Raw genomic sequence first — 455,819 nt, forward strand, 5'->3', positions numbered from 1 at the left:
GTAGGTGCTGCCGAAGTCGTAGCGCATGGTCACGACGTCGAAGTCGTACTTGTAGTCAGCCTTGAAGTCCAGACCGCTGGTCTTGAGCTGGCCCAGGTTGACCATGCCGGCGTAAACCTGTTCCACATCGCCGTTGGCATCGCGGATGACGTTCGGGTTGCTGCCGGTGTTCAGCTCCTGATAGAACTGGGTCTGGGTGGTGGCCAGCTGGATCACGTCATCAATCTTGATGTAGTAGTAGTCCAGCGAGAGGTTGAGATCGTCGATCGGGCTGTAGGCCGCGCCGATGCCGAAGGTGTCAGCCGTCTCTTCCTTCAGGTTCTTGTTGGATTGACGCACCGTGGAGTACTGCTCTTCCGGGCAGTTGGCGACACCGTTGGCCTGGCAGGAGACATAGTCCTTGGCGAAGTCGGCGGAGTCGGCATCGGCTGCATACAGATCTTCCAGGCCCGGGGCGCGGAAGGACTGTGACCAGGATGTGCGCAGCAACAGGTTGTCCAGCGGCTGGTAACGCAGGCTCGCCTTGGGCGAGAAGGCGCTGCCAAAGTCGCTGTACTTGTCGAAACGACCGGCCAGGTTCAGCTCGATCTGCTCGGTGATGGGGATCAGGCTCTCGATGTAGGCGGCGAAGACGTCACGCACGCCACCGCCCGAGTTGCCGGAAGAACCGATGACGTTGCCGGCCGCAGACTGGCTGTCATAGGTGTCGGAGTAGACCCAGTCGTTGTACTCGGCCCCCAGGTACCAGCCGATGGGGCCGGCCGGCAGTTCACCCATGTTCCAGCCCAGACCGCCGTACCACTGGAAGAAGTCCATCTTGGAGGTGCGGCTGGTGTCGTAGGAGAGGCTGTTGGTGGCGGCGCTGGAGAACTCGCCGTTCTTGAAGTTGCCGCTATCGACCTCCTGCTGGACCGCCGGGTTCAGCACATAGCCAGTGCCGCGGCTCTTGTTGTCGGTCTTGGAATACATGTAACCCGCATTCCACTCCACATCGCCCACCGCTTCGGTCGGCAGCGTGCCTTCGAAGCCCAGGTTCATGCTGCCGGTCAGGTCGGTGACGTCGTTGTCACGGGGCCCGACGTTGCTGAAGCGGTAGTAGACGGTGGCCTTCTCGCCGATGAAGCCGTTGTCGGCCAGCAGCTGGGCGCCGCCCGGAGTAGTGCCGTCGATGGAGAAGGGGCCGGCGGCCGGAGCGAAGCGGCCAAAGCTGGTGACCCGCGAGCCGATCAGCTGGGGAACGAAGTCGACGCTGTCATTGATGTGATAGCGGCCGTTGACGTAGACGGTGTCCCGGGTGCGGGAAGCGGTCTTGGCGGCGACCTGGGCAAAGTCGAAGCGACAGGCGCTACCGACCGGTACGAAGCCGGGGCCGGTATTGGCACAGTCGATGCCTTCCAGGGTACGGGTAACTGTCTTGCCGGTGGCGGCATCGATACCCTTGATGTTGCGGCCATACAGGCTGGGGGCAGAGGCTCCTTCACGAGCCATGTAGTCGCGATCCTTGTAGTAGATCTCGTCCTTGACGTCGTGCTCGTAGACCATCATCAGGGCGCCCTTCTCCCCGGTGATACCGCTGACGATGGAGCCGCTCTTCTCGTCGCCACCCTCTTCGGTGGGAGAGCCGATACGGCCCTGGAATTCCAGCCCTTCATAGTCCTGTTTCAGGATGACGTTGATGACGCCGCCGATGGCATCGGAACCATACAGGGCAGAGCCGCCGTCCAGGTTCACTTCCACCCGCTCCACCGCCGCCATGGGGATGGAGTTGAGGTTGATGGAGCTACCCCCCATGGAGGGAGAACCGGCGACCCGCTTGCCGTTGAGCAGCACCAGGGTGCGCTCGGAGCCAAGGCCACGCAGGCTGACGGTGGCCTGGGATTGGGCTGAGCTGCCGGAAGAGGGGGAGATACTGCCGAAGGAGTTGTAGGAGGCCTGCTTCAGGTAGTCGGCCACGGTCTGCTGACCGGATTGCTCGATCTTGGCCTTGCTGATGGCAACGACCGGGGTGGCGCCCTCCACGTCGACGCGCGAGATACGGGAGCCGGTAACCTTGATCTTCTGGAGTTTTTCGACGTTTTGGCCCTCTTCGGCCAAGACAGGGGTGGCCACTACTGCCGCGCTCGCCAAGGCAAACGCTACGGCAGCAGAGAGTCTGCTTTTCCTAAGCATCGCTTATATCCTTCCTGGTTGTTTTTTTGTTTGCTTCCATACCGCCCTCGTTGGAGCGATGCGTAAGGCTTATCAAGCTTTGACGGTTGACGTCAATTGAGGCGGTGTGGATGGGGAAGGGGGGCGCAATAAGCTGACTATGTTTTAATACTTCCGGTTTCGCAGCGGTTTATTCTGACTTGATGATATTTTACGATGTGAAATCGATGTTAAAATGAGTGGTTTCCATTTTATTGATTAATTTTGAACTTATCGATAAGGGGGATGTCTCGCTAGTTTTTATATTGTTAATCAAGGCTTTTTTAGCATTATTTTCTGTTTTGGTAGTGTGTTCGGCTGAGGTTCAGATTGCATTGTCGAGCCGGATTTCAGCTTGCCCATATAGAGAAGGGTGATTTAATTATGATTTATCATATCTTGTTGTTTTATATGTAAAAGATGTTTTCGTGATGCTGTTTTTGTAGGTTTGATTGAAAATTTAAACGTTATTTAAATTGTTCATGTCGCAGTTTTTTATCTTGAAGTTGGCTTTTTCATAAAAAACTCACAGTAAATTCCACGGTTTGCCAAAGGGGCATGTCATGCCCTTCGTTCTACTTGATTTTTGTTGCAGAGCTTTTACAGTGACCGAGCGGATAGTCTGTCAATAACCGGCTATCCAGTGAGTAATGCCAGGAAGGACAGGCCCGTCACCGGATGTGACTGGCCATAAAAGAACAACAAGGACGAGGTTCCACCATGCTGTCGTATTTCTTACGTCGGATGCTTTTGATCATCCCGACGTTTCTCGGTATCACCCTGCTCGTCTTCACCATCACCCGTTTCGTGCCGGGCGGCCCGGTCGAACGCATGCTGCTGCAAGCCCAGGTTTCTCAGAACGAATCGGGCCGCTCCAGCGGCAGCAAGGGGGCGCAGGCGCTCTCCGACGAGCAGATCGAGGAGCTCAAGGCCTTTTACGGGCTCGACAAGCCCATGCTGGTCGCCTATTGGGAGTGGCTGCAGAAGCTGGCGGTGCTGGATCTTGGCGAATCGACCCGCTATTACGAGCCGGTGTGGGGCCTCATCAAGGACAGGTTGCCGGTGACCGCCTTCTTCGGGCTGGCGACCTTTCTGCTCAGTTATGCCGTTTCCATCCCGCTCGGGGTGGCCAAGGCGCTCAGGCACAACAGCCGCTTCGATTCGCTCAGCTCCATGCTCATCTACATGGCCTATGCGCTGCCCGCCTACGTGGTGGGCATCTTCCTCATCACAGTGTTCGCGTTTCATCTGGAGTGGCTGCCGATGGGGGGCTTCCCGGGGGACGAGTTCGACGGCATGGAGAGCAGCTGGGATCAGATCCGCACCGTCTTCGCCCATGCTCTGCTGCCGCTTATCGCCTACGCCATCGGTGATTTCGCCATCCTCACCATGACCATGAAGAACAGCCTGATGGAGAACCTGTCGGCGGATTACGTGCGCACCGCCGTGGCCAAGGGGCTGCCGTTTCGCAAGGCGGTGACCGATCATGCCATGCGCAACAGCCTGATCCCCATCGCTAGTCACCTGGGGTCGGTGCTCACCGTCTTCTTCGGCGGCTCCTTTCTCATCGAGACCATCTTCAACATCGACGGCATCGGTCTGCTCGGCTACGAGGCCATCGTCGAGCGGGATTACCCCACCGTGATGGGCATTCTGGCCATCACCTCCATGCTGATGCTGGTGGGCAATATCGTCTCCGACATCTGCGTTGCCCTGGTCGATCCCCGCGTGCGGTTCGGAGAGTGAACATGAACCCTGTCACCTTAAAAAAACTCAAGCGTTTCAAATCGATCAAGCGCGGTTACTACTCCTTCATCATCTTCACCACCCTGGTGCTGCTCTCCCTGTTGGCGGAGCTCTTGGTCAACAGCCGGGCACTGATGGTGAGCTATCAGGGGGAGCTCTATTTTCCCACCTATGGCGACGTGATCCCGGGTCAGCAGTTCGGGCTCGATTACGAGTACGAGACCAACTATCGCCAGCTCAAAGACAAATTCGCCGCCGATGGCAAGGGGGATTGGGTGGTGTTGCCGCCGGTACCCTGGAACCCCTATGAGCAGGATTTCAAGCAGGACGCCTACCCACCCTATGCGCCCAGCCTGGCCGAGCACCACCTGCTTGGCACCGACACCAGCGGCCGCGACGTGCTGGCACGGCTGGTCTACGGCTTTCGCATCGCCATCGGCTTTGCCTTCATCGCGCTGGTGGCCAGCTATGTCATCGGGGTCACCATCGGCTGCATGATGGGCTTCCTCGGCGGGCGGTTTGACCTGGTGCTGCAGCGCTTTATCGAGATCTGGTCCCAGGTGCCGTTTCTCTACGTCATCATGATCCTGGTGTCGCTGGCCAAGCCCAACTTCGGCCTGTTCGTGGCCATCAACGTGCTGTTCGGCTGGATGGGCATCACCTGGTACATGCGCACCCTCACCTACAAGGAGCGGGCGCGGGATTACGTGATGGCGGCGCGGGCCCAGGGGGCCGGCACCGGGCGGATCATCTTCCACCACATTCTGCCCAACACCCTGATGATGATCGTCACCCTGGCGCCGTTCGCCGTGGTGGGCAACATCTCCACCCTGACGGCGCTGGACTACCTGGGCTTCGGCCTGGCTCCGCCCACCCCGAGCTGGGGGGAACTGCTCTCCCAGGGCATCAACAACCTGGATGCCATCTGGATCGTGAGCTCTGTGGTGGCGGCGGTGAGCCTGGTGCTGATCATGGTCTCCTTCATCGGCGAGGCGATCCGCGAGGCGTTCGATCCGCGCAAATTTACCCGTTATCAGTGACCTGGGGCGGGCTTATGGCCCCGGTTGCTCACCCTTGAATCGACAAGCCCCCAGTGCAGGGGTATGACCTGGAAGTCAAACATGAAAAATAAAATCAAATGGATAGGTGCTCTCTTTGTGCTGGTGAACGGATCCTGGGTGTGGGCGGCCAGCCTGCCTGCGGATCTCAAGTGGGAGACCAACGACACCGACCCCGTGTTCGCCTCGCCCAAGGCGCTGCCCGGTGGCAGCATCACCATGTTCGTGGACAGTTTTCCACTGACGTTTCGCACCGTGGGGCCCGATTCCAACGGTGCGTTCCGCTCCTTCATCATGGACAACCAGCTGAGACTCATCAGCTTTCACCCCAATACCGGCAACCCCATTCCGTCGCTCGCGACCCACTGGGCCATCGCGCCGGACAACCAGACCGTCTACTTCAAGCTGGATCCGCGCGCCAAGTGGTCGGACGGCAAGCCGGTGGTTGCCGATGACTACACCTTCGGCTACGAGATGATGCGCTCCAAGGACATCAAGGGGCCCTGGTTCAACAACTACTACACCACCGAAGTGGTGGCGGTGGAGAAGGTTGACGACCACACCATTCTGGTCAAGGCGGGTACCCGCAAGGCCAAGCTGGACCTGCTCAACACCACCGAGTTGTGGCCCCAGCCCAAGCACTACTACAAGCTCACCCCCAACTGGGTGAAGCAGTACAACTGGGCCGTGGTGCCCAACACCGGCCCCTACGTGATGAGCGACGTGAAGAAGGGCAAGTCCATCACCTTCAGCAAGCAGAAGGAGTGGTGGGCAAAGGACGATCGCTACAACCAGCACAGGTTCAACCTCGACACCATCAAGGTGCAGGTGATCCGCGATCACAACATCGCCTTTCGTCACTTCCTGAAAGGAGAGCTCGATACCTTCGAGATGATCCTGCCCAACTGGTGGCATGAAAAAGCAGTCACTCCCGAATACAAGCAGGGATACGTGCAGAAGGTGATGGCCATGACCGACACCAAGCAGGGCGGGCAGGGGGTTCACCTCAATGTCGCCAATCCCAAGCTGGCTGACCTCAACGTGCGGCTCGGCATCCAGCACGCCCTCAACATCGACAAGATGATTAAAACCGTGCTGCGCGGCGACTACGACAGAGCCACTACTTTCGGCTCGGGTTTTGGCGAGTTCACCGACATGCAACTGCCGGAGCGGGCCTATGACATCGCCAAGGCGCGCGACTACTTTGCCAAGGGCGGTTACGCCAAGCCGGGGCCGGACGGCATCCTGCAAAACGACAAGGGGGAGCGGCTGACCCTGGCGCTCACCTACACCAGTCAGGAGCACTCCAAGCGTTTGACCGTGCTCAAAGAAGAGGCCAAAAAGGCGGGGCTGGATCTGGAGCTCAACCTGGTGGACGGCGCCACCGGCTTCAAGGCGATGCTGGAGAAAAAACACGAGGCGGCCTGGCTCGGCTGGGGTGGCGGTGGTCTCTATCCGCAGTATTGGGAGTCGTTCCACTCGGCCAACGCCAACAAGCCGCAGACCAACAATTTGTTCAACGTGGCTGACAAAGAGCTCGATGGGCTGATCGACGCCTACAACGTCGAGTTCGACATGGCCAAGCGGGCAGAGATCTCCCGCCAGATCCAGCAGCGCATCTATGATCTCGCCATCTTCGTGCCCGGGGTGCAGCTCAACTACGTGCGGGCCAGCAGCTGGCGCTACGTGATGCTGCCCGAGGTGCCCGCCACCAAGAACACGCCGGATCTGCTCTACTGGCCCATGGATGGCTACCCTCACAGCAGCGGCGGCCTGCTCTGGCTCGATCCCAAGGTGAAGGAAGAGACCCTGAAGGCCAAGGAGGCAGGGGAGGCGCTGACGCCCATCAACCTGCTCGACAAGACCTATGCACGTCATTGATATGGCGCAGAAGGGAGCAGCAGTCATGTCCAACACACAGGCTCCCCACCCGGGCGCCCAAGAGCATGGGGGGCAGCTCGGCGTTGATGATGGCCAGAGCAAGGCCCCCATTCTGGAGGTGCGCGATCTGGCGGTGGAGTTTGCCGTCGATGACGGCAAGATCAAGGTGCTCGATGGGGTCAGCTTCAAGGTGGCCCCCGGCCAGACGCTGGGGGTGGTCGGTGAGTCCGGCTGCGGCAAGAGCGTCACCTCGCTCGCCATCATGGGGCTGTTGCCCAAACCCCATGGTCAGGTGGTGGCGGGCTCCATCCGCTTTCAGGGGGAGGAGCTGCTGTCGCTTGCGCCGGATCAGATGTACAAGGTGCGTGGCAACCGCATCTCGATGATCTTTCAGGAGCCGATGACGGCGCTCAACCCGGTGCAGACGGTCGGTGATCAGCTGATGGAGGTGTTTCGCCTCCACCGTCCCGACTACAGCAAGGCCCAGCGCAGGGAGGCAGCCATCGCCATGTTGCAGAAGGTGGGGATCCCCGAACCCGCCCAGCGCTTTGCCGTCTATCCCCACAACCTCTCCGGCGGCATGCGCCAGCGGGTGATGATCGCCATGGCGCTCGCCTGCGAGCCTGCGTTGCTCATCTGCGACGAGCCGACCACGGCGCTCGATGTGACCATTCAGGCCCAGATCCTGGAGTTGATGAAGGAGCTGCAGGCCCAGACCGGCATGGCCATCATCTTCATCACCCATGATCTCGGGGTGGTGGCGGAGCTGTGCGACGAGGTGGTGGTGATGTATGCCGGCCGGGCGGTGGAGCAGGCTGACGTGTTCGAGCTGTTTGACCATCCGCGCCATCCCTATACTCATGGTCTGATGAGCTCGATCCCGCGGCTCGAAGATGAGCCCAAGAGCCTGCTCAAGACCATCAAGGGGCAGGTGCCCGCCCTGCACGAGATGCCGGCCGGATGCCGTTTCTCCAACCGTTGTCCCCATGCCACCGAGATCTGCGTGAGCGCCATTCCGGCCACCGAGCAGCTCGCCGAGCGGCATGGGGTGGCCTGCCACCACTGGAGGGAGCTAGCCGTATGAAGACGCTTTTATCGGTGCGCGACGTGAAGCAGCACTTCCAGCTGGGCGGCGGCTTGTTGCGCAAGAAGTATCACGTCTACGCGGTGGACGGCATCAGCTTTGACCTCAAGCAGGGGGAGACGCTGGGGCTGGTGGGCGAGTCCGGCTGCGGCAAGTCGACCCTGGGGCGCACCCTGCTCAAGCTGTTCGAGCCGACCGCCGGCACCATCACCTTCGAGGGGCGCGACATCACCCACCTCCCGCCCAAAGAGATGCGATCTTTGCGCCAGGAGATGCAGATCGTGTTTCAGGATCCTGCGGAATCCCTCAACAGCCGCCACACGGTGGGGCAGATCCTGGAGGAGCCCTTCGTCATCCACGGCAAGGGCAACGCCGAACAGCGGCGGGTCTGGGTACAGGAGCTGCTGGAGAAGGTGGGGCTGCCCGGCAGCGCGGTGGATCGCTATCCCCATGAGTTTTCGGGCGGCCAGCGCCAGCGCATCGGCATCGCCCGGGCCATCGCCCTCAAGCCCAAGCTGCTGGTCTGTGACGAGGCGGTGTCGGCGCTGGATGTGTCGGTACAGTCCCAAATAGTCAACCTGCTGCTCACCCTGCAGCGGGAGATGAACCTCGCCATCATCTTCATCGCCCACGACCTGTCGGTGGTCAAGCACATCTCGGATCGGATTGCGGTGATGTATCTGGGCCGGATCGTCGAGCTGGCCGAGGCCCAGTCGCTCTATCTGGCCCCCCGCCACCCCTATACCCAGGCGCTCATTTCGGCCATTCCGGTGCCGGACCCGCGTCGGCGCAGCCAGCGCATCCTGCTGACGGGAGATGTGCCATCTCCCATCTCGCCGCCGAGCGGCTGCCACTTTCATCAACGCTGCCCTTATGCCGGCGAGCTGTGCCGCACCAAGTCGCCGAGCCTGCAGCCGTGCGACGGGGCCGATCATCAGGTGGCCTGCCACACGCCGTTGCCGCTGGCCGAGGCGATCCCCCTGGGAAAGGCGGTATGATGCCGGTGCCCGCATCGCAGCAAGATGGCACGGGAAACAGCGAATAAAAAATGGGGCCTGCGGGCCCCATCTTCATGGTTGGAGTTCAGGTTTGGCCGTGGAACATCTGGCCAGGGCAGGACAGCTCCCCCGCAAGGGGATGGCTGCTGTGTGGATTGCTGTTTTTGTAATTTTACTACTTAAATGTTCGATCACGCTTTCACGAAATTGCCCGCTGGCGGCATCAGGCGCCATAGCGGAAGTAGTAGTTGCGGGTTGCCGGCGCATAGGTATCTTTCTCTACGACGCCTTTCTTGCTGGTTAAACCCTTCAGGTGGAACAGGACTGCCAGATTCTCAAACATATATTCACCTCATCGCTCTGTCGTTGATTTGTTATCTGTGACCTGGGTCACGCTTTGATCCTATGGCCTTCTGTGAGCTGGATCAACTTTTTGTGTTGTAAATTTACATAAATCATAGAAAGGGTTTTCAAATCCAAGGTTGCTTATGGAGACGGTTTCAGCAGGCTCTTAGATTAATCCCCGTGATCTGGCTGACGGGTCTGGATGAGCCACGGATGGGGGCGGCAGAGCAGTCCGGCGGTTTCGAGGGGAAACATGCCAAGGGTGGGAGCAGGCAAAAAAATACCCCGCACCTGGCGGGGTATATGGTGTGGCCGATCGGCTCTAGCCTGCGGGCTTATTTGGCCGGGATCTGTTCCAGCACGTGAACCAGCAACTGCCAGAACCGCTCGACTGCCGGGATGTGTACCTTCTCACCCGGGGCGTGGGCGCCGCGGATGGTCGGGCCGAAGGAGACCATGTCCCACTCCGGGTAGGCGCTCTTGAACAGACCGCACTCGAGGCCGGCGTGGATCACCATGACGTTCGGCATCTCGCCGAACAGGGTCTGGTAGCTGCTCCGTACCAGCGCCATCACCGGGGAGTCCACGTTCGGTGCCCAGCCCGGGTAGGCACCGGTAAACTCGCAGCTGGCGCCAGCCAGATTGAACAGGGAGCGGGTCATCTGTTCGACGCTCTCGCGACCCGAGTCGATGAGAGAGCGGATCAGGCACTGTACGTACACTTCGCCATCCTGGGTCTTGATGACCCCCAGGTTGGTGGAGGTTTCGGTCACGCCCGGGATGGCATCGCTCATGCGGATCACCCCGTTCGGGCAGGCCATCAGGGAGTCCAGCAGGCGAGCCTGCAGGGACTCGCTCATCAGCTGGGCCGGTTTTTCTTGGGATGTGAGCAGCACGGTCAGGTTGGCTTCGGTGGCGGCGAGCTCGCTCTGGTAGATGCCGGTATAACGGTCAACCAGGGCCTTGAATTCGTTGACGCTGGCGGCGGGCACCAGCAGCTTGGCACGGGCCTCGCGCGGGATGGCGTTGCGCAGGGTGCCGCCATGGATCTCGGCCAGACGCACGCCCAGCGGCTCGGCGGCCTTGAGCAGACGCACCAGCAGCTTGTTGGCGTTGCCGCGGCCGCGATGGATGTCGACCCCGGAGTGACCGCCGCGCAGGCCCTTGACCTGCAGCTCGAAACCTTCGCCCTCGGTGGCGGCAACCAGCTCCAGCGGGAAGCGGATATTGGCATCCACCCCGCCGGCGCAGCCCATGTAGACCTCGCCATCCTCTTCGGAGTCGGTGTTGAGCAGGATCTCGCCCTCCAGCCAGCCCGCTTCCAGGCCGAAGGCGCCGGTCATGCCGGTCTCTTCGTCGGTGGTCAGCAGCACTTCCAGCGGACCGTGCTTGATGGTCTTGTCGGCCAGCACGGCCAGGCAGCCGGCCATGCCCATGCCGTTGTCGGCGCCCAGGGTGGTGCCGCGGGCGGTGACCCATTCACCGTCGATGTAGGCATCGATGGGATCCTTGGTGAAATCGTGCTGGGTGTCGGCGTTGGCTTGCGGCACCATGTCGATGTGCGCCTGCAGCACCACGGCCTTGCGGTTTTCCATCCCCGGCGTGGCCGGTTTCTTGATGATGATGTTGCCGACGGCATCTTGCTTGACCGCCAGACCTTCCCCTTGTGCCCATTGGACGATCCAGGCGCTCAGCTGGGCTTCGTGCTTGGAAGGGTGGGGGATGGAGCAGATCTGTTCGAAGAAATGCCAAATCAGTTTGGGAGAGAGAGAACTAAGCTGTGCCACGTCGGGACTCCTTACCAGCACGGAAGATGACAGGGCCCCGGTAGCGGGGCGAGCAAGAGGATAACGATAATACAGTCAATCACACAAAAATGTGAGCGATCAGCGCAAATTGCGGGCGGCTTGTGCTGGCAAGCGGGGGAATGGCAGCGTACAGCTCCGGTATGGACGAAACGAACCAGCACAAAAGAAAATTTGTGACTAGCATCACAAAAATATTGAGTTTATGGCGCCGGCTGGTAAATTAACGACCGTGGTTCGCCACCCGTCAGGATGACGATGAATGCCTCCAGGGAACCGAAGCAAAGCAAGTGCGCCTCCATGGAACCGAGTGTCCGTTCAAGGATCTGAACCCGCATTAAGGTACGTAACTTGTTAAGCAATCAGGAGTTTATGATGTCAGGCAGCAATTCAACCTATTGGTTCGCCCAGTCTCTTTATACCCAGGGTTTCAACTATCCGAACCCCTACGCCAGCCGCCGTTAAGGCAGGTTGCCGGCCAGGCTGACAGGCAGATCGAAAACAGCAGGCGAGTGAGGAATCCATCCTCCCCCTGCTATTTTTTTATCTGCTGCTCGGCGAACTCAGCCTGGGAGAGGGAAAAGAGGGAGTCAGCCGGACTTGCTTCGATTTTTTTCCTGCATTTCGCATACGTTTGCCAGTCAATTTATCCGCAAACGATGGTATCATGCCCGCCCAACAGCCTGTCTGCGGTCCTGCCCCTTCTGTGACATGACCGCCAGCTCTGCCCATCCTGCTTCCATTGCATCTGTTTTCGCTGCCGAGGGTCTTCTCCCGAGGCGGTCGTGGTGCAAGCCGAATTTGGGAAAAAGGGCCGTCAGCATTAACGAAATCACGTGCGTCAGCACGGGTTTTTAAGTCGTAAGTGATTGTTTTTATTACTCGTTGAGATCGATAGCATGCCAAAAAAATTCTACGTATCGTGGGACAACCTGCAACGTGAAGCGCGCCGTCTGGCCCGCCGTCAACTGCCCGTCAGCCAGTGGAAAGGGATCATCGCGGTCAGCCGCGGCGGCCTGGTACCGGCTGCGCTGATGGCGCGTGAACTTGGCATCCGCAACGTCGAAACCCTCTGCATCTCCAGCTATGACCACAACAACCAGCGTGATCTGGTGGTGGTGAAGGCCGCCACCACCGCAGGTGACGGCGAAGGCTGGCTGGTGGTGGAAGACCTGGTGGACACAGGCACCACCGCCAAGGCGATCCGCGAGCTCTACCCCAAGGCCAAGTTCATCGCGATCTTCGCCAAGCCGATGGGTGAGCAACTGCTGGATGACTTCGAAGTCGCCATCCCGCAGGACACCTGGATCGAACAGCCGTGGGATATGGCGCTGGAGTTTGCCACACCGATCTGCGACGAAGAGTAAGCAGCGAATCAGCTTCACAGGGCTCCTATATGGAGCCCTGTTTTTTTGTGGTGCAACTGGCTGCCGGGCGGGAAAAGTGGTTAAGATGGAGCCATTGCATGACAGTATGAGTAATAGCCTTGGACTTGAACGACGACCTTAACCTGACCGAGAAGCTCTTTACCCGGGTGAAAAAGGTGCTGGAGACCTCGGAAGTCTCCAATTCCAGCCCGGTCGCGGAGCAGGATGACAATGTCGATGAAACTTTCATCGACGGTTCCATGTCATCGCGCTGGTATCGTCTGCTGCGCCGGCCTACCTGGGCCTGGCAGGGGGCGGACCCGGTCGAGGTGGAGCAGACCCTGGCCTGCATCGCCATGGGAGAGGGCGAGCGTACCCACGAGCGCTTCCTGGATACCATCAAGGGTTATGTGCCCGGCAACTGGGTCTATGAGTGGAGCCAGCTGGCTGGCCGCTACTTCAACCGGGGTCGCGAGCTGGTGGCACAGGGCGAGCGGGCCGCCGCTCTGAAAAGCCTGCTCAAGGCGGTGCGCTACTACTCCATCGCCAGCTATCCCCATCTGAAGAATGACGAGCTGGCGGATCAGGCCCAGCTGCTCGGCAACATGGCTTACCGCGAGGCGGGACGCCTGTTCAAGGTGCCGCTCAAGGAGCTGCAGGTGCCGTTTCGCGGCAAGCACATTCAGGGCTACCTGCATCTGCCGACCACCGACAAGCCGGTGCCCCTGGTCATCGTCAGCGGTGGCATCGATTCGCTGCAGGTCGATTTCCTCAATTTCTATCTCAAATGCCTGGAGCCCAACGGCATCGGCATGTTGTCGCTCGATATGCCGGGCATCGGCTATGCCGAGCACTGGCCGCTGGTGCAGGACACCAGCCGGCTGCACCAGGCGGTATTGAATCATCTGTCCGAAGTGGCCTGGGTCGATCACCAGCGCATCGCCATGGTGGGTTTTCGCCTGGCGGGCAATGTGGCGGCACGGCTCGCCTTCATCGAGCCGTTCAAGCTCAGGACCGTGGTCTGCATCGGCGCCGGCGTCAATCAGGTGTTTACCAATCAGGAGATGTTTGCCCGCTGTCCGCGCATGATGCGGGACGGGCTGGCCAACCGGCTGGGGGCCGATGCGGCCCAGTGGGAGTCGCTGCGTACCAAGTGCCAGGTATTTTCACTCAAGACGCAAGGATTGCTGGGGACTCGCACTTCCGTGCCGATATTGAGTATTGGACACAAGAAAGATTTTATTTGTCCCGAGCAGGATGTCCGGGCATTGGCGTCCGCCAGCCGTAACGGCAAGGCGGTGGTGTTCGACAAGCAACCCTTGCTGGAGGTATACGACGAGGCGTTGAAAGAAATGGTCGACTGGCTCAAGAAGCACCTATGTACATGATATAGCGCTAAAATATAACGTCATCCCAGGGTGATGTGGCTTGTTCAACAGGGAGGTTAACATGTCAGAAAGAGTGACCTACAAGCGACTGCTGAGGCAGTTTGCCGCGATTGGCCCCTATTTACGTGAGGACCTGTGTGAAGAGGGGCGTTACCGTTTCGACTGCCTTTCCGTCTGTGTCAGCGCCAAGCCGGCGCCGGACAAACGGGAATTCTGGGGCTGGTGGCTGGTGCTGGAGCAGCAGGATCACAGCTTCAGCTATCACTATCAGGTCGGCTTCTACAACGCCGAAGGGGAGTGGCTCAACAAGCCGCTGCCCAAGAAGCATCAGGCTGAAGTCGAACGTACCCTCAACCACTTCTACAAGCTCATCAGCGACAAGCTGCACCAGCTTGGTTGCCAGCTCGCTCCCGCCGAGCAGGTCACCAACGAGCTGACCGTCACCGCCGCCTGATGACCCGCCGCCCCGCCAGCCACCCATCGGCTGGCGGGGCGTTTCTTTGCTGCTTGCTCCGCTTTGCCTGCCCCCGCCGCCGCCCTGGTGTTAATTGCCTTGCAGGGCAACAGGGCCGTGGGTATAAAGGGATTCCTTATATTTCAGCCTTTTTGCTCCCATGGAAAACAGAACCATAGTCGTCAAACTGGGCACCAGCGTGCTCACCGGGGGATCTTCCCAGCTCAATCGTGCCCACATGGTCGAGCTGGTCAGACAGTGTGCAGCCTTGCACCGTCACGGCCACAGGGTCGTGGTGGTCACCTCGGGGGCCATTGCGGCCGGCCGTGAGCATCTGGGCCACCCTCCATTGGCGCCAACCCTGCCCAACAAGCAGATGCTGGCGGCCGTCGGCCAGACCCAGCTGATCCGGGTATGGCAGGATCTGTTCAACCTCTATGGGCTGCACATCGGTCAAATGTTGCTGACCCGCGCCGATCTTGAAGATCGCGAGCGTTACCTCAATGCCCGCGACACCCTGCGTACCCTGCTCGATCACCGCATCATCCCGGTCATCAACGAGAACGACGCGGTGGCGACAGCCGAAATCAAGGTAGGCGACAACGACAACCTCTCCGCTCGCGCCGCCATCCTGGCCGATGCGGATCTGCTGATCCTGCTCACCGACCAGAAGGGGCTGTTTACCGCCGATCCCCGTACCAACCCGGATGCCCAGCTCATCGAAGAGGTGCAGACCATCGACGACACCCTGCGCAAGCTGGCGGGTGACAGCGTCAGCGGGCTTGGTACCGGCGGCATGGCCACCAAGCTGCAGGCCGCCGACGTGGCGCGCCGCGCCGGCGTCAACGTGGTGATCGCCACCGGCCAGATGCCGGAAGTGGTCGGCCGTCTCGCCAAGGGCGAGCGCATCGGCACCCTGTTCCCGGCGCTGGCGTCGCCGCTGGAAGGGCGCAAGAGCTGGATCCTGGCAGGGCCTCCTCCCCACGGCGAAGTGCAGGTGGATCAGGGCGCCGTGGCCGCCATGCAGGAGAAGGGTTCCAGCCTGCTGCCCAAGGGCATAGTGGCGGTGAAGGGTGATTTCGTGCGTGGCGACGTGGTGCGCATTCTCGATCCCAAGGGGGCCGAGCTGGCGCGCGGCATCTGCCGTTACAATCATCTGGAGCTGGACAAGCTGCGTGGCGTCCATTCGGACAACATCGAACAGGTGCTGGGTTACGGCTATGGCGCCGTGGCCATCCACCGCGACGACATGGTGCTGCTGTGAGCCGCCAGCCGCTGCCACGCAAAGGCAGCGGCACATCAAGATAAAGGGGGACGCCGCCATCGGGCGGCCCCGCAAGAACCAAAGGGAAGAGAGATGAGTCTGGAGAAAATGGGGCAGGCGGCCCGTGAAGCCGCCTATCAGCTGGCCACCGTCAGCACGGCGCAGAAGAACCGGGCGCTGGCCGCCATCGCCGACGAGCTGGAGGCACGCAGCCACCAGATCCTGGCCGCCAACGAGAAAGACATCGCCGCCGGCCGTGCGGCGGGCTTGTCAGAAGCCATGCTGGATCGGCTGCTGCTCAACCCGGCCCGGCTGGCCGGTATCGTGGCGGACGTGCGCAAGGTGATCTCTCTGGACGATCCGGTCGGGGCCGAAATCGACAGCCGGGTGTTGGAGAACGGCCTGCGCCTCTCCCGCCGCCGGGTGCCCATCGGGGTCATCGGCGTCATCTACGAGGCGCGTCCCAACGTCACCATCGACATCGCCAGCCTCTGCCTCAAGACCGGCAACGCCAGCATACTGCGTGGCGGGCGCGAAACCTTCCACTCCAACTTGGAGCTGGTGCGGGTGATCCAGAGTGCGCTGGCGGCCTCCGGCCTGCCGCGCGATGCGGTGCAATACATCGACAACCCGGATCGGGCGCTGGTGGGCGAGCTGCTGCGCCTCGACCGCTACGTGGACATGATTATCCCCCGCGGCGGCGCCGGGCTGCACAAGATGTGCAAGGAGAACAGCTCCATTCCGGTGATCATCGGTGGTTTCGGCATCAGCCACATCTTCGTGGACGAGAGCGCCGATCTGGCGCGCTCCCTGGCGGTCATCGACAACGCCAAGGTGCAGCGCCCCTCCGCCTGCAATGCCCTCGACAGCCTGCTGGTGCATGAGAAGGTGGCCGCGACCCTGTTGCCGCAGCTGGTGGACTTAATGAACGAGCGCAAGGTGGCCCTGGTCGCTACCCCCGAGGCCATGCCGCTGCTGGCGGGCGCCGACAGCCTGCGTGCCGCCGGCCCGGAAGACTTCGATACCGAGTGGCTCTCGCTGACCCTGGGGGTCAAGCTGGTGGCGGATGTGAACGAGGCACTGGCCCATATGCGCGAGCACAACGCCGGTCACTCCGATGCCATCCTCACCAACGATCTGGCCAACGCCGAGCGTTTCGTCAACGGGGCCGGTTCGGCGGCGGTCTACGTCAACGCCTCCACCCGCTTCACCGACGGCGGCCAGTTCGGGCTGGGCGCCGAGGTGGCGGTCTCGACCCAGATGCTGCACGCCCGCGGCCCCATGGGGCTGACCGAACTCACCAGCTACAAGTGGGTGGGATTGGCGGACTATCTGAGTCGCGCCTGACGCCTTTGTGGTCCTGTGTGAAGATGCCGACTCAGGTCGGCATTTTTTTGCTTTTTTCTTGCCTGCTATCAGGGGCTTGCATATAACTATCCAGCGAGGTGTGGCGATATTTTGAGCGCTGCGCTAGCCACAAAAACGGGAGCAGATTCAAGGATGAAGCAAACAGATTGGATGAAGCGCTGGGGCGCGCTCTGGCTGGGGTTGCCGCTGCTGCTGGGGGCGATTTGCTTCAGCAGCAGCAGCCACGCCAGCTGGGATCAGGATCTCTACCGCCAGTTGGGGCTGGCCGGCAAGCTCGACAAACAGGTATTTCGCAAGGCCATCAACAGTTACCAGAGCGTGCGCCACAAGCGCAAACCCATTCTCACCATCATCGACTACAGCAAACCCTCGACCATGCGCCGGCTGTTCGTCATCGACGTGAAACGCCACAAGCTGCTCTACCACACCTGGGTCAGCCATGGCCGCAACTCGGGCGAGCTGGCCGCCAACCAGTTTTCCAACCAGTTCAACTCCATGAAGAGCTCGCTCGGGGTCTATCGCACCGCCGAGACCTATCAGGGCAAGCACGGCTATTCGCTGCGCCTCGATGGCCTGAGCCCAGGCCAGAACAGCAATGCCCGCAAGCGGGCCATCGTGGTGCACGGCGCCGACTATGCCAGCCCGCGCCATCTGCGCAAATATGACAAGCTGGGCCGCAGCTGGGGCTGCCCCGCACTGCCCAAGGAGCAGTCCAGGGCCATCATCGACATCATCAAGGGGGGCAGCGTCATCTACGCCCACGGCTGAGGCCTGTCCGCGAGCCCAAATAGAAAAGGCCAGCGAATGCTGGCCTTTTGCAGTGAGTCTGGGGTTGCGGCTACTTGCGCACCACCAGCACGGGGCAGGGGGCATGGCGCACCACGGACTCGGCCACGCTGCCTACCAGCAGATGGCTGATGCCCGAGCGGCCGTGGCTGCCCATCACCACCAGGTCGGCTTTCTCTTCCTTGGCCTGCACGACGATCTCGTCGGCGGCGCGACCGAAGCGCACCTCGAAGGTGGCCGGAATCGGCAGGCTGGCGATCAGCTCCTTCATCTGGCTCTTGGCCTGACGCTCCATCTCGTGGGTGATCTCGATGGCGGTCATGTGCAGGATCTTGTAGCTGTCGAAGCCGTGCAGTTGATCCACCACATGAACCAGTTTGAGTTCGGCCTTGTGGCTCTGGGCCATGAAGACGGCATAGTCGAGCACGGCCTGTGACATCTGGGAAAAATCGACCGGACAGAGCAGGGTTTTAATGGATGGCATATGAAGGCTCCCCTATGTTGGGTTACTAATGAATCTTATTGTCAATAATACCGATTCAGCGGGCAATAACCCTCGACTCGCTCGCAAAACCGGGAAAAAGAGGTGCGTTGCCGGCAGATCTTCATATCATGGGGAATGGCTTGGGCGCGGCTGCAAATGGCATCGCCTGCGGAGAAACGGTAAGACATGATTCGTTTGTTGCTTTCATTGACGTTGCTGATTTGCTGGCCGGGTCGGGCCGATCCCCTCTATGTCTATTGCGATGACTGGCCGGGCTTCTGCCAGCCGGATGGCAGGGGCGTCTATCTGGACATAGTGCGGGCCATCTATCAGCCCAACGGCTACCAGGTCATGCCGCGCATCGTGCCCTACAAGAGGGCCCTGGCGGTGATCGCCCAGAAAGGGGGCGACATGGCGATGGGGGTCTATCGGGATGAGGTGAGCGGCGTGCTGCAACCCCGCCATCCCGCCTCGGCCGACGATCTGACGGTGCTGATGCTCAAGAAGTGGCGGCCCCAGTGGCAAGGGGAACACAGTCTGAGCGGGCAGGGGGTGGTGTGGCTGCGGGGCTGGGCCTTTGACAAGTACATACCGGTCTCCATGCGCTGGCACGAGATCGACAGCCACGACATGGCGCTGCAGCTGCTGGCCAAGGAGCGCTATCGCTACTACCTGACCGCCGGGGTGCTCTACTCGGCGGATTCCATTCCCGCCAACATGCAGCGCATCTTCCTGCGCTGGGTCCCGACCTATCCCATCTTTGCCGATACCGAGAAGGGGCGCAGCCTGCAACAGCTCTGGGATCAAGGCATGGTCAATCTGGTGCGACATGGCACCCTGGCCGAGATCTACCGGCGCTACCGGCTCTACGACTACTACCGCGATTTCATCAAGCAGCAGGAGCAGAGGCTAGCCCCTGGCAACTAAAGCGCCCTGCGCCGGGGGCTGGTTACTTGTGCAGGCTCTCTTCGATCAGCTTGCCGAGTTGCCGCGCAACTGCTTGGCCAGCCGGTCATAGAGGATCACATTGACCGAGGCCGCCAGATTCATGCAGCCCTTGGCTGTGGTTACGTAGAGCACCTGCTGCTTACTTGGCACGCAGTTGCTTGGCCAGTCGGTCGTAGAGGATCACATTGACCGAGGCTGCCAGATTCATGCAACCGTGCGTCGGGACGTAGATCACCTCCTGCACCGCCTTGAAGCGGGCGGGATCCAGGGTGCCGTCCTCCGGGCCGAAGATGTAGAAGGCGCGCGCCGGGTGCACATACTCGGGCAGCGAGGTGGCCCCCTCGATCAGATCCACCAGCACCGGCGTGCAGCCGGCCGGCACCATCTCCATCAGATCGTCGACCCCGAGCAGGGGGATCTTCTCCACCATCTGCTTGGTATCGGTGGCGAAGCGGCGTGCCAGTTCGAAGCGGTTGCCCGTGTAGTAGACCTCGTCCGCCCCGTAGCAGCCGGCGGCTCGCATCACGGCCCCCACGTTCTCCGGTGACTTGGGGTTGACCAGCCCGATGCAGCAATAGCCTGCGTCGCCGTGCGCTTCCGGCTCGCCCCTCTGTGGCGGCAGGCATTCGTGGTCTGACTCTCTCATCTCGCTCTCCTCTGTGGCGGCCGCATTATACCCCCGCGCCGTCCCTTGCCCAGCGTGCGGAGTCCACTCCCGCCTGACGGGCCCAACAAGGGGGCGCTTGCACCGTCCCGGCGCAACCGCTCGCTGCCGAATGCCGTCCAGGCGCATTTTGCATCCTGGCGCGAGGTTTGCAGTCATCCCAGGAGAGAGTAAATGCGGCTTATCCGGACAAAGGCGTCCGTCCCCAGCGGGGGCGGGCGCTTTTTTTATGGGCCATGGCAGCGGCGACCCAGGGATGGGGAGTCGGACGACGAGGAGCAAGGGAATGAACACCACCTGTGCCTATTGTGGAGTGGGCTGCGGCATCCGGCTGAGCCGGGAGGGGGATGACTGGCAGTTGCAGGGGGATGAGGAGCATCCGGCCAACGCGGGGGCTCTGTGCGTCAAGGGGGCCAGTCTGCTGGAGAGCCTGGATTTTCCCGATCGCCTGCTCTATCCGCGCTGGCTGGGGGAGCGCATCGGCTGGGAGCAGGCCCTGGATACCCTGGCGGAGCGTTTCGCCGCCATTCTGGCCGAATCCGGGCCACAGGCCATCGGCATCTACCTGTCGGGCCAGCTCACCACCGAGGATTACTACGTCGCCAACAAGCTGATGAAGGGCTATCTCGGCAGTGCCAACGTGGACACCAACTCCCGGCTCTGCATGTCGTCGGCGGTGGCGGCCCATCAGCGTGCCTTCGGCGAGGATCTGGTGCCCGCCTGCTACGAGGATCTGGAGCTGGCGGATCTGGTGGTGATCACGGGTGCCAACACCGCCTGGACTCACCCCGTGCTGTTTCGTCGCCTGCAGCAGGCGCGGGCACGGCGCCCCGAGCTCAGGCTGGTGGTGCTGGACCCGCGCCGCACCATGACGGCGGAGCAGGGGGACCTGCACCTGGCCCTCAGGCCCGGCAGCGACGTGGCGCTGTGGAACGGTCTGTGCCGTTATCTGCTCGATAACGACGGTTGGGACAAGGATTACGTGGCGCGCCATGTGAGCGGCTTCGAGGCGCTCGCGGCGGCGCTGGACGATCCGGCCTGGCAGCTGGAGGCGGTGGCCCAGAGCTGCGACCTGGCGCCAGGGGATCTGCTCGGCTTCTATCGGCTGTTTGCCCGCACCCCCAAAACCGTCACCCTGTTCTGCCAGGGGATCAACCAGTCCAATCAGGGGGTGGACAAGGCCAACGCCATCATCAACGCCCACCTGCTGTGCGGGCGCATCGGCAAGCCGGGTGCGGCCCCCTTCTCCATGACCGGGCAGCCGAATGCCATGGGCGGGCGCGAGGTGGGCGGGCTGGCGACCCAGCTGGCGGCTCACATGGGCTTTGGCGAGGTCGAGTGCGACCGGGTGCAGCGCTTCTGGCAGAGCCCGACCATGGTGCGCGGGCCGGGCCACAAGGCGGTGGCGCTGTTCGAGGCGGTGCACCGGGGGGAGATCCGCGCGCTCTGGGTGCTCGGCACCAACCCGGCGGTCTCCCTGCCCGACGGCAACCGGGTGCGCGAGGCGCTGGCTCGCTGCGAGCTGCTGGTGGTCTCCGAGGTGACGGCCAACACCGACACGGCGCGCCTCGCCCACCTGCTGCTGCCCGCCGCCGCCTGGGGCGAGAAGAGCGGCACCGTCACCAACTCGGAGCGCACCATCAGCCGCCAGCGCGCCTTCCTGCCCCTGCCGGGGGAAGCCAGGCCCGACTGGTGGGCGCTGACCCGGCTGGCCCGCCGGCTCGGCTTCGGCGAAGGGTTTGCCTATGAGCACGAGCACGAGATCTTCTGCGAGCACGCCGCCCTGTCGGGCTTTGAGAACGAGGGGCAACGCCAGTTCGACATCTCCGGGCTGGCGCATCTCAGCCGCGCCGAGTTCGAGGCGCTGGCACCCCTGCGCTGGCCCGTCAATGCCCGCTGGCCCGTCAATGCCCGCTGGCCCCAGGGCCGGGCCCGGCTGTTCGAGGACGGGCGCTTCGCCACCCCGGATGGTCGCGCCCGTCTGCTACCCCTGACCCAGCTCTTTCCCCCCGAGCCTGTCGCCGCGCCAGAAGCGGTGCGGCCGCCGGCGGGTCTCTCCTTGTTGCTTAACAGTGGTCGGCTGCGGGATCAGTGGCACACCATGACTCGCACCGGCCACGTACCGCGCCTGCAGGAGGCCGAGCCCTGGCCCAGGGTGCGGCTCGGCGCCGCCAGCCTGCTGGCGCTGGGGCTCAAGGAGGGGGATCTGGTGCGCCTTCACAACGGGCTGGGGGACGCGCGGCTGCTGGTGGGGCTGGACGAGGGGCTCAGGGAGGGGGAGGCCTTCCTGCCCATGCACTGGACCGACAGCCAGTGCAGTCTGGGGGCGGTCAATCGCCTCATTGCCGCCGTGGTGGATCCCCTTTCTGGCCAGCCCATGTTCAAGCAGGGGCAGGTGCGGGCCGAGCCGCAGCCGACTCTCTGGCAGGGGCTCTGGCTCGGTCGGCGAGACTGGGGCGAGCCGCTGGACTGGTGGGCCAGGCGCCCGTTGCCGGAGGGCAACTGCACCCTGCTGGCCTCCTGGTCAGAGACGCCCGAAGCCCTGTGGCAGCGGCTGGCAACCCAGGGGCGCTGGCTGCGACTGCCGCTGGCGTCGGGCTGGCTCGCCGTGGCGCTGGCCGGGGATCGCATCGACGGCCTGTTGTTGGTGGGGGAGCGACGCCCGGACATCAAGGTCGAGCTGCTGGCGAGTCTGCTCGGCACCCCGCTGCAGGCGGTAGCCCTGAGCCAGACCCTGAACGCGGCCCTGCTGGGAGAGAGCCGGCTGATCTGCTCTTGCCTGCGGGTGTCGGAGCAGCGCATCGTCGACGCCATCGTGCGACAGGGGGTGAGCGAGCTGGCGGGGCTGCAGGCTCTGCTCGGCTGCGGCAGCAACTGCGGCACCTGCTTGCCAGAGATCGACAAGCTGTTGATCAAGCATGTTTTTATCGCCACCGCTTAAGACGGGATACAAGGAGTCTGTGATGAGCCAAATCAGTCTGGTAGGGGCCGGTCCCGGCCCGCTCGAGTTGTTGACCCTGCGTGCGCTGCAGCGGATCGAGGCGGCGGAGGTGGTGGTCTATGACCGCCTGGTGGGGGAAGAGATCCTGGCCCGCATTCCCCAGGGGGCGGCCCGCTTCGACGTGGGCAAGCGCTGCGGCGAGCCGAGCCCGAGTCAGGCACAGATCAACGCCCTGTTGCTGGCGCTGGCTCGCACCGGCAAGCGGGTGGTGCGGCTCAAGGGGGGCGATCCCCTGGTGTTCGGCCGTGGTGGTGAGGAGGCGCTGCACCTGGCGCGCCACGGCATCGCCGCCGAGCTGGTGCCCGGCATCACGGCGGCGCTCGGCTGCGCCGCCAGCAGCCTGATCCCGCTGACCCACAGGGGGCTGGCCCGCTCCCTGACCCTGGTCACCGGCCACCTGATGGACGAGGGCGACTATCAGGGCTGGCAGGGGCTGACCCGGGCCGGCCACACTCTGGTGTTCTACATGGGGCTGGAGCGGGCGGCCGAGATCCGGCAGGGGTTGCTGGCGGCCGGTGCCTCACCGGATCTGCCGGTGGCGCTGGTGGTGGCCGGTTGCAGCGCCCGCCAGCAGGTCCATGAGACCCGGCTGGACGGGCTGGCGCAGGCCGCCTTGGCCCTGCTCGGCCAGAGCCCGGTGCTGATGATCATGGGGGAGGTGGTGCGCCTTCGCGCCGAGCTGCAGGGCCTGCTGGGACAGGCGCTGGATCGGGTGGCCTGAGCCGCCGCCCCCCTCTACCTCTACTACCTCCAGAGGAATAAAAAGGGGGTAGATTCAAACAGTTGGCGCTCATGTTGCCTCTGTGGTGACAGACCACAGTGGTGGCAGACCAATCGAATGCCGTTGGCAAGGAGCGCCATGACCATTCTCACTTCAGGGGGCCCCGCTGGCCCCGTTTCCCGCCTGCTGATCCACGCCGATGAGCCGGGTCAGGCCAACCGGCTGGCCCTCTTGGTCAGCCAGTATGGCCATCAGCCCAGGATCCTCGACACTCGCCAGCTGCTGAGCCCGGACGGGCAGGGAGATGCCCTGCTCGTCAGCAGTCGCCGTTTCGACGCCGAGACGCGGCTCGGTCTCTCCCTATGGCCCGACATGCCGCGCCTGCTGTTTTGCGAGCGGATCGGCACCGAGCCCCAGATAGCCCTGTTGCAGCAGGGGGTGCTGCTGGTGCCGCATCCGTGCGGCGAGCGGGAACCGGTGGAGCAGTGGCTGCGCCTCGCCCGCAGCCAGCTGGCCATGGTGCAGGCGCTGGCCCGAACCGAGAGCGAGCTGCGCCAGCAGCTGGTGGAGCGGAGGCTGATCGAGCAGGCCAAGGGGAGGCTGATGCGCCACCAGGGGCTGGACGAGGAGCAGGCCTACCGGCTGATGCGCAGCACCGCCATGAGCCGCCACCTGAGCCTGGGGGAGCTGGCACGGCAACTGCTGTTGGCACTGCCCGCCTGAGAACCGGGTCCACGCTCCTACTGCGAGGTCGTGATCAAGGCTCATGTGCTGCTCGGAATCCTCATTTATGTCTATAAACTCCGGTTCCTGCGCTGCTCTTTACCTTGCTGACGACCTCTCATGACAGATCGCGAACCGGTTCTGAAGGGACTGACAAACCGTTTTGGTGCAACTGCGCCTCATTGAGGCGCATAAACGAGCGGGGGAGGCGCACCCGGGCCGCTCAGGGCCCGCCAGCGGCGGTTCGGCCAGATTGGCACGGAAAGTGAATTAACGAACAGACAGAACAAGACGCAGTGGTGAGGCCGCAAGGCTTCACCGGCAACAGGGCAAAGAAGCCTCACCGATCCCGGATCGGTGGGGCTTTTTTTTGGTCGTCATCCTGCAACGAGGCAGGCGGGCGGCAGCCCGGAACAGGGAACCGAGCGAGCGAGGGAATGGCATGAACAGACGACAAGGATGTGCGGGGATGCTGCTGGCGGTGCTGTCACTGCCGGCGCTGGCCGCGGTGGGGGCGCCCGAGCAGGAGGAGATCAAGCTCGGCTTCATCAAGCTGACCGACATGGCGCCGCTGGCGGTGGCCTATGAGCGCGGCTATTTCGAGGACGAGGGGCTCTACGTCACCCTGGAGGCCCAGGCGAACTGGAAGATCCTGCTGGATCGGGTGATCGATGGCGAGCTGGACGGCGCCCAGATGCTGGCAGGCCAGCCCCTGGCGGCTCACATCGGCATCGGTACCCAGGCCGAGCTGGTGACGGCGTTTGCCATGGATCTCAACGGCAACGCCATCACGGTGGCCAAGCCGGTGTGGGCCGCCATGGCGGCCCAACTGCCCAAGCCGGTGGCGGGCAAGGTACCGGCGCCGGTGAGCGCCGCCGCCCTCAAGCCGGTGGTGGAACAATACCGGCAGGCGGGCAAGCCGTTCAACATGGGGATGGTGTTCCCCGTCTCCCCCCACAACTACGAGCTCAGGTATTGGCTGGCGGCCGGCGGCCTGAATCCCGGTTTCTATGCACCCAAACTGGGGGACAACTCGGGCCAGCGCCAGGCAGACGTGCTGCTGTCGGTGACGCCGCCGCCGCAGATGCCCGCCACCCTGGAGGCGGGCACCATCGCCGGCTACAGCGTGGGGGAGCCCTGGAACCAGCAAGCGCTCGCCAAGGGGATCGGGGTGCCGGTCATCACCGATCAGGAGATCTGGCGCAACAACCCGGAGAAGGTGTTCGGCGTCACCCGGCAGTGGGCCGAGCGCCACCCCAACGCCCACATCCGGCTGGTGAAGGCGCTGCTGCGGGCGGCCTGGTGGCTGGATGCCGAGCAGAACGGCAACCGGCGCGAGGCGGCCAGACTCTTGGCAAAACCCGAGTACGTGGGGGCGGACGAGGCGGTGATCGCCAGCTCCATGACCGGCACCTTCGAGTACGCCAAGGGGGACGTGCGCCAGTTGCCGGACTTCAACGTCTTCTTTCGCCATCACGCTACCTACCCCTACTACTCGGACGCCATCTGGTATCTGACCCAGATGCGGCGCTGGGGCCAGATCCCCGAGGCCAAGCCGGATGCCTGGTTCGAGCAGGTAGCCAAGGCGGTGTATCAACCCGAGGTCTACCGCCAGGCCGCCGAGGCGCTGATCGCCGAGGGCAAGCTCAAGGCGCAGGACTTCCCCGACTTTGCCAGTGAGCAGGGCTATCGCGGCCCGCAGGATGGCTTCATCGACGGCCTCATCTACGACGGCCGCCACCCCAACGCCTATCTGCAGCAGTTCGCCATCGGCCTCAAGGGCGATGAGCGGGTGCAATGAGCGAGGAGCGCACAATGAAACGACATCAGTGGAAAATCATGGATTGGAAAACCCTGGTGCAGCCCCTGCTGGGCGTGCTGCTGTTCCTCGGCCTCTGGCAGTGGGGGGCGAGTCAGGTGCAGACCAGCCTGGGCACCTTGCCGGGGCCGCTCGCCACCGCCAGCCAGCTCTGGTCGCTGGGTCAGGATCACCTGGCCGAGCGGGAGAAGGCGAGCGCCTTCCTCGAGCGCCAGCGGGTGCGCAACGCCGAGCGGCTGGCCGCGGATCCGGCGGCCGAGGTGAAGCTGCGCCCTTATACAGGGCGCCCCACCTTCTTCGATCAGATAGGGACCAGCCTGCTCACCGTGCTGTGCGGCTTTGGCCTCGCGACCCTGATCGCCATCCCGTGCGGGGTACTGCTCGGCATGAATCAGGGACTCTATCGCGCCGCCAACCCTGTGATCCAGCTGCTCAAACCGGTGTCGCCGCTGGCCTGGCTGCCGCTCATCACCCTGGTGGTGAGCGCACTCTACGCCAACCCCACTCCCTGGCTTGCCAAGTCCTTCCTCACCTCGGCGCTGACGGTGACCCTCTGCTCCCTCTGGCCAACCCTGATCAACACCGCCGTTGGGGTGGCGGGGCTGGACCGGGATCTGCACAACGTCAGCCGGGTGCTGCGGCTCTCTTTCCTGACCCACGTGCGGCGCATCGTGCTGCCCGGCGCCCTGCCCATGATCTTTACCGGGCTGCGGCTCTCCCTGGGGGTGGCCTGGATGGTGCTGATCGCGGCGGAGATGCTGGCCCAGAACCCGGGGCTCGGCAAGTTCGTGTGGGACGAGTTCCAGAGCGGCGGCTCGACCTCGCTGGCCCGCATCATGGTGGCGGTGATCACCATTGGCCTCATCGGCTGCGCCCTGGACAGGGGCATGCTGGCTCTGCAGCAGTGGCTCTCTTGGGACAAACGCCAGGTATTGCGCTAGGGCCGCCGGCAGGCAACCAGGCCCTGCAGCAGTGGCTTTGCTTCAGGACAAGCGCCAGGTGCTGCGTTAACAACCAATTTCATATTCAGGCGGGAGAAGAGCCAATGAAGAGTTATCTGCAGTTAAGCGACGTCGGCATCTCGTTCGAGACGGAGCAGGGGCGCTTCGAGGCCCTCAGCCGGGTCAACCTGCGCATCGAGCGGGGGGAGTTCGTCTCCCTCATCGGTCACTCCGGCTGCGGCAAGAGTACCGTGCTCAATCTGGTGGCCGGGCTGCTGGAGCCCACCACGGGGGGCATCATCCTCGACGGGCGCGAGGTGGCGGGGCCGGGCCCGGAGCGGGCCATGGTGTTCCAGAACCACGCCCTGCTGCCCTGGCTCAGCGTCCAGCAGAACGTAGCGCTGGCAGTGGCCCAGGTGGAGCCGAACCGGCGGGCGGTGGCGGAGCGGGTGGACTACTACCTCTCCTTGGTGCAGATGGAGCACGCCAGCCAGAAGATGCCTCACGAGCTGTCGGGAGGGATGAAGCAGCGGGTCGGCATCGCCCGTGCCCTGTCGCTCTCCCCCAAGGTGCTGCTGATGGACGAGCCGTTCGGCGCCCTCGATGCCCTGACCCGGGCTCACCTGCAGGACGCGCTGATGGCGATCCAGGCGGAGCTTGGCAACACCGTCATCATGATCACCCACGACGTGGACGAGGCGGTGCTGCTCTCCGATCGCATCGTCATGATGACCAATGGCCCCAGTGCCACTGTCGGCGAGATCCTGACCGTGGACCTGCCGAGACCCAGGGACAGGGTGGCCCTGGCGGACGATGGTCACTATCACAGGCTGCGCCAGCAGGTGCTGCGCTTCCTCTACGAGAAGCAGCGCAAGGTGACCCCCCTCAAGGTGACCGAGCCAGTTCGTAGCCAGCGCCGGGCCTGAGCCCATCTATTCAAGGAAGAGAGATATGACTAACAAAGAGAAACTGCTGGTGGTGGGCAACGGCATGGTGGGTCACCATTTTGTCGAGCAACTGGTGGCGGCCGGCGGCCTCGAGCGCTTCGAGGTGACGGTATTCGGCGCCGAGCCGGACTCCGCCTACGACAGGGTGCATCTGTCCGAGGTATTCGGCGGCAAGGCGCCCGAGGCGCTGCGGATGGCGGATCCCGCCTGGTATGAGGTGCAGGGCATAGCGTTGCGGCTGGGGGCCGAGGTGGAGGTGCTCGACAGAGACACCCGCACCCTGACCCTGGCCTGTGGCGAGCAGTTCGGTTACGACCGACTGGTGCTGGCGACCGGCTCGGTCCCCTTCGTGCCCCCCATCCCGGGCCATCAGCGGGCCGGTTGCTTCGTCTATCGCACCCTGGCGGATCTCGCCGCCATCCGCGATGCCTGCGCCGGTGCGCGCAGCGGCGTGGTGATCGGCGGTGGCCTGCTCGGGCTGGAGGCGGCCAACGCGCTGCGGCTGCTCGGGCTCAGCACCCGGGTGGTGGAGTTCGCCCCCAGGCTGATGCCGGTGCAGCTCGACGAGAGCGGCGGCGCCGTGCTGCGGGACAAGATCCGGGCGCTCGGGGTCGAGGTGCTGGTGGAGAAGGCCACCGAGTGCATCGAGGATGGGGAGCAGGCCCGCCACCGGCTGCGCTTCAAGGATGGCTCTCATCTTGAGACCGACGTGCTGCTGTTCTCGGCCGGCATTCGACCCGCGGACGGTCTGGCCCGGCAGGCCGGGCTGAGCGTGGGTGAGCGCGGCGGCATCTGCATCGACGACGGCTGCCACAGCTCGGATCCCGCCATCCTCGCCATCGGCGAATGTGCGCTCTGGCAGGGCCGCATTTTCGGGCTGGTGGCCCCCGGCTACCAGATGGCCCGGGCCGCCGTGGCCAGCCTGTGCGGCGGCGAGAGCCGCTTCGCGGGGGCGGACATGTCCACCAAGCTCAAGTTGATGGGGGTGGATGTGGGTTCCATCGGCGACGCCCACGCCAGCACCGCCGGCGCCCAGGAGCTGCTGGTGCTGGACAGGGTCAACGGCATCTACAAGAAGCTGGTGACCGACGGCGAGGGGAGCCGGCTGCTCGGCGCCATCCTGGTGGGGGACGGCACCGATTATGAGCGGCTGCTGCAGTACTGCCAGAACGGGGTGGCACTGCCCCAGCCGCCGCTCTCCCTGCTGGTGGGGGAGGCGGGCGGCGCGGCGGCGCCTCTGGTGCTGCCGGACAGCGCCATCCTCTGCTCCTGCCACAACGTCAGCAAGGGGGCCGTGGTGGCCGCCGTCAAGGCGGGCAATCACGAGCTGGCGGCGGTGAAGAGCTGCACCAAGGCGGGCACCGGCTGCGGTGGCTGCGGCAACCTGCTCAAGCAGGTGGTGGAGCAGACCCTGGAGGATCTCGGGGTCGAGGCGGACAAGGGGCTGTGCGAGCACTTCGCCCATAGCCGCCAGGAGCTCTATCACCTGGCCAGGGTTGGCGAGCTGAAGAGCTTCGAGGCGCTGCGCGACAAGCACGGCAAGGGGCTGGGCTGCGACATCTGCCGGCCGACGGTCGCCTCCATCCTGGCGTCGCTCTGGAACGAGCACGTGCTTGAGCAGCCCCACCGCGCCCTGCAGGACACCAACGATGCCTTCCTGGCGAACCTGCAAAAGGATGGCACCTACTCGGTGGTGCCGCGCATCCCGGGCGGGGAGATCACCCCGGACGGCCTCATCACCATCGGCGAGGTGGCGCGCAAGTACGGCCTCTACACCAAGATCACCGGCGGCCAGCGCATCGACCTGTTCGGCGCCCGGGTCGATCAGCTGCCCGCCATCTGGGGCGAGCTGGTGGCTGCGGGGTTCGAGACCGGTCAGGCCTACGGCAAGTCGGTGCGCACCGTGAAATCCTGCGTGGGTTCGACCTGGTGCCGCTACGGGGTGCAGGACTCCATGACCCTGACCCAGACGCTGGAGCACCGCTACAAGGGGCTGCGGGCCCCTCACAAGCTGAAGTTTGCGGTCTCCGGCTGTACCCGGGAGTGCGCCGAGGCCCAGAGCAAGGACATCGGCGTCATCGCCACTGAGCGCGGCTGGAACCTCTATGTGTGCGGCAACGGCGGCATGCGGCCGCGCCACGCCGACCTGTTTGCCACCGATCTTGACGAGCAGACCCTGATCCGCTACATCGACCGGCTGCTGATGTTCTACGTGCGCACCGGCGATCGGCTGCAGCGCACCTCGGTCTGGATGGAGGGCATGGAGGGGGGGCTCGACTACCTCAAGTCGGTGATCATCGAGGACCGGCTCGGCATCGGCGCCGAGCTGGAGGCCATGATGGAGGGCATAGTCGGCAGCTGGCAGTGCGAGTGGAAGAGCACATTGGCGGATCCGGACAAGCTGAAGCTGTTCGAGGCCTTCGTCAACCGGCCCGAGGATCAGACGCCGCCACGGCGGGAGGAGCGGGGTCAGTGGGTGCCGGATATCGCAGTCAAGGCGGTGGTATGAACGGGGTCAGCGGGTTGCAAGCCAGTCATCACTATCAAGGAGAGGGTATGAACGGTAGCTGTGAGTTGGGCAGCAGCCATAAGGAACGGGAGGTTGAGATGAACAGACTCAACGACGATATGTTGCCATCGGAGCATGGCGAGTGGCTGCGGGCATGCGAGCTGGCCGCCCTGCCGGAGCAGGCGGGGCGCAGCGCCTGGCTGGGGGGCAGGGCGCTGGCGCTGTTCCGGCTTGGCGAGCGGGTCTATGCGCTGGACGCGGTGGATCCCCTGACCGGGGTGGCGGTGCTGGGCCGCGGCCTGGTGGGGGATTGCGATGGCGAGCCGGTAGTGGCCTCGCCGCTCTACAAGCAGCGTTACGCCCTGGCCGATGGCCGCTGTCTGGACGACCCTGCGCTGAAGGTGGCTTGCTGGCCCGTGATGCAGAGTGCCGGCGAGGTCTGGGTGTTGTTGGGCTGAGTGGAATCATCTGAAAACCGTTTTTTCATCGCCGGGCTTTGCCCGGTGATTTTTTGTGCGCAAGCCGACAATTTTTGCACGAGGCGATGGCGGGTAAACGTTTTTCGGAAATAATGGACAAACGTTTGTAACTGGATGTTTGTCTATGACGGAACGTGAGCAAGAGATCCTCGCCCTGCTGCGCCAGGACCCCATGATTGCCCAGCAGGAGCTGGCAGACAGGCTCGGCATCAGCCGCTCGGCGCTGGCGAGCCACATCTCCAGCCTGATGCGCCAGGGCTATGTGCAGGGGCGCGGTTATGTGCTGCGCGAAGGGCCCTACGCCGTGGTGATCGGCGGCGCCAACATGGATATCTGTGGCTGCAGCCACGACAACCTGCGCATCGGTGACTCCAACCCCGGCAAGGTACGTACCTCGGCCGGCGGGGTGGGGCGCAACATCGCCGAGAACCTGGCGCGCCTTGGCACCGACACCCGGCTGCTGAGCGCGGTGGGCAATGATCAATACGGCCATCACCTGCTGGACGTGACCCAGCGTGCCGGCGTCGACGTGCGCCAGGTGCTGATGCTGGATGGGCAGGCGACCTCCTGTTACCTCAGCCTGCACGATGGCAGCGGCGAGATGAGCTGCGCCGTCAACGACATGGCGATCATCGATCAGCTCACCCCGGCCCGGCTCACCCCCTTGAGCGGTTTTCTCGGCGCAGCCCGGCTCTGGGTGCTCGACACCAACCTCGCCACCCACACCCTCGACTGGCTGTTCGAGCGCCAGGGCGAGCACATCATCTTCGTCGACACCGTCTCGGTGGCCAAGGTGGAGAAGATCCGCCCCTGGCTGCACCGCATCCACACCCTCAAACCCAACCGCAGCGAGGCGGAGCAGCTGTGCGGCTTCACCATCGCCGGGCCCGACACCTGGCCCATGGCGGCGGCCTGGTTCCACCGCGCCGGGGTGCAGCGGCTGTTCCTGAGCCTCGGCGATCAGGGGATTTTCTATAGCGACGGGGAGTGCCAGGGCCATCTGCCCGTGCTCGGCAGCCCGGTCGTCAACGTGACCGGCGGCGGCGATGCCTTCATGGCAGGGCTGGCCCACGCCTGGTTGCAGGAGCAGGGCATCATGGAGACAACCCGGTTCGCCCTCGGTTGCGCCGCCCTCACCGTCAATTGTTCCGATACCGTCTTTTCCGGCCTATCCAAGGCCGCCGTTGAACGCATGCTGGAGGAGTACCCATGTTGAACGCTTACCTCGATATCCAACCGGTCGTCGCTGAAGCCCTTGCTGCCGGCAAGCCGGTGGTGGCCCTGGAGTCCACCATCATCTCCCACGGCATGCCCTATCCGCAGAACGTGGAGACGGCGCGCCAGGTCGAGCAGGTGGTGCGCGACAACGGCGCCGTGCCGGCCACCATCGCCATCATCGATGGCCGCCTCAAGGTGGGTCTGGATGAGGGGGCGCTGGAGGCGCTGGGCCGGGCCGGTCATGCTGCCACCAAGTGCAGCCGCCGCGACATTCCCTTCGTGCTGGCCAACAAGGGGCTGGGCGCGACCACGGTGGCCTCCACCATGATCATCGCCGCCATGGCCGGGATCCGGGTGTTCGCCACCGGCGGCATCGGCGGGGTGCACCGCGGTGCCCAGGAGACCTTCGACATCTCGGCCGATTTGCAGGAATTTGCCCAGACCCCGGTGGCCGTGGTCTGCGCCGGTGCCAAGTCGATCCTCGACATCGGTCTGACCCTGGAGTACCTGGAGACCCAGGGCGTGCCGGTGATCGGCTACCAGACCGAGGAGCTGCCCGCCTTCTACACCCGCGAGAGCGGCTTCAAGGTGGATTACCGCCTCGAGAGCCCGGCGGCGATCGCCGAGGCGCTGCGCCTCAAGTGGGAGCTGGGACTGGCCGGCGGTGCCGTGGTGGCCAACCCGATCCCGACCCAGTTTGCCATGCCCAAGGCCGACATCGACGCCGCCATTGCCCAGGCACTGCGAGAGGCGGACGAGCAGGGGGTGAAGGGCAAGGAGTCCACCCCCTTCCTGCTGGCCCGGGTGTGCGAACTGACCGGCGGCAACTCGCTGGCGGCCAACATCCAGCTGGTACTGAACAACGCCGCGCTGGGGGCGCGCATCGCCGCCAGCCTGTAACGGCTCGTGGTGAATGGAAAAGAGGGCCCGCGGGCCCTCTTTTTTTCATCTCGGCTCTGTGGGTTGCCGGGGGCGTCATTGCAGCACCAGTCGACCGTGCAGCGGCTGCACGGGGCGGTTGTTGGGGTGGTGTATCACCGCCTTGAAGGCATCGATCTGGGCCTGACTCACCTGCACCGGCTGCTTCATCACCAACCAGCGTACCCCTTCCGAGCAGGGCGGCGTGGTCAGCGAGCCGCTGAAGCGGTAGTAGTCGCGGTTGATGGGCAGCAGTTGTTTGGCCGAGATCGGCTCCTTGAGGGCGTGGCTCTCTCCCGCCTTGGCTGGCAGCACCTGCCAGGCCTGGCTCAGGGCTGCGTTGGCCTGGCCCGGCTCGAACATCACCGCCACCACCGCCAGCTCACCCTGGGCGTTGGCGTGCACCAGGTGCCCCTCCAGCGGATAGGAGTGGCCCTTGATGAGGTTTTCGCTGGGGGCGTGGAAGTGGAACTGCTTGAGCTCAAAATGCATGCCGTCGAGCTCAAGGCTGCTGCCCGGGGCATAGTCGACCTGCACCGTGTGGCCGTTGTTGGTGACGCTGCGGCCCCCCGCCAGGTAGTGAAACTGCAGCGGGGTCAGCTTGGCCTCGACCAGACCGTCGAGGTTGACCGGCGACTGGTTGCTGCCTGCACACTGGCCAAATTCCGGGGTCAGTCTGGCCCACTGTGCCGGGCCGGCCTCACCGCTGTATTCCCAATGGGGGGTGGCGGCGAAGGCGGCGGGGCAGAGCAACAGGGCGGCGGCCAACAGGGACTTTCTCATCATGCATCCTTATCTTGATTGAAAAGCACGGCGATCCGTTTCCTGCATTGACGAGGAAATAACGGAAGGCATCATCTGAATTGCGGGATACAGAAGGTCAGACGGTATTTTTATTATTGGTTGGGTGATCGCCGACGATATTTATGATGTATTCAAGATGAATCTAAATAATGGGCGGTCACGTCTGCATATTGAATAATCGCTTTATTCAATGACAGCAATCTAATTAATTGGCTGTTATCGCAGATGAATTTGCTCATAATTCATTCATCGGAAATCAGCTCTTTTTTGCCGCGAAAGTCCCCGCCATCAGTCCGTCTGCAATATATTAATTCATTGTTTTTAATGTGGTTTTTGTTGGTCTCATTTGATCTTGAACAAATAATGCACAGGCTTTCCCGGGCAGGCTGAGGCTGCTGTTATGCACAGCCACAAGGGAGAGAGAAAAAATGAATAAATATTGTCTGTTGCTGGCGCTGGGCCTGCCAGGGATGGGGTGGGCGAACGAGCCGATCCAGCCGGTGGAAGCGGCCAAGGTGAGCGCACCGGAAAAAGTCGAGCTGGGCAAGATGCTGTTCTTCGAGCCGCGGCTCTCGAAATCCAACGCCATCTCCTGCAACTCCTGCCACAACCTGGCGACCGGCGGGGTAGACAACCAGGTCAGTTCCCTCGGCCACAAGTGGAAGGAGGGGCCGATCAACTCGCCCACCGTGCTCAACTCCAGCCTCAACTTCGTGCAGTTCTGGGATGGGCGCGCCAAGGATCTGCAGGCGCAGGCGGCGGGCCCCATCGAGAATCCGCTGGAGATGGCCTTCACCCACAAGCTGGCGGTGGAGACCCTGCACACCCTGCCCGAGTACCGGGCCCGGTTCAGCGCCGTGTACGGCAAGGCGGACTTCGGCATCGACGAGGTGACCGATGCCATCGCCGCCTTCGAGGAGACTCTGGTCACCCCCAATGCGCCGTTCGATCGCTGGCTGAAGGGGGATGCCAAGGCGCTGACTGCGCAGCAGCTGAAGGGCTATCAGCTGTTCAAGGAGAAGGGCTGCACCGCCTGCCACAACGGGGTGGCCATCGGCGGCAACTCCTATCAGAAGATGGGGCTGGTCAAGCCGTTCAAGACCGACAACCCGGCCCAGGGACGCGGTGGGGTGACCGGCGAGAAGCAGTTCATCGGCTGGTTCAAGGTGCCGACCCTGCGCAACATCGAGCTGACCTACCCCTACTTCCACGACGGATCTGTGTGGGATCTGAAGGAGGCGGTGCAGATCATGGCGGACATCCAGCTCGGCCAGACCCTGAGCGAGCAGGAGGTGGACGACATGACCGCCTACCTCAAGAGCCTGACCGGCGAGCAGCCGCAGATAGTGTTGCCTATTCTGCCGCCCTCCCAACCCGATACCCCCAGGCCTCAGGTCAAGAGCTGAGCGGGGGTGATGATTGCAGCGGAGCCACCGGCTCCGCTTTTTTGTTCCTATCTATCTGATAAGTCTCTCGAAGTTACTGCACTACACAATGACAAAGGGATAACAATCCCCCAGCTGGCGACGGCGATTTTACCGATTTGCAGCCCTCTTCACATTTCCGGCACGCTCACAATTTGTTCGATTGCCTTACTCATCCGACCTGGTGTCAAATCACTCCGCCTAATACAAGGAGTGGCATAATAATGAATAATATCAATAAATTAGTTCTGGCTATCGGATTCACTCTCACCACCTTCCCGAGCCTGGCGGCGGGTTTCCAATGCAAGGATCACGTCAAGCTCGGGGTGCCCAGCCAATCCAGTCAACTGCTGTGCCGGGATGGCTATGCCGCCGGTTACAACTACGACACCAAGGTCTCTGACTGGGTCTCTTATCGAATGACGGCCGCCAGCGCCCAGGGCCAGGTGCCGCGCAAGGATGCCTTTGCCGAGGACAAGGAGGTGCCGGTGCAGTTCCGCGCCACCCTGGCCGACTACAAGGGCTCCGGTTATGACCGCGGCCATCAGGCGCCGGCGGCGGACATGCGCTCCACCGCCACCACCATGAAGCAAAGCTTCCTGCTGACCAACATGACCCCGCAGCTGCCGGCGCTCAACCAGGGGGCCTGGCGCATCCTGGAGGAGAAGACCCGGCAGTGGGCCATTGCCTATCAGGATGTCTATGTGATCACCGGCCCCATCTTCACCAACTCCGACGCCTCCATCGGCAACGGCGTGACCGTGCCCCACGCCTATTACCGGGTGGTGATGGATGTGGCCAACAAGGAGGCGATCGCCTTCATCCTGCCGCAGCAGAACGTGTCGGCCAGCAAGCTGGCAGACTACATAGTGACGGTGGATGCGGTGGAGGAGCAGACCGGACTGGACTTCTTCGCCGAGCTGCCGGATGAGCAGGAAGAGGCCATGGAGTCTCAGCTGATGGCCATGTGGGGCAACTGAGCCTGGTCATGAGCACCATGAAAACAGGGGCCGCGGCCCCTGTTTTCATTTGCTCAGTTCATCCCCGACCTTCTTGACGGTATCCCGGGTGCCGTGGCCGATCTCCCGGGTCACGTCGCGGGTGGTGTGGCCAATCTCGCGGGTCACGTTGCGGGTGGTGTGCCCCACGGTTCTGCCCGCCTCCTTGATGTCGGCGCAGCCGCCGAGCAGGCTGCCCAGAACCAGGCCGATCGCCATCAGGGTCATGCAGTCACGCCTCATGCCGTGCTCCTTCTCGTTTCATCATCATCTCCATGCCGATGGCGGCATTATGGCCTCGTGTGCAATGGGCGGGCAACCAGCAGGGTGTGGCCGGGCCCCGGGATCTCGTGCTCGGCCTCCACGTGAAAGTGGGCCTCGCGCAGGCACTGGTACAGCTGTTTGGAGTGGTAGAATCGGCTGTTGCCGTTGGCCAGACAGGTGAAGTAGAGGGAGGTGGCGTTGAGACTGAAACTGGCGGCTTCAAAGGATTGCCTGTCCCAGAACAGCTCCAGGATGCAGACCCGGGCGTCCGCTTTCATGGCCAGCCGGACCCGGTTCAGGATGGCGACGATCTGCGCGTGGCTGAAGCAGTCGAGAAACTGGCTCATCCACCAGATATCCGCCTCGCCGGGCAGGGGGCCCGCTTGCAGCAGATCCACCGGGTGGCCATGCACCCGCGCCGCCAGCCCCGCCTCCTCGATGTTGCAGCGGGCCAGCGCCAGCTGCTCGGGCAAGTCCAGGATGGTGACCTGCAGCGCCGGATCCCGCCTGGCGCAGGCGATGGCCCACTTGCCGGTGTTGCCGCCAAGATCATAGAGGTGGCGCGGCTCGTAGCCAAACACCTTGTCCTGGGCCTGCTGGAAGGCCCAGTCGGAGTAGAAGTGATCGAAGGCGAACCAGCTGCGGCGGGCCGGCTCGGGCAGCTCGCTCAGGTGCGGATAGAGGGTCTGCCAGGGGCCGAACTCTTGTAGACCGGCGGGGGTGCCGTCGCGGATGGCGTCGAGCAGGTGGGCGAGGGGCTGATAGCAGACGTGCTGGGTGAAGTCGAGATTGACCCGGCTCATGGCGTCGTGCAGCAGGTATTTGCCGACCCGGCCCAGCACATAGTGCTCCTCGCTCAGATAGCAGAGTCCGCCGCCGAGCCCCATGTCCAGCAGCACGCCGGCGCCGTATTCGCTGAGCTGACACGCCTGGGCGATGTCGGCCAGTGCGGCCCCCTGCGAGCCGCGGGTCTCGAGATAGGCCAGCACCCCGGTTTCACGCAGGCACCAGCTGGCCTGAAACAGCATGGGCCCGAAGGCGATTTTCTGGGCCTCGCTGATGGCTTCCAGCGCGTTGTAGGGATCCGCCTGATAGTGATTCACGGGGTGGCTCCTGCCGGATCAGCGGCTCTGGGTGCGGGCGAGTTCCGCCTGAATGGCCTGGTTCAGACCCAGTACCCAGCGGTTATAACTGCGGTGGATGCTGCCCTTGCCTTTGTCGTCCAGATTGACGCTGCTCACATAATTAATGGAATAATCGCGAGCGCTATAAGGAATATTTATCACCGCCTGATGCTGGCGCACATTGACCTGGCCTCGAATTAGTCCTGGCTGCTCCTGGCGCATTACCCAGTTCTTGCTGATGCCGGCCGTAATAATGGCATTGGCCACCTGTTCTTCGGTCAGATTGAAGGGCACCGGATTGGCTGCCATATTGCGAATTGGCTGGCTGGTGGAGCAGGCGGCAAGCAGGGCACAGGCCAGCAGCAGGGATATTTTATTAATGAGTTTCATAATATTTTCCTTGGGAAGGATATTCATCAATTTGGGCGTGGCAATGAGACAACACAAATAGTTTATTTTCAATCACCAAGGCGGTTGATAATCTGCGCTGGCTATTATTTTTGATGAATAATGGTATTATCCGCCGGTATTAAGCCGATGACGCCATTCAATGTCGTGGAGCAGGCACTGCCCACCGGGTGAGTGCCTTTTATCGTCTTCGCGTCCACCCATCGATGTAAGGACAGGTTGCCCGAAACATGCTCTCTTTCTCGCTGCTGGATAGTCAGGCCCTGTCACCCGGTCTGGCCGATGAGGCTGCCTGGCAGGCGTGGGCGCAGCAGGGCCGCTGGCCGGTCGACCCGCCGTTTCCCGCCACCCCCTTGCTGCCGATGATGATGGCGCGCCGCCTGAGTCAGGGCGCCCGGCTGGCGGTGCAGGTGGGGCTGAGCCTGCTGGCCCGCCACCAGATAGACAGTGCCGTCTTCGTCAGCCGCCACGGCGAGCTGGCCCGCTCCATGACCCTGCTGCAGGCGTTGGCGGACGGGCAGGCGTTGTCGCCCACCGATTTCTCCATGTCGGTGCACAACACCGCCGCCGGGCTCTGCTCCATTCAGGGCAAGGCCGCCATCCCCATGACCTCGCTGGCCGCGGGGGAGAACAGCCTGATGGCGGGCCTGACCGAAGCGGTCTGCGCCCTGCAGGCCGGTGCCCGTCGGGTGTTGCTGGTGGCCTTCGAGGGGCCGGTGCCCGCGTTTCACCGCCCCTGGCTGGCGCAAGAGGCGCCACCCCACGCGCTGGGGCTGGTGCTGACGGCGGGCGAAGAGTGGCGCTGCGCGGGGGCGCGTGGCATCGCCGCGTCGGCCGCCCGCCCGCTGCCCCAGAGTCTGGCCTGCTGGCGTGCTCTGCTGCGAGGCGAGCCGACCCTGATCCTCGCTGATGACCGTCAGGAGTGGAGATGGCAGCGTTGCTGAACCGGGGATGGCGGCTGATCGGCACGGCTCTGGGCTTCACCCTGTTCGGGGTGGGTGGCCTGCTGCTCTCCCTGTTCTGGTTTCCGCTGCTGGCGCTCTGTCTGCGCGGCGAGCGGCGCCGTACCCTGGCCCAGCTCACCATCCGCCACAGCTTTCGGCTGTTTCTCGGCGTGCTGCGCGGCTGGGGAGTGCTCGATTACCGCGTGAACGGCATGCCCGCCCACCTGCGCGGTGCCCTGGTGGTGGCCAATCACCCCAGCCTGCTCGATTACGTCATGCTGGCGGCCGAGATGCCGGTGTGCGACTGCATCGTCAAGCAGTCCCTCTGGCGCAACCCCTTCATCGGCGGCGTGGTACGGGCCGCCGACTACCTGCCCAACGTGGCAGGCGAGGATCTGCTGGCCCTGTGCCAGGGGCGGATCCGGGCCGGCGGCCTGCTGCTGGTGTTCCCGGAAGGAACCCGCACCACCCCGGGCGAACCCATCAAGCTGCAGCGCGGCGCGGCCCAGCTGGCGGTGCGCAGCCAGGTGCCGTTGCAACTGGTGCGGATCCACTGCAGCACCCGATTTCTCACCAAGCAGGACAAATGGTTCAAGATCCCGGAAAATAAGCCGATTTTCACCATAGAATTCCTGCAGCAAGTGGCGGCGGACGAGGTGGTCGCCACCGGCCAGAGCAGTGCGCTGGCCGCCCGCCAGTTGACCCGGTTTCTCACCCAGGCCCTGCAACCGGGGCCCCAATGACAGCATGTGGAACAGTTATGCAAGACCTGCATCTAGAGATAAAACAACTCATCATCGACAGCCTCAACCTCGAGGGACTCACCCCTGACGACATCGACAGTCAGGCGCCGCTGTTCGGTGACGGCCTGGGGCTGGACTCCATCGATGCGCTGGAGCTGGGCCTTGCCATCAAGGGCCGCTACGGCATCGTGCTCTCCGCCGAGGATGAAAACACCCGTCGTCATTTTGCCTCCGTCGCGGCGCTGGTCGCCCTGGTGCAGGCCCAGTCGAAAGGGGAGGCCTGAGCCATGACCCGTGACGACATCTTTGCCCAGATCAAGGCCGCCCTCGTCGAGCTGTTTGAGGTCGACGAAGAGGCCATCACCCCCGAGGCCCGTCTCTATCAGGATCTCGAGCTCGACAGCATCGACGCCATCGATCTGGTGGTGCACCTGCAGAAGCTGACCGGCAAGAAGATCAAGCCGGAAGAGTTCAAGTCGGTGCGCAGCGTCAACGACGTGGTGGATGCGGTCGAGCGTCTGCTGGCCGACGCCTGATGCCGGTGCACGCCCTGCCATGATGCGCTGGCTCTCCTGGCTGGCCGGTGGTGCCCTGCTGCTCTACCCGCTGGCGGTCTACTGGGGGCTGACCCACGCCGGTCAGACCCCGCTGCTGCTCGGTCTGCTGCTCATCTTCTCGCTGCGACTCTTGCCCGGCCTGCTCAAGGGGCGGGTCCGGCTCGGCCCCTTGCCGGAGTGGCTCTGGCTGGGCCGTCTGCTGGCTTGCATCGGCCTGGGGCTGACTCTGCTGTCGGCCCTGTTCAGCGCCCGGCACTGGCTGCTCTACTACCCGCTGGCGGTGAGCCTGGCGCTGCTGTGCCTGTTCGGCTGGAGCCTGACCCGACCCATGAGCCTGGTGGAGCGGCTGGCCCGCCTGCAGGATCCCGCTTTGCCACCGGCAGCCATCGGCTACACCCGGCGGGTGACCCAGGTCTGGTGCGGCTTCTTCGTTATCAACGGCGCGCTGGCGGCCTTCACCATCTGGCACGGGGATCTGGCGCTCTGGAGCCTCTACAACGGCCTCATCAGCTACGCCCTGATGGGCGGCCTGATGGGCGCTGAGTATCTGGTGCGCCGCCGCCTGCTCAAGAGGCTGGCCCCATGACCCTGCTGCAAACTATCTGGCAGCGGGACGGCGAGCGCGTGGTGGCGTTTGGCCCGGATGGCGAAGTGACCCTGGCCGAGCTGCGTCGCGGCAGTCTGCAGCTGGCGCGGGCCATGGCCCGTCTGGCCGGCCCCGAGCGGCCAAGCATGCGCTGGGCACTCTGTTTCGATGACAGCCTGCTGTTTGCCCAGGCGCTGCTTGCCTGCGCCCTCGGCGGGTACCGGGCCATCCTGCCGGGCCATCAGCGGCTGGCCGGTTTGCAGGCGCTGCAGAGCCAGTTCGACGGCCTGCTCACCGACGGCGAGCTGCCGGGTGCGGCGCTCACGGCGGCGCAGCTCAGGCTGCCACTGCTGGCGGCGGATGACGAGCAGGAGGCAGACGGCGCAACCCTGCCGCCCGAGCGCCTCGATCTCACCCTGTTCAGCTCCGGCTCCACCGGCGAGCCCAAGGCGATCCCCAAGGCCTGGCCCCAGCTGGAGGCGGAATTGCGGGTGCAGATGGCGCTGTGGGGCGAGCGGCTGGCGGGCACCTGGGTGCTGGCCAGCGTCAGTCACCAGCACATCTACGGCCTGCTGTTTCGCATTCTGTTGCCGCTTGGTCTCGGCCGCCCCTTTGATCGTCGCAGCATCGACTACCCGGAGCAGCTGGCGCTGCAAATGGCCCCCTGGTGCCTGATCGCCTCTCCTGCGTTTCTGAGCCGGCTCGACCCGGCCATTGCTGCCGCCGGCTGCCGGCTGATCGTCTCCTCCGGCGGCCCCCTGCAACCGGGCGATGCCCAGCAGGCCAAGCAGCTGTTCGGTCAGCTGCCGGTGGAGATCTTCGGCAGCAGCGAGACCGGCGGCATCGGCTGGCGCCAGCGCCACCAGGTACAGACCCCCTGGACGACGCTGCCCGGGGTCGAGGTGCGGGTCGGCCCGGAGCAGGGCCTGCTGCTGCGCTCCCCCTTCCTGCCGACGGCGGAGTGGCTGGCCTGCGCCGATCGCATCGCCTTGCACGAGGGCGGTTTCGAGCTGCTGGGCCGCCAGGATCGGGTGGTCAAGCTGGAGGAGAAGCGCATCTCCCTCGACGAGGTGGAGGCGCGCCTGCAGGGGCTGGCGGAGGTGGAGGCAGCCGCCGTGCTGCCGCTGCAACAAGGCCAGCGCCAGATCCTCGGCGCCGTACTGGTGCTGAGCGAATTGGGCGCCGCCCGCTGGGCCGAGCTCGGGCCCGGGCGTTTCCTGCTGACCCTGCGCCAGCAACTGAGACCCTGGCTCGAGCCGGTCGCCCTGCCGCGCAGCGTGCGCCGGGTCGAACAGATGCCCGTCAACGCCCAGGGCAAGCGCCCCTGGCCACAACTCAAGGAGCTGTTCGATGAGCCTCTCGGTTGACTCTCTGCCAGCGAACACCTTGCCCACCGTGCTGGCCTGCGAGACGCTGGCCGACGGGGTGCGCCTGCAACTGCGGCTCGATCCCGATTTGCCCTGGTTTACGGGCCATTTCCCCGGCGCCCCCCTGCTGCCCGGGGTGACCCAGATCCACTGGGTGATGCACTATGCTGCCAGCCTGCTCAAGCTGGATCAGCCGTTTCACGGGCTGGATCAGCTCAAGTTCCAGCGCCCCCTGCGCCCCGGGGCCGAGTGCAGCCTGCACCTGCAGTGGCAGGTAGACAAGGGCCAGCTCCTCTTTCAGTACCTGCTCGGCGATGAGCCGGCGAGCAGCGGACGGGTGCGGCTGATCCCATGACGCCCTGTATTCTGATTCCCTGTTACAACCACGCCGGCCCGCTGGCCGCCGTGCTGGCACGGCTGGCCGAATACGGGCTGCCCTGCCTGCTGATCGACGATGGCAGCGAGCCCGTCGCCGCCGCCGAGCTGGATGCGCTGGCTGCGCGTTACCCCTGGGTTACCCTGCTGCGCCACCCCCACAACCAGGGCAAGGGTGGCGCCGTGATGACGGGGCTGCGCCGCGCCCATGCACTCGGCTTCAGCCACGCCCTGCAGGTGGATGCCGACGGCCAGCACGATCTGGCGGACATTCCGGCCCTGCTGGCCGAGGCGGACAAGCACCCGGCGGCGCTTGTCTCCGGCCGCCCGCTATACGATGATTCCGTGCCCAAGGGGCGCCTCTACGGCCGCTACATCACCCATGTCTGGGTCTGGATCGAGACGCTGTCGTTTGCCATCAAGGACAGCATGTGCGGCTTTCGGGTCTATCCGCTGGCGGCCACTTGCGCACTGCTCGAACGGGTGGCGCTCGGCCGGCGGATGGATTTCGACACCGAGGTGATGGTGCGCCTCTACTGGGCCGGGGTGGCGGTGCGCTTCGTGCCGACCCGGGTCATCTATCCCGCCGATGGCAGCTCCCACTTCCAGCTCTGGCGCGACAACCGCGACATCTCCTGGATGCACACCCGGCTGGTGTGCCGCCTGCTGTGGGATCAGCTGCTGCGCCTCGGCCGCTGGCCCCGCCGCCTCGGCGCCCGGGCGGCGCAGTTGTGGCGCGAGCGGCGCACCCACTGGTCGCGCACCCCGGAGCGGGGATCCCTGCTCGGCATGCAGATTATGCTGACCAGCTACCGCCTGCTGGGGCGGCGCGGGTTTTCCTTGCTGCTCTATCCGGTCATCGGCTACTTCTGGCTGACCGGCCGGGCCCAGCGCCAGGCATCCCAAGCCTATCTGACCCGCCTCGAGCGCTTCGCCCGCACGCAAGGAGTGGCGCTGCCCCCTGAGCCGAGATCGAGCTTTCGCCACTTCCTGCGCTTTGGCGAGGCGGCGCTCGACAAGCTGGCGGGCTGGCGCGGCGACATCACCGAGCAAGAGGTGGAACTGGTGGGGGCGGAGCACTACCAGGCCGCCATCAACAGCGGTCAGGGCGTGCTACTGCTGGGCTCCCACCTCGGCGATCTCGAGCTGTGCCGCGCCCTGGGCAGTCGCAAGCAGGGGCTGCGCATCAATGCGCTGGTGTTTACCCGCCACGCGGCCCGCTTCAATGCCCTGCTCAAACAGATCAACCCGGATTCGCACCTCAATCTCATCCAGGTACAGGAGCTGGGGGCCGATACCGCCATCCTGCTCAAGGAGAAGTTGGAGCGGGGGGAGTGGGTGGTGATCGTCGGCGATCGCACCTCGGTGACCCGGGAGAAGCGGGTGATCTGGGCCGACTTTCTCGGCGCGCCGGCCCCCTTTCCGCTCGGCCCCTTCGTGCTCAGCAGCGTGCTGGGATGCCCGGTCTACCTGATGTTCGGCCTCAAGGAGCGGGGCCGCTTTCGGGTGCATTTCGAGCCCTTTGCCGATGGCCAGCCCCTGCCGCGGCAAGGGCGCCAACAGATTCTTGCGTCCCGGGTGCAGGCCTATGCCGATCGCCTGCAGCATCACTGCCTGCAGGCCCCGCTGGACTGGTTCAACTTTTTTGATTTCTGGCAGCTGACCGATGAACAAGAGTGAGATGAGACGGGTCACCTTCGGCGCCGAGCCGCTGACCATAGAGGACGTGGTGGCCCTGGCCGAAGGGCGCGCCACCCCCGCACTGAATCCGGATCCCGCCTTCATGGCCCGCATCCAGCGGGGCGCCGACTTTCTCGACCGGCTGCTGGCCGAAGAGGGGGTCATCTACGGGGTGACCACCGGCTACGGCGACTCGGTGACCCGGCCGGTGCCGACCGAGCTGGTGCCTGAGCTGCCGCTGCACCTGACCCGTTTTCACGGCTGCGGGCTGGGAGCGGATCTCGAACTGGATGCCGGTCGCGCCGTGCTGGCGACCCGGCTCTGCTCGCTGGCGCAGGGGGTCTCCGGGGTCAGCCCGGCCTTGCTCGAACGGCTCTGCTGGCTGCTGGAGCAGGATCTGGTGCCGCGCATTCCCGAAGAGGGGTCGGTGGGCGCCAGCGGCGATCTCACCCCGCTCTCCTACGTCGCCGCCGTGCTGGTGGGGGAGCGTGAGCTTCATCACGATGGTGTGCTGCGCCCCGCCGCCGAGGTCTATCGGGAGCTGGGGGTCACCCCCCTGACCCTGCGGCCGAAAGAGGGGCTGGCGCTGATGAACGGCACCTCGGTGATGACGGCGCTGGCCTGCCTTGCCTACGCCCGCACTGACTACCTGATGCGGCTGGCGACCCGGATCACCGCCCTGGTGAGCGTCGCCATGGGGGGCAACGCCTTCCACTTCGACGAGCGGCTGTTTGCCGCCAAGCCGCACCCCGGCATGCAGGGCATCGCGGCCTGGCTGAGGGAAGACCTGGTGGCCGGCGAGCTGCCGCGCCACAGCGACCGGCTGCAGGACAGATACTCGTTGCGCTGCGCCCCCCACGTCATCGGGGTGGTAGCCGACAGCCTGCCCTGGTGGCGTCAGCTCATCGAAAACGAGCTCAACAGCGCCAACGACAACCCGCTGATCGATGGGGAAGAGGAGCACGTGATGCACGGCGGCCACTTCTACGGCGGCCACATCGCCATGGCGATGGACAGCATGAAGGCGGCCGTCGCCAACCTGGCCGACCTGCTGGATCGCCAGCTGGCCCAGCTGGTGGACAGCAAGTTCAACGGTGGCCTGCCGAGCAACCTCTCCGGCGCGCCAGAGGAGCGGCAGATGATCAACCACGGCTTCAAGGCGGTGCAGATCGGTGTCTCGGCCTGGACCGCGGAGGCGCTCAAGCAAACCATGCCCGCCAGCGTCTTCTCCCGCTCCACCGAGTGCCACAACCAGGACAAGGTGAGCATGGGCACCATAGCGGCGCGCGATGCGCTGCGGGTGCTGACCCTGACCGAACAGGTGGCGGCCGCCTGCCTGCTGGCGGCGGTGCAGGGTGTGGAGCTGCGCCTGGCCCGGCCCACCCCCTTCACCCGCCCGCTTGGCACGGCGCTGGCCGCCATGGTCGCGCAGGTGCGGGCCGAGTTTGCCCCGCTGCTGGAAGATCGGGGGCTCGAGCCCGAGCTGAGGGCGCTGATCGCCCGCATTCGCCAGCGTCACTATCCCCTTTATGGGCCGAACCGGAACTGAGACAAGGTCACTATTGATGAGACAAGCCATGCAGAATGAACCCTGGCAGATCAGCGCCGAAGTCGAGGTGACCATCCCGTTCCACGACGTGGACATGATGGCGGTGGCCTGGCACGGCCACTACTTTCGCTACATCGAGCTGGCCCGCTGCGCCCTGCTCGACCTCATCGACTACAACTACCCGCAGATGGAGGCCTCCGGCTACCTCTGGCCCATCATCGATACCCGGATGAAGTACTTGGCACCGCTGCGCTTCGGCCAGCGGGTGCGGGTGCGCGCCACCCTGACCGAGTACCAGAACCGCCTGAAGATCGACTACCTGCTGAGCGACGCCGCGAGCGGCACCCGCACCAGCAAGGGTTACAGCATCCAGGTGGCGGTGAGCAAGGCGAGCGGCGAGATGTGCCTGGCCTCGCCCCAGGTGCTGCTGGACAAGCTGGGGGTGAGCCAATGAGCCGGCTGACAAGGCCGCTGTTGGCCGGTTTGCTCCTGTTGCTGACATGGCCGCTGCTGGCGGCGCCCCTGAGCCGGGCCGAGGTGCAGCAGTTGCTCGCCCTGAGCCAGGCCAAGCAGGCCAGCTTCGAGCAGGAGAAGCAGGTGGCGGGGCTGAGCCAGCCGCTCAAAGCCTCCGGCGAGCTGCTGCTGGTGCGCGATCAGGGGCTCTGGTGGCAGCAGCAGAAACCCTTCCCGCTGACCCTTGTCCTGACGCCGACGCGCATGGTGCAGCAGATGGCGGGCCAGCCCGCCACCGTCATCGACAACCCCCAGCTGCTGGAGTTCAGCCAGATGCTGCTGGCGCTGTTTGGCTCGGATGAGGCGACCCTGAGCCGCTACTTCAGCATCGATTTTCACAGCACGGAGGCGGGCTGGCAGCTGGTGCTGGTGCCGACCCTGGCACCGCTCGACAAGGTGTTTGCCAGCCTCACCCTGAGCGGACAGGGGCAGCTGGATCAGCTGCTCATCGCCGACAAGCAGGGTGACAGCACCCGCATCCGTTTCAGTGGCTGGCGGGATCGCGCCCTGCCGCTGACCCCTGAGGAGCAGGCCCGCTTTGCTGCCCACTAGCACGATGACGCGCCAGCGCGGCGCCCCCGCCGGGACGAGGAGAGCCCCTCTTGCTGCAAGCTGAAACCACCTGGCGCTGGCTCTCCTGGCTCTGGCTGCTGCTCAGCGCGCTGGCGCTGGCGCTGCTCGGCTGGCAGCTCTCCCACAGCCGCATCAACACCAGCCTGATGGACCTGCTGCCCCACGAGGAGCGCTCCGCGCTGGATCCCGCCCTGCGTGAGGGCTTGTTGCGCCAGGTCGACAGGCAGCTTGTCTGGATGCTGAGCCTGCCGGCGGGGCAGGATGGCCAGGCCGCGGCGCAGGCGTGGGCAAAAGACCTGCAGGCCCTGCCCGAGCTCAGCGCGGTGCGCGCCGCCCAGCCGGAGCTGGCCTCCGCCTGGCAAGGCTTCATCTATGACTATGGCTGGCAGCGCCTCGACGATGGCAGCCGGGCGCGCCTGGCCGCAGGGCCAGAGGTCTGGAGCCAGTGGGTGCTCGGCCAGATCTACAGCCCCTTTGGCGGCGTCTCCCGCACCGAGTGGCAGGCCGATCCCCTGCTGCTGACCCGGGCTGCGGTGCAGGGACAGATGGCCAGCCCCCTGCGCCTCGACCACGGCTGGCTGAGCAGCCGGGCCGAGGCCGGGCGGCAGTGGTACCTGCTGCGCGCCGAGCTGGACCTGTCGGCCTTCGACCTTGCCCGCAACAGCGAGCTGCTGGGCCGGCTCAACGAGGCGGAGCAACGCCTCAAGGCCGAGTTTCCGGGCGTGGAGCTGCTGCGCCGTGGCACCCTCTTCTACAGCCAGCATGCCAGCGAGCTGGCCCAGCAGGACATTTCCACCATAGGGCTCGGCTCCACGGTCGGGGTCTTGCTGCTGATGTGGCTGGCGTTTCGCTCGTTGCGGGCGCTCTGGATCTCCCTGCTGCCCATCGCCGTCGGCCTCGCCTGGGGGGTATTGGCGGTGCTGCTGTGGTTTGGCGAGGTGCACATGTTCACCCTGGTGATCAGCTCCAGCCTGGTCGGCATCATAGATTACGGGATCCACTTCCTGACCGAGCGGCGCCTGCATGGCCGGCAGGAGAGTCCGCACCAGACCCGTGCCCGCCTGCTGCCCAGCCTGTCGATGGCGCTGTTCGCCACCCTGGTCGGCTATGGCCTGCTCTGGCTTGCCCCCTTCCCCGGCCTGCAGCAGATGGCTCTGTGTGCCCTGGTGGGGCTGACGGCGTCGTTCATTACCGTGCTCTGCCTGTACCCGCTCTGGCTCGGGGAGTTGCCCCAGCGGGAGGCGCGTGTGCTGGTGCCGATGGCGCTCTGGCTCAAGTGGTGGCGCGAGTGGCGTCTCTTGCGCTGGGGCGTGCCCCTGCTCTGGCTGGCCCTGATCGGGGCGGGCTTGAGCCGGCTGGCCGTCGATGACGACATCGCCCGCCTGCAACCGCTGCCCGTCGAGCTGCAGGCCCAGGAGCGGCAGATCCAGCGCCTCACCGGCCAGCAGGGGGGCATGACCGGCTTCCTGGTGACGGCGGCCGATGGTGAAACGGCGCTGCAGCGGCTCGAGGCCATGAGCGGCAAACTGGCTGAGGCCAAGGCAGAGGGTCAGCTGACGGGCTTCGTGTCACTGGCCCAGTGGCTGCCCTCGCTGGCGCAGCAGCAGGCGGATCACGCCGCCCTCACGGGCCTGTTGCCGGAGGTGGTGACGCGACTCAACCTGGCCGGGGTGCCGGTCAAGGCCGAGCCTCGCCCCTGGCACCCTCTGACCCCGCAGCAGTGGCTGGCCAGCCCGGTCAGCGAGGGGAGCCGGCTGCTGTGGCATACCATGGCCGATGGCCGGGTGGCGCTCTGGCTGCCGGTCAACGGCGTGACGGATGCGGCCGCCGTGGCGGCCCTGGCCGAGGGGCAGGAGGGGGTGTTCTGGCAGGATCCGCGCAATCAGTGGAGCCAGCTGTTCGCCCACTACCGGGTCAAGCTGACCGAACTGCTGCTGGTGGCGATCGCCCTGGTGGGGGGACTGCTGTGGGCCCGCTTCGGCTGGCGCAAGGGGGGGCGGATCCTGCTGATCAGCGGGTTCTCGCTGGGGTTCGGGCTGGCCCTGCTGGCCGCCTGCGGCCAGCCGCTCACCCTGTTCGGGGTGCTGGCCATGAGCCTCATCTTCGGCATCGGCATCGACTACAGCCTCTTTTTTGCCTACAGCGGCGGGGATCCCCTGCGCCAGCGTTCGACCATGTTCGCCATTCTGCTGGCCAACCTGACCACCCAGCTTTCGTTCGGTTTGTTGGCGCTGAGCCACACCTCTGCCATCGCGGGCTTTGGTCTGGTGCTGAGCGGCGGTATCTTTACCGCCTTCCTGTTGTCGCCTCTGGTGCTGGATAAACAGGGATTGAACAAGCCGGCATGTACCCCGCCGGTGCAGGGCCACCGGGAGCAGGAGCAACCATGAGACCACTGTTCGCCTTTATCATTCTCTTGCTGGCTGGTTGCAGCAGTCAGCCGACCCCCACCGCCTATCTCGACAAGGGGACCGTCATGACGCTGCCGGCCCCCGTGCTGGCCGCCCCCTTCTATCGCCAGCAACTGCTGACCGCCAGCGTGGGGGAGAGCACTCACCAGCTGATGACGGTGCTGGAGGCCGACGGCCGCCAGCTGACCCTGGTGGGGCTGACCCCGAGCGGGGTGCGGCTGTTCCTGGTGCGCTATGACCAGCAGGGGATCTCCACCCGCCAGCTCAGCCCGCTGCTCACCACTGGCATGCCGCCGGTGAGCCAGGTGCTGGCGGACGTGATGCTCTGCTACTGGCCGCTCGCCAGCTGGCAGTCGCAGCTGCCACCGGGCTGGACGCTGCGCGACGAAGGGCCGCTGCGCCGGCTGCGCGCCCCCGACGGTGCCCTGGTCACCGAGATCCGCTACCGCGACGTCGACGGCGTGCGCGAGCCGGTCGGCCTGCAGCAGCACGTATTCCACTACCGCCTGCAACTGGAGACCCTGAGCCAATGAGCTGTTATATCGCCGCCTACGGCCTCGTCTCGGCATTGGGAATCGGGCGCGATGCCAGCGCCGAGGCGCTGCTGGCTTGGCAGCAGTCGGGCGTGAGCCCGCTGGATCGCCACCGGGCGCCGCTGCTGGATGGCCGCCAGACCCCGGTGGGACGGGTGGAGGGCGAGTTGCCGGCCATACCGGCGGCGCTGGCTCCTTATGCTTCGCGCAACAACCAGCTGTTGTTGGCGGCGTTGGCCCAGGTGCGGCCCGCTCTCGACGAGGCGCTGGCGACCCATGGCCCTGCGCGAGTGGGGCTGGTGCTTGGCACCAGCACCGCCGGGATCGGCGAGGCCGAGCTGGCGGTGGCGGCCGCCCGGCGCGGGGAGGCCGTGCCGCCTGCCTTTGACTATCGCCAGCAGGAGCTGGGTTCGCCGTCCGAATTTCTGGCTCGCCACCTCGGCCTGACCGGGCCGGCCTGGACTATCTCCACCGCCTGCTCCTCCAGCGCGCGCGCCTTCATCAGCGGCCAGCGGTTGCTGGCGGCCGGGCTGGTGGACGCCGTGCTGGTGGGCGGCGCCGACAGTTTGTGCGGACTCACTCTCAACGGCTTCGACAGCCTGGAGTCCCTCAGCTGTGCGCGCTGCCAGCCGTTTGATGAGGCGCGCCAGGGGATCAACATCGGCGAGGGGGCGGCGCTGTTTCTGCTGAGCCGCACGCCTGCGCCGCTGGCGCTGCTGGGGGCGGGGGAATCGTCCGATGCCTGGCATATCTCGGCGCCCCATCCAGACGGTATCGGCGCCGAGGCGGCGATGCAGATGGCGCTGGCCCAGGCGGGCCTGACACCGGCGCAGGTGGGCTACGTCAACCTGCACGGCACCGCCACCCGTCTCAACGACGCCATGGAGAGCCAGGCGGTGCATCGGCTGTTTGGTGCCGAGGTGCCCTGCAGCTCCACCAAGCCGCTCACCGGTCATGCCCTGGGGGCGGCGGGGGCCATCGAGGCGGCGCTCGCCTGCCTGCTGCTGGAGCGCGCCCTGCCGCTGCCACCCCAGCGGGTGACGACGGCGGATCCGGCGCTGGCGCCCATCCAGCTGGTGAGTGGCGAGGTGCCGCTCGCGGCGCCCCGGGTGCTCTCCAACTCCTTTGCCTTCGGTGGCAACAATGTCAGCCTGCTGCTTGGGAGCGTTCACCATGAATGAGCCAGGTTCACTGCCCGCCATCGAGACCCTGCTGCCCCACCAGGCCCCCATGCTGCTGCTGGACCGGCTCTGCGCGGCGGATGCCCAGCAGGCGCGCTGCGAGACCCGCATCGGTGCCCGCCATGCCCTGCTGCTGGATGGCGAGGGCAACCTGCCCGGCTGGGTCGGCATCGAGCTGATGGCGCAGACCATTGCCGCCTGGGCCGGCATGCAGGGGCGGCTGCGCGGCGAGCCGGTGCGCATCGGCATGCTGCTCGGCAGTCGCAAGTATCGCTGCCTGCGCCCCGCCTTTGCGGCCGGCAGCCTGCTCACCATCGAGGCTTGCTGCCTGTTGCAAGACGGCGGCATGGCCAGTTTTGATTGCCGGATCCTGCTGGCGGGGGAGGAGTGCGCCCAGGCGCGACTCTCCACCTACCAGCCGAGCCCCGGCGAATTGTCCGATTTGTTAGCCTGAGGAAGCTTCATGATCTCTAGCGTATTGGTCACGGGCGCCAGCAAGGGGATAGGCCGCGCCATCGCCCTCAAGCTGGCGGCCGACGGTTTTTCCATCGTGGTGCACTACCACAGCGATCGGGCCGGGGCCGAAGCCACTCTGGCCAGCCTGCAGGCGGCCGGTGGGCAGGGGCGCCTGCTTCAGTTCGACATCGCCGATCGGCAGGGCTGCCGCGCGCAGCTGGAGGCCGACATGGCCGAGCACGGCGCCTATTACGGCGTGGTCTGCAACGCCGGCATCATCCGTGACGGCGCCTTCCCCGCCCTCACCGAAGAGGAGTGGGACGGGGTGCTGCACACCAACCTGGACGGCTTCTACAACCTGCTCAAGCCCTGCATCATGCCGATGATTGGCCTGCGCCGGGGCGGCCGCATCGTGACCATCTCCTCGGTGTCCGGGCTGATGGGCAACCGGGGCCAGGTCAACTACAGCGCCGCCAAGGCGGGCATCATGGGCGCCACCAAGGCGCTGGCGCTGGAGCTTGCCAAGCGCAAGATCACGGTCAACTGCGTGGCCCCCGGCCTCATCGACACCGGCATGGTGGACGAAGAGGTGAAGGCGGAGGCGCTGAAACTGATCCCGCTCAAGCGGATGGGGCAGGCTGACGAGGTGGCCGGGCTGGTCTCCTACCTGATGTCAGACATCGCCGGCTATGTCACGCGCCAGGTCATCTCCATCAACGGAGGCATGGTATGAAGCGGGTCGTGGTGACCGGCATGGCCGGGGTGACCGCCTTCGGGCAGGATTGGCCGAGTGTGCGGGCCCGCCTGCAGGCGGGGCGCAACGCCGTGGTAAACATGCCGGAGTGGGCCATCTACGACGGCCTCAACACCCGGCTGGCGGCCCCCATTCCGGACTTCACGCTGCCGGCCCACTATCCGCGCAAGAAGACCCGCGCCATGGGGCGGGTCTCGGCGCTTGCAACCGTCGCCAGCGAGCTGGCGCTGGCGCAGGCGGGGCTGCTGGACAACCCGGCGCTCACCGACGGGCGCACCGGCATCGCCTACGGCTCCTCCACCGGCAGCACGGATCCCATCCGCGCCTTCGGGGTCATGCTCAACGACAAGAGCACCGCCAGCATCACGGCCACCACCTATGTGCAGATGATGCCGCACACGGCGGCGGTCAACACCGGGCTGTTCTTCGGCCTGCGCGGGCGGGTCATCCCCACCTCCAGCGCTTGCACCTCCGGCAGCCAGGGCATCGGCTACGCCTATGAGGCGATCAAGCACGGCTACCAGACCCTGATGGTGGCCGGCGGGGCGGAGGAGCTCTGCCCGTCGGAGGCCGTGGTGTTCGATACCCTGTTTGCCACCAGCCAGATGAACGACAACCCCGAACTGGCACCGCGTCCGTTTGACCGGCAGCGGGACGGGCTGGTGATAGGCGAGGGGGCCGGTACCCTGGTGCTGGAGGAGCTGGAGCATGCGCAGGCGCGCGGCGCCACCATCCTCGCCGAGCTGGTGGGCTTTGCCACCAACTGCGATGCCGCCCACGTGACCCAGCCCCAGCAGGAGACCATGCAGCTCTGCATGGAGATGGCGCTGGCCCAGGCCGGGCTCACGGCCGCCGACATCGGCTACATCAGTGCTCACGGCACCGCCACCGAGCGCGGTGACATCGCCGAGAGCCACGCCACCGCCGCCATCTTCGGCGACCGTACCCCCATCTCGTCGCTCAAGAGCTACTTTGGCCACACCCTGGGGGCCTGCGGCGCCATCGAGGCCTGGCTGGCGCTGGAGATGATGCAGGAGGGGTGGTTTGCCCCTACCATCAACCTGAGCGAACCGGACCCGGCCTGCGCCCCGCTCGATCACGTGGTGGGCAGCGGCCGCACGCTGGCGGTGGAGTACCTGATGTCCAACAACTTCGCCTTCGGCGGCATCAACACCTCCCTCATCTTCAAACGCTGGTCCTGAGTGTCGGTGCCCTGCCAGGCAGGGCGCCGGTACAGGCTGGGTTTAGCCTTGATGAATTAATATGCCCCCCGTTTTTTTCGGGAGGCATCATGTCTTTGTTATCTGGTTTTTCTTGTGCCGCCGCGCGGCTGCGTGTCCTGCAGGGCGTTCTGTTATCCAGCTTGTTGTGGGCGCTGGCCGCCTCCGCCATGGCCGATGATGAATTTCGGCTGGGCAAGACCATTCTGCTCGGGGTCGGCGATCATCCCGCCATCATTCCCATGCTCGCCTGCCGGCCGACCAAATCCATCATGGTCAAGGCAGGGCGGGAATTGACCCTGGAGCGGGTCAAGGTGTTTTATGGCAACGATCGCAGCAAGACCCTCTATTTCGACAAGGATCTGAAAGAGGATCAGGAGTCGGGGTGGAAATCCCTCGGCAGCCGGCTCTGCATCAAGCGGATCGAGGTGTACGGCAATTCGGAAGGGAGCAAGGCCGGGGTCAAGGTGTACGGCCGCAAATAAGCAAAGGGCGGGGCAAATCCCCGCCCAGCTTTTATTTCTTCGGACGGAACGGCTTGATGACGGTCTCGTCGCACTCGAGATAGGGGCCTTCCATCAGGTCGATGCAGTAGGGGATGGCGGGGAAGACTGCATCCAGGCACTCGCGGATCGACTTGGGTTTGCCCGGCAGGTTGACGATGAGCGAGCTGCCGCGCAAACCGGCGGTCTGGCGCGACAGGATGGCGGTCGGCACGAACTTGAGGGATTCGGCCCGCATCAGCTCGCCAAAGCCCGGCATCATGCGATCGCACACCGCCTCGGTGGCCTCCGGGGTGACGTCCCGCTTGGCCGGCCCGGTGCCGCCGGTGGTGACGATGAGGCTGCACTGCTCCTGGTCCGCCAGCCGGATCAGGGTCGCTTCGATCTGCTCCTGTTCATCGGGGATCACCTGATAGACGGGCTCCCACGCCGAGGTCAAATATGCGTTCAGCGTGTCGATGATGGCCTTGCCGGACAGGTCTTCATAGATGCCTGCACTGGCGCGATCGCTGACGGTGACGATACCGATTCTTGCCTTGCTCATGGTCTGCTCTTGGTTGCCGCTATAAGTGGCAAATAAAATAACATAATCAGCAAGATATGTTAAACCAGCCGGATGGCGGCGCGAAGGCGAGCGTCAAATGGCAAACCATATTGGCAGCCTCCTTTCAATAAGACATAACATCGGCATATTGCCGTGCCAAAAATGTATAAACGAACCCGCCATCGATATTCAGGAATAATCGGTTGATCCATAACGAATAACCCGTCTGGGTTCCCGCCTCGCCGTCATCTTTTGGCGCAAGAGGAGGGGAAAGCGGGCTGGGCAGATTGAACCGCGGCGGGGTTCGGCTTATATAACTCCATATGCGATTGGTGAAAATATGAACCGATTGTTGTTGTTTGAGTATCACCATGCAGCGGCTGGCCGCGGGAGGGCATATGGAGTTGCCTGATTTTGATACCTTGAAACGGTTGGCGGTGGCGGAGCCCGAGCGGCTCGACGAGTTGCTGCAGCAGCAGATTGAGGGGCTGATCGACCGGGTCAGCCCGCAGCAGCAAATGCGTCTGCGCGGCCTGCAATTTCGCATCGACTGTCAGCGTCAGCTGGCCAAAAACAACCTGGACAGCTGCATCCGGATTGCTGCCATGATGCACGACTCCTTTTATTCCATGCGCTGTGAAATGGTTCATCTCAATGATCCTGATTATGCTGAACCACTGCCGGAATATAAGGAGGACAATGTCCTCTATTTCAGCAATTATTACCGCAAGAAAAAATAATATTATTTCCGAGTAATTGTTGAAATATATTCCCGTTATTCTGCGCAGTTGCCGGGTGAGGCCGGCTGACGAACGTTGAACAGTTTGGCGTGATTTGTAATCCATTTGATGTATTTTTGTGTCGCCTTTTATTTTATTTGAGTTTGGTTATTGGCGTGATATGTGTAGATGTATGGCGCCGATTGTTAGGCTAATATGGCGAGACTTTTTTAATTTGCTACGACTCGAAGGGATTATGAGAAGTATCACACCAAGACGGGTGCTGTCGCGGGAGCAGCAGACGGAAATCACCCGCATTATCGTCAAGGTGGGCCAGATGCTGGCCCAGTTCGGCGCCGAGAGTCGCATCATCGAGCAGACCACGGTCCGGCTCGGCATGGCGCTCGGGCTGGAGAGCGTCGAGATGGCCATCTCCTCCAGCGCCATCGTGCTCACCAGCCTCTATCAGGGCAGCTGCGTCACCACCACCCGGCGGGTGCGCGAGCATGGCATCAACATGCAGGTGGTGTGCGAGATCCAGCGTATCTGCATCATGGCGGAGAAGGAGCTGATCGGCGCGCGGGAAGTGCGTCAACGGCTCGATGCCATAGTGCCGTTTCACTATCACCCCTGGCTGGTGGTGCCCATGGTGGGGCTCTCCTGCGGCGCCTTCAGCCTGCTGTTTGGCGGTGACTGGCCCATCTTCCTGGTGACCTGCTTCTCGGCCTCGGTCGCCATGCGGGTACGCCAGCTGATTGCCCGCCATCACCACAGCCCCCTCATCAACTTTGCCGCCACCGGTTTCATCGCCACCCTGCTCGCCTCCAGTGCCACCTTCTTCAACTGGGGGGCGCAGCCCTATCTCGCCATGGCGGCCAGCGTACTGCTGCTGGTGCCGGGCTTTCCGCTCATCAATGCGGTCTCCGACATGGTGAAGGGTTACTTCAACATGGGGCTGGCCCGCTGGGGCACGGCGACCCTGCTGACCATCAGCGCGGCGATAGGAATTATTCTCGCCATGTCGGTGACCGGTATCTGGGGGTGGAAGGTATGATGGAGTTCATCTGGCTGCTGGCCAAGGATGCCTTCTGGTCGGCCATTCCGGCGGTGGGGTTTGCCATGCTGTTCAACGTGCCGCCACGGATGTTGAAGTACTGCGCCATGGGCGGCGCGCTGGCTCACAGCCTGCGCACCCTGCTGATCCATCAGGGCATGCCCATCGAGTGGGCCACCCTGGCGGCGGCGACCACGGTCGGCTTTGTCTGTGTCTACTGGTCGCGCCGGCTGCTGGCGCCGCGCCCGGTGTTCAGCGTCGCCTCCATCATCCCCATGATCCCGGGTAGCTATGCGTTCAAGGCGATGATCGCGGTGGTGGAGCTCAATATCTCCGGAGTGACCATGGAGCTTATCCAGAGCGCGGTGGAAAACGGCCTCAAGGCGCTGTTTATCGTGGGGGCCCTGAGTTTCGGTTTGGCGATCCCCTCCCTGGTCGTGTACCGTAACCGCCCCATTATCTGACCGACGGTTCGAGAGGTTGACCCCATGATGATTTCCATGATTGCCGCCATGGCCCACGATCGGGTGATAGGGCTGGACAACCAGATGCCCTGGCACCTGCCGGCAGATCTGGCCCACTTCAAGCGGGTGACCCTGGGCAAGCCGGTGCTGATGGGGCGCAAGACCTTTGAATCCATCGGGCGGCCGCTGCCTGGCCGCCGCAATCTGGTGATCAGCCGCAACCCCGACTACCGGGCCGACGGCGTGGAGGTCATCGATTCGGTGGATGCGGCACTGGCGTTGCTGGCCGGCAGCGACGTGGCCGAGCTGATGGTGATCGGGGGCGGTCATCTCTACGGTCAGCTGTTGCCACGGGCCGACAGGCTCTATCTGACCCGTATCGATCTGGCGGTGGAGGGGGATACCCGCTTCCCGGCCTTCGACGAGGGCGACTGGTCCTGCATCGAGCGCGAGTCACATCAGCCTGACGAGAAGAATCCCCACTCCTACTGTTTCGAGACCTGGCAGCGGCGCTGACGGGCGACGTTAACTCGCTGGCAGATAAAAGGCCCCTTGTGCTGCACAAGGGGCCTTTTTGTTGCCCGTAGCTGCCGCGCGAGGGATGAATGGAGCCGTTGTTCAGGGTATCGATTGACCAGCGCCCTCTCTGCTTTTCTCCCTAAAGTGGATTTAAAAATCATTAGCTATCTAATCATTTTATTGCCCTTGGCAGATACGCGAGGTGCCTTCCTTGTCTGGCGCATTATCTTGACCTTTTCCCGGCTTTTTTTCTCAATCTAACAGGTATTTAGATTGAATTCATTTGCATTTCATGGCCTGATACAGGGTCTTGCACCATCTTTTGATGAATTTTTATGGTGCTAAATAATCCTTAAAAATCAATTGATTATGATTTTGCTTTTTTGTTTGGACTCTTTTGGTTCTTTTATTTTGGCTGGTAATTACTTAGTGTTAAAAGTAATTGGCTCACGTTCGACGGTTTGCCAGGCAAGTCGTCGGCCAAGAAAAAAGGACAATATGACAGTCAAACTCGAGGTTAAATCACTCTACAAAATCTTCGGCGATCAGCCGGAAAAAGCGTTCAAATTGCTGGCGAAAGGGCATGACCGCGCCAGCATCCTGCAAAAAACCGGGCAGACCCTGGGGGTCCAGGATGTCAATCTGGCCATCGACGAAGGGGAGATCTTCGTGGTGATGGGCCTCTCCGGCTCGGGCAAATCCACCCTGGTGCGTCTCTTCAACCGGCTGATCGAGCCGACCCGCGGCCAGGTGCTGATCGATGGCGAGGACATCGCCGCCATCTCCGACAGCGAGCTGCGTCAGGTGCGGCGCAAGAAGATCAGCATGGTATTCCAGTCCTTCGCCCTGATGCCGCACCTGAGCGTGCTGGAAAACACCGCCTTCGGGCTGGAGCTGGCCGGTGTGCCGCTGGCGGAGCGCCAGCAGAGCGCCCGTCAGGCGCTCCATCAGGTGGGCTTGGGTCAATGGATCGATGCCTTCCCCGATGCCCTCTCCGGCGGCATGAAGCAGCGGGTCGGCCTGGCCCGCGCACTCGCCAACGACCCCGACATCCTGCTGATGGACGAGGCTTTTTCCGCGCTGGATCCACTGATCCGCACCGAGATGCAGGATGAGCTGCTCAAGCTGCAGGCCAGCCAGCAGCGCACCATCGTCTTCATCTCTCACGATCTGGACGAGGCGATGCGCATCGGCGATCGCATCGCCATCATGCAGGACGGCCAGCTGGTGCAGGTCGGCACCCCGGACGAGATCCTCAACCAGCCCGCCAACGACTATGTGCGCGCCTTCTTTCGCGGGGTGGATCTCGCCAACGTGTTCAGCGCTCGCGATGTGGCCAGCCGCAAGCAGATGCCGCTCATCAAGAAGCACACCACCGACGGGCCCGGCAACGCCCTTCGCCAGCTCAAGGAGCAGGAGCGGGAGTTCGGTTACGTGGTGGATCGCCGGCGCCGCTTCATCGGGGTCGTCTCGGTGGAGTCGCTCGGTCAGGCGGTCAGGGCCAAAGGCAGCCTGGAGCAGGCGCTGCTGGCGGACATCCAGCCCATTCTGGCGGACACTGCCCTCAACGAACTGATCAGCCAGGTGGCGGCCGCCCCCTGTCAGGTGCCCGTGGTCGAGGAGGATGGCACTTACCTGGGCCTCATCTCCAAGGCCAACCTGCTGAACACCCTGGACAGGAGTACCCCGGCATGAAGCGGATGAATCCCCATTTTTTATTGAGCGGGCTGCTGGCCCTGGTGCTGCTGGCGAGCCCCTCCCTGCGTGCGGACGAGGCGGCAGTCGACCCCTGGGGGGCCAGTGCGGTTGCCACCGAGGTTGCCGATCCCTGGGGCAGTATCGACACTGAGGCGACCGACTGGCAGAACCAGATCGAGACGGTCGACACCGCTGCCGCCGTCGACTGGCTGGATCCCTTCCAGCAGGCGCTGGTGCCGCTGGATAGCTGGGTCGAGGGCGGCATCGGCTGGCTGGTGGACAATCTGCGTCCCGTGTTTCAGCTGATCCGCGCGCCGGTGGAGCTGGCGCTGGGCGGCATGACCCATCTGCTGCAGACGGTGCCCTCCACCCTGATGATCGGCCTGCTGACCCTGATCGCCTGGCAACTGGTGAACGGTCGCATGGCGCTGGGAACCCTGTTCTCGCTAGTGGTGGTGGGGCTGATCGGCGCCTGGTCCGATGCCATGGTGACCCTGTCGCTGGTGCTGACCTCGCTGTTCTTCTGCGTGTTGATCGGGCTGCCGGTCGGCATCCTGCTGGCGAGGAGCGAGCGACTTTCGCGCTGGACCCGGCCGCTGCTGGATGCGATGCAGACCACGCCGGCCTTCGTCTACCTCATCCCCATCGTCATGCTGTTCGGCATCGGCAACGTGCCCGGGGTGGTGGTGACCGTCATCTTCGCGCTGCCGCCGATGATCCGGCTGACCATGCTGGGCATTCGCCAGGTGCCTGCGGATCTGGTGGAAGCGGCCCACTCGTTCGGCGCCAGCCCCTCCCAGTTGCTGTTCAAGGTACAGCTGCCGCTCGCCATGCCCACCATCATGGCCGGGGTCAACCAGACCCTGATGCTGGCACTCTCCATGGTGGTGATCGCCTCCATGATCGCGGTGGGGGGGCTCGGCCAGATGGTGCTGCGCGGCATCGGCCGGCTCGACATGGGGCTCGCCTCCATCGGCGGCCTCGGCATCGTGCTGCTGGCCATCGTGCTCGACCGCCTGACCCAGGCGATGGGACAGCCGGATCGCAGCCGTACCGGCCGCTGGTATCAACGCGGCCCCGCCGCCCTGCTGCTGCGCCTGCTCGGCCGCGACAAGTCAATCGATTACAAAGGAGTAAATGCATGAGACTCATCACCAAGACGCTGACCCTGGGGTCCCTGCTGTTGAGCTCCCAACTGCTCGGCCCGCTCGCCATGGCCAGCACCGAGCTGCCGGGGGAGGGCGTGCGCGTCCAGCCCCTGCAGAGCTCATTGCCGGAGGAGAGCTTTCAGACCCTGCTGGTCAGCAAGCTGATGGCACGCCTCGGCTATGACGTCCAGCCGGCCCAGGAGGTGGATTACAACGTGGCCTACGCCTCGGTGGCGCAGGGGGATGGCACCTTCCTCGCCTTCAATTGGATACCGCTACAAAACAACAAGTATGAGCAGGCGGGGGGGGACAAGGTGTTCTTCCGTGAGGGCACCTATGTGGCCGGGGCCGCCCAGGGTTATCTCATCGACAGGAAGACCGCGATCCAGTACGGCATCACCAACCTGGGTCAGCTCAAGGATCCCAAACTGGCGGCGCTGTTTGACGGCGATGGCGACGGCAAGGCGGATCTGGTGGGCTGCAACCCGGGCTGGGGCTGCGAAGAGGCGATCAACCGTCATCTGGCCGGGTTTGGCCTGACCCCGACCGTCACCCACAAGCAGGGCAACTACGCGGCGCTGATCGCCGATACCCGTGCCCGTTACCAGGCCGGCAAGCCGGTGCTCTACTACACCTGGACCCCCTACTGGCTCAGCAGCGAGTTGGTGCCGGGCAAGGACGTGGTGTGGCTGGAGGTGCCCGCCGATGGCCCTGATGCGGCCAAGACCCGGCTGCCGAACGGCAAGAACTACGGCTTCCCGGTCAACACCATGCACATCGTGGCCAACAAGCAGTTCGCCGAGGCCAACCCGGCAGCCGCCAGGCTGTTCTCCATCGTCAAGCTGCCGCTCAATGACATCAACGTCCAGAACGGCCTGATGAACAAGGGGCAGAACAAGCCGGCGGACGTGGAGCGTCACGCCGACGCCTGGCTCAAGGGCCACGAGGCGCTGGTGAACGACTGGCTGACCCAGGCGCGCGCCGCCGCCAAGTAACGAGGGGCGGTAGCTCGCTCTTTGCGCAAAGAAAAACGCCCGGCAGTTGCCGGGCGTTTTTTATGGAAGCCGTGCGGGTGGACAGCCTGGCTCAGATGCCGGAGCCGTCGTTCTCGCCGTTCTCCTCGTGCAGGCCGCACTCGCGCTTGAGGCCGAAGAAGCGGGTCTGCTCCTCGCTCATGCCGGGCTCCCACTTGGTGGTGGTGTGCACGTCGCCCACCGACAGGTAGCCCTGCTCCCACAGCGGGTGGTAGGGGAGGTCGAACTCCTTGAAGTAGTAGAAGACGTCCTTGTTGCTCCAGTCGATCACCGGCAGGAACTTGAAGCGGCCGCGCTGGATGGCCAGCACCGGCAACTTGCCCCGGCTGCCGGACTGCTCCCGGCGCAGGCCCGAGAACCAGGTGCGGGCACCGAGCTCGTTCAGGGCGCGGTCCATCGGCTCCACCTTGTTGAGCTGGTTGTAGCGGGTGATCCCCTCTACTCCCTGCTCCCACAGGAGGCCGAAGCGGGCCTCCTGCCAGGCCGGAGTGAGCTCGGCCCGGTAGATTTTGAGGTTGAGCGCGAGCCGCTCGGTCAGCTCGTCGATGAAGCGGTAGGTTTCGGGGAACAGATAACCGGTATCGGTCAGCACTACCGGCACGTCGGCCCGCTCGCGGCTCACCAGGTGCAGCATCAGCGCCGCCTGGATGCCGAAGCTCGATGACAGCACGTGCTCTCCCGGCAGGTTGGCCAGCGCCCAGCGCACCCGTTCGGGGGCGCTGATGGCATCGAGAGCCCGATTGATAGGGGCCAGCGCCTCGACCTGCTCCTCACGACTCAAGGCCAGCAGGGCGTCGAGGTCGAGCCGGCCGTCGGCGGTGCGCGCCAGCCGGGCTGTATCGGTCTGATCAGGCTGCATAGAAGTCCCTCGCGGAGTCGATGACCGGGGCTATGATGCCGGCGCGGATGACGAAGTCGCCGAAGCACTCGCCCGCGTTGCGATCCTTGGCCCAGCGACCGATCAGGGCATCCAGCTCGGCCAGGATCTGCGGCTCGGTGATGTTCTCCAGGTGCAGGCGCGGGATGCGGGTTCCCTCTAGGTTGCCACCCAGATGCAGGTTGTAGCGCCCCGGCGCCTTGCCCACCAGACCCACCTCCGCCAGCATGGCGCGGCCGCAGCCGTTGGGGCAGCCGGTGACCCGGAAGATGATGGCGTCATCGGCCAGACCGTGCTTGGCCAGCAGCCCCTCGATGTCGGTGACGAAAGCGGGCAGCATGCGTTCGGCCTCGGCCATCGCCAGCGGGCAGGTGGGCAGGGCCACGCAGGCCATGGACTGCTTGCGCTGCTCGCTGACGCCGTCATCCAGCAGGCCGTACTGGCGTGCCAGTGCTTCGATGCGGGCCTTCTCGCTGGCAGGTACGCCTGCGATGATCAGGTTCTGGTTGGCGGTGAGGCGAAAATCCCCCTGATGCACCTTGGCGATCTCCAGCATGCCGGTCTTGAGGGGCTTGCCCGGGAAGTCCAGCAGGCGGCCGTTCTCGATAAACAGGGTCAGGTGGTGCTTGCCGTCGATCCCCTCTACCCAACCGAAGCGATCGCCACGGCTGGTGAACTCATAGGGGCGCACCGGCCCGAACTGGATGCCGGCGCGGCTCTCTACCTCGGCCTTGAAGGCCTCGACGCCGACGCGCTCGAGGGTGTACTTGGTCTTGGCGTTCTTGCGGTTGACCCGGTTGCCCCAGTCGCGCTGGGTGCTGACCACGGCGGCGGCCACTTCCAGCACGTGGGAGAGCGGCACGAAGCCGAAATCGCTCGCCTTGCGCGGGTAGGTGCTGGTGTCGCCGTGGGTCATGGCCAGCCCCCCGCCTACCAGCACGTTGAAGCCCACCAGCTTGCCGTGATCACTGATGGCCACGAAGTTGAGATCGTTGGCGTGGATGTCCACGTCGTTGTGGGGCGGGATCACCACAGTCGTCTTGAACTTGCGCGGCAGGTAGTTGGAACCCAGGATCGGCTCTTCGTCACCCCCCAGCTTCTCGCCGTCCAGCCAGATCTCCACGTAGGCGCGGGTCTTGGGCAGCAGGTGCTCGGAGATCTTCTTGGCCCACTCGTAGGCCTCCTGATGCAGCTCGGATTCCACCGGGTTGCTGGTGCAGAGCACGTTGCGGTTCACGTCGCCGGCGGTGGCTATGCTGTCGATGCCGGTGCTGTTGAGGGTCTGGTGCATCATCTTGATGTCGCGCTTGAGCACCCCGTGGAACTGGAAGGTCTGGCGGGTGGTCAGGCGGATGCTGCCGTACAGGCTGTGATCCTCGGCGAACTTGTCGATCACCTGCCACTGGGCCGGGCTGATGATGCCGCCGGGCAGGCGGGCGCGCAGCATGACGTTGTGCAGGGGCTCCAGCTTCTGGGCGGTGCGCTCCGGGCGGATGTCGCGGTCATCCTGCTGGTACATGCCGTGAAAGCGGATCAGCTGGAAGTTGTCGCCGTTGAAGCCACCGGTGAGCGGGTCTGTGAGATCCTGCGCTATGGTGCCGCGCAGGTGATCGCTCTCGCGTTTCAGACGTTCGTTGTCGGCCAGCGGTCCTTCCACCGGCCCTGGAATAAGTTGCTTGCTCATCAATAGACATCCCTTTGATAACGTTTGGCACGACGCAATTCGCTCAAATACTCTTCTGCTTCCTCACGGCTCTTGTGGCCATGTTCCGCAATCACATCCAGCAGGGCTTCCTGCACATCCTTCGCCATCTGGTTGGCATCGCCGCACACATAGAAGTGGGCGCCTGCTTCCAGCCACTGGTAGAGCTCCTGGCCCGCTTCCCGCAGGCGGTGCTGTACGTAGACTTTCTCGGCCTGATCCCGGCTGAAGGCCAGCGAGATCTTGCTGAGCAGCCCGCTCTTCACATAACGCTGCCACTCCACCTGATAGAGGAAATCCTGGGTGAAGTGCGGGTTGCCGAAGAACAGCCAGTTGTTGCCTTCGGCCCCCTGGGCCTCGCGCTCCTGCAGGAAGGCGCGAAACGGGGCAATGCCGGTACCCGGACCCACCATGATGACGGGGGTGTCGGGGTTTGGCGGCAGGCGGAAGTTGTCGTTGTGCTCGACGAATACCCGCACCTCGGCATCTTCAGCCAGCCGATCCGCCAGGTAGGAGGAGGCGGCGCCGCTGCGCACCGTGCCGTCTTCCTGCGGGTAGCGCACCACGCCGACGGTCAGGTGCACCTCCTCTTCCACCTCGCTCTGGCTGGAGGCGATGGAGTAGAGGCGCGGGGTGAGCGGGCGCAGCAGGCCCAGCAGCTGTTCGGCTGTGAGCGCGGTCGGGAAGCGTTTCAGTACATCCACCACCTGGGCAGAGGCCACCAGAGCATTGACCTGGGCCTTGTCGCCAGCCAGATCTTTGAGCGCCGCGTTGCCCGATATGTCAGCGAGTCCTGTGATGAAGCCGCCGTGCAAGCGGGTCAGCTCCAGCTCGCGGCTGAGCACTTCGCGCAGGCTGCCGCGGGCGGTGGCCTCGTCGCCGGAGAGACTGGCCAGCGTCAGCACCTCGTTCACCAGTGCGGGGTCGTTGTCAAACCAGATGCCGAGGGCATCGCCCGGCTGGTAGCGGATGCCGGATTCTTCAAGGCTGATCTCGATGTGGCGGATATCCTTGGTCGAGTCGCGACCGGTGATCTTCTGGTTGACCGAGAGCCTGGCCGGGAAGGGGTTCTCCTTGCTGTACTGGCTGTGGCCGACCGCCTGCTGTACCGCGCTGGCCACGTTGCTGTTGGCGGGACCGGCGGAGAGGGTGGCGGCGATGGCATTGAGCGCCTGTTCACCCCACGCCTTGGCGGCATCCTGATAATCCACGTCCAGGCTGGCGAGTTCATGCACCCGATCGGCGCCGGCCTTGGTCAGCAGGCTGTCAAAGTCCTTGCCGGTCTGGCAGAAGAATTCATAGGAGCTGTCACCCAGCCCCAGCACGGCGAACTTGAGCCCTTCCAGCTTGCCGACCTTGCCCTTCTTGAGCTGCTCGAACAGATCGACCGCACTCTCCGGCGGTTCACCCTCCCCGTAAGTGCTCACTACCACCAGCAGGTGGGTCTCTTTCTTGAGCTGCTTGGGTTTGTAGTCCGCCATGGAGGTGAGTGTCACCGGCAGGCCGCGCGCCTCGGCCTGCGCCTTGATGGCGCTGGCCACGCCCTTGGCGTTGCCGGTCTGGGAGCCGTAGAGAATGGTCAGATTGCCGCTGGGGGCAGTAGCGGCTGCGCCGGTCACGGCCGGCTGGCTGCCCGCCTGGGAGAGACCGTAGAGATAACCGCTGACCCAGGCCAGTTGCTGGGTGTTGAGGGTCGACAGCGCCTGGCTCAGCTGTCGCTGCTGCTCGTCGGAGAGGGGAGTCAGGTTGGTCAGGGAGTCCTTCAATTGCATCACACACGTCTTCCATGGTCTGATTTTTGGTCAGGTTAAGGGGTGTGATGGATAACAACAAAGAATAAAAATGTCTTTTTTATTCTATTACTGCATTAAAACAGTGATGGAGAGGGTCGCAAGGCGACTCAGGTCGACAGGGCTCTCATGGTATAAAGGGCGATGAATGAACCCGTATTACCCACACAGGAAGCGTGAATGTCGACCATCAGCTTGTTTCATGTCAATGCCTTCAGCCGGCAGCCCTTTGGCGGCAACCCGGCAGTGGTGGCGCTGGGGCCGAGTCAGCCGGATGCCACCCTGCTGGCCATGGCTGCCGAGTTCAACCTGTCGGAGACCGCCTTTCTGGTGCCTCTTGGCCATGCCCGCTATCAGCTGCGCTGGTTTACCCCCGAGCTGGAAGTGGATCTCTGCGGCCACGGCACCCTGGCGGCGGCCCACGTGCTGTGGCAGACGGGAGCGGTGGCAGGGGATGAGGTCATCCACTTCGAGACCCGCAGCGGCGAGCTGCTGGCCCGGCGCGAAGGGGCGTGGATCTGGCTCGATTTCCCGCGCATTGCCCAGGCGCCGCTCGTTCTGGATCCGGCCTATGCGGCTGCGGTCGGTTGCCAGCCGCTGCAAACCCTGGCGGCTGGCGCCAAGTTCTTGCTAGAGCTGGCCAGCGAGGAGGAGGTTCGTGCGCTTACCCCAGATTTTCACGCTCTGCGTGTGCTGCCCGGTCGCGGCCTGATGGTGACGGCGCCTTCGAGCGACCCTGACTATGACTTCGTCTCCCGCTACTTCGCCCCCTGGGTTGGGGTGGATGAAGATCCGGTGACCGGCTCCAACCACTGCGCCCTGGTGCCCTTCTGGGCCGAGCGGCTCGGCAAACGGCAGTTGCGGGCCCGCCAGATCTCGGCCCGGGGTGGTGAGCTGCGGCTAGCACTGCAGGATAATCGGGTGCTGATGGCTGGTCAGGCCGTCACCTTGTGGCAGGGGGAGTGGCTGCTGCCAGTGGCCTGATAAAACGGCAAGCTGGCGGCGTCTTGAAGGTTCGTCAGCGGTTTGTGCCTGCCATAAAAAAACGCCCCGCAGTTGCGGGGCGTTTTGATTGTCATGGACGGCAGCTGCGCTGCTGCGGCCCTGTTTCTTCGGCTCTTACTTTTGTGGACGCAGAGCCGGGAACAGGATGACGTCGCGGATGGTGTGGCTGTTGGTGAACAGCATCACCAGACGGTCGATACCGATACCCTGACCGGCAGTCGGCGGCAGACCGTGTTCCAGCGCGGTCACGAAGTCGGCGTCGTAGAACATGGCTTCGTCATCGCCTGCGGCTTTCTGGTCAACCTGAGCCTGGAAGCGCTCGGCCTGATCTTCCGCATCGTTCAGCTCGGAGAAGCCGTTTGCCAGCTCGCGGCCGCCGATGAAGAATTCGAAGCGGTCGGTGACGTCCGGGTTTTGGTCGTTGCGACGGGCCAGCGGAGAAACGGCGGCCGGGTACTCGGTGATGAAGGTCGGTTGCAGCAGCATGTGCTCCACGGTCTCTTCGAAGATCGCGGTGATCACGTGGCCCAGTTCCCAGCTCTTCATCAGCTCGATGTGCAGGCGCTTGGCGACGGCGGTGGCCTTCTCCAGGGTCGCCAGATCGTCACGGGTCACATCCGGGTTGTACTTCAGGATGGAGTCAACCATGGAGAGGCGCTGGAACGGCTGACCGAAATCGATGGTCAGGCCCTCTTCGCCCTCTTTGGCGTAACGGATCTTGGTGTCGCCCAGGATGTCCTGCGCCAGGGTGCGCAGCATCTCTTCGGTGAGATCCATCAGATCGATGTAGTCGGCGTAGGCCATATAGAACTCGAGCATGGTGAACTCGGGGTTATGGCGAACGGAGATACCTTCGTTACGGAAGTTGCGGTTGATCTCGTAGACACGCTCGAAACCACCAACCACCAGACGCTTCAGATAGAGTTCCGGAGCGATACGCAGGTACATGTCGATGTCCAGCGCATTGTGGTGGGTGATGAACGGACGAGCAGAGGCGCCACCCGGGATGACCTGCATCATGGGGGTTTCCACTTCCATGAAGCGCTTGTCGTTCAGGAACTTGCGGATACCGGCCACGACCTTGGTACGGGTCACGAAAGTCTTGCGGGACTCTTCGTTGGCGATCAGATCCAGGTAACGCTGACGGCAGCGGGCTTCCTGGTCGGTCAGACCTTTGTGCTTCTCGGGCAGCGGGCGCAGGGCCTTGGTCAGCAGGCGAATGTCGGAGACATGAACGGAGAGTTCGCCTGTGTTGGTGCGGAACAGGGTACCTTCGACACCCACGATGTCGCCCAGATCCCACTTCTTGAACTGCTCGTTGTAGAAGCCTTCCGGCAGGTCGTCACGGGTGACGTAGACCTGGATCTTGCCAGCCATGTCCTGCAGGGTGGCGAAAGATGCCTTGCCCATGATCCGGCGGGTCATGATGCGACCGGCAATCTTCACCCGTTTACCCAGTGCGGCCAGTTCGTCGGCGCTCTTGTCACCAAACTCGGCGTGCAGATCGCCGGAGAGGCTGTCACGACGGAAGTCGTTGGGGAAGGGGTTGCCCTGGGCGCGCAAGGCGGCCAGCTTGGAACGACGCTCCTGCATCTCGTTGTTCAGATCGAGAGTTTGGTCGACTTCCGGAGTAGTGGTTTGTTCAGACATGGTGATTCCTGCTGTTCTGTTTTTTTACAGGCCTGATTTCAGGCTAGCTTCGATAAACTTGTCCAAGTCGCCGTCGAGTACCGCCTGGGTGTTGCGGGTTTCGACGCCGGTACGTAGATCCTTGATGCGCGCATCATCCAGCACATAGGAACGGATCTGGCTGCCCCAGCCGATATCGGACTTGGTCTCTTCGAGGGCTTGCTTCTCGGCATTCTGCTTCTGAATTTCCAGCTCATAGAGCTTGGCCTTCAGCTGCTTCATACACTGATCTTTGTTTTTGTGCTGGGAACGATCGTTCTGGCACTGTACCACGACCCCAGTAGGAATGTGGGTAATACGTACCGCGGATTCGGTCCGGTTGACGTGCTGACCACCGGCGCCGGAGGCACGGTAGACGTCGATACGCAGGTCGGCCGGGTTGATCTCGATGTCGATGTCATCGTCGATCTCGGGGTAGACGAACACCGAGCAGAACGAGGTGTGGCGACGGCCACCGGAATCGAACGGGGATTTGCGCACCAGGCGGTGCACGCCGGTCTCGGTACGCAGCCAGCCGAAGGCATACTCACCGGTGAACTTGATGGTGGCGGACTTGATGCCGGCCACGTCGCCTTCGGAGCATTCGATGAGCTCGGGCTTGTAGCCGTGGGCATCGCCCCAGCGCAGGTACATGCGCAGGACCATGTTGGCCCAATCCTGCGCTTCGGTACCACCGGAGCCGGACTGGATGTCGATGTAGCAGTCGGAGGGATCGTGCTGACCGGAGAACATGCGGCGGAACTCGAGATCCACCAGCTTGGTTTCCAGCACGTCGGCTTCGGCCACGGCTTCGTTGAAGGTATCTTCGTCTTCACCTTCCACGGCCAGCTCGACCAGCATGGCCACGTCGTCGGCGCCCTGGGTCAGGGTGTCGATGGTGCCGACCACGTTTTCCAGCGCCACGCGCTCCTTGCCCAGCGCCTGTGCGCGCTCGGGTTCATTCCAGACGTCCGGCTGTTCCAGCTCGGCGTTGACCTCTTCTAGACGCTCTTTCTTGGCGTCATAGTCAAAGGTACCCCCTAAGCAGCTCGGTCCTCTCAGACAGCTCCTTAAGCTTGTTTAATACAGGATTGACTTCAAACATCGTGAAAACTCTCGGGGTCGATGTGATTTAAAAACGGGATATTCTAGCCAATTGTGGAAGGAATAAACAGGGTCGGCTGTCCTTGTGCGTGCCTCGTAGTCAATTTCTGGTGCAGTTTTCCCCAACTCGGTGGAAAATATCGCCCGCCGGCCCATTTTCCGGTTTAGTTTTGCGCCGACGGGTCGTTAATAACTACGCAGTGCTGTGCACTTTTTGGGAAATCCTGTTCCTGACCTCATAAGAAGAACGCATGATGAAAAACCTATCACTCAAGCAGAAGATACTGTTGTCGGTGGTGATCGCCCTGTCGCTGGTGATCCTGCTGCTCTCCTGGCAGAGCTATACCAGCCAGAAGTCCCTGTTGCTGCAAGGCAGTCAGGAACAGGTACAACGCCTCGGCAGCCAGCAGGCGGCCAGTGTCAGTGACTGGCTCGCGGCCCGTCGCGACGTCATTCAGGCGCTCGGCAACAAGGCCGGTGCCGAACCCCTCAACGCCCTGCAACAGGCGCAAGTCTCCGGTCGCTTCCAGCTCACCTATTTTGGCGAGAGCGGCGGCAAGATGAACGACTCCGACCCCTCCATCAACCGTGACGGTTACGATCCCCGCTCCCGCGGCTGGTATCAGGAAGCGATGAGCAAGGGCGGTCTGATCGTGACCAAACCCTATCTGGATGTGGCCTACAACATCATGGTAGTGACCCTGGCCCAGCCGGCTCAGGGCGGCGTGGTCGGCGGCGACCTCTCCATCGCCTCGCTGGTGGAGGACGTCACCAAGATGAAGCTGCCGGCCGACGGTTTCGCCATCATGATGCACAAGGATGGTACCGTCATCGCCTACAAGGACGCCGCCAAGGCGATGAAACCGGCCACCGAGATCGACAACGATCTGACCAATGCCCTGATCGAGCAGAGCAAGACCACCAACAGCCTGGTGCCGGCCTACTTCGACAACGAAGGGCGCGACAAGCTGCTGTGGGCGGTGGACATCCCCGATACCGACTGGGAGCTGGTACTGGTACTGGACAAGGAGACCCTGGAGGCGCCGCTCTCTTCCCTGCTGATGACCCAGCTCGGCCTGGCCCTGCTGGTGCTGGTGGGCAGCATCCTCGCCATCTCCTGGCTGGTCAGCATGCTGCTCGGCCCGCTCAGCAAGGTCTCCCAGGCCCTGGCGCGCATCGCCGACGGCAACGGCGATCTGACCCAGCGCATCAAGATCGACACCAACGACGAAGTGGGTCAGCTGGCCAACAGCTTCAACCGCTTCGTCGGCAGCCAGCACCAGCTGATCGGCAATATCCGCAAGCTGGCCAACGAGCTGAACGCCGATGCCGAGCGCAGTCTGGTAACCAACCAGGCCGCCGTGGACGAGCTGCAGCGCCAGCAGCAAGAGGTGACCATGGTCGCCACCGCCGTCACCGAGATGGCGAGCGCCACCATGGAGATCGCCGGCAACGCCGAGAACACCGCCGCCGCGGCCCAGCAATCCGCCCAGAGCAGTGAGCAGGGCAAGATGCTGGTGAACCAGACCCGTCAGTCCATCAACGGTCTGGCCGAGGAAGTGGGGCAGGCGACCGAGGTGATCGGCGAGCTGAGCCGCCACGCCCAGGCCATCTCCGGCATCCTCTCCACCATTCAGGGCATCGCCGAGCAGACCAACCTGCTGGCGCTGAACGCGGCCATCGAAGCGGCCCGCGCCGGTGAACAGGGTCGCGGTTTCGCAGTGGTGGCGGACGAGGTGCGGGTGCTGTCGCGCCGCACTCAAGACTCCACCCAGGAGATCCAGTCCACCATCGAGACCCTGCAGCAGACCACGGCCCGTGCGGTGAGCCTGATGCAGACCAGCCAGGGGCTGGCGGACAACAGCGTGAAAGACGCCGATGCCGCTGCCGCTGCGCTCGAAGAGATCACCCAGGCGGTGTCGCTCATCTCCGACATGGCGGGTCAGATCGCCACCGCCGCCGAGGAGCAGACCCAGGTGACCGGCGAGATCACCCAGAACACCACCGCCATCAAGGATGTGAGCGACGAGATCACCGCCGCCGCCATGCGTGATCTGGATCAGGCCGAGAGCCTCAAGGGCCGGGCCACCGACCTGAACCAGCAGGTCTCGACCTTTATCCTGTAAGTGTTTGAACGCGGCGAGCACGGCCGCAGTGACAAAGCCCCGCCCTCTGCCGAGTGCGGGGCTTTTTGTTTATGTAGCTCGCCGCGGGCAGTCATGAAGGGTGGGGGGCGCCGCTGGCGAGCAGAAAAGGCAGAGCCCACCAAGAGGTGGGCTCTGTTCATAGACGTCTGACGGAAAAGGAATTACAGGAAGGGCAGTGCCAGGAACAGCTTGATCACCATGGCGTTGATGATGTCGATGAAGAAGGCGCCCACCATGGGCACCACCAGAAACGCCAGGTGAGAGGGGCCGAAGCGCTGGGTGATGGCTTGCATGTTGGCAATGGCGGTGGGGGTGGCCCCGAGACCAAAACCACAATGGCCTGCCGCCAGCACGGCCGCATCGTAGTTGCTGCCCATTACCCGGAAGGTGACGAAGATGGCGTAGAGCGCCATGGCCACGGTCTGGGCCGCCAGCAGGACGAAGATGGGCAGCGCCAGGTTGGCCAGATCCCACAGTCGCAGGCTCATCAGCGCCATCGCCAGGAACAGCGAGAGGCTGACGTTGCCGAGCAGGGAGACTTCGCGGTCGCTCACCTCGTGCCAGTTCAGCAGGGTCAGCACGTTGCGCAGCAGCACGCCGACGAACAGCACGCAGACGAACACCGGCAGCTCGAAGGCGCCACCCTTGAGGTAGGCAGAGAGCATCTCGCCCCCCTTCAGGCTGATGGCGATCAGCGCCAGGGTCTCGATCAGGCTGAAGGTGGTGAGCGGGCGCTCCATGTCCGGCATCTCGAAGCCTTGCGGCGCGTCATCCCGGTTGTGCTCCTCGCCGGGTACCTTCACCTTCTTTACCAGATAGCGGGCGACCGGGCCGCCGATGAGGCCGCCCAGCACCAGGCCGAAGGTGGCACAGGCGATGGCCAGTTCGGCGGCGGATTGCACCCCGTACTTCTCGGTGAAGGTGGCGCCCCAGGCCGCCCCGGTGCCGTGGCCGCCGGAGAGGGTGATGGAGCCAGCCAGCAGCCCCATGTGGGGATCCAGACCGAGCAGGGTAGCCAGACCCACGCCCAGGCTGTTCTGCACCAGCAGCAGACCGGTGACCACCAGCAGGAAGGTGAGCACCGCCTTGCCGCCGCGCTTGAGGCTGGCGAGATCGGCGGAGAGACCGATGGAGGCGAAGAACGCCAGCATCAGCGGGGTTTGCAGGCTGGTATCGAACTGCAGCTCCATCTGCAGGGTGGAGCGCAGCAGCAGCAGCACCAGAGCGACCACCAGGCCGCCGGCAACCGGTTTGGGGATGTTGAAGGTTCGCAGCAGCCCGACTCGGGTCACCAGCAAACGACCGAGCAGCAACACCAGGGTGGCTGCGACCAGGGTGGCGTAGGAATCAAGTTGTAGCATTCAGTACTCCCATGTTGATTGGCTGTGTCTTTCGTTGATGCAGACTCACAGATTCAGCCGGGATAAAAACAGTGTGGCTCAGGTGCCAACAAAGAAGGGGCGACATGCCCCCGCCCCACGTAAAAATGGGACCAGTGCGGGCCTGAACAGATCAGGCTTCCAGATGAGATTTATGAAAAACCGAGCGGATAGTAGCAAAAAGCACCACTTATATCCACATTTGTCAGATAAATGGTCGCTCTTGATGTATCTTGTGACATTTAACACTATTGGGTTAGTCGCCGTTTAATACCGGCCGCAGGCCATTTCCCGGCTGCCATTTGGAGTGCCAGTCCCTATAATTCGGCGGTTTTTGGCCCGCCGGACGGCACTGGTGGGATGTGAGCCGGCGGCCCGGCGCGCTATCATGAGCGGGCTTTTGGCCCATGGCGAACGCGGCGGGCAGTCGATGCCGCCGTTTCGCCCCGGCTCAGCCACGATTCGCGGGTGTTGTGCCCATCAAAGAGGAGAGGGTGTGAAGAAGTCCATCTACATCGCCTATACAGGCGGCACCATAGGGATGCAGCGTTCCGACCACGGCTATGTGCCGATGGCGGGCTTCATGGAAGACTGTCTGGCGCGGATGCCCGAGTTCCATCGCCCCGAGATGCCGGATTACCATATTCACGAATATGCGCCCCTCATCGACTCTTCCGACATGACGCCGGCGGACTGGCAGCGCATCGCCGAGGATATTAAAGGCAACTACGACAAGTACGACGGTTTTGTCATTTTGCACGGCACCGACACCATGTCGTTCACCGCCTCGGCGCTCTCCTTCATGCTCGAAGATCTGCACAAGCCGGTCATCATCACCGGCTCCCAGATCCCGCTCGCCGAGCTGCGCTCCGACGGGCAGCAGAACCTGCTCAACGCCCTCTACATCGCGGCCAACTACCCGATCCACGAGGTGACGCTGTTTTTCAACAACCAGCTCTATCGCGGCAACCGCAGCAAGAAGGTGCACGCCGACGGCTTCCACGCCTTCGATTCGCCCAACTACCCGCCGCTGCTCAATGCCGGCATCGCCATCTCGCTCGAAGCGGGCGAGCTGGGGGTGCCGTCCGAGCGGCCGCTGGTGCTGCACGACATCACCCCCCAGCCCATCGGCGTGGTGACCCTCTACCCCGGTATCTCGGCCGAGGTGATCGCCAACATCCTGCAGCAGCCGGTGCGGGCGCTGATCCTGCTCTCGTTCGGGGTGGGCAATGCGCCGCAGAATCCGGCCATGCTGGCGCTGCTCTCCGAGGCCTCGGCCCGTGGCGTCATCATCGTCAACCTGAGCCAGTGCCTGCACGGCAAGGTCAACATGGGCGGCTATGCCACCGGCAACGCCCTGTCGCGGGCCGGGGTCATCTCAGGCTTCGACATGACCGCCGAGGCGGCGCTGACCAAGCTGCACTTCCTGCTGAGCCAGGATCTGCCGGCGCCGCGCATCCGCGAGCTGATGCAGCAATCCCTGCGTGGTGAGCTGACCCCCTGAGCGTTGCGGCCCTCACCCTAGCCCTCTCCCAGCGGGAGAGGGGATAGATCGAGGTGGCGAGGTTTGCCATGAAGATCGCCGGTAGGTGGCCCGCTTACTGTTCGCAGGTGTGAGCCTGCTCCCTTCTCCCCTGGCGGGAGAAGGGTCGGGGATGAGGGGGATGAGTCATCCTGCATAGATAGGAAAAAAGAGGGGAGCCATTATGGCTCCCCTCTCTGTTGTGGCCGCCGTGGCCGCCGTGGGCGGCCTGGCGGGTCAGCCTCAGTGGTTGAGGTCGACCCGCACTATCTCTTCCTCGTCGCGATATTGACGCTTGAGTTCGCTCTTGCTCTTCATCACGATCTCGCCGTCACGGCCGATGTTCATGTGCTCGGGGTTGTCGAGGTGCATCGCCTGCCAGGCCATCACGGCCTGCAGGGAAGTGGCCTTCTGCTCGTCGGTGAGCGGCTTGCCATCGGGCCACTTGCCGAGCTCGACCGCCGTCTTGAGGCGCTCGTACACCTCTTGTGGCATCTGCCTGATTGCTTGCAAAAACTCACCTTGTTGAAACGACATCCGGCCTTCTCCTTGCACATTGAGCCATGACGAATCGGGATCAGGCCGGCAGATCCTGGCGAACCGCGCCAGCCATCTGCTCCATCACCCGCACTACCTGACAACTGTACCCGAACTCGTTGTCATACCATACGTAGAGCACGCAGTGATCCCCTTCGGCGATGGTCGCCTGGGAGTCGACGATGCCCGCAAAACGGGAGCCCACCATGTCGGAGGAGACCAGCTCGGTGCTGGCGCTGAAGTCGATCTGGCGATGCAGGGCCGAGCTCAGCGCCATCTGCTGCAGATAGGCATTGAGGCTCTCCCGATCGGTGGTCTGTTCCAGCGACAGGTTGATGATGGCCAGCGATACGTTGGGGGTGGGCACCCGGATGGCGTTGCCGGTCAGCTTGCCCTTGAGCTCGGGCAGCGCCTTGGCCACCGCTTTGGCGGCGCCGGTGCTGGTCATCACCATGTTGAGGGCCGCGCTGCGGCCGCGGCGCTCGCCCTTGTGATAGTTGTCGATGAGGTTCTGGTCGTTGGTGTAGGAGTGCACCGTCTCCACGTGGCCGTGGCGGATGCCGTACTGGTCCTGCATCACCTTGAGCACCGGGGTGATGGCGTTGGTGGTGCAGGAGGCGGCGGAGATGATCTTGTCATCGGGCCCTATCACCTCGTGGTTGACCCCGAACACCACGTTCTTCATCTCCCCCTTGCCGGGAGCGGTCAGCAGCACCCGGGCGGCGCCGCGCGCCTTGAGGTGCTCAGACAGCCCCGCCTCATCGCGCCAGACCCCGGTGTTGTCGACGATCAGCGCATCGTGAATGCCGTAGGCGGTGTAGTCGATGTCGGCCGGGCTGTTTGCATAGATAACCTGGATGAAGGTGCCATTGGCGATGATGGCGCTGCGTTCCACATCCACCTCGATGGAGCCGTTGAAGGGGCCGTGCACCGAGTCGCGGCGCAGCAGGCTGGCGCGCTTCTCCAGATCTCCCTCGCGACCACCGCGCACCACGATGGCGCGCAGCCGCAGGGAGTTGGCGGCGCCGGTGCGCTCGATCAGCAGTCGGGCCAGCAGGCGACCGATGCGGCCAAAGCCGTACAACACCACGTCGGTGGGGGCCGGTACGCCGCGACCCAGGGCCGGTGCCAGCTTGGCACGCAGGTAGTCGTCGATGCCGGCTTCATCCTGGTGATCCTGCCAGTAACCCACGGCCAGCTTGCCCAGATCGATCTCGGCAGCGGTCGGGTTCAGGGCCAGGATGGCTTGCAGCAGGGGAAAGCTCTGTTGGATCGGGAGGGGGGCTCCCTGGTGGCGGCGAACGACCCGGTGGGCCTTGAGGATATCGATGGTGGAGGCGTTTTGCAGTGGGCGGCCGAAGATGGTGATCTCGATCCCCTGCTGGCGGTAGAGGCGACCGATCAAGGGTTGCATGGCTTCGGCGAGCTCCTGGCTCTCCTGCCACGCCTGCAGATAGTGCTCGTGGGTCATTAACCAGATCCTTTATTTCACGTTGTTGGGGCAAATAGAAATTCGTCGAATGCAGATCAGTGTAGGGGTGTATATTTCGTTATATTATTCTGCAGTCGCGGCCTTATACGGCGCGCGCATTGTAATGGATATGTAATCTGTTTGCTAGCCAAGGGTGGCCATGGCAGGCTGCAATTGTTACCAACAAGATATGAACCATGACCCCTTTTCCAGCTCGTTCCCTGTTGTTTGGCCTCTGTTGCGGTCTGCTGCTCACCGCCTGTGACGATGACAGGATCCACAACATCTGCGCCAATTACCCGGCCCTCTGTCAGGATCTGGTGGACGACGGCTGGTGTCGTTACGAACGCAGCGACATCATCCGGGCCCGCTACTACCTGCAGGCGGAGGGGACACAGCGGCGCCAGTACGAGTTGATGCGCAGCCTGGAGCGTTATCTCAAATGCGCCGAACGTTCCACCAACATCGAGTACAAGCGGGCCCGCGAGCAGAAGAGCTCGCGGGTGGAGGGGATGCTGGCGGCTGGCGAACAGCTGGCCCAGCTCGATGCCGCCACCCGCAACGCCACAGATCCCTACCTGCTGCTCTGGCACTGGACCAACAACACCAACGAGCTGGCTCGCCAGCAGTTTCTGGCGCTGGAGGGGCAACCCGTGCTGGAGGAGCCCGAGCTGCAACTGGCGCTCGGCGGCATCTATGCCAAGAGCGAGCCGCAAAAGGCCATCGCGCTGATGCAGCACGCCCTCTCCCTCTACCGGGAAGGGGAGCAGGTCAATGGCCGGATCCTCACCTCCCTCAGTACCCTCTACATGGGCCAGAAGCAGTACGGGCAGGCCTATCTGTGGGGCAAGGTGAGCGAGTCGTTCCAGAATGCCGCCGAGGTGTCGGCCACCCGTTTCAGCCTCTATCACTCCCTGAGCAAGCAAGAGCAGGAGAGCCTGGACAGCCAGGCCGCCACCCTGGTCGAACAACTGAAAAGCGGGACCTATCGTCCCTGAACCCTGATGAACCACATTGAATCTCTGGCCAGCGACTGGCCACACCCCTTCGACATCCGGCTCACCCACGGCCGGGTCAACACCGATGGCCGCCAGCTAGAGCGGGTCACCGTCAGGGCCGTCGTGCTGCGTGGCGACCAACTGCTGCTGGTGCACTCCCGGGTCAACGGCGATCTCATGTTTCCCGGTGGTGGCATCGAGCAAGGGGAGTGTCACCGCACGGCCCTCGCGCGCGAGCTGCGCGAAGAGTGCGGCGCCGAGCTGGTGGCGGTCGGTGCTCTGCTCGGCGAGACGCGGGAGTACCGGCCGGCCCGCGAGGCCGACTACGACGCCTACTGCATCCGCTCCTTCTACTACCTCTGTCAGGTGGGGGAGGCGTGGTGCGAACCCCAGCCCCAGCCCTACGAGATAAGGCTCGGTTTCACCCCCGGCTGGTTCGAGCTGGCCGAGGCGCTGCAGACCAACAAGACCCAGCTGGCGGGCCCTTGCCCCCAGTGGACGGTGCGGGAGACCAGGGTGCTGGCCGAACTGCACCACTGGCACGGCGCAGGCCTGCTGGGCTGAACGCCACCCGATTCCATAAAAAAAAACCGCCCCAAGGCGGTTTTTTTGCGTTTGCTGCCGATCAGGGCGTACAGACCGGGCAGAGGGCGTAAGTGCCCTGTGGATCGTTGAAGCGAGTCAGCGGGTCCAGGCTGCGGTTCACCTCCACCAGCGCCTTGCCAAGCCCGGCCGGCAACCAGCTCTGCAGGTGCGAAGCCAGCACTTGGGCGCTGCTGTCGAACAGCTGGCGCAGGAACTTGTCTTTGGCCGACTCTTCCTGCTCGATGGGGGTGACCTGCCACTCCTTGAGGTTGGCCAGCTCGGCCGCCGCCTTGATGGCCGCCTCCTGATCGCCAAACTCGTCCACCAGTCCCAGCGCCTTGGCATCCTGACCGGTCCAGACCCGGCCCTCGGCCGCTTTCTCGGTCTCTTCCGGACTCAGGCCACGGCCCTTGCTCACCAGACCGACGAAACGCTGGTAGGTGTCTTCCACGTTCAGCTGGATCGCCTGGCCGACGTGTTCCGGCAGGGCACGGGTCAGGCCGACGCCGACATAGTCGGTGGTGCCGACGCCGTCGGTGTGCACCCCGAACTGGGAGAGCGCCTTGTCGATGGTGGCGAACATGCCGAACACACCGATGGAGCCGGTGAGGGTGGTGGGGGAGGCGAAGATCTTGTCCGCATCGGCGGAGATCCAGTAACCGCCGGAGGCGGCGTAGCTGCCCATGGAGATCACCACCGGCTTGCCGGCCTGCTTGAGGGCCAGCAGCTCGGCGCGGATCTGCTCGGCGGCGAAGGCGCTGCCGCCCGGGCTGTCGACCCGGAGTACCAGGGCTTTCACCTTGTCGTCGCGGCGGGCATCGGCCAGCAGGTCGGCGAGGCTGTCGCCGCCGATGGTGCCGGCTGGCTGGACGCCATCCATGATGGCGCCGCTGGCGACGATGAGTCCCACCTCATCCTTGCCGCTCTGGGGATACTGGCTCGGAATGGCGGCCAGGTACTCCTTGAGGCCCACGCCCTTCCAGCCGTGGTCATCGCTCTCGCCCACTTCCTTGATCACCGCCTGGGTCATCTCGTCGCGGGTCGCCAGCTGGTCCACCAGACCGTTGTCAAGGGCGTAGTTGGCGGCGTTGCCGCCGGCCTTGCGCAGCAGCTCGAGGAAGCGATCCTTGCCCGGTGCCACGGCGTCCGGTTCGATTTCGCGCTGCTCGGCCACGTCGGCCACATAGGATTGCCACAGCTGATCCAGCCAGCGCTGGTTCGCCTCCTTGCTCTCGGGGGACATCTCGTCGCGGGTATAGGGTTCGACGAAGGATTTGTAGGTGCCGACCTTGAACACGTGCGGGGTGATGTTGAGCTTCTCCAGCGCCGACTTGTAGTAGGTCTGGTAGACGCCGAGCCCCTCGATCACCACGGCGCCGCTCTGGTTGAGCAGCACGTGATCGGCGTGGGCGGCCAGCAGATATTGGCCCTGGGTGTAGAAGTCGGCCATGGCGATGACCGGCTTGCCGCTCTCCTTGAAGGCATCGATGGCGCTCGCCACCTCCTGCAGTTTGGAGAAGCTGGTGCCCTGCAGCCCCTGGGGCTTGATCACCAGCGCCTTGATGCGATCGTCATCCTTGGCGCTTTTTATGGCCCACAGCAGATCGGAGAGGACGATCTCGCTGGGCAGCTCGTCGCTGTTGTCCACCTGGCGTAGCAGCTGTACGGTGGGATCGGTCTGCGAGCGCTGTTCCACCAGCACGCCGGAGAGATTGAGGGTGAGGGCCCCTTCGATGGGGGCGCTGGGCGCCTCTTTCTGGCTGACGCTGAAGACGATGATCAAGACCACGACGAGAAACAGCAGATTGACCAGCATCAGCCGGGTGAAATTGAGCAGGCGCCACAGGCTGCGAAACAGCCAACCCAGACCTTTGAAAATAGACATAGTCGCGTTATCGCCCTGTTAATGGGGAGGGAAGCGCCATTATTAACCAGTTGGCCGGTGAAATGCCATTTCCGCTTGGACAGGATCGGAGCCCGGTTGTTCGGAACACGTCTGTTCGCCGAAAAATTGTCCAAACATTTGTTTGAAAAAGCATTTTCGATTCTTTACTCTAGCCTCGGTTTGATAACAAAAAATTAACTGGAGGCCCTGTGAGCCGCCCACCCATCCTGCCGTCGTGTTCCGGGCTTGAGTCCGGACGGTGGAGAATGGGCGTGGTGCCATCCAGCCCGGCCCCGACAAGGAGTTCATGATGAGCCGTTACCCGACCCTGCTGACCCCCCTCGATCTCGGCTTTACCCAGCTGCGCAACCGCGTGTTGATGGGATCCATGCACACCGGCCTCGAAGAGGAGAAGGGAGGCTTTGACAAGCTGGCCGCCTTCTATGGCGAGCGTGCCCGGGGCGGGGTCGGCCTCATCGTGACCGGCGGCATCGCCCCCAATCTGCGCGGCCGGTTGGTGCCCCACGGATCCCAGCTGAGCTTTCCCTGGCAGGTGGCCAAGCACAAGAAGGTGACCAGTGCGGTGCATCAGGAGGGGGGCAAGATAGCGCTGCAGATCCTCCATGCCGGCCGCTACGCCTATCATCCGTTCAGCCTGGCGCCGAGTGCCCTCAAGGCCCCCATCTCTCCGTTCAAGCCGCGCGCCATGAGCGAGCGGCAGATCCGCGGTACCATCCGCGACTTCGCCGCCACCGCGCAACTGGCCAGAAGTGCGGGCTACGACGGGGTCGAGGTGATGGGGTCGGAAGGCTATCTTATCAACCAGTTCATCTGCGAGCGCACCAACAAGCGCACCGATGGCTGGGGCGGCAGCAGCGAAAAGCGCATGCGCTTCCCGGTGGAGATTGTCCGCGCCATCCGCGAGCGGGTCGGGCCGGATTTCATCATCATCTTCCGCCTCTCCATGCTGGATCTGGTGGAGCAGGGCTCCTCCCTTGAGGAAGTGATCGCCCTTGGCAAGGCGCTGGAACAGGTGGGGGTCACCCTCATCAATACCGGCATCGGCTGGCACGAGGCGCGCATTCCCACCATCGCCACCAGCGTGCCGCGCGGCGCCTTCAGCTGGGTGACGGCGGAGCTCAAGAAACATCTGAGTGTGCCGCTTATCACCACCAACCGCATCAACACCCCCGAGGTGGCCGAGCGCATTCTGGCGGGCGGCGAGGCGGATATGGTCTCCATGGCGCGCCCCTTCCTGGCCGACCCCGAATTTGTCATCAAGGCCGCCGAGAACCGGGCGGACGAGATCAACACCTGCATCGCCTGCAACCAGGCCTGCCTGGATCACGTGTTCAAACAGAAGCGGGCCTCCTGCCTGGTCAACCCGCGCGCCTGCTTCGAGACCGAGCTCATCTTCGGCCGGGTGCCCCAGCCCAAGAAGCTCGCGGTGGTGGGCGCAGGTCCCGCCGGGCTGGCGTTTGCCTGTTATGCTGCCGAGCGCGGCCATCAGGTGAGCCTGTTCGATCAGGCCAGCGAGATCGGCGGCCAGTTCAACTTCGCCAAGCAGATCCCGGGCAAGGAGGAGTTTCACGAAACCCTGCGCTACTTTGCCAAGCGGCTGGAGAAGTGCGGTGTCGAACTCTACCTGGGCCAGCGCCAGAGTGCCGAGAGTCTCTTGGGCGGCGGTTTTGACGAGGTGATCCTCGCCACCGGCATCCGCCCGCGCACCCCCAACATTCCGGGTATCGAGCATGCCAAGGTGATGAGCTATCTCGATGTCTTGCGGGATCACAAGCCGGTGGGCGAGAAGGTGGCGGTGATCGGTGCCGGCGGCATCGGTTTTGACGTGGCGGAATATCTGGTAGAGGGCAAGGGGGATCGCAGTCGCGATCACTGGCTCAAGGAGTGGGGCATCGACAAGCAGCTCGGCGAGCGCGGCGGCTTGATGGCCCCGGTGATCGACGCTCCCGAGCGCCAGGTCTGGCTGCTGCAGCGCAAGGAGAGCAAGGTGGGCGACGGCCTTGGCAAGACCACCGGCTGGATCCACCGCACCGTGCTCAAGAACCGCAAGGTGGAGATGCTCTCCGGCGTGCAGTACCTGCGCATCGACGACGAGGGGCTTCACATTCAGGTGGGCGAACAGCAGCAGTGCCTGCCGGTGGATCAGGTGATCATCTGCGCCGGCCAGGAGCCGCTCAAGGAGCTGCAGGCCGGTCTGCAGGCGGCGGGCAAGCCGGTACACATCATCGGCGGCGCCGACGTGGCCGCCGAGCTGGACGCCAAGCGCGCCATCCGCCAGGGGGCCGAACTGGCGGCGGTCATCTAGGCGACGGGCCGCCACGTATTGCGACAAACCCCTGATGCTCAGGGGTTTTCTTCATCCGGTGCTGTGCTAAGGTAGCGCCATCATAGCCCCTGACAAGGAACTGCCCATGGATGCCCTCCACCTGTTACTGAATCGTCACTCCTGTGGTCGTCTGGCCGAGCCCGCCCCGAGCGGCGAGGTACTCGACAATATCCTCAAGGCCGGGCTGCGGGCGCCGGATCACGGCACCTTGACCCCCTGGCAGTTCATCCTGTTCGAAGGGGAGGGGCGCGAACGGCTCGGTACCCTGCTGGCACAGGCCGCTCGCAGCCGCGGCGAGGATGAGGAGAGCATCAAGAAGTGTCAGGAGGCCCCGCTGCGCGCGCCGCTGCTGATCGCGGTGGCAACCCGCTATCAGGAGCACCCCAAGGTGCCGCGGCTGGAGCAGGAGCTCTCCGCCGGCTGCGCCCTGATGGCGATGCAGATGGCGGCCCAGGCCCAGGGCTTCAACGGCATCTGGCGCTCCGGCTGGTTCATTTTCGACGAGCAGATCAATGAAGGGTTGGGACTGGCACCGGAGGATCAGCTGGTGGGCTTCCTCTACCTTGGTACCCCCATGCTGGAGGCCCGCAAGCTGCGCGAGCTGCCGGTGAGCGAGTTCGTGCGCCGCTTCTAGTCTGCTTCATTACCGGCAAGGCCCTGACTCGTCAGGGCTTTTTTGTTTCTGGTGACAGGCTGTACTGATATTTGGAGGATTGCCAAGAGGGAGGCCGTGGCTGGCAGGGAATTTTTTAAATAGTGAGATGCCGTTCTCAATCCTGGTTTATTACGCTATGTAAAACGTTTGCGCCTCGTTAATATCCCTGTGCCAGTTTAGAAGGTGACCCCTTCTAATTTTCTGCGATGAGAGTCGCAATTCCGTAGCACCTTTTTACAGCCCAACGTCTTGATGACATTGGGCTTCATTTTTATGGGTGCTTTGCAGGTGTTGGCACTCTCAACCTCCTAGGACCGGAAAGGTCGCCTTTTTACAGGCCATCATGGTCTTGATGATATTGGGCTTCATTTTTATGGGCGCTTTTCAGGTGTCGGTACTCTCAACCTCCTAGGACCGGAAAGGTCACCTTTTTACAGGCCATCATGGTCTTGATGACATTGAGCTTCATTTTGATGGGCGCTTTGCAGGCGCTGGTTCCCTTAACTCCCTGATACCGGCAAACCCACCTTTTACGGGTGGTTTTCGGTACGTGTTGCTAGCTCACCGGCGTCTTGCCTTTGGCGGGCAGCACGCGGGCCGGGTTGCCCACCACCCGGGCGCCGGCCGGCACGTCTTTGGTGACCACGGCTCCGGCGCCCACGATGGCCTCCCGCCCTATGGTGACGCCGGGTAGCAGGATGGCGCCGCCGCCGATCCAGACCCTGTCCTCGATGGTGACCGGCAGCGCGGTTTCGACCCCCTGGATCCGTTCATCGGCGTCTAGCGCGTGGGCGGCGGTGTAGATCTGCACGTTCGGCCCGATCATTACCTCGGCGCCGATGCGAATGGGGGCGTTGTCCAGCAGGGTGGCCCCCATGTTGATGTAGCTGCGCTCGCCAAGGTGGATGTGGCGGCCATAGGTGCAGTAGAGGGGCGGGCAGATGAAGGCGCCCTGAGCCAGCTCGCCGACGATCTGCTGCAGCAGCACCAGCTGTTCATCCGCCTCGTCGCTGCGATTGAAGCGGCGGTACAGGCGTGCCGTCTCCCGGCGCAACAGATCCAGTTCCGGTGCCATGCAGTTGTAAGGCTGGCTGGCGATCATCTTGTCGTACTCGGTCATGGCGGCTCCTGTGGCTTGCCTTGGTGGCGCATGGGGTTCACATGTTAGCGGTCCGGCCGCCGGATAACCGTGATCAGCGGCCCGCTACGGGCAGCATCAGAGAGATGGCTGCTGCGGGCGGGTTGAAAACAGACGGGGCTCCCACGTGGGAGCCCCGTTGATAGTTTGGCAAGTGCCGCTTAGCCGAGTTTGCGGCCGGAGAGCCGGCACCACTCTTCCTTGACGGCGGTCGGGTCCATCTCGAACCACTGGCCGTAGATGGTCTCCAGCTCTGGCGCCTGGCTTTCCAGCACACCGGAGAGGGCCATCAGGCTGCCCGCTTTGCCGTGGCCGGCGATAAGCGGCGCCAGTTCGCGCAGCGGGCCGGCCAGGATGTTGGCGACCACTACGTCCGCTTCGACATCTTGCGGCTGATCCGCCGGCAGATAGAGCTCGATCTGATCGGCGACGCCATTGCGCATCGCGTTGTCACGGCTGGCCTGGATGGCCTGCGGATCGATGTCGATGCCGATGACTCTGGCGGCGCCCAGTTTCAGGGCGGCGATGCCGAGGATGCCGGAGCCGCAACCAAAGTCGACCACGGTTTTACCGGCCAGATCCAGCCCGTCCAGCCACTGCAGGCAGAGCGCCGTGGTGGGGTGGGTACCGGTACCGAAGGCCAGACCCGGATCCAGCATGACGTTGACCGCATCGGGGTTTGGCACGTCGCGCCAGCTCGGGCAGATCCACAGGCGCTCGCCGAACTGCATGGGATGGAAGTGATCCATCCACTCGCGCACCCAGTCCTTGTCTTCCAGCTGCTCCACCTTGTAGCCCACGTCTTCACCGAAGATCTGCTGGAAGAAGGCGATGGTGGGCGCCGGATCGGTTTCGGCGTCGAACAGCCCCATTACTTCGGTCTCGCCCCACAGCGGGGTTTCGCCCGGCATGGGTTCATAAACGGGCACATCCTTGGCATCCATAAAGGTCACCGCCTGGGCACCACGCCCCAGCAGCATGTTGCTCACCTTGTCTGCGGTCTTGGCAGTGGCGTTGATTCGAATTTGTATCCAGGGCATGGCGTCGACTCTTCATAAATGTGAAACCGCGGGATTCTATCATCATGGGCGTGTGCTGTCGTGGTTTGCCCATGCAGTGTGGTGGAGGATGGGGACTTTGCCGAGTTGGCACGGTTCGTGTATTCCTCATTGGGTGACGGGAAGCAACCTGTTCCCGCTGAATGCTTTGCTCTAGGAAAGTTCCGTCATCTTTTTCAGCCACCTTCGGGTGGCTTTTTTTTGTCTGCGGTGAGGCCGGGGGCTGTAGGCCCTATGGCAGGGTGCAATGTGGCAAGCAAGCGGGGAGGCGGGCGGGATTGGCACACTAGCTGCAAAGATACAGAGGTCCTGCATAAGGATATGTGTGTGATTGTTACCCCAACGTTCAGGTATTTAGGGCCATCCCGGCGGGATGGCCCCTTTTTTTGGCTCTTTTTATGGTGATGCTGCGTGGTGACTGTCTGTTGCCTGATGTGAGCTGTGCAGTGATGGGGCTTGTCACTGGTGAGTTCACCCCATGATGGTGCAGTTTTTACCCATAAGGGATTAGTTGCCGAACCGGCTCATGTCGATCACCAGCTTGCCCACCATGCGGCCGGCTTCCACCTCGGCATGGGCCTGAGCCAGGGTAGTCGGGGTCAGCTCGGCCACCACCTTGCTGAGGGTGGTCTTGACCACGCCCTGGTCCACCAGGGCGGCGACCAGCCCCAGGAGGTTGTGCTGCTCGATCATGTCCGGGGTCTGGAACAGGGAGCGGGTGAACATGAACTCCTGGCTGAAGGTGACGCTCTTGCTCTTGAGCAGGGAGAGGTCCCAGGGCACGCTCGATTCTGCGATGGTGCAGATATGGCCGAACGGGCTGATGAGGCTGGCCATGGCATCCCAGTGCTGCTCGGTGGCATTGGTGCAGAAGATGGCGTCCACCTGATTGATGCCGAGCGCGGTGATCTCCTCCTGCAACTGGTGATGGCTCACCACCTGGTGGGCCCCCATCTGCAGGCACCAGGCCCGGGTCTCGGGGCGGGAGGCGGTGGCGATCACCTCCATGCCGGTGAGCTGGCGGGCCAGCTGGATGGCGATGGAGCCGACCCCGCCGGCGCCGCCGATGATCAGCAGCTTGCCGCTGCTCTCGCGGGTGAGGCGCATGCGCTCGAACAGGGTCTCCCAGGCGGTGATGGCGGTGAGCGGCAGGGCGGCCGCTTCCAGGTCGCTCAGGCTGGTGGGGGCGAGGGCGGCGATGCGCTCATCCACCAGTTGGAGGGTGCTGTTGCTGCCGGGGCGGCTGATGTCGCCGGCATACCAGACCCGGTCGCCCGCCTTGAACAGGGTCACCTCGCGGCCGACGGCGATCACTTCGCCCACGGCGTCCCAGCCCAGCACTCGCGGGCTGCTCTCGACCTTGGCCTTGGGGGCGCGCACCTTGGTGTCGACCGGGTTGATGGAGGTGGCCTTGACCCTCACCAGCAGGTCGTGCGGGCCCGGTGTCGGGTCGGCCAGATTGGCTTCGATGAAGCAGTGGGGGTGATCGCTCGGCAGATAGTGGGTCAGGGCGATGGCTTTCATGGCAGTTCCTTTCAAATCGGTTGGATGGGGATTGCCAGCCATTCTAGTCTGGTTGATTATTCAGATTAAGATGGGTAATTGGTAAAGACTGTTTGAATATATGAACAATGTCGAACTGGAGCTGATGGGGCTGTTTGCCACCGTGGTGGAGCAGGGCAGTTTTACCGGCGCGGCCGAGCTGCTCGGCATGCCCAAATCCTCGGTCAGCCAGAAGATCTCGCGGCTCGAATCCCAGCTCGGGGTGCGCCTGTTGCAGCGCACTACCCGCCGGCTGAGCCTGACCCCACAGGGGGAGGTCTATGTGGAGCAGTGCCGGGCGCTGCTGGCGCTGGCCCGCAGCGCCAATCTGGCGATGGCGCGGCTGCGCGCGGCCCCGGCCGGGCGGGTGCGGATCACCGCGCCGGAGGCGACGGGTACACTGTTGCTTGGCCGGATCCTGGCCGAGTTTCGGGCCCTCTACCCCGAGGTGGTGCTGGAGCTGACCCTCTGCGATGAGCAGCTCGATCTGGTGGGGGAGGGTTACGATCTGGCGCTGCGGGCGGCGCCGCTGAAAGATTCCAGCCTGATCTGCCGGCGCATCGGTCAGGTGCCGCGCCATCTGGTGGCGGCGCCCGCCTATCTGGCGGCCCACGGCATGCCGCAACAGCTGAGCGAGCTGGGACGATACGCCTGCCTGGTGCACACGTCGCTGCCGGTGTGGCCGTTGCAGGAGGGAGGTTGGCGGCCGCAGGGGGCTTGTCTGAGCAACAGCCTGCTGGCGCTGCGGGAGCTGGCCATCAACGAGGGGGGAATTGCCCTGCTGCCCCATCACGTCTGCGAGGGGGATCTCGCGGCGGGACGCTTGCAGAAGGTGCTGCCGAGTCACCCCATTCCGGTCAACCCCTTCTACCTCATCTATCCGAGCCGGGAGCACCTGGCGCCCGCCCTGCGTAGCCTGATGGACTTTGTCGCCGAGCGGTTGCCGTTTGCCTGAGGCTACCAGCCGCTCTGGCCGGCGGACTCCTGATTGGGTTTGAGGCCGAGCGGTACCGACTGGCGCTCCGCCAGCATGCGGATCTGCCCCTCGATCAGGCTGGCGTTGGGGCCCAGCACCAGCACCAGCTGATGGTCGTTGAGCTGGATCCAGGAGAGGCAGCCCAGCCCCAGCAGGCGGGATTGATCCACCAGCGAGATGTCGCGCACCCGCAGGCTGAGGCGGGTGAGGCAGACGCTCATCGCCTGCAGGTTGTCCATGCCGCCCAGCACCTTGAGGTACTGGATCGCCAGCATCTGTGGATCGGAGGGAGCGACGCTGGCTAGGCGCGGATGCTCCGGCGCGATGGGCTTGCTCGGCAGGCTGAGGGGTGTGCGCTCCAGCAGCTGATAGAACAGCAAGGTGTAGGCGACGAAGAACAGGATGCCGACCGGAATGAGCCAGAAGCTGTGCTCGCCGGCGTGGTAGCTCAGCACCAGATCCAGCAGGCCGGCGGAGAAGTAGCTGCCCACCTTGATGCCGAGCGCGCTGCAGGTGGCGAGTGACAGGCCGGTCAGCAGGGCGTGGGCCAGAAACAGCCAGGGGGCGGTGAAGGCGAACAGGAACTCGATGGGTTCGGTGATGCCCACCAGCGCCGAGGTGAGCGCCAGGGTGAGCAGCAATCCCCCCTGCGGCAGTCGCTGCATGCGCTGGCGGTGCAGCCAGATGGCGAAGCAGGCGCCCGGCAGGCCAAACATGATGATGGGGTAGAGCCCGGCCACATAGCCTTCGTGCAGCGGCTGGGCGCTGGCCAGTGCCTGCAGGTTGCTCTCCCCCAGCCCGATGAGACTGCCCAGCACCTGATGCAGGCCGAGCGGGATCAGCAGCCGGTTCAACACGCCGTAGCAGAAGGCGCCAAACGGGGTAGTGAGCAGTTCGGAGGCGAGCAGGGTGATGCCCTGTTCCAGCAGCGGCCAGAGCAGCGCCAGGGGGAAGGCCAGCAACAGACTGGCGAGCGCCGAGGCGAGCAGGCTGGTGAAGTCACCGTTGACCAGCCGCAGCCAGTGGGGCATGGGGTGGCGCTTGAGCCAGGGGTAGACGATGGCGGTGGTCAATCCCGCCAGCAGGCCGCAGATCATGTCGCTGTGCAGGCCGGGAGCCAGGGTGCCGAGCGCCGAGCTCAGCAGCAGAAAGTTGACCGCGCCGGCCAGCGCCTGGGTACCTTCACCCTGGCGGCTCAGCCCGAAGGCGATGGCCACCGCATAGATGAGCGGCATCTGGCTGAACAGGGCGCGGCCGGTGAGGGAGAGCACCGCCAGATCCAGCACGTCCGGCTGGCCGAGCCGATAGAGCAGCGCGGCCAGCGGCAGGATGGAGACCGGCAGCAACAGGGCGTAACCGAGTCGCTGCAGGGCTTGGGTCAGGATCTGTCTGGCGTTCTGTACGGGCATAAGGGCGCAGTATTTTGTGACATGGCGCACAGTTTACCCGTAAAACACCCATTTTGGGATAGTTTCGGAACCCTTTATTAATCCATCGATGATTGCGGCTCAAACAAGCGCCGCACATGCTGGCTCGGGGCCGGGGTCAGCAGGCTGACCAGCACGAAGGCAATCAGCCCCAGCCCCAGGCTCGGCACGATGGCGTGCAGGCCGGCCGGCTTGATCTCCCACTGGCTCAGGATGGCGTAGCAGAGGATGCCGCACACCATGCTGGCCAGGGCCCCCGGGCCGTTGGCCCGCGACCAGTAGAGGCCAAGCACCAGTGGCCACAGGAACACCGCTTGCAGGCCGCCGAAGGCGAGCAGATTGAGCCAGATGATCATCTCGGGGGGCTGCAGCGCCGCCAGCAGTACCAGGGTGCCCAGGATCAGGGTGCAGAGCAGGGAGAGGCGCGGCACCCGCACCTCCAGCTTCTCCTGGCCGGCCTTCTCCGGGCTCAGGTAGTTGAGGTAGAGATCCTTCACCAGGGTGGCGGAGGCCTGGATCAGCTGGGAGTCGATGGTGGACATGATGGCCGCCATGGGCGCCGCCAGGAAGACCCCCGCCAGCCAGGGGGGCAGCACCTCCATCATCAGGGAGGGCATGATCTTGTCCGGGCTGTCCATGCCGGGCAGGATGGCGCGGCCCAGCGCGCCGGCCAGGTGCATGCCGAACATCAGCAAGGCGCTGACGATGGTACCGATGAGGATGCCGCGATGGAGCGCCTTGCTGTCGCGATAGCCGAAACAGCGCAGCGCCGAGTGGGGCAGCCCCACCACCCCGATGCAGACCAGCACCCAGAAGCTCAGCATGAAGGGCTGGGTCAGCAGGTCGCCGGCCCCCTGCGGGCTCACCAGCTTGGGATCGATCACCTTGAGCTGGTGGATGAGATTGGGCAGGCCGTCACCGGCCACCAGAATGCCCGCCAGCAGGGCGCCGGTGCCGATCAGCATGATGATCCCCTGCAGCGCATCGGTCATCACCACGGCGCGAAAGCCGCCGATCACCGTGTAGAGCAGCACGCAGCTGGCAAACAGCAGGAGCCCCTGCTGGTAGCTGAGGCCGGTGGCGGTCTCCAGCAGACGGGCGCCACCGATGAACTGCACCACCATGGTGGCGATGAAGGCGAGGATGATGGTGACCGAGCCCAGCACCACCACCGCCTTGCTCTGGTAGCGGGCCCACAGCATGTCGTTGATGGTCACCGCATTGACCCGGCGGGCGATGATGGCGAACTTCTTGCCAAGCACCCCCAGGGTGAGCCAGACGGTGGGCAGCTGGATCATCGCCAGCAGCACCCAGCCCAGCCCGATCTTGTAGGCCGCCCCCGGCCCGCCGATGAAGGAGGAGGCAGAGGTGTAGGTGGCCACCAGGGTCATGGCCAGCACCAGCCCGCCCATGCTGCGGTTGCCGATGAAGTACTCCTGCACGAAGTCGCCGCCCACCCGGTGGCGGCTGGCCCAGAAGCCGACTCCCAGCACCAGCACCAGATAGATGATGAGCGGCAGCATCAGCTCAAGATTCATGGGAAGGCTCCTTGGCATCGAGGGGAGGGGAGTCGAGGGGGATGTCCACGAACAGACGATCCACCATCAGGCCGCACAGCACGATGAACAGCAGCGGCATCAGGATGCAGCTGAGCAGGAACCAGAGCGGCATGTCCCAGCATTCGATCTCTGCGGGGATGAAATAGGCCGTGCCATACCAGGCAAGGAAGTAGAGCAGGGTCAGCAGCAGGCAGAGGGCTGCTTCCCGGCGAGCGAGCGCGAAACGATTCACCTTGGCCTCCGACAATTTTGAGGGGCGCAAGGATAACAAAAAAGGGCCATGTCGCCATGGCCCTTTTTCAACAGAGGCTCCTTGCGGAGCCGACGTTCACCGACATTGCGGTCTTCGTCAAGGATCCTTACAGACCGAGCTTCTTGTGCAGGTAGTGGATGTTGGTCCCACCGTGCTGGAAGTTTTCGTCCTTCATGATCTCTTTTTGCAGGGAGACGTTGGTCTTGATCCCTTCCACCACCAGCTCGTCCAGCGCCTGACGCATGCGGGCGATGGCGACGTCGCGGTTTTCACCGTAACAGATCAGCTTGCCGATCATGGAGTCGTAGTAGGGCGGTACCTTGTAGCCGGCGTAGATGTGGGAATCCCAACGGACGCCCAGACCGCCCGGCGCGTGGAAGCGCTGGATCAGGCCCGGAGACGGCATGAAGGTGGCCGGGTCTTCGGCGTTGATCCGGCATTCGATGGCATGGCCACGGATGCGGATGTCCTGCTGGGTGATCGACAGGGGCTGACCGGCGGCAATGCGCAGCTGCTCCTTGATCAGATCCACGCTGGTGACCAGCTCGGTGACCGGGTGCTCAACCTGGATACGGGTGTTCATCTCGATGAAATAGAACTCGCCGTTCTCGTACAGGAACTCGAAGGTGCCCGCACCGCGGTAGCCGATCTCGATACAGGCGCGCACGCAGCGCTCACCGATGAACTTGCGCATCTCTTCGGTGATGCCGGGTGCCGGCGCCTCTTCGACCACCTTCTGGTGACGACGCTGCATGGAGCAGTCGCGCTCGCCCAGGTAGAGAGCGTTGCCCTGGCCGTCTGCCAACACCTGAATCTCGATGTGGCGCGGGTTCTCCAGGTACTTCTCCATGTAGACCATGTCGTTCTTGAAGAACTGGCCTGCTTCGGATTTGGTCAGCGCGATGGCGGCAGACAGCTCGGCTTCACTGCGCACCACGCGCATGCCGCGACCACCACCGCCACCGGCGGCCTTGATGATCACCGGATAGCCAATGCGCTTGGCGATGGCGGCGTTGTGCTTGGCGTCGCTGTCGACCGGACCGTCGGAGCCCGGTACGCAGGGCACGCCCGCTTTCTTCATCGCCTCGATGGCGGAGACCTTGTCACCCATCAGGCGAATGGTCTCGGCGCGCGGGCCGATGAAGATGAAACCGGATTTCTCGACCACTTCGGCGAAGTCGGCGTTCTCGGAGAGGAAACCGTAACCCGGGTGGATGGCGACGGCACCGGTCACCTCGGCGGCGGCGATGATGGCCGGCACATTGAGGTAGGAGTCGGTACTGGCCGGCTTGCCGATACAGATGGTTTCGTCGGCCAGCAGCACATGCTTGAGCTCCCGGTCGGCGGTGGAGTGAACGGCCACTGTCTTGATCCCGAGCTCTTTGCAGGCGCGCAGGATCCGCAGGGCAATTTCACCGCGGTTGGCGATGACTACTTTGTCCAACATGGGTGGCGACTTCCCTTATTCGATGATGAACAGCGGCTCGTCGAATTCGACGGCCTGACCATTTTCAACCAGGATCGCTTTGATCACACCGGCCTTGTCAGACTCGATTTGGTTCATCATTTTCATGGCTTCGACGATGCACAGAGTATCGCCGACATTGACGTGCTGACCGACTTCCACGAACGGCTTGGCTTCCGGGCTGGAGGAGCGGTAGAAGGAGCCAACCATCGGGGAGCGCATCAGGTGACCGCTCGGGATGGCGTCGGCAGCCGGGGCAGCAGCAGCCGGTGCGGCGGCAGGAGCGGCAACCGGGGCGGCAGCTTGTTGCATGATCATCTGCGGAGCAGCGGTCACCTGACCGGAGAAGTTGCGGCTGATGCGAACGGACTCTTCACCTTCGGAGATCTCCAGTTCGGCGATGCCGGACTCTTCAACCAGTTCAATCAGCTTCTTGATTTTGCGGATATCCATTAGCATTCTCTTTCTTCTTTATCTGATCAGTGATTATCAAGCCGCGCGCAACTGGTGCACGGCCGCGGTTAAAGCGAATTGGTAGCCATCGGCCCCCAGCCCACAAATGACCCCCTTGGCGACATCAGACAGATAGGAGTGATGACGGAAGGGTTCCCTGGCATGGACGTTGGACAGGTGAACCTCGATAAAGGGGATGGCCACACCCAGCAGCGCATCGCGGATGGCGACGCTGGTGTGAGTGAAGGCGGCCGGGTTGATGATGATGAAATCCACCTGACCCATGGCCTGGTGGATGCGGCCGACCAACTCATGTTCGGCATTGGATTGCAGGTGTTCCAGTGTGACCCCGAGTTCGCCGGCGTTGTGCGTCAGATCGGCGACGATCTCATCGAGCGTCTTGCTGCCGTAGATGCCCGGTTCCCGTTTGCCCAGCAGGTTCAGGTTCGGCCCGTTGAGCAGGAGAATTCGGTGTTTTTGCGACATATTGAGTACATCCTCGATGATAATGCTGCTATCTGTCAGCCATCTTGTGGACTATCAGAAATCTAGTCATTTTCTGCGCAAATCGGTGTGCACTGGCACACAGATTTCGCAATTATATTGATTTCGTGAAAATTAGCAGCATTTTACTGGTCTAATCTCTACATCTGTCTATTTTTTGCGCTAATTGGTGCATTGTTGAAACGCTCAGTAGCAAAGACGACAAAGCCGGCTCGAGGCCGGCTTTGGAGGCAGGAACGCAGTCAGGATCAGGCTGCTTCCGACTTCTCGCGGATCAGCTTGTCCACCACGCCCGGATCCGCCAGGGTGGAGATATCCCCCAGGCTGTCGGTCTCGCCGGTGGCGATCTTGCGCAGAATTCGCCGCATGATCTTGCCGGAGCGGGTCTTGGGTAGCCCCTCGGCCCAGTGGATCACGTCCGGGGTGGCGATGGCGCCGATCTCCTTGCGAACCCACTCCTTCACCTCCTTGTGCAGCTCCCGGCTCGGCTCCTCGCCGGCGATCAGGGTGACATAGGCGTAGATGCCCTGGCCCTTGATCTCGTGCGGCACGCCCACCACCGCCGCTTCGGCGATCTTGGGATGGGAGACCAGCGCGGATTCAATCTCGGCGGTGCCCATGCGGTGACCGGAGACGTTCAGTACATCATCCACCCGTCCGGTGATCCAGTAGTAACCATCCTCGTCGCGACGGGCACCGTCGCCGGTGAAGTAGCGGCCGGGGAAGGTGGAGAAATAGGTCTGCTCGAACCGCTCGTGATCGCCGAACACGGTGCGCATCTGGCCCGGCCAGGAGTCGGTGATCACCAGGTTGCCCTCGGTGGCCCCCTCCAGCGGCTCGCCCATGTTGTCCACCAGCGCCGGCTGCACGCCGAAGAAGGGACGGGTAGCCGAGCCTGGCTTGAGATCGGTGACGCCGGGCAGCGGGCTGATCAGGATGCCGCCGGTCTCGGTCTGCCACCAGGTATCGACGATGGGGCAGCGCTCCTCGCCGATGGTGCGGTAATACCACTCCCAGGCTTCCGGGTTGATGGGCTCGCCCACCGAGCCCATGATGCGCAGGCTCGAACGGGAGGTGCCGGCGACCGCCTCGTTGCCCTTGGCCATCAGCGCGCGGATGGCGGTAGGGGCGGTATACAGAATGCTGACCTGGTGCTTGTCCACCACCTGGCTCATGCGGTTGGTGGCCGGGTAGTTGGGCACCCCTTCGAACATGATGGTGGTGGCGCCATTGGCAAGCGGCCCGTAGACCAGATAGGAGTGGCCGGTGACCCAACCCACGTCGGCGGTACACCAGTAGATGTCCTCTTCGTGGTAGTCGAAGATGTACTTGAAGGTGAGGGTGGCATAGACCAGATAGCCGCCGGTGGTGTGCAGCACCCCCTTGGGTTTGCCGGTGGAGCCGGAGGTGTAGAGGATGAAGAGCGGATCTTCGGCCCCCATCGCCTCGGGCGGGCAGTCGGCGCTGACGGTGGCGACGGCGTCGTGCCACCAGATGTCCCTGTGGTTGTGCCAGGCGATGTTGCCGCCGGTGCGCTTGAGCACGATCACCTTGTTGACCTTGGTCTCCGGGTTGGTGAGCGCTTCATCCACATTCTTCTTGAGCGGCACCGGGCGGCCGCCGCGCAGCCCTTCATCGGCGGTGATGACGATGGAAGAGCCGGAGTCGATGATGCGACCGGCCAAGGCCTCCGGCGAGAAACCGCCGAAGACGATGCTGTGCACCGCGCCGATGCGGGTACAGGCCAGCATGGCGATGGCGGCTTCCGGCACCATGGGCATGTAGAGGCAGACCACGTCGCCGCGATGCACTCCCTGCGCCTTCAAGACGTTGGCAAACTTGCACACCTCGGTGTGCAGCTCGCGGTAGGTGAGCTTGCGATCTTCGGTCGGGTTGTCCCCTTCCCAGATGATGGCGACCTTGTCGCCACGCTGGGCCAGATGACGGTCCAGACAGTTGGCTGAGACGTTGAGCAGGCCGTCTTCATACCATTTGATGGAGACGTGGCCCGGATCATAGGAGGTGTTCTTGACCTTGGTGTAGGGCTTCATCCAGTCGAGGATCTTGCCCTGCTCGCCCCAGAAGGCATCCGGATCCTGCACCGAGGCCCGGTACATGGCTTCATAGCCTGCCTTGTCCAGCAGGGCGCCGTTGCTGATGTGGGCTTTGACCGGGTAGACCTTGCTCTCGCTCATGTGTCACTCCTTTGAATACATTCTTGTAATGATTAGGTAACAACTTATACCTTTGGCGAGGGAGGGCAATTAGACTTTTGGATAGATGGCAACATCCTCTTACAGTCGAGCCGATGACAATTCATCGCTGATTGGGTAAAACGTCGTTTTAGCGACGGAGATAGTCCCATGTTGACCCTGCTATTGTGCTCCTCCCTCTGGCAGTTCGAGGCCCCGCAGGCCACCGATGAGGCCGCATTGGCCGCCCCCCATGCCAACGGCCTTGCGCTGACACCGGCACAGCCCGCTTCGCCATCCCTGCGGGACCACATCAGCGGTCAGTTGAGCGAGGCCTGGCTGGCGCGCAAGCCGTCGGTGTCCGTCACCCTCGAAGAGAAAAAATCCGCCTATCCACAGGACTCGTTGCTGGAAGAGTCACGCCGGCAGCAGGACGAAGGGTGGGATGCCAGGCTGACCTTCAACTGATTTAGCGTCACCTGCGCCGCTGGTGCGGCGCGGATCCCGGCGCACCGCTAGCACCAGGCGCCCTTGCGCGAGCCCAGCTGCTCGGCCAGATGGGGCTCGGCCAGCGGGTGGCTGAACAGATAACCCTGCCCCTCCTGGCAGTGCAGTGACTGCAGAAACTGGCGCTGGGCCTGGGTCTCAATCCCTTCGGCGGTGACCACCATGCCCAGGCTGTCGGCCAGGTTGATGATGGTGCGACACAGCTCCCGGCTGTGCTTGTCATCGGGCAGTGCCTGCACGAAGGTGCGGTCAATCTTGATGCGATCGATGGGCAGGCTCTTGAGCAGACTCAAGGATGAGAAGCCGGTGCCGAAGTCGTCGATGGCGATCTGTACCCCCAGCGCCTTCAGGCGTCTGAACAGCTGCAGGCTCTGATCGACTCGCTGGATGATGCTCTCGGTGACCTCTATCTCCAGCTTCTCTGGCGGGAAGCGGGTCTCGGCCAGGATGGCGGCGACCCGCTCCACGTAACCTGCCGAGCGCATCTCCCGCACCGACACATTGATCGACAGCCTGGGTACCGCCAGTCCGGCGGCCAGCCACGCCTGTCCCTGCCGGCAGGCGGTGCGCATCACCCATTCGCCGATCTGTTCGATAAGCCCGCACTCCTCGGCCACCGGGATGAAGCGGGTGGGCCCTATCATCCCCTCGCTGGGGTGCTGCCAGCGCAGCAGGGCCTCCAGCCCGCTCATACGGTTGCTGGCGAGCTCCGTCATGGGCTGATAGAGGACGCAGAGCTGATGCTGCTCGATGGCCTTGAAGAGTCCCTGCTCCATGCTCATTCGCTCCCGGGTCTGCTCGGTCATGTCCGGGGTATAGAACAGATAGCCGTTGCGGCCCCGGTTCTTGGCCTCGTACATGGCGCTGTCGGCGGCGCTGACCAGGGTATCCGGGCTGGTGGCGTGTTCCGGATAGAGGGCGATGCCGATGCTGGCGGAGACGGCCACCCGCTCGTGGCCGAGTTCGACCGGCTCGCGCAGGCTGGCCAGCAGTTGCTCGGCAAGTCGCTCCAGCTCCTGTGGCCGTTCAAAGAAGGGGATCAGCACCAGGAATTCATCGCCACCGAGCCGGGCGGCCACGTCGTTGTGGCGCAGGACGCGGCGGATCCGCTCGGCCAGCAGCTTGAGCAGTTCATCGCCGGCGCGATGGCCCAGGGTGTCGTTGATCAGCTTGAAGCCGTCCAGATCGATGAACAGCAGGGCCAGTTGCTGCTGGTTGAGCTGGGCTGTCTTGAGTTCCAGCTCCAGCCGCTCCTGCAGCAGGTTGCGGTTGCCGAGCTCGGTCAGGGGATCGTGATAGGCGAGGTGGTTGAGCTGCGCTTCGGCCTTGCGAATGGCGCTGATGTCGGAGAAGGCAATGACGTAGTTGGTGGTGTTGTGGCGACTGTCGTGCACGGCGCTGACATGCTGCCAGGAGGTGAAGTAGCCGCCATCCTTGCGCAGACACATCATCTCGCCATGCCAGGCGTGACTGCCGGGCAACAGGGTATGCCAGGGATAATCGATGTCGGTGTGGCGGCGCGGGTGCATGATGGCCTCCGGCGACTTGCCCACGATCTCCGCCTCTTCATATTGAGTCATGCTGGAAAAGGCCGGGTTGACCGAGATGATCTGGCGCTGGCCATCCATGATGATGATGCCTTCGGCGGCGGTCTCGAACACCACGTTGGCCTGGCGCAGCTTGTCCTCCTGGTTGCAGCGACTGGTGGCGTCGTGGATTACTCCGGTGATGCGCCGCCCCTGATGGTCGGTGGCCGCCACGTGATCGGCGTGAATGTCGACCCAGCCCCGCAACTGATCCGGCCCGAGATAGCCGAGGGTGAGGTGAATGGGGGCCGTGCCGTTGACCGCCGCCCTGAACTGCTCGCCAGAGAGCGGATCGAAGCGCTTGATGAACTGCTCCATCCCCCCCTGAAACTGGCTGGCCGAGGTGCCGAGCAGGCGCTCGACCTGGCCGTCAAACTGCAGCCTGTCCTCCGTCACATGCCACTCCCACACCCCGATCTGGCCGGCACTCATGGCCAGTTGCAGCCGCTGCTGCGCTTCGACCTGCTCGGTGACATCCCGCACTATGGTGAGGATGCGGTCGGGCACCCCCTGTTCATCCAGCATGGGGCTGTAAATCGCCTGCCAGTGGCGCTGCCGACCCTGATGGGCTGCGGTATGGCCGCTCAGGTTCAGCTCGACCCGGGGGACGCCGCTGCTGATGATCTGCTGGAACAGGGGTTCCAGCACCGGAGCCAGCGTGGGGACGATTTCGCGCAGGTATCTGCCGTAGTGCTCTTCTCGGGAGAGGCCGTTGAGATCGGCCAGGGTCTGGTTGACGCTGCGGCAGCGGAAGTGACGGTCAAACACGCCTATGCCAAACGGGGCCAGTTCGAACAGCTGCTGCAGCTCGTTCATGTTCAATTGCCCCGCCAGCGGTGGATCCGGCATGGCATTGAAAGTCTCTTCACCCATCGCGCGCTCCTGAATTGACTTCTTTGTCATTTAAGCTGCTGTCAGTATGGCATGAAGCATTCTGGAGGGAAGAGAGGGGGCGTCATTCGCCCCCTTTGTGCGGTGTTACCAGCTGAAGTGATAACTCAGGGTCAGGTTGATCATCGGTTGCCAGTCGTGCTCCTTGATGAGCCACTGCTTGGCGCCGAACTCGGTGCCAAGGCGCCACTGCTGCCAGCGCCAGCTGCGTTCCAGCGTGACTCCCCAGTCCCGCAGGCCCTCGTCTGCCCCATAGGCGGCCATGTGGGCCTGACTGCCCCGGGTCAGCCAGAGGTTGAGGGAGATCTCGGCCGGCAGCGGCAGGCTGTGCTCCATGTACCAGAGCTGGCCATAACGGCCGCTGACGTCATAGAGCTGGCCCAAGGTGAGCTGGTGATCGTCGTCCAGTTGCCAGCCGAGGCGCCAGAAGGCGCTGAAGCGGTTGCGATCGACCACCTGCATGGGGGCGACGCCGACGGCGAAGAAGCTCTTTTTGTAGAGTGGCAAGGCCAGCCCGGCGCTCTGGCCATCGGCGAAGAGCAGGCCGACCTGGGTTTCCCGCTCATAGGCGAGCCAGAACTGCATGCTGGCATCGGCGCTGACCCCCGCCTGATTGCTGCCGAGCTGCCACTGACCGCCTAGTTGCCACTGGTTGTCCGGCTCTTTGGCCGACAGGGGCAGGGTCAGGAACAGCAGCGGCAGCCAGCACTTATTTGCCATAGAGCCGCGCCCAGTCCCGGTCCTGGTGCATGCCCATCAGGTGGCAGATGATGCCGGAGCGCTGGAAGGCGTAGATGAGCAGCACGCTGGTGGCGCTGAGCGCCATGATGAGGCCGAAGTTGTTGGGCAAGATGGTGCCTTGACGGGCGGTCCACCACAGCAAGAGCGGGCCCCACAGGTGCACGAAGATGCTCTTGTGGAAGATGAAGACGGTCAGCGAGTACATGCCGATCCAGTTGAGCGGGCGCCAGCACAACCGGATGTTGCGCTGATGCAGCCAGAGCACGGCCCCGATCACCAGAAACTCCATGCCCCAGATGCCGGCGCGGCCGACCATGTCCATCGCCAGTTCGTGTTCGTTGGCGTAGATGTCGCTGAGCTCGACCGTGCTGGTCTCGCCGAACATGAGATAGACGGCCAGCGCCACCAGCGAGAGCGTCAGCACCAGGGCGTTGAGGCGATCCCGCCATTGGGGCCGCTGATGCCAGCACCAGCCATAGAGGAAGCCGAAGCAGCCGCTGGCCATGAAGAGGTCGAGGCGGGCATCCAGCTCGTAGTCGGGATGCACGTGCAGCTTCATCCAGCCGTCGATGTGACCGAGCAGATCCTGCACGCCGAGCTGATCCAGCAGCAGGCTGAGCAGGGTCAGCAGCAGCATGCCGCGAATGCCGAACCAGGCGTAGACCAGCGAGAAGAGCGCCAGCAGGCACATCCACAGCATCACCGGATAGAACGAGATGGCCTCGCCGAAGTTGGGGGCGATCACCAGCCCTTCCACATAGAGCACCAGAATGATGCTGGCGAACAGCACCAGCTTGCCGCCCAGCTGCGGTCTGAAGCTGGCCTGATCGCGGCGGCTGAGGTTGAAGGCGGCCAGCGCCAGGTAGATCTGGCTGACCCAGGGAATGAGCCAGGCCGAGACCTGGGCCGTGGTGTGATCCATGGGCAGCAGCTGGCCGGCCATCGCCTTGTGCGACAGATAGAAGCTGTCCCACAGGGCGTGTTCCCGGTTGAAGAAGTCGATGTACCAGTAGTTGAGGTAGCCGGTGTAGTGCTCGAAGACGGCCATGAAGATGACGAGCCCTCGCAACAGGTCGAGACCCGTGATGCGTGCATCCTGTGGAGGCATGCTGATGCTCCTGCATTGGTTGGAAAAGGAGCGGCACTATAACGGTTGTGGCGAAACTGAACGGGAGCTGAATGTAAGCGAATGTTACCAGCAATTGAGGGCCTGCCCTTGTGACAAGGGCGGATGGGCGGATCGGGCTGTCATGATTTGTAATAGTTTTGGCGGTTTATCAGCCTTTCTGGCGGCCGAAGGCCTGGATGCCGCGCACCAGCACCAGCAGGCCGAGCCCGTGAAACGGCAGCGCCAGGGCGAGCAGCAGCAGCCAGTGGGCCTCGCTGCCGCTGCTGTTGATGAAGTCGACCCAGGCGGCCAGCAGGGCCAGCATGCCCGCTATCTGGAAGCGGCGGCGCAGCACCACCTCCACCCCGAGATTGGCGAGGTAGAGGGTCAGCAGGATGCCGGCGAAACCTGTGAGCTGGGCGGTACCGTAGAGGACGCGGTCCGGGTTGAACAGCAGGGTCACGAGGGGGGTAAGGCCCTGATCCAGCGGGATCAGGGCCAGCAGCCAGCAGGCGATCAGCAGCAGGGCCGTCTTCATGTCGAACTCAGTCGGCGGCTGGCGCCGGTTTGACCAGGCTGAGGTAGTTGGCATCCATGGTGAGGAAGACCCCCAGCAGGCGGGCGCTGGCGCCGTAGAAGCCAAACGGATCGGCGGCGCGGCAGGCGCGCTCGAAATGCGGGAACCAGGCCAGCAGATGGCCGTGCAGCAAGGCCTCCTGCTCGCCGAGCCACTGTTCGCGCAGATCGGCGCTGGCGGCTTCGGCGGCGCGAATGATGAGATTGCCCATCAGATCCAGTTCGACCCCCAGATGATCGACCGGTTGTTGGTATTTGGCGCTGACATCGATATTGAGCCGGCTCAGCCGCGCCTGCATGCGCTCGAGCGCAGCGGCGTCCAGGTGGGCGGATTCATGGGGAGAGACGGCGTCGTTGGCCAGGAACAGCTCATGGAAGTCGCTGGCCAGCGCGTTGGCACGCTCGGGGCGCACCAGCAGGCGGGCGATGGCGTCATTGAGCTCGGCCACGGCCGGGCGCATCGGATCGAGCGTGGAGAGGCTCTTCAGGAAGCTTCGCACATCATAGCTGTCGTATTCGGCGATCTGTTCGTCGCTGAGCTGGGCGGTAAACAGGGTCGCAAACCACCAGTAAAGTTCGGCCCGACGTTCGCTAGTGGCCAGAAATTCCTGCATTTTTCCTCCGTGGATGGCAAGCGGGAAGCAGACTGAGCCCGATTCTAACGGCTTTGGCAGAAAAGTTAACCCATAGGTGACAATCCGCCGAACAAGTCGGGAAAAACGCCGCCAGAGGCGGCCTTTTCAGGGCATGTCGGCGACGGTGTCAGGCGGTGGGGCGAGTCTCAAACTGCGGCAGCCCATCGGTGATCTCGTGCCAGGGGGCCTTGGAGCCGACGAAAATGTGAAAGCCGGGCCGCTGGCTCGGCTCCGTATCGAGAATGCCGAGGCGCAGGTTCAACTTGCCGCTGCTGCGCTTCTCGCTGAACAGGCTGGAGCCGCAGTGGCGGCAGAAGGCGAGGGTGGTCTCGGGGGATTTCTGGAAGCGGCTGATGGCCTCCTCTCCTCGAGTGATGGTGACGAGCGCGCCATCCAGGCCGCCCACCGGGGCGTAATCGGCGCCGGAAAATTTGCGGCACTCGGAACAGTGGCAGTTGCCCAGGTAGTCGAAGCGGTCGGGCAGGCTCAGGGCGACGGCGCCGCACAGGCAGCTGGCGGTCAATGATGTCATCTTGCGGATCCTTGGCTGATGGGTCAGAGCTCCTCGCGATAGAGCGTCTTCTTGCAGCGGGTGCAGATATGCTGGCGCCGGAAATCGGTCTGGTGCACCAGGCCCACATCCAGTTGCTGATGGTGGCCGCAATGAATGCAGAAGATGATGTCGCCATCGATGGCTTCCGGGTGCGCTGCCAGATACTGCTCGCGGGTGGGCAGTTGATCCCACTGCGTGACAAAGGGACTCTTGCGAGTGCCGGTATAGTAGATCCAATAGAACAGCGCGAATACCGAAATAATCAGAAACAGCATCAGGTTATCCAGCATGGCTTACTCCCGTGAGGTCTGCGGTGCAAAGAGGCAAGGGGATGACGTGAGCAGCAGTTGACCGAATGCGATGAGAGGGCCCTTCTGTTGCCAGTCGCGTCGTTGTTGCGCATGCCGGGCAACCGCTGTGCCAGCTAAAGATGTTATCTGTTAGTAAATGCTATATCCATGATCTGGCTCTGGTTTTTGCAGTTAGGCCAGTCCGGGCCAGGTCATGATGCCCGAGCGGTGACAGGGGATGGCACGGCTGGCGTGGGTGTCGGGCGATGACGGTTCAGCCGATTGGGGGCCATGGTCATTGTGAATTTCGCGACACATTTTACATTTTTTAAACAAATTTTTGGGTGGTTGGACTGTCTCTTTGATCCAGCTCACGTTACAATGCGCCTGCCCACTTCACCTATCGCGCAAACGATTTTCAGGAGAGAAACGGATGTTGAAACGTGACATGACCATTGCCGGCTATGATCCAGAGCTGTGGCAGGCCATCACAGACGAGACCCGTCGTCAGGAAGAGCATATCGAGCTGATTGCGTCCGAGAACTACACCAGCCCCCGTGTCATGGAAGCCCAGGGCTCCCAGCTGACCAACAAGTACGCCGAGGGTTACCCCTCCAAGCGTTACTACGGTGGTTGCGAGTATGTGGATGTGGTTGAAACCCTGGCTATCGAGCGCGCCAAAGAGCTGTTCGGTGCCACCTACGCCAACGTGCAGCCGCACTCCGGCTCCCAGGCCAACAGCGCCGTCTACATGGCTCTGCTGCAACCGGGCGACACCGTGCTGGGCATGAACCTGGCCCACGGCGGTCACCTGACCCACGGCTCCCCGGTCAACTTCTCCGGCAAGCTGTACAACATCATCCCCTACGGCATCGACGAGTCCGGCAAGATCGACTATGACGACATGGAACGTCAGGCTGTCGAGCACAAGCCGAAGATGATGATCGGTGGCTTCTCCGCCTACTCCGGCATTGTTGACTGGGCCCGCATGCGCGAAATCGCCGACAAGGTCGGTGCCTGGCTGTTCGTCGACATGGCCCACGTGGCCGGCCTGATCGCCGCTGGTGTCTACCCGAACCCGGTGCCCCACGCCCACGTGGTCACCTCCACCACCCACAAGACCCTGGCTGGTCCGCGCGGTGGTCTGATCCTCTCCGCCGCCGACGACGAGGAGCTCTACAAGAAGCTCAACTCCGCCGTCTTCCCGGGTGGTCAGGGTGGCCCGCTGATGCACGTCATCGCCGGTAAAGCGGTGGCCTTCAAAGAGGCACTGGAGCCGGAGTTCAAGACCTATCAGGCTCAGGTCGTGAAAAACGCCAAGGCGATGGCTGCGACCTTCATCGAGCGCGGCTACAAGATCGTCTCCGGCGGTACCGACAACCACCTGATGCTGGTTGACCTGATCGGCCGTGAGCTGACCGGCAAAGAGGCCGACGCTGCGCTGGGTAAAGCCAACATCACCGTCAACAAGAACTCCGTGCCCAACGACCCGCGCTCCCCGTTCGTCACCTCCGGTGTGCGGATCGGTACCCCGGCCATCACCCGCCGTGGTTTCAAGGAAGCCGAGTCCATCCAGCTGACCAACTGGATCTGTGACGTGCTGGACAACCACGACAACGATGCCGTGCTGGCCACCGTACGTGAACAGGTGCTGGACATCTGCCGTCGTTTCCCGGTGTATGCCTGATAACGGCCTTCACCCGGTTTGAGACCAATGCCACCCACGGGTGGCATTGTTTTTTGTGGCGTTTGGCAACACAGGAGGGCCTGATGACGCTGAAGGGCGAAGAGCATAGCGGGCAAGGCAAGCTGACCATGGCCAGTGAACAGCAAGACGAGGCGCTGGAGGCTGCGCTCAGGCAGGCGATCCGCGCCCAGTACCACTTTCGCGCCAGCGAAAAGGGGCTGCTGGCCTGGGACGTGCGTCGGCTGGTGCGACTGAGCCGCGACCTGCCGGTGCAGGCGGTGGCGCTCGGCGAGATTGCCGAACTCGATCAGGTGCACTGGTACGGCCATGACGCCGCCAGTCCCACGGTGCGCAGCGTGGTGGCGCACTGCCAGTTGATGATGGCGGCCGATCTCGCCTATCCCATCCTGCTGGACAGCGCCGGCCGGGTGATGGATGGCATGCACCGGGTAGGCAAGGCGTTGCTGCTGGGCCACAGCCATATCGAGGCCCGCCGCTTTGCCGTCGATCCCGCACCCGATTATCAGGGCTGCGACCCCGATACCCTGCCTTATGATGACTGAGCCAGGGGCCGCCTGGGTGTATGCCGTCCCTTGTTTCCACGGGCTTTTACCGGTTCCGGATGGCCGTGCTACACTGGCCGGCCTAGAGCCAGCCCCCGGGGCCGGCGCCCTTTTCCGTCAACGCCGGAGGTCCGATGCATTGCCCTTTCTGTAGTGCGGTAGATACCAAGGTGATCGATTCCCGTCTGGTGGCCGAAGGCCATCAGGTGCGCCGCCGTCGCGAATGCCTGCTCTGCCACGAGCGCTTCACCACCTTCGAGATGGCCGAGCTGGTGATGCCCCGCGTCATCAAATCCAACGGCTCGCGCGAGCCATTCAACGAAGACAAGCTGCGGGCCGGCATCTTGCGGGCGCTGGAGAAGCGGCCGGTGAGCATGGAGGCCATCGAAAAGGCGGTCAACCACATCAAGTCCCGCCTGCGCGCCACCGGCGAGCGCGAAGTCGCCTCCCAGCTGGTGGGCAACCTGGTGATGGACGAGCTCAAGAGCCTGGACAAGGTGGCCTATATCCGCTTTGCCTCCGTCTATCGCAGTTTTGAAGACATTCGCGAGTTTGGTGAAGAGATCGCCAAGCTGGAGAAGTAAGCCTTTCTTCCAAACCAGGTTGCCGCGTTCGATTACGCTGCGCTAATCGAACCTACGATATTGCGTAAGCCTGGATGTGCTGTCAGAGGAGCCCAGATGTTTAGTCAAGATGATTACCAATGGATGAGCCGGGCCCTCGAACTGGCCCGCCGCGGCCGTTACACCACGGCCCCCAACCCTTGCGTCGGCGCCGTGCTGGTGAAGGCCGGCGTGGTGGTGGGAGAGGGCTGGCACCAGCGGGCCGGCGAGCCCCATGCCGAGGTCTATGCCCTGCATGCCGCCGGTGACAACGCCCGTGGCGCTACCGCCTACGTGACCCTGGAGCCCTGCTCCCATCACGGCCGCACCCCGCCCTGTGCCGAGGCGCTGATCAAGGCCGGGGTGACCCGTGTGGTGGCCGCCATGGTGGATCCCAACCCTCAGGTGGGCGGGCGCGGCCTGCGCATGCTCTCCGAGGCTGGCATCAAGACTGATTTCGGCCTTCTGGCCGCCGAGGCCGAGGCGCTCAACCCGGGCTTTTTCAAGCGGATGCGCACCGCGTTTCCGCAGGTGACGGTCAAGCTTGGCGCCAGCCTGGATGGTCGTACCGCCATGGCGAGCGGCGAGAGCCAGTGGATCACCTCCCCGGAGGCGCGTCGCGACGTGCAGCGGCTGCGGGCTCGCCACGATGCGGTGCTCTCCAGCGCCGAAACCGTGCTGGCGGATAACGCCTCCCTCACCGTGCGCTGGGACGAGCTGCCTGCCTCGGTCAAGGCCGCCTATCCCAAAGAGACCCTGCGCCAGCCGCTGCGGGTCATCGTCGATTCGCAAAACCGGCTCACCCCGGATCTGCCGCTGTTCCAGAGCGAGGGCCCGGTACTGCTGGCTCGCCACAAGGCATCCGGTGAGTGGCCCGCCTGGGTGCAGCAACTGGAAGTACCGCTGCTGGATGGCAAGCTGGATCTGGTCAGCCTGTTCATGCTGCTGGCCAAGCAGAACGTCAACTCTGTGCTGGTGGAGGCAGGACCGCGGCTGTGCGGCGCCCTGCTGGACAAGGGGCTGGTGGACGAGCTGGTGCTCTATCAGGCGCCCAAACTGATGGGGGATGAGGGGCGCGGCCTGTTCCACCTGCCGGGGCTGACCCGGCTGTTCCAGGCGCCTAAGCTCAACATCAAGGATGTGCGCATGGTGGGGCCGGATATCCGCATTACGGCCAGACTGGCCTGATTTATCAATGTTAAAGGGGGCCGTGCCGCCCCCGTCATCAGCAAGGTGATCTGCATGTTTACCGGAATTATCGAAGCGGTGGGAACCCTGGCCGAGCTGCGCCGCCAGGGTGAGGACATGGCCCTCACCGTGCACGCACCGACCCTGGACTTTGGCGACGTCAAGCTGGGCGACTCCATCGCCACCAACGGCGTCTGCCTCACCGTGATTGCGCTCGGCGACAAGAGCTATACCGCCGACGTGTCGCTGGAAACCCTCTCCCGCACCGGTTTCGCCACCGCCAGGGTGGGCGATCGGGTCAACCTCGAGAAGGCGTTGATGCCCACCTCTCGCCTTGGCGGTCACCTGGTCTCCGGCCATGTGGACGGTATCGGCGAGGTGAAGAGCAAGTCCGCCAGCGGCCGCGCCATCGAGTACTGGATCAAGGCACCGGGCGAGCTCTCCCGCTATATCGCCGAGAAGGGCTCGATCGCGGTGGACGGCATCAGCCTCACCGTCAATGCCGTACAGGGGGATCTGTTCCGGCTGACCATAGTGCCCCACACCGCCCAGGAGACCACCATCGCCCAGTGGAAACCTGGCTACAGGGTCAATCTCGAGGTGGATCAGATTGTCCGCTATCTGGAGCGCTTGATGACGGGCAAGCGCGAGGAGAGCAGCGCCTCCACCTTGACCCTGGAAAAGCTGGCCCAGTCCGGCTTCCTGTGATGGACCCTCGGCGGGAAAAACGCTTTTCTGTGATCCCGCGCCGATTGAAATGGGGCCCCCTGTGCCCCATCTAGAGCACAATAGGCAGTATCAAGCCGAGCCGACTGGCTCAATCCCCGCAGCATGTTGATGGAGTAGCCCATGGCGCTAAGCACGACCCAGGAAATCATTGCCGATATCAAGGCTGGCAAGATGGTGATCCTGATGGATGACGAAGACAGGGAGAACGAAGGGGACCTCATCATGGCCGCCTCCTGTGTCCGCCCGGAAGATATCAACTTCATGGCCCGCTACGGCCGGGGGCTCATCTGTCTGACCCTGACCCGGGATCGCTGCAAGCAGTTGGCGCTGCCGCTGATGGTCGATCGCAACAACGCCCAGTTCTCCACCGCCTTCACCGTGACCATCGAAGCGGCCGAAGGGGTAACCACCGGCATCTCCGCCGCCGACCGCGCCGTCACGGTGCAGGCGGCTGTCGCACCGAACGCCAAGGCCGCCGATCTGGTGCAGCCCGGCCACATCTTCCCGCTGATGGCGCAGGACGGTGGCGTGCTGACCCGTGCCGGCCACACCGAAGCCGGTTGCGATCTGGCCCGGCTGGCGGGTTATGAGCCGGCGTCCGTCATCGTCGAGATCCTCAACGAAGATGGCACCATGGCGCGCCGCCCCGATCTGGAGCTGTTCGCCGAGCAGCACGGTATCAAGCTCGGCACCATCGCCGACCTCATCGAATACCGCAACCAGCACGAGACCACGGTCGAGAAAGTGGCCGAGTGCAAGCTGCCCACCGAGTTTGGCGAGTTCGACCTCATCACCTTCCGCGACACCATCGACAACCAGGTGCACTTCGCCCTGAAAAAGGGTGAGGTTCAGGCCGAGCAGCCAACCCTGGTACGAGTCCATTTGCACGACGTGCTGAGCGATCTGCTGTTGACCGACCGCCACAGCGCCCGCAGTTGGCCGCTGCCCAAATCCATGGCCCGCATCGCCGATGAAGGCGGGGTGCTGGTGATCCTGGGGGCGGAAGCCCACGGCGCCGAGCTGCTGGCCCGGGTCAAGGGATTCGAGGCAGCGGACAAGGGGCTGGCACCGGAAGGGGCCAAGTGGCAGGGTACCTCGCGCCGGGTCGGCGTCGGTTCCCAGATCCTCAAGGCGCTGGGGGTCGGCAAGATGCGCCTGTTGAGCTCGCCGAAGAAGTACCATGCCCTCGGCGGTTTCGGTCTGGAAGTGGTGGAATACGTCGGCGAATAAGCCTGATGTGATGAAATGAATATGAAGCAAGGGATGACCTCGGTCATCCCTTGTTGTTTTGCCTCAGCGGCGCCGGCGCAACCAGGCCAGCGGCAGCAGCAACAGGGCTGCGAAACCGGTGGTGCCGCCACCGCCACTGCCACCACCATTGGAAGTGTTGGTGGTAGTCGTTGTCGGAGTCGTTGGCGTGACAGTGGTATCCGGGGTCTTGGTGGGCTCCTTGGTGAGGCTCATCAGGACGCTCTGAAAACGCTGGCTTGCGCCTTGGTCATTGGTGGCGGTGAGTTCAACGCTCTGCACGCGCAGGGTTCCGACTGTGTCGTTACCATCGGCGCGAAGCCGCAGGGTGCAGGTTTGACCCGCTTCCAGACGGCCGGGGCAGTCGTTGTTCATGGCGGGGGCATCGCTGTAGATGCCGCTCAGGGTGACCGCCTGGTTGCTGCGGTTGGCCAGCAGGTAGTCGGCCCAGCCACTGGTGCCTGAAGGCAGGATCAGGCCTCGGATTGTGGTCAGGGTGACGCCTTGCTGCAGCCCGGCGATCCAGTCACTGAAAGCAGGTGCGTAGGTATAGCCACCGGCGCTGCCGGTAGCGCAGGGGAAGGCCCCGTAGCTGGTCACGCCGACCAGTTTTCCACCATAAGTGAGCGGACCACCGCTGTCGCCTTTGCAGGTGTCCTGACCGGCCAGCTTGCCGGCGAAAATATGGGTCGTGGTCGGGTCACCGTACCAGTAATCCCGCTCACCCCGATAGGCGAGATCTACCGCCAGCAATTGTGGACTAGATTTGGTTGCGTCAGGATTGATGCCGCCATAGCCAATGGCGTGCAGCATAGTGGTATTCCATTGCCAAGTATCCTTGGTTGTTATATCGGCCATGACGATGGGAGCCTGCGTAACAGGAGTAGCCAGGTGCAGCAGAGCAACATCGGAAGAATATGGTGTCTCGCGATAACCCAGATTGCTCAACAGATTGACATAATATTCCGGGTGCATCAGCACCTGATCGACCTTGCTGCGGGTGTGAGGACGGCTGAGATCACTCACCCCGATGGCCACTTCCATGGGACCTGACTGGGCATTTGCTACGCAGTGCGCTGCGGTGAGTACCCACTGCTTGTCGATGAGGGTGCCACCGCAGAAATTGCTCCAATTGCCGTTGACGACTTCGCCGACGGCCACCATCCAGCTGGGGGCTGTGACGGCGCTGCCGCCGATGATGCGTTGGCTACCAGCATCGGCCTGAACAGCCAGCGGCAGCAGGCAGGCGAGTGCGACGCCGCTGCGTTTTAAATCCAACATACTGAACTCCTTGATGTTATTATTTTTACCCCGTGCCGGGGCGACGTATTATTAACAGGTCGGAGCAGTTAAGCAAAAGGTCAATAGAGGTCTCGTTGCCAGAATTGTGATGCATGTTTTTGTCCGATTCCCCTTTGTGCTAGAATGTGCGCACTTTTGACTCCGGCCCCTTTTGATTGCACAGAGACAGGATTTCCCATGAAGGTTATCGAAGGAAATATCGCCGCTCCTGAGGCGCGCGTTGCTATTGTCGTTGCCCGTTTCAACAGCTTCATCAACGAAAGCCTGGTGGACGGTGCGGTAGACGTACTGAAGCGTCAAGGTCAAGTCCAGGACAGCAACCTGACCCTGGTGCGAGTGCCGGGCGCAGTCGAAATCCCCCTGGCCATCAAGAAGCTGGCCAAGAGTGGTCAATATGACGCCATCGTGGCGCTGGGCACCGTCATCCGTGGCGGCACCTATCACTTCGATCTGGTGGCAAACGAGAACAGCAAGGGCATGGCCCAGGTAATGATGGAATATGAAATTCCGGTTGCCTTCGGCGTACTGACCACTGAAAACATTGAACAAGCCATCGAGCGTGCCGGTACCAAGGCGGGTAACAAGGGTGCAGAGGCAGCATTGAGCGCGCTCGAAATGATCAACGTCCTGAAACAGCTGGACGTGTAACGAGGAGAAATGCATTGAAACCGTCCGAGCGCCGCAAGGCCCGCCATTGTGCCACCCAGGCCATCTACCAGTGGCAGATGACCAAGGCCAACGTGGGCGACATCGAAGAGCAGTTCAAGATCGATCAGGACACCAAGGGTGTGGACCTGAACTACTTCCGCGATCTGCTGTTCGGAGTAGCCCTCCACTGCAACGAGCTGGACAAGGTCTTCGCACCTTTCCTCTCCCGTCCGCTGGAAGAAGTGGACATGGTGGACAAGGCGATCCTGCGTCTGGCGACCTATGAGCTGACCCGTCGTGATGATGTGCCGCCGCGCGTGGCCATCAACGAAGCGATCGAGCTGGCCAAATCCTTTGCTGCCGATGACAGCCACAAGTTTGTCAACGGTGTACTGGACAAGGTGATCAAGTCGCTGAACAAGCGTTGATCCTGCTGTCCGTCAACAGCATCTAAGAGAGGAGCCAGCTTATTGCTGGCTTTTTACTGTATGGGTGAATTCGAGCTGATTGATAAGTACTTCAAGGTCCCCCACGCCCGCAAGGACGTGGTGATGGGCCCTGGAGATGATTGTGCCCTGCTGACCCTGCCCCCCGACACCCAGCTGGCGGTGAGCACGGATACCTTGGTGAGCGGCGTCCACTTCTTTCCCGACATGGATCCGGTGGATCTCGGCTACAAGGCGCTGGCGGTCAATCTCTCCGATCTGGCCGCCATGGGCGCCGAGCCGCGCTGGGTGTCGCTGGCGCTGACCCTGCCCACCATCAACGAGGCCTGGGTGGCCGGCTTTGCGGAAGGGTTCCTGGAGCTTGCCGAATATTACAACGTGGCGCTGGTGGGCGGCGACATGACCCGCGGCCCGCTCTCCATTACGGTATCGGTGAAAGGGTCGGTGCCGGCTGGCCGTGCCCTGCTGCGCAGCGGCGCCAAGGCCGGGGACGGGGTCTATGTGACCGGCACCCTGGGCGATGCCGCCCTGGCGCTCTCCCATCTGCTGGCCAAGCGAACCCTCAACGAGAACCAGCTAGCGGCCGTGCTGCCGCGCCTCGACCATCCCCATCCCCGCATTCTGGCCGGACAGGCCCTGCGCGGGCTGGCCGGCAGCGCACTGGATCTCTCCGACGGGTTGGCCTCGGATCTCGGCCATATCCTCAAGGCCTCCGGCGTGCGGGCCCAGATCGATCTCGATCTGCTGCCGCTCTCGCCGGTGCTGCAGGATGCGGTGAGCGAACAGGATGCCTGGCAGCTGGCACTGGCCGGTGGCGATGACTATGAGCTCTGCTTCACCGTGCCGGAGGAACATCGCGGCGCGCTGGACACGGCGCTGGCCAATTGCGGCGTCAAGTTTACCCGCATCGGCCGCATCGTTGCCGGCGAGCCGGGCATCGACTATCTGCGGGGCGAACAAACGGTGGCGCTGGAGCTGAAAGGGTGGGACCACTTCGCATGAGCCTGTTCACGATAAAGCCCGAGTTGAAGCGGCTGAACCTGAAGCATCCGCTGCACTTTCTGGCGGTGGGCTTTGGTTCCGGCCTCTCGCCCAAGGCGCCGGGTACCATGGGGACGCTCGCCGCCATCCCCCTTTACCTGCTGGTGAGCGGTCTGTCGACGCCCTGGTTCATCGCACTGCTGATAGTGGGCTTCGTGGCGGGTATTCGCATCTGCCAGAGCGCCACCGATACCATCGGCATGCCGGATCACGGCGCCATCGTCTGGGACGAGGTGATCGGTTTTGGGGTCACCATGATAGCGGCCCCGGCCGGCTGGGAGTGGGTAGTGGCCGGCTTCGTGCTGTTCCGGTTGTTCGACATCCTCAAGCCCTGGCCCATCTCCTGGTTCGACCGCCGCATCCATGGCGGCCTCGGCATCATGCTGGACGATCTCATCGCCGGCCTGTTCGCCCTGTTTTGTATGCAATCACTGGCATACTGGCTGGGTTGAGGGTCACAGCAAGGGGGAGTACCATGCTGGCATCCCCCTATATATCTCTGTTTAGTTTTCATTCATCGGCATATGCTGCCGTTAAAAAATCATTTCACATAAATATTCACTACTCATTCGAAGCTTAAGACTATTGTGTCGATAGTGAATATTCCCGCCTGTTACGCCATTGTTGAAAGTAAAAGCACTAGTAAGGCATTTTGTCGGTCATATAGTCTGTATATGTGATAGGAGTCATGATTTATGACTACTGACTTGGCTGCTAACTGAGCAAAGTATTGCGAAATTGTATAACCCGATCATTTACACTCGCCGTCAAACCGTCTAAGTTACTCGCGGGTTATTCCAAAAAAATGCAAAAAACCCGCCCGGATCGCTGGTTTCGTTGTCTCATGGATTGAGCGTTTTGCAGTCATATCAAGCACTCAAGATCACCCCAAGGCACGACCGGCATCTGCGGCCGATTTACGGACGAATTATTTGGGACGGATGTCCCCCGCAGAGGTAAACATGTCCTTGCTCGAAGTGAAAAACTTGCGGATCGAGTACCCCTCCCGCTACGGGGTGCTGGCCGCAGTGAAGGATCTCTCTTTTTCCGTTGAAAAGGGGGAGATAGTCGGTGTGGTAGGCGAATCCGGTGCCGGCAAGTCCACCATAGGCAACGCCGTCATCGACCTGCTGAGCCCCCCTGGCCGTATCGCCCGTGGCGACATCTATCTCAATGGCGAACTCATCTCCGGCAAGAGCCAGAACGAGATGCGGGCCATTCGAGGGTCGCGTATCGGCTTCATCTTCCAGGACCCCATGACCTCCCTCAACCCGCTGTTCACCGTCGAACGGCAGCTGGTTGAAACCATTCTGGCCAATACCGATCTCACCCGTGAGGCGGCGTTCGCCAAGGCGCTTTCCCTGATGGCGGCGGTGGGGATCCCGCAGCCTGAGCTGCGCATCAAGCAGTACCCCCATCAGTTCTCCGGCGGCATGCGCCAGCGGGTGGTGATTGCCATCGCCCTCTCCGGCGATCCCGAGCTCATCATCGCCGACGAGCCGACCACGGCGCTGGACGTCTCCATCCAGGATCAGATCCTTCAGCTCATCCGCAACCTCTGCAAAGAGCGGCAGGTGGGCTGCATGCTGGTGACTCATGACATGGGCGTGGTGTCCAACGTCACCGACAAGGTGGCGGTCATGTATCGCGGCGATCTGGTGGAGTTCGGTACCACCGAACAGGTGCTGGGTCGCCCCAACCACCCCTATACCCGCAGCCTCATCTCGGCGGTGCCCCGCTCGGATGTGAAGCTGGTGCGCTTCCCGCTGGTCTCCTATATCGAGGACGCCGGTGCGGCGGACACCAGCATCGATCTCAAGACCCACTGGCTCGGCCAGAGTCAGGACGAGCGCGCCTATGAAGGTGCGCTGCTGCGGGTGGAGAACGTGGATCTGAAGTTCGTCACCAAGGATTCCCTGTTCCCGAGCCGCCGTCAGTACGTGCGGGCCTGCAACAACATCAGCTTCGAGATCTTCGAGGGTGAAACCTTCGGCCTGGTGGGGGAGTCTGGCTCCGGCAAGTCGACCATCGCCCGTGCCATCACCGGCCTCTATCCGCCTGATACCGGCAAGATCTTCTTCGAGGGGATCGATCTGACCGCGCTCAAGGGCGAGCATGAGCGCCGCCCGCTGCGTCGCCAGATGCAGATGGTGTTCCAGAACCCCTACTCCTCGATGAACCCGCGCATGAAGGTGCGCGACATCATCGCAGAGCCGATCCGCTTTCATAAGCTGGCCGGCAGCGAGAGCCAGATCGAGGGGATCGTGGGGGATCTGCTGGATCACGTCGGCCTTGGCCGTGGTGCCGGGGTCAAGTATCCCCACGAATTCTCCGGCGGCCAGCGTCAGCGCATCTCCATTGCCCGCGCCCTGGCGACCCGGCCACGCTTCCTCATCTGCGACGAGCCCACCTCGGCGCTGGATGTCTCGGTGCAGGCCCAGATCCTCAACCTGCTCAAGGATCTGCAGCAGGAGCTTGGCCTCACCATGCTGTTCATCAGTCACGATCTGCCGGTGATCCGTCAGATGTGCGATCGCATCGGGGTGATGCAGCACGGTCATCTGGTGGAAGTGGCGGAGACCGAGAAACTCTTTACCAATGCCGAGCATGAGTACAGCCGCAAGCTGATCTCCCTCATGCCGGAGTTCAAGGGAATGTCCCGTGAGGGGCTGGAAATCGCAAGCTAGGAAAGGGGCGGCCCGCCGCTCTGCTTGTCAAAAAAAGTGTCAATAAAAAGCCAAAAGCATGGAGAAAGACATGAAGAAAGGATTATCCAAGATTGCCCTGGCGCTGTTTGCCGCCGGTTTCGCTTTTAACGTTTCCGCCGTCGACATCAAGGTTGCCGTCGCCTCCGACGCCACCTCGCTGGACCCGCAGGAGCAGCTCTCCGGTCAGACCCTGGAGATGTCCCACCTGGTGTTCGATCCGCTGATGCGTTACACCCAGGACCTGAAATTCGAGCCGCGTCTGGCCGAGAAGTATGAGCGCATCGACGACAAGACCGTGCGCTTCTTCCTGCGCAAGGGCGTCAAGTTCCACTCCGGCAACGACTTCACCGCCGACGACGTGGTGTGGACCGTCAACCGTCTGAAGTCCTCCGTCGACTTCAAGGCCATCTTCGATCCCATCGCCGAAGTGAAGAAGGTCGATGAGTACACCGTCGATCTCGTCACCGCCAAGCCGTTCCCGCTGGTGCTGCAGACCGTCACCTACATCTTCCCGATGGACTCCAAGTTCTATACCGGCAAGACCGAGGCGGGCAAAGACAAGGCCGAGATCGTCAAAAACGGCGATTCCTACGCCTCCACCCACGTCTCCGGTACCGGCCCGTTCAGCGTCAAGTTCCGCGAGCAGGGCGTCAAGCTGGAGTACACCCGCAACGCCAACTACTGGGACAAGGCCTCCAAGGGCAACGTCGACAACCTGACCGTGGTGCCCATCAAGGAAGACGCCACCCGCGTGGCGGCCCTGCTGGGTGGCGACGTGGACGTGATCTACCCGGTTGCGCCAAACGATCTGGAGCGCGTGAAGAACGGCAAGGACACCCAGCTGGTGACCCTGTCCGGTACCCGCGCCATTATCATCGAGCTGAACCAGAACACCAACCCGGCGCTGAAAGACAAGCGCGTGCGTCAGGCGATCAACTACGCCATCAACCAGGTGGGCATCGTCGAGAAGATCAACAAAGGTTTCGGTACCCCTGCCGGCCAGCTGAGCCCGAAAGGCTATGCCGGTCACAACGAGGCGCTCAAGCCCCAGTATGATCTGGCCAAGGCCAAGCAGCTGATGAAGGAAGCCGGCTATGAGCAGGGCTTCAAGATGAGCTTCATCTCCCCGGCTGCCCGTTACGTCAACGACGTCAAGATTGCCCAGGCCGTCTCCGCCATGCTGGCCAAGATCAACATCAAGGTGGATCTGAAGACCATGCCGGTGGCCCAGTACTGGCCTGAGTTTGACAAGTGCGCCGCGGACATGCAGCTGATCGGCTGGCACTCCGACACCGAAGACAGTGCGAACTTCTTCGAGTTCCTGACCTTCACCAAGGATGCCAAGACCGGCATGGGTCAGTACAACTGCGCCGGTTATGCCAACGCCGAGGCTGACAAGCTGGTCGAGCAGGCCAACGCCGAGACCGATCCGGCCAAGCGTGCCGAGATGCTGAAGAAGGTCGAAGCCATGCTGATCGACGACGCTGCCTACGTGCCGCTGCACTGGGAAGATCTGGCCTACGGCGCCAAGAAGAACGCCGACATCAAGCCGGTGGTCAACGTGATGAACTTCCCTTACTTCGGCGACCTGGTGGTCGGCAAGTAAGCGAAGGTTGCAAGGAAGGACGGGGCGGGGTGGTCAGCCGGCCACCCCGCCTGCTAACAGAAGCCTGTGCCATGACACAGGCCACGTAGAAGGACAAGCATGTTTACATTCCTGCTGAAACGGTTCTATCAGGCCGTGATAGTGATGTTCGTCATCAGCCTGGTCGCCTTCTCCATCCAGGACAACCTGGGGGATCCGTTGCGCGAGCTGGTGGGACAATCCGTCTCCGAAGCCCAGCGCCACGAATTGCGCGAGAAGATGGGCCTCAACGATCCTTTCCTCGTCAAATACAGCCGCTTCTTGAAGAACGCGGTACACGGGGATCTGGGTACTTCCTACTTCTTCAAGCGACCAGCCCTCGAGGTTATCCTCGACAAGCTGGTGGCTACTCTTGAGCTGGTGTTTGGCGCTGCGCTGATCATCGTGGTGGTCTCCATTCCGCTTGGGGTCTACTCGGCGATCCGCCCGCACAGCATACCGACCAAGATCATCATGGCGGGGAGCAGCATCGGCATCTCGATCCCGGTGTTCCTGACCGCCATCATGCTGATGTACCTCTTCTCCATCCAGCTGGGCTGGCTGCCGGCCTATGGCCGCGGCGAGACCTACAACCTGCTGGGCTGGGAGTCGGGCTTCTTCACCTGGGACGGCATCAAGCATTTGATCCTGCCCTGCGTGGCGCTCTCCTCCATCATGCTGCCGCTGTTCATCCGGCTGGTGCGCTCCGAGATGCTGGAGCAGCTCTCCTCCGAGTACGTCAAGTTCGCCCGTGCCAAGGGGCTGGACAACAACAAGGTCTACTACAGCCACGCCCTCAAGAACACCATGCTGCCGGTCATTACCGTCGGTGGTGTGCAGATCGGTACCATGGTGGCCTACACCATCCTGACCGAGAGCGTGTTCCAGTGGCCAGGGACCGGTTTCCTGTTCCTTGAGGCGATCCACCGGGTCGATACGCCCCTCATCACCGCCTACGTCATCTTCGTCGGGCTCATTTTCGTGGTGACCAACACCCTGGTCGACCTGCTTTACGGGTTGATCAACCCGACCGTCAACCTGACCGCCAAGGGGTAACAGATGACTAATGCTGTGACTGCAAGCCCAAGCCGTTGGGCACGCTTTAAAAATTCCGACATCGTCTACTACTTCCTGCGGGACAAGGTAGCCATGTTCAGCTTTGCGGTGTTCGTGGTGTTCGTACTGGCGGCGCTGCTGGCACCCTGGCTGGCCCCGTACAACGTCTATGACCAGACCAGCTTCGATCTGATGGATGCCGAATTGCCCCCCTCCTGGCTGGAAGGGGGAGAAGAGCGCTTCTGGCTCGGTACCGACAACCAGGGCCGCGATATCTGGAGCACCATCCTCTATGGCGCCCGCATCTCGCTGACCATAGGTCTGTTCGCGGTGGCGCTGCAGCTGGTGCTCGGCATCGTCATCGGGCTGATGGCCGGTTACTTCGGTGGCCGCATCGACAGCCTGCTGATGCGCTTTGCCGACGTGCAGCTGTCGTTCTCCACCATGATGGTGGCGATCATCATCTCCGCCATCTTCCAGGCGACGTTTGGTTCCGAGTTCTACTCGAAGTTCGCCATCCTGATGCTGGTGGTGATCATCGGTATCGCCGAGTGGCCGCAGTACGCCCGAACCGTGCGCGCCTCGGTGCTGGCGGAGAAGAAGAAGGAGTATGTGGAAGCGGCCAAGGTGATGGGCTTTCGCGCCCCGCGCATCATGTTCCGCCACATTCTGCCCAACTGCCTGTCGCCGATCCTGGTCATCTCCACGGTGCAGGTGGCCAACGCCATCATGAGCGAGGCAGCCCTCTCCTTCCTCGGTCTGGGGATGCCGGTGGATCAGCCGTCGCTGGGCTCGCTCATCAGCGTGGGCTTCAACTACATCTTCTCCGGTTCCTGGTGGATCACCGCCTTCCCGGGCATCTGCCTGGTGGTGCTGGTGCTGGTCATCAACCTGTTGGGTGACTGGCTGCGGGATGTGTTCAATCCCAAGCTCTACAAGGGCTGATGGTCACAGATAAACCAACGAGACAGACAAACAAAAAGGGCGCCATAACGGCGCCCTTTTGCTGTGTGCTGAGGAGGTCAAGCCTGCAGCCACTGCTCGATGCTGCGCTGGATACCGGCGCCATCGAGCCCCAGCAGAGCGTAAATCTCCTCCTGGGTACCCTGTTCGACGAAGCGATCCGGCAGGCCGAGGTTGAGCACCGGCTTGCACTGTTTGCTGCGCATCAGCAACTCGTTCACCGCAGAGCCCGCGCCGCCCATGATGGCGTTGTCCTCGAGGGTGACAAACTGATCGTGAGTCGCGGCCAGGGAGAGCACCAGGGCCTCGTCCATCGGTTTGACGAAGCGCATATCCACCAGGGTGGCATCGAGCGCCTCGGCTGCCGCTTTGGCCTGTTGCAGCAGGGTGCCGAATGCCAGGATGGCGGTGCCCTTGCCTTGACGCACAATGCGGCCCTTGCCGAGCGCCAGCGCCTGCATCTCGCTCTCGACCTGGATGCCGGTGCCGCTGCCGCGGGGGTAGCGTACCGCCGCCGGCCCGTTGCACTGGTAGCCGGTGTAGAGCATCTGACGGCATTCGTTCTCGTCGGACGGGGTCATGATCACCATGTTGGGCACGGTGCGCAGGAAGCTGATGTCGAACGCCCCCTGATGGGTGGGGCCGTCGGCCCCCACCAGACCGGCCCGGTCGATGGCGAACAGCACCGGCAGCTCTTGCAGCGCCACATCGTGGATCAGCTGGTCGTAGGCCCGCTGCAGGAAGCTCGAGTAGATGGCGACCACCGGCTTCTGGTCGGCGATGGCGAGACCGGCGGCGAAGGTGACTGCGTGCTGCTCGGCGATGGCCACGTCGAAGTAGCGATCCGGATACTGCTGGCTGAACTTCACCAGGCCGGAGCCTTCGCGCATGGCCGGGGTGATGCCGACCAGCCGCTCATCCTTGGCCGCCATGTCGCACAGCCACTGGCCGAAGATGGCGGAGAAGCTCGGCTTGCCGCCGCTCGCCTTGGGCAGGGTGCACTCGTCCGGGTTGAACTTGGGCACGCCGTGATAACCGATGGGGTCCTTCTCGGCGGGCTCGTAGCCCTTGCCCTTCTTGGTCTTGACGTGCAGCAGCTGCGGCCCCTTGAGGTTGCGCATGTTGCGCAGGGTCTCGACCAGGGCGTTGATGTCGTGGCCGTCGATGGGACCGATGTAGTTGAAGCCGAACTCCTCGAACAGGGTGCCGGGCACCACCATTCCTTTGAGGTGCTCCTCGGCCCGCTTGGCCAGCTCCTTGACCGGCGGCAGACCGGCCAGCACCTTCTTGCCACCCTCGCGGATGGTGGTGTAGAGCTTGCCAGACATGATGCGGGCCAGGTGGTTGTTGAGCGCCCCGACATTTTCGGAGATGGACATCTCGTTGTCGTTGAGCACCACCAGCATGTCCTGGTGGACATCGCCGGCGTGATTGAGCGCCTCGAACGCCATGCCGGCGGTGATGGCGCCATCGCCGATCACCGCCACCACCTTGCGGCCAAGCCCTTCGCTCTCGGCCGCCACGGCCATGCCGAGCGCCGCCCCGATGGAGGTGCTGGAGTGGCCGACCGAGAGCACGTCATATTCGCTCTCGCCACGCCAGGGGAAGGGGTGCAGACCGTCTTTCTGGCGGATGCTCTGCATCCGATCGCGGCGACCGGTGAGGATCTTGTGGGGATAAGCCTGGTGGCCCACGTCCCACACCAGCCGATCGAACGGGGTGTTGTAGACGTAGTGCAGCGCCACCGTCAGTTCGACGGTGCCGAGCCCGGAGGCAAGATGGCCACTGGAGCGACTCACCGAACGCAGCAGATATTCACGCAGTTCGTTGCACAGCACGGGCAGTCGCTCGAAGGGCAGGGATCGCAACTCGACCGGCGTATCCGCGAGGGCCAGGTTGGGGAAATTGCTTATATCAACGCTCATATTGTTACTGTTATCCAGCGTTTAGTGGGTTCGCTCGATGATGTAATCGGCAAACGCTTCCAGAATGTCGGTATTGTAGGGCAAAGATTGCAAGGCTGTTAAGGCTTTACCATGCAGTTCGCGAGCCAGCTCACGGGCATTGTCGAGCCCCAGCAGCGCCGGATAGGTACTCTTTTCCAGCGCCAGATCGGAACCTTGTCGCTTGCCGAGGGTGGCGGTGTCGCCCGTGATGTCGAGGATGTCATCCTGCACCTGGAAGGCGAGACCGATGGCGGCGGCATAGGTTTGCAGCGCGCTCAGGGTGGTTTCATCCACGTCCGCCTTGCACAGGGCGCCAAGCGCCACGGCGCACTCGATGAGAGCCCCGGTCTTGTGGCGGTGTACCTGTTCCAGTTCGGCGAGGGAAATCTGGCGCCCTTCCGCCTGCAGATCCAGCGCCTGGCCGCCGCACATGCCGAGATAACCCGAGGCGCGGGCCAGCCGGCTCAGCATCCGTACCCGGTTGGCCAGCAGTGAGTCCGGCATCGGGTGATCGGCCAGAATGGTGAAGGCCAGGGTCTGCAGGGCGTCGCCGGCCAAAATGGCGGTGCCTTCATCGAATGCCTTGTGCACCGTCGGCTGACCGCGACGCAGATCGTCGTTGTCCATGGCGGGCAGGTCGTCGTGCAGCAGGGAGTAGGCGTGGATGCACTCCACCGCGGCGGCCGGGCCGTCCAGCAGTTCGTTCTTTACGCCCAGCATCTCGCCGACGGCGTAGACCAGGAAGGGGCGCACCCGCTTGCCGCCCAGCAGCAGGCCGTAGCGCATGGCATCGCGCAGGCGCGGCGCCATGGCGGGCAAGGATTCAAGTTGTGCAGACAGACAGTCGTCAATACGTTGCCGGTGCAGGCGGGAAAAATCGTCCAGCGTCACTCACTCCTCTCCTTGCTCTGGCTGGAAGGGGACGGCTTGCTCGCTGCCATCGGCCTGAGTCAGCAGGATCTGGATCTTCTGCTCGGCCTGCTCCAGCTTCTGCTGGCCGGCCCGCACCAGATGAATGCCCTGCTCAAACTGCTTGAGGGCCTCTTCCAGCGGCAGGGAGCCCTGTTCCAGTTGATGAACTATGGTTTCCAGCTCTTCCAGAGTGGCATCAAAACTCAGGCGGTCGATTTTTTTACTGGCCATGTCCATCCTCGGGGATTGAAAAAAACGGCTTATCTTAACATCGACGACGGGCAGGGGGGAGGCAGAAAAATGCCGTCGGCTTAAACTCTCGGAAAAGTGGCCGATAATAAGCCATCTTCCGAACGGGGAAAATTGTGGCAACCCTTGCCGCTGATGAGCCAATAGCAGAAAATTCAACAAACTGCAGATACAACAAATTTCAGCTGACAGGAGTAGGGATGTGGATTTAGGCAGTCTGATAGGCATAGTGCTGGGGTTCGGGGTGGTGGTGTACGGCATGCTGCTGGGTGGCCCCATGAGCATGTATGTGGATATGCCCTCGGTCTATATCACCATTTTGGGTTCTCTGTTCATCTGCATGATGAAGTTCAACCTCGGCCAGTTTCTGATGGCGTTCAAGGTGGCTGGCAAGGCCTTCATGTACAAGGGGGACAAGCTCGATGACCTGATTGCCAAGGCGGTGGAGCTGGCGGACGCGGCCCGCAAGGGGGGCTTCCTGGCCCTGGAGGCGGCGGAGATCCCCAATACCTTCATGAAGAAGGGCATCGACATGCTGGTGGATGGCCATGACGCCGACGTGGTACGGGCTGTGATGGAGAAGGACATCGAGCTGACCTCGGAGCGCCACGTCATCGCCGTCAAGGTGTTCCGCTCCCTGGGGGATCTTGGCCCCGCCATGGGGATGATAGGTACTCTGGTTGGGCTGGTGGCCATGCTGGCCAACATGAGCGATCCCAAGTCCATCGGCCCGGCCATGGCGGTGGCCTTGCTCACCACCCTGTACGGGGCGATCGAGGCCAACATGATCGCCATCCCCATCGCCGACAAGCTGGAGCTGCGCAGCGGTGAGGAGCAGTTGAGCCGTACCCTGATCCTCGACGCCATCATGGGGATTCAGGACGGCCAGAACCCGCGGGTGATCCAGGCCATGCTGCAGAACTACCTGAATCAGTCCAAACGCAACAACGGGACCGAATAGGAGCACGCATGGCAAAGTGCAAATGCCCACCTCCCGGTCTGCCCGGCTACATGGGAACCTTCGCCGACCTGATGTCGCTGTTGATGTGCTTTTTCGTGCTGCTGCTCTCGTTTGCCGAGATGGACGTGCAGAAGTTCAAGCAGATTGCCGGCTCCATGGAGAAGGCGTTCGGGGTGCAGAACATTCTCGAGGTGAAGGACATCCCCAAGGGAACCTCCGTCATCGCCCAGGAGTTCAGGCCGGGTCGCCCGGAGCCCACCCCCATCGATACCATCATGCAGCAGACCATGGACATGACCCAGACCAAGCTGGATTTCCAGCCCGGCGATGCCGATCAGGCCGGCGGTCATGACAAGAGCGAAGAGAAGCTGGTGGGGGGCGACACCCAGCAGGAGGCGCAGAAACAACAGCAGCAGGAGCAGTCCAACGCGCTGGCCAAGGCGCTGGCGGATCAGATGAAGGCGCAGATCCAGGATGGCGCCATCGAAGTGGAGGCGCTGGGTCAGCAGATCATCATCCGAATCCGGGAAAAAGCGGCCTTCCCGGCGGGATCCGCCTTCCTGCAGCCCCAGTTCTGGCCGGTGGTGCGCAAGGTGGCAGCCCTGCTCAAGGATGTGCCCGGCGAGATCACCATTTCGGGTCACACCGATGATGCAGCCACCGAGGATGAGCTGTTCCAGTCCAACTGGGAGCTCTCCTCCCAGCGGGCGGTGGCGGTAGCCCACCAGATGATCAAGGTGCCGGGCTTCGATGGCGGGCGGCTGGTGGTACAAGGCATGGCCGATTCCCAGCCGCTGGTGCCCAACACCAGCCCGGAAAACCGGCGCATGAACCGGCGGGTGGAGATCTCCATCATGCAGGGCAAACCGACGGTGTCAGCCCCGATCAGCGCGCAGGAGCAGAAATAGTTCCGGCAAATTCTGATGAGAAAGCGCGATCCCGCTCGCAGGGACTGACATGGATTTTGTGCCGGCTTCATATTAAGATGCCTCATCCGAACCGACAGCTGCGGCTCTCTCTGATAGCCGCAGCTTCTCTTTTCAAGCAACCCAGGTTTCGACTATGAATCATACTCCGATGACTGTTCGCGGCGCTGAAAAGCTGCGTGAAGAGCTCGAATATCTCAAGACCGAGCTGCGTCCGCAGATTATCGAAGCGATTGCAGATGCCCGTGAACATGGTGATCTGAAAGAAAACGCCGAATACCATGCTGCCCGCGAGCAGCAAGGCTTCTGTGAAGGCCGTATCCAGGAAATCGAGAGCAAGCTCTCCAACGCCCAGGTGATCGACATCACCAAGATGACCAACAATGGCCGCGTCATCTTCGGGGCAACCGTGACTCTGCTCAAGAGCGAGACGGAAGAAGAGGTGGTCTACCGTATCGTGGGCGACGACGAGGCGGACATCAAACAGAACATGATCTCCGTGAATTCCCCCATCGCCCGTGCCCTGATCGGCAAGGAAGTGGACGATGTGGCTATCGTCAAGACGCCGGCAGGCGATGTGGAGTACGAGATCCTGGAAGTTGCCTACCTCTGAGGTAGGTTGATGCCAGAACAGGGGAGCCCCGGCTCCCCTGTTTGTATTTAGCGGGGCTGGTAAGCCTGGGTGAAGGCGTCCTGATGACGCTGAAACATCCAGTTGCGCAGCAGTTCAAGGTCCGGTTTGGCCATCTGGAAATGCAGTGCCCAGCCCTGGATGCCGTTGCGGCGATGAATGTGTCTGACCAGCTCTGCGCTGAGCGGCAGGGGGGTGAGATCCTCAATGATCAGGCTGCCCGTCAAGGTTGCGCCGACGGCCAGTCCGGGCGGCAGGCCCTCGACGACCAGACCATCGAGCGACAGGCTGTGCACCAGATAGTCATGCCCACCCATCCTGAAGCTGGCCTGCTCGTCCAGCCGCCAGGTGCGTGGATGGGGATAACCCAGCTCCTTGATGACGGGGGCGGCGATGCGTGGCTCGACGAAGCCATCATCCCCTTGAGTGAAGCGCAGCGGAAAACGGAGCTGATGCCCGGCAAAACGGGCTTCCAGCACCAGCTGGTCGGCGCGTTGCAGCAGGCCTAGCAGGGGAGTGGCGAGATAACCGCTCAGGGATTGACCGGCGGCCGTCTCCTGATCGCTTCCCAAGTCCCGTAGCATGGCCAGTTCATCTTCGGTGAGAATCTGATGGTGATCCATAGCGGGTATCCACGAGTATTCATCGCAGGTTAAGGGCCTGGCGACTACTTTGGCAAGCGACTTGGGAAGAGGGGAAATGAAGGAAAGAGCGATGCTCTTTCCTGTTACTTGCGGGGCAGTTGGATTTTCGGCTCGTTGGCCTGACGATAGATGGTCAGCACGTGGCCGATGCTCTGTACTTTCACCGCGCCGGTTTCACGGACGATGGCATCCATAACCAGCTGTTTCATCTCACGATCTTCAGACGCAACCTTAACCTTGATCAGCTCGTGGTGGTTGAGCGCCAGATCGATCTCGGCCAGCACACCTTCGGTCAGACCGTGTTGTCCCAGCAGGACGACCGGCTTCAGACTGTGGGCAAGGCCCTTGAGGTACTGTTTCTGTTTATTGTTGAGAATCATGGCAATTTCTTCATAAGTCAGGGTTGAAAGGGGCGTATTCTACCCCCACTTAGCCCTTAATACTAATAACCCTTGTGGTTTTTTAAAGTCGACGATCATGACCCAGAAAAAACATTCCCCCAGTTCAACCCGCTGGTTAAAAGAGCATTTTGACGATCAATACGTCAAAAAAGCCCAGAAGTTGGGACTGAGATCCCGTGCCGTGTTCAAGATCGACGAGATCCAGGGCAAGGACAAACTGCTCAAGCCGGGTATGACGGTGGTGGATCTGGGGGCGGCCCCCGGTGGCTGGTCCCAGTTTGCCATCGCCCAGGTCGGTGACAAGGGCCGGGTGATCGCCTGCGATATTCTGCCGATGGATTCCATCGCCGGTGTCGATTTCCTTCAGGGCGACTTTCGGGAGGAAACTGTACTGGGCGCTCTGCTTGAACGGGTAGGTCCGGACAAGGTTGATGTCGTCATGTCCGACATGGCACCCAACATGAGCGGTACCCAGCAGGTGGATCAGGCCCGTTCCATGTATCTGGTCGAACTGGCACTGGACATGTGCAATCAGGTCCTGCGGGCCAACGGCAGCTTCGTGGTTAAGGTGTTCCAGGGGGAGGGGTTTGATATCTATCTCAATGAAATCCGTAAACTTTTCACTGCTGTCAAGATTCGTAAACCAGACTCGTCTCGTGCCCGTTCACGAGAAGTCTACATTGTGGCTACCGGTTTTAAACTGTAGTACCCTAACCTTCATCGTTAACTGTCAGTCTGCGAGGTTACTGATTTGAGTGACATGGCGAAAAACCTAATCCTGTGGCTGGTCATCGCCGTCGTGTTGATGTCGGTGTTCAATAGCTTCAGCCCCAGCGATACCACCAGTCGCCAGCTGGACTATTCCAGCTTCGTTAAAGAAGTGACCCAAGAGCAGATCCGTGAAGTGCGGATGGATGGCAAGGTCATTAATGGCGTCAAGCGCACCGGTGAACGCTTCACCACCATCATCCCGGCGCCGGATCCCCAGCTGCTCAACGACATGCTCAATCACAATGTCAAAGTGATGGGCGAGAAGCCGGAAGAGCCGTCTCTGCTGACGTCCATCTTCATCTCCTGGTTCCCGATGCTGTTGCTGATCGGTGTCTGGGTCTTCTTCATGCGTCAAATGCAGGGCGGTGGTGGCAAGGGTGCCATGTCGTTCGGCAAGAGCAAGGCTCGCCTGATGAGTGAAGATCAGATCAAGACCACCTTTGCCGACGTGGCTGGCTGTGACGAGGCCAAGGAAGAGGTGAAGGAGTTGGTCGACTATCTGCGCGATCCGAGCAAGTTCCAGAAACTGGGCGGCAAGATCCCGACCGGCGTACTGCTGGTAGGTCCTCCCGGTACCGGTAAGACCCTGCTGGCCAAGGCCATTGCGGGTGAGGCCAAGGTGCCCTTCTTTACCATTTCGGGTTCAGATTTCGTCGAAATGTTCGTGGGTGTCGGTGCCTCCCGGGTACGCGACATGTTCGAGCAGGCCAAGAAGTCTTCTCCCTGCATCATCTTCATCGACGAGATCGATGCGGTCGGTCGCCAGCGTGGCGCCGGGCTAGGCGGTGGTCATGACGAGCGTGAGCAGACCTTGAACCAGATGCTGGTCGAAATGGATGGTTTTGAAGGCAATGAAGGCATCATCGTCATCGCTGCCACCAACCGTCCTGACGTACTGGACCCTGCCTTGCTGCGTCCGGGTCGTTTTGACCGCCAGGTCGTGGTCGGTCTGCCGGATGTGCGTGGTCGCGAACAGATCCTGAAAGTGCACATGCGCAAGGTACCGTTGGCGGATGACGTCAATCCGGCGCTGATTGCCCGCGGCACCCCCGGTTTCTCCGGTGCTGACCTGGCCAACCTGGTCAACGAAGCTGCCCTGTTCTCGGCTCGCGAGAGCCGTCGTGTGGTTTCCATGGCCGAGTTTGAAAAGGCCAAGGACAAGATCATGATGGGCGCGGAACGTCGCTCCATGGTGATGAAAGAGTCCGAGAAAGAGATGACGGCCTATCACGAAGCCGGTCACGCCATCATTGGTCGTCTGGTGCCGGATCATGATCCCGTCTACAAGGTCTCCATCATTCCGCGCGGTCGTGCGCTGGGGGTGACCATGTACCTGCCGGAGCAGGATCGCTGGAGCCACTCCAAGCAGCACCTGGAATCCATGATCTCCAGCCTGTACGGCGGCCGTCTGGCGGAAGAGCTGATCTACGGTGCCGAGAAGGTATCGACCGGTGCGTCCAACGACATCGAGCGTGCTACCGACATCGCCCGCAAGATGGTGACCCAGTGGGGCATGTCCGAGCGTCTCGGTCCCATGCTCTACGCGGAAGAAGATGGCGAGGTGTTCCTCGGTCGCAGCATGGCCAAGGCCAAGCACATGTCCGATGATACTGCGCGCGTCATTGATGCCGAGGTCAAGCAGGTCATCGATCGCAACTACGCCCGCTCCAAGCAGATCCTGCTGGACAACATGGACGTGCTGCACAGCATGAAAGATGCGCTGATGAAGTACGAGACCATCGATGCCAAGCAGATCGATGATCTGATGGCTCGCCGCGAAGTGCGTGCCCCCAGCAACTGGCATGATGAGCACGGTGATACCCCGCAAGGCGGTGCCACGGTTGCAGCAGAGGCCAAGCCGGCGGTAGCCGAGACCGAGCAGGTGGCCGATGTCGATATCGACAAGGCCAATGATCTGCCGGCCAAATAAATCGTGATGATACAAACCCCGGGCTGGCCCCGGGGTTTTTCTTTATGTCAACGGAAGTAACGATGCAGCTAACCAGCAAGGGGCTCAGCCTCTCCCTCGAACGTCCCCACGTGATGGGGATCCTCAATGTGACACCGGACTCCTTCTCCGACGGCGGTCATTTCAATCAGCTGGAGCGGGCGATGACCCATGCGCGCCAGATGGTGGCGGAGGGGGCGACCCTCATCGACATCGGTGGTGAGTCGACCCGTCCCGGTGCTCCCGATGTGAGCGAGCAGGAGGAGCTGGACAGAGTCATTCCCGTGGTGGAGCGCATGGTCGCCGAGTTGGAGGTGATGATCTCCCTGGATACCTCCAAGGCGGCGGTTATGCGGGAAGGCTGCGCGGCGGGTGCCCATCTTATCAACGACGTACGAGCCCTGCTCGAGCCGGGGGCCCTGGCCGCGGCCGCCGTTGCCGACGTTCCGGTGTGCCTGATGCACATGCAGGGACAGCCGAGAACCATGCAGGCAGAGCCGTATTATGACGATCTGCTGGGGGAGGTGAGGGCTTTCTTCGACGAGCGGATCGCCGCCTGTCTGGCAGCGGGAATACGGAGGGAGCAGTTGTTGCTGGACCCCGGTTACGGTTTTGGCAAGACGCTCGCGCACAACTATCAGCTGCTTGCCCAGCAGGAGAAGTTGCTCGATTACCAGCTTCCGCTCTTGGTCGGTATGTCGCGAAAGTCTATGATAGGCAACCTGCTTGGCTGCCCGGTTGATGAACGGCTGGCCGGCAGTCTGGCCTGTGCGCTCATCGGGATGCAGCGCGGTGCCCGGATCATTCGGGTGCACGATGTGCGAGCGACCATGGATGCCTTGCGTACCGGCTGGATGGTCATGACGGGACAAGATTTCATATCCAAATAAAAAAACGAGAACAGACAATGGCAAGAAAGTATTTTGGCACCGACGGTGTACGCGGCAAGGTGGGTGAATACCCGATCACCCCGGATTTCGTGATGAAACTGGGCTGGGCTGCGGGCAAGGTGCTCTCCAAGAAGGGTACTCGCAAGGTGCTGATCGGCAAGGATACCCGCATCTCCGGCTACATGCTGGAGTCCGCACTGGAGGCGGGTCTGTCCGCCGCGGGTCTCAAGGCCATTCTGATGGGCCCCATGCCCACCCCGGCCGTCGCCTACCTGACCCGCACCTTCCGGGCCGAAGCCGGCATCGTCATCAGCGCTTCCCACAATCCCTATTACGACAACGGCATCAAGTTCTTCTCCGCCGACGGTACCAAGCTGCCTGACGAAGTCGAGATGGCCATCGAAGCCGAGCTGGACCACGAGCTCAAGTGCGTGGAGTCCGCAGAGCTGGGCAAGGCACTGCGCATCGACGATGCCGCCGGTCGTTACATCGAATTCTGCAAGAGCACTTTTCCTTCCAATCTGAGCCTGGAAGGGCTGAAGATGGTGGTGGACTGTGGTCATGGTGCGACCTACCACATTGCGCCTTCTGTGTTCCGCGAACTGGGGGCAGAAGTGATCGCCATCGGCTGTAGCCCGGATGGTCTCAATATCAACGACGGTGTCGGTTCGACCGCCCCCGAAGCCCTGGCGGCCAAGGTGCTGGAGTGCAAGGCAGATCTGGGGGTGGCCTTCGATGGTGATGGCGACCGTCTGGTGATGGTGGACAACACCGGCTATATCATCGACGGAGACGAAATCCTCTACATCATTGCCCGTGATGCACTGCGCAATGGTCGCCTCAAGGGCGGCGTGGTGGGCACCCTGATGGCCAACATGGGTCTGGAACTGGCGCTGCAGACTCTCGGCATCCCGTTCGCCCGCGCCAAGGTGGGTGACCGCTACGTGCTGGAGATGATGAACGAGAAGGGCTGGCGCATCGGCGGCGAGAACTCCGGTCACATCATCTGCCTGGATCAGACCACTACCGGGGATGGTATCGTCGCCGCCCTGCAGGTACTGACCGCCATCTGCACCGCAGAGATGCCGCTGGCCAAGCTGCGCTCCGGCATGAACAAGTTCCCGCAGGTACTGGTCAATGTGCGTTTTGCCGAAGGCAAGGATCCGCTGGCGGCCGACGCCGTGCAGCAGGAAGTGGCCAAGGTGGAACAGGAGCTGGCCGGTCGTGGCCGTGTGCTGCTGCGCAAATCCGGCACTGAACCTCTGATCCGCGTGATGGTGGAAGGGGAACATGAACAGCAGGTGCGTGATATGGCCCAACGCATCGCACAACAGGTTGAATCGGCGTTTTAATGAACAAAAAGGGCGGCTTTTAAGCCGCTCTGGTTGTATCTTGTTCAAACGATTCGAAAATTTGAAAATAGCGCTTGTCAGCTGACAATCCTCTGGATATTATCAGCCCCGCTTTCGCAAGGGAGTTGCCGATGGGACATCGCAAGCCGTTTGTAGCCGCCAACTGGAAGTTACACGGTAGTAGGTCGCAGTTAGAGCAGTTTACCGGTCAATGTCTGAAGGACGTTGATGAACGAGTAGACGTGGTCTTGTGTCCATCCCATGTGCATCTTGACTTTACGGCCGCACTGCTCGGTGAGCAGCGGACAATGAAGTTGGGGGCTCAGAATGTGAGCCAGCACAGACAGGGCGCTTACACGGGGGAAATCTCGTGTCAGATGCTGGTCGAGGCAGGGTGCCGATACGTACTGGTAGGGCACTCCGAGCGCAGGCGTCTCTTTGGTGAGACCAGTTTTATCGTCGCAGAGAAGTTTGCGGCAGCCAGAGCGGCAGGTCTGATTCCCATCCTCTGTTTGGGTGAATCAGGGGCGGCGAGGCAGGCGAGAAGAACCTTCGAGGTGATCGCCGAAGAGCTGGACATCGTCATAGAGAAAAATGGCGCGATGGCTTTCGATAATGCTATCATCGCCTACGAGCCGATTTGGGCTGTAGGTACAGGTAAATGCGCCACACCCGAGCAGGCACAAGAGGTTCATTCCTTTATACGTGGTCGCTTGGCGGAGGATACTCCGGTCATAGGTGAGAAAGTTAGAATCATCTATGGTGGGAGCGTAACGCCGGCCAATGCGAGAGAGTTGTTTTCCCAGCCCGACGTTGACGGCGGCCTGATCGGTGGAGCAAGTCTCGATGACCAGACGTTTTTAGGAATTGTTGAAGCGGCAAAGGGTGCAAGTTAAATGTACGAGATTCTTTTGGTCGTTTATCTGCTGGTTTCACTGGCTCTGATTGGTCTGGTGATGATTCAGCAAGGTAAAGGGGCTGACATGGGCGCCTCCTTCGGCGCAGGGGCATCGAATACCGTATTCGGCTCCGGTGGTTCAGGTAGCTTCCTGACCCGCACAACAGCGATTTTGGCTACTCTGTTCTTCTTGATTAGCTTGGTGCTCGGCTCTATGTCCAGCAACAAGGTCAAACAGGGTAGTGAATGGGAAAATCTGCAACAAACCCAACAGGTTGAGCAGAGCAAAGCGCCAGTCAAGAAAGACACTGACGTTCCCGAGTAAGAGTTTTGCCGTGGTGGTGGAATTGGTAGACACGCTATCTTGAGGGGGTAGTGCTCTAGGGTGTGCGGGTTCGAGTCCCGCCCACGGCACCAATTAAGTAGTGAGCCCGGGTAACCGGGTGTATTATAGCCAGTCAGTCTTGTGTGACGAGGGTGAAGTGGCTATAATCTCGCACGATTTCGGACGCGGGGTGGAGCAGCATGGTAGCTCGTCGGGCTCATAACCCGAAGGTCGTCGGTTCAAATCCGGCCCCCGCAACCAAATTTCACGCATTTCCTACGCTCAGGAAGGCGGTCGCTGCGAGGCGACAATCAGGGTAAAGCGCCAAGCCCCGATTTGACATCGGGGCTTTTTGTTATGTGCAATTTACTCTGAACCAATTTCTATCTGGGCTTTATGCCCTTTTTTTGTTTTTTCGGAGGGTGACTTTGGCTACGTTGGAACAACGTTTGACCGATCTGCTCGAGGCTCCTGTCGTTGCCTTGGGCTTTGAACTGTGGGGTATTGAGTTTATCCGTGCGGGTAAACACTCCACCTTGCGCGTCTATATCGACGGCGAGCATGGCGTGAGCGTCGAGAACTGTGCTGAGGTCAGCCATCAGGTTGGCGCCATCATGGATGTCGAAGATCCCATCACCGAGGAGTATTACCTCGAGGTGTCTTCCCCGGGTCTGGATCGTCCCCTGTTCAAGGTTGCCCAGTTCGAAAAATACGTTGGCCAAGAGGCGGCGGTAACGCTTCGGATGGCAACAAACAACCGCCGCAAGTTCAAAGGCGTAATCAAAGCCGTGCAGGGCGACATGATCACCCTGACGGTAGATGGTAAGGACGAAGTGTTGGCTTTCACCAATATCCAAAAAGCGAACATAGTGCCGAACTTTGGTTAACGAGGCTATCGGATATGAATAAAGAGATTTTGCTGGTCGTTGACGCAGTTTCCAACGAGAAGGCGGTACCCCGCGAGAAGATTTTCCAGGCTCTGGAAACCGCGTTGGCGACAGCGACCAAGAAAAAATACGAAGGCGAGATTGAAGTTCGGGTCGAGATCGATCGCAAGACCGGCGACTACGACACTTATCGTCGCTGGGTGGTCATTGCAGATCAAGCTGCGATGGAAAACCCCTACGCCGAGATTACCCTGGAAGCTGCCCAGATCGAGCAGCCAGAAATCCAGATCGGTGAATACGTCGAAGATCAGATCGACTCTGTCACCTTCGACCGCATCACCACCCAGACAGCCAAGCAGGTCATCGTGCAGAAAGTGCGCGAAGCCGAGCGTTCCCAGGTCGTTGACCAGTTCAAGGACAAAGAAGGCACCATCATCAGCGGCGTGGTCAAGAAGAGCAACCGCGACAACGTGATCCTGGATCTGGGCAGCAACGCCGAAGCCGTGATCTTCCGCGACGACATGCTGCCGCGCGAGACCTTCCGCCCGGGCGACCGCATCCGTGGTCTGCTCTACGCCGTGCGTCCGGAAGCCCGTGGTTCCCAGCTGTTCGTCAGCCGTTCCAGCCCGGACTTCCTGAAAGAGCTGTTCCGCATCGAAGTACCGGAAATCGGTGAAGAGATGATCGAAATCATGGGTGCAGCCCGTGATCCGGGTTCCCGCGCCAAGATCGCGGTGAAGACCAACGACCGTCGTATCGATCCGATCGGTGCCTGTATCGGCATGCGTGGTGCCCGCGTTCAGGCGGTTTCCGCCGAGCTGAGCGGCGAGCGCGCCGACATCGTGCTGTACGATGACAACCCGGCCCAGTACGTGATCAATGCCATGGCGCCTGCCGATGTGGCCTCCATCATCGTTGATGAAGACAACCACACCATGGACATCGCCGTGGAAGCCGCCAACCTGGCCCAGGCCATCGGGCGCAACGGTCAGAACGTGCGTCTGGCTTCCCAGCTGACCGGTTGGGAGCTGAACGTGATGACCGTCGAGGACATGCGTGCCAAGCACCAGGCCGAGAACGACCGCATCCTGACGCTGTTCACCAGCACTCTGGACATCGATGACGATTTCGCCAGCCTGTTGATGGAAGAGGGTTTCTCCACTCTGGAAGAGATCGCCTTCGTGCCGGTCAACGAGCTGCTGGCCATCGATGGCCTGGACGAAGACATGGTGGAAGAGCTGCGCAAACGCGCCAAGGATGCTCTGACCACCAAGGCTTTGGCCAAAGAAGAATCCTTTGAAGGTGTAGAACCTTCCGAAGAACTGCTCAATCTGAACGGCCTTGGCCGTGAAATGGCGTACGCACTGGCCGCTCGCGGCATCGGTACCCTGGAAGATTTGGCAGAGCAAGGCATCGATGACCTTGCTGATATTGAAGGGCTGACGGCAGAGAAAGCCGGTGAGCTGATTATGGCTGCTCGTAATATCTGTTGGTTCGGAGAAGAGCAGTCTGAGTAAGATCAAACGGAGGAAAATGAATGGCAGAAGTATCAGTCAAACAACTTGCCACTGACATCGACACACCGGTTGATCGTCTTCTCCAGCAGTTTGTCGATGCCGGTATCAGCAAGAGCAAGGCCGACGACATGGTCAGCGAGTCTGAGAAACAGACACTGCTGGCCCATCTGAAGAAACAGCATGGAGGTGACGAGGTCGCCGCACCTGCCCGCATGACCTTGCAGCGCAAGACCAAGAGCACCATCAGTGTTCAGGGGACTGGCGGCAAGAACAAGGAAGTGCAGGTAGAAGTGCGCAAGTCTCGCACCTATGTAAGACGTTCGGCGCTGGAAGATGAACAGCGCCAGGCGGAAGCCGAGGAAACAGCGCGTTTGGAAGCAGAAGAAAAAGCTCGTCGCGAGGCCGAAGAGAAGGCCCGTCTCGACGCTGAAGAGAAGGCTCGCCGTGAGGCTGAGCAGGCTCGTCGTGAAGCTGAGGAAAAGGCGCGGATCGAGGCACAACAAAAGGCTCGACAGGCTCAACAGCCCGCCAAAGCAGCCGGTAGCACAGCTCAGCAAGAGGCAGAAAAGATGGCCAAGCGCGAAGCAGAAGAACTGAAGCGCCAACAAGAACAAGCAGCCTTGACCAAGGCTGAGGAACTCGCCGCGAAGAAAGCCGAAGAGGCTCGTGTCATGGCGGAACAGAACGCAGCCCGCTGGGCTGAAGAAGAAGCCGCTCGCGCCAAAGAGAGCAGCGATTACCATCTGACCACCAACAAGCACGCTCAGGCGGCTGAAGATGAGTTGGATCGTAAGGAAGAGACCAGCCGCCGTACTGCCGCTGCTGCCAAGGGCCCGAAAAAGGCCGGTCGTCGTGAAGACGATCGCGATGCGCGCAACCCGCGTGCTCGCAAGGGCAAGCGTGGCAAGGTTGCCACTCCGAACGCCATGAAGCACGGCTTCAACAAGCCGGCTGCCGCAGTGAACCGCGACGTGGTGATCGGCGAGACCATCACTGTGGCCGACCTGGCCAACAAGATGGCCGTCAAGGGCGTTGAAGTCATCAAGGTGATGATGAAGATGGGTGCCATGGCCACCATCAACCAGGTGATCGACCAGGAGACCGCTCAGCTGGTCGCCGAGGAGATGGGTCACAAGGTGGTGCTGCGCCGCGAGAACGAGCTGGAAGAGGCGGTACTGTCCGATCGTGACGAGACCTCCGAAGCCAAGCCGCGCGCGCCGGTCGTGACTATCATGGGTCACGTTGACCACGGCAAGACCTCGCTGCTGGACTACATCCGTAAAGCCAAGGTTGCCGCGGGCGAAGCCGGTGGTATTACCCAGCATATCGGTGCTTACCACGTCGAAACCGACAGTGGCATGATCACCTTCCTGGATACCCCGGGTCACGCGGCGTTTACCTCCATGCGTGCTCGTGGTGCCAAGGCCACCGATATCGTGGTGCTGGTCGTTGCTGCCGATGATGGCGTGATGCCGCAAACCATCGAAGCCATTCAGCACGCCAAGGCCGCTGAAGTGCCCTTGGTGGTGGCGGTCAACAAGATCGACAAGCCGGAAGCGGATCCGGATCGCGTCAAGACCGAGCTGGCCCGTTACAACGTCATGTCCGAAGACTGGGGTGGCGATTGCCAGTTCGTCCATGTCTCCGCCAAATCCGGCCAGGGCATCGATGACCTGCTGGAAGCCATCCTGATCCAGTCCGAAGTACTGGAGCTGAAAGCGGTGGTTGACGGCATGGCCAACGGCGTCGTGATCGAGTCCTTCCTGGACAAGGGTCGTGGCCCGGTTGCTACCGTACTGGTACAAGAAGGTACCCTGCGTCAGGGCGACATCGTGCTGTGCGGCCTGGAATATGGTCGTGTCCGTGCCATGCGTGACGAGTTGGGTCGCGAGATCAAGGAAGCGGGTCCGTCCCTGCCGGTGGAAATCCTCGGCCTGTCCGGCGTTCCCTCTGCCGGTGACGAAGCCACTGTCGTGCGTGACGAGAAGAAAGCCCGTGAAGTGGCGCTCTACCGTCAAGGCAAGTTCCGCGAAGTCAAGCTGGCTCGCCAGCAGAAGGCCAAGCTGGAAAACATGTTCGCCAACATGACCGAGGGCGAAGTGTCCGAAGTGAACGTGGTGATCAAGGCCGACGTACAGGGTTCCGTGGAAGCGATCTGCGATGCCCTGGTCAAGCTCTCCACCGACGAAGTGAAGGTGAAGATCGTGGGTTCCGGCGTGGGTGGTATCACCGAAACCGACGCTACCCTGGCTGCCGCGTCCAGCGCCATCCTGGTGGGCTTCAACGTCCGTGCCGATGCCTCTGCACGCAAGGTCATCGAGGCCGAGAGCCTGGATCTGCGTTACTACTCCGTCATCTATGACCTGATCGACGAAGTGAAGCAGGCCATGAGCGGCATGCTGGCCCCCGAGTACCGTCAGGAAATCATCGGTCTGGCCGAAGTGCGCAGCGTGTTCAAGTCACCGAAGTTTGGTGCCGTGGCCGGCTGTATGGTCACCGAAGGTGTGGTCAAGCGTTCCAACCGCATTCGCGTTCTGCGCGACAACGTGGTTATCTATGAAGGCGAGCTGGAATCCCTGCGTCGCTTCAAAGATGACGTCAACGAAGTCAAGAACGGCTACGAGTGTGGTATCGCGGTCAAGAACTACAACGACGTACGCGAAGGCGACCAGATCGAAGTTTACGAGACCGTTGAAATTCAACGGACTCTGTAAGGCTGGAGTCAGATTAAATAGGGGGCCGAGGCCCCCTTTTATCGCAGGATAGAATATGGCCAGAGAATTTAGCCGGACCCGTCGGGTCGGACAGCAGATCCAGCGTGAAATCGCGCTCATTCTGCAGCGCGAGGTCAAGGATCCGCGCATCGGCATGGTGACCGTTTCCGATGTGGAAGTGTCCCGTGACCTCAATTACGCCAAGGTGTATGTCACCTTCTTGCAGCTGGAAAATGATGCCGAGCGCATCAAGGAAGGGCTCAAGGCGCTGACGGAAGCCGCTGGCTACATCCGCAGCCTGCTGGGCAGCGCCATGCGCCTGCGCGTGGTGCCCGAGCTGCGTTTCTTCTACGACCAGACCCTGGTCGAGGGGATGCGTCTCTCCAACCTGGTGACCAACACCATCCGTGAAGACAAGCGTCGCATGGCCGAATCCGGTCGTGAAGAAGACGATGCCGCGCCGGATGAAACTACTGAGGATAACGCCTGAGATGTCTCGTAGACGTCGTTTCAAGGGCCGTGACGTACACGGTATCCTGCTGCTGGACAAGCCGACCGGGCTGACCTCCAACGATGTGTTGCAGAAGGTCAAGCGGATCTACAACGCCGCCAAGGCTGGCCACACCGGCGCCCTGGACCCGCTGGCAACCGGCATGCTGCCGATCTGCCTCGGCGAAGCCACCAAGTTCTCCCAGTATCTGCTGGAAGCGGACAAGCGCTACGAGGTGACCGCCAAGCTGGGCGAGCGCACCAATACCAGCGACTCCGATGGCGAGGTGGTCTCCACCCGGCCGGTGAACGTGGCCGTGGGTACCCTGATCGAGTCGCTGGACCAGTTCCGCGGCCCCATCATGCAGGTGCCGTCCATGTACTCCGCCCTCAAGCACAACGGTCGCCCGCTCTACGAGTACGCCCGTGAAGGCATCGAGATCGAGCGGGAAGCCCGCCCCATCACGGTGTTTGAGCTCAAGCTCATCAGCTTTGAAGGGGAGGAGGTCAAGCTGGAGGTGCACTGCAGCAAGGGCACCTACATCCGCTCCCTGGTGGACGATCTGGGGGAGGTGCTGGGCTGCGGCGCGCATGTCACCCAGTTGCGTCGTACCCAGGTGGCCAGCTACCCCTATGAGCGGATGCTGACCCTGGAACAGCTCGAGTGCATCTTCGAGCAGGCCAAGGCCGAAAGCATTCCGCCGCGCGAGCAGCTGGATCCGCTGCTGCTGCCGATGGACACCGCCGTGGCAAGTCTGCCCGAGGTGAACATGCTGGCCGCCGTGGCCGCCTATGTGAACCAGGGCCAGGCCGTGCAGGTCGCCGGAGCGCCGCAGAGCGGTCAGGTGCGCATGACGGTCGGTCCGGAGCGCGAGTTCATCGGCGTGGGCGAGATCGACGACGAGGGGCGCGTGGCGCCCAAGCGTCTGGTGCGTTATCACGACGAACACGACGAGGAGTGATCCTCAGGCGGTATCGACGCGTGTTAGCCGTTGTGGCGCTTTCCCGTTGCGAAAAGTGACGGGGACGATTATGATACCGCCCTCATTTCACGGCTGAATTAGAGATTGGCTGTGAACCTTTAAACACTCTACTGGAGTAATACCATGTCTCTAAATGCTGAGATCAAAGCTCAAATCGTTGCTGACAACGCTCGTTGCGCCAACGACACTGGCTCCCCCGAAGTGCAAGTTGCCCTGCTGACTGCCCAGATCAACCATCTGCAAGGTCACTTCAAGGAGCACTCCAAGGACCACCACGGTCGTCGCGGTCTGCTGCGCATGGTTTCCCAGCGTCGTAAGCTGCTGGACTACCTGAAGCGTAAAGACGTTCAGCGTTACGCTGCTCTGATCGCCAAGCTGGGTCTGCGTCGTTAATCGACCATCAGATTTCGCGAAAAAGGGGAACCTCCGGGTTCCCCTTTTTTATTGCGCGTCAGGCTGTTGCCGCCCTCACAGAATTTGTGTCGCTGCTTACCTTTTGCATCGAATCAAGTATACTTGCACGCGAATTTAAAGCGCCAAATTGTAAAAAGGAAATTCACGTGAATCCTATTGTAAAGTCATTCCAGTACGGTCAACACACCGTCACTCTGGAAACCGGAGTGATGGCCCGTCAAGCCACTGCGGCCGTCATGGTCAGCATGGACGATACCTGCGTATTTGTGACCGTAGTTGGCAAGAAAGAGGCCGATCACGGCCGTGATTTCTTCCCGCTGACCGTCAACTACCAGGAGCGTACCTATGCTGCTGGTCGTATCCCGGGTGGTTTCTTCCGTCGTGAAGGCCGTCCGAGCGAAGGCGAGACCCTGATCTCCCGTCTGATCGACCGTCCTATTCGTCCGCTGTTCCCGGAAGGCTTCCTCAATGAGGTTCAGGTGGTTGCCACCGTCATGTCCGTGAACCCGGCCGTTTCTCCCGACATCGTTGCCATGATCGGTGCCTCCGCGGCGCTGGCCATCTCCGGTATCCCGTTCGGCGGCCCGATCGGTGCAGCCCGCGTGGGTTACATGAACGGTCAGTACGTGCTGAACCCGACCACTACCGAATTGCCGCAGAGCGATCTGGACCTGGTAGTGGCCGGTACCGCCAACGCCGTGCTGATGGTTGAATCCGAAGCGGCCATCCTCTCCGAAGAGGTGATGCTGGGTGCCGTAGTATTCGGTCACGAGCAGATGCAGGCCGTTATCAACGCCATCAACGAATTCGCTGCCGACGTCGGTACCAAGCCGTGGAACTGGACTGCTCCTGCCGTCAACGAAGCGCTGAAAGCCAAGGTGGCCGAGCTGGCAACAGCCGAGCTGGGTGAAGCCTACCGCATCACCGAGAAAGCCGTGCGTTACGAAACCATCGGTGCCATCAAGGCTCGCGTGGTTGAGCAAGTGATCGCTTCCGGCGTGGAAGAAGATGCCAAGAAGATCGGCGAAGAGTTCCACAGCCTGGAAAGCCGCATCGTCCGTGGTCGCGTCGTCCGTGGCGAGCCGCGCATCGATGGTCGCGATCCGGAGATGATCCGCGCCCTGTCCGTCGCCACCGGCGTCCTGCCGCGTGCCCACGGCTCCGCCCTGTTCACCCGTGGTGAGACTCAGGCCATGGTCGTTGCCACCCTGGGTACCGAGCGTGACGCCCAGAACATCGACGAGCTGACCGGCAACCGCGCCGATCGCTTCATGCTGCACTACAACTTCCCGCCATACTGCGTCGGTGAGACCGGCATGATGGGTAGCCCGAAGCGTCGTGAAATCGGTCACGGTCGTCTGGCCAAGCGCGGCGTTGCTGCCGTGATGCCGAGCGCCGACGAGTTCCCGTACGTGGTACGCGTGGTGTCTGAAATCACCGAATCCAACGGCTCCTCCTCCATGGCCTCCGTCTGTGGTTCCTCCCTGGCGCTGATGGACGCCGGTGTGCCGATCAAGGCCTCCGTTGCCGGTATCGCCATGGGTCTGGTGAAGGAAGAAGAAGGTTTCGTCGTGCTGTCCGACATCCTGGGTGACGAAGATCACTTGGGCGACATGGACTTCAAGGTTGCCGGTACCACCGAAGGTGTGACCGCACTGCAGATGGACATCAAGATCGAAGGCATCACCAAAGAGATCATGGAGATTGCCCTGAAGCAAGCTCGTGGTGCTCGCCTGCACATCCTGAAAGTGATGGACGAAGCCATCCAGGCACCGCGTGCCCAGATCTCCGATTTCGCCCCGCGTATCCACACCATCAAGATCAATCCTGAGAAGATCAAGGACGTGATCGGCAAGGGTGGTTCCGTGATCCGTGCGCTGACCGAAGAGACCGGCACCAACATCGAGCTGGATGATGACGGTACTGTACGTATCTCCGCCGTGGCCAACGAAGCTGCCATGGAAGCGATCCGTCGTATCGAGGCCATCACCGCCGAGATCGAAGTGAACCGCATCTATGAAGGCAAGGTTGTGCGTCTGGCTGACTTCGGTGCCTTCGTCAACATCCTGCCGGGCAAAGATGGTCTGGTGCACATCTCCCAGATCACCGACGCGCGCGTGCAAAATGTGGCTGACCACCTGACCATCGGTGACGTAGTGAAGGTGAAGGTACTGGAAGTGGACCGTCAGGGCCGCGTGCGTCTCTCCATCAAGGAAGCGAACGCCCCGACCGAAGCCGCAGCCGAGCCGGCTGTTGCCGTCGTCGAAGAGCCGGCCGCCGAATAAGCCGCCGAGCCGTGAAAAAGCCGACCTCAGGGTCGGCTTTTTTTATATTTGCGGCTTGATGTTGTCTCTTTTGAGACCTCTTGTTATAACGAAAGGCTTCCCGTGCGACGGGCAACAAGGAGCAGTGTGATGTCGTGGGCCCTCCTCAGGCAGTTTCCTCCCCTGGTCTGGACCGTGATCCTGGGTACCTTCATGGTGCGCACCAGCTATTACATGGTTTGGCCGTTTCTCTCCATCTTGCTCTATCGGGAGTATGGCCTCTCGGCGACCGCCATCGGCGCCATGCTGGGGGCGACTGCGGCCATCTCCACCCTGGTCAGCTTCTATGGCGGCTGGCTGTCCGACAAGCTGGGGCGGCGCAACATCCTGCTGGCGGGTTGCCTGGTCTCCGTGCTCTGCTACGGCCTGCTCGGCTTCTCCCATTCGGTGCTGTGGCTCGGACTCGGGGTACTTGGCAGCGGCCTCTCCTCCGGGCTCATCGATGCGCCCGGCAAGGCGCTGATGGCCGACAGCCTGGCTTCGGCCAAGGCCCGTGAGCTGGCGTTGCACCTGCGCTACTTCCTGCTCAACCTGGGGGCGGCTCTCGGCCCCCTGCTGGGGGTAACCCTCGGCATCAGTGCCCAGCAGCAGACCTTCCTGCTGCTCAGTGGCAGCTATCTGCTGCTGGGGGCTGCCTTCCTCTGGGGATTTGCGCAAAGCAGGGTAGTGGCGACCCACGGCAGCGAGCTGGGCTTGCGTGCGGCCATCAAGGTATTGTGGCTGGACCGGGGCTTCTTGCTGCTGGTGCTGGCCAACCTGCTGATGAATCTGGTCTATTCCCAGTTCCACTCACCGCTGGTGCAGTATCTGACTCGGGCCGGGACGCCAGAGGTGGCGAGCCTCATCGCCCTTCTGGTGGCCACCAACGCCCTGACCGTGGTGCTGCTGCAGTTTCCCCTGCTGCACCTGCTGGCCCGCTGGCCGGGCAAGGTGCGCCTGCAGGTCGGTATCACCCTGTTTCTGGGGGCTCAGGTGCTGTTTGCGCTGGGGGATCCGCAGCAGTGGTCGCATTGGGTCGGGGCAGTACTGATGCTGAGCGTGGGGGAGACCATACTGTTTCCGCTGCTCAACGTGCTGATCGATCAGATGTCGCCCCCGCACCTGAAGGGGAGCTACTTCGGTGCCGGTGCGCTGGCCGGGCTGGGTGGTGCCATCGGCGCTCTACTGGGGGGCTGGATCCTTGCCGTGTGGGGCGGTCAGGCGCTCTATATGCTGATGGCGGTGCTCTGCCTGTTTACCTTCCTGCTCTATGAGTGGGGCGCCCGCATTGCGCGCCCGGAACGGATTCAGGTCAGGCAGGATTGAACCTCAGTGGGTACTGTTCTGGTTGACCTGCTTCATCGCCTTCTTGGCGGCATACATGCGCTCGTCGGCCAGCCGGATCAGGCTGTTACCCTCGTCGAACTGGACCGGCCCGGTCTGTACCAGACCGATGCTGAGGGTGACGTCACTGATCTGCTCGGCTAGCGCATTGGTAAGCCGCTGCAGGTAGACGTCTCTGGCCTGCTCCTCGTTGCAGTTGGGCAGGATCAGGCAGAACTCGTCCCCACCGTAACGGAAACAGCAATCCTCCGCCCGTGAGACCTTGCGAATGCAGTCGCCGACGATGCGCAGGATCTCGTCCCCGCGCTGATGGCCTTGGCTGTCGTTGATCTGCTTGAAGTCATCGATGTCGAGATAGGCGATGACCACCGGCTCTGAGCGGCGCTGGCAGGTACGCAGGGTGCGGGTCAGGTTCTCCTGCAGATGGCGCACGCTGAGCAGGCCGGTGAGGGCATCGGTCCGGCTCATCTCCTCCAGCTGCTGGGTGCGCTCGCGCACCTTCTCCTCCAGCGACTTGGCGTAGATCTCCGATTTCTCCTTGGAGGACTCGATCTCCGACACCAGGCTGCGAATATAGGTCTCGAACACCAGGGTGATGTCGAACAGGAACAGCTTGTCGAGGGCGGTCAGCATGGTGATGCGGTCCGGCTCATGGTCTATCTGGGTGAAGATATCCTCGATGAGCAGCCCCTTGAGGGTGTTGATGGCGGCCAGATAGAGCTTGGGTTCCACTCCAATCCGCTTGTGCACCAGTCCGATCCGCAGCCGGTTGTTGACGTACTCCAGGTCGTACAGGCCGCTGAACAGGTCGAGAATGTAGCGGCGCTGGGCGGCCCGCAGCCGGGTGAGGGTGTCGGCGTCGCCGATCAGCAGGGCAATTTCGGTGATCCCGGTCTGCAGGGTGTAAAACTTGTCGACCAGGGCGTCGATGTGGGGTTCGATTTTGGGACGGTAGCTGGCGAGCAGGGCGAAATCCCGTTCATCCAGCAGCAACAGCTCCTTGCGATGAGCGATTTCGAACTCGGTGATCCGCATTTGTTCCAGCAGAGTCTGTTCGGTTGGATTCATGGCAGTTCCCTGAACGAAAATGAAAGCGCGCACGTTGTTATCTAACTGACAGTGTAGACATTAACAGCTGTGAACAGGTTTTCAAATGGCGCAGGATTGTTGCAGATCAATGCCTGCGCCCGGTTCTCGCACCGCTAGAAGGTCAACACCTTGTCGGCCGCCAGTGTCCACTGGGCCAGCAGCGGCAGGGTGCCTACCTCGATCCCCTCGATGAGCGGCAGCGCCGTGATGCCACGAGCATCGGTACAGGTCTTGCAAAGGCGGATGCTGATCCCCTGAGCCAGCAGGATCTCCAGCATCTGGCGCAGGTTGTAGCCCTCGGCCGGAGCTTGGCCCGCCAGTGCGGCGCTGACCGCATCGGACATCAGAAACAGTTTCAGGTTGGCACCGCCCTGTTCGCGCAGGGCGATGGCCAGCCGCAGGGCATTGAACAGGGATTCGCTGCCATAGGGCGCGCCGTTGGCAATGATGACAATCTCTTGATTCATAACAGACTCCTTCATGAAAGTAGCCATTGTAGGCCCATCGGCACCCGGTTGGCGTGATGTCGCACAAACTCTGTCGTAGCGGTTTGCCCGCGCCTTGACCCGGCCGGCCGAGTACGGTCTGATAGGCGGCCATCAAACATGACAGGGGAATGAGGTCGTTATGTGGAAGGTTATCGGAATGAGCATGCTGCTGTTGGCCGGCCAGGCCTATGGCAGTGAGGCCGTTGGCTGCAAGGCGCGCCAGCAGGCCGTCAAGGAGCAGCTGGTGTTTGCCAAGGCGCACGGCAATGCGGATCAGGTTGCCGGGCTGGAGCGGGCCCTGCGCAATATCGAGACTCACTGCACCGACGCCGGCCTGTTCAAGGAGCAGCAGCAGCGGGTGGCCGAGCTCAAGGAGCAGGTCAACGAACGGTTGGTCGAGTTGCAAAACGCCAGGGTGACGGGCAAGCCCGACAAGATCGCCAAGAAACAGGCCAAGCTGGAAGAGGCACAGACCAAGTTGCTGGCCGCCCAGCGCGAGCTGGATGCCCTGAGCAAGCAGATCAAACCCTGACTCATCGATGAAAAAAGAAGCCGGCGCAGTCCGGCTTCTTTTTTATCTCGAGTTTTTCTCCGGGCTGGCTCAGCCGCCGCGCCGACCCACCATGTCGGCCGGCACCACCCAGGCATCGAACTGCTGCGCCGTCAGGTGGCCGGAGGCGATGGCCGCCTCCCGCAGGCTGAGCCCCTCATGGTGGGCCCGCTTGGCGATCTCTGCCGCCTTGTCATAGCCGATATGGGGGTTGAGCGCCGTCACCAGCATCAGGGAGCGGGCCAGCAGCTCGTCGATGCGGGGCTGGTTCGGGGTGATGCCGACGGCACAGTGGTCGTGGAAGCTCTGCATGCCATCCGCCAGCAGCCGCACGCTCTGCAGGAAGTTGTGGGCGATCATCGGCCTGAATACGTTGAGCTCGAAGTTGCCGCTGGCGCCGCCGATGTTGATGGCCACGTCGTTGCCCATCACTTGGGCGCACAGCATGGTTAGCGCCTCGCACTGGGTCGGGTTGACCTTGCCGGGCATGATGGATGAACCTGGCTCGTTTTCCGGGATGAGCAGCTCTCCCAGCCCGCTGCGGGGGCCGCTCGCCAGCCAGCGCACGTCGTTGGCGATCTTCATGAGGGAGGCGGCCAGCGTTTTGATGGCGCCGTGACCATGCACCAGGGCATCGCTCGCTGCCAGCGCCTCGAACTTGTTGGGGGCGCTTATCAGCGGCAGGCCGGTCTGCTCGGCCAGGGTGGCGGCCACCGCGTCGGCGAAGCCGGGCGGGGTGTTGAGGCCGGTGCCGACGGCGGTGCCCCCCAGCGCCAGCTCGCACAGATGGGGCAGGGCGGCCCGGATATGGCGCTCCCCCTGCTCGAGCTGGGCGACCCAGCCGGAGAACTCCTGCCCCAGGGTGAGCGGGGTGGCATCCTGCAGATGGGTGCGGCCTATCTTGACGATGTCGTCGAAGGCCGCCGCCTTACCGGCCAGGGTAGTGCTCAGGGTCGCCAGAGCGGGCAGCAGGTGCTGGGTGATGGCCGTGACGGCTGCCAGATTCATGGCGCTCGGGAAGACGTCATTGCTCGACTGGCTCTTGTTCACCTCGTCGTTGGGGTGCACCAGCCGCCCCTCGCCACGGGTGCCGCCGAGCAGCTCGCTGGCCCGGTTGGCCAGCACCTCGTTGAGGTTCATGTTGGTCTGGGTGCCGGAGCCGGTCTGCCATACCCGCAGCGGGAACTCCTCATCATGCTGGCCGCACAGGATCTCGTCGGCGGCGCTCATGATGGCCTGCGCCGTGCGGGCGGGCAGCAGCCCGTTGGCGTGGTTGACCCGGGCACAGGCCGACTTGATGCGGGCCAGGGCGTGGATCAGCGCCATCGGCTGGCGTTCGCCGGAGATGTTGAAGTGTTGCAGGGAGCGCTGGGTCTGGGCTCCCCACAGCCGATCGGCCGGCACGGCGATCGCGCCGAAGCTGTCGTGTTCAGTCCTGCTCTTCATCTCATCCTCCCTTCATTGCGAAAAAAGGGGCGACATCCTGCGCCCTGTGGGTTTTCAACCGGTCAGCACCATTCAGCTGCGCGGGCGAAACGGCGTCAGCTCGGCCAGCGGCGCGGCCGTGCTGAACTCTTGGGTGGTCTCGGCGTGCTTGAAGATTTTGAAGCCTTCGCCGCGGGCGCTCCAGTATTCGATGTGCTCGCCACTGACCTGGAGCAGGCTTGCCTCACGCAGGGCCACCACGTGCTCGCTCGGGTTGATGGCGCAGAACTCGGCCAGGCGCTCGTCGCGGGTCTCCCCCATGTGGCCGCTGATGCTGGCATCCAGATAGTGCGGATTGATCTGCAGCGGGAACAGCCCCAGCGCAGGCAGCACGGCGGCGCTGCAGACCGGCATGTCGTTGGTGGTGCGGATGCTCGGGGTCGCCACGTTGCAACCGGCGCTCCAGCCCACATAGGGCACGCCCCGCTCGCGCACGGCACGCTGGATCGGCACCACCAGGCCGTTCTCGTGCAGCAGCTGGTTGAGGCGCCAGGTGTTGCCGCCGCTGATGAAGATGGCGTCGGCATGGTTGATCGCGTCCACCGGGTCATCGAACTGATGGATGCTGATGGCCTCCACCCCCAGGCTCTCGCTGAGCTCCAGGGCGCGGGCATCCCAGTCGCTGCGGATCACCGCGTAGGGAATGAGCAGGATGCGCTTGACCTGTTTGCGAGCGAGCAGGGTCTGCACCCGATCCCGGGCCCAGCCGAGCAGGCCCGGGCATTCGGTGGCTTTGCCGTTGCTGAGAAGAAGCAGTTCCATGAAGCGTGTCCTCGATAAGTGAAAGCGCGAAGAGGTCACCGGCCCCAGGCCGGGTGACGGAAGCCCCCATTCTAGCCCGATCGCTGCTCGGGTTCTGTGATCGATGGCGCCATGTACCCTGATGAGGCCGTTTTTTGACCGCCAGATGCAATAAACCCCGGCATGCCGGGGTTTGTTGTTGCAGCGGGTGGGTCAGCTGGCGCTGGCCGGAGCAATCCGGAACTCGGGTTGCTGGCGCAGCTTCCACAGCTCAATCCACTTGCGGATGGCCGACACCAGGATGACGGCGCCCAGCCCCAGCATCAGCAGCGAGATACCGCCGTTGAGCAGGTTGTAGCCCTTGGCTTCCGGGTTGAAGTAGACGTGGCTGACCATCCAGTAACCGGCGTAGTTGACGGTGACGAACAGGTAGGCCAGCGGGATCAGGCAGGTCAGCATATAGCGGCGCTTGCTGGCCAGCCGCAGGATGATGGTGGCACCTATGATGAGGCCCACCGAGGCCATCAGCTGGTTCGAGACCCCGAACAGCGCCCACACCGAACCGATATCGCCGGACATCAGCAGGTAGCCCCACATCACGCAGGCGAGCACGCTGGCGCCGATGGCGCCCGGCATCCAGTCGATGCGCTTGAGGGGCGGGTAGAATTCACCGAAGAAGTCCTGAATCAGGTAGCGGGAGACCCGGGTACCGGAGTCGACGGCGGTCAGGATGAACACCGCTTCAAACATCACCACGAACTGAAAGAAGTAGGAGGCGAGGTTACTGAACCAGGGCACCTTGGTGAAGATGTAGGACATGCCCACTGCCAGGGTGACGGCGCCGCCGGTGCGGCCGTTCAGATCCATGCCGATCTCCTGGGAGAGAAACGGCAAGTCCACCACCTGCATCCCCAGCTTGGCGAAGGCCTCCGGGGTGGCGTTGATGGCGAAGTAATCCGCCGGGTGCAGGGCGGTGGCGGCGATCAGCGCCATCACGCCCACCACGCACTCGGCCAGCATGGCACCGAAGGCGACCGGCAGAATGTCGCTCCACTTGTCCACCAGTTTCGGGGTGGTGCCTGAGCCGATGAAGGCGTGGAAGCCGGAGATGGCGCCACAGGCGATGGTGATGGAGATGAAGGGCCAGACTGGGCCACCCAGTACCGGGCCGCCGCCGTGGACGAACTGGGTCATGGCGGGGAACTGGATTTCCGGGTTGATGCAGATGACGCCGATGACCAGGGCGCCGAACACGCCGATCTTCATGAAGCTGGAGATGTAGCCGCGGGGGGTGAGCAGCAGCCAGACCGGCAGCGCGGTGGCGAAGAAGGCGTAGACGGGCAGTGCCAGACTGATGGTCTCGGCGCGCAGAGTCAGCCAGGCACCGAAGGCGCTCTCCTGCACGTAGGGGCCGAAGAAGACGCAGGCCAGCACGGCGATGAAGCCCACCCAGGAGGCGGCTTGCAGGTTGCCGGTCAGCTTGTGCCAGATCCCCACCACCATGGAGATGGGGATGGTCATGAAGACCGCGAACACGCCCCAGGCGTTACGCTCCAGTGCGTGCACCACCACCATGGAGAGGCCCGCCATGGTGATGGTGATGATGAACAGCATCGCAAGCCCCGTACACCAGCCGGCGATGGGGCCAAGCTCGGCCTTGGCCACCTCGGAGAGGGACTTGCCCTGATGCTTCATGGAGGCGAACAGCACGACGGTATCGTGCACCGCGCCGCCGATGACGCAGCCGATCAGCAGCCAGAGAAAGCTCGGCAGGTAGCCGTACTGGGCGGCCAGGACCGGGCCCACCAGCGGGCCGGCGGCGGCGATGGCCGCGAAGTGCTGGCCGAAGTTGACCCACTTGTTGGTCGGCACATAGTTCTTGCCATCTTCCAGTTGGTGGGAAGGGGTGACCAGCTTGTCGTCGGCCATCAGCACCTTGCGCACAAAGAACACGCCGTAGAGGCGATAGGCGATGGCGAGGATGCAGAGGGCCGCAATGACGAAGGTGATTGCGTGTTGCATGACGGAGTTTCCTTTTCCTGCGGCCAATCTGGCCGGGCTCAGGCTGCACTCTACGCAGGCGGCAGGGAAAGTGGAGCGTAGAAAAGGTCAGTGGCAGAGGGTCGCCCGCGAGCGGCAGAAAAGCGGCCCCGAGCGGTTTGAGGGATAAGCCGGCGGGCGTGGCAAGCGGGTGAGTGGTAACGGGCAGGAGGGCGGAGTGAGTGGCCCGCTCCTCAGGGGATCTCCAGCAGCTCCTTGAGGGGCTTGAGGTAGCGCCGGCTCACCGGCACCTTGTGGCCGCCCTGGGTCACCACCTCCGCCAGGCCGCCGTCCAGCAGCAGGATCTCGCGGATCTGGCCCGGGTTGAGCAGGTACTGGCGGTGACAGCGTACGAAGCCGGTCTTCTCCTCCAGGGTGCGCAGGGTCAGCTCTGTGGTGCCCTGCTGCTGGGCGCTCACCACCTTGTTGCCGGCCAGATCGCTGTGGACGAACTCCACTTCGCCAAGGGGCAGCAGCAGGATGCGGTTGTGGCCGCTGCAGGGAATGCTGCGCAGGGGCTGAGCGATGCGGGTCGGATCCGGCAGTGGCTGGCCCGCCAGCTCACCCTTTGGCGAAAGCAGCCGCTGGATGCGCTCCAGCGCCTTGTTCATCCGATCGCTGGTGACCGGCTTGAGCAGGTAGTCGAGGGCATTCTCCTCGAACGCGCGCAGGGCAAACTCGTCGTAGGCGGTGATGAAGACGATGTGGGGGCGCAAGTCCGGGTCCAGCATGCTCACCAGCTCCAGCCCGCTGATGCGCGGCATCTGGATGTCGAGAAACAGCAGGTCGGGTTTGAGGCGGTGGATGGCGGGCAGCGCCTCCATGGCGTGGGCACACTCCCCCAGCAGGTGGATGTTGCCCGCCTGCTCCAGCAGCAGCCGCAGCTCCTCGCGGGCGAGGGGTTCATCGTCGACGATCAGGGCGGTCAGCATGGGCTCTCCTGCAGGGGAAGGGTGATCCTCACCCGGGTGGATTGATGGGGCTCGCAGTGAATAGTGACCCCGTACTCGGCGCCGTAACGGGCCTTGATGCGCCGGTCCACTATGTTCATGCCAAGTCCGCTCTCCTCCCGTTTGGCCTGATAGAGGCCAGCGTTGTCACAGACCTCCAGCACCAGCTGCTCGCCCTCCTGCCGCGCCGTCAGGGTCAGTTTGCCCGGCTCGAACATTTGGGAGATGCCGTGCTTGATGGCGTTCTCGACGATGGGCTGCAGGGAGAAGGTGGGCAGCCGGTACTCCAGCAGCGGCTCGGGAATATGGATCTGCACGCTCAGGTGCTCGGCGAAGCGGGCCTGCTCGATGTGCAGATAGGCGTTCACGTGCTCCAGCTCGTCGGCCAGGGTCACCTCGTCCCCTTGGCGCTTGAGGTTCTTGCGAAAGAAGGTGGAGAGGTGGTGCACCAGGGTGCGGGCATCCTCGGGGTCGCGCCGGATCACCGCCGCCAGGGTGTTAAGGGCGTTGAACAGAAAGTGCGGGTTGATCTGCGCCTGCAACAGCTTGATCTCCGACTGGGCCAGCAGTCGCTTCTGCTCGTTGTATTTGCTGGCCAGGATCTGGCCGGAGAGCAGCCGGGCGATCCCTTCCCCCAGGGTGCGGTTGATGGAGGAGAAGAACTTGCGCTTGGGCTCGTAGAGCTTGATGGTGCCCACCACCGACCCCTCTTCCCCCCGCAGCGGAATGACCAGCGAGGAGCCGAGCCGGCACTGGGGATGCAGGTTGCAGCTGTAGGGGATGAGGTTGCCGTCGGCATAGACCACCTCGTTGTGCTGGATCGCCTTGAAGGTGTGGGCCGAGTTGATGGCGGTGCCCGGCAGGTGGTGATCCTCGCCGATGCCGATGAAGGCGAGCAGCTTCTCCCGATCGGTGATGGCCACCGCGCCGACCCCGGTCTCCTCGTAGAGAATGCGCACCATCTGCTGACACGCCTCCTGGGTGAAGCCCTTGTCCAGTACCCGCATCGCCCGCTCGGCGATCTTGAGGGCGCGGGCGGAGAAGGCGACCGAGTACTTCTCCAGCATGGCGCGGTGATCGAGGATCATCCGCATGAACATGGCGGCCCCCAGCGTATTGGCCACCAGCATGGGGGCGATGATGTTCTCGATGAGGTGGACGGCGTCGTCAAACGGACGGGCCACCAGCAAGATGATCCCCATCTGCATCAGCTCGGCGATGAGGGCCACAGATCCCACTACCCAGGGGCTGAACAGCAGGTCGAGCCGGTGGCGGGAGACGAAGTGGCGGTGCACCAGGCCGCCGAGCAGCCCCTCGGCGATGGTGGAGAAGGTGCAGGCCAGCGCGGTAAAGCCCCCCAGCGAGTAGCGATGGATGCCGCCGGTGAGCCCCACCAGCAGCCCCACCACCGGGCCGCCGACGATGCCTCCCAGCACGGCGCCGATGGCGCGGGTGTTAGCGATGGAGTCCTCGACTCTCAGGCCAAAGTAGGTGCCCATCACGCAGAAGCCGGAGAAGATGAGATAGCAGAGGATCTTGTGGGGCCAGCTCAGGGTTACCTGGGTCAGCGGCATGAACAGCGGCGTTTTGGAGAGCAGCCAGGCGATCACCAGATAGACGCACAGCTGCTGGAAGAGAGATATCACGAGCGCGAATTGTTCGAAAGCCACGGCACACTATCTCGAAAGGGGATGCTCATCCAATGGACGCGGAGTATTAGCAAACCCCGATTTGCGCTGCAAGCCGCGGGCGCCGGAATAGCGCGCCTGCGCACAGATTTGCCGGCACCCTGAGCCAAAGGCATCCCCTGCACAGGCAGATGGGGGATGAGCATCGACCCGGCGAGTGGGTCACTCTCCCGGCCCGACTCAGGGGCCTGGATTAGGGGCCCGGCTCAGGGGGCTGAATGGACGTTTGCATAGAGCAGCATCAGCTCGGCCAGGGAATCGACCTCAAGGCGTTTCATCAGGCTGGCGCGGCACACCTCGACGGTGCGCACCGAGATGCAGAGATCCTGCGCTATCTGCTGATTCTTGTGGCCCCGGGCGATGAGTTGCAGCAGCTGGTGCTCGCGCGGGGTGAGCCGCTGATAGGCGGCCAGCTGGGCGAAACGGGTGGCCGCGCTCAGGGTCGCCTGCTCGGCCCGTGCGATGGCGGCGAGCAGGGGGGCCAGTTGCACCGGCTTTTGCAAGAAATCCACCGCCCCCTGCTTGAGGGACTCCACCGCCAGCGGCACCTCGCCGTGGCCGGTGAGAAACAGGATGGCGATGGGGCTCTGGGCCGCCTTGAGCCGCTGCTGCACCTCGGGGCCCGACAGCCCCGGCATGCGGCAGTCGAGGATGAGGCAGGCGGGCTGGTGCAGGTCGACCTCGGCCAGAAAGCGCTCGCCATCGGCAAAGCTGAACAGCGGCCGCTCGTCGCAGCTCTCCAGCATGAAGCGCAGGGAGTCGAGAGCGGCCTCGTCATCGTCAACCAGATAGAGCGGGGGGCGGGTAGGGGTCGGCATCTCAGTTCCTCGGTGTCGGCGAGTGGGTGGGGGTGGCTGAGGCGGGATCCTCGGGTGGCGGCACGGGCAGGATGACCCGGGCCAGACAGCCGTGGGGGCTCAGGTTCTCCAGACTGAACTGGCCGCGATGGCTCTCGACCACCTCCCGGCAGATGGCCAGCCCCAGCCCCATGCCATCCGGCTTGTCACTGTAAAACGCCTGCTGCAGTTCGGTCGCGGGGACCCTCAGGCCGGCGCCGTTGTCGCGGATCTCCAGCAGCAGGCTCTGCGCCTCGAAGGCGATCAGCAGCTCGACCCGGGCAGGCTCCTGTGCCGCTGCTTGCGTAGGGGGGGGGGCAGGGGAGTGAACAGCTGCGCGCGCTCTCTTCGCCGCCCTTTTCGCTACACTCTGCGCCGCACTCTCGGCGCCATTCTTGATGAGGTTGACCAGCAACTGCTCCATCCCAGTGCCGTCCAGAGGGAGCCGGCGCGGCTGGCCCCGCCAGTGCAGGGAGAAGGCGACGTCGAGCGGCGCCAGCATCTGTTCCAGCAGGGGGCGCAACTCCGCCACCAGGGTGGGCAGGTCGCAAGGCTCGACGCGGGGAGGGCGCTTTTGCAGCCTGGCCCTGAGTCGGTTGACGGTCTGGGTGATGCGCTGGACCTGCAGCCCTATCTGCTCCAGGGCCTGACGCAGGGAGGCCTGGGCGGCAGCCTGGGCCGGATCCTGAGCGAGTTTGTCCAGTCGCAACAAGGCCCCCTGGCTGTAGTTGGCGATGGCGCTGAGGGGCTGATTGATCTCGTGGGCCACGTTGGCGCCCAGCTCGCCCAGTTCAGCGAGCCGTCTGGCCTGTGCCAGCTGGCGTCCCTTCTGCTCGAGCTGGTGGCGGGCTTTGAGCAGCCGGCGCTGGCTGCGGTTGAACAGACGTTGCAGCAGCAGGTGGTGGCCCCCCAGCAGCAGTACCAGCGCCAGGGCGCCCCAGCCCCACTGTTGATGCTGGCGCAGCCAGTGCCAGGCCGCTTGCCACCAGGGGCCCTGCAGCGGGTGGCGATCCAGCGCCTTGAGCAGGCGGTCGATGGCGAGCTCGCTGGTGGGCACGGTCCAGCCCGCCGAATCGGCAGCGATGGCCGCCTCGCTATCAGCAGGCAGGTCGAACAGCGCGCGGGTCACCGCCAGCGCCAGCGCGGGGGAGGCCCGCTCTGTCTTGGCGAAGGACCAGTTGGGGTAGAGCCGGGTCGAGCTCTGGCAGCCAAAGCCGGCTGGCGCCTGATCGTCCAGCACCCGAAACGCCTCCCTGGCGACCTTGCCTTCCCGCTCCATGCGCTCGAGCTGACACACCGGCACGATGGCGGCGGCCACCTCCCCTGCGGCCAGCCGCTCGATGAGCCGGTCCAGCGGAAAGCCGGTGAACTGCACGGTGGAGAAGAAGTGCTCCAGCCTGACCCCCTGTTCGCCCGCCTCGAAGCGATAGGCGAGGTAGCCGCCGAAGGCGTTCTCCGAGACGGCGGCGAGCGCTTGCCCTTCGAGGTCATGCCAGTGTCGGTAGGGGGCCTGGGCGGGCACCACCAGCGCCGCGCCGATGGCGAGGTTGTCTCCCCCGGCCGGGCTCTTGAGGGTGGCGAGCCAGGCCAGCGGGTACTGGCGCGCCAGACTCACCGACTGGCCCGGGTTGGTGATGACGAAATCGAGGTGCTCGCGGGCGACGGCCTCGGCCAGTTCATCGAGCCCCAGCGGATGCAGTACGAAGCGATGGCCGGGCACGCGCTGAGCCAGCCAGCGCAGCAGCGGTTGCCACTGGGCTCTGGCCAGGGCCGGGCCGCGGGTCGCCAGCACGCCGATGCGTATCGGCTCGGCCAAGGTCTGCACCGGCGTGGCCTGGGATGGTGCGGATTCCTGTCGGGCCGGCACTGGCGAAGAGGGGGTCGGGGCGGCTTGCACCCGCAGCGGCAGGGCTGACAGGGCGAGCCAGAGCAGCAGGCTGAGCAGGGGCAAGGGAACTGGGGCGTGCAGGGGTCTCTCCTCTCGGTGCAAAGTGGACAGTCTATCACCGGGGCTTGCGCTTGCACGCTAACGGGGCCGGGAGGGGGGGCAAACGCCGCCCCGGTCACAGTTCAGCAGGGCTGGGGCATTTTTTATTGCGCTGGATCAACCCGGCTCCCGGTATGTGGAAAACCACAATAGAGGCGACTTCCTGCGTTGAGGACAATCGGCCCAACCCCTTTCAAGCCAGCTCAGCAGAAGGAAAGACGCCATGGAGCTCAGCAAGCGCCGATTGTTATCCGGGATCGCCGCCCTCACCGCAGGGGCGGCCCTGATCCCCGTCAGCCAGGTTCAGGCGCAGTCTGTTCCCGCTCCCCGCAACGGGCGGGCGGCCATCAGCCGGGGGGACGGGCGCAAGCGTTACGGCATGCTGATCGACCTGCGCCGCTGCGTCGGCTGCCAGGCCTGCACCGTGGCCTGCACCATCGAAAACCAGCCTCCCCTCGGCCAGTTTCGCACCACGGTGAGCCAGTACGAGGTGAGCGACGTGGCCGCCCTCGCGGCTCCCGCCTCCCTCTTGATGTTGCCGAGGCTGTGCAACCACTGCGCCGAGCCCGCCTGCCTCGATGTCTGCCCCACCGGCGCCACCTTCCAGCGCGATGACGGCATCGTCGTGGTCAACAACGACTGGTGCGTCGGCTGCGGTTACTGCGTGCAGGCCTGCCCTTACGATGCCCGCTTCATCAACCACGAGACCAACACCGCCGACAAGTGCACCTTCTGCGCCCATCGGCTGGAGGCGGGGCTCTTGCCCGCCTGCGTCGAGAGCTGTGTCGGCGAGGCGCGCATCATAGGCGATTTGAACGATCCCAAGAGCCGGATAAGCCGCTTGCTGCGCCAACACGAGCCGGCGCTCAAGGTGCTCAAGCCGGAGGCCCATACCCAGCCGCGGGTCTTTTATCTCGGCATGGACGAGGCCTTCGTCAGCAAGGTCGACGGCAATCCGGCCCTGCGCACCCTGCTCACCGACGATGGCAAGGAGATAGCCCATGGTCATTAACGAACTGCTGGCCCCGGCTCAGCCCATCACCTGGCTGCCCTGGGCGGTGCAATATTTCTTCCTCATCGGCCTCGCCTGCGGGGCCCTCTGGCTCGGCGCGTTTGAGCTGTGGCGCAAGGCGCCGGATCCGCGGCTGCAGACCCTGGCGGCGGTGCTGATGGTGGCGGCCGGCCTGGTGGCCCCCATCGCCCTGACCGCGGATCTGCACCAGCCGGCCCGGGCCTGGCACTTCTACGCCCAGACGCGCTTTGGCTCCGTCATGTGGTATGGCGCCTATCTGCTGCCGCTGTTCAGCCTGCTCTCCATGCTGCTCGGCTGGCTGCTGCTAAGGCCCGCCCTGGCGCGGCGCGGCGCAGAAGTGGACAAGATAGCCCACCTTGCCCGGCTGCTCTGCCTGGGAAGCTGGTCGGGGCACGTCTGGCAGCGGCCCCTCTCTTTGCTGGCCGCCCTGAGCGGGCTCAGCATCGCCCTCTACACCGGGCTCGAGACCATGGCGGTGGCGGCGCGCCCGCTCTGGCATACCCCCTGGTTGCCCTGGCTGCTGACCCTGAGCGCCGTGCTGGGGGCCCAGAGTGCCCTGCTGCTGCTCAACCGCTTGCTGGCGGGCTGGCGTGCCCAGACCGAGTCGACCCTGCTGCGCCAGAGCGGCTGGACGTTAGGCCTGCTGGCGCTCTCCCTGCTGGGCTGGGCCCTGTTTGGCGGCGCCTCGGCGGCAGAGGCCGCGGCCCTCTATCGGCTCGACCCGAGCTGGCGGCTGGCGGCCCACTGGCTGTTGCTGACCCTGGTGTTGGCCAGCCTGCTGATGCTGCTCCGGCCCAGGATCTCTGCTCGCCTGTCACTCTGGGGGCTGGCGCTGCTGGGGCTGCACCTGGTGTGGGGCCTGCGCTGGCTGGTGCTGATCCAGGGGCAGCTCGCCCCCAAGTACGGGGCCGGCGTCTACCTCTATGAAATCGCCTGGGGCCCGGCCGGTGTGCTCGGCATTCTCGGCACCTTCGGTCTGCTGCTGGCCCTGCTGGTGGCCCTCTCGGAGCTGGTGTGCCCCTCTGTTTCCCCCGCCATCAAGGCATCCACAACTTTTGCACGCGAGGCACTCTGATGGATCACAGCAAGCGCAAGTTTCTCAAGGGCGCCGCCATCGCCGGCGGTACCGGGCTGTTCGTCGCCGGTTACAGCGACACCCTCAAGCAGGTGGCGACTGGTCTTGCCACCGGCAGCTCGGGCAAGCCGACCCGGGATCCCATCCATGGCAACTCGCTGGCCGTGGAGTACCGGGTCGACGAGCGGGGGGAGCTGCACCCCAACCCGGCCCAGCGGGTTGCCAACACCATGTGCCTCGGCTGCTGGACCCTGTGCGGAGTGCGGGCTCGCATCGACAACGAGCGCGACCAGATAGTGCGGATCCTGGGCAACCCCTATCACCCCCTCTCCGCCCGCCATCACATCGACTTCAAGACCCCGGTCAAGCAGGCGCTGCTCGCTACCAGCGGCTACCAGGAGGGGGGGCTGGACGGGCGCTCCACCGCCTGCGCCCGGGGCAACGCCATGCTGGAGCAGCTCGACAGCCCGCAGCGAGTCACCCGTTGTCTCAAGCGGGTGGGGCCCCGTGGCAGTGGCCGCTGGCAGAGCATCCCCTTTGAGCAGCTGGTGGCCGAGGTGGTGGAGGGGGGCGATCTATTTGGCGAGGGCCAGGTTGAGGGGCTGCGGGCCATTCGCAACCTCGCCGAGCCGCTCGACCCGGCCAACCCGGAATACGGCCCCAGGGCCAACCAGCTGCTGGTGAGCAACGCCTCGGACGAGGGGCGGGATCACTTCATCAAGCGCTTCACCTTCAACAGCTTCGGTACCCGCAACTTCGCCAACCACGGCGCTTATTGCGGCCTGTCGTTCCGGGTCGGGGCCGGCGCCCTGCTGGACGATCTGGAGAAGAACGCCCACCTCAAGCCGGACTGGGACGAGAGCGACTTCCTGCTGTTCATGGGCACTTCGCCCCAGCAATCGGGCAACCCCTTCAAGCGCCAGTCCCGTCAGCTGGCGGCAAACCGGGCGCGACCGGGCAAGCCGTTCTCCTACGTGGTGGTGGCCCCCAGCCTGCCCAACACGGTGAACATGCCGTCCGCCCCCGCCAACCGCTGGTTGCCCATCCGCCCTGCCACCGACTCGGCGCTGGCCATGGCCATGCTGCGCTGGATCATCGACAACCAACGCTACGCCGAGTCTTTCCTGACGGCACCCAATGCCGCTGCTGCCGAGCGAGCCGGCTATCGCGGTTTTTGCAACGCCAGCCACCTGGTGCTCTGCGACGAGTCCCACCCGCGCTTCGGTCAGATGCTGCGGGCCAGCGATCTTGGCTTGCCCTTTGAGGGGGAAGCCTATGGGGAGGGGGACGCCATGCTGGTAGAGGAGGCGAGCAGCGGCGAGCCGAGACCCGCCGACCAGTGTGAGCGGGCCAACCTCTGGGTGGATCGACCCCTTCAGGGCCCTAAGGGGGCGCTGATGGTGAAGAGCAGCTTCCAGCTGCTGGCCGAGGCGTGCCGCGAGCACTCTCTCGAGCAATACAGCGCCGAGTGTGCCGTGCCAGTGAGCGATATCGAGGCGCTGGCGCGGGAATTCACCAGCTACGGTACCCGCGCGGCGGTGGTCTCCCACGGCGGCACCATGAGCGCCAACGGCTTCTACTCAGCCTGGGCCATCATGATGCTCAACGTCATGGTAGGGAACTTGAACGCAAGGGGCGGCGCCGTGGCGAGCGGCGGCAAGTTCGATCCCTTCGGGGCGGGGCCGCGCTACGATCTGGCGAGCTTCCCCGGCATGGTCAAGCCCGCCGGGGTCTTCCTGTCGCGCTCCAAGTTCCCCTACGAGAAGACCTCTGAGTATCGGCGCAAGCGCGAGGCGGGCCAGAACCCCTATCCGGCGCAAGAGCCCTGGTTCCCCATCTCCGGCCCACTGCTCGGCGAACACCTGACTGCGGCGGTGAATGGTTACCCCTACCGGCTCAAGGCCTGGATCAACCACATGGGCAACCCCCTCTACGGTCAGGCCGGGCTCAGCAAGGCCATAGGCGAAGAGCTCAAGGACCCCGCCGTGCTGCCCCTTGTGGTCAGCATCGACAGCTTCATCAACGAGTCGTCGGCGCTGTCGGACTACATAGTGCCGGATACCCTGACCTACGAGTCCTGGGGCTGGGCCACCGCCTGGCACGGGGTGATGACCAAGGTCTCCACCGGCCGCTGGCCTATCGTGGAGCCTAGAGTCGCCAAGACTGCCGAGGGGGATCCGGTCTGCATGGAGTCCTTTTTTATCGCGGTGGCCAAACGGCTGGGGCTGCCGGGCTTTGGCGAGGGGGCGCTCAAAGGGGCGGACGGCAAGCTGCACGGCTTGAACCGGGCGGCGGACTTCTCCCTCTACGGGGCGGCCAACGTCGCCTATCTCGGCGAGCCGGTGCCTGCCATAGAGCCTGAGGATCTCGCCTGGTCCGGGATGGAACGGATCCTGCCGGTGTTGAATGCCACCCTGAGCGCGGAGGAGGCGGGCCGCGCCGCCTACCTCTTCGCCCGTGGCGGGCGCTTCGAGCCGGCGGCCAAGGGGCGCGACGACGCGGGTCAGCCGAGCAAGCGCTGGCCCAAGCCGCTGATGGTATGGAACCCCGAGGTGGGCAGCCGCCGCCACAGCCAGAGCGGCCAGTTCCTGAGCGGCACCCCGAGCTTCTTCCGCCCCCAGCTGGCGGACGGCACGCCGCTCAATGAGGCGTTCAAGCCGGCCCAGTGGCCGCTGCTGCTTACCAGCTACAAGTCCCACACCATGAGCTCCATGAGCATCGGCTCGGATCGCCTGCGCCAGGTGAACCCCAGCAACCGGGTGCGGCTCAATGCGCAGACGGCGGCGCAGCTGGGAATAGAAAGTGGGGACAGGGTGCGGGTCAGCACCCCGGATGGCAGCGTGATCGGGGTGGCCGAGTGCGTGGCCGGGGTACAGGCGGATGCCATCGCCATCGAGCACGGCTTCGGCCACAAGGAGCTGGGGGCGCGGGAGCACTGGATAGACGGCCAGAAAGTGGTTGCCAACCCGCTGCGCGGAGCCGGGGTCAACCTCAACGATCTGGCGGTATTGGATCCCAGCCGCCATGGCCGCTACCCCCTGGTGGACTGGGCCATCGGCTCGTCGGCCCGTCAGGGGCTGCCGGCCCGGGTGGAGAAGCTGGTATGACGATCCAATGAAAACGGGGCCTGCGGGCCCCGTTGCTTAGCTTCTCTGCGTCACTGTCACAGTTTGAAGTCGACCCACACCAGGCGGTGATCCGAACTGACGCCCTTGGCGATGCCGAGCTTGGCGTCATACACCAGGTGGTAGCCAGGTTCGAAGCTGGCCGGCCAGAACACGCCGGAGGCGACCGCGTTCAGGTTGGCGGAGGGCAGCACGTGGTCGAGCTGCAGGCCGCTGCTGCTGGTGATGCGCTCCGGGGTGGGGCGGTTGCTGTTGCGCTTGCACTGATCCGGCTGGCTGGCGAGGCACTCGGGGCCGCCCTGGCTGACCGGGATCAGGGCGCCGTTGGTGACGGCCTGGTTGACCAGCACATGGTTGTGCAGATCCTGAATGGCGGTCAGGTCGCCATCGCCAATCTGGGGATCGGCGTTGAGATCGCCGGCGATGACGAACTTGGCACCCTCGGCCAAGCCACCCGCCTTGCCGGCGTCATCCACCATGTAGCTGGCGGTCTCCACGTAATCCTGCCAGAAGGCGACTTCGGCCCGGTTGTGCTTGACGTTGTGGCGCGCCGCGTTGCCGAAGATGGGCGGAGTCGGGTGGGAGATGAGGAAGTGGATCACCTCCTCCTTGTTGCCGCGCTTGATGCGCACTGGCACGTCGGCGTGGTTCTTGGACGAGAGTGGGAAGGCCTGCCAGGCGGCGTCGTCATACCAGGCATCGCCGCACTGGCGGCCGGCCGGGATCGGCGCCTTGGCATTGTTGCAGTCGTCGATGACCGGGTTCACTTCGCCCGGCATGTCCTTCCACTTGAATTTCTGGAAGGTGCGGATCTGCTTGGTATCGATGGGGTACTGGGACATCACGGCGAAGGCGTACTGGCCGTGGTAGTTGCCAAAGCCCCAGGCGTCATCCGGCCCGTTGTTGACCTTGCCGTCCAGGTTGAGGTCATGGCCGCTCATCAGACCGGTGTTGGTGGCAAAGTTCTGCAGCACCGGGTAGCTGATGGCCTTCACCTCGTCGTGCTGGGCATGGGCCAGGTAGTTGTCGTTGAAGGCTTTGAGGTCCGTAGTGTCGGCGCCCTTGCCGTCATTGTCGAATTCGTTGAGCAGGAACACATCCGGCCGGGTGCGCTGGATGATTTCGGCGATGTTGCGGATCTGCTGCACGTCGAGGGCCTTGGTCTTCTCGGCGCCGCTCAAGGTGCCATCGGCGAGGCGGGCCAGCAGGGCATCCTGCTCGGTGCGGCTCAGGGCCAGTTCACCGGCGAGCATGCCGGCGGCGGTGCGATCGAAGGAGAGGTTGAAGGTAGCGAAGCGAACCATGGGGGTCGGGGTCTCGGAGTCATTTTGGCTGTTACAGCCTGCCATCAATCCGAGGGAAATGGCAGCGGCCAGTAGGGATTTGCTGATATTTTTCATTGTAATATTCCGTAGCATCAATAAGTTATACCTTGCTCATGGGGAGCGAAGGCGTGCCCATTATAGGGATCCCGGCCGGCAGCCGGGCTCTGAATGGGCCAAAGTGTGAGACCATTCACAGAGCAAAAGCGGGGAGGCGAGATGAGTCGGCGACAGACGGCCCTGGTGGTCGAGGGGGGCGCCATGCGCGGCATTTTCGCCGCCGGGGTGCTGGATGCGTTTCTGGCCAAGGGCCGCACGGCGTTTGATCACTGCATCGGGGTATCGGCCGGGGCGGTCAATCTGGCGGCCTTTCTGGCCGGTCAGCAGGGGCGCAACCACAACGTCATCACCGACTACTCCTGCCGTCCCGAGTTCATCAACCTGGCCAAGTTCTTGCGCGGTGGCCACTGGCTCGATCTCGACTGGCTGTGGGCGATCACCATCCGCGAGTGCCGGCTCGATCTGGCGCGCTTTGCCGCCAACCCGGTGCCGCTGACCGTGGTGACCACCCGGGTAGCGGACGGCCAGGCCGCCTACCTCAAGGCCAACGCCGCCGAGCTGGAGCAGCAGATCAAGGCCTCCTGCTCGGTGCCGCTGGTCTACCGGGACTTCGTGCGCATCGACGGGGAGGCCATGACGGATGGCGGGGTGGCCGACTCCATTCCGGTGCGCCACGCCTATGAGCAGGGGGCGCGCGACATCACAGTGGTGCTCTCCCGCCCGCTGGGCTATCGCAAGCGGGCGCCGCGCCTGCCCGCCCTGCATCGTTACCTGCTGCGCAAGACGCCGGCCCTGGCTCGCGCCAGCCTGTCGCGTCATCAAAGCTACAACGATGCCATCGACTTCATCCGCCAGCCGCCGGCCGATTGCCGCATCCGGGTCATAGTGCCGCCGGCGGGTTTTCGGGTCGGCCGAATGACCACCGACCGGGGGCGGCTGGAGCAGGGTTACCAGATGGGCTGGCAGGCGGCCCTCGACTATCTAGGGAGCGCTTAGGCGCTCTTTGCACACCGTTGCGGCCCCGATCGGGGTCGCCACCATGAAAGCGCATGGCGATGGTGCAGCAGATCTGCGACGCGTCATTTCGCCCGCTCATTCCCCTTTTGCGCGGCGGTGGCTGCACTCGGTTGGTCTGCTTAATATGTAGCTGGATAATTATTTGCGATATTTACAGCGAAATGGTCAGGATTGCCGCCATGAAAAAATATCACTATTAAGTTGTGCTAAATAATCCACGAGTCAAATTGTGACCGAATAATAAAGCGGTTGGGGAACTTTTCTGATTGGTGATATTTGATACGCATCAATTTAAATAAAATCTGTTTTTATTCATATGTATAGTTCAACTTAACTTATGCGAAATAGATTATTCGCTGCGGGTTGAATCTGTTTACATCAATGGCGAATTGATAGCCTGACTTCATCTCGGCTACTGTCCCCTCTCGATTCGTTTGGGTAGCAAACGGATACAAAAATAATAACAACAGAGACTGGACGCATTGATAAAGAGTCATCTTTATTGATTTTAATCCTGCCAAAGGAGCCGGAATAATGAGTGGTTTATCTTCCCATCATATTGCCCAAAATATATTTGCCGAGCTGTTGCCTTATCGCCGCCGCTTCCCCGATCCCATTCTGGATCGGCAGCAGGAGGAAGCAGAGGTGGCCGCCATCCAGATCCCCCGTCTGCAGGCCTTCATCGAGCGGGGCGAGACCATCACCTGCGTGCTGCCCGCCTTCCCCACCAAGTCGCCCAATCCGAACAAGGTGCTGGGTACCCTGCCGGACATGGCGGAGCGGCTCTCCCTCAGCTTTCTTAACCACCTCTGCCAGCGTATCCAGCTGCACTACGCGCCCGGCATGCGGATCCTCATCTGCTCGGACGGCCACGTGTTCGGTGACCTCATCCGGGTGGCGGACCCGGCCATCGACGCCTATCAAGCCCACATCGAGCAGCTGATCCTGGAGCTGGGGGCGACCCACCTCGGGGTCTTCCACCTAGGGATGGTGGCGGGCATGGCCGAGTTTTGCGCCAGCCGCGACTTCGACACTCTGCGCGAACAGCTGGTGGAGCGCTATGCCGAGCCGCTGGCACAGATAACGGAAGAGGTAAGAAGCACCGAGGAGGGCATTCGCCTCTATCGCGCCATGACCCGCTTCCTCTATGAAGACAGCCAACTGCCGGACACCCCGCTCTCCAACACGGCGCTGCAGCGGGATGCCAAGGCGCGCACCCATGCGGTGATCCAGCGCAGCCGCGCCTGGGGCAACCTGCTGGCGGAGCGCTTCCCCGAGGCGATCCGTCTCTCCATCCACCCCCAGGCGAGCCACAGCCTGAAGATGGGCATCCACATGCTGCCGACCCGGGATGACTGGCTCACCCCCTGGCACGGGGTGGCGGCCAACCTGGATGGCCAGTTCGTGCTGATGAAGCGGCGCGACGTGCTGGCGATGGAGCATGAGCTGGTCCATATCCACGGCCGTCCGAGCCACTACCTGATCAACGGCAAGCAGGCCGCCGCCTGAGGAGTTTCCCATGACTGCATCCATCGTTACCCTCGGCGGCGAGCGCTGCCGCATCCTGCCACAGGCTCCGTTCGGCCTGCTGATTGAACCGGCCCGCAACGCCCAGCCGGTGCAGAGCCTGGCTATCGAGGCGCTGCGCGAACTGGCCCGCCGCCACGGCGTGCTGATCCTGCGCGGGTTCGAGTCCGGCTTCACCGATCCCGAGCGGCTGACCCGCTACGGCGAGGAGTGGGGCGAGATCATGATGTGGCCGTTCGGCGCCGTGCTGGATGTGAAAGAGCACGAGAACGCCACCGATCACATCTTCGACTCCAGCTATGTGCCGCTGCACTGGGACGGCATGTACAAGCCGACCCTGCCCGAGTTCCAGCTGTTTCACTGCGTGCACGCCCCGGCGGCGGACGAAGGGGGGCGCACCACCTTCATCAATACCCGCCAGCTGCTCACCGAGCTCGACGGCGAGCGGCTGGCCCGCTGGGAGCTGGTGCACATCACTTATCGCATCAAGCAGGTGGTGCACTACGGCGGCCAGGTGCGCTCGCCGCTGCTGGTGCCCCACCCGGTGAGCGGCGAGACGGTGCTGCGCTACAACGAGCCGCCGCGTGAGGGGGTACGTTTTCTCAATCAGCATGCCCTCGAGATTGAAGGGGTGGCACCGGCCGAGCAGGCCGCCTTCCTGCAGGATCTGCACCAGCGGCTCTACGACCCGCGCTACTTCTATGCCCACCAGTGGCAAGAAGGGGACGTGGTGATCGCCGACAACCTCGGCCTGCTGCACGGCCGCGAGGGGTTCACCGCCCGCTCGGCCCGCCACATCCAGCGGGTCCACATCCAGGCCAGCCCGGTCTGTCTCAACCCGGCGCTGGCGCCGCAAGGGGCGGCGTGATGGCGACCATTTTGCTGGCGGCCACCGCCACCCCGGGCCACGTCAATCCCATGCTGGCGGCGGCCCGCCTGCTGGTGGAGGAGGGGCATCGAGTGCTGATGCTGTGTGGCGCCCTGTTCGAGCAGCGCATCTGCGCAGCCGGCGCCGAATTCGTGCCCTTCGCTCCCGAGGTGGACTTTGACTACCGGGCGCTGGAGCGGCATTTTCCCGAGCGGGCCAGCCTGAGCGGTACCGCCCAGATGGCGCTGGCGCTCAAGCGCTTCTTCGCCGCCCCCATGGCGCAGCACGACCGCCACCTGCAGGCGCTGATCGCGGCAGAGGGGGTGGATCTGCTGCTGGTGGAGAATGGCTTCTACGGCGTGCTGCCGCTGTTGCAGCAGGGGCGCGGTCGTCGTCTTCCCATCCTGATGCTGGGGGTGAACCCGGTCTCCTTCTCGAGCCCGGATGCCATCTTCTACGGCCCGCGCATTCCTCCCGAGCTGCGCCGCTCCCTTGGCGAGCTGCCCTGGCTTGATGAGCCGACCCGGCAACTGCAAAGGGAGGTACAGCAGAGCTTCGATGCCGCGCTGGCCGAGGCGGGGGCGCCGCCGCTGACGGCCCCCTTCACCGACGTGATGGTGACGGCCCCCGATGCTTTTTTGCAGCTCTCCTGCGCCGGCTTTGAATACGAGCGGCCGGAGCTGGAGGGGGTGATCCGTTATGTCGGTCCGCTGCTGCCACCCCGGATTGAGCTGACGCCGCCGCCCTGGTGGGAGCTGCTCGATGAGCGGCCGCTGGTCATCGTCAGCCAGGGCACCCTGGCCAACGTGGATCTGGGGCAACTGCTGATCCCGGCCATGCAGGGACTGGCTGGCGACGAGCTGCAACTGCTGCTGACCACCGGCGGGCGGGATCCGGCGCGGCTCGGCGCCGCCGTCCCGGCCAATGCCATCGTCACCGAACACGTGCCGTTCGAGCTGGCGCTGCCCCGCGCCGCCGTGCTGGTGACCAATGGCGGTTATGGCTCGGTACAGGCCGCGCTGGCCCACGGGGTGCCGCTGGTGGTGGCGGGCACTGGGGAGGACAAGGCGGAGGTGGCCACCCGGGTGGCGTGGAGCGGCGCCGGCATCAATCTGCACAGCAACGAGCCGACGGCGGACGCGGTGGCGGCGGCGGTGTGCAAGCTAGTGCACGAGCCGCGCTATCGGGCCAGGGCCCGGCTGCTGGCCGACGAGATGGCTGCGCTCGATGCCCGCGCCGCCATCGCCGGGACGGTAGCGGCCCTGCTCGGCGGGCAAGGGTGATCCCGTGATGAAACAGGGAGGCTCGATGGCCTCCCTGTTGTTCAGCTTGCGCTCAGTTTGTGGCTGCTAGGGTGGCCAGGGTGACAAGAGGCGGCGTCAGCGGCGCCGGATGCGCTTTTTCATGCAAAAAGAGCGATCCCGACGTTGAATTTTTGGCCGACTCAGGAAAGAATGCGCGCTCGGTAATCGACCTCGGACGCAAGGTGACTCGTCACGGGCCAGACCGAGGATGAAATGGCCGTCGGCCAACTTGGTACAGGAAACCACACAGGAATTTTATGAATCCCCTTCGCACTGCCGCTTCGGCTCTTTTATGTACTCTGGCGCTGGTCAGCCAGCAGGCCGCCGCCGTTGAATACCAGCTGCCTGCAGCCAACAGCCGTCTGATCGGTGAGAACCAGGAGTACGTGGTACCCGCGGACAACCGTCCGCTGGAGCAGATCGCCTCCGACTTCCAGTTGGGTCTGACCAACATCATGGAAGCCAACCCGGGTGTCGACCCCTACCTGCCCAAGGCGGGCAGCAAACTGGTCATCCCCCATCAGCTGATCCTGCCCAACGCTCCCCGCGAAGGGATCGTCATCAACGTGGCGGAGATGCGTCTCTACTACTACCCGAAAGGCAAGAACGTGGTGCAGGTGCTGCCCATCGGCATCGGCCAGCTGGGGGTCAACACCCCGGAGAACTGGATCACCAAGGTGGAGCGCAAGCGCGCCAATCCGACCTGGACCCCGACTGAAAACATCCGTCGCCGCTACGCCGCCCAGGGCAAGACCCTGCCGGCAGTCTGGCCGGCCGGTCCGGACAACCCCATGGGTCTGCACGCGCTCTACATCGGCAACCTGTACGCCATTCACGGCACCAACGCCACCTTCGGCATCGGTCTGCGAGTGAGCAGCGGCTGCGTGCGTCTGCGCGCCGACGACATCAAGTACCTGTTCGACAACGTGCCGGTCGGCACTCGCGTCCAGTTCGTCAACCAGCCGGTCAAGACCACGGTCGAGCCGGATGGCGGTCGCTACATGGAAGTGCACGAGCCGCTGTCACGCAACGAGGAGGAGTTCAACTCCACCGCCTCCGTGCCGCTGCCCATGACCCAGGCCACCACCCGCTTTATCGCCCACATGGACAGCGACTCCAATGTGGTCAAGCAGGTGCTGGAACAGCGTACCGGCATGCCGACCCGTCTCAACCCGCAGGTCTGATGACCGGGGAGACTGGCTAATGCACAACGGCGACCATGAGGTCGCCGTTGTTGTTTCTGGCACTGCCACCGGTCATCAGCTGGCGGGAGGCGCATAGAGGGCCAGCCAGTTGCCCTCGGTATCTTCGATGATGACCCGGGAGCCATGGCCGCTGCCGATGCTGTGCAGGGGCTCGAGCACCCGTCCGCCGATCTTGGGCACCAGCTGTTCAGCCTCCTGCAGACGCTCGCCAAGGGCGAGGTAGATGAGGGGGCCCGTGTGCCCCGGCTGGTGGTACTTGTCCATGGGGCCGAGACAGGCCGCCGCGTTGTTGCCATCGTGGCGCAGCATGGCGAAGCGGATCTCCTCCTGTATCGGCGTGACCGGCACGTCGAGCAGGGCCGAGTAGAAGGCCATGGCGCGATCCAGATCCCGTGTCGGAATGTCGGCCCAGACCAGGGTATTGTCCATCTTGGTGATCTCCAGCATGTTCCGGCCGATGCGACCGGCGGCTCTGTTCCTTGCTGACGGCCTCTCGCGGCAGCTCGCAGGCAGCTTCCTAGAGGTTAGGAGCAGCCCATGAGGGGCGCCAGAGCTAAAAAAGCGGCGCCTGATGGCGCCGCTTTCGGGTGGGGAACTGGAGGTTTTTTCCCTCGATATACAGTTACTTGCCTGCGATGCTCAGACCGCCGAAACGAATAAGAGGCGCATAGAAGCTCTTGCCATCGTCGTGGTGCAGCACGTTGGCGACCGCTTCCAGCTCACCCAGCAGGCGATAGAAGTTGCCCGCCACCGTGATGCCGCGCACCGGTGCCACCCGCACGCCGTCCCGGCACAGGAAGCCGGAGGCGCCGAACGAGAAGTCGCCGCTCACCGCATCGGCGCCGGAGTGCAGGCCGTCCAGCTTGACCAGCTCCAGATACTCGCCGCCTTGCGCCTCGGCCTCGCTGTGGGGGCCGAGCCCGAACACCAGGTGGCGCGGGCTGACATCCAGTGCACTGCGGGCGCTGCGCGCCGCCGAACCGTTGCTGGCCAGGCCAAAGTGGTGGGCGGTGGCGCTGTTGTGCAGCAGGGTTTTGAGCTCCCCTTCGCCGATCAGCAGCAGATCCCGGGTGGGGGCACCCTCGCCATCGAAGGCCTTGATGTGCATGCCGCCCGGCATATAGGCCCGGCTCTCCAGGGTGAGCCAGCGGGAGGCCACCGACTGGCCCAGCTTGTCGCGCCAGGGGTTGATCCCCTGCTGGGCCCACTTGCCCGACAGCGCGGCCTGGAAGCAGCCGAACAGGCTGGCCAGGGCATTGGTGTCGAAGATGGCGCTGTAGTGGCCGCTCGGCACCGCGTCCCCCGCCAGCAGGCCGTCGGCCACGGCGTGGATCTGGCGGATGAGGGTCTGGCTGTCCAGCGCATCGAAGCGGCGCTCATACTGCCCCTGAGAGAACATGGACTGACGGCCGTCGCGCTCGATGAGGGCGGAGCTGTAGCAGCCGACGCTGAACGCCTGATGCTGGCAGAGGCTGCCCTGGCTGTTGGCGAGCCACAGCCGGCCCTCTCCCTCGAAGAAGCTGTTGTAGGGGGCGCCGGTCACGTCCGGCAGCGCCAGCATGTCCGACTCGAGCCGCAGGGCCAGGGCAATCTTCTCCTCCACGGGGGTGGTGTCGGGCTGATTGATCTCGGCGCAGTCGGTGGCGAGCCGGCTCTGCTGCACGGCGATGGTCTGATCCGGGTCCACCTTGGCGAAGCGGCTGGCATCCAGCGCATCCTGCAGCATGGCGGCCAGCGCCGACTGGTCGAGGGACTCCGAATAGGCGATGCCGACCCGGCCCTCTTTTATCAGCCGAATGCCGATCTGCTGGCTGCTGGTGACCTTGTATTCGCTGAGCTCGCCCTTGTCGGCCTTGAGGGAGAAGGCCTTGTCCTGGTTGGCGATGATGTCGGCTTCGGCACCGAGATCGGCGACCTGGTCCAGCAGGCGGGCAAGCAGTTGGTTCATATCGAGTTGGCTCATCAGGCGTTCCCCCCCACCAGAATGTTGTCAACCTTGAGCGGTGGCTGGCCGACCGAGGCGGGAATGGAGCCTGAGACCGAGCCGCACATGCCGGCGGAGAGGGCCAGATCGCGCCCCACCATGGAGATCTCCTTCAATACCTGCGGGCCGGTGCCGATCAGGGTGGCCGACTTGAGCGGCCGGGTGATCTTGCCCCCCTCGATGAGGTAGGCCTCCTGCACGTTGAAGTTGAACTCGCCGGTGCCGGGCTGCACCGAGCCGCCCCCCATCCGTTTGGCATAGATGCCGTGTTCCACGGTCGCCAGCATCTCGTCCAGGCTGTGATGGCCCGGCTCGATGTAGGTGTTGCGCATGCGCGAGGCCGGCGCGAACTTGTAGGATTCGCGGCGCCCGGAACCGGTACGGGCGTAGCCGGTGCGCAGCGCCCCCATCCGGTCCACCAGGAAGCCGGTCAGCACGCCATCCTTGATGAGCTGGGTGTGCTGGGTCGCCATCCCCTCGTCATCGACGTTGATGGAACCCCAGGCGTTGCCCTGCAGCCCCTCGTCCACCGCGCTGACCGCCGGATTGGCGATGAGCTGGCCCATCTTGTCGTGGAACACCGAGGCCTTCTTGGCCACCGAAGTGGTCTCCAGCAGGTGGCCGCACGCCTCGTGGAAGATGACGCCGCCAAAGCCGCTCTCCATGATGACCGGCAGCTTGCCGCTCGGGCAGGGGGCTGCGCCCAGTTTCACCAGCGCCTGGCGGGTGGCGGTGAGGGCCAGCTCGCGGGGATCGACACTGGAGGCGTGTTCCCAGCCCATCATGGCGCCGGGGGCTTCGTAACCCACGCTCTGTTCGCTGCCAAGGGCGGCGATGGTCTGGGCCATGATGCGGTTGTAGTGGCGGCGATCGCTCACCTGCACCCCTTCGCTGTTGAAGATCTCCACCTCCTGCTCCCAGCCCAGCACGTTGCCGGCAAACTGGCTCACCTTGGTGCTCTCGGCGCGGGCCGCGGCATCCATGGCGTGCAGGTAGGCAATCTTCTGTTCCAGCAGCTTGTCGGCTGACAGCGGCAAGGCCACCGGGTTGCGATCGCTCAGGCGACTGAAGTCGAAGGCGGTGGCGGTGACCACGGGGTCACGCCGGTCCTTGGCCGCCAGCAGGCTGACGATGCGCAAGAGCTCATCGCGGCTGGCCAGGTTGGTGTAGCCATAGAGCACCTTGTGGCCGTAGCACAGGCGCACGCCGATGCCGAAATCGAGGCCGCCGCTGATGTTTTCTATCTGGCTGGAGAGCAGGCTGAGCTGGCTGCGGCGCTTGCGCTCCACAAACAGCTCGGCGAAGTCGGCACCCAGCGCCAGCGCGTGATCGAGCACGTCGCGGGCGATGGCGGGGGCCAACAGGGAGAATGGGGTCATAGAATTTCCTTATTCTGGTCTGTCCGTTTGCTTCCGATACCCGGCTGTGATTGTTATGGGGTACCGTTTCCATTGTTGCAGACCAGCACAAAAAAGTCGCTATAGCGTCATGCGATGATACCGATTGAGAAAATCGGTGCGATTTATGCGCCCGGTGGCCCGAAACCCGGCCGCCGGTAGTCAGGGAAGCGTCGCAGCTGACGTTTGTTCAAGGGGGTCTTTCACCAGGCCTTCTTCGTCATGCCGTGCGGGGAGAGGGCGATGGCTGGGGGCCATCGCCACTGGTGTCAGGCAACCCTGCGTTAGAGCAGCTCGTGAATTTCCCCCAGGATCTGGTCGACCCACTGCTCGATGCGGGATTCCGTCTGGTCGTACTGGTTGGCGTCGTCGAGCGCCAGGCCGACGAAGTGACGACCATCGTCGATCAGCGCCTTGGAGGCATCGAACTCGTACCCCTCGTTGGGCCAGTAGCCCACCAGCTTGACTCCCTTGGGGACCAGCTGATCGTGCAGCAGGCCGAGGGCATCCTGATACCATTCGCCGTAACCCAGCTGATCGCCCATGCCGAACAGGGCGATGATGCGGCCTTCCAGCTCGACATCCTGAATGTCTTCCCAGCGGGATTCCCAGTCTTCCTGCAGCTCGCCAAAGTCCCAGGTGGAGATGCCCAGGATCAGGATGTCGTACTCCTGCATGAGGGTGAGGGGCACATCCTTGATGTTGTGGAGATCAACCAGCTCGGGGCCAATGAGGGCGCGGATCTTCTCGGCGGCCATCTCGGTGTAGCAGGTGGTAGAGCCGTAAAACAAACCTATCTTCATCGCTCTTCTCTTGATCGCAGTCGGCAATGGGGGCGGGCAACCGCAGGGTGGCGCCCGGGGGAGGGCGTCAGTCTAGCAGATTGCCCGGCGCGCTTCACCGCCTGGCGGGCGATGGACAACGGCAACTTGCGGCCGCGGTGGGTCGGCACGTTACAATGGGCCATGTTTCCCCTGAGCGCGGCGCACCATGAGCAAGTCTGAATCCCATCCCCTGATCGAGCCGTTTCTGGACGCCCTCTGGCTGGAGCGGGGCCTCTCCGACAACACGGTCAGCTCCTATCGCACCGATCTGGAAAAGTTCTCCCTCTGGCTCGACGAACAGGGTGGCTCCCTGCTGCTGGCGGGGCTGGACGACATCCAGCACTATCTCGCCTGGCGGGTGGACCAGCAGTTTGCGGCCAGCAGCACGGCCCGCTTCCTGTCGGCCCTGCGCCGTTTCTACCAGTATCTCAACCGGGAGAAGCTGCGCAGCGACGACCCCACCGTGCTGCTGGAGGGGCCCAAACTGCCCAAGAAGTTGCCATCGGATCTCAGCGAAGCCGAGGTGGAGGCGCTGCTGCAAGCACCGCTGGTGGACGAGCCGCTGGAGCTGCGGGACAAGGCGATGCTCGAGCTGCTCTACGCCACCGGGCTGCGGGTCTCCGAATTGGTGGGGCTGACCGCCGAGCATGTCAGCCTGCGCCAAGGGCTGGTGCGGGTGGTCGGCAAGGGCAACAAGGAGCGGCTGGTGCCCATGGGGGAGGAGGCGGTGCACTGGCTGGAGCGCTACTACCGGGAGGCGCGTACCCTGCTGCTCGGCGGCACCAGCTCGGACGTGGTGTTCCCCTCCAAGCAGGCACGCATGATGACCCGTCAGACCTTCTGGCACCGCATCAAGCTCTATGCCCAGCGCGCCGGCATCCAGGGCGAGCTCTCCCCCCACACCCTGCGCCACGCCTTCGCCACCCATCTGCTCAACCACGGCGCCGATCTGCGGGTGGTACAGATGCTGCTGGGCCACGCGGATCTCTCCACCACCCAGATCTACACCCACGTGGCCAACGAGCGGCTCAAGGCGCTGCACGGCCAGCACCATCCGCGCGCCTGACCGGCAACAAAAAACCGCCAGAAGGCGGTTTTTTTTGAATACACGACAGGAGCTGGCGCTTATTTTCCCTGTTGGGATTTGAGCAGATCGCGGATCTCGGTCAGCAGTTCCTGATCTTTGGTCGGGCCAGCCGGGGCCGCGGCCTCTTCCTGCTTGCGCTTGAGGGTGTTGATGGCCTTCAGCCCCATGAAGATGGCGAAGGAGATGATCAGAAAGTCGATGATGGTCTGGATGAACTTGCCGTAGGCGATGACCACGGCCGGGGTGCTCCCCTCGGCGGCCTTCAGGGTCACGGCGAGGTCGCTGAAGTCCACGCCCCCCAGGATCAGGCCGATGGGCGGCATGATCACGTCTCCAACGAAGGAGGAGACTATCTTGCCGAAGGCGGCACCAATGATGATACCGACCGCCATGTCGATCACGTTGCCTCTGGACGCAAAGGCCTTGAACTCTTGAATCAGACTCATTTTCCCCTCCAAAAATGGGCAAGGTACGGCCAGTGCCGCACCGGTATTTGAATAATAAAGCTTCAGGAAAACAGAGGATGACCGTCGTGTTTCCTGTCGTCCCGGTTAGCTTGCTGGGCCTTTGCCCGATTGGCAACCTGTCAGATCGGGATTTTTTGCGGCCCCGCTTATTAATCAATCGATAATTAAGCGGTTGAGGAGAGAATATTCACTGAGTTACCTTGTGAGTCCATTCGTTCATGCCAAGTGAGTAAAAGAGTGAAGTATTTACTGCTGGGAATGATGCTGCTGGGCTCTTTTGCCGCCAGCGCGGGGATGGATCCCCAACTGTTGAAGCAGACCATAGAGCAACGGCTCGGGGTACAGGTCTATCTGGTGGACGAGACCCCCATGCCCGGTCTCTACATGCTGGGCACCGCCCAGGGGCTGCTCTATACCGATGCCAGGGGCGACTATGTGCTGCAGGGCACCATGCTGGATCTGGCCCACGACATGAAAAACCTCACCATGCTGGGGCTGCGTCAGCAGCGGCAACTTGCCCTGGCGCAGATCGGCGAGCGGCGGGTACAGCTGCGGGCCGAGCAGGAGCGCCATCGCGTCACCCTGTTCACCGATCTCGCCTGCAGCAGCTGTCGCACTACCCTGGAAGAGCTGCCGGTCCTGCAGGCGAGAGGGGTCAGCGTGCAACTGCTACCGGTGCTCGGCACCTTTGCCGATCTGGCCGAGGCGCAGGCGCGCTGGTGCAATCCCCGGCAGTTCGGTGCACTGGATCTCAGTGATCGTTTGCCTGAGACCGGCTGTAATGAGATCCTTGCCCATCATATCGGCCTGAGCCAGTGGCTCGGGATCAAGGCGCTGCCGAGCTGGGTCCTGCCAAATGGCGACCTGGTGCGCGGTTATCAGAGCCCTGAACAACTGCTCAAGATACTGGATCACATCAATGCCCCTGCAAATCCGTCGTCGTCCGCGAGTTGATGATTCCCATCTGCCCGCCACCCTGCACCCGCTGCTTCGTCAAATCTTCGCCAGCCGCGGGGTCGAAGATCCCGCTCTGCTGGAGCGCAGCGCCAGCCAGCTGCTGCCGCCCCAGCGTCTGTTCGGCATGGCGCAGGCGGTACCGCTGCTGGCCGAGGCGCTGACGGCGCAAAAACGTATTCTCATCGTCGGTGACTTTGACTGCGACGGCGCCACCAGCTCGGCGCTGTGCGTGCTGGCCCTGCGCGCCATGGGCGGTCGCCACATCGATTTTCTGGTGCCCAACCGCTTCGAGTTCGGTTATGGCCTCACCCCCGAGATCGTCGAGCTGGCGGTGGCCCGCGGCGCCGAGTTCCTGATCACGGTGGACAACGGCATCTCCAGCATCGCCGGGGTGGCGGCGGCCAAGGCGGCCGGCATGCAGGTACTGGTTACCGATCACCATTTGCCGGGCCAGGAGCTGCCTGACGCCGATGCGATAGTGAACCCCAATCAGCATGGCTGCGACTTTCCCTCCAAGTCGCTGGCCGGGGTGGGGGTCGCCTTCTATCTGATGGCGGCCCTCAACACCCAGCTGCGTCAGAGCGGCTGGTATGAACGCCAGGGGCTGCGCGCCCCCAACGTGGCGGATTACCTCGATCTGGTGGCGCTCGGTACCGTCGCCGACGTGGTGGCGCTGGATGGCAACAACCGCATCCTGGTTCATCAGGGCTTGCAGCGGATCCGGGCCGGCCGTTGCCGCCCCGGCATTCAGGCGCTGGTGGACGTGTCGGGCCGCGACGGTCGTCGCCTGTGCGCCGCCGATCTCGGCTTTGCGCTGGGGCCGCGCCTCAACGCGGTGGGCCGGCTCGACGATATGTCGCTCGGGGTCGCCTGCCTGCTGAGCGAGGACATCAACCTGGCGCGCCAGCTCGCCTCCGAAATGGACAGCCTCAACCAGGAGCGCAAGGAGATCGAGCAGGGGATGCAGCAGGAGGCGCTCGCCACTTTGGAGCAGATCCGTTTTCGTGACGGCGAGGTGCCGTCGGGTATCGTGCTGCACCGGGACGAGTGGCATCAGGGGGTGGTGGGGCTGGTGGCCTCCAAGGTGAAGGAGAAGTACTACCGCCCGGTCATCGCCTTTGCCGAGAGCAGCGAGACCGAGCTCAAGGGCTCCGGGCGCTCCATCCCGGGGGTGCACCTGCGTGATGCGCTGGAACTGCTCGACACCCGCCACCCCGGCTTGATGGGCAAGTTTGGCGGCCACGCCATGGCGGCCGGGCTGACCCTGCCCAAGGCCAACATCGAAGCCTTCGGCCGGGCCTTCGAGGCGGTCATCGGCGAGCTGGTGACCCCTGAGCTGTTGACCGGGGTGCTGCTCACCGATGGCGAGCTGCTGCCCGATGAACTGAGTCTGGAGCTGGCGGAGCTGATCCGTGCCTCCGGCCCCTGGGGTCAGGCCTTCCCCGAGCCGCTGTTTGACGGCGAATTCGTGCTGGTGCAGCAGCGGCTGGTGGGGGAGAAGCACCTCAAGATGATGCTGACCACGGATTCCGGCCACGCGGTGGATGCCATCGCCTTTGGCGTCGACTTGCAGCGCTGGCCCGATGCCTCGGTGAAGCGGGTGCGGCTGGTCTACCGGCTCGATATCAACGAGTGGCGCGGCAACCGCAGCGTGCAGCTGCTGGTGGAGCATCTGGAGGCCGCCGGCCTCTGATCCCGCGAGTCTCTCTTGCTGCCGATGACGGCCACCTCAGGGTGGCCGTTTTTTATGGTGTGAACCCGAATTTTGCCGTTGACCCGTCTATTGCTTCACAGTTTAAGCTTTCCTGCATCGGGTCACAGACCCCTCAGCGAGTGGTTGTCATGAAAATATCCGAACTGGCCCGGCGCTGCGGCCTGGCCCGTTCCACCCTGCTCTATTACGAAAAACTGGGGGTGATTGCGGGCACGAGGGCCGCCAACGGCTATCGCCACTACGACGATGAAGATCTGCAGCGGCTGCTGATGGTACAGGCCCTGCAGGCCGGTGGGCTCAGCCTCAAGCAGTGCCTCGCTTGTCTGGCGGGTGAGCTGGAGCAGGCAACGCTGCAGGCCCGGGTCAGGGAGCTGGATGAGGAGCTGGCGCAGATGCAGCGCGCTCGGGATCTGCTGGCGGATCTCGCCGGTTTGCGTGCGCACTCCGGCGACGAGTTCAAGGCCTGGCAGCGGCAACTGCAGCATCAAGCCCCGCAGGCCTACTTTGCCTGGGTGATGAAGCAGGGATTCAGTGAAAAAGAGCGTTACCACCTGCAATGGCTGAGCAAAGACATGAACGAACATGAGCGTTACATCCGGGATTTCAAGCTGCTGCTGGATGGCATGAGCTATTGGGGGCCGGGCGATAGCCTCTTCACCCAGCAGCAGTTTGCCGCGCTGTCCAGCCAGCCTCGCCGGATCCTCGACATGGGCTGCGGGCGCGGCGCCGCCACCCTGGCGCTGGCACAGGTGACGGACGCCACCATAGTGGCCATCGATCTGGACGAGGAGGCGCTGGCCGCCGTGGCCCGCAGCGCCAGTGCGGCGGGGCTTGGTCAGGTCACCACCCTGTGCGCCAACATGGCGGCGCTGCCGGCGGACCTGGCCCCCGCCGATCTCATCTGGGCCGAGGGGAGCGCCTACACCATCGGGGTGGCCAACGCCTTGCAAGCATGGCGGCCGTACCTTGCCGGTCCTGCTGCCTGCCTGGTGCTGAGCGACCTGGTGTGGCTGACGGACACGCCGCCAGAGGAGGCGCTGGCGTTCTGGCAGCGGGATTATCCCGCCATGCAGACGCTGGCGGGCTTGCTGAAGACGGTGCAAGAGGCGGGTTATCGCTGCCTGTCGCACACCCAGTTGCCACAAAGGGCCTGGCACAACTATCTGGATCCCATCGAGCGCAATCTGGCGCGCCATCGCGCCGAGCTGGGGGATAGCCCCGCCTGGCAGGATTTGAGCCGGGAAGTGGCCATCCACCGCCAATACCTGGGCAGCTACGGCTATGTGATCTGCTGCCTGCAGGCAGCCTGATCAGGTCATCCATTGCAAGAGAACAAACGGAGAAAACCTATGAACATCCTCATTCGGCCCGAAACGGGCGCCGATCACGACGCCATTGAGGCGCTGACCGTGGCCGCATTCCTCAATGCGCCCCATACCGATCACAACGAGCAGCGGATCGTGCGGGCCTTGCGCCAGGCCGGGGCACTCAGTCTGTCGCTGGTGGCGGAGCTGGGGGGGCGGGTGGTCGGCCACCTCTGCTTCTCGCCGGTGACCATCAGTGATGGCAGCCCGCACTGGTATGGTCTTGGCCCCATTTCGGTCTCTCCTGCGCTGCACGGCAAGGGGCTGGGTTCTCGGCTGATGGAGGTGGGTCTGGCCGAGCTCAAGGGGATGGGGGCGGCCGGCTGCGTGGTGCTGGGGGAACCCGGTTTCTACGGCCGTTTCGGCTTCGTGTCCGAGCCGGGGTTGACGCTGCCCGGCGTGCCGGCCGAGTACTTCATGGCCCGCTCGTTCGGCGCCGCCATGCCCCGTGGCGAAGTGTGCTACCACCCGGCTTTTGTGCAGGCGTGAGGGGCACCGTGAGGGCAAAGAGGATGCTCCTTGCGCTCATTGTGGTTTTTAATTGCCGGCTTTATTGATAACGAGGGTTTTTAGTATCAATTCGTGGGTGTTTGCAGGGTTTCAAATTCAATAAAAAGATGAATTGTGATATATTCGGCCTCGCTGAATCCTCTTTTAAAGAAGGGACTCCCCGCTTGTCACCCGCTGGCCGACGCTCGACCTGGCCGATGGCCCTCGCCATCGCCTGCCTTCTGTGGCTTGCCGCCTTCGCCGCGGCAGAGGTCGGTGCAGCCGTACGTCAGGCCGCGGTCGGCCAGGGCGCCTCGATGCAGTTGCATGAGCCGGCCGATCCCGGGCTTGTCAACAGCGTCAGCCTGCCGCCGGGCGGCCAGTGGCGGCTCAGCTTCGAGCAGGGGCGACGGCTTGAAGGGGCCGCTCAAGCCGAGCTCTATCAGGTGCTGCTGGCCTGGTTCCAGCACGATATCCTCGGCCTGCTCTGCGGCCTGTTGTTCTTCCTGCCCCTCATCTACCTCAGACAACTGAGCGACTACTTCGGTTATCTGCACCGGTGGCGCTTGAGCTGCCATCACCTGCAATTTCGTTTCTGCCACAGCGACTCGCGTCCAGCTGCTTGCTGAGCGCCCGTCCGCCCAAGGCTTGCTCCCTCGCTGATTGATCTCAGCCGCGAAGGCATGCCCGTGCGGTCCGGTGCCCTCCTTGCACCGTCTTCCTGCCTGCCCGCCGGTGAGCACGAAGGCGGCTCCCGCCCCGTACACGTTGTGAGCCGACCCGATGGATTATTATGTAAACCTGTTTATTCACTCGATTTTTGTCGAAAACCTGGCGCTGGCCTTCTTCCTTGGCATGTGCACCTTCCTGGCCGTTTCCAAGAACATCAACACCGCCTTTGGCCTTGGCATGACGGTGCTGGTGGTCATGGTGATCGCCATTCCCCTCAACAACCTGATCTACCGCCATATCCTGCGTCCCGAGAGTACCTTCCTCGGCGAGTTTGATCTGAGCTTTCTCGATTTCATCGTCTATATCGGGGTGCTGGCGGCGCTGGTGCAGGTGATGGAGATGGTGCTCGACAAACATTTCCCGGCGCTCTATCACGCGCTGGGCATCTATCTGCCGCTGCTGACGGTGCATTGCGCCATCTTCGGCGGGGTGATGTTCATGGCCCAGCGGGATTACGACTTCATCGAATCCGTGGTGTACGGGGCGGGCTCAGGACTGGGCTGGCTGCTGGCCATCGTCGCCATCGCCGGTCTGCGCCAGAAGATGAAGTATTCGGATGTGCCAGAGGGGCTGCGCGGCATCGGCATCACCTTCATCGTGGCCGGGCTGATGTCGCTCGGCTTCATGTCTTTTTCCGGCATCTCGCTCTAGCCAGCTGAGTGTTGCAACGGCCACGCAAGTGGCCGTTTTGCCATTTATTGGTCCTCAATCATCCCCAGCAGCCGGTCGTGTACCAGCGGCAGCTCCAGAAAACCGTCCCGATCGAGGAAGTGACCGCCATGCTCCAGGCTATAGAGCGGCGCGGCCAGCTGTTCGCTCAGGTGCTGGCAGTAGCGATAGGGCACGATGGCATCGTCGCGGGAGGCGACCACGACCCGTCGGGGCGCCAGCGCCATGATGTGGGCCGGGTGGTAACCCTGGGTCATGAAGGGATCCAGCTCCGGCAGGGTGTGCAGCGGCTGATCGAAGCCGGATACCAGCAGGATCCCGCCCACCCGGCGGGAGGCGGGCAGGCGGCTCAGCTGGCGCAAGATGGTGATGCAGCCGAGGCTGTGGCCCAGCAGAAAGGTCCGCTCATCGTGATCCCGCACCAGGCTGTCCATGGCGGCGTCCCAGGCGGCGGGTTGCGGATGGTGGGGGTCAGGCATGGCCAGCACCTCGACCCGGATATCGCGGGCTTCGAGCTGCGCCTTGAGCCAGGGAAACCAGTGGGAGTGGGGGGAGGCGGTATAGCCGTGCACGATGAAGACGCGGGTGTGTGACATAAGCAGGATCCTGAAACGGGGCGACAGGGAACAAACAGGGCGTGCGCAGCGACGCAGGCCGGGGCGGCCTCATCATATCAGCGCCAGCCGGGTGGTGGCACGCCCCTGTCCGGCTGGTACAAGGGCGGGACAAGGCGTTCAACCCAGCCGTTTGACCATGTTGTAGCCGGTGATGGCGAAGCCCGCCTCCTGGTAAAGCGCCAGGGCGCGCGGGTTGTCGTGGGCGACCCGCAGGGTGATCTGGCGGATGCCGAGGCTCCTGAGCTCGGCTTCCAGCAGCGCCATGGCGGCCTTGCCGATCCCCCGGTTGCGGTAGGCTGGTGCGACATAGAAGTCATAGATAAAGGTGGCAGCGCCGTCGCTGTCGATGGCGTGCCAGAGATAACCCAGTGGCTCCTCCTCGGCGGGGGCAACCGCGCCCTCTGCGTCTGCAGGCAGGATGCAGAGCAGGCTATGACCGGCGCTGGCCACCCCTTGCGGCAGATAGCGCTGCAGCGATGCCTCGGCCTTGTGGCGGGCGGTGGCGAGATCGTGGCCCTGGTTGCTGGCGAGATCCTGCGCGTACTCCTCGATGAAGCAGGCGCAATAGGCGGGGTAGTGCTGCTCGCTCATGGGCAGCAAGCGGATAAGCGGTGTCGGCATCCTGCAGATCACTCAAGGGGAGAAGGGAGGCTCACGTTAACCCGGCGGCGAAGTGAGTGCAAACGGCGCTGGTCGTGGTCGGCAGCCAAAACGGCGTCAGCCTGTGGCCGCCCCATAAAAAAGAGCGCCCAAGGGCGCTCTTTTTTGACCAGGAGGAGCGAGGTTATTTCACCTCTTCGCCCTTGGCTTGCAGGTCCGCATGGTAGGAGGAGCGGACGAAGGGACCGCAGGCGGCGTGGGAGAAGCCCAGTCCCATGGCCACGTCTTTGAGCTCGTCGAACTCTGCGGGCGGCACATAGCGCTTCACCGGCAGATGGTGGCGGCTTGGCTGCAGATACTGGCCCAGGGTCAGCATGTTGACGCCGTGCTCGCGCAAGTCCTTGAGTACCTGCACGATCTCTTCGTTGGTTTCGCCCAGACCCATCATGACGCCGGACTTGGTCGGCACATGGGGGTGCATCTCCTTGATGCGGCGCAGCAGCTCCAGCGACCACTTGTAGTCGGCACCCGGACGGGCAACCCGGTACATGCGCGGGGCGGTTTCCAGGTTGTGGTTGAACACGTCAGGTGGGGTCTCACGGAACACTTCCAGCGCCTGCTCCATCCGGCCGCGGAAGTCCGGGGTCAGGATCTCGATGCGGGTCTGCGGGCTGTGCTCGCGGATCTGTTTGATGCAGTCGGCGAAGTGCTGGGCACCGCCGTCACGCAGATCGTCGCGGTCCACCGAGGTGATCACCACGTATTTCAGCCCCATCTCCTTGATGGTCAGCGCCAGCTTCTTCGGCTCGTCCGGATCGAGCGCCAGCGGGCGGCCGTGGGCCACGTCGCAGAAGGGGCAGCGACGGGTGCAGATGGCGCCCATGATCATGAAGGTGGCGGTGCCGTGGTTGAAGCACTCCGCCAGGTTGGGGCAGGAAGCCTCCTCACACACTGAGTGCAGCTTGTTCTTGCGCAGGGTGCTCTTGATGTGCTCGATCTTCTGGCTCGACGGCGGCAGCTTGATCCGCATCCAGTCCGGCTTGCGCAGCACTTCCTCGTTGGGATCCGGCATGAATTTCACCGGGATCAGGGCCATCTTGTCGCCATCGCGCAGCTTGACGCCCGGCTCCATACGAACGGGTTTGCTCATGATTCACTCTCGGTGTTTGTTATTGTCTGGTTGATAGCCACCAGGGTCATCTCGGTGCCCTCATGGCCAGGCAGCATGGACTTGCTCATGCCGCCTCTTCGGTATTCGTGATTGTCTCATAGCCGATCAGGCTGGCCAGTTCGGCCACCAGCATCGCTTGCGCCTCGGCCACGCTCTGCGGGCCGCCCAGGGCGCTGGTCTGGGTCATGGCCATGCCCGCATAGCCGCACGGATTGATGCGCAGGAAGGGGGTCATGTCCATGTTGACGTTGAGGGCCAGGCCGTGGAACGAGCAACCCTTGCGGATGCGCAAGCCGAGCGAGGCCAGTTTGGCTTCTGTCTGCAGCGCGGCGCCGAGCTGGTTCTTCACATAGACGCCGGGGGCGTCGGGTTTGGCATAAGCCTCAATCCCGCTCTTGGCCAGGGTGTTGATGATGGCGGTCTCGAGGCAGGTCACCAGCTCGCGCACCGTCAGCTTGCTGCGGCGCACATCCACCAGCACGTAGAGCACCAGCTGGCCGGGGCCGTGATAGGTCACCTGGCCACCGCGATCGCTCTGCACCACCGGGATGTCGCCAGGGGCGAGCAGATGTTCGGCTTTGCCGGCCTGACCCTGGGTGTAGACGGGGTCGTGCTCCACCACCCAGAACTCGTCCGGGGTGTCAGAGGTACGGCTGTCGGTGAAGGCCTTCATGGCATCCCATACCGGCTGGTAGGGACGGCGGCCCAGCTGTCTGACCAGCAGCCGGGGGGCTGACGATGGTGATTCGGCGGGGGTTTGGAGTGACATCTTTCCTCACTGACAGGCGCTTGGGTCGGCCAGCGCGGCCAAGACAGCCGGCTGGCAAATAATCAGTCGCCCCGGTGGCGGGGCGAGAGAGGCGACTTACAGGACGTAGCGAACCAGCTCTATGTTACCGAGTGCGGTATACATGGCTTCGATATGTTCCTTGCTCTGGGCGGTCACAGTGACCCGGACCGAGTGGTAGTTGCCCTTGGAGCTGGGCTGCACGGTCGGGCTGTAGGTACCGGGGGCGTGCTGCTGCAGCACTTCCACCACCATGTCCGGCAGCGCCGGGTCGGCAACGCCGAGCACCTTGAACGGGAACTTGCAGGGGAACTCCAGCAGTTCATCAAACTTGGTATTCATTTACTCACCTTTTGGTGTCGTCACGGGACGACTTCATCGCTTGTGGCTAGTGGCCGATGGCCCATCAGGGCCGCCATCTACCCGTCTGTAGCGGGCACTGCCCAAGTGTATATGGGCATTGCCCAGGCCGGGATCAAGGTCCGGTCTGGCAGACGAGGCATGGAGGTGCTGCTTTTTACCACAAATCGTCAGTCGGCGGAACCTGCAGATTGCAGGGTTATTGACTGGCCCGACCGCAAAAGACAGCAGCGGCGCCTGTTGGCGCCGCTGTTTGGTCAGGTTTGTGCGCAGGTTACTTGAACCAGCTGGAGACCAGCATCACCAGGTAATCCCACAGACGGCTCATCAGGCCACCTTCCTGCACCTCTTCCAGGGCGACCAGCGGAACCTGCTTGATCTCTTTGTCGCCTTGCTTGAGGAACACGGTACCGACCCGTTGGCCCTTGGCCAGCGGTGCCTTCAGTTCGCTCTCGAGCTGGAAGTCAGCCTTGAGGTTGTTGCCCTGGCCACGGGTGACCAGCACGGAGACGTCCTTGTCGACGCCCAGTTTCACTTCAGACTTGTCGCCCATCCAGATCTTCTGGGTCACCAGCTCGGTGCCAGCCTTGTACGGGGTCAGGCTCTGGAAGAAACGGAAACCGTAGGTGAGCAGTTTCTTGCTCTCGGCGGCGCGGGAAGCTTCGCTGCTGGCACCCAGCACCACGGCGATCAGGCGCATGCCTTCGTTGTTGGTGGCGGAGGAGACCAGGTTGTAGCCGACCTGGCTGACGTGGCCGGTCTTGATGCCGTCAACTTGCAGGGATTGATCCCACAGCAGACGGTTGCGGTTGTGCTGGGTGATGCCGTTGAACACGAAGGACTTCTGGGCGTAGATCTTGTACTCGTCCGGCAGGTCGCGGATCAGGGCCTGGCCCAGGCGCGCCATGTCGTGGGCGGTACTGTAGTGACCTTCCGCATCCAGCCCGTGCGGGTTCATGAAATGGCTGTCGTTCATGCCGAGCTTGGCGGCCCAGCTGTTCATCAGGCTGGCGAAGGAGTCGGTGCTGCCGGCCAGGAATTCGGCCATGGCGACGCAGGCGTCGTTGCCGGACTGGATGATGATGCCCTTGTTCAGGTCATCGACCGAGACCTGCTTGCCCACCTCGATGAACATCTTGGAGGAGTCGGAGTAGTTCTTGGACCAGGCGTTCTGGCTGATGGTCACCATGTCGGTGCGCTTGATGTTCCCCTTCAGCAGCTCCTGGCCGATGATGTAGGAGGTCATCATCTTGGTCAGACTGGCGGGCGGCAGACGCTCTTCGGCGTTCTGCTCGGCCAGCACCTGACCCGAGTAGTAGTCGATCAGAATATGGGCCTTGGCGGAGATCTCCGGCGCGGCGGGGACGACCACGGGGTTGGCGTTCGGGGTCGGTACAGGCGTGTTGGCCTGAGCGGTGGCGCTTATCAGGGAGGCCAGAATAACTGAACGGGCAAATTTGGACATCTTGAAATTCCTGGAGCCTGGTTGGGGTAACCCAAGTTAAAAATGCGGGCTTCACTATACCAGAAGCGACCGTCGGTCAAAGCCCGACGTGCCATCTGGCCTGGTTTTTTATCCATCCGTTGCCGCCATCACGCCGGGAAACGACGTGATGGCGGGCGGTTGGCGGTGGTTCATGCTGGCTGAGCCACTCCCTATCAGGGGACGATGAAGGCTTGCTCCAGCCCCCCCTGACGGATCTGTTCGAGCAGGGCGGTCTGCTGAGCGGCGGGGACCGGCCCCAGCAGGACCCGGAAGATGGCGCCGTGGGCCGCCACCTGGTAGGGCACCCCATGGCGCTGGGTCATCACCTTGCCCATCGCCTCGGCCCGTGCCTGCGAGCCGCTGGCCAGCACCTGGATCATCTTGCCCTCGCCGCTGCTGGCGGGCGCGGCCGCCTTGGCCGCTGCCGGTTTGGCGGGTTTGGCGACCGGAGCCTTGACGGGGGCCGGGTCGGCGGCAGCCGGTGTGGCCATGGCCAGTTCGGTGGGCTGACCGACGAAGCCATCCTGAGCTGCAGGGGCCGCGGCCGCCGGCGTGGTCGGCGTCATCTCGATGGGCTTCATGGGGGCCATGATCACCATCTGGTCCGGGGTGTCGTTGATGAGCTCGACCCGCACCCGTGCCTCGCCTCCTTCCACCATCTCCAGCTGCTTGGCGGCCGCATGGGAGAGATCGATCAGCCGGTCGCTGCCGAAGGGGCCGCGATCGTTGACGCGCACTATGGTCTCCAGCCCGTTGTCCAGGTTGGTGACCCGCACATAGCTTGGCAGCGGCAGGTTGCGGTGGGCGGCGCTGAACAGCTTGCTGTCCTGCACGTCGCCGTTGGCGGTCTTCTGGCCGTCCAGATCCTGCGCCAGCCAGCTGGCAGTGCCCTCTTCGCTGTAGTGCTTGATGTCGCGCCACACCTCGTTCTTCTGCTTGCCTATCCAGTAATCCCGGTTGCCGCTGGCGCTCAGGGGCTCGGGGCGCGGGATGGCACCGGTGGCCTGCGGGATCTCGATGACCTGGGGTTTTTCCGGCTGGATCGGTTCGGGAGGCGGGGGAAGCTGCTCCGGCTGGCTGCTACAGGCGGCCAGCAACAAGGTCAGGCTGAGCGGGAGAAGTTTGTGGCTGTAATGCATACGCGTCCTGGATTGCTTGACTGAGTTGATGCACCGCCATCGCATAGAGCGGGCTGCGGTTATAGCGGGTGATCACATAAAAATTGTGGCGCGCGACCCAGTATTCCGGTCCATCGGCCTGTTCCAATGCCAGCAGTTTCACCGGCGTGTCGGGTGCCAGCGGGGTGGCGAGTTCAATGCCTGCGGTGGCCAGCTCGGCCCAGGTCTGGGTTAGCTCAGGGGCAGGCCCCAGCAGGGTACCCACTGGTGCCAGCCCGATCAAGGCGGGTTCGACCGGAGACTCCCCCCAGCGCCACTGGTGCTCGGCGAAATAGTGGGCAACGCTGCCGATGGCATCCACCGGATTGGCGAACAGATCGCGCTTGCCGTCGCCGTCGAAGTCGACCGCGTAGTGGCGATAGCTGGAGGGCATGAACTGACCCATGCCCATGGCGCCGGCATAGGAGCCCTTCAGGCGGGTGAGTGGCCACTTCTCTTCCCGGGCAAGCAGAACCAGCTGGGCAAATTCCTTGGCGAAGAAATCTGCCCGTTCGGGGTAGTGGAAGCCCAGGGTATAGAGGCTGTCGAGCACCGGATGGCGGCCCATCTGGCGGCCGTAGAAGGTCTCGATGCCGATGATGGCGACGATGAGGGACGCCGGCACCTGATAGGTCTGTTCGGCCCGCGCCAGGGTGGCGGCGTGGCGTTGCCAGAAGTCGACGCCGTCCCGGATCCGCTCCGGGGTGATGAACAGTGGCCGGTAGCGGTGCCAGGGTTTGGCCTCCCAGGGGCGGCTGATGGTGTCGAGCACCTCCTGGCGCAAGCTGGCCTGGGCCGCGGCGGCCTGCAGCTCGGCCAGCGGCACCTGTTGCTGCTCGGCGAGCCGGGCGAGCCCCGGGGGCTCGACGGCCGCCGTTGCGGTCAGGGCAACGAGAGAGAGCAGCAAACCGGCCAGTCGCATCAGGCGAGCAGCCTTCTGTGGGTCTGGATGGACATCAGGATGCCGAAGCCGGCCATCAGGGTCACCATGGAGGTGCCGCCATAGCTAACCAGCGGCAGGGGGACCCCCACCACCGGAAGAATGCCGCTTACCATGCCCATGTTGACGAACACGTAGACGAAGAAGGTGAGGGTCAGGGCACCGCCCAGCAGGCGCTCGAAGCTGTTCTGGGCCTGCATGGAGATAAACAGGCAGCGGCTGATGATGTAGAGGTAGATCACCAGCAGGAGGGCCACGCCCACCAGGCCGAACTCTTCGCTGAACACCGCGAAGATGAAGTCGGTGTGGCGCTCGGGCAGAAACTCGAGCTGGGACTGGGTGCCCTGCAGCCAGCCCTTGCCGAACACGCCGCCGGAGCCGATGGCTATCTTGGACTGGATGATGTGATAGCCGCGACCGAGCGGGTCCTTCTCCGGGTCCAGCAGCATCAGCACCCGCTGGCGCTGGTAGTCGTGCATCAGGAAGAACCAGAGCACCGGCATGAAGGCGCAGATGAGCAGCACCGCCAGCCCGATCAGCCACCAGCTGATCCCCGCCAGGAAGATCACGAAGAAGCCGGAGGCGGCCACCAGGATGGAGGTGCCAAGGTCAGGCTGGGCCGCGATCAGCAGGGTGGGCAGTAGCACCATGATGAGACTCAGCACCAGGTGGCTGAACTTGGGTGGCAGCGAGTGGCGGCTGAGCCAGGCGGCCACCATGATGGGCATGGAGAGCTTCATCACCTCGGAGGGCTGAAACTTCATGAAGCCGAGGTCCAGCCAGCGCTGGGCCCCCTTGCCGATATGACCGAACACGTCCACCGCGACCAGCAGCAGCACTACCACCACGAACAGCGGCACCGACCAGCGGGCATAGAGGGAGGGGGGCAGCTGGGCCATGCCGATCATCAGGGCGAACGCCAGCCCGCCGCGCACCAGCTGGCGCACGATGGAATCGACGTCCTGGCCGGAGGCGGAGTAGAGCACCACCATGGAGAGGGACATCAGGGTCAGCAGGCCGAGCAGCAGCGGCAAGTCGATGTGCAGCTTGTACCAGATGCTCTGCTGGCGAGCGGAATTACTCATGAGGAGCGACCTCTTCAGATTGGGGCTTCTTGGCCGGCGCCGGCGGCAGTTGCGGCTCCGGTGGCAGCAGGTAGGCGTCCAGCATCTGGCGGGCCACCGGAGCGGCCATGCTGCTGCCGCCACCGGCGTTTTCCAGTACCAGGGCGACCACCGCCTTGGGAGCTTCGAACGGAGCGAACGAGACGAACAGGGCGTTGTCGCGGTGCTCCACCTTGGTGGTGGCCGCGTTGTAGACCTGGTTCTCCTTCAGCCCCACCACCTGGGCGGTACCGGACTTGCCTGCCGCCTTGTAGGGGGTGTTGGCAAAGGCGCGCCGACCCGTCCCCTCGTGACCGTTGATGACCCGCCACATGCCGTCCTTGGCGACTTGCCAGTAGCTGTCGCTCTTGGTCTGGATGGCCATGTTCGGGTTGATGGGGGCATTGACCACGCCATCGATGGAGGCGGTGCTCTTGAGCAGGTGCGGCGTCACGTCGTGGCCGTTCTGGGTCAGGATGCTGATGGCCTTGGCCAGCTGGATCGGGGTGGCGCTCCAGTAACCCTGGCCGATGCCGATGGAGATGGTGTCACCCTGATACCAGGGCTGGCGCCAGCGGGCCATCTTCCAGTCGCGTGACGGCATCACCCCCTTGGTCTCCTCGTACAGATCGACGCCGCTGTACTGACCGAAGCCGAACTTGGTCATGTAGCTGTTGATCTTGTCGATGCCGACCCGGTAGGCGAGATCGTAGAAGTAGGTATCTGCCGACACTTCGATGGCGCGGTAGACGTCGAGCCAGCCGTGACCCCAGCGGCGCCAGTCGCGAAACTTCTTGGTGGTGCCGGGGATGGAGAAGCTGGGGCCGCCGAAGTAGCGGTAGTTGGGGGTGATGGCCCCCTCGTTGAGCCCCATCACCGCCATCATGGGCTTGACGGTGGAGGCGGGGGCATAGATGCCCTGAGTGGTGCGGTTCACCAGCGGCCTTGCCGGATCGTTGAGCAGCGCCGAGTAGTTGGCGCTGGATATGCCGGTCACGAACAGGTTGGGGTCGTAGCTCGGGCTCGACTCCATGGCCAGAATGGCGCCGGTATTGGGATCCATCATCACGATGGCGCCACGGCGGCCGGCCAGCAACTCCTGCGCCTTGAGCTGCAGGCGGATGTCGATGTTGAGGTAGATATCCTTGCCGGGTTCGGGCGGCTGGAACTTGAGGGTGCGCACCACCCGGCCGCGGTTGTTGACCTCGACCTCCTGGTAGCCCGCCACGCCGTGCAGCTGATCCTCGTAGTACTTCTCCACCCCCTGCTTGCCGATGTCCTTGGTGGCGGCATAGTTGGCGAGCTTGTCCTCCTTGTCGAGGCGTTCCACGTCGCGGGTGTTGATCTTGGCCACATAACCCAGCGCATGGGTGAGGGTGTCACCGAACGGGTAGTAGCGCTTGAGGTAGGCCTCGATGCTGACCCCGGGGTAGTTGTGCTGGTTGACCGAGAAGAGGGCGACCTGATACTCGGTCAGCTTCTCGAACAGGGCCACCGGCTTGAAGCGGCGCTGACGCTTGACCTCGGCCAAGAACTTCTCCTTGGTACCCTCCGGCAGCTTCAGCAGGGCGATCAGCTCGTCGGCGGTCTTCTCCAGATCCTTGGTCTCTTCCGGCACTATCTCCAGGCTGTAGACCGGGCGGTTCTCCGCCAGCAACACGCCGTTGGCGTCATAGATGAGGCCGCGCGGCGGCGCCACCGGCACCACCCGGATGCGGTTGTCGTTGGAGCGGGTCTGGTAGGTGTCATAAGACTCGACCTGCAGGTAATAGAGGTTGCCCAGCAGCACCAGCATCAGCACTATCATGCCGATGTAGGCGACCAGGGTACGTCGGAAGAAGAGGCGACCCTCGGCGCTGTGGTCGCGCATCTCGATGCGATTCTTCAGCATGCCGCTACCTTATGACTGTCGAGCAGGTGAGAAACGGGGTGCAGATGTGCATGCTCACGCTCTGTGATTCTGGGTTGAGAGGGGGATGCTGGAATAGTGCATGTCCCACTCTCTGTGATACGGGTATGCGAGGGTGATGCTGGAATAGTGCATGTCCCACTCTCTGTGATTCGGATATGCGAGGGTGATGCTGGAATAACGCATGGTTCACTCTCTGTGATACGGATGATTGGTGGTAATACTCCAGGCTCGATAGAGGCTCTCGGCCACCAGCACCCGCACCAGCGGGTGGGGCAGGGTCAGCGGCGAAAGCGACCAGCTCTGTTCGGCCGCAGCCTTGCACTCGGGCGACAGCCCTTCAGGGCCGCCCACCAGCAGGGCCACGTCCCGGCCATCCAGCTTCCAGGCTTCCAGCTGCACGGCAAGCTGCTCGGTGGTCCAGGGTTTGCCGGGAATATCCAGGGTCACGATACGCGAACGACCGGCCGCCGCCAGCATGGCTTCCCCCTCTTTTTGCAGAATGCGGGGGATGTCGGCATTTTTGCCACGTTTTCCGGCGCCGATCTCGACCAGCTCGAACGGCATGTCTTTGGGGAAACGACGACGATACTCTTCGAAGCCATGCTCTACCCAGGCGGGCATCTTGGTGCCCACCGCAATCAACTGGATCTTCATCGTTTATTACACTTGTACTCGGTTATTGCGCGTTCACTTGAGCGGTACCGCTCCAGAGTTTTTCCAGCTGGTAGAAGTCGCGATGCTCATCCTGCATCACGTGCACGATCACCGAACCCAGATCCACCAGTACCCACTCGCCGGTGAGCTGGCCTTCCACGCTCAGCAGATCGAGCCCGGCATGGCGGGCTTCGCTGGCCAGATGGTGGGCGATGGCGCTGACGTGACGGCTGGAGTTGCCGGAACAGACGATCATGGTGTCGGTGATGCTGGATTTGCCGCGTACATCGAGGGTGATGATGTCGCGGCCTTTCATGTCATCGATCTTGTCGACGATAAAGGCATGCAATTCTTGACCTTGCAATGAGTCTCTCCTGTATTCCGGCGCGCTTTCACGGCGTGAGGGCGGCGGATTATATCATGGTCACTCCCGTTTCCCAGTGCGGCGAAGGGGAGTGGAACAGGGGCCGTGCCCGCTTGGCAAACTCGCCCCCTGTTGATCACTATAGTGCGCGATCCGTGCCGGACAACCGCCGGCAGCGATCGGGTTCATGCCGGCCGGTACAGCCCCTGCTGGCGGATGTATTGTGCCACCGACGGCGGCAGCAGATAGCGGGGATCCGCGCCCGTCGCCAGCAGCGCCCGCAGGCGGGTGGCCGACAGCTCGACCGGCAGATTGTCCGCCAGCCAGATGCGGCCGTGGCGCAGCCGGTGCAGATCTGCCACCTGCCGGCTCTGGTGGCGGGCCAGCAGCTCGGCCACCTCGGCCGGGTAGTCCGGCTGCCAGCCGGGGCGGGTACTCACCACCAGATGGGCGTAATCGAGCAGCTCCTGCCAGCGGTGCCAGCTCGGCAGGCCGAGCAGGGAGTCCATCCCCATCAAAAAGCAGAGCGGAGTATCCGGCAGTTCATGACGCAGCTCGATGAGGGTGTCGATGGTCCAGGAGGGGGTGTCCCGTTTCAGCTCCCGCTCATCCACCACGAAGCCCGGGTTTTCCGCTGCTGCCAGGGCGACCATGGCCAGACGCTGTTCGCTCGAGCAGAAGGGGCTGGCCCGGTGGGGCGGAATATGGTTCGGCAGCAGGCGCACTTCGGCTAGGCCCAGGGCGTCGCGAGCCTCGATGGCCGGGCGCAGGTGACCGATGTGGATGGGATCGAACGTCCCCCCCAGAATGCCGATGGGTGGTTTCAACATGGGTCCCCCTCCGGTGACGGCCGGGATGTCGACGGGCTGGATCATGCGTCAGATCCCGCCAGCGGCAAGGGGGTGCCATCGCGGAAACCGAGGGCGAGGGTCTGCAGCATCAGCCAGGCCTGCTCGGTATCGAAGCGACGCTGGGCGTCGTCGAGCCGGGCCATCAGCTGCCACAACTGCTGCAGCTTGGCGAAGGGCAGCCGGGTCAGCGCCTGTTGAATGAGCTGCTGGCGGCTCTGCCAGATGCGCAGGCGGGAGAAGTGCTCCACCAGCGGCTGACCTGCCCTGGCCGCCAGCGCCAGCTCGGTGAGCTGTTCCAGTTCGCGGCACAGGGCCCAGGCCAGCATGCCGGGTTCGGTGCCCTCGGCGCGCAGGGCCAGCAGGATGCGCTGGGCCCGGTTCACCTTCCCCTCCAGCAGGGTGTCGATGAGCTGGAACGGGGTGAAGTGGGCGTGGCGGATGATGGTCTCCTGCAGATAGGCGACGCTGATGGGCTGCGGCGGCGAGAGCAGGGTCAGCTTCTCTATCTCCTGGCTGGCGGCCAGCAGGTTGCCCTCGTAGGAGTGGCACATGAAGTTGACCGCATCCGGCAGCGCCTTGAGGCCGAAGCGCTGGAAGCGGGCGCTCATCCAGCGCGGAAAGAAGCGGGGCTCGGGGTGGTTGACCGGCACATAGGTGCCGCTCTGGCTCAGCTTGTCGAACCAGGCTGCCTTCATCTGGGTCTGGTTGAGGCGATTACCGCTCAGGACCAGCAGCAGGTCGGGGTGCAGCTGCTTGCCGATCTCGCTGATGCGGGCGGCCAACTCCTTGTCGACCTTGGCCGGCAGCTCCAGCTCGATGATCTGGCGGGCCGAGAACAGGCTCATGGCCTGGCAGGCGTCGTAGACCTGATTCCAGTCCAGCCCTTGTTCCACCACGAAGCTGTGGCGCTCATCGAAGCCCTGTTTGCGCGCCACCTGGCGCACGGCGTCGATAGTTTCCAGCTTGAGCAGGGGCTCGTCCCCAAAAATGAGATAGCAGGGCTTGAGCCCTGCTTTGAGGTGATCCGCAAACTGCTCGGGATAGACTCTCATCAACGAACTCTCATCAAGATACGTGCATCAGAACTTGACCTGGCTGAGCTGGCGGATCACCAGGTTGGCGGCCTGCTCCTGCATCTCCTTGCCAAGCTGCTCCTGCTCGCGGGAGGAGGCGAGCGCCGCGTCCGGCTTGTTCAGGAAGCTGCGGTTAAAGGCGATGGGAAAGACCTGGGTCGGTTTGCCCGGCATGGAGACGGTGAACTGGGTGTTGTAGCCCAGCACGTATTCACGGGCCTGGCCGATGGAGTCGACGGAGGCGACCTGGCTGGTGCTGCCGACGCCGGACAGGGTCAGCACCGGGATGCCCTCCTTGTCGGCAAGCTGCACGCCGGCCGCCTTGAGGCGGGTGGTGACCAGTCGATAGAAATCGCTCTTGTTGTCACCGACCACCTTCATGGTCATCAACTCGGGCGGGATGGCGGTGCCGCGCATCTGAAAACCGCAGGCCTGCAGCAGCAGACCGGTCAGCAGTATGGTCAGCCAGCGAGTGAGGGTGGTGCCCATAGAAAATCCTCTTTGCATGAAGTGAAGAGCGGCGGGCGCAGGGCCCGCCGTTATCATCCGTTTGCTGTTACCGCCTGGCAACCAGACGGTCAGTCTGCATGGCCAGGCGGTATGGCATCAGTTGGCCACGATGTTGAGCAGTTTGCCCGGCACGTAGATCACCTTGCGCACGGTCAGGCCGTCGGTGAACTTCTGCACCGAGGCATCGGCCATGGCCAGCTTCTCGACGTCGGCCTGGCTGATCTCGGCCGGCACGGTCAGCTTGCCGCGCATCTTGCCGTTGATCTGCACCACCACCAGCTTCTCGGTCTCGACCATGGCCGCTTCATCGGCCACCGGCCAAGTGGCGTGATCCACGTCGTCGCCCTTGCCCAGCATCTTCCACAGCTCGAAGCCGATGTGTGGAGTGATGGGGTAGAGCATGACCACCACCGCTTCCAGCGCTTCCTGCATCAGGGCGCGATCCTGTTCGTCGCTGCCCAGCTTGGAGAGATTGTTCATCAGCTCCATGATGGCGGCGATGGCGGTGTTGAAGGTCTGACGGCGACCCACGTCGTCGCTCACCTTGGCGATGGTCTTGTGCAGCTCGCGGCGCACGGCCTTCTGGTCGGCGCTGAGTGCCGCCACATTCAGTGCGGGAGCTACGCCGGCACTGACGTGCTCGAAGGTGATGCGCCACAGGCGACGCAGGAAGCGCTGGGCACCCTCGACACCGGAGTCGGACCACTCCAGGGTCATCTCGGCCGGCGAGGCGAACATCATGAACAGACGCACGGTATCGGCGCCGTAACGCTCCACCATCAGCTGCGGGTCGATGCCGTTGTTCTTGGACTTGGACATCTTGGTCATGCCAGAGTGAATCACTTCACGGCCTTCATTGTCGACGGCCTTGGTGATGCGACCCTTCTCGTCACGCTCCACCTTGACGTCGGTCGGGCTGACCCAGACGTTGCCGCCCTTCTCGTCTTTGTAGTAGAAGGCGTCGGCCAGCACCATGCCCTGGCAGAGCAGGCGTTTGAACGGCTCGTCGCTGTTCACCAGGCCTGCGTCACGCAGCAGCTTGTGGAAGAAGCGGGCGTAGAGCAGGTGCATACAGGCGTGCTCGATGCCGCCGATGTACTGATCCACCGGCAGCCAGTGGTTGGCAGCCGCCGGATCCAGCATGTCCTTGTCGTAGTCCGGGGAGCAGTAGCGGGCGTAGTACCAGGAGGACTCCATAAAGGTGTCGAAGGTATCAGTCTCGCGGAACGCTTCCTGACCGTTGTAGGTGGTCTTGGCCCACTCGGCGTCGGCCTTGATCGGGCTCTGGATGCCGTCCATCACCACGTCTTCCGGCAGCAGTACCGGCAGTTGGTCTTCCGGGGTCGGCACAACGGTGCCGTCGGCCAGGGTCAGCATGGGGATGGGGGCACCCCAGTAGCGCTGACGGGAGACACCCCAGTCGCGCAGACGGAAGTTGACGGTACGCTTGCCGCAGCCAAGGCTCTCCAGCTTGCTGGCGATGGCATCGAATGCCGGCTGGAACTCGAGGCCGTCGAACTCGCCTGAGTTGAACAGCACGCCCTTGTCGGTGTAGGCGGCGTCGATCACGTTCGGCAGCTCGCCATCGACCGGCTTGATGACCGGCTTGATCTCGAGACCGTACTTGGTGGCGAACTCATGGTCACGCAGGTCGTGGCCCGGTACCGCCATCACGGCGCCGGTGCCGTAGTTCATCAGTACGAAGTTGGCGACCCAGACCGGCACCTTGCGGCCATCCAGCGGGTGAATGGCGTAGAGGCCGGTGGCCATGCCCTTCTTCTCCATGGTGGCGAGCTCGGCTTCGGCCACCTTGGTGTTCTTGCACTCTTCGATAAAGGCGGCGAGCTCGGGGTTACTCTCGGCAGCCTGCAGCGCCAGTGGGTGGCCGGCGGCGATACCGACATAGGTCACGCCCATGAAGGTGTCCGGACGGGTGGTGTAGACCTCCAGATGCTCAGCCTGACCCTCGATGGCGAAGCTGATGTTGACCCCTTCGGAGCGGCCAATCCAGTTGCGCTGCATGGTCTTGACCATCTCCGGCCAGCCTTCGAGGTTGTCGATGTCGTTCAGCAGCTCTTCGGCGTAGTCGGTGATCTTGATGAACCACTGGGGGATCTCTTTCTGCTCCACCGGGGTGTCACAGCGCCAGCAGCAGTTGTCCACCACCTGCTCGTTGGCCAGTACGGTCATGTCGTTCGGGCACCAGTTGACGGAGGAGGTCTTCTTGTAGACCAGACCCTTTTCGTAGAGCTTGGTGAAGAACCACTGCTCCCAGCGGTAGTAGTCCGGCTTGCAGGTGGCCAGCTCGCGATCCCAGTCATAACCCAGACCCAGCATCTTCAGCTGGTTCTTCATGTATTCGATGTTTTCGTAGGTCCAGGGCGCCGGTGCCGTGTTGTTCTTGATGGCGGCGTTTTCCGCCGGCAGGCCAAATGCGTCCCAACCTATGGGTTGCAGCACGTTCTTGCCATTGAGGCGTTGATAACGGGAGATCACATCACCTATGGTGTAGTTGCGAACGTGCCCCATGTGTAGACGACCAGACGGATAGGGGAACATGGAGAGGCAGTAGAACTTTTCCTTGTCTACTTTCTCCACCGCCTTGAAGGTTTTCTTGGCATCCCAGTGCTTTTGCACTGCTGGTTCTATGGATTGGGGAACGTATTGCTCTTGCATTGGTGACATCCGGATCTGTGAAATGGATAGATAAATCAGCTGGGAAATCGCAATAGAATACCCATATCCTGCGGCGGCAACAACCGCCAGCGTCCCTCGGGCCTTAAGCCGGGCCTGATCAGGGTTCAGTAGAGGAGTAACGGCCATGGACAAACGTCAAAAAGGGTACGAAGCCTTCATTGCCGAGCTGCAAAAGCAGTGGCAAGAGACAGAACAGTTCCAGGGGGAGCGCCTCAACCGGATGATCGCCAAGGTGCAGGCCTATCTGGAGGCGGCCGGGGATCTGACCCAGGACGAGCTGGCGCTGATCGCCGAGTATGTGAAGCGGGATCTGGGCAACTATGACGAGGGGCGCAAGGATGAGCAGGTGGAGGAGTCCGCCTTCATGCTGGCGCTCAAAGACACCGCCTGGTCCTGGCTGGCGGACGTGACCGACCGCACCCAGGTGGAGTGGCAGGAGCTGGCGGACGAGCTGGAGCACAAGGGCGTCTATCGGGCCGGTGACTGGGTGGGGCTCGGGGTCTTGGTGTGCGATCACTGCGAGTGGCGCCATACCGTGCTGCACCCCGAACAGCTCGGCACCTGCCCCGAGTGCGGGGCAGATGAGTATCACCGTGAGCCGCTCTCTCCCTGAGAATCTGCCCACGCTCTTGCTGCGAGGCCGTGATCAAGGCTCATGTGCTGCTCGGAATCCTCACGTATATCTATACGCTCCGGTTCCTGCGCTGCTCTTCACCTTGCTGACGACCTCTCGTTACAGAGCCTGAACAGGTTCTGATCGGGTATCAGACTGAACAGAAGAGAGGCGCCCTTGGGCGCCTCTCTTATTTATCGGGTTGTACGACTGGGTCAGCCCTTGCGCGCCCAGGGGTGGGCGCGGGGGCGCAGCCCCAGTCCCAGCGCCAGCAGCAGGGCGGCGATGCCATACATGGGCCAGCTGCCAAAGCGCAGGTAGGGGGTCTCGCCGTGGGCTGGACGCACCTCGGTGCGCAGCACGCCGGCCTCGAACTGCGGGATCTGGGCGATGATGCTGCCGTCGATCTCGGTGACGATGGTGATGCCGGTGTTGGTGTCGCGCAGCAGCGGGCGGGCCAGCTCGAGGGCACGCATGCGGGCGATCTCCATGTGCTGCCAGGGACCGATGCTGGTGCCGAACCAGGCGTCGTTGGAGACGGTCAGCAGGAAGTCGGTATCCGGCTGCACGTTGCGGCGCACCTCGTCCGGGAAGATGATCTCGTAGCAGATGGCGGCGGCAAACTTGAGCCCCTTGGCGATCAGGTTCGGCTGCACCTCGTCACCGCGGCTGAAGGAGGACATGGGCAGGTTGAAGAAGGGCGCGATGGGACGCAGCAGATCTTCAAGGGGCACGAACTCGCCGATGGGCAGCAGGTGGTATTTGTAGTAACGGTTCTTGTGCTGGTAGTAGTAGGACTCCTTGCCTTCCGCATCCTGCACCCCCATGCCGAGCACGGTATTGAAGAAGCGCTGCTGCTCGAGATCGTAGTGGATGATCCCCGCCAGCAGGCCGGTATCGTTCACCTTCATCGCCTTGTCCAGGCTCTCCAGATAGTTGCCCATCTCCTTCTCGATGGCCGGAATGGCCGATTCCGGCCAGACGATGATGTCGGCGTCCTGGTTCTCGCGGCTGAGATCCTGATACTTGCGCACCGTCGGCACCAGCGCCTCCGGATCCCACTTGAGGGACTGTTCGATGTTGCCCTGCACCAGCGCCACCTTGACCGGTTCACCGCGGGTCACCCAGTTGAGCTGCATCAGCCCCTGGGCGGTGCCCACCAGGACCACCGGTACCAGCAGCCAGGCCGGCTTGCGGCTCTGCCAGAGCAGCCAGAGGGCGGAGGCGGTCAACAGCAGCGCCAGGGTGATGCCCTGCACGCCGAGAATGGGGGCAAAGCCCTTGAGTGGCCCGTCAATCTGGCTGTAGCCGAACCAGAGCCAGGGGAAGCCGGTCATCACCCAGCCGCGCAGCCAGTCGGCCATCAGCCAGAGCGCCGGGAAGGCGAGCAGCCAGCGACTCCAGTGGCGACCGCTGAAGAAGCGGGCGAAGGCCCAGCAGGCCAGCGTCGGATAGAGTGCCAGATAGGCCGACAGCCCGGCCAGCAGCACGAAGGCCACCGGCAGTGGAATGCCGCCGAACATGGTCATGCTGACGTGGATCCACCACAACCCCGGCAAAAACAGCCCCATGGCGTAGCCAAAGCCGCGCCAGGCCGCCTGCTTGGGGTTGGCCTTGTCCAGCAGGGCGTAGAGACCGAGCAGGGAGGGGATCACCAGCGGCCAGTAGTTGAAGGGCGAGAAGGCGAGCACGGCGATGGCGCCAGAGGCCATGGCAAACAGGCTGGTCAGGAGTTTTGATTTCACGGGCTGTAATTTCACGGGCGATAAGGCTCGGATTGAACTGCAATGGGTTGAGTGGCCGGTATCTTAACCCGTAAAGGCGGTCAACGGCGAGCCTCCCGGCCGACGGTCCGAAGCGAGGGAATAAAAGGGCGATGACGGGCCCTGTGACTCGTGGGAAGCAGAGGTGGTGTGCGCTCAAACGAACAGCGCCCCGACGGGCGGGGCGCTGTTGGCACGGAGCAAGGCTTATTGGGCCTCGGACTGGGCCGCGACATGGTTGTCGGGGATCTTCACCTGCAGCTGCTGCAGGCGGCGCTTGTCGGCGTGCATCACCTTGAACAGGTAGCCTTCCAGCTCGATCTCCTCACCCTTCTTGGGCAGATGGCTGAAGGCGTGCATCACCAGACCGCCCACCGTATCCACCTCTTCATCACTGAACTGGGTACCGAAGAAGTCGTTGAAATCTTCGATCTCGGTGAGGGCGCTGACGGCAAACACCCGCTTGCTGATACGGCGGATCTCGTCCGGCTCATCCTCGATGTCGTCGAATTCGTCGTCGATCTCGCCGACGATGAGCTCGAGGATGTCCTCGATGGTCACCAGACCTGAGACGCCGCCGAACTCGTCCACCACGATGGCCATGTGGTAGCGCTCTTCACGAAACTCTTTGAGCAGACGGTCGACCCGCTTGCTCTCGGGGACGATCACCGTGGGACGCAGGATCTTCTCCAGCTGCAGCGGCTCGCTGGCGTGGTGGCCACCAAACCCGAACGGCAGCAGATCCTTGGCGAGCAAGATGCCCTCCACGTGATCCTTGTCTTCGTTGATCACCGGGAAGCGGGAGTGACCCGACTCGATGATCACCGGCAGGATCTCGTCCACTGGCTGGGATTTCTCGATGGTCACCATCTGGGAGCGGGGGATCATGATGTCGCGCACGCGCAGCTCGGCAATTTCGAGCACGCCCTCGATCATGTCCTTGGTGTCCTGATCGATGAGATCGCGCTCTTCGGCGTCGGCTATCACTTCCACCAAATCGTTGCGGTCTTTTGGCTCGCCCTGGAAGAGTTGGCTGAGTTTGTCGAGCCAGGTTTTCTTCGGCGAGCCGGTACTAGGGTGATCGTCGGTCATTTTCTCTCTTGGTTACTCGTATGAACACACTTGAAATCGTTGTGGCTATATGAGGATGGGCATCGGCTGTTTCAAGACGATGACCATCCGGTTCTTTACTCTTCGTCGTTCAGATAAGGATCGGCGAAACCGAGCTCCTGCATGATGTCGCGCTCGAGCGCTTCCATCTCTTCGGCTTCCTCATCCTCGATATGGTCATAACCTAGCAGATGCAGACTGCCGTGCACAACCATGTGGGCCCAGTGGGCCATCAGCGGCTTGCCCTGTTCGGTGGCTTCGCGCTCGACCACCTGGCGGCAGATCACCAGATCGCCGAGCAGCGGCAGCTCCAGGCCGGGCGGGGCCTCGAACGGGAAGGAGAGCACGTTGGTGGGCTTGTCCTTGCCGCGATAGGTGAGGTTGAGCTCGTTGCTCTCCGCCTCGTCGACGATGCGCACCGTCACTTCGGCCTCCTGCTGGAAGCCGAGAATGGTGCCGTCGAGCCAGCCCTGCAGCTGGGCCTCGCTCGGCAGGCCATCGGTACTGGCACTGGCCAGTTGCAGATCCAGGGTCACGCTCATTGGGCACTCTCTTTACTGGTGTGGGGGGCGGCTTTGTCGGCCGCCTGTTTGGCATCGAACGCCTCGTAGGCCTGCACGATGCGGGCCACCACCGGGTGGCGTACCACGTCCTTGGATTCGAAGAAGTTGAACGACAGGCCGTCGACCCCTTGCAGCACTTCCAGCGCGTGGCGCAGACCCGACTTCTGGTTGCGGGGCAGGTCTATCTGGGTTATGTCGCCGGTGACCACCGCCTTTGAGTTGAAGCCGATGCGGGTCAGGAACATCTTCATCTGCTCCGTGGTGGTGTTCTGGGCCTCGTCCAGGATGATAAAGGCGTCATTCAAGGTTCTGCCTCGCATATAGGCGAGCGGCGCCACCTCGATGATGTTGCGCTCCATCAGCTTCTCCACCCGCTCAAAGCCCAGCATCTCGAACAGGGCGTCGTAGAGCGGGCGCAGGTAGGGATCCACCTTCTGGGAGAGATCGCCTGGCAGGAAGCCGAGCTTCTCGCCCGCTTCCACCGCCGGACGGGTCAGCAGAATGCGGCGAATTTCCTGACGTTCCAGCGCGTCCACCGCCGCCGCCACCGCCAGATAGGTCTTGCCGGTCCCGGCGGGGCCGATGCCGAAGCAGATGTCGTGGCGCACGATATTGGCGATGTACTGGGCCTGGTTGGGGCTGCGCGGCTTGATAAGGCCACGCTTGGTCTTGACCGTCACCTCTTTGCCGTAAGGGATGCTCGGCGCCGGCTCGTCATCCTGTTCCAGCACCCGCGACTCCTGAATGGCCAGATGGACCATATCGGGGGTGATGTCGGTCACCTTGCCGCCCTTGAGGGGCTGGGTTTCCACATAGAGGTGCTTGATGATGACGGCAGCCGCCTCCACCTGGGCCTGCTTGCCCAGCAGCTGGAAGTGGTTGTCGCGGTAGCTGATCTCGACGCCGAGGCGGCGTTCCAGCTGTTTGACGTTGTCATCGAACGGACCGCACAGACTGGCGAGACGCTGGTTGTCGGCGGGTTCCAGATGCAGATTCAGGGTCGAGATGTGTCGGCTCAAAGTGTCCTCGTCTTGACGCGATCCCATCCGACCGGGGCCGGATGGGGTGAACAGATTAGTGGGGAGTGAAGGCGGCCACGCCCAGCGGGTCCGGTACGTTGTCCGGGCGGCGGGCCAGGATCTCGCTCGGGGCGGTGGCGATGCGCAGGTTCATCTCGTTCTCGCCGCGCAGGAATTTACCGCGCAGGGAGTTGGGACGCACCTCGGTGATCTCCACGTCGGCAAAGCCGCCGATCAGGGTATGCGGGCCCTCGAAGTTGACCACCCGGTTGTTCTCGGTGCGGCCGCACAGCTGCATGGGGTCGAGCTTGGAGGGCCCTTCCACCAGGATGCGCTGGGTGGAGCCCAGCATGGCGCGGCCAATCTGCATCGACTGGTTGTTGATGACATGCTGCAGGCGGGTCAGGCGGGCTTTCTTCACCTCCATGTCGACGTCATCGGGCAGGTCGGCGGCCGGGGTACCGGGGCGCGGGCTGTAGATGAAGCTGAAGCTCATGTCGAAGTTGATCTCTTCGATGAGTTTCATGGTGGCCTCGAAATCCTCGTCCGTCTCGTTCGGGAAGCCGACGATGAAGTCGGAACTGATGGTGATGTCGGGACGGGCGGCGCGCAGGCGACGGATCTTGGACTTGTACTCCAGCACGGTGTGCGGGCGCTTCATCATGGTCAGGATGCGGTCGGAGCCGCTCTGCACCGGCAGGTGCAGGAAGCTGACCACTTCCGGGGTGTCCTTGTAGACCTCGATGATGTCGTCGGTGAACTCGATGGGGTGGCTGGTGGTGTAACGAATGCGATCGATGCCGTCGATGGCGGCCACCAGCCGCAGCAGCTCGGCGAAGGTGCAGATGCCGCCGTCGAAGGTCGGGCCCCGATAGGCGTTGACGTTCTGGCCGAGCAGGTTCACTTCGCGCACGCCCTGCTGGGCGAGCTGGGCGATTTCATAGAGCACGTCGTCCAGCGGTCGGCTCACCTCCTCGCCGCGGGTGTAGGGCACCACGCAGAAGGAGCAGTATTTGGAACAGCCTTCCATGATGGACACGAAGGCGGTCGCCCCTTCGGCGCGCGGCTCGGGCAGGCTGTCGAACTTCTCGATTTCCGGGAAGGCGACGTCCACCTGGGCACCGCGCCCTTCCTGCACCTGCTTGATCATGGTGGGCAGGCGATGCAGGGTCTGCGGGCCGAAGACGATGTCCACATAGGGGGCGCGAGTGCGGATGTTGTCCCCCTCCTGGGAGGCGACGCAGCCGCCCACGCCGATCACCAGACCGGGTTTGTTTGCCTTGAGCTTCTTCCAGCGTCCCAGCTGGTGAAACACCTTCTCCTGCGCTTTTTCGCGGATGGAGCAGGTGTTGAGCAGCAAAACGTCTGCCTCTTCGGGCTCTTCGGTAAGCGTGTAGCCATTGCTGGCATCCAACAGGTCGGCCATCTTGGACGAGTCGTACTCGTTCATCTGGCAACCCCAGGTTTTGATGTGAAGTTTTTTGCTCATTGCTTCTCTTGACTTGTTTTGAATGCGGCATGGTCAAAGGACCGGGCATTTTACTCCGCAATCCGGAGACTGCCTAGCGAATATCCAGCCGGCCACGGCCGGAGCGCCGCCGGCGGGCTTCCTGTCGGCATCGGCTTTCTCCTTGATTTGGCGCACTAATTCTCCACACCCTTCACTGTTTCCCGGCGCCCCTTGCGGTATCATGTGGTCATTCGGTCCGGCTGCGTTTTCCCCTTGCCCGGGCTCACCCCTTGCAGGAATCAAGTTATGGAACAGTGTGATATCGCCATCGTCGGGGCCGGCATGGTCGGCGCCGCCACCGCCTGTCTGCTGGCGGCGCAGGGTCTGTCGGTGCGGGTCATCGAGACCCGGCTGCCGGAGCAATACGCCCCCGAGCAGCCGCTGGATCTGCGGGTCTCCGCCATCAGTCAGGCTTCGGTGGCGCTGTTGGAGCAGACCGGCGCCTGGCAGCACCTGCAACAGATGCGGCTGTGCCCCTATCGCCGGCTGGAAACCTGGGAGCTGGACGGTTTTGCCACCCGCTTCAATGCCGCCGACCTCGGCCTGCCCCAGCTCGGTTACATCATCGAGAACCGGCTGGTGCAGCTGGCGTTGCTCAGACGCATGGAAGACTTCCCCAACATCCAGACCCACACCCCGGCGGCGGTGACGAGCCTGCGCCAGAGTGCGGACGAGGCGGTGCTGACCCTGGATGATGGCAGCGAGCTGGCCGCCCGCTGGGTGCTGGCGTGCGATGGCGCCGAATCCCACACCCGCAAGCTGGCCGGCATCGGGGTGTCGCGCTTTGAATACCGCCAGCACTGCATGTTGATCAACATCGACACCGACTTCGAGCAGGAAGACATCACCTGGCAGCAGTTTACCCCGCACGGCCCGCGTGCCTTCCTGCCGCTACCCGGCCAGCATGGCTCGCTGGTGTGGTATGACAGCCCGGCCCGCATCCGGGCGCTGGCGGCCATGAGCAACGAGGGGCTGGCCGCCGAGGTGCGCCGCCACTTCCCGAGTCGGCTCGGCGGGTTTGCCGTGACGGCCAAGGGGAGCTTCCCGCTGGTGCGCCGCCACGCCAACGACTACCACGCCGGCCGGGTGGTGCTGCTGGGCGATGCTGCCCACACCATCAATCCGCTGGCGGGGCAGGGGGTCAACCTCGGCTTCAAGGACGTGGCCTGCTGGCGCGATCTGCTGCAAGGGGCCGGGGCCGATTGGCATCAGCTGGCGCTGGCCGGACGTTATGAGCGGCGCCGCCGCCCCGACAACCTGTTGATGCAGTCGGGGATGGATCTCTTCTACGGGGTGTTCAGCAACGAGATAGGCCCGCTCAAGCTGGCGCGCAACCTGGCCCTCAATCTGGCGGACAAGGCGGGCCCGCTCAAGGAGATGGCGCTACGCTATGCGCTGGGGCTGGTTTAAGGCGCGCGGCGCCATCATGAGGGAGCAGGCAGCATGAACAAGGCATTGCTGGTGATCGATTTCATCAACGACATCGCCCACCCGGACGGGCGCATCGCCGCCTCGGCGGCCCATGTGCTGGAACAGGATGCCATCGTGCATGCCAATCAGGCGCTGGCCCATGCCCGCGCCCACGGCTGGCTGGTGGTGCTGATCAAGGTGGGTTTTGACCCGCATTATCTGCTGCAACCCAAGGGCTCGCCCATGTTTGGCCGGGCTAACCAGTTCGGGGCGCTGTCGCTTGGCGATAGCGGCACCGACTTTCACGCCGATCTCGACGTGCAGCCGGGCGATCTGGTGCTGACCAAGCCCAGGGTCAGCCCCTTCTACGGTACCGCGCTGGAGCCGGCGCTGCGGGCCAACCACATCGACCACCTCTATCTGTGCGGGGTGAGTACCAGTTGGGCCATTCAGGCGGCGGCGCGGGAGGGGCATGATCGGGATTACGCCATCACCATTCTGGAGGATGCCTGCGCGGCGGCGGATGCCAATGAGCACCATGCCTCGCTGCGAATGCTCGGCCGCATCGCCGAGGTCTGCAAGGTGGCCCTGCTGGCCTGATCCCGGCGGCAAGCGGAGCTTGCTCACTGTTTTGACATTTTGTCTGCGGCCCCCTGTCGGGCCGCAGCCATTTTGGGCAACATGAAGCGAGCATCGATGGCCACAAGGATGAGGGCATGCGTTATCAGGGACGGATCGTGCGCTGGAACGAGGCGCGCGGCTTTGGTTTTATCGCCCCCGAGCCGGGGGAGGGCGAGCCAAAAGGAGCCGAGCTGTTCGTGCACATCTCGGCGCTGCAGTCAGATGGCTCGCTGCCCAAGGCCGGCGAGCGGGTCTCCTATCAGCTTGGCAGCGGCCAGGACGGCAAACCCAGGGCCGAGCAGGTGTTCTTTGTGGATCGACCGCTGTCGCTGGCAGGCGCCCAACCCGCGCCCTCTGCGGGTAGACAGGCTGTGACTGGGGAGCGCCCTACGCCAGCCAGGGCACGCCCACGCCCCGTCTATCGGCGCCGCAGCAACTGGCGCGGCAAGCTGATCCCGCTGCTGGTGCTGGCCGGGATCTTCTCCATCTACTCCCGCTTCTCGGCCGAGTCGGTCTCGCCTTCGCCAAGCTCTTCTTTCAGTCAGCAGGAGGCGGACAGCACAGACAGCCCGCAGGCGACGCCCACTTTCGTCCGTCAGTGCGACGGTCGGCAGTATTGCTCCCAGATGACCTCCTGCGAGGAGGCGACCTGGTTTTTGCAAAACTGCCCCAATACCAAGATGGACGGTGAAGGTGACGGCATTCCATGTGAAAACCAGTGGTGCAGTTACTAGCGAGGGATGGGGGCGGGTGCAAGTGATTGATCATCTATCTTTATCTTGCAGGCCGGGGGCAGGCCATGGCCGCCGATGCCCCTTCGTCATGGACGGAACGCCGGCATTACGCTGGTGGTTGCGGCAGGTACGGTGCGTCGTTGTTGGGTGAGGAGCAGGGTCATGGCGGACTATTTTCAGGGATCACTGTTTCACTTCTCCGATCGGGCGCAATACCTGTCTGCATTGCTCAATTCGCTGGAGGAGCAGATCTCGGTGATCGATCGGGATGGCGTCATCCACTACACCAACCTCGCCTGGAATAGTTTCGCCGAACAGAACGGCATGCCGAAGGGGTACGACTGGCTGGGCGTCAACTATCTGAGGGTGTGCGACAACTCGGTGGAGCCGCTGGCCCAGATGGCAGCCGAGGGGATCCGGCGGGTACTGCGCCACGAGCAGCAGCACTTTCATCTGGAGTACCCCTGTCACAGCCCGGATACCCAGCGCTGGTTCATGATGCGGGTCTCCGCCATCCCCGGCATCGAGGTCGAGTTCTACACCATCAGCCACATCAACGTCACCGAGCGCAAGCTGCAGGAGCTGGACATGGCCTACCTCTCCCTGCACGATCCGCTGACCGGGCTGGCAAACCGGCGGCTGTTCAACAGCTTTCTGCACAACGAGTGGCGGCGCAGCATGCGCGAACAGACCCCCATCTCCTTCATCATGCTGGATCTGGACAACTTCAAGCTGTGCAATGACCACTTCGGCCATCAGGTCGGGGACGGTTTCTTGCAGCAGGTGGGTCAGCTGCTGAGCACCTTCTGCCAGCGGGCCACCGATCTGCCGTGCCGCTTCGGCGGCGACGAATTTGCCCTGATCCTCGGCAACACCGGGGACGAGGCCGCCTCCCGCATGGGGGAGGCCATTCGCGTTGGCATCGGCGAGCTGCTGATCCCGGGGGCGGATGGGCTTCGACTCAGCGCCAGCGTCGGGATTGCCACCTTGTTGCCGCAGCAGGCTCGCGTCTCGGAAGAGGAGCTGCTGACCGCTGCCGACATGGCGCTCTATCTGGCCAAGCAGGGGGGCAAGAATCGCTGCCACTGCGTCAGCTGCAGCGCGCTGCCGGCCGCCTGATACTCGATTGCCACATCCCCCTGTGGCGATACCTCGCCTGTCCCCTGATATCGACTCCCTGAACCTATCGCATCAGCGATCCGGCAGGGCTGGCTGCGGTGCCGGGTGGGCATCGATGACCAGCTGCACGAAGCGATCGCGGATGGGATCGGCAAATTCCGGGTTCCACACCAGGCTTATCTCCCACTCGGAGCAGGGGCCGGACAAGGGGTAGAGGGTGACGTCCGGGCCGGCGATGAAGCTGACGCTGCGCGGCAGGATAGCGTTGCCGATGCCGGCGGCCACCAGCGCCACCAGGGTCTGGATATCCTCCGCCTCCTGGATCATGCCGGTCAGCCGGTTGGCACCGAGGAAGCCGGCGATCTGCTGGCTGAGGCCGGGGCAGCGGTGGCCGACCATCTGCAGCAAGGGCTGGCTGGCCAGCGCCTGCTCCACATCGAAGGCGGCCGGATCCGGCTGCGTCATCAGGGTCGGCACCGCCAGCACCAGCCGATCGGTCAGCAGTCTGTGTTCCTGCAACTGCGGCGCCTGGGGCCGGCGCATGAAGCCGAGCTGCAGCTGGCCCGACAGCAACCGCTCCTGCTGGATGGCGGAGGTCATGTCCTGCAGATGCACCATCACCTCGGGCACCTGCTGCTTGAAGCTGGCCACCAATGCCGGTGCCAGCGCGAAGCTCGACAGGCCGAAACCAATCTTGAGGCGCCCGGCGATGCCGCTGGCCAACGCCATGGCATGGCGCTCAAAGCCCTTGCCGTGTTCGACCAGGGCACTCGCCTGGGTGAGCAGCTGGGCGCCGATGGCGGTCAGTTCGGCACCGTGGCGACCCCGGTTGAACAGGGTACTGCCGAGGGTCTGCTCCAGCCCCTGGATCTGCTTGGTGAGGGCCGGCTGGGTGATGAACAGCCGGTTGGCGGCCTCCCGGTAGTTGGCGGTGTCGGCCAGGGTGACGAATGCCTGCAGTTGCTTCAGATCGAATTTCATTCCATATGGTTATCTAAAGTGGCCATTTTGTGATTATAAATTATCTAACTGCCTTGTTCTAATGGTCTGGTAGCGGGCCCCATTGGCCCCATCCGATCCGTCACAAGGAGTCATCTCATGCCTGCCGAACGCTATCTGTTTTTGATCAAGGGAACCCTGGTACTGGCCCAGCCGCTGGCTGCGCCGGAGACGGGAGAGCTGCTTACCAGCCTGCTGCAGCAGGGCTTTGCGGTCGGCCCCTTGCAAGTCTGGGCGAGCAATGCCGAACAGGCGCTGGCCTGCTATGAGCAGGCGGCTCAGCGGCGGGCCTTCGGCGATATTCTGGCGGGGAGCGAACCAGGCCTCGCGGGAGTCGGCGTATGAGCCGGCTTGTGCTGCGGGCCAGCGCCCTGCTGCTGGACATGGATGGCACCCTGGTGCACTCCACCGGCGAAGTGGAGACGGTATGGCGGCTCTGGTGCCGCCGCCATCAGCTGGCGCCCGAGCCGGTGCTGGCCATGTGCCACGGGGTGCGCTCGCGGGAGGTGCTCCGAGCCCTGGCCCCGCAACTGGACATGGCGCAGGAGGTGGCCCTGCTCGACGAGCTGGAGATCAACCACACCGGCCAGGCGGAGGCCATCGGCGGAGCCCGAACTCTGCTGGCGGGTTTGCCAAGCGATCGCTGGGCGTTGGTGACCTCCGCCAGTCAGCGGGTGGCCCGTCATCGATTGCGCAGCGCCGCTCTGCCGTTGCCCACCCTGCTGGTGGGGGCCGAGGATGTGGTACATGGCAAGCCGGATCCCGAGCCATACCTGCTGGCGGCCGAGCGTCTGGGGCTGGCGGCGGCCGATTGCCTGGTGTTCGAGGATGCGCCGGCCGGCATCACCAGTGCCCTGCGGGCGGGTTGCCGCGTGGTACAGGTGGGGGGCAGGCAGCGGCTGGATCCGGACATCAGTGCCCTGATCCAGGACTGGCGCCAGGTGAGCGTGGTGGAGGAGGTGGCGGGTTTGCAGCTGACGCTGCTGGCCTGACAACAAAAAGCCCCCGTCGAGCGGGGGCTTGGGTGGTGGGCAACGCGCTTATTTGAACACGCGAAAACGTGCGGCGTCGTCCATGAAGGTCTTGTCACCGGCCGGTTGCTTGATGCTGCCAAAGGGCATCTGGGCGCGCAGCAGCCAGCTGGCGGGCAGGTTCCACTCCTTGTGTACCGCCTGGTCGATGAGCGGGTTGTAGTGCTGCAGGGAGGCGCCGATCTTCTCCTGGGCCAGGGTGGTCCAGACCGCAAACTGGGCGATGCCGGTGGCATGTTCCGACCAGATGGGGAAGTTGTCGGCGTAGAGGGCGAATTTTTGCTGCAGATCCTTGATGACGTCGGTGTCCTCGAAGAAGAGCACGGTGCCGAAACCTGCGCGGAAGCTGCCGTCCACCTTGGCTTCACTCTGGGGATAGGCTTCCGGCGGCACTATCTTCTTCAGCTCCGCCTTGACGATGTCCCACAGCTTGTGGTGCTGGGCGCCAAACAGGATGACGGCGCGGGAGCTCTGGGAGTTGAACGAGGAGGGGCTGTGCTTGATGGCATCCTGGATGAGAGTGGTCAGCTGCTCCGGCGTATGGGAAACCTGGTCACCCAGGGCATAGATGGTACGACGTACTTTGATCTGTTCGATAAACGGACTGCTCATAACATCTCCTTTGTTTGACAGGGAATCGTCTTCGGTGGTCCTTGGCAAGGCCATCCGGCTCCGATTGTTCAAGCTATAGACTATAACACCCCCTTCCTGGTTAGCCGTCAACGCACAGTGGTCACTGTTTTTACTTTTTGTTGATATACATATCCACGGCATGGATGAGCAGTATCACGTTTATATGTTTTTTGTCAGTTAGGCGGAGGGCGGCTGATTTTAATCAATGAATGATTCTGTCGGGCCGCCATAGAATCCTCGCATTACAGAATTTTTTGCGGGGTGTTGATGATCCAATGGTTGATTAGTCGGCGTTACTACCTGTTGACCTCGCTGACCCTGCTGCTGGGCACCCTGGTGCTGGTGGTGACACTGGCCCTGGCGACGGCCAGCTATCTGCGCAGCATCGACAAGACGGTGGCCGGCTACGGCCACATGCTCTCTTCCCTCGATGCGGCCCTGATCCACGAGCTGGTGCTGGCCAACCAGCGTCAGCTGGCGGTGCTGGAAGCGTCGCTGGACAAGGCCGCCATCGCCCGCGGCGAGCCGGCCGACAACCCGCTCTGGGCCATTGCCCACCAGATCAAGCGCGACAGCCACTACATCTATTTCTACAACCCGCAAACGGACCGCATCAGCAGCTACCCGGCCTGGCAGCAGCCGGCCGAGTATCGTGCCGCCAGCCGGCCCTGGTATCGGGCGCTGTCGATGCCGGGGGATGAGCTCATCTGGTTGGGTCCCTATCAGGAGTACGGCTCGGACAAGCAGATCCTGACCCTGATCAAGCGGGTAAAGGGGCTGGATGGTCAGCTGCTCGGCCTGCTGATGGTCGACATGTCGTTCAACGCCATCCAGCAGGCACTGCAGCGGGCCATGGGTCGCAACCAGGCGGCCATCTACATCAGCTCGCGGGGAGGAGATGAACTGGTGGTGGGCTGCAATATGGCGCTCTATCAGCCGCCAGTGACCACGGCGGGCGTGGTGGGCAGCGGACTGGAGGTGATCTGGCATGGCCGCCATCTGCGCCGGGAGCTGGAGGGGATCGACTGGGATCTCAACATCTATCTGCCGCCCGAGCTGTTTCACGACGGCCTCGAGGAGGCCCTGCTGATGGTGGTGCTGCCGCTGCTCTCGCTGTTTGCCATCTGGTTTTGCAGCATCAACTTTCTGGTGCGGGTGTTCAATCAGGAGCAGGCGCTGGTGGCGGGCTCGCTGACCGGCATAGTGCGGGATCCGACCCAGACTCCTTGCCAGCTGAAGACCTGGTTCGTGCACAGCAGCCTAAGCGAGATAGATCAGGTGCGGGCCAGCTTTCTGCAGGGGCAGGATGCCCTGCTGCACGACCCCCTCACCGGCATCATGAACCGGCGGGCCTTCACCCAGCGCCGCAGCGAACTGGAGGAGAGCGCCACACCCCACTGGCTGCTGCTGTTCGACGTCGACAACTTCAAGCGCATCAATGACAACTGGGGACATACGGTGGGGGACGGCGTGCTCTGCCGGGTAGCTGAGCTGCTGGTGGCGGAGCTGGGTAGTGGCTGCGTCTACCGGATCGGGGGAGACGAGTTCGCCGCCCTGTTGCCCTGGCCGCGCAGCGAGCTGGAGTCCGGGCTGACCCGGCTGCTGGCGCGGGTGCGCAATCAGCAGTGGCGCGAGTTTCGCGAGGCGGTGACCCTGAGCGTGGGCGGTGCCCACAGCCCGGATGAGGGTGTGCTGCTGTTCGAGCGGGCCGACGAGTGTCTCTATCGGAGCAAGCGGCTGGGGCGCGATGGCTGGTCTTTGACGGAGCGGACCCGGCAGGAGCAGGGTGCTGACAGATCCTGTCATATGGATAACGGCTAAGCGAGCACTGCCGCTCGGTGGGCCCCGGCACCGTTCGCTGCCCAATTTCCATACGATGTCATTTACGTATTTAAATTCAATATCTTATGTGTGAATTGGACGACATCGCAGGCGGTGTGGGAGGCGGTGTCGCTCTCCTGCGACAGTGGCGCCCTTTGGCGGGAATCGTATAGTTCGGGGAAATTAATCAGGTTTGACAGGAGTACCCCATGGAGATGAACAAGCGTGGCATGAGCGCCCTGGCCCTGCTGGGCTCACTGCTGCTGGTCAGCGGCACAGCGCAGGCCTCGGAGACACTCAATACCATCCTCGGTGGCGGTGCGGGTGGCGTGGCCGGCACCATGATCGGCAAGGAGCTGGGCGGTGATACCGGTGCTCTGGTGGGGGCGGCGCTGGGCGGTGCGGCCGGTGGCGCCGCCACGGCCAACAAGGGCAACAAGAATGAAGCGGCCCTCGGTGGCGCCGTCGGGGCCCTCGGTGGCGCAGCCATCGGCAAGAGCGTGGGTGGCAGCACGGGTCAGCTGATCGGGGCCGGCGTCGGCGGGGCCAGCGGCTCCGCCATCGGTGCCAAGACTGGCGATGGCCACAAGAGCAACAACGATCGTTACTACGACGATGAGCACAGGCACCACAAGAAACACAAAAAGCACAAGAAACACAGATGGCACGACGATGATTGATCGCTGCCAGCAATGAGAGAGGGGCCGACAGGCCCCTCTCTTTTGTTTGGTTCGGCCGCCGCTCACACCAGCCGGTGTTGGCGGCGCCCCTCGGCGAAGGCGTTGATGTTGTCGATCAGCTGATCGGCGAGGCGCTGCATCGACTCCTCGCTGGCCCAGGCCACGTGGGGGGTGAGGATGAAGTGGGGGTACTGCAGCGCCTGCATCAGCGGGTGGTCGGGGGGCGGCGGCTCGACGCTCGCCACGTCGAAACCGGCGCCGCCGAGGCGGCCATTGGCCAGTGCCCGCAGCAGGGCCTCCTCGTCCACCAGACCGCCGCGGCCGACGTTGATCAGCAGGGCGCCCGGCTTCATCAGCTCGAGCTCCCGCTCGCCAATCAGGTTGCGGGTATAGGGGGTGAGCGGGCAGTGCAGGCTGATGACGTCGGCGCTTTGCAGCAGCTCGTCCAGCGGCAGCCGATCCTCGTCATGGCTGGCGCCGACCTGGCTCTGGGCGTAGCGCACCTCCATGCCGATCCCCCTGGCCCGCTCGCCGAGGGCCTGACCGAGTGTCCCCTTGCCGATGATGCCGAGCCGCTTGCCGTGCAGATCCGTGATGTGGTGATCGAAGAAGCAGAACTGGCCGCTCTGCTGCCAGCGCCCCTCCAGCAGCGACTGGCGCCAGCAGAAGAGGTTGCGCGCCAGGGCCAGCATCAGCGCCATGGCGTGTTCCGGTACCGAGGGGCCCGAGTAGTTGCGGATGTTGCAGACGCCGACGTTGGCGGCGCGGCACGCCTCCAGATCCACGTTGTCGCTGCCGGTGGCGGCCAGCGCGATGAGTTTCAGGTCCGGCAGCCGGGCCAGCTCGGCGGCGCCGATGCGCACCTTGTTGATGATGGCGATGCTGGCGTCTTTGAGTCGCTCCACCACCTGCTCGGGGGCCGTGCTCGGGTAGCTCTGCCAGTGATGGGGAAAGTCGGGGTGGCGCAGGGTGATGCCGGTATCCAGGGTATCGCTGTCGAGAAACACAATTTGCTGCATGGAGCCTCCTGCCGTTGAGGCGTTCATGATGCCAAACATCGGCGACCGAGGGCCAGTTTGCTGCGCCTCAATGGCTTGGCAATCGCGCCGGATGTGAGGCAGGCGGCATTTTTCGGGTCAGAGCCAGCCGAGGTGGGTGAGCCAGCCCTGGATCCGGGTCGGCGTTTCGTCCAGTTCCTGCAGGGCGTAAGGGCGGTAGTTGAGCTTGTGGCTGCGGCGGCTCTCGCTTCTGCGCGCCTCGGCGGCCAGCAGCGGCCAGCGTCCGCCATCCTCCTGATAGAGGTCGAGGGTCGGCATGGTGGCCTGGGCGATCTCCTTGGCGAAGATCTGGTTGCTCTGCTGGTCGGGGAAGAAGCCGTCGAGCAGCACCAGCGCATCGGGTGCGGGCAGCTGTTCACTGGCGATGAGATTGGTGGCCCAGGCGGCGCCGGTACCCTGCGCCAGTATCAGCTTGAAGCCCCCCTCCTGCAGCTTGGCATCTCCCAGCTTGCTGATGCGGGTGGCAAACTGCTTGCGAAAGTCGTCGATGGCCTGCTGCTTTTTCTCGGCGGCGGGGTCCAGTTCGGTCTGTTGGGGCGAGGGGAGCAGCAGCAGAGTATCGAAGCCGAGCCGGCCGAGGGCCCGGGTCAGCTGCCACAGCTGGCCGCTGCGCTGCCAGTCGGGCAAGAGGATGGCCAGCCCCACATAGCTGTCGCTGTCGTGCTTGGCGAACAGCACTGTCTGCTTGTCGATCTGGGTGCTGTTGGGCAGCCCCTGCCAGTCGTTGTTCTGCCAGTAGTCGAGCGGCGTCAGCGGTGTGCCCTCGCTGGCCTGCAAGGGGTTGCTTGCCAGCAGGGTCAGTAACAGCAGTGATAAGAACAATCTGGCCATAGTGCGCTCCCCCGGTTACTCGGGTTAGCGGCACCAGGCCGGTTTTCTGAAGGGGGAAGTGGCAGCGCTAGGGTGACGGCCGGTCGGGGCTGGCGAGCCCGGCCAGCTGGCGGTCGTGCAGGGGCGAGAGCAGCAGCAGAGCAGTGACGGCGCCAATCAGGGCGAAGAACATGTCGGACTGGGTATCCCAGGGGTCGCCCTGGGTGCCGAGAAACTCATCCGCCCCCTGACCGAGCGCGATGGCGGCCCCCCATTCGATGAACTCGTAGGTGGCGCTGATGGCGAGCACCACGCAGACCACCAGAAACGCCAGCATGCGCCGGCCCTGCACATAGCCTCCGCGCAGCAGGATCTCCCGGCACACCAGGGCGGGCACAAAGCCCTGAAAGAAGTGGCCAATCTTGTCATAGGGGTTGCGACTGAGCTCGAGCCACTGCTGCAGCTCGAATCCCAGCGGGACGCGGGCATAGGTATAGGCGCCGCCCAGCATCAGCACCATGGCGTGCAGGGTGATGCACAGATAGAGCAGGCTGGTGAGCGGAAAATGGCGGTGCGTCAGGGCAAGCAGCGGCATGGCGATGAGCACGGGGGCGACCTCCATCAGCCAGGTCGCCCGGTCATAGGGTTGCCAGCCGGAGAGGAGCAGCAGTACCAGGGTCAACAGCAGCAACAGACCTTTATGCAGAGATGTCATGGGGCGCTCCGGAGGATGGCACAAACCAGCTTGCCCATTTAGCCATGTTTGCGCTTTGAATACAGCCGGGTGGCATCGTGCACCCATAAAAAAAGCGAGCCAAAGGCTCGCTTTTTCACCATGGATTCAAGGGGTCAACTTAGTTGACGCGACGCTTGAACTCACCGGTGCGGGTATCGATTTCGATCTTGTCGCCGATCTCTACGAAGGCGGCAACGGCCAGCTCGTAGGTAGTGCCCTTCAGACGGGCCGGCTTGGTCACTTTACCGGAGGTGTCGCCACGGGCGGCCGGCTCGGTGTACTCGACTTCGCGAACGATGGTGGTCGGCAGTTCTACGGAGATGGCTTTCTCGTTGTAGAAAGTCACTTCGCAGATGTCTTCCATGCCGTCAACCATGTAGTTCAGGGCATCACCCAGGTTGTCTTTCTCGACGTCGTACTGGTTGTACTCGGTGTCCATGAAGACATACAGGGGGTCGGAGAAGTAGGAGTAGGTGCACTCTTTACGTTCCAGCTGAACAACTTCCAGCTTGTCGTCGGCCTTGAATACGGTCTCGGTGGCGCTGCCGTTCAGCAGGCCTTTCAGCTTCATCTTGACCACGGCGGAGTTACGGCCGGATTTGTTGAATTCGGCTTTCTGGACCACCATCGGCTCGGTACCGATCATGACGACGTTACCAGCGCGGATTTCCTGTGCGGTTTTCATGTAAAAATTCCTGTTCGTATACGGGCAGATAAAAACTGCCAGATTATATACGGCTTTCTAAAAATTTCACCAGCCGAGTGACGAGATCCCCATCCCTGAGCTGCTTCTGTGACCAAGGTCGCCCATGTTGCAGCCATATCGCGGCGTGTTCCGGCCATTGCGCCCACCAATCGCGACAGTTTTCCCCCTGATTGAGGGCGTGGCTGAAACCGCGCAGCCACTGGCCGGTGGCGGTGGGCAGTTCTGCCAGATAGTGGTCGAGAAAGCCGTCCAGCTTGATCATGTGGGCCTGCTCTTCCTGCGGATAGATGTGCCACAGGAAAGGGCGAGCGGCCCACTGGGCCCGCACGAAGGAGTCCTCCCCGCGTACCAGATTGAGATCGCAGCTCCACAGCAGCCGATCGTAACCGGCCTGATCGGTCATCGGCAGCAGCTTGATGGTTAGGTTGCCCGCCTGCAGCAGTTCCCCTGCCTTGGCCATCGGAATGGCCGCTGCCAGCCCGGCGCCAGTGAGCACGTCGTTGAGGGAGCGCCCGAGCGGCAGCAGCAGGGTGACGGGCGTGGCGCTCTGGCACCAGCTCTCGACCAGGCTGGTCAGGGCGGGGCTCTCGTAGGTGAAGAGGCTGACCCGCAGCTCGTGCTCTTGCTTGGGCGGCAGGCCGAGGCTGGCCCAGTAGGCGGCAAGCCCGGCTTCATCCTGTTGCCAGCGCTCGCGCTCGACGATGAGGCCGCGCTCGCACAAGAGGCCGCCGGTTTTGGCCGTGAAGCCCGGGAAGAAGAAGTATTTGTTGAGGCTCTGGTTGCCGACCCGCTGGGGCGAGGCAAGGGCGTGGCAATCCTCGACCCAGGATTCGGCCGAGAGGTATTCGAGGTTGATCCAGCAGGGGGGCCTGGGTTGGCTCGCTATCTGCTCGGCCATTCGTTCAATGAAGGGGGCGGGTAGCTGGCAGGCAAAGGCCTCGATCACCACCCGGGCCGGGATGGCATCCGCCGGCAGGGTGTCGTGCCAGTGCTGGATATGGATGCCATCGACCCACTGGCTATCCTGCGCGGGGTCGAGCCCCGGACAGATGCGGGCAAAGCTGGCCAGATCGTCCACCCAGAGCCGCACCTGCACCTCATTACCGTGGGTCGGGAGCGCGCCTTCCTGTTTCAGCTGGCGGGCCAGCCGCCAGGTGACGCCGATGTCGCCGAAGTTGTCCACTACGCAGCAGAAGATATCCCAGTCAAACGGGGGGAGGGGGCTGGTCATGTCAGGGCATCCAGATACAAAAAAACCGGTGCGCAGGGTAGCACACCGGTTGGCTGGCTTCTAACCGTCAACGCGTGACGGTGGCTGCGGCAGGTTACTCCTTGCCGTAGACATTGTTCTCTTGCTCGCGTACCCGGATAAAGGTGGTGCGTTTGGTGAGTTCTTTCAGCTGGCTGGCACCGACGTAGGTGCAGGTGGAGCGCACCCCACCCAGGATGTCACGCACCGTGTTTTCGACCGGGCCGCGATAGGGCAGCAGCACGGTTTTTCCCTCGGAGGCGCGGTATTCGGCGACGCCGCCAGCGTGCTTGTCCATGGCACTTGAGGAGCTCATGCCGTAGAACTTCATGAAGGGTTCGCCATCCACGTCGACGATTTCGCCGCCGCACTCCTCGTGGGCCGCCAGCATGCCGCCCAGCATCACGAAGTCGGCGCCACCGCCAAACGCCTTGGCCACATCCCCCGGGCAGGTGCAACCGCCGTCACCGACGATCTGACCGCCCAGACCATGGGCCGCATCGGCACACTCGATGATGGCGGAGAGCTGCGGGTAGCCGACCCCAGTCTTGACCCGGGTGGTGCAGACCGAGCCCGGGCCTATGCCCACTTTGACGATGTCGGCGCCGGAGAGGATCAGCTCTTCGACCATCTCGCCGGTGACCACGTTGCCCGCCAGAATGACGTGGTTCGGGCAGGCCTCGCGGATCTTGCGCAGAAACTCGACGAAGTGCTGGGAGTAGCCGTTGGCCACGTCGACGCAGATGAAGCGCAGGGCGCTGGACATGGCCAGGATCTGGCGGGTCTTGGTGAAGTCATCCTCGGAGGTGCCGGTGGAGACCATCACATGACCCAGCAGCGCCGGGTCGGTCTCGTTGACGAAGGTTTGCCACTGCGCAAGGCTGTAGTGCTTGTGTACTGCGGTCATCATCTCGAAGCTGGCCAGGGTACGTGCCATGGCGAAGCTGCCGACGGTATCCATGTTGGCGGCGATGACGGGCACCCCTTGCCATTGGGTCTGGGTGTGCTTGAAGGTGAACTGACGGGTCAGGCTGACTTGGGAACGGCTCTTGAGAGTAGAGCGCTTGGGGCGGAACAGGACATCCTTGAAACCGAGCTTCAAGTCTTCTTCGATACGCATTACGAATTCCTTATTGAGCCTTGTTTGATAGGTCACTTTGCAGTGGCAACTTTTCGGCAGGCGCAAAAAAACCGGTGGTTTTCAGGCCCTCCGGTTTACAACAGTGTAGGCAAAAATCCCGTCGGAACAAGACTGATAATTCACTCAGCGTTGTGGTAGCCTTTGGCGTCACAACCTGAGCGCAGCCTTGGGTTTCATCCAGCCCCGCTCATGTCTCCCCGTTCGTCCATTTGAAAGATCCTGATTGAATCCTGTTTGGCAAGCTGCTGCGTGATCCTGACGTTACGCGCCATGGCCGCGCTGGTGGCGGCGAGGCGGCCACGTTCGCCAGTTGACAGCCGCCTTTTCCATCCCCACTCTGGGCTGCTTGGGCCAGCGTCGGCCCTGCCCTGACAAGGAGTGAAGATGTTCGGATTGCGAATGATGCCGCTGCTGTTGCTGGTCGGTCTCGCCCTGCCGGGAGCGGCTCGGGCCGCTGCCGATCCCGCCGTCTATGGCTGGATTGAGAAGGGACTCATCATGCCGAGCGGGGTGGCGGTGAAGATGAAGCTGGATACCGGGGCGCTTACCTCCTCGCTTGATGCGCGGGATCTGCGCCACTTCAAGCGTGACGGCAAGTCCTGGGTGCGCTTTACCCTGCAGGTGACCGATGCCAATACCGACCGGCAGGTGAGCCAGACCCTGGAGCGGCCAGTGGAGCACATGGTGACGGTGCGTGGCGCCGGCGGCATGGAGCAGCGCCCCACGGTCACCATGTCGATTTGCCTGGGCGACAAGGTGTATGAGGAGTGGTTCACCCTGCGCGATCGCAGCAAGATGATCTATCCGGTGCTGTTGGGGCGCCGCCTGCTGGCGGATCTCGGCGCAGTGGATTCGAGTCGCACCTTCACGGTGCAGCCGAGCTGTCGTTAGTGTAATTTCGGCGCAGATCTAAAAAACGGCGTTTCACAGCTAAATCACACTGTCTCTGCCAGAGGTAGCATTTGCACCATACCCTCGATGCGGGCGAGTCCATTCGCCCGCAAGGGATGGAGCATGGAGTGGAGCATAGTGAAAGCCTACCAACAAACTGTATCTGAATGGCTATCGCTCGCAGGTGAGCAGCAAGGTGTTGCCTTGAGCCTGGGAAGTGATGGTCACTGCCGTGTGCCGTTCGGCCAGGATGGCGAGTGTCTGGTCGAAGTGCCAGACAACGACGAACTGCAGGTATGTTACCTCTATATCCCGTTACTGCGTCTACCTGATGATACTGCCAGCCAGTTGCAGCTGACCCGCTCCGCCCTCGAACTGAACATGTTCGGTCTGGCCACCGGGGGCAGCCAGATCAGCCTGGACAGTCGCAGCAACCACCTGGTGCTGACCTTTTCTTCTCTCATCGAAATGCTCGACAGCACTCTCTTTATGCAGACCCTGGGCGAGTTTCTCGATCTCGGCGTTACGTTGCAGGCGCAGTTGCAAAACGTGCTCGCGCAGCAGAAGAGCCCTTCACAACCATCCCCGTTGTCCGGCGTCATCATTCCATGTTGACGGGTGTCCATCTGTCTTAATCAGGAACAGAATATGTCTATCCAAAGCATTGGCCAGCCTATGCATGCTACTGCGGTTACCTCTCATGCTCATGGCGAGGTACAGGGCTCGTCTGGTCAAAACAAGGTTCATCACAATCTGGCATCCCATTACACCAGCCTCGGATTGGGGTCCCGTGTACAGCCTGGTAAGGTATTGAATACCTCGCTCAAATGGCTGACCCTCAGTGCCCCGGCTCGCAAGATTGGCATCGCCATTCAGGGCGGCCATGATTCCCATGCCCAGAGTGTCAAAGGCAAGGCGCGTTACTGGACCGGTGCCCTCATCAAGGGCCTGGCCAATATCACCGGGGGCGTCAGCAGTGTCGCCAGCGGCGCGGTGGCCGCTGGCGCTGCCGGGGTGAAAAACCTGGGTGAGTCGGCCGCCCGTCTGGTTGCCTTCTCTTCATTGGGATTGGCCGGTGCCGTGATGAAAGGAGCCTCCCATCTGCCCCTGGGAATGTCGGAGCGACTGCAGCAAGGGTCACAGCAGGCGTTGAGTGCAGCCAAAGAGGTGCTCAAGCCTGCCTTCGTGGCCAAGGCGGAACAGGAACCGCTCACTGCCGAAGGGGCTCGTGCCGTCATGGATGCCGCCCAGCTGGCAAGAGTCAGTTGTTCCAGCAGTTATCGTGAGATACCGGCAGGCTACCATCACGCTACGCTGGCGGACATTCCACCCTCTATTCTGGCACGGCGTGAAGATGGGACCGGTGGTAGCGGGAGTGTGCTGGCCCTGCATGTCGTTGCGAAAAAGGGTGAGAACGATCCCTTCATCTTGGCTGGGGATGCCTGGTCTGCGCTCAAGGTCGCTGTCTACAAGCGTGACGACACCCTGGTGCTCTCGTTTGTTGGTACCCAGCCAACCAAGCGGCCGGGGACGCTAAAGAGCGATGCCGGTGCAGCACTCGGGATCAAGGACAGTGCGTTTCAGGATGCAGACCGTCTGGTCAAGGCGTTTGCCGAGCAGCATGGGGGCAAGGTCGAGGTGCTGGGCCACTCTCTGGGAGGCGGCCTAGCGCAATATGCCGGCATCAAACACGGGTTGAAGGTCACCGCCTTTAACAGCATGGGACTGCATGTCGGGTTGCGGGATCGGCTCGCCCACAAGCTTGATCAAGCCAACGTTACCCATATCAACACCAGTGGCGATCCGCTGAGCCAGAAGGTTGAGCACGGGATTTTCGGGCTGGATGCCTCTGCTCAGGTGGGCAAGCGGTATGTCATAGAACATTCCGGTGGTCACCGAATGGAGGCCGTGACGGCCGGTTTGGACGAGCTGCTTGCGTGATCTACCGACCGCAGCTTGGCTCCTTTTGCGTAACCAACCTGTGTGAACAACGCCTCCGATGGGAGGCGTTGTCGTTTCTGGGTTATGGCTGGGATGGGTTGCGAGCGGGCAGCAGCACGCTCACCTCCAGTCCCCCTTCCGGCCGGTTGTGGATGTCGAGATCGGCGCCATGCAGCTGGGCGATGCGCGAGACGATGGCCATGCCGAGGCCGACCCCGTCCCCCTGCTGGGGATTGACCCGAAAGAAGCGCTCGCACAGGCGCGACAGGGCGGCGGTGGGGATGCCGGGGCCGTTGTCGCGAATATCGACCCTAACTCGGTGCCCCTCCTGGCGCGCCTCGACCGCGATCTCGCCCTGCGCCTGGGTGTAGCGCAGCGCGTTGTCGATGAGGTTGCTGAACATCAGCTCCAGCAGGGTGGCCTGTCCCATTACCGTCAGCTGTTCGGTGCCTTCCAGCGACAGCTGCTGATCCTTTTTCAGGGCGATGGGGGCCAGGGTGGCCAGGGTGCCCTGCAACAGCTGGTTCAGGTTGAGCTCGGTCAGCTCCAGCCCCTGCTGGTTGTCGATGCGGGCCTGGGTCAGCAGCTGGCGCAGCAGCCGATCGCTGCGATCGAGCGCCAGCAGCATCTTCAGCAGGGAGTGCTGACGGCTCTCGGCATCCTCGGCGGCCAGCGCGTTTTCGCTGTGGATGCGCAGTACCGCCAGCGGGGTACGCAGCTCGTGGGCCGCCTCGTTGGTGAACTGCTTCTCCCGCTCTATGGTGTCGGCAAGCGCGTGCATCAACCGGTTGATCTCGTTGGTGAGCGGGGTCAGCTCCTGGGCCCGGATCTTGAGGGTGAGCGGGCTCAGGTTGGCCGGGTGGCGCTCACCGATGGCCTGGGCCAGCTGTCGCAGCGGCGCCAGCCCGCGGGAGATGAGCCACCACAGCAGGCCGAGCAGGAAGGGCAGGGTGATGAGCAGCGGCAGCATGGCCAGGGTGGCCATCTTGCTGGCCAGCTCGCTGCGCTCGTCATCCCGCTCCGCCACGATGAGCCAGGTGTGCTCGTCCTGGTTGTAGAGAGTGAAGGTGCGCCACTCGTGGTTGTCCTTGGTGACGTTGTTGAAGCCGGGGGCCAGGGCGCCGAGGGGCTGGCTGGGGGCGCTGGGGGAGCGCAGCAGTATGTGGCCCTGCTCGCTCAGCAGCTGGAAGTAGAGGTTGCGCTCGAATTCGTGGCCGAAGGGGGTGAGCTCCCTGTCTTCCCCCCGCAGGTTGAAGCTGGTGTCCTTCTGCCACTGATCCGGGTTGTGCTGCTCCCAGTCCTGATAGACGGTGCCGTTGGCGGGCAGCTCGCCATTTTGCTCCAGATAGCGGCTGAGCAGCTGGTTGGTGATGCGGGAGGACTGGGCGAGACGGGCATCGAACAGCTCCTCCATCTCGTGGTTGGCCTCCAGATAACCGATGAGGGCGCTGATGGCCAGGCTGGCGCTGACCAGCGCTAGGATGCCGGAGAGCAGGAAGCGGCGGATGGAGCGAGGACGCGTCATGCCCGGTGGTCCCGACGCTGGGCCTGTTCAAGCTGGGGGACTATGTAGCCAACCCCGCGGATATTGCGGATGAGATCGCTGTAGAACTTCTTGCGCAGGTGATGAATGTGCACCTCCACCGCGTTGCTCTCGGCCCCCTCGTCCCAGCCGTAGAGGCTCTGCTGCAGCTGATCCTTGCTCAGCACCCGGCCGCTCTGGGTGATGAGTTCCTGCAGCAGCTTGTATTCGTGGGGGGTGAGCTTGACCGGCTCGCCCCGATAGGTGACCTGTTGGGACTCGGGATAGAGCTGCAGCTCGCCGTATTCGAGCACCGCCTGGGCTTGGCCCTTGCTGCGCCGCACCAGGGCGCGCAGGCGGGCATTGAGTTCCTGCAGGGCAAACGGCTTGACCATGTAGTCGTCGGAGCCGGCATCCAGCCCCAGCACCCGGTCGTCCAGGGCGTCGCGGGCGGTGAGGATCAGCACCGGCAGTGTCTGGCCTTCCCGCCGCAGCTTGCGCAGCAGGCTGATGCCGTCGATGTCCGGCAGGTTGAGATCCAGAATGAGCGCGGCAAACTCCTCGCTCTTGAGCACCGACAGGGCGGGCAGCCCCTGCTGCAGCCAGTCCACCGTGTAGCCGCTGCTGCGCAGGGCATCCACCATGCCGTCACCCAGCATCACATCATCTTCCACCAACAGGATCCGCATTGTTATTCCCCTCAAAAGACGCTGCCCACCAGTATGCAAGCTGGTGGGCAGAGTTTAAATAGCGCTTTGATCCGACTTGGGTTTACAGCTTGTCGAGGCGATCGCGGATCTCGATGCGTCGACCCTGATCCGCCAGCTCGCGACCCGGCCGGGGCGGGGCGGTCAGCGCCTTCTCCAGATAGCTCTTGGCCTCGGCCTTGCGACCCTGATCCAGCAGGAAGTCGCCGTAGAAGAAGTTGGGGTCGATGCCGGTCGGGTTGATGGCCAGCGCCTGCTTGAGCAACTGCTCGGCCTTCTCGTCATCGCCAAAGCCCACCGGCCAGCCCGGCACCTGATAGTAGAGCGAGCCCAGGCTGGTATAGGCGGAGCCGTCCAGAGCCTTGGGGTCCTGCTTGAGGGCGATCTCCAGCTTGGCCTTGGCCTCCTTGACCAGACCGAGCGCCCCCAGCCCGCCCTTGGCGCCGGCCCAGGTGCTCTTGACGATGGCCGACCAGATCAGCAGGTCGGTGCGAAAGGCCTCCTTGGCGCTGGCCTGATCGGCCTGGCTGCTCAGCTGTTCTAGGCAGCTCTCCTTGGCCTTGCCGGTCTGCTGATACTGACAGACGGCCCACTGCTGCTGGATGACGGGCAGGGTGTCGGCGGCCTGGGCTATCCCCGAGCCCAGCATGAGCAGCAGGAGGGCGCTGTGGGTGAAACGGGGGCGGAAAGTGGCGTGCTTCATCTTAACGTTCCTTCTCTGTCATGACGGAAGTGGTGTGCCCCGGATTGCCGGCAGCGGGCGCCGCGTGGCGGGCATAGCGCTCTATGATGGGTTTTTGCTTGGCCAGCGCCCGGTCGACCAGGCCGGGCAGCAGGCCGTTGAGCCGCACGAACAGCTTCTCCGGCCAGCCGAGCCAGCTGCGGCGGGTTTCGTTGCACAGGGCGATGACGGCCTCCTCGGCCACGTCCTGCGGGCTGTCGGTGTGGGTGCCGAGCTCGGCATTCATCTCGTAGGCCGCCTCCGAGTTGAGGCGGGTACGGGTGGCGCGGGGGGCAAAGTGCAGCACCTGGATGCCGGTGCCCTCCAGCTCGCGGCCGAGCGCCTCGCTGAAGCCGCGCAGGGCGAACTTGCTGGCGCAATAGACGCTGTAGCCGGCGTAGCCGATGGCGCCGAAGCTGGAGCCGACGTTCATGATCACCGCTGGTTTGCGCAGGCGGGGCAGCAGCATGCGGGTGAGCTGGATCGGTGCCTCGACGTTGAGCAGCAGCTGGCGCTCCACCTGCTCGCTGCTCTGATCCTCCAGCCAGGCAAACTGGTTGCAGCCGGCGTTGTTGATCAGCACGTCCAGCCCCTCGTCCAGCGCCGGGTGCTGCAACAGTTTGGCCCGCTCCTGAGGCGAGCCCAGATCGGCGATCACTGTCTGGTGGCGCTCCGGGTGCGGCAGCTCCTTGCGAAGCCGCTCCAGCGCACTGGCCCTGCGTCCGTGCAGCAACAGGTGTGCCCCCTGGGCCGCCAGCTCCTGAGCCAGCGCTTCGCCGATCCCGCCGCTGGCGCCCGTGAGCAGCACGAGTTTTCCTTCAAGCTTCATGATGTCTGGTTTTCCGTCAGTTGATAGAGCATGTCGGCGTAGAGGCGGTAGACCACCTTGGCCGAGTGAATGATGGCTGCCTGATCGGCCGGAGCTTCGACCCGGTTCATCAGGGATTCGAAGAACTTGAGGTGCTCCTGATCCAGCGCTCCGTGGGAGCTCAGGTAGCTCATGGCCTGGGGGGGCAGGCCGAGACCCGCCTTGAGCTGGTCGGCCACGGTCAGGGCGATGGCGACGCTGGTGCCTTCCAGCACCTGGACCATCCCGAAGAACCCCATGGGGTTGCCGCGTTGTACCTGGTCGTAGAGGAAGGCCACCATCAGCTCGATGGGCAGCTCGGGCTGGCCGTGGCGCACCGCCTCGGCATCGCCGCCGCAGGCGCGGATGTCGCTCAGGATCCACTCCTGATGGCCGTACTCCTCGTCGATGTACTCGGCGATGGCGCCGCGCACCCACTCATATTCCTGACCCAGCTTGCCGCCGGTGGCCATCAAGAGTGGCACCGTGTGGCGCACGTGATAGAAGGCCTGGGAGAGGAAGCGCAGGTAGATGTCGCGGGAGATCTCCCCCTTGCGGCACGCCTCTATGATGGGGGCGTTGAACAGATGCTCCCGGGCCGGGGCGGTGGCTTGTTGCAGCACTTGATAGAAGCTCATGAGGTCTCTCCTGTAAGGCATTGGCTGATCTGCCGGGAAAAGTGGTGATAAATCCGTTCGCGACGGGGGCGACCGTTGGCGGTCAGCAGCTCCGGATGCTGATCCAGCGCCACCGGCAGCCAGTGATGGATGCGGGCATAGTCGGGCAGGCGGTGATTGAGCTGCTCGATCTGCTGGGCCAGCTGGGCGTCGGCGCCGGGCAGTGGCTGGATCAGGGCGACGTTGGCCGGCTGGCCGTCGCCGAAGATCACGATGCGGACGATGGCCGGACAGAGCTGGGCCTCCGCCTCGACCCACTCGGGGGAGAAGTTGCGGCCAAAGGCGGTGATCTGGACGTTCTTCTTGCGCCCGGTGATGTGCAGATAGCCCTCATCATCCAGGTGGCCCAGATCGCCGGTGGCGACCAGTACTGGCGTCGGCTCGTCGCTGCCCAGATAGCCGAGCATGGCTGCGCCCTCCACCAGGATTTCGCCGTCGGCGGCGATCGATACCCGGCAGTGGGGCAGTGGCTGGCCGACGCTGCCCAGGCTGTGGCCGTCGGGGCCGTTGAGGGCCACGACGGAGCCGCACTCCGACAGGCCGTACCCCTCGTAGATCGGCAGCCCCAGCTTGCGGGCCCGGCTGATGAGCTCGGGCGAGACCTTGCCGCCGCCCACCGCGACGAAGCGCAGGCCGGCCAGCTGCTCGGCCAGCGCCGGGTTGGCGCTGCACAGGGCCAGCAGCAGGCGCAGCAGCTCGGGCACCAGCACCAGACTGTGGGTGGGCCAGCGCAGCAGGGCCTGGGCCAGGGTGGCCGGGTCCAGCTTGCTGGAGCCGGCAAAGCCGAGCTCCGCCAGCGAAGGGATGCGGCTGCAGGCGCCGGTGAGCAGCGGCACGTAGAGGCCGGTCAGGTTTTCCAGCAGGGTGGTGAGCGGCAGCAGGGTCAGGTGCTTCTCGACGTTGGCCGGGGCGACCCGCTCGGCCAGCGAGGCGCAGACCGCCATCATCTGGGCCAGCGACAGGCAGACGCCTTTGGGCTGCCCTGTGGTGCCGGAGGTATAGGTGATCTTGGCGGTGCCGGCCGGCAGCGGCGGCAACCGGGCAGGAGTGCGGCGCCACAGCGGCAGCTCGCCGACCGCCAGTTGCAGCGGATCGCTGGCCTGCCAGCCGGGGTGGTGGGGGCCGATCAGGGCGTCGGCGCCGCTGCTCTCCAGCAGCCACTCCTGCTGCTCCAGGCTGAAGAAGTGGGGGATCGGGATCACCACGATGCCGGCCATGGTGCAGGCAAGATCGATGAGCGCCCAGGGCAGGCCGTTGTCCAGCTGCAGCGCCAGCCGGCTGATCCCGGCCATCTGCAGACGGTCGGCCAGCGCTGGCAGCAGCTGCCACAGCGCCTCGTAACTGAGGCTGTGCTGGCTGCTGGCAAGAGCCGGGCTGTGGGGCGTCTGGCGGGCGAAGTAGGCGATTTGGTCAAACAGCATCATAAGGCGCTCCGGTGCGGGCAGTTGAACAGGGACGGCATGGGCGCCAGCAGCGAGAGCAGCAGGCTGCCCTGGGCCAGTGCCTGCCGTCCGATGCCGAGATCGCCGACCATCACCTTGGGCTGGCAGTGGTAATAGGCGCCCCAGGCGCTGGCGTCGTCCCCCACCTTGTCGGCCTGGGCGGGAGCCAGCTCGACCGGGGTGAGGTGGAGGCGGTGGAAGCTGTTGCGCAGCTTGGCGGTGCCGGTGAACACCACGTAGTCGAGGTCGTTGTCGCACAGCAGGCGGCAGAGCGCCGCAAACATCAGGCGGGCGTTGCCGGGCTCGCTGCAGGCGAGGTTGCCCACCTCGACGATGCGATCACGCCGGGCGGGGGCGCCGAGCCGGGTTTCGATGGCAGCCTCAATGGGCTGCTCCAGGTACTGCTCCAGATAGAGGCGCTCGCTGCCGGCCAGCTTGAGACCGCAGGCGCCGACCAGCAGGCCGTCGGCCCGGTAGAGGCCGAGCAGGCAGGGCAGAAAATGGGGAATGCGGGCGTTGAACTCCTGGCTGTAGGCGGCCTGGATGTAGCCCTGCAGTGCCATGACCTGTTGCGGGGTATCGGCCAGCGTCAGCCGATAGGGGGCTTGAATGTCGGTGGTCATGGATGGCTCCTTCTTGTCGATTGTCATCAGACTAAAGGGGCAAACTTAAGAAACCCTTAAGAGGTAAAAAATCTGTTTCACACAGAGTTAACTGGTTGAAAAGATAGGTAAAGCTGCGACCCGAACGCGGGGCAGCCGGACAAAAACCTTGTCAGCCGCCAGGCGGGCAGGCAAGCTGCGGCCACTTTTGACCGCCCCGCTTTCGAGAGGAGATGCCATGACCCCCTTATCTTGCCCGCTCTGCTGCGCCGCCGATGCCTATGAGTTGCCGGTGGCCGGCAAGCTGTACCATCGCTGCCGGGCCTGCGAGCTGGTCTGGCTGGATGCGGCCGAGCACCTGGATCCCGCGCGCGAGAAGGCGGTCTATGATGGCCACGACAACCAGGTGGATGATCCCCGCTATCGCCAGTTTCTGCAGCGGGCCTTCGGCGAGGTGCAGCGCCGCCTGCCTACGCCGGCCAGCGGCCTCGATTTTGGCTGCGGCCCGGGTCCGGCGCTCATCGCCATGGGGCGCGAGGCGGGCTACCAGATGGCGGGCTACGACAAGTTCTATGCCGATGAGCCCGAGCTGCTGGCGCAGCAGTATGACTTCATCACCAGCACCGAAGTGATCGAGCACATCGCCACCCCGCGCGCCGTGCTGGAGAGGCTGTGGGGTTGCCTCAAGCCCGGCGGCCTGCTGGTGCTGCAGACCCAGCGGGTGCTGGGGGACGAGCGCTTCCGGCAGTGGCGCTATCGCCACGATCCGACCCACATCGTCTTCTTTGCCGAAGCCTCGTTTCGCTCCCTGGCAGACTGCTGGCAGGCGCAGGTCGAGTTTCCCCACGCGGATGTGGCGGTCATCACCAAACCCTGAACGGGGCATTTTCATTTGGCGGCGGCTTGGGCATGCTGATGGCCTGATTGGCGGGGTTCGCTTGCCTGTTTCCCTGCATTGAGCCCCAGGCGCCGCCCGCCCCCCGATACCAAGGAGTGGTTCCTCATGTCGATTCCCCATCTTTCACTGCAGGATGCCCGTCATCTGCAACTGGCGGCCCAGGGCCTGCTGACGCCGCGCCGCGGCAAGGCGCGAGCGGCCGACCTGCTGGCCACCATTCGCCGCATGGCGCTGCTGCAGATAGACACCATCTCGGTGGTGGCCCGCAGCCCCTATCTGGTGCTGTTCAGCCGGCTGGGGCAGTACGACCCGCGCTGGCTGGAGCAGTTGCTGGCCGATGGCGAGATCTTCGAATACTGGGCGCACGAGGCCTGCTTCGTGCCACGCGAGGATTACCGCCTGCTGCGCCACCGCATGCTGGATCCCGCCGCCATGGGCTGGAAGTTTTCGGCCAACTGGCTCACCACCCATCAGCAGGAGATTGGCGAGATCATCGAGCGCATTCGCCAGCACGGCCCGGTGCGGGCGGCGGATTTTGAACGCAAGGAGGGGAAGGGCAACGGCTGGTGGGACTGGAAGCCGGAGAAACGCCATCTGGAGGTGCTCTTTACCACCGGTCAGCTGATGGTGCGGGAGCGACGCAACTTTCAGCGGGTTTACGATCTGGCCGAGCGGGTGATGCCCGAGTGGCGTGATGAGCGGGATCTGCCGAGCCTGGAACAGGCACAAAGGGACATGGTGCGGGCCAGTTGCCGGGCGCTGGGACTGGTCAAGACCGGCTGGGTGGCGGACTACTATCGGCTGCGGCGCGGCAAATACGACGCCCTGCTCCACCAGCTGGCGGACGAGGGAGAGCTGCTGCCGGTGCGGGTGGAGGGGTGGCAGCACGGCGCCTTCGTACACGCCTCGCTGGCAGACGAGCTGGCCCAGGCCCAGTCCGGCACTCTCAAGGCCAGCCACACCACGGCGCTGTCGCCGTTTGATCCGCTGGTCTGGGATCGCAAGCGGGCCAGCGAGCTGTTCCAGTTCGACTATCGCATCGAGTGCTACACCCCGGCGCCCAAGCGCCAGTACGGCTACTTCGTGCTGCCGCTGCTGCATCGCGGCAAGCTGGTGGGCAGGATGGACGCCAAGGCCCATCGCCAGCAGGGGATCTTCGAGGTAAAGAGCCTCTATCTGGAGGCGGGAGTCAGGGTGACCCGGACTCTGGCGCAGGATCTGGCCAAAGCGCTGCAGCGGCTGGCCGACTGGCATCAGACCCCGACCTTGCGCTACGGCGCCATCCCCGCGCCCCTGCTGGCCCTGTGGCAGGAGGGGGCACCCTGACGGGGAGCGTCACGCCCACCTGAACTAAGCTGCAAGGGAAGCGAAGGAGGGAGACGATGACGCGATCCATGTTGTTGCTGCTGGGATGGGGCTTGGCCGGGCTGGTGGAGGCGGCCCAGCCCGAGGTGCAGATCTGTCTGGGGGAGGGCAACGAGTGGGCCCCCTTTACCTACTGGGAGCGCAAGGATGGCGTGCCCGACACCCGCCGTCTCACCGGCTCTGCCACGACCCAGGTGCTCGAGGCCCTGAAAAAGCTCGGGTTGCCCTACAAGATCCGTTATCTGCCCTGGGCGCGGGTGCAGCAGGAGCTGGCCGATTATCGCCAGAACCGCTTGTGCGAGCTGACCTGGGATGCCAGCTACAAGCCGGAGCGAGCGGAATATGCCTTCTACAGCGTGCCGCTCTACTACACCCACCTCGGATTTTTCTACCTCAAGCGGCGCTTCCCCGAGGCGCCCGATCTGCAGACGGTCAATCGTTCCCGGGTGTGCGGGGTGATCGGCTACAACTATGCCCCTTACGGACTGGCGCTGGAGCCGCGCCGGGTCAAGCAGCTGCAGCAGGCGCTGGACATGCTGGGGCGCGATCGCTGCGACTTTTTGCCCAGCGAGATTGAGCCGCTGATGAGCGGCATCGGCCTTGGCATCTACCAGAGCGAGAGCGGGTTGCTCAACCTCGCCCTGCCCAGCCGCAAGGGCTTCTATCTGCTGGTGAGCAAGGGGTCGCCACGGGCCTATGAGCTGGTGACCCGTCTCAATCAGGTGTTCATCGAGTTCCAGGACAGCGGTTACAGCGACGAGGTGATGCGCCGCTTTTTGCCGCCGACAGAGTGACGACCATCAACAACCGGGCCTGGCGCCCGGTTTTTTATGGTTGGGATGGGGGCCGCCTGGCGGCGGCTCCTTGCCGAGGAGGCTTTACCCCCGCACCAGACCGGGCAGGACCAGGGCTACGGCGGCGGCGATGCGCACGCGGATGTCGCTGCCCGGCGCCAGCAAGCCGAGCGCCATTTGGCGCAGCGGCTCCGCCATGGTCATCGCCAGCAGCAGGTCGCTGGTCTGGGCGGTGTCCAGCTCGCGCAGCCAGCCCAGTTGCTGCTGGCGCTGCAACCAGCTGGCCAGGGTCGCCCTGCCGCGGGCAATGCCGTTCTCCTGATAGGCCGCCAGCAGGGTATCGCGCCCCGCGAACTCATGCTGCAGCAGCCGGAACATGCCCACCGCCTGTGCGCTCAGCACCTGGCTGGCAATGGCTTGCAAGCCCTGCTCCAACATCTCCCCCAGCGCGCCTGGGTGAGCGGCATCCTGCTCGAAGGCCGGCTGAAAGGCATCGGTCCAGCTGCGCACCGCCTGCGCCACCAGCTCGTCACGGTTGGCGGCAAAGCGGTAGAGGGTCTTCTTGGCAACCCCCGCCTGTTTGGCCACCGCATCCACGGTCGCGGCGCCGTAACCCCCCTTGAGCAACAAGGTCAGCGTCGCCTCGGCCAGGGCGGCGCGCAGGTCGGCTTCCGGGGTGAGCGGGCGGCCTCGTGAGCGTGTTTCTTCATCGGTTTGCTGTGACATGATTGACTCCTGGAAAGCATTGACAGACCCAGCATACAGGCATAGCTTAAATTAGGAAACGAATTTCGTTTCCTAATTTATTGGAGTCTCATCATGGATACTTCCCCGTTGTTTGCCCCCTGGGGCGTCAATGACATTAATGAGTTGCTCAGGCCGCAGCCGCTGCGCCTGGAAATGGGCCTGACCCGCAGCACCGATGGCCTGCTGACGGTCGCCATCCGCACCGATCTGCACGGCTGCAAGGGGCGCATGCTGGATTGGTGGTTCACCTTCTTCGAAACGACCCAGCACATCAGGTGGTGGCACCCGCACGACCACGTCGAGCACCGGGGCTGGGATCATCACTGGAAAAAAGGGGAGCGCTTCGTGGGGGCCAGCATAGCGGCGGTGGAGTGGCTTGCCGAGCTGCCACCGGTGGCGGCCCGCCTCAAGTTTCATGGCGCCGAAGAGGTGTTCGCGTCGCAGCCGCTGCAGGAGGCGCGGGAGACACAAGCATTGTCTGCCGCCATCTGCGCCCGTATCGGCTTTGGCGACGAGGTGGTGCTGGATGAGCAGGGGGCGCCGCTGGATGGCGAGATGCTGCACCTGGCGCGCGATACCCCCTATGGCAGTGTGCTGCGCAGCCGCTTCCTGCTGGGCAAGGCCTGCGCCAATCCACTTGACGAGGTGCCGGACGAGGTAGGCTTCAACCTGATGCGCCACTGCTACAGCGAGTTCAGCTATCTGGCGCAGTTTTTGCCGTCGCTCTACTACGCGGAAAACGGCCGTGAACCGGCGCCGACGCTCTGGTGACGGGGCTGACAGTTGGCGCTGAATGTGGCTGAGTGTATTGGCACATCCAGGGATCATGCCCGCTATCAGGCTGCGGTCTGAGCCGCCGAGGGGCCATAAAAAAACCGGGCACTTGGCCCGGTTTGTCATTGCGTCAGGATGCGCTTACTGGAATACCAGTACCATCAGCAGACCCAGAGTGATGGCGGACACCAGGAAGGCGAAGCCATAGAACACATAGTGGTGCAGCTTGGTGGTGTGGATCCCCAGATCATGCAGGCCGTGGTAGATGCGGTGCATGCCGTGCCAGATGGGCAGGGCGATGATGACCAGCAGGATGCAGGCACCCCACCAGGAGCTGGCGAACTCGAGTGCGCGTTCGTAGCTCATGGTCTCCACGTCCATGATGCCCATGGGCACCAGCAGACCGGTGATGAGGACAATGACCGGCAGCAGCATGGCAACCACCATGCCGCCGGCACCAAACAGTCCCCAATATATAGGCTCGTCAGAACGTCTCATATTTTTTCCTCAAATCATGATTGAGAGATCGTGGCCAACGTTTCTGAGTGACAGCCCGGCACCAAACAGGCACCAATAACTGGGTTCGTCAGAACGTCTCATGGTTTTCTCCTCAGGCCACGATGATCAGGACAAGCAGGGATACCACCGCCAGCGCCACATACTGGGCGATGACGATCGGCTTCTCCGGCACCAGGTCTTCGCCACGGAAGATGCGCATGGCTTTCGGGGCCAGTGCGAACCAGGTCTTGGCGTGGAACAGGCAGGCTGCCAGGGCGATGACATGGAACAGGATGGCGATCGGGCTTTGCAGGGATTCCAGCCAGCCGTTGAACGCCTCCTGACCCTGTACCAGCCGCAACAGACCCCACATCAGCACGATGGCGTAGATGGAGACGAAGATGCTGGTGCCTTCGCGGATCATGTAACCGGTGTAGAAGGCATTCTTCAGCCACCAGTCTTTCTTCATTTCGCGGACGTAAGGCTTACGTTTGCTATTGGTGTTGTTCATGGTCTCATTCCTGATCTCAATCTGGCTTGAACATGGCGATCATGTAGTCCTTGGCGCTCTCGACCTTGCCAAGCTGGATGGCCGCCGCCGGATCCACGCCTTTCGGGCACACTTCGGAGCAGTAGCCCACGAAGGTACAACCCCAGACGCCCTCGTCCTGGCTGATGATCTTCATCCGCTCTCTGGACGCGCTGTCGCGGTTGTCGGCGTTGTAGCGATAGGCCAGCGCCAGTGCTGCCGGACCGGTGAACTTCTTGTTGATGCCATATTGCGGGCAGGCCGCATAGCACAGACCGCAGTTGATGCACATGGAGAACTGGTGATACTTCGCCATGTCAGCTGGGGTCTGGGTGTACTCGCCGTCGCACAGGCTGCGCGGCTCGGCCGGGATGATGTACGGCTTGATGCTCTCCAGCTTCTCGATGAAGTCGGACATGTCGACCACCAGATCGCGCTCGATCGGGAAGTTGTTGAGCGGCTCGATAGTCATCTTGCCCGGCAGGTAGTCGCGCAGGAAGGTCTTGCAACCCAGCTTGGGAATGCCATTGACCATCATGCCGCAGGAGCCGCAGATCGCCATCCGGCAGGACCAGCGGAAGCTCAGGGTAGAGTCCAGATGATCCTTGATGTATTGCAGCGCATCCAGCAGGGACATCTCTTTGAGGTAGGGCACCTGGAAGGTCTGCATCCAGGGCTCGTTATCCTGCTCGGGACGGTAGCGCAGGATTTCAATTTCGATCATCTCAGCCATTCTTCTTAGCCTCGTCTTGTTTCTCACCCTCGGAACCGTATACGCGTTTCGCCGGTTGGGATTTAGTGATCTTCACATCGGAGTAATCGATGGTCGGGGCCCCTTCGCCGTTGTAGAAGGAGAGAGTGTGCTTGAGGAAGTTCACGTCATCACGCTCTTCGTAACCGTCCAGACGCTGGTGGGAACCGCGGGACTCTTTCCGGTTGAGGGCGGAGTGCGCCATGGCTTCGGCCACGTCCAGCATGTAGCCCAGTTCGATGGCGTACAGCAGGTCGGTGTTGAAGACCGAGGACTTGTCGTTGATCTTGATCTTCTTGTAACGGGCTTTCAGCTCGTTGATCTTGTCGATGGTGCCTTGCATCAGCTCTTCGGTACGGTAGATACCGACCCCGGCTTCCATGGACATGCCCAACTCGTTGCGGATATCGGCCGGGTTTTCGGTGCCGTCGATATCGAGCAGGGAGAGGTGCTGCTTGATCAGCGCCTCGGCCTTGGCGGCCAGTGCCTGGGTGTTGCCGTGTTGCTGGGTCTTGGCAAACTCACCGGCGTGCTCGCCGGCTACCTTGCCGAATACCACGATCTCGGACAGGGAGTTGGAACCCAGACGGTTGGCGCCGTGCAGACCGACGGAGGCACACTCGCCCAGGGCGTACAGACCCGGCATGCGGGTGGCGCACTGACCGTTGGTCTCGATGCCGCCCATGGTGTAGTGGGCAGTCGGACGGACCGGGATCGGCTCTTTCACCGGATCCACACCCACGTAGGCCTTGGCCAGTTCGCAGATGAACGGCAGACGCTCTTTCAGGTACTTCTCGCCGAGGTGGCGCAGGTCGAGGTGAACCACATCGCCCATCGGGCCCTGGATCACGCGGCCTTTTTGCTGCTCCTGCCAGAAGGCCTGGGAGAGACGGTCGCGCGGGCCCAGCTCCATGTGCTTGTTCTTCGGCTGGCCGACCGGGGTTTCCGGGCCCAGACCGTAGTCTTGCAGGTAGCGGTAGCCATCCTTGTTGAGCAGGATGCCGCCTTCACCACGACAACCTTCGGTCATCAGGATGCCGGTGCCCGGCAGGCCGGTCGGGTGGTACTGCACGAACTCCATGTCGCGCAGCGGCACGCCGTGGCGGTAGGCCAGCGCCATGCCGTCACCGGTGACGATGCCACCGTTGGTGTTGTAGCGATAGACACGGCCGGCGCCACCGGTGGCCAGAATGACGGATTTGGCCTGGATGAAGCGGGTGATGCCGTTCTGGATGTCGAAGGTCAATACGCCCTGGACGCGACCATCTTCCACGATGAGATCCATGCAGAAGTGCTCGTCAAAGCGCTTGATGGTCGGGTACTTGATGGAGGTCTGGAACAGGGTGTGCAGAATGTGGAAACCGGATTTGTCTGCCGCGAACCAGGTGCGGGGGATCTTCATCCCGCCGAAACGACGCACGTTGGCCTTGCCGTCCGGCTTGCGGCTCCAGGGGCAACCCCAGTGCTCCAGCTGGATCATCTCGTTGGTGGCATTGTTGACGAAGTAGTCGACCACGTCCTGCTCACACAACCAGTCGCCACCGGATACGGTGTCGTTGAAGTGGTTTTCGAGGGAGTCATCATCACGGACGACACCGGCGGCACCGCCTTCTGCGGCCACGGTGTGGCTGCGCATCGGGTAGACCTTGGAGATCAGGGCGATCTCCAGCTCCGGGTGGGCTTCTGCTATGGCGATTGCGGCACGCAGGCCACCGCCACCAGCACCGATGATGGCGACATCGGTCTTGATAATATCCACATCTGCCTCCTTAGGGATAGATTTGCTGGGCACGATTTTGCTCTATGAAAAAAATTCAGGCTTGATGCAAGTCAAACTGGTTTGTTTTAGTGCTTGGCAATGGTGACTTTTATCAAAATCACCCCATTCCTTGGATGAAAACGCCGTAATTATCGCCATCCTTCAGTTATCGGTATCAGCCGCTGTCATTGCTATGGTTATTTTAAGCTCAGGATTATACGTAGTTTTCTTTCAAAAAAATGAGAAACACCTCTCTTTTTAGGTATTACCCATAAAGTTTTTAAGTTTTTTATCAAAAATATTTAATAAGAATTATTCACGGATAGAACAATACTGTGCTTGAGTTCAAAAAACTAATCCGAATGTCGGCCTTGATGCGTTGCTTTATGACGAGATACCGTTTCGTATGGAGATTTCCATCCTCATAGTCCCGATGGTTGATGTGGTAATAACTATTGAAACAAAAGCATTTTTTCATAAAAAAAGGGGCCTGTGTGGCCCCTTTGATTTCGGTTGATCAGATCCGGAACATGCCGACCTGATTGCTCAGTTCACCTGAAATATTTTTAAGTTGTTCAGACAGATGGCGCGAACTGTCGGCATCGACCGCCAGCTCGTCCGAGACATCCTTGACCGCCTGGATGTTGCGGCTGACCTCGTCGGTCACCGCCCGCTGCTCCTCGGCGGCGCTGGAGATCTGGGTGGCCATGTCGGAGATCTGGTTGATGGAGGCGGTGATCTGCTCCAGTGCCTGGGTGGCATCGTTGGCATCTTCCACGCTGTTCTGGGCCAGCAACTGACCTTCGTGCATGGTGCTGACGGCGCCCTGGGTGTTGCGCTGCAGGGTTTCGATCATGCTGCGGATCTCGACGGTGGAGCTGTGGGTACGCTGGGACAGCACCCGCACCTCGTCGGCCACCACCGCAAAGCCACGACCCTGTTCACCGGCCCGGGCCGCTTCGATGGCGGCGTTCAGCGCCAGCAGGTTGGTCTGCTCAGCGATGCCCTGAATGGTGGAGAGGATGGTGTTGATCTCCTGGGCGTTCTTTTCCAGTTCCTGAATGATGCCGGAGGCCTGCTTGACCTGAGTCGCCAGATCCGTGATGGAGCGCTGGTTGCGGGCGATCACCTGCTTGCCGTGCTCGCAGCTGCTGGAAGAGCTGCGGGCCGCATCGGCGGTCTGCTCGGCGTTGCTGGCCACCTCCACTGCAGTGGCAGACATCTCGTGCACCGCGGTGGCGATCTGGGAGATCTCGTTTTGCTGGCGAGCCAGACCCTGGCTCGATTTTTCCGCCATGTTGTGGGACGACTTGGCTTGCTGGTTCAGCTGTCCGGAGGAGTTGGAGATGTCCTGCACCATCACGTGGATCCGGTCGATGAAGGTGTTGACGTGCTTGGCGACGATACCCACTTCGTCTTCACGCTCGATCTTGACGCGGCGGGTCAGATCGCCGTTGCCGCGGGAGAGATCGGCAATCGCTTCGCCCAGGGTTTTCAGCGGGGCCAGCGAGCCGTTGATGGCGACATAGGAGAAGCCGGCGACGATGAGGATGGTGAGCAGACCTTGCAGCAGGGCGGAGGTCACCATGCGGGAGACGGACTGATAGGCGACCGCTTCATCCACCACTATGCCGAAATACCAGTTGGTGTTGGGGATCTCGGTCAGGTCGAACACGCTGGGTTTGCCGCTGATATCCATCTCGGAGATGGTGTTGTCATGGGCCAGCTCGTTGACCTTGGCGGCGGTCAGCTCGGGGGAGATGGCGGTGGCCTGTTTGAGGGTCAGTTCCTTGTCCGGGTGGGCAATGATGGTGCCATTGCTGTCCACCAGGATGGCGTAGGTCCCTTCCGAGTTGATGGCCAGCACGTCGCGTACCAGGGCGTCGATGGAAACGTCACCGGCGATGACCCCCTCGGTATTGCCCCGGGTGAAGGGCTCGGCGATGGTGATGATCAGCTGGCCGGTGGTGATGTCGGCGTAGGGGGCCGTGATGACGAGCTTGCCAGCGGCCATGGCGTCCTTGTACCAGGGGCGCTGACGAGGGTCATAGCCGGCCGGCAGGTCGGTCGGCTTGCTCTGGATCATCTTGCCATCCTTGGTGCCGACGTAGACCAGGTCAAAGTTGCCGGCATTCATGGATTGGGCCAGATGGCTGATGGGTTCGTCCTCCTTGGCGAAGGCCTCCTTGGTGGAGGTGACCATGCTGATGCGGGCGTCCAGCCAGCGGGAGATGCCTTTCACATTGGATGCCGAGCTGTCGTCGATAAAGCTCCAGATCAGGCGCTGGGTTTCGCTTCTCAGCTGGGTGGTGTTGTACCAGACCTGCAGGCCGGTGATGACCAGGATAATGACCCCGATGGCGAGGACAAGCTTGTTCTTGATGGATAAGTTCATGTTTACATCCTTGTGAGCGTCAGTCTGCGATGTGTGGTTTTATTGTTATGGGCCAACACTGTATCGGCCAAAGTAGAACTTTTTGTATCCCGGTGCGCCTTTAAATTTATAGCTTAAATCAGCGGTTATCGATCTCCCCCTGGCACAATGAGTCCGTTTTTGGCCGGCGGCAGGAAGCGGTCCGGCCGGTTGGTAAAGATGCCATCGACGCCGATGGCAGCCAGCATCGCCTGATCGGCGGGTTCATCGACCGTATAGACCAGCACCTTGAGCCCGCGGTCGTGGGCATCCTGCACCAGCGACTGATCGACAAAATCCACGTCGCAGTTGAGCGACCAGGCCCCCAGCTCGGCTGCAAACTTGGCGAGGGTGAGGGGAATGGTGGATGTCAGCGCCCCCAGCCGGATGTCGGGGCGCAGAGCGGTAAAGCGGGCGAGCTCCGGGTGGTGGAAGGAGGAGACGACCCACTGCGTGGGCGCGAAGCCAAGCTCGGCCTCGGCACGTCGGGTCAGTCGGGCCACCTCGTCGGCTGTTTGTGCTCCTTTCAGCTCGATATGCAGCTCGGCTTGGCCGGCAATAGCCTCCATCACCTGCCACAGGGTCGGGATCCCTTCTCCCTCACCGGCATTCAGGCTCGCCAGATAGGCGTGCGACTGGGCCGTCAACACGCCGCCGCCGTCGGTGCAGCGCTCCAGCCGCCGGTCGTGGAACACCCACAGCTCGCCGTCGGCCAGCTGCACGTCGATTTCGATGGCCTCAGCGCCCAGCGCCAGCGCCAACCGGATGGCCTTGAGGGTGTTTTCCGGCGCGAGTCCGCTGGCGCCGCGATGGGCAATGATCTGCATGATGTACTCCTGTGGTGCCTGCTCAGGCCCGGCTCAGACGAATGTCGATCTGCTGGTGCGGCAGCCCCAGCCCCTGTTGCTGCAATTTCTCCAGCACCAGCGAGTGGACCTCGTGGGTGATGGGCATGCGGTGGTCCATGCTGTTCACATAGAGCCGGATCTCGTAGATCAGCGCCGAGTCGGTGAATTCGATCAGGAACACCTCGGGGGAGGGGGTCTCCAGCACCAGGGTGGAGGCCCGGATCGACTCTTCCAGAATGGTCTGTATCTTTCTGGGCTCCTGGGTCAGGCCGATGCGGATGCGCAGCCGTACCCGGGTGATGGCGTCTGACAGCGACCAGTTGATGAACTGTTCGGTGATGAAGGCCTTGTTGGGGACGATGATCTCCTTCCTGTCCCAGTCCACTATGGTGGTGGCGCGGGTCTTGATCTTGGTGACGGTGCCGGTCAGCTCACGAATGGTGACGGTGTCGCCGAGCCGGATCGGCTTCTCGAACAGGATGATGAGGCCCGACACGAAGTTGGCGAAGATCTCCTGCAGCCCGAAACCCAGACCCAGGGAGAGGGCCGCCACCATCCACTGCGCCTTGGACCAGTCGATGCCGAGGATGGAGAAGCCGGTCAGCGCCCCTACTACCAGCACTATGTACTTGGTCACCGTGGTGATGGCAAAGCCGGTGCCGGGGGAGAGGCTCAGGTGCTGGAGCAGGGTCAGCTCCATCAGGCCCGGCAGGTTGCGGGCGGTGACCACGGTCAGGATGAAGGTAAACACCGTCAGCATCAGATCCTGCAAGGTGATGGCGGAGAGCTGTTCGATGCCGCCAATCTTGCTGCTCACCTGCCACACCTCGATGCTGCGCAGGAAGCTGAACGCCGAGTTGAGTTCGGACCACTGCACTACCACCAGCATGGTGAAGCCCAGCATCAGCAGGGTGCGCACCAGCCCGAGCGACTGGGCGCTGATGGTGTCCAGATCCAGCTCGGTGTCTTCCACCACGTCCGGGATCTCGGAGCTGAGCTCGTCATGCCCCTCTTCCCGGCCGCGCTGGGCCAGGATCTCGGCCCGTTTGCTCTTGGCCCGCTCGAAGGCGAGGCGACGGCGCTGGATCAGCATCCAGCGGTGCGCCAGATAGTAGACGAGCAGGCAGCCCAGCCCCATCAGCAGGCTCAGCTCCAGCTGGCGCAACAGGATGCGGGAGGTATAGAAGTAGCCGAGCAGGGAGCCGATCACCGCCAGCAGCGGGGCCAGCATCAGGCTGTTCCAGATGAAGTGGTGCAGCAGGTGCGGCTTGGTCATGTCGGCCTGGCCCCAGGTGAGCGGCAGCCGCTCCCGGTTGAGGCGGGCGAAGAACAGCAGCAGCCAGAGGGCGCCGACGATGAAGGCCAGCCGGCCGAGGGAGTCGTAGAAGGCGTGCTCCTGATAGCTGTTGGCCATGCCCTGCACGAAGAAGCTCGGGATGATCACCAGCAAGAGGGTGCGGAACTGGCTCCACACCTTCTGCACCCGCTCCTTCTGCCAGCGGAAATGGAGGATCAGGATCCCCTTCTCCAGCGTCAGGTGACGGGCCATCAAGAGCGCCAGCAGCAGGAACCAGATCTCGCCAAGGCCGCGGGCCACCGCCACCGCGAACGGATATTGCCAGGCGCCGTCGAGCAGGCCGCGCACCATCAGCACCATGGCGGGTAGCGGCAGGGAGGCGAGCAGGGAGCGCATCAGCAGCCGGCTGGTGAGGCTGAACTTGTCCTGGGTCACCTTGCCGATGCGGGGTGCTATGTGCTGGCTGTAGTGGGTCAGGTGACGGGCCAGTTTGAACCAGCACCAGGCCAGCACCAGGATGCCGATGCCGGCGAAGGTGAGGGTGATGGGGTTGTTCTCGGCGATGGCCTGGGGCAGTTGCAGCCAGTTGACCGGGTTGAGGGCGAGGCCGAGGGCCGCCGGCACCCCGAGCAGCACGGCCGGAGTGAGCGGGCGCACGTCCGGCATCCAGAACAGGTGGCTGGCGCTGAGCTCGCGGATCTCGTCGATCTTGCTGTTCTGGCGGCTGTAGAGCAGCTTGAGCCGGGTCTGCTCCTGAATGAGGCTGTCGGAGGCGTCGTTGAGCCGGGTCAGCAGCTGGCGACGGGCCTTGAGCAAGTTGTCGAGCACCGCCTGCTGGGCGCGGTCGAGGGCCACTTCGTTGGTGGCCAGCAGCTGATCGCGCATCTGGCGCGGATCCTTGAGCGCGTCCTGCTCGGTCTCGTACTGGTACTTGGCCATGCGGGCGTTGACGATGGCCGACTCCAGCTTGTCGAGGGGGAAGTAGGCGGGCAGATCCGAGAGTTTGCTGCGCAGGTTCTCGCCGTAGGCGTTGCTGATCTGCAGCCACTCCAGTTGCTCACGCACCGAGTTGACCAGGTCGTTCAGGCTCGACAGATTCTTGTCGATCACCCGCTGCTCATCCTGCACCCGCTCTATCTGATCCTCCAGCGCGCCGAGCTGGATGGAGAGCGCCTGGTTCTGCTGTTGCTGCTCCAGCAGCAGCGGCATGTCGGAGGTGAGCTGCTTGCGCAGGCGCTCGCTCTCCGCCAGCGCCTGCTCGGTCTTGTCGCGGCGCAGCTGGTTCTGCTGGTTGAGCAGACTGGTCTGCCACTCATCCTCGTCGGTGATGGCGAGGTTGAGCTCCTGCAGCCTGAGCTTGCCGAGATCGTTGCGCTGCTGGGCGGAGAGCTGCTCCAGCTCCAGCATCTGGATCCGGTCCGACAGGCTCTGCTCCTTGAGACGGGTGACCAGCTGCTGGGCATCCTGCAGGCGATCCGATTCGCTGCTGAAGCTGAGCCGGTCGAGCAGGGCGCGGGTCTGCTGCAACTGCTTGCGCAGCTCGTCGACCCGCAGGTGATACTCCTGGCCGGTGCTCTCCAGCTGGTTGAGGCTGTCCATCACCCCCTGGCGCTCCTTGCGCAGGTTGAGCTGGCGATTGCTGCTCAGGCCGATGGCCTGGCGCAGCGCCTCCTCCTTCAGGGAGGAGAGGGCCGGGCGAGGCTGGGGCTGGTAGTTGTGCAGGCTCTCCTTGAGACGGGCCGACTCCTTGGGATAGTCGATGAGGATCTGCTGATAGGCCTTGCCCTGCTCGCGATAACGCTGGGCCTCCCGGGCAAACTGCAGCGCCTGCTGGTAACTTTCCCGCAACTTCTGGTTTTCCGGGGTGTCGGTCTTGGGCACGCTCTGCAGCAGCTCTTCCACCTGGGTGATGGCGTCATCGGCCTGGGCAAGGGGAGCGAGAAGAGTGAGAGAGAGCAGCAGGCAGAGCAGGCGTTGCAACATGGCGCACGTTTCCGTTCAGGTGAGGTCGCCCTAGCCTAAAGCAGGGGCCGGGGCGGGTAAAGTTTTCCATATTAATGATTTGTAACATAAATAACGGGCGTTCCCGGCCCGCTTTGGCTATCATTCTGGCCGTTTTTCCCTCCGTTGAGCGTTTTATGTCCGCAGTCGATCTGGGCACGGCCCCTCTTTCCCGCCTGTTCTGGCGCTACGTCACCCCGACCGTGGCCGCCATGCTGGTTACCGGCATCTATGTCACCATAGACGGCATCTTCGTCGGCCATATTCTGGGTCAGGACGGGCTGGCCGGCATGATGCTGGCGTACCCCATCTGCGCCGTGCTCTATGCGGTGGGGGCGCTGATCGGCATGGGCTCCTCGGCGCTCGCCTCGTTTTATCTGGGCAAGGGTGAGCAGGCGAGGGCCCGCCACATCGTCGGCAACGCGCTGGTGATGGTGCTCATCGCCTCTGGGCTGCTCGCCTTTATCGGCATCAATTATGGGGATGAGATGCTGGCCTGGATGGGGGCCGAGGGGCTCATATTCGACGCAGGGCTTGCCTATCTGCAGTGGTACGCCTGGCTCGGGGTCTTTGCGGTGCTCTCCATGGCGTTTACCGCCCTGCTGCGCAACGACGGGCGACCCGGCCTCACCACCTGGATCCTGGTGGGGGGCGGCGTGCTCAACGTGCTGCTCGATTACCTGCTGATGGCGGTGATCCCCTGGGGGCTGGCGGGGGCCGCCATTGCGACCATGCTCTCCCAGGCGGTGACCGGCGGCCTCTGTCTGTGGCACTTCTTCACCCCGCGCAGCCAGCTGCGCATTGGCTGGGACACCCTGCGACCCGACTGGCGGTTGATGGGGGAGACGCTACGACTCGGGGTGTCGAGCTTTTTGATGTACCTCTATCTGTCGGTGGTGCTGGCGTTGCACAACAAGGCGCTGCTGGCGGTGGGCACCTCGCTGCACGTGGCGGCCTACGGCGTCATCAGCTACAGCGAGGCCTTCTTCTATCTCATCTTCGAGGGGATCGCCATGGGCATCCAGCCCATCGCCAGCTTCAACGCCGGGGCGGGCAACTGGGCGCGGGTGCTGCGGGTGCGCAACCTGGCGCTCGGGGTGACGTTGCTGGTGGCCCTGTGCGGCATGTTGCCGCTCTATCTGTGGCCGGAGGGGGTGGTTTACCTGTTTGCCGGGGACAACGCGGCCCTCTTGCCGGTGGCCAGCCTCGGCATCTGGCTCTACTTCTGGGGCTTGCCGATGGAAGGCCTGCTGCTGGTGGGGGCCACCTATTTCCAGGCCATCAACCGGGCCCGCATCGCCTCCCTGCTCACCGGCGGCAAGCTGGTGCTGATCGGTGGTTTCCTGTGGGGCTTCTCCTCCCTGTGGGGGGTATCCGGCGTCTGGCTGGCGCTGCCCACCTGCAGCACCTTGCTGGTGCTGGTGATGTGGCGAGCCATGGGCAAGGAGGCGCGTCAGCACGCCGCCTGATATGTCGTCAGTCGGCCATCAAAAAGGCAGCCTAGGCTGCCTTTTTCGTTTTGAGCGCCCCTGACAGGTCACCGACCTCAGGGCTTGAAGGCACCGATGAAGATGGCGGGGTCGACACGGGCGTCGTTGAGGCTGACATTCCAGTGCATGTGGGGACCGGTGGCTCGGCCGGTGGCGCCGACCCGGCCGACGATGCCGCCGCGGGGCAGGCTCTGGCCCAGCTTCACGTCGACCTTCGACATGTGGCAGAACATGCTGATGAGGCCCTGACCGTGATCGACGAACACCGTATTGCCGTTGAAGAAGTAGTTGCCGATCAGGATCACCTTGCCCGCCGCCGGCGACTTGATGGGGGTGCCGGCACCGACCGCGAAGTCGAGGCCGGAGTGGGGGTTGCGCTCCTCGCCGTTGAAGAAGCGGCGCAGCCCGAACGGGCTGGAGAGCGGCCCGTCCACCGGCTTGTCGAACAGCAGGTTGCTCGGCTGGGCCGGGCTGAAGGTCTGGTAGGCGCGGGTTTGCTCCGCCAGTTCGCGGTTGATGCGGGTCATGTCTTCGGCCAGCGGGTTGACCTGACGGCTGTTCTTGAGCTTGATGTGCTGCTCCCGGTAGTGCTTGGTGCCGACCGTGAAGCCGAGGGTGCGGCCATCGCTCACCTGCAGCTGATGGGGGCCGGGCTGGCTCTTGAGGGGGATGCCGACGATGGCAATCCAGCGCTTGCCCTCTTCACGCACCACCAGCACCGGCTTGCCCTGATAGCGGGCGGTCGGGGCCTGCGCCTCGCTGCCGAGCACCACCACGGCGACGCCCCCCGGCACCGGGTGGTTGAGCAGGCGACTGATGAAGCCCTCGGCGAGGGCGGACTGGCTGGCCAGCAGCAACAATAGACAACAAACGACTCTCATGATGATTCCAGGCTGGGTTGACTAAAACGAAACGGTAACGAAATCAGGACGCTGGCTGGAAGCGCTGGTAGATGGCTTCCATCTGGACCGACACCTCCTGGCGCACCAGGTCCAGCTCCAGCATGTCTTGTACCACCTTGAGCTGATCCGGATTGAGGAAGCTGCGACTGCTCTCCAGCACCCGCTGGGTATAGGCGCGCTGATTCTCCAGATAGGTGCCGGCATCGCCGCTCTCCTGCTGGGCCAGCTGCTGGTTCGCCTCACTCAGCAGACGCGTCAGGGATTGGCGCTGGGCCGGCGCCAGCAGCTCGCCATGCTCCGCCAGGCGACCCTGGATCTCCAGCAGGCGGTTGGTATCGCCCGAGTAGATCTCCTGCTCGAGCCGGGTGCGGGTATCCTCCCCCAGCAGGTTGCTGAGGTTGCCCCAGATGCGCTGGCTCTCCTGCTCGTAGGCATCGGGATGGTCGAAACCGAGGCGATAGAGCTCGCGCAGTTGCTCCTGGACCTGGCCGCGCACGTCTTCCACTATGTCGAGCCGGTCGAAGACGGTGGTGAGCTGGCTGCCCTGTTCGGCGTCATAGAGCCGCTCGATCAGCACGGATCCTTCGCTCGACTGGCTCCACTGACTGATGGCTGCCTCCAGCTCGGGGTTGGGAGGCAGCACCTCCTGGGTGGGGGCGGGCTCGCTCTGGCTGCCCTTGCCGGGCAGCTTGGCCAGCAGGCTCTGCCCGGTGCTCTGGCCGCTGTTCTGGCTGGTGGCCGCATCGCATTGCGACGGGCTGTTGGTGGGGCTGGCGCTGTCGGATCCCGGCTGAGGTACGACAGGGGCGGTCTGCCACTGCCAGAGGTTGAGCAACAGGGAGGCCAGCAGAATTGGCGCCAGGTGAGATGTACGCATCTTGGATTCTCTTGAATAAGTGAATGCCCCTTGCAAAGGGGTCTCTTATGATAACCGTAACGTCTGATACAAGCAGCCATGACGTGCAAAACCGGCCTCGGCGGTGACCCGCCATTGAGTCGGTCGGCCCATGGCTCTAGAATCGGCAACCAGCCGTTTTGAACCGAGGAAATGTTATGAATGGATTGTCCCCCCTGCGCGCAGAACCTGCTCGTCACCCCATCGGGCGTGGCTGGGTCTGGGTGCGATCCGGTTTCGATGTCTTCAACAAGGGGATGGGGGTCAGTGTCGCCATGGTCCTCATCTGGTTTGCGGTCGGTCTGCTGCTGGAGCGTCTGCCGGCGGGCAGCCTCATCTCCCAGCTGCTTTACATGGTCTGGGGGGCCGGCTGGGTGGCGGTGGCCCGTCACGGTTATGAGGGCAATCCGCTGCGCTTTGCCGATTTCTTCTCCGGTTTTCGCCACAAGCTGACCCCGCTGATGCTGGGGGGCCTGCTGGTGCTGGCTCTGTTCAGCCTGATCGGTCTCATCTGCCTGGGGCTGCTCTCCATGTGGGGGCTCACCTCCCTGCTGACCCAGGACCCCGAATCCCTGGTAGTCACTGCCGCCCAGGCCCAGGGGCTGCTGCTCTGTCTGCTGCTGGGGCTGGCACTGCTGATCCCGGTGCTGATGGCCATCACCTTCGCTCCCGCCCTCATCTATTTCCACGATGTGGGGATCCTGCAGGCCGCCAAACTGAGTTTCAAAGGCTGCCTGACCAACATGTGGCCCTTCCTCTGGTGGGGGGTGATCGCCGCCATCCTGATGCTGTTCGGTGCGGCGCTGATGCTGGTGGGTCTGCTGGTGGTGATCCCGGCGCTCAACTACTCCATCTATGTGGCCTACCGGGATATCTATCTGGACGTGACACAGGAGACGCCTGCCGAAGCCCCGCTGACTGGCTTCGAAGCCTGATGCCAGCAGACTGGTGTGACATATGCGCGAAAGGGGCCTGCCGGCCCCTTTCGCATTCTTGCGTTGTCTCTTGTTCCCGCCGCTACTCTCGCCACATGGGGTCGATGGCCATGCGTTCCACCAGAAAGTCGAGGAAGCTGCGCAGCAGCGGTGACATCTGCTTGCGGGTGCCGTAGACGGCGTAGACGCCGAGTCGCTTGGGCTGCCACTGCGCCAGCAGCGGCACCAGGGTGCCGGTATCGAGGTGAGGCTGGACCGAGTAGCGGGGCTGCAGGCTGATGCCGGCGCCTTCCAGCGTTGCCTCCAGCAGCAGGTTAGAGATGTTGGCGCTGAGATTGCCGCTCACCGGTACCGATTCGGGCCCGTCCGGCCCCTGAAACTCCCACAGGCTCTTGCCGAAATAGGTGTAGGTGAGGCAGTTGTGCAGGGCGAGATCCTGCACCTTGTGCGGGGTCGGGTGTTTGGCCAGATAGGCCGGGCTGGCACAGACCACGGAGTGACAGGTGCCGAGCCGGCGGGCCACCAGGTTGGGGTCGAGGTCATTGGTGATGCGAACGGCGAGATCGATCCGCTCCTCCACCAGATTGACGGTGCGGTCCAGCAGCAGGATGTCGATGGCGGTGCCCGCATAGCGTGCCAGGTAGTCGTTGGCGGCGCCCACCAGCAGGGCTTCCGAGAGTGAGTAGCTGCTGGTGATGCGCAATTGCCCCTTGGGGGCCTCGTCGCCGCGCACGGCGATCTGCTCCATCTCTTCTCCCAGTGCCAGCATGGCGCGGGCCCGGTTCAGCGCCTCTTCCCCAGGGCCGGTCAGACTGAGCCGGCGAGTGGTGCGGTGCAGCAGCCGTGCCCCCATCCACTGCTCCAGCTCTGCCAGGTAGCGCGTCACCATGGCGCGCGACATCTCCAGTTTCTCCCCGGCGCCGCTCAGGCTGCCCTGTTCGACTACGCTGACAAAGACCCGCAATGCGGTCAGTCGATCCATCTTAGGCTCTCCATATGCTCGATTAATGCAACAGTGATGCGCTTATTATGCTGTATTTGTACCGGAATTGATCCAATAAACTGTGTCCATCTGATGAACCCCTGATGACTTGATGAGGAATACCCGATGAACAACACCCTGATCCGCAACCTGACCCTGGCCACCACCCTGCTGAGCGGGGCCGCCATGGCCGCTCCGCTCACCGTGACCGTCTACAACCCGGGCGAGAAGGCTATCTTCCCGGTCTCCTCCTCCCTGGTGACCGGCGACAAAGAAGCAATCCTGATCGATGCCCAGTTCGACGTACAAAACGGCCAGGCGCTGGTGGACATGATCAAGAAGAGCGGCAAGAAGCTGACCACCGTCTATATCAGTGCCGGTGACCCCGACTTCTACTTCGGTCTGGAACCCATCAAGGCAGCCTTCCCGGACGTCAAGGTGCTGGCGGACCAGCATGTGGTCGACCATATCAACCAGACCAAGGACGCCAAGCTGAGCTACTGGAGCCCCATCCTCGGCAAGGGTGCACCGAAGAGCCTGACCGTGCCGCAAGTGATGACGGCCAGCCATCTGACCCTGGATGGTGAGAAGATCGAGATCAAAGAGATGAACACCCCGAATGCCTACCTGTGGGCACCGTCCATCAAGACGGCGTTTGGTGGCGTACCGGTCTACAGCGGCGTGCACGTGTGGATGGCTGACAGCCAGACCAAGGCGGCTCGCAGCAACTGGGTCAAGGCACTGAACAATCTGCTGGCGCTGAAGCCCGAGCGCGTGGTGCCGGGTCACTTCCTGGGGACTGCGCCCAAAGGTACTGAAGCCGTGACCTTCACCTGTGACTACGTAGAGCGTTTTGAGCAGGAGCTGGCCAAAGCCAAGAACTCCGGCCAGCTGATTGAAGCACTGAAGAAGGCTTACCCGTCCCTGCCGGTCGACGATGGTCTGGCCATCGGTGCCAAGGTCAACACCGGCGAGATGAAGTGGTAAACCCCTGACGCCTACTTCCCTGTGTTTTTTTACCGGGCCCAAGGGCCCGGTTTTTTTAGCCGAATGAACGAGTGGATCACATGAACGAAACGACTCTGCATTATGTATACGACCCCCTCTGTGGCTGGTGCTACGGCGCCGCCCCGCTGTTGAAGGCTGCGGTTGCCATCCCGGAACTGCGCATCGAGCTGCACGCCGGTGGTCTCTGGCTCGGCGGGCGCAGGCAGGCGATGGGCCAGGCCCTGCGCGATTACGTTCGTCCCCATGACGAGCGGATCCAGGCGCTGACCGGCCAACCTTTCGGCGAGCGCTATTTCAACGAGCTGCTGCTGCGCGATGGTCTGCTGCTCGATTCGGAGCAGCCCATCCGCGCCATCCTGGCAGTGACGGCTCTGGGTGGCAACGGTCTGAGCCTGCTGCACCGCATCCAGCAATCCCACTATCGCGATGGCATCTGGATCGGTTCGCTCGAGCATCTGACCAGCCTGGCGGCGGAGCAGAACATTGGCGCGGATGATTTTGTGAAGGCCTACCAGCAGGCCGACCTGGCGAGTCATCTGGCCGACAGCCAGCGCTGGATGCGCCGCCTTGGCGGGCAGGGCTACCCGACTCTGGGATTGGTGCAGGGCGACAAAGAGACTCTCTTGTCCGCCTCCTCCTTCCTGGGTGAGCCAGAGGCGTTTGCTCGCCAGATCCAGCTCATGATGAGTCGTTGAGCGAATAGCAGGTCGTATCCGGTGGCGGATGTACAGCGCCCGAGGTGCTCGTTGCAGATTTTTCCTACCTGTCCGGCACTCATGCTATCCCTAGGCGAGACGATATATTCAGTAGCGGACAGTTTGAAAATCATCCGCTTGCGATCATCGCGCTATGCTCTATGGGGATAGCCCGGGCGTTTGAGGCCACGGGCTTGCGTCTAGCCGCCAAGGATACCAATCATGTTCAAAAATATGTCTATAGGTCAGAAGTTGAGCGCCGGTTTTGCCGTATTGGCCCTGCTAGTGGTGGGGCTGGCGTGGTTCTCCATCACTCAGCTGTCCCATCTTTATGCCGATACCGCCACCATCTCGGGCAACCTGTTGCCATCGACCCGTTATGCCAGCCAGATGCACGTGGCCATTCTCGATGCCCGTCGCTCCGAACTGGCGCAGGTGATTGGCGGCCTCAACAAGGATGCTCAGGAGGTGAGCGAACGTACCGTCACCTTCAACAAGGCCAAGCAGGAGTTTGACGCGGCGGCGCAGAAGTATGGCTCGTTGCCCTTCAGCACCGATGAGGAGAAGCAGACTTACGAGGCGTTGTTGGCCGCTGGTGCCAAGTACTTCTCGGTACACGAGCAGCTGATTGCGGCTTTTGCCAGCGGCGATCTGGAAAAAGTGAAGAGCCTGCGCAAGAACGAGACTCGCGCCGCCCTGGAAGAGGCGGGGGCCAAATCCTACCGTCTGCGCGAGATCAACAACGAGCTGGCTGACAGCATGGTGAAGTCGGTGGCCGACCTCTACAGCAGCTCGCGTACCATGAGCATCATCGTCAGCCTCATCACCGTCTTGTTCGTGGTGGTGGTGGCCTGGCTGCTGACTGGCCAGATCCGCAATCCGGTGATGGCGATGCTGGAACAGACCCGCAAGGTAGCAGCCGGCGATCTGGCGGCTCATCTTGACGCCAGCCAGTTCAACAACGACGAGCTTGGGCAACTGGCCAAGGGCTTTGGCGAGATGCAGAAGAACCTGCGTACCCTGGTCAGTGAAGTCTCCGGCTCCGTAGTGCAACTGAGCTCGGCAGCCGAAGAGATCAGTGCGGTGGCGCGCCAGTCCGCCAACAACATGAACAGCCAGCAGCACGAGCTGAATCAGCTGGCCACCGCCATGAACGAGATGCAGGCGACGGTGCAGGAGGTGTCTCGCAACACCAGCGATGCCGCCAGCGCCGCCAGCGCCGCCAGCAGTACCGCCGAACTGGGGGCTCGCACCGTCAACGACTCCATCAAGCGTATTGAGCAGGTGGCCGGCGCCATCGAGAGCACCGCCGTGGTGATCCGCCAGCTTGGCGACGACAGCCGCAACATCGGCATGGTGCTGGAAGTTATCCGCGGGATCGCCGAGCAGACCAACCTGCTGGCGCTCAACGCCGCCATCGAGGCGGCCCGGGCCGGTGAGCAGGGCCGCGGCTTTGCGGTGGTGGCCGACGAGGTGCGCACCCTGGCGAAGCGGACTCAGGATTCCACCTCCCAGATCAACACCATCATCGCTGAACTGCAGCAGCGGGCCGAGCAGGCTGGCACCACCATGCAGCAGAGCCAGGACATGATGAATTCCACCGTAAGCACGGCGCGGGAGGCGGGGGCATCCATCTCCGAGATCAGCGGCTCAGTGGAGAGTATCTCCCACATGAATATCCAGATTGCGACCGCCACCGAAGAGCAGGGAGCGGTGAGTGAAGAGCTCAACCGCAACGTGGTCAATATCAGCCATGCCTCCGAGGAAGTGGCCGCCGGTGCAACCCAGATGGCTCAGGCCTGTAACGACCTCAATCACCTGGCGACCCAGTTGCAGGAGATGGTGCGCCGCTTCCGGGTGTAAAGGCGGGTTGGATGCTCGCAGCGGCGGGCCCGGATCCTGGATCCGGGCCCGCCTTGTTTTATCGGCCTGTTGACTCTCCCTCTTGCACCATCCCTTGTTCGCTCCGCCGTTCTTGGGCATGCTAATGGCCCCATTGGTTGGCAGGATTCTGGATGTATGAACCTTCGCGATCTCGAGTATTTGGTGGCGCTGGAAGAGGAGAAGCATTTTCGCAAGGCGGCGGAGCGCTGCTTCGTCAGTCAGCCCACCCTGAGCGGCCAGTTGCGCAAGCTGGAGGATGAGCTCGGGGTGATCCTGATCGAGCGTACTTCGCGCAAGGTGCTGTTTACCCCGGCTGGTGATGCCATGGCCCAGCAGGCCCGCAAGGTGCTCAAAGAGGTGCGCGAGCTCAAGAGCATCGGCCAGCATTTTGCCGAGCCCATGTCCGGTGAAATCCACATCGGCTTCATTCCTACCGTCGGCCCCTATCTGCTGCCTCACATCATTCAGGATCTGCGCGAGCATTTTCCCAAGCTGGAGTTCTACCTCTATGAAGAGCAGACCCAGGTGTTGCTCAAGCGGTTGGAAGAGGGGGAGCTGGATTGCCTGATCCTGGCCGAGCTGGAGGGCATGGACGGGTTTGGTTCGATCCCGCTTTATCAGGAGCCCATGTGGCTGGCGGTGCCCCAGCAGCACCCGGAGGCCAAGGCCAAGGCGGTGCCGCTCAGCAATCTCAAGGGCAAGAAGTTGCTGATGCTGGCCGATGGCCACTGTCTGCGGGATCAGGCGATGGGATTCTGCTTCGCCGCCGGTATCGGCGAGGATCAGCGCTTCAAGGGCACCAGTTTGGAGACGCTGCGCAACATGGTGGCTGCCGGCAGCGGCATGACGCTGGTACCCAGGCTCGCCGTGCCCGCCAACGCCGAAGAGGGCGGCGTCAGCTATCGACCTGTGATAGACCCCGTGCCTGGGCGCACCATAGCGCTGCTCTATCGCCACTACTCTGTGCGCCGCCCCTGCTTCAACGAGCTGGCCGCTCGTATCTCGCGCTTGATGCAGAGCCTGCTCGGCTAACTGCGCATCGTTACAACGGGGCCACAAAAAAGAAAACCGGCGCATTGCGCCGGTTTTTTTATCTTCTGATGTGGTTTAGAAGATATCGTCGGTGGAGACGGGACCATCGGTGGGCGAACCCTCACCGCCGTAGACCTGATTGCCATCCGAACTCTGTGTCGCGTAGCGGGTCGGCTCTGTGCCTTCTTTGAAGAACTCTTCCGTGCTGCTGCCGTCGGTCCGGTTGGTCAACAGGCCGGTCTCACGATCGATCCGCACCGTGATGATCCCTTCCGGTACCGGCATCTTGCGCTCAGGCACCTGCTTGAGCGCCGTCTTCATGAAATCGATCCAGATGGGCTGCGCGGCACCGCCGCCAAATTCGGCCCGGCCCAGACCGCGCTGGTGGTTGTCAAAACCGATCCAGGAGGTGGCGACCAGATTCGGGGTATAGCCGGAGAACCAGGCATCACGAGATTCGTTGGTGGTCCCGGTCTTGCCGGAGATATCGTGGCGCTTGAGGTCGCGCGCTGCCCGCCAGCCGGTACCGCGCCAGCCATTGCCACCCCAGATAGCGGTGGTCAGGGTGTCGGTCACCAGGAAGGTGCTCTGGGCACTGATGGTCTGCGGTGCCATGTTGCCGGGAACGACCGGATCGATGGGGCACTGGGCTTTCCAGTCCGGCGCCGTATTGGCATAGGCATCCGCACTGTCGAGGCCGGCAGCGGCCAGCACGCCACAGTCACGGCAGGCGGCTGCCGGGTTGGCCTGATAGAGAGGCGCGCCGAAGCTGTCGGTGACTTCGGTGATGAAGTAGGGGGTGACCTGGAAGCCGCCGTTGGCCATGACCGAGTAGCCGCGGACCACTTCCAGCGGGGTGAACTCGGCGGCACCCAGGGCCAGCGATTCGTTGGGTGAGATGGTATCGCGCGCAAAGCCGAAGCGGGTCAGGCCGTCGATGTAGGTATCCAGCCCGATGGCGCGCATCAGGCGCACCGACATCACGTTCTTTGACTTGGCGAGGCCGAGACGCAGGGAGGTGGGGCCTTCATAGATGGCCGGGGAGTTTTTGGGCTGCCACATGGGGCCCTTGGAGGGGTCCCACTGGTTGATCGGCGCATCGTTGATGAGTGAGGCCAGGGTGTAGCCCTGTTCCAGCGCGGTGGCATAGAGGAAGGGCTTGATGTTGGAGCCTATCTGGCGGCGTGCCTGATCGACCCGGTTGAACTTGGAGAGCTCGAAGCTGAAGCCGCCGACCAGCGCCTCGATGGCACCATCCTGCGGGTTCATGGCCACCAGGGCGGCGTTGACCTCAGGGATCTGGGAGAGCAGCAGCTCTTCACCTTTTTCCCGAACCCAGATCTGGGCGCCCACTTTCAGCATGTCGCGGGCCGAGCGGGGCGCAAAGCCCTGGCGATCGTCGGTGATGAAGGCACGTGCCCACTTGATGCCGTTCCAGCCAAGCTCAGCCTGTTTGCCGTTCTTCAGCACTATGGTCGCACTCTTGTCAGCCAGTTTGGTGACGACGGCGGCCATCAGCGGCTCATAGGTGGGCTGCTTGGCCAGATGGGCCATGATCTTGTCATAATCCCAATCGGCTTCGCCCGCTTTCCACAGCTGGGCGGTCACGCCCTTGTAGCCATGGCGGGTGTCATAGTCGAATACGCCGTCGAGCAAGGCCAGCCGGGCGGCGCGCTGGCGCTTGGCGGTGACTGTGGTGTAGACGTGCAGACCCATGGTGTAGGCATCTTCACCAAACTGCTCCACCATCTTCTGGCGCACCATCTCCCCCAGATAAGGGGCATTCAAGGTGATCTCGGCACCGTGATAGCGGGCCTTGACCGGCATCTTGGACGCTTCGTCAAACTGGGCCTGGGTGATCTTGCCGGTTTCCAGCATGCGGCCAAGTACCACGTTGCGACGGGCAAAGGCACGCTCGGGCGAGCGGATCGGGTTCAGCATGGACGGCGCCTTGGGCAGACCGGCGATGATGGCGATCTCGTCCAGCGTCAGGTCCTTGACCTCCTTGCCAAAGTAAACCTGGGCGGCGGCACCGACCCCGAATGCCCGGTAGCCGAGCGGGATCTTGTTGAGATAGAGCTGCAGGATCTCGTCCTTGGAGAGATTCTGCTCGATGCGCCAGGCCAGGAAGACCTCTTTTATCTTGCGCACCAGCGTCTTTTCATTGCTCAGGAAGAAGTTGCGGGCGACCTGCTGGGTGATGGTACTGGCGCCCTGGCGGGCCTGACCGGAGACGGCCCAAACGGTGGCGGCGCGAATGATGCCGATGGGGTCGATCCCCGGGTGCTCATAGAAACGGGCATCTTCGGTCGCTAGGACCGCATCGATCATGGACTGGGGAATTTCATCCAGATGCAGCGGGATGCGACGAATTTCGCCAAATTGGGAGATCAATTCCCCATCCCGGCTGTACACCTTCATCGGGGTGGCCAGCTTGACGTCGCGCAGCGCGGTCACATCCGGCAACTGGGGCTTGATGTAGAAGTAGATACCGATGAGGCTGGCAACACCCAGCACAGCACCCAGCATCATGACAATAAACAGGCGTACGAGCCATTTCAGCATGGAAGAACTACCAATCGTCTTAAAATTAGCCAACGGGCGCAGAGTATAGCCCTTTTGCCTCCGGAAATTCGAGGTTTTCCTGACGGCTGCCCGCCTCCTCGAGAAGAGGCGGGAGGTTAGCATTCTGCGGCTCAATAACCAAGGGGAGGCGAGGGGCGGCCGGAAAGCGAGTTGTATCACTTTTCGGCATAAACTTTATGACATTGATAGATAGAGCATTTAGGATGAGTTAAGTCATCATCTTCTGATTTGCTGTCCTACAATCAATCCTAAAACCCAATAACGCATGGATGTGTATATGTTTGGGCTATTCAACAAAGGTTCTCTGCTTCCTCTGGCGGGTATTGATTTTGGCAGCCAGACCATCAAGGCCGTGACCATTACCGGTCGTCCCGGCAAGCTGCATCTCGAATCGGTGGCCGAAGTCGCCACTCCCAAAGGCACTCTGGTCGATTATCAGCTGCAGGATATCGAACGGGTCAGCCAGTCTCTCAAGGCCCTCAAGCGCCTCATCTCGGGCAGCAGCCAGTATGTTGCGACTGCCGTCACCGGTTCCAACGTGATCACCAAAGTCATCCAGGTGGATGCCGCGCTGGGTGAGAACGAGCTGGAGAATCAGGTTCAGCTCGAGGCTGAGCAACTCATTCCCTTTCCCCTTGATGAAGTGAGCCTGGATTTTGAAATTCTGGGCAAGGTCAATGATCAGGAGCGCCGCGAAGTGTTGCTGAGTGCGGCCCGCACCGAGAGCGTGAGCGGGCGGGTGACCGCGCTTGCGGAAGCCGACATGACCACCAAGGTGGTGGATGTGGGCGCCCACGCGCTGGGCCGCGCCGTGCTTGCCTGCCTGCCGGAGCTGCAGGAGTGGGAGAAACCGGTCGGTGTGATCGATATCGGAGCGAGCGCCATGACCTTTGCCGCACTGGTAAAGGGAGAGGTTATCTACTCACGCCTGCAAAACTTCGGTGGCGATCAATATAGTCAGGCGCTGGCCTCTTTCTACAACCTGTCGCTGGATGATGCCGAGCAGGCCAAGTTGCAAGGCAAGCTGCCGGTTGATCACGAACTGGATGTGTTGCTGCCCCATATGAATGCCCTGCTGCAGCAAGTCAGGCGGAACGTGCAGCTGTTTTGCAGCTCTTCCGGGTACAGGGAGCTTTCCAGACTGGTGCTCACCGGCGGTGGCAGTCTGCTGCCCGGGCTGGCGGCCCAGGTCGGCAGCGAGTTGAACTGTGAGGTATTGCATCCTGATCCCTTTGCCCTGTTCGGCAAGCCGAAGGGGGAGGGGGCGGTCCACGGTGCCAAGTTCATGACGGCGCTGGGTCTGGCATTGAGGAGCTTCACGCCATGTCAAATATAAACCTCCTGCCCTGGCGTGAGGCCAGGGCCCAGCGGCAGAAGAAGCAATTCGGGGTCATGCTGGGCATCTTCATGGCCATCACGGCTTCACTTGGCTTTGCCGCCGACTGGCTGGTGGAGCAGCAGATAGGCCATCAGCAGCAGCGCAACCAGCGTTTGCAGCAGGAGATGACCATCCTCGATGCCCAGCTTGGCGAGATCCGCCTGCTCAAGGAGCGACGCAAGGAGTTGATCGATCGCATGCAATTGATCGAGCACCTGCAGATGCGCCGCAATCTGCCGGTTCGCCTGTTCAACCAGTTGCCTTCGCTGGTTCCCAACGGGGTTTACCTCAATACGCTTGCCTTGCAGAACAACCAAATAGATGTGAATGGCAAGACCGAGGCCTATGGCAGGGTAGCCAGCATGATGCGTCGTATCGATGGCTCCGGCTGGCTGGGGCAGTCGCAGATCAGCACGATTTTTGCGGCCGATGTGGCGCCCGTTTCGCTCAGCCAGTTCTCCATGATGTTCCAGGTCGCGGGTGCGGCAGGGGCCACGGTCGATGTGGCTAAGGGGCAGCAATGAATCTACAACAGCTCAACGAACTGGATCTCAACAACATTGCCAGTTGGCCCAAGCTGGCCAAGGGGATTTTCATCCTGTTCTTCTGTGCCTTGTTGGGGGGAGCCATCTATTACTACGTGATTGCCAACTCACTGACCCTGTTGACCCAGGAGACCAACAAGGAGGCCGAACTCAAGGCGCAGTTCGAGAGCAAGGCGATGCTGGCTGCCAACCTCGGTGCCTACAAGACGCAGATGGTGCAGCTCGAACAGCTGGTTGATACCCAGCTCAAGCAGTTGCCGAATACTCACGAAGTGGCCGGATTGCTGGATGACATCAGTTTCATTGCCACCGACAATGGGCTCAAATTGAATCGCATCAATTGGGAACCCGAGATCAAACACGAGTTCTCCACCGAGCTACCCATGCGAATCGAAGTGGTGGGTACTTATCATGAGATAGGCAAGTTCACGGCCGACATGGCGGCCTTGCCGCGTATCGTCATCCTGGAATCGTTCACGCTGGGACAGGGCAAGGAGCAGGGTGACATGATTGCTATGTCGATGCTGGCCAAAACCTACAAATACAATGGCAAAACCGTGGGACAGACCAAATGAAGCTACTCTGCGTGCTGTTGCCTGTCCTGTTGTTGACCGCCTGTGGTGGGCAGGACGACATGGACAACTATGTGGCCGCAACCAAGGCCAGAAAACCAGTACCCATCGAGCCTCTTCCCGAAATCAAACCCTTTTCCCCGATGGCTTATCACCTCAGCGATCAGCGCAGCCCCTTCATCGCACCCCAGCCTGAAACCAGCAGTGCCAAGGTGGATGCGAAGGTGAAGCCGGATTGCGCCCAGATCGTGGCCAACAGAGAGAAAGAAGTACTGGAACGCTATTCACTGGCTAGCCTGAGCATGCAGGGCTCACTTGGCAAGCAGGGACAGTTGTGGGCCTTGATCAGGACTCCTGATGGTCAATCCATCCGGGTGGGTCTCAATCAACACATGGGACTGGATCAGGGACGGGTGATCAGGATCACTGACACCTACGTGGATTTGATTGAGACTATACCGGATGGCAAAGGATGCTGGGTGACTCGAGAAACTCAGCTGGGCATGGCCAATCTTGAAGCAAAACGATAATCAGGGATGATGCGATGAAAACAACAATAGGTATGGTAGCCCGAGTTACCCTGCTGTTTTGCGCCGGAGCATGGAGCCAGGCCTGGGCTGTGGCAACCCTGCAGGAGGTCAAGGTCAATCCGCTGATGGCCGATCAGCTGTTGCTGGAGTTGAGTTTCAGTGAACCGGTCAGCGGATTTACCGATCGTCTCTCCTATGAACCCAACCAACTGCTGCTGCATGTGCCGGGGGCAGTGGGAGCACTCAAGGTGAACCCCTTGCCCATCAAGCAGCAAGGGGTGGACAACCTCAAGGTTGAGGGCAAGGGGGCAGGTCTCGATATCAAGATCGCCCTCGATCAACTGACCCCCTATCAGGTGCATCAGCAGGGCAACAAGTTGTTGGTGGCACTGGGAGAAAAAGCAGCCATGCCGCTGCCAGCCACCACAGCATCCTCCGGGCTGGTGGCCCCCCAGCCGACCTCGTCTGCACTTATCAATACCCAGCCGGCAGCCTCGTCCGCCCTGATCAACAGTCAGCAGCTTGCTCGCCAGAGTGCTCCAGTGGCAGCGCCCGTGGCCAGCAAGCCGGTTTTGCCATCACCACAGACCGCGGCCAGCGGTGCCTACTTCAATTCCGTGAAGGGGGTCGACTTCAGGCGTGGCAAGGACGGGCAGGGGGAATTTCTGGTGACGCTGGACAACAGCTCCGCCGCCGTTGACGTCAGCAGCCGTGGTCAGACGGTGCTTGCCAAGTTTCACGGCACCCGGGTACCGGACGATTTGCTGAACCTGATCAATGTGCAGGATTTTGCTACCCCTGTCTCTCAGGTTGAGGTGTTCCGCCAGGGTAACGACACCCTGTTCGAACTCTCGGTCAACGGCCAGTTTGACTACCGGTATGATCAGGCGGACAAGATGTTCATCGTCGAGGTGAAAAAGCGTACCGCGGCGACTGTCGGCAAGCAGTATCAGGGCAAGCCCATCTCTCTCAACTTCCAGGATATCCCGGTGAGAACCGTGCTGCAGCTCATCGCGGATTTCAACAACCTCAATCTGGTGACCACGGATTCGGTGTCGGGCAACATCACCCTGCGGTTGGACGGGGTACCCTGGGAGCAGGCACTCGACATCATCTTGAAAGTGAGAGGACTCGACAAGCGGTTGGACAACAACATCCTGCTGGTCGCACCGGCCGAAGAGATTGCCGCTCGCGAGAAACAGCAGCTGGAGAGCCGCAACCAGGTCGCCGATCTGGCCCCGCTTTATACCGAATACCTGCAGATCAACTATGCCAAGGCATCCGAAGTGGCGGCGCTGCTCTCGTCCGAGAGCACCAAGCTGCTCTCTTCCAAGGGGGCGGTAAGCGTCGATGAGCGAACCAACGTGCTGGTGGTCAAGGACACTGCCGACGTCATCAGCAACATCAAGCGGATGCTGGATATCCTGGATATTCCGGTCAAGCAGGTGGTGATCGAGGCGCGCATGGTGACCATTGATGACGGCTTTGACGAGGCGCTCGGGGTACGTTGGGGGGTAACCAAGAACGACGGTCACGGCAACAGTACCTCGGGCACCATCGAAGGCAATGACGGTTCCGGCAACAACAATGGCGGCTCGACCATCACCCGACCGGGGGTGGACGATCGGCTTAACGTCAATCTGCCGGTGACCAATGCGGCCGGTACTTTGGCCTTCCAGGTGGCGCGGCTGGCGGATGGTACCTTGCTGGATCTCGAGCTGTCGGCATTGGAGAAAGAGAGCAAAGCCGAGATCATCGCCAGTCCCCGGGTCACCACGGCCAACCAGAAACCGGCGCTGATCGAGCAAGGTACCGAGATCCCCTATGTGGAGTCCTCTTCCAGCGGGGCCACTTCGGTCACCTTCAAGAAGGCGGTGCTGAGCCTCAAAGTGACGCCGCAGATCACCCCCGACAACAGGGTGATCCTGGACTTGACCGTGACCCAGGATACCAAGGGTGAAACCGTGCCGACCGGTACCGGTGATGCCGTCTCCATCAACGCCCAGTCCATCACCACCCAGGTGCTGGTCAACAATGGCGAGACCTTGGTGCTTGGTGGCATCTATCAACAGACCATCAAGAGCGACGTCAGCAAGGTGCCCCTGCTGGGTGACATCCCGGGTCTGGGGGTGTTGTTTCGCAAGACAACCAGCGAGAACAAAAAGCGCGAGCTGCTGATTTTCGTGACGCCGAAGATAGTCACCGACGCCTTCTGAAGACTTTACATGTGAAGGTAAAACACATATAACCTTACGCCCCAATGAGGCTGGGGCGTAAGGGCTGCGGTTGCCAGTCCTGATTTCTATTGAGATAATCCCCCTCCTGATCCATCGCAAGATAAGGTTCATAGGTACCCCGATCGAGAGTTTGTCGGGGTCGTACAGTTTGTAATTACTAACGAAAAGACATGGCTGAGAAACGCAATATTTTCCTGATAGGTCCCATGGGTGCGGGCAAGAGCACCATAGGTAGACATCTGGCAGAACAACTGCATATGGAGTTTTTCGACTCAGATCATGAGATTGAGCGCCGCAGTGGTGCCGATATCGGCTGGGTGTTCGATGTTGAAGGCGAAGAGGGTTTCCGGATCCGCGAAGAGAAGGTCATCGGTGACCTTTCCGAACAGCAGGGTATCGTGCTGGCGACGGGTGGCGGTGCCATCAAGAGCCGTGAAACACGCAACAAGCTCTCTGCTCGCGGCATCGTGGTGTACCTCGAAACCACCATTGAGAAGCAACTGGCACGTACGCAAAGAGACAAGCGTCGCCCCTTGCTGCAAACCGAAGAGCCGCCGCGCGAAGTACTCGAGCGTCTGGCACAAGAACGCAACGCCCTGTATGAAGAAGTGGCTGACTTTGTCATCCAGACTGATGACCAGAGCGCTAAAGTTGTTGCCAATCAAATCGTTAAGTTGATCGGTATGTAATATAGAGGACGTCCATGGAAAGGTTGAAGGTCGAACTGGGTGAACGCAGCTATCCCATCGAGATAGCCGCAGGTCTGTTGCAGCACGCAGAGGTGCTGACGCAAACCATCAAGGGCAAGCGGGTCATGATTGTGACCAACACAGTGGTTGCGCCCTTGTATCTTGAGCGGATTGTCCAGTTGCTGTCGGGCTATCAGGTTGAACACCTGATCCTGCCGGATGGCGAGGCCTACAAGACCCTGGCTACCTTTGAGCGGATCATGTCCGCTCTGCTGGAAACCAACCATGGTCGTGATACCACTCTGATTGCCTTGGGTGGCGGTGTGATAGGGGACGTTGTCGGCTTCGCTGCTGCAAGCTATCAACGTGGCATTCCGTTCATTCAAGTGCCTACCACACTGCTCTCCCAGGTTGATTCCTCCGTTGGTGGCAAGACCGCCGTCAACCATCCCCTCGGCAAGAACATGATCGGGGCCTTCTATCAGCCCAGACACGTCGTGATCGATACCGAGTGCCTCCAGACCCTGCCTGCCCGCGAATTTGCCGCCGGCATGGCCGAGGTGATCAAATACGGCATCATCTGGGATGCCGAATTCTTCTGCTGGCTCGAAGCCAACATGTCCCGTCTGCAGGCGCAGGAGCCGGCTGCACTGGCCTACGCCATCCGCTGCTGCTGCGAGATCAAGGCCGATGTGGTTGGCCAGGACGAGACCGAACACGGTGTGCGTGCCCTGCTTAACCTGGGTCACACTTTTGGCCATGCCATTGAAGCCGAGAAGGGCTATGGCAACTGGCTGCACGGCGAAGCCGTGGCGGCAGGCACCATGCTGGCCGCCAATACCGCCCTGGCCCGTGGGGACGTGACCGAGCAACAGGTAGACCGTATCCGGGCCTTGCTGTTGGCAGCCAATCTGCCGGTGCAGGCGCCGCCAGAGATGGATTTTGCGGCCTTCATTCGCCACATGCGCCGCGACAAGAAGGTGCTGGAAGGCAAACTGCGTCTGGTACTGCCGGTCGGCATAGGTCATGCCCAGGTGGTGGCCGATGTCTCCGATGCTGAACTGCTGGCGGTGATCGAGTCTGGTCGTGACGAATAAACTGCTGAAATTTCCCTCCCAGCGGCAGCTGGTTGACCGGCTGCTGCATCTGATTGAATTCAATCATCCTTTTATCTTTCTCTCCGGCAAACCCGGCAGTGGCCGTGGCACTCTGTGCGAATCCCTGCTGGGAGCGCTGCCGGAAAAAGTGCGGGTCGTCAGCCTGATCGGCAGCCCCGCCATGAAGATGGTGGACGTGCGTCAGCTGCTGCTGCCCCAAGTGGTGGCCCGGCCGTTGTTCAACCCGCAGGATGCGCTGGCAGACAGCTTTTTCCGCATGCTGGAAGGCAAACCGGCCACCCTGCTGCTGCTGATCGAGCGGGCCGACGAGCTGCCTGCCGAGCTGGTCGGCGAGCTGTGGAGCCTGTGTCGTCACAACGATACCCTGAAGATCCCCCATCAGTTGGCCATCGTGCTCTCCGGCAGTGACGTCTGGTGTCGCAATCAGAAGGCGCAGCTGAAAGGGCGAGCGATGCCGGCGCTGGAGCTGGAAGTCGCGCCGCTTGGCGCGCCAGAACAACGCATCTTCTTGTATGAGAAGGCCAAAGAGCTCAAGATCCCGACAGCCCTCTTGCCCAAGCCGAAAGTGGAAGAGATCCTGAAAGTGGCAAATGGACATCCGTCCACCATCATGCAGTTACTGGAGGATATCATGACCGACAGAAGGCCCAAGAAACGTCAGGCCGAGTTGCCCGTCAAGAAGATTGCAACCCTGCTGGCCCTGCTGGCCGGCGGTCTGCTGGCGCTGAGTTATCTGCTGCCGGCCCTGTTTGGCGGCGACAGCAAGAGTACCGCCCCCGAGCCCACCCAAACCACGGCATTGCCCATCCCCGTCTCGGGTGGCGATCCGCTGACCATCGGTGGCAGCAACACCAGCCAGAACGGTAGCCAGAGTACGGCCAGTGATGGTGCCGCCAGCAACCCCGGCGGCGTGGTACGCGACTGGCAGCCGGATGCCAAGGTATTGCCCAAGGCGGTGGAGAGCGACACCGTGACCACCGAATCGACCAACTACGAAGGGCGCCGGGTGGTGATCTCCGACGAGGTGGTCGAGAAGCTGATGAAGCAGCCCAACGTCAGCGGCGCCCTGCCCACTGCGGTGGTGGATGAGCTGACCGGCGCCGATTCGCAAGCAGCGGCCACTCAGGGGACCTCTGCCGAGAAGACTGTTACACCCAATGCCACTGCTCAGACTGCCCAGCCGGCAAACACCGCCAAAGCCCAACCCACGCCAGCGGCCAGCAAGCCAGTGGCCAAGCCAGTCGCGGTTGAACCGGTGGCGGCACCTGCTCCCAAGGTGGCGCTGACCCCCGCCGCTACTCTGAACAAGAAGCCCAGAAACCACTACAGCATCCAGCTGATGGGCGCGAGCAACACCAAGGCGGTCGACAAGTTCGTGGCCGAAAATGGTCTGGCCGGCAAGATCTGGGTCTATCAGACCAAGTTCCGCGGCAGCCCCTGGTACGTGGTGCTGCAAGGGGACTACGCCAGCAGCAACCAAGCCAAGGCCGCCATTCGCAAGCTGTCGCCCGCCTTGCTGAAGGGTCAACCCTGGCCCAAGTCGTTTGCGCAGGTACAAAAAGAGTTGAAGCAATAGCCATTTTGGCCGGGAAGGGGGTAGAATCGTCCCCCTTTTTTGGTCGATGCCTTCTTAACACCGGATTTCCATGAAAAAAACACGCGCTTTTTTAAAATGGGCCGGGGGAAAATACTCCCTGGTTGAAGAGATTGCCGAGCGTTTGCCGGCCGGGCGTGTGTTGCTGGAGCCCTTCGTCGGGGCCGGGTCCGTGTTTCTCAACACCGACTACGACGCCTATGTGCTCAACGACATCAATCCGGATCTGATCGGTCTTTACAATCATCTCAAGTTGACGCCGGATCGGTTCATCGCTGAGTCGCGCAAGCTGTTCGTGACCGAGCACAACCACAAAGCGGCCTACTACCGGCTGCGTACCCAGTTCAACCAGACCGACACCAGCTTCGAGCGCGCCCTGCTGTTCCTGTTTCTGAATCGACACGGTTTCAACGGCCTGTGCCGGTACAACAAGAAGGGGGGCTTCAACGTCCCGTTCGGTTCCTACAAGAAGCCCTATTTCCCGGAAAAAGAGCTGTGGGCCTTCGCCGAGAAGGCGCAGAAGGCGACCTTCATCTGTGAAAGCTATGCCGATGCCATCCAGCGTGCGGAAGAGGATTGGGTGATCTATTGCGATCCCCCCTATGCTCCGCTTTCCACTACCGCGAGCTTCACCACCTATTCGGCCGGCGGTTTCACCCTGGACGATCAGGCCGTGCTGGCCAGGCTGGCCCGCCACACCGCGGCTCGCAAAGGGGTGCCCGTGCTCATCAGCAACCACGACATCGAGCTGACCCGCGAGCTCTATCGCGGCGCCCGCCTCGACGAAATCCTGGTCAAGCGCACCATCAGCCGCAACGGCGGCACCCGCAACAAGGTGGCAGAGTTGCTGGCGCTCTATCCGCCCGGCATCGAGCCGGAGCAGGGCTACTACCCGAGCGACGCCGAACTGGCGCCACTCGGCTGACACAGACGGCACCTCGGGGTGCCGTTTTTATGTCTGCTGTGGTTGATGATGCCATTCGTTTTCTCCGTACTGCGTATGGGTAGTTTTCAGCGTCCGTTTGCGGTGATGATAGCGTTCACTTTTTCCGTACCCTGTGCGGGTCGTTTTCAGCGTCCGTTTGCGGTGATGATGGCGTTCGCTTTTTCCGTACCGTGTGCGGGTCGTTTTCAGCGCCTGTTTGCGGTGATGATGGCGTTCGCTTTTTCCATACTCTGTGCGGGTCGTTTTCAGCGTCCGTTTGCGGTGATGATGGTGTTCGCTTTTTCCGTACCGTGTGCGGGTCGTTTTTAGCGTCCGTTTGCGGTGATGATGGCGTTCGCTTTTTCCGTACCGTGTGCGGGTCGTTTTCAGCATCCATTTGCGGTAAAATTGCGCCGCTTTTTCTGCCACGCTGCCAATGGATGACGCTGATGAAAGACTTTCTGATTGCCCCCTCGATCCTCTCCGCCGACTTTGCCCGTCTGGGGGACGATGTCGCCAAGGTGCTGGCCGCCGGTGCCGACGTGGTCCATTTCGACGTGATGGACAACCATTATGTGCCCAACCTGACCATAGGCCCCATGGTCTGCCAGGCCCTGCGTGACTACGGTATCGAAGCCCCCATCGACGTGCACCTGATGGTCAAGCCGGTGGATCGCATCATTCCCGACTTTGCCAAGGCGGGTGCTTCCCTCATCACCTTCCACCCGGAAGCGTCCGACCACGTCGACCGCTCCCTGGGCCTCATCAAGGAGCAGGGCTGCCAGGCCGGTCTGGTGCTGAACCCGGCCACCCCGCTCACCTGCCTGGAGTACGTGATGGACAAGCTGGACGTGATCCTGCTGATGTCGGTCAACCCGGGCTTTGGTGGCCAGAGCTTCATCCCCGGCACCCTCGACAAGCTACGCCAGGTGCGCCGCCTGATCGACGAGAGCGGCCGCGACATTCGCCTCGAGATCGACGGCGGGGTCAAGGTCGACAACATTCGCGAAATTGCCCAGGCTGGCGCCGACATGTTCGTGGCCGGCTCGGCCATCTTCAGTCGTCCGGATTACAAGGCGGTGATCGACGAGATGCGGGCGGAGCTCTCTCATGTCAAACGCTGAACGTGATTTTGACCTGGTGCTGTTCGACCTGGACGGCACCCTGATCGACAGCGCCCCGCAACTGGCGCTGGCGGTCAACCGTACGCTGACCGAACTCGGGTTGGCCGAGGCCGATGAAGCCGTGGTGCGGACCTGGGTCGGCAACGGTGCCGACAAGCTGATCCAGCGTGCGCTGGACTATCGCACGGCGCCCGAGCTGTTTGCCAGCGCCCGTCCGCTGTTTGACCGCCACTATCAGGCCTGCCTGCTGGAAGGGCTGGCCATGTATGACGGGGTCGAGCAGAGCCTGCGCCGCCTGCAGGCGCTGGGTTACCAGCAGGCGATCGTGACCAACAAGCCGAGTCACTTCGTGCAGCCGATCCTCGATGCTCTCAGCATCGGCGACTGTTTCGCACTCTGGCTGGGGGGCAACTGCGTGCCCGTCAAGAAACCGAGCCCGGAGCCGCTGCTGCTGGCCTGCCACGAGTTGGGCGTCAGCCCGTCGCGCACCCTGATGGTGGGCGACTCTGAAAATGACGTGCTGGCCGCCCAGGCTGCCGGCATGAAGGTGGTGGGGCTGACCTATGGCTACAACTACGGCCGTCCCATCGCGGATTCCCGCCCGGACTGGGTATGTGAACAGTTTGCCCAGCTCGACGCGCTGCTGGCCGAATAAGCTGGCCAGGCAGGCCGAATAACAAGGATCAACACTCTGATGACTAAACCTATCGTATTGAGCGGGGCCCAACCGTCGGGCCAGCTGACCATCGGCAACTACATGGGGGCCCTGCGTCAGTGGGTCAACATGCAGGATGACTTCGACTGCCTCTACTGCATCGTCGATCTGCACGCCATCACCACCCGCCAGGATCCGGCTGCCCTGCGCAAGGCCTGCCTGGACGCCACCGCCCTCTATCTGGCGGTCGGCATCGATCCGGCCAAGAGCACCGTGTTCATCCAGTCCCACGTGCCGCAGCACGCCGAGCTTGGCTGGATCCTGAACTGCTACACCCAGATGGGCGAGCTGTCGCGCATGACCCAGTTCAAGGACAAGTCCGCCCGCTTCGAGAACAACGTCAATGTCGGCCTGTTCGGTTATCCGGTGCTGATGGCGGCCGACATCCTGCTCTATCAGGCCAATCAGGTGCCGGTGGGCAACGACCAGAAGCAGCATCTGGAGCTGACCCGCGACATCTGCACCCGCTTCAACAACCTCTACGGTGAGGTGTTTACCCTGCCGGAGCCCTTCATTCCGACCGAAGGTGCCCGGGTGATGAGCCTGCAGGATCCGACCAAGAAAATGTCCAAATCGGATGACAACGAGGCCAACTTCATCGGCCTGCTGGAAGATCCCAAGCAGATCGTCAAGAAGATCAAGCGCGCGGTGACCGACTCCGACGAGCCGGCGGTGGTGCGTTTCGATCCGGAAAACAAGCCGGGGGTCTCCAACCTGCTGACCCTGATGTCCGGGGTGACCGGCCGTTCCATCCCCGAGCTGGAGCAGCATTTTGAAGGCAAGATGTACGGTCACCTCAAGACCGAAACCGCCGAGGCCGTGGTTGCCCTGCTGGAGCCGATTCAGGCCCGCTTCCACGAGCTGCGTCAGGATGAGGCTCATCTGCAGGCCATTTTGGCGGCCGGTGCACAAAAGGCGCGGGAAAGGGCTGAAAAAACCCTGGCCAGCGTATATGATGTAGTCGGCTTCGTTCCTCGAGCCTGACATACTGGGAAGGTGTAGTAGAAGAGAGCTGGGTATTTGCCTGGCTTTCTTTGTTTTACCCGACCTGCTATTCGTTATTTCATCTTCCAATTTCAAACGCGGGCGTCTGCCCCAAGAGTAAGCATGTCTGTCGAATCAAATACCACGATTGAAGAGTTGGGTGACAAGGGTCACTGGCTGCGCAAGTTTCGCAAGGCCAAAAACCTCAATACCCTGCAACTGATGGTCTCCAATGCCATCGACAAGCACCACAAAACCCCTGCCATCGCCGCCGCCATCTACCTGGCCGAGTGCCAGCGCGAGCGTGAAATGGAACAGGGTCGCTATCTGGATCGTTAATTCTCTGCTCTGGTTGACCCATGCTGTTGTTGATCGATAACTACGACTCCTTTACCTGGAATCTGGTGCAATATTTTGGCGCCTTGGGACAGGAGGTAGTGGTGAAGCGCAATGACGAGCTGACGCTGGACGCCATTGCCCGGCTCTCTCCCCGTTATCTGGTGATCTCTCCCGGTCCCTGCACCCCCAATGAGGCGGGTATCTCGCTGGCGGCCATCTCCCGTTTTGCTGGCCAGCTCCCCATTCTCGGCGTCTGCCTCGGTCATCAGTCGCTGGCGCAGGCCTTCGGTGCCAGGGTGGTGCGCGCCCGTCAGGTGATGCACGGCAAGACCTCGCTCATTCGCCATCGCGGCGAGGGGGTATTCAAGGGGCTCAACGATCCGCTGCGGGTCACTCGTTACCATTCGCTCATCGTGGAGCGCGACACCTTGCCCGATTGCCTCGAGATCACCGCCTGGAGCGAACATGCCGATGGCAGCCCGGACGAGATCATGGGCCTGCGCCATAAGCAGTTGAATATAGAGGGTGTTCAGTTCCATCCGGAGAGCATTCTGAGCGAGCAGGGTCATCAGTTGCTGGCCAATTTTTTGGCTAATCCCTGAATAGTTGTGATCGGCCTCCCAGAATTGAAAGGAGGCCAAAAATATTTTCCCTGACACTTTATTCACCTCCCTCCCTGTCCAAATTATCTCTTGCCAACACCCCCTGAGCCGTTATGCAATGCGGTTGCCTAAAATCTCACGGGCAGTCGAACATTGTTCCCTGTAACGCGCTTTGTTGCAGACTTTTAGCTTTTTTTCTGTGACAATGCCGATGTGTTTACATGGATTTAACTTTTGGGCGGTGGATTATTCTGTCGCCAGATCGAAGGAGAGCAATATGTCAGAGTTGTTGGCAGTGACACGTGAAGTGTTTGATGAAGTGATGGTTCCCAACTATGCGCCCGCCAAGATCATCCCGGTGCGTGGTGAAGGGTCACGTGTCTGGGATCAGGAAGGCCGTGAGTATGTGGATTTCGCCGGCGGGATCGCCGTCAATGGCCTGGGCCATTGCCATCCCAAGCTGGTCGAGGCCCTGAAAACCCAGGGCGAGAAGCTGTGGCACCTCTCCAACGTGATGACCAACGAGCCGGCCCTGCGCCTGGCCAAGAAGCTGGTCGCCGCGACCTTCGCCGACAAGGTCTATTTCTGCAACTCCGGTGCCGAAGCCAACGAAGCCGCCCTCAAGCTGGCCCGTCGCTACGCTATCGAGAAGTTCGGTGCCCACAAGACCCAGATCATCGCCTTCCACCAGGGCTTCCACGGTCGTACCTTCTTTACCGTCAGCGTCGGCGGCCAGGCTGCCTACTCCGATGGTTTCGGTCCCAAGCCCGCAGACATCACCCATGTGGCCTACAACGATCTGGCGGAGCTGGCTGCCGTCATCTCCGACAATACCTGCGCCGTGGTGATGGAGCCGCTGCAGGGCGAGGGCGGCATCATTCGTCCCACCGACGAGTTTGCCAAAGGGGTGCGCGAGCTGTGCGACAAGCACAACGCCCTGCTGATCTATGACGAAGTGCAATCCGGCGTCGGTCGTACCGGCGATCTGTTTGCCTACATGGGCCTAGGCGTCACGCCGGATATCCTCACCAGCGCCAAGGCACTGGGTGGCGGCTTCCCCATCGGCGCCATGCTGACCACCACCGAGATCGCCTCCCACCTGAAAGTGGGCACTCACGGTTCCACCTACGGCGGCAACCCGCTGGCCTGCGCGGTGGCCGAGGCGGTGATCGACGTGGTCAACACCCCGGAAGTGCTCAATGGCATCAAGCAACGCGAACAGCTGTTCCGCGAAGGGATCGAGGCCATCAATGCCAAGTACCACTGCTTCAGTGAAGTGCGCGGCAAGGGTCTGCTGCTGGGCGCCGTGCTGAACGACGACTACAAGGGCCGCTCGCGCGACTTCCTGCTGGCCTCCATCGACCAGGGGCTGATGGCGCTGGTCGCCGGCACCAACGTGGTGCGTTTTGCGCCGTCCCTGGTTATTCCGGAAGCGGACATCAAGGAAGGGCTGGTACGGTTCGAGAAAGCGGTTGCCCAGGTGGTTAACGCCTGATCCAAATTGAGGTGGGGAGCCCTCCCGGCAGGAGCCGGGACCCCACCTGTCGTCAATGAAAGGGAGTTGTCATTTATGTTGGTTATCCGTCCCATCGAGCAAAAAGATTTTGCCGGTCTCAAGACCTGTGCCATCGAATCCGGCACCGGCATGACCTCGTTGCCCGTCAACGATGAACTGCTGCAGCGCAAGATAGACGCTTCCACCCAGACCTTTTCGGACAAGCCTGCGGGCAAGGGGGACTGCCTCTATTTCTTCGTCGCCGAGGATCTGGAGACCGGCGAAATGGTCGGTACCTGCGCCATCGATGCGGCCGTGGGCCTGTCTCAGCCGTTCTACAACTATCACATCGGCAAGGTGGTGCACTCTTCCCCCAAGCTCGGCATCTACAACGTCGTGGAAACCCTCACCCTCTCCAACGACTACACCGGCAATTCCGAGCTCTGCACCCTGTTTCTGCGCGAATGTGCCCGCGAGGGGCTCAACGGCCGTCTGCTCTCCAAGCACCGCTTTCTGTTCATGGCCGAACACCCCGAGCTGTTTGACGAGACCGTCTTCGCCGAGATGCGTGGCGTCTCCGATGCCGATGGTCACAGCCCCTTCTACGAGTGGCTGCAAAAGCATTTCTTCTCGATGGATTTTCCCACTGTCGACTATCTCACCGGCATCGGCAAGAAGCGCTTCATCGCCGAGCTGATGCCCAAGTACCCCATCTACGTCAATCTGCTGAGCAACGAAGCGCGCGCCGTCATCGGTCAGACCCACGAGAAGACCCGTCCGGCCATCAAGATGCTGCAGGACGAAGGATTCGTGAATCGCGGCTATGTCGACATCTTCGATGCCGGCCCCACCGTCGAGTGCGACGTGAAGAACATTCGCAGCGTGCGCCGCAGCCAGAAGCTGCGGGTGCTGGTGGGTGAGCCCATCGGCGGCAAGACCCATCTGGTCTGCAATACCCGCTACGAGCACTACCGCGCCTGCTACGGCAATATCCGGGTCGATCTGGACAAGCACGAAGCCATCATCCCGCCCAAGATGGCGGCCGCACTCAAGGTGCAGGATGGCGACATGGTACGTGCCGTTGATCTTGATTGAGCCATATCAGCAGTAAAACCGCATATGAAACAGGCAGCCAAGGCTGCCTGCGAACCACAGGGAGTGAAGGATGAGCCAGTTAGTTCAGTTTATTGACGGTCAGTGGCTGGCCGGTGCAGGCAAGCCGTTCGAGTCAAAGGATCCGGCCAAGAATCAGGTGATCTGGCAAGGGGAGGCGGCCAGCGCCGCCCAGGTGGAGGCCGCCGTCAAGGCCGCCCGCCATGCCTTCTATCATTGGTCCGATCTGGCCCTCGACGATCGTCTGGCCATCGTGCGCCGCTATGCCGACCTGCTCGGCGAGCACAAGGAGGCGCTGGCGCTGACCATCGCCCGCGAAACCGGCAAACCGCTGTGGGAGACCCGCACCGAAGTGGCCGCCATGCAGGGCAAGATCGCCATCTCCATCCGCGCCCATGACGAGCGTACCGGCACGGTGGAGAACCCCATGCCCGGCGCCAAGGCGTTTGTGCGCCACAAGCCCCACGGCGTCGTGGCCGTGTTCGGCCCCTACAACTTCCCGGGCCACCTGCCCAACGGCCATATCGTACCGGCGCTGATCGCCGGCAATACCGTGGTGTTCAAACCCTCCGAGCTGACCCCCATGGTAGCCGAGGCCATGTTGAAGATCTGGCAGGAGGCGGGGCTGCCCAAGGGTGTGCTCAACCTGGTGCAGGGTGAGGTCGACACCGGCAAGGCGCTGGCCGGCAATCCGGACATCGACGGCCTCTTCTTCACCGGTTCGTCCCGTACCGGCCACTTCCTGCACCAGCAGTTTGCCGGTCAACCGGGCAAGATCCTGGCCCTCGAGATGGGTGGCAACAACCCGCTGATCGTGAAAGACGTGAGCGACATCGACGGCGCCGTCCATGCCATCGTGCAGTCCGCCTTCATTACCTCAGGCCAGCGCTGCACCTGCTCGCGCCGCCTGTTTGTCGAGCGCAGCGTCCAAGGCGATGCCTTGGTGAAACGTCTGGTTGAGGTGGTCGGCCAGATCAAGGTCGGCCTCTATGACGCCGCCGAGCAGCCGTTCATGGGCGCCATGATAAGCGAGCGAGCAGCGCTCGGCATGGTCGAGGCGCAAGCCAACCTGCAGCGCCTCGGTGGCGAGAGTCTGCTCACCCTCAAGCACCTGGAAGCGGGCACCGGCTTCGTCTCCCCGGGCATCATAGACGTGACCGCAGTCAGCGCGCTGCCGGACGAAGAGTACTTCGGCCCGCTGCTGCAGCTCATTCGCTACGACGACTTCGATGCCGCTATCGAGAAGGCGAATGCCACCAGCTTCGGCCTCTCGGCCGGCCTGCTCGGCGACAGCGAGGCGGATTGGCAGCACTTCTTCAAGCGCATTCGCGCCGGCATCGTCAACTGGAACAAGCCCATCACCGGCGCCTCCAGTGCCGCGCCGTTCGGTGGCATCGGCGCCTCCGGCAACCACAGGGCGAGCGCCTACTACGCCGCCGACTACTGTGCATATCCGGTTGCTTCCGTCGAAGACAGCAAGGCCACCATGCCGGATCAGCTGTCCCCCGGCCTGACGTTCTAAGCAAGACAAAGGCGGGCGTTCTCTGCGTTGGAGCCAGCGCCTGACCACGACAATAAAAGGGGCACTGAACTGGTGCCCTTGTCTGTACCCGCAATCAAAGGAAAGAGAGATGCAAAAGGATATCGACACCCTGTTCGGTCATTTGTGGGATAACTACATTCAAGTCACCCCGAGTGCCCACAAGGTTCATCAACTGCTGGGGGGCGGCGAGCCCATCGTCAACGACCACGTGGCGTTTCGCACCTACAACCTGCCCAAGCTGGGGCTGGAGAAGCTGGCCGCCCATTTCCTGGCGCTCGGCTACGAACAGAAGGGCGAGTACGTGTTCAAGGCCAAGAAGCTCTACGCCAAGCACTTCGAGCATAAAGACCCGGACGCGCCCAAGGTGTTCATCAGCGAGCTGAAGGTGGAAGAGCTCTCCGATGCGGCCCAGGCCATCATCCACAAGCTGGCGGCTCAGGTGCCCGATCATCTGTCCGACACCCAGGCCTTCCTCTATGCCGGCGCCCCCTGGCAGGTCTCCTGGGCCGATTACCAGACTCTGCTGGCGGAGAGCGAGTATGCGGCCTGGATGGCGGCCTGGGGTTATCGCGCCAACCACTTCACCGTCAACATCAACCGCCTGAAGGACTTCGACACCATCCAGCAGGTCAACGCCGCCCTCAAGGCCGCAGGCTTCGTGCTCAATGGCGTGGGTGGCGAGGTGAAAGGGGACAGCCAAGTGATGCTGGAGCAGTCGTCCACCATGGCCGACAAGGCGGACGTGGCCTTCACCGACGGCGTGCGCACCATCCCGAGCTGCTTCTACGAATTCGCCCTGCGCTACCCGCAGGCCGACGGCGTGCTCTACCCAGGCTTCGTCGAGGCCTCGGCCGACAAGATCTTCGAATCCACCAACGCCATGTAAGGCGGGGCCGGGTCATCCCGGCACTGCTGCATGCAAAACGCCTCCTTTGTGGAGGCGTTTTCATTGGTGGCAGGGGCAGTGTGGCCTAGCGCTGGTAGAGCTCCCCCTCCAGCGCCAGCACCGTCTCCATCCCGGCGGCGCGGCCCGCCTGCAGGCCGATCTGGGTATCTTCGAACACCAGGCAGTTGGCGGGGTTGGCGCCGAGCAGCTCGGCCACTTTCAGGAAGGTGTCGGGGTGGGGCTTGTGGTTGTCGATGTCATCGGCACTGACCAGCACGGGAATATAGGCATCCAGACCGGTGTTTTTCAGGATGTGCAGGGCGTGCTCGCGCGATGAGCCCGTGCCTATGCCCATCGGAACCTTGCCGTGGCAGCGCTTGACCAGCTCCCACATGGCGGGAAACACGCTGACCTTGTCGATATGCTCCAGATAGAGCGCCACCTTGCGCCGGGTGAAGGCATCCACATCGATATCCAGCCCATGCTGCTCGGCCAGGATGGCGACTATCTTGCGGGTGGGAATGCCGCCGAATTCATTGAGCTGGGCACGATCGAAGGGCAGGCCGAACTCGGCGCTGGTCTCCTCCCAGGCATCCAGATGCAGGGGCATGGAGTCGACCAGGGTGCCGTCCATATCGAAAATCAGGGCATCGTATTGCTCAAACCGGAACTGCTCGGACATGGGGCTGCTTCCTCTTGGGGGGTGAACAGCCAGCCTACCAGAATGCAGGAGGCAATGCCGCGACCGGGGTCATGCTTGCCGCTCAGGGGCGGTTTTGGCCATCGGCTGATGATTTATGAGACAATAATAAGTTCTGCGTTGCAGATCCCGGCATTTTCAAATGAGCGAGCCCGTCATATGTCCCCAAAAACCATCTTCTCGAGCGTGGCCCTGGTGATCGCCCTGGGTTCACTGGAAAAGAGCATAGTCACCACCCCCTTGCCCATCATCGGGGCCGAGCTGAACGCCGGCGCCGCCCTCACCTGGGTGGTCACCGCCTACCTGCTGGCGGCCACCGCCGCCCTGCCCATCTATGGCAAGCTGAGCGACATGTTCGGCCGGGTGCGCATGCTCAACATCGGCATCGGCCTGTTTCTGGCCGGATCCGTGGCCTGCGGCCTGGCCCAGGATCTGCCGACCCTGCTGGCGGCCCGGGTGCTGCAAGGCTTGGGGGGCGGCGGCCTGATTGCGCTCGCCTTCACCGTCATCGCCGACAGCATACCACCGCGGGAGGTGGGCAAGTATCAGGGCTACATCTCGGCGGTCTATGCTGTCTCCAGCATCGCCGGGCCCCTGCTCGGCGGCTACTTCACCGAGCAGCTCAGCTGGCGCTGGATCTTCTGGATCAACCTGCCGCTCGGGGCGCTCGCGCTCTGGCTGGTAAACCGCAATCTGGGTCACCTCAATGTGCGCCGCCACAGTCGCTTCGACTGGAAGGGGGCGGCGCTGCTGATCACCGTCACCACCCTGAGCCTGCTGCTGCTCTCGCCGGAGACCGCCCTGCCCGCCATCTGGCTGGCGGCGGGACTGGCGCTGGCCCTGCTGCTGCTGATCCTGGTGGAGCGGCGGGCCCACGATCCCATACTGCCGGCCCACCTGGCCCGGCTGCCCGGTTATCTGGTGAGCGTGCTGCTGGCGCTGGCCTCGCAGTTGCTGATGTTCGCCGTGCTGGTCTATCTGCCGCTGCAGATGCAGTGGCAGAAGGGGATGGGGGCCAGCGAGAGCGGGCTCTACATGGTGATCTTCATGGTCTGCATCACGGCGGGGGCCTTCGTCGGCGGCAAGCTGATCGGCCGCACCGGCTACTACCGGCGCTTCGTGGTGGTGGGCTTCGCCCTGTCGGCGCTGGCGCTGTGGCAAATCCACTTCGACGTCTGGGCCAGACTGGGACTGGGGTTTGCCGGATTGGGGCTGGGCCTGGTGCTGCCGGCGCTGTCGGTGGTGGTGCAAAACGCCCTGCCACGGGAGGATCGCGGCATCGGCATGTCGCTGTTCAACTTCGGCCGCGAGCTGGGGGGCGCAGTCGGGGTGGCCATCTGCTCCGTGCTGTTTCACTCCGCCCTGCCGGCGGGCAGCAGCCACAACCTGGCCAGCCTGAGCCCGGCCGAGCTGGCACCCGGTTTCAGCGCCACCTATATCGGCATGGCGCTGATCGCCACCGCGGCGCTGCTCATCACCCTGCTGGCGTTGAAACGCCACGAGCTAGCCAGCATCCACGCCTGATGGCGTGACGGCGACATAGCAACAGGGCTCCCCATGGGGAGCCCTGTTTGTTGGTGGGTTTGCCTTTCTACTCCTGGGCTGGCGCCTCCTTGCCGGCCAGCTGGCTCAGCCAGGCGAAGCGGCGGTTGGCGTCAAGCTCCGCCTCCCGATAGAGCTGGCTGGCGATTTCCGGCAACTGGCGTTCCAGCCGCTTGAAGCGGGGCTCCTGCTGCAGGGTCTCGGCCAGCGATGCGCTGGGGGCCCGGGAGTCCAGTGCCAGCGGCGCCTTGCCCTCCTCGCTGCGGCGGGGATCGTAGCGGTAGAGCGGCCAGAAGCCGGTGGCGGTCAGCTGCTTCATCTGCTCGTGGCTCTGGGCCAGATCGTAGCCGTGCTCCTCGCAGGGGCTGTAGGCGATGATGAGCGACGGGCCCGGATAGGCTTCCGCCTCCTGAATGGCCTTCACTGTCTGGTTCATCTGGGCGCCGAGGGAGATCTGCGCCACGTAGACGTGACCGTACATCATCACGTTGGCGCCAAGATCCTTGCGCCCCTTGCGCTTGCCCTGTTCGCCAAACTTGGTGATGGCACCGAGCGGGGTGGCCTTGGACTGCTGGCCGCCGGTGTTGGAGTAGCACTGGGTGTCGAGCACCAGCACATTGATGTTCTCCCCCAGGCTCAGCACGTGGTCGAGCCCGCCGTAGCCAATGTCGTAGGCCCAGCCGTCGCCGCCGATGAGCCAGACCGATTTCTCCACCAGGTAGTCCGCATCACGGGCCAGCTCCTGGGCCGCGGCGTCGGTGCGCCCCTGCAGCAGTGCGCGCAGCTGCTCGATATGGGCGCGCTGCTCGGAGACCGGCAGGCTGGTGTCTTGCAGCCCCTGTTGCAGCCCGGCCGGGACGGCGTCCCCCAGGCTCGCCAGCAGGCGGCGTACCCGCTCGCGATGCTGATCCACGGTGAGCCGGAAGCCCAAGCCAAATTCGGCGTTGTCCTCGAACAAGGAGTTGGCCCAGGCCGGCCCGCGCCCGTCCGCATTGGTGGTGTAGGGGGTGCTTGGCAGGTTGCCGCCATAGATGGAAGAGCAACCGGTGGCGTTGGCGATGAGCAATCTGTCCCCGTAGAGCTGGGTCAGCAGCTTGATGTAGGGGGTCTCGCCGCAGCCGGAGCAGGCACCCGAGTATTCGAACAGCGGCGAGATGAGCTGGGAGGTGCGGATGTCGATGCGCTCCAGCTGCTCGGCGCTGCGCTCGGGCAAGTCCAGGAAGAAGTCGTAGTTGGCCTTCTGGGCCTCGAGGTGATCCAGCCTGGACTCCATGTTGATCGCCTTGCGGCTCGGCTCGGTGCGATCCTTGGCCGGGCACACCTCGACGCAGAGGTTGCAGCCGGTGCAATCCTCCGGCGCCACCTGCAGCACGTATTGCTGGCCGCGCATGTCGCGGGCCTTCACATCGAGGGCATCCAGGGTGGCGGGGGCACCTTCCAGTGCATCCTTGTCCACCACCTTGGCGCGGATGGCGGAGTGCGGGCAGGCCGCCACGCAGTAGTTGCACTGGGTGCAGAGGTCTGCCTGCCAGATGGGCACCTCCTTGGCGATGTTGCGCTTCTCCCAGCGGGTGGTGCCCACCGGCCAGGTGCCGTCCGGCGGGAAGGCGGAGACTGGCAGGCTGTCGCCCAGCCCCGCCAGCATGGCGGCGGTGACGGTCTGCACGAAGTCGGGGGCCTTGGTCGATACCACGGGCGGGCGCTGGTGGCTGGCGGGGTCAAGCGCCTGCAGTGGCACCTGAACGAGTGCCTCGCAGGTGGCGGCCAGGGCCTGCCAGTTGCGCTCGACCAGCGCCTGCCCCTTGCTGCCATAGCTCGATGCGATGGTCTGGCGCAGCAGCTCGGTCGCCTCTGCCGGCGGTATGATGGCGGTGAGCTGGAAGAAGGCCATCTGCATCACGGTATTGATGCGGTTGCCGAGCTGGCACTCGCGGGCAATTTTGGCGGCATTGATGGTGTAGAGGCGCGCACGCTTCTGGAGCAGGGCCTGTTGCACCTCCTGGGGCAGTCGCTGCCAGATCTGCTCGGCGTCGTAGGGACTGTTCAGCAGGAAGATGCCGTCTGGTCTCAGCCGCTCCGCCATCTGGTACATGTCGATGAACTGCCACTGGTGGCAGCCGATGAAGTCCGCCTCGTCCACCAGGTAGGCCGACTGCAGCGGCCGCTCGCCGACCCGCAGGTGGGAGACGGTGAGGCCGCCCGCCTTCTTGGAGTCGTAGACGAAGTAGCCCTGGGGGTAGAGGTCGGTGTGGTTGCCGAGGATCTTGATGCTGTTCTTGGCCGCCGACACGGTACCGTCGCTGCCAAGGCCGTAGAACAGTGCCTCCAGCTTGTGCTGGTTGCCAAGGCCTGGGCTCGAATAATCGAGGGCCGGCAGCGGCAGGGAGAGGCCGGTGACGTCGTCGAAGATGCCGACGGTGAAGCGCGGGCGTGGGTTATCCAGCGCCAGCTCGTCGAAGATGGCCTGCACGCAGGCCGGGTTGAACTCCTTGGAGGAGAGGCCGTAGCGCCCGCCAATGACCCGCGGCAGGCTGGCACGATCCCCCCGACTGACCGCCTCGGCCAGCGCGCTCATCACGTCCAGATAGAGGGGCTCGGCCAGGGCGCCCGGCTCCTTGGTGCGATCCAGCACCGCAATCTTGCGGGCGCTCTGCGGAATGACCGCCAGCAGGTGCGCGGCCGAGAAGGGGCGGTAGAGCCGTACCTTCACCAGCCCCACCTTCTCGCCCTGTTCAATCAGCCGCGCGATCACCTCCTCGCAGGTGCCGATGGCGGAACCCATCAGCACCAGCACCCGCTCGGCCTCTGGGTGACCCAGGTATTCGAACGGTCGGTAGTGGCGGCCAGTACGTTCACCGAAGGCGTCCATCGCCTCGCTCACATGGCGATACCCATCGTCATACCAGGGGTTGGTGGCCTCCCGGCACTGGAAATAGGTGTCCGGGTTGGCGGCGGTGCCGCGAATGACCGGTTTGTCGGGGGTCAGCGCCCGCTCCCGATGGGCACGGATCGCCTCGGCGGGCAGCAGGGCACGCAGGGTATCGTCATCGAGCGGCACTATCTTGGTGATCTCGTGGGAGGTGCGAAAGCCGTCGAAGAAGTGGATGAAGGGCAGTCGGCTGTTGAGGCTGGCCACCTGGGCGATCAGGGCAAAGTCCTGGGCCTCTTGCACATTGCTGGCGCAGAGCAGGGCACAGCCGGTCTGGCGTACCGCCATCACGTCCGAGTGATCGCCGAAAATCGACAAGGCATGGGTCGCCACCGTGCGCGCCGCCACATGGAGTACGAAGGGAATGAGCTGACCCGCCAACTTGTAGAGGTTGGGGATCATCAGCAGAAGGCCCTGGGACGAGGTAAACGAAGTCGCCAGTGCCCCGGTCTGCAGCGCGCCGTGGACGGCGGCGATGGCGCCCCCCTCCGACTGCATCTCGACCACGCGCGGCACGTCGCCCCACAGGTTCAGGCCCCGCTTGCTCGACCAGGCCGACGCCTGCTCCGCCATGCTGGAGCTGGGGGTGATGGGATAGATGGCGATGACTTCGCTGGTGCGGTAGGCCACCGAGGCGACCGCGTTGTTTCCGTCTGTGGTGATCATGAATTGCCCACTTGCTATGCCAGTTTGAATGACGGCTGCGATCAGCCGGCCATGGATAGGTCGTCGCCATAGTAAGAGTGGAAATTAACGCGGAACAAACGGGATAAATAATCAGGCCGAAGGCAGCGGCGGCGCGGGATAGCGGCTCACGGCCGGTGATGGGGGCAAGCCGGCAGCGGGTCGGGCGGGACGGTTGTTGAGGGTAATTCGATTAACTGGATCGGCCGCAAAACGGGTCGATCCGGCCCCGTCAATAAATAATCAAGCGGCAAATAAATTCGCGCCGTCGGGCGATGCGAGAGTGTTTCATTGCCGAGATAGCAAGGGCATGGTGCGGAGGGTAACGCTTACCGGTATCAAAAAAGGGCTCCCGAAGGAGCCCTTTTGAATCATCTTGGCGGCTCTCTGCCACCACTATTTCCCTTGCACCTGGCCTCGGGGAATGGGCCAGTCAGATGCATTGCCGGCCCGTGCTAGGGGGGTAGCCCTACTCGTGGTGCAGGGTGATGCAATCCAGCCCGCCGCTGCCGCGCAGCAGGGCTTCCGCCTGGTTCAAGTCGTCTCGTTTGTTGCTGGCAGCCTGACCCACGAAATAGGGGGTGAGCCCGGTTACCTCGTGTTGCAGCCAGGCGGCGAATGCCTGATTGAGGGGGGCGATGCTGGCGGCATTGGTGATGTAGAAGGGCTGCTGGCGGGTGCCCATGATGCCGTTCATCCAGTTCACCGGCCGCTTGCCCACGCTGAACACCCCAGGGGTGGCGATGGGGGTCAGGCCGGCATCGCTCAACTGTTGGCGTATGAGGGCGTGGATCTTGTGCCAGCGCTCGCTCTGCTGACGCAGGTCGGTCACGCTCTGGCGAAGTGCTTGCCGCTCGCTCTCGCTGAGGCTGCCGCCCTCGGCCAGCACCTGTTCGACCAGCGTTGCGCTGGCTGCATGATCGTTGAGCAAGATGCGACCGTCGGCCAGCGGGCGCATGGCCATGTCGAGGTGAAAACCGGGCTGGGCCAGGATCACCAGATCCCGCTCGGCCACCTTGAGCTCCTGCGCCATCAGGCGCTGGCTGATGGCCATCATGGCGAGGAAGCGGCGGGTCTGATGATCTTGCTCGGCGTCAGCCAGCCCTGTTCGCTGGTAGCCTCCGGCCTGCAACATGCGGCCCAGCCGGGCCAGAGTGGCGGCATCGGCCGCCAGCGTCGGCAGTGCCTGGGCTATCTGCTCATCACCAAACTCGGAGTGAAGCTCGGCGGTCACCACCAGGCTGGCGTACTCCTGTTTGAGGCGGGTCAGCAGATCGAAGGAGGCCGGCAGCGGTTGGCCATGGATGGCGCGATAGCGCTCGGCAATCCGTTCCCCTTGCTGCGGGCTCAGAAACATCCGCTGCTCCGCCGCCTCCCGGGTTGGCCCGTCCACTTCGTACTTGGCGAGCTCGGCCTTGGCGCGCGCGGTCCTGGCAAAGGCGTGGCGCTGCGGCTCATCCAGCCCCTGCGGCAGCAGGTTGGCCGCCTCCAGCAGAATGAGGTCCACCTCGGTGTCATGGCCCTTCTGGAAGGTATAGGGGCTGCCCAGCCACTCCTCTTCGTTCAGGTGCAGCCGAAACTCGCCGTCGCGCTCCATCTTCTCCTGCAGGGCGGCGATGCGCTCACTGTCCAGCCGGCTGTGGTGCAGGGTGGTCTGCAGCAGGGCATCGCGGCCGATCAGGGCATAGGGGGTACCGTCTGGGCGCTGGCCGGTCAGCATGTTGCCGCCATCGATGATGGAGAAGGTGGGGATGAGCTCGCGCCCCTGCGCCTCGGCGAAGGTGTTGGCCTGGGAGAGCATGCTCTCGTTGAGCCCCTGGGAGGCCTGGCTGCCGAGGCTGTGGTGCCCCTCCTGCTCGGCCTCCGGGCTCTGCTCGGTCAGGGCGGTGACGAAGGTGTGGTAGCTATCCTTGTCGGCCAGTGGCGCCCGGGGGCGGAAGATGAGGGCGCCATCGCGCGACAGCCACATGTTGTCCTCGGTCCAGGTGTACATATCAGCGTGGGTGCTGACTGAAAAACCCTGCTCCCTGCCGATCTGCTCCAGCTCCGCCACCAGTTCCGGCTCGGTCTGGAGGGGCAGGTGAAGCAGGTGGATCCGGTTGCCCAGATCGTCCTGGGCCAGCTGGAAGCTGCGATCGAGGGCGGGGGAGTGCTGGCCGTCGCTGAGGGTCGGATCGTCCGGGAAGATCAGAGGGGCCGCCATGGCCGAATGGAACCAGAAGAGGGTGGAGATGGCGAGTGCCACGCCGGTTTTGCGCATGATGATTTCCTGTTGTTATGGCGGGAGAGTGCCCGCGAGCCTGAACCTCGGCGTGCAGCACCGTGCCGTACGCTTCGGATGGAAACCATAAGGAGCCGGCGAAGAACCACAAGGGCGCAAATCTGAATTGACTTTTAACCCTGACTAAACAGCGTTTAATATCGCCGATTGATGATAAAAACGTCGTTTTTGATGGCGATTATTGCCAATAAAAACAGGGTGTTGAACTATTTCAATTGTCGATAGCGAGCCGTGACTGGATTTTGCCTGGCAAGGCGGTGCGGGCCTGAAAATGCGAAGTTTTTAAGTGAGTAAATCGCCGGGGCGTATCGACCGCCGAGGGGAGGGAAATCATCGGGGGGGTAGGGGCCACCCCCCGTGGCGGAGGCTGGCGCCTCCTGTCACTCTCGTGCTGGCAGCAGCCAGGCGGCCGCCTGATAGGGGGCAAAGGTGGCGGTGGGCAGCCCCGGGTAGTTGCTCATCAGCAGGGTGGCACCTGCCTCCACCAGGTCAAAGTGTGGCATGACCAGGGGGCGCTCGGTGAGGTTGGCGAGCAGCAGCAGGGTATGCCGCTCTGCGCTTGCCGGATCCTGCCAGCAGCGGCGATAGCCGATGCGATCTGGGTCGTCCCCATCCAGCAGCTCGAAGTCGCCGTGGCGAATTACAGGGTGGGCCTTGCGCAGGGCGATGAGCTGGCGATAGCAGTGAAACGGCGAGTCGGGGCGAGCCAGCTGCTCGGCGGCATTTATCTCGACGTGGTTGGTGTTGAGGGCAATCCAGGGCGTGGTGGTGGTGAAACCGGCGTGGGGGCCTGCGTCCCATTGCATCGGGGTGCGGGCGTTGTCGCGGCCGATGGCATCGAGCCGCCGACTCAGCTCGGCAGGCGCCAGCTCTGACTGGCTGGCGCGGTAGTTGATCGCCTCCACATCGCGCAGCTCGCCCGGCTGCCAGTGGCGGTTGGTCATGGCGAGCTCCTCCCCCTGATAGATGAAGGGAGTGCCCTGCATCAGCTGCAGCACCATGGCCCACAGCTTGGCGCTGGTTTCCCGCCACTTAGGCCTGTCATCGCCAAAGCGGGAGACGGCGCGGGGCAGGTCGTGGTTGCCGAGGAACAGGCTGTTCCAGCCTCGCCCGTGCAGCCCCTGCTGGTGACGGGCCATGGCCCGTTTGAAGGCGAGGGGGTCGAAGCGGGATGACCACTTGTCACTGCCGAGCCCCAGATGCTCGAAGTTGAATACCATGCTGAACTCGCTGCCATCGGGGTTCGAATAGTTCTGCATATGGGCGAGATCCGCTCCCCAGGTCTCCCCCACCGTGATGATCCCCTTGCCGCCGAAGCTCGCAGCATTGAGCTCGCGGATATAGTCGTGCAGGCGCGGGCCGTTGCTCATGGCGAGGGGCGACCAGGTCTTGCTCACCATGTCGATCACATCGAAGCGAAATCCCTTGATTCCCTTGCCCAGCCAGAAGTTGATCACCTCTGCCATTTCGGCCCGCACAGCCGGGTTGTCCCAGTCCAGATCGGCCTGACTCGCATCGAAGTTGTGCAGGTAGTAGCGATCAAGCGCCGGCACATACTGCCAGCCGCTGCCGCCAAAAATTGAGGTAATGGGGTGAGCATCGACAAAGGCTTGATCCCGGAATACGTAATAGCCCTGATAGCGGGGATCGCCGGCCAGCGCCTGCACAAACCACTCGTGCTCGGTGGAGGTGTGGTTGGCGACGATATCCATCATGATGCCGATACCGTGAGCGGCTGCCTCGGCTACCAGCTGCTCCATCTCGGCCAGGGTGCCGAAGGCGGGGTCGATGGCGCGGTAGTCCGCCACGTCATAACCGTTGTCCCGCTTGGGGGAGCGATAGAGGGGGGTGAGCCACAGCATATCGACCCCCAGGGTGGCCAGATAACCGAGGCGCTGACGAATGCCGTTGATGTCGCCCATGCCGTCGCCATCGCTGTCCTGAAAGCTCATGGGATAGATCTGGTAGATAACGCAACTATCGAGGTCGATGTCGGGTGTGTGGAGAGGTTGCGGGTTCATCAGCTGGGCCGGTTGGGGGAAGCGATGGTTTATCTTACGCAGATGCGCGGGCCCTCGACAGGGCGGAGAAAGGCTTGAAAAGGGTTCCATAGTTGGCTGATTGCCAAAAGTGAGGGGAGGGTCACAACTGGGCCATCCCGAACCATGGTGGTGGTCGGGATGGCACGACACTCAGCGATGATGCTGTGCAAAGAAACGGGTTATTGAGCCGCCTTGGCCTGCTCGCTGCGCTGCTCCTGCTGGCGCTCTGCCTTGTCTTGCTGGCGTTCCGCTTGGGCTTCCAGCTCCTTGCCGAGGAAGTAGTTCAGGAAGGTGCGGATCACCGCGATGATGGCGAGGCGGATCAGCTCCTCCTTGCTCGGCGCCACCGTGGTGGCCAGGATGTCGGCGGCGAGCTGGAACTCCAGCGCCAGAATGAGCCAGCTGCCGAAACAGAGCCGGATATGGGGAAAGCCGGGCTCGTGATCCCGTACCCGCGCCGCCAGCCAGAGGGTCTTGCCCAGCCCAATCACCACGCAGGCGATGGAGATGATCTCCAGCAGCAGCTGGAACAGCTCGACCCCGTGCATCATGCCTTCTCGCAGGCTCGCTATCTCAAACACTCGGGTCACCTCCCTGATTCAAAAGAGGACACTATTAACACATCACTCGGCAAAGACCAAATTGAAGCCACTTACGGCCTATGGGTGAGATGAGCGGATGATTCAAAGTTGGGCTCCACTTGACCACTTTTTGTATGCGCCGCACAATCCTTGCTCTTTCATGTGGTTAAACAGTAACGAGGCATTTGATGATGCAGACGCGGAACTCAGCGATTGGTATTGACCTGGGCACAACCAACAGTGTTATCGCCGTATGGCAAGATGGCAAAGCTTGCCTCATTCCCAATGCCCATGGTGAAGATCTTACTCCGTCGATCGTCTGCATTGGTGAGGACAATACCCTGCTGGTAGGCCAGGCGGCGGCCACACGCTTGCTGAGCGATCCGGCTAATACCGCCTCCCACTTCAAGCGTTTTCTCGGTAGCGAGCGGCGTTACCGGCTGGGCAAGGATAAGTACACCCCGACCGAGCTGTGCGCGCTTGTGCTTGGCAGTCTGAAGTCAGATGCAGAAGCATGGCTTGGTCACCCGGTGCGTGAGGTGGTTATCTCTGTGCCTGCCTACTTTGGCGATCAGCAGCGTAAACAAGTGCGGCTGGCTGCCGAGCTGGCCGGGCTTGATGCGGTGCGCCTGATCAATGAACCTACCGCTGCAGCCATGGCCTACAGCCTGCACGAGCAGCATAGTCGCCGTTTCCTGGTGTTTGATCTGGGGGGGGGGACCTTCGATGTAACCGTGGTGGAGTATCAGGACAGCATCATGGAGGTACGCGCCTCGGCCGGCGACAATCGACTCGGTGGCGAGGATTTTACTCAGGATCTGGTTGATGCGGTACTGGATCAGTTGGGAACCGACCGTAGTGACATGCCACAGGCGCAGCTCGGCCAAGTCTATCTGGCGTGTGAGCGAGCCAAGCGTCATCGCAGTGGTACTGGTCTGGTCGTTGAACTTGGTGGTGAGTTGAACCGCACCCTGACTTTCTCCGAGTTCGACTTGGCCGACATCTGGCGTGAGACACTCAGTCGCCTGCGTAAACCGCTCAGCCAGGCACTCTCAGATGCGCGTTTGCGTCCAGAGGAGGTGGATGAGCTTATTTTTGTCGGTGGAGCGAGCCGCCAGAGCGAAGTGCAGCAGACAGCAGTGCGTCTGCTGGGCCGATTCGGCCGTCACGAGTTGGATCCGGATCGGGTAGTGGCCATGGGGGCCGCCATTCAGGCTGCCTGTCGTCTGCGCGACAGCGCGGTAGACGAGCTTATCATGACCGATGTTTGCCCCTTTACCCTCGGGATTGCAGTCACTCAGGGCGAGCAGGGTGGTGTGTTCAGTCCAATTCTCGAGCGTAATACAGTGGTGCCTGCTTCGCGAGTTGAGCGCTATCACAGCGCCCATGAGCAGCAAAAAGCGGTATGCATTAGCATTTATCAGGGTGAGCGCTTCTGGGTGCGGGAAAACCTGCACATAGATGATCTCGAGATCCCACTGCCGACCGGGAAGGGGATTCAGCAGGTGGACGTGCGTTTTAGTTACGACATCAACGGCATGTTGGAGGTGGATGTAACCCTCGTTGGTACCGGAGAACAGTTCCAAAAGGTGATCGACAGAAGTCCGGCCGGCGTGACCGAGGAGGGAAAGCGCGAGAGCCGCGAGCGGTTGGCTCGCCTCAAGCATCATCCACGCGATGCACTGCCTAATTTGACCTTGAGCGAGCGGCTGGCGCAGCTCTACGAAGAGAGCCTTGGTGACGAGCGGCAGCAGGTAGAACAGTGGTTGCTGCAGTTTGAACGGGTCCTGGCCAGCCAGGACCCGCAGCTTATCCGTTCATTTCGAGAGGAGATGAATTGCCTGCTCAAGCAGTGGCACTAGTGTGCTAGTCGAGGATGTCGCCAAGCGGCATCCTGCCCTGCTGGTAGAATTCCCTTGGCCATCCCCGGCGTAGCGCACCAGGCCTTATGCGAAGGCTCATATAGAGGTGGCCGAGCCATAGCGGAACGGCCAGCCAAGCGCTGTTGATGTAGAACGCGAGGGCTATCCAGATCAGACTCCAGCTCAGGTAATTTCGAGTGGTACGCTGACATGTCTGGGCCCGACAGATGTGCCACATCAGATAGAGGTTCAGGAACAGCATTCCTATCATATCTTGGCCGAGCGAATAATAATCGGCCCAGTATGGAGAGCCGGAAGTGAGAACCTCACTCACGGACGGTTCCAGTGGAAACACGAAGTAGGGCAGGATGGCGGTTAGCAGGCTGACAAACAGCAGTTGCGCTCCGCTGTGCATCCGAAAGCGTTGCTTCGCGTGGTGCCGATCGTGCTCCAGCTGATCGTTCAGCTTATCCTCCAGATACACCAACAGCAGAGATACTGCCTCCTGTTGTGGCTGGGTGAGATCGGCCTGCTGCTTGTAGATGGGGTCTAGTTGTCTGGCCTGAAACCCCTGCTCGCTGAAGTCGTGTGCTAGCATGCCGAGCCCGTAACAGATCGGATAGACAAACTTGGCTGATACGGTATCTGGAGTGCTGCGCTCCAGTGAATCCAGCGTAGGGAAGTGTTCGCGGCTCTGCCACAAATAGGCATAAATCAGCGACTCCTCGGTATAAGGGTAAAAGTCTAAGTCGAACCCCTGCGCGCTGCGCAGAGCCATCAGCCGCTCGTGCAGGGGGGTGAGCAGATAGCTGTAGGCGTTATTGCTTTCCTTGTGGCAAAGCAGCAGGTTCCACAACACTATGGTGCTGGCGAGATCCGGATCGTTATCAAGACGTCGGCCGATCAGGGCCGCGAGAGCCGGTAATTCACTCTCTTTGGCTCGCTCTAGCAGCGACTGATCGCTCACTTCGGATCTACGTAGCAGATCGGTCTGGTTGCGAAGCTCTTGCGACAGCACATATTGCTCTGGCCAGCGAGCACATGCAGTAACGATGGCAGCCTGATAGACGGTGGGCTGAGCTGAGAGGCGCAGGACGGTGGAAAGCGGAGTGTCATCCTGATTGGGCGGCAGTCTGCCCATGGCGCAACGTACTGCGTCAAGGTGTTGTCTCGGCGTCCAGGCATAGGCGTAATAGAATTGTGCCCAGCGAAAACAGCCGCTCCATCCCTCACCATGCCAAGCATCGCCAAGACGTGTGTTGCAGTGAATGCGTTGGTGGGAGAGGCGAGCGCCAAGATGCAGCCCTTGGATGATTTGCTCTTGCCACCCTTCGTCATTGGCGCGCTGGACTACTGCATTGAACCACTCATCCGGCATCAGCGGATAGCGGCGCAGGCAGGAGATCCACTGCTCCGGAGATGCACAGGCAATCTGTGCAGCATTGGGTGGCGTGATGTTCAGCCAGTCATCATTGCCATAGTGCTCGAACAGCGCGTCCAGTAGTGGTAACTCGGGGCGCTCGGCCAGCTTGCGGCGAGCATGGCGTTGCAAGAGACGGGAAACAAATTGCCAGCCGCCTTCGGGGTTGGCTAGTTCGGGTTGGGCAAGCGCAGTTTCCAATGATGACCAAGTACCAAATTCACTGCTCCACCAGAGGCGTGCCAGCGCACCGCGAACGCCAGGCATCGACTCTAGCGCCAGCGTGGTGAGTGGTACCTCGCCAATGTCCAGCATCTGATCATGCAACCACTCCTCCATTGGGTTGGATTGTTGCCATGGCAGCATCAGCCACTGCGGCTCCCAGAATGCGCTGCGTGTCGTGGGCCAGTGACAGGAACGGGCCAGGGCTTGTAGCCAGCGTGCCAGCTCCTGGTCGCTGTTGATGTACCAGTGGATGAGGTGGTTGGCGAGCAACGCTTCGTGTTCTCGCTCTTCCAAGACCTTGGCTACCAGCATCACCAATTGTTCCTTGCCACAGCGTAGGGCTGAGTCGGAGAGCAAATCCCAGTCGTCCTCTTCTAGTTGCTCTTGTTCGAGCAGGGAGAGGGTGAGTGAGAGGCGGTGGGTGATATCGCCGTCGTCACCGGCTGCACGTAGAGCTCGCAGTTGCAGGCGTAATAGAGCCGGATGATCGCCGACGATCGGTATGGCGTAGTGATAGATGAGCCCCAGCACACTGTTGCGGTCGCCAGCCTCCAGCGAAAGCAGTAGTGGTTGATAAAAGGACATTACTGCACGCTGGCGAGCATGGTCGAGAGTGGCGAGCCACTCCAGCGGTGCCGGGACAGGCGCCTTGCGCCACCAATCGAGAAATTCTCCTTTTTTCTGGATATCGCCGCTGCGGCGCAGCAGTGCCGCCCAGTCAAGTGCTTGCCATAGCCGCTCGATTAAAGGAGAGGGCAACCATTGCCATTCGAAGATATGTTGTAGTACTTCGTCCGACAGCTGACTTTGCTGTACCAGCGAGAGCGATTGCAGTGACGCCAGCCACTTGTCCCACTCGTCGGACACAAATCGTCGGCTGGCATCGCCCAGCAGCGCAAGCAGATTCGTCAGTTCAGGGGCTGTGGCTGGACGTACCAGCTCGACCGGTAGCTTGGTGGAGTCCTTCATAGCCGGGCGTGGGCGGCTGGCCTCTTCATAGGCTTCGCGCAGCAGGCGGAATCCCTCCGGGTCATCCTCCGGATGGCAGTCACGCAGCTTGATGTGGTAGGCACGCTTGATTGCGGTCAGATCGTCGGTCTCTTTGATCCCGAGTCGTTGCCAGATATCCATGATTTATTCCTGCGGCTCGCTATTTAAGAGGTCAATGAGGCTCTGGGGTTGTTCGATATCCGGCAACGGTACGTCATACCAGCTCTGTCCGTGGATTGGGTTTTCGGGATCCTGAAGCGCATCGGCCAGCATTGAACGCATCTGCTTGGCTATCCAGCCGTACAGCAGCTCATGTGCTGCCTGTTCCGGCTCGCCGTCCTCGTGGCTGTACCGCCAGAGACAGCGACCGGCATACCATGCCTGAGTGTATTGCAGCCAAGACTTGTAGCGCCGCCGCGCCTGATAGGCGAGCTGATTGTGGATGAAGCCAAACTCCTCTTCGCTGACCCAGCCATAACGCAGTCCTTCACGGGTGAGGTAAGAGGCGCGACCATAGTCCCAGGCTTGTATGCCGTGGGCGCCGATATAGGGCGCAGTGCGGGCTACGAAATCGAGCGAGGCTCGCCTGTGTGTGGTCGACGCATTATCGCGTTGTGTCTGCCACTGGCTCCGCTGCATGCAATGAAAGGAGGCGTACTCTTCCAGCATGAGGTGCCCGTGGCACTCGCCATATGCCAGCTCGCGGATCTGTCGGTGCAGATCGAGGCGGTTCTCGATATTCCAGTCTTCTGCGAGAGTGGAGGGATCGACAAGACCTTCCCGCAACGAGGTGGGTTTGAGGTATTCACGCCACTCTTTCTGAAAAGCGATTTGGGGCGAAGTGAGGGTCAGCCACCACTTCTCGTGGGGGGCAAGGGCCGCATTGTCTAGCATAGTCTTGGAAAAGCTGCGATTGAAACAGGTTGTAGACTATAAGGTTGCAAGAGAAAGGATGCAATTGCGGCTGGTTTGCAGTTCACGAGTCAGCAATGTAGACACAGTGAGCACTAAGGCGGCAACCCTACTTCCTAGGCGTTAATAGTTGGATTTAGATATCTTCGCGGACTACATCCCAACGAATTTGAATCCAATGACATAGAGCGGCGGCAGGGCGGGGTAGATGTCGCGGATGACCTGTTTGAGCTCGGGGAGGGTCATGTTCTCCTGGCGGGCGTGTTCGTCATTGAGCTCATCGAAGGCGACCGCCTTGACCGAGAGCACCTCTATGGTGCCAAAGGGCTGGTGCTCCGGGTTGGTGAACAGCGCCAGCCGCTGGCCGGGTTGCCAGTTGGCCTCGCTCTCGTCGCGGATGGTGATGGTCTTGCGGCCGGCCTGGATGTCGGCGACGAAGCGGCTGAAGAAGGTGAACTCGGGATGGGTAGACATGGCACTCTCCTGACAGGGTGAATCGAAATGGGGTGAATGGAAATCAAAGGTCGAGGTAGGCGCGCAGCCTGGCCAGATCGGCGATGACCGGGCCGTCGCTGCCGTCGGCGACTATGCCCTGTTCGATCAGCTCCTTGAGAGCGCGCCGATAGACCCGCTCGGTAGTGCCAAAGCGCGCCGCCTCGTGGGTCCGCTTGCGTGAGCCGAGCATGGGGGTGCGCTGGCGCTCGCGCCACAGCTCGAAGGCGATGTTGTAGGCGATGGGGTGCAGCAGCCGGCTGGTGGTGATGTCCAGGGTATCCAGATAGTCGCTGGCGAGCGCCGCGGCGAAGAAGAGGGTCAGCTCGGGCTCGGCCAGCAGCCGTTTGGCCAGCTTGTCGGCGCAGATGACGGCGGCGTCCAGCTCGGTCTCGGCCACCACGCTCCACTGCACCGGGGTGGCGCTGAAGAACTCCATCTCGCCGAAGATCTGCTGGTGGCACTCGATTTCGCCGAGTTGAAACAACCGCCCTGAGTGCACCGCGCTGTTGAGGGAAATCCGGCCCTGGGCCACCAGATAGAGCTGCTCGCACAGCTCCCCTTGCCGCATGATGGGTTCACCGGGCAGGTAGCGGCGTGAAAACAGGGTGCAGTCTGCCAGCGCCGCGGCAAAGCGCGGTTCGAGTGCGGCAAGCTCGGCGTGAAAGCGACCGAGCGGATAGGGTTGTTGCTGCATGGTGAAGGCCCGGCTTGACGAGGGCCATGAGGCTAGCAAGAGCGCAGGCGGGATGCCAGCCCCGGCGCCTCTGAATGTGCCGGGCTTAACGTTTTGCCGGGGCCGTTGCGGCCCCGGCAGACCCGGTCTATTGCGTCAGGGCGTGGAGGGCGGCGGCGATGGCCAGCCGCTCGCCGGTCATCATGGCGGCTTCGCTGGCTGCGTAGTCGCTCACCCCTGCTTGCACGTCCTGCTCGAAGGCCACCACGTTGCAGAGCACGGCGGCCACCCGCACCTTGCGCAGGCGCCCCACGGCGAGCAGGGAGGCGGTCTCCATGTCCGCCCCGAGCACGCCACGGGCGTGCCAGTAGCGACAGACTTCCTGCTCGTCATCCCGGTAGAAGCTGTCGTGAGAGCGCACCAACCCGTGCCAGTGAGGCTGGCTGCTGGCGCCGAGATGGGCGAGCAGGGCGGCCTGCAGGCGGATGTCGGCGCAGGCGGGGTACTCGGGGGGCAGGTAGGCCAGCGAGGCGCCTTCGCTGCGCACCGCTCCTTCCACCACGATGAGATCCCCCAGCGCGATCTCATGCTGCAGGGCGCCGGCGGAGCCGACCCGGATGAGTGAGCGGGCGCCCGCCTGCACCAGCTCCTCCAGCGCGATGACGGCGGAGGCGCCGCCGATGCCGGTGCTGCACACAGTGACAGGCAGCCCCCGGTAGCGACCGTTGACCAGGCGAAACTCCCGGTGCTGGCCCAGCACGTCACACTCATCGAGCTGGCCGGCGATGCGGTCGACCCGGGCCGGGTCGCCGCACAGCACCACCCGTTCGGCGATCTGGTCCGGGCGGCATTGCAGATGGGGCAGCAGGCTCATGCGATCGCTTCCTGTTGCGGGCGCTTGGCGCTGACCATCCACAGGCGAGTGCCGTTGGCGGCAATGAACAGCAGGATCAGGTACTCAAGGGACATGGCATAGACCCCCTGGGCGGCATAGACGCCGATGCTGATGATGTTGATGACCACCCAGAGGATCCAGTTCTCCACGTACTTGCGGGTCATCAGGATCTGGGCCACCACGGAGAGCACCGTCATGCTGGCATCCCAGAAGGGGAAGGCATCGGGGGAGGGCTCAGGGGTGGCGAGATTGGCGCCAAACAGGTTGAGGAGGGCGACCGAGGTGCGGGCCAGGGCGGCGAACACCGGGTCGATGTAGAGGGTCAGCAGGGCGATAGCCAGCACGCTCACGGCGGCGGTGGCGATGAGCTTGGACTTGCTGAGCCAGCGGATCTGCAGGGTATCCCCCTGGGCGTTGGCCGGCCGGGTCCAGGCGTACCAGCCATAGAGGTTGGCGCAGAAGAAGAACAGCTGCAGCAGCAACAGGCCGTAGAGCTGGATCTGGAAGAAGATGATGGCGAACAGGCTGACGTTGATGAGCCCGAACAGGTAGTTGATGGTCTTCTCCTGACTGGCGCACCAGATGCAGGCCAGCCCGAACAGGGTGCCGACGGCTTCAATCCACGACATGGCGTAACCACCGCCCAGCGGTATGGTCACCAGGGTGTGATTGATGCTGAACCACTCGAATATGCTCATTTTCGTTTCCTTTGAAAATTGGGGGCGTTAACCGGGCCTATTCTAGGGGCGACGGGGAGAGGCTGGCAGGACTTTTGTCCGACCCGGGCCGAGCCACCTCAAAGAATGGGCAAACAGCAGGGGCAACTTTAGGCCCCCGATGGCGCCCTGATATGCGATGATGCCCTGCCCCTTTATTGATATGTAACAAATCGGGGAGAAATGAGCTGTGGTCTGATGGAATCCGCTCCGGCCGGGGTGGAGCTGAACAAAAGGAGCAAGTGTGAATTCCGAGTTGGTCTGGGTCCTCTGCATGCTGGTGGGCGCCATTTATCTGTTTGTGAGCAACAAGGTCCGCATGGACGTGGTTGCCTTGCTGATCATCATATTGTTCGTGCTGAGCGGCACCCTGACCCTGCCGGAGGCGCTGGCGGGGTTCAGCGATCCCAACGTCATCCTGATTGCCGCCCTGTTCGTGGTGGGGGAGGGGCTGGTGCGCACAGGCATCGCCTATCAGGTGGGGGATGCGCTGGTGAAGGTGGCCGGCAGCAGCGAGACTCGCCTGCTGGTGCTGCTGATGGTGGCGGTCGCCCTGCTGGGGGCCGTGATGAGCAGTACCGGGGTGGTGGCCATCTTCATCCCGGTGGTGCTGAGCGTGGCGAACCGGATGGGGATCCCGGCCGGCCGGCTGATGATGCCGCTCGGTTTTGCCGGCCTCATCAGCGGCATGATGACGCTGGTGGCGACGCCGCCCAACATGGTGGTCAACAGCGAGCTGATGCGCCACAACATCCACGGTTTCGGCTTCTTCGGCTTCACCCCCATGGGGGTCATCATTCTGGGGATGGGGATCCTCTACATGCTGCTGATGCGCACCTCCCTGGTGCGTGAAGGTGAGGAGGGCAAGAGCAAGCAGATCGGCCGCAGCACCATGCGCGATCTCATTCGCGACTACCGGCTGGCCGGCCGGGCGCGCCGACTGGCGATCCGGCCCGATTCACCGTTGATCGGCCAGACCCTGGACGAGCTGCAACTGCGGGCCCGCTACGGGGCCAACGTCATCGGGGTGGAGCGCTGGCGCAAGTTTCGGCGGGTGATGGTCACCGTCTCCGGGGTGACCGAGTTCCAGGCCAAGGATGTGCTGCTGATCGACATGTCCGACACAGAGGTGGACGTGCGCGAGTTCTGCAGCGAGGCGCGGCTAGAGCCCATGATCCTGCGCGGCGAATATTTTTCTGATCAGGCGCGGGAGGTGGGCATGGCAGAGGTGTCGCTCATCCCCGAATCCCGCCTGCTCGGCAAGAGCATCCGTGAGGTGGCGTTTCGCTCCCATTATGGTCTCAACGTGGTGGGCATTCGCCGCGCCGGTGAGGCGCTTGGCGGCAAGCTGGTGGACGAGGCGCTGCAACTGGGGGATACCCTGCTGGTGGTGGGCAACTGGAGCCTGATCCGTCTGCTGCAGACTCACAGTCGCGACTTCCTGTTGCTGGGGCTGCCGGCCGAGGTGGACGAGATGGCACCGGCCCGCAGCCAGGCCATTCACGCCCTCATCTGCCTCGGGGTGATGATCGCCCTGATGGTGACCGATCCGGTGCCCAACGTGATCGCGGCACTGATCGCCTGCCTGCTGATGGGCAAATTCCGCTGTATCGACATGGAGAGCGCCTACAAGTCCATCCACTGGCCGACCCTGATCCTCATCGTCGGCATGCTGCCCTTTGCGCTGGCGCTGCAAAAGACCGGCGGGGTGGATCTCATCGTCGGCGCGCTGATCTCGGCGGTAGGGGAGATGGGGCCGCGGGTGATGCTGGCCAGCCTGTTCGCCCTGTGCGCCATCATCGGGCTGTTTATCTCCAACACCGCGACGGCGGTGCTGATGGCACCGATTGCGCTGGGCACGGCGCAGCAGATGGGGATCTCCCCCTATCCGTTCGCCATGACCATCGCCATCGCCGCTTCGGCGGCCTTCATGACGCCCGTCTCCTCGCCGGTCAACACCCTGGTGCTGGGCCCCGGCAACTACCGGTTCGTGGATTTCGTGCGCATCGGCGTGCCCTTCACCCTGCTGGTGATGGTGGTGAGCGTCATCGCCATTCCTTGGTTCTTCCCGTTCTGACGACAGCAAACGACATGGCGGCCTGCGGGCCGCCTTTTTATTGCCCGCAATGCTCTGACATGAAAAGGGATGTATAAACCGGGAGCCGGGCATCAGCGCCGTCGTAGAGGAGAGCACAAGGCGCAGCCGTTGATACATGGGCGGTATTGCAGACGTGCGATGGCATGGAGAGGGGAAGAAGAGTGGCAAACGCCAGATACAAAAAAACCAGCCTGAGCTGGTCTGTTTGGTACTGCTTTTGATGGTGCGGAAGGAGAGACTCGAACTCTCACGCCTAGGGCGCCAGAACCTAAATCTGGTGCGTCTACCAATTTCGCCACTTCCGCAGGAGTAATGGTGGCTATGACGGGATTCGAACCTGTGACCCCCGCATTATGAGTGCGATGCTCTAACCAACTGAGCTACATAGCCGTCTTGTGCACGACTCGCGTCGAATACAAGCAAAAATGGCTGGGGCACTAGGATTCGAACCTAGGTATGGCGAGATCAAAACCCGCTGCCTTACCGCTTGGCGATGCCCCAACAGTGTTCTTTGCAATCAGATGATTGAAGGAACGTTTTCAAAAATGGTGGCTATGACGGGATTCGAACCTGTGACCCCCGCATTATGAGTGCGATGCTCTAACCAACTGAGCTACATAGCCGTTTGTTGTCAACCACGGTGTGGAAGAGAACAGAATAATGGCTGGGGTACTAGGATTCGAACCTAGGGATGGCGAGATCAAAACCCGCTGCCTTACCGCTTGGCGATACCCCAACAGCGATGCCTGACAGAGACTATCAAACATCTTTTAAAAATGGCTGGGGCACTAGGATTCGAACCTAGGTATGGCGAGATCAAAACCCGCTGCCTTACCGCTTGGCGATGCCCCAACAGCGATGCCTGACAGAGTCTATCAAACATCTTTTAACAGTGGCCGGGATACCAGGATTTGAACCTGGGCACATTGACGAGTTCAACACCCATCACTGCTTCCCTTGACCTGTCACCGACATCTGAATGCCGACAACTGAAATAATGGCTGGGGTACTAGGATTCGAACCTAGGGATGGCGAGATCAAAACCCGCTGCCTTACCGCTTGGCGATACCCCAACTAGAGATGGTGGCTATGACGGGATTCGAACCTGTGACCCCCGCATTATGAGTGCGATGCTCTAACCAACTGAGCTACATAGCCAACCTTGCTTCCAGTGCCTCGTTGCCTCGTCACTGTGCGGGCCGAATTATGCGTATCTGGCTCTGGGGCGTCAACCCTTTTTTTGTTTGAAAAACCGAATTTGGGTGCGTTTGGCGAGTTATTGGTCGCTGTCGTGCAAAAGCCCAACAATCTGGTTTTTTTTACGACATTTGCCAGCAGATACGAGCCTTGGCCAGTTAAAAAGGAGGCCAGCAAATGCTGGCCTCTCATGGGATTAGACGTTGAACAGGAAGTTCATGATATCGCCATCTTTGACGATGTACTCTTTCCCTTCGGCGCGCATCTTGCCCGCTTCCTTGGCACCTTGCTCACCCTTGTAGGTGATAAAGTCTTCGAAGGCGATGGTTTGGGCACGAATAAAGCCTTTTTCGAAGTCGGTGTGGATCTTGCCGGCCGCCTGCGGAGCGGTGGCGCCGACCGGGATGGTCCAGGCACGCACCTCTTTCACACCGGCGGTGAAGTAGGTCTGCAGCTTGAGCAGCTCGTAACCGGAGCGGATCACCCGGTTCAGGCCCGGCTCTTCGATGCCAAGGTCAGCCATGAACTCGGCGCGGTCGGCATCGTCCAGCTCGGCGATGTCAGCCTCGATGGCGCAGCAGACGACCACCACAACCGCGTTCTCGGCGGCGGCGATTTCGCGCACCTTGTCGAGGTAGGGGTTGTTCTCGAAGCCATCTTCCGCCACGTTGGCGATGTACATGGTGGGTTTGAGGGTCAGGAAGTTGAGGTGGCTGACGGCGGCCAGCTCATCCTTGTCCAGCTTCATGCCGCGGATCATCTGACCGTTTTCCAGTGCCACCTTGATCTTCTCCAGCACTTCCACTTCCAGCTTGGCATCCTTGTCGCCGCCCTTGGCGCGCTTGGACTGGCGGTTGATGGCGCGCTCGCAGGCATCCAGGTCGGAGAGAGCTAGCTCGGTGTTGATCACCTCGATGTCGTCGGCCGGGGAGACCTTGCCGGCGACGTGGACGATGTTCTCGTCGTCAAAGCAGCGCACCACGTGACCGATGGCTTCGGTTTCACGGATGTTGGCCAGGAACTGGTTGCCCAGGCCTTCGCCCTTGGAGGCACCGGCCACCAGGCCGGCGATGTCCACGAATTCCATGGTGGTCGGCACAACGCGCTGCGGATTGATGATGGCCGCCAGCTGATCGAGGCGGGGATCCGGCATCGGTACCACGCCGGTGTTCGGCTCGATGGTGCAGAACGGGAAGTTGGCGGCTTCGATGCCGGCCTTGGTCAGCGCGTTGAACAGGGTGGATTTGCCTACATTGGGCAGGCCCACGATACCGCATTTAAAACCCATGGATTGTTACCTTACGTGATGGATGCTGTGTGAGGGCCGCAGAACCTGCCCATGCTCTTGCTGCGAGGCTGTGATCAAGGCTCATGTGCTGCTCGGAATCCTCACGTATGACTATACGCTCCGGTTCCTGCGCTGCGCTTTACCTTGCTGACAACCTCTCGTTACAGAGCATGAACAGGTTCTTGGGCGACCCTGTCATATTGTTCGACCCTGACGCGTGTCAGGCATCTGTATTCAGACTTTCTCGGCCTTGAAGCTGTGCAGCCGGTTCATGGCCTTGGTCATGTCCTGCTTGAACAGAATGTCGGTGGCGCGCAGGGACTCGTCCAGTGCGGCCTCGATCAGGCTCTGTTCGCTGCTGGGGGCCTTGGTCAGCACGAAACCGGCGACCAGCTCCTTGGCGCCCGGGTGACCTATCCCCAGCCGCAGCCGGAAAAAATTATTGTTGTTGCCCATCCTGGCAATGATGTCCTTGAGGCCGTTGTGGCCACCGTGGCCGCCGCCCTGCTTGAATTTGGCGATGCCGGGGGGCAGGTCCAGCTCATCGTGGGCCACCAGCATGGCTTCCGGCTCGATCTGGTAGAAGCGGGCCAGCGCGGCCACCGCCTTGCCGGAGAGGTTCATGTAGGTGTTCGGGATGAGCAGGCGCACATCCTGGCCATCCACCTGGATGCGGGCGGTGTGGCCGAAGAACTTGGGCTCTTCGCGCAGGCTGACGTTGTGCCAGCGTGCCAGTTGCTCCACATACCAGGCCCCGGCGTTGTGGCGGGTCTTGGCATATTCCGGGCCGGGATTGCCCAGACCCACGATCAGTTTGATTTGGCTTGTCACGCTTGATTTCTTCACTCGCTGCTTGCAATGGGCCGACTGCCCAGGGCAATGGGACGCAATATTCTAGCCGCCGACTGGCGATCACTCAACCAAAGCTCGGCCAGCGACGGGGAAAAGCGGGAGAACAGGCGGCCAACGGCAGCAAAACGGGCCCCAGCGTGGGGCCCGTGGTGTGGCTTGCCGGTGGCAGAGCCGACTTATTGGGCGGCCCGCACCAGGGTGACGGTCTCTTCCGCCAGCGCCGTCAGGGTCGGGCGCTGTTCGCGCACATACTGCACGAAGGAGGCGGCGTCGGTGCCGCAATCTATACCGCTTGCCTTGCAGTCAAGCTGATGGCCGGCGGTGTAGCGGGCGCTGAGCTGATCACCACTCTGTTCCACCCGCTCGACCGGGAACGCCGTCAACTTGCCATCCTGCCAGGCGAGATCCTGGCGCTCGGCGTGCTGGGCCTGGGCGCGGGCCAGCGCCTGCCAGCCATCGTTGCCGTTGGCGCTGTAGGCGTTCATCACCACCCGGTAGCGCGTCGCATCCACCAGATCCTGCCACTGGCCGTCAGCGTCTTGCCACTGCAGCTGGGTCAGAGCGCCGCGCTTGCCCGGCGTGGTTTCGGTGAAGGTGTAGCGCAGGTGACCGCCGTAGGGGAACTTGCCGGCGTGGGCGCTGGCGGGCAGGGTGGCGGTGATGGTCTCGGTCAAGAGGGCGCGCACCTCGGCGCCGGTCAGGGTGAGCACCGAGAGCTGGTTCTTGAATGGCAGCAGGGTGAGCGCCGCATCCCCTTCACGCAGCTCGCCGGCCGGCAGATCGGCGCGCACGCCGCCCACCGCCAGCAGGGCGAAGTGGACCGGGCCGCCGGTCAGCGCCTGCACCGCCGGGGTATTGGCCCAGTAGTACTGACCCTCGGCCACCAGCGGGGCGACGTCGGAGCCGTGGCTGTCGCTGCCGTTGTCACCGGGGCGACGGGCATTTTGCAGGGCGGCCGGCAGGGTGGCGATGACGGGGCCGAAGGCCTGCTCGAGGGCGGGCTTGTAGTGGCTGTCGATGATGCCGCGCAGGCGGGGATCCTCATCCACGGTCACCAGGTTGGGCTGGGCGTCGATGAACTTGGCTGCCTGCTTGCCGCGGGCCTCGTCCAGTGCCTGCTTGCGGGCGGGATCGGCGAAGAAGTCGCGGCTGGCCAGCAGCTGGTTCTGGCCCTTGCAGGCGATGACCCGGCCCTGGGCATCGAAGCTCACCTGGGCCAGTCCGATGGCCTGGGCATAGGAGCCGGCCTGCACCACGCAGGTCATGCCGACCCCGTCCGGGTTGGTGACAAGCGCCGCGTACTCGCCGGTGTTGCCCCAGCCGATGTTGCGAAAATCGCCGAGCAGGCTGTGGGAGTGCCCACCGACGATGGCGTCGATGCCGTTCACCTTGGCCGCCAGCGCCAGATCCCGCTGGTTGCCGATGTGGGTGAGCGCCACGATCTGGTTGATGCCGTGCTGGCGCAGCAGGTCCACCGTCGCCTGGGCCGAAGTGATTTCGTTGCCAAAGCGCAGCTTGCCGACGTTGGGGGAGATGTTGGCCATGTCCTCCAGCACCAGTCCCATCACTGCGACCAGCTGTTTGCCCTGGGGCAGGTTGTTGAGATCGCTGACCGGGCTCTTCTGGTTGCCGTCGAAGGCGTAGATGACGAACGGCTTGAGATTGGTGGCATGGCGCAGATCCGGATCGTCGCGGGTATCCAGGTTGGCGGCCAGTACCGGGAAGTTGACTCCCTGGATGAAGCGGGCGAGCTTCTGGTTGTCGAGATCGAACTCGTGATTGCCAAGGGCCATGGCGTCGAGGCCGAACTGGCTCAACAGCTCGGCGTTGGCCATCCCCTCGTTGAGCTTGAAGTAGCCGCTGCCCTGCCAGGCATCGCCGCCGTGCAGCAGCAGGATCGGCTGGTTCTTGGCCAGCGCATCGGCCTGGAAGGATTTCGCCATGGTGAGCAGGCGCGGATAGCCGCCGAAGCGGGTGTAGAGGGTGTCGGTCTCCCCCTGCTTGCCAAAGATGGGCCCCTTCAGCTCGGCGTTGACCGGGTCAAACTGGGAGTGAGTGTCGTTCATGTGAGCCAGGGTCAGCACGAAGGGCTGGCCTTCATTGCCGGGCTGACAGGCGAACAGGAAGCTGCAGAAGGCAAGGAGCAGCAGCGGGCGCAAGCGATTCATGGAACAATCCTTAACCTGCGACGGGGCAGGGCAGTACCGGGTGTAACTGGGACTAAAAAGACAAAAACCGCCAGCTGGCGGTTTTTGTCACAACAGGGTCTATCAATGCTCAAACATGGCAGAGATGGACTCTTCGTTGCTGATGCGGCGAATGGCTTCGGCCAGCACGGAAGAGAGCGTCAGCTGCTTGACCTTGTCGACCGCCTTCATCTCCGCGGTGAGCGGGATGGAGTCGGTGATGATCAGTTCGTCGATCACGGAGTTCTTGATGTTCTCCACGGCGGAACCGGAGAAGACCGGGTGAGTGGCATAGGCGAATACACGCTTGGCGCCGCGCTCTTTCAGGGCTTCTGCGGCTTTGCACAGGGTGCCGCCGGTGTCGATCATGTCGTCGACGATGATACAGTCGCGGCCGGCCACGTCACCGATCAGGTGCATGACCTGGGAGACGTTCGGGCGGGGACGACGCTTGTCGATGATGGCGATGTCGGTATCGTCCAGCAGCTTGGCGATGGCACGGGCACGTACCACGCCGCCGATGTCCGGCGACACCACCACGGGGGATTCGAGGTTCTTGGACTTCATGTCTTCCAGCAGCACCGGGCTGCCGAACACGTTGTCGACCGGGACGTCGAAGAAGCCTTGGATTTGTTCGGCATGCAGGTCAACGGTCAGCACGCGATCCACACCGACGCTGGAGAGGAAGTCGGCGACGACCTTGGCGGTGATGGGAACACGGGCGGAGCGGACGCGGCGGTCCTGACGGGCATAACCAAAGTAGGGGATAACGGCAGTAATACGGCCAGCTGAAGCACGACGCAGAGCATCCACCATCACGATCAATTCCATCAAATTGTCGTTGGTCGGGGCACAGGTGGATTGAATGATGAAGATATCGCCACCACGTACATTCTCGTTGATCTGTACGCTGATCTCGCCGTCGCTAAAGCGACCTACGGCAGCATTGCCGAGTTTGATAAACAGGCGATCTGCGATCTTCTGGGCTAGTTCCGGCGTTGCGTTACCAGCAAACAGCTTCATGTCAGGCACGGTTTGAAACCTCGGGGTTGCATCCAGTATGTGGGGAGTCTTATTCAGACCCTTATCGTTTTGGGGCAAACGATTTATCAAGTTGACGGGTCAGACCACTATAGGCTGCTTTCAGGCCAGGTGCCCACGTTGCATGCGGCAAGTCGGTTGAGCGTCGTGCTGGTCGACGCCCCGTCATCCAGGATGACCAGTGACCTCTCGACAACGAGAGGGTAACGATGGGTGCTGCAACCGGCGAGGGGGAGTGTGCACTCCCGGCAAGACTGCTGCGGCAGGTGAATCGATATACCCTGTTCGATGTTCAGGAGATGGCTGGGGTACTAGGATTCGAACCTAGGAATGGCGAGATCAAAACCCGCTGCCTTACCGCTTGGCGATACCCCAATCACTGACTTGTTGCAATGCAGCGAAGAGTGGTGATATGTTCTCGCCCTTGGCGACAAACCCATCCCATCCTTTCGGCACTTTTGCCAACACTTCCCGAGCAGCCACTTCGTCTTCAAACTGAGCAAAGACGCAGGCTCCTGTGCCCGTCATTCTTGACGGCGCGTATTCTAGCAACCAGCCGAGCGCATTGGCAACCTCGGGGTGGCGCTTTTTCACCAGCAATTCGCAATCGTTTTTCCACTCCCCTTCCAGCAGATTGTGCAATGCCATTTTCGGGGTATCTCTGGGCAGGTCCGGATCCTGGAACACGGCGGCGGTCGCCACATGGCAATCGGGCTTGAGCACCAGATACCAGGCACTCGGCAGCTCGACCGGCTGCAACCGTTCACCGACCCCCTCGGCAAAGGCCGCCTTGCCGCGCACGAACACCGGCACGTCGGCGCCCAGCTGGACGCCGAGCTCGGCCAGCTCGTCTTCACTCAAGCCGGCTTGCCACAGGTGGTTGAGGGCGACCAGGGTGGTGGCCGCGTCCGATGAGCCGCCGCCGATGCCGCCGCCCATGGGCAGCACCTTCTCCAGCCGGATATGGGCTCCCTGCGGGCTTGGCAGCCTGGCCTGCAGCAGGCGGGCGGCGCGGATGATCAGGTTCTGCTCGTCGGGCACGCCGGGAATGGCCGGGCTCAGGGTGAGCAAGTCGGTATCGGTGAGCGGCTCGAACTCGAGCCAGTCGCCGTGGTTGAGGAAGATGAACAGGGTCTGCAGCTCGTGGTAGCCGTCTGGGCGACGGCCGTTGACGTGCAAAAAGAGATTCAGTTTGGCCGGAGCCGGCCAGCGCATGGCGCTCATGGGGGAGTCCTTGTCGATGGCCGCCATCAGCGGGCGATGGTCCACTGGTTGATCTGCAGCTTGAGGCGGCTGCCCTGGCCGGTCATGGTGAGCAGGTGCGGCAGTCGGTAACCGTCCTGATCTCGGTAATCGCCATAGACGATCTGCCACTGACCGTCACGGACGCTGGCCAGACTGCGGTCGGGGTTGAGCTCGAATTCGGCCTGGCCCGGCAGGCCCTTGATCCACTCCGGCAGCCCGGCCACCGGAATGTTCCAGCCGGTGAGCTGATAGATGAGCGTCTCGGCATCCTGGCTCTGGTGCGGGTTGCCCTCGTTGTCGATCAGGGTGATCTCGCCCTTGTTGCGGGAGAGCTCCAGGATATGAGTGCCGATCAGGCTGGTGAGGTTGAGGCGGTAGTCGTCGCCATCCTGCTGCCAGTTGACCCGGGCGCTGCCCTTCTGCTGGGCGGTGATGATGGCCATCTTGCCCGACAGCTGCCAGTGGCTGAGCTGCTCGAGGCGGGTACGTTCCTGCTGCCAGTTGACCTGATCACGCTGGGGTTGGGTAGTGGCGCAACCGGCCAGCAACAGCAGGCAGCCAAGGGTGAAAAGACGCAACAACAAGGTCATGCTCCGGAAAAGGTGATTTGCCACAGTATACGGGGCGGCCGTATTGCTTTTAAAGACTTACCCTTTCTCGTACAATTGGCAGCCTTTACTCCCAGCGCACAGATACGATCCACGCCCACTCATGAGTTTGCTTGCCCTCGGAATCAACCACAACACCGCCAGTGTCGCCTTGCGGGAGCGGGTCGCCTTCGGCCCGGACTGCATCGATCGCGCCTTGCGTGAGCTGGTCGCCCAACCCGGTGTAAGCGAGGCGGTGATCGTCTCGACCTGCAATCGCACCGAGCTTTACTGCAGCCTGGCGCAGGGGCAGGGCGAGCAGGTGTTGCAGTGGCTGCAGCGTTTCCACGGTCTGGATGCGGCCGAGGTGGTCTCCGCCATCTACCAGCATCAGGACGAGGAGGCGGTCCGTCACCTGATGCGGGTGGCCTGCGGGCTCGACTCCCTGGTGCTGGGAGAGCCGCAGATCCTGGGGCAGATCAAGCAATCCTACGCCCATGCCCAGCAGTCCGAGGCGGTGAAGGGATCGCTGGAGCGGCTGTTCCAGAAATCCTTCTCGGTGGCCAAGCGGGTGCGTACCGATACCGAGATCGGCGCCAGCGCCGTGTCGGTGGCCTTTGCTGCGGTGAGCCTGGGGCGGCGGATCTTCTCCGATCTCTCCCAGACCAAGGTGCTGCTGGTTGGCGCCGGCGAGACCATCGAACTGGTGGCCCGCCACCTGCGCGAGCAAAACGTCACCCAGATGATGGTGGCCAACCGCACCCTGCAGCGGGCCCAGCTGCTGGCCGAGGAGTTCGGCGCCCAGGTGATGACGCTCGAAGAGATCCCGGACTACCTGCACGAGGCGGACATCGTCATCAGCTCCACCGCGAGCCCGCTGCCCATCATCGGCAAAGGCATGGTGGAGCGCGCCCTCAAGGCCCGCCGCTTCAAGCCCATGTTCCTGGTGGACATCGCCGTGCCCCGCGACATCGAGGCGGAGGTGGACGAGCTCTCGGACGCCTATCTCTACACGGTGGACGACCTGCAGGGCATCATCGAGCAGAATCTCGAGACCCGCAAACGGGCCGCCGCCGAGGCCGAGCTCATCGTGCAGGAAGAGCGCGACGACTTCATGGGCTGGTATCGCAGCCAGCACTCGGTGGATCTCATCCGCGATTACCGTCACCAGTCCCAACAGGTGGCCGACGAAGAGCTGCAGCGCGCCCTGCTGGCCCTGCAGCAGGGCGAGAATGCCGAGCAGGCGCTCAAGGCGCTGGCCCACCGCCTCACCAACAAGTTGATCCACGCACCGACCCAGGCCCTGCGTCATGCCGCCGCCCAGGGGGATCACCACCAGCTGGCCCAGTTGCGCCAGGTGCTGGGGTTGTCACAAGAGTCATAGTTTTGGGGCGACCAGCCGGTCGTCCCGTCCTCCATCGAGAACACAAGATTTATGAACCCGTCACTGATCAGAAAGCTGGAAGGCCTCATCGAGCGCCACGAAGAAGTACAGGCCATGCTCGGCGAGCCGGACGTGGCCGCGGATCAGGATCGCTATCGCGCCCTGACCCGGGAATATGCCCAGCTGGAAGATATCGTTCACGCTTTCCAGCAATTCCGCCAGGCCGAAGAGAACCTGGACGCCACCCGCCAGATGCTGGAAGAGGATGATGCCGACCTGCGCGAGATGGCGCAGGAGGAGCTGCCGCTGGCCAAGGCGACCTACGAGGAGCAGGAGCAGGCACTGCAGGTGATGCTGCTGCCGCGCGACCCCAAGGATGACAACAACTGCTATCTGGAGATCCGCGCCGGTGCCGGTGGTGACGAGGCGGCGATCTTTGCGGGCGATCTGTTTCGCATGTATTCGCGCTACGCCGAGCGCCAGGGCTGGCGGGTTTCCATCGTCAGCTGCAACGACGGCGAGCATGGCGGCTACAAGGAGGTGATCGCCAAGGTGGAGGGCGAGCACGTCTACGGCCGCCTCAAGTTTGAATCCGGTGGTCACCGGGTGCAGCGGGTGCCGGAAACCGAATCCCAGGGCCGGGTGCACACCTCCGCCTGTACCGTCGCCGTGCTGCCGGAAGTGCCGGAAGCCGAGCAGATCGAGATCAACCCCTCGGAGCTGAAGATCGACACCTTCCGCGCCTCCGGGGCCGGCGGTCAGCACGTCAACAAGACCGACTCCGCCATCCGCATCACCCACCTGCCCACCGGCCTGGTGGTGGAGTGCCAGGATGAACGCTCCCAGCACAAGAACCGCGCCAAGGCGATGTCGGTGCTCTCCGCCCGTCTGCAGGCGGCCGAGGATGAGCGCCACCGCGCCGCCGAGCAGAGCACCCGCCGCAACCTGGTGGGATCGGGGGATCGCTCCGAGCGTATCCGCACCTACAACTACCCGCAGGGGCGCCTCTCCGAGCACCGCATCAACCTCACCCTCTATCGCCTCGGCGAGATCATGGAAGGGGACCTGGACTGCGTCATCAGCCCGATGATCCAGGAGTACCAGGCCGATCAGCTCGCCTCCCTGGCCGAGAGCAACTGATGCAGATCCAGCAGGCTCGCGCCCACATCATGGCGACCCTGGCAGGGGGGGAATCCCCCCGTGCCGATGCCGATGCGCTGCTCTGCCATCTGCTGGAGTGCCGGCGCAGCTATCTGATGACCTGGCCGGAGCGCGAGCTTGATGCCGCCCAGCAGGCGACCCTGCAGGGCTGGCTAGAACGCCGTCTCAATGGCGAACCCATCGCCCACCTGATCGGTGAGCGGGAGTTCTGGTCGCTGCCGCTCAAGGTGAGCCCGGCCACCCTGATCCCGCGCCCCGATACCGAGGTGCTGGTCGAGCAGGCGCTGGCGCGGCTGCCAGCAGGCCCCTGCGCCGTGCTGGATCTGGGCACCGGCACCGGCGCCATTGCACTGGCGCTCAAGTCGGAGCGACCGGATGCCGATGTATGGGCGGTGGACAGGATGCCGGCAGCGGCAGCCCTGGCCCGTGCCAACAGCGCCGCCCTCGGTCTACCCATCGAGGTGCGCGACGGCAGCTGGTTTGAGCCGCTGGTCGCGCCCTCGTCAAGCAAGGCGCCGCGCTTTGCGATGATCGTCTCCAACCCGCCCTACATCGACGGGGCGGATCCGCACCTCGATGAGGGGGACGTGCGCTTCGAACCCCGCTCCGCCCTGGTGGCGGACGAGCAGGGACTGGCGGATATCCGGCTGATCGTGGCGGGCGCGCCGGCCCATCTGCTGCCGAGTGGCTGGCTGTTGCTGGAGCACGGCTGGCAGCAGGGGGAGGCGGTGCGTCAACTCCTGCTGCAACAGGGCTACCTTCAGGTGGAAACCGTGCGCGATTACGGCGATAACGAGCGGGTGACCCTGGGGCGGCTGGCTCGGTGATGATGACGGGCAGGCCGGGCCTGCCTTTGTTCAAGGACACGTTATGTATTTTGCTATCAAACATCTGCACTTGCTGCTGATAGGCTTGGCCGTGCTGATGTTCATGTTGCGCTTCTATTGGCTGCAGACCGGTTCGAGCCGCGCCGCCAGCGCCCGTACCCTCAGGTTGAGCGGCTGGCTCAACGGCCTGGTGGTGCTCTCCGGCGTGCTGCTGTGCATGGTGCTGGATCTCAACCCGCTCAACAACGCCACCCCCTGGCTCAGCGAAAAGCTGACCGCCATCCTGGTGGTGGCCTTTCTGGCCATGATGGCACTGCGCCTGGCCCGCAGTAACGGCATCCGCTGGTTTGCGTTTCTGGGAGCCCTCGGCTGGGTCTTCTTCATCGCCAAGCTGGCCGTCTACAAGCAGGCCAGCCTGTTCGGTTAAGGATGATGACGATGATACGCGTAGACGAATGGACCGATTTCGAAGCCCATGACATCGCCGAGCTGGCGCTGTCGGTGAGCGACGAGATCCATGGCATCAGCGGCCGCGGGACGGCGGAGCTGGCCCGGCTCGACGCCTGGCTGGACGAGGCCATCGAGGAAGGGGATTGCGACCAGGTGCGCCGCCAGCTGCTGCAGGGCTTCTATCAGACCTTAGGGTTTCACGGCGACTGGCAGGACTACTTTTCGGTGGCCAACTGCGATCTGGCCGAGGTTCTGGCCCGCAAGCAGGGCATTCCGGTCAGCCTTGGCATCCTCATCATTCAGCTGGGGCGCAAGCTCGGGCTGGACGTGGAGGGGATCTGCTTCCCCGGCCACTTCCTGGTGAGCTTCGCCGGCAGTGAGGGAGAGGTCTATGTGGACCCCTTCACCGGCGATGAGCTGAGCCTGCACCACATCGAGCTGCTGCTGCGCGGGGCCCTCGGCAACCTGGCCACCCTCAGCTCGGATCACCTGCAGCCTGCGGGCCAGTGGGAGATCATCGAACGGCTGCTCAACGTCAGCAAGGGCGCCCTGCTGCGGGAAGACCGGATGACCGAGGCGCTGCGCTGCAGTGAACTGCTGCTGCGGATGAAGCCCGGCGACCCGCTGGAGACACGGGATCGCGGCTTCATCTACGAGCAGCTCGACTGCCCGCGCTTTGCCGCCGACGATTTTGAATACTTTATTGAACAGTGCCCGGACGATCCGGTGGCCGACGTGCTCAAGGCCCAGCTGGCCGCGCTGGATCTGAGCCCCAAGCCCCTCCACTGAGGGGCGGGTAACGGCCCCGCTGCATGGCGAGGCCCTGGCCGAATGAAGAGTCCCATGCCGTTGCATGCAAGGCCTGGGAGATGCAACAGACGAGTATCGAGGCCGCGCTGCCCTGGGCAGCGCGGCCGGATGTGGATTCAAGCCCTGCAAGCCCTTTTACCTAAGGAAGCCTGAGATGGAACAGAAGAATATCAAGGTCAATGGCATCGATGTCGCCAACGACAAACCGTTTGTGTTGTTCGGTGGCATGAACGTGCTGGAATCGCGCGACATGGCGATGGCGGTGTGCGAGAAGTACGTGGAAGTGACCTCCAAGCTGGGTATCCCGTTCGTGTTCAAGGCGAGCTGGGACAAGGCCAACCGCTCCTCCATCCACTCCTACCGCGGTCCGGGTCTGGAAGAAGGGATGAAGATCTTCCAGGAGCTGAAAGCGACCTTCGGCATGCCGGTCATCTCCGATCTGCACGAGCCCCATCAGGCCAAGCCGGTGGCAGAGGTGGTCGACGTCATCCAGCTGCCAGCCTTCCTGGCGCGCCAGACCGATCTGGTGGAGGCCATGGCCCGCACCGGCAACGTCATCAACATCAAGAAGCCGCAGTTCCTGAGCCCAAGCCAGATGAAGAACATCACCGACAAGTTCGAGGAGTGCGGCAACGACCGTCTGATCCTGTGCGAACGCGGTGCCAACTTCGGGTATGACAACCTGGTGGTGGACATGCTGGGGCTGGGCGTGATGAAGAAGAGCACCGGCGGTTACCCGGTCATCTTCGACGTGACCCACTCCCTGCAGTGCCGCGATCCCATGGGCGCTGCCTCCGGTGGTCGCCGGGAGCAGGTGACCGAGCTGGCCCGTGCCGGCATGGCGGTCGGCCTGGCCGGTCTGTTCATTGAATCCCACCCGGACCCCAAGATTGCCCGCTGCGACGGCCCGAGCGCGCTGCCGCTGGAGAAGCTGGAAGGCTTCCTCAAGCAGATGAAGGCCATCGACGATCTCATCAAGGGCTTCGAGCCGCTTGATACTTCCATCTGAGCCAGGCCCCGCTGGCCCAATAAAAATGCCCCGCACTGCGGGGCATTTTTGTTTGCGGCCTGTTTTTATTTCTTTGGCCAGCATAAATCAATCACAGAATAAATACAGCCAGGTTTCCGTGGTGTTAATGTTGTTAAATCTGTTGTGTGATTGATGTCTATTAATTGCTTTTTTTAACATGGGAAAGTAGCCCCTGTTGTGATGGGGGAACGGCACGAACCGGGCGAAATAACACTATTTCGTCACGGATTGCTGCATGCGTATTTCTGCCATGACACATCTCATTAAATTGACAGGACGTTAAGAATGCAGAAAAGAATAGTCAGCAGCCTGTATTTTCAGGTGTTGTTAGCGATCACCCTCGGGGTCATTCTGGGACATATATATCCCGATCTCGGTGCGGACATGAAACCGCTTGGGGATGGTTTCGTTAAATTAATCAAAATGATCATCGCCCCGGTTATATTCTGCACCGTGGTGACCGGTATTGCCGGCATGGAGAGCATGAAAGCGGTGGGCAAAACTGGCGCCATCGCGCTGCTCTATTTTGAAGTGGTCAGCACCATCGCCCTCATCATCGGGCTGTGCGTGGTCAACCTGCTGCAACCGGGGGCGGGCATGAACGTCGACCCCGCCACGCTGGACGCCAGCGCCATCTCCGCCTATGCCGAGCAGGCCAAGGCTCAGGGCATCATCCCCTTCCTGCTGGACGTGATCCCGGGCAGCGTGATCGGTGCCTTCGCCAGCGGCAACATTCTGCAGGTGCTGCTATTTGCGGTGCTGTTTGGCTTCTCCCTGCACCATATCGGCGAGAAGGGCAAAGTGATATTCAATGTCATCGACAGCTTCTCCCAGGTTATTTTCGGGATCATCAACATGATCATGCGGCTGGCACCGGTTGGGGCATTTGGCGCGATGGCCTTTACCATCGGAAAATATGGTATCGGCTCGCTGGTTCAGCTCGGACAATTAATTGCCTGCTTCTATATGACCTGCCTGCTGTTTATTTTCCTGGTGCTGGGCAGTATTGCCAGAGCGAATGGCTTCAGCATCCTGCGCTTTATTTCCTATATCCGGGAAGAGCTGCTGATCGTGCTGGGGACTTCCTCTTCTGAATCCGTATTGCCGCGCATGCTGGTGAAGATGGAGGCGCTCGGCTGCAAGAAGTCGGTGGTGGGGCTGGTGATCCCGACCGGTTACTCCTTCAACCTGGACGGCACCTCCATCTATCTGACCATGGCGGCCATCTTTATCGCCCAGGCCACCAACACCCCGCTCGACCTGTTCCAGCAGATCACCCTGCTGGTGGTGCTGCTCATCTCCTCGAAGGGCGCCGCCGGGGTGACCGGCAGCGGCTTCATCGTGCTGGCGGCCACCATCTCGGCGGTGGGTCACCTGCCGCTGGCCGGGCTGGCGCTGATCCTTGGCATCGATCGCTTCATGTCGGAGGCCCGCGCCCTGACCAACCTTATCGGCAACGGGGTGGCAACCCTGGTGGTGGCCCGTTACTGCGATCAGCTCGATGAGCAGCAGATGCACGAGGCGCTGAGCAACCCGCCGCAAGCGGTCAAGCTGGATCAGCATTGAGCCGCCGATGCCCGCACTGTGCGCTGCCAGTCTGTCGAGCAAGGACCGCCAACGTGGGTAGGTGAATGCAAGCCATAAAAAAACGGCCCGTTTGGGCCGTTTTTCATGATACCGGTTGCTGCAGAGCGACTTACAGGCTCTGGGTGAAGGTGCGGGTCACCACGTCACGCTGCTGTTCCGGGGTCAGTGCGTTGAAGCGCACGGCGTAGCCGGAGACACGGATGGTCAGCTGCGGGTACTTTTCCGGGTTGGCGATGGCGTCTTCCAGGGTCTCGCGACGCAGGACGTTGACGTTCAGGTGCTGGCCACCTTCGACGGCAGGCTCGGCTTGTACCGGCAGTTCACGGTATTCGAACTGGCCCAGGTCAGAGACGCTGACTTCCTGATCGGCGGCGAAGGTGTCGCCTTTGGCGCAGATGCAACGAGCCTGTTGCTTCTCTTCGTCCAGCAGCCAGAACGAGTTCAGCAGAGCTGCGTTGGCAGACTGGGTGATTTGGATGCCCTTGATCATGGTATGACTCCTCATAGGAAAGCGGATTCAACTGTAAGGAAATTACCCTGATGTATTTAAACCACCGGGATGATTTAAAGGGCCCTTGCCTTACACCTTTACTTTGTTGGGTCATATATACCACGATGGTAATATTACGAAAATTGATCTAAATCAAAAAATACGCGGTTTGCGCGAGCTGGAAGGGATTAAATTATTGAGATTAATCAAAAAGAGGTCATTTTTCTGATTATGTAAGATATCTAAATTATGCATCTTCTATTAATTAAATCTAGTAATTTAACTACATGTTTTAAGGTTTGTGCTATGCATGAGCCGACCTCATCTTCTCTGTGGGGGCATCAGGGCCAAGCCTGCGGTGAAGGTGGCGGGGCCAGGTTTGCCCTCTCTCTGCTTCTCACACATCTATATAAGGCTGCCTCAGCCGAGCCGCCGATTGCCACGGTCACCATGATTCCGCTGCCCACATTGGCCGGGAGGGCTGGGTGCGCGGGAGCTTGTCATACCGTTGCCATGCGGTTGCCATATAGAGACGAGGGGACTCGGAAGAGGGTACCAAGGTTGCGTCCCGAGGGCTGGCCCCCTATCCTGAGCCCCTTGCCGCATTAATGAGGGCATGGTGATGCCAGCACTGGGCCCAGCACCATGTTCTGCCGCATTCAGCGAGGATGGCGGCGTGCTTGCTCGCATGACCCAACATGGGCCAAGCCGCATGTCGCAAAACCCGCCGTATTCATCGAGGATGGTGGCGCGCCGACCTGCATCAGGCGGTGTGACCCAACACGGGGTAACAGGGCGTCCATCCGGACAGATTCAATGAGGAGATTGGGGTGCAGACCTGGACTGATGTAATTGGCTCTGAGAAGGAGCAGGACTATTTCAAGGCGACCCTGGCGACCGTCAGGAGTGAGCGGGAGGCGGGCAAGGTGATCTATCCGCCGGCGACCGACGTGTTCAATGCCTTCAAGCTGACCGAGCTGGATCAGGTCAAGGTAGTGATCCTGGGTCAGGATCCCTATCACGGCCCCAATCAGGCGCACGGTCTCTGCTTCTCGGTGTTGCCCGGGGTGCGCACGCCCCCCTCGCTGGTCAACATCTACAAGGAGATGCAGCGGGACCTGCCGGGTTTTGTCACACCCAGTCACGGCTTTCTGGAGTCCTGGGCCAAGCAGGGGGTGCTGCTGCTCAATACCGTGCTGACGGTCCAGGCGGGCCAGGCCCACTCCCATGCCCATCTGGGCTGGGAGACCTTCACCGACCGGGTCATCGAGCAGATCAATGCCAGCTGTCAGGGGGTAGTCTTCCTGCTGTGGGGGGCCCATGCCCAGAAGAAGGGGCGCTTCATCGACAGGCAGCGTCATCATGTGCTGAGCGCGCCGCATCCCAGCCCGCTCTCTGCTCATCGCGGCTTCATCGGCTGCGGCCACTTCTCCGAAACCAACCGGTTGCTGAGCCAGCAGGGGATGAGCCCCATCAACTGGCACTCGGTCTGCGAGTGAAGGGTTGACGGCTGGCGAGCGGGGGCATGAACAGGGGGGTGGCATTGTGCGTTACCCGCTGTTTTGTCTGCAGATGACTTGATTGAGTGCAAAGTTGGCGCGATAAATGACCGTATACTCGAAACAGGATCGTCTCATTTCAGCGCAAGGAGTGCCCATGCTAGCCAGTCTGCACAAGGACCATCTCAACATCGCCAGGTTGCTGGATCTGCTCAAACACAAGCTCGCCGCCATTCGCGACGAACAGCGGGTCAGCTATTTCCTGATCCGCGATGTGGTGGATTACCTGAGGGAGGTGTCGGACAAGTATCACCATCCGAAGGAAGATATCATCTATGACTACTACCTCAAGTACCGGGTAGTGGAGGGGGACGTCGCCAACCGGCTGCAGGCCGAGCATGCCAAGTTGCTGGAAGCCGGTGCCGAACTCAAGGAGATGGTGGAGATGATCCTGATGGATGCGGTGATCCCGCTCGATCAGTTTACCGCCAAGCTGGAGCAGTTCGTGGCGCTGCAGGAGGCGCACATGAACTACGAGGAGGGGGTCATCTTCCCCCATCTGCGCGACTCGCTGACCGAGGATGACTGGCGTCACCTCGAACAGATCTGGCAGAACCGCGCCATCGGGGATCCCCTGTTCGGACCCGAGATCAGCCAGCACTTTCAGGCACTGGCCAAGCGCCTGTCGCTGCCACTCTCTTCCTGAGGGGTGACACGCTCTTAAAAAAACAAGGCCCCGGTTAACCGGGGCCTTGTTTTTACAGTTCGATCTCGTCTGAGAGACCTTCGTAGGCGATATCGATGGATTGCAGCTCCTTCTGCAGGCGGTGCTTGTCTTTCAACGCCTCAATCTCACGCCATTTACGTTTCTTTCCCGTTGTCCCGCGGCTACGTGAACCGAGCTCAACTACATCGTCATATTCGAAGTTGAACATTTCCATGGCTCCCTCCTTGGTTATTCTCGTTTTCACCATCCGTATAACATAACGGCATTGAAAATAAAACGTTTTCGTGACGAACACATGACAAGGGTCCGGCGCCCATAAAAAAACCGGGTTCCCTTGCGGGAACCCGGTTTTCATCGGCTCATGACGGCTCTCATCAGAGGCGGCTGGCCAGCATGGTTTCCAGCTTGCCCTGGTCGATGGCAAACATGCGGATGCCTTCGCCCAGCTTCTCGTGGGCCATGGCGTCCTGGTTCAGTTCCCAGCGGAATTCGGCTTCGGTCATCGGAGCCGGTTTGGCTTTGCGCTCGCCGGTGTAGTTCAGCTTGCGGACCACGGCGCCTTCGGTCTTGCTCAGCTCTTCCAGCAGGGCCGGGCCAATGGTCAGACGGTCGCAGCCGGCCAGTTCCAGGATCTCGCCGGTGTTGCGGAAGCTGGCGCCCATGACCACGGTCGGGTAGTCGTGCTGTTTGTAGTAGTCATAGATGGAGGTGACGGAAACCACGCCCGGATCTTCGCTGGCGGTGTAGTCACGGTTGTGCTTGGCCTTGTACCAGTCGAGGATGCGACCGACGAACGGGGAGATCAGGAAAGCGCCGGCTTCGGCACAGGCACGGGCCTGGGCGAAGGAGAACAGCAGGGTCAGGTTGCACTGGATGCCCTCTTTCTCCAGCACCTCGGCGGCACGGATGCCTTCCCAGGTGGAGGCCAGCTTGATCAGGATGCGATCGTTGCTGATACCGGCTTCGTTGTAGAGACGGATCAGTTTGCGGGCCTTGGCGATGCTGGCCTGGGTATCGAAGGAGAGACGGGCATCCACTTCGGTGGAGATGCGGCCCGGGACGATTTTCAGCACTTCTAGGCCGATGTTGACTGCCAGCTTGTCGCCCGCGTCGATGATTTGCTGTGCCTTGTCCTGGCTCTGGGCTTTGGCCCAGTTGATGGCGTCTTCGATCAGCGCCGCGTATTCGGGGATCTCGGATGCCTTCAACACCAGAGAGGGGTTGGTGGTGGCATCGATGGGCTGGTAGCGCTTGATGGCTTCGATATCACCGGTGTCGGCGACAACTGTGGTCAGGGCTTTCAGCTGGGTTAATTTATCGGCCATGGCAAATATCATCTCTTTATGAGGGCGCACTCTCCTTCGGAGGGTGCGGGCTCGGGGGTGGCGGGCGTGAGACGACAGTTCTGAAATAAAATTACAAAATCCCGGCGACTCAGGCTCAGAAAAGCGCGATGGGTGTGCCCCATCGTCATTGCCTGCCTAATTAATACGGATGTGGCTCATCCTGCAATAGGGGGGGCTGTATGCTTATCAGCCACTCCCTGGCCGCAGTGGGAAAGAGTGGCTAAAAGTATTTGATAAAAAACGACTTTTATCCTTTTTGCCAGAGTGAATTTAGCGGCCGCCAAAAACAACTTTTTTGGTTGATTATCGGTTTTGTGGCATCGATCACACAAATTGTCCGATCAGCCTCTTGAAATTTTATTACGTGTAAAACGTTTGGCGAAACAAAGGGGTTTTGGTTGCCCGGATGGGTAAACGCTTGCGTAATGGTTTGCCCCCTTCTCTGCTTGCTCTACCTCTATATAGATAATTGCCAAAAAGTGCTCTTTTGGGTCTAATTTGTCGGCTGATTGATTGGATTCTCAGTTTTGTTGAAATTTTGCGAGTTAAATGAAGCTTTAATGCACTGGATCGCTCGTTTTTTGTTTCCGCAGTGATCCCGATCACTATTCTGAACTCCCTCGCTATGCTAGATTCCGCCCCTTTAGTGAACCGCAAATTCAGAAACAGACAGCAAGGGGTCAGCGCAGACTGACCATGGATGTGATAACAACGAGAGAAATATGGACACCTTGATCGCAATGATTAACGACCTGATGTGGGGAGCCGTGCTCATCTACCTGCTCATCGGCGTCGGCATCTTCTTCACCTTCCGCCTGGGTTTTATCCAGATCCGACACTTCGGCCACATGTTCTCCGTCTTGCGCAACAGCCGCAAATCAGACAACGCCGGCATCTCCTCCTTCCAGGCCCTCTGTACCAGCCTTGCCGCCCGCGTGGGTACCGGCAATCTGGCCGGGGTGGCGGTGGCCATCTATCTGGGTGGCCCGGGTGCCATCTTCTGGATGTGGCTGATCGCTTTCATCGGCATGGCGACCGCCTTCGTCGAGAGCACCCTGGCCCAGCTCTACAAGGTCAAGGATGAGGACGGCAACTACCGTGGCGGCCCTGCCTACTACATGGAGAAGGGGCTCGGCATGCGCTGGATGGGGGTGTTGTTCTCGCTCTGTCTGATCCTGGCGTTCGGTCTGGTGTTCAACGCGGTACAAGCCAACTCCATCAGCCTGGCGATGAACGTGGCCTTCGGCATTCCCGACTGGGTCAGCGGTTTGGCACTGGTGGTGCTCTCCGGTCTCATCATCTTTGGCGGCATTCGCGGCATCGCCCGTTTCGCCGAGCTGGTCGTACCCTTCATGGCGCTGGCCTACATCCTGATGGCGCTGTTCGTGGTTGCCATGAACATCAGCGAGCTGCCGGGGGTATTCAGCCTCATCATCAAGTCCGCCTTCGGTCTTGAGCAGGCCGGCTCCGGTGCACTGGGCTACGCCATCTCCCAGGCGATGATCAACGGCATCAAGCGCGGTCTCTTCTCCAACGAAGCCGGTATGGGCTCCGCTCCCAACGCCGCCGCGACCGCGACGCCCTATCCGCCGCACCCGGCCTCCCAGGGTTATGTGCAGATGCTGGGGGTGTTCCTCGACACCATCGTCATCTGTACCTGTACCGCCGCCATCATCCTGATGTCCGGCCAGTTTGAACCGGGCTCCGGCATCACCGGGGTAGAGCTGACCCAGCGGGCGCTCTCTTCCCAGATCGGTGGCGGTGGCAACATCTTCATCGCGGCGGCCATCTTCTTCTTCGCATTCACCTCCATCGTGGCTAACTACTCCTACGCCGAGACCAACCTGGTGTTCCTCGAGCACAACCACAAGGGCGGTCTGATGCTGTTCCGGATGTTCGTGCTGGGCATGGTGATGTTCGGCTCGGTGGGCGAGCTGCCGACCGTGTGGGCCATGGCGGATGTCTCCATGGGGCTGATGGCCATCGTCAACCTGGTGGCGATTCTGCTGCTCTCCGGGGTGGCCATCAAGCTGGCGCGGGACTACAACGACCAGCTCAAGCTGGGCAAGGTGCCCACCTTCGACGCCAACAAGTACCCCGAGATCCGCAGCCAGCTGGAAGAGGGGATCTGGGACAATCCGGCGCAAAACAGCAAGCAGGCATAAGCCTCGCAGTCGCCGTTGTCTGACAACAAGGGGAGCCACTGGCTCCCCTTTCGTTTGGGCGCTGTTTTCACCGCCGTCAGCTGTGGGCATCCCAGCGCCGGCAGATCTGACGCAGTCGTCGCCGCAGCTGGCGAAAGGTACGGTGGCGCTGCGCCGCCGACAAGGGGGCATAACGCCAGCGCCGGTAGAGCCAGGCCCCCTGTTGCAGCGGCCGCGCGAGAGAGGGTCTGAGGTCGGCGAGGCGCTCGCACCAGCTGGCCAGGCTCTCCCCCGCCAAGGGCTGCCAGCCATGGCGGGCGGCGCGCCGGCGCAGGGGTTGCCATAGCCGCAGGGGCAGTGGAGTCGGGCCGCGCCAGATCAGCAGGCCACCCACCAGGCTGGCCACCCCCAGCACGGCGGCCAGGATCAGCCAGTGGGTATGGCCGGTCAGCACCGGCCAGCGTTGTCCCAGCTGCTGCCACAGGCTGGCGGCATCATAGTTGAGTACCCAGCGGGTCCATTGGTAGTCGAGATTGGCCCCCCACCAGCGCAGCTGGTTGAGCAGGGCCCAGTTGCGATAACGCTGCAAGGAGAGCGGGTCAGCGGCGGCGAACTCGCCGCCAAGGGCCGCCGGCATGCCCCCCTCGATGCGCTGGGGAGCCACTGCGGCGGTGGGATCGAGCCGCTGCCAGCGGTTCTGCTCATCCAGATACTCCACCCAGGCGTGGGCATCAAACTGATGCACCTCCAGGTAGTTGCCCCTCGGATTCCACTCGCCGCCGAGGTAGCCGGTCACCAGCCGGGCCGGGATGCCGGCCGCCCGCAGCACGAAGGCGGTGGCCGTGGCGTAGTGACCGCAAAAGCCGCGCCGGCTCTCGAACAGAAAATCATCCACTCCGTCTTGTCCCAGCCGCGGCGGCTGCAGGGTGTAGTAGAAGTCGCCCTGGCGAAACTCGCCCAGCAGGGCGGCGGCCAGCGCCTCTGGCGCCGGATGGCGGGCCTTGAGCGCCAGGGCGTGGGCCCGGGCCTTGGGGTTGCCGCCGGCGGGCAACTGCAGGTTGAGGCGACGGGCAGCGTCATCGGCAGGTGGCGCCATGGCGGCCGTGCTGACCCGGTAACTGACGCGGCCATCCCCCCGGTCCTGGCGATAGAGGGTGGCGAGGGGGCTCAAGGTGACCGGGCCGCTCAACACCTCGGGGTTGGCCTGGGCCAGGGTCCAGCGCAGGCGCTGGGGCTCGGCGATCACCTGATAGCTGCCGGCCGGCAGCGGGGTCGCCGGGTTGGCCGGCGGCGGCATCTGCCCGGATTGGGATTGTTGCCAGCGGCGCACCTGATCGCTGAGCAACCAGCGCCGGCCATCGAACAGCTCCTGGCGCATCAGCGGGAAGTAGCGCTCCTTCGGCGGTGGCGGCGCGGCGGCGAAGGTGATGCGAAAGGCCAGCTCGGAGGAGTTGACCAGCTCGCTGATGTCGCCGGGGGCCACCTCCTCCGAGAGGCCGGAGAGGGCGCGGCTGCTGCTCGGCATCTGCCACAGCGGTGCGAGCCTTGGCAGCAGCAGAAACAGGGTGAGCAGCAGGGGGATGGCCAGCAGCAGGATGAGCCCGGCCCGGCGCCACAGGCGCTGGCCGAGGGGCTGTACCGCCGCCAGCAAGGTGGTGACCGCCAGCCAGAGTGCCCCCGTCATCGCCAGGGCCCACCCCATGCTTTGCCGTTGCACCAGCGCCAGCGCGACGAGAAAGAAGGCGAGCAGCAGCACCTGCTCCACATCCCGCTCTCGCCGGACCTCGATGAGCTTGAGGCCGTAGCCGAGCCAGAGCAGGTTGATGAGGGCCGGCAGGGTGCCGAGCTGGCGCCACTGCCAGCCAAGCAGCGCCACGCCCAGCATGGCCAGCAGTGCCAGCGCGGCGGCAGGCGGCGGGCTCCAGCCCCGCCACAGCATCATGGCCCGCACGCCCAGGGTGAGCAGTGAAACGGCCACCACCCAGAGTTGCAGCTGGGGCCAGAGTGCCGGGATCAGCAGCAGTTGCAGCAGGGCGAGCAGCGGCAGCAGACGCCGGTTATCGAGCAGCATTGAGGTTGACCTCCTGCGGCGGCTCCACGGCATCGACGCGGGCCAGCGCCAGCCGGCAGCGCTGCAAAAAGGCGGCGCCGCTGTCCGGCCCGAGCGTCCGGCCCGCCAGCGTCAGGCTGAAGGGAATGCCCCGCTTGGCGTAGTCGTCACACCACCAGGCGAGCACCGCCAGCCGCTGCTCCAGATCCCGGCCGCCGACCCGCTGTGGGCTGAGGTGGGTATCATCCTGCCCCGGCTCGCAGAACTGCTTCACCAGCAGGCCGCGTCCCTGGGCGAGCTGCTTCCAGGCGACCCGACTCAGCGGCTCCCCGCTCTGGTGGGCTCGCAGCATGTCGAAGTCCCCCATCGAGGCCGGGGTAGGCTGCCCCCGGTTGCCCACCGCATCGGTCGTGGCCTCCCCGCGCAGGGGACCGTACTCGGGGGCCGGGGCGAGCCAGCCCTCCAGCTGCAGGTCCAGCAGCGTCCAGCAGCGAAACAGGCCGAGGGGGTAGCGACTCTCCACCCGCAGCCTCTCCAGCGGCAGGCGTCCGCGCCGGGGGCCCAGTACCGGCAGGAGCAGGGGTTGCGGCACCGCATCTACCTGCGCCAGCCAGAGCCGCCCTTCATTGAGGGAGAATTGCAGTGCCTGCAGTGGCCGTTCGCTGCGCACTGTGATGGGCATGGGCAGGGGGCTGCCCGCCTCTCCCAGCACGGTGGGCCCCCCCAGCAGAGACAGTCCCAGCAGGTTGCGGTGGGTGAGCCACATGGTGACCATGAACAGGCTGCCGAGGCCGTAGGCCACCAGCAACACCAGGTTGTTCTGGTAGTTGGTGCCGAGCAGATAGATGGCCAGCATCACCAGCAGATACCAGAGACCGAGCCGGGTGGGCAGGATGAACAGGCAGCGCCCCTGCAGGGTGATCTGGCGGGCTGGCGGGATGCGCCGGGCCAGCCAGCCTTGTTGCCACCTGGCCCTGCGCTGGCGCCAGTTCATCAGGGGCGATCCGGATCGACCCGGGCCAGCAGGCGCTGGCTCAGCGGGCAGGCTTCGCCACGCTGCACCCCGAAGCTGCCCCTGAGCCTGTGTTCGGCCACGTAGGGGAAGACTGCCTGCACATCCTCCACGCTGATGAAGCGGCGACCCGCCACTAGGGCCCAGGCCCGGCTCACCGCCAGCAGGGTCTGGGCGGCGCGGGGCGAGAGCGGTTGCGGCAGGTCGGCGTCGAAGCGGCTCTGTTGCACCAGCGCCAGCAGGTAGTCGAGGCTGGCATCGGAGAGGTGGATCTGCGCCGCCTCGGCCTGCAGGGCGGCCAGCTCGGTGGCGCTCAGCTGGCGCTCGAGGGGGGCGCTCTGGCTGGCCCCGCACAGCAGTCGGCGCTCCGCTTCCGGGGTGGGAAAACCGAGGGAGAGGCGCACCGCGAAGCGATCGAGCTGGGATTCCGGCAGGGGGTAGGTGCCCGCCTGATCCGCCGGGTTCTGGGTGGCGATGACGAAGAAGGGGGAGGGCAGCGGGTGGCTCTCTCCCTCTATGCTCACCTTGCCCTCGGCCATGGCCTCCAGCAGGGCGCTCTGTACCTTGGGGCTGGCGCGGTTGATCTCGTCCGCCAACAGCACCTGGGCAAAGACGGGGCCCGGGTGAAAGCGAAACTGCTGCTGGTGGGGATCAAAGATCTGCAGCCCCAGCAGGTCGGCCGGCAACAGATCGGCGGTGAACTGCACCCGCCGGCAGTCGAGCCCCAGCACCTGCGCCAGGGCATGGGCCAGGGTGGTCTTGCCCATGCCGGGCAGATCCTCGATGAGCAGGTGACCGCGGGCCAGCAGGGTCACCAGCGCTATCTTGAGCTGCAACGGCTTGCCGAGGATCACCTGCTCCAGTGCCGTCAGCAGCCGGGTTATCTGTGGTTGTGTCTGCACGTGCGCCTCCCTGTGTGATGCCGCCTCTACAGCTTATACGCCCGTGGCCGGGCAAGAGGGGCAAGTCATGGATAACCCATTGAATCTGGATGATTTGGTGGGTGACTTCACACAGACTTCACCCAGGCTCATGCTCGGCACACGCTAGCCGGTTAGGCTGACGGCTCCTGAACATACTGAGATTTTTGCCATGAAACAGACCAGATCCCTGCCACTGCTGGCCCTCGGCACCCTGCTGCTTGCCCCGCTCGCCCTGGCGGCCCCCGTCGATCCGCTGAACGCTGTGGTGGATGACTCCATCCGCCCCATGCTCAAGCAGCACAGGATCCCGGGCATGGCGGTCGCCGTGCTGAAGGGGGGGCAGGCCCACTACTTCAACTACGGGCTGGCCGATATGGCGGCCGGGAAGAAGGTCAGCGAGCAGACCCTGTTCGAGATTGGCTCGGTCAGCAAGACCTATACCGCCACCCTCGGTGCCTACGCCGTGGTCAAGGGGGGGATTGGGCTGGATGACAAGGTGAGCCGGCACGCGCCCTGGCTCAAGGGCTCCGCCTTTGATGGTGTCACCATGGCGGAACTCGCCACCTACAGCGCCGGGGGGCTGCCGCTGCAATTCCCCGACGAGGTGGAATCGGTCGAACAAATGCAGTCTTACTATCGCCAGTGGACGCCGGCCTATCAGCCGGGCAGCCATCGCCAGTACTCCAACCCCAGTATCGGTCTGTTCGGCCATCTGGCGGCGAGCAGCCTGCAGCAGCCATTTGCCCAGTTGATGGCGCAGACCCTGCTGCCCGGGCTGGGTATGCACCACACCTATCTCGATGTGCCGAAGCAGGCCATGGCGAGTTATGCCTATGGCTATTCGAAGGAGGACAAGCCTATCAGGGTCAATCCCGGCATGCTGGCCGACGAGGCCTACGGCATCAAGACCAGCTCGGCTGATCTGCTCGCCTTCGTGAAGGCCAATATCAGCGGGGTGGATGACAAGGTGTTGCAGCAGGCCATCTCCCTGACCCACCAAGGGCGCTACTCGGTCGGCGAGATGACCCAGGGGCTGGGCTGGGAGAGTTACGCCTATCCCGTCAGCGAGCAGACGCTGCTGGCGGGCAACTCCTCGGCGGTGATTTACAATGCCAACCCGGTCAAACCTGTTGCCGCGTCCCAAGAGACGGGGGGGGCGCGACTCTACAACAAGACCGGCTCGACCAACGGCTTTGGTGCCTACGTGGCCTTCGTGCCCGCCAAAGGGATCGGCATCGTCATGCTGGCCAACCGCAATTACCCCAACGAGGCCAGGATCAGCGCGGCCCATGCCATTTTGAGCCAGCTAGCACCCTGATCCGCCGCACTTGGCGGATGGCCCACGGGTCGCCAACACCATATTGAAAAACGCCGGCCAGTCCGGCGTTTTTTTATGCATAGAGGGTTGGCAGCGGGAAAAACAGATCCGTTTGCACCAATAAAACTAATGTGGTTTCATTAGAAAACTTCACCTATTGCAACAAGTGAAGTGTGATCGGCTATTGGTTTGCGTTAATAGTAGTGTCTTATCATGCCATCTGTCGATTTTTCGGCTTTTACAATTGTCGCGAGAGTGTCCGGTGTACGATGACGGGTGCAAACGGCTGCCAGCCCGTTGCCAAACGCCTGCGGAATATTGTGCCGGGCATGAAGCCGCCCGATCCCCACCTTATCGTGTCAGGAGCCATCCGGCTTATTCCCAGCCCTGCCAGCTGACCATCCGCCGCTGCGAGCACAGTGGTGATCACCACAGACAGAGGTGCCCGCGCACACTTATCCGTGCGGCGGCCCCATATCACACCAATAAAAAACACCAAGACAGGTAGGTTAGCATGCGTCCATCGGCCCCGACCGGGTTGTTGCAACAGCCCAAACCCTTTTTCATGATCTTCTTCGTCGAACTCTGGGAGCGCTTCGGTTATTACGGCGTCCAGGGGATCCTGGCGGTGTTCTTCGTCCAGCAACTGGGATTTTCACAGGAGCAGTCGTTCATCACCTTCGGTGCCTTCTCGGCGCTGGTATATGGCCTCATCTCGGTGGGCGGCTATGTGGGTGACCATGTGCTGGGCACCAAGCGCACCATGGTGCTGGGGGCCATCGTGCTGGTCATCGGCTATTTCATGACCGGCATGTCCATCTACAATCCCGACCTCATCTTCTATGCACTGGGCACCATCGCGGTCGGCAACTGCCTGTTCAAGGCCAACCCTGCCAGTCTGCTCGCCAAGTGCTATGAGCGCGGCGATCCCCGACTGGATGGGGCCTTCACCCTGTTCTACATGTCGATCAACATCGGCTCGCTCATTTCGCTGTCGCTGGCGCCGGTCATCGCCGATCACTACGGCTATACGGTGACCTACAACCTGTGCGGGGTGGGTCTGGTCATCGCGCTGCTGACCTTCTTCGCCTGTCGCCACATGGTCAGGGACATCGGCTCCGAACCCGACCATCTGCCGCTCGATTACGGCAAGCTGCTGCTGGTCTTGCTGGGATCGGTGGCACTGGTCTTCTTCTGCGCCTGGCTGATGCACCACGTGGTGATCGCCAACATGGTGCTGATGACGGTGACCCTGGCCGTGGTGATCTTCTTCTTTCGCGAGGCCTTCAAGCTCGATGCGGTGGCCCGCAACAAGATGTACGTGGCCTTCGTGCTGATGCTGGAAGCCGTGGTGTTCTACGTGCTCTACGCCCAGATGCCGACCTCGCTCAACTTCTTTGCCATCAACAATATGCATCACGAGATGCTGGGGATGAGCGTCAACCCCATCAGCTTCCAGGCGCTCAACCCCTTCTGGGTGGTGGTCGGCAGCCCGGTGCTGGCCATGATCTATACCCGGCTGGGCAGCAAGGGGCGCGATCTCACCATGCCGCTCAAGTTCACCCTGGGCATGCTGTTCTGCTCCCTCGGTTTTCTCACCGCGGCAGCCTCCGGCATCTGGTTTGCCGATGCACAGGGGCTCACCTCACCCTGGTTCATGGTGCTCATTTATCTGTTCCAGAGTCTGGGGGAGCTGATGATCAGCGCCCTGGGGCTGGCCATGGTGGCGGCATTGGTGCCGCAGCGGCTGATGGGCTTTATCCTCGGGATGTGGTTCCTGACCCAGGCGATGGCCTCCTTGCTGGGGGGCTATGTGGCGACCTTTACCGCCGTGCCGCAAGGGGTGACCGATCCGCTGCAGACCCTGCCCATCTACACGGACGTGTTTGGCAAGATTGGACTGGTGACCCTGCTGGTGGCGGTGGTGATGGCGCTGATGGTGCCCTGGCTCAACCGCATGATGCATGCCGGTCAGGGTGAAGAAGGGGAGGGTCTGCTCTCGCAACAGGCCAAGGCCTGATGCAGGCATGGGGAGGGGCAGGCTTGACCTGCCTCTCCCCCGTCTGTCAACCGTACTGCTCTTCCATCCAGGCTTCCAGAATGAGCTGGGCGGAGACCCCGTCCACGCTGCCTTTCTCCAGCGCCCGATAACCTCCCCGCTCGAACAGACGTGCCCGCGCATCCGTGGTGGTGAGCCGCTCGTCCTTGAACTCCACCTGCTTGCCGAAGCGGCCGTGCAGCCGGTTGCCGAACTTGCGGGCCCGCACCGTGATCTCCTGCTCGGTGCCGTCCATGTTGAGCGGCAGGCCGACCACCAGCAGATCCGGTTGCCACTCCTTGAGCAGCTTGTCGATATCGTCCCAGTTGGGGATGCCGTCGTTGGCCTTGATGGCGCGCAGGGGCTGGGCCGTGCCGGTAAGCTCCTGACCGATGGCCACCCCTATGCTTTTGGTGCCGTAGTCAAAGCCCATGATACTGCGTGATGACATTGCATTGATTCCTCAAAATGCCTCGCGAAATGCGTGGCAAACGGCATCAGCTGTGGCCGATGTCGCTGGATAGATGGATGGGGTTGACCCCTATGCTGGCGGCGGCCTGCTGCCAGCGCTGATGGATCGGGGTCTTGAACACCAGATCCGGATTGGGCGGTATCACCAGCCAGGCACCGTCGACCAGCTCCTGCTCCAGCTGGCCGGCGCTCCAGCCGGCATACCCGAGCGCCACCAGCCAGTGGGCGGGGGCTTCCTCGGTGCCGAGGGTTTCCAATATATCCTTGGAAGTGGTGACCATGAGTTCATCCCCCACCTGCAGGGTGGAGTTGAAGCCGGGTCGGAAGCTGTGCAGCACGAAACCGCGGTCGGCGTGCACCGGCCCTCCCTGCAGCACCGGCTGCTTGAGCTCGGGGCTGGGGGGCGGCGCCAGTTTGAGCTGGGTCAGCATGGCATCCAGCGACATGTCCACCGGGATGTTGACCACCAGCCCCATGGCGCCCTCTTCGCTGTGTTCGCACAGATAGACCAGCGAACGCTCGAAATAGGGATCGGAGAGGCTCGGCATGGCGAGCAGGAAGTGATTTTGCAGTGTTTGCATATGGGCCAAATATTGCAAAGGTATTTGGGTCAATTATGGCAGTTCGCCGAGGCGGGCAAAACCGCTTTTTACCGCTTGCGGGCCGGTTCCCCGCCGCAGTCAGGATGGAGATAACACCATGGAAGGTATTTCGATCAGACAGAAGTTGATCCTGGGTTGTGTGGTACCCCTGCTGGCACTGGTGCTGCTGGTGATCGGGGCTGTCCAGGCGATGTCACAGCTGATGGCTGGCATGAACAGCATGTATCAGGGGGAGGTGGTGCAGCTCAAGGAGCTCAAGCAGATCGCCGATCTCTACGCGGTCAAGGTGATCGATGCGGCCAACAAGGCCAATGTGGGGGGCTTTGACCCCGCCAGATCGCGCGCGGACATGAGCGCCGCCCAGCAGGAGATCAAGCGCATCTGGCAGGGCTACCGCAGCCAGCCGATGAGCCAGGCGGAGCAGCGGGAAGCCGACCAGATGCAGGGGCTGTTTGCGGCGGCAGACCGGGAGATTGAGGCGGTGATGCAGATCCTGGCGGACATGCAAGGGAGCAATCAGGGTCAGCTGGTCGCCCATATCATGCCGCTCTATCGGGTGATCGACCCGGTCAGCGACGGGATCAGCGCCCTGGTGGAGTACCAGCTGAAGGAGGCCGAGAAGAACATGACCGAGCTCAACGGGTTCAGGGTGCAGCTCAACCGGCTGTTTATCTTGTTGCTGGTGGTCGGCGGCGCCTGCATCCTGTTCTTCGGGGTGTGGGCCGGGCGCAGCGTCAGCCAGCCCCTGGCTGCCATGGGCGGGATCTTGCGCGGCATGCAGACGGATCTCGATCTGAGCAAGCTGGCACCGGTGCTGCGCAAGGACGAGATGGGCGGGCTGGCCCACTCCCTCAACGACGTGATCTGCCATTTTCGCGAGCTCATCACCCAGATCAACGGCATGGCGGAGCAGCTCGCCAGGGAGTCGGCCCAGCTGGCCCATATCGGCGTCGAGAGCCGCCAGCGCTTCGCCCAGCAGCAGGCCGAGACCGATCAGACTGCGACGGCCATGAACCAGATGAGCGCGACCGTGGCGGAAGTGGCCAACAGCTCCAACAACGCTGCCGATGCGGCGCGCCATGCCGACGGGAGTGCCCGCCACGGTCACCAGATAGTGGCGGACGCCATCCAGTGCATGTCCGGGTTGTCGTCCCAGATCCAGAACACCGCCGGCATGATCACCCAGCTGGCTGATGACAGCCGCAATATCAGCAGCGTGATGGACGCCATTCGCGGCATCGCCGAGCAGACCAACCTGCTGGCGCTCAACGCGGCCATCGAGGCGGCGCGGGCCGGCGATCAGGGGCGAGGGTTTGCGGTGGTGGCCGACGAGGTGCGCACCCTGGCCCAGCGTACCCAGCGATCCACCGAGGAGATCGGCAAGACCATCGTCAAGTTGCAGCAGGGGGCCACCCAGGCGGCGTCCAGCATGGAGCTGGGACTGGATCAGGTGGAGCAGTCCAACCGCACCGTGCTGGCCTGTGGTCAGGCGCTTGGCGAGATAGTCAGCTCGGTCAACGTGATCAACGAAATGAATACCCACATCGCCACGGCGGCGGAGGAGCAGAGCAAGGTGGCCGAGGACATCAGCCGCAACGTGGTCAATATCGCCCACATCGCCAGCGAATCGACACAGGCCGCCTCCCAGTTGAACCAGAGTTGCCACGAGCTGGAACAGCTATCCTGCGAACTCAAGGTGAAGGTGGGGCAGTTCCGTTGCTGAGGGGCGTGCCCGGCGTTCTGGCAGGAGAAACAACAGAGGCGGCCACTGGGCCGCCTCTGTTGTTATTGCCGTTTAGCTTCGGGCCACTCAGGCTTTTGCCAGCCGACGCTCGATGGCATCCATCAGCATGCCGGTGATATGTACCGGGAAGGCGGCCTCTATCTCGCGGATGCAGGTCGGGCTGGTGACGTTAATCTCGGTCAGCCGATCGCCGATGATGTCGAGGCCGACGAAGATGAGGCCCTTGGCCTTGAGGGTCGGGCCGACGGCGCGGGCGATGGCCCAGTCCGCCTCGCTCAAGGGGCGTGCCTCGCCACGGCCACCGGCCGCCAGATTGCCGCGGGTTTCCCCTTGCGCCGGGATACGGGCCAGGCAGTAGGGTACCGGTTCACCGTCCACCACCAGCACCCGCTTGTCGCCATCCTTGATGGCGGGCAGATAGGTCTGCGCCATGCAGTACTGGCTACCGTGGGCGGTCAGGGTTTCGATAATCACGCCGACGTTGGCGTCATCCTCCCTCATGCGGAAGATGGAGGCGCCGCCCATGCCGTCCAGCGGCTTGAGGATGACGTCTTTGTGCTGGGCGTGGAAGGCGCGCAGCTTGTCGGCGCGGCGGGTCACCAGCGTGGTCGGGGTGTGCTCGGCAAACCAGGCGGTGTAGAGCTTCTCGTTGGCGTCGCGCAGGCTCTGCGGCTTGTTGACGATGAGGCAGCCTTCATCCTCGGCCCGCTCCAGCATGTAGGTGGCGTAGATGAACTCGGTGTCGAAGGGGGGATCCTTGCGCATCAGGATCACGTCCAGGCTGGAGAGCGGCTGATCCACCACCTCGCCCAGGCTGTACCAGTCGGCATAGTCATATTTGACGGTGAGCGGGCGCATGGTACCGAAGGCGCGACCGGCCTCCATGTAGAGGTCTTTCATCTCCAGATAGAACAGCTCGTAGCCGCGCTTTTGCGCCTCTTCGAGCATGGCGAAGCTGGAGTCCTTCTTGATGTTGATGGCCGAGATGGGGTCCATCACGATGCCGAGTTTAATGGTCATCCGCTGTTCCTTCTTAATGGCTCGATAGGGTTGTAGGGTCGATTAGCGCAGCGTAATCAGCCGCTTGAGGCTGCATCGAGGTTGCCATGGGGCTGCTCGATGCGGCCCATGGTATCAAGCGAGATCGCCAAAGCGGCACTGCAGCGCAGTAATCGCCGTCAGGGCGGCGGTTTCGGTGCGCAGCACCCGCGGCCCCAGCAGCATCTCTTTGAAATCTTCCTGCACGGTACGGGCGATCTCGTCGCTGGACAAGCCCCCTTCCGGGCCGATCAGCAGGCGCACGCCGTGCTCAGGGATGGGCAGGGTGTTGATGCTGTAAGGGGCGCGCGGGTGCAGGTTGAGCTTGAGCTCCTGGGTCTCTTCTGCCAGCCAGGCGTCGAGCTCCATCGGCATGCGCACCTCGGGCACGGTATTGCGGCCGCACTGCTCGCAGGCGCTGATCACTACCTTCTGCCACTGTTCGCGTTTTTTCTCCAGCCGATCGGCCGGCAGCTTGACGCCGCAGCGCTCGGAGAAGAGCGGGGTGATGCAGGTGACGCCCAGCTCCACCGATTTCTGGATGGTGAAGTCCATCTTGTCGCCGCGGCTGATCACCTGACCGAGGTGGATGGCCAGCGGGGATTCCACCGAGCGGGTGTCGCAACTGTCGATGGTCACCTCCACCGACTTCTTGCCTACATTGGCGATGGTGGCGGGGTACTGGTTGCCGTCGCCATTGAACAGCTCGAGCTGCTGACCCGGCTGCATGCGCAGCACCCGGCCGATGTGGTTGGCACCGTCTTCCGACAGGGCGAGGGTCTGGCCCACCTGCAGGGCGGCCGGTTCATAGATACGTGGAATGCGCATGGCTCAGTGTCAGTCTCTGGTTCAAGAAGAGGGATTCTAAATCCCTTGTGTCCATAGATGGGGTTATCGGCACTGCTTTTCAATAAAGGGGTTGGTATTGCCCTGCAGCTTGCCGATGCGGCGGTTGCGCTCGCACTCCCAGCCGTCGGCCGGGTACTGCCTGTCCCAGGCTTCGAACAGTTTACGCTGTTGCGCCGCCAGACGCAGCCCATACTGCTGGCTCATGTAGAGGTAGGCACGGGCGATCTGGCCGCGTACCAGCCCCTTGGGCGGCTGTACCTGGCGATTTTTGAAGTCCACCAGCATCTGGCACTGGCCGTACTGATCCGGGGTGCCATTCCAGTCGGAGAAGCGGAAGTTGGCCCGATCACCGTTCACCTCGCCGATGGCGGGGAAGAGGTTGTGCATGTCCCCCTCCATCTGGTTGAACTCGTCGCTCTTGCCGCAATTCTTGCGGCCGCCCTGTTGCCAGCACTGCAGCTGGTGGCCGAATTCCCAGGCCGGCACCACGTGCTCCCACTCGATGCGGGTGGCACGCTTGGGTTGCTTGCGCGGTTCATAGCCGCAGCTGGCCAGATCCGGGCTCATTTTCTTGCCCTGATAGTCAATCTTGCAGCCGCAGTAGAAGGTGACCGGGTGATCCTGATAGAGGCGGTTCAGATCCTGTTTGGCGGCGCGAAAGGTCTGGGCATGCAGGGGCAGACTGACCAGCAGGGTCAGGGCGAGAGAGAGCAGGGGACGAAACATGGTGATCCTTGGCAATGAGATGGTTGGCGGAAAAAGCAGAGAGGCACCCTAGCACAGGGGCGCGACACCGGCTGGCTTACTGCGACGAGCCAACCCGCTCCAGCGGCTGCTTGCAGCGGCGGCAGTGGTAGCGGGCCTCGCCGCGCACCACCTTGTTGTGGCGGCGCACCGACAGCTGATGCTGCTGGCAGAGGCAGCGATAGGGGATGGTCGGCTGCGCCAGGACCGCCAGATCGAAGCTGTGGGTGGTTCTGGGCTCAAGGCCGAACACCTCCCGCATCACCGATTGCCACTGGCGGCCGTGGGGCAGCACCCGCGATCTGCCGCGCCCTTCACCCCACAGGGCATAGACCAGCAGGTGGGCCACCTCGTGGGGCACCACCTCGGCCAGAAACGCCTGCTGGTTGGCCTGATAGAGGGCCGGGTTGAAGCGCAGCTCCCAGGTTTGCAGCCGTGCCGACCCCGCCGCCCGGCCGCGCATGTTGCAATGAACTTGCGGGCGGGGAAAGGAGCGGCCAAGGCGTGCTTCGGCCTGCACAAAACAGGCGTCGACACGGGCGAGCAACTGATCGTGCAGGGCGGGATCGAGGCGGGTAGCGGTGACGGACATCGGGTTCTCGGCAAATGGCGGACAAGCAAAAGGGGAGCCAGGCTCCCCTTTATACCACAAGCGTGACGCTTACAGACCGGCGGCGGAACGCAGCAGTTCGGCCTTGTCGGTCTGCTCCCACGGGAACTCGTTGCGACCGAAGTGACCGTAGGCGGCAGTGGCCTGGTAGATCGGACGCTTCAGATCCAGCATCTGGATCAGGCCGTACGGACGCAGTTCGAAGTGTTCGCGAACCAGCTTGACCAGCAGATCTTCGGCGACCTTGGCAGTGCCGAAGGTTTCGACGCTGATGGAGGTCGGCTCGGCCACGCCGATGGCGTAGGAGATCTGGATTTCACAGCGATCGGCCAGACCGGCGGCGACGATGTTCTTGGCCACGTAGCGGGCGGCATAGGCAGCGGAGCGGTCAACCTTGGACGGATCCTTGCCGGAGAAGGCGCCACCACCGTGACGGGCCATGCCGCCGTAGGTGTCGACGATGATCTTGCGACCGGTCAGACCGCAGTCACCCATCGGGCCGCCGATGACGAAACGGCCGGTCGGGTTGATGAAGTATTTGGTGTCCTTGTTGACCCACTCGGCCGGCAGCACCGGCTTGATGATCTCTTCGCGTACCGCTTCCACCAGATCCTTGTGGCTGATGGATTCGGCGTGCTGGGTAGACAGCACCACGGCATCCACACCGATGATCTTGCCGGCGTCGTCGTAGGCGAAGGTCAGCTGGCTCTTGGCGTCCGGGCGCAGCCACGGCAGGGTGCCGTTCTTGCGCACTTCAGCCTGACGCTTCACCAGCAGGTGAGAGTAGGTGATGGGGGCCGGCATCAGCACGTCGGTTTCGTTGGTGGCGTAGCCGAACATCAGGCCCTGGTCGCCTGCGCCCTGTTCCAGCGGATCGCTGCGGTCAACGCCCTGGTTGATGTCCGGGGACTGCTTGCCGATGGCGTTCAGCACGGCGCAGGAGTCGGCGTCGAAGCCCATGTCGGAGTGGGTGTAGCCGATGTCGCGCACGGTGTCGCGCACGATCTGCTCGATGTCTACCCAGGCGGTGGTGGTTACTTCACCGGCCACCATGACCATGCCGGTCTTGACCAGGGTCTCGCAGGCGACACGGGCCTTGGTGTCTTGCTTGAGGATGGCGTCCAGGACCGCATCGGAGATCTGGTCCGCAATCTTGTCGGGATGGCCTTCGGAGACCGACTCGGAAGTAAACAGCTTTGCCATGATGGGATTCTCAGCTTGTCTGGGGTTATCGCCGCAGCAATAACCGGGTGATGATAGGATGATTGTAGAGGTATCTACATCTGGACGTCCATTTTAGTTAGCGCCCCCCTCGATTGCCAGCACTATTTTGGTTTTACCGCCCCCTGGCCGAACAAGATCCGCGCTTTACCCCATTTGGGGTGTAAAGCGGTTACGGCTCAATCGTTTGCCCCGTCAAGAAAAGCGATTGAGCTCCCAAAGCCACTTTATTCGCCCAGATAATATTTGCACGCCGCGCCCCCTGCTGGGACAATAACGCGCCTTAATCTTGGCCATCAAATGAAGCAATCGCAGGAGATACAGATGCCTTCTCGTAAAGAGCTTGCCAATGCCATTCGTGCATTGAGTATGGATGCCGTTCAAAAAGCCAACTCCGGTCACCCGGGCGCCCCCATGGGAATGGCGGATATCGCCGAAGTGTTGTGGCGCAGCCACCTCAAACATAACCCGAACAACCCCAAGTGGGCCGACCGCGACCGTTTCATTCTCTCCAACGGCCACGGCTCCATGCTGCTGTACTCCCTGCTGCACCTCTCCGGTTATGACCTCTCCATCGACGATCTGAAAAACTTCCGCCAGCTGCACTCTCGCACCCCGGGTCACCCGGAGTACGGTTACGCGCCGGGTGTTGAAACCACTACCGGTCCGCTGGGCCAGGGCATCACCAATGCCGTCGGCATGGCGATCGCCGAGAAGGCCATGGCCGAGCAGTTCAACCAGCCGGGTCACGACATCGTCGACCACTACACCTACGCCTTCATGGGCGACGGCTGCCTGATGGAAGGTATCTCCCACGAAGCCTGCTCCCTGGCCGGTACCCTGCAACTGGGCAAACTGATCGCGTTCTGGGATGACAACGGCATCTCCATCGACGGTCACGTGGAAGGCTGGTTCACCGACGACACCGTCAAGCGCTTCGAAGCTTACGGCTGGCACGTGATTGCCGCCGTTGACGGCCACAGCCCGGAAGCGATCAACGCTGCCATCGAAGCCGCCAAGGCCGAGACCGGCAAGCCGACCCTGATCTGCTGCCGCACCATCATCGGTTACGGTTCCCCGAACAAGTCCGGTTCCCACGACTGCCACGGCTCACCGCTGGGCAACGACGAGATCGCCGCCGCCCGTGCCTTCCTGAAGTGGGACCACGCGCCGTTCGTTATCCCGTCCGACATCGCTGCCGAGTGGAACGGTCAGGAGAAGGGCGCCAAACTGGAAGCCGACTGGGCTGCCAAGTTCGCCGCCTATGAAGCTGCTCACCCGACCCTGGCTGCCGAATTCAAGCGCCGTACCGCTGGCGAACTGCCGGCCAACTGGGCCGCTGAATCCGCCAAGATCATCGAAACCCTGCAAGCCAACCCGGCCAAGATCGCGACCCGCAAAGCGTCCCAGAACTCGCTGGAAGCCTTCGGCAAGCTGCTGCCGGAGTTCATGGGTGGCTCTGCCGACCTGGCGCCGTCCAACCTGACCATGTGGTCCGGTTCCAAGTCCCTGACCAACGACGATGCCTCCGGCAACTACATCCACTACGGTGTACGCGAGTTCGGCATGTCCGCCATCATGAACGGTATCGCCCTGCACGGTGGTTTCATCCCCTACGGCGCGACCTTCCTGATGTTCATGGAATACGCCCGCAACGCTCTGCGCATGGCCGCCCTGATGAAGCAGCGCGCCATCTTCGTTTACACCCACGACTCCATCGGTCTGGGTGAAGATGGCCCGACTCACCAGCCGGTCGAGCAGATCGCTTCCCTGCGTCTGACCCCGAACATGAGTACCTGGCGTCCGTGTGACCAGGTGGAATCCGCCATCGCCTGGAAGCACGCCATCGAGCGTACCGACGGCCCGACTGCGCTGATCTTCTCTCGTCAGAACCTGGCCCAGATGGACCGTACTGCTCAGCAACTGGCCGATACCGCCAAGGGTGGCTATGTGCTGAAAGATTGCGCCGGCAAGCCTGAGCTGATCCTGATCGCCACCGGTTCCGAAGTGGAACTGGCCGTTGCCGCCTATGAGCAGCTGACTGCCAAGGGCCGTGCCGTGCGCGTGGTCTCCATGCCGGCCACCGACGTGTTCGATGCCCAATCTGCCGAGTACAAAGAGTCCGTCCTGCCAGCCTCCGTCACCAAGCGTGTGGCCATCGAAGCCGGCATCGCCGACTACTGGTACAAGTACGTCGGTTTCGGCGGCAAGATCATCGGTATGACCACCTTCGGTGAGTCCGCACCGGCCGAGCTGCTGTTCAAGGAATTCGGCTTTACCGTGGAAAATGTGGTTGCGACCGCAGAGTCCCTGTAATTCCTGATCGTTGGGCCACTCAGGCCCAATAGCCGGAACGATAAAACGCCCTCCATCGCAAGATGGGGGGCGTTTTTTATGATCCTGAGAGTGTTGCAGAAGGCTTTATGAAAAACGGGCTCCAAACAATATAGTTGTGAGAGAGACCATTTATTGGATGGATGCATATGCGTACAATGCTCTTACGAGTCTACTTGTCTCTGATGCAGCCTAATGCTGAATGGAACTTTTCATACTTAAGCTGTAGTGATGAGTGAGTGTTGAAAAGAGTGTTGTCATATCCGGCTGTGTTTTTAAATAGTTCATTTAGTAGACACAACATGTTCTGCTCAAGGGAAAGAAGTTTGTATGTCACAGTATAAGCCTAATCACATACCACTTAGAGTACGTCTGGTATGTGCTTTTTTAATGCTCGTTTGTGTGGCCTACGGAGTTGCCGAGTTGGCTAATGGGTATACCTATATTCCAGCGAAAAGAGGTGGTTTCTTTATCTCTGGCATTCCAACATTGATTATCGCCATCTCATCTTTTTTATTCTGTATTGTCGCTGCATTGTTCATAATCGATCACTATGACAAGAGAGATAATGAGAGGGTTTATTCAATAGGAAAGAATATTATATTCAACGTTGCACTTTATATGCTTCTGGGGGCACCACTTGTTGGAATATTAGAAGCGATTTTGATGAGAAATGGGATAGATATATTTCCTAGATTTCATGGGTTTGCTGAGACTTTTTCATATCACACTCCAGGTATGCGAGACCTGCTTACATATGCAACCCCTGTTTCAGATAATGCTCTTTATATTGTGGGCGGGGCGTGCGGCTTAGCATTAGTCATAGAGCCCCTCGAAAGGTATCATGGAGGAAAATATAAATCGCTGTGTCCTATATTGGGTGGTCTTGCCATGATAGGGTTTGGGACCTTCATTCTATCTATATCATTCGAGGAGTTACTGTTAGGGCAGGCTGGTTTCGGAAAAGATCATGCTTATGCTGTCACAGCTATGGATGACCCTGCGAAATTCAATGCGGTATTACTCACCGGGTTCATAGTCGGAGGGATGTTCTTCTTTTCTGGCTGCATTGGTCTCATGGGCTCCGTGATTAAAAAAATGAGAATGTCTAGGCGTAAAAATAGTCAGCCCAACGACTTACTCTTTAAATAGCGAGATAAAAGACACCGGCCTAGGCCGGTGTCTTTTTATCGTTAAAGCAACGTGTTACGCCTGTGGCGGGGTACTTTCCGCATTGGACATCACCGCATCAATCTGCACCAGGGCGCCGGCGGGCAGCTCGCTCACACCAATCACGGTGCGGGCGGGCAGATAGGCCGGGAAGTATTTGGTGTAGATGGCATCCACGTCCGCCAGATCCGCGATGTTCTTTACCTGGATATTGACCTTGACGATATCGTCCATCACGTGGCCGATGCTCTCGACGATGGTCTTGATATGGCCGAGGCACTGGGCGGTCTGCTCCTTGACGCAACCGGTCAGGATCTTGCCGGTGGCCAGATCAACCGGCAACTGGCCTGCGATATGGTTGTAGTGGGAGAAGGCGACGGTCTGGGTGTGCAGCGGGCTGCGCGGTGCCTTGTCGGTATTGCGGGCGCTGATCACCAGATTGTGTCTGTCTTCCACCAGTTGTGGCGGGGTGCCGTCACCGTGGGAGATGACCGCATCCATCTGCACCCGGGCGCCGAGCGGCAGGGCGGAGGCCACGATCACGCTGCGCGCCGGCAGGTAGGCGACGGCACGGGCAATGGCGGAGTCCGGGAAGAAGGTGGTGTAGACCTCGTTGACGGCGTCCAGATCGGCCAGGCTGGTCAGATAGACGGTGACCTTGACGATATCGTCAAACGGTACATCGATGCTCTCCAGCACGTGCTTGATGTTGCGCAGGCACTGGCCAGCCTGCTGCTGGATGCCCCCGGCGACCAGCTGGCCCGACGCGGCATCGACCGGCAGCTGGGCACCGATATTGTTGTAGTGGGAGAAGGCGACGGTATGGGTCGAGAGCGGATCCTGCGGTGCCTTGTCGCTGTTGCGGGAGAGCTTCAGCAGCGGGCAGGGAGCCTGCGGGAAGGTGCCTTCACCGTTGGAGATGAGCGCGTCCATCTGCACGGCGGCGCCGAGCGGCAGACCGGCCACCGCCAGCACGGTGCGGGTCGGCAGCAGGCGCGGGAAGAACTCGCCATAGACGGCGTTGACCGCGTCGAGATCGGCCATCTCTTTGAGAAATACCGTGATTTTGACCACGTCATCCATCACATGATCGATGCTCTCGACGATGGCCTTGATATTGGTGAGGCACTGTCTGGCCTGCGCCTTGATATCCCCTGCGACCAGCGCGCCCGTTTTCGGGTCGACCGGCAGCTGGGCGGAGATATTGTTGTAGTGGGAGAACGCCACGCTCTGGGTGCTGGGGCTCAGATCCTGCGGTGCATTGGCGGTATTTCTGGCTGACTTGATGATGGTACCACTCATGGCGATACTCCTTTTTCGTTTTTGATGTAGGGTCAGGCCGCGTTGATCTTCCCTGGCCGAATGCGTCACGCAGGGCGATACCCATGATGGCGGCAACAGTTGCCCGTTCCCGCCGCAGGGCGACGGGGCAAGGGACCATGGTCATCACTGTGTAAAGCCTTGTGCCGGTGCCGCCGGCGCGTGCAAACGGATAAGGGAGAAATAAATCGGCTTGATGATTCAGACGGGAGGATTCTAGGGGGCGTTCGCCAGCGGATGCAAACCGGGATCCGGTTTCTATGAGGTGGCTCAACAGAGTGAAATATATTCACTTTGCTATTCAATGCATGACCAGAATGACCAATAAAGGTGATGGCGCTCCCACTTTTTGCCATGCAGGCGGCTGATGGTGCCTTTATTAGCGTCGATTCAGGTTACCAGCTGTAAATCCCAGGTTAATGATTCTGACCAACTTGCAGGATATTATCCCGGTTTTGCATAGCTATTTATTTTTCGGCTTGGTGAAGGGCTTTTCATAAGGCCAAAAATATGCCTGAAGTGAGCCGCAAGCGAGCCATTGAAATAACATTCAGCCCATCTGCATGACAATAAGCTGGGGTGGCAAGAGCGGATGGAAATGAGGGGCGCCGTTCACTGCCGGATGCGGCAACCAGGCGGGCAGGACGCCCCCCGGCATATGCCATATATTTTCAGCGGCGCGAACAGGACCTGACTGCGTGGGCGCCGTGCGTCAGCGCCCTGTCAGAGGGAAGGGCGCTGCGCATTTACCCGGCCCCTGACAGTCAATACTGTGTGAGCGAGTCAACCCATGATGGAGAGAGTCCCATGACCGAGAAGCTGATTGACGACAGGCAACCGACCCCGGATCCGGCGGAGCAGAATGTCTTTTTCCCTTCCCCCTATTCATTGAGCCAGTTCACTTCGCGCAAGTCGGATCTGGCGGGGGCCGATTATCCCGTCCCCTATCGCGGTGGCCGCTGGAAGATCCTGCTGATCGGGGCCGATGAGCGCTATCTGCCCACCGACAACGGCACCCTGTTCTCTACCGGCAACCACCCGGTGGAAACCCTGCTGCCCATGTATCACCTCGACAAGGCGGGCTTTGCCTTTGAGGTGGCCACCCTGTCGGGCAATCCGGTCAAGTTCGAGTGGTGGGCCATGCCGACGGAGGATGAGGCGGTGGTGGGGCTCTATGGCAAATACCAGGGGCAGTTCCGCCAGCCCGCCAAACTGGCGGATCTGCTGGCCCAGGTGCAGGCCCCCGATTCGGACTACCTCGGCGTGTTCATTCCCGGCGGGCACGGCGCCCTGCTGGGGCTGCCCGAGAGTGCCGAGGTCAAGGCGCTGCTGGAGTGGGCGATGGCCCACGAGCGTTTCATCATCACCCTCTGCCACGGGCCGGCGGCCTTGCTGGCGGTAGCCAATCCGCACACCTTCGCCGGCTACCAGATCTGCGCCTTCCCCGATGCGCTGGATGAGCAGACGCCGGCGATCGGTTATATGCCGAGCCGGCTCACCTGGAAGTTTGGCGAGCGGCTCAAGGGGATGGGGTTTGAAATCGTCAACAGCGGCATCTCGGGGGAGGTGTGCCGGGATCGCAATCTGCTGACCGGTGACAGCCCGCTGGCTGGCAATCCGCTCGGCAAGCTGGCCGCCACTACCCTGCTGGAGGTGGTGAGCCGCCGATAGCGTCACGCCCTGGCAAGAGGGGCTGGCAGAACAGGCAGGAAATCAGGCAAGAAATAAAACCGCAGGGCCGTCTCGTGACGGCCCTGCTCTATTGGGTCAGACGGCGCCTTGGAGACCGGGTATGGCTCAGGCGGGATAAAGGGCACCCAGTATCGCCGGGCGGCTGGCACCGGTGACGGCCGGCAGGTTGCCGGGTTGGCGGTGAATAAAGCGCTGCGCCAGCCAGGCAAACGCCGCGCCTTCCATCCAGTCGGGAGCGATCCCCAGCTCGGCCGTGTTGGCGATGCGCCAGCCGGGCAGCAGGCTGGCCAGCTCCGCCAGCAGCGGGGCGTTATGGGCGCCGCCGCCGCAGACATACAGCTCGGGCCGGCTCTGCGCATCCGCCAGTGTGGGCAGCTGGCGGGCGATGCTGTGGCAGGTGAGCGCCTGCAGGGTGCGCTGCACATCCGCCGGGGCATGAGCGTGGCCGGCGAGCTCGCCATCGAGCCAGTCGAGGGTAAACATCTCCCGCCCGGTGCTCTTGGGGTGGGGGGCGGCAAAGTAGGGGTGAGCCAGCAGCTGCGCCAGCAGTGCAGGGACAAGCCGGCCGCTGGCCGCCCACTGGCCGCCGGCATCGTAACCGGCTCCCTGGGGGTGATGGCGGCGATACCAGCCGTCGAGCAGGGTATTGGCCGGGCCGGTATCAAAGCCATAGACGCCGTCTGCCTGGCCCGGCAGCACCGAAATATTGGCGATGCCACCGAGGTTCAGTACCACCCGCAGGGCGCCGGGGCGCGCAAAGAAGGCCTGATGGAAGGCGGGCACCAGTGGCGCCCCCTGACCGCCGAGGGCCATGTCCATGGTGCGAAAATCGGCCACCACATCGATGCCGGTCAGCGCCGCCAGCAGGGCCGCGTTGCCGATCTGCAGGGTAAAGCCGAGCTGGGGGCGGTGGCGGATGGTCTGGCCGTGGCTGCCGAGGGCGCGAATATCTTTGGGCTCAAGCCCCGCCTTGGCCAGCAGGGCGTGGGTGGCGGCGGCAAACTCGCGGGCGACCAGGTTGTCGGCCACTCCCATGCGGTCGATCTCGTTGTCGCCCGGGGTGCAGAGGTTGTGCAGCTCGTAGGCGGTCTCCGCTGGCCAGGGGTGGCACAGCGCCGCCTCTACTCGAAGCGCTTCCCTATCCATCGTCACCAGCACGGCGTCGATACCATCCATGCTGGTACCGGACATCAAGCCTATATAGTGTTCAGTCATGGGGCTTCCTTACTTGCAGCGCGGGAAAACGTACGTGAGAGAGGGAGCGGCCTCGATCCCATGCCGTATTCTGGTACCTGACATCAAGCCTATATAGCGTTCAGTCATGGGGCTTCCTTACTTGCAGGTCGGAAAAAAGTACGTGAGAGAGGAAGCGGCCTCGATTCCATGCCGTATTCTGGTGCCCGGCATCAAGCCGATATAACGCTCGCCCATGACGGCTCCTTGTGGGTCAATTGCCACCATTTGCCCGCTTGTTCTGGGCCAGCTGCAGCTCCGGGCTGTCCAGCTTGGCCAGCTGGGGCATGGCCTGCGCCTTGAAGTTGGCCAGCGCCCGTCCGCTCAGCGTCTCCGCCTGTGGCAGGTTGAGGGTGCGCGGGTTCTTGTGCACGCCGCCCACCACGAATTCATAGTGCAGGTGCGGCCCGGTGACCCGTCCGGTCCCCCCCAGATTGCCGATGGTCTGGCCCTGCTTGACCCGCTGCCCCTTGTTGACGGTGCGCTTGGAGAGGTGCAGGTACTTGGTCACGTAGTTGCCGGCGTGCTTGATGAAGACGTAGTTGCCGTTGAACTGGTTGTAGCCGGCAGCCACCACGCTGCCTGAGCCCGCCGCCATGATGGGGGTGCCCACCGGCGCCACATAGTCGATGCCGTTGTGGGGGCGCACCTTGCCGGTGACCGGGTGCAGCCGGCGCGGATTGAAGTTGGAGCTGATGTATTTGAAGTTGACCGGCGCGCGCAGGAAGCTCTTGCGCATCGCCTTGCCATCCGGGGTGTAGTAGTTGCCATCCTCGTTCAGCACGGCGCGATAGGTGGCACCCTGGTTGACGAACTCGGCGGCCAGGATGTCGCCAGAGGCAACCCGCTCGTCATCCTGGTACTTCTCTTCGTAGACCACCCGGAAGCTGTCGCCCGGCTGCAAGTCCTGGGCGAAGTCGATGTCCCAGCCGAAGATGGCGGCGAGATCCATGATCTGATCCTCGGTCATGCCGGCGTCGACGGCGGCGCCCCAGAAGCTGGAGCGGATCTCGCCCTTGGCCACCTGTTCGCGGGTGTCGAGCTCGAGCTTGACCGGTCTGGCCACGAAGCTGTCGGCCTTGCGGCTCACCTTGAGCGCCTGCTCCAGACTGTGGGGGTAGTAGAGGCTGTGCAGCTCGCCGCCCTTGGTGAGCTTGAAGGTGAGCTCCTGGCCCGGCTTGAGCAGGCGCAGGGTATCCGTGCCCTCGAGCTGGTCGATCAGGTGCAGATCCGTGGTGCTGAGACCGAGGCGCTGGAAGATGACCCCCATGTTGTCGCCGCTGCGTACCTTCACCTGCTTGGTGATGTAGCTCGGCTTGGGCGGGGCGACAGGCTTGGCTTCGGCCAGCAGCGCCTCCTCGTCGACCTGCTGCTCGATGGCCAGCTCGTTGCCGTTGTCATCGACCCGGGTGGCGACCGCCTGTTCGCTGGGCCAGGCCGCCAGCATCATCACCATGATGCTCAGGATCAGCACCATCTTGCGGTGCCAGTGAGGGAGAGAGTTGAAGGCGTGCCAAATGACCATGAGAAGCAGACGAAGTTGAGCCGGGAAGAATGTCGGAGTTTACCGCCTTTCCAATTGGCCCGCCATTCCAGTAATATGTCTGGCCCTGTGGAATCGTGATTGGAGAGTCAAAAAATGTCCCAGCTCGAGGTGGCGCTAGCCGAGATCAAGCGCGGAGCGGAAGAAATTCTGGTGGAAGAAGAACTGGTCGCCAAGTTGAAGGAAGGGCGCCCGCTGCGCATCAAGTTGGGGATGGACCCGACGGCTCCCGACATTCATCTGGGTCATACCGTGATCCTCAACAAGCTGAAGACCTTCCAGGATCTGGGCCATGAAGTGATCCTGCTGATCGGTGACTTCACCGCCATGGTGGGTGACCCCTCCGGCAAGAACGCCACCCGTCCGCCGCTCTCCGAAGAGGCGATCAAGCACAACGCCCTCACCTATGCCGAGCAGGCGTTCAAGATCCTCGATCCCGCCAAGACCCGCATCGAGTACAACTCGACCTGGCTGAGCAAGCTGGGCGCGACCGGCATGATCAAGCTGGCGGCCAAGCAGACCGTGGCCCGCATGATGGAGCGCGACGACTTCAAGAAGCGCTACAGCAACGGCCAGTCCATCGCCATTCACGAATTCCTCTATCCGCTGCTGCAAGGCTATGACTCGGTCGCGCTGAAGGCGGACGTCGAGCTCGGTGGTACCGATCAGAAGTTCAACCTGCTGATGGGCCGCGAGCTGCAAAAAGATGCCGGCATGGCGACCCAGTGCGTGCTGATGATGCCGCTGCTGGTGGGCCTGGACGGCGTCAAGAAGATGTCCAAGTCCGCTGCCAACTACATCGGCGTGCACGACGCCCCGGGCGAGATGTTCGGCAAGATCATGTCCATCACCGACGATCTGATGTGGAACTACTACGAACTGCTCTCCTTCCGTCCGCTGGCTGAAATCGAAGAGTTCAAGGCAGGCATTGCCGCCGGTACCCTCAACCCGCGTGATGTGAAGATCTGGCTGGCCAAAGAGATCATCGCCCGTTATCACGACGAGGCGGCGGCCGAAGCGGCCCACGAAGACTTCACCCAGCGCTTCTCCAAGAACGCCATTCCGGACGAAATGCCGGAAGTCGAGCTGGCACTGGAAGGTGAAGGGCTGGCCATCGCCAACCTGCTCAAAGACGCCGATCTGGTGGCCACCACCTCCGAAGCACTGCGGATGATCAAGCAGGGCGCGGTCAAGGTTGACGGCGAGAAGCTGGACGATGGCAAGGCACTCATCGGTGCCGGTACCGCCGTCTACCAGGTCGGCAAGCGCAAGTTTGCTCGGGTGACCGTCAAGTAAGTCGCCACCTCCGGCGCCGCCATAAGAAAGGCCTCCCTTGCGGAGGCCTTTTTGTTGGGGCATTGACCGGGTTAGTTGGGATCAACCCTCGGTTTTCAGAAAGTTGCGGTAGAGCATGTAGAGGTGGGCCGAGCTCCAGCTGAAGTTGCTGGCCCCCTGCATGGCGCCGGTCTCCGGGTTGTAGTTCTCGCGGATGGGGCCGCTGCCCGCCAGCCCCTCGGCGTTGGCAAACAGCTTGTTGACGAGCTGTTGGGCATCGCTGCGATAGCCGTAGTTCTCCAGCCCCTTCACCCCGAAGTAGAACTGATCCAGCCAGACCCGGCCGCGCCAGTAGATGTCGGGGTCGTAGGCCGGGTTGGTCAGCGCGGCTGTGCCCAGCGGCACCTTGGTGTTGAACTCCTGGGCATTGAGCATCACCTCGCGTACCCGCGCCGCCTTCTCCTTGTCCGCCACCTCGGCCCAGAGCGGGCTCCACCCTTCCGGGCCACGGCCGCGGGCGGTCAACAGCTTGCCGACGCAGCCGTTGGCGTCGGGCAGATCCCCCTGGGCTATCTGGCGGTCGTAATAGAAGCCGGAGGCCTCATCGAACAGGCAGCTGTTGATATAGCCGGCCAGCTGGGTCGCCCCTTCGCGATAGCGGCTCGCCTCGTCCGGCTTGCCGAGCAGCTCGGCCATGTCGGCCAGGATGCGTTTCTCCTTGGCGAGGAAGGCGTTGAGCTCCACCGACTCCTGATCGATGGAGAAGCCGATGAGGCTGCCGTCGTCCTGATGGTTTTCGAAGAAGAAGACGTTCCAGTCCTGGCGCGCCTTGGCCATGTCGCCGCCATAGGTCTTGTCGGCATAGCGCTTGAGCTGATCCGGCTCGATAAAGCCGAAGCGGGCGGCGTTGTCCATGCCGGACTCCCAGCCGGCGCCGTGCTGGGCGCCGATATCCATGTCGGCGTAGCCGCCAGCGCTCAATACCTGCTGATAGAGCGCCATGCCGGCGCAGCCATACCAGCCATCTCCTTCATTGGTACAGCTCGACAGATCCAGCCCGACAGGAGCCCCCGTCGGGTACTGCACCTTGAAGGTGATGTTGCCGAACTCGTCGTTGTGCTCGACGTGGCGGGTGGCGCCATATTCGATGATGCCGTTGCGGTTGTTGTCCCGCGCCCGATACCACCAGTCGTGATAGGCCTGGATCTTCGGATACATCTCGGCGATGAAGGCCTTGTCCTTGGTGGCGCTGTAGATCTCCCAGATGGCCCAGGCGGAGAGGGGCGGCTTGGTGTCGCGCTCGTTCCAGTTGCCGCCGTCGCCACCGCGATCGGCGAGCTTGTTGTAGAAGACGGCGTCGATCACCATGCCGGCATCCTGCGGCCGAACCGGGTCATCGGCCTGGATCTGGTAGTCATACATGGCGCGCACGTTGTTCTTGGCTACCTCGGGGTTGAAGTGGGCCATGGCGTAGGCGTGCTTCCAGCTGTCCCAGGCCCAGACTCCGTCGAACCAGCGGGCGGTGTTGGAGGGGGTCACCCCGTCGTGCAGGATGGCGCCGGCCGGCGAGCGCCAGTTGCCGTTGAGGGTCTCCATTGCCTTGACCGCGATGCGCCGCTCCGATTCCGGGATCCCCTGATTGGAGAGGCCGCGCGCCAGGTAATCCTCCCAGCGGCGGATGGAGTCGTCGAAATGGCTGGCGGGGTCGGCCAGCAGCGCCTGGCGGCTCTGCTCGAAGCGGTCGGCGTCAGCACGGCTGTGGACATAGCTCTGCAGGGTATAGATATCCTGCTGGCCCTTGGCGGCCAGGGTGAGGCTGGCCTCGCTCACGTAGCCGAGCCCCTGCTCGTCGAGGGTGGTACGGCTGGGCAGGGTGCGATCGATGCGGTAGCTGGCGCTGCCGCTTTGCATGATGTTCCAGGTGCTGCGCAGTTTGCCGAACTGGAATGCCACGCCGCGCTCGGTCTGGCTGATGGTGCGGGTCCAGGCGGGGTACTGCTCGGCGACCGTCTTGTTGGCATCCCACTGGTTGAGCAGCTCCCCCTGCCAGTTGAGCTTGAGGGTGAGGGGGGCGTCAGAGTGGTTGATGAGACGGGTGCGAACCAGCGCAGTGCGGGCATCGCCGTAGCGCAGCTCCAGCTCCAGGGTGAAGGGTTCGAACTCGAAGCGCTGCACCAGCGCCCCCGGGATGGCGTACAGCGCCTGCTTGCTGGCGCTGGTGAGCGGGAAGGCGCGGCCGCTCTCGTTGCTCAGGGTCAGCTTGTCCAATTCGCTGGCGAAGAACAGGCTGTACTCCTCGGCGATGACCATGGGGCCGGTAAAGCCGCCCCACTCGCTGTCGCTGGCGGGCAGCAGGAAGCCGTGCCAGGCGCCGAGATCGAGCAGCGGGTTGTATTTGAGGTTGGAGTAGCTGTCAAAGTCACGGAACTGGAGCGGGGTGCCGCTGCGGTCGATCACGTTCTGATACTGGTTCGCCAGGGTGGCGCTGGGGGCGGTCGGGCTGCTGGAGTCATTGCCGTTGCAGGCAGTGAGGCCGAACAGGGCGACGCTCAGGGTGACGGATAGTAAACTTTTACGAAACATCTCTCGCTCCAATGACAGTTTTTGTAGGTTAAGGAAGGTGTTTTTTAGTGCTTGTTTTAGTGAAAGCGTTTGCGAGAGCCATTATAGGGTGATTTTGAGGGGATTATTGGCGCTGTGTCACAGTGCAGGAGGGGCCGGTGTGAGCCGGATCACCCGGTTACACGAGGTTACATAACTCGATATTTTAGTAACCATTTACTTGTTTGGCGGCAGCCAGCGAGAGGGAGGAGGGGCAGGTACGCAGGTATTGATAGGGGGTCAGGCCGAACTCCTGCTTGAAGCGGGCGGCAAAGCGGCTGGGGGAGTCGTAGCCACAGGCGAGGGCCGTCTCCAGCGGTGCCAGACCCTGCTGCAGCAGGGTGAGGGCGTGGCTCATGCGCACCTGGGTCAGCAGCTGGCGAAAGCTGCGCCCCTCGGCGGCCAGCTTGCGCGCCATGGAGGCGCGGCTCATGGCGAAGCGCGGTGCTACCCCCTCCAGGGTGTGATCGGCGCCCGGCTCCACCCCGAGGTAGCGGGCCAGCCGCTCGCCGAGGGTCATGGTGTGGGCGGGAAACAGCAGATCGAGCCCGCCGGCAGCCTGCAGCTCGGCATAAAAACCCTGCAGCAGCTGGACCTGGGTGGCCTCATTGAGCCGCCGATCCGCCATGGAGCAGACCAGCTCGAAACAGAAGGCCAGCGCCGGGCTTACCGTCAGGCGCGGCTCTCTGAGCGGGCCGGCCTGGGCGGCGCTGAGCCATTCGACGGGGGGCGGGGTCAGCAGGGTCAGCGCACGGGAGCGAAACTTGCCCTGCTCCGGCTGGTTGACGAAGGTGAGCTGGTGACCGGCCGGGATCAGCAGCCAGCTCGCCTGATCGAATGCCAGGCGCTTCTCCTGCCACCACAACTGCTTGTGACCCTGCTCCACCCAGATGATGGTGGGGGCGTAGATGAGCACCCGGTGCAGCGGTTGCTGGCGGATCCCGAGATAGTGGTGCAGTTGCAGCAGCGGCGTGCTCATCCGGCTGGCTCCTAGGGGGTGACGAAGGTTGCGGTCAGGGTGGCCTTGCCAAGGGCCATGCTGTTGAGCATGTAGCCTACCATGGCGGGCGGGGTGTCTGCCTTCACCTCCAGGGCCTGGGGCAGGGCCCAGGCGGTAAACTGGTAGCGGTGCATGCCGTGGCCGGCGGGCGGGCAGGGGCCGCCGTAGCCCTGGCTGCCGAAGTCGGTCTTGAGCTCCAGCCCCTGCTTGAGCTTGCCGGAGGCGTTGCTCGGCAGTTCGTTCTGACTGGCAGGCAGGTTCACCACCAGCCAGTGCCACCAGCCGCTGCCGGTGGGGGCGTCGGGGTCATAGGCGGTGATGGTGACACTCTTGGTGCCGGCAGGCAGGTCCTGCCAGCTCAGCTGGGGCGAGCGGTTGTCACCGCTGCAGCCGAAGCCGTTGAAGCTGAAGGCCTTGTCCATCAGCTGGCCTTCGTGGATGTCGCTGCTCTTTAGGGTCATAGCACTGGCGGGCAGGGCCGCCACGCACAGCAGGGAGAGCAGGGTGGTACGCTTGGCAATCTTCATGGTGAGGCTCCTCGGTGGATGATGGGATCAGTCTAGCGAAGAGGAGGAGGATGTGAGTGACTCAACCGCTCAAAGTGGCCGTCTTGCTGCCATGATATGAGTCTTTACGTTGATCTTTAATGAGGGCGGTGAAAGAGATGTGGTGCGCCCGGGCATAAAAAAACCGGCATCCTGGATGCCGGTTTTTTACTGTGCTGACAGCTGATCGCGCGACTTAGCGCAGGATCATCTCGTCACGGCCCGGGCCGACGGAGACCATCGGCACCGGTACGCCCAGCAGCTCTTCGATGCGCAGTACGTACTGCTGAGCCGCTTTGGGCAGCTCGGCGAAGGTACGGCAGCCGGTGATGTCTTCGCTCCAGCTTTCCATCACTTCGTAAACCGGCTTCAGACCGGCAGTTTGCGGCCAGATCGGGTTCTCGGTGTGGGCACCTTCGTAGGCGACGCAGATCTTCAGATCCGGCAGACCGGTCAGGCAGTCCAGCTTGGTCAGCGCCACTTCGTTGGCAGCCTGCAGCTCGACACCGTTCTTGGTGGCGACGGCGTCGAAGTAGCCGACGTCACGGGGACGGCCGGTGGTGGCGCCGAACTCGTTGGCGATCTTGCGGAACTCGTCCTGGTTCTCCATGGCGGTCAGCAGGGTGCCGGTACCGACGGAGGTGCTGAACGCCTTGGCGACGGCGATGACGCGCTCGGGACGCAGACCCGGCAGGCCGCCACCGATGCCGGCATAGGCGCCGGAAACGTGGGAGGAGGTCACCCAGGGGTATTCGCCGTAGATCAGGTCACGGCCGGCGCCCAGCTGGGCTTCGAACAGCAGGGTCTTGCCTTCGGCCTGCAGCGCTTTGAGCGGCATGCTGACGTTGCAGACAGAGTCGATCCAGGGGGCGGACACTTCCAGCAGCCAGTCGGCCATCTCCTGGGCGGTCTGATTGAATTCGAAGGTCGGGTAGAGGGCCTTGAGCTGCGGCAGTTTCCAGTCGAGGAAGAATTGAATGCGCTCGACCAGTACTTCCGGCTGCTTCAGCCAGCCCACCAGGATCGCTTTCTTCATGACGCGATCGCCATAGGCGGGAGCGATGCCCTGACGGGTGGAACCGTAGGCGCCGTCGCCCAGACGCTGCTCTTCCAGGGTATCTTCCATGGCGTGCAGCGGCAGGCAGAGGGTGGCGCGATCAGAGATGGCCAGCTTGGGAGTGACGCCGGAGGCTTTCACTTCGTCCAGCTCGACGGTCAGTTTCTCGGGGCTGATCACCATGCCAGGGCCGAGCACGACCAGGCAATCCGGGTTGAACACACCGCTCGGAACCTGGTGCAGCTTGAAGGTGCCAAGGTCGTTGACGACGGTATGGCCGGCGTTGTTGCCGCCCTGGAAGCGAATGCTGGCGCCTGCTTGACCTGCCAGATAATCCACGATGCGGCCTTTGCCTTCATCACCCCAGTTGGCACCTACGACTACGATAGACGACATGACTCTTTCTCCTAAGACGTTAGGCGATCATCCTAGGAGGCTCAGGAGGATTAGAAAAATTAATTATCTTTATAATTCCGATAAGAGAGTCATATAATTGCGGTGAATTTATCGGCAAACCGCCCCGCTGCCGTGCCGGCATCCCCATCAGGGGCCCGTTCGGCCGTGGCGGCACAAGAGGATCCCCATGCTGGATATTCACTGGCTGCACACCTTCGTCACCCTGGCCCGGCTGCAGCACTTCGGCCAGACCGCCACCGAACTGCACATGACCCAGCCCAATGTGAGCCTGCACCTCAAGAATCTGGAGCAGGCGACCCGGGTCAAACTCATCGAGCGCAGCCCGTTTCGGCTGACCCAGGCCGGCGAGCGGCTGCTGCAAAGTGCCGAACGCGCCATCGCCGAGCTGCAGCTCTGCCAGTCCGATCTCAACGCTCTCAACCAGTTGAGTCAGGGAACGCTGGCCATCGCCGCCAGCGACATCATCTCGCGCCTGCTGCTCATTCAGCCCTTTCAGCGCTTCAAGCAGGAGTTCCCCGGCATCGACCTCACCCTGTTCAACACCACTTCGGATCAGGCAGCTGAGCTGGTCAAGGCGGGCAAGGCGGACCTGGGCTTCGTGATGGCGCAAAAGCGCAGCGAGCCGCTGTTCTACACCGAACTGCAGCAGGTGACCTGGTGCGCGCTGGGCCACGGCCTCGCTCGTTGGCAGGCGCGGGCGAAGGCGGGGGAGAGCGATCCCCTCGACGAGCCGACCCTGATCCTGCTGGGCCACGACACCCGCACCCGGGCGCTCATCGACCCCTCTTTGCCGCTGCTCGGTCTGCCCAGCTGCCGCATCATGGAAGTAGGCAGCGTGGACGCCCAGCTCGACTGGGCCGAGGCGGGTTTCGGGGTGGCCATAGTGCCGGACTTCTCCATTCACCCGCGGCTCAAGCTGACCGCCCCGGTGACCCGGCTTACCGACTTTCCCGGCACCAGCTTAGGGTACGTGGTGCGCCAGAACCAGGTGCTGTCGCGGGCCATCAAGCAACTGCTGCACTGGGTGGAGCAGGAGATCCAGCGTCCGCAGCCGTTGCCGGACGCCAGGGCTTGAGCCCGGCCGATATCGAAACAAAAAGAGGCCACCCTTGGGTGGCCTCTTTCGTTGTGGCTGTTTGGCGGCCTTACTGGGCAGGCGCGCCGTCCCCGGTCGGTGAGGCGGTGCTTGGTGCGGCCGCTGCTGTCGATGCCGGTTCGGCGGGGACCGGCGAGGCGGGTTGCTCCCCGCTCATCACGGCAGAGGGGCTTGGCGCGGCCGTGCCCGTCAGCTTGCCGCCCTGTTCCACGGCGGCCCCTTCGAGCACGGTACTGGCACCCGGTTCGGTGGCTGCGGCCGCCGAGGGGGTCGGCAGCAGGGCGCCAGGGGTCTGCCCGGACGAGGTAACAGGCGCGCCTTCCGGGGAAGGGGCGCCCGTCTCGCCGGCAGGTTGTGCCGTGTTTTCACCGGCGGGGCGTTCCACTTCGGTGGGCTGCGCCGCTGAGGTTGCCAGGGCTTCCGAGGTGGCCGGAGCCGGGTTCAGGGTCTCGGGCAGCAGGGCGAGCGGGGCATCCGCCATGCCGGCGTGGCGCGGTACTTCCGCCTCGCCCTGCATTCCCTCCAGGGTAAGGGCGGTGAGGGCCGGATGGAGGCGGGTGAACTGCTTGAGTCGCCCGCTCAGCACGTCGCGCACGGTGCGCACCTCGCCCTCGGGCAGGCTGGCCAGCGCCACCAGCTCGGCGGTGACAGCGAAGGTGTTGACGCCGCTGGGCTGGCCCGGGTAGAGGTTGGCGCCGATGCGGCTGCGCTGATAGTAGGGATGCTGTTTGAGCAGCGCGTCGACCTGCTCCCCTTCGATGGGGATGAGGCGCGCCTTGCAGCGGCCGGTGAGATCGCCGATGGCCTGATTGGGGTGGCCCGCCACCACGAAGGCGGCGTCCAGGGTACCGTCACAGAGCCCCTCCAACCGGTTGTTGGCCGCGGCGGGGATGACGGGGGCGAAACTCTTGGCCTGCCAGCCCATGGCATCGAGCAGGGCCTGGCTGGTGATGTGCTCGCCGGAGCCCGGATTGCCCAGATCGACCCGCTTGCCCTCGATGTCGGCCAGGGTGTTGATGTTGCTGTTGGCGCTGGCGAGCAGGGTCAGCGACTCCTGATGAAGCCGATAGAGGCTGCGCAGCTGGTCGTCGGGCGCCTGACCCATGAAGGGGCCGGTGCTGTGGGCGGCGTGGTGCACCACATCGGACTGCACCAGCGCCAGCTGCACTTTCCCTTGATGCAACGCCTTCAGGTTGGCAAGGGAGCCGGAGGTGCTCTGCACCGAGCAATGCAGGCCATGGCTGGCCGTCTCTTCATTGAGCAGCCGGCAAATGGCGCCACCGGTCGGGTAGTAGACGCCGTTGAGGGGCCCAGTACCGATGGTGAGATAGGCAGGCGTGGCTGCCTGCAGGGGCAGCGCCAGGGCCGCCGCCAGCCAGGGCAGGGTGCGGCGAAGCAGGGTCGGCAGAGGGTGCAAGGCTGGTTGGGGCATAGTGAACCGGATCAATGGCTGATAAAAGGGATTGGGCTGGCCCATCCCGGTTGGCATTCGGCCGCGCCAGCAGCTGGCTGCGGCACTGCGCCGTATTCGGCGCCATCGACATCCCGGGTTGCGGGGCCGTGGCGGCATGTCGCCAAAATATACCCTATTGCGATCGGATACGGATCTGGCTGACTTCAATATATTGCGGGGCCGGCGGCTGCCGGCCCCGCCACTGCCCATATGATGAGGCCATGGGGGAAAACGCGCGTGATCAGCGCGCCAGAATGGCCTTCTCCATGCGGGCCAGCGCCTCGACGAGGCGAGCCCGGGTGCAGCCGAAGTTGAGCCGCACGAACTGGCCGTCACCAAACTGGGCACCGGGGGAGAGCCCCACCCCGGCCTGCTCGAAGAAGGCGATGGGGTCGTCCAGCCCGAGCGCGCTCATGTCGATCCAGGCGAGGTAGGTGGCTTGGTGGCGCGCCAGCTTGATGCCGGGCCAGCGGGCGACCGCCTGCTCGATCAGGGCGAGGTTGGCGGCCAGGTAGTCGAGCTGTTCGCTGAGCCACTGCTCGCCCCCTTCATAGGCCGCCTCTGCCGCCACGAAGCCCAGCAGGTTGACGTCGGCACTGATGCCGCGCATCGCTTGCTGCAGCTTGAGGCGCAGACGGGCATTGGGCACCACCGCGAAGGAGCAGCAGAGCCCGGCGATGTTGAAGGTCTTGCTCGGGGCCATCATCACCGCCGAGCGCTCGGCCGCCGCCGGGCTGATGGCGCCGTAGGGGATGTGGCGGGCGTCCTTGTCCAGCAGCAGGTCGCAGTGAATTTCATCGGAGCAGATCACCAGGTTGTGGCGCTCGGCGATGGCGTCGATGGCCAGCAGCTCCTCGCGGGTGAACACGGTGCCGCCCGGGTTGTGCGGGTTGCACAGCAGCAGCAGATCCGCCGCCGGCGCCTGGCGCTCCAGCTCCTCGATATCCAGCACCCAGCGACCGGCCTCTTCCACCATGGGCACGGTGAGCAGCGGCCGGTCGTTGAAGCCCGGCGCCTGCAGGAAGGGGTAGTAGACCGGCTTGGGAGTGATGATGCCACGGCCGTGCTGGCTCCAGGCCTTGCAGGCGAGGTTGAGACCGGGCACCACGCCGGGCAGGAAGACGATCCACTCGGGCTGGATGGTCCAGCCATAGCGGCTGGCCAGCCGCGCGATGATGAGTTCGATCAGCCGGGGAGAGGGGCGCGAGTAGCCGAAGATGCCGTGGGCGACCCGCGTCGTGAGGGCCTCGATGACGGCAGGGGGGGAGACGAAGTCGGTGTCGGCAACCCACATGGGCAGCACGTCCTGTCCCTTGTACTTGTCCCATTTCAGGCTCATGGTGCCGCTGCGATCTATTTCCCGGTCAAAATCAAACATGTGAAATCCTTATGCTGGCCAGTGGGCTTTCACTGTACGGGGTCGGGGACGGGGTCGCAAGCCTTGAGGTGGCTCTTGATAATGACATAAAATAAGCGACGCCATTTCATGCACTTGCCGAATTTTGGCCAGTTTTCTTCCCTCCAATCAGTGGTAATTCTATGCGCTTGCTGACCGCCGCTCGCAACAGGACGGATCCCGTCTCCCTCTCTTTTCTGGCCGTGACCTTTATGACCGGGGTGGCGGTGGCACTGCAGGTGCCCACCTTGAGCCTGTTCCTGGCCGAGGAGGTGCAGGTGCGCCCCTTCCTGGTGGGGCTCTTCTATACCGTCAACGCGGTGATCGGCATCCTCATCAGCCAGTGGCTCGGCCATCGTTCCGACAACAAGGGGGATCGCAAGCGGCTGATCCTGCGCTGCTGCTTCGCCGGCGTGGTGCTCTCCCTGCTGTTTGCCTGGAACCGGCAGTACTGGCTGCTGGTGAGCCTGGGGGTGTTGCTGGCAAGCCTGGCGGCGACCGCCAGCCCCCAGCTGTTCGCGCTGGCGCGGGAATACGCCGACAGCCGCAACAAGCGGGCCGACATGTTCAGCTCGGTGCTGCGGGCCCAGTTCTCGCTGGCCTGGGTGATCGGGCCACCCATCGCCTTCGCACTGGCCATCGGCTACGGCTTCGAGGTGATGTACCTCGCCTCCGCAGTGGCCTATCTGCTCTGCGCCTTCGTGGTGTGGCGCTGGCTGCCCTCGCTGCCGCTGCCGGTGATGGACAGCGAGGTGGAGCGGGTCAGCAGCTGGCGGGATCCGTCGGTGCGGGCGCTCTTCATCGCCTCCACCCTGATGTGGACCTGCAACAGCATGTACCTCATCAACATGCCGCTCTACATCACCCGCGAGCTGGGGCTGGAGGAGAAGCTGGCCGGGGTGCTGATGGGCACGGCGGCGGCCCTCGAGATCCCCTTCATGCTGTTGGCGGGCCACTACACCCAGCGCTTTGGCAAGCGCCCCATGATGCTGCTGGCGGTGCTGGCCGGGGTCGGCTTCTACGTGGGGCTGGTGACCCTGTCGAGCCAGCATGCCCTGATTGCGCTGCAACTGCTCAACGCCATCTTCATCGGCATCGTCGCCGGCATCGGCATGTCCTACTTCCAGGATCTGATGCCGGGTCGCGCCGGGGTGGCGACCACCCTGTTCGCCAACAGCATCCGCACCGGCTCCATCATGGCAGGGGCTATCGCCGGGACTGTGGCGGAGATCTGGAGTTTCCACGGGGTCTTCATGGTGGCCATGGGCCTGGCGCTGCTGGCATTGGCCGCCTGCTGGCGGGTGCCGAACGTCTGAAGCTGAAAGGGTGAGGGGCGAGCGGGTCGGCCCGCCTCAATGTCTGATGGCGGCGGGGAGGCGCTCTAGCGGTCGTTGTCGTTCTGGTATTCGTTGCGCAGGCAGCGCAGCAGCAGTTCGGTGGCCGGGCCCAGCGCGTCGGCCGACGGAGTCAGCAGATAGGTATAGAGGTGGCGCTCGTTGCCGCTCGCCAGATCCAGCGGTACCAGGGCGCCGCTTGTCAGCTCCTCCTGCACCAGGTGGCGCGGCAGCCAGGCGTAGCCGAGGCCGAGCTTGAGCATGGCGATCACCTCGTGATAGTGGGTCGCCTTCCAGCCGGTGTCGTCCGCGTCGTTCCAGTCCACCGAGCGGTGAATGGGGGGATGCAGGCTGATCTGGTTGTGGCTGGCCAGCTCCTCGGCGGCGATGGCACCGCCCTGAGTGGCGAGCGGGTGCTCGGCCGAGCAGAGCGGCAGCAGGCACACCTCGTCCAGCGGCAGGCCGGTGCGATCGTGGGGCAGGTGTTCGGAGAGCATCAGATCCCCTACCTGCAGGGCGTTGAAGTGGCAGTGGATGCGCTCGTGCAGATTGACCCGGCAACCCCGGCTGCGGGGATAGAAGTGGGCCAGTGCCCGATAGAGTCGCTCGCGCGGCTGCAGCACCGACACATAGAGGTTGATCTGCGGCTCCCACTGCCGCTCCAGGTTGTTGGCCAGGTTCTCCAGCTCTTCCACCTGCTGGCTGAGCTGACGGGCCCGCTTGAGGAAGATCTCCCCCGCCGGCGTCAATACCGCCTTGCGCCCTCTCACCTCCAGCAGAGCCACACCCAGACTCTGCTGCAGCTTGGCTACCGCATGATTGAGAGAGGATTGGCTCTTGTTCAGCGCCTCGGCGGCCTGGGCGTAGCCGCCACAGTCCACCACGGCCTGAAAGATCCGCCATTGCTCAAACGTGCTCTTGGGACGAAACATATCTCAACCTGATAAGGGAGCGGATGTTGCAACAGGGTGCCGACGGCACCCTATTGAATGTAACCCCATGCAGCGCAGGGTTGCGGTTATTTTGTTGATTTATTTGGGCTGTGCCACAAAGGTCTGGCCGGTTTTGCCCCGGCTGTCCGCGCCCATCAGATAGAGATAGAGCGGCATCAGGTCGGCCGGGGTCTTGAGGTTCATCGGATCTTCGGCCGGGAAGGCGCTGGCCCGCATCTTGGTGCGGGTGCCGCCCGGGTTGAGGGTGTTGACCCGCACACCGGTATTTTCCAGCTCGTCCGCCAGCACTTCCATCATGCCTTCGATGGCGAACTTGGAGATGGCATAGGTGCCCCAGTAGGCGCGGCCCTTGCGGCCCACACTGGAGGAGGTGTAGACGATGGAGGCATCGCCCTGCTCCTTGGCGGTCTGGCGGATGAGCGGCAGCAGCGCCTGGGTCAGCAGGAATTCGGATTTGACGTTGACCTGCATCACCTCGTCCCACTCCTGCTCCTGGATGTGTTCGAACGGTGACAGGGTGCCGAGTAGGCCGGCGTTGAACAGCACGCCGTCGAGGCGGCCGAACTGCTGGGCGAAGGTCTCGGCCATGCCAAGGTAGTGGCTCTTGGTGGCGCCTTTGAGATCCACCGGCACGATGGCGGGCAGCGGGTGGTCGGCCGCCTCGATCTGGTCGTAGACAGCCTCCAGCTTGGCGCTGGTGCGGCCGAGCAGGATCACGGTGGCGCCGTGGGCCGCATAGGTGAGCGCCGCTTCGCGGCCGATGCCGTCACCGGCACCCGTGACCAGAATGACCTTGTCCTTGAGCAGATCCCGGGGGGCCTGATAGTTGAACATGACAACTCCTGTTAACAATTCGTGGCAGATGCGCGCGGCAAATAGAGGGGCAAGTGTACTGATCCCGCACGGCGTTTGACCAGTATGAGATGGCAAAAATGTGAATAAATCAGAGGGGTTGTGATTGTCGATTGGCATTTTTGACGGGTTGACGCAGAGTTTTTGCGCACACCGGGCAAACTCCCTAGAATGTGAAAAAATCGTCCCCCCGGGGCACACCAGTGGAGCATCAAGTGGCATTTTTGACCGAATACGGCCTGTTCCTGGCCAAGACCCTCACCCTACTGCTCGCCATCGGCGCCGTCATCCTGATGGTGGTGAGCAGCCGTCAGCCCAAATCTCGCAAGGGGGAGCTGGTGGTGACCGATCTCTCCAGCGAGCTGGAGCAGGGACGTCACCAGTTGCAGGCCGCGCTGGCCGGCAAGGCTGAGCGCAAGCAGCTGGAGAAGGCGCGCAAGGCTGAGCACAAGGCTCGGGCCAAGAGCGAAGATGCGCGCAGCCGGTTGTTCGTCATCGATTTTCACGGCAGCATGGATGCCAAGGAGGTGGCCTCCCTGCGTGAAGAGGTGAGCGCCGTGATAGGGGTGGCCCAGCCGGGCGACGAAGTGCTGCTGCGGCTCGAATCCGGCGGCGGCGTGGTACACGGCTACGGCCTTGCTGCTTCCCAGCTGCAGCGGCTGCGGGATCGTGACATCAAGCTGACCGTGGCCATCGACAAGGTGGCGGCGAGCGGCGGCTACATGATGGCCTGCGTGGCGGATCAGATCCTGGCGGCGCCGTTTGCCATCGTCGGCTCCATCGGGGTGATCGCCCAGCTGCCGAACTTCAACAAGCTGCTCAAAAAGCACGACATCGAGTTCGAGATGCACACCGCCGGCCAGTACAAGCGTACCATCACCATGTTCGGCGAGAACGACGATCAGGGGCGCGAGAAGTTTCGCGAGGAGCTGGGCGCCATTCACGAGCGCTTCAAGGCATTCGTGGCCGAGCACAGACCCAACCTCGACATCGACAGCGTCACCACCGGCGAGCACTGGCTGGCGAGCCAGGCCAAGCAGCTCGGGCTGGTGGACAGCCTCTGCACCAGCGATGACTATCTGCTGGCCCAGGCCAGCCAGCACAAGGTGGTCGGCATTCGCTACAGCAAGCCAAAGAGTCTGACCCAGAAGCTCGGCCAGCAGGCCGCCGTGGCGCTGGAGTCCGGTCTTGGTCGGCTGTGGCAGCAGGGCCCCTGGCGCTGAGTCAGGGCAACGTAAAATCAAATAAAAAAAGCCGGGCACTTGCCCGGCTTTTTCATTGGGTCGGCGCTGCAGGCCGATGGCGCGTCTCAGCGCTGGAACGGGTAGACGGAGCCGAGTTTGAGGATCTGGGTCAGCTCGTCCAGCGCGGTGCGCGACTCCATGACCAGCGCCGGATCCCGCAGGTCGTCCAGTGCCAGGCTGTCGCGGTAGTGGCGATCGACCCAGCCATCGAGGCGGGCAAACTGGCTGTCGGTGATGAGGCAGGCCGGGTTGATCGCAGCCAGCTCGGTGTCGTTCATGGCCACCCGCAGCCGCAAGCAGGCGGGGCCACCGCCGTTGCGCATGCTCTGCTTCACGTCCATGTAGTGCACCCCCTTGATCGGGGTTCCCAGGGTCACCAGCTTGGCCAGATAGGCGGACACCGCCGGGTTGTCGCGACATTCGGTGGGGGCGATGATCGCCATCTCACCGGAAGGCAGGGTGAGGATCTGGGTGTTGAACAGATAGGACTTGACCGCATCCTGCACCGACACTTCGGCAGTTGGCACCTCGATAAAGTGCAGCTCGCCGTCGCCGAACTTGGTGCGCACCTCGGCCAGCGCCGAGGCGGTATTGAGAAACGCCTGTTGGTGGAAGAACAGCACGTTCTGGTTGCCCACCGCGATCACGTCGTTGTGGAACACCCCCTGATCGATGACATCCGGGTTCTGCTGGATGAAGACCGCGCTCTCGTCCCCCAGGCCGTGCAGGCGGGCGATGGCCTGGCTCGCTTCCAGGGTCTGGCGGGCCGGGTAGCGTTTGGGGGCGGGCTGGGAGACGTCGAAGGCGCTGCGGCCATAGACGAACAGCTCGACCCCGGACTCGCCATAGGCGCGGCACAGACGGGTGTGGTTGGCGGCTCCCTCGTCACCGAAGTGGTCATTCTCCGGCAGGTGCTGATGGTGATAGAAGTGGCGGTCGTTGTTGAACACGGCGCGCAGGATGCGGCCGGTCACCTCGGGTTCGAGGGAGCGGTGAAACTTGTTGGTCAGGTTGGCGGGGGTGAAGTGGATGCGGCCATCCTGGGTATCGGCACTCGGGGAGACGGTGGCGGCGTTGGCGGTCCACATGCTGGAGGCCGAATAGCAGGCGGCCAGCACGGCGGGGGCCTGTTTGGCGGCCTGGGCCAGCACGCTGGCATCGTTGCCGGTGAAGCCCAGGCGGCGCAGGGTGGCGAGATCCGGTCGCTCCTGCGGGGCCAGCACTCCCTGGGTCATGCCGAGCTCGGTCAGTGCCTTCATCTTGCGCAGACCCTGCTTGGCCGCCTCCTTCGGATTGGACGCCTCCTTGGCATTGTTCTGGGAGGCGACGTTGCCATAGGACAAGCCGGCATAGTTGTGAGTCGGGCCGACCAGGCCGTCGAAGTTGACCTCGAAGTGCTTCATTGAGTACATCCTTTCGATTTTTATATGGGTAGCGGTTCCTTCCGCGCACAATGCTGCGGGATGCAGCCATTATAAGGAGATTTTGTCTTTTGTAACAAGATGATAACGAAACTGGTTTGTTATGTTACAAGAGCGGTTGGTTATGTCGTTTCAAATATAAAAAGAGGGTGGATATAGCATAAAAATAAAAAAGCGGTTGCTTCCCGCGGCTCGGCTTCGCATTAATAAATAAAGAAACAAAGTGGTTCGGGCTGCCGGGCAAATTTGCTCACAAGATTGCTTTTTCCCGTCAAATCTCTTATACAGCCCCACAAAACCGCACACCAACCCCGTCGGGTGCAATGAGGATAATAGTTACAGCATGGGCAAATCACTGGTCATAGTGGAGTCTCCGGCCAAGGCCAAGACCATCAACAAATATTTGGGCAAGGACTACGTGGTGAAATCCAGCGTCGGTCACGTGCGCGATCTGCCCACCAGCGGCAGCGCCAGCAACGAGCCCAAAAAACCTGTCATTCGCGGCATCAAGCTGAGCGAAGCAGAGAAGGCTGCCAAGGATCGCAATGCCCTGTTCTCACGGATGGGGATCAATCCGACCGCAGGCTGGCAGGCCAACTACCAGATTTTGCCCGGCAAGGAAAAAGTGGTCAGCGAGTTGCAGAGTCTGGCCGAGAAGGCCGACACCATCTATCTCGCAACCGACTTGGATAGAGAGGGAGAGGCGATCGCCTGGCACCTGCGCGAAATCATCGGCGGCGATGACAGCCGCTACAAGCGCGTGGTGTTCAACGAGATCACCAAGACCGCCATCCAGGAGGCGTTTGCCCAGCCATCCGAGCTGAACATTCACCGCGTCAATGCCCAGCAGGCCCGTCGTTTCCTCGACCGGGTGGTAGGCTACATGGTCTCTCCGCTGCTCTGGAAGAAGCTGGCCCGCGGCCTTTCCGCCGGTCGGGTACAGTCCGTCGCGGTGCGCCTCATCGTCGATAAAGAGCGCGAAATCAAGGCGTTCGTACCGGTCGAGTTCTGGGATCTCAACGCCGATCTGCTGACCGCCGACAAGAGCGATCTGCGGATGGAAGTGGTCAGCCGCAACGGTGCCGACTTCAAGCCGGTGACCCAGGCCGAGACTTTCGCCGCCGTGGCCGCCCTGGAAGGGGTCGACTACAAGGTGGTGAACCGGGAAGACAAGCCGACCGGCTCCAAGCCGTCCGCCCCCTTCATCACTTCTACCCTGCAGCAGGCAGCCTCCACCCGGCTGAGCTTCGGGGTCAAGAAGACCATGATGATGGCCCAGCGTCTCTATGAAGCGGGTTACATCACCTACATGCGTACCGACTCCACCAACCTCAGCAAAGAGGCGGTCGAGGCGGTGCGGGAATACATCGGCGAGCAGTATGGCGCCGCCTACCTGCCGAGCGATCCGAACCTGTACGGCGCCAAGGCCAATGCCCAGGAGGCCCACGAGGCGATCCGTCCCTCCAGCGTGCTGGTGACCGCCGAAATGCTGGAAGGGATGGAGCCGGACGCCATGCGGCTGTATGACCTCATCTGGCGTCAGTTTGTCGCCTGTCAGATGACGCCGGCCCAGTACGACTCCTCCACCCTGACCGTCAAGGCGGGCGAGTTTGAGCTCAAGGCGCGCGGTCGCACCCTGCGCTTCGCCGGTTGGACCAAGGCGCTGCCGCCGATGGGCCGCAAGGGCGAAGACAGCCAGCTGCCGGCGGTGACCGTCGGCGAGATCCTCAAACTCGTCAAGCTGGATCCGCGCCAGCACTTCACCAAGCCACCCGCCCGCTTCACCGAAGCGGCGCTGGTACGCGAGCTGGAGAAGCGCGGCATCGGCCGTCCGTCTACCTACGCCTCCATCATCTCCACCATCGTCGACCGTGGTTATGTGCGGGTCGAGAGCCGCCGTTTCTTCGCCGAGAAGATGGGTGAGATCGTCACCGACCGGCTGGTCGAGAACTTCGTCGAGCTGATGAACTACGAGTTCACCGCCAAGATGGAAGACAAGCTCGATGGCATCGCCGAAGGGAGCCTGGAGTGGAAGAAGGTGCTGGATGCCTTCTACGCCGAGTTCACTCAGGAGCTGGAAAAAGCGGACAAGGCGCCGGAAGAGGGGGGCATGCGTGCCAACCAGATGGTGCTGACCGACATCGACTGTCCGGATTGTGGCCGCAAGATGGGCATCCGTACCGCCACCACCGGGGTGTTCCTCGGCTGTTCCGGCTACGCCTTGCCGCCGAAAGAGCGCTGCAAGAAGACCATCAACCTGGTCTCCGCCGACGAGTTCGTCTCCGCCACCGACGGTGAAGAGGCCGAAACCGAGGCGCTGCGTGCCAAGCACCGCTGCACCATTTGTGGCACCGCCATGGATGCCTACATCATCGACGACAGCCGCAAGCTGCACGTCTGTGGTCGCAACCCGGATTGCGATGGCTACGAAATCGAAAAAGGCCAGTTCAAGCTCAAGGGCTACGAAGGGCCTAGCATCGAATGTGACCGTTGCGGATCCGAGATGCAGCTCAAGAACGGCCGCTTCGGCAAGTACATGGGTTGCACCAACGACACCTGCAAGAACACCCGCAAGATCCTGAAAAACGGTGATATCGCGCCGCCGAAGGAAGACCCGGTCCCGCTGCCGGAGCTCAAGTGCACCCAGTCCGACGCCCACTTCGTGCTGCGTGACGGGGCGGCCGGCCTGTTCCTGGCCGCCAGCAACTTCCCGAAATCCCGCGAGACCCGTGCGCCCCTGGTGGAAGAGCTCAAGCGCTTCAAGGAGCGTCTGTCGCCCAAGCACCAGTATCTGGCCGATGCCCCGGCGTCAGATCCTGACGGAAACCCCGCCATCGTGCGCTTCAGTCGCAAGACCAAGGAGCAGTACGTGATGACCGAGGTCAACGGCAAGGCGACCGGCTGGACGGCGCACTACGACAACGGCAAGTGGCAGGAGAGCCTGGCCAAGTCGAAGAAGGCGTGATTGCGCGCAGTTCACACTCTGATGAAAGAGGCCCCTCGCAGGGGCCTTTTTGTTTTCGGATGGCGGTATACTGAAACCGCTGCAAGGATGGCAGCGCTGGACACGGAGGTTGTGATGGAGATTAACGAGATCCGGCCGGGAATGACCTGTCTGACCCGGGAAGGAACCGCCTATGTGCTGGAAGTAGACAAGCAGAGTCTGCTGGTGCTGCTGCAGCGGGAGTACGAAACCATCCCGGTGCAGGTGCGCAGCGACGAGATCCTAGCCCCCATCACCCGGTGAGGCGGGCCGCCATCGTCAAAAGGGCAGGAGAAACAGCAGCTCGGCGAGGTCGGGCTGCCACTGCCACTCCCGCATCCTGACCCGCCCGCCAATCACGGGCACCCCCTCTTCCTGCAGCAATCCCGCCTGTTTATCAAAGCCTGCCGACCCCTTGGGCAGTGAAATGGTGCCCGCCGCGCCCAGTACCCGGTGCCAGGGCAGCACCTTGTCGGTCTCCCGCAGCACCTTGCCCACCAGCCTGGCTCGACCGGGCAGCCCCGCCAGATCCGCCACCTGGCCGTAACTCACCACGCGACCGGCCGGGATCAGGGCGAGGATCGCCTCGATGCGGGCAACCTTGTTCAGTGGGGCAGGGGTCGATTCCATTCTCATCCGGATCACTCGTCAATAACGACAGAAGCGCCATTGTGGCGCTTCTGTCGGGTGGCTGGCAAATGGGTCAGCCGAAGGTCTGGCTGAGCCCCTTGAGCTGCTTGGCCCGCTCCAGCAGCTCCTGACTGGAGTCGTCGACCTCCTGCATCTTCTGGCTGTTGGCGTGGGAGTACTCGGAGATCTGGTTGATGCTGCGGCTGATGTCCTCCACCACCGTCTGCTGCTGCTCGGCGGCGGCGGCGATCTGGGTGGAGAACTCGGTGACCAGCTCGATCTCCTGAAGCACGGTATGCAGGCTGCTGGAGCCCTGGCGGGTCATTTCGGCGCATTCGCGGGTCTGCTGCAGGTTCTCCTGCATCATCCCCTTCCAGCGGCCCAGGGTGTGCTGGATCTGCTGGATGCTGCCCTGGATCTGCTCGGTCGCCTTGTGGGTACGGGTCGACAGGGTCCGCACCTCGTCGGCCACCACCGCGAAGCCGCGCCCCTGCTCGCCGGCCCGGGCCGCCTCGATGGCGGCGTTCAGCGCCAACAGGTTGGTCTGGTCGGCGATGCCCTGGATCTCCCCCATCACGCTGCCGATCCGCTCCGACTCGCTGGCCAGCTCCACCGCCGAGTTGAAGGCGAGCTCTGCCTGTCTGGCGAGCTGCTCGATGCGCTGCTCGGTCTGGGCCAGCTGCTTGTCCGTGTGCTGGCAGCGGCTGCGGGCCTCGCTGACCTGACCGTTGGAGTCCTGGATGTTGCGGGCAATCTCGTGGGCCGTGCTGGCCATCTGGGTCATGGCGGCGGCCATCTGCTGGGTCTGGGCATCCTGCTCGTTGATGTCGAGGCAGGCCTGATGGGAGGCCTGTTTCAGGTTGGTGGCCAGGGTCTGCAACGGATTGGTCGCATCGTTGACCCGCCCCAGCACGGTGCGGATGCGAGCCTGCAGCATCTTGATGTGAAAGTCGGCGATGGCGCCGGGGCCGTCCCCTGAGTAGACCAGCCGGGTCAGGCTGTCGTATTCGCGACCCAGCTGCTGCAGATAGAGCGGCAGGGCGAAGAGCTCGCGCCAGTAGGTGCCGCCGATGAGCAGCAGGGGCAGCAGCATCAGCAGGGCTGTCGTCGGGCCCTGACTGCTGGCGGCCCAGCCCAGCAGGCCGAGCAACAACAGCGCGAGCAGTGGCAGGCGGGCACGGGCGAGGGAGGGGAGGCGGCTGCTGGTGCCGCGCTCCGCCTTGAGCAGGGCCTGGTAGGTCTGGCTGGCGATGCGCTTGAGCTGGGGATCCGGCTTGCAGCGCACCGACTGGTAGCCGCTGATCCGGTTGCCCTCGTAGATGGGGGTCACATAGGCATCGACCCAGTAGTAGCGGCCATCCTTGCAGCGGTTCTTCACCATGCCGCGCCAGGGTTTGCCCTCCTTGAGGCGGGCCCAGAGATCGGCGAAGGCGGCCTTGGGCATGTCGGGGTGGCGTACTAGGTTGTGATTGTGGCCGACCAGCTCCTCGACGGGGTAGCCGGCGATGCGGCAGAAGGCGGGGTTGGCGTAGGTGATCACCCCGCGCAGATCCGTGGTGGAAACCAGTTGTTCGTCGGCAGGAAACTCCACTTCGCTGTCCAGGGTATGGACGTCTCTGCGGGCCATAGGAATACGCTCCGATGTTCTTGTTGATAACTTTGTCGTTGTTATTGTGGCAGATCTGGAGGTGGCTGCTGGCTCGCGCCAGCAGGCGGCAGACCGGCTTCATAGGGGGCTGAATTTTGCCAACAATGGCGGATGAATGGTAGGGGCAAGTTGATGTTTTGTTGGCGAATCGTAAAAAAAAGGCGGCCATCGGGCCGCCAAGGAAAAAAAGATAACACTACCTCTGTGGTACCCGGTAACGCACCTGAAGCTGGTCGAGGATCTGCAGCTGGCCCGGCAGACGGGCGGCGAAGTGCTCCCACGCCTTGCGGGCGGGGTCGCTCCAGGCCACCTCGGCGGTCGCCAGCATGCGCGGGAACAACATATAGTCGAGGCGATCGCGAGAGGTGATCAGCTCCGACCATAAGGGGCTCAGCACCCCTAGGATGTTATCGTTGGCATGGAAATCGGCTGGGGCCGGGTCACATGCGTAGACCTGCGCCAGATTGAGGGTGCCCGCCCAGTAGAGGCCGGGTTCATGGATATCCTGGCTCCAGGCCAGATCCAGATAGAGGTGCTGGGCCGGTGCCATCACCACCGGATAGCCCGCCGTCGCCGCATCGAGCCCGGCCTGGAAGCTGGTCCAGGCGAAGATGGTGGCGTCCCGGCTCACCTTGTCGCCGTGCAAAATCTCCTCCCAGCCCAGCATCCGCTTGCCCTTGCCGGCCAGATACTGCTGGCAGTGGCGCAGCAGGTGGCCCTGCAGCTCGCGGCAATCCTGATACCCCTGCTGCTTCATCAACTGCTGGCAGGCGGGGCTGTCGGTCCAGACCCCGGCGGGTACTTCGTCCCCCCCCATGTGCACCAGCGGTCCAGGGAACAGTTCGCACACCTCGTCCATCACGGCTTCCAGGAAGCGGTAGGTGCCGGGCAGCGCCGGGTTGAGCACGTTGTCGTCGAAATATTGCACCGACAGGTAGCGGGAGCGGTCAGCCTCCTCCACCAGCAGCTCGGGCAGCGCCTTGATGGCGGCGTGGCAGTGACCTGGGATGTCTATTTCCGGAATGATGGTGATGCCGAGCCCGGCGCCGTAGGCCACCAGCTCGCGCACCTCGCTCTGGGTGTAGTAGCCGCCGTAGGGCTCGGGGCCGCCACTCAGCTGAGGCCCCACCGGCAGGGCGTGGCCGCGCCAGGCGGCCAGCTCGGTCAGCTGGGGGAAGGCCTTGATCTCGAGTCGCCACCCCTCGTCATCGGTCAGGTGCCAGTGGAAGCGGTTGAATTTGTAGAGGCTCATCAGCTTGAGCAGGCGCTTGAGGGTGGCGAGGGAGTGAAAGTGGCGGGCACAGTCGAGAAAAATGCCGCGAAAACCGAAGCGCGGTGCATCGCTGAGCTCGATGCAGGGCAGGCTCTCGCCGTGCTGCAGATACCACTGGGCCAGGCTGACGAGGCCGTGGCGCCAGCCCGCCTCGCCGCTGGCGGCAATCACTATCTCCTCCGGGGTGATGGTCAGCCGGTAGGCCTCCGGACCCAGACCGCTTTCAACCAGCCGGATCTCGGCGTCGTGATCCTGCGCCAGCGCGAGCCCGGTCAGTTCGTTGAAGTGGGCCAGCAGCGGGCCGAGCAGGGGGCTCGGGCCGCTGACGTGGGCGCGCTCCGCCAGCCGGAAGTTGCCCTCCAGCAGCAACAGCCGATCCGGCTGGGGCACGATGCCGGCGAGGGGTTCCACCTCGGGCAGATCCGGCGCCGCAGTGGCGGATTGTGGCAGGCCCAGCTCCTCGCCGGTCAGTTCCACCGGCATCAGCTGGGGGCCGCCGCTGGCCTGGGGCAGGCTCAGGAAGAAGCCGCGCGGCATGTCGGAGAGGCGCTTGATGGGGGTGTTGCGACAGCAGAAGCACAGCTCGCTGGCCCCCGTTTGCGGGATCAAGACCTTGTAGCTGCCGCTCTGGCGCTCCAGCTCCCCCCCCTCTACCGAGCCGGGGTCGATATGGCGGGCCAGGCAGAAGTGGAGTTTCCAGGGGGCATCCGGCAGCTGGCTCAGGCTGAAACGAAACCAGACGTCGTCACCGTCGCGTCGGTCGACCTGGGTGTGGATCAGGGGTGCAGACATGAAAATTCCTCTGATGGAGTGAAGGGGACGAACAGCCAGACAGCGTCCTTGTGGTATTGGTCAACCCCGGCCGGGAGCCGCAGGGCTGACATGGGCACCCCCCGCAGCGGGCAGACCGGGGTCAGGCCCGCACTTTGGGGTGGGGTGGATGGGGACAGATTCAGGGATGCAGACATGGGTAGGCCTCCGATCGGGCAAACAGGATGGCCCCCTCCAGCGCATCGGCGCCGGGACTGACCAGCGGCAGGTGTGCCAGGCGGGGGGCGAGGCGCATGCCGATGCCGCCGAGCAGGGCTATCCGGTCGGCGCCCAGCTGGCGCATCCCTTCCAGCAGGGTGGCCAGCTGCTGGCAGGTCTCATCCAGCAGCTGGCAGGCAAGCTCGTCACCGTCGCTGGCGGCATCGAACACCCAGGGGGCGAAGCGGCCGTAGTCGGCCGGAATGGCGCGGGCGGCCCAGCGCACTACCTCGGCCTGATCCCGCTTGAAGTGATCGAGCAAGCGGATGGCCAGCGTGCTGGGGGGCAGGATGCCGTCGTGGCAGAGCAGGGATTGCTGGATGGCGCGCAGCCCCAGCCAGGCGCCGCTACCCAGATCCGAGATGGGAAAACCGCGGCCGGAGCAGGTGTGCAGCTGGCCGTGGCGATAGATGAGCCCGGCCGAGCCGGTGCCGGCGATGAGGATGGCCCCCTCTTCACCGCCAAAAGCGCCCAGGCAGGCACCGAAGGCGTCGGAGGTGAGCCGCACGCTCGCAAACGGGAAGGGCATGGTCAGCATGGCGTGATAGCAGTCGGCCAGCTCGGCGGAGGCAAGCGCCAGCCCGATCCCCATCCGTTGCTGGGCATCCTCAGCCAGCCCGGCCTCGATACGGGCCTGCTCGATGGCGGCCAGCACGTTGCCGTGGGCGAGCGCGATGCCGAGCTCCAGATTGGAGCCGGCGGCGCGCCCCTCGCCGAGCAGCTTGCCGGCCCGATCCCGAATGCGGGCACGGGTGTGGGTGCCGCCGCCATCGACACCGACCCAGAACTCAATCATGTCGACCTCCATTTCCCTGCGCATTCTGCCAAGTGATGGCCAGAGCAAACCAGGCGGCGTGGGGTATCCACTGCTCGCCCCAGCGCCAGTTCTGATCCAGCCGATCCTTGTACGCCGCTGGAATGAATGCGATCTCCGCCTCGTCATCGAAGCCGGCGGTGATGCCGTTGCAGATCCCCCCCAGCGCATTGGGATAACCGGCGGTGTAGGCGGGGTTGTTGCTGCCATGGCCCGCCAGCATGCAGGCATTGAAGGGATTCTGCCCCAGGATCCAGTCGAGCTGGTGCTGGCCGAAGCTGAGCAGCGGCTTGCGCTGGCGCGGCAGCTGGGCAGCGGCGGCAAACGCCATGGTGGCCAGCGATGCCAGCCGGGCGTTCTCCCCCTGCCACCAGTAGCCCGACTCGTTGTGATGGGGCATGAAAAAGCTCACCCGAGGGGCCTCATCGACCCCCTTCACATACTGGCGGGCGAGGGCGAACGGGTTGCCGGGCCGGACGCAAAGCGCCAGCTCGGCGGCCAGTGCCTGCTCGATGACGCGCTGGGCCGTCCCCTGGCGCGCCGGATCCGGCTCGATGGCGAGATACTCCAGCAGCGCCAGCACCGGCAGGCCCGCCTCGGCGGCGTGGTAGTAGGGGCGCGAGCCATCCTCGTTGGCTGACCAGTAGTGGCCGAGCTCCGGGTGAGGGTGCTGGCGGGCGCACAGCCTGTCGGCCCGTACTCTGGCCTCTGCCAGCCACTCGGGGCCCAAGGTACGGGTCAGTTCGATGGCGGCCAGCAGGGCGCAGTAGTCGTCGATGATGTTCTCGACCCCGTCGTCCAGATAGGCCAGGTTGTGTTCACGCAGGTGCAGGTAGCCGCGGCGGGCCGCCTCGGCGTAACGGCTGGCATCAAAGTCGCCGCTGACGCTCTCGCGGGCGGCGCGGGCCAGGGCGGCGATGGCCATGCCGCCCCCCTGTCGAAAACCGGCTTGCCAGTGGGCGGACTTGAGCCCCTGCTGGGTGGCGTAGGCGCATAGCTCGCGCTGGGCGGGATCCTTGCTCCATTTGTCGAACAGGGTCATGTAGAAGAAGCCCGACTCATCCTGCATCCGGCAGAGAAAATCCGCGCCGTGCAGCGCCTCGTCGTTGAGCCGTTTGCAGAGGTTCACCCCGTCGATGTCCTGGCGCGGGGCCAAGAGCTCCCGGCACTTGAGCAGGGACCAGACCACCATGGGGGTCTGCTGGGGGTTGAGGTAGTTGGCGTAGGAGAGGTGGCTCAGGTACTTGCTCACATCCCCGCTGGCGTCATACCAGCCGCCGTGCACGTCTTTGCGCTGGTCGCTGCCAAACAGGCGGGCGCTGCGGTCGGCCCGATCGAAGGCGCCGCTGGCGCGCTGCCCCTTGAAGTAGTGAATGACGTCGGAGAGGCAGCGGCTCGCCAGCAGTTCCTGGCCGATGGTGAAGGGGGCGGTGCGCACGATGCGCTCCTTGGCGCCCGTCTGGATGAGGGCCTCCAGCCGGTAGTGACCGGGCTCTTTGCAGGGGGAGAAGTCAGCGCGCCAGTAGTGGCGCCCCTGCCAGCCCTCGACCTGACCGGCCGGCTGCAGCGGGACTTCCAGCAGGATGCACTCGTCATCCTGGCGCAGCAGCCTGAGGTGGCCGCGGATATCGAGGTCGGTGTCGCTCTGCAACAGGGCGATCTTCTCCCCGTCGCACTGGTAACCCACCTGATTGATCAAGAGTTCCATCAACGTCTTACTCCTGTGGCTCGCCTGGCGTGGCGAGGCACATTGCGGGGCCCTGACGGCCCCGTGGCGAGGCGTGGCCGGACGCCGTGTCCGGCCGGTCTGTCATTGGTAGAGGTAGCAGCGCACGAAGTGGTTGTCGGCGAGCTTGCTGACGGGGGGCAGGGTCTCCTTGCAGCGGGGCATCGCCTGATTGCAGCGCCCGGCAAACGGGCAGCCGCAGGACTCCGGCGTCCAGAGCGGGATCTCCCCCTTGCGGCCCCCCTCCAGCTCGGCGTGGATGCTCTTCTCGGGGTCCGGCACCGCCGAGATGAGCAGCTGGGTGTAAGGGTGCTGGGGGTGGTGCAGGATCTCGTCCACCTCGCCCCACTCCACCATGTGGCCCACATACATCACCGCCAGATCTTCGGCCACGTAGCGGGCGGTGGCGATGTCGTGGGTGATGTAGAGCATGGAGACCCCGAGCTCATCCTTCATCTGCTCCATCAGGTTGAGGATGCCGATGCGAATGGAGACGTCGAGCATGGAGGTGGGCTCGTCCGCCAGCACCACTTCGGCCTCCACCGCCAGGTTGCGGGCGATGTTGACCCGCTGGCGCTGGCCGCCGGAGAGCTGGTGCGGGTACTTGGCCGCGGTGGCCTTGGCGGGGGTGAGCCCCACCTTCTCCAGCAGGCCGTAGACCATGTCGGGCAGATCTTTCTTGTCGATCACCTTGCTGTGCAGCAGCAGGGGGCGGGCGATGTGGTGGTAGATGGTGTGGGTCGGGTTCAGTGAACCGAACGGGTCTTGCCACACCATCTGCACGCTCTGGCGGTAGTCGAGCAGGGCGGTGCCCTTGTTGAACTCCTCGAGGTCGCGGCCGCGATAGAGGATGCGGCCGCCGGAGAGCTTGTACATCTTGGCGATGATCTTGGCGATGGTGCTCTTGCCGGAGCCGGACTCCCCCACCACCGCCAGGGCGCGGCCCCGGTGCAGGTTGAAGGTGATGTCCGAGAGGGCCCGCATCTTGCCGCTCTTGATGGCGTTGGAGTTGACGGGGAAGTCCTTGTAGAGGTGCTGGACTTCGATGATGGGGGCGTCGGTTTGGGCGATTTGCATGACAGACATCCTTAACAGCCAGCGGCCTTGTCCAGATAGATCAGGGGATCTTGTTGCTCATCCTGCGCCTCATAGAGGTGGCAGGCGGTTTGTTGGCCGGGGCGGATCTCGGCCAGTTTGGTGTACTGCTGGCGGCAGCGCTCGTGCACCCTGGCGCAGCGGGCCTGAAAGCGGCAGCCCACCGGCACCTCCAGCAGGTTGAGCGGGGTGCCCGGGATCCCTTCCAGCACCGTCTTGGGCCCGTGCAGAGGTGGGAAGGAGTTGCCGAGCCCCTTGGTATAGGGGTGCAGCGGCGCGGTCAGGATCGCCTTGGCCGGCGCCACCTCCACCAGTTCACCGGCATACATGATGCCGATGCGATCGCAGAACTCGACCATCAAGGAGAGATCGTGGGTGATGAACAGGATGGAGAAGTTGAACTTCTCTTTCAGCGCATAGACCTTCTGCAGGATCTCCCGCTGCACCACCACATCGAGCGCCGTGGTCGGCTCGTCCATGATCAGGAGCTCGGGGTTGAGCGCCATGGCGATGGCGATCACCAGCCGCTGGCGCATGCCGCCGGAGAACTGGTGCGGGTAGTCTTTGAGCCGGCTCGGGTGGATGTCGACGATGGCGAGCAGCTCCTGGGCGCGCTTGATCGCCTCGTAGCGGGTCAGCCCCGGGTTGTGGGCCAGCAGCACGTCGCAGAACTGCTCCTCCATGCGCAGCACGGGGTTGAGCGCATTCATGGCGGACTGGAACACCACCGACACCTGCTGCCAGCGGTAGGATCGCAGGCGTTCGTCGCCGTAGTGGAGGATGTTCTCCCCCTTGAACAGGATCTCGCCGCCGCTGATGTAGGCGGGCGGCTTGTGCAGCCGCGCCACCGAGAAGGCGACGGTGGACTTGCCGCAGCCCGACTCGCCGGCCAGGCCGAACACTTCACCGGGGGCGATGTCGAAGCTGACCGAGTTGACGGCGCGCACGTCGCCGTTCTCGGTGATGTAGTCGACGCAGAGGTTGCGTACCGACAGCAGGGGTTGTTGCGATCTCATGCTGTCTTCTCCTGTACGGCCGGCACCGGCGTGGTGACGGGGGCGGCGAGTTTCTTCCAGCGATTGAGCCCCTTGTGGGAGCGCAGCTGCGGGTTGGCGATTTCATCGATGGCGAAGTTGAGCAGGGCCAGGCCGGCACCGAGCGTTGCGATGGCGAAGCAGGGGGCCAGGATCTCCCACCAGGCGCCGACCAGGATGGCGCTGGAGGTCTGGGCGTTGTAGAGCATGATGCCCCAGCTCACCACGGTGGGGTCGCCCAGGCCGAGGAACTCCAGGGTCGCCTCGGTGACGATGGCGTAGATGATGGAGCCGATGAAGCTCACGCCGATGATGGAGATGAGGTTGGGCAATATCTCCACCAGGATGATGCGCCAGGCCGGCTCGCCCAGCACCTCGGCGGCGATGACGAACTCTTTCTCCCGCAGCGCCAGGGTCTGGGCCCGGATGACGCGCGCGCCATAGGCCCAGGAGGTAAAGCCTATGATGAGCGCGATCACCGTCGGTGACGCCTCCCCGATGAAGCTTGCCAGCACCAGCAGCAAGGGGAGGTTGGGGATCACCAGCACCACGTTCATCAGGAAGGTGAGGCACTCGTCTATGACGCCGCCGAAGTAGCCGGCGGTGATGCCGACCGTGATGGCGAGGGCGCACACCAGAATGCCGGCACCGAATCCCACCATCAGTGAGATGCGGGCGCCGTTGGTGAACTGGGCCCAGATGTCGTGACCCATGCGGGTGGTGCCCATCACGTACTCGGCGCTGGGCGGCTGGTGCGGGCGGGAGACCCGCTTGGTCGGCTCGTAGCTGGCCAGCAGCGGGGCGAACAGCGCCATCAGCACGAAGCTGACCACGATGAAGAGGCCGCAGGCGGCCTTCTTGTTGCCCAGCAGGATTTTCAGAATAGTCGGCATGCGCATCTTATTTGCCTCCGGTACGCAGACGGGGATCCAGGAAGACGTAGAGCACGTCGGCCAGGAAGTTGAAGCTGAGCATGGTGATGGTCATGATGAGCAGCTGCCCCTGAATGAGCGGGTAGTCGCGGGCCAGAATGCCCTGATAGAGGGTCAGACCCAGTCCCGGGTAGTTGAAGATCACCTCGGTGATGAGGGATCCGCCGATGACGAAGCCCAGCGCCATGGAGAGGGCGGTGACGCTCGGCAAGATGGCGTTGCGGGCGCCGTAGTTGAAGATCACCCGGTTGCTGGAGAGCCCCTTGGCCTTGGCCATGGTGATGTAGTCCTCGCCGAGCAGGTTGATCATGTTGTTGCGCATGGTGATGAGAAAGCCCCCCACCTGCACCATGGCCAGGGTGCCCACCGGCATGATGGCGTGGGTCAGGATGCTCTTGATGTGCTCCCAGCCCCAGTCAGGCTTGATCTCCGGGCTGTAGGCGTAGCCGATGGGCAGCCACTCCAGACTCACCCCGAACAGGAAGAGCGCCAGCAGCGAGATGACCACCGGCGGAATGGCCTGCATCACCAGGGTGAGCGGGGAGAGGAAGCTGTCCATGCGTCCGCCCCGGTGCCAGGCGGCGAAGATGCCGACGATGGAACCGATGGAGAAGCTCAGGATGGTGGAGGTGCCCACCAGGAACAGGGTCCAGCCGATGGCACGGCCGAGCACGTCGGCGACCGGTTGGGGGTAGTAGCGCACCGAGGTGCCGAGATCCCAGGTGAAGACACTCTTCACATAGGTGAGAAATTGGGTGCCGATGGGGCCGTCCACGAACCCGAAGGTGGCCTTGAGGGCTTCCAGGGCGGCGGGTTCCATCATGGCGCCGGCCCGGGCAAACATGACGGAGACGGGATCCCCCGGCATGGCTCTGGGTAGCAGGAAGTTGATGGTGGCGGCCACCAGAAAGGCGACCAGATAGAAGGAAAAGCGTCTCAGTATGAATCCCATGATGATACCTTTTACTGCTGGTCCGCCCCGCGCCGGGCATAGTTACCCCAACCCCGGCAGAGCCGGGAAAAAAGGGGGATGGGCGGGGAAGAGGGCCCCCCGCAGGGGGCCGGGATTGATTAGCTGTTCGGCTTGAGTGACAACACGTGCAGCAGACGCTCCGGGGTGTCCGGGTGAACCTGCGGCTTGGCGACCGGGTTGTCGGCACTGAACCAGCCGTGGAAACGCTTGGTGCTGTATTCGTACCAGGTCGGGTTGTTGAATACCGGGATGATGGTCTGGTTGGCACCGACCTTGTCCTGGATCTCGAACATGATCTCCTTCTGCTTGGCGGCATCGGCGGTCTGGGTAAAGTCGTCGATCAGCTTGTCCAGCGCCGGATCCTTGTAGCGGGGCGCCGCAAAGCGGTTGCCGCGCTCACCCATGTTGCGGGAGTGGAAGGCCGTCTCGAAGTACTTGTGCGGGTTGGCACCGGCAAAGTAACCCTGCAAGGCGACATCGAAGTCACCGGTGATGAGGTTCTCGGTCCAGACGGTGGCTTCCGGGGTGGCGGTCTTGGCGTTCAGGCCCAGTGCCTGCAGCCCTTCCACGCCGATCTGGGCGGTGTTGACCCAGTCGGTCCAGCCGTTCGGTACCAGCACCTTGAACTCGATCTTCTGGCAGGTGGGGGTGTCGAGGAACTTGTCGCCGTCACAATCCTTGTAGCCGGCCTGTTTCAGCAGGGCCTTGGCGCCTTCCAGATCGAACTTGTTGTACTTGCCGTACTTCTTGTCCACTTCCGGGTTGTTCCAGGAGTCAAAGGCTTTGCCGAGCCCTGACGGGTACTCGTTGACGGTCGGGTAGCCGTAGCCTGCGATATCCACCATGGACTGGCGATCCATCGCCATGGAGAAGGCGCGACGGAAGTTGATGTCGTTGAAGGCTTCGTGGTTGCCCGGTTTCTTGGCCTGGAAGTTGACGTTGAACGCCACCGTGCCGGAGGCCGGGAACCAGTACTTGTTGTTCTTCGGATCGTTGCCGACGTAGAGGCGCTCGATGTCCGGGACGAAGGAGCCGAACCAGTCCACGTCACCCTTCATCACAGCGGCCAGTACCTGGTCGTTGGTGGCCATCTGCGGCATGCGCAGGCAGTCGATGGAGAGGTTGGCGTTGTCCCAGTAGTGCGGGTTGCGGCACTGGGTGTAGAGCTGGGCGGAGAAGTTGTCCACTTCGGTGAAGGGACCGGTGCCGACCGGCTTGTCGTTGGTGAAGGCTACCGGGTCTTTCACCGATTTCCACTGATGCTCGGGCACGATGGGTACCAGTACCAGATCGTTCACCACGTTGGTGTTGACGTCGGTCAGCTCGAACTTGACCTTGTTGGGGGCCAGCTTCTCGACGCTCTTGATCTGGGTCCAGATTGAGCGCTCGTCCAGCGCCTTGTTGGCCTTGACCAGATTGAAGGAGAACAGGATGTCATCGGCGGTAAAGGGCTGACCGTCCGACCACTTCACGCCGTCACGCAGATCGAAGGTGACGGACTTGAGGTCCTTGCTGAACTCGTAGTGGGTGGCCAGACGATAGACGGGTTTGCCACCCTGCATATCGTTGAAGATCACCAGCGGTTCATAGATGAAGTGACGAGTGGTGTGCAACAGACCCGCTTGCAGGAAGGGGTTGAAGTTCTTGACCCACGCGGTCTCCTGTTGTGCGACCAGGGTCAGCACCGTCTTGTTGTCGGCCGCCATGGCGTTGCCGGCAGCGCCGGCAAGCATCATGGTGCCCAGCATTACAGCAGTAGAGATTTTGGATACTTTGGCAAGCATATTATTTCCTTTCTTATTTATATTCCTTGTTTGGATTTGAGCACCGACTTCGCATGCTGGGGAGGTCGGCCCTCAATGTTGGCCAGGTTTTGCACCCTTGTAGTTGTGTCATCCAACGTCCCTAGCAAAGCAGAGTTAACAGGAAAACAACAACTGTTCAGATCGTCGATATCGTAAAAATCGACGCCCTCACGTCAATTTCGTCAAAACCGCTTTTAACTCGATTTAAATCATCATGTTATGTTAATTGCTTTGGCGTAATAAGTCCCTGTCAATCGACCCTCCATGACAATTGTGTGAATTGGATCGGCTCTCGTTTTGACGTATGGCGAAGGCTTAATTCTGCACAAAAAAAAACCGCCCCGGCAAGTGTGAGCCAGGGCGCAGATTGGGCGGTGGATATCAGGGTTTGCGGTTGGCGAGCTGGCGCAGGGTCTGGGCGCTGTGATGCAGTTGCTGGCGCTGGGCCTCGTTGAGCGGACTGTGGCTCAGCACATACTCGGCGGTGGCGACCACCGTCTTCCAGCGCGGCGCCTTGGGCAGGGTATCCAGGCTCAGGTACTTGTCGAGGGTGCGGGTCTGCGGGCTGGAGCGGTCCATGTAGACCCGCCACAGCTTGCTCTTCTCCGCCAGCACTATCTTGCCCTTGCCGGTGCTCTGTTGCCAGGCATCCAGAGTGAGCCGCATGGTGTCCACCAGGGCGCGGCGCAAGGGCTCGTCATCCTGCTGGCGGATGAGGTCGTCGGCCAGCGAGCGGAACTCCCCTCCCAGCCGGCTCAGCTCGCCCAGCAGTTGGCCATCCTCGATGATGGCCTGGCGTGACAGGCTCTTGAGGGCGTTCTCCAGCGCCATCACCCGGTTCTCGTCCTGCCGCAGCTCGGTGCTGAGGGTGAGGGCGAAGGCGGCCTGGCCTCCCAGGCTGATGGGAAGGGCGCGGGCATTGAGCTCGTCTTTCTGGCCGGCCACCAGAAACGCCAGCTGCTGCTCCCCCCGATCGTGCAGATCGGGCCACTGGCTGGTCAGCGGGCTGGCCAGCCAGTCGTCCAGCGGTTGTCCCTCCATGGCTTCCGGCTCCTGGCCCAGCAGGCGGGCCAGCGCGCGCGAGGCGAACAGCACTGTGCCCTGGCCATCGATGAACACCATGGGGTCGGCCCCTTCGCCGAGCAGACCCAGCAGCCGCTCCTGATCCTGATGCAGCTGCTCCTGCAGCAGCAGACGGTGCTCTATCTCCTGCTTGAGCAAGCGGTTCTCCACCAGAGAGGCGCGCCCGGCGCTGGCTTCCAGCAGGGCCCTGACCCGGGCGAACAGCTCCTCCTTGCAGAAGGGTTTGACCAGATAGTCGTTGGCGCCGGCGTTGAAGCCCTCCTCGATGTCTTTGGGCTGGTTGAGGGCGGTGAGCAGCAGTACCGGCAGCTTCTCCTTGGGGTGCTGCTGGCGCAGCCGGCGGCAGACGTCGAAACCGGAGAGGGTGGGCATCATCACGTCCAGCAGGATGAGGTCGACCGGCTCCTGAGCCAGCTTGGCCAGCGCATCGTGGCCGTCGCTGCTGGGCAGGATGCGATAACCGCAGGGCTGCAGCAGGTGGCGCAGTATGTGCAGATTGATGGGCTCGTCGTCCACCACCAGGATGAGGGGGGCATCCTCGGGGGTAGGGGGGAGGTCATCGCTCTCCCAGTCCGGCAGGATCAGCGGTTGCTGGCGCACCAGCTGGTGTTCGATCTGACGGCTGTCGAGGGTCAGGCTGCCCGCCTTGCCGCTGGCGAGCGGCAGGGTGAAGGCGAAGGTGGAGCCGACACTCGGCTCGCTCTCCACGAACAGCTCGCCCCCCATCAGGTGCACCAGCTGGCGGGTGATGGAGAGGCCGAGGCCGGCCCCCTGCTTGCTGACCTCCGGGCTCATCTGCACCAGCGGCTCGAAGATGTGCTCCAGGTGATCCTTGGCTATGCCGATGCCGGTGTCGGTCACCTTGATGCGCAGGAAGTTGCCCTCCACCAGGGCGCTCAGCACCACCTTGCCCTGCGGCGTGTACTTGATGGCATTGCCCACCAGGTTATAGAGCACCTGTTCGAGCCGCTGTTCGTCGGCCAGTACCGGCGGCAGCTCCACCGGGCTGATGTCCACCAGGGTGAGCGGCTTGGCCTGCACCAGGTGCTGGCAGAGATCCAGCACCAGCCGGATGACTCCCTTGGAGGAGACCGGCTGGGGGTGGATCTCCAGCTGGCCGTAGCGCATCTGGTGGTAGTCGAGCAGATCGTCCACCAGCCGGGCCAGTCCGTCGGCGCTCTTGATGATGAGCCCCAGCTGTTTTTGCTGCCCTTCGGTCAAGTCCTGCTGGCTGGCGAGCATGGATTCGGCCATCCCCTTGATGCCGTGAATGGGGGTGCGCAGCTCGTGAGAGGTGTTGGCCAGCAGCTCATCCTTGAGCTTGTCCGCCTGCTGCAGACTGAGGTTCTGCTTGTGGGTCAGCTTGACCTGCTGCTGCAGCTCCTGGGTCTGGCGTTCGATGAGTTCGATCTTGTCCTTCACCGAGCGCTGCATGTGGCGAAACGCCTGGGCGAGCCGGTCGATGTCATCGTCGGTGCGTTCGATGGCGATGGGGTGATCCAGCGCACCGTCGGCCACCTGTTCGGCGGCGGCGGTGAGGGAGCGCAGCGGCGCCGTGATGGAGTGGGAGAGCCAGCGGGAGAAGAGGATCAGCAGCAGCAGGGAGCCGGCCCCCAGCAGGATCACCAGCGTCTCCAGCTGGCGGATGGGGCGATAGGCCTCGCTGGTGGAGATCTCGGCGATGAAGGCCCACTCGGTGTCGAACACCTTCACCTGGGTGTAGGCGGCCAGCACCTCGTCATCGTGGTAGGAGCGAAACAGCCCGACCCCCTGCTCGCCGGAGAGCGCCTTGACCACCAGCGGGGTCTGCAGCGGCCGGAAGTTGGGGCGAAAGCTATTCTCCACGCTGAATTCAGGTGCCAGCCAGGCGTTGGCCCGCATCCGCTTGTCCGGGCCGATGAGGATGGTCTCGCCGGTCTCGCCGAGCCCTTCCCGCTCCGCCATGATCTGGTTGAGCTTGTCAGGCAGCAGCTCGAAGATCACCACGCCGCGCACATAGTCGTACTGCATCACGGGAGCCGCCATGTAGGCGACCACCTGGCCGGTCAGCTCGTTGCGGCCAAAATCGGTGAACTCGAAGATCTGCTGTGGCTTCTGGCCACCGTCGAGGCGCCGCTTGATCTTGGCGAAGGTGCTGCCAAGGCCGCTCGACTGGTAGGGGCCGGAGAGCAGGTTGGTGGCGAAGTTGGCGTGCTTGGTGACCGAATAGACCACGTCGCCGTTGAGATCGATGAGAAAGATGTCGCTATAGTTGGACTTGCGCACCATGTCGGCGTAGCCGCGGTGAAAGCGCTGGTGCACCCGGCCGTACATCTCGTCCGCCAGGATCAGGGCGCTGATGGAGGGTTCGATGTCGCTGGTGCTGTCGGGTTTTTGCAGCTGATCCCAGGAGCCCGGCACATAGCGGGCCTGGGCGCGGGCGCGGGCCTCCTGCGGTGTGGTGCCGAGTTTCTCGAAGGCACCGGTGAAGCCGTAGAAGCGACCGATACTGTTGCCGGCAAAATCCTGCTGGGAGAAGTTGATGATCTGCTCTTTGAGGTTGCCGAAATAGTCTTCCAGCTGGTTCTTTTTGATGTTGCGAACGGAAACCAGATGGTTGGAAGTCTGGGTGGTGAGATCCTTGCCGTGGCTATAGAGGAAAAACAGGGTGACGACCAGGAAGGGCACCATGGCTAGCATGAAAAATGCCAGCATCAGCTGCGGCCTGAGCCCACGGGGCTTGAAGATCCATTTCATCGGGTGATTTTCAATTGAGAATCCGGTTACTAACCGCAGCAAGTCTCTGACTAAAGGCTAATCATTTCAATGACTTTATCTCAAATTCGCCTGTGGGGTCACAGCCTGGTGCGGATTTTTTGGGCAAGCCGTCTAAACCCTGAGCAAACAGCACGGGAAAGGGGCCAAAGTGCGAAAAAAGGGTTGTGCCCACGCTAGGGGTACGTATAATGCGCCTCGTTGTCAGGCAACTGGCAGCGAAGCAGTACAGGCGGGAATAGCTCAGTTGGTAGAGCACGACCTTGCCAAGGTCGGGGTCGCGAGTTCGAGTCTCGTTTCCCGCTCCAATTTTCCATGGCACCAATCATGGATATCACTTTCAAGGCAATGCCTTGTCAGCATGGCGCGTTAGCAAAGCGGTTATGCAGCGGATTGCAAATCCGTTTAGTCCGGTTCGACTCCGGAACGTGCCTCCATCTTCTCCTCGTTTCATTTCTTAAAGCATTTCATCACACCAGCACGGTGTGGATCACTCCGCTCAATATCCTTGCTGCAACAACAGCTGCTCACAGCCCTGCTGCTGCCACTCCCGTTCCAGATAGCGGTTGACCTGCGTCAGATCCTGTCCCCGGTATTGAAACTGCACTTCGGCCGAGTGTTCGGTCACGTCCATCATCTTCTGTTTCAACTGGCCGCATTGCCACATGCTGACGGTGGGAGCTCCCTTGTAGGCCAGCGTGATGCTGTCGGCCTGGTTGAGCTGCCAATCCTGCCATTCCGACCAGAGCAGCAGGCCCAGTATCCCTATGATCGCCATTTCTGCGGGTTTCATCGCACCGACTCCATCTTGAGTGCCAACTCATTAAATCTGGTCGACGGGAGCTGCTTTGCCAGCTTTTGTTGCCTGTAAGTTAATGGATGTAACCCAATTTCACTTTAAGGCTTTTAAGGGATCTTTTTGCAAAAAAATGGGAATCTTGGTGTAGTAATCCTACAAATTGTGGAGTAATCTTTGCTCAGTGGTCTTACCAGTAAGGAGTTCTATCATGTTTCATCCCTATTCCCTGACTCAGATAATTCTTCGTCGCATCTATGTGCTGCTGGTGGGTATGCTGGCTTTCCCCGTGATGCTGTTTCGCAGCGATCGGGCCCGTTTCTACAGCTATCTGCACCGGATCTGGAACAAAACCAGCACCAAGCCGGTATGGCTCAAGATGAGCGAGCGTGGCGAGCGGATCTTCTACTAAGTCAGGTTTCAATTGAAAAAGACAGCCGCGGCTGTCTTTTTTGTCATTAAGTATCGACCGCCGATGCCCGCACGGTTGTATCGTGCCAATCAAACCCTGCCCTCTGGCGGGGTTTTTTATTGCCTGCATCCCTGGGATTGGCGGCGGCAGGGTGGCGCAGTGCACATTTTCATGGCGAAAGAACATTTGAAAGGGGAATGGAATAACCCTTTAAAAACAATATTTTGCCAATTGTGCTTTTTGTAGATGTGTCGATTTTGCATTTTTTTTGAAATCAATTCGCCGGCGCTCCGGTTCTATGGAGGGCATCCGGTCGTGACCGATCGGGCACACCACACACAATCAGAAGGAACAGAGAATGAACGTTAAAAAGAGCACTGCCATCGCCTCCGCCATGACCGGTCTGCTGGCCCTCGGCGCCCAGTTCGTCGCCGCCCCTGCCATGGCGGCCGATGAGAAGGAGAAGTGCTACGGGGTGGTGAAGGCGAGCAAGAACGACTGCGCGACCAAGACCAGCTCCTGCGCCGGTACCGCCAAGATGGATGCCCAGGGTGACGCCTTCGTAGTGGTGCCCAAGGGGCTGTGCGAGAAGCTGGCGGGTGGCTCGCTGCAACCCAAGTAAGGCTGGGTGCCACGGTGTTGCCTCAGGGGCACCGTGGCCTTCTTTTGGCTGGTTTGCAGCGAGGCTTTGCGATGAACCCCTTGATTGGTATTGGATTGCGCACGCCCCATTACGACGAGATATTGCGCACCCTGCCAGCGGTTGGCTGGCTGGAGGTGCACAGCGAAAATTACTTTGAACGTCACAGCCGGGGTTTTCAGGTGCTGAGCGAGCTGGCCCGGCACTATCCCGTCAGTCTGCACGGCGTCGGCATGTCGCTGGGCTCGGCTGATGGGCTCGACCTTGAACATCTGGCCAGCCTCTCGGCGCTGGCCCGCGCCATCAAACCGGTGCGCATCTCGGAACACCTCAGCTGGGGCAGTATTGGGGGGCGCCACTTCAACGATCTGCTGCCGGTCCCCTATACCCGGGAGAGCCTGCTCAACATGAGCGACAAGATCATGCAAGTGCAGGAGGCGCTCGGCTGCCGGCTGCTGATCGAGAACCCCTCTTCATACCTGCAACTGGCGGGGGAGATGCCGGAGTGGGAGTTTCTGGCGGAGCTGCAGCGACGCAGCGACTGCGCCATCCTGCTCGATCTCAACAACCTCTATGTCAGTGCCTTCAACCACGGCTTTGCATGCCGCGACTATCTGGCTGCCATCGACATCGCTACGGTGGGCGAAATTCACCTGGCCGGTTTTACCGATCAGTCCCTGCCGCAGGGGCACCTCTATATCGATACCCACAGCGCGCCGGTGAGCGAGCCGGTGTGGGCCCTTTATGCCGAGATCTGCCGCCAGCGCGCCATTCCCACCCTGATCGAGTGGGACCTCGAGATCCCGCCGCTCTCCGTGCTGTTGGCGGAGGCCGAGCGCGCGAGCGCCATGCTGGACGCCGCCATGGCCGCTGATCTTGTGCCGGAGGCCGCCCATGTCTGAACTGGCTCGCCGGCAGCAGCAGTTTGCCGAGGGGCTGCTTGGCCAGAGCGAGGCCATCCTGCCCCACATCCACTCCCGTCTCTTTGCGGCGGATGCCGTGCTGCAGGTTTATCGCAACCACTTCATCCTGAGCCTTGGCGAGGTACTGGCGGGCAGCTACCCGGCCGTCAAAGCCATGGTGGGGGAGGCGTTTTTCGACGCCGCGGCGCGTGGCTTCGTGCTGGCAGAGCCGCTCTGCGAAGGGAGCGTGATGCACTACGGCGCCGGCTTTGGCGACTGGCTTGCCCGGCTGCCGACCACTGCCGATCTGCCCTGGCTGGGGGAGCTGGCCCGCTTCGAGTGGGCACTGGAGCGCACCAGTTTGCTGGCCCCCGAGCTGCGCCGCTGGCCGGCTGAGCGGGTGGCCGCCCTGTCGCCAGCAGCCTGGCAGACGCTGGTGCTGATCCCGGCCTGCGATCTGTCTCTGTTCGACAGTCCGCGCCCGGTTGATGCCCTCTGGCAGATGGCCCTGCACGAGGGCGAGACGGTGCAGGATCTGGCGGCTCCCGCCTGGCTCGCCCTCAAGAAACAGCCCGATTGCCGGGTATTGCCGCTGAGCCTGAACGAAGGAGAGTGGCGCCTGCTGGATGGCTGCCGCCGGGGCATTGCTCTTTCTGCCCTGCTGGCGCGGGACTCGCAGGCTGCAGAGTCTCTGACCCGCCTCGTCACCCTGGGCCTGCTGGTCGATGTGACCTCAACGCTGGAGTAAATTCGATGACAAATCACAAGTGGACACTGATGCAACCGGTGGGCCCCACCGCTCCCTGGTGGCTGAGCGGTGCCCTGTTGCTGCTGGCCAGGTGCTGGGTGGCGGTGGCCTTCTTTCGTTCCGGCTGGCTCAAGCTGAGCGCCTGGGACAGCACCCTCTATCTGTTTGAATTCGAGTATCAGGTGCCCCTGCTGCCCTGGCAGTGGGCGGCCTGGCTTGGCACGGCCACCGAACTGCTGCTGCCGGTGCTGCTGCTGGTCGGGCTCTTTACCCGGCCGGTCGCCGCCCTGTTGTTTGCCTTCAACATGGTGGCGGTGATCTCCTATCCCACCCTCTGGGCCGGCGGTTTTTACGATCACCAGCTGTGGGGCTGGATGCTGCTGACCCTGGTCGTCTGGGGCGCGGGGCCGCTGGCCTGGGACCAGTGGCGCCTTGCCAGGCGGGCGTGATGTCTCCACACTGGCGCCTTGCTCAGGCGCCCGCGTGGTGCCTGTTCACCTCAACGAGCATCACAAGGAGAAGCGCCGATGATCATCCGTCAGGCAACGCAGGCAGACATTCCCGCGCTGGTGACCCTGCGCATGGCGCTGTTTTGCGAGGTGGGGGAGCTGAGCGAACCGCTGGCCGACCTGGATCTCTGGCAGGCGACCAGCCGCTACTTCAGCACGGCGCAGGCCGAGGAGAGCGCCCGCTCCTGGGTGGCGGAAGTGGATGGCGAGGTGGTGGCGAGTGCGACCCTGGCCCTCTTCGTGCGCCCGCCCTATCCCGGCAACCTGGCGGGGAGGGAGGGCTATCTGCTCAACATGTATACCCTGCCGGCCCACCGCCGGCAGGGGCTGGCCGGCGCCCTGCTGGATCAGATGGCGGACTATGCCAGGGCGCAGCAGCTGGGCCGGGTCTGGCTGCACGCCAGCGACGAGGGGCGCCCGCTCTATGAGCGGATCGGTTTTGTGGCCAATCCGGCTTACCTGGAGTGGCCCGTTACCGGCTAGCCCATTGCGATTCAGACGCTGAAACGCTAGAAACCTTGACTAAGATCAATTCAGGCGGGGCGCGTACCCTGATGACGAGGTAAAGACAAGATGTTCAATCTTAAACTCAAAGCCGAACTTCAGGCTTGTCAGGAGCAGTTGGCGCAGGCGCAGACCTTCATTGATGCGGTCAAAGGCGGGGTGGCGGTGATCACCTTCACGCCTGAAGGGCAGATCCTGGAGGCCAATCCCCTGTTTCTCGGGGTGGTTGGTTACAGTGAGTCTGAGGTCGTGGGTCAACCACACCGGATCTTCTGTGACGGTCTGTATGCCCAGTCAAATGCCTATCAGCAATTCTGGGAACAGCTGCGGCAGGGGCGCAGCCACAGTGGTGTCTTTCGGCGGCTGAACAAGCAGGGTCGTACGCTGTGGCTGGATGCGACCTACTTTCCGGTCAGACAAGAGGGGCGGGTGGTACGGGTGATCAAGGTTGCTTCCGACATCACCCACAGCCATGAGCAACTGCTGAGCCAGGAGGCGACCTCGAGCGCCCTCGATCGCTCTCAAGCCATCATAGAGTTCACCCCCAGAGGGGAGATTGTCGGCGCCAACCAGAATTTTCTCTCCTGCATGGGCTATTCGCTGTCGCAGATAAAGGGCCAGCATCACAAGATCTTCTGCGATGAGAGCTTCTATCGGGAGCAGCCACACTTCTGGGAGGATCTGGCCAGGGGCCAGGTAAAGTCCGGACTGTTCCTGCGCCGCACCAGCCATGGCAACGACATCTGGCTGGAGGCGAGCTACAACCCCATCAAGGATGAAGAGGGCAAGGTCATCAAGGTGATCAAGTTTGCCAGCGACGTGACCGAGCGGATCCTGCGGGCACAAGCGGTGAGCGATGCCGCCCGGGTGGCGCACTCCATCTCGCAGGATACGACTCGGGCGGCGGCAACCGGTACTGCCTTGCTCAACTCATCGGTGACGCTCTCCACCGCCATTTCGGAGCAGGTGGGCAGGATGGCAGAGCTCATCGGGCTGCTCAACGAGCAGTCAAAGAGTATCCAGTCCATCGTTTCCACCATCAGCAGCATTGCCGAGCAGACCAATCTGCTGGCCCTCAATGCCGCCATCGAGGCGGCTCGGGCCGGGGATCAGGGACGCGGTTTCGCAGTGGTGGCCGACGAGGTGCGCCAGCTGGCGGCACGCACCACCCTCTCTACCAGCGAGATTGACGGCGTGGTGCAGAAAAACAGCGAACTGACGGCGCAGATCACCAACAACATCAATGAGGTTGCCCTGAGTGCTCAGCGCGGCAAGGAACAGATTGTCGAGGCGAGCAGCGTGATGACCCAGATCGAACAGGGGGCGAGCAACGTGACTGAAACCGTCTCCGGTCTGGCCATTGGTGCCTGAGTTTGTTCCAGGCAGCCGCCCGTGGGTGGCTGCCTGATATTTGTGCGAACGACTCGTCAATCTGAACCCCCGCTGTATCGCTCCCTGCTTGTGAATTGCCCGTTGGTGGCGGCCTGTTTAGGCTTGCCGCCTCATTATTTCTGGAGCAAGCGAAGACGATGGCAACGAGAAGAAAGGGCAGGGCACTGGCGCTGCTGGCGGGCATGGTGGCAAGCGTGGGACTGAGCGGCTGCATGGGGCAGATGGGGCTCTCCTCCATGGTGACCAAGGGCAACCTCAGCGTGGTGGACAACCGTTACGGCCGGGCCGGGGTCTTCGTCCTGCTCTCGCCGGTCTACGGCCTGGCGGCCACCGCCGATCTGTTCGTGTTCAACACCATCGAATTCTGGTCGGGCAAGAACCCCATCACCGGCAAGTCGCCGGCGCTGGTGGATCAGAAGCTGGACGCCCTGATCAAGGTCAATCAGCACCTGGATCCGTCCCTCAACAAGGTGCCGTTGGCCATGCTGCCGCAAGGGGTGCGCGAGGTGGAGGTGAGCTACCCGGACGAGCGCACCGCCCAGATGGAGGTGCACTACCTGGACGGGCGCAGCAGCCTGATGCGTGGCGAGAAGCGCGGCGAGCTGCTGGACATCTACTTCGACGGCCGGTTGGTGTCGACCCTGACCCCGGCCCAGCTGGAGGAAAAAGCCCGGACTGGCAGCGCCGAGGTGTAAATTCATCTGAATCCAGATCTATTCCTCTCTGGATAAGGTATATCTAGTCAGCAGGCAAGATCGCCATGATGTCCAAGGGAGCAGGCTATGACGGTGAATGGATTGCGGTTGGCAGAGTTGATTGGTTCCCTCAGTCATGCACTCGACATGACCGAGGGGCAACCAAGAGGGCACTGCATTCGCTGTTGCTGGATAGGTTCCCGACTGGCCGAGCGGTTGGCGCTGGATGCCCGGCAGCGCCATGATCTCTATTACATGCTGCTGCTCAAGGATCTGGGGTGCAGCAGCAATGCAGCCCGTATCTGCGAGCTCTATCTCACCGACGATCTTCACTTCAAACGCGACTTCAAGCTGGTGGATGGCTCCCTCTCCGAGGTAGTCAACTTCGTGCTGGGCCACACCGGCTTGCAGGCGGATCTGCTGGGGCGTTTTCGCAGCCTGTTCCATATCTTTCGCAACGGCGATCAGATTGCCAACGAACTGATCCAGACCCGTTGTCATCGGGGGGCGGACATTGCTCGCCAGTTGCGGTTCAGTGAAGAGGTCGCCGCCGGCATCCTCTCTCTGGACGAGCACTGGAACGGCAAAGGTCGACCGTTGCAACTGGCCGGTGACGCGATTCCGCTCTTCTCCCGTATTGCCCTGCTCTGCCAGGTGGTGGATGTGTTTCACGCCGCAGCTGGTCCAGATGCAGCCCTCAAAGAGCTGCGTGAGCGCAGCGGCAGCTGGTTTGATCCTCAATTGGTTAGCGAGTTTGAAGCGTTGGCGGATGACGACTTCTGGCAAGGACTGGCGGATCCCGGTTTGGCTGAGTGGGTGTTCGTTCACCCGGCCGGGCAGGGTGAAGTCGCTCTGGATGAAGATTATCTGGACGAGATCGCGGCGGCGTTCGGCCAGGTGGTTGACTCCAAAAGTCCCTACACCGCCGGTCATAGTGGCCGGGTGGCGCTCTATACTGACATCCTCGCCACCCAGATGGGCCTGTCCGAGCAGCGACGACGCTGGCTCAAGCGCGGCGCCCTGCTCCATGACGTGGGCAAGCTGGGGGTGAGCAACGCCATTCTCGACAAGCCGGGCAAGCTGGATGCGCAGGAGTGGGCCGCCGTGCAGATGCATGCCGCCTATACCGAGGAGATCCTGAGTCGCATCGGGGCGTTCGAGGAGCTGGCGCAAGTGGCGGGTGCCCACCATGAGCGCCTCGATGGCAAGGGTTACCCCAAAGGATTGAAAGGGGACGAGATAGCCTTGGAGACCCGCATCATCACCACGGCCGACATTTTTGATGCCATCACCGCCAAACGGCCCTATCGCGGTGCCATCCCGGTGCCCCAGGCGCTGGAGATGATGGCCGAGACGCTGGGTTCGGCCATTGATCCGGACTGCTTTGCTGCCCTGCAGGCGGGGATCCAGGATTTTTCCCTCTACCTCCCGCTTGAGCAGCCGCTGGCAAACGCCAGTTAATGTTGGCGCCATATCTGGCCTCAAGCCATTGGCCTTTTAACGATAACGCCCCGCTTTGCGGGGCGTTTTGCTATGGGTGGCTCTGGCTGCGGGGCGGGTGCATCACCAGGCCCAGCAGCCGGCGCAGGTGGATGAGCTGTTCGGTGAGCTGCAGATTGAGCCACAGATAGCCGCTGATGGCGGCCTCGCCGCCGGCGTCGATCCGCACCCGGCCGGCCGCCTCCTGCAGACGGCTGATGGCCAGTTCAGAGCCCTGCAGCTCGCCGCTCTTGAGCATCAGCGCCAGCTCGCTCATCAGCGCCTCGGTCGCTTGCTGGCAGGCGCGCAGCTCCGGGGTGCTCTGCATCAGAAAGTGGCTCTGGCGATCGCGCCAGTAGGTGTTGGCCAGCATCTCCAGGGTGCAGAGGGTGTTGCGCATGGTGGTCTGGATCGCTTCGAACAGGGCGCTGCCAAGGCGGGTCTCCTTGACGGCCGGGGTCAGCAGGGGGCGCAGACTCACCATCTTGGAGAGCAGTCTGGCGTGGCTGTGGGCGAGGCGTGGCCGTTCCAGCACGTTGGGGGAGAGGTGGGTGTGATAGAGCCGCTGGGCCTGCTGCAGGGTGTCGTGCATCTGCAGCCGCCAGTGGCTGTAGGCGCGCTGGGGATAGATGCTGCAAAACAGCAGCGCCAGCAGGGAACCCAGGATCACGTCGGCACTGCGCCACAGGGCGGTTTCGATGTCGCCGGGCATGGCCCCCATGGTGACGCCGAGGGTGATGCCGATGAGCAGCCCCACGTAGGGGCGCTTGCCGAGCGCCAGATAGCCGCACAGGAACATGATGCAGCCGCACCACAGCAGCATCAGCGGCAGGGAGTAGAGCTCCAGATAGAGCGCCACCACCCCGCAGCTGGCGCCGAAGATGGTGCCGACCACCCGCTGCAGGGCGCGCGACAGCACATTGCCCCAGAACGAGATGGGGCCCATTACCACCACCAGGGTGATGAGGGGCCAGGTGCTTTCCGGCAGCTTGAGCTCGCGGGTCAGCAGAAAGGTGAGCATGAAGGCGAGCGCGATGCGCAGGCCGTGGACGATGCGGTAGTGACCGTAGATCAGCAGATCGAGCCGGGAGAGGGGGGCATTCAGGCGCAAGGGACAAGCCTCGGATTCATGGGGGCAACCACCCCGCCACGCCCGGCGGGGTGGACACCGGTATCAGGCCACTCGTCCCTGGAGTGGGTGGATCCAGACCCGCTCGCCGACCGCGATGGCCGGCTGGGCGGGGACGATTTCAATCAGGCAGTTGGCATCGCTCATGGAGCTGAGGATGCCGGAGCCCTGCGGCCCGGTGGTGCGAACCCGCAGCACGCCGCTGGCATCCTGATGGAAGATGCCGCGCAGGAACTCGGTGCGTCCCGGCCGGCTCTTCATCTGCTGCTCGGCCAGCGCCGACAGGCGCAGCGGCTGCCACACCCGGCCCTGCAGGCGGGCGATGGCGGGCTCGACGAATTGCAGGAAGCAGATCATGGCGGCCACCGGGTTGCCGGGCAGGCCGAAGAAGGGGGTCTGCCCCAGCTTGCCGAAGGCGAGCGGGCGGCCCGGCCGCATCTGGATGCGCCAGAAGGCGATCTGGCCAAGCTCGGCCAGCACCTGCTTGATGAAGTCGGCATTGCCCACCGACACCCCGCCCGAGCTCAGCACCAGGTCGGCGTCGCCCGCGGCCTGTGCCAGCTGCTGGCGCAGAATGACGGGATCATCGGGGATGATGCCAAGGTCCATCACCTCGCAGCCGGCCCCGGCGATGAGTGCCATCAGGGTGAAGCGGTTGCTGTCGAAGATGTGGCCGGGGGCGAGCGTCTCGCCCGGTGCCTGCACCTCGTCGCCGGTACTGAACAGCGCCACCTTGAGCGGCGCGCGCACCGTCAGCGTTGCCTGTCCCAGAGAAGCCGCCAGTCCGAGCTGAGGGGCGCCGAGACGGGTGCCGGCCGCGATGGCGACCGCGCCCAGCGCCAGATCTTCCCCGGCCTGACGCACGTTCTGCCCCGCCTTGACGGGGGCGTTGACGCTGACCCACTCACCCTCAATGTGAGTCTCTTCGCGCATCACCACGGTGTCGACGCCGGGGGGGAGCGGGGCGCCGGTCATGATCTGCACCGCCTGTCCCGCCAGTACCGGCGCGCTGCGCGGCTGACCCGCCAGCACTTCTCCCACCAGCTGCCAGTGGCCGGCGGCGAGATCGTCGCTGCGCAGGCCAATGCCGTCCATCGCCGAGTTGGCGTGGGGCGGCACATTGATGGGGCTGACGAGATCCCCCGCCAGCACGGCGCCGTGGCAGCGGGCGAGTGGCAGGTCGATGCTGCGGGTAGAGGGGGCGAGTGCATCAAGAATGGCCTGACGCGCCCCCTCGACCGACAGGAAGCCGGCCCCCGGCGCCTGCTCTTGCTGCCGGCTCTGCGCCAGGTAGGAGCAGACGAAGTCGGCGATGGCGTCCAGATCATTGATGTCGAGCCGGGGCAGGGCGGTCTCTGTGGGCTGATCGCTGGCCACGGCAATGATGTCGCGATCAAGCGGGAACAGCAGCGGCTTGCCGATGGCGGCGCGGTGCAACTCGATTTTCGGGAAGTGCTCGTGCTTGAACCCTTCCACCAGCAGCAGGTCGAGGCTGCGCTGATCGAAGCTGGCCAGCAGCTCGCGAAAATCAGCCTCACCCAGATCGGTTTCGATGATGCGGGCGTGACGGCGGCGGGAGGCTACCATCATCTGGCTGGCACCGGCCTGGCGCAGGCGGTGGCTGTCTTTGCCCGGCTGGTCGATGTCAAAGTCGTGGTGGGCGTGCTTGAGCACCCCGAGGCGCAGGCCGCGGTTCACCAGCAGGGGGATGAGCTGCTCGAGCAGGGTGGTCTTGCCGGTGCCGCTCCAGGCGGCAAAGCCGAGCAGGGGCAGGGTGGGGGCCGGGGTCATGAGGTGGCTCCTTGTCCGGTCGCGGAGTCTGGCAGGCGCGCCTCGTAGGCGGCCAGCTCGTCCGGGCTGTTGAGATTGATGAAGGCATCCGGCTGGTCGGCAAAGCTCACCACCGCCATCTGGTGGCGGGCAAACCAGATATCGATTTTGCGCTCTCCCTCGGCCAGCGCGGCGGACAGGGAGGGGAGCAGGGATTTGTGCAGCAGGGCCACCACGGGTTGCAGCCAGTCGCCGTCATGGGCCACCACCAGCTCGGTCGCCGGGGTCAGGGCGGCGCGAAAGCGCGCCATCAGATCACGGGGCAGGGCGGGGCCGTCGCAGGGCACGAACAGCACCCAGTCGTGGCGGGCGGCGGCAAGGCCCACCTGCATGCCCGCCAGCGGGCCGAGATAGTCGGGGTTGTCGTCGCCGATGACCGGGGCCAGCGCTTGGTAGCGGGCTTGGCTGCGGTTGGCGTTGATCAGGATCTCGTCCACCTGGGGCCTCAGTCGTTCAAGCACGTGGTCGATGAGCGGGCGGCCCGCCAACTCGACCCAGCCCTTGTCGGCGCCCCCCATGCGGGTGGCGCGGCCGCCGGCCAGCACCACGGCGGAGACGGGAAAGCGGTCAGTACGAGGTTCGCTGTTTGAGGTCATGTCGCTCGATGATTTTCAAAGGAGTGGGTTCGTGCAGCCGGCCCCGGGCGAGGGTCCATTGCCGCTCGCACAGGTCGGTCAGATCGTTGCTCTGGTGGCTGATGATGACCAGACCGCTGCCCTGTTCCCGCAGATCTTGCGCCATGGCGGCCATCAGGGCAACCGAATGTGCATCCAGATTGGCGGTGGGCTCGTCCATCAGCAAAAAGGCGGGCTGCAGTGCCCAGGCGCGGGCCATGGCCAGACGCTGACGCTCGCCGCCAGACAAAATGCTGATGTGCTCCCGTGCCAGGCTCTCCAGTTCGACCCGGCGCAGCGCCTCGAACACCCGCACCTCGTCGGCGGCGCGATGGCCGAGGGCCCAGGCCACGTTGTCGTGCACGCTGCGATCAAACAGGTAGGGGGTCTGGTGCAGGTAGGTGACCCGGCCCGGCCCCGGATCGCGCTTGAGCCACTGACCGAGCTTGCCGCGCCAGCCAGAGGGGAGGTTGGTGTGGCCCCGGGTCGGGGTGAGCAGGCCGGCCAGGATCTTGAGCAAGGTGGTCTTGCCCACCCCGTTCGCCCCGCGCAGCCAGATGGCGTCGCCGGCCGCGATGGAGAGCTGCTCAATCTGGAACAGGTCGCGCTCGCCAAAGCGCATCATCAGCTGGTGGGCGGTCAGGGCCATGGCGTACTCCGGTGGATGGACGGTGGGGGCATGGTCGGTTCTTCACATAATCGTGACCGCGACAGCGGTGGGGTCAGCAGCATTTGGTTATGGATAATAGTGCGCTGCGCCATGGTCAGTTCTTCAGATAGCTGTGACCACGGCACGCGGTCAGCAACAGGTTGAGCAGCAGGGCCAGGGCCAGCAGCACTATGCCGAGCGCCACCCCCTGGGTGAAGGCCCCTTTCTGGGTCTCCAGCGCGATGGCGGTGGGGATGTTGCGGGTGAAGTGCAAAATGTTGCCCCCCACCATCATGGAGCAGCCCACCTCGGTGACGATGCGGCTGAAGGCGCCGATCACCGCCGCCAACAGGCCGAAGCGGCACTCGCGCATCAGCCCGATCAGCGCCCTGGGCCAGGAGAGCCCCAGGGTGCGGGCGGTCTCCCAGGCGCGCCGGTCGCTCTGCACGAACGCGGCGTGGGCCATGGTGGCGATCACCGGAAAGGCGATCAGCATCTGCCCCACCACCATGGCCTGCTGGGTGAACAGCATCTTCCAGTCGCCGAAGGGGCCGGCCCGCGACAGCAGCATGTAGAGCAAGAGGCCAATCACCACGGTCGGTACCGACTGCAGGGTATTGATGCAGGAGAGCCAGAGCCAGCGCGCCGGGATCGGCAGATAGGCCAGCGCGAAGCCGAGTAGCAGGGCCGGCAGCAGCACCAGCCCGAGCGCGAGGCCCGACACCGAAAAGGAGACCCCCACCACCTGCCACAGTTCGGCGTCACCGCTGAACAGCAGCGCCAGGGCCGCCAGTGTGGTCTCGATCAGAGTCGGCACTGGGCGCCTCCGTCACTCAAGGTAGCGAGGGGCGCCAGGGGCAGGTTGGGCAGGGGCGGTCGTGGCATCACTGCGGCTTGGCGTCGGCCACGAACAGCGCCTGGCCGGCCACCTTGAAGTTACCGATAAGCTGCTGACCATGCTGGGAGACCAGCCAGTTCTTCAGGGTGCGGGCCCCTTCGGTGTTGAGATCCGGGTAGCGCTTGGGGTTGACCAGGATCACCTGATAGGGGTTGAACAACCGCTTGTCCCCCTCCAGCAGCACGGCGAGATCCAGCTTGCTCTGGTAGGCGAGCCAGGTGCCGCGGTCGGTCAGGGTGTAGGCACCCAGCTCCGAAGCCATGGTCAGGGTCGGCCCCATGCCCTGGCCGATGGACTTGTAGCCGGCGAACTCGGGCTTGACGTCGGCCGCCTGCCACAGGGTCTTCTCCTTGATGTGGGTGCCGGACTCGTCCCCGCGGGAGATAAAGGTCTGCCCCTTTTCTTTGATGGCCTCCAGCGCCTTGGCCGCGTCGTGCAGCTTAGCCAGACCCGCCGGGTCTTTGGCCGGGCCGACGATGACGAAGTCGTTGTACATCAGGTGCTCAGGCTCGATGCCAAAGCCCGCGTCGACAAACTTCTTTTCGGCAGAGGGGGCGTGGGTCATCACCAGATCCGCATCGCCATTCTCGCCCATCTTCAGGCTCTGGCCGGTACCGGCCGCCATCACCTGCACCGGATAGCCGGTCTCCTTGGTGAACTGGGGCAGCAGCCAGCCCAGCAGGCCGGACTGTTCGGTGCTGGTGGTGGTGGCGAGGCGGATGGGCGCCTTGGTCTCGGCATGGCTGGCGGCGCTCCAGAGCGGCAGGCTCAGCAGCAGGGCGGAGGAGAGGGCAAGGGCGAGGCGTTTGCGCACTGTGGCTGTGATCATGATGTCAGGGTACCCGGTGATGGAGAGAGGGCAGGACTAAGCAAGCAGGGTGCCAAGCTGGTCGTATGCCTTGTTCGGCTGGGTTTTTAATGTGAAAACAGTCGGTTAAGCGCACTAATTGCGTGATGGCACCGTCGCTTTTAATAAACGGAGTTGGCACTTGGGGCCGGTTAGCGACAAAATGTCCCACAGTTTATAAGGTCGGTGGGACAATCCCGGAACCTTGTCGAATCTGAGGTACTTTTTTCATGACTGCCCCCGCCAGCCGCTGGTCCGCCCTCTCCTTGCTCATCGTCGACGACGAACCCGGCATGCGCAGCTTCCTCGCCAAGGCGCTGGCCCGCCGCTTCGCCCAGATAGAGACGGCCGCCAGCGTGGAGGAGGCCGAAGCCCTGCGCTGCCGCCTGCATTTTGATCTCATCATCGCCGACATCCGCCTGCCGGGGCGCTCCGGCATCGAGTGGCACGAGGCCATCGATCCCGCCACCCGGCGCAGCGACATCATCTTCATGACCGGTTTCGGCGACATGGAGACCGCCCTCAAGGCGCTGCGGCTCGGCGCCAGCGACTTCATTCTCAAACCCTTCAACCTGGATCAGATGGTGCAGGCGGTGGACCGGGTCATCGAGCGCCGCCAGATGGAGCGGGAAAACCTGCTGCTGCGCCGGGAGGTGAGCAAGCTGTTCCCGCCCACCCTGATCGGCGACAGCGCCAAGACCCGCGAGCTCAAGACACTGATCGCCCGGGTCGCCCCCTCCAACGCCGCCGTGCTGGTGGAGGGGGAGTCCGGCACCGGCAAGGAGCTGGTGGCCCGCGCCCTGCACCAGCTCTCCGGCCGGATGGGGGCCTTCGTGCCGCTCAACTGCGCCTCCATCGCCCCCGAGCTGCTTGAAAGCGAGCTGTTCGGCCACGTGCAGGGGGCCTTTACCGGCGCCCGCAAGGGGCGCGACGGCCTGTTCCGGGTCGCCCACCAGGGCACCCTCTTTCTGGACGAGATCGGCGAGATGCCGCTTGCCATGCAGGCCTCCCTGCTGCGGGCGCTGGAGCAGAAAGCCATCCGCCCGGTGGGGGCCGAGCGCGAGCTTTCTGTAGACGTGCGCATCGTCGCCGCCACCAACCGCAACCTCAAAACCGAGGTGGAGGCGGGCCGTTTTCGTGAAGACCTCTTCTATCGCCTCAACGTGGTGGCGCTGCCGGTGGCCCCCTTGCGCGAGCGCATCGACGACATCCCCGCCCTGGTGCACCACTTCACCCGCCAGCTCACTGCCGAGATGGGCATGGGCGCCCTGCACTGGACCCACGAGGACGTGGTGGCCATGCAGGCCTACCCCTGGCCTGGCAACGTGCGCGAGCTGCGCAACCTCATTGAGCGCTGCCTGCTGCTGGGCAAGCCGCCCGCCGAGTACTGGCAGAGCGCCAAGCCGGCCGAGTCGGCACGGGGGGAGGAGGGCTATCCGCTGGAGTGGGCGCTGGCCGAGGTGGAGAAGGCCCACATCCTGCAGGTGGTGGCGAGCCATGATGGCAACAAGTCGGCCGCCTCCCGGGTACTCGGGGTGGCGCGCAAGACCCTGGAGCGCAAGTTCAAGGAGTGGGCCATCGAATGAGCCAGCTCGTCCGTTGTAGCCGGAGCGAGTCATGAGGCTGGCGCAGATCCCGGGGTTGCTCAGAACCAAGGTGCGCTGGCGTCTGCTGCTGCTCACCTCGGTGCCCATCATGCTGACCCTGGCCGGCATGATCGGGCTCACCCTCTACTGGACCCTCACCTACAGCTGGCAGAACCTGCTCACCACGGTGCGCAGCGACCTGGGCGTCGCCCACCACGCGGTGAGCGTGCAGCAGCAGCGCCAGGCCGAGCACCTCGAACACCTGCGCGATGCCTGGGCCTTCCAGCTGCAACTGCGCGAATCCCCCGCTCGCTTGCGCCAATGGGTGATGCCGCTGGCCGCCAACTACGGCCTCGATTTTTTGCGCCTGCGCAGCGGCAGCGAGCTGGATCTGTTGCCAGCGCAGGATCGTGCGGCCCTCGCCGCCGGGCGCAGCGTCAGCCACTTCGTGGTCTGGTCGCGGGAGCAACTGCTGGCGCTCTCGCCGGCGCTGGCCAGCCGCGCCGTGCTGGAGCGGGAATATGATCCGTTGGCGGGGCAGGAGACCCGTGGCCTGGTCAGCCTCTCGCTGACCCCGGTGATGGGGCGGGACGGCAGCCTCTGGGGCGTGCTGGAGGGGGGCGAGCTCATCAACGGCAGCACCCGGCTGGTGGACGAGCTCAAGGGCCAGGTGTTCGCCAAGAACACCCTGCCGGCCGGCAGCATCGGCACCGTCACCCTGTTTCTCGGCGATCTGCGGGTGAGCACTAACGTGCCCGCCAGCAGCAGTCGTCAGCTGGGGCGGGCGGTGGGCACCCGGGTGTCGGCGCCGGTGCGCGAGCAGGTGCTGGGGCGCGGTGAGCCCTGGATTGATCGCGCCTTCGTCCACGATGCCTGGTATGTGTCGGGCTACGAGCCGCTCTTGGGCGCGAATGGCGAGCGCATCGGCATGCTCTACGTCGGTTTTCTCGAGTGGCCCATCATCCGCACCTACCTCACCAACCTGCTGGAGCTGGGCTCCGGCGTGGTGGTGTTGCTGTTGCTCTCCGGCCTGCTGGTCTATCGCGGCGCGCGGGACTTGTTCACCCCCATCGAGCGGATGCACAAGGTGGTGCGCCAGGTGCAGGCGGGTCAGCCGGCCCGCATCGGCGTGCTGGCCCTCGACCCCGATCACGAGCTGGCCCAGCTCGGTCGCCAGTTTGACGCCATGCTGGATCAGCAGGCGGCGCACCAGCAGCAGCTGGCCCGCAGTGCCGACGAGCTGGAGCAGAAGGTGGCCGAGCGCACCCAGAGCCTTGAGCAGAAGACCGCCGAGCTCGAGCACCACATCCACATGCTGACCCAGGCCCGCCAGCAGCTGCTGATCAGCGAGAAGCTGGCGGCCCTCGGCGAGCTCTGCGCCGGGGTAGCTCACGAGATCAACAATCCGCTGGCGGTGATCCTCGGCAACGTGGAGTTGATGAAACTGGAGCTGGGGGAGGCGGCCGCGCCGGTCAGCGAGGAGCTGGCGCTGGTGCTGGCACAGATCGAGCGCATTCGCGCCATCACCCGCAGCCTGCTCCAATACTCCCGTCCCGGCGACTACGAGACGGCGCCGGTGTGGCAGCACCTCACCCCCATCATCGAGGAGAGCCTGACCCTGGTGCGCTCCGCCCTGCGCCAGCAGCAGGTGAACCTGGTGGCCGATCTCAGGGCCCAGCAGCCCATCGAGGCGGATCGCCAGCAGTTGCTGCAGGTGCTGATCAACCTCTTGGTGAACGCCAGCCATGCGTTGGGGGAGCAGGGGGAGATCCGGGTCGAGAGCCGCGACTGGCTGGATGACGCCGGGGCCCTGCAGGGGGCCGAGGTGCGGGTCATCGACAACGGCAGCGGCATCGAGGCGGCCATCATCGACAAGATCTTCGACCCCTTCTTCACTACCCGCGCCACCGGCACCGGGCTGGGGCTGGCCCTGAGCCACCGCATCATCAGCCGCTGGGGCGGGGAGCTGTTGGTAGACTCCACCCCGGGGCAGGGCAGCTGCTTTACCATCCGCCTGCGCAGCCACGCCCGGCTGGCCAGCGGCGGCGAGCGCGCCCGGCTGGAGGGGTGGCGCATCGCCCTCAACGCCGAGGGGCGTGAGGCCGGTGGCGACCACCCGTCTTAACCACGCCAGTCACAAAAAAGCCCGCCGAACTTGAAGGGCGCGTATTGCCCTCAATGAGGAGGGGCGTGAGGCCGGTGACGACAAGCTGTCTTAACCACTTCAGTCACAAAAAAGCCCGTCAATATTGGCGGGCTTTTTTACGGGCGAGTGAGGGGATACTTACTGCGGGCTCCACACCAGCTTGCCGCTCTGGGTCAGGTCATAGCCGCCGAGGCGGGCCGCCAGCTCGCGCCCCTCGGGGGATTGCAGCCAGCTGATCAGCTGCTGCAGCAGGGTGCGAAAGAAGACCCCCTGCGGCATCACCAGATCGAAGCACTCCTGGGAGAGCGGCATGAAATCGAGGCCGAACTCGGTGGCGGTGCTCTGGGCGCCGGGCCCCACGTCGGCATCGCCGCGGCTGATGGCGGCGGCCAGCTCCCGCTCGCTGTTGACCTCGATAGTGCGCTCCAGCCGGGTCAGCGACTCCCCCTGGGTTTGCAGCCACTCCTGCAGGGCGCGCTGGCTGCCGGCCCCCTCCTGGCGCATGGCCCAGCGCCAGTCGAGCGCCTGTCTCGCCTCTTTGGGTTGCAAGCCCCGGCGCAGCACCAGCCCCTGCACCCGCCTGAATCCATGTACGATCACCCATTGCCGGTGGCCCTGATACTGCTGCACCAGCGCCGGGTGGCGCAGGTGGGCCTCTTCGGCCTGCCCCCAGTGGATGGCGCACAGATCCACATGGCCGCGCGCCAGCATCGCCAGCCCCTGACGAGTGCCGCACGGGGTGTAGCCCACCAGTGCCTGGGTGCCGAGCTGCTGGGCTAGCCGGCTGCTGGCGTAGTGGAGCAGCACATCGTCCGAGCCCGCCAGCAGCAGCCGGTCGTTCATCACCCCCTCGTGGCAGCTGCCGAGCAGCCAGCGATCGAGCAGGGAGCGCGGAAACAGCCACTTGCCGGTCGCCTTGGTGGCGGGGATGCGCGCCTCGTTGGCGAGCTGGTAGACCTTCTTCTCGTTGAGATCGAGGTATTCCGCCACCTGCTTCACGTTCATAAACTCGTTCATGGCTTGCGTTTGGCCCTCTGGCTGGTCTGATCGAGATACAGAGCGATCTGCTGGGTACTCATCAACTCGTTCATGATTTAATCCCGCATCCCGCGACCGGCCGAACCGGGCGCCAGCACCGGCGGCTTCTCGTCCAGCACGATATGGTCGTGGCCGCTGAATACCTCGAAGTGGCGCCCCTTGGCGCGGGCGATCATGGTGATGCCGAGCTGACGGGCGAGATCCAGCCCCATCTGGGTGACGCCGGAGCGCGACAGCAGCACCGGAATGCCCATCTGCGCCACCTTGATCACCATCTCCGAGGTGAGCCGCCCGGTGGTGTAGAAGATCTTGTCGGCGCCGCTCTCGCCGCGCATCCAGAGCTCGCCCGCCAGGGTATCCACCGCATTGTGGCGCCCCACATCCTCGACAAAGGAGAGGATCTGGGCGCCGCGACAGATGGCACAGCCATGCACGGCACCGGCCATCTTGTAGGTTTCGTTATGGGCCGACAGCGCCTTGAGCAGGGCGTAGAGGGTGCTCTGTTTAAGCTCAGGCGCCGCCAAGACCACCCCTTCGAGCTTCTTCATCACGCTGCCATACATGGTGCCCTGACCGCAGCCGGAGGTGACCGTCTTCTTCTCCAAGGATTTGTCGAGATCGGCGGCCTGCTGGCTGCTCACTACGGCGGCGGCCTCGCTCTCCCAGTCGACGATCACCGATTCGATGGCCGCAATATCTCCGATAAAGCCCTGATTTTTCAGATAACCCAGTACCAGCGCCTCGGGGCGGGCCCCCAGCGTCATCAGGGTTACTATCTCCTTCCAGTTGAGGTAGACCGTCAGTGGTCGCTCACAGGCGATTTGGCGGGTTTGCAGCGTGCCCTGCTCATCCATGACCTCGACGGCCATGGTGAGCTGGGCTGCTGCATTGCTTTTGATAAAGGTCGGTGTCATGGGCCCCTCGCGACCGGTTGCCGGGATCTAAGGGAAGAGGTACAGCAAGTTTTGTTCCAGATTATTTTGAACGAGGTAGAAAAAAGAAGGGTTAACACCATTCTCATAATGAAAATGTTCTTGTGATGCTGAGGTGAAACTACCTACAAATATACTATAGCTATGACTATCATTCTTTGGCCTAAAATAATTCTTTTCAACTATAAAATTATATGTGTCATTATTGGGTTGATATGCCGTGATCAAACCAGTTAACTTATATTCGGATATCCATCCGTCATTTCTAACCTAATTTTTGCATTTTAAAAGGTGATGAAATTCACAAAGTTGAGATTGATTTGTTAAATTTGGTTATGTCGTGACCTCGTTCGTGTATTGGTTTTCAGTTGGATAAAAATTCAATTTTTCTCACAGGAGGCACAAACATGGTTCTCAACATTTCAGCCATTTTTGCCACCACCAAATCGAAATCATCAAGTCGCCATTTGCTACGAACGTGTAGCTATCATCGGCGAAAATAAATTCCCAAACAGGTGTGGAAAGTCGGATCCACGCTTCGGCCAATTCAAGAGTAGAAAAAACGCCACCACTAAATTGAGCACCAGCGGAATGAAACACCCAAATAGCACTTTCTTTCACGATGCGACCATTGTAACGCCCAATTAAGGTGTGAAGCACGCTACCACGACACTCAATTTGAACACTGTAAACACTGAACTTAACCCAGACCAAAAATGCCAAGCGTGCTGAATCACTCTTAAATTGTTTGTTATGCGCACTTACCCCAACAAACTTCGTTCTAAGCTTTCTTTCGTTGGCACCGAGTTCTGCTCAAACATCTTCTCTACTGCTTTGTAGAGAAGCTCATATGTTTGTAGCAAAGTATCCTGCTTTACTGAATTGTCACCGTGTGCTGCCTTTGAACGTTCGTTATACAGCTTTGCGACCTTTTTATATAACTGATAGGCTTTATCACCACCATCAGGCTCAAGGTAAGACGCAATCATTACAGAAACTCGAAAGCGTAACTCTGCTTTGTCTTTTGTAAAAATAGCTTCTAAGGCACCCCACAACAATACAAGACTCATTGGAAGTGATTGTTGAAAATGAACTTCATCCAAAGAGCTTACCGCTAATTTAAGCTCATAATGTTTATAGATAAGATCCATGCACCTTTCTAAGTTTTCTGCTATCCAACCAAACGTATTTTGAGAAAGTTCATCATTTGCGCCTTTAAGGACTAATACCCGATTGGTCTCCCACAAAGAAACTTCTGGTTCGCTATCATTGAACTCGGCTTTTGACGCAAATGAAACCGATGAGATTAGAAAACAATGTAGTTGTGGTGATAACCCCAAACGTAAAAGACTAACAATAGTCTTTACATAGTCATCTGCTTCAGCGCCCTCTGGCTTTTGAGTGAGATCGACTTCAAGCTCCCAATGGACAATTTTGTCACCTGAACCTCTTACCGTTTTCCAAGGAGATGGAGCAAGTTTCTCTCTAGTGGGCGACTCAAGTGCAACCATATGAGGAGACATAAAATGAGCGTATGCACGTCGAGCAATGACACCTTTAGGTAAAACTAGCTCATCAAAACTGACTTTAACACCCGACATACCTAGGTAAACTTTATTATTATCAAACATCTTCATCACCATTTTTCGCCTGTGCGCATAACGCCCAATTAAGGGGTGAACAACGCCTCCACCCAGAGCTAAAGCATTGTGCCATAAACACTAAAACTGAAGTAGAAGCAAAAGTGCCAAGCGTTGTGAACCCCTCTTAAATTGCTTGTTAGAATTTTACCAACCAGCAAAACCTTCTTTCTTACGGTCACCGTAAAGTGACTCGTATTCAAGACCATAACGCAAAGAAGTTAAAGCGTGATGTACCGCGTAACTGTTAGATAAGTCTTCGTCCAAATTATGTAACTTAACGCTATACAACATAATGTTGTCAGAAGGGGAAACCGCCATTGATTCAATTCCAAATACAGCATTTATGTCATACTCATGCTCACCTGAAGCAAGGACTGAATCTATTGCTGTATGTAAAGGAGTGTTACCTACCACTTTTTTGTCACGGGTAAACATAGAGAAGGACTTAATAAATGCAGGACCAACACCTTTATTAACCAAAAATGCTTCGAATAACCCAGTATTAATACTGTGGTTCGTCTGAAGAATAATATATGGTTTAACACTTAGTTTTTGGCGCTCTATGGCTAACGCCTCCGCATCCCTTTCTGCGTTCGCTTTCTCCTGATTGAGTTCCTCAATCTTTTTGGCTTCAATACTTCGTTGTTTTGATTCTCTAACAGAGTAACGCAACGCAACCACAGCGACTAAGAGTGAAATAGCGGTTGATATAACCATAGCCCAATCAGCAACATTTGGGTTTGCGATAGACTTTAACTGTTCTTGTTGGTTTTTAACTTCAACAGTCAATGAGTTCAATGCATCTGTTACTGAATGTAGATCAATTTCATTAGATACAACTACACTTGGGTCACTGGGCAGCACTGTAATGTTTATTTTATCAGTAAAATCCTCAAGTGAATCATCGATCACTGGTTTTTTGAGTTCTGTATTATTTCCCATTCTCATACTTCATAAATTAATGGCTGAGCCAAAGTAAAATTCTAACGCCCTGTTAAGGTGTGAGCAACGCAATACCGATGCCGCCGCATACCACCTTAAACACTAAATGCAACGCATAGTAAAAATGCCACGCGTTGCGAATCACTCTTAAACAGTTTGTTATGCAACTTGGACTGTTTTGATTATGTTCAAAGCAACTGATAGAATAATTATCGCTAAGTGGAACCATACGTAAAGTACGGGTCTACGCTCATTATCTTTGTCACTATTTGGTTTGCACTCGTTTACAAAAAACTCATGTAACTTTTGATCGTGTTCTTTGAGTATTTTCCTAGCTCGACTTTGATGAAATTTAATCCATTGCCTTGATTTTATAACACTAAAAATACCGAACACATTGATTATTATGATTACTACTGCCAACCATATATTTAATATGGTCGTCAACTCGAGAGGTGAAGACAAGTAAAAGCCAAAGATCGCCACCGACAAAACCGCTATCATGTTGCTAAAGGTTAATCGTTGACGTTCATGCTCTGCTATTCGCTCATATTGAAGTTTATAAACATCTACCCAAAAATTACTCATCTATTTTTCCTGCTGCTGTTGTTGGCATAACGATTAAGCTAACGGGCGTCCAAAAGCGCAGCTTTTGGACGTCCAGCGAACGAAGTGAGCGATAGTTGAGCTCATTGTTAGCCTTTGCCGAGAATGTATTGGCATTGGTCAATAATTACATCAAGCTTTATGACCCAAGGGCGTAGTTCTGCTCTTTTCCATTCGCGGGGGTCTGCCCAGCCTAAAGCCTTTAGTCGGGCTGAAATATAAAGCTGATAGTCATATTCGCTGATAGCCATTGATGCATGGCTCCATTTGCGCGCTAGCTCTCTTTCTTGGTCGCGAGATGGCTCGGTTCCCTGCTCTAGATCGTACAAATAGGCCTTTGTTGCGATTACGGCATCCATTACCAGCTGTAGAGCCTCTCGCTTGTTTCTGAGTTCTTCAGCTGTCTCATTCTTCTTTTCTTTCCAGAATCTAGCGGCGTCAATAATGGCAGACAATGCTTCGATAACCATGTTCGGATCTCTAAGAGGCTAACAATTTATTATGTGGAATGTTTCCGCATAGAAACATATCGCTGTTCCGCATATCCTGACAACTTTTTTGTATCACATATAATGATATTTTCAATTTTTTCAATGTATTACATCAACGTTTTTCGCATTAACCGTAGGATAAATGGGCGCGCTTCCCCTATATCTAACCTAGGGCGCCACTAGCATCTACGCTGTATGCAAATACAGTTAACCCAAGAGATTTCGTATGTTGGGCTAAATCGTAGGTTGGTGCTGAACGAAGTGAAGCCCAACGTTTACCGCGAAATATTTCAAAAGCAATAATCGGATAATCCGGTGTTATTCGGTTATTGCCATCCCTCTTGATTAGCTATAGCTGATTGGTTTTACGCCGCATGTTGGGCTTCGCTGCGCTCTGCACCAACCTACGCCCGCGCCAACTCATATCCCGCACGACACGCCAACCCGTATCAAAGCCCTCATCAGCCATCAATCCGGCCTTGGCCCCACTCTTGCTAAGTCTTATCCCATTGATGGCCGTGGCCGCCATGAATCTCCTGCCGTGATCCGCCCCGACTGGGGCTAAGCAAGGGGGAGGGCGGCCCGGCAGAGACCTTCTGATGGGAGCCGCGACAGTGCAAGACACAACCAATACGTTCTCCCCGCAGCGCTGGCTGCAACTGGAGTTAAAGGCCATCGACAGCCAGGTTGGCCGCTGGCAGAGCCGCCGTTTCGAGATTGCGGCGCTCCATCCCGCCGAACCGGAGGCTGCCGGTGCCTTGCCCCTTACTCTGTTTCGCGACGAGCGGGGGGATTATCGCTTCAATCTGAGCTCCGGCTCGCCCCGCCTCTTTGTCACCGGAAGCCGCGTGGACAGTGGCTTTGTGGCCGATGGCCTCACCCTGAGCCAGACCGTGGCCGCTGCCTATATGGATGGCGAGCGGCAGGTGCTCTCCTGTCCGCTGCCCGAAGCGTTGCAAGCCTGGGTGGAGGCCTTTATCGGTCGTCACGGCGAGCTGCTGGAGGCCCGTCGCAAGGGCAAGAAGGGCAAGGGACGGGCGCAGGATCAGTTGGGAGTCGATAGCCAGGATCAAGGCAGCTGCGGCGCCGTCAAGGCCACCGGCCCCGATGGCCGCGAGCGTGGCAGCGACGCCGGAACCTGTGCCGTAAACAAGGCCGGAAACAGCGCCCATGAGTGAGTTCCTCAAGCGCTGGTCGTCTCGCAAGAGCGAGGCGCGCAAGCATCAGGCATTGCAGCCACGGCAAGAGGCCACCCCCGAGGCGCTTGCGACTCCTATCGAAGGCAGTGGCGAAGCTGAAATTCCAGATACTGCGCTGGATAGCCCCGTAGTCAGCACTGACAAGGGGAGTAGGGAACCCCTTGCCGTTGAGGGGGCAGAGAGTGGCGAGCCGCTGCTAACAACGGCCCAGCCGGGCAAGGCCAAACTCCCCGACAGGGAGGCGCTGCGCGCCATGTTTCGCAGCCACAAGCCGGATGGGCTCGACGACTACACCCAGGATTTCAGCCAGCCCGAATTGCTGCCCGCGGCCCTGAGCGCCGGGCTGCGCAATTGGCTGGTGGAGCAGGCGACGGCGCCCGATGGTGAAGACCCTCACTCAACCGCTGCCGCCCCCGACCCGGCGACGGTGGCCGCCACGGCCATAACCAGCGAGCCGCAAGGGTTGGCTGATAACCATTCTCAAATCCATACCGACGATCGGGACATTTTGGTTGACCATGATGGACAAAATGTCCCAACTAAGGGTGAGGGAATGGAGCATTTGGGATCCTGACTCCCTGCCAGTCACTTTTTTCCTGGGGGAGTTGGCTCGTCTCTTGCTCTCCCAGCTGACCAACAAGCACGCCATCCCATGAGGTGGCGCGCACAGGAGTGCATGTGAGCATCGAACAACCCATAACAACATCCGTCACAACTCTGACTGTCGATGGCGTGGCTGCGCGCAACGAACGTGCCCGCGCCCATGCCCTGCAGCATACGGTCAAGACCGACAACCTGATCCCGGCCACCGTCTCCTACCAGAGTCAGGGGCGCTTGCTGCTGGTCGGCCCGGAAGACCGCATTCGCCGCGCCGCCAGCCTGCTGCCCCAAGGCGTGATGCCGACCCTGCTGGTGACCGAGTCGGTTTATGACGCCGATGCGGTGGATCTCGAGGCCATCTTCGAGGCTACCGCCGCCCTGGATGCCCTGACCCTGCGCGAGCCGAGCCTGACAGGGTATCTCGGCCAGTTCCAGCTCACCGGCCTTAACGGTCAGGGTGAGCGTATTTCTCTGGCTGCGCTCTGCTTTCCACAACAAGCGACTGCTGTCAGTGAACAGCTACGCGAACCGCGCTTCGATCTGGTGGCCGATCTGGGCCGCGTCCCGCTGTTTGCGCTGGAGCGCCCGCCAGTCGGCTATTTGTCTCTCTTTGATGATGCTGGCTTGGCCGAACGGCTAGCCGAGATCTGTGCGCTGACCGGTATCTTCGACAAGCCGCGCTATTTTCGCCTGGACCCCGAGGCCTGCGCCTTTACCGCCCGTGGCGTGCCCGGTTGCAGCCGCTGCCTCGATGTCTGCCCGACCGATGCCCTCAAGCCCATCAATGGTCGCATCCAGATCGATCCCCATCTCTGTCAGGGCTTTGGTAGCTGTGCCACGGCCTGTCCGACCGGGGCGATTGCCTATCACCAGCCCGATGCCAATACCAGCGGCGACTATCTGCTGCGTCTGCTCAAGCACTACCGGGAGGCGGGGGGCGACGCGCCGCAACTGCTGATCGCCGGTGAAAGCGAGCGGGAATGGGTGGAAACGGAACTCACCCGTTTGCCAGCCAACTGGCTGCCGGTTTGGGTGGAGGAGAGCGCGAGTTTGGGTATCGAGAGCTGGTTCGCCGCCCTTGCCTATGGCGCCAGCGCGGTGCGCATTGCGCTCGGTGACGATGCCCCTGAAAGCGTGCGGACACTGGTTGAGCGGGAGCTGGCGAGCGTCGCCGTGCTGCTGGCGGGCGCGGGTCTCTCTGCCGATCGCATCGCTCTGTTTGACGCAGATGCTGGTGAGCCTGTTTCCGGCCAGCCAGCCCTTGCCCTGCTGGAGAAGCCGCTGAAAGGGGACAAACGGGAGAACCTGTTTGCCGCCTTCGATGCGCTCTGGCATGCCAACGAAGGGAGCCGCGAGCCGTTGGTTGTGCCCCACGGCGCCCCTTACGGCAGCGTGGAACTCAAAGACGCTGACTGCACCCTCTGCATGGGCTGCGTAGCGGTCTGCCCGAGCCGCGCCCTACATGCGGTGGGCCATGTCCCCGGTCTCAACTTTATCGAGCAAGACTGCATCCAGTGCGGCATGTGTGAAAAGGCGTGCCCCGAGCAGGCCATCGTGCTGGTGCCCCGCCTGCAACCCGTGCCCGAGGCGCGCCGCGCCGTCCAGAGCCTCAAAGCCGAAGAGGCGGCCTGCTGCATTCGCTGCGCCAAGCCGTTCGCGCCGGCCTCCCTTATCCGCCGTATCCAGCACAAACTGGCCGGTCACTCCCACTTCCAGAACGAGGCCGCCCAGCGGCTGCTGATGTGCGAGGACTGCCGGGTTAAGGATGTGTTTGCGGCGCTGGCGGCGGATCCCGTCTCCCAGCTCAAGGTGTGAGGGGACTCTGATGACTGAACAACGCAATGACTACCCGGAGGCGCCGGCAATGACCGACCTGGATCGCAATAGCGCCGACATGTACGCCCTGCTGGCGAGCCTTTGGCGCGCCGCTCCCCGTGGCGAGCAGCTCGCCTGGCTGCAAGGGTTGCAGGCCATGCCCGGCCCCTTTGCCAGAGGGCTGGGGCTGGTGCAGCTGGCGGCCAGCAGCCACCACGAAAACGAGCTTGCCGAGGAGTATCAGGATCTCTTTATCGGGCTGGGGCGCGGGGAGATTGTGCCATTTGCCTCCTGGTATCTCACCGGCTCCCTGATGGAGCTGCCACTGGCGGTACTGCGCGCCGATCTGCAGTCGCTGGGTTTCGAGCGCCAGAGCGGAGTGTGCGAGCCGGAAGATCACCTGGCTGCCCTCTGTGAGGTGATGGCGGTACTGATTGCCGAGCAGCACCCGGATCGCAACCGCTTCTATGAACGCCACCTTGCCCCCTGGGTACTGGCCTGCTGCCGCGATCAGCAACAGGCGAAAGGGGGCAGCTTCTACCGGGCGGTCGGGGCGCTTGCCGAAGACTTTTTCAAACTGGAACAGGAACTGCGCCTGCCCTTTGGCAGCCCGGTGGTGACGCAGCCATGACGCTGCGCCACCCACTCATAGCAAAACCGGCTCACCGCAGCCGACCATAACAACAGAGGTCACAGAAAGATGAGCGATGAAAAGCTGAAAGACCCGTCCCGCCGCAATCTGATCAAGGGGGTGGGCGTGGTTGCCACCATAGGCGTGCTGGCCGGTGCCACCGGCCGGGTGGTGGGCAAGGAGGTGCTGACCCACGACACCGAGCCCGACAAGGGCTATCGGGAGACCCCCCATGTTCACGACTTTTATCGCACCCTGCGCGGCACCGACTGAGCCGGCTCAGTGAAGGAGAACTCATGAAACTGACGAAACGTGCCGAGCAGCCCCAGGCGGGCGAGCAGGGCAGCTTGCAAAGCAATGGGGCCGCTCGCGGTCAGGGGCTGACCCGTCGCGCCTTTATGGTCAACTCAAGTCTGGTGGCCGGCGGCGCCGTGGCAGCCGGCTGGCTAGCGCCGGCCATGATGCAGCGGGCCGAGGCCAAAACCGTGGCGGCCGACGTGCCGGTCGAGGTGAAGCGCACCATCTGCTCCCACTGCTCGGTGGGCTGCGGCGTTTACGCCGAGGTGCAGAACGGCGTCTGGACCGGTCAGGAGCCGGCCTTCGATCACCCCTTCAACTTGGGCGGTCACTGCGCCAAGGGGGCGGCCCTGCGCGAGCACGGTCACGGCGAGCGTCGCCTCAAGTACCCGATGAAGCTGGTGGGCGGCAAGTGGCAGCGCCTGAGCTGGGAGCAGGCCATCGAAGAGGTGGGCAACGAGGTGCTGCGCCTTCGCAAGGAGTCCGGCCCCGACAGCGTCTACTGGCTCGGCTCCGCCAAGCACTCCAACGAGCAGGCCTACCTGTTTCGCAAGATGGCGTCCCTGTGGGGCACCAACAACGTGGATCACCAGGCGCGCATCTGCCACTCCACCACGGTCGCTGGAGTCGCCAACACCTGGGGCTACGGCGCCATGACCAACAGCCTGAACGACATGCACAACAGCAAGTCGATCATGTTTATCGGCTCCAACCCGGCGGAGGCCCACCCGGTCGCCATGCAGCACATCCTGCTGGCCAAAGAGCGCAACGGCTGCAAGATCCTGGTGGTCGACCCGCGCCGCACCCGTACTGCCGCCAAGGCGGACATGTACCTCTCCCTGCGTCCGGGCACTGACGTCGCCTTTATCTGGGGCATGCTCTGGCACATCTTCAAAAACGGCTGGGAAGACAAGGAGTTCATCCGCACTCGCGTCTACGGCATGGACGAGGTGCAAAAAGAGGTAGCGTGCTGGACCCCGGCGGAAGTGGAGCGGGTGACCGGCCTCAACGAACAGCAGGTTCATGGCGCTGCCAAGCTGCTGGCCGACAACCGCCCCGGCTGCGTGGTCTGGTGCATGGGTGGCACCCAGCACACCACCGGCAACAACAATACCCGCGCTTACTGCATCCTCGAACTGGCCCTCGGCAACGTGGGCAAGAGCGGGGCAGGCACCAACATCTTCCGTGGTCACGACAACGTGCAGGGCGCCACCGACTTTGGCGTCACCTCCGACTCCCTGCCCGGCTACTACGGGTTGGAAGAGGGCTCCTGGAAGCACTGGGCCCGGGTGTGGGACGTTGATTACGAGTGGATCAAGGCGCGTTTTGACAACAAGGCCTACAACGGCAAGCTGCCGATGAACAACAACGGCATTCCGGTCTCCCGCTGGGTTGATGGTGTGCTGGAGAACGCCGATCTCATCGAGCAGGGCTCCAACATCCGCGCCATGTTCTACTGGGGTCATGCGGTCAACTCCCAGACCCGCGGCCCCGAGATGAAGAAGGCGATGCAAAAGCTCGACATGATGGTGATCGTCGACCCGTACCCCACGGTCGCCGCCGTCATGAACGATCGTACCGACGGCGTCTACCTGCTGCCGGCCACCACCCAGTTCGAGACCTATGGTTCCGTCACCGCCACCAACCGCTCCATGCAGTGGCGCGACAAGGTGGTTGAGCCGCTGTTCGAATCCAAGGTGGACCACGAGATCATGTATCTCTTGAGCAAGAAGCTTGGCTTTGCCGATGAGCTGTTCAAGCACATCAAGGTGGAGAACAACGAGCCGCTCTTGGAAGACATCACCCGCGAGTACAACCGCGGCATGTGGAGCGTGGGCTACACCGGCCAGAGCCCGGAGCGGCTCAAGGCGCACCAGCAGAACTGGCACACCTTCCACAAGACCAACCTCAAGGCCGAGGGTGGCCCGGTCAGCGGCGAAGTGTACGGTCTGCCCTGGCCCTGCTGGGGCACCCCGGAGATGAAACACCCCGGCAGTCACATCCTCTACGACACCAGCATTCCGGTGTCGGAAGGGGGCGGCGGCTTCCGCGCCCGTTTCGGCATCGAGTATCAGGGCGTCTCGCTGCTGGCCGAAGACTCCTGGCCCAAGGGGAGCGAGGTGGAAGACGGCTATCCCGAGATCACCGCCGATCTGCTGAAGCAGCTTGGCTGGTGGGATGAGCTGACCGAGGCCGAGAAGAAAGAGGCCGAGGGCAAGAACTGGAAGACCGACCTCTCCGGCGGCATCCAGCGGGTGGCCATCAAGCACGGCTTCGTGCCCTACGGCAACGCCAAGGCGCGCTGCGTGGTGTGGACCTTCCCGGATCAGGTGCCCAAGCACCGCGAGCCGCTCTACACCCCGCGCCGGGATCTGCTGGCCGACTATGCCACCTGGCCCGATGCCAAGAGCCTGTGGCGCCTGCCGACCCAGTACGCATCGGTGCAGGAGAAGGATGTCAGCAAGGAGTTCCCGATCATCCTCACCTCCGGCCGTCTGGTGGAGTACGAGGGGGGCGGCGACGAGACCCGTTCCAACCCCTGGCTGGCTGAATTGCAGCAGGAGATGTTCGTCGAGATGAACCCGGCGGATGCCAATGACGTCGGCGTGCGTGACGGTCAGGATGTGTGGGTCGAGGGGCCGGAAGGGGGCCGGGTCAAAGTGAAAGCGCTGGTGACCCCGCGGGTCAAACCTGGGCTCGCCTTTATGCCGTTCCACTTCGGCGGCCACTTCGAGGGCCAGGATCTGCGATCCAAATATCCGGAAGGGTCAGACCCTTATGTGCTGGGGGAGTCGGTCAACATAGTCACCACCTATGGTTATGACCCGGTCACCCAGATGCAGGAGACCAAGGTCACCCTGTGCCGTTTTCGCAAAGTAGGAGCCTGATCCCATGGCCAGAATGAAATTCATGTGTGACACCAAGCGCTGCATCGAGTGCAACGGCTGTGTGACGGCGTGCAAGAACGAGAACGATGATGCCCTCGAGTGGGGCATCCAGCGCCGCCGGGTGGTGACCCTCAACGACGGCCTGCCGGGGGAGACCTCCATCTCGGTCGCCTGCATGCACTGCACCGACGCCCCCTGCATGGCGGTCTGCCCGGCCGACTGCTTCTATCACACCGACGACGGCATCGTGCTGCACAACAAGGATCTCTGCATCGGTTGCGGCTACTGCCTGTTTGCCTGTCCGTTCGGGGCGCCCCAGTTCCCGAAGACCGCCGCCTTCGGCGATCGCGGCAAGATGGACAAGTGCACCTTCTGCGCCGGTGGTCCGGAGGAAGATCACAGCGAAGCGGAGCGCCAGAAGTACGGAGCCAACCGCATCGCCGAGGGCAAGCTGCCCATGTGTGCCGAGCTCTGCTCCACCAAGGCGCTGCTGGCGGGGGATGCGCAGGTCATCTCCGACATCTTCCGCGAGCGGGTCGCCTATCGCGGCGCCAAGGAAGCGGGCTGGGGCAGCGGTGAAGAGCTGTTTTACGACGCCAGCAAGGCGGGCAAGGGAGGGGCGGCATGAAAACCTGGCTAATGGCCCTGTTTGCCGCCCTGCTGCTGGTGAGTACCGCCAGCTTCGCCGACGCCGAGAAAGAGGCAGTCGGCTTTGCCGGCGCCGACTACTGGCGGGCGGTGAAGGACGGGCAGGAGGGGGTGACCACCTCCCGCTCGCCGGAGCACGGGGTGCTCATCTCGGTGCCGGGCCAGCTCTGGTTCGAGGTGAAGACCAAGTGGGTGTCGCCGCTCGGTGCCATCGCCATCTTCGGCTCCTTGGCCATGTGCGGCCTGATGTACTGGGCGGTGGGGCCGACCAAGCTCTCGAAACCGCGCACCGGGCGCAAGCTCAAGCGCTGGAGCCGACTGGATCGGGCGCTGCACTGGACCACGGCGGGTATGTTTCTGACCCTGTCCGGGTCGGGGCTGGCCATCATCTACGGCAAGCACTTCATCAAGCCGGTGGTGAGCATCGGGGTGTGGGAGAACTGGATCTGGTTCGCCAAGGTGTTCCACAACTACGTGGGGCCGCTCTTCTTCCTCTGCCTGATGGGAGTGCTCATCAAGTGGTTTCGCCACAACATCGTCAACATGGTGGACGTGCGCTGGTTCATGAAGGCGGGCGGCATGCTGGGGCCCCACAAGGGGAGTCACCCCTCGGCGGGTTTCTCCAACGGCGGCGAGAAGGCCATTTTCTGGCTGCTGATCTGGTTTGGCGGCATCGTGGTGGCGACTGGGCTGTTTCTGGACTTCCCCATCTTCGGCCAGCTGCGCCGCCAGATGGAGTGGGCCAGTTTCATCCACATCGTCGGCGCCTTGATCCTCATCTGCGGCTTCATCTTCCATATCTACATGGGTCTGTTCCAGCTGGAAGGGGCGCTGGAGGGGATGATCAGCGGCGAGGTGGACGAAACCTGGGCCAAGGAGCACCACGACCTCTGGTATGAAGAGGTGAAGCACCAGCTCGACCAGCCTGATACGGGCAAGTCAGGCTGAGGCTGATCGCGACATCAGGATGAAAGAGAAGGGGCGCTGCGGCGCCCCTTTGTTGTGTCTGCCCCTCAGAGCGGCGGCTGCAGCGGCAGCCGGATGCGGTAGCAGAGCCCCTCGCCGGGCGGGCTGGTGACGGCGAGCTGACCGTGCAGATTGTTCTCCACCAGATTGTGGATGCGACAGGCGCTCAGCCCGCAGTGGCGGGCGTCACCGCGCAGGGTGGTGAAGAAGGGCTCGAACAGGTGGGCCAGCTGTTCGGCCGCCATGCCGGGGCCGTTGTCACGGTAGATCAGCAGCAGCTCGCTGCCGGCGCGTTCCACCTGCAGGGTGAGGCGGTGCTCCCCCGGCCCCTTGAAGGCGTGCTCCATGCTGTTCTTGATGAGCTCCTGCACCAGGTCGAGAAAAAGCGACTCGGGGGCGGTCAGGGTGACCTCCTCGCCGCCCAGGTCGGCGTTGACTCTGGCGATGAGAAACTCGGGGGTGAAGGCCTGCAGCAGCTTGCGCAGGCTCTTCTGTACGGCGAAGGGGGTGGCGGGCAGCTCGGTCTGATCCCGGGTCAGCTCCTTGAAGCGGGTCACCAGCAGGGCGACCCGGCGCAGGCTGGACTCCACCAGTTCGGTGCCCTCCTTGATGTCAGTGAGCTGCTGCTGGAGCAGGCGCTGCCCCAGCATGCCGTTTTGCACCGCGCTGGCCAGCAGATCGCCGGCGCCGTGAATGAGGCTGGAGGCGGTGATGCCGATGCCGATGGGGGTGTTGATCTCGTGGGCGATGCCGGCGGTGAGCTGAAACAGGCTCTGGTAGAGCTGCACCTTGGCCTGCTGGCGCCCCAGCTCCTTGAGGCGCAGCTGGTTCTGCACCCGGGCCAGCACCTCGAGCTGGTGGAACGGCTTGGAAACATAGTCGCAGCCGCCGGCCTGAAAGGCCTGCTCGAGTGCCCCGATCCCGCTGTTGGTGCTGATGAAGAGCACCGGCAGGCACCACTGGCCCGGCAGCTGCTTGATGCGGCGGCACGCCTCGTAGCCGTCCATCACCGGCATGTTGATGTCCATCAGCACCAGATCGGGGGGGAACTCGGTGGCGGCATCCACCGCCTGCAGGCCGTCGGTGGCCTCCCGCACCCGGTAACCCGCCTCTTCCAGCAGACTGCGCAAGATGTAGCGGTTGGATGCCATGTCATCGACGATCAGGATTTCACTCATCAGTTTGCTCTCTCCTGCCCCCGGGAACCTCTCCCTGCCGGTGGCCTGCTGTTGAGCATAGTTGGCCGCTCTCTGCGGCGCGTGGCCGGTATGAGACCATCATCCACCTCGGCGCGGATTTTGGCCGCAGGGTATGCCCAAGCTCACAAAACTAAACAGGCAAACGTCATATGATTGATTTCATTATGAGTCTTGCTCTCCTGCCGAACGGCAATTTCACGTAAATCAAAGAGAATGACTATGGCTACCGGACAATATCTGCTGTGGAAAGATGCACAGGGACAAGATTTTCGCCCCGTTGCACTGACTGGCACCGATCTGCTCAACGATCGCAATCTCAACAAGGGCACCGCCTTTACCGAACAGGAGCGCGCCGACTTCGAGCTCGACGGCCTGTTGCCTCCCCAGGTGCAAACCTTCGAAGCCCAGCTGGATCGGGTCTATCAGGGCTTTCTGAGCGCCTGCAGCGACATCGAGAAGTATCAGAACCTGCGGGCATTGCAGGATCGCAACGAGACCCTGTTCTACGCCCTGCTGGCGCGCCATGTGGAGGAGATGACCCCCATCATCTACACCCCGACGGTGGGCAAGGCGTGTCAGGAGTTCAGCCACCGCTACCAGAAGGCGCGCGGCCTCTACATCACCCCGAAGAACGTCGATGACATGGGCTCCCTGGCCCGTCAGCTGGATGCCAAATCGGTGCGTATCATCGTCGTGACCGACAGCCAGGGGATCCTGGGGATCGGTGACCAGGGGGTGGGCGGCATGGGCATTCCCATCGGCAAGCTCTCCCTCTATACCCTGGCCGCCGGTATTCACCCCGCCTGCTGTCTGCCCATCGCGCTGGATGTGGGCACCGACAATCAGGCGCTGCTGGATGATCCCATGTACCTGGGTCAGCCTCACAAGCGCATTCGCGGCAAGGAGTACGACGACTTCATCGACAAGTTCGTGGCCGGGGTCAAGCGCCACTTCCCGAACGCCGTGCTGCAGTGGGAGGACTTCAGCAAGTCCAACGCCTTCAACAACCTCTCCCGCTATCAGCAGTCGCTGCCGTCCTTCAACGACGACATCCAGGGTACCGGGGCCGTGGTGCTGGCGGGCATCATAGGGGCGGTCAAGGTCAAGGGCGAGACTTTGGGCCAGCAGAACTACCTGGTCTATGGCGCCGGTGCCGGCGGGGTCGGGGTGGCGGATCAGATCTGTGCGGGCATGATCCGCGAAGGGCTGGATCCACAGGTGGCCCGCGATCGCATCTACATCCTGGATACCCAGGGGCTGGTGTGTGACAACCGCGAGGGGCTCGACGAGTACAAACGCCGCTACGCCAAGCCGGGCCTGCTGCTGGCCGGCTGGGACACCGAGGTGCCCGGCAAGGCCAACCTGACCGACGTGCTGCGCCACGTGCCGATCACCGTGCTGCTCGGCACCAGCGGCTCGGGCGGCGCCTTCAAGGAGGAGCACGTGCAGCTGATGCAAAAACACTGCGCACGCCCCATGGTGTTCCCGCTCTCCAACCCGACAGCCAACTGCGAGGCGCTGCCGGACGACATCTATCGCTGGAGCAAGGGCAAGGCCATCGTCGCCACCGGCAGTCCGTTCAAGGATGTGCACTACGAGGGTCAGGAGTTCCGGGTCGGCCAGGGCAACAACGTCTTCATCTTCCCGGGGGTGGGTCTGGCGGCCATCGTCAGCCAGATCCGCGAGATCACGCCGGACATCTTCACCACCGCCGCCTTTGCGCTGGCGGAGTGCGTGAGCGAGGTGGACCTGGCCAAGGGGGCCGTCTATCCGCGCATTCGCGAGCTGCGCAACATCTCGGTGCACGTGGCGACCGCAGTGCTCAAAGACATAGTGCGGCGGGATCCTTCCCACCCGCTGATCGGTCAGGATCTGCAGCAGCATATCCTCAACCACATGTGGGAGCCGGTCTATCTGCCCTATCGCCGGGTATGATGGCCGCAAGCTTGCAGTTGCAATAGAAGGAGGGTGGCCATGGCCACCCTCCTTTTTTGTTACCTGAGCTGTCAGCTGCGCAGCGGCAGCCAGTGCCCCGCCTTGCTGCGGCAGGCGGTGTCCTGCCACTGCTGACTGGCCTGGGCTATATAGAGCTGCTCGCGGTAGTCGCGGCACCAGAGGCCGTTGGAGTGACGAAAGGTGCGCAGTGGCGTGACGCTGCCCGAGTGGCGGTTGGTGGAGTTGAACCAGGTGAGGCTCTGGCCCTTGGGGCGGGTTTGCAGCGCCTCGGCCAGTGCCTGATTGGCCAGCGCCACATCCTGCTTGTCCATCTGGTGATAGAGTGGGGCGGCTGGCTGGGTGGCACAGGCGGACAACCACAGCGCCAGGCAGATCAGCAGATAACGGCTCATGGTTGCACCTTGCTGTTGAACCCTTGCTGGATCAGCGCTTGCTCCTGCGCATCGGTCAGGGTCTGGCCGTGATCGTCGACCGTGCCGTCACCCCGGATCTGGTTGCCGTTGGCATCCACGGCATCTACCCCGTTGTCGTCGACCGTACCATCGCCCCGGATCTCGTTGCCATTGGCATCGACGGCATCTACCCCATTGTCGTCGACCGTGCCATCGCCCCGGATCTCGTTGCCGTTGGCATCCACGGCATTTACCCCGTTGTCGTCGACCGTACCGTCACCCCGGATCTCGTTGCCGCTGGCATCGACGGCATCAACCCCGTTGTCATCGAGGCCGTTGCCGAGGCCACGCCCGCCACCATGACGATCTCCGCCGGCGTGGCGGTCCCCTCCGCCATGCTGCTCACCACCGGCATGCCGATCGCCCCCTGCATGCTGCTCGCCGCCGGCATGTTCCCCACCGCCGTGGTCGTCACCACCATGGCTGCTGTCGCTGCCGCCATCGTGGCTGCTTCCACCGCTGCTGCTACCGCCATCGTTGTCACTGCCTCCACCACTGCTGCCGCCGCCATCGCTGTCGCTGCCTCCTCCACCGCTGCTGCCACCGCCATCGCTGTCACTGCCTCCACTACTGCTACCGCCTCCGCCGCTGCTTCCTCCTCCACTGTTTCCACTGCCGCCGCCACTGCCATCGCCATCCTTGTTGTGAACGATCAGCCCATTGGCGACATAGCTGTGGCTGCCATCCAGGATCAGGTTGAACAGTGCGGTGGTGGGCGGGGCATCCAGCCAGCAGAGGGACTCCACCAGCAGCGGGGTGGGGTGAGGGGCCAGCGCCAGATTGCCTGCGCTGCCGCGCTCCGACCAACCCAGCAGATGCATGCCGGTAAAGAGCGGCAGCACGGCGAGAGTCGGGTTCTCGGTGCTGGTCATGGCCGGGGCGATGGCTGCCCAGCCGCGGGTGGTCAGCAAGGGGTGTTCGGCGGTGAAGAAGGGGGCCAGCCGGTTGAGCCCGTAGAGCCGGCGTGCTCCCAGCAGTACCCGCTCGATCGCCAGGATCCGGTTGCTGTGGCCATATTGATCCCGCACCCGTTCACCGACCCGCAGGGTCTCGATGGGACGTTCCTCCCCATCGGCCATCAGGATGCGGGTGCCGGCTACGAAACAGGACTTGGCATAGGCCTGATTCAGCTGCCATTGATGGTGGCTGAAGTCATAGCTCAGCGGGGTGGCAAACAGGGCCAGGGCGATGGCCGAGCCCACCAGCAGTCGACGCTGGCTGGGCTTGAAAGCGGGCAGTGACATGGGGGACTCCTTGTCCGGCTGGGTTCACGCCATCAAGTATAGAGGGGGCCGGTGGCGGGGCAGGGGCAACACCTGAAAACAAAACAGCGTGGAAAAACGATTGGCGTCGGCGATAAAAGTGCGTAAAATCGCTTCCTCGATGCTTGTAGCAACGAATCCCGCCTAAAAAGCCAGTTTCATGCCCTCCCCAAGCAGTAAGAGGCAACAAATGACGCCGAATGGCTCATTCAGTGCCTTGAAAAAGTCTTGTGATAACTGAAAAGTGTCAAATATCCCTGTCAGTTATCAAAAAATTAAGGACATCCATGTTTTCCTTAGTCAAGCAAAGTGTCGCCGGGCTGCAAATCCTGTTTGTCGCCTTCGGTGCCATGGTTCTGGTGCCCCTGCTCACCGGACTGAACCCCTCCATGGCCCTGCTTGGCGCCGGTGTGGGCACCCTGCTGTTCCAGCTCTGCACCCGCCGCCAGGTCCCGATTTTCCTCGGTTCCAGCTTTGCCTTCATCGCCCCCATCATTTACGCCACCCAGACTTGGGGCCTGCCCTCCACCATGTTCGGTCTGTTTGCTGCCGGTTTCATGTACTTCATCCTGGCCGCGCTCATTCGCGTGCGTGGGATGGGCTTCGTGCACAAGCTGCTGCCGCCGGTGGTGATTGGTCCGGTGATCATGGTGATCGGTTTGTCGGTGGCCCAGGTGGCCTGCAACATGGCGATGGGCCGTGCCGGCGGTGAGCAGGTCGTGCCAGCTTCGGTTGCGCTGACCCTGGCCGGCATCTCGCTGGCGGTGACTCTGATTGCGGCGGTGTTCTGCAAGGGCTGGATCAAGCTCATCCCCATCCTCTCCGGCGTCATCGCCGGTTATGTGGCCGCCGTGCTGATGGGGCAGGTGAGCTTCGATGGCATGGTGAATGCCCCCTGGTTGGCGCTGCCGCACTTCGTGACCCCCGAGATCAACTGGGCCGCGGCGCTGTTCATGCTGCCGGTGGCCATCGCCCCCTGTATCGAACACATCGGCGGCGTGCTGGCCATCGGTGGCGTGACGGGCAAGGATTACACCAAGAACCCGGGCCTGCACCGTACGCTGGCCGGTGACGGCATCGGCGTCTGCTTCGCCGGTTTCATCGGTGGCCCCCCCGTCACCACCTATGCCGAAGTGACCGGCGCCGTGATGATCACTCGCAACTTCAACCCGGTCACCATGACCTGGGCCGCGGTGTTCGCCATCATTCTGGCCTTCTTCGGCAAGTTCAACGCCCTGCTCACCTCCATCCCGATGCCGGTGATGGGCGGCATCATGCTGCTGCTGTTCGGATCCATCGCCGCCATCGGTCTCAAGACCCTGGTGGAGTCCAAGGTGGATCTGGGGCTGTCGCGCAACATCGCCATCGTGGCCGTGACCCTGACCGTGGGTGTCGGTGCGCTGGAGATGAAGATCGGTGACTTCGCCCTGGCGGGTGTGGGTCTGGCCTCGGTGGCCGCCATCCTGCTCAACCTCATCCTGCCCCAGCATTCTGAAGAGGGTGCCATGGAGAGCGCCAAGGATTAAATCCCTGCGTTGACTTGCATTGAGATGATGAAAAAGAGGCCACCCCAGGGTGGCCTCTCTGTTTTGTCGGTGCGCCGGGCTCGGGGCTAAGTGCTCAGGGCGCCAGCGTCAATACCCGCACCCACATGGCCCCTTCGCCCACCGGCTGGCGTGCCTGCAGGGTCAGGGCGCCGCTGGCCGGATCGATGCGGTGCAGCGCCAGCTGGTGGGCGGTTTGCCCTGCTGCCAGCAGCCAGCGGCCCTGCCCGTCGATGGCAAAGCCGCGCGGCATGGTTTCGGTGGGGAAGTGGCCGACCACCCCGAGCTCGCCATCCGGCGCAATCGCGAACTGGGTCAGCAGGCTGCTGGCCCGCTCGCTGCTGTAGAGAAAGCGCCCATCCGGCGTCACATGCAGATCCGCTCCCCAGTACTCCCCCTGATAACCGGCGGGCAGCATCTCCAGGCTCTGGCACAGTGTGATTTCGCCGTCGGCACTGCGCCGGTAGCGGTTGATGGTGCAGTCGAGTTCGTTCAGGCAATAGAGGTCGCCATTGCTTGGGTGCAGCGCCAGATGGCGTGGGCCGGCGCCGCTGGCAGTCTGCAGATCCCCCCGCGGATGGGGGCGCAGCCGGCCCTCCCGGCAGAGCACAAAGCGGCGGATACGATCCTCCTTGAGACAGGCGACCAGCACCTCCTGCTCGCCCTGGCCGTCGGCGGCCAGCAGGGTGACCGAGTGGGCGGCCTGCAAGCCGTCGAGCTGCTGATGGGGCGGTGCTGCCCGACCGGTGCTTCCGATGGCGGAGACGGTGACATGATTGAAGGCATAGGAGGCCGCCAGCAGGAAGCGGCCGTCGGCCGAGATGGCGGTGTGGGAGGCGCTGCCCGCCAGCGGCGCTGAGCTCGGCTCGCTGAGCCGGCCATCCACGCCAATCCGGTAGCTGATGAGCGCAAAATCGGGCCGCACGGCGGCATGGAGCCAGTGCCCGTCCGGGCTGATCACCAGCGGCTGGACCTGGCCCGGGGTGTCGACCACCTGCAATGGCGCGAGCTCTCCGCTCCCGGCCAGGGCGAACACGTGGATCTGCTGGCTGGCGGGGCTCGCCACATAAACGACCTGCTGCATCTGCTCTCTACTCCTTGTGATGGGCAACGGCGGTCATCTTATCCTCTTTCGGGCCCGCTCTGGCCTACTCTTTTGCCCGCCCCGGGCAGACCACCTGACGGGCCTTGAGGTGGTAGAGCTCCACCTGCGGGTGGCTGAAGAAGCCCACTTCCCACGGGTTCTTCTGCACGAAGGCGGCGCGGATGGGCTCGAACAGCGGGTGATCCTGCGGGATCTGGTAGGCATCGGCGGCGATGATGGTGTAGTTCCACTCGATGGCGCGGGTGTAGGTGAACACCGCCCGCGAGTCGATGGCGAAGTGGCAGCGGCCGTCGCGCTTGAGCAACTGCGACTTGAAGGTCTCGGGGAAGGTGATGAAGAAGATATCGTCCTCATCGGAGGAGAGAAACGCCAGTACGGTGGTGTGCGGCTGGGACTGGGCCCGGGTCACCAGCACCCCGATCTTGTTCTCCACTTCGCGCAGGTCAGGCACCGGCAGGCCGGTGAGCGGGGTGACCGGCAGCTCGCAGACGGGGCGTTCATCGGCCGGATGCTGATAGTCCGGCCGGGCGAAGCCATAGACCACCCGGTTGCCGTACCAGAGCTCGAACTGCAGCGGAGTGACCTGCACCTTGTCCGGGGCGGTTTTTGTTATCACCCCCTTGTAGGAGACGCGATAGACGCTCAAGGAGGCATCGTACTCGTCGACCCCGGTGCGGTTGTCCAGATGCAGGGTGATCTTCTCCCCCACCGCCAGCTGGTGCCCCTTGGGAAAGCTCAGCAGCAGCTCGTCGCCGGCCTGGATCTCGACCCCGCAGATGTAGACGCCGGTCTCCTTGCTGGCGGGGTCGACATAAGTGGCGGCCACCCCGAGCAGGGGAGAGCCGAGAAAAGAGAGCAGAGTGGGTTGGGAACTCATTGGCGTACCTTGGCAAATGTGGGGGTTGGCCCCTCAGTGTATCGCGGCCGGCCCGGATTGGCAGACCCCCTCACTGGGGGAGGTAAGCGCTTCAGGCTAGCGGCAAACGGTGGCCCATTCTGGCCGGCTCGTCACAAAACCAGCGCAGATGGCTGGCCGCCGACCATAAAAAAGGCCCCTTGCGGGGCCTTCGAGTGGCATGGTGTGCTGCCTTAGCCGGGCTGGGCACCCGGCAGGGCGGGGGGCTGGGCGGAGTCGGACTCCACCTTCTGCTCTTCGTCCTTCATGTTCTTGATGTAGACGTCCATCTGGTTGAACGCGATCTCGATGCCGTTTTCGCGGAACAGCTGGTCTATCTTGCGGTTCAGCTCGTCCACCGCCGGGTTGCGATCGCCGAGCTCGCTCACGAAGAAGCGCAGCTCGTGATCCAGGGTGCTGGGGCCGAAGGTGAGGAAGTAGACGATGGGGGCCGGGTCTTTCAAGACGCGGCTGTTGTCGTCCGCCGCCTGTTTCAGCAGGGTACGGGTCAGCTCCAGATCCGAACCGTAGGCCACCCCCACCCGCACGATGACGCGGGTGACGGTGTCGCTCAGCGACCAGTTGATCAGCCGCTCGGTCATCAGCTGCTGGTTGGGGATGATCACCTCCTTGCGGTCGAAGTCGGTCAGGGTGGTGGCGCGAATACGGATCCGCGAGACGGTGCCGGAGAAGGAACCTATGGTGACGGTGTCACCGATCCGCACCGGACGCTCGAACAGGATGATGATGCCGGAGACGAAGTTGGAGAGGATCTCCTTCATGCCGAAACCGATACCGACCGACAGACCACCGGCGACCCACTGCAGCTTGTCCCACTGCACCCCCATCATGGAGAGGGCAGTCAGCGAGCCGACCCCGATCAGCACATAGTTGAGCATGGTGGTGATGGCGTAGGCCGTGCCCTGGGCCAGGTTCAGCTTGGAGAGCACCAACACCTCCAGCAGACCCGGCAGGTTGCGGGCCAGCGACCAGGCGCCGCCTAGCAGCAGGAAGCCTATCAGCACGTCGCTCAGGCTGATCGGGAAGAGCACGGCATTGGCCCCTGTCCCTTCAGTGCGGTGCCAGAGCACCATGCTGTCGAGGTAGGAGAATACCGCCACCAGATCGGACCAGAGCCAGTAGAAGGCGACACCGAACACCAGCAGCAGCACGGTGCGGGTCAGACGCAGGGACTGCTGGCTGACATCCTCCAGATCCATGGGCTGCTCTTCGATGGACTCACCCCCTTCCGCATCCTCCTGGGCTTTGTGTTCGCGCTTGGCCACCGCACGGCGATAGGCCAGACGGCGGGCCGCCAGCTCCAGCCCGCGCAGGGCGGTGCGGTAGACCAGGCTCCAGATGATGATGAGGTAGAAGGATTCGATCAGCCGGCCGGTCAGCTTGAGGGCGGTGTAGTAGTAGCCCAGTCCCACCAGCACTATCAGCGCCACCGGTGCCAGCGCCAGGGCGATGGCGGTGATGGACTGCTGCATGCTCGCCTCGCCCTTGATGCGGGCGCGGGAGATGGGGAACACCAGATAGGCGGCCAGCCCCAGCAGGGCCAGGGTCAGCGCCTGACCCACCACGTCGTTGCCCAGCGATGAGGGTTCAACCACCGCCTTGGTCGACAGCATGATGAGCGGCAGCAAGGGCACCCACAGGTAGCGCATGCTGGTGCGCTTGGCCTGCAGCTCGGCTTTCGGCATGCGGAAATGGGTCTCGGCAATGCCGCCCGGCCGCATCACCGCCAGATAGACGCTGAACACCAGGTAACCGAGCGCCAGGTTGAGGGTGATCTGGAAAATCAGCTTGGGACTGAGCAGGCCGCAGTAAGTGAGCCAGAGACCGGCAGCCAGAATGAACAGGCTGCCCGGCAGGCGTTGCAGCACGGTAAACAGCAGGGCACGCGGGGTGTGCCACTGGCTGTCCTGGCGAAAACGCCCCAGATCCTTGGTGATCTTCTTCTGCCGCTCCACCAGCGCCGGGCGCTTCCAGATCAGCAGACCGCCCACCAGCAGCAGCGGGAAGGCGAGCAGGGAGACCGGCAGCAGCATCTCGCCCCAGCCGCTCCAGTCCGGTTTCAGCACCCAGTCGGAGGCCTGCTTGTAGGCCTGGGCCGGCCAGCTGATGAACCACTTGCCGTCGATGGGTTTGTTGCTGCTCACCCAGAAGATGTGCTGCTGCAGGGTAAATTCGATGGAGGAGTAGATCCGCGCCAGCTGCTGCTGGGTCAGTTGCAGGCTGATGGCGTTGGTCAGCTGGGCATCCAGCTGGCGGTTGAGCTGGTCGAGCAGGCTGATGCGGGTATCGAGCAGCTTGGAGAGGCTGGCTCTGTCCTCCTCGCTCACCGGCTCGCTGCTGCTGGCGATCAGGTTGTCCAGATACTGGGTCTTCTGGAACAGCTGGTCGCGCTGCTGGCTCAGCTCGAACTGGGCCAGGTGCAGGTCGGCGATCTGCTCTTCCAGGTTCTTCACCAGCGTGGAAGGCGACGACTCCAGCTGCTGGTAGAGCTGGTAGAGAATGCGTGACAACAGCAGGTTGCCCTTGAGCATCTGCACCTGTTCGTTGAGGTTGCGCTCGGTCTGGGTGCCGCGCTCCAGCCAGCTCTTGGCCTGCAGGTTCTTCTGCACCAGCGAGTTGAGGTTGGTGGTGGCGCTGACCAGCTGCTGGCTGAGCTGATGGTTGAGCTCCTGCTCTTTTTGTACCAGCGGGTTGTCATCTGCGGCGACCAGCTCGCCGGTCTGCTCGGCGGTTTTTTCGGTGTCACCGAGGCGCTTGGCACTGCTCTGCTCTTGCAGCAGTTGCAGCTTTTGCTCTTCGCTCGCGAGGCGGGCGCTCTGGTAGTCGCGCTGCTTGACCGCCAGATCCTGCATGCTGGTGCGGTTGTCCAGCTGCTGTTGCAGGTTGGCCAGTTGCAGCTCCTGCAAGGCCAGTTCGGCGCCCAGCTTCATCTTCTCGGCACCGCTCACCCCGTCACCGGCGTTGAGGCGGGTACGGATCTCCTGGCTGCGCTGATAGGCGCGGCTCATCAGGGCCTGGGCCCGTTCCGGCAGGGTTTGCAGGCTGGTGATCTGGCTGCCGATGGTGCCGAGGGCTTCCTGGGCATCCTGCATGTTGGCCATGACGTCGGGCTGGCGACTCTCCAGCTCGCTCAGGCTCATGCTGGCGTATTCACTCTTGATCTGCTCGGCACTCTTGTTCTGGGTCAGGGCATCGAGCTTGGCGCTGATGTCCCTGAGCTCGGCCGGCAGGGAGCGGATGCGCTCGCTCTGGCTCTTGGCCTTGCTCTTCTCCTTCTCGATGCTGTCGAGCAGGGTGAGGGTGTCGGTCAGGAATTTCTGGTCGGCCTGCTGGCTGACGGTGAGGGTATCAGACTTGCCAAGGGCATCGAGCGCCCGCTGCACACTGGCACGTGAGGGCACATCCTGCGCCATGGCCTGCGGGGCGCAGAGGCTGACGAGTAAGCAGAGCAGCGGCAACAGGGTGGCCGAGGCTCTTTTGAAGCGTGTTGAGAGCATAAAACTTCCGGGTTATTACGCGATATTTGGGAGATTTCCCACTTGGATTAAATCCGCGTGGATTCTAACACCGGGCAGGAATGGGCAGCAGGGGGGCAGATAAAAAAAACGGCGCCCGCAGGCGCCGTTTTCAGCTTGTTCAGTTCCGATTAAAGAACGTGAACAGAAGCGGTGTTGGTGGTGCCGCTCGGTACCAGGGCACCGGAGACCATGACAACCACGTCACCCTTCAGACCCATGCCGCTGGCCAGCGCCGCTTCTTTGCCGATGCGATAGAAATCGTCGGTGGAGGCGATGCTGTCAACCACGTGAGCAACCACACCCTTGGTCAGTACCAGCTGGGCAGCGGTCTTCTTGTTGGTGGTGATGGCCAGGATCCAGGCTTTCGGGAAGTACTTGCGGATGGCCTTGGCAGACTTGCCGCCTTCGGTGGCAACCACGATCAGCGGGGCGTCCAGCTTCTCGGAGGTCTCTACCGCGCCTTTGCAGACCGCTTCGGTGATGCGCAGCTTGTTGCTGTCGTTGGCAGCAGACAGGTTGGACGGCATCACGGCATCGGTACGCTCGCAGATGGTGGCCATGATGGTCACGGCTTCCAGCGGGTACTTGCCCTTGGCGGACTCACCGGACAGCATGACTGCATCGGTACCGTCCAGGATGGCGTTGGCCACGTCGCCGGCTTCGGCGCGGGTCGGACGCGGGTTCTTGATCATGGAGTCCAGCATCTGGGTGGCGGTGATGACCACTTTGCGGGCTTTGTTGCACTTCTCGATGATCATCTTCTGGGCGAAGATCACTTCTTCAACCGGGATCTCGACACCCATGTCGCCACGAGCAACCATGATGCCGTCGGAGACAGCCAGGATCTCGTCGAAGTTGTCCAGGCCTTCCTGGTTTTCGATCTTGGAGATGATCTGGATGTTCTCGCCACCGTGGGCTTTCAGGTGCTCACGGATTTCCAGCACGTCTTCTTTCTTGCGAATGAAGGAGGCGGCAACGAAATCAACGCCTTGCTCGCAACCGAAGATCAGGTCGCGTTTGTCTTTCTCGGCCAGGGCCGGCAGCTTGATGGAGACGCCCGGCAGGTTGATGCCCTTGTTCTCGCCCAGATCGCCGTTGTTCAGTACTTTACAGATGACTTCGCGCTCGGTGATCTCGATGACGTCCAGACCGATCAGGCCATCGTCAACCAGGATGCGGTTGCCGACGCGCAGGTCGTTGGCGAAACCGGCATAGGTCACGGCTACTTTGTCTTTGTTGCCAACCACGGTCTGGTCGGTGGTGAAGGTGAAGGTCTGGCCAGCGACCAGGGCAACGTCGTTGCCGCCTTCCAGCTTGATGGTACGGATTTCCGGACCCTTGGTGTCCAGCAGAATGGCCGCGTGCTTGCCGGTTTCGGCCATGACAGCGCGCAGGTTGCTGATGCGACCACCGTGCTCGGCGTAGTCGCCGTGGGAGAAGTTCAGGCGCATGACGTTCATGCCGGCGTCCAGCATCTTGGCCAGCATTTCTTTGGATTCGGTCTTGGGACCGATGGTGCAGACGATTTTGGTCTTTTTCATGTCAGTCTTCATGGTTAAGGAGTTTCCGCCGTGCAATATACACCAGTTTTTGGATACTTTTTATGATCCAGAAACAACGTTTTGACCAGATAACGTTTTCTTTTCAGGGATAACGTTTTCCTCTTGGCTACTTTTTAGGGCATAAATTAACTGGTCCGCGCAGATTTGGCATAAATGTCGCCATATGTATCTCGGCGCCGGCCCGCCTCGTCAGATGTTGTAAAATGACGATCCCGTCCCGTCATCAAGCTGTCATCGGTCCTCGACAAGAATAGACACTCTGCTGCCACCGGAGTGCTGCAAGATGGCCCCTTATCTGTTGCTGTTGTCCGTTGCTCTGCTGGGCGTGCAGGCGCTGCCCGCCAGCTGCTGGCCGGCGGATCCCGCTCCCCGCGATGGCGCGCTGCGCACCTTCGAGCGCCTTGAAATGCACCAGGCCCAGGCCGCCACGGCCCGCGCGCAGCAAGGCTTGCCGCGCCCGAATTCCCCGCTTGACGGGGGGCATCGACAGCCCTGAGCGGCAGATGCAGAGACGAAAGAGGGAGGCCTGGCCTCCCTCTTGTTTTAGGTGCGTCACCTCGCCTTGGTGGCTCAGTTTATCTTGCCCATCTCGATGGCGAAGCTGGTGGCCAGCTGGGCAAACTTGAGGGCGTGGGCAGCCGAGGGATCAGAGTTTTGCAAGGTGTCCTGGGCGGTGTGGATGTTGGGGTTGTAGTCGTTGAAGCGCGACTCGAACGGCATGGCGGCCGGGTAGCCCTGATTGTGCCAGGAGGCGTGATCCGAGCAGCCGTAACCGCAGCTGTCATAGCCGTAGCGGATCTGGGGCAGATAGGCGTCGAGCAGCTGGGCCAGATAGCTGGTCAGCCCCTGGTCGGTGTAGTCGGTCATGAAGACGATATCTTCCGCCGAGCCCTGGTAGTTGGTCATGTCCAGCTGCAGCGCCGCCAGCACCTTGGTGTTGGCCGCCTTGTAGCGGGTGGCGATGTCCTTGGAGCCGCGCAGCCCCACCTCTTCTGCCGCATAGCCGATGAACTGCAGGGTGCGCTCCGGCTGGCGGCCCTGCTCGGCGATGACTCGCAGCACCTCGGTCAGGGTGGCGATGCCGGAGGCATCGTCATCGGCGCCGGGGGCCAGGGTGCGGCTGTTGGGGGCCGAGCCGGCGGTGGAGTCGAGGTGACCGCCGAGCACCACCACTTCGTCCGGGTAGCGGCTGCCCTTGAGGGTCAGCACCACGGATTGCTGCGGATAGCCGCTGTGCTTGACCCGGCTGACGCTGGCCCAGGGCAGGGGCGCGCTCAGGGTCTGCCACTGGCCGGCCACCCAGTCGGCCGACTGCACCCCTGTGGTGGTGGTGTAGTAGCGGTTGCGCCAGCTGGCGAGCTGGCTGATGGTGCCGACTATGTTGCCCTGATCCAGATAGGGCAGCAGCCGGTTGACGCTGGCCCCCTGGGTCAGCGGCGGGGCGCTGAACAGGTTCTGGCTGATGGGCTGGGCCATGCTCTGCAGGGCGTCGGCCAGGGTGCTGTGCACCACATAGCCACCGCAGCGCTGGTGCCCTTCGTGCATTAGGTGGGAGAGGGTGCCAAGCTCGCTCGCCTCGACCTGGGCCAGCTGGACCGGGGCGCCGCTGGCGCTGAACAGGGGGGCCAGCCTGGCCTTGACCTGCTTGAGTTCGACGCCGCTGTCGGCACCGACCGTGATCCAGACGGGCTCGGCGGCCTGTACGGCGAGGGGCAGCAGGGGGAGCAAGAGGGCGGTCAACAAGGGTTTCATAGCGGATCCTTCCAGAATGAGTTGCAGGCATGTGTGCCAAGTGGGTGTCATAAGACGACTGGCCCAGTCTAGCCAAAGGGAGAAAACGGCGAATTTGCCCATCTGGCGCGACCCTACCCCCGTCCGGTGGGGGCCGCTGCAGGATCTGCTGTCTACTGCGCCCCGCTGGGGGTAACCGCTGGAGCTTTGTGCTGGCGAGGGGAAGCTGCGCAGCGCGCCCGCCGCAGAGGCGGCGTGCGGCCCTGACCTGGGGGGCTGACAAAGGGAGTCAAATTGTGCCATGTCGGCGCGAAATGCCGGCGGGAATGGGTAGGGAGGGGTGTGAGTACCCCAAAGCGCGGGTGGACAAAGGGGCATAAAAAAAGAGGGGCCAAGGCCCCTCTGGTTCACTGGATGGCAGTTTATGTGGTGGCCTGGGCCAGCATGCCGAGGGCTATCTCCCGCTCGCCCATGATCACCTTGTCCGCCCCCTGCTTGGTGAGGAAGCTCACCTCGTCGTCGCTGTGGGCGCGGGCGATCACCCTGATCGCCGGGTTGATGAGCTTGGCCTGGGCGATGGCCTCTCCGGCCTCGAAGCTGTTGGGGATGGCCACCAGCAGCCAGCTGGCGTCGGTGATGGCGGCGCGGCACAGCACCTCGTCATCGGCCACGTTGCCGTTGACGTGGGGAATGTCGGCCTGGCGCAGGCTCTCCAGCCGATGCGGATCCTGCTCGATCACCACCAGCTCGCGCCCGGCCTGTTGCAGGCCGTTCACCAGCAGGCGGCCGACCCGGCCATAGCCTACCAGTATAGTGTGGGCCTTCATCTCCACCGCCGGGCATTTGCACTCGGCCAGCACCTTGGCGTTGTCGGCGTCCGGGTGTTTCTCCAGGTAGCGCTCGACGGCGTTGAACACCAGCGGGTTGAGCATGATGGAGAGGCTGGCCCCCACCAGGATCAGGTCACGGGCCCCTTCCGGCACCAGCTTGAGCACGATGGCCAGCCCGATGAGGATGAAGGAGAACTCGCCGATCTGGGCCAGGCTGGCGGAGATGGTGAGCGCGGTGCGCCGGCTGTAGCGGAACAGCCGCACGATGGCGTAGGCCGCCGCCGACTTGCCGAACATGATGATGAACAGGGTGGCCAGCACCGCCAGCGGCTCGGTCAGCAGCACCGCCGGGTTGAACAGCATGCCCACCGAGACGAAGAACAGCACGGCGAAGGCGTCCTGCAGCGGCAGGGTGTTGTTGGCGGCGCGGTGGCTCAGCTCGGAGCGGTTCATGACGATGCCGGTGAAGAAGGCGCCGAGGGCGAAGGAGACGCCAAACAGCTTGACCGCGCCGAAGGCGATGCCGAGCGAGCAGGTCAGCACCGCCAGGGTGAACAGCTCACGCGAGCCGGTGCTGGCGGTGTGGGCCAGCAGCCAGGGGATGAAGCGGCTGCCCACCACCATCATCAGCGCCACGAAAAGGCTCACCTTGCCGAGGGTCCAGCCCAGATCCAGCGCTATGCTCTGCCAGCTCAGGGTCTGCTCGCCGAACTGGATGTCGGCGATGATCGGCAGCATCACCAGCGCCAGCACCATCACCAGATCCTCGACGATGAGCCAGCCGATGGCGATGCGCCCCTGCAGGGTTTCCAGATTCTGGCGGCTCTCCAGCGCCCGCAGCAGCACCACGGTACTGGCGGTGGAGAGGGCGAGGCCGAACATCAGGCCGGCGACCGGATCCCAGCCCAGCAGGGAGGAGAGCCCCATGCCGAGCAGGGTGGCGACCGCGATCTGGGCGATGGCGCCGGGGATGGCGATCCGCTTCACCGACATCAGATCGCGGAAGGAGAAGTGCAGCCCCACCCCGAACATCAGCAGGATCACCCCCAGCTCCGCCAGCTCGGGCACCAGCTTCATGTCGGCCACATAACCTGGGGTGAAGGGGCCCGAGATCACCCCGGCCGCCAGATAACCCACCATGGGGGAAATCTTGAGGCGCTGGGCAAACATGCCGAGGATGTAGGCCAGCACGAAGCCGCCGACCAGAGTGGTAATCAGGGGAAGGGAGTGGTCCATGTCGTCACCTCGCTAATGGCAGTCAGGGGGCTACCAGATCACCGCGCGGGCGAAGAGGGCAGCTGTCAATGAGCAGGGGGCGAAAGAGACAGATGCTGGCCGCATGCACAGAGGGTGTGTCTGGGGGACAACAGTTGCCGTTTCTGTTGAAAAATAATACGTTTTTGGTAGAAAAACAATATTTATCCACATTTAAGACTTAATTTGCGATTAAAACTGTATAAGTGGCTGTTTTGAGGTGAAAGCGCGCTTCTCTGGCGGTCAGGCTGGCAACAGTAATCAATCGTTGATGGTTTTTCTGGTCACCGCTGGAGGAGGGGAGATAGCAAAAAAGCGGCCGACTGGCCGCTTCACTGCATGGGGGGCTGAATGCAGATTCAGCCGAGCTCACTGGCCCTTGGCGATCCCCTCCCGGCGCGGATCGGCGGCGCCAAGCCAGCCACCGGCGTTGCGCTGCACGCCCTGCAGGCCCGAGGTCTGCTCGCTCAGCACCACCTCGTGCCCCTTCGCCTTGAGCGCCTCGACCACCGCGGCCGGGGTGCGGCCCGCCTCCAGCTCGGTGGGGCCGTTGCGACTGCCGAAGTTGGGCAGATTGATCGCCTGCTGCAGGTTGAGCCCCCAATCCTGGGTGCCCAGCAACGTCTTGCCCACGTAGTTGATGATGGCGGAGCCCCCCGGCGAGCCCAGGCTCATCTCCAGCTCGCCGCTGTCCTTGTCAAACACCAGCAGAGGGGACATGGAGGAGCGCGGCCGCTTGCCCGGTTCCACCCGGTTGGCCACCGGCAGCCCGGCGGTGTCCAGCGAGGTGAAGGAGAAGTCGGTGAGCTGGTTGTTGAGCAGGTAGCCGTTGACCATCAGCCGCGAGCCGAAGCCGTCTTCGATGGAGCTGGTCATGGAGATCGCCATGCCCGCCTTGTCGACGATGGAGACGTGGCTGGTGGAGGGGAGCTCCGGGGTGGCATCCTGGCCGCGAGCCGGCGCCAGTGGCGGGGTGCCCGCTTTGGCCAGGCCCATGGAACGCTCGCCGATGAGGGCGCCGCGCCGGGCCAGATAGTGCTTGTCGAGCAGGCCGCTGACGGGGACCGCCACATAGTCGCTGTCCGCCACGTACTGGTTGCGATCGGCAAAGGCGAGCCGCGCTGCCTCGCTGTAGAGGTGGATCGCCTCGGCGGAGGCGGCCGGCTGGCCCTGCTCCCCTGGCACCGGCTTGAGGGCCGCCATGTCGCGGCTCTCCAGCATGCCGAAGATCTGGCCGAGCGCAAGGGTGCCGGACGAGGGGGCCGGGAAGCCACACACCCGGCTCTGGCGATACTCAAAGCAGAGGCCGTCGCGCAGCCTGGCGCGGTAGCTGGCGAGATCGACCGCGCTCAGCACCCCGGGGTTGGTCGGGTGGGCGTGCACCTTGGCCACCATGGCCTCGGCCAGCGGGCCGCGATAAAAGGCGTCCGGCCCCTGGCTTGCCAGGGTTTGCAGCACCTTGGCCAGCGCCGGGTTGGTCAGTCGGGTTCCCGCCGATTTGGGGCTACCGTCGGCCTGATAGAAGTAGGCCCGCGCGTCCGGGTCCTTGGCAAGGTAGGGATCCTTGGCCAGCAGCGCGGCCAGCCGCGGGCTTATCACGAATCCCTGCTCCGCGAGGGTGATGGCGGGCTCGAACAGCGCAGCCCAGGGCAGCTTGCCGTAACGCTGGTGGGCCAGCGCCAGCGCCCGCACCGTGCCGGGGGCGCCCACCGAGCGCCCGCCCACCACGCCGTCGTAGAAGGTCATCGGCTTGCCATCCTTCATGAACAGCTGATCGGTAGCGGCGGCGGGGGCCGTCTCGCGGCCATCCACCGCCGCGACTTTCTGACCATCCCACACCAGCATGAGGGAGCCGCCGCCGATGCCGGAGGATTGCGGCTCCACCAGGGTCAACACCAGCTGCACCGCGATGGCGGCGTCCACCGCGCTGCCGCCGGCCTGGATCATCTGGTAGCCCGCCTCCACCGCCAGCGGGTTGGCGGCGGCCACCATGAAGTCGCGGCCTTGCCAGCCTTGTTTGTCCTGCCAGCCGCTGGCGGCCTCCGGCGCGATCAGGGTGTGGGCGGGGGGCGCTTGCATCTGCTGAGTGGCGCAGCCGGCCAGCAGTGCGAGGGCGATGGCCAGCCCCAGTGGTTTGCGCAACATGACACTCTCCTTGTCTGTTTTATGAGCATGAAGGGCGACTATGTCACGATTGGCGCTAATGACTCAAGTTGTTGAATCAGAACAACAAGTTACTCATCTATCAACAAGTCACACCGAGCGTACGCCCATAAAAAAACCGCCCGGAGGCGGTTTTTTGCAATCAGACTGAGCCAGTTCGCTTAGATGGACTGCTCTTCACCACCCAGGGCGGCAAACAGGGCCGGGATGAACTGGGCCAGCTCGGCGGTGACCAGGGCGAAGTCGGCATCCAGACGGGCGGCCGGATCTTCGCTGGTGACGTCGTCGTTCTGCTCGCGCAGCTCTTCGCTGAATTTCAGGCGCTTGATGGAGAGATCGTCCCCCAGCACGAAGCTCAGGGTTTCGCCCCAGTTGAGGGCCAGCTTGGTGACCAGCTTGTCGTTGGCCAGGTGGTTCTTGATCTCGTCCGTCATCAGATCCTGCTGCTTGCAGCGGATGATGCCACCGTGCTCCATGGCGCTGCGCAGCTCGGCCTCGTCCTCCAGGGTGAAGGAGGCGGGCAGGTTGCCCTCGTTCAGCCACTCGGTCATGGTGATCTCGGGCGGGTTCTTGAGGGCCACCGGCACCACCGGCAGGGTGCCGATGGATTTGCGCAGCAGGGCCAGCAGGTCATCCGCCTTCTTGGCGGAGCCCGCGTCCACCACCATCAGGTTGTCGGCCGGATTGATCCAGGCGAAGGTCTGGCTGGTGCGGCTGAAGGCGCGCGGCAGCAGGGTGTGGAGGATCTCCTCCTTGAGCGCTTCCTTCTCTTTCTTCTTGAGGGCGCGGCCCTGCTCGAACTCGATCGCTTCTACCTTCTCCGCCAGCATCTCCTTGACCACGGTGCCGGGCAGCATCTTCTCTTCCTTGCGGGCACAGAGGAGGATGTGGCCGGCGGCGGAGTGGGTCAGGGTGGAGCCGAATTTGCCAAGGGGCTTGACCCACCCGAACCGGGAGATGTCCTGGCTGCCGCACGGGGTGAAGGCACAGGCTTCCAGCTGGGTTTCCAGCTGCTCGACGGTCAGCTCGAAGGGGCGGGTAAAGCGATAAATCTGCAGGTTTTTAAACCACATGGCGTCCTCGGTCTCATAGATTGTCCGGCGGGCATTGTACTAGAGAGGCGCTTTGTGATCAGCCAATCATTCTTGTTAAATAAAGGGCGATCGACTTCACAGGGAGTCATATTCGTCCCCAAAGCCGTCATCAAACTCCCCTAGACTGCGGATGTTAAGGTTGTTAACAAGGATACCAATATGCTGAGGGCGAGTCGGTCCGACGACATGGACGAGATCGTCGAAATCTGGTTGCTGGCCTCCCTGCAGGCCCACGACTTTGTCGATGCCTCCTGCTGGTGGCAGGCCCAGGAAGATCTGCGTACCCGCTATCTCGATCACGCCCGCATCTGGGTGTTCGAGGAGCGCGGCGAGCTGCTCGGTTTCATGGCGCTGGTGGATGACTATCTGGCGGCCCTGTTCGTGCGCCCCGACCGCCAGGGGCGGGGGGTGGGCCATGCCCTGCTGCAGGAGGCCAAATCCAAGGGGGTCAGACTGCATGCGCGGGTGTTCGTGGAAAACGATCTGGCGGTGCGCTTCTATCGTCGCCACGGTTTCGTGATCGAGGGGGAGGTGGCCGATCCCCTCACCGGTCATCCCCAGTACCAGATGTGCTGCGAGCCCGCCTGAATCTGCCGGCCGCGCCGGGTATGGCTTGAAAAAGGGGAGGCATATCCTCATCTTGTCTGCATCGGGTGCCGCTGACACCTCCTCCATACGAGCCGTTTTTCATGAAGATCCTGCATACCGCCGACTGGCATCTTGGTCATCAACTCCATGGCCACGATCGCCGTTTTGAACACGACGCCTTTCTCGACTGGCTGGCCGACACCATCAAGCGCCGCGACATCGACGCCCTGCTGGTGGCGGGCGACCTGTTCGATACCGCTAACCCTCCCGCCAGCGCCTGGCAGCAGCTCTACCGCTTTCTGGCGCGGCTGCGCGCCGAGCACCCGGCACTGGAGATGGTGCTGATCGGCGGCAACCACGACTCTCCCTCCAAGCTGGATGCCCCCCACGAGCTGCTGCGCGCCTTCGACCTGCATCTGGTGGGCAGCATCAGCCGGGACGACGAAGGGCGGCTCGAGACCGAGCGTCTGTTGGTGCCGCTGCGAGGCAAGGATGGCGAAGTGGCCGCCTGGTGCGCCGCCGTGCCGTTTCTGCGCAGCAGCGATCTGCGCCCGGAGGGGCTCAGCGAGGGGCAGGACAGACTCATCGAAGGGGTACGCCAGGTCTATGAGGCGGTGCTGAGCGAGGGGCGTACGCGCTGCCATCCGGATCAGGCCCTCATCGCCTTGGGCCACGCCTATCTGGCGGCGGGCCAGCTCTCCGAGCTCTCCGAACGGCGGGTGCTTGGTGGCAACCAGCATGCCCTGCCTGCCGAGCTGTTTGCCGCCGCCGACTACACGGCGCTGGGCCATCTGCACCTGGCCCAGAGCCCGGCCGAGGGGGTGCACTACAGCGGCTCGCCGCTGCCGCTCTCGCTGGCCGAGGCGAACTACAACCATCAGGTGCTGGAGGTGACGTTTGAGGGGGGCAAGCTGACCCGGCTTGAGCGGATCCCGGTGCCCCGTGCGGTGGAGATGATCCGGCTGCCCCAGAGCGGCCTCGACGAGGCGCTCCAGGCCATCGAGGCGCTGGACCTGCCCGCTTGCCCGCAGCTGGCGCAGCCCTTCCTCGAGGTGCGGCTGCTGTTGCCCAAACCCGAGGCCCGCATCCGCGAGCGCGTGCTGGCCGCCATCGGCGACAAGCCGGTGCGCCTTGCCCGCATCACGACCAGTTATCAGGGCTCGGGCCAGGGGCTGGCGGATGGAGCCGGCCAGCGCCGGCTGGATGAGCTCTCCCCGACCGAGGTGTTTCGCCTTTGTTATCAGCGTCAGTTCGACGGGGAGCCGGAGGCCGAGCTGGTGGCGTCGTTTGAAGAGATCCTGGAGCAGGTGAAGGAGTCCAGCCAATGAAAATCTTGTCGCTGTCAGGGGAGAATCTGGCCAGCCTGACCGGCCCCTTTACCATCGATTTTGCCGGTGGCGCCCTGGGGGCCGCCGGCCTGTTTGCCATCACCGGCAATACCCGGGCTGATGGGGGCAAGAGCACGCGCGATATCGGGTCGGTATGGATGGAGGCGTGTGGCGTATGAAGATCCTCTCTTTGAGTGGTGAGAACCTCGCCAGCCTGACCGGCCCTTTTACCATCGACTTTGCCGGTGGCGCTCTGGGGGCCGCCGGTCTGTTTGCCATCACCGGCAATACTGGCGCCGGCAAGAGTACCCTGCTCGATGCCATCTGTCTGGCGCTCTACGACGAGATGCCGCGCTTTATCGCCAACCGCAAGAACGTCGCCGAAGTGGGCCGCATGGATGACGAGGAGAAGCTCAAGGCCAACGACGTGCGCGGCATCCTCAGCCGCGGCCACGCCAGCGGTTTCGCCGAGGTGCAGTTTCGCGGCTGTGATGGCCGCATCTGGCTGGCCCGCTGGGCGGTGCGCCGGGCCCGCAACCGCGCCGAGGGGCGCTTTCAGGCCCAGGAGCGCAGCCTGACCGACGTGGCGTCGGGCCAGGTGTTCAGTGGCAGCAAGCGGGAGCTGCAGGATCGCATCGACGAGCTGGTGGGGCTCTCCTGGGAGCAGTTTCGCCGCGCCGTCATCCTGCCGCAGGGGGAGTTTGCCGCCTTCCTCAAATCGAGCGCCGACGAGCGTTCGGCCCTGCTCGAACGGATGACCGGCACCGAACTCTACTCCGCCATTTCGATTCAGACCCATGAACGGGCGCGGGAGGAGCAGCAGAAGCTGGCCGCCATCAGCCAGCGGCTCGGCGACGTGGCGCTGATGGACGAGGCGACCCGCGAGCAGTGGGTGAGCCAGCAGGTCAGCCTCGCCACCAGCCTCAAGCACGAGCAGCAGCAACAGCAGCTGATGCAGGACTTGCGCGATCTCAACGGCCGCATCACCGCCCAGTTGCAGGCCTGTCAGGAGGGAGAGGCGGCCCTTGCCGCGGCCGAGGCGGCCCACGCTGCGGCCGCCCCCGAGCGGGAGGAGTTCGCCCGCGCCGAGCAGGCCCAGGTGGCCCGCGCCGATCACGACGAGCTGGCCCGCCTCACCCTGGAGGTGCAGCAGCAGGAGAAGGCGTTGGCCGAGCTTGGCCCCGAACTTGGCAAGCTGGAGGAGCAGACCCAGCAGAGCGCCCTCACCGAACAGCAGCTGCTGGCGGAGAAGATCGCCGCCGAGCGCGAGTGGGGCGCCCTGCAACCCGAACTCAAACGGGCGCAGGAGCTCGACACCCGCATTCGGGACAAGCAGCAGCAACTGCAGAAGATCCAGCAGGAGGGGGCGCAGGAGCGGGAGGTGCAGCTCACCCTGGAGCAGGGCTGGCGCCAGCAGCGCCAGCAGGTGGAGCAGCTCAAGGCCCAGCACCAGCAGTGGGGCGCCTGGCTTGAGGAGCACAAGGAGCTGGCACCGGTGGCCCGCCAGTGGCAGCCCCTGCTCACCGCCATGCAGGATTGGGCCGAGGATGCCGACAGGCTGCAGCAGCTCCTTACCCTGCGCGAACACAAGCTGCGTGCCTTCAGGCAGTTGCAGCACCAGCTGGAGCAGGGGCAGCAGGAGCGCGACTACTGGCAGCGCGAGCAGGAGCGGCTGCAGCAGCAACAGCACGAGCTGCAGGAGCAGCAGTGGGAGGGGCGCCTGGCCAAGGCGCAGGAGCAGTGGCAAGGGCAGACCGAGCAGCTGGGCCAGCTGCGCCAGTTGCTGGAGCTGGCCGACTATGGCCGCAATCACGGCGAGCAGCATGGTCGCCTGCAGCAGGAGATCGCCCAGCTGGAGCAGGCGCTCGGCAAGCTGGCCATCCTCGGCGACGAGCTGACGCCGGCCCGCGAGCGGCTCGCCCTGCAACGGGACGAGGCGCGCCACGCGCTGGAGCAGTCCCGTGCCATCGCCAGTTTCGAGCAGCATCGCCATATCCTGCGCGACGGCGAACCTTGCCCGCTCTGCGGCGCCGAGGAGCACCCCTATCACCAGAGCCAGCCACAGGTGGCGGGCATTCTGGGGCAACTGGCGGAGCGCGTCTGCAGCCTGGAGCTCGAGTGGGAGCGGCTCAATCACCAATACATTCAGTGCGAGAGCGAGCGCCAGGAGCTGGCCCGTCAGCTGGCGGTGCGCCAGCAACATCTGCCTGAGCTGGAGACGCGCGCCGAGCAGCTGACCCAGCGCTGGCAGCAGCTGGGCGGTGCCGAGCTGCTGGGCCATCCGTTGCCGCTGCGTCAGAGCCCGATCGAGTGGAACGAGTTGATGAGTACCCTGCTCGGCCGCGGCCAGAGCCTGGAGCAGGGGCTGGCTAGGAGCCAGCAGCAACTGCGCGAGGCCCAGCAGGGGCAGCAGCAGTTGCAGGCCGTGCGCCAGCAGCTGAGCCAGCTGACCAGCCAGCACCAGCAGTTCGAGCAGCAGTGGCAGGAGGCCGATCGCCAGCGCATCGCCCTGGAAGGGGAGGTGAAGGCGATGGGCGAGCAGGAAACGACCCTGCGCCAGCGCCTTGAGCAGGGGGGCAGCCGGCTCGACGAACAGATGGGGGGCCAGCCCTGGCGCCAGTGGATCGGCAGCCAGCAGTGGCACGAGTGGCAGCGGGCCTGCGAGGCCTGGCTGCACGGCCAGAGCGAGTGGGAGCGGCTGGCCGGCGAGATTGCCAGCCTCACCCCGGCCCTGAGCGCCCAGGAGGCACGCCTGCAGACTCAGCGCGAGCTGCTGCACAAGCTCGAGCGCGACTACAAGGAGCATGAACAGCAACGGCAGGGGCTGGTCACCAGTCGTGCCACCTGTCTGGGCGGCGAGGAGATTGCCCTGGTCGAAAGCCGCTGGCAGCAGCGGTTGCAGCAGCTGGCCAGCGAGCTGGAGACGATGCAGGGGGCTGCCCGCGCCCTGCGCGAGCGTCAGACCGAGCTCAAGACCCGTCTCAGCCATCTGGAGCAGGAGAAGCAGGTGAGCAGCCGGCGGCGACGGGAGGTGCTGGGGCGCTGGGCTGCCCACGCCAGCAGCCTCGGCATCGCCGAATATGACCTGCGCCGCCTGCTGGCCATGAGCCCGGATGAGCTCAAGGCGCGCCGCGCCGCCTTGCAGGTGCTGGAGGATGCCCGCGCCGAGGCGCGTACTCGTTTGACCGAACGGCAGCGGGCGCTGGCGCTGGAGGAGAGCAAGCGGGATCGTTACCGCGAGCATCACCCCGAGCTGGCCGCGTTGGCGCCGCAGGAGCTCGACAGCCGGCTGACGGCGCTGGAGGCGCACTGCCGCGCCCTCGACGAGCAGCTGTTCCAGTGCAAGAGCACGCTGGCCCAGGCCGAGGCAGCGGCCCTCAAGGCGGGCACCCTGCAGGAGGAACTGGCCGCCCAGCAGGCGGTGGCGGATCACTGGCAGCGGCTCTGTGATCTCATCGGCTCGGCCAGCGGCGCCAAGCTGCGTACCTTCGCCCAGAGCCTCACGCTGGAGCGGTTGTTGCTGGAGACCAACGCCCAGCTCGCCGAGCTCTCCCCTCGCTATCGGCTGGAACGGGTGCCCGGCACCGATCTGGCGCTGCAGGTGGTGGATCTCGACATGGGGGACGAGGTGCGCTCGGTGGACTCCCTCTCCGGTGGCGAGAGCTTCCTGGTGTCGCTAGCGCTGGCGCTGGCCCTCTCCAGCCTGTCGTCGCGCCAGACCCAGGTCGAATCGCTGTTCATCGACGAGGGCTTCGGCACCCTCGACCCCGACAGCCTGGATCTGGCGCTCGCCAGCCTTGATTCCTTGCAGGCGGCCGGTCGTCAGATCGGGGTCATCTCCCACGTGCAGACCCTGGTGGAGCGGATCGGCGTGCAGGTGCGGGTGGAGGCCCTCGGCGGCGGCGAAAGCCGGGTGGTGTTGCCCTGAGTCCTGCTTGGGTTTACGGATGAATCGCGGCCCCGCCTTCTGGCGGGGCTTTTTGTTTCAGTGTTTCGGCAATCTGGTCGCTTGAGCTAGGTCCATGCCCGCGTATCGCGGGAAACGAGAGTGAGGGGTTGACCCCGGTCTTGCATCCATCTGCCCGCAAGAGGGAATGGTCAATGACATTGATGCCTGAAAGGATCCTGGCTCGCATCGCGATGCGGCCACGCAGTGACGCGTTGTACCTCATCTGGTTCTGCTGGGGCCTGGCGTTGCTGCTCTATGTGGCGGGATCTGCATATTACAAATTACCCATAGTGCCGTTGCTACTGATGGTGCTGCTGTTGATGGTGGAGAAAACCAAGATGTTTGGACGAAAGCGCAATGAGTCTGAGATGGTCGGGGCGGGGAGCACGACTACGGTGATCGCCAAGGGGGCCCGTTTCAAGGGCGAGTTGCAGGTGGAGGGCAATCTGGATGTGTATGGTCAGTTCGTCGGGACGCTGCAGCTGAACAGCGGGACGGTACGCATCATGGAAGGCGGCCGGATTGAAGGGGATGTCAGCGCCGCCCACGTGATCATCAATGGCACTCTGGATGGCACTTGTGCCTCGAGCGAGGTGGAGATCCTCGAAAACGGCAAGATGAAGGGGTTGTTCAAGGGCGGGAGCCTCTCCATCCGCAAAGGAGGCCAGTTTGTCGGCCAGTCCCAGTCTCAGGAGGAGCAAAAGGGCGAGAGCAAGGGTAACGTCAAGCAACTGCAGCCTGAAGGTAAAAACAAGGCTGTCGATGCTGCCGAAGTCGTGGCCAAACAGGCCTGATCAAAAGAGGGGCGAGTACGCCCCTCTTTGCTGGCAAGGGATCAACTGCGCCGTTCGGGCAGCATATTGGTCAGGGTGCTGTCCTTGAGCACATGATGGTGGTAGATGGCTGCCGCCGCGTGCAGGGCAATCAGGGCATAGCCAATGTTGGCAAGCGTCTCGTGCAGCTCCTTGATGGTGCCCTTCAGGCCGTCATCGGGGGCGATGAGGGCGGGGAGCTCCAGGCCGAAGAAGGGGATGGGCTTGCCGCCCGCGCTCAGCAGCAGCCAGCCCAGCAACGGGGTGAGGATCAGGAAGCCATAGAGCGCCAGGTGGGCGAGCTTGGCCAGCGTGAGCATCAGGGGGGAGAGCTCGGGCACGATGCGCGGTGAGGGGCTACCCACGCGCACCAGCAGGCGCACCACCACCAGCGCCAGGATCAGCAGGCCCACCATGAAGTGAAACTCCTTCATCAGGTCGCGGCCAGCCGACCCTTTGGGGAAGATGTCCCTGAACTCCATCAGCGCATAGACGGCGATCATCAGCAGCAGGGTCAACCAGTGCAGCCCTATGCTCAGGCTGCCATAACGTTGTTCGGTATTTTTCAACATGCTCATATCCTTCTCGGGGCTCGCATTGCATCAAGGGTGGTCGCAGCGGGCATCCTGCCCCTGCACCATTCTGTTTCATGTTACCGCGCAGATGTGTCAAAACCTTGATCTCGGTGTGTTTTTTAACATCTTATTTGCAACTCGCCCGACACACTCTGTGCCGAGTCTATGCTTCTGATCAACAGGGCCATGCCGGCCAAGGTGGTGAGGGGTTGCATCATGAAGCATCTGAGAGTGGGCGTGCTGGCAGGCTTGATGCTGCTCGCCATGCTGCTGGGGATGGCGGGGGCCGACGAGGAGCGGCTGGCTGCGGCAGAACCTGGCCGACCGACTCATTTTTCAGCCTATCTTGGTTTGTTGCCGGGGCTCATCGATTCCAACGGCACCGGTCCCTTCGTCGACCTGGTCAAGGCCATCGCCGGGCTGGATGACGGGGTGGAGGTGAGCGTGATGGTCTACCCCATGTCCCGTGCCACCCGCAGCGTGGTGGTGGGGGAGGCGGACTTCAACCTGCCGGCGCTGCGAAATCCTTACATCGACGAGTCCATGCTGCCCTATCGCTTCAGCTCGGTGACCTTTGGCAAGGTGACCCACGTGCTCTACAGCAACAGTGCGGCGCCCATTACTCCCGCCATGGTGCTGGGCTACGAGTACACCAAGCGGGATCTGCTCATCGAGGGGGTGACCGACTTCTGGCCCTTCTCGGTCAAGCGCTCCCTCTCGCTCGAGCAATCCCTCGGCAAGCTGAGCCGGGGTCGCATCGATGCCTTTCTGTGGGCGCAGGAGGAGGCGGATTTCACCCTGCGCAAGATGGGGCTGACCAATATCCACCGGGTCTATTTCGGTGAGTTCGACGATGTGTTCATCATCCCCAAGGGGCCGAAAGGGGATGCGGTCGACCGCTTCCTGACCCAGTCCATCGAGCGGCTCAGGGCCTCCGGTCAGCTCGACAAGATCTACTCCGCCATTCACGGCCCCTATCAGGAGTGGCAACCGGGAGAAAATGCTGCGACCAAGGCGGTCAGAGCCGCGCAATGAGTGCTTTACCCGCGATCAGCGCTCACTTACCTTGGAACGGTACCTTGGTAAAGGAGTTACCTTGAACATCACCGATCCTGTGATCCTGACCGAGCTGCAGCAGATCCTGTTTCGCTCCTTCGACGTGATCCCGTTTCCGATCCTGATATCGGAATCCGCCTGCAGCGAGACGCTGGGCAGCATACCCACCCGACTGTCGGAGATCCCGGCCCGTCATCACAGGTTCGTGAACCGGGCCTTCGTGACTCAGCTGGGCTACGACCTGACGGATCTGCCCGACATGGCCAGCTGGTTTGCCACCGTCTATCGCGATGAAGAGAGCAGGGCCCAGGCGATTGAGCGCTGGAACCAGGCGGTGATGACCAGTCTGGCCAACGGCGCGGCGGTGGCCGAGATGAACGCCTGTCTCTACTGCAAGAGCGGCCAGCAGCGCTGGTTTACCATCACGGCCCAGCTGACGGCGGATGCCATGCCGGGCTGGCACATAGTGACGCTGCGCGACATCCACGACCTGCACTGCATGATAGAGGAGGTGAGCCGGCTCTCCTGCACCGATCCGCTGACCGAGCTTGGCAACCGGCGTGCCGCCGGGCAGCAGTTGCAGGCGTTCTGGCTGCAGGGGGAGCCCTTCTCGGTGATCCTGTGCGATATCGACCACTTCAAGCAGATCAATGATCGCTACGGCCATCCCGCCGGGGATGCGGCGCTGTGCGAGGTGGCGCGTATCATGGCGCGGCAGCTGCAGCCCGCAGAGCATCTGGCCCGCTGGGGCGGGGAGGAGTTTCTGTTGATCCTGCCTGGGGTGGACGCTGAACAGGTGGTCGAGCGAGCCGAGCAGTTGCGCCGGCAGTTTGTCGACCATGTGGTCGCGTGGGAGGGGCAGAGTTTTTCCCTGACGATGAGTCTGGGTTGTGTCACCCGAGGCGATGGCCATAGTAGCGACAGCCTGCTGCAGGTGGCGGACAAGGCGCTCTACCAGGCCAAGAGCAACGGCCGCAACCGGGTGGTATTCGGTAGGGCCTAGCCGGAAAACGCCCATAAAAAAACCGAAGCCTGGGCTTCGGTTTTTTGTTGCGGCGACGGGCGCTGGGCCCATGCGGCATTATTTCTTGATACGGATCACCGGGGTCTCGCCCACAGTCACGGCACCCGTCATCTTCACCAGCTCTTTGATCTCGTCCATGTTGGAGATGACCACAGGAGTCAGGGTAGATTTGGCTTTGGCTTCCAGAACGGCCAGATCGAACTCAATGATGGTGTCACCGCGCTTGACCTGTTGACCTTCCTGGGCGATGCGCTTGAAGCCTTCGCCTTTCAGCTCAACGGTGTCGATACCGAAGTGAACGAACAGCTCGATACCAGAGTCGGATTCCAGCGAGAACGCATGGTTGGTCTCGAAGATCTTGCCGATGGTGCCGTCGCACGGCGCAACCATCTTGTTGCCAGCCGGCTTGATGGCGATGCCGTCGCCGACGATCTTCTCGGCGAAGACTACGTCGGGCACATCTTCGATCGGTACGATTTCGCCTGACAGCGGGGCAAAAATTTCGATGCCGCCGGTATCAGAACTGTCATCGGAAACCAGTTTCTTCAGTTTATCAAACAGACCCATAGTAAAAGCTCCTAGAGATGATTGTCGCTGTTTGCAGCCGATCTTAGCAGACTGCCTTCTGCTTAATAAAGTTATCTACACAGGCTTCGATTTCGGCGGCGGTGGCAAAGCTCAGCGCTTGATCAGCCATGGCCTTCACATCTTCGAAGTTGGTGTTGCGGATAAGCTTCTTGATACGCGGTACAGAGATGGCGCTCATGGAGAACTCATCCAGACCCATACCCAGCAGCAGCAGGGTGGCACGCTCGTCACCAGCCAGTTCACCACACATACCGGTCCACTTGCCTTCGGCGTGGGATGCATCGATAACCATCTTGATCAGCGTCAGGACGGAGGGTGACAGCGGGTTGTACATGGCGGAAATCATCTCGTTACCGCGGTCGACAGCCAGGGTGTACTGGGTCAGGTCGTTGGTACCGATACTGAAGAAATCCACTTCCTTGGCCAGATGATGAGCCATCACGGCAGCAGCCGGGGTCTCGATCATGATACCCACTTCGATGGATTCATCAAAGGCTTTGCCTTCGGCACGCAGTTCGGCTTTCAGCGTCTCTACGGTAGCCTTCAGACTGCGGAACTCTTCGACAGAGATGATCATCGGGAACATGATGCGCAGTTTGCCGAAGGCAGACGCACGCAGGATGGCCCGCAGCTGGGCGTGCATGATGTCGGCGCGATCGAAGAAGATCCGCACGGCACGCCAGCCCAGGAAGGGGTTCATCTCTTTCGGGAAATTCATGTAGGGTAGTTCTTTGTCGCCGCCGATGTCCATGGTGCGCACGATGATCGGCTGATCCGGCATCGCTTCGGCCACTTCTTTGTAGGCTTTGAACTGCTCGTCTTCGGTCGGCAGCGCGTCACGGTCCATGAACAGGAACTCGGTACGGTACAGACCCACGCCCTCGGCGCCGTTGCGGATGGCACCTTCGGTATCCTTGACGGTACCGATGTTGGCGCACACTTCGACCTGATGGCCATCTAGGGTGATGGCAGGCAGATCTTTCAGTTTGGCCAGTTCATCTTTCTCGGCCTGGAACTGGGCCTGGAATTGCTTGGCTTCGTTCAGCTGTTCGGCAGTCGGATTGATGATGATCTGGTTGTTGATCGCGTCCAGCACCAGCACGTCACCATTCTTGACGCGCTCGGTGATGTCGTTGGTACCCACGATGGCCGGCAGCTCCAGGGAGCGGGCCATGATGGAGGTGTGGGAAGTACGGCCACCGATGTCGGTGACGAAACCCAGCACGTATTTCAGGTTGATCTGAGCGGTTTCGGACGGGGTCAGGTCTTTGGCGACCAGGATAACCTCTTCGTCGATGGTGCTCAGGTTGACAACGGCGATACCCAGTACGTTCTTGACCAGACGGGTACCGATGTCACGGAAGTCGGTGGCGCGCTCGCGCAGATAGGGATCATCCAGCTCGGCCATCATCTTCGCGTACTGCTCGATGACCTCGTAGATGGCCTTGTCAGCGGTGGCCTTGTTGTCTTTGATGAAGGATCTGATATCCCCTTCCAGCTCTTCATCTTCGAGCAGCATGATGTGGCCTTCGAAGATGGCCTCTTTTTCTTCACCGAAGGTGCGACCGGCCATCTCTTTGATGGCTTCCAGCTGTGCGGCTGACTTGGTGCGGGCTTCGAGGAAGCGGTTGATTTCGGCATCAATCTGTTCGGCAGCAATTTTGCCCTGATTGATAACGATTTCATCTTCTTTCAGAAGAAGCGCCTTGCCGAATGCGATACCGGGGGACGCAAGAATGCCAGATATCATAATCCTTCCTATTAAAACGACTGTGGGGGAGGAATAAAGCTGGATTACTCCAGCTCGTCCATCAGGGCAACCAGCTTCTCAACGGCTTTCTGAGCGTCCGGGCCGTCGGCCTGGATGGTCACGTTGGTGCCTTTGGTCAGGCCCAGGGTCTGCAGCTTGAACAGGCTCTTGGCGCTGGCGGATTTGCCACCGGAGACCACAGTGATCTCGCTTTGGAATTCTTTGGCTTCTTTCACGAACTGAGCTGCCGGACGGGTGTGCAGGCCGTTTTCAGCAGTAATAACAACAGACTTCTCGTACATGGTTTCACCCCATATTATTGATATTTTTTGGTGTGAGGGATGCTTTTGACGCTTCCTTCTCGCACCGTGTCAGTATGGATATGTTGTAAAGTAACGAAATCAGACCTGCAATGGTTTAATCCAGGTCAATTTTCTGTGCAGTATTCAGTGTCTGCCTCAACTCTTTTCCGTTATCGCTCTACAAGCCGCGTCAATGCTGGCTTGAAATTATTTTATAACGAAAAATAACACTTTGTTACTTTGTGATACCTAGTCGGCAAACACCTCGTGACGCGGCACAGGATATGAGATTTATCACAGAATGTCTGCTTTTTTTGTCGCTGGGTTGCTTGTTATTTTACCCCGAAAAATAAGGGGTCGACTGGCGCTGCCAAGTGCTCAGTCTAGCTCATAAAGAAACGGCGCTCCTGGGAGCGCCGTTGTTTTGAAATAATCCGATCACTTATTGCTGCAGTTCCTGCTCGCTGAACACCCCGGCAAACAGGGCGCTGGAGAGGTAGCGCTCGGCGGCGCTCGGCAGAATGACGACGATGGTCTTGTCGGCAAACTCCGGCAGCTCGGCGAGGCGGGCTGCGGCCACCACGGCGGCGCCTGAGCTGATCCCGGCCAGGATCCCTTCCTCTTCCATCAGGCGGCGAGCCATCTCGATGGCGTCATCGCTGTTCACCTGCTCGACGCGATCCAGCAGGGTGAGGTCCAGGTTGCCCGGGATGAAGCCGGCACCGATACCCTGGATCTTGTGGGGACCGGGTTTGATTTCAAGGCCGGCCAGACGCTGGCTGATCACCGGCGATTCGCTCGGCTCGACGGCGACGGAGACCACCGCCTTGCCCTTGGTCTGTTTCAGGTAGCGGGAGACACCCGTGATGGTGCCGCCGGTGCCGACGCCGGCCACGAACACATCCACCTGACCGTCAGTGGCATCCCAGATCTCGGGGCCGGTGGTCTTCTCGTGGATCTCCGGGTTGGCGGGGTTTTCAAACTGTTGCAGCAGTACGTATTTGCCCGGCTCGGACTCGAGGATCTCGTTGGCCTTGGCAATGGCGCCCTTCATGCCGAGCGGCCCTTCGGTCAGCACCAGGTTGGCGCCGAGTGCCTTGAGCAGCTTGCGGCGCTCCAGGCTCATGGTGGCCGGCATGGTCAATGTGATGGGATAGCCACGGGCGGCGGCCACGAAGGCCAGAGCAATACCCGTGTTACCGCTGGTGGGCTCGATGATCTCCTTGCCCTTGGTCAGGACGCCGCGTTTCTCGGCATCCCAGATCAGGTTGGCGCCGATGCGGCACTTGACGCTGAAGCTTGGGTTACGGCTCTCAATCTTGGCCAGCACGCGGCCCTTGGTAACACGGTTGAGACGAACCAGCGGGGTGTGACCTATGGTCTGGCTGTTGTCCTCAAAAATTTTGCTCATGGTGCTATCCCTGTTTGTTACGGCGATGAAACAAGATTACCCTGTGGTTTCTGAATGAGAAGTGACGATTTGTTATAACAATATGTTATTACAAGATATAGAGCTTATTCTTTCTTATTGAGGCCTCGATCTCAAAAAGGTCTCTCATCGTCAAAGGAATGGACGTTATGGGATTTGCAGGAAGCGATCGCTATCTCGCCTCTGAATCGCTCAAGATGGCGGTCAATGCCGCCATCGTGCTGGAAAAACCCTTGCTTATCAAAGGGGAACCCGGCACAGGCAAGACCGAGCTGGCCGAAGCGGTGGCTCGCCATCTGGGCACCGAGCTGATTGCCTGGCACATCAAATCCACTACCAAGGCCCAGCAGGGGCTCTATGAGTACGATGCGGTGGCCAGGCTGCGCGACTCCCAGCTCGGGGACCCCAGGGTGGGGGAGATCAGCCACTACATCCGCCGCGGCAAGCTGTGGCAGGCCTTCACCGCCGACCAGCGCCCGGTGCTGCTCATCGATGAAATCGACAAGGCGGACATCGAGTTCCCCAACGATCTGCTGCAGGAGCTGGATCGGATGGAGTTCGACGTCTACGAGACCGGCGAGCGAGTCAAGGCCCAGCAGCGGCCGGTGGTCATCATCACCTCCAACAACGAGAAGGAGCTGCCGGACGCCTTCCTGCGCCGCTGCTTCTTCCACTACATCCGCTTCCCCGACAAGGCCGAGATGCAGGCCATCGTCAAGCTTCACTACCCCGACCTCAAGGAGAGCCTGCTCGGTGAGGCGATGGATCTCTTCTTCGAGCTGCGCGAGGTAGAGGGGCTGCGCAAGAAGCCGTCCACCTCGGAGCTCTTGGACTGGATCCGGCTGCTGTTGGCCGACGATATCGCCCCCGAGGCGATGCGCACCCGCGAGCCGGGCAAACTGGTGCCTGCCCTCTATGGCGCCCTGCTCAAGACCGAGCAGGACCTGCATCTGTTTGAGAAGCTCGCTTTTCTGGCCAGACGCGGCAGCTGACCCATGCTGATCGACTTTTTTACCCATCTGCGCCGTCACAAGCTCCCCTGCAGCCTGCGCGAATTGCTGGACTTGCACGCGGCGCTGGCAGCCCGGCTGACCAGCCTCGACATGGACGAGTTCTACCAGCTCTCCCGCTGCCTGCTGGTGAAAGACGAGGCTCACTATGATCGCTTCGATCGCGCCTTCGCCGAGTATTACGAAGGGTTGGCCGCCATCCCCCTGTTACCGGAGAGCCTGCCCGAGGAGTGGCTGCGTAAGGAGTTCGAGCGATTGCTGAGCGCCGAGGAGAAGGCGTTGCTCACATCCCTCGGCGGACTCGACCAACTGCTGGAGACCCTAAACCAGCGGTTAAGCGAGCAGAAGGAGCGTCACGCCGGCGGCAACAAGTGGGTCGGTACTGGCGGCAGCAGCCCGTTTGGCCACGGCGGTTTTCACCCGGAAGGGATCCGCATGGGGGGAGAGGGCCAGCATGGCAAGGCGGTCAAGGTGTGGGAAGCGCGCCACTATCGTAACTTCAGCGACGATTCACCGCTTGGCCAGCGCGCCATTCAGCTGGCGCTGCGCAAGCTCAGGCGCTGGGTGCGCAAGGGCAGCCCCGACGAGCTGGATCTCGACGACACCATCCAGAGCACGGCCAGACAGGGCTGGCTCGATGTGAAGCTCAGGCCCGAGCGCCACAACGGGGTCAAGCTGCTGGTCTTCTTCGACGTGGGAGGCTCCATGGATGCCCATGTGGCCGAGGTGCAGCGGCTCTTCTCGGCCCTGCGCCACGAGTTCAAGCATCTGGAGTACTTCTACTTTCACAACTGTCTCTACGACTTCGTCTGGCAGGACAACGCCCGCCGGCACGAGGCGCGCTTCGATACCCTGCGCCTGCTGCGCACCTACGGCAGCGACTACAAGGTGATCCTGGTGGGGGATGCCACCATGGGCCCCTACGAGATCACCTGGCCTGGCGGCAGCGTCGAGTATTGGAATGAGGAGGCCGGTCAGGTGTGGCTGGCCCGCCTGCAGCAGCACTTTCCCAAGCTGGTGTGGATCAACCCCACCCCGCGCCGGGAGTGGCTCTGGCACCCCTCCATCAAGCTGATGAACGAATTGATCGGCGGGCGCATGCACCCGCTGACCCTGGCGGGTCTGGCTGCGGCCATCGACCAGCTGTGACCCTCTCTACCCGAACAGACCAACAAGCCGGGAGTGAACCCGGCGAGGAGCAAAGATGACCTCTATCGTGATCAGTGGCTCAGGCCTCTATACCCCTCCCTTTGCCGTCAGCAATGAAGCGCTGGTGGCCGCCTTCAACCAGTACGTGGATCTCTACAACGAGGAGAACGCCTCCGCCATCGACGCCGGCCAGTTGCCCGCCAAGCAGCACTCGAGCAGTGAGTTCATCGAGAAGGCCTCCGGCATCAAGAGCCGCTATCTGGTGAGCAAGGAGGGGGTGCTGGATCCCGACATCATGCAGCCGCTGCTGCCTGAGCGGCCCGATGACAAGCCCTCCATCATGGTGGAGATGGCGGTGGCCGCCGCCGAGCAGGCGCTGATCGCCGCCGGTCGCGAGCCCGGCGAGATCGATCTGGTGATTGTCGCCGCCTCCAACATGCCGCGCCCCTATCCGGCCCTCTCCATCGAGCTGCAGCACTATCTGGGGGCGGGCGGCATGGCGTTTGACATGAACGTGGCCTGCTCCTCCGCCACCTTCGGCATCAAGACCGCCGCAGACATGCTTGCGGCCGGCAGTGCCAAACTGGCGCTGGTGGTCAATCCGGAGATCTGCTCGGGGCACCTCAACTTCCGCGATCGGGACAGTCACTTCATCTTTGGCGACGCCTGTACCGCCGTGCTGCTGGAGCGGGAAGCCGATTGCCAGGCGGCCAACCCCTGGCAACTGGTGGCCAGCAAGCTGGTGACCCAGTACTCCAACAATATTCGCAACAACTTCGGCTTCCTGAACCGGCTCAGCCCGCGTACCCGCTATGGCGACGACAAGCTGTTCCGCCAGCAGGGGCGCAAGGTGTTCAAGGAGGTGCTGCCGCTGGTGTGCGACCAGATCGCCAACCAACTCGACGAGCAGGGCTGGCCGGCGGATTCCCTGAGCCGGCTCTGGCTCCATCAGGCGAATCTGACCATGAACCAGTTCATCGCCCGCAAGCTGCTTGGTCACGATGCCAGTCAGCAGGAGGCGCCGGTCATTCTCGACAGCTACGGCAACACCAGCTCGGCGGGTTCCATTATTGCGTTCCATCTGTACAATCGCGACCTTTCCGCGGGGGCCCGCGGCGTGCTCTGCTCGTTTGGCGCCGGCTACTCGATCGGGAGCCTGCTGTTGCGGCGCCTGTGAGGGGCGGGGTCATCTCCCCGCCATCATGACGATAAGGTTTGGGTAGCATCATGCAGAGGATCACGGGGCGCTGCGCCCTTCACTACGGGGTGACGCTGTCACTGTTTTGTTTCTATGGGCTGCAGGTCTGCCCGTTTCTGGAGAGCCTCACGCTGCCCCAGCTGCTGGGGCCCGTGCTGGTGACCTTCTCCATCATGTTTGTCCTGCGTGATCAACTGCTGCGCAAGGTGACGCTGTCCGGTCAGGGGCTGGGAGGCTTCGGGCTGGAGGTGGGCTTCTACCTGCTGGGGGCCTTGCTGCTCTCTGGCTACAACGGTATCCGGTATGATTTTCCGCTGGAAAGCCACCTCAAGATCCTGTTGGGGATGAGCACCCTGGGTTTTCTGGTGGCGGCGGATCTCTCGCTGCAGCGGGATTGGCAGCGGGCCAAGCTGCGAGAGCATCAGGCCTGCCTGGTGCTGAACCAGCCGCTGGCCATGCCGGTTTCCCGCAAATTCTCCCTGTTCACCTTCACCACACTGACCCTGCTTGGCGCTGTGTTCTTCCTGTTGTTCAACAAGGATCTGGAGTGGCTGGTCACAGTGGACAAGAGCCTGCCTCGGCTCGATGCCCAGCACTACATCCTGCTGGAGATCGCCTTCGTGATGGTGGTGACCTTCGGTTATCTCTGGCTCATCATTCGCGGCTATGGCCGTAACCTTACCTTGTCACTGATGCATCAGACTCGCGCCATGGCGCAGGTACAGTGTGGTGATCTGGAGGCGCGGGTGCCGGTGATCCGGGACGATGAGTTCGGCCTGATTGCCGCCGGCACCAACCAGATGATTGGTGAGCTGAAGGCGCGCCAGGACGAGCTCAACCTGACCCGGGACGTGGCCATCCTGGGGCTCGCCTCGCTGGCGGAGACCCGCGACAACGAGACCGGCGCCCATATCATCCGCACCCAGTACTATGTCAAGGTGCTGGCGGAGCAGTTGAGCCGCAGCGACTGGGAGCGCTATCCGCTGGACGACGCCACCATTGATCTGCTGTTCAAATCGGCGCCGCTGCACGACGTGGGCAAGGTGGGTATTCCCGATGCCATCCTGCTCAAACCGGGCAAGCTGACGGACGAGGAGTTCGCCATCATGAAGCGCCACCCGCAGATCGGTGCCGATGCGCTGGCGAGCGCCGAAGCCCAGCTCGGCTCCAACTCCTTCCTGCGGCTGGCGCGGGAGATCTCCCTGACTCACCACGAGAAGTGGGATGGCAGCGGCTATCCGGCCGGGTTGGCGGGGGAGGCGATCCCCTTGTCGGGGCGGCTGATGGCTCTGGCGGATGTCTACGACGCTCTCATCTCGAAACGGGTCTACAAGCCCGCCTTCAGCCATGAGCAGGCCAGGACCATCATAGTGGAGGGGCGTGGTCGCCACTTCGATCCGGCCATCGTCGACGCCTTCCTTGCCTGCGAGGAGGAATTTCGCCAGATTGCCATCAGGCACAAGGATCACGACTGACAAAAAACCACCCGAACGGGTGGTTTTTTTATGGCTGGCTCACTGGGCCGGCTCGATGGCGAGCACCAGACAACTGGGCTCGCTGATGCGAAAGCGTACGTTGCAGTCAAACAGCCTGACGCCGTACTCCTTGTCGTCCGACTTGCCCTTCTTGTAGGCGGGGCGCGGATCCTGGGCCAGCACTTCGCTCACCAGCAGACGCAGCTCGGGGTGGGCCTTGAGCCAGGGTTGCAGCTGCTGCTCCGCCTCGGGGCTGAAATTCACCGCCAGCGGCGGGGTGGGGGCATCGGGGGCGAACCCGCCGCGAGCATCCGGCAGGCTGTCGGCATACGGGATATAGGGCTTGATGTCGACGATGGGAGTGCCATCGAGCAGGTCCACCGCCCCCAGCTCGAGCCAGAGTTTGCCGCGCTCACGGCCGACCCCGTGCAGTTCGACCACCGAGAGGCCGAGCGGATTGGGGCGAAAGGTGGAGCGGGTGGCGAACACCCCGACCCGCTCGTTGCCGCCCAGGCGCGGCGGGCGCACCGTCGGGTGCCAGCCCTGCGCCATGGTCTGGTGAAACACGAAGCTGAGCCAGAGGTGGGAGAATTGCTCGATGCCGCGCAGTACGTCCGGCTGATCGTAGGGAGGCAGCAGCTCGAGGCGGGCGCGGGCCGATTTGACCAGACCAGGCTGGCGCGGGATGGCGAACTTCTCCTTGTAGGGAGAGCGGATGATACCCAGGGTGTCGATTTCGAACTTCATGGCGGATCCTGACTGAAAACCCCGGCAATGTAGCACAGCGGCCCTCAAAACGCAGGCTTGCCCGCCGGCCGGTGGCTGCCTGCTTGCCGTGATCCCGCTCCCATCCCGGCCGCTTCGGGGCTGTATCGCGCCGCCAAGTTGCGTAGGGTGGGCGCAGGATGAGTGAACGGCGCGTCCGCCAGCAGGGCGGATCGCTACAACCGGCGTGACCCCAGAACAGGAGCCGCGCCGCACAGGAGAGACAGGGATGAAACTGCTGATCATCGGCGGCACCGGATTTCTGGGGCGCCATCTCACGGCGCTTGCGCTGGACTGGGGCCACGAGGTGACCTTGTTCAATCGCGGCCGACGCCAGCACCCGGACTGGCGTGAGCTCACCCAACTGCAGGGGGACCGGGATCAGGACCTGACCCCGCTGCATCACTATCAGGGAAGCTGGGATCTGGCCATCGACACCTGCTGCTATCGCCCCGAACAGGCGGCGAGCCTCTCGGCAGCCCTGCTCGGGCGCTGCGAGCGGTTGATCTTCATCTCCACCATCAGCGTCTATCGCGACTTCGCCCTGCCCGGGCAGGACGAGTCGGCGCCGCTGCACGAGATTGCCGAGGGGGAGATGCCGGAAGATTACGGCCCCCTCAAGGTGCTGTGCGAGGCCACGTATCGTGCCCGTTGGGGCGAGCGGCTCTGCATCTTGCGCCCAGGCGTCTTGTGCGGCCCCCATGATCCCACCGGCCGGCTGGCCTGGTGGGTGAAACGGGTGCAACAGGGCGGCCCCTGGCTGCTGCCGGGGCAGGGGGAAGACCGGCTGCAATATCTGGACGTGCGCGACTGCGCCGAGTTTGTGCTGCGGGCCGCCGAGCAGCAATTGAGCGGCACCTTCAATCTGCTCAAGCCCGGTATCGCACTGAACGACTGGGTGGATCGTCTGGCCGCCAGGCTGGCTCCTGCGACCCCGCTCGTGCCGGAGTGGGCGCCCTGGCCCGCGCTGCTGGCCGCCGGGGTGGAGCCCTGGCAGAGCTATCCGACCCTGTTGCCCAATGAGCAGCCCGAGTATGCCGGTTATGGTCGTATCAGCGCCGAGGCGGCCATTGTGCAGGGCCTCAATTTTCGGCCGCTGGAGGAGACGGTGGCTGATGTGGCCGAGTGGCTGGCCGGCGCGCCGGACGCTGTGGTGGCCGCTGGCATCACGGCCGAGCAGGAGACGCGGCTGCGTCAGCTTGTCCGCTAGAGGCCGGCAAGTGCCGCAGCAAAGCAAAAGGGCATCGAGAGATGCCCTTTTCTGTCTGGTGTGAGCGCCGCTACTCAGCGCGCATGGCGGCGCCAGCAGCGGTCAGTTGCTCGCGCAGGATGGCGCGATGACAGCGGGACTCCTGCTCGCAGTAGCAGCCCACCGACAGGTTGGTGGTGTGGGAGAGGGCGGCCAGCAGCGCCAGATCGTGCCTGGCGGCGGGGGTCGCCAGCTCAGCCTTGTACTGTTTGCAGAAGGCGCTCCACTGGGCGGGCGTCTCGGCCCCCTGGCCCAGCTTCATGGTGTCGTTGCTGGGGGCGAGATTGGGGAACCAGACGTCGTACCAATCCTGGCTGGCAAACTCGGTTTTGGGCACGCCGCGGGGCGGGCGGCGCACGGTGCCGATCCGCAGTCCCTCGTCGGGTAGGCGGGGCGTGCCGAGGCGAACGATGGCCAGTGCCATGCAGGCTCCTTGCAGTTGACGCTTATTTCTCGGTGGCGACCTTCAGCGCCTGGCCGTAGCAGATCACCTGCTTCAGGCAGCCCGGGGTGTCGCTGAATTCGGCGCACTTGTCGAAGGTGACGCCGTTGCCGCCCATGTCGGCCACGCGGCGGCGGGCCAGAGTACGGGCCTCGCCAGCGTTGGGGATCGGCTGCTTGGCATCGCTCTGGCAGGACTCCCCTTCGACGGTGCCGAGGTAGAGGTAGTTGAGATTGGCCAGCTGGCCCTGCTCATAGATCTGAACGCTGCCCGGCTTGAAGTACTCGTCGAAGTTCTCTTTGTCCAGATTGCTGTTGAAGGCAAAGTCGGCGCAGCCGGAGGCAATCAGGGGCATCATCAGGATCAGGCGTTTCATCGTCTCGTATCTTGTGTCGGTGATGAGGACAGTAGCAAGGCGCAGGCGCTCCATGTCGGCATCTGGTGGAATAACGAAGGGGCCATTATAGGGGCCAGTCGACGGTATCGACCAGCCCCATTTTTAGCCGTATGGACGGGGTGTGACCAGGATCCGGCCGCGTGTTGCCTGTGCAACTTCACGCTGCCGGCAAAGATGACTGGCCTGGTGTCACGAGAGAGGGGCGCAGCGGGCGCCCCTCTCTCGTTGGTCATCAGGCCGGCGCCAGCCGCTGATGCAGGCTGCGGTAGTAGTCGTCCGCCAGCAGCGTCTGATGGGGGGCGCAGAGGCGGATCTGCCCCTCTTCCATCAGGGCGATCCGGTCCATCTGCTCCAGCCCCAGCAAACGGTGGGAGATGAGCAGCAGGGTGCGATCTGCCCCCAACCGGAACAACAGATCCATGATCTCCCGCTCGGTCTGGCTGTCGAGCCCCTCGGTCGGCTCATCCAGCAGCCAGAGCGGGGCGTCGTGCAGCAGGGCGCGGGCGATGCCGATGCGGCGGCGCTCGCCACCGGAGAGCGGCCGGCCGCCATCCCCCAGCCAGGCATCGAGCCCGCTGTCGCTGTGGCCGTTATCATCTTCCAGCAGGTTGGCAAGGCCGACCTGGGTCAGCACCTGCACCAGCTGCTCGTCACTGGCATGGGGGGCGGCCAGCTTGAGGTTGCCGCGCAGGGTATCGGCAAACAGGTGCACCCGCTGGCTCACCACCGAGAGGGAGGCGCGCAGCGCCCCTTCGCTGTAGTCGGTGAGCGGCTTGCCATCGAGCAGGATCTTGCCGGCCTGCGGGTTCCATTCGCGGGTCAGCAGTCCCATCAGGGTCGATTTGCCGCAGCCGGTCTGGCCCAGCAGCGCCAGCTTTTCACCGGCCTGCAACTGCAGGGTGCAGCCACGCAGCACCGGCTGCGGGTTGCCTGGGTAGCTGAAATAGAGGTCGTTTATCTGCAGCGCCCCCTGTGGCGCGTGGCGTTCTTCGTGGCCCCACTCGGGGGCCTTGGCCTCCTGCAGGATCTCGTTGAGGCGGCGGGCCGAGGTGAGGCTGGTGGAGAGGTGCTGGAAGGCACCGGCCAGCGGCATCAGCGCCTCGAAGCTGGCCAGGGTGGCGAACACCATCAGCGCCGTGATGGGATCCGGCGTGGCGCCTGCCACCCCGTGACCGGCCAGCCACAGCATCAGGGTGAGGGTCCAGCCACTCAGCAGTTGCACCGAGCAGTTGGCCAGCCCGCTCACCCGGGCCATGCGGGCCTGGGCCTGGATCAGCGCCTGTTCGGCCTGCTGCAGCTCGTCACGCGCCCGGGGGGCGGCGGCAAACATCTGCAGCTCGGCCTGACCGTCCAGATAGTCCACGAGACGGGTACGCAGGTTGGACTTCTCGGCGATCAGTTGGCGACCGGGCTGGCGGCCGAGGAAGTAGAACACCAGCGGCAGGGCCAGCATACCGAACAGCAGGATGGCGCCCAGTATCAGGGCCAGGTCGGCATCGAACAGCGAGAGGAAGAACACCAGGCCGGCGCTGCTGAGCAGGGCCGCGCCGATGGGGGTGACCAGCCGTAGGTAGACGTGGTCCATGGCGTCGATGTCGGCCACCAGCCGGTTGAGCAGGTCCGCCTGGCGAAAGCCTGCCAGGGCGCCAGTGGAGAGCGGCGAGAGCTTTTGCCAGAACCAGACCCGCAACCGGGTCAGCACCCGGAAGGTGGCGTCGTGGCTCACCACCCGCTCACCCCAGCGGCCAGCGGTGCGGATGATGGAGAAGAAGCGTACCCCGCCAGCCGGCGTCATGTAGTTGAAGGTGTCGCGACTGGCGACCGCCATCCCCGCCACGGCGGCGGCGGAAAGGAACCAGCCGGAGAGCGACAGCAGTCCCATCCCGGCGACCAGGGTTACCAGGGCCAGCAGCAGGCCGAGGGAGAGGCTCAGCCAGTGCTGGCGATAGAGGCGCAGAAACGGCAAGAGATCAGTCATCGAGAGAACCCTCGTTACGTTGGGAGAGCAGGCGGGCGAACGGCCCCTGTGCGGTACTCAGTTGCTGGAAGCTGCCTTGCTCCACCAGCTTGCCGCGCTCCAGCACCAGGATCTGGTCCATCTTGGTGAGCTGGTCGATGCGGTGAGTGATCATCAGCAGGGTCTGGCCTGCTGCGGCCTGTTCCAGCGTGGTCATGATGGCACGCTCGGAGTGGCGATCCAGGCTGGCGGTCGGTTCGTCCAGCACCATCAGCTGGGTGGACTTGAGCAGGGTACGGGCCAGGGCGAGGCGCTGGGCCTGGCCGACCGAGAGGCCACCGGCCTGATCCCCCACCGCATAATCGAGCCCCTTTTCCATGGCAAACTCCCACGCCTGAGCCCGTTTCAGGGCCTCCTCCAGTTCGCTGTCACTGGCGGATGGGTTGGCCAGCAGCAGGTTGTCGCGCAGCGAGGCATGGAACAGCTGCGGGTTCTGAGAGAGCCAGCCCAGCTGGCGGCGCCACTGGCTCATGTCGAGGCTGGCCAGCTCCTGGCCGTTGACCTTGAGCTCGCCGCGATAGGGGGCAAAACCGAGCAGGGCGTTGACCAGCGAGCTCTTGCCGGCGCCGCTGATGCCGATGAGGGCGGTGCGCGAGCCGGACGTCAGGGTGAAGTCGATAGGGCCGACCAGCACCTTGCCCTCGGCGCTCAGCACTTCAAGGCCTTTGGCTTCTACCCTGATGGGGGCGTCGGCATGAAACGGCGCATGGCCTGAGGCAGGTTCCGTCACCTCGGCTTCGAGAAACTCCAGCAGCTGTTCGGCGGCGCCGATGGCCTGCGCCTTGGCGTGGTAGTGGGCGCCGAGTTCGCGCAGCGGAGCATAGAACTCAGGGGCCAGAAACAGCACAAACAGGCCGGTAAACAGGGTAACTTTGCTGCCATAGTGGCCGAAGTTCAGGTGATCGATATAGGAGAAACCGAAGTAGACGGCCACCAGTGCCACCGAGAGGGCGGCGAAGAACTCCAGCACGGCGGTACTGAGGAAGGCAAGGCGCAGCACCTCCATGGTGCGTTCGCGAAAATCTTCCGACGCATCGCGAATGGCATCCCCTTCCGCCTGGGTGCGCATGAAGAGCTGCAGGGTGCGCAGCCCCTTCAGGCGATCGAGGAAGTGGCCGGAGAGACGGGCCAGCGCCTGGAAGTTGCGGCGGTTGGCATCGGCGGCGCCGACCCCCACCAGGATCATGAAGAGGGGAATAAGGGGCGCCGTGCCCAGCAGGATCAGGCCAGCGGCCCAGTTGACCGGGAACACGGCCACCAGGATCACCACCGGAATGAACACGGCAATCGCCATCTGCGGCAGATAGCGGGAGAAGAAATCCTGCATGTTTTCAATCTGCTCCAGCAGCAGGCTGGCCCAGCTGCCGGCCGGTCGACGCTGGATGTAGGCCGGCCCCAAGCGGCCGAGGCGGGTGAGCACCAGCTCGCGGATGGCCTGGCGCACCGCGCTGCCGGCCTTGAAGCTGGCCACTTCACGGCCATAGGCCAGCACCGCCTTGCCGAGGGTAACCAGCAGCAGGGCGATGAAGAGGGGAATGGATTGCGCCGGCGTGGTGCCTTCGATGATGAAACCGTGCAGCAGGGTGGCCAGCAGCCAGGCCTGCGCCACCATCAGGATGCCCTGACCCAGGCCAAAGCCGATGGAGAGGCCGATCCAGCGCCGGCCGTGGCTCGATTGATTGCGCAACCAGCCATAGAGTCGTTTTTGCGTTTTTTTATCCATTACCACCATCCTCGCGTAGAGTGGCGCAAGACTATCCTCGCCCCCCAGGCTTGGCAACCTTGTAAATTCCGGCTTGTGAAAACGGTTGATTGAAAAAGCGGCGTGCTGCTCATTAGTTGGCCGAACAGATTGATTTACGGTAAAAAACCGTATCGAGGTGATTGCGCTCGGCGGCAAAATGCATATAGTAGAGGCCCTGACGCGGGTGTAGTTCAATGGTAGAACGGTAGCTTCCCAAGCTGCATACGTGGGTTCGATTCCCATCACCCGCTCCAAATTCCAGATAACGGTCAAGGCCGTTGTCACCTCAGCTAAAACGGCTGTCTGTCGTGGGGTTTCCCCATCACACCAAGCAAGTTTTTGATGCCAGGCGGGCATCGTATAATGGCTATTACCTCAGCCTTCCAAGCTGATGATGCGGGTTCGATTCCCGCTGCCCGCTCCAGCGTTCATGCAAAAAGCCCACTCCTGCGAGTGGGCTTTTTGTTGTCTGTTTTTTGATGCCGGCGATAGTGCCAGCTTGACCAAGCTGGATGGTGCAGAAATGGAAAAGGCGCCATCGGCGCCTTTTCAACTCGGGGGAGGGAGGATTACTCCTGCTCCAGCTCGCCGCAGAAGCGATAGCCTTCGCCGTGGATGGTGGCGATGATCTCCGGAGTGTCGTTGACGCTCTCGAAGTGCTTGCGGATACGGCGGATGGTGACATCCACGGTACGGTCGTGGGGCTTGAGCTCACGGCCGGTCATCTTCTTGAGCAGCTCGGCACGGGTCTGGATCTGGCCAGGATTTTCGCAGAAGTGCAGCATGGCGCGGAACTCGGAGCGCGGCAGCTTGAACATGTCGCCAGCCGGGCTGACCAGGGCGCGGCTGTTGATGTCCAGCGCCCAGCCGTTGAACAGGTAACGCTCCACCAGCTTCTTCTCTTCGCCACCGGCGGCCACGTTCATGGTACGGCTCAGCAGGTTGCGGGCACGGATGGTCAGCTCACGGGGGTTGAACGGCTTGGTGATGTAATCGTCGGCACCGATCTCCAGACCCAGGATCTTGTCCACTTCGTTGTCACGACCGGTCAGGAACATCAGGGCGATGTTGTCGTCCTCACGCAGCTCGCGTGCCAGCAGCAGGCCATTCTTGCCCGGCAGGTTGATGTCCATGATCACCAGATTGATGGTGTGGGAAGTCAGAGCCTGATGCATCTCGTCGCCATTGTTGGCTTCGAGCACGATATAGCCCTCTGCCTCGAAGATGCTTTTCAGGGTATTGCGAGTGACCAGTTCGTCTTCGACGATCAGAATGTGTGGTGTTTGCATGAGTATTCCCAGATTCTTATCAGTTAGTTATCTAAATTTTAACACTCTTTGGCGTTACCCGACCGGTCCTGAAAATTTATTACGTCATCCTGGGTATGAATGTCAGGTCGGATTATCGCGAATTTGGCATCAGCGTTGGCAAACATCCCTGTGCCACACATAGGCTCTCAATAAGTCTGATCGAGAGAAGCCTGGAAAGGTAGTCCATTACAAAAGTGGCTGCATTTTATCAGTTAACAGGCGCATAACAACACTCTTTGCCGTCAGATAGCAACTTTTTAACTCTGGTTTGATATAGGTCAAACCCTGAGTTCACAGCATGATACTTGGGGTTGCCCCCATTTTCGCCCCTATAAAATGTAATGGAATGTAACATGTGGTTGACATGAATTTGTGGGAAAACTACAGAAAAATCTGCTTTATTGCACCCTTTTCGGCGCCGAAATGGCCTGCCTACGCCATTGTGACGGCCTGGAATCCTGCCAGTCGCCAGCTGGGAATGCGTCGCAATACCCGCCGTCAGCGGGCCCTGTTGCGGTCCATTGCGGCGGTTCCTCGCTGGCAGGTGATGGGGCCTTGCCGGGGCAGTTCGCTGGATGAAAGCTGGCAGGAGTCGTCGCTGTTGCTGGCCTCCACGCGCAGCGAGGCCATCCGGCTGGCGGCCCGCTTTGGCCAGAATTCCATCTACTGGGTGGAGCAGGGGGAACTGTGGCTGTTGCCGGTGTTGTTGGCGGGGGCGCCACACCATCTGGGCAGAATTGAATCCCACTGGATTGTCAGGGGCTCTGCTTGATGAAAGAATGAGCGAATTCATGTCCATGGAAGGAGACTTATGATGCTGGATCTACTGCCCGATCTCTGTGACGAATATGGCGATGCCCTGCAGGTGGCTGAACCGCTGTTTCAAGATTTTGGTGGCAAGGCGCTGTTTCACGGCCAGGCAGTCACTCTCTCTTGTTATGAGGACAACAGCCTGGTGCGGGAGCTGGTCAACCGGCCGGGGCAGGGGCGGGTGATGGTGATCGATGGCGGTGGCTCTCTGCGCCGTGCCCTGCTCGGCGATCAACTGGCGATCAAGGCGGCGGAGCAGGGCTGGGAAGGCATCGTGATCTACGGCGCCGTGCGCGACGTGGGCACGCTGGCAACACTGGCGCTGGGGGTCAAGGCATTGGCGCCCTGTCCGGTCAAAACCGAGAAGCGAGGGCTGGGTGAGCTGGATGCGGTGGTGTCGTTTGCCGGGGTGACCATACATCCGGGTGACTACGTCTACGCCGATCTCAACGGCGTGCTGGTGAGCGCCACCCGGCTTATCTGACCCAGCTAGAAGTTGAAGCCGACCCCGACGCTGAGGGACTGTTCGGTGCTAAAGGCGCTGACGCCGTAGTTGGCGGTGATGGCCAGTTGCGGGGTCAGCAGCAGGCTGGTGTTGAGCTCCAGCAGGGTGCTGGGTTTGTTCACTTCCAGCTGTTTGAGCTGGCTGCCGATGTTGAGCATGGGGGAGAGCTGATAGCGCACTCCCGAGCTCAGGTTGTAGCCTGATTGCTCGCTGCTGGGACCGATGGCCGGGCCTGCTTCCATGTAGAGGCTGACGCCATCGTGCAGCGGATACTGATAGCCGGTATTGATGAGCCAGAGATCGAAACTGTCGTTGTGATGGGCCTGATTGTCGAGCAGCACGCCGGAGTAACTCTTGACGTAGAGCTGGCTGTTGGCGTCGTTCTTGAGGAAATCCCAGTCGGCGGCCTGGGCGGTAAGGCTGAGGCATGAGACGAGTGCGATGACGGATGATTTGACCATTCTTTTCCCCTCCCTGGGTCCGGAACAGGAATACAAGCATGGCACATGCCAGCTGGTAGTAAAGGGAACCCCGATCACAATAAAACAGTTTTGATTTGCTCCGCTCTCATGATACACAGGCCCCCATCACCATGTTTCTTCCCCTATTTTGCTGATATCAAGAGGTGAACCCATGAACAAAAAACTGACTCTGCTGGCCGTACTAGCCCTGGGAGGCTGCGCCATGGCAACTGGTTCCAAGCTGACTCAATTGCAAGCTTCCACCTGGCAACTGCAAGGGGCGAGCGGCGACACCTTCACCCTGCAAGTGGCCGGTGACAAGGTAGCGGGCAAGGGCGGCTGCAACCGCTATTTCGGCGCCATCACCCAGCAGGGTGACGGTGTGCTGGCGCTGGGCCCCATGGGTTCGACCCGCATGATGTGCATGGGGGATCTGGCCGGCAAGGAGATGCTCTATCTGCAAAAGCTGGAGAAAGTGGCGAGCTTCCAGATCAGCGGTCAGCAGCTGGTATTGAGCGATGCCAACAAGGCGGCGCTGCTTACCTTCGACGCCATGCCTGCCGCCAAGTAACTGACGGTTTTGTCAGGGGCTGTCGTAGCGCGAGCTGACAGCCCAACGCAAAAGGGACGCCTCGGCGTCCCTTTTGCTATTTGCACTCCCTTTTGCAACTGGGCTCCAGGATAGGCTAGCCCCCCCGCTGAAACTTGAAGCGCTTCTTGCGCCGATAGGGATAGACATCCTCGAACACTCCCTCCTTGATGTTGCTCTGCAGCATCTTCCAGTAGTTGGCGTCGAACATCTCCTTGTGCAGTTGCAGCATGATGTCGCGCACCTGCGGCTTTTGCAGCAGGAAGGTGGCGAACTCCTCGGGGAAGATGTCGTTGGGGGCCACCGAGTACCAGGGCTCGGCGCTCCACTCATCCTCGGGGTAGCGCGGCGGCGGGATCTGGCGGAAGTTGCACTCCGTCATGTAGCAGATCTCGTCGTAGTCGTAGAACACCACCCGGCCGTGACGGGTGACCCCGAAGTTCTTGAACAGCATGTCGCCCGGAAAGATGTTGGCCGCCGCCAGCTGCTTGATGGCGTTGCCGTACTCCTCCAGCGCGAGCCGGGTCTGCTGCTCATCTGCCTTGTCCAGATAGAGGTTGAGCGGGATCATCTTGCGTTCGGTGTAGAGGTGCTTGATCACCAGCTTGTCGTCGGTGAGGGTCAGCGCAGACGGGGCCACCGTCTTGAGCTCGGCCAGCAGCTCCGGCGAGATGCGATCGAGCGGAAACTCGAAGTTGGTGAACTCCTGGGTATCGGCCATTCGGCCCACCCGGTCGTGCTGTTTTACCAGCCGGTATTTCGCCTTCACCTGTTCGTGGCTCACATCCTTGGGGGGCGTGAACTCGTCTTTGATCACC

401 protein-coding genes, 15 tRNA genes and 2 pseudogenes (2 of these 418 only partly in view) are annotated in these 455,819 nt (G+C 62.7%); 213 read left to right on the forward strand and 205 right to left on the reverse strand.

Features of this window, described 5'->3' with window-relative positions:
- Positions 1-2,169: the 5' portion of a TonB-dependent receptor gene (locus tag ACB032_RS00280; protein ID WP_371137103.1), read on the reverse strand. 387 nt of this gene lie to the left of the window's left edge; the window shows 2,169 of its 2,556 coding nt (coding positions 1-2,169); it begins with the start codon at positions 2,167-2,169; its stop codon lies off the left edge, out of view.
- 738 nt (positions 2,170-2,907) lie between these two features.
- On the opposite strand from ACB032_RS00280, the gene ACB032_RS00285 reads away from it, so the two are divergent.
- From ACB032_RS00285 to ACB032_RS00305, 5 genes are all read left to right on the forward strand, one after another.
- Positions 2,908-3,933 (forward strand): ABC transporter permease subunit, encoded by a 1,026-nt coding sequence (locus ACB032_RS00285; RefSeq protein ID WP_011707197.1) that lies wholly within the window; start codon positions 2,908-2,910, stop codon positions 3,931-3,933.
- Positions 3,930-4,973, forward strand: a complete 1,044-nt coding sequence (locus ACB032_RS00290) for an ABC transporter permease (protein ID WP_371137104.1) — start codon at positions 3,930-3,932, stop codon at positions 4,971-4,973. The genes ACB032_RS00285 and ACB032_RS00290 overlap by 4 nt, the downstream gene beginning before the upstream one ends.
- 81 nt (positions 4,974-5,054) lie before the next feature.
- Positions 5,055-6,872: an extracellular solute-binding protein gene (locus tag ACB032_RS00295; RefSeq protein WP_371137105.1), complete on the forward strand. Its 1,818-nt coding sequence runs from the start codon at positions 5,055-5,057 to the stop codon at positions 6,870-6,872.
- 25 nt (positions 6,873-6,897) lie between these two features.
- A complete protein-coding gene (locus ACB032_RS00300) occupies positions 6,898-7,956 on the forward strand; it encodes an ABC transporter ATP-binding protein (protein WP_371137106.1) in 1,059 nt (352 codons plus the stop codon).
- Positions 7,953-8,954: an ABC transporter ATP-binding protein gene (locus tag ACB032_RS00305; protein WP_077095677.1), complete on the forward strand. Its 1,002-nt coding sequence runs from the start codon at positions 7,953-7,955 to the stop codon at positions 8,952-8,954. Before ACB032_RS00300 ends, ACB032_RS00305 begins: the two co-directional genes overlap by 4 nt.
- Before the next feature lie 680 nt (positions 8,955-9,634).
- On the opposite strand, the gene ACB032_RS00310 is transcribed toward ACB032_RS00305, so the two are convergent.
- On the reverse strand, positions 9,635-11,086 hold the full coding sequence (locus ACB032_RS00310; RefSeq protein ID WP_029304339.1) for an aminoacyl-histidine dipeptidase: 1,452 nt from the start codon (positions 11,084-11,086) through the stop codon (positions 9,635-9,637).
- A 917-nt stretch (positions 11,087-12,003) separates the two neighbouring features.
- Here ACB032_RS00310 and gpt point away from each other — a divergent pair.
- The 6 genes and pseudogenes from gpt (at position 12,004) to ACB032_RS00340 (ending at position 17,713) form a co-directional block, all read left to right on the forward strand.
- A complete protein-coding gene (gpt, locus tag ACB032_RS00315) occupies positions 12,004-12,471 on the forward strand; it encodes a xanthine phosphoribosyltransferase (RefSeq protein WP_011707189.1) in 468 nt (155 codons plus the stop codon).
- 119 nt (positions 12,472-12,590) lie between these two features.
- Positions 12,591-13,859, forward strand: a complete 1,269-nt coding sequence (gene frsA, locus ACB032_RS00320) for an esterase FrsA (protein WP_011707188.1) — start codon at positions 12,591-12,593, stop codon at positions 13,857-13,859.
- A gap of 61 nt (positions 13,860-13,920) precedes the next feature.
- The gene (gene crl / locus ACB032_RS00325) at positions 13,921-14,313 is read left to right on the forward strand and encodes a sigma factor-binding protein Crl (protein WP_011707187.1); all 393 of its coding nucleotides are present in this window, start codon (positions 13,921-13,923) and stop codon (positions 14,311-14,313) included.
- 160 nt (positions 14,314-14,473) lie between these two features.
- The gene (proB, locus tag ACB032_RS00330) at positions 14,474-15,577 is read left to right on the forward strand and encodes a glutamate 5-kinase (protein ID WP_011707186.1); all 1,104 of its coding nucleotides are present in this window, start codon (positions 14,474-14,476) and stop codon (positions 15,575-15,577) included.
- A gap of 81 nt (positions 15,578-15,658) precedes the next feature.
- Positions 15,659-16,924 (forward strand): annotated as a pseudogene (locus ACB032_RS00335) (glutamate-5-semialdehyde dehydrogenase); the annotation flags it as partial.
- Between the two features lie 153 nt (positions 16,925-17,077).
- Positions 17,078-17,713 carry a murein L,D-transpeptidase catalytic domain family protein gene (locus ACB032_RS00340; RefSeq protein WP_168756006.1) on the forward strand — a complete coding sequence of 212 codons (636 nt, stop codon included), beginning with the start codon at positions 17,078-17,080 and terminating at the stop codon, positions 17,711-17,713.
- A gap of 70 nt (positions 17,714-17,783) precedes the next feature.
- Here the strand turns inward: ACB032_RS00340 and ACB032_RS00345 are convergent, their stop codons facing one another.
- Positions 17,784-18,215 (reverse strand): universal stress protein, encoded by a 432-nt coding sequence (locus ACB032_RS00345; protein ID WP_011707183.1) that lies wholly within the window; start codon positions 18,213-18,215, stop codon positions 17,784-17,786.
- Between the two features lie 186 nt (positions 18,216-18,401).
- Here ACB032_RS00345 and ACB032_RS00350 point away from each other — a divergent pair, with 186 nt between their 5' ends.
- A complete protein-coding gene (locus ACB032_RS00350; protein ID WP_139393678.1) occupies positions 18,402-19,142 on the forward strand; it encodes a hypothetical protein in 741 nt (246 codons plus the stop codon).
- A gap of 45 nt (positions 19,143-19,187) precedes the next feature.
- On the opposite strand, the gene ACB032_RS00355 is transcribed toward ACB032_RS00350, so the two are convergent.
- Together ACB032_RS00355 and ACB032_RS00360 are read right to left on the reverse strand one after the other, a co-directional pair.
- On the reverse strand, positions 19,188-19,295 hold the full coding sequence (locus tag ACB032_RS00355) for an RNA methyltransferase (protein WP_371137384.1): 108 nt from the start codon (positions 19,293-19,295) through the stop codon (positions 19,188-19,190).
- 7 nt (positions 19,296-19,302) lie between these two features.
- A complete protein-coding gene (locus tag ACB032_RS00360; RefSeq protein ID WP_259231771.1) occupies positions 19,303-19,809 on the reverse strand; it encodes an RNA methyltransferase in 507 nt (168 codons plus the stop codon).
- Between the two features lie 304 nt (positions 19,810-20,113).
- Here ACB032_RS00360 and ACB032_RS00365 point away from each other — a divergent pair, with 304 nt between their 5' ends.
- From ACB032_RS00365 to ACB032_RS00410, 10 genes are all read left to right on the forward strand, one after another.
- Positions 20,114-22,768, forward strand: a complete 2,655-nt coding sequence (locus ACB032_RS00365) for a molybdopterin-dependent oxidoreductase (RefSeq protein WP_371137107.1) — start codon at positions 20,114-20,116, stop codon at positions 22,766-22,768.
- Positions 22,769-22,790: 22 nt separating this feature from the next.
- Positions 22,791-23,549 carry a uroporphyrinogen-III C-methyltransferase gene (cobA, locus tag ACB032_RS00370; RefSeq protein ID WP_201885451.1) on the forward strand — a complete coding sequence of 253 codons (759 nt, stop codon included), beginning with the start codon at positions 22,791-22,793 and terminating at the stop codon, positions 23,547-23,549.
- Between the two features lie 138 nt (positions 23,550-23,687).
- Positions 23,688-24,272 (forward strand): ANTAR domain-containing response regulator, encoded by a 585-nt coding sequence (locus ACB032_RS00375; protein ID WP_236766468.1) that lies wholly within the window; start codon positions 23,688-23,690, stop codon positions 24,270-24,272.
- A 442-nt stretch (positions 24,273-24,714) separates the two neighbouring features.
- Positions 24,715-26,073 (forward strand): CmpA/NrtA family ABC transporter substrate-binding protein, encoded by a 1,359-nt coding sequence (locus ACB032_RS00380; protein WP_371137108.1) that lies wholly within the window; start codon positions 24,715-24,717, stop codon positions 26,071-26,073.
- A 38-nt stretch (positions 26,074-26,111) separates the two neighbouring features.
- Positions 26,112-27,032 (forward strand): ABC transporter permease, encoded by a 921-nt coding sequence (locus ACB032_RS00385; protein WP_252411279.1) that lies wholly within the window; start codon positions 26,112-26,114, stop codon positions 27,030-27,032.
- 104 nt (positions 27,033-27,136) lie between these two features.
- Positions 27,137-27,958, forward strand: coding sequence for an ABC transporter ATP-binding protein (locus tag ACB032_RS00390; RefSeq protein WP_371137109.1), 822 nt, complete (start codon positions 27,137-27,139; stop codon positions 27,956-27,958).
- Positions 27,959-27,983: 25 nt separating this feature from the next.
- The gene (gene nirB / locus ACB032_RS00395) at positions 27,984-30,488 is read left to right on the forward strand and encodes a nitrite reductase large subunit NirB (protein WP_371137110.1); all 2,505 of its coding nucleotides are present in this window, start codon (positions 27,984-27,986) and stop codon (positions 30,486-30,488) included.
- 98 nt (positions 30,489-30,586) lie between these two features.
- Positions 30,587-30,946 (forward strand): nitrite reductase small subunit NirD, encoded by a 360-nt coding sequence (gene nirD / locus ACB032_RS00400; protein ID WP_371137111.1) that lies wholly within the window; start codon positions 30,587-30,589, stop codon positions 30,944-30,946.
- Positions 30,947-31,091: 145 nt separating this feature from the next.
- Positions 31,092-32,183: a PfkB family carbohydrate kinase gene (locus ACB032_RS00405; protein WP_043161981.1), complete on the forward strand. Its 1,092-nt coding sequence runs from the start codon at positions 31,092-31,094 to the stop codon at positions 32,181-32,183.
- Positions 32,177-33,085, forward strand: a complete 909-nt coding sequence (locus tag ACB032_RS00410; protein ID WP_011707170.1) for a pseudouridine-5'-phosphate glycosidase — start codon at positions 32,177-32,179, stop codon at positions 33,083-33,085. Before ACB032_RS00405 ends, ACB032_RS00410 begins: the two co-directional genes overlap by 7 nt.
- A 75-nt stretch (positions 33,086-33,160) precedes the next feature.
- Here ACB032_RS00410 and ACB032_RS00415 read toward each other — a convergent pair whose 3' ends face one another.
- On the reverse strand, positions 33,161-33,886 hold the full coding sequence (locus ACB032_RS00415) for a carbonic anhydrase (protein WP_371137112.1): 726 nt from the start codon (positions 33,884-33,886) through the stop codon (positions 33,161-33,163).
- Between the two features lie 449 nt (positions 33,887-34,335).
- On the opposite strand from ACB032_RS00415, the gene ACB032_RS00420 reads away from it, so the two are divergent.
- A complete protein-coding gene (locus ACB032_RS00420) occupies positions 34,336-35,313 on the forward strand; it encodes a cytochrome-c peroxidase (protein ID WP_371137113.1) in 978 nt (325 codons plus the stop codon).
- A gap of 242 nt (positions 35,314-35,555) precedes the next feature.
- The gene (locus ACB032_RS00425; RefSeq protein ID WP_011707167.1) at positions 35,556-36,311 is read left to right on the forward strand and encodes a DNA/RNA non-specific endonuclease; all 756 of its coding nucleotides are present in this window, start codon (positions 35,556-35,558) and stop codon (positions 36,309-36,311) included.
- A 45-nt stretch (positions 36,312-36,356) separates the two neighbouring features.
- Here the strand turns inward: ACB032_RS00425 and ACB032_RS00430 are convergent, their stop codons facing one another.
- Genes ACB032_RS00430 through ACB032_RS00440 form a run of 3 tightly spaced genes read right to left on the reverse strand, consistent with a single transcriptional unit; the run spans position 36,357 to position 38,179 of the window.
- Positions 36,357-36,572 carry a hypothetical protein gene (locus ACB032_RS00430; protein WP_042065899.1) on the reverse strand — a complete coding sequence of 72 codons (216 nt, stop codon included), beginning with the start codon at positions 36,570-36,572 and terminating at the stop codon, positions 36,357-36,359.
- Positions 36,573-36,619: 47 nt separating this feature from the next.
- Entirely contained in the window at positions 36,620-37,696 is a 1,077-nt protein-coding gene (locus tag ACB032_RS00435) for a methyltransferase (RefSeq protein ID WP_253627234.1), read from the reverse strand.
- A gap of 18 nt (positions 37,697-37,714) precedes the next feature.
- On the reverse strand, positions 37,715-38,179 hold the full coding sequence (locus tag ACB032_RS00440; RefSeq protein WP_241871852.1) for a hypothetical protein: 465 nt from the start codon (positions 38,177-38,179) through the stop codon (positions 37,715-37,717).
- 176 nt (positions 38,180-38,355) lie between these two features.
- On the opposite strand from ACB032_RS00440, the gene ACB032_RS00445 reads away from it, so the two are divergent.
- The 18 genes from ACB032_RS00445 to ACB032_RS00530 all read left to right on the forward strand — a co-directional run bounded on the left by ACB032_RS00445 (position 38,356) and on the right by ACB032_RS00530 (position 54,052).
- Entirely contained in the window at positions 38,356-39,069 is a 714-nt protein-coding gene (locus ACB032_RS00445) for a beta-ketoacyl synthase chain length factor (protein ID WP_371137114.1), read from the forward strand.
- Positions 39,054-39,812: a lysophospholipid acyltransferase family protein gene (locus tag ACB032_RS00450; RefSeq protein ID WP_371137115.1), complete on the forward strand. Its 759-nt coding sequence runs from the start codon at positions 39,054-39,056 to the stop codon at positions 39,810-39,812. Before ACB032_RS00445 ends, ACB032_RS00450 begins: the two co-directional genes overlap by 16 nt.
- A gap of 17 nt (positions 39,813-39,829) precedes the next feature.
- The gene (locus tag ACB032_RS00455; RefSeq protein WP_005297932.1) at positions 39,830-40,096 is read left to right on the forward strand and encodes a phosphopantetheine-binding protein; all 267 of its coding nucleotides are present in this window, start codon (positions 39,830-39,832) and stop codon (positions 40,094-40,096) included.
- A 3-nt stretch (positions 40,097-40,099) separates the two neighbouring features.
- Positions 40,100-40,348, forward strand: a complete 249-nt coding sequence (locus tag ACB032_RS00460) for an acyl carrier protein (RefSeq protein ID WP_011707160.1) — start codon at positions 40,100-40,102, stop codon at positions 40,346-40,348.
- Between the two features lie 19 nt (positions 40,349-40,367).
- Positions 40,368-40,955, forward strand: coding sequence for a hypothetical protein (locus tag ACB032_RS00465; protein ID WP_016351791.1), 588 nt, complete (start codon positions 40,368-40,370; stop codon positions 40,953-40,955).
- On the forward strand, positions 40,952-42,322 hold the full coding sequence (locus ACB032_RS00470; RefSeq protein ID WP_371137116.1) for an AMP-binding protein: 1,371 nt from the start codon (positions 40,952-40,954) through the stop codon (positions 42,320-42,322). Before ACB032_RS00465 ends, ACB032_RS00470 begins: the two co-directional genes overlap by 4 nt.
- On the forward strand, positions 42,306-42,677 hold the full coding sequence (locus ACB032_RS00475; protein WP_371137117.1) for a hydroxymyristoyl-ACP dehydratase: 372 nt from the start codon (positions 42,306-42,308) through the stop codon (positions 42,675-42,677). The genes ACB032_RS00470 and ACB032_RS00475 overlap by 17 nt, the downstream gene beginning before the upstream one ends.
- Positions 42,674-44,377 carry a glycosyltransferase gene (locus ACB032_RS00480; protein WP_371137118.1) on the forward strand — a complete coding sequence of 568 codons (1,704 nt, stop codon included), beginning with the start codon at positions 42,674-42,676 and terminating at the stop codon, positions 44,375-44,377. Before ACB032_RS00475 ends, ACB032_RS00480 begins: the two co-directional genes overlap by 4 nt.
- On the forward strand, positions 44,364-45,926 hold the full coding sequence (gene hutH, locus ACB032_RS00485) for a histidine ammonia-lyase (RefSeq protein WP_371137119.1): 1,563 nt from the start codon (positions 44,364-44,366) through the stop codon (positions 45,924-45,926). Before ACB032_RS00480 ends, hutH begins: the two co-directional genes overlap by 14 nt.
- A 28-nt stretch (positions 45,927-45,954) precedes the next feature.
- Positions 45,955-46,380, forward strand: a complete 426-nt coding sequence (locus ACB032_RS00490; protein WP_096118707.1) for a thioesterase family protein — start codon at positions 45,955-45,957, stop codon at positions 46,378-46,380.
- Complete coding sequence (locus tag ACB032_RS00495) at positions 46,377-46,991, forward strand: outer membrane lipoprotein carrier protein LolA (RefSeq protein WP_371137120.1); 615 nt, start codon at positions 46,377-46,379, stop codon at positions 46,989-46,991. The genes ACB032_RS00490 and ACB032_RS00495 overlap by 4 nt, the downstream gene beginning before the upstream one ends.
- Before the next feature lie 50 nt (positions 46,992-47,041).
- Positions 47,042-49,402 carry an MMPL family transporter gene (locus ACB032_RS00500; RefSeq protein ID WP_371137121.1) on the forward strand — a complete coding sequence of 787 codons (2,361 nt, stop codon included), beginning with the start codon at positions 47,042-47,044 and terminating at the stop codon, positions 49,400-49,402.
- Entirely contained in the window at positions 49,399-49,956 is a 558-nt protein-coding gene (locus ACB032_RS00505) for a DUF3261 domain-containing protein (protein WP_041216269.1), read from the forward strand. The genes ACB032_RS00500 and ACB032_RS00505 overlap by 4 nt, the downstream gene beginning before the upstream one ends.
- Positions 49,953-51,137, forward strand: coding sequence for a beta-ketoacyl-[acyl-carrier-protein] synthase family protein (locus ACB032_RS00510; protein WP_371137122.1), 1,185 nt, complete (start codon positions 49,953-49,955; stop codon positions 51,135-51,137). The genes ACB032_RS00505 and ACB032_RS00510 overlap by 4 nt, the downstream gene beginning before the upstream one ends.
- Entirely contained in the window at positions 51,130-51,591 is a 462-nt protein-coding gene (locus tag ACB032_RS00515) for a hotdog family protein (RefSeq protein ID WP_045528372.1), read from the forward strand. Before ACB032_RS00510 ends, ACB032_RS00515 begins: the two co-directional genes overlap by 8 nt.
- A gap of 9 nt (positions 51,592-51,600) precedes the next feature.
- Positions 51,601-52,326, forward strand: coding sequence for a 3-ketoacyl-ACP reductase FabG2 (locus ACB032_RS00520; RefSeq protein WP_371137123.1), 726 nt, complete (start codon positions 51,601-51,603; stop codon positions 52,324-52,326).
- Positions 52,323-53,549 carry a beta-ketoacyl-ACP synthase gene (locus ACB032_RS00525; RefSeq protein ID WP_118880599.1) on the forward strand — a complete coding sequence of 409 codons (1,227 nt, stop codon included), beginning with the start codon at positions 52,323-52,325 and terminating at the stop codon, positions 53,547-53,549. The genes ACB032_RS00520 and ACB032_RS00525 overlap by 4 nt, the downstream gene beginning before the upstream one ends.
- 164 nt (positions 53,550-53,713) lie before the next feature.
- Positions 53,714-54,052 carry a DUF2541 family protein gene (locus ACB032_RS00530; protein ID WP_252475806.1) on the forward strand — a complete coding sequence of 113 codons (339 nt, stop codon included), beginning with the start codon at positions 53,714-53,716 and terminating at the stop codon, positions 54,050-54,052.
- A 31-nt stretch (positions 54,053-54,083) separates the two neighbouring features.
- Here the strand turns inward: ACB032_RS00530 and mog are convergent, their stop codons facing one another.
- Positions 54,084-54,614, reverse strand: a complete 531-nt coding sequence (gene mog / locus ACB032_RS00535; RefSeq protein ID WP_016351777.1) for a molybdopterin adenylyltransferase — start codon at positions 54,612-54,614, stop codon at positions 54,084-54,086.
- Between the two features lie 398 nt (positions 54,615-55,012).
- Between mog and ACB032_RS00540 the strand changes: the two genes are divergently transcribed.
- From ACB032_RS00540 to proX, 7 genes are all read left to right on the forward strand, one after another.
- Positions 55,013-55,354, forward strand: coding sequence for a DUF3135 domain-containing protein (locus ACB032_RS00540; protein ID WP_201886794.1), 342 nt, complete (start codon positions 55,013-55,015; stop codon positions 55,352-55,354).
- 235 nt (positions 55,355-55,589) lie between these two features.
- Entirely contained in the window at positions 55,590-56,387 is a 798-nt protein-coding gene (locus ACB032_RS00545) for a threonine/serine exporter family protein (protein ID WP_011707144.1), read from the forward strand.
- Positions 56,384-56,851, forward strand: coding sequence for a threonine/serine exporter family protein (locus ACB032_RS00550; RefSeq protein WP_139749754.1), 468 nt, complete (start codon positions 56,384-56,386; stop codon positions 56,849-56,851). Before ACB032_RS00545 ends, ACB032_RS00550 begins: the two co-directional genes overlap by 4 nt.
- A 24-nt stretch (positions 56,852-56,875) precedes the next feature.
- Positions 56,876-57,367 carry a type 3 dihydrofolate reductase gene (gene folA, locus ACB032_RS00555; RefSeq protein ID WP_011707142.1) on the forward strand — a complete coding sequence of 164 codons (492 nt, stop codon included), beginning with the start codon at positions 56,876-56,878 and terminating at the stop codon, positions 57,365-57,367.
- Between the two features lie 501 nt (positions 57,368-57,868).
- Positions 57,869-59,065 (forward strand): glycine betaine/L-proline ABC transporter ATP-binding protein ProV, encoded by a 1,197-nt coding sequence (gene proV / locus ACB032_RS00560; protein WP_011707141.1) that lies wholly within the window; start codon positions 57,869-57,871, stop codon positions 59,063-59,065.
- Positions 59,062-60,213: a glycine betaine/L-proline ABC transporter permease ProW gene (proW, locus tag ACB032_RS00565; RefSeq protein ID WP_371137124.1), complete on the forward strand. Its 1,152-nt coding sequence runs from the start codon at positions 59,062-59,064 to the stop codon at positions 60,211-60,213. The genes proV and proW overlap by 4 nt, the downstream gene beginning before the upstream one ends.
- On the forward strand, positions 60,210-61,211 hold the full coding sequence (gene proX / locus ACB032_RS00570; RefSeq protein ID WP_371137125.1) for a glycine betaine/L-proline ABC transporter substrate-binding protein ProX: 1,002 nt from the start codon (positions 60,210-60,212) through the stop codon (positions 61,209-61,211). Before proW ends, proX begins: the two co-directional genes overlap by 4 nt.
- A gap of 91 nt (positions 61,212-61,302) precedes the next feature.
- On the opposite strand, the gene ACB032_RS00575 is transcribed toward proX, so the two are convergent.
- The 3 genes from ACB032_RS00575 to ACB032_RS00585 are packed head-to-tail and all read right to left on the reverse strand — an operon-like array spanning position 61,303 to position 65,601.
- Positions 61,303-62,109, reverse strand: coding sequence for a phosphoadenylyl-sulfate reductase (locus ACB032_RS00575; protein WP_223950744.1), 807 nt, complete (start codon positions 62,107-62,109; stop codon positions 61,303-61,305).
- Entirely contained in the window at positions 62,099-63,811 is a 1,713-nt protein-coding gene (gene cysI / locus ACB032_RS00580; protein WP_371137126.1) for an assimilatory sulfite reductase (NADPH) hemoprotein subunit, read from the reverse strand. The genes ACB032_RS00575 and cysI overlap by 11 nt, the downstream gene beginning before the upstream one ends.
- On the reverse strand, positions 63,811-65,601 hold the full coding sequence (locus tag ACB032_RS00585; RefSeq protein ID WP_371137385.1) for an assimilatory sulfite reductase (NADPH) flavoprotein subunit: 1,791 nt from the start codon (positions 65,599-65,601) through the stop codon (positions 63,811-63,813). The genes cysI and ACB032_RS00585 overlap by 1 nt, the downstream gene beginning before the upstream one ends.
- A 198-nt stretch (positions 65,602-65,799) precedes the next feature.
- Here ACB032_RS00585 and ACB032_RS00590 point away from each other — a divergent pair, with 198 nt between their 5' ends.
- A complete protein-coding gene (locus ACB032_RS00590) occupies positions 65,800-66,603 on the forward strand; it encodes a PhzF family phenazine biosynthesis protein (RefSeq protein WP_371137127.1) in 804 nt (267 codons plus the stop codon).
- A 135-nt stretch (positions 66,604-66,738) separates the two neighbouring features.
- Here ACB032_RS00590 and lysS read toward each other — a convergent pair whose 3' ends face one another.
- A complete protein-coding gene (lysS, locus tag ACB032_RS00595) occupies positions 66,739-68,274 on the reverse strand; it encodes a lysine--tRNA ligase (protein WP_011707134.1) in 1,536 nt (511 codons plus the stop codon).
- A 24-nt stretch (positions 68,275-68,298) separates the two neighbouring features.
- Positions 68,299-69,397 (reverse strand): peptide chain release factor 2 gene (prfB, locus tag ACB032_RS00600; RefSeq protein WP_011707133.1). Its coding sequence is split into 2 segments (ribosomal slippage): positions 68,299-69,321 and positions 69,323-69,397, totalling 1,098 coding nucleotides; the frame shifts between segments, so codons are not numbered across the junction.
- Positions 69,398-69,650: 253 nt separating this feature from the next.
- Here prfB and ACB032_RS00605 point away from each other — a divergent pair.
- The gene (locus ACB032_RS00605) at positions 69,651-71,522 is read left to right on the forward strand and encodes a methyl-accepting chemotaxis protein (protein ID WP_223950782.1); all 1,872 of its coding nucleotides are present in this window, start codon (positions 69,651-69,653) and stop codon (positions 71,520-71,522) included.
- A gap of 182 nt (positions 71,523-71,704) precedes the next feature.
- On the opposite strand, the gene gltS is transcribed toward ACB032_RS00605, so the two are convergent.
- Positions 71,705-72,904, reverse strand: a complete 1,200-nt coding sequence (gene gltS, locus ACB032_RS00610) for a sodium/glutamate symporter (protein ID WP_016351764.1) — start codon at positions 72,902-72,904, stop codon at positions 71,705-71,707.
- 514 nt (positions 72,905-73,418) lie between these two features.
- On the opposite strand from gltS, the gene ansA reads away from it, so the two are divergent.
- The gene (gene ansA / locus ACB032_RS00615; protein ID WP_011707130.1) at positions 73,419-74,426 is read left to right on the forward strand and encodes an asparaginase; all 1,008 of its coding nucleotides are present in this window, start codon (positions 73,419-73,421) and stop codon (positions 74,424-74,426) included.
- Positions 74,427-74,687: 261 nt separating this feature from the next.
- Here ansA and ACB032_RS00620 read toward each other — a convergent pair whose 3' ends face one another.
- Positions 74,688-74,981, reverse strand: coding sequence for a YeaC family protein (locus ACB032_RS00620; RefSeq protein ID WP_042061025.1), 294 nt, complete (start codon positions 74,979-74,981; stop codon positions 74,688-74,690).
- 40 nt (positions 74,982-75,021) lie between these two features.
- Positions 75,022-76,452, reverse strand: coding sequence for a glyceraldehyde-3-phosphate dehydrogenase (locus ACB032_RS00625; RefSeq protein WP_371137128.1), 1,431 nt, complete (start codon positions 76,450-76,452; stop codon positions 75,022-75,024).
- A 197-nt stretch (positions 76,453-76,649) separates the two neighbouring features.
- Between ACB032_RS00625 and ACB032_RS00630 the strand changes: the two genes are divergently transcribed.
- A complete protein-coding gene (locus ACB032_RS00630) occupies positions 76,650-77,450 on the forward strand; it encodes a DUF2989 domain-containing protein (protein ID WP_371137129.1) in 801 nt (266 codons plus the stop codon).
- A gap of 6 nt (positions 77,451-77,456) precedes the next feature.
- Entirely contained in the window at positions 77,457-78,014 is a 558-nt protein-coding gene (locus ACB032_RS00635) for an NUDIX domain-containing protein (protein WP_130631805.1), read from the forward strand.
- A 61-nt stretch (positions 78,015-78,075) separates the two neighbouring features.
- Here ACB032_RS00635 and sppA read toward each other — a convergent pair whose 3' ends face one another.
- Positions 78,076-79,920, reverse strand: a complete 1,845-nt coding sequence (gene sppA, locus ACB032_RS00640; RefSeq protein ID WP_101613981.1) for a signal peptide peptidase SppA — start codon at positions 79,918-79,920, stop codon at positions 78,076-78,078.
- 310 nt (positions 79,921-80,230) lie between these two features.
- Between sppA and ACB032_RS00645 the strand changes: the two genes are divergently transcribed.
- Positions 80,231-82,246 carry an NADPH-dependent 2,4-dienoyl-CoA reductase gene (locus ACB032_RS00645; RefSeq protein WP_319897080.1) on the forward strand — a complete coding sequence of 672 codons (2,016 nt, stop codon included), beginning with the start codon at positions 80,231-80,233 and terminating at the stop codon, positions 82,244-82,246.
- Between the two features lie 106 nt (positions 82,247-82,352).
- Positions 82,353-82,901, forward strand: coding sequence for an NAD(P)H nitroreductase (locus ACB032_RS00650; protein ID WP_024944291.1), 549 nt, complete (start codon positions 82,353-82,355; stop codon positions 82,899-82,901).
- A 577-nt stretch (positions 82,902-83,478) separates the two neighbouring features.
- On the opposite strand, the gene ACB032_RS00655 is transcribed toward ACB032_RS00650, so the two are convergent.
- The 3 genes from ACB032_RS00655 to ACB032_RS00665 form a co-directional block, all read right to left on the reverse strand.
- Positions 83,479-84,042, reverse strand: a complete 564-nt coding sequence (locus ACB032_RS00655; protein WP_371137130.1) for a sugar O-acetyltransferase — start codon at positions 84,040-84,042, stop codon at positions 83,479-83,481.
- A 179-nt stretch (positions 84,043-84,221) separates the two neighbouring features.
- Positions 84,222-85,100 (reverse strand): 50S ribosomal protein L11 methyltransferase, encoded by an 879-nt coding sequence (gene prmA, locus ACB032_RS00660; RefSeq protein ID WP_005298012.1) that lies wholly within the window; start codon positions 85,098-85,100, stop codon positions 84,222-84,224.
- Positions 85,101-85,625: 525 nt separating this feature from the next.
- Positions 85,626-86,642, reverse strand: coding sequence for a zinc-binding alcohol dehydrogenase family protein (locus ACB032_RS00665; protein ID WP_371137131.1), 1,017 nt, complete (start codon positions 86,640-86,642; stop codon positions 85,626-85,628).
- A 100-nt stretch (positions 86,643-86,742) separates the two neighbouring features.
- On the opposite strand from ACB032_RS00665, the gene ACB032_RS00670 reads away from it, so the two are divergent.
- Positions 86,743-87,615, forward strand: a complete 873-nt coding sequence (locus tag ACB032_RS00670; RefSeq protein ID WP_371137132.1) for a LysR family transcriptional regulator — start codon at positions 86,743-86,745, stop codon at positions 87,613-87,615.
- Between the two features lie 2 nt (positions 87,616-87,617).
- On the opposite strand, the gene ACB032_RS00675 is transcribed toward ACB032_RS00670, so the two are convergent.
- The 7 genes from ACB032_RS00675 to acs form a co-directional block, all read right to left on the reverse strand.
- Positions 87,618-89,045 (reverse strand): PTS transporter subunit EIIC, encoded by a 1,428-nt coding sequence (locus ACB032_RS00675; protein ID WP_202001739.1) that lies wholly within the window; start codon positions 89,043-89,045, stop codon positions 87,618-87,620.
- Between the two features lie 77 nt (positions 89,046-89,122).
- Positions 89,123-90,601 carry a sodium/pantothenate symporter gene (panF, locus tag ACB032_RS00680; RefSeq protein ID WP_017409311.1) on the reverse strand — a complete coding sequence of 493 codons (1,479 nt, stop codon included), beginning with the start codon at positions 90,599-90,601 and terminating at the stop codon, positions 89,123-89,125.
- Complete coding sequence (locus ACB032_RS00685) at positions 90,591-90,869, reverse strand: YhdT family protein (RefSeq protein ID WP_016351749.1); 279 nt, start codon at positions 90,867-90,869, stop codon at positions 90,591-90,593. The genes panF and ACB032_RS00685 overlap by 11 nt, the downstream gene beginning before the upstream one ends.
- 112 nt (positions 90,870-90,981) lie before the next feature.
- Positions 90,982-92,322, reverse strand: a complete 1,341-nt coding sequence (accC, locus tag ACB032_RS00690) for an acetyl-CoA carboxylase biotin carboxylase subunit (RefSeq protein WP_011707113.1) — start codon at positions 92,320-92,322, stop codon at positions 90,982-90,984.
- A 15-nt stretch (positions 92,323-92,337) separates the two neighbouring features.
- Entirely contained in the window at positions 92,338-92,793 is a 456-nt protein-coding gene (gene accB, locus ACB032_RS00695) for an acetyl-CoA carboxylase biotin carboxyl carrier protein (RefSeq protein WP_011707112.1), read from the reverse strand.
- Between the two features lie 36 nt (positions 92,794-92,829).
- Complete coding sequence (gene aroQ / locus ACB032_RS00700) at positions 92,830-93,279, reverse strand: type II 3-dehydroquinate dehydratase (protein WP_016351748.1); 450 nt, start codon at positions 93,277-93,279, stop codon at positions 92,830-92,832.
- A gap of 266 nt (positions 93,280-93,545) precedes the next feature.
- A complete protein-coding gene (gene acs, locus ACB032_RS00705; RefSeq protein ID WP_371137133.1) occupies positions 93,546-95,492 on the reverse strand; it encodes an acetate--CoA ligase in 1,947 nt (648 codons plus the stop codon).
- A 168-nt stretch (positions 95,493-95,660) separates the two neighbouring features.
- Here acs and ACB032_RS00710 point away from each other — a divergent pair, with 168 nt between their 5' ends.
- A complete protein-coding gene (locus ACB032_RS00710) occupies positions 95,661-95,957 on the forward strand; it encodes a hypothetical protein (protein ID WP_241871872.1) in 297 nt (98 codons plus the stop codon).
- A gap of 47 nt (positions 95,958-96,004) precedes the next feature.
- On the opposite strand, the gene ACB032_RS00715 is transcribed toward ACB032_RS00710, so the two are convergent.
- From ACB032_RS00715 to ACB032_RS00745, 7 genes are all read right to left on the reverse strand, one after another.
- Entirely contained in the window at positions 96,005-98,455 is a 2,451-nt protein-coding gene (locus ACB032_RS00715; protein ID WP_371137134.1) for an EAL domain-containing protein, read from the reverse strand.
- Positions 98,456-98,560: 105 nt separating this feature from the next.
- The gene (locus tag ACB032_RS00720; protein WP_029299278.1) at positions 98,561-99,193 is read right to left on the reverse strand and encodes a hypothetical protein; all 633 of its coding nucleotides are present in this window, start codon (positions 99,191-99,193) and stop codon (positions 98,561-98,563) included.
- Positions 99,183-100,322, reverse strand: a complete 1,140-nt coding sequence (locus ACB032_RS00725) for a hypothetical protein (protein WP_011707106.1) — start codon at positions 100,320-100,322, stop codon at positions 99,183-99,185. Before ACB032_RS00725 ends, ACB032_RS00720 begins: the two co-directional genes overlap by 11 nt.
- Before the next feature lie 169 nt (positions 100,323-100,491).
- Positions 100,492-100,860 (reverse strand): hypothetical protein, encoded by a 369-nt coding sequence (locus tag ACB032_RS00730; RefSeq protein ID WP_016351742.1) that lies wholly within the window; start codon positions 100,858-100,860, stop codon positions 100,492-100,494.
- A 7-nt stretch (positions 100,861-100,867) separates the two neighbouring features.
- Entirely contained in the window at positions 100,868-101,512 is a 645-nt protein-coding gene (gene torD / locus ACB032_RS00735; RefSeq protein WP_043120979.1) for a molecular chaperone TorD, read from the reverse strand.
- 148 nt (positions 101,513-101,660) lie between these two features.
- Entirely contained in the window at positions 101,661-102,065 is a 405-nt protein-coding gene (locus tag ACB032_RS00740) for a GFA family protein (protein WP_371137135.1), read from the reverse strand.
- A gap of 23 nt (positions 102,066-102,088) precedes the next feature.
- Positions 102,089-102,376 (reverse strand): hypothetical protein, encoded by a 288-nt coding sequence (locus ACB032_RS00745; RefSeq protein WP_017409302.1) that lies wholly within the window; start codon positions 102,374-102,376, stop codon positions 102,089-102,091.
- A 433-nt stretch (positions 102,377-102,809) separates the two neighbouring features.
- On the opposite strand from ACB032_RS00745, the gene glyA reads away from it, so the two are divergent.
- From glyA to ribBA, 6 genes are all read left to right on the forward strand, one after another.
- The gene (gene glyA, locus ACB032_RS00750; protein WP_011707102.1) at positions 102,810-104,063 is read left to right on the forward strand and encodes a serine hydroxymethyltransferase; all 1,254 of its coding nucleotides are present in this window, start codon (positions 102,810-102,812) and stop codon (positions 104,061-104,063) included.
- An 83-nt stretch (positions 104,064-104,146) separates the two neighbouring features.
- Positions 104,147-104,626 (forward strand): hypothetical protein, encoded by a 480-nt coding sequence (locus ACB032_RS00755; RefSeq protein ID WP_043120984.1) that lies wholly within the window; start codon positions 104,147-104,149, stop codon positions 104,624-104,626.
- 134 nt (positions 104,627-104,760) lie between these two features.
- On the forward strand, positions 104,761-105,210 hold the full coding sequence (gene nrdR, locus ACB032_RS00760) for a transcriptional regulator NrdR (protein WP_010675395.1): 450 nt from the start codon (positions 104,761-104,763) through the stop codon (positions 105,208-105,210).
- A 96-nt stretch (positions 105,211-105,306) separates the two neighbouring features.
- The gene (gene ribD, locus ACB032_RS00765; protein ID WP_226032229.1) at positions 105,307-106,416 is read left to right on the forward strand and encodes a bifunctional diaminohydroxyphosphoribosylaminopyrimidine deaminase/5-amino-6-(5-phosphoribosylamino)uracil reductase RibD; all 1,110 of its coding nucleotides are present in this window, start codon (positions 105,307-105,309) and stop codon (positions 106,414-106,416) included.
- Positions 106,417-106,470: 54 nt separating this feature from the next.
- A complete protein-coding gene (locus ACB032_RS00770; protein ID WP_371137136.1) occupies positions 106,471-107,124 on the forward strand; it encodes a riboflavin synthase in 654 nt (217 codons plus the stop codon).
- A gap of 141 nt (positions 107,125-107,265) precedes the next feature.
- On the forward strand, positions 107,266-108,375 hold the full coding sequence (gene ribBA, locus ACB032_RS00775; RefSeq protein WP_016351734.1) for a bifunctional 3,4-dihydroxy-2-butanone-4-phosphate synthase/GTP cyclohydrolase II: 1,110 nt from the start codon (positions 107,266-107,268) through the stop codon (positions 108,373-108,375).
- Between the two features lie 63 nt (positions 108,376-108,438).
- On the opposite strand, the gene ACB032_RS00780 is transcribed toward ribBA, so the two are convergent.
- On the reverse strand, positions 108,439-109,674 hold the full coding sequence (locus tag ACB032_RS00780; protein ID WP_371137137.1) for a trypsin-like serine protease: 1,236 nt from the start codon (positions 109,672-109,674) through the stop codon (positions 108,439-108,441).
- Between the two features lie 198 nt (positions 109,675-109,872).
- Here ACB032_RS00780 and ribE point away from each other — a divergent pair, with 198 nt between their 5' ends.
- From ribE to ACB032_RS00820, 8 genes are all read left to right on the forward strand, one after another.
- Positions 109,873-110,343 (forward strand): 6,7-dimethyl-8-ribityllumazine synthase, encoded by a 471-nt coding sequence (ribE, locus tag ACB032_RS00785; protein ID WP_016351731.1) that lies wholly within the window; start codon positions 109,873-109,875, stop codon positions 110,341-110,343.
- Positions 110,344-110,357: 14 nt separating this feature from the next.
- Positions 110,358-110,771, forward strand: coding sequence for a transcription antitermination factor NusB (nusB, locus tag ACB032_RS00790; protein WP_011707095.1), 414 nt, complete (start codon positions 110,358-110,360; stop codon positions 110,769-110,771).
- Positions 110,772-110,831: 60 nt separating this feature from the next.
- The gene (thiL, locus tag ACB032_RS00795) at positions 110,832-111,791 is read left to right on the forward strand and encodes a thiamine-phosphate kinase (RefSeq protein ID WP_029299287.1); all 960 of its coding nucleotides are present in this window, start codon (positions 110,832-110,834) and stop codon (positions 111,789-111,791) included.
- A complete protein-coding gene (locus ACB032_RS00800; protein ID WP_371137138.1) occupies positions 111,788-112,282 on the forward strand; it encodes a phosphatidylglycerophosphatase A in 495 nt (164 codons plus the stop codon). The genes thiL and ACB032_RS00800 overlap by 4 nt, the downstream gene beginning before the upstream one ends.
- A gap of 510 nt (positions 112,283-112,792) precedes the next feature.
- Positions 112,793-114,517 (forward strand): ABC transporter ATP-binding protein, encoded by a 1,725-nt coding sequence (locus ACB032_RS00805; protein WP_011707092.1) that lies wholly within the window; start codon positions 112,793-112,795, stop codon positions 114,515-114,517.
- Between the two features lie 70 nt (positions 114,518-114,587).
- Positions 114,588-116,144 carry an ABC transporter substrate-binding protein gene (locus ACB032_RS00810; RefSeq protein WP_011707091.1) on the forward strand — a complete coding sequence of 519 codons (1,557 nt, stop codon included), beginning with the start codon at positions 114,588-114,590 and terminating at the stop codon, positions 116,142-116,144.
- A 99-nt stretch (positions 116,145-116,243) separates the two neighbouring features.
- Entirely contained in the window at positions 116,244-117,218 is a 975-nt protein-coding gene (locus tag ACB032_RS00815) for an ABC transporter permease (RefSeq protein ID WP_011707090.1), read from the forward strand.
- A 3-nt stretch (positions 117,219-117,221) separates the two neighbouring features.
- On the forward strand, positions 117,222-118,163 hold the full coding sequence (locus tag ACB032_RS00820) for an ABC transporter permease (protein ID WP_011707089.1): 942 nt from the start codon (positions 117,222-117,224) through the stop codon (positions 118,161-118,163).
- A 77-nt stretch (positions 118,164-118,240) separates the two neighbouring features.
- Here ACB032_RS00820 and dxs read toward each other — a convergent pair whose 3' ends face one another.
- From dxs to xseB, 3 genes are read right to left on the reverse strand one after another with little or no spacing between them, the layout of a single operon-like run.
- A complete protein-coding gene (dxs, locus tag ACB032_RS00825; RefSeq protein ID WP_371137139.1) occupies positions 118,241-120,106 on the reverse strand; it encodes a 1-deoxy-D-xylulose-5-phosphate synthase in 1,866 nt (621 codons plus the stop codon).
- Positions 120,107-120,127: 21 nt separating this feature from the next.
- Complete coding sequence (ispA, locus tag ACB032_RS00830) at positions 120,128-121,018, reverse strand: (2E,6E)-farnesyl diphosphate synthase (RefSeq protein WP_017409292.1); 891 nt, start codon at positions 121,016-121,018, stop codon at positions 120,128-120,130.
- A complete protein-coding gene (xseB, locus tag ACB032_RS00835; RefSeq protein ID WP_016351725.1) occupies positions 121,019-121,270 on the reverse strand; it encodes an exodeoxyribonuclease VII small subunit in 252 nt (83 codons plus the stop codon).
- A 220-nt stretch (positions 121,271-121,490) separates the two neighbouring features.
- Between xseB and pomA the strand changes: the two genes are divergently transcribed.
- The 3 genes from pomA to greA all read left to right on the forward strand — a co-directional run bounded on the left by pomA (position 121,491) and on the right by greA (position 123,788).
- A complete protein-coding gene (gene pomA / locus ACB032_RS00840) occupies positions 121,491-122,249 on the forward strand; it encodes a flagellar motor protein PomA (protein WP_011707085.1) in 759 nt (252 codons plus the stop codon).
- Positions 122,250-122,257: 8 nt separating this feature from the next.
- The gene (locus ACB032_RS00845) at positions 122,258-123,157 is read left to right on the forward strand and encodes a flagellar motor protein MotB (protein WP_371137140.1); all 900 of its coding nucleotides are present in this window, start codon (positions 122,258-122,260) and stop codon (positions 123,155-123,157) included.
- 154 nt (positions 123,158-123,311) lie between these two features.
- Positions 123,312-123,788, forward strand: a complete 477-nt coding sequence (greA, locus tag ACB032_RS00850) for a transcription elongation factor GreA (RefSeq protein WP_011707083.1) — start codon at positions 123,312-123,314, stop codon at positions 123,786-123,788.
- Between the two features lie 47 nt (positions 123,789-123,835).
- On the opposite strand, the gene ACB032_RS00855 is transcribed toward greA, so the two are convergent.
- Both ACB032_RS00855 and yhbY read right to left on the reverse strand, forming a co-directional pair.
- Positions 123,836-124,429, reverse strand: a complete 594-nt coding sequence (locus tag ACB032_RS00855) for a PilZ domain-containing protein (RefSeq protein ID WP_371137141.1) — start codon at positions 124,427-124,429, stop codon at positions 123,836-123,838.
- A 104-nt stretch (positions 124,430-124,533) separates the two neighbouring features.
- Positions 124,534-124,830 (reverse strand): ribosome assembly RNA-binding protein YhbY, encoded by a 297-nt coding sequence (gene yhbY / locus ACB032_RS00860; RefSeq protein ID WP_005298134.1) that lies wholly within the window; start codon positions 124,828-124,830, stop codon positions 124,534-124,536.
- A 97-nt stretch (positions 124,831-124,927) separates the two neighbouring features.
- On the opposite strand from yhbY, the gene rlmE reads away from it, so the two are divergent.
- The 16 genes from rlmE to ACB032_RS00940 all read left to right on the forward strand — a co-directional run bounded on the left by rlmE (position 124,928) and on the right by ACB032_RS00940 (position 141,668).
- The gene (gene rlmE, locus ACB032_RS00865; protein ID WP_371137142.1) at positions 124,928-125,557 is read left to right on the forward strand and encodes a 23S rRNA (uridine(2552)-2'-O)-methyltransferase RlmE; all 630 of its coding nucleotides are present in this window, start codon (positions 124,928-124,930) and stop codon (positions 125,555-125,557) included.
- Positions 125,558-125,602: 45 nt separating this feature from the next.
- On the forward strand, positions 125,603-127,552 hold the full coding sequence (ftsH, locus tag ACB032_RS00870) for an ATP-dependent zinc metalloprotease FtsH (protein ID WP_011707080.1): 1,950 nt from the start codon (positions 125,603-125,605) through the stop codon (positions 127,550-127,552).
- A 62-nt stretch (positions 127,553-127,614) separates the two neighbouring features.
- Entirely contained in the window at positions 127,615-128,460 is an 846-nt protein-coding gene (folP, locus tag ACB032_RS00875; RefSeq protein WP_045789159.1) for a dihydropteroate synthase, read from the forward strand.
- Between the two features lie 17 nt (positions 128,461-128,477).
- Positions 128,478-129,812 carry a phosphoglucosamine mutase gene (gene glmM, locus ACB032_RS00880; protein WP_016351721.1) on the forward strand — a complete coding sequence of 445 codons (1,335 nt, stop codon included), beginning with the start codon at positions 128,478-128,480 and terminating at the stop codon, positions 129,810-129,812.
- 131 nt (positions 129,813-129,943) lie between these two features.
- Positions 129,944-130,708, forward strand: a complete 765-nt coding sequence (gene tpiA, locus ACB032_RS00885; RefSeq protein WP_371137143.1) for a triose-phosphate isomerase — start codon at positions 129,944-129,946, stop codon at positions 130,706-130,708.
- A complete protein-coding gene (gene secG, locus ACB032_RS00890) occupies positions 130,709-131,035 on the forward strand; it encodes a preprotein translocase subunit SecG (RefSeq protein ID WP_010633113.1) in 327 nt (108 codons plus the stop codon).
- 7 nt (positions 131,036-131,042) lie between these two features.
- Positions 131,043-131,127, forward strand: a tRNA-Leu gene (locus ACB032_RS00895).
- A 92-nt stretch (positions 131,128-131,219) separates the two neighbouring features.
- A tRNA-Met gene (locus tag ACB032_RS00900) sits at positions 131,220-131,296 on the forward strand.
- Between the two features lie 167 nt (positions 131,297-131,463).
- Positions 131,464-131,922: a ribosome maturation factor RimP gene (gene rimP / locus ACB032_RS00905; protein WP_016351719.1), complete on the forward strand. Its 459-nt coding sequence runs from the start codon at positions 131,464-131,466 to the stop codon at positions 131,920-131,922.
- A 14-nt stretch (positions 131,923-131,936) separates the two neighbouring features.
- Complete coding sequence (gene nusA / locus ACB032_RS00910) at positions 131,937-133,439, forward strand: transcription termination factor NusA (RefSeq protein WP_011707075.1); 1,503 nt, start codon at positions 131,937-131,939, stop codon at positions 133,437-133,439.
- Between the two features lie 20 nt (positions 133,440-133,459).
- The gene (gene infB / locus ACB032_RS00915) at positions 133,460-136,153 is read left to right on the forward strand and encodes a translation initiation factor IF-2 (RefSeq protein WP_016351718.1); all 2,694 of its coding nucleotides are present in this window, start codon (positions 133,460-133,462) and stop codon (positions 136,151-136,153) included.
- A gap of 55 nt (positions 136,154-136,208) precedes the next feature.
- Positions 136,209-136,643, forward strand: coding sequence for a 30S ribosome-binding factor RbfA (rbfA, locus tag ACB032_RS00920; RefSeq protein WP_011707073.1), 435 nt, complete (start codon positions 136,209-136,211; stop codon positions 136,641-136,643).
- Position 136,644: 1 nt separating this feature from the next.
- Positions 136,645-137,604: a tRNA pseudouridine(55) synthase TruB gene (gene truB, locus ACB032_RS00925; RefSeq protein ID WP_219279620.1), complete on the forward strand. Its 960-nt coding sequence runs from the start codon at positions 136,645-136,647 to the stop codon at positions 137,602-137,604.
- A gap of 144 nt (positions 137,605-137,748) precedes the next feature.
- Complete coding sequence (rpsO, locus tag ACB032_RS00930; RefSeq protein ID WP_005298162.1) at positions 137,749-138,018, forward strand: 30S ribosomal protein S15; 270 nt, start codon at positions 137,749-137,751, stop codon at positions 138,016-138,018.
- 167 nt (positions 138,019-138,185) lie between these two features.
- On the forward strand, positions 138,186-140,324 hold the full coding sequence (gene pnp, locus ACB032_RS00935; RefSeq protein WP_124252668.1) for a polyribonucleotide nucleotidyltransferase: 2,139 nt from the start codon (positions 138,186-138,188) through the stop codon (positions 140,322-140,324).
- 102 nt (positions 140,325-140,426) lie between these two features.
- Positions 140,427-141,668 carry an MFS transporter gene (locus ACB032_RS00940; RefSeq protein ID WP_371137144.1) on the forward strand — a complete coding sequence of 414 codons (1,242 nt, stop codon included), beginning with the start codon at positions 140,427-140,429 and terminating at the stop codon, positions 141,666-141,668.
- Positions 141,669-141,671: 3 nt separating this feature from the next.
- On the opposite strand, the gene ACB032_RS00945 is transcribed toward ACB032_RS00940, so the two are convergent.
- Both ACB032_RS00945 and ACB032_RS00950 read right to left on the reverse strand, forming a co-directional pair.
- A complete protein-coding gene (locus ACB032_RS00945) occupies positions 141,672-142,754 on the reverse strand; it encodes a protoglobin domain-containing protein (protein ID WP_016351715.1) in 1,083 nt (360 codons plus the stop codon).
- 134 nt (positions 142,755-142,888) lie between these two features.
- Positions 142,889-143,242 carry a DsrE/DsrF/TusD sulfur relay family protein gene (locus ACB032_RS00950; protein WP_049048204.1) on the reverse strand — a complete coding sequence of 118 codons (354 nt, stop codon included), beginning with the start codon at positions 143,240-143,242 and terminating at the stop codon, positions 142,889-142,891.
- Positions 143,243-143,420: 178 nt separating this feature from the next.
- On the opposite strand from ACB032_RS00950, the gene ACB032_RS00955 reads away from it, so the two are divergent.
- Positions 143,421-143,795, forward strand: coding sequence for a DUF1090 domain-containing protein (locus tag ACB032_RS00955; RefSeq protein ID WP_139391725.1), 375 nt, complete (start codon positions 143,421-143,423; stop codon positions 143,793-143,795).
- A 69-nt stretch (positions 143,796-143,864) separates the two neighbouring features.
- On the opposite strand, the gene fumC is transcribed toward ACB032_RS00955, so the two are convergent.
- From fumC to ACB032_RS00990, 7 genes are all read right to left on the reverse strand, one after another.
- The gene (gene fumC, locus ACB032_RS00960; RefSeq protein ID WP_371137145.1) at positions 143,865-145,259 is read right to left on the reverse strand and encodes a class II fumarate hydratase; all 1,395 of its coding nucleotides are present in this window, start codon (positions 145,257-145,259) and stop codon (positions 143,865-143,867) included.
- Positions 145,260-145,331: 72 nt separating this feature from the next.
- On the reverse strand, positions 145,332-146,060 hold the full coding sequence (gene pepE, locus ACB032_RS00965; protein WP_016351712.1) for a dipeptidase PepE: 729 nt from the start codon (positions 146,058-146,060) through the stop codon (positions 145,332-145,334).
- Positions 146,061-146,252: 192 nt separating this feature from the next.
- Positions 146,253-148,061, reverse strand: a complete 1,809-nt coding sequence (locus ACB032_RS00970; protein WP_024944260.1) for a carbon starvation protein A — start codon at positions 148,059-148,061, stop codon at positions 146,253-146,255.
- A 212-nt stretch (positions 148,062-148,273) separates the two neighbouring features.
- Positions 148,274-149,011, reverse strand: a complete 738-nt coding sequence (gene btsR, locus ACB032_RS00975; RefSeq protein ID WP_226031429.1) for a two-component system response regulator BtsR — start codon at positions 149,009-149,011, stop codon at positions 148,274-148,276.
- Complete coding sequence (locus ACB032_RS00980) at positions 149,005-150,699, reverse strand: LytS/YhcK type 5TM receptor domain-containing protein (RefSeq protein ID WP_371137146.1); 1,695 nt, start codon at positions 150,697-150,699, stop codon at positions 149,005-149,007. The genes btsR and ACB032_RS00980 overlap by 7 nt, the downstream gene beginning before the upstream one ends.
- Positions 150,700-150,923: 224 nt before the next feature.
- Positions 150,924-151,535, reverse strand: a complete 612-nt coding sequence (locus ACB032_RS00985; protein WP_371137147.1) for a response regulator transcription factor — start codon at positions 151,533-151,535, stop codon at positions 150,924-150,926.
- A gap of 1 nt (position 151,536) precedes the next feature.
- Positions 151,537-153,504: a PhnD/SsuA/transferrin family substrate-binding protein gene (locus tag ACB032_RS00990; RefSeq protein WP_371137148.1), complete on the reverse strand. Its 1,968-nt coding sequence runs from the start codon at positions 153,502-153,504 to the stop codon at positions 151,537-151,539.
- A 259-nt stretch (positions 153,505-153,763) separates the two neighbouring features.
- On the opposite strand from ACB032_RS00990, the gene dsrO reads away from it, so the two are divergent.
- From dsrO to ACB032_RS01005, 3 genes are read left to right on the forward strand one after another with little or no spacing between them, the layout of a single operon-like run.
- A complete protein-coding gene (gene dsrO, locus ACB032_RS00995) occupies positions 153,764-154,552 on the forward strand; it encodes a sulfate reduction electron transfer complex DsrMKJOP subunit DsrO (protein ID WP_371137149.1) in 789 nt (262 codons plus the stop codon).
- Complete coding sequence (nrfD, locus tag ACB032_RS01000; RefSeq protein ID WP_371137150.1) at positions 154,542-155,648, forward strand: NrfD/PsrC family molybdoenzyme membrane anchor subunit; 1,107 nt, start codon at positions 154,542-154,544, stop codon at positions 155,646-155,648. The genes dsrO and nrfD overlap by 11 nt, the downstream gene beginning before the upstream one ends.
- Positions 155,648-158,755, forward strand: coding sequence for a tetrathionate reductase subunit A (locus ACB032_RS01005; RefSeq protein WP_371137151.1), 3,108 nt, complete (start codon positions 155,648-155,650; stop codon positions 158,753-158,755). The genes nrfD and ACB032_RS01005 overlap by 1 nt, the downstream gene beginning before the upstream one ends.
- Before the next feature lie 56 nt (positions 158,756-158,811).
- On the opposite strand, the gene ACB032_RS01010 is transcribed toward ACB032_RS01005, so the two are convergent.
- Positions 158,812-160,173: an endonuclease/exonuclease/phosphatase family protein gene (locus tag ACB032_RS01010; RefSeq protein ID WP_162518041.1), complete on the reverse strand. Its 1,362-nt coding sequence runs from the start codon at positions 160,171-160,173 to the stop codon at positions 158,812-158,814.
- 141 nt (positions 160,174-160,314) lie between these two features.
- Here ACB032_RS01010 and ACB032_RS01015 point away from each other — a divergent pair, with 141 nt between their 5' ends.
- From ACB032_RS01015 to ACB032_RS01035, 5 genes are all read left to right on the forward strand, one after another.
- Positions 160,315-161,151: a patatin family protein gene (locus ACB032_RS01015; protein ID WP_139749938.1), complete on the forward strand. Its 837-nt coding sequence runs from the start codon at positions 160,315-160,317 to the stop codon at positions 161,149-161,151.
- Positions 161,152-161,706: 555 nt separating this feature from the next.
- Positions 161,707-162,681 (forward strand): L-tyrosine/L-tryptophan isonitrile synthase family protein, encoded by a 975-nt coding sequence (locus ACB032_RS01020; protein WP_011707054.1) that lies wholly within the window; start codon positions 161,707-161,709, stop codon positions 162,679-162,681.
- A gap of 10 nt (positions 162,682-162,691) precedes the next feature.
- Positions 162,692-163,567, forward strand: a complete 876-nt coding sequence (locus ACB032_RS01025; protein WP_371137152.1) for a TauD/TfdA dioxygenase family protein — start codon at positions 162,692-162,694, stop codon at positions 163,565-163,567.
- Positions 163,567-164,850, forward strand: coding sequence for a nucleotide disphospho-sugar-binding domain-containing protein (locus ACB032_RS01030; protein WP_371137153.1), 1,284 nt, complete (start codon positions 163,567-163,569; stop codon positions 164,848-164,850). Before ACB032_RS01025 ends, ACB032_RS01030 begins: the two co-directional genes overlap by 1 nt.
- Positions 164,851-165,128: 278 nt before the next feature.
- On the forward strand, positions 165,129-166,055 hold the full coding sequence (locus ACB032_RS01035) for a L,D-transpeptidase family protein (RefSeq protein ID WP_011707051.1): 927 nt from the start codon (positions 165,129-165,131) through the stop codon (positions 166,053-166,055).
- A gap of 75 nt (positions 166,056-166,130) precedes the next feature.
- Here ACB032_RS01035 and ACB032_RS01040 read toward each other — a convergent pair whose 3' ends face one another.
- From ACB032_RS01040 to fldB, 4 genes are all read right to left on the reverse strand, one after another.
- The gene (locus tag ACB032_RS01040) at positions 166,131-166,523 is read right to left on the reverse strand and encodes a VOC family protein (protein WP_171281107.1); all 393 of its coding nucleotides are present in this window, start codon (positions 166,521-166,523) and stop codon (positions 166,131-166,133) included.
- A 175-nt stretch (positions 166,524-166,698) separates the two neighbouring features.
- Complete coding sequence (locus ACB032_RS01045) at positions 166,699-168,039, reverse strand: TldD/PmbA family protein (RefSeq protein WP_171281106.1); 1,341 nt, start codon at positions 168,037-168,039, stop codon at positions 166,699-166,701.
- The gene (locus tag ACB032_RS01050) at positions 168,039-169,439 is read right to left on the reverse strand and encodes a TldD/PmbA family protein (protein ID WP_371137154.1); all 1,401 of its coding nucleotides are present in this window, start codon (positions 169,437-169,439) and stop codon (positions 168,039-168,041) included. Before ACB032_RS01050 ends, ACB032_RS01045 begins: the two co-directional genes overlap by 1 nt.
- A gap of 302 nt (positions 169,440-169,741) precedes the next feature.
- Positions 169,742-170,260 carry a flavodoxin FldB gene (fldB, locus tag ACB032_RS01055; protein ID WP_016351694.1) on the reverse strand — a complete coding sequence of 173 codons (519 nt, stop codon included), beginning with the start codon at positions 170,258-170,260 and terminating at the stop codon, positions 169,742-169,744.
- 187 nt (positions 170,261-170,447) lie between these two features.
- On the opposite strand from fldB, the gene xerD reads away from it, so the two are divergent.
- The gene (gene xerD, locus ACB032_RS01060; RefSeq protein ID WP_039215876.1) at positions 170,448-171,347 is read left to right on the forward strand and encodes a site-specific tyrosine recombinase XerD; all 900 of its coding nucleotides are present in this window, start codon (positions 170,448-170,450) and stop codon (positions 171,345-171,347) included.
- A 59-nt stretch (positions 171,348-171,406) separates the two neighbouring features.
- Here the strand turns inward: xerD and mscL are convergent, their stop codons facing one another.
- Complete coding sequence (mscL, locus tag ACB032_RS01065; protein WP_016351692.1) at positions 171,407-171,814, reverse strand: large-conductance mechanosensitive channel protein MscL; 408 nt, start codon at positions 171,812-171,814, stop codon at positions 171,407-171,409.
- 258 nt (positions 171,815-172,072) lie between these two features.
- Here mscL and ACB032_RS01070 point away from each other — a divergent pair, with 258 nt between their 5' ends.
- The 6 genes from ACB032_RS01070 (at position 172,073) to nqrE (ending at position 177,742) form a co-directional block, all read left to right on the forward strand.
- Positions 172,073-172,789 carry a disulfide isomerase DsbC N-terminal domain-containing protein gene (locus ACB032_RS01070; RefSeq protein ID WP_029299314.1) on the forward strand — a complete coding sequence of 239 codons (717 nt, stop codon included), beginning with the start codon at positions 172,073-172,075 and terminating at the stop codon, positions 172,787-172,789.
- The gene (gene recJ, locus ACB032_RS01075) at positions 172,755-174,485 is read left to right on the forward strand and encodes a single-stranded-DNA-specific exonuclease RecJ (RefSeq protein WP_371137155.1); all 1,731 of its coding nucleotides are present in this window, start codon (positions 172,755-172,757) and stop codon (positions 174,483-174,485) included. Before ACB032_RS01070 ends, recJ begins: the two co-directional genes overlap by 35 nt.
- 149 nt (positions 174,486-174,634) lie before the next feature.
- Positions 174,635-175,816 carry a MerR family transcriptional regulator gene (locus tag ACB032_RS01080; RefSeq protein WP_371137156.1) on the forward strand — a complete coding sequence of 394 codons (1,182 nt, stop codon included), beginning with the start codon at positions 174,635-174,637 and terminating at the stop codon, positions 175,814-175,816.
- A 39-nt stretch (positions 175,817-175,855) separates the two neighbouring features.
- A complete protein-coding gene (locus ACB032_RS01085) occupies positions 175,856-176,359 on the forward strand; it encodes a GNAT family N-acetyltransferase (RefSeq protein ID WP_371137157.1) in 504 nt (167 codons plus the stop codon).
- Between the two features lie 218 nt (positions 176,360-176,577).
- Entirely contained in the window at positions 176,578-176,988 is a 411-nt protein-coding gene (locus ACB032_RS01090; protein WP_162901822.1) for a hypothetical protein, read from the forward strand.
- 154 nt (positions 176,989-177,142) lie between these two features.
- Complete coding sequence (gene nqrE / locus ACB032_RS01095; protein ID WP_011707038.1) at positions 177,143-177,742, forward strand: NADH:ubiquinone reductase (Na(+)-transporting) subunit E; 600 nt, start codon at positions 177,143-177,145, stop codon at positions 177,740-177,742.
- 44 nt (positions 177,743-177,786) lie between these two features.
- Here the strand turns inward: nqrE and ACB032_RS01100 are convergent, their stop codons facing one another.
- The 16 genes from ACB032_RS01100 to leuS all read right to left on the reverse strand — a co-directional run bounded on the left by ACB032_RS01100 (position 177,787) and on the right by leuS (position 194,021).
- Positions 177,787-178,356 (reverse strand): alpha/beta hydrolase, encoded by a 570-nt coding sequence (locus ACB032_RS01100; RefSeq protein WP_060389948.1) that lies wholly within the window; start codon positions 178,354-178,356, stop codon positions 177,787-177,789.
- A gap of 138 nt (positions 178,357-178,494) precedes the next feature.
- Entirely contained in the window at positions 178,495-178,998 is a 504-nt protein-coding gene (locus ACB032_RS01105) for a GNAT family N-acetyltransferase (RefSeq protein WP_336751572.1), read from the reverse strand.
- Between the two features lie 163 nt (positions 178,999-179,161).
- Positions 179,162-180,127, reverse strand: coding sequence for a lipoyl synthase (gene lipA / locus ACB032_RS01110; RefSeq protein ID WP_011707035.1), 966 nt, complete (start codon positions 180,125-180,127; stop codon positions 179,162-179,164).
- Positions 180,128-180,212: 85 nt separating this feature from the next.
- The gene (gene lipB / locus ACB032_RS01115; RefSeq protein WP_371137158.1) at positions 180,213-180,917 is read right to left on the reverse strand and encodes a lipoyl(octanoyl) transferase LipB; all 705 of its coding nucleotides are present in this window, start codon (positions 180,915-180,917) and stop codon (positions 180,213-180,215) included.
- 96 nt (positions 180,918-181,013) lie between these two features.
- On the reverse strand, positions 181,014-181,277 hold the full coding sequence (ybeD, locus tag ACB032_RS01120) for a DUF493 family protein YbeD (protein ID WP_005298227.1): 264 nt from the start codon (positions 181,275-181,277) through the stop codon (positions 181,014-181,016).
- Positions 181,278-181,569: 292 nt separating this feature from the next.
- The gene (locus tag ACB032_RS01125) at positions 181,570-182,760 is read right to left on the reverse strand and encodes a D-alanyl-D-alanine carboxypeptidase family protein (RefSeq protein ID WP_011707032.1); all 1,191 of its coding nucleotides are present in this window, start codon (positions 182,758-182,760) and stop codon (positions 181,570-181,572) included.
- Between the two features lie 194 nt (positions 182,761-182,954).
- The gene (locus ACB032_RS01130) at positions 182,955-183,920 is read right to left on the reverse strand and encodes a septal ring lytic transglycosylase RlpA family protein (protein ID WP_323995344.1); all 966 of its coding nucleotides are present in this window, start codon (positions 183,918-183,920) and stop codon (positions 182,955-182,957) included.
- The gene (gene mltB, locus ACB032_RS01135; RefSeq protein WP_016351681.1) at positions 183,862-184,860 is read right to left on the reverse strand and encodes a lytic murein transglycosylase B; all 999 of its coding nucleotides are present in this window, start codon (positions 184,858-184,860) and stop codon (positions 183,862-183,864) included. Before mltB ends, ACB032_RS01130 begins: the two co-directional genes overlap by 59 nt.
- Positions 184,860-185,963: a rod shape-determining protein RodA gene (rodA, locus tag ACB032_RS01140; RefSeq protein WP_016351680.1), complete on the reverse strand. Its 1,104-nt coding sequence runs from the start codon at positions 185,961-185,963 to the stop codon at positions 184,860-184,862. The genes mltB and rodA overlap by 1 nt, the downstream gene beginning before the upstream one ends.
- The gene (gene mrdA / locus ACB032_RS01145) at positions 185,956-187,872 is read right to left on the reverse strand and encodes a penicillin-binding protein 2 (protein WP_016351679.1); all 1,917 of its coding nucleotides are present in this window, start codon (positions 187,870-187,872) and stop codon (positions 185,956-185,958) included. The genes rodA and mrdA overlap by 8 nt, the downstream gene beginning before the upstream one ends.
- A 207-nt stretch (positions 187,873-188,079) precedes the next feature.
- Positions 188,080-188,547 (reverse strand): 23S rRNA (pseudouridine(1915)-N(3))-methyltransferase RlmH, encoded by a 468-nt coding sequence (gene rlmH / locus ACB032_RS01150; protein WP_005298242.1) that lies wholly within the window; start codon positions 188,545-188,547, stop codon positions 188,080-188,082.
- Between the two features lie 22 nt (positions 188,548-188,569).
- Positions 188,570-188,911 (reverse strand): ribosome silencing factor, encoded by a 342-nt coding sequence (rsfS, locus tag ACB032_RS01155; RefSeq protein ID WP_011707026.1) that lies wholly within the window; start codon positions 188,909-188,911, stop codon positions 188,570-188,572.
- A 185-nt stretch (positions 188,912-189,096) separates the two neighbouring features.
- The gene (gene nadD / locus ACB032_RS01160) at positions 189,097-189,741 is read right to left on the reverse strand and encodes a nicotinate-nucleotide adenylyltransferase (protein WP_330543787.1); all 645 of its coding nucleotides are present in this window, start codon (positions 189,739-189,741) and stop codon (positions 189,097-189,099) included.
- Between the two features lie 41 nt (positions 189,742-189,782).
- Positions 189,783-190,814: a DNA polymerase III subunit delta gene (holA, locus tag ACB032_RS01165; protein ID WP_371137159.1), complete on the reverse strand. Its 1,032-nt coding sequence runs from the start codon at positions 190,812-190,814 to the stop codon at positions 189,783-189,785.
- A gap of 27 nt (positions 190,815-190,841) precedes the next feature.
- Positions 190,842-191,324, reverse strand: coding sequence for an LPS assembly lipoprotein LptE (lptE, locus tag ACB032_RS01170; protein ID WP_016351676.1), 483 nt, complete (start codon positions 191,322-191,324; stop codon positions 190,842-190,844).
- 117 nt (positions 191,325-191,441) lie between these two features.
- Positions 191,442-194,021 carry a leucine--tRNA ligase gene (gene leuS / locus ACB032_RS01175; RefSeq protein ID WP_371137160.1) on the reverse strand — a complete coding sequence of 860 codons (2,580 nt, stop codon included), beginning with the start codon at positions 194,019-194,021 and terminating at the stop codon, positions 191,442-191,444.
- A 145-nt stretch (positions 194,022-194,166) separates the two neighbouring features.
- Here leuS and ACB032_RS01180 point away from each other — a divergent pair, with 145 nt between their 5' ends.
- On the forward strand, positions 194,167-194,655 hold the full coding sequence (locus tag ACB032_RS01180) for a zinc ribbon-containing protein (protein WP_005298255.1): 489 nt from the start codon (positions 194,167-194,169) through the stop codon (positions 194,653-194,655).
- 215 nt (positions 194,656-194,870) lie between these two features.
- Here ACB032_RS01180 and lnt read toward each other — a convergent pair whose 3' ends face one another.
- The 5 genes from lnt to miaB all read right to left on the reverse strand — a co-directional run bounded on the left by lnt (position 194,871) and on the right by miaB (position 200,599).
- Positions 194,871-196,415 carry an apolipoprotein N-acyltransferase gene (gene lnt, locus ACB032_RS01185; RefSeq protein WP_219279674.1) on the reverse strand — a complete coding sequence of 515 codons (1,545 nt, stop codon included), beginning with the start codon at positions 196,413-196,415 and terminating at the stop codon, positions 194,871-194,873.
- 210 nt (positions 196,416-196,625) lie between these two features.
- On the reverse strand, positions 196,626-197,510 hold the full coding sequence (corC, locus tag ACB032_RS01190) for a CNNM family magnesium/cobalt transport protein CorC (RefSeq protein ID WP_011707019.1): 885 nt from the start codon (positions 197,508-197,510) through the stop codon (positions 196,626-196,628).
- A 95-nt stretch (positions 197,511-197,605) separates the two neighbouring features.
- On the reverse strand, positions 197,606-198,070 hold the full coding sequence (gene ybeY, locus ACB032_RS01195) for an rRNA maturation RNase YbeY (protein ID WP_371137161.1): 465 nt from the start codon (positions 198,068-198,070) through the stop codon (positions 197,606-197,608).
- A complete protein-coding gene (locus tag ACB032_RS01200; RefSeq protein WP_371137162.1) occupies positions 198,067-199,110 on the reverse strand; it encodes a PhoH family protein in 1,044 nt (347 codons plus the stop codon). Before ACB032_RS01200 ends, ybeY begins: the two co-directional genes overlap by 4 nt.
- A 55-nt stretch (positions 199,111-199,165) precedes the next feature.
- Positions 199,166-200,599: a tRNA (N6-isopentenyl adenosine(37)-C2)-methylthiotransferase MiaB gene (gene miaB, locus ACB032_RS01205; RefSeq protein WP_011707016.1), complete on the reverse strand. Its 1,434-nt coding sequence runs from the start codon at positions 200,597-200,599 to the stop codon at positions 199,166-199,168.
- A 267-nt stretch (positions 200,600-200,866) separates the two neighbouring features.
- On the opposite strand from miaB, the gene ACB032_RS01210 reads away from it, so the two are divergent.
- The 4 genes from ACB032_RS01210 (at position 200,867) to ACB032_RS01225 (ending at position 204,504) form a co-directional block, all read left to right on the forward strand.
- A complete protein-coding gene (locus ACB032_RS01210; protein ID WP_371137163.1) occupies positions 200,867-202,030 on the forward strand; it encodes an FAD-dependent oxidoreductase in 1,164 nt (387 codons plus the stop codon).
- A 33-nt stretch (positions 202,031-202,063) separates the two neighbouring features.
- Entirely contained in the window at positions 202,064-202,630 is a 567-nt protein-coding gene (locus ACB032_RS01215) for an isochorismatase family cysteine hydrolase (RefSeq protein WP_371137164.1), read from the forward strand.
- 116 nt (positions 202,631-202,746) lie between these two features.
- Positions 202,747-203,385: a cold shock domain-containing protein gene (locus ACB032_RS01220; protein WP_371137165.1), complete on the forward strand. Its 639-nt coding sequence runs from the start codon at positions 202,747-202,749 to the stop codon at positions 203,383-203,385.
- Between the two features lie 162 nt (positions 203,386-203,547).
- Positions 203,548-204,504 carry a diguanylate cyclase domain-containing protein gene (locus ACB032_RS01225; RefSeq protein ID WP_076360386.1) on the forward strand — a complete coding sequence of 319 codons (957 nt, stop codon included), beginning with the start codon at positions 203,548-203,550 and terminating at the stop codon, positions 204,502-204,504.
- Positions 204,505-204,576: 72 nt separating this feature from the next.
- Here the strand turns inward: ACB032_RS01225 and ACB032_RS01230 are convergent, their stop codons facing one another.
- Positions 204,577-205,485 carry a LysR family transcriptional regulator gene (locus ACB032_RS01230; RefSeq protein ID WP_043121105.1) on the reverse strand — a complete coding sequence of 303 codons (909 nt, stop codon included), beginning with the start codon at positions 205,483-205,485 and terminating at the stop codon, positions 204,577-204,579.
- Between the two features lie 117 nt (positions 205,486-205,602).
- On the opposite strand from ACB032_RS01230, the gene ACB032_RS01235 reads away from it, so the two are divergent.
- Positions 205,603-205,848 (forward strand): hypothetical protein, encoded by a 246-nt coding sequence (locus ACB032_RS01235; RefSeq protein WP_371137166.1) that lies wholly within the window; start codon positions 205,603-205,605, stop codon positions 205,846-205,848.
- Positions 205,845-206,495: an HAD-IA family hydrolase gene (locus tag ACB032_RS01240; protein ID WP_371137167.1), complete on the forward strand. Its 651-nt coding sequence runs from the start codon at positions 205,845-205,847 to the stop codon at positions 206,493-206,495. The genes ACB032_RS01235 and ACB032_RS01240 overlap by 4 nt, the downstream gene beginning before the upstream one ends.
- Before the next feature lie 48 nt (positions 206,496-206,543).
- On the opposite strand, the gene ACB032_RS01245 is transcribed toward ACB032_RS01240, so the two are convergent.
- Positions 206,544-207,146 carry a nitroreductase family protein gene (locus tag ACB032_RS01245; RefSeq protein ID WP_016351664.1) on the reverse strand — a complete coding sequence of 201 codons (603 nt, stop codon included), beginning with the start codon at positions 207,144-207,146 and terminating at the stop codon, positions 206,544-206,546.
- A 288-nt stretch (positions 207,147-207,434) separates the two neighbouring features.
- On the opposite strand from ACB032_RS01245, the gene ACB032_RS01250 reads away from it, so the two are divergent.
- Both ACB032_RS01250 and ACB032_RS01255 read left to right on the forward strand, forming a co-directional pair.
- Positions 207,435-208,988, forward strand: a complete 1,554-nt coding sequence (locus ACB032_RS01250) for a GGDEF domain-containing protein (RefSeq protein WP_371137168.1) — start codon at positions 207,435-207,437, stop codon at positions 208,986-208,988.
- A gap of 209 nt (positions 208,989-209,197) precedes the next feature.
- On the forward strand, positions 209,198-209,668 hold the full coding sequence (locus ACB032_RS01255) for a YMGG-like glycine zipper-containing protein (RefSeq protein WP_244088593.1): 471 nt from the start codon (positions 209,198-209,200) through the stop codon (positions 209,666-209,668).
- Between the two features lie 62 nt (positions 209,669-209,730).
- Here ACB032_RS01255 and ACB032_RS01260 read toward each other — a convergent pair whose 3' ends face one another.
- The 6 genes from ACB032_RS01260 to ACB032_RS01285 all read right to left on the reverse strand — a co-directional run bounded on the left by ACB032_RS01260 (position 209,731) and on the right by ACB032_RS01285 (position 215,347).
- Positions 209,731-210,687, reverse strand: a complete 957-nt coding sequence (locus ACB032_RS01260) for a D-2-hydroxyacid dehydrogenase (RefSeq protein WP_011707005.1) — start codon at positions 210,685-210,687, stop codon at positions 209,731-209,733.
- Between the two features lie 117 nt (positions 210,688-210,804).
- Positions 210,805-211,557 carry a DUF3530 family protein gene (locus ACB032_RS01265; protein ID WP_371137169.1) on the reverse strand — a complete coding sequence of 251 codons (753 nt, stop codon included), beginning with the start codon at positions 211,555-211,557 and terminating at the stop codon, positions 210,805-210,807.
- A gap of 67 nt (positions 211,558-211,624) precedes the next feature.
- On the reverse strand, positions 211,625-212,251 hold the full coding sequence (locus tag ACB032_RS01270) for a DUF2238 domain-containing protein (protein ID WP_371137170.1): 627 nt from the start codon (positions 212,249-212,251) through the stop codon (positions 211,625-211,627).
- Between the two features lie 139 nt (positions 212,252-212,390).
- Positions 212,391-212,957, reverse strand: a complete 567-nt coding sequence (efp, locus tag ACB032_RS01275; RefSeq protein ID WP_011707002.1) for an elongation factor P — start codon at positions 212,955-212,957, stop codon at positions 212,391-212,393.
- A gap of 43 nt (positions 212,958-213,000) precedes the next feature.
- The gene (gene earP / locus ACB032_RS01280) at positions 213,001-214,209 is read right to left on the reverse strand and encodes an elongation factor P maturation arginine rhamnosyltransferase EarP (protein WP_371137171.1); all 1,209 of its coding nucleotides are present in this window, start codon (positions 214,207-214,209) and stop codon (positions 213,001-213,003) included.
- Between the two features lie 94 nt (positions 214,210-214,303).
- Positions 214,304-215,347, reverse strand: a complete 1,044-nt coding sequence (locus tag ACB032_RS01285) for a GMP reductase (protein ID WP_017409231.1) — start codon at positions 215,345-215,347, stop codon at positions 214,304-214,306.
- A gap of 405 nt (positions 215,348-215,752) precedes the next feature.
- On the opposite strand from ACB032_RS01285, the gene ACB032_RS01290 reads away from it, so the two are divergent.
- From ACB032_RS01290 to ACB032_RS01300, 3 genes are all read left to right on the forward strand, one after another.
- The gene (locus ACB032_RS01290) at positions 215,753-216,259 is read left to right on the forward strand and encodes an ATP-dependent zinc protease (protein WP_041217534.1); all 507 of its coding nucleotides are present in this window, start codon (positions 215,753-215,755) and stop codon (positions 216,257-216,259) included.
- Positions 216,260-216,382: 123 nt separating this feature from the next.
- On the forward strand, positions 216,383-216,874 hold the full coding sequence (locus ACB032_RS01295; RefSeq protein ID WP_171281424.1) for a CesT family type III secretion system chaperone: 492 nt from the start codon (positions 216,383-216,385) through the stop codon (positions 216,872-216,874).
- 195 nt (positions 216,875-217,069) lie between these two features.
- On the forward strand, positions 217,070-218,200 hold the full coding sequence (locus ACB032_RS01300) for a phospholipase (RefSeq protein WP_371137172.1): 1,131 nt from the start codon (positions 217,070-217,072) through the stop codon (positions 218,198-218,200).
- Positions 218,201-218,282: 82 nt separating this feature from the next.
- Here ACB032_RS01300 and ACB032_RS01305 read toward each other — a convergent pair whose 3' ends face one another.
- From ACB032_RS01305 to ACB032_RS01335, 7 genes are all read right to left on the reverse strand, one after another.
- Positions 218,283-219,725 (reverse strand): ATP-binding protein, encoded by a 1,443-nt coding sequence (locus ACB032_RS01305; protein ID WP_371137173.1) that lies wholly within the window; start codon positions 219,723-219,725, stop codon positions 218,283-218,285.
- Positions 219,722-220,411 carry a response regulator gene (locus ACB032_RS01310; protein WP_011706997.1) on the reverse strand — a complete coding sequence of 230 codons (690 nt, stop codon included), beginning with the start codon at positions 220,409-220,411 and terminating at the stop codon, positions 219,722-219,724. The genes ACB032_RS01305 and ACB032_RS01310 overlap by 4 nt, the downstream gene beginning before the upstream one ends.
- 82 nt (positions 220,412-220,493) lie before the next feature.
- The gene (locus ACB032_RS01315) at positions 220,494-221,132 is read right to left on the reverse strand and encodes a tetratricopeptide repeat protein (RefSeq protein ID WP_060389964.1); all 639 of its coding nucleotides are present in this window, start codon (positions 221,130-221,132) and stop codon (positions 220,494-220,496) included.
- Between the two features lies 1 nt (position 221,133).
- Positions 221,134-221,979 (reverse strand): SDR family oxidoreductase, encoded by an 846-nt coding sequence (locus ACB032_RS01320; protein ID WP_060389965.1) that lies wholly within the window; start codon positions 221,977-221,979, stop codon positions 221,134-221,136.
- On the reverse strand, positions 221,976-222,635 hold the full coding sequence (locus ACB032_RS01325; protein ID WP_017409224.1) for a TenA family transcriptional regulator: 660 nt from the start codon (positions 222,633-222,635) through the stop codon (positions 221,976-221,978). Before ACB032_RS01325 ends, ACB032_RS01320 begins: the two co-directional genes overlap by 4 nt.
- Positions 222,632-224,098: an AMP-dependent synthetase/ligase gene (locus tag ACB032_RS01330; protein WP_371137174.1), complete on the reverse strand. Its 1,467-nt coding sequence runs from the start codon at positions 224,096-224,098 to the stop codon at positions 222,632-222,634. The genes ACB032_RS01325 and ACB032_RS01330 overlap by 4 nt, the downstream gene beginning before the upstream one ends.
- Positions 224,095-224,739, reverse strand: a complete 645-nt coding sequence (locus tag ACB032_RS01335; RefSeq protein WP_024944211.1) for a thermostable hemolysin — start codon at positions 224,737-224,739, stop codon at positions 224,095-224,097. Before ACB032_RS01335 ends, ACB032_RS01330 begins: the two co-directional genes overlap by 4 nt.
- A 217-nt stretch (positions 224,740-224,956) precedes the next feature.
- On the opposite strand from ACB032_RS01335, the gene ACB032_RS01340 reads away from it, so the two are divergent.
- The 3 genes from ACB032_RS01340 to ACB032_RS01350 all read left to right on the forward strand — a co-directional run bounded on the left by ACB032_RS01340 (position 224,957) and on the right by ACB032_RS01350 (position 227,775).
- Positions 224,957-225,595: a class I SAM-dependent methyltransferase gene (locus ACB032_RS01340; protein WP_371137175.1), complete on the forward strand. Its 639-nt coding sequence runs from the start codon at positions 224,957-224,959 to the stop codon at positions 225,593-225,595.
- 126 nt (positions 225,596-225,721) lie between these two features.
- Positions 225,722-226,942: a winged helix-turn-helix domain-containing protein gene (locus ACB032_RS01345; protein ID WP_371137176.1), complete on the forward strand. Its 1,221-nt coding sequence runs from the start codon at positions 225,722-225,724 to the stop codon at positions 226,940-226,942.
- 56 nt (positions 226,943-226,998) lie between these two features.
- On the forward strand, positions 226,999-227,775 hold the full coding sequence (locus ACB032_RS01350) for an ABC transporter substrate-binding protein (protein WP_017409219.1): 777 nt from the start codon (positions 226,999-227,001) through the stop codon (positions 227,773-227,775).
- Between the two features lie 84 nt (positions 227,776-227,859).
- Here ACB032_RS01350 and ACB032_RS01355 read toward each other — a convergent pair whose 3' ends face one another.
- Positions 227,860-228,501 (reverse strand): TetR/AcrR family transcriptional regulator, encoded by a 642-nt coding sequence (locus tag ACB032_RS01355; RefSeq protein ID WP_371137177.1) that lies wholly within the window; start codon positions 228,499-228,501, stop codon positions 227,860-227,862.
- 93 nt (positions 228,502-228,594) lie between these two features.
- Between ACB032_RS01355 and ACB032_RS01360 the strand changes: the two genes are divergently transcribed.
- Positions 228,595-229,293, forward strand: coding sequence for a DAPG hydrolase family protein (locus ACB032_RS01360; protein WP_371137178.1), 699 nt, complete (start codon positions 228,595-228,597; stop codon positions 229,291-229,293).
- Positions 229,294-229,437: 144 nt separating this feature from the next.
- On the opposite strand, the gene frdD is transcribed toward ACB032_RS01360, so the two are convergent.
- The 7 genes from frdD to mscM form a co-directional block, all read right to left on the reverse strand.
- Positions 229,438-229,794 carry a fumarate reductase subunit FrdD gene (gene frdD, locus ACB032_RS01365; protein WP_011706986.1) on the reverse strand — a complete coding sequence of 119 codons (357 nt, stop codon included), beginning with the start codon at positions 229,792-229,794 and terminating at the stop codon, positions 229,438-229,440.
- A gap of 112 nt (positions 229,795-229,906) precedes the next feature.
- Positions 229,907-230,305: a fumarate reductase subunit C gene (locus ACB032_RS01370; RefSeq protein ID WP_371137179.1), complete on the reverse strand. Its 399-nt coding sequence runs from the start codon at positions 230,303-230,305 to the stop codon at positions 229,907-229,909.
- A 16-nt stretch (positions 230,306-230,321) separates the two neighbouring features.
- Entirely contained in the window at positions 230,322-231,056 is a 735-nt protein-coding gene (locus ACB032_RS01375; protein ID WP_011706985.1) for a succinate dehydrogenase/fumarate reductase iron-sulfur subunit, read from the reverse strand.
- On the reverse strand, positions 231,049-232,833 hold the full coding sequence (frdA, locus tag ACB032_RS01380; protein WP_011706984.1) for a fumarate reductase (quinol) flavoprotein subunit: 1,785 nt from the start codon (positions 232,831-232,833) through the stop codon (positions 231,049-231,051). Before frdA ends, ACB032_RS01375 begins: the two co-directional genes overlap by 8 nt.
- A 517-nt stretch (positions 232,834-233,350) precedes the next feature.
- Entirely contained in the window at positions 233,351-235,228 is a 1,878-nt protein-coding gene (locus ACB032_RS01385; RefSeq protein WP_371137180.1) for a methyl-accepting chemotaxis protein, read from the reverse strand.
- 125 nt (positions 235,229-235,353) lie between these two features.
- Positions 235,354-236,073 carry a glycerophosphodiester phosphodiesterase gene (locus ACB032_RS01390; protein WP_371137181.1) on the reverse strand — a complete coding sequence of 240 codons (720 nt, stop codon included), beginning with the start codon at positions 236,071-236,073 and terminating at the stop codon, positions 235,354-235,356.
- 22 nt (positions 236,074-236,095) lie between these two features.
- Complete coding sequence (gene mscM / locus ACB032_RS01395; protein WP_371137182.1) at positions 236,096-239,374, reverse strand: miniconductance mechanosensitive channel MscM; 3,279 nt, start codon at positions 239,372-239,374, stop codon at positions 236,096-236,098.
- 155 nt (positions 239,375-239,529) lie between these two features.
- On the opposite strand from mscM, the gene ACB032_RS01400 reads away from it, so the two are divergent.
- Complete coding sequence (locus ACB032_RS01400; RefSeq protein WP_273764372.1) at positions 239,530-240,861, forward strand: MATE family efflux transporter; 1,332 nt, start codon at positions 239,530-239,532, stop codon at positions 240,859-240,861.
- A 77-nt stretch (positions 240,862-240,938) separates the two neighbouring features.
- Here ACB032_RS01400 and ACB032_RS01405 read toward each other — a convergent pair whose 3' ends face one another.
- The gene (locus tag ACB032_RS01405) at positions 240,939-241,763 is read right to left on the reverse strand and encodes a peptidoglycan DD-metalloendopeptidase family protein (protein ID WP_371137183.1); all 825 of its coding nucleotides are present in this window, start codon (positions 241,761-241,763) and stop codon (positions 240,939-240,941) included.
- Positions 241,764-241,806: 43 nt separating this feature from the next.
- On the reverse strand, positions 241,807-242,661 hold the full coding sequence (locus tag ACB032_RS01410; RefSeq protein WP_371137184.1) for a hypothetical protein: 855 nt from the start codon (positions 242,659-242,661) through the stop codon (positions 241,807-241,809).
- A 176-nt stretch (positions 242,662-242,837) separates the two neighbouring features.
- Here ACB032_RS01410 and ACB032_RS01415 point away from each other — a divergent pair, with 176 nt between their 5' ends.
- Complete coding sequence (locus tag ACB032_RS01415) at positions 242,838-243,614, forward strand: BPSS1780 family membrane protein (RefSeq protein WP_042065024.1); 777 nt, start codon at positions 242,838-242,840, stop codon at positions 243,612-243,614.
- Positions 243,615-243,696: 82 nt separating this feature from the next.
- Here ACB032_RS01415 and ACB032_RS01420 read toward each other — a convergent pair whose 3' ends face one another.
- Entirely contained in the window at positions 243,697-244,596 is a 900-nt protein-coding gene (locus ACB032_RS01420) for a LysR family transcriptional regulator (RefSeq protein WP_139750416.1), read from the reverse strand.
- 126 nt (positions 244,597-244,722) lie between these two features.
- Between ACB032_RS01420 and ACB032_RS01425 the strand changes: the two genes are divergently transcribed.
- The 4 genes from ACB032_RS01425 (at position 244,723) to oxyR (ending at position 249,215) form a co-directional block, all read left to right on the forward strand.
- A complete protein-coding gene (locus tag ACB032_RS01425) occupies positions 244,723-245,583 on the forward strand; it encodes a Vmh family MBL fold metallo-hydrolase (RefSeq protein WP_371137185.1) in 861 nt (286 codons plus the stop codon).
- An 80-nt stretch (positions 245,584-245,663) separates the two neighbouring features.
- The gene (locus ACB032_RS01430; RefSeq protein ID WP_371137186.1) at positions 245,664-246,299 is read left to right on the forward strand and encodes a DsbA family protein; all 636 of its coding nucleotides are present in this window, start codon (positions 245,664-245,666) and stop codon (positions 246,297-246,299) included.
- A gap of 222 nt (positions 246,300-246,521) precedes the next feature.
- Positions 246,522-248,162 (forward strand): methyl-accepting chemotaxis protein, encoded by a 1,641-nt coding sequence (locus tag ACB032_RS01435; RefSeq protein WP_011706973.1) that lies wholly within the window; start codon positions 246,522-246,524, stop codon positions 248,160-248,162.
- A gap of 156 nt (positions 248,163-248,318) precedes the next feature.
- Positions 248,319-249,215, forward strand: a complete 897-nt coding sequence (gene oxyR / locus ACB032_RS01440) for a DNA-binding transcriptional regulator OxyR (RefSeq protein WP_017409206.1) — start codon at positions 248,319-248,321, stop codon at positions 249,213-249,215.
- A 75-nt stretch (positions 249,216-249,290) separates the two neighbouring features.
- On the opposite strand, the gene ACB032_RS01445 is transcribed toward oxyR, so the two are convergent.
- A complete protein-coding gene (locus tag ACB032_RS01445) occupies positions 249,291-251,780 on the reverse strand; it encodes a penicillin-binding protein 1A (RefSeq protein ID WP_011706971.1) in 2,490 nt (829 codons plus the stop codon).
- A gap of 286 nt (positions 251,781-252,066) precedes the next feature.
- On the opposite strand from ACB032_RS01445, the gene tapM reads away from it, so the two are divergent.
- The 9 genes from tapM (at position 252,067) to ACB032_RS01490 (ending at position 261,389) form a co-directional block, all read left to right on the forward strand.
- Positions 252,067-253,137, forward strand: a complete 1,071-nt coding sequence (tapM, locus tag ACB032_RS01450; RefSeq protein ID WP_080721994.1) for a PilM family type IVa pilus assembly protein TapM — start codon at positions 252,067-252,069, stop codon at positions 253,135-253,137.
- Entirely contained in the window at positions 253,125-253,703 is a 579-nt protein-coding gene (gene tapN / locus ACB032_RS01455) for a PilN family type IV pilus biogenesis protein TapN (RefSeq protein WP_011706969.1), read from the forward strand. The genes tapM and tapN overlap by 13 nt, the downstream gene beginning before the upstream one ends.
- On the forward strand, positions 253,700-254,299 hold the full coding sequence (tapO, locus tag ACB032_RS01460) for a PilO family type IV pilus biogenesis protein TapO (RefSeq protein ID WP_011706968.1): 600 nt from the start codon (positions 253,700-253,702) through the stop codon (positions 254,297-254,299). Before tapN ends, tapO begins: the two co-directional genes overlap by 4 nt.
- A complete protein-coding gene (locus tag ACB032_RS01465) occupies positions 254,296-254,826 on the forward strand; it encodes a pilus assembly protein PilP (protein WP_043121182.1) in 531 nt (176 codons plus the stop codon). Before tapO ends, ACB032_RS01465 begins: the two co-directional genes overlap by 4 nt.
- Positions 254,827-254,840: 14 nt before the next feature.
- Complete coding sequence (locus ACB032_RS01470; RefSeq protein WP_371137187.1) at positions 254,841-257,042, forward strand: type IV pilus secretin PilQ; 2,202 nt, start codon at positions 254,841-254,843, stop codon at positions 257,040-257,042.
- A gap of 191 nt (positions 257,043-257,233) precedes the next feature.
- Positions 257,234-257,752 carry a shikimate kinase AroK gene (gene aroK / locus ACB032_RS01475; protein WP_005298388.1) on the forward strand — a complete coding sequence of 173 codons (519 nt, stop codon included), beginning with the start codon at positions 257,234-257,236 and terminating at the stop codon, positions 257,750-257,752.
- 14 nt (positions 257,753-257,766) lie between these two features.
- Positions 257,767-258,849, forward strand: a complete 1,083-nt coding sequence (aroB, locus tag ACB032_RS01480) for a 3-dehydroquinate synthase (protein WP_371137188.1) — start codon at positions 257,767-257,769, stop codon at positions 258,847-258,849.
- Entirely contained in the window at positions 258,839-260,446 is a 1,608-nt protein-coding gene (locus ACB032_RS01485) for an SPOR domain-containing protein (RefSeq protein ID WP_371137189.1), read from the forward strand. The genes aroB and ACB032_RS01485 overlap by 11 nt, the downstream gene beginning before the upstream one ends.
- A gap of 70 nt (positions 260,447-260,516) precedes the next feature.
- The gene (locus ACB032_RS01490; RefSeq protein ID WP_011706963.1) at positions 260,517-261,389 is read left to right on the forward strand and encodes a Dam family site-specific DNA-(adenine-N6)-methyltransferase; all 873 of its coding nucleotides are present in this window, start codon (positions 260,517-260,519) and stop codon (positions 261,387-261,389) included.
- 27 nt (positions 261,390-261,416) lie between these two features.
- On the opposite strand, the gene ACB032_RS01495 is transcribed toward ACB032_RS01490, so the two are convergent.
- Positions 261,417-261,818, reverse strand: a complete 402-nt coding sequence (locus ACB032_RS01495; RefSeq protein ID WP_371137190.1) for a hypothetical protein — start codon at positions 261,816-261,818, stop codon at positions 261,417-261,419.
- A gap of 20 nt (positions 261,819-261,838) precedes the next feature.
- On the opposite strand from ACB032_RS01495, the gene rpe reads away from it, so the two are divergent.
- From rpe to ACB032_RS01540, 9 genes are all read left to right on the forward strand, one after another.
- Positions 261,839-262,513 (forward strand): ribulose-phosphate 3-epimerase, encoded by a 675-nt coding sequence (rpe, locus tag ACB032_RS01500; RefSeq protein WP_016351625.1) that lies wholly within the window; start codon positions 261,839-261,841, stop codon positions 262,511-262,513.
- The gene (locus ACB032_RS01505; protein WP_371137191.1) at positions 262,500-263,168 is read left to right on the forward strand and encodes a phosphoglycolate phosphatase; all 669 of its coding nucleotides are present in this window, start codon (positions 262,500-262,502) and stop codon (positions 263,166-263,168) included. Before rpe ends, ACB032_RS01505 begins: the two co-directional genes overlap by 14 nt.
- A 39-nt stretch (positions 263,169-263,207) precedes the next feature.
- A complete protein-coding gene (trpS, locus tag ACB032_RS01510; RefSeq protein ID WP_371137192.1) occupies positions 263,208-264,212 on the forward strand; it encodes a tryptophan--tRNA ligase in 1,005 nt (334 codons plus the stop codon).
- 123 nt (positions 264,213-264,335) lie between these two features.
- Positions 264,336-264,551 carry a hypothetical protein gene (locus ACB032_RS01515; RefSeq protein ID WP_011706959.1) on the forward strand — a complete coding sequence of 72 codons (216 nt, stop codon included), beginning with the start codon at positions 264,336-264,338 and terminating at the stop codon, positions 264,549-264,551.
- A 20-nt stretch (positions 264,552-264,571) separates the two neighbouring features.
- Complete coding sequence (locus ACB032_RS01520; RefSeq protein WP_029304205.1) at positions 264,572-265,153, forward strand: aminodeoxychorismate synthase component II; 582 nt, start codon at positions 264,572-264,574, stop codon at positions 265,151-265,153.
- Positions 265,154-265,430: 277 nt separating this feature from the next.
- Positions 265,431-266,648: an aspartate aminotransferase family protein gene (locus tag ACB032_RS01525; protein WP_041218447.1), complete on the forward strand. Its 1,218-nt coding sequence runs from the start codon at positions 265,431-265,433 to the stop codon at positions 266,646-266,648.
- A gap of 75 nt (positions 266,649-266,723) precedes the next feature.
- Complete coding sequence (astA, locus tag ACB032_RS01530) at positions 266,724-267,743, forward strand: arginine N-succinyltransferase (RefSeq protein WP_011706956.1); 1,020 nt, start codon at positions 266,724-266,726, stop codon at positions 267,741-267,743.
- A 70-nt stretch (positions 267,744-267,813) separates the two neighbouring features.
- On the forward strand, positions 267,814-269,283 hold the full coding sequence (gene astD, locus ACB032_RS01535) for a succinylglutamate-semialdehyde dehydrogenase (RefSeq protein WP_371137193.1): 1,470 nt from the start codon (positions 267,814-267,816) through the stop codon (positions 269,281-269,283).
- 109 nt (positions 269,284-269,392) lie between these two features.
- Positions 269,393-270,190, forward strand: a complete 798-nt coding sequence (locus tag ACB032_RS01540; protein ID WP_371137194.1) for a DUF1338 domain-containing protein — start codon at positions 269,393-269,395, stop codon at positions 270,188-270,190.
- An 85-nt stretch (positions 270,191-270,275) separates the two neighbouring features.
- On the opposite strand, the gene ACB032_RS01545 is transcribed toward ACB032_RS01540, so the two are convergent.
- On the reverse strand, positions 270,276-270,872 hold the full coding sequence (locus ACB032_RS01545; RefSeq protein WP_011706953.1) for an HAD family phosphatase: 597 nt from the start codon (positions 270,870-270,872) through the stop codon (positions 270,276-270,278).
- Between the two features lie 177 nt (positions 270,873-271,049).
- On the opposite strand from ACB032_RS01545, the gene ACB032_RS01550 reads away from it, so the two are divergent.
- Complete coding sequence (locus tag ACB032_RS01550) at positions 271,050-272,414, forward strand: MDR family MFS transporter (protein ID WP_024945923.1); 1,365 nt, start codon at positions 271,050-271,052, stop codon at positions 272,412-272,414.
- Positions 272,415-272,481: 67 nt separating this feature from the next.
- On the opposite strand, the gene nifJ is transcribed toward ACB032_RS01550, so the two are convergent.
- From nifJ to ACB032_RS01570, 4 genes are all read right to left on the reverse strand, one after another.
- On the reverse strand, positions 272,482-276,027 hold the full coding sequence (gene nifJ, locus ACB032_RS01555) for a pyruvate:ferredoxin (flavodoxin) oxidoreductase (protein WP_371137195.1): 3,546 nt from the start codon (positions 276,025-276,027) through the stop codon (positions 272,482-272,484).
- 487 nt (positions 276,028-276,514) lie between these two features.
- A complete protein-coding gene (locus ACB032_RS01560; protein ID WP_371137196.1) occupies positions 276,515-278,305 on the reverse strand; it encodes a hypothetical protein in 1,791 nt (596 codons plus the stop codon).
- A 401-nt stretch (positions 278,306-278,706) separates the two neighbouring features.
- Positions 278,707-280,347 carry an alpha-glucosidase gene (locus ACB032_RS01565; RefSeq protein ID WP_371137197.1) on the reverse strand — a complete coding sequence of 547 codons (1,641 nt, stop codon included), beginning with the start codon at positions 280,345-280,347 and terminating at the stop codon, positions 278,707-278,709.
- A 200-nt stretch (positions 280,348-280,547) separates the two neighbouring features.
- A complete protein-coding gene (locus tag ACB032_RS01570) occupies positions 280,548-280,949 on the reverse strand; it encodes a DUF1622 domain-containing protein (protein ID WP_016351614.1) in 402 nt (133 codons plus the stop codon).
- A 188-nt stretch (positions 280,950-281,137) separates the two neighbouring features.
- Here ACB032_RS01570 and ACB032_RS01575 point away from each other — a divergent pair, with 188 nt between their 5' ends.
- On the forward strand, positions 281,138-282,811 hold the full coding sequence (locus tag ACB032_RS01575; protein WP_371137198.1) for an Hsp70 family protein: 1,674 nt from the start codon (positions 281,138-281,140) through the stop codon (positions 282,809-282,811).
- Between the two features lie 4 nt (positions 282,812-282,815).
- Here the strand turns inward: ACB032_RS01575 and ACB032_RS01580 are convergent, their stop codons facing one another.
- The 6 genes from ACB032_RS01580 to pnuC all read right to left on the reverse strand — a co-directional run bounded on the left by ACB032_RS01580 (position 282,816) and on the right by pnuC (position 289,119).
- Complete coding sequence (locus ACB032_RS01580; RefSeq protein WP_371137199.1) at positions 282,816-285,587, reverse strand: J domain-containing protein; 2,772 nt, start codon at positions 285,585-285,587, stop codon at positions 282,816-282,818.
- A 3-nt stretch (positions 285,588-285,590) separates the two neighbouring features.
- The gene (locus ACB032_RS01585) at positions 285,591-286,340 is read right to left on the reverse strand and encodes a DUF1266 domain-containing protein (protein WP_171281393.1); all 750 of its coding nucleotides are present in this window, start codon (positions 286,338-286,340) and stop codon (positions 285,591-285,593) included.
- 171 nt (positions 286,341-286,511) lie between these two features.
- Positions 286,512-286,832 carry a N(4)-acetylcytidine aminohydrolase gene (gene yqfB / locus ACB032_RS01590; protein ID WP_371137200.1) on the reverse strand — a complete coding sequence of 107 codons (321 nt, stop codon included), beginning with the start codon at positions 286,830-286,832 and terminating at the stop codon, positions 286,512-286,514.
- 43 nt (positions 286,833-286,875) lie between these two features.
- The gene (locus tag ACB032_RS01595) at positions 286,876-287,547 is read right to left on the reverse strand and encodes a Crp/Fnr family transcriptional regulator (protein ID WP_224480959.1); all 672 of its coding nucleotides are present in this window, start codon (positions 287,545-287,547) and stop codon (positions 286,876-286,878) included.
- A 127-nt stretch (positions 287,548-287,674) separates the two neighbouring features.
- The gene (locus ACB032_RS01600; RefSeq protein WP_371137201.1) at positions 287,675-288,400 is read right to left on the reverse strand and encodes a nucleoside phosphorylase; all 726 of its coding nucleotides are present in this window, start codon (positions 288,398-288,400) and stop codon (positions 287,675-287,677) included.
- Positions 288,397-289,119, reverse strand: coding sequence for a nicotinamide riboside transporter PnuC (gene pnuC / locus ACB032_RS01605; protein WP_011706944.1), 723 nt, complete (start codon positions 289,117-289,119; stop codon positions 288,397-288,399). Before pnuC ends, ACB032_RS01600 begins: the two co-directional genes overlap by 4 nt.
- A gap of 262 nt (positions 289,120-289,381) precedes the next feature.
- On the opposite strand from pnuC, the gene ACB032_RS01610 reads away from it, so the two are divergent.
- Positions 289,382-291,214, forward strand: a complete 1,833-nt coding sequence (locus tag ACB032_RS01610; RefSeq protein ID WP_371137202.1) for an SLC13 family permease — start codon at positions 289,382-289,384, stop codon at positions 291,212-291,214.
- Positions 291,215-291,456: 242 nt separating this feature from the next.
- Here the strand turns inward: ACB032_RS01610 and ACB032_RS01615 are convergent.
- The 15 genes from ACB032_RS01615 to lolB all read right to left on the reverse strand — a co-directional run bounded on the left by ACB032_RS01615 (position 291,457) and on the right by lolB (position 299,634).
- Positions 291,457-291,540 (reverse strand) — tRNA-Leu (locus ACB032_RS01615).
- 8 nt (positions 291,541-291,548) lie between these two features.
- Positions 291,549-291,625, reverse strand: a tRNA-Met gene (locus tag ACB032_RS01620).
- Between the two features lie 36 nt (positions 291,626-291,661).
- Positions 291,662-291,736 (reverse strand) — tRNA-Gln (locus ACB032_RS01625).
- Between the two features lie 45 nt (positions 291,737-291,781).
- A tRNA-Met gene (locus tag ACB032_RS01630) sits at positions 291,782-291,858 on the reverse strand.
- Between the two features lie 38 nt (positions 291,859-291,896).
- A tRNA-Gln gene (locus tag ACB032_RS01635) sits at positions 291,897-291,971 on the reverse strand.
- Between the two features lie 41 nt (positions 291,972-292,012).
- Positions 292,013-292,087 (reverse strand) — tRNA-Gln (locus tag ACB032_RS01640).
- A gap of 146 nt (positions 292,088-292,233) precedes the next feature.
- Positions 292,234-292,308, reverse strand: a tRNA-Gln gene (locus ACB032_RS01645).
- An 8-nt stretch (positions 292,309-292,316) separates the two neighbouring features.
- Positions 292,317-292,393: transfer RNA gene (locus ACB032_RS01650), tRNA-Met, on the reverse strand.
- A 235-nt stretch (positions 292,394-292,628) separates the two neighbouring features.
- Positions 292,629-293,720 carry a redox-regulated ATPase YchF gene (ychF, locus tag ACB032_RS01655; RefSeq protein ID WP_016351608.1) on the reverse strand — a complete coding sequence of 364 codons (1,092 nt, stop codon included), beginning with the start codon at positions 293,718-293,720 and terminating at the stop codon, positions 292,629-292,631.
- A gap of 234 nt (positions 293,721-293,954) precedes the next feature.
- Complete coding sequence (gene pth / locus ACB032_RS01660) at positions 293,955-294,551, reverse strand: aminoacyl-tRNA hydrolase (protein WP_010673844.1); 597 nt, start codon at positions 294,549-294,551, stop codon at positions 293,955-293,957.
- Between the two features lie 197 nt (positions 294,552-294,748).
- Positions 294,749-296,740, reverse strand: coding sequence for a bifunctional UDP-sugar hydrolase/5'-nucleotidase (locus ACB032_RS01665; protein WP_371137203.1), 1,992 nt, complete (start codon positions 296,738-296,740; stop codon positions 294,749-294,751).
- 102 nt (positions 296,741-296,842) lie between these two features.
- Positions 296,843-297,790 (reverse strand): ribose-phosphate pyrophosphokinase, encoded by a 948-nt coding sequence (locus ACB032_RS01670; RefSeq protein WP_005298464.1) that lies wholly within the window; start codon positions 297,788-297,790, stop codon positions 296,843-296,845.
- 309 nt (positions 297,791-298,099) lie between these two features.
- Positions 298,100-298,174 (reverse strand) — tRNA-Gln (locus ACB032_RS01675).
- The gene (gene ispE / locus ACB032_RS01680; protein ID WP_101150292.1) at positions 298,154-299,023 is read right to left on the reverse strand and encodes a 4-(cytidine 5'-diphospho)-2-C-methyl-D-erythritol kinase; all 870 of its coding nucleotides are present in this window, start codon (positions 299,021-299,023) and stop codon (positions 298,154-298,156) included. Before ispE ends, ACB032_RS01675 begins: the two co-directional genes overlap by 21 nt.
- A 26-nt stretch (positions 299,024-299,049) precedes the next feature.
- The gene (lolB, locus tag ACB032_RS01685) at positions 299,050-299,634 is read right to left on the reverse strand and encodes a lipoprotein insertase outer membrane protein LolB (RefSeq protein WP_371137204.1); all 585 of its coding nucleotides are present in this window, start codon (positions 299,632-299,634) and stop codon (positions 299,050-299,052) included.
- Positions 299,635-299,755: 121 nt separating this feature from the next.
- Between lolB and hemA the strand changes: the two genes are divergently transcribed.
- From hemA to ACB032_RS01720, 7 genes are all read left to right on the forward strand, one after another.
- Positions 299,756-301,015: a glutamyl-tRNA reductase gene (gene hemA / locus ACB032_RS01690; protein ID WP_016351604.1), complete on the forward strand. Its 1,260-nt coding sequence runs from the start codon at positions 299,756-299,758 to the stop codon at positions 301,013-301,015.
- A gap of 51 nt (positions 301,016-301,066) precedes the next feature.
- Entirely contained in the window at positions 301,067-302,155 is a 1,089-nt protein-coding gene (gene prfA, locus ACB032_RS01695; protein ID WP_029304187.1) for a peptide chain release factor 1, read from the forward strand.
- Positions 302,155-303,003, forward strand: coding sequence for a peptide chain release factor N(5)-glutamine methyltransferase (prmC, locus tag ACB032_RS01700; protein ID WP_371137205.1), 849 nt, complete (start codon positions 302,155-302,157; stop codon positions 303,001-303,003). Before prfA ends, prmC begins: the two co-directional genes overlap by 1 nt.
- A gap of 43 nt (positions 303,004-303,046) precedes the next feature.
- Positions 303,047-303,430: a SirB2 family protein gene (locus ACB032_RS01705; protein WP_017409175.1), complete on the forward strand. Its 384-nt coding sequence runs from the start codon at positions 303,047-303,049 to the stop codon at positions 303,428-303,430.
- An 11-nt stretch (positions 303,431-303,441) separates the two neighbouring features.
- Entirely contained in the window at positions 303,442-304,242 is an 801-nt protein-coding gene (locus ACB032_RS01710; RefSeq protein WP_011706932.1) for a SirB1 family protein, read from the forward strand.
- A gap of 175 nt (positions 304,243-304,417) precedes the next feature.
- Complete coding sequence (gene kdsA, locus ACB032_RS01715; protein WP_011706931.1) at positions 304,418-305,272, forward strand: 3-deoxy-8-phosphooctulonate synthase; 855 nt, start codon at positions 304,418-304,420, stop codon at positions 305,270-305,272.
- Between the two features lie 306 nt (positions 305,273-305,578).
- Positions 305,579-306,859 (forward strand): dicarboxylate/amino acid:cation symporter, encoded by a 1,281-nt coding sequence (locus ACB032_RS01720; RefSeq protein ID WP_029304184.1) that lies wholly within the window; start codon positions 305,579-305,581, stop codon positions 306,857-306,859.
- A gap of 130 nt (positions 306,860-306,989) precedes the next feature.
- Here the strand turns inward: ACB032_RS01720 and grcA are convergent, their stop codons facing one another.
- Complete coding sequence (grcA, locus tag ACB032_RS01725) at positions 306,990-307,370, reverse strand: autonomous glycyl radical cofactor GrcA (protein WP_011706929.1); 381 nt, start codon at positions 307,368-307,370, stop codon at positions 306,990-306,992.
- Between the two features lie 830 nt (positions 307,371-308,200).
- Here grcA and ung point away from each other — a divergent pair.
- Both ung and ACB032_RS01735 read left to right on the forward strand, forming a co-directional pair.
- Positions 308,201-308,869, forward strand: coding sequence for a uracil-DNA glycosylase (gene ung, locus ACB032_RS01730; RefSeq protein ID WP_011706928.1), 669 nt, complete (start codon positions 308,201-308,203; stop codon positions 308,867-308,869).
- A 157-nt stretch (positions 308,870-309,026) separates the two neighbouring features.
- A complete protein-coding gene (locus ACB032_RS01735; RefSeq protein ID WP_011706927.1) occupies positions 309,027-309,575 on the forward strand; it encodes a hemerythrin domain-containing protein in 549 nt (182 codons plus the stop codon).
- Positions 309,576-309,627: 52 nt separating this feature from the next.
- Here ACB032_RS01735 and ACB032_RS01740 read toward each other — a convergent pair whose 3' ends face one another.
- Positions 309,628-309,810: a DUF3545 family protein gene (locus ACB032_RS01740; RefSeq protein ID WP_016351599.1), complete on the reverse strand. Its 183-nt coding sequence runs from the start codon at positions 309,808-309,810 to the stop codon at positions 309,628-309,630.
- 160 nt (positions 309,811-309,970) lie between these two features.
- Positions 309,971-310,921 (reverse strand): transaldolase, encoded by a 951-nt coding sequence (gene tal / locus ACB032_RS01745; protein ID WP_016351598.1) that lies wholly within the window; start codon positions 310,919-310,921, stop codon positions 309,971-309,973.
- A 743-nt stretch (positions 310,922-311,664) separates the two neighbouring features.
- On the opposite strand from tal, the gene ACB032_RS01750 reads away from it, so the two are divergent.
- Positions 311,665-313,107 carry a sodium:alanine symporter family protein gene (locus ACB032_RS01750; protein ID WP_011706925.1) on the forward strand — a complete coding sequence of 481 codons (1,443 nt, stop codon included), beginning with the start codon at positions 311,665-311,667 and terminating at the stop codon, positions 313,105-313,107.
- Positions 313,108-313,183: 76 nt separating this feature from the next.
- Here ACB032_RS01750 and ACB032_RS01755 read toward each other — a convergent pair whose 3' ends face one another.
- From ACB032_RS01755 to ACB032_RS01765, 3 genes are read right to left on the reverse strand one after another with little or no spacing between them, the layout of a single operon-like run.
- Complete coding sequence (locus ACB032_RS01755) at positions 313,184-315,157, reverse strand: DUF3488 and DUF4129 domain-containing transglutaminase family protein (RefSeq protein ID WP_371137206.1); 1,974 nt, start codon at positions 315,155-315,157, stop codon at positions 313,184-313,186.
- A complete protein-coding gene (locus tag ACB032_RS01760) occupies positions 315,144-316,130 on the reverse strand; it encodes a DUF58 domain-containing protein (RefSeq protein WP_371137207.1) in 987 nt (328 codons plus the stop codon). Before ACB032_RS01760 ends, ACB032_RS01755 begins: the two co-directional genes overlap by 14 nt.
- Positions 316,130-317,050 (reverse strand): AAA family ATPase, encoded by a 921-nt coding sequence (locus ACB032_RS01765; RefSeq protein ID WP_371137208.1) that lies wholly within the window; start codon positions 317,048-317,050, stop codon positions 316,130-316,132. Before ACB032_RS01765 ends, ACB032_RS01760 begins: the two co-directional genes overlap by 1 nt.
- A 190-nt stretch (positions 317,051-317,240) precedes the next feature.
- Here ACB032_RS01765 and ampC point away from each other — a divergent pair, with 190 nt between their 5' ends.
- Positions 317,241-318,389 carry an FOX/MOX family class C beta-lactamase gene (ampC, locus tag ACB032_RS01770; protein ID WP_371137209.1) on the forward strand — a complete coding sequence of 383 codons (1,149 nt, stop codon included), beginning with the start codon at positions 317,241-317,243 and terminating at the stop codon, positions 318,387-318,389.
- A gap of 514 nt (positions 318,390-318,903) precedes the next feature.
- A complete protein-coding gene (dtpB, locus tag ACB032_RS01775; protein WP_017409166.1) occupies positions 318,904-320,409 on the forward strand; it encodes a dipeptide/tripeptide permease DtpB in 1,506 nt (501 codons plus the stop codon).
- Positions 320,410-320,455: 46 nt separating this feature from the next.
- Here dtpB and ruvX read toward each other — a convergent pair whose 3' ends face one another.
- Entirely contained in the window at positions 320,456-320,878 is a 423-nt protein-coding gene (gene ruvX, locus ACB032_RS01780) for a Holliday junction resolvase RuvX (protein ID WP_011706917.1), read from the reverse strand.
- A 46-nt stretch (positions 320,879-320,924) separates the two neighbouring features.
- Entirely contained in the window at positions 320,925-321,479 is a 555-nt protein-coding gene (locus ACB032_RS01785) for a YqgE/AlgH family protein (RefSeq protein ID WP_016351591.1), read from the reverse strand.
- 118 nt (positions 321,480-321,597) lie between these two features.
- Between ACB032_RS01785 and ACB032_RS01790 the strand changes: the two genes are divergently transcribed.
- Complete coding sequence (locus ACB032_RS01790) at positions 321,598-323,223, forward strand: methyl-accepting chemotaxis protein (RefSeq protein WP_371137210.1); 1,626 nt, start codon at positions 321,598-321,600, stop codon at positions 323,221-323,223.
- A gap of 87 nt (positions 323,224-323,310) precedes the next feature.
- Here ACB032_RS01790 and gshB read toward each other — a convergent pair whose 3' ends face one another.
- The 5 genes from gshB to metK form a co-directional block, all read right to left on the reverse strand.
- Positions 323,311-324,264, reverse strand: coding sequence for a glutathione synthase (gshB, locus tag ACB032_RS01795; protein WP_371137211.1), 954 nt, complete (start codon positions 324,262-324,264; stop codon positions 323,311-323,313).
- Between the two features lie 114 nt (positions 324,265-324,378).
- Complete coding sequence (rsmE, locus tag ACB032_RS01800) at positions 324,379-325,110, reverse strand: 16S rRNA (uracil(1498)-N(3))-methyltransferase (RefSeq protein WP_029304178.1); 732 nt, start codon at positions 325,108-325,110, stop codon at positions 324,379-324,381.
- A 63-nt stretch (positions 325,111-325,173) separates the two neighbouring features.
- Positions 325,174-325,857: an endonuclease gene (locus ACB032_RS01805; RefSeq protein WP_371137212.1), complete on the reverse strand. Its 684-nt coding sequence runs from the start codon at positions 325,855-325,857 to the stop codon at positions 325,174-325,176.
- 76 nt (positions 325,858-325,933) lie between these two features.
- Positions 325,934-326,467 carry a SprT family zinc-dependent metalloprotease gene (locus ACB032_RS01810; RefSeq protein ID WP_371137213.1) on the reverse strand — a complete coding sequence of 178 codons (534 nt, stop codon included), beginning with the start codon at positions 326,465-326,467 and terminating at the stop codon, positions 325,934-325,936.
- Between the two features lie 69 nt (positions 326,468-326,536).
- Positions 326,537-327,688 (reverse strand): methionine adenosyltransferase, encoded by a 1,152-nt coding sequence (metK, locus tag ACB032_RS01815; protein WP_011706910.1) that lies wholly within the window; start codon positions 327,686-327,688, stop codon positions 326,537-326,539.
- A 342-nt stretch (positions 327,689-328,030) separates the two neighbouring features.
- Between metK and tkt the strand changes: the two genes are divergently transcribed.
- Positions 328,031-330,022 (forward strand): transketolase, encoded by a 1,992-nt coding sequence (tkt, locus tag ACB032_RS01820; protein ID WP_017409159.1) that lies wholly within the window; start codon positions 328,031-328,033, stop codon positions 330,020-330,022.
- A gap of 348 nt (positions 330,023-330,370) precedes the next feature.
- On the forward strand, positions 330,371-331,192 hold the full coding sequence (locus tag ACB032_RS01825) for a hypothetical protein (RefSeq protein ID WP_371137214.1): 822 nt from the start codon (positions 330,371-330,373) through the stop codon (positions 331,190-331,192).
- Positions 331,193-331,246: 54 nt separating this feature from the next.
- On the opposite strand, the gene ACB032_RS01830 is transcribed toward ACB032_RS01825, so the two are convergent.
- Positions 331,247-332,512 carry a RidA family protein gene (locus ACB032_RS01830; RefSeq protein ID WP_206818543.1) on the reverse strand — a complete coding sequence of 422 codons (1,266 nt, stop codon included), beginning with the start codon at positions 332,510-332,512 and terminating at the stop codon, positions 331,247-331,249.
- An 825-nt stretch (positions 332,513-333,337) separates the two neighbouring features.
- Between ACB032_RS01830 and hchA the strand changes: the two genes are divergently transcribed.
- Entirely contained in the window at positions 333,338-334,201 is an 864-nt protein-coding gene (gene hchA, locus ACB032_RS01835; RefSeq protein WP_371137215.1) for a glyoxalase III HchA, read from the forward strand.
- 126 nt (positions 334,202-334,327) lie between these two features.
- Here the strand turns inward: hchA and ACB032_RS01840 are convergent, their stop codons facing one another.
- Positions 334,328-335,437: an anhydro-N-acetylmuramic acid kinase gene (locus ACB032_RS01840; RefSeq protein ID WP_371137216.1), complete on the reverse strand. Its 1,110-nt coding sequence runs from the start codon at positions 335,435-335,437 to the stop codon at positions 334,328-334,330.
- A gap of 232 nt (positions 335,438-335,669) precedes the next feature.
- A complete protein-coding gene (locus ACB032_RS01845) occupies positions 335,670-336,980 on the reverse strand; it encodes a peptidoglycan DD-metalloendopeptidase family protein (protein ID WP_029299427.1) in 1,311 nt (436 codons plus the stop codon).
- A gap of 114 nt (positions 336,981-337,094) precedes the next feature.
- Between ACB032_RS01845 and tyrS the strand changes: the two genes are divergently transcribed.
- On the forward strand, positions 337,095-338,294 hold the full coding sequence (gene tyrS, locus ACB032_RS01850; protein ID WP_371137217.1) for a tyrosine--tRNA ligase: 1,200 nt from the start codon (positions 337,095-337,097) through the stop codon (positions 338,292-338,294).
- 81 nt (positions 338,295-338,375) lie between these two features.
- On the opposite strand, the gene ygjK is transcribed toward tyrS, so the two are convergent.
- From ygjK to ACB032_RS01870, 4 genes are all read right to left on the reverse strand, one after another.
- Positions 338,376-340,856 carry an alpha-glucosidase gene (gene ygjK, locus ACB032_RS01855; RefSeq protein WP_371137218.1) on the reverse strand — a complete coding sequence of 827 codons (2,481 nt, stop codon included), beginning with the start codon at positions 340,854-340,856 and terminating at the stop codon, positions 338,376-338,378.
- A gap of 184 nt (positions 340,857-341,040) precedes the next feature.
- Positions 341,041-341,853: a helix-turn-helix transcriptional regulator gene (locus ACB032_RS01860; protein ID WP_323967145.1), complete on the reverse strand. Its 813-nt coding sequence runs from the start codon at positions 341,851-341,853 to the stop codon at positions 341,041-341,043.
- Between the two features lie 11 nt (positions 341,854-341,864).
- Entirely contained in the window at positions 341,865-342,401 is a 537-nt protein-coding gene (locus ACB032_RS01865; RefSeq protein WP_371137219.1) for a YbhB/YbcL family Raf kinase inhibitor-like protein, read from the reverse strand.
- Positions 342,402-342,615: 214 nt separating this feature from the next.
- Positions 342,616-343,872 carry an adenylosuccinate synthetase gene (locus ACB032_RS01870; protein ID WP_005303296.1) on the reverse strand — a complete coding sequence of 419 codons (1,257 nt, stop codon included), beginning with the start codon at positions 343,870-343,872 and terminating at the stop codon, positions 342,616-342,618.
- 187 nt (positions 343,873-344,059) lie between these two features.
- On the opposite strand from ACB032_RS01870, the gene ACB032_RS01875 reads away from it, so the two are divergent.
- Positions 344,060-344,968: a LysR family transcriptional regulator gene (locus ACB032_RS01875; RefSeq protein ID WP_011706900.1), complete on the forward strand. Its 909-nt coding sequence runs from the start codon at positions 344,060-344,062 to the stop codon at positions 344,966-344,968.
- Between the two features lie 70 nt (positions 344,969-345,038).
- Here the strand turns inward: ACB032_RS01875 and ACB032_RS01880 are convergent, their stop codons facing one another.
- On the reverse strand, positions 345,039-346,421 hold the full coding sequence (locus ACB032_RS01880) for a TAXI family TRAP transporter solute-binding subunit (RefSeq protein ID WP_371137220.1): 1,383 nt from the start codon (positions 346,419-346,421) through the stop codon (positions 345,039-345,041).
- A 262-nt stretch (positions 346,422-346,683) separates the two neighbouring features.
- Positions 346,684-347,820, reverse strand: a complete 1,137-nt coding sequence (locus ACB032_RS01885) for a MalY/PatB family protein (RefSeq protein WP_049047436.1) — start codon at positions 347,818-347,820, stop codon at positions 346,684-346,686.
- A gap of 161 nt (positions 347,821-347,981) precedes the next feature.
- On the opposite strand from ACB032_RS01885, the gene ACB032_RS01890 reads away from it, so the two are divergent.
- Positions 347,982-349,154 carry an MFS transporter gene (locus tag ACB032_RS01890; protein WP_005303290.1) on the forward strand — a complete coding sequence of 391 codons (1,173 nt, stop codon included), beginning with the start codon at positions 347,982-347,984 and terminating at the stop codon, positions 349,152-349,154.
- 65 nt (positions 349,155-349,219) lie between these two features.
- Here ACB032_RS01890 and ACB032_RS01895 read toward each other — a convergent pair whose 3' ends face one another.
- On the reverse strand, positions 349,220-350,104 hold the full coding sequence (locus ACB032_RS01895) for a LysR family transcriptional regulator (protein ID WP_011706897.1): 885 nt from the start codon (positions 350,102-350,104) through the stop codon (positions 349,220-349,222).
- A gap of 99 nt (positions 350,105-350,203) precedes the next feature.
- Entirely contained in the window at positions 350,204-350,959 is a 756-nt protein-coding gene (locus ACB032_RS01900) for a YciK family oxidoreductase (RefSeq protein WP_371137221.1), read from the reverse strand.
- Positions 350,960-351,192: 233 nt separating this feature from the next.
- Between ACB032_RS01900 and sohB the strand changes: the two genes are divergently transcribed.
- Positions 351,193-352,200 (forward strand): protease SohB, encoded by a 1,008-nt coding sequence (gene sohB / locus ACB032_RS01905; protein WP_042065667.1) that lies wholly within the window; start codon positions 351,193-351,195, stop codon positions 352,198-352,200.
- Positions 352,201-352,286: 86 nt separating this feature from the next.
- Here the strand turns inward: sohB and astB are convergent, their stop codons facing one another.
- On the reverse strand, positions 352,287-353,624 hold the full coding sequence (gene astB / locus ACB032_RS01910) for an N-succinylarginine dihydrolase (RefSeq protein WP_226032130.1): 1,338 nt from the start codon (positions 353,622-353,624) through the stop codon (positions 352,287-352,289).
- Between the two features lie 361 nt (positions 353,625-353,985).
- Here astB and topA point away from each other — a divergent pair, with 361 nt between their 5' ends.
- A complete protein-coding gene (gene topA / locus ACB032_RS01915) occupies positions 353,986-356,607 on the forward strand; it encodes a type I DNA topoisomerase (protein ID WP_118880722.1) in 2,622 nt (873 codons plus the stop codon).
- A gap of 114 nt (positions 356,608-356,721) precedes the next feature.
- On the forward strand, positions 356,722-356,889 hold the full coding sequence (locus tag ACB032_RS01920; RefSeq protein ID WP_005303277.1) for a hypothetical protein: 168 nt from the start codon (positions 356,722-356,724) through the stop codon (positions 356,887-356,889).
- 15 nt (positions 356,890-356,904) lie between these two features.
- Here ACB032_RS01920 and ACB032_RS01925 read toward each other — a convergent pair whose 3' ends face one another.
- The 11 genes from ACB032_RS01925 to ACB032_RS01975 all read right to left on the reverse strand — a co-directional run bounded on the left by ACB032_RS01925 (position 356,905) and on the right by ACB032_RS01975 (position 373,403).
- On the reverse strand, positions 356,905-357,261 hold the full coding sequence (locus ACB032_RS01925; RefSeq protein ID WP_024944134.1) for an MGMT family protein: 357 nt from the start codon (positions 357,259-357,261) through the stop codon (positions 356,905-356,907).
- Positions 357,262-357,328: 67 nt separating this feature from the next.
- The gene (locus tag ACB032_RS01930) at positions 357,329-358,882 is read right to left on the reverse strand and encodes a PAS domain-containing methyl-accepting chemotaxis protein (protein WP_203134037.1); all 1,554 of its coding nucleotides are present in this window, start codon (positions 358,880-358,882) and stop codon (positions 357,329-357,331) included.
- Between the two features lie 217 nt (positions 358,883-359,099).
- Positions 359,100-360,968, reverse strand: a complete 1,869-nt coding sequence (locus ACB032_RS01935) for a beta-N-acetylhexosaminidase (RefSeq protein WP_130631929.1) — start codon at positions 360,966-360,968, stop codon at positions 359,100-359,102.
- Positions 360,969-361,128: 160 nt separating this feature from the next.
- Positions 361,129-362,001: a BadF/BadG/BcrA/BcrD ATPase family protein gene (locus tag ACB032_RS01940; protein WP_371137222.1), complete on the reverse strand. Its 873-nt coding sequence runs from the start codon at positions 361,999-362,001 to the stop codon at positions 361,129-361,131.
- Positions 361,994-363,727, reverse strand: coding sequence for a glycoside hydrolase family 9 protein (locus tag ACB032_RS01945; protein WP_371137223.1), 1,734 nt, complete (start codon positions 363,725-363,727; stop codon positions 361,994-361,996). The genes ACB032_RS01940 and ACB032_RS01945 overlap by 8 nt, the downstream gene beginning before the upstream one ends.
- A 102-nt stretch (positions 363,728-363,829) precedes the next feature.
- Positions 363,830-364,822 carry an ABC transporter ATP-binding protein gene (locus ACB032_RS01950; protein WP_016351558.1) on the reverse strand — a complete coding sequence of 331 codons (993 nt, stop codon included), beginning with the start codon at positions 364,820-364,822 and terminating at the stop codon, positions 363,830-363,832.
- An 11-nt stretch (positions 364,823-364,833) separates the two neighbouring features.
- Positions 364,834-365,856, reverse strand: a complete 1,023-nt coding sequence (locus ACB032_RS01955) for an ABC transporter ATP-binding protein (RefSeq protein ID WP_011706885.1) — start codon at positions 365,854-365,856, stop codon at positions 364,834-364,836.
- A complete protein-coding gene (locus ACB032_RS01960; RefSeq protein ID WP_011706884.1) occupies positions 365,853-366,773 on the reverse strand; it encodes an ABC transporter permease in 921 nt (306 codons plus the stop codon). The genes ACB032_RS01955 and ACB032_RS01960 overlap by 4 nt, the downstream gene beginning before the upstream one ends.
- Before the next feature lies 1 nt (position 366,774).
- Positions 366,775-367,758, reverse strand: coding sequence for an ABC transporter permease (locus ACB032_RS01965; RefSeq protein ID WP_011706883.1), 984 nt, complete (start codon positions 367,756-367,758; stop codon positions 366,775-366,777).
- Between the two features lie 119 nt (positions 367,759-367,877).
- On the reverse strand, positions 367,878-369,563 hold the full coding sequence (locus ACB032_RS01970; RefSeq protein ID WP_076360291.1) for an ABC transporter substrate-binding protein: 1,686 nt from the start codon (positions 369,561-369,563) through the stop codon (positions 367,878-367,880).
- A 402-nt stretch (positions 369,564-369,965) separates the two neighbouring features.
- Positions 369,966-373,403: an ATP-binding protein gene (locus tag ACB032_RS01975; protein ID WP_371137224.1), complete on the reverse strand. Its 3,438-nt coding sequence runs from the start codon at positions 373,401-373,403 to the stop codon at positions 369,966-369,968.
- A 250-nt stretch (positions 373,404-373,653) separates the two neighbouring features.
- Between ACB032_RS01975 and ACB032_RS01980 the strand changes: the two genes are divergently transcribed.
- Together ACB032_RS01980 and ACB032_RS01985 are read left to right on the forward strand one after the other, a co-directional pair.
- A tRNA-Gly gene (locus ACB032_RS01980) sits at positions 373,654-373,729 on the forward strand.
- A 55-nt stretch (positions 373,730-373,784) separates the two neighbouring features.
- Positions 373,785-373,858 (forward strand) — tRNA-Cys (locus ACB032_RS01985).
- A 62-nt stretch (positions 373,859-373,920) separates the two neighbouring features.
- Here the strand turns inward: ACB032_RS01985 and ACB032_RS01990 are convergent.
- Entirely contained in the window at positions 373,921-374,214 is a 294-nt protein-coding gene (locus ACB032_RS01990) for a hypothetical protein (RefSeq protein ID WP_011706880.1), read from the reverse strand.
- A 214-nt stretch (positions 374,215-374,428) separates the two neighbouring features.
- Between ACB032_RS01990 and ACB032_RS01995 the strand changes: the two genes are divergently transcribed.
- From ACB032_RS01995 to ACB032_RS02035, 9 genes are all read left to right on the forward strand, one after another.
- Positions 374,429-374,629, forward strand: coding sequence for a YbfA family protein (locus ACB032_RS01995; RefSeq protein WP_011706879.1), 201 nt, complete (start codon positions 374,429-374,431; stop codon positions 374,627-374,629).
- Between the two features lie 358 nt (positions 374,630-374,987).
- Positions 374,988-375,251 (forward strand): DUF2282 domain-containing protein, encoded by a 264-nt coding sequence (locus tag ACB032_RS02000; RefSeq protein ID WP_016351554.1) that lies wholly within the window; start codon positions 374,988-374,990, stop codon positions 375,249-375,251.
- 71 nt (positions 375,252-375,322) lie between these two features.
- Entirely contained in the window at positions 375,323-376,171 is an 849-nt protein-coding gene (locus tag ACB032_RS02005; RefSeq protein ID WP_371137225.1) for a DUF692 domain-containing protein, read from the forward strand.
- Entirely contained in the window at positions 376,164-376,919 is a 756-nt protein-coding gene (locus ACB032_RS02010; RefSeq protein ID WP_371137226.1) for a putative DNA-binding domain-containing protein, read from the forward strand. Before ACB032_RS02005 ends, ACB032_RS02010 begins: the two co-directional genes overlap by 8 nt.
- Positions 376,920-376,924: 5 nt before the next feature.
- A complete protein-coding gene (locus ACB032_RS02015) occupies positions 376,925-377,368 on the forward strand; it encodes a DoxX family protein (RefSeq protein WP_257685206.1) in 444 nt (147 codons plus the stop codon).
- Between the two features lie 78 nt (positions 377,369-377,446).
- Complete coding sequence (locus ACB032_RS02020) at positions 377,447-377,911, forward strand: GNAT family N-acetyltransferase (protein ID WP_171281363.1); 465 nt, start codon at positions 377,447-377,449, stop codon at positions 377,909-377,911.
- A 90-nt stretch (positions 377,912-378,001) separates the two neighbouring features.
- Entirely contained in the window at positions 378,002-379,303 is a 1,302-nt protein-coding gene (locus ACB032_RS02025) for a methyl-accepting chemotaxis protein (RefSeq protein WP_371137227.1), read from the forward strand.
- A 95-nt stretch (positions 379,304-379,398) separates the two neighbouring features.
- Positions 379,399-380,019: a DUF3332 domain-containing protein gene (locus ACB032_RS02030; protein WP_158196922.1), complete on the forward strand. Its 621-nt coding sequence runs from the start codon at positions 379,399-379,401 to the stop codon at positions 380,017-380,019.
- Positions 380,020-380,106: 87 nt separating this feature from the next.
- Positions 380,107-381,480, forward strand: coding sequence for an HD-GYP domain-containing protein (locus tag ACB032_RS02035; RefSeq protein WP_011706871.1), 1,374 nt, complete (start codon positions 380,107-380,109; stop codon positions 381,478-381,480).
- 70 nt (positions 381,481-381,550) lie between these two features.
- Here the strand turns inward: ACB032_RS02035 and ACB032_RS02040 are convergent, their stop codons facing one another.
- The 6 genes from ACB032_RS02040 to ACB032_RS02065 all read right to left on the reverse strand — a co-directional run bounded on the left by ACB032_RS02040 (position 381,551) and on the right by ACB032_RS02065 (position 387,447).
- Entirely contained in the window at positions 381,551-382,609 is a 1,059-nt protein-coding gene (locus ACB032_RS02040; protein ID WP_158196923.1) for an FUSC family protein, read from the reverse strand.
- Positions 382,610-382,672: 63 nt separating this feature from the next.
- Entirely contained in the window at positions 382,673-384,418 is a 1,746-nt protein-coding gene (locus ACB032_RS02045) for a bifunctional molybdopterin-guanine dinucleotide biosynthesis adaptor protein MobB/molybdopterin molybdotransferase MoeA (RefSeq protein ID WP_371137228.1), read from the reverse strand.
- Complete coding sequence (gene mobA / locus ACB032_RS02050; RefSeq protein ID WP_371137229.1) at positions 384,415-385,053, reverse strand: molybdenum cofactor guanylyltransferase MobA; 639 nt, start codon at positions 385,051-385,053, stop codon at positions 384,415-384,417. The genes ACB032_RS02045 and mobA overlap by 4 nt, the downstream gene beginning before the upstream one ends.
- The gene (locus tag ACB032_RS02055) at positions 385,025-385,720 is read right to left on the reverse strand and encodes an energy-coupling factor ABC transporter ATP-binding protein (protein ID WP_005303221.1); all 696 of its coding nucleotides are present in this window, start codon (positions 385,718-385,720) and stop codon (positions 385,025-385,027) included. Before ACB032_RS02055 ends, mobA begins: the two co-directional genes overlap by 29 nt.
- Positions 385,721-385,835: 115 nt before the next feature.
- Positions 385,836-386,537 (reverse strand): ABC transporter permease, encoded by a 702-nt coding sequence (locus ACB032_RS02060; RefSeq protein ID WP_041217940.1) that lies wholly within the window; start codon positions 386,535-386,537, stop codon positions 385,836-385,838.
- A 67-nt stretch (positions 386,538-386,604) separates the two neighbouring features.
- The gene (locus tag ACB032_RS02065) at positions 386,605-387,447 is read right to left on the reverse strand and encodes a substrate-binding domain-containing protein (protein ID WP_371137230.1); all 843 of its coding nucleotides are present in this window, start codon (positions 387,445-387,447) and stop codon (positions 386,605-386,607) included.
- 248 nt (positions 387,448-387,695) lie between these two features.
- Here ACB032_RS02065 and ACB032_RS02070 point away from each other — a divergent pair, with 248 nt between their 5' ends.
- On the forward strand, positions 387,696-389,051 hold the full coding sequence (locus ACB032_RS02070; RefSeq protein ID WP_113994745.1) for a sigma-54 dependent transcriptional regulator: 1,356 nt from the start codon (positions 387,696-387,698) through the stop codon (positions 389,049-389,051).
- Between the two features lie 31 nt (positions 389,052-389,082).
- Positions 389,083-391,176 carry a cache domain-containing protein gene (locus ACB032_RS02075; protein ID WP_371137231.1) on the forward strand — a complete coding sequence of 698 codons (2,094 nt, stop codon included), beginning with the start codon at positions 389,083-389,085 and terminating at the stop codon, positions 391,174-391,176.
- Positions 391,177-391,335: 159 nt separating this feature from the next.
- Here ACB032_RS02075 and ACB032_RS02080 read toward each other — a convergent pair whose 3' ends face one another.
- The 6 genes from ACB032_RS02080 to ACB032_RS02105 form a co-directional block, all read right to left on the reverse strand.
- The gene (locus tag ACB032_RS02080) at positions 391,336-392,202 is read right to left on the reverse strand and encodes a helix-turn-helix transcriptional regulator (protein ID WP_286042316.1); all 867 of its coding nucleotides are present in this window, start codon (positions 392,200-392,202) and stop codon (positions 391,336-391,338) included.
- 89 nt (positions 392,203-392,291) lie between these two features.
- On the reverse strand, positions 392,292-393,149 hold the full coding sequence (locus ACB032_RS02085; RefSeq protein ID WP_371137232.1) for a formate dehydrogenase accessory sulfurtransferase FdhD: 858 nt from the start codon (positions 393,147-393,149) through the stop codon (positions 392,292-392,294).
- A gap of 432 nt (positions 393,150-393,581) precedes the next feature.
- Positions 393,582-393,890 (reverse strand): hypothetical protein, encoded by a 309-nt coding sequence (locus tag ACB032_RS02090; RefSeq protein WP_371137233.1) that lies wholly within the window; start codon positions 393,888-393,890, stop codon positions 393,582-393,584.
- A gap of 38 nt (positions 393,891-393,928) precedes the next feature.
- Complete coding sequence (locus tag ACB032_RS02095; protein ID WP_371137234.1) at positions 393,929-394,798, reverse strand: hypothetical protein; 870 nt, start codon at positions 394,796-394,798, stop codon at positions 393,929-393,931.
- Between the two features lie 156 nt (positions 394,799-394,954).
- A complete protein-coding gene (locus tag ACB032_RS02100) occupies positions 394,955-395,752 on the reverse strand; it encodes a hypothetical protein (protein ID WP_371137235.1) in 798 nt (265 codons plus the stop codon).
- 695 nt (positions 395,753-396,447) lie between these two features.
- A complete protein-coding gene (locus ACB032_RS02105; RefSeq protein ID WP_371137236.1) occupies positions 396,448-396,828 on the reverse strand; it encodes a hypothetical protein in 381 nt (126 codons plus the stop codon).
- A gap of 620 nt (positions 396,829-397,448) precedes the next feature.
- On the opposite strand from ACB032_RS02105, the gene ACB032_RS02110 reads away from it, so the two are divergent.
- From ACB032_RS02110 to ACB032_RS02145, 8 genes are all read left to right on the forward strand, one after another.
- Positions 397,449-398,027: a DUF3305 domain-containing protein gene (locus tag ACB032_RS02110; protein WP_219279840.1), complete on the forward strand. Its 579-nt coding sequence runs from the start codon at positions 397,449-397,451 to the stop codon at positions 398,025-398,027.
- The gene (locus ACB032_RS02115; protein WP_371137237.1) at positions 398,020-398,622 is read left to right on the forward strand and encodes a DUF3306 domain-containing protein; all 603 of its coding nucleotides are present in this window, start codon (positions 398,020-398,022) and stop codon (positions 398,620-398,622) included. The genes ACB032_RS02110 and ACB032_RS02115 overlap by 8 nt, the downstream gene beginning before the upstream one ends.
- 104 nt (positions 398,623-398,726) lie before the next feature.
- Entirely contained in the window at positions 398,727-400,463 is a 1,737-nt protein-coding gene (locus tag ACB032_RS02120; RefSeq protein WP_371137238.1) for a 4Fe-4S dicluster domain-containing protein, read from the forward strand.
- 10 nt (positions 400,464-400,473) lie between these two features.
- On the forward strand, positions 400,474-401,094 hold the full coding sequence (locus ACB032_RS02125) for a molecular chaperone (RefSeq protein WP_017409114.1): 621 nt from the start codon (positions 400,474-400,476) through the stop codon (positions 401,092-401,094).
- A gap of 69 nt (positions 401,095-401,163) precedes the next feature.
- Positions 401,164-401,367 carry a transcriptional initiation protein Tat gene (locus ACB032_RS02130; protein WP_021229865.1) on the forward strand — a complete coding sequence of 68 codons (204 nt, stop codon included), beginning with the start codon at positions 401,164-401,166 and terminating at the stop codon, positions 401,365-401,367.
- Between the two features lie 23 nt (positions 401,368-401,390).
- The gene (locus ACB032_RS02135; RefSeq protein WP_371137239.1) at positions 401,391-404,279 is read left to right on the forward strand and encodes a formate dehydrogenase subunit alpha; all 2,889 of its coding nucleotides are present in this window, start codon (positions 401,391-401,393) and stop codon (positions 404,277-404,279) included.
- Between the two features lie 4 nt (positions 404,280-404,283).
- Positions 404,284-404,907, forward strand: coding sequence for a formate dehydrogenase FDH3 subunit beta (gene fdh3B, locus ACB032_RS02140; protein ID WP_011706855.1), 624 nt, complete (start codon positions 404,284-404,286; stop codon positions 404,905-404,907).
- Entirely contained in the window at positions 404,904-405,875 is a 972-nt protein-coding gene (locus ACB032_RS02145) for a formate dehydrogenase subunit gamma (protein ID WP_371137240.1), read from the forward strand. The genes fdh3B and ACB032_RS02145 overlap by 4 nt, the downstream gene beginning before the upstream one ends.
- A gap of 65 nt (positions 405,876-405,940) precedes the next feature.
- On the opposite strand, the gene ACB032_RS02150 is transcribed toward ACB032_RS02145, so the two are convergent.
- A complete protein-coding gene (locus ACB032_RS02150; protein WP_042065699.1) occupies positions 405,941-407,071 on the reverse strand; it encodes a hybrid sensor histidine kinase/response regulator in 1,131 nt (376 codons plus the stop codon).
- A gap of 240 nt (positions 407,072-407,311) precedes the next feature.
- On the opposite strand from ACB032_RS02150, the gene ACB032_RS02155 reads away from it, so the two are divergent.
- Complete coding sequence (locus ACB032_RS02155; RefSeq protein WP_371137241.1) at positions 407,312-409,027, forward strand: NAD-dependent malic enzyme; 1,716 nt, start codon at positions 407,312-407,314, stop codon at positions 409,025-409,027.
- A gap of 71 nt (positions 409,028-409,098) precedes the next feature.
- Here the strand turns inward: ACB032_RS02155 and ACB032_RS02160 are convergent, their stop codons facing one another.
- On the reverse strand, positions 409,099-409,440 hold the full coding sequence (locus ACB032_RS02160; protein ID WP_254202316.1) for an RT0821/Lpp0805 family surface protein: 342 nt from the start codon (positions 409,438-409,440) through the stop codon (positions 409,099-409,101).
- On the reverse strand, positions 409,437-410,744 hold the full coding sequence (locus ACB032_RS02165; RefSeq protein ID WP_371137242.1) for a hypothetical protein: 1,308 nt from the start codon (positions 410,742-410,744) through the stop codon (positions 409,437-409,439). Before ACB032_RS02165 ends, ACB032_RS02160 begins: the two co-directional genes overlap by 4 nt.
- A gap of 305 nt (positions 410,745-411,049) precedes the next feature.
- Here ACB032_RS02165 and ACB032_RS02170 point away from each other — a divergent pair, with 305 nt between their 5' ends.
- Positions 411,050-412,288, forward strand: a complete 1,239-nt coding sequence (locus ACB032_RS02170) for a uracil-xanthine permease family protein (RefSeq protein WP_016351527.1) — start codon at positions 411,050-411,052, stop codon at positions 412,286-412,288.
- Between the two features lie 94 nt (positions 412,289-412,382).
- Here ACB032_RS02170 and ACB032_RS02175 read toward each other — a convergent pair whose 3' ends face one another.
- The 4 genes from ACB032_RS02175 to pykF form a co-directional block, all read right to left on the reverse strand.
- Entirely contained in the window at positions 412,383-413,390 is a 1,008-nt protein-coding gene (locus ACB032_RS02175; RefSeq protein WP_371137243.1) for a beta-propeller fold lactonase family protein, read from the reverse strand.
- Positions 413,391-413,454: 64 nt separating this feature from the next.
- The gene (locus ACB032_RS02180) at positions 413,455-414,288 is read right to left on the reverse strand and encodes a hypothetical protein (RefSeq protein WP_371137244.1); all 834 of its coding nucleotides are present in this window, start codon (positions 414,286-414,288) and stop codon (positions 413,455-413,457) included.
- A 212-nt stretch (positions 414,289-414,500) separates the two neighbouring features.
- Positions 414,501-417,824 carry a mechanosensitive channel MscK gene (mscK, locus tag ACB032_RS02185; protein ID WP_371137245.1) on the reverse strand — a complete coding sequence of 1,108 codons (3,324 nt, stop codon included), beginning with the start codon at positions 417,822-417,824 and terminating at the stop codon, positions 414,501-414,503.
- A gap of 149 nt (positions 417,825-417,973) precedes the next feature.
- Positions 417,974-419,386 carry a pyruvate kinase PykF gene (gene pykF, locus ACB032_RS02190; protein WP_010633307.1) on the reverse strand — a complete coding sequence of 471 codons (1,413 nt, stop codon included), beginning with the start codon at positions 419,384-419,386 and terminating at the stop codon, positions 417,974-417,976.
- A 304-nt stretch (positions 419,387-419,690) separates the two neighbouring features.
- Between pykF and ACB032_RS02195 the strand changes: the two genes are divergently transcribed.
- Positions 419,691-419,903 (forward strand): hypothetical protein, encoded by a 213-nt coding sequence (locus tag ACB032_RS02195; protein WP_201974581.1) that lies wholly within the window; start codon positions 419,691-419,693, stop codon positions 419,901-419,903.
- 74 nt (positions 419,904-419,977) lie between these two features.
- On the opposite strand, the gene ACB032_RS02200 is transcribed toward ACB032_RS02195, so the two are convergent.
- The 4 genes from ACB032_RS02200 to rdgC form a co-directional block, all read right to left on the reverse strand.
- Positions 419,978-421,159, reverse strand: coding sequence for a M28 family metallopeptidase (locus tag ACB032_RS02200; RefSeq protein ID WP_371137246.1), 1,182 nt, complete (start codon positions 421,157-421,159; stop codon positions 419,978-419,980).
- A gap of 401 nt (positions 421,160-421,560) precedes the next feature.
- The gene (ybaL, locus tag ACB032_RS02205) at positions 421,561-423,204 is read right to left on the reverse strand and encodes a YbaL family putative K(+) efflux transporter (protein WP_371137247.1); all 1,644 of its coding nucleotides are present in this window, start codon (positions 423,202-423,204) and stop codon (positions 421,561-421,563) included.
- 387 nt (positions 423,205-423,591) lie between these two features.
- The gene (ggt, locus tag ACB032_RS02210) at positions 423,592-425,367 is read right to left on the reverse strand and encodes a gamma-glutamyltransferase (protein ID WP_371137248.1); all 1,776 of its coding nucleotides are present in this window, start codon (positions 425,365-425,367) and stop codon (positions 423,592-423,594) included.
- Positions 425,368-425,546: 179 nt separating this feature from the next.
- Positions 425,547-426,458, reverse strand: coding sequence for a recombination-associated protein RdgC (gene rdgC / locus ACB032_RS02215; RefSeq protein WP_371137249.1), 912 nt, complete (start codon positions 426,456-426,458; stop codon positions 425,547-425,549).
- Between the two features lie 180 nt (positions 426,459-426,638).
- On the opposite strand from rdgC, the gene ACB032_RS02220 reads away from it, so the two are divergent.
- From ACB032_RS02220 to ACB032_RS02240, 5 genes and pseudogenes are all read left to right on the forward strand, one after another.
- Positions 426,639-427,067, forward strand: coding sequence for a GNAT family N-acetyltransferase (locus tag ACB032_RS02220; protein ID WP_206818462.1), 429 nt, complete (start codon positions 426,639-426,641; stop codon positions 427,065-427,067).
- A 101-nt stretch (positions 427,068-427,168) separates the two neighbouring features.
- Positions 427,169-428,395 carry an exonuclease SbcCD subunit D C-terminal domain-containing protein gene (locus ACB032_RS02225; RefSeq protein ID WP_371137250.1) on the forward strand — a complete coding sequence of 409 codons (1,227 nt, stop codon included), beginning with the start codon at positions 427,169-427,171 and terminating at the stop codon, positions 428,393-428,395.
- Positions 428,392-428,514, forward strand: a pseudogene (locus ACB032_RS02230) (exonuclease SbcC); the annotation flags it as partial. The gene ACB032_RS02225 and the pseudogene ACB032_RS02230, both read left to right, overlap by 4 nt.
- A gap of 56 nt (positions 428,515-428,570) precedes the next feature.
- Positions 428,571-432,323 (forward strand): AAA family ATPase, encoded by a 3,753-nt coding sequence (locus tag ACB032_RS02235; protein ID WP_371137251.1) that lies wholly within the window; start codon positions 428,571-428,573, stop codon positions 432,321-432,323.
- Between the two features lie 173 nt (positions 432,324-432,496).
- Entirely contained in the window at positions 432,497-433,138 is a 642-nt protein-coding gene (locus ACB032_RS02240) for a polymer-forming cytoskeletal protein (RefSeq protein WP_371137252.1), read from the forward strand.
- 41 nt (positions 433,139-433,179) lie between these two features.
- Here ACB032_RS02240 and ACB032_RS02245 read toward each other — a convergent pair whose 3' ends face one another.
- Positions 433,180-433,728 carry a cytochrome b gene (locus tag ACB032_RS02245; RefSeq protein WP_371137253.1) on the reverse strand — a complete coding sequence of 183 codons (549 nt, stop codon included), beginning with the start codon at positions 433,726-433,728 and terminating at the stop codon, positions 433,180-433,182.
- Positions 433,729-433,947: 219 nt separating this feature from the next.
- Between ACB032_RS02245 and ACB032_RS02250 the strand changes: the two genes are divergently transcribed.
- Both ACB032_RS02250 and ACB032_RS02255 read left to right on the forward strand, forming a co-directional pair.
- Entirely contained in the window at positions 433,948-434,766 is an 819-nt protein-coding gene (locus tag ACB032_RS02250; RefSeq protein ID WP_371137254.1) for an ABC transporter substrate-binding protein, read from the forward strand.
- Positions 434,767-434,827: 61 nt separating this feature from the next.
- Entirely contained in the window at positions 434,828-435,790 is a 963-nt protein-coding gene (locus ACB032_RS02255) for a diguanylate cyclase domain-containing protein (protein WP_371137255.1), read from the forward strand.
- A gap of 78 nt (positions 435,791-435,868) precedes the next feature.
- Here the strand turns inward: ACB032_RS02255 and crr are convergent, their stop codons facing one another.
- The 4 genes from crr to cysK all read right to left on the reverse strand — a co-directional run bounded on the left by crr (position 435,869) and on the right by cysK (position 439,862).
- Positions 435,869-436,378: a PTS glucose transporter subunit IIA gene (crr, locus tag ACB032_RS02260; RefSeq protein WP_005303134.1), complete on the reverse strand. Its 510-nt coding sequence runs from the start codon at positions 436,376-436,378 to the stop codon at positions 435,869-435,871.
- A 43-nt stretch (positions 436,379-436,421) separates the two neighbouring features.
- Positions 436,422-438,149, reverse strand: coding sequence for a phosphoenolpyruvate-protein phosphotransferase PtsI (gene ptsI / locus ACB032_RS02265; protein WP_011706834.1), 1,728 nt, complete (start codon positions 438,147-438,149; stop codon positions 436,422-436,424).
- A 44-nt stretch (positions 438,150-438,193) separates the two neighbouring features.
- On the reverse strand, positions 438,194-438,451 hold the full coding sequence (locus ACB032_RS02270) for an HPr family phosphocarrier protein (RefSeq protein WP_005303128.1): 258 nt from the start codon (positions 438,449-438,451) through the stop codon (positions 438,194-438,196).
- Between the two features lie 442 nt (positions 438,452-438,893).
- On the reverse strand, positions 438,894-439,862 hold the full coding sequence (gene cysK, locus ACB032_RS02275) for a cysteine synthase A (RefSeq protein ID WP_011706833.1): 969 nt from the start codon (positions 439,860-439,862) through the stop codon (positions 438,894-438,896).
- Between the two features lie 167 nt (positions 439,863-440,029).
- Here cysK and ACB032_RS02280 point away from each other — a divergent pair, with 167 nt between their 5' ends.
- From ACB032_RS02280 to ACB032_RS02295, 4 genes are read left to right on the forward strand one after another with little or no spacing between them, the layout of a single operon-like run.
- On the forward strand, positions 440,030-440,872 hold the full coding sequence (locus tag ACB032_RS02280) for a MoxR family ATPase (RefSeq protein WP_270827627.1): 843 nt from the start codon (positions 440,030-440,032) through the stop codon (positions 440,870-440,872).
- Between the two features lie 3 nt (positions 440,873-440,875).
- The gene (locus tag ACB032_RS02285; RefSeq protein WP_371137256.1) at positions 440,876-442,039 is read left to right on the forward strand and encodes a VWA domain-containing protein; all 1,164 of its coding nucleotides are present in this window, start codon (positions 440,876-440,878) and stop codon (positions 442,037-442,039) included.
- Positions 442,040-442,094: 55 nt separating this feature from the next.
- Positions 442,095-443,216: a beta-ketoacyl-ACP synthase III gene (locus ACB032_RS02290; protein ID WP_263677712.1), complete on the forward strand. Its 1,122-nt coding sequence runs from the start codon at positions 442,095-442,097 to the stop codon at positions 443,214-443,216.
- 50 nt (positions 443,217-443,266) lie between these two features.
- Positions 443,267-444,712, forward strand: coding sequence for an HD-GYP domain-containing protein (locus ACB032_RS02295; RefSeq protein ID WP_371137257.1), 1,446 nt, complete (start codon positions 443,267-443,269; stop codon positions 444,710-444,712).
- 39 nt (positions 444,713-444,751) lie between these two features.
- Here the strand turns inward: ACB032_RS02295 and tsaA are convergent, their stop codons facing one another.
- Positions 444,752-445,459, reverse strand: coding sequence for a tRNA (N6-threonylcarbamoyladenosine(37)-N6)-methyltransferase TrmO (tsaA, locus tag ACB032_RS02300; protein ID WP_323945242.1), 708 nt, complete (start codon positions 445,457-445,459; stop codon positions 444,752-444,754).
- Positions 445,460-445,706: 247 nt separating this feature from the next.
- Here tsaA and ACB032_RS02305 point away from each other — a divergent pair, with 247 nt between their 5' ends.
- Positions 445,707-446,687, forward strand: coding sequence for an NAD-dependent epimerase/dehydratase family protein (locus tag ACB032_RS02305; RefSeq protein ID WP_371137258.1), 981 nt, complete (start codon positions 445,707-445,709; stop codon positions 446,685-446,687).
- Positions 446,688-446,757: 70 nt separating this feature from the next.
- Here the strand turns inward: ACB032_RS02305 and ACB032_RS02310 are convergent, their stop codons facing one another.
- From ACB032_RS02310 to cydD, 4 genes are all read right to left on the reverse strand, one after another.
- Entirely contained in the window at positions 446,758-447,150 is a 393-nt protein-coding gene (locus ACB032_RS02310) for a DUF488 domain-containing protein (RefSeq protein WP_101150202.1), read from the reverse strand.
- A gap of 22 nt (positions 447,151-447,172) precedes the next feature.
- Complete coding sequence (gene rcsF / locus ACB032_RS02315; RefSeq protein WP_101150203.1) at positions 447,173-447,544, reverse strand: Rcs stress response system protein RcsF; 372 nt, start codon at positions 447,542-447,544, stop codon at positions 447,173-447,175.
- Between the two features lie 253 nt (positions 447,545-447,797).
- On the reverse strand, positions 447,798-449,543 hold the full coding sequence (cydC, locus tag ACB032_RS02320; RefSeq protein WP_371137259.1) for a cysteine/glutathione ABC transporter ATP-binding protein/permease CydC: 1,746 nt from the start codon (positions 449,541-449,543) through the stop codon (positions 447,798-447,800).
- On the reverse strand, positions 449,536-451,305 hold the full coding sequence (gene cydD, locus ACB032_RS02325; protein WP_135319266.1) for a cysteine/glutathione ABC transporter permease/ATP-binding protein CydD: 1,770 nt from the start codon (positions 451,303-451,305) through the stop codon (positions 449,536-449,538). Before cydD ends, cydC begins: the two co-directional genes overlap by 8 nt.
- 201 nt (positions 451,306-451,506) lie before the next feature.
- On the opposite strand from cydD, the gene ACB032_RS02330 reads away from it, so the two are divergent.
- Positions 451,507-451,580: transfer RNA gene (locus ACB032_RS02330), tRNA-Gly, on the forward strand.
- 95 nt (positions 451,581-451,675) lie between these two features.
- Positions 451,676-451,750, forward strand: a tRNA-Gly gene (locus tag ACB032_RS02335).
- 145 nt (positions 451,751-451,895) lie between these two features.
- Here the strand turns inward: ACB032_RS02335 and arcA are convergent.
- Positions 451,896-452,615, reverse strand: coding sequence for a two-component system response regulator ArcA (gene arcA / locus ACB032_RS02340; protein ID WP_011706824.1), 720 nt, complete (start codon positions 452,613-452,615; stop codon positions 451,896-451,898).
- Between the two features lie 376 nt (positions 452,616-452,991).
- Here arcA and ACB032_RS02345 point away from each other — a divergent pair, with 376 nt between their 5' ends.
- On the forward strand, positions 452,992-453,408 hold the full coding sequence (locus tag ACB032_RS02345) for a DUF3293 domain-containing protein (RefSeq protein ID WP_371137260.1): 417 nt from the start codon (positions 452,992-452,994) through the stop codon (positions 453,406-453,408).
- Between the two features lie 42 nt (positions 453,409-453,450).
- The gene (locus ACB032_RS02350; RefSeq protein ID WP_270827663.1) at positions 453,451-453,930 is read left to right on the forward strand and encodes a putative 4-hydroxy-4-methyl-2-oxoglutarate aldolase; all 480 of its coding nucleotides are present in this window, start codon (positions 453,451-453,453) and stop codon (positions 453,928-453,930) included.
- A gap of 5 nt (positions 453,931-453,935) precedes the next feature.
- Here the strand turns inward: ACB032_RS02350 and ACB032_RS02355 are convergent, their stop codons facing one another.
- The gene (locus ACB032_RS02355) at positions 453,936-454,412 is read right to left on the reverse strand and encodes a hypothetical protein (RefSeq protein WP_076360198.1); all 477 of its coding nucleotides are present in this window, start codon (positions 454,410-454,412) and stop codon (positions 453,936-453,938) included.
- 172 nt (positions 454,413-454,584) lie between these two features.
- Here ACB032_RS02355 and ACB032_RS02360 point away from each other — a divergent pair, with 172 nt between their 5' ends.
- Complete coding sequence (locus tag ACB032_RS02360) at positions 454,585-454,983, forward strand: META domain-containing protein (protein ID WP_024943684.1); 399 nt, start codon at positions 454,585-454,587, stop codon at positions 454,981-454,983.
- Between the two features lie 115 nt (positions 454,984-455,098).
- Here ACB032_RS02360 and aceK read toward each other — a convergent pair whose 3' ends face one another.
- Positions 455,099-455,819: the 3' end of a bifunctional isocitrate dehydrogenase kinase/phosphatase gene (aceK, locus tag ACB032_RS02365; protein ID WP_371137261.1), read on the reverse strand. Its footprint extends 1,007 nt past the window's final position; 721 of the gene's 1,728 nt are visible here — the last part of the coding sequence; its start codon lies beyond the right edge, outside the window; it ends in the stop codon at positions 455,099-455,101.

Source organism: Aeromonas sp. S5(2024), assembly GCF_041403025.1.
Taxonomy (GTDB): Bacteria; Pseudomonadota; Gammaproteobacteria; order Enterobacterales; family Aeromonadaceae; genus Aeromonas; species Aeromonas hydrophila.

Excerpts from the sequence above, each read along its gene's own strand:
- ACB032_RS00625 (WP_371137128.1), bottom strand. The coding sequence starts at position 76,452 with ATGACCCACGAGCACTATCTGCAGGCGTGGCAGGAGAGCCAGGAGCTC.
- mog (WP_016351777.1), bottom strand. The coding sequence starts at position 54,614 with ATGAGCAAGGCAAGAATCGGTATCGTCACCGTCAGCGATCGCGCCAGT.
- ACB032_RS01705 (WP_017409175.1), top strand. The coding sequence starts at position 303,047 with ATGTATTTTGCTATCAAACATCTGCACTTGCTGCTGATAGGCTTGGCC.
- ACB032_RS01735 (WP_011706927.1), top strand. The coding sequence starts at position 309,027 with ATGCTAGCCAGTCTGCACAAGGACCATCTCAACATCGCCAGGTTGCTG.
- ACB032_RS01865 (WP_371137219.1), bottom strand. The coding sequence starts at position 342,401 with ATGAAGATTGCCAAGCGTACCACCCTGCTCTCCCTGCTGTGCGTGGCG.
- ACB032_RS01040 (WP_171281107.1), bottom strand. The coding sequence starts at position 166,523 with ATGCTGGAGATCACCAAGATGGACAATACCCTGGTCTGGGCCGACATT.
- ACB032_RS01755 (WP_371137206.1), bottom strand. The coding sequence starts at position 315,157 with ATGCTGCTCGATAACCGGCGTCTGCTGCCGCTGCTCGCCCTGCTGCAA.
- ACB032_RS01080 (WP_371137156.1), top strand. The coding sequence starts at position 174,635 with ATGAAAATATCCGAACTGGCCCGGCGCTGCGGCCTGGCCCGTTCCACC.
- ACB032_RS01345 (WP_371137176.1), top strand. The coding sequence starts at position 225,722 with ATGTCGATTCCCCATCTTTCACTGCAGGATGCCCGTCATCTGCAACTG.
- tapO (WP_011706968.1), top strand. The coding sequence starts at position 253,700 with ATGAATCTACAACAGCTCAACGAACTGGATCTCAACAACATTGCCAGT.
- ACB032_RS01845 (WP_029299427.1), bottom strand. The coding sequence starts at position 336,980 with ATGGTCATTTGGCACGCCTTCAACTCTCTCCCTCACTGGCACCGCAAG.
- ACB032_RS02225 (WP_371137250.1), top strand. The coding sequence starts at position 427,169 with ATGAAGATCCTGCATACCGCCGACTGGCATCTTGGTCATCAACTCCAT.
- ACB032_RS00495 (WP_371137120.1), top strand. The coding sequence starts at position 46,377 with ATGAGCCGGCTGACAAGGCCGCTGTTGGCCGGTTTGCTCCTGTTGCTG.
- ACB032_RS01520 (WP_029304205.1), top strand. The coding sequence starts at position 264,572 with ATGCTGTTGTTGATCGATAACTACGACTCCTTTACCTGGAATCTGGTG.
- ACB032_RS00525 (WP_118880599.1), top strand. The coding sequence starts at position 52,323 with ATGAAGCGGGTCGTGGTGACCGGCATGGCCGGGGTGACCGCCTTCGGG.
- ACB032_RS01970 (WP_076360291.1), bottom strand. The coding sequence starts at position 369,563 with ATGCTTGCCAAAGTATCCAAAATCTCTACTGCTGTAATGCTGGGCACC.
- hchA (WP_371137215.1), top strand. The coding sequence starts at position 333,338 with ATGACCGAGAAGCTGATTGACGACAGGCAACCGACCCCGGATCCGGCG.
- ACB032_RS01825 (WP_371137214.1), top strand. The coding sequence starts at position 330,371 with ATGTCACAGTATAAGCCTAATCACATACCACTTAGAGTACGTCTGGTA.
- ACB032_RS02070 (WP_113994745.1), top strand. The coding sequence starts at position 387,696 with ATGACTGCCCCCGCCAGCCGCTGGTCCGCCCTCTCCTTGCTCATCGTC.
- ACB032_RS02290 (WP_263677712.1), top strand. The coding sequence starts at position 442,095 with ATGACCTCTATCGTGATCAGTGGCTCAGGCCTCTATACCCCTCCCTTT.
- cobA (WP_201885451.1), top strand. The coding sequence starts at position 22,791 with ATGAGCCAAATCAGTCTGGTAGGGGCCGGTCCCGGCCCGCTCGAGTTG.
- ACB032_RS02100 (WP_371137235.1), bottom strand. The coding sequence starts at position 395,752 with ATGGGAAATAATACAGAACTCAAAAAACCAGTGATCGATGATTCACTT.
- ACB032_RS00780 (WP_371137137.1), bottom strand. The coding sequence starts at position 109,674 with ATGTTGGATTTAAAACGCAGCGGCGTCGCACTCGCCTGCCTGCTGCCG.
- ACB032_RS01920 (WP_005303277.1), top strand. The coding sequence starts at position 356,722 with ATGGAGATTAACGAGATCCGGCCGGGAATGACCTGTCTGACCCGGGAA.
- cysI (WP_371137126.1), bottom strand. The coding sequence starts at position 63,811 with ATGAGCAAGCAACTTATTCCAGGGCCGGTGGAAGGACCGCTGGCCGAC.
- ACB032_RS00515 (WP_045528372.1), top strand. The coding sequence starts at position 51,130 with ATGAATGAGCCAGGTTCACTGCCCGCCATCGAGACCCTGCTGCCCCAC.
- ACB032_RS00540 (WP_201886794.1), top strand. The coding sequence starts at position 55,013 with ATGGAGTTGCCTGATTTTGATACCTTGAAACGGTTGGCGGTGGCGGAG.
- crr (WP_005303134.1), bottom strand. The coding sequence starts at position 436,378 with ATGGGTCTGTTTGATAAACTGAAGAAACTGGTTTCCGATGACAGTTCT.
- ACB032_RS01870 (WP_005303296.1), bottom strand. The coding sequence starts at position 343,872 with ATGTCGTCTATCGTAGTCGTAGGTGCCAACTGGGGTGATGAAGGCAAA.
- rpe (WP_016351625.1), top strand. The coding sequence starts at position 261,839 with ATGAAAGACTTTCTGATTGCCCCCTCGATCCTCTCCGCCGACTTTGCC.
- accB (WP_011707112.1), bottom strand. The coding sequence starts at position 92,793 with ATGGATATCCGCAAAATCAAGAAGCTGATTGAACTGGTTGAAGAGTCC.
- ACB032_RS01540 (WP_371137194.1), top strand. The coding sequence starts at position 269,393 with ATGCAAAAGGATATCGACACCCTGTTCGGTCATTTGTGGGATAACTAC.
- ACB032_RS00590 (WP_371137127.1), top strand. The coding sequence starts at position 65,800 with ATGTCGACCATCAGCTTGTTTCATGTCAATGCCTTCAGCCGGCAGCCC.
- ACB032_RS01595 (WP_224480959.1), bottom strand. The coding sequence starts at position 287,547 with ATGCAGCAACAACCCTATCCGCTCGGTCGCTTTCACGCCGAGCTTGCC.
- corC (WP_011707019.1), bottom strand. The coding sequence starts at position 197,510 with ATGACCGACGATCACCCTAGTACCGGCTCGCCGAAGAAAACCTGGCTC.
- ACB032_RS00475 (WP_371137117.1), top strand. The coding sequence starts at position 42,306 with ATGAGCCTCTCGGTTGACTCTCTGCCAGCGAACACCTTGCCCACCGTG.
- nusA (WP_011707075.1), top strand. The coding sequence starts at position 131,937 with ATGAATAAAGAGATTTTGCTGGTCGTTGACGCAGTTTCCAACGAGAAG.
- ACB032_RS01840 (WP_371137216.1), bottom strand. The coding sequence starts at position 335,437 with ATGACTGAACACTATATAGGCTTGATGTCCGGTACCAGCATGGATGGT.
- ACB032_RS02010 (WP_371137226.1), top strand. The coding sequence starts at position 376,164 with ATGTCTGAACTGGCTCGCCGGCAGCAGCAGTTTGCCGAGGGGCTGCTT.
- rlmH (WP_005298242.1), bottom strand. The coding sequence starts at position 188,547 with ATGAAGATCCAGTTGATTGCGGTGGGCACCAAGATGCCCGCCTGGGTA.
- ACB032_RS01330 (WP_371137174.1), bottom strand. The coding sequence starts at position 224,098 with ATGATGCTGTTTGACCAAATCGCCTACTTCGCCCGCCAGACGCCCCAC.
- ACB032_RS01250 (WP_371137168.1), top strand. The coding sequence starts at position 207,435 with ATGATCCAATGGTTGATTAGTCGGCGTTACTACCTGTTGACCTCGCTG.
- ACB032_RS01315 (WP_060389964.1), bottom strand. The coding sequence starts at position 221,132 with ATGAAGCACGCCACTTTCCGCCCCCGTTTCACCCACAGCGCCCTCCTG.
- ybeY (WP_371137161.1), bottom strand. The coding sequence starts at position 198,070 with ATGAGCGTGACCCTGGATCTGCAACTGGCCAGTGCCAGTACCGATGGC.
- proV (WP_011707141.1), top strand. The coding sequence starts at position 57,869 with ATGACAGTCAAACTCGAGGTTAAATCACTCTACAAAATCTTCGGCGAT.
- mltB (WP_016351681.1), bottom strand. The coding sequence starts at position 184,860 with ATGCGACTGGCCGGTTTGCTGCTCTCTCTCGTTGCCCTGACCGCAACG.
- ACB032_RS01525 (WP_041218447.1), top strand. The coding sequence starts at position 265,431 with ATGTCAGAGTTGTTGGCAGTGACACGTGAAGTGTTTGATGAAGTGATG.
- folA (WP_011707142.1), top strand. The coding sequence starts at position 56,876 with ATGATGATTTCCATGATTGCCGCCATGGCCCACGATCGGGTGATAGGG.
- ACB032_RS00955 (WP_139391725.1), top strand. The coding sequence starts at position 143,421 with ATGAGCATGCTGCTGTTGGCCGGCCAGGCCTATGGCAGTGAGGCCGTT.
- ACB032_RS01505 (WP_371137191.1), top strand. The coding sequence starts at position 262,500 with ATGTCAAACGCTGAACGTGATTTTGACCTGGTGCTGTTCGACCTGGAC.
- ACB032_RS02150 (WP_042065699.1), bottom strand. The coding sequence starts at position 407,071 with ATGAGTGAAATCCTGATCGTCGATGACATGGCATCCAACCGCTACATC.
- ACB032_RS00430 (WP_042065899.1), bottom strand. The coding sequence starts at position 36,572 with ATGAGGCGTGACTGCATGACCCTGATGGCGATCGGCCTGGTTCTGGGC.
- ACB032_RS02250 (WP_371137254.1), top strand. The coding sequence starts at position 433,948 with ATGAAGCATCTGAGAGTGGGCGTGCTGGCAGGCTTGATGCTGCTCGCC.
- aroK (WP_005298388.1), top strand. The coding sequence starts at position 257,234 with ATGGCTGAGAAACGCAATATTTTCCTGATAGGTCCCATGGGTGCGGGC.
- tsaA (WP_323945242.1), bottom strand. The coding sequence starts at position 445,459 with ATGAAGTTCGAAATCGACACCCTGGGTATCATCCGCTCTCCCTACAAG.
- ACB032_RS01370 (WP_371137179.1), bottom strand. The coding sequence starts at position 230,305 with ATGAACAACACCAATAGCAAACGTAAGCCTTACGTCCGCGAAATGAAG.
- ACB032_RS00345 (WP_011707183.1), bottom strand. The coding sequence starts at position 18,215 with ATGCCATCCATTAAAACCCTGCTCTGTCCGGTCGATTTTTCCCAGATG.
- ACB032_RS00450 (WP_371137115.1), top strand. The coding sequence starts at position 39,054 with ATGGCAGCGTTGCTGAACCGGGGATGGCGGCTGATCGGCACGGCTCTG.
- ACB032_RS01285 (WP_017409231.1), bottom strand. The coding sequence starts at position 215,347 with ATGCGTATCGAAGAAGACTTGAAGCTCGGTTTCAAGGATGTCCTGTTC.
- ribD (WP_226032229.1), top strand. The coding sequence starts at position 105,307 with ATGTTTAGTCAAGATGATTACCAATGGATGAGCCGGGCCCTCGAACTG.
- ACB032_RS01940 (WP_371137222.1), bottom strand. The coding sequence starts at position 362,001 with ATGATTGAGTTCTGGGTCGGTGTCGATGGCGGCGGCACCCACACCCGT.
- greA (WP_011707083.1), top strand. The coding sequence starts at position 123,312 with ATGAATCATACTCCGATGACTGTTCGCGGCGCTGAAAAGCTGCGTGAA.
- ACB032_RS00425 (WP_011707167.1), top strand. The coding sequence starts at position 35,556 with ATGAATAATATCAATAAATTAGTTCTGGCTATCGGATTCACTCTCACC.
- ACB032_RS00945 (WP_016351715.1), bottom strand. The coding sequence starts at position 142,754 with ATGAATCCAACCGAACAGACTCTGCTGGAACAAATGCGGATCACCGAG.
- ACB032_RS02025 (WP_371137227.1), top strand. The coding sequence starts at position 378,002 with ATGTTCAATCTTAAACTCAAAGCCGAACTTCAGGCTTGTCAGGAGCAG.
- ACB032_RS01335 (WP_024944211.1), bottom strand. The coding sequence starts at position 224,739 with ATGACCACCGACATTCAAGCCCCCTATCGGCTGACGCTGGCCGATACC.
- ACB032_RS01230 (WP_043121105.1), bottom strand. The coding sequence starts at position 205,485 with ATGAAATTCGATCTGAAGCAACTGCAGGCATTCGTCACCCTGGCCGAC.
- ACB032_RS00575 (WP_223950744.1), bottom strand. The coding sequence starts at position 62,109 with ATGCAGCCTGATCAGACCGATACAGCCCGGCTGGCGCGCACCGCCGAC.
- ACB032_RS00620 (WP_042061025.1), bottom strand. The coding sequence starts at position 74,981 with ATGTCGTTTCAACAAGGTGAGTTTTTGCAAGCAATCAGGCAGATGCCA.
- proX (WP_371137125.1), top strand. The coding sequence starts at position 60,210 with ATGAGACTCATCACCAAGACGCTGACCCTGGGGTCCCTGCTGTTGAGC.
- ACB032_RS02000 (WP_016351554.1), top strand. The coding sequence starts at position 374,988 with ATGAACGTTAAAAAGAGCACTGCCATCGCCTCCGCCATGACCGGTCTG.
- ACB032_RS00465 (WP_016351791.1), top strand. The coding sequence starts at position 40,368 with ATGATGCGCTGGCTCTCCTGGCTGGCCGGTGGTGCCCTGCTGCTCTAC.
- ACB032_RS00730 (WP_016351742.1), bottom strand. The coding sequence starts at position 100,860 with ATGAAGACGGCCCTGCTGCTGATCGCCTGCTGGCTGCTGGCCCTGATC.
- ACB032_RS01015 (WP_139749938.1), top strand. The coding sequence starts at position 160,315 with ATGAGTCGGCGACAGACGGCCCTGGTGGTCGAGGGGGGCGCCATGCGC.
- ACB032_RS01305 (WP_371137173.1), bottom strand. The coding sequence starts at position 219,725 with ATGACGCGTCCTCGCTCCATCCGCCGCTTCCTGCTCTCCGGCATCCTA.
- nqrE (WP_011707038.1), top strand. The coding sequence starts at position 177,143 with ATGGATTATTATGTAAACCTGTTTATTCACTCGATTTTTGTCGAAAAC.
- accC (WP_011707113.1), bottom strand. The coding sequence starts at position 92,322 with ATGTTGGACAAAGTAGTCATCGCCAACCGCGGTGAAATTGCCCTGCGG.
- ACB032_RS01385 (WP_371137180.1), bottom strand. The coding sequence starts at position 235,228 with ATGAACTTATCCATCAAGAACAAGCTTGTCCTCGCCATCGGGGTCATT.
- ACB032_RS00415 (WP_371137112.1), bottom strand. The coding sequence starts at position 33,886 with ATGAGAAAGTCCCTGTTGGCCGCCGCCCTGTTGCTCTGCCCCGCCGCC.
- ACB032_RS02115 (WP_371137237.1), top strand. The coding sequence starts at position 398,020 with ATGAGTGAGTTCCTCAAGCGCTGGTCGTCTCGCAAGAGCGAGGCGCGC.
- ACB032_RS01785 (WP_016351591.1), bottom strand. The coding sequence starts at position 321,479 with ATGCAAACACTGCAAAATCACTTCCTGCTCGCCATGCCGAGCCTCTCC.
- ACB032_RS01220 (WP_371137165.1), top strand. The coding sequence starts at position 202,747 with ATGCGTTATCAGGGACGGATCGTGCGCTGGAACGAGGCGCGCGGCTTT.
- ACB032_RS02035 (WP_011706871.1), top strand. The coding sequence starts at position 380,107 with ATGACGGTGAATGGATTGCGGTTGGCAGAGTTGATTGGTTCCCTCAGT.
- rbfA (WP_011707073.1), top strand. The coding sequence starts at position 136,209 with ATGGCCAGAGAATTTAGCCGGACCCGTCGGGTCGGACAGCAGATCCAG.
- ribE (WP_016351731.1), top strand. The coding sequence starts at position 109,873 with ATGAAGGTTATCGAAGGAAATATCGCCGCTCCTGAGGCGCGCGTTGCT.
- ACB032_RS01960 (WP_011706884.1), bottom strand. The coding sequence starts at position 366,773 with ATGCGCATGCCGACTATTCTGAAAATCCTGCTGGGCAACAAGAAGGCC.
- ACB032_RS01270 (WP_371137170.1), bottom strand. The coding sequence starts at position 212,251 with ATGACATCTCTGCATAAAGGTCTGTTGCTGCTGTTGACCCTGGTACTG.
- metK (WP_011706910.1), bottom strand. The coding sequence starts at position 327,688 with ATGGCAAAGCTGTTTACTTCCGAGTCGGTCTCCGAAGGCCATCCCGAC.
- ACB032_RS00950 (WP_049048204.1), bottom strand. The coding sequence starts at position 143,242 with ATGAATCAAGAGATTGTCATCATTGCCAACGGCGCGCCCTATGGCAGC.
- xerD (WP_039215876.1), top strand. The coding sequence starts at position 170,448 with ATGAGCAAGTCTGAATCCCATCCCCTGATCGAGCCGTTTCTGGACGCC.
- ACB032_RS00720 (WP_029299278.1), bottom strand. The coding sequence starts at position 99,193 with ATGGCAAATAAGTGCTGGCTGCCGCTGCTGTTCCTGACCCTGCCCCTG.
- ACB032_RS02280 (WP_270827627.1), top strand. The coding sequence starts at position 440,030 with ATGGGATTTGCAGGAAGCGATCGCTATCTCGCCTCTGAATCGCTCAAG.
- fldB (WP_016351694.1), bottom strand. The coding sequence starts at position 170,260 with ATGAAGATAGGTTTGTTTTACGGCTCTACCACCTGCTACACCGAGATG.
- astA (WP_011706956.1), top strand. The coding sequence starts at position 266,724 with ATGTTGGTTATCCGTCCCATCGAGCAAAAAGATTTTGCCGGTCTCAAG.
- ruvX (WP_011706917.1), bottom strand. The coding sequence starts at position 320,878 with ATGTCATCACGCAGTATCATGGGCTTTGACTACGGCACCAAAAGCATA.
- ACB032_RS01490 (WP_011706963.1), top strand. The coding sequence starts at position 260,517 with ATGAAAAAAACACGCGCTTTTTTAAAATGGGCCGGGGGAAAATACTCC.
- ACB032_RS00365 (WP_371137107.1), top strand. The coding sequence starts at position 20,114 with ATGAACACCACCTGTGCCTATTGTGGAGTGGGCTGCGGCATCCGGCTG.
- ACB032_RS00470 (WP_371137116.1), top strand. The coding sequence starts at position 40,952 with ATGACCCTGCTGCAAACTATCTGGCAGCGGGACGGCGAGCGCGTGGTG.
- oxyR (WP_017409206.1), top strand. The coding sequence starts at position 248,319 with ATGAACCTTCGCGATCTCGAGTATTTGGTGGCGCTGGAAGAGGAGAAG.
- fdh3B (WP_011706855.1), top strand. The coding sequence starts at position 404,284 with ATGGCCAGAATGAAATTCATGTGTGACACCAAGCGCTGCATCGAGTGC.
- ACB032_RS01420 (WP_139750416.1), bottom strand. The coding sequence starts at position 244,596 with ATGGATCGACTGACCGCATTGCGGGTCTTTGTCAGCGTAGTCGAACAG.
- ACB032_RS02155 (WP_371137241.1), top strand. The coding sequence starts at position 407,312 with ATGGCTACCGGACAATATCTGCTGTGGAAAGATGCACAGGGACAAGAT.
- ACB032_RS01875 (WP_011706900.1), top strand. The coding sequence starts at position 344,060 with ATGCTGGATATTCACTGGCTGCACACCTTCGTCACCCTGGCCCGGCTG.
- ACB032_RS00815 (WP_011707090.1), top strand. The coding sequence starts at position 116,244 with ATGTTTACATTCCTGCTGAAACGGTTCTATCAGGCCGTGATAGTGATG.
- ACB032_RS00710 (WP_241871872.1), top strand. The coding sequence starts at position 95,661 with ATGTTGACCCTGCTATTGTGCTCCTCCCTCTGGCAGTTCGAGGCCCCG.
- ACB032_RS02110 (WP_219279840.1), top strand. The coding sequence starts at position 397,449 with ATGGGAGCCGCGACAGTGCAAGACACAACCAATACGTTCTCCCCGCAG.
- ACB032_RS01425 (WP_371137185.1), top strand. The coding sequence starts at position 244,723 with ATGAACAACACCCTGATCCGCAACCTGACCCTGGCCACCACCCTGCTG.
- ACB032_RS01020 (WP_011707054.1), top strand. The coding sequence starts at position 161,707 with ATGAGTGGTTTATCTTCCCATCATATTGCCCAAAATATATTTGCCGAG.
- ACB032_RS00360 (WP_259231771.1), bottom strand. The coding sequence starts at position 19,809 with ATGAGAGAGTCAGACCACGAATGCCTGCCGCCACAGAGGGGCGAGCCG.
- ACB032_RS01210 (WP_371137163.1), top strand. The coding sequence starts at position 200,867 with ATGGAACAGTGTGATATCGCCATCGTCGGGGCCGGCATGGTCGGCGCC.
- ACB032_RS00745 (WP_017409302.1), bottom strand. The coding sequence starts at position 102,376 with ATGCTGGATAACCTGATGCTGTTTCTGATTATTTCGGTATTCGCGCTG.
- ACB032_RS00380 (WP_371137108.1), top strand. The coding sequence starts at position 24,715 with ATGAACAGACGACAAGGATGTGCGGGGATGCTGCTGGCGGTGCTGTCA.
- frdD (WP_011706986.1), bottom strand. The coding sequence starts at position 229,794 with ATGAGACGTTCTGACGAGCCTATATATTGGGGACTGTTTGGTGCCGGC.
- ACB032_RS01240 (WP_371137167.1), top strand. The coding sequence starts at position 205,845 with ATGAGCCGGCTTGTGCTGCGGGCCAGCGCCCTGCTGCTGGACATGGAT.
- ACB032_RS00845 (WP_371137140.1), top strand. The coding sequence starts at position 122,258 with ATGGCAAAGTGCAAATGCCCACCTCCCGGTCTGCCCGGCTACATGGGA.
- ACB032_RS02170 (WP_016351527.1), top strand. The coding sequence starts at position 411,050 with ATGTTTTCCTTAGTCAAGCAAAGTGTCGCCGGGCTGCAAATCCTGTTT.
- ACB032_RS00810 (WP_011707091.1), top strand. The coding sequence starts at position 114,588 with ATGAAGAAAGGATTATCCAAGATTGCCCTGGCGCTGTTTGCCGCCGGT.
- mscK (WP_371137245.1), bottom strand. The coding sequence starts at position 417,824 with ATGCTCTCAACACGCTTCAAAAGAGCCTCGGCCACCCTGTTGCCGCTG.
- ACB032_RS00820 (WP_011707089.1), top strand. The coding sequence starts at position 117,222 with ATGACTAATGCTGTGACTGCAAGCCCAAGCCGTTGGGCACGCTTTAAA.
- ygjK (WP_371137218.1), bottom strand. The coding sequence starts at position 340,856 with ATGTTTCGTAAAAGTTTACTATCCGTCACCCTGAGCGTCGCCCTGTTC.
- ACB032_RS00800 (WP_371137138.1), top strand. The coding sequence starts at position 111,788 with ATGAGCCTGTTCACGATAAAGCCCGAGTTGAAGCGGCTGAACCTGAAG.
- rdgC (WP_371137249.1), bottom strand. The coding sequence starts at position 426,458 with ATGTGGTTTAAAAACCTGCAGATTTATCGCTTTACCCGCCCCTTCGAG.
- ACB032_RS02135 (WP_371137239.1), top strand. The coding sequence starts at position 401,391 with ATGAAACTGACGAAACGTGCCGAGCAGCCCCAGGCGGGCGAGCAGGGC.
- ACB032_RS01550 (WP_024945923.1), top strand. The coding sequence starts at position 271,050 with ATGTCCCCAAAAACCATCTTCTCGAGCGTGGCCCTGGTGATCGCCCTG.
- ACB032_RS00645 (WP_319897080.1), top strand. The coding sequence starts at position 80,231 with ATGAGCCGTTACCCGACCCTGCTGACCCCCCTCGATCTCGGCTTTACC.
- ACB032_RS00770 (WP_371137136.1), top strand. The coding sequence starts at position 106,471 with ATGTTTACCGGAATTATCGAAGCGGTGGGAACCCTGGCCGAGCTGCGC.
- secG (WP_010633113.1), top strand. The coding sequence starts at position 130,709 with ATGTACGAGATTCTTTTGGTCGTTTATCTGCTGGTTTCACTGGCTCTG.
- ACB032_RS00385 (WP_252411279.1), top strand. The coding sequence starts at position 26,112 with ATGGATTGGAAAACCCTGGTGCAGCCCCTGCTGGGCGTGCTGCTGTTC.
- ACB032_RS00725 (WP_011707106.1), bottom strand. The coding sequence starts at position 100,322 with ATGCCTCCACAGGATGCACGCATCACGGGTCTCGACCTGTTGCGAGGG.
- rlmE (WP_371137142.1), top strand. The coding sequence starts at position 124,928 with ATGACCCAGAAAAAACATTCCCCCAGTTCAACCCGCTGGTTAAAAGAG.
- ACB032_RS02055 (WP_005303221.1), bottom strand. The coding sequence starts at position 385,720 with ATGGCCCTGACCGCCCACCAGCTGATGATGCGCTTTGGCGAGCGCGAC.
- ACB032_RS02075 (WP_371137231.1), top strand. The coding sequence starts at position 389,083 with ATGAGGCTGGCGCAGATCCCGGGGTTGCTCAGAACCAAGGTGCGCTGG.
- ACB032_RS01410 (WP_371137184.1), bottom strand. The coding sequence starts at position 242,661 with ATGCGTACATCTCACCTGGCGCCAATTCTGCTGGCCTCCCTGTTGCTC.
- ybaL (WP_371137247.1), bottom strand. The coding sequence starts at position 423,204 with ATGGACCACTCCCTTCCCCTGATTACCACTCTGGTCGGCGGCTTCGTG.
- nirD (WP_371137111.1), top strand. The coding sequence starts at position 30,587 with ATGAACAGACTCAACGACGATATGTTGCCATCGGAGCATGGCGAGTGG.
- prfA (WP_029304187.1), top strand. The coding sequence starts at position 301,067 with ATGAACCCGTCACTGATCAGAAAGCTGGAAGGCCTCATCGAGCGCCAC.
- ACB032_RS01740 (WP_016351599.1), bottom strand. The coding sequence starts at position 309,810 with ATGGAAATGTTCAACTTCGAATATGACGATGTAGTTGAGCTCGGTTCA.
- ACB032_RS01260 (WP_011707005.1), bottom strand. The coding sequence starts at position 210,687 with ATGCAGCAAATTGTGTTTCTCGACAGCGATACCCTGGATACCGGCATC.
- ACB032_RS00675 (WP_202001739.1), bottom strand. The coding sequence starts at position 89,045 with ATGCCCGTACAGAACGCCAGACAGATCCTGACCCAAGCCCTGCAGCGA.
- dxs (WP_371137139.1), bottom strand. The coding sequence starts at position 120,106 with ATGAGCGTTGATATAAGCAATTTCCCCAACCTGGCCCTCGCGGATACG.
- ACB032_RS02080 (WP_286042316.1), bottom strand. The coding sequence starts at position 392,202 with ATGAACGTGAAGCAGGTGGCGGAATACCTCGATCTCAACGAGAAGAAG.
- nrdR (WP_010675395.1), top strand. The coding sequence starts at position 104,761 with ATGCATTGCCCTTTCTGTAGTGCGGTAGATACCAAGGTGATCGATTCC.
- ACB032_RS01295 (WP_171281424.1), top strand. The coding sequence starts at position 216,383 with ATGGAGTGGAGCATAGTGAAAGCCTACCAACAAACTGTATCTGAATGG.
- ACB032_RS01465 (WP_043121182.1), top strand. The coding sequence starts at position 254,296 with ATGAAGCTACTCTGCGTGCTGTTGCCTGTCCTGTTGTTGACCGCCTGT.
- ptsI (WP_011706834.1), bottom strand. The coding sequence starts at position 438,149 with ATGATATCTGGCATTCTTGCGTCCCCCGGTATCGCATTCGGCAAGGCG.
- tkt (WP_017409159.1), top strand. The coding sequence starts at position 328,031 with ATGCCTTCTCGTAAAGAGCTTGCCAATGCCATTCGTGCATTGAGTATG.
- rsmE (WP_029304178.1), bottom strand. The coding sequence starts at position 325,110 with ATGCGCATTCCACGTATCTATGAACCGGCCGCCCTGCAGGTGGGCCAG.
- ACB032_RS02175 (WP_371137243.1), bottom strand. The coding sequence starts at position 413,390 with ATGCAGCAGGTCGTTTATGTGGCGAGCCCCGCCAGCCAGCAGATCCAC.
- aroB (WP_371137188.1), top strand. The coding sequence starts at position 257,767 with ATGGAAAGGTTGAAGGTCGAACTGGGTGAACGCAGCTATCCCATCGAG.
- efp (WP_011707002.1), bottom strand. The coding sequence starts at position 212,957 with ATGAAAACCGCACAGGAAATCCGCGCTGGTAACGTCGTCATGATCGGT.
- ACB032_RS01925 (WP_024944134.1), bottom strand. The coding sequence starts at position 357,261 with ATGAGAATGGAATCGACCCCTGCCCCACTGAACAAGGTTGCCCGCATC.
- acs (WP_371137133.1), bottom strand. The coding sequence starts at position 95,492 with ATGAGCGAGAGCAAGGTCTACCCGGTCAAAGCCCACATCAGCAACGGC.
- gltS (WP_016351764.1), bottom strand. The coding sequence starts at position 72,904 with ATGCTACAACTTGATTCCTACGCCACCCTGGTCGCAGCCACCCTGGTG.
- ACB032_RS00480 (WP_371137118.1), top strand. The coding sequence starts at position 42,674 with ATGACGCCCTGTATTCTGATTCCCTGTTACAACCACGCCGGCCCGCTG.
- tpiA (WP_371137143.1), top strand. The coding sequence starts at position 129,944 with ATGGGACATCGCAAGCCGTTTGTAGCCGCCAACTGGAAGTTACACGGT.
- ACB032_RS00455 (WP_005297932.1), top strand. The coding sequence starts at position 39,830 with ATGCAAGACCTGCATCTAGAGATAAAACAACTCATCATCGACAGCCTC.
- ACB032_RS01030 (WP_371137153.1), top strand. The coding sequence starts at position 163,567 with ATGGCGACCATTTTGCTGGCGGCCACCGCCACCCCGGGCCACGTCAAT.
- ACB032_RS01445 (WP_011706971.1), bottom strand. The coding sequence starts at position 251,780 with ATGCTGAAATGGCTCGTACGCCTGTTTATTGTCATGATGCTGGGTGCT.
- ACB032_RS01710 (WP_011706932.1), top strand. The coding sequence starts at position 303,442 with ATGATACGCGTAGACGAATGGACCGATTTCGAAGCCCATGACATCGCC.
- ACB032_RS02065 (WP_371137230.1), bottom strand. The coding sequence starts at position 387,447 with ATGATCACAGCCACAGTGCGCAAACGCCTCGCCCTTGCCCTCTCCTCC.
- ACB032_RS02130 (WP_021229865.1), top strand. The coding sequence starts at position 401,164 with ATGAGCGATGAAAAGCTGAAAGACCCGTCCCGCCGCAATCTGATCAAG.
- ACB032_RS02160 (WP_254202316.1), bottom strand. The coding sequence starts at position 409,440 with ATGAGCCGTTATCTGCTGATCTGCCTGGCGCTGTGGTTGTCCGCCTGT.
- ACB032_RS00445 (WP_371137114.1), top strand. The coding sequence starts at position 38,356 with ATGCTCTCTTTCTCGCTGCTGGATAGTCAGGCCCTGTCACCCGGTCTG.
- ACB032_RS02085 (WP_371137232.1), bottom strand. The coding sequence starts at position 393,149 with ATGACACCGACCTTTATCAAAAGCAATGCAGCAGCCCAGCTCACCATG.
- ACB032_RS00505 (WP_041216269.1), top strand. The coding sequence starts at position 49,399 with ATGAGACCACTGTTCGCCTTTATCATTCTCTTGCTGGCTGGTTGCAGC.
- ACB032_RS01560 (WP_371137196.1), bottom strand. The coding sequence starts at position 278,305 with ATGCGCAAAACCGGCGTGGCACTCGCCATCTCCACCCTCTTCTGGTTC.
- sppA (WP_101613981.1), bottom strand. The coding sequence starts at position 79,920 with ATGTCTATTTTCAAAGGTCTGGGTTGGCTGTTTCGCAGCCTGTGGCGC.
- nrfD (WP_371137150.1), top strand. The coding sequence starts at position 154,542 with ATGGTCATTAACGAACTGCTGGCCCCGGCTCAGCCCATCACCTGGCTG.
- ACB032_RS02005 (WP_371137225.1), top strand. The coding sequence starts at position 375,323 with ATGAACCCCTTGATTGGTATTGGATTGCGCACGCCCCATTACGACGAG.
- ACB032_RS02125 (WP_017409114.1), top strand. The coding sequence starts at position 400,474 with ATGACTGAACAACGCAATGACTACCCGGAGGCGCCGGCAATGACCGAC.
- ACB032_RS02305 (WP_371137258.1), top strand. The coding sequence starts at position 445,707 with ATGAAACTGCTGATCATCGGCGGCACCGGATTTCTGGGGCGCCATCTC.
- ACB032_RS01005 (WP_371137151.1), top strand. The coding sequence starts at position 155,648 with ATGGATCACAGCAAGCGCAAGTTTCTCAAGGGCGCCGCCATCGCCGGC.
- btsR (WP_226031429.1), bottom strand. The coding sequence starts at position 149,011 with ATGCTGACCGCCCTGATCGTCGACGATGAACCCCTCGCCCGCGAGGAG.
- ACB032_RS00520 (WP_371137123.1), top strand. The coding sequence starts at position 51,601 with ATGATCTCTAGCGTATTGGTCACGGGCGCCAGCAAGGGGATAGGCCGC.
- ACB032_RS01930 (WP_203134037.1), bottom strand. The coding sequence starts at position 358,882 with ATGGCCCGCAGAGACGTCCATACCCTGGACAGCGAAGTGGAGTTTCCT.
- thiL (WP_029299287.1), top strand. The coding sequence starts at position 110,832 with ATGGGTGAATTCGAGCTGATTGATAAGTACTTCAAGGTCCCCCACGCC.
- ACB032_RS01100 (WP_060389948.1), bottom strand. The coding sequence starts at position 178,356 with ATGTCACACACCCGCGTCTTCATCGTGCACGGCTATACCGCCTCCCCC.
- ACB032_RS01750 (WP_011706925.1), top strand. The coding sequence starts at position 311,665 with ATGGACACCTTGATCGCAATGATTAACGACCTGATGTGGGGAGCCGTG.
- ACB032_RS02270 (WP_005303128.1), bottom strand. The coding sequence starts at position 438,451 with ATGTACGAGAAGTCTGTTGTTATTACTGCTGAAAACGGCCTGCACACC.
- lptE (WP_016351676.1), bottom strand. The coding sequence starts at position 191,324 with ATGGGCACCACCCTCACTCGCTGGCTGACCATACTGCTGACCGGTCTG.
- ACB032_RS01720 (WP_029304184.1), top strand. The coding sequence starts at position 305,579 with ATGCAGAAAAGAATAGTCAGCAGCCTGTATTTTCAGGTGTTGTTAGCG.
- ACB032_RS01225 (WP_076360386.1), top strand. The coding sequence starts at position 203,548 with ATGGCGGACTATTTTCAGGGATCACTGTTTCACTTCTCCGATCGGGCG.
- ACB032_RS01400 (WP_273764372.1), top strand. The coding sequence starts at position 239,530 with ATGTCCGCAGTCGATCTGGGCACGGCCCCTCTTTCCCGCCTGTTCTGG.
- tal (WP_016351598.1), bottom strand. The coding sequence starts at position 310,921 with ATGGCCGATAAATTAACCCAGCTGAAAGCCCTGACCACAGTTGTCGCC.
- ggt (WP_371137248.1), bottom strand. The coding sequence starts at position 425,367 with ATGTTGCGCAAACCACTGGGGCTGGCCATCGCCCTCGCACTGCTGGCC.
- ACB032_RS01350 (WP_017409219.1), top strand. The coding sequence starts at position 226,999 with ATGACGCGATCCATGTTGTTGCTGCTGGGATGGGGCTTGGCCGGGCTG.
- mscL (WP_016351692.1), bottom strand. The coding sequence starts at position 171,814 with ATGAGTCTGATTCAAGAGTTCAAGGCCTTTGCGTCCAGAGGCAACGTG.
- ACB032_RS00585 (WP_371137385.1), bottom strand. The coding sequence starts at position 65,601 with ATGCAATTGAAGGACTCCCTGACCAACCTGACTCCCCTCTCCGACGAG.
- yhbY (WP_005298134.1), bottom strand. The coding sequence starts at position 124,830 with ATGATTCTCAACAATAAACAGAAACAGTACCTCAAGGGCCTTGCCCAC.
- ACB032_RS01880 (WP_371137220.1), bottom strand. The coding sequence starts at position 346,421 with ATGCCCCAACCAGCCTTGCACCCTCTGCCGACCCTGCTTCGCCGCACC.
- ACB032_RS00985 (WP_371137147.1), bottom strand. The coding sequence starts at position 151,535 with ATGCCGACCCCTACCCGCCCCCCGCTCTATCTGGTTGACGATGACGAG.
- glyA (WP_011707102.1), top strand. The coding sequence starts at position 102,810 with ATGTTGAAACGTGACATGACCATTGCCGGCTATGATCCAGAGCTGTGG.
- nirB (WP_371137110.1), top strand. The coding sequence starts at position 27,984 with ATGACTAACAAAGAGAAACTGCTGGTGGTGGGCAACGGCATGGTGGGT.
- pykF (WP_010633307.1), bottom strand. The coding sequence starts at position 419,386 with ATGAAAAAGACCAAAATCGTCTGCACCATCGGTCCCAAGACCGAATCC.
- infB (WP_016351718.1), top strand. The coding sequence starts at position 133,460 with ATGGCAGAAGTATCAGTCAAACAACTTGCCACTGACATCGACACACCG.
- ACB032_RS01050 (WP_371137154.1), bottom strand. The coding sequence starts at position 169,439 with ATGACCCCATTCTCCCTGTTGGCCCCCGCCATCGCCCGCGACGTGCTC.
- ACB032_RS00545 (WP_011707144.1), top strand. The coding sequence starts at position 55,590 with ATGAGAAGTATCACACCAAGACGGGTGCTGTCGCGGGAGCAGCAGACG.
- nadD (WP_330543787.1), bottom strand. The coding sequence starts at position 189,741 with ATGTTGAAACCACCCATCGGCATTCTGGGGGGGACGTTCGATCCCATC.
- ACB032_RS01990 (WP_011706880.1), bottom strand. The coding sequence starts at position 374,214 with ATGAAACCCGCAGAAATGGCGATCATAGGGATACTGGGCCTGCTGCTC.
- ACB032_RS02180 (WP_371137244.1), bottom strand. The coding sequence starts at position 414,288 with ATGAGTTCCCAACCCACTCTGCTCTCTTTTCTCGGCTCTCCCCTGCTC.
- ACB032_RS02245 (WP_371137253.1), bottom strand. The coding sequence starts at position 433,728 with ATGTTGAAAAATACCGAACAACGTTATGGCAGCCTGAGCATAGGGCTG.
- ACB032_RS02360 (WP_024943684.1), top strand. The coding sequence starts at position 454,585 with ATGAACAAAAAACTGACTCTGCTGGCCGTACTAGCCCTGGGAGGCTGC.
- ACB032_RS02355 (WP_076360198.1), bottom strand. The coding sequence starts at position 454,412 with ATGGTCAAATCATCCGTCATCGCACTCGTCTCATGCCTCAGCCTTACC.
- ACB032_RS01995 (WP_011706879.1), top strand. The coding sequence starts at position 374,429 with ATGTTTCATCCCTATTCCCTGACTCAGATAATTCTTCGTCGCATCTAT.
- ACB032_RS01470 (WP_371137187.1), top strand. The coding sequence starts at position 254,841 with ATGAAAACAACAATAGGTATGGTAGCCCGAGTTACCCTGCTGTTTTGC.
- ACB032_RS01090 (WP_162901822.1), top strand. The coding sequence starts at position 176,578 with ATGGCCCTCGCCATCGCCTGCCTTCTGTGGCTTGCCGCCTTCGCCGCG.
- holA (WP_371137159.1), bottom strand. The coding sequence starts at position 190,814 with ATGAGAGTCTATCCCGAGCAGTTTGCGGATCACCTCAAAGCAGGGCTC.
- cydD (WP_135319266.1), bottom strand. The coding sequence starts at position 451,305 with ATGGATAAAAAAACGCAAAAACGACTCTATGGCTGGTTGCGCAATCAA.
- ACB032_RS02095 (WP_371137234.1), bottom strand. The coding sequence starts at position 394,798 with ATGTTTGATAATAATAAAGTTTACCTAGGTATGTCGGGTGTTAAAGTC.
- ACB032_RS02200 (WP_371137246.1), bottom strand. The coding sequence starts at position 421,159 with ATGAAACCCTTGTTGACCGCCCTCTTGCTCCCCCTGCTGCCCCTCGCC.
- ACB032_RS00635 (WP_130631805.1), top strand. The coding sequence starts at position 77,457 with ATGAACCACATTGAATCTCTGGCCAGCGACTGGCCACACCCCTTCGAC.
- ACB032_RS02295 (WP_371137257.1), top strand. The coding sequence starts at position 443,267 with ATGCAGAGGATCACGGGGCGCTGCGCCCTTCACTACGGGGTGACGCTG.
- ACB032_RS00300 (WP_371137106.1), top strand. The coding sequence starts at position 6,898 with ATGTCCAACACACAGGCTCCCCACCCGGGCGCCCAAGAGCATGGGGGG.
- ACB032_RS02145 (WP_371137240.1), top strand. The coding sequence starts at position 404,904 with ATGAAAACCTGGCTAATGGCCCTGTTTGCCGCCCTGCTGCTGGTGAGT.
- ACB032_RS00805 (WP_011707092.1), top strand. The coding sequence starts at position 112,793 with ATGTCCTTGCTCGAAGTGAAAAACTTGCGGATCGAGTACCCCTCCCGC.
- ACB032_RS01010 (WP_162518041.1), bottom strand. The coding sequence starts at position 160,173 with ATGAAAAATATCAGCAAATCCCTACTGGCCGCTGCCATTTCCCTCGGA.
- ACB032_RS01320 (WP_060389965.1), bottom strand. The coding sequence starts at position 221,979 with ATGAAGCTTGAAGGAAAACTCGTGCTGCTCACGGGCGCCAGCGGCGGG.
- ACB032_RS01405 (WP_371137183.1), bottom strand. The coding sequence starts at position 241,763 with ATGAGAGTCGTTTGTTGTCTATTGTTGCTGCTGGCCAGCCAGTCCGCC.
- mobA (WP_371137229.1), bottom strand. The coding sequence starts at position 385,053 with ATGACCTCAAACAGCGAACCTCGTACTGACCGCTTTCCCGTCTCCGCC.
- ACB032_RS01415 (WP_042065024.1), top strand. The coding sequence starts at position 242,838 with ATGAATGGATTGTCCCCCCTGCGCGCAGAACCTGCTCGTCACCCCATC.
- nifJ (WP_371137195.1), bottom strand. The coding sequence starts at position 276,027 with ATGATCACCACAGACGGAAACAACGCGGTCGCCTCGGTGGCCTACCGC.
- ACB032_RS01245 (WP_016351664.1), bottom strand. The coding sequence starts at position 207,146 with ATGAGCAGTCCGTTTATCGAACAGATCAAAGTACGTCGTACCATCTAT.
- ACB032_RS00490 (WP_096118707.1), top strand. The coding sequence starts at position 45,955 with ATGCAGAATGAACCCTGGCAGATCAGCGCCGAAGTCGAGGTGACCATC.
- ACB032_RS01830 (WP_206818543.1), bottom strand. The coding sequence starts at position 332,512 with ATGAGTGGTACCATCATCAAGTCAGCCAGAAATACCGCCAATGCACCG.
- astD (WP_371137193.1), top strand. The coding sequence starts at position 267,814 with ATGAGCCAGTTAGTTCAGTTTATTGACGGTCAGTGGCTGGCCGGTGCA.
- ispE (WP_101150292.1), bottom strand. The coding sequence starts at position 299,023 with ATGAGCGCCATGCGCTGGCCGGCTCCGGCCAAACTGAATCTCTTTTTG.
- tapN (WP_011706969.1), top strand. The coding sequence starts at position 253,125 with ATGTCAAATATAAACCTCCTGCCCTGGCGTGAGGCCAGGGCCCAGCGG.
- ACB032_RS00305 (WP_077095677.1), top strand. The coding sequence starts at position 7,953 with ATGAAGACGCTTTTATCGGTGCGCGACGTGAAGCAGCACTTCCAGCTG.
- ACB032_RS01130 (WP_323995344.1), bottom strand. The coding sequence starts at position 183,920 with ATGCATTACAGCCACAAACTTCTCCCGCTCAGCCTGACCTTGTTGCTG.
- ACB032_RS02220 (WP_206818462.1), top strand. The coding sequence starts at position 426,639 with ATGCTGAGGGCGAGTCGGTCCGACGACATGGACGAGATCGTCGAAATC.
- ACB032_RS00715 (WP_371137134.1), bottom strand. The coding sequence starts at position 98,455 with ATGGGTGAAGAGACTTTCAATGCCATGCCGGATCCACCGCTGGCGGGG.
- xseB (WP_016351725.1), bottom strand. The coding sequence starts at position 121,270 with ATGGCCAGTAAAAAAATCGACCGCCTGAGTTTTGATGCCACTCTGGAA.
- ACB032_RS00605 (WP_223950782.1), top strand. The coding sequence starts at position 69,651 with ATGAAAAACCTATCACTCAAGCAGAAGATACTGTTGTCGGTGGTGATC.
- panF (WP_017409311.1), bottom strand. The coding sequence starts at position 90,601 with ATGAATCTTGAGCTGATGCTGCCGCTCATCATCTATCTGGTGCTGGTG.
- ACB032_RS01290 (WP_041217534.1), top strand. The coding sequence starts at position 215,753 with ATGTTCGGATTGCGAATGATGCCGCTGCTGTTGCTGGTCGGTCTCGCC.
- ACB032_RS01965 (WP_011706883.1), bottom strand. The coding sequence starts at position 367,758 with ATGGGATTCATACTGAGACGCTTTTCCTTCTATCTGGTCGCCTTTCTG.
- ACB032_RS00420 (WP_371137113.1), top strand. The coding sequence starts at position 34,336 with ATGAATAAATATTGTCTGTTGCTGGCGCTGGGCCTGCCAGGGATGGGG.
- ACB032_RS00295 (WP_371137105.1), top strand. The coding sequence starts at position 5,055 with ATGAAAAATAAAATCAAATGGATAGGTGCTCTCTTTGTGCTGGTGAAC.
- ACB032_RS01565 (WP_371137197.1), bottom strand. The coding sequence starts at position 280,347 with ATGAACCCGCAACCTCTCCACACACCCGACATCGACCTCGATAGTTGC.
- ACB032_RS00285 (WP_011707197.1), top strand. The coding sequence starts at position 2,908 with ATGCTGTCGTATTTCTTACGTCGGATGCTTTTGATCATCCCGACGTTT.
- ACB032_RS01890 (WP_005303290.1), top strand. The coding sequence starts at position 347,982 with ATGCGCTTGCTGACCGCCGCTCGCAACAGGACGGATCCCGTCTCCCTC.
- ACB032_RS01085 (WP_371137157.1), top strand. The coding sequence starts at position 175,856 with ATGAACATCCTCATTCGGCCCGAAACGGGCGCCGATCACGACGCCATT.
- ACB032_RS00650 (WP_024944291.1), top strand. The coding sequence starts at position 82,353 with ATGGATGCCCTCCACCTGTTACTGAATCGTCACTCCTGTGGTCGTCTG.
- ACB032_RS00405 (WP_043161981.1), top strand. The coding sequence starts at position 31,092 with ATGACGGAACGTGAGCAAGAGATCCTCGCCCTGCTGCGCCAGGACCCC.
- lipB (WP_371137158.1), bottom strand. The coding sequence starts at position 180,917 with ATGTCACTCCAAACCCCCGCCGAATCACCATCGTCAGCCCCCCGGCTG.
- ACB032_RS01125 (WP_011707032.1), bottom strand. The coding sequence starts at position 182,760 with ATGTCCAAATTTGCCCGTTCAGTTATTCTGGCCTCCCTGATAAGCGCC.
- ACB032_RS01430 (WP_371137186.1), top strand. The coding sequence starts at position 245,664 with ATGAACGAAACGACTCTGCATTATGTATACGACCCCCTCTGTGGCTGG.
- ychF (WP_016351608.1), bottom strand. The coding sequence starts at position 293,720 with ATGGGTTTTAAATGCGGTATCGTGGGCCTGCCCAATGTAGGCAAATCC.
- ACB032_RS00655 (WP_371137130.1), bottom strand. The coding sequence starts at position 84,042 with ATGACCGAGTACGACAAGATGATCGCCAGCCAGCCTTACAACTGCATG.
- arcA (WP_011706824.1), bottom strand. The coding sequence starts at position 452,615 with ATGCAAACACCACACATTCTGATCGTCGAAGACGAACTGGTCACTCGC.
- miaB (WP_011707016.1), bottom strand. The coding sequence starts at position 200,599 with ATGAGCAAAAAACTTCACATCAAAACCTGGGGTTGCCAGATGAACGAG.
- ACB032_RS01325 (WP_017409224.1), bottom strand. The coding sequence starts at position 222,635 with ATGAGCTTCTATCAAGTGCTGCAACAAGCCACCGCCCCGGCCCGGGAG.
- ACB032_RS01310 (WP_011706997.1), bottom strand. The coding sequence starts at position 220,411 with ATGCGGATCCTGTTGGTGGAAGATGATGTGATGCTGGGTGACGGCATG.
- lysS (WP_011707134.1), bottom strand. The coding sequence starts at position 68,274 with ATGTCTGAACAAACCACTACTCCGGAAGTCGACCAAACTCTCGATCTG.
- ACB032_RS02350 (WP_270827663.1), top strand. The coding sequence starts at position 453,451 with ATGCTGGATCTACTGCCCGATCTCTGTGACGAATATGGCGATGCCCTG.
- ACB032_RS00670 (WP_371137132.1), top strand. The coding sequence starts at position 86,743 with ATGAACAATGTCGAACTGGAGCTGATGGGGCTGTTTGCCACCGTGGTG.
- rcsF (WP_101150203.1), bottom strand. The coding sequence starts at position 447,544 with ATGAAACGCCTGATCCTGATGATGCCCCTGATTGCCTCCGGCTGCGCC.
- ACB032_RS01955 (WP_011706885.1), bottom strand. The coding sequence starts at position 365,856 with ATGAGATCGCAACAACCCCTGCTGTCGGTACGCAACCTCTGCGTCGAC.
- tapM (WP_080721994.1), top strand. The coding sequence starts at position 252,067 with ATGGATGTGTATATGTTTGGGCTATTCAACAAAGGTTCTCTGCTTCCT.
- dtpB (WP_017409166.1), top strand. The coding sequence starts at position 318,904 with ATGCGTCCATCGGCCCCGACCGGGTTGTTGCAACAGCCCAAACCCTTT.
- proW (WP_371137124.1), top strand. The coding sequence starts at position 59,062 with ATGAAGCGGATGAATCCCCATTTTTTATTGAGCGGGCTGCTGGCCCTG.
- topA (WP_118880722.1), top strand. The coding sequence starts at position 353,986 with ATGGGCAAATCACTGGTCATAGTGGAGTCTCCGGCCAAGGCCAAGACC.
- ACB032_RS01975 (WP_371137224.1), bottom strand. The coding sequence starts at position 373,403 with ATGAAATGGATCTTCAAGCCCCGTGGGCTCAGGCCGCAGCTGATGCTG.
- ACB032_RS02195 (WP_201974581.1), top strand. The coding sequence starts at position 419,691 with ATGGCCCCTTATCTGTTGCTGTTGTCCGTTGCTCTGCTGGGCGTGCAG.
- ACB032_RS01895 (WP_011706897.1), bottom strand. The coding sequence starts at position 350,104 with ATGTTTCGTCCCAAGAGCACGTTTGAGCAATGGCGGATCTTTCAGGCC.
- astB (WP_226032130.1), bottom strand. The coding sequence starts at position 353,624 with ATGAAGCACTTCGAGGTCAACTTCGACGGCCTGGTCGGCCCGACTCAC.
- ACB032_RS00665 (WP_371137131.1), bottom strand. The coding sequence starts at position 86,642 with ATGAAAGCCATCGCCCTGACCCACTATCTGCCGAGCGATCACCCCCAC.
- ACB032_RS01935 (WP_130631929.1), bottom strand. The coding sequence starts at position 360,968 with ATGTCTGCACCCCTGATCCACACCCAGGTCGACCGACGCGACGGTGAC.
- ACB032_RS00350 (WP_139393678.1), top strand. The coding sequence starts at position 18,402 with ATGATTCGTTTGTTGCTTTCATTGACGTTGCTGATTTGCTGGCCGGGT.
- cydC (WP_371137259.1), bottom strand. The coding sequence starts at position 449,543 with ATGACTGATCTCTTGCCGTTTCTGCGCCTCTATCGCCAGCACTGGCTG.
- ACB032_RS01355 (WP_371137177.1), bottom strand. The coding sequence starts at position 228,501 with ATGTCACAGCAAACCGATGAAGAAACACGCTCACGAGGCCGCCCGCTC.
- ACB032_RS01215 (WP_371137164.1), top strand. The coding sequence starts at position 202,064 with ATGAACAAGGCATTGCTGGTGATCGATTTCATCAACGACATCGCCCAC.
- lolB (WP_371137204.1), bottom strand. The coding sequence starts at position 299,634 with ATGACCTTGTTGTTGCGTCTTTTCACCCTTGGCTGCCTGCTGTTGCTG.
- ACB032_RS01885 (WP_049047436.1), bottom strand. The coding sequence starts at position 347,820 with ATGTTTGATTTTGACCGGGAAATAGATCGCAGCGGCACCATGAGCCTG.
- ACB032_RS01340 (WP_371137175.1), top strand. The coding sequence starts at position 224,957 with ATGACCCCCTTATCTTGCCCGCTCTGCTGCGCCGCCGATGCCTATGAG.
- ACB032_RS02310 (WP_101150202.1), bottom strand. The coding sequence starts at position 447,150 with ATGGCACTGGCCATCGTTCGCCTCGGCACGCCCCGCCTACCCGACGAG.
- ACB032_RS01180 (WP_005298255.1), top strand. The coding sequence starts at position 194,167 with ATGGACAAACGTCAAAAAGGGTACGAAGCCTTCATTGCCGAGCTGCAA.
- ACB032_RS01790 (WP_371137210.1), top strand. The coding sequence starts at position 321,598 with ATGGAAGGTATTTCGATCAGACAGAAGTTGATCCTGGGTTGTGTGGTA.
- ACB032_RS02285 (WP_371137256.1), top strand. The coding sequence starts at position 440,876 with ATGCTGATCGACTTTTTTACCCATCTGCGCCGTCACAAGCTCCCCTGC.
- ACB032_RS01235 (WP_371137166.1), top strand. The coding sequence starts at position 205,603 with ATGCCTGCCGAACGCTATCTGTTTTTGATCAAGGGAACCCTGGTACTG.
- ACB032_RS02240 (WP_371137252.1), top strand. The coding sequence starts at position 432,497 with ATGACATTGATGCCTGAAAGGATCCTGGCTCGCATCGCGATGCGGCCA.
- ACB032_RS00340 (WP_168756006.1), top strand. The coding sequence starts at position 17,078 with ATGAAGCAAACAGATTGGATGAAGCGCTGGGGCGCGCTCTGGCTGGGG.
- ampC (WP_371137209.1), top strand. The coding sequence starts at position 317,241 with ATGAAACAGACCAGATCCCTGCCACTGCTGGCCCTCGGCACCCTGCTG.
- ACB032_RS01805 (WP_371137212.1), bottom strand. The coding sequence starts at position 325,857 with ATGTTTCGTCCCCTGCTCTCTCTCGCCCTGACCCTGCTGGTCAGTCTG.
- recJ (WP_371137155.1), top strand. The coding sequence starts at position 172,755 with ATGCCCCTGCAAATCCGTCGTCGTCCGCGAGTTGATGATTCCCATCTG.
- folP (WP_045789159.1), top strand. The coding sequence starts at position 127,615 with ATGCAGCTAACCAGCAAGGGGCTCAGCCTCTCCCTCGAACGTCCCCAC.
- grcA (WP_011706929.1), bottom strand. The coding sequence starts at position 307,370 with ATGATCAAGGGCATCCAAATCACCCAGTCTGCCAACGCAGCTCTGCTG.
- ACB032_RS01760 (WP_371137207.1), bottom strand. The coding sequence starts at position 316,130 with ATGAACTGGCGCCAGCGCAGGGCCAGGTGGCAACAAGGCTGGCTGGCC.
- ribBA (WP_016351734.1), top strand. The coding sequence starts at position 107,266 with ATGGCGCTAAGCACGACCCAGGAAATCATTGCCGATATCAAGGCTGGC.
- cysK (WP_011706833.1), bottom strand. The coding sequence starts at position 439,862 with ATGAGCAAAATTTTTGAGGACAACAGCCAGACCATAGGTCACACCCCG.
- ACB032_RS00375 (WP_236766468.1), top strand. The coding sequence starts at position 23,688 with ATGACCATTCTCACTTCAGGGGGCCCCGCTGGCCCCGTTTCCCGCCTG.
- ACB032_RS01390 (WP_371137181.1), bottom strand. The coding sequence starts at position 236,073 with ATGCAGATCATTGCCCATCGCGGCGCCAGCGGACTCGCGCCGGAAAAC.
- mscM (WP_371137182.1), bottom strand. The coding sequence starts at position 239,374 with ATGTTGCAACGCCTGCTCTGCCTGCTGCTCTCTCTCACTCTTCTCGCT.
- lipA (WP_011707035.1), bottom strand. The coding sequence starts at position 180,127 with ATGAGCAAACCCGTTCGTATGGAGCCGGGCGTCAAGCTGCGCGATGGC.
- ACB032_RS01545 (WP_011706953.1), bottom strand. The coding sequence starts at position 270,872 with ATGTCCGAGCAGTTCCGGTTTGAGCAATACGATGCCCTGATTTTCGAT.
- ACB032_RS01575 (WP_371137198.1), top strand. The coding sequence starts at position 281,138 with ATGATGCAGACGCGGAACTCAGCGATTGGTATTGACCTGGGCACAACC.
- ACB032_RS01600 (WP_371137201.1), bottom strand. The coding sequence starts at position 288,400 with ATGAGCCTGCTGCCCCATCTGCAATGCCGCCCGGACCAGATCGCCGAA.
- ACB032_RS00970 (WP_024944260.1), bottom strand. The coding sequence starts at position 148,061 with ATGCAACACGCAATCACCTTCGTCATTGCGGCCCTCTGCATCCTCGCC.
- ACB032_RS00755 (WP_043120984.1), top strand. The coding sequence starts at position 104,147 with ATGACGCTGAAGGGCGAAGAGCATAGCGGGCAAGGCAAGCTGACCATG.
- crl (WP_011707187.1), top strand. The coding sequence starts at position 13,921 with ATGTCAGAAAGAGTGACCTACAAGCGACTGCTGAGGCAGTTTGCCGCG.
- ybeD (WP_005298227.1), bottom strand. The coding sequence starts at position 181,277 with ATGAATACCAAGTTTGATGAACTGCTGGAGTTCCCCTGCAAGTTCCCG.
- ACB032_RS01665 (WP_371137203.1), bottom strand. The coding sequence starts at position 296,740 with ATGAATCGCTTGCGCCCGCTGCTGCTCCTTGCCTTCTGCAGCTTCCTG.
- proB (WP_011707186.1), top strand. The coding sequence starts at position 14,474 with ATGGAAAACAGAACCATAGTCGTCAAACTGGGCACCAGCGTGCTCACC.
- ACB032_RS00390 (WP_371137109.1), top strand. The coding sequence starts at position 27,137 with ATGAAGAGTTATCTGCAGTTAAGCGACGTCGGCATCTCGTTCGAGACG.
- hutH (WP_371137119.1), top strand. The coding sequence starts at position 44,364 with ATGAACAAGAGTGAGATGAGACGGGTCACCTTCGGCGCCGAGCCGCTG.
- earP (WP_371137171.1), bottom strand. The coding sequence starts at position 214,209 with ATGACCAGCCCCCTCCCCCCGTTTGACTGGGATATCTTCTGCTGCGTA.
- prmC (WP_371137205.1), top strand. The coding sequence starts at position 302,155 with ATGCAGATCCAGCAGGCTCGCGCCCACATCATGGCGACCCTGGCAGGG.
- ACB032_RS01375 (WP_011706985.1), bottom strand. The coding sequence starts at position 231,056 with ATGGCTGAGATGATCGAAATTGAAATCCTGCGCTACCGTCCCGAGCAG.
- rpsO (WP_005298162.1), top strand. The coding sequence starts at position 137,749 with ATGTCTCTAAATGCTGAGATCAAAGCTCAAATCGTTGCTGACAACGCT.
- pnuC (WP_011706944.1), bottom strand. The coding sequence starts at position 289,119 with ATGAGCATATTCGAGTGGTTCAGCATCAATCACACCCTGGTGACCATA.
- kdsA (WP_011706931.1), top strand. The coding sequence starts at position 304,418 with ATGGAACAGAAGAATATCAAGGTCAATGGCATCGATGTCGCCAACGAC.
- mrdA (WP_016351679.1), bottom strand. The coding sequence starts at position 187,872 with ATGCTGAAGAATCGCATCGAGATGCGCGACCACAGCGCCGAGGGTCGC.
- ACB032_RS01025 (WP_371137152.1), top strand. The coding sequence starts at position 162,692 with ATGACTGCATCCATCGTTACCCTCGGCGGCGAGCGCTGCCGCATCCTG.
- ACB032_RS02105 (WP_371137236.1), bottom strand. The coding sequence starts at position 396,828 with ATGGTTATCGAAGCATTGTCTGCCATTATTGACGCCGCTAGATTCTGG.
- ACB032_RS02045 (WP_371137228.1), bottom strand. The coding sequence starts at position 384,418 with ATGACCCCGGCCCCCACCCTGCCCCTGCTCGGCTTTGCCGCCTGGAGC.
- gpt (WP_011707189.1), top strand. The coding sequence starts at position 12,004 with ATGCCAAAAAAATTCTACGTATCGTGGGACAACCTGCAACGTGAAGCG.
- ACB032_RS01585 (WP_171281393.1), bottom strand. The coding sequence starts at position 286,340 with ATGCTAGACAATGCGGCCCTTGCCCCCCACGAGAAGTGGTGGCTGACC.
- pepE (WP_016351712.1), bottom strand. The coding sequence starts at position 146,060 with ATGGAACTGCTTCTTCTCAGCAACGGCAAAGCCACCGAATGCCCGGGC.
- aroQ (WP_016351748.1), bottom strand. The coding sequence starts at position 93,279 with ATGTCGCAAAAACACCGAATTCTCCTGCTCAACGGGCCGAACCTGAAC.
- tyrS (WP_371137217.1), top strand. The coding sequence starts at position 337,095 with ATGTCCCAGCTCGAGGTGGCGCTAGCCGAGATCAAGCGCGGAGCGGAA.
- dsrO (WP_371137149.1), top strand. The coding sequence starts at position 153,764 with ATGGAGCTCAGCAAGCGCCGATTGTTATCCGGGATCGCCGCCCTCACC.
- ACB032_RS02235 (WP_371137251.1), top strand. The coding sequence starts at position 428,571 with ATGAAGATCCTCTCTTTGAGTGGTGAGAACCTCGCCAGCCTGACCGGC.
- gshB (WP_371137211.1), bottom strand. The coding sequence starts at position 324,264 with ATGACCATTAAACTCGGCATCGTGATGGACCCCATCTCGGCCATCAAC.
- ACB032_RS01810 (WP_371137213.1), bottom strand. The coding sequence starts at position 326,467 with ATGTCCGTCACCGCTACCCGCCTCGATCCCGCCCTGCACGATCAGTTG.
- ACB032_RS00550 (WP_139749754.1), top strand. The coding sequence starts at position 56,384 with ATGATGGAGTTCATCTGGCTGCTGGCCAAGGATGCCTTCTGGTCGGCC.
- ACB032_RS01360 (WP_371137178.1), top strand. The coding sequence starts at position 228,595 with ATGGATACTTCCCCGTTGTTTGCCCCCTGGGGCGTCAATGACATTAAT.
- trpS (WP_371137192.1), top strand. The coding sequence starts at position 263,208 with ATGACTAAACCTATCGTATTGAGCGGGGCCCAACCGTCGGGCCAGCTG.
- ACB032_RS02165 (WP_371137242.1), bottom strand. The coding sequence starts at position 410,744 with ATGTCACTGCCCGCTTTCAAGCCCAGCCAGCGTCGACTGCTGGTGGGC.
- yqfB (WP_371137200.1), bottom strand. The coding sequence starts at position 286,832 with ATGTCTACCCATCCCGAGTTCACCTTCTTCAGCCGCTTCGTCGCCGAC.
- ACB032_RS00855 (WP_371137141.1), bottom strand. The coding sequence starts at position 124,429 with ATGGATCACCATCAGATTCTCACCGAAGATGAACTGGCCATGCTACGG.
- torD (WP_043120979.1), bottom strand. The coding sequence starts at position 101,512 with ATGCAGGAATTTCTGGCCACTAGCGAACGTCGGGCCGAACTTTACTGG.
- fumC (WP_371137145.1), bottom strand. The coding sequence starts at position 145,259 with ATGAAGAGCAGGACTGAACACGACAGCTTCGGCGCGATCGCCGTGCCG.
- ACB032_RS01580 (WP_371137199.1), bottom strand. The coding sequence starts at position 285,587 with ATGGATATCTGGCAACGACTCGGGATCAAAGAGACCGACGATCTGACC.
- ACB032_RS01435 (WP_011706973.1), top strand. The coding sequence starts at position 246,522 with ATGTTCAAAAATATGTCTATAGGTCAGAAGTTGAGCGCCGGTTTTGCC.
- ACB032_RS01255 (WP_244088593.1), top strand. The coding sequence starts at position 209,198 with ATGGAGATGAACAAGCGTGGCATGAGCGCCCTGGCCCTGCTGGGCTCA.
- ACB032_RS00410 (WP_011707170.1), top strand. The coding sequence starts at position 32,177 with ATGTTGAACGCTTACCTCGATATCCAACCGGTCGTCGCTGAAGCCCTT.
- ACB032_RS01900 (WP_371137221.1), bottom strand. The coding sequence starts at position 350,959 with ATGTTCAACTATCAGGCCCCCCGGGATCTGCTCAAGGACAAGGTCATT.
- ACB032_RS01860 (WP_323967145.1), bottom strand. The coding sequence starts at position 341,853 with ATGAGCACGCCGCTGCTGCAACTGCACCACTATCTCGGGATCCGCCAG.
- leuS (WP_371137160.1), bottom strand. The coding sequence starts at position 194,021 with ATGCAAGAGCAATACGTTCCCCAATCCATAGAACCAGCAGTGCAAAAG.
- ACB032_RS01515 (WP_011706959.1), top strand. The coding sequence starts at position 264,336 with ATGTCTGTCGAATCAAATACCACGATTGAAGAGTTGGGTGACAAGGGT.
- ACB032_RS00740 (WP_371137135.1), bottom strand. The coding sequence starts at position 102,065 with ATGACATCATTGACCGCCAGCTGCCTGTGCGGCGCCGTCGCCCTGAGC.
- ACB032_RS02020 (WP_171281363.1), top strand. The coding sequence starts at position 377,447 with ATGATCATCCGTCAGGCAACGCAGGCAGACATTCCCGCGCTGGTGACC.
- ACB032_RS01265 (WP_371137169.1), bottom strand. The coding sequence starts at position 211,557 with ATGGCCAGATTGTTCTTATCACTGCTGTTACTGACCCTGCTGGCAAGC.
- ACB032_RS00630 (WP_371137129.1), top strand. The coding sequence starts at position 76,650 with ATGACCCCTTTTCCAGCTCGTTCCCTGTTGTTTGGCCTCTGTTGCGGT.
- ACB032_RS00510 (WP_371137122.1), top strand. The coding sequence starts at position 49,953 with ATGAGCTGTTATATCGCCGCCTACGGCCTCGTCTCGGCATTGGGAATC.
- ACB032_RS00460 (WP_011707160.1), top strand. The coding sequence starts at position 40,100 with ATGACCCGTGACGACATCTTTGCCCAGATCAAGGCCGCCCTCGTCGAG.
- truB (WP_219279620.1), top strand. The coding sequence starts at position 136,645 with ATGTCTCGTAGACGTCGTTTCAAGGGCCGTGACGTACACGGTATCCTG.
- ACB032_RS01045 (WP_171281106.1), bottom strand. The coding sequence starts at position 168,039 with ATGAGCCAACTCGATATGAACCAACTGCTTGCCCGCCTGCTGGACCAG.
- ACB032_RS02015 (WP_257685206.1), top strand. The coding sequence starts at position 376,925 with ATGACAAATCACAAGTGGACACTGATGCAACCGGTGGGCCCCACCGCT.
- prmA (WP_005298012.1), bottom strand. The coding sequence starts at position 85,100 with ATGCCCTGGATACAAATTCGAATCAACGCCACTGCCAAGACCGCAGAC.
- ACB032_RS01950 (WP_016351558.1), bottom strand. The coding sequence starts at position 364,822 with ATGCAAATCGCCCAAACCGACGCCCCCATCATCGAAGTCCAGCACCTC.
- ACB032_RS01035 (WP_011707051.1), top strand. The coding sequence starts at position 165,129 with ATGAATCCCCTTCGCACTGCCGCTTCGGCTCTTTTATGTACTCTGGCG.
- hemA (WP_016351604.1), top strand. The coding sequence starts at position 299,756 with ATGAGTTTGCTTGCCCTCGGAATCAACCACAACACCGCCAGTGTCGCC.
- glmM (WP_016351721.1), top strand. The coding sequence starts at position 128,478 with ATGGCAAGAAAGTATTTTGGCACCGACGGTGTACGCGGCAAGGTGGGT.
- ACB032_RS01105 (WP_336751572.1), bottom strand. The coding sequence starts at position 178,998 with ATGCCGACACCGCTTATCCGCTTGCTGCCCATGAGCGAGCAGCACTAC.
- ACB032_RS01945 (WP_371137223.1), bottom strand. The coding sequence starts at position 363,727 with ATGGAACTCTTGATCAATCAGGTGGGTTACCAGTGCGACGGGGAGAAG.
- rodA (WP_016351680.1), bottom strand. The coding sequence starts at position 185,963 with ATGAGTAATTCCGCTCGCCAGCAGAGCATCTGGTACAAGCTGCACATC.